The 461,373-nt window shown below is 41.3% G+C and carries 438 protein-coding genes and 1 riboswitch (2 of these 439 only partly in view); of the genes, 124 read left to right on the top strand and 314 right to left on the bottom strand.

What is annotated here, in order from left to right:
* From JNO66_RS09890 to JNO66_RS09795, 21 genes are all read right to left on the bottom strand, one after another.
* Window positions 1–30: the start of a beta-galactosidase gene (locus JNO66_RS09890; RefSeq protein WP_203088075.1), read on the bottom strand. 2,028 nt of this gene lie to the left of the window's left edge; only the first 30 of its 2,058 coding nucleotides appear in the window; it begins with the start codon at window positions 28–30; its stop codon lies off the left edge, out of view.
* A 27-nt stretch (window positions 31–57) separates the two neighbouring features.
* A complete protein-coding gene (locus tag JNO66_RS09885) occupies window positions 58–900 on the bottom strand; it encodes a sugar ABC transporter permease (protein ID WP_203088074.1) in 843 nt (280 codons plus the stop codon).
* A 1-nt stretch (window position 901) separates the two neighbouring features.
* Window positions 902–2,194, bottom strand: a complete 1,293-nt coding sequence (locus tag JNO66_RS09880) for a carbohydrate ABC transporter permease (RefSeq protein WP_203088431.1) — start codon at window positions 2,192–2,194, stop codon at window positions 902–904.
* A gap of 84 nt (window positions 2,195–2,278) precedes the next feature.
* Entirely contained in the window at window positions 2,279–3,547 is a 1,269-nt protein-coding gene (locus tag JNO66_RS09875) for an extracellular solute-binding protein (RefSeq protein ID WP_203088073.1), read from the bottom strand.
* 552 nt (window positions 3,548–4,099) lie between these two features.
* The gene (locus JNO66_RS09870) at window positions 4,100–5,131 is read right to left on the bottom strand and encodes a LacI family DNA-binding transcriptional regulator (protein ID WP_203088072.1); all 1,032 of its coding nucleotides are present in this window, start codon (window positions 5,129–5,131) and stop codon (window positions 4,100–4,102) included.
* Between the two features lie 68 nt (window positions 5,132–5,199).
* Window positions 5,200–6,834: a ribosomal protection-like ABC-F family protein gene (gene abc-f / locus JNO66_RS09865; protein ID WP_203088071.1), complete on the bottom strand. Its 1,635-nt coding sequence runs from the start codon at window positions 6,832–6,834 to the stop codon at window positions 5,200–5,202.
* A gap of 114 nt (window positions 6,835–6,948) precedes the next feature.
* On the bottom strand, window positions 6,949–7,071 hold the full coding sequence (locus tag JNO66_RS20780; protein WP_273753238.1) for a hypothetical protein: 123 nt from the start codon (window positions 7,069–7,071) through the stop codon (window positions 6,949–6,951).
* A gap of 270 nt (window positions 7,072–7,341) precedes the next feature.
* Window positions 7,342–8,295, bottom strand: a complete 954-nt coding sequence (gene rfbB / locus JNO66_RS09860; protein ID WP_203088070.1) for a dTDP-glucose 4,6-dehydratase — start codon at window positions 8,293–8,295, stop codon at window positions 7,342–7,344.
* Window positions 8,292–8,846: a dTDP-4-dehydrorhamnose 3,5-epimerase gene (gene rfbC / locus JNO66_RS09855; protein WP_203088069.1), complete on the bottom strand. Its 555-nt coding sequence runs from the start codon at window positions 8,844–8,846 to the stop codon at window positions 8,292–8,294. The genes rfbB (JNO66_RS09860) and rfbC (JNO66_RS09855) overlap by 4 nt, the downstream gene beginning before the upstream one ends.
* Window positions 8,843–9,601, bottom strand: a complete 759-nt coding sequence (locus tag JNO66_RS09850; RefSeq protein WP_203088068.1) for a sugar phosphate nucleotidyltransferase — start codon at window positions 9,599–9,601, stop codon at window positions 8,843–8,845. Before JNO66_RS09850 ends, rfbC (JNO66_RS09855) begins: the two co-directional genes overlap by 4 nt.
* A gap of 263 nt (window positions 9,602–9,864) precedes the next feature.
* Entirely contained in the window at window positions 9,865–12,801 is a 2,937-nt protein-coding gene (locus tag JNO66_RS09845; RefSeq protein WP_203088067.1) for an N-acetylglucosaminidase, read from the bottom strand.
* A 223-nt stretch (window positions 12,802–13,024) separates the two neighbouring features.
* Complete coding sequence (locus tag JNO66_RS09840) at window positions 13,025–13,525, bottom strand: VanZ family protein (protein ID WP_203088066.1); 501 nt, start codon at window positions 13,523–13,525, stop codon at window positions 13,025–13,027.
* Window positions 13,526–13,659: 134 nt separating this feature from the next.
* Window positions 13,660–14,079 (bottom strand): universal stress protein, encoded by a 420-nt coding sequence (locus tag JNO66_RS09835; protein WP_203088065.1) that lies wholly within the window; start codon window positions 14,077–14,079, stop codon window positions 13,660–13,662.
* A gap of 400 nt (window positions 14,080–14,479) precedes the next feature.
* A complete protein-coding gene (locus tag JNO66_RS09830) occupies window positions 14,480–16,198 on the bottom strand; it encodes an NTTRR-F1 domain (protein WP_203088430.1) in 1,719 nt (572 codons plus the stop codon).
* Window positions 16,199–16,317: 119 nt separating this feature from the next.
* Window positions 16,318–17,820 (bottom strand): AbgT family transporter, encoded by a 1,503-nt coding sequence (locus tag JNO66_RS09825; RefSeq protein ID WP_203088064.1) that lies wholly within the window; start codon window positions 17,818–17,820, stop codon window positions 16,318–16,320.
* 874 nt (window positions 17,821–18,694) lie between these two features.
* Window positions 18,695–19,027, bottom strand: coding sequence for a type II toxin-antitoxin system PemK/MazF family toxin (locus JNO66_RS09820; protein ID WP_203088429.1), 333 nt, complete (start codon window positions 19,025–19,027; stop codon window positions 18,695–18,697).
* Complete coding sequence (locus JNO66_RS09815) at window positions 19,027–19,329, bottom strand: AbrB/MazE/SpoVT family DNA-binding domain-containing protein (RefSeq protein ID WP_203088063.1); 303 nt, start codon at window positions 19,327–19,329, stop codon at window positions 19,027–19,029. The genes JNO66_RS09820 and JNO66_RS09815 overlap by 1 nt, the downstream gene beginning before the upstream one ends.
* Before the next feature lie 64 nt (window positions 19,330–19,393).
* A complete protein-coding gene (locus JNO66_RS09810; protein WP_203088062.1) occupies window positions 19,394–20,659 on the bottom strand; it encodes a reverse transcriptase family protein in 1,266 nt (421 codons plus the stop codon).
* A 505-nt stretch (window positions 20,660–21,164) separates the two neighbouring features.
* Window positions 21,165–21,455 carry a hypothetical protein gene (locus JNO66_RS09805; RefSeq protein ID WP_203088061.1) on the bottom strand — a complete coding sequence of 97 codons (291 nt, stop codon included), beginning with the start codon at window positions 21,453–21,455 and terminating at the stop codon, window positions 21,165–21,167.
* Window positions 21,442–22,428, bottom strand: a complete 987-nt coding sequence (locus JNO66_RS09800; protein WP_203088060.1) for an anti-sigma factor C-terminal domain-containing protein — start codon at window positions 22,426–22,428, stop codon at window positions 21,442–21,444. Before JNO66_RS09800 ends, JNO66_RS09805 begins: the two co-directional genes overlap by 14 nt.
* Window positions 22,415–22,924: a sigma-70 family RNA polymerase sigma factor gene (locus tag JNO66_RS09795; RefSeq protein WP_203088059.1), complete on the bottom strand. Its 510-nt coding sequence runs from the start codon at window positions 22,922–22,924 to the stop codon at window positions 22,415–22,417. Before JNO66_RS09795 ends, JNO66_RS09800 begins: the two co-directional genes overlap by 14 nt.
* 428 nt (window positions 22,925–23,352) lie before the next feature.
* Between JNO66_RS09795 and JNO66_RS09790 the strand changes: the two genes are divergently transcribed.
* Complete coding sequence (locus tag JNO66_RS09790) at window positions 23,353–24,249, top strand: macrolide 2'-phosphotransferase (RefSeq protein WP_203088058.1); 897 nt, start codon at window positions 23,353–23,355, stop codon at window positions 24,247–24,249.
* A gap of 91 nt (window positions 24,250–24,340) precedes the next feature.
* On the opposite strand, the gene JNO66_RS09785 is transcribed toward JNO66_RS09790, so the two are convergent.
* From JNO66_RS09785 to JNO66_RS09775, 3 genes are all read right to left on the bottom strand, one after another.
* A complete protein-coding gene (locus JNO66_RS09785; protein WP_203088057.1) occupies window positions 24,341–26,062 on the bottom strand; it encodes a flagellin N-terminal helical domain-containing protein in 1,722 nt (573 codons plus the stop codon).
* 195 nt (window positions 26,063–26,257) lie between these two features.
* Complete coding sequence (locus JNO66_RS09780) at window positions 26,258–26,800, bottom strand: GNAT family N-acetyltransferase (RefSeq protein ID WP_203088428.1); 543 nt, start codon at window positions 26,798–26,800, stop codon at window positions 26,258–26,260.
* A 103-nt stretch (window positions 26,801–26,903) separates the two neighbouring features.
* Window positions 26,904–27,098: a hypothetical protein gene (locus tag JNO66_RS09775; protein WP_203088056.1), complete on the bottom strand. Its 195-nt coding sequence runs from the start codon at window positions 27,096–27,098 to the stop codon at window positions 26,904–26,906.
* 166 nt (window positions 27,099–27,264) lie between these two features.
* Between JNO66_RS09775 and JNO66_RS09770 the strand changes: the two genes are divergently transcribed.
* The gene (locus tag JNO66_RS09770; protein ID WP_203088055.1) at window positions 27,265–27,882 is read left to right on the top strand and encodes a hypothetical protein; all 618 of its coding nucleotides are present in this window, start codon (window positions 27,265–27,267) and stop codon (window positions 27,880–27,882) included.
* Window positions 27,883–28,135: 253 nt separating this feature from the next.
* Here the strand turns inward: JNO66_RS09770 and JNO66_RS09765 are convergent, their stop codons facing one another.
* The 7 genes from JNO66_RS09765 to JNO66_RS09735 all read right to left on the bottom strand — a co-directional run bounded on the left by JNO66_RS09765 (window position 28,136) and on the right by JNO66_RS09735 (window position 33,842).
* The gene (locus JNO66_RS09765) at window positions 28,136–28,369 is read right to left on the bottom strand and encodes a hypothetical protein (protein WP_203088054.1); all 234 of its coding nucleotides are present in this window, start codon (window positions 28,367–28,369) and stop codon (window positions 28,136–28,138) included.
* A gap of 338 nt (window positions 28,370–28,707) precedes the next feature.
* Window positions 28,708–29,223, bottom strand: a complete 516-nt coding sequence (locus JNO66_RS09760) for a D-lyxose/D-mannose family sugar isomerase (RefSeq protein WP_246483225.1) — start codon at window positions 29,221–29,223, stop codon at window positions 28,708–28,710.
* A gap of 17 nt (window positions 29,224–29,240) precedes the next feature.
* A complete protein-coding gene (locus JNO66_RS09755) occupies window positions 29,241–30,329 on the bottom strand; it encodes a PTS fructose transporter subunit IIC (protein WP_203088053.1) in 1,089 nt (362 codons plus the stop codon).
* 9 nt (window positions 30,330–30,338) lie between these two features.
* On the bottom strand, window positions 30,339–30,656 hold the full coding sequence (locus JNO66_RS09750; RefSeq protein ID WP_203088052.1) for a PTS fructose transporter subunit IIB: 318 nt from the start codon (window positions 30,654–30,656) through the stop codon (window positions 30,339–30,341).
* 12 nt (window positions 30,657–30,668) lie between these two features.
* Window positions 30,669–31,115, bottom strand: coding sequence for a PTS sugar transporter subunit IIA (locus JNO66_RS09745; protein ID WP_203088051.1), 447 nt, complete (start codon window positions 31,113–31,115; stop codon window positions 30,669–30,671).
* A gap of 2 nt (window positions 31,116–31,117) precedes the next feature.
* Window positions 31,118–31,996: a ketose-bisphosphate aldolase gene (locus JNO66_RS09740; protein ID WP_203088050.1), complete on the bottom strand. Its 879-nt coding sequence runs from the start codon at window positions 31,994–31,996 to the stop codon at window positions 31,118–31,120.
* Window positions 31,997–32,015: 19 nt separating this feature from the next.
* The gene (locus JNO66_RS09735; RefSeq protein WP_203088049.1) at window positions 32,016–33,842 is read right to left on the bottom strand and encodes a BglG family transcription antiterminator; all 1,827 of its coding nucleotides are present in this window, start codon (window positions 33,840–33,842) and stop codon (window positions 32,016–32,018) included.
* A 273-nt stretch (window positions 33,843–34,115) separates the two neighbouring features.
* Between JNO66_RS09735 and JNO66_RS20775 the strand changes: the two genes are divergently transcribed.
* Window positions 34,116–34,940 carry a methyl-accepting chemotaxis protein gene (locus tag JNO66_RS20775; RefSeq protein WP_203088048.1) on the top strand — a complete coding sequence of 275 codons (825 nt, stop codon included), beginning with the start codon at window positions 34,116–34,118 and terminating at the stop codon, window positions 34,938–34,940.
* Window positions 34,941–35,148: 208 nt separating this feature from the next.
* Here JNO66_RS20775 and JNO66_RS09725 read toward each other — a convergent pair whose 3' ends face one another.
* The 7 genes from JNO66_RS09725 to JNO66_RS09695 form a co-directional block, all read right to left on the bottom strand.
* Window positions 35,149–36,024: a carbohydrate ABC transporter permease gene (locus JNO66_RS09725; RefSeq protein WP_203088047.1), complete on the bottom strand. Its 876-nt coding sequence runs from the start codon at window positions 36,022–36,024 to the stop codon at window positions 35,149–35,151.
* Window positions 36,025–36,037: 13 nt separating this feature from the next.
* Window positions 36,038–36,922 carry a carbohydrate ABC transporter permease gene (locus tag JNO66_RS09720; RefSeq protein WP_203088046.1) on the bottom strand — a complete coding sequence of 295 codons (885 nt, stop codon included), beginning with the start codon at window positions 36,920–36,922 and terminating at the stop codon, window positions 36,038–36,040.
* Window positions 36,923–37,017: 95 nt separating this feature from the next.
* Window positions 37,018–38,055, bottom strand: coding sequence for a response regulator transcription factor (locus JNO66_RS09715; protein WP_203088045.1), 1,038 nt, complete (start codon window positions 38,053–38,055; stop codon window positions 37,018–37,020).
* The gene (locus JNO66_RS09710; RefSeq protein WP_203088044.1) at window positions 38,052–39,833 is read right to left on the bottom strand and encodes a sensor histidine kinase; all 1,782 of its coding nucleotides are present in this window, start codon (window positions 39,831–39,833) and stop codon (window positions 38,052–38,054) included. Before JNO66_RS09710 ends, JNO66_RS09715 begins: the two co-directional genes overlap by 4 nt.
* A gap of 85 nt (window positions 39,834–39,918) precedes the next feature.
* Window positions 39,919–41,202, bottom strand: a complete 1,284-nt coding sequence (locus JNO66_RS09705; protein WP_246483224.1) for an extracellular solute-binding protein — start codon at window positions 41,200–41,202, stop codon at window positions 39,919–39,921.
* A gap of 1,005 nt (window positions 41,203–42,207) precedes the next feature.
* Window positions 42,208–42,807: a class D sortase gene (locus tag JNO66_RS09700; RefSeq protein WP_203088043.1), complete on the bottom strand. Its 600-nt coding sequence runs from the start codon at window positions 42,805–42,807 to the stop codon at window positions 42,208–42,210.
* Between the two features lie 9 nt (window positions 42,808–42,816).
* Entirely contained in the window at window positions 42,817–50,847 is an 8,031-nt protein-coding gene (locus tag JNO66_RS09695; RefSeq protein WP_203088042.1) for a SpaA isopeptide-forming pilin-related protein, read from the bottom strand.
* Window positions 50,848–51,219: 372 nt separating this feature from the next.
* Between JNO66_RS09695 and JNO66_RS09690 the strand changes: the two genes are divergently transcribed.
* The gene (locus tag JNO66_RS09690) at window positions 51,220–52,899 is read left to right on the top strand and encodes a methyl-accepting chemotaxis protein (RefSeq protein WP_203088041.1); all 1,680 of its coding nucleotides are present in this window, start codon (window positions 51,220–51,222) and stop codon (window positions 52,897–52,899) included.
* 1,360 nt (window positions 52,900–54,259) lie between these two features.
* On the opposite strand, the gene JNO66_RS09685 is transcribed toward JNO66_RS09690, so the two are convergent.
* The 8 genes from JNO66_RS09685 to JNO66_RS09650 all read right to left on the bottom strand — a co-directional run bounded on the left by JNO66_RS09685 (window position 54,260) and on the right by JNO66_RS09650 (window position 58,897).
* On the bottom strand, window positions 54,260–54,829 hold the full coding sequence (locus JNO66_RS09685; RefSeq protein ID WP_203088040.1) for a hypothetical protein: 570 nt from the start codon (window positions 54,827–54,829) through the stop codon (window positions 54,260–54,262).
* Between the two features lie 175 nt (window positions 54,830–55,004).
* A complete protein-coding gene (locus JNO66_RS09680) occupies window positions 55,005–55,460 on the bottom strand; it encodes a GIY-YIG nuclease family protein (RefSeq protein ID WP_203088039.1) in 456 nt (151 codons plus the stop codon).
* The gene (locus tag JNO66_RS09675) at window positions 55,453–56,289 is read right to left on the bottom strand and encodes a hypothetical protein (protein ID WP_203088038.1); all 837 of its coding nucleotides are present in this window, start codon (window positions 56,287–56,289) and stop codon (window positions 55,453–55,455) included. Before JNO66_RS09675 ends, JNO66_RS09680 begins: the two co-directional genes overlap by 8 nt.
* A gap of 95 nt (window positions 56,290–56,384) precedes the next feature.
* Window positions 56,385–56,696 carry a hypothetical protein gene (locus JNO66_RS09670; RefSeq protein WP_203088037.1) on the bottom strand — a complete coding sequence of 104 codons (312 nt, stop codon included), beginning with the start codon at window positions 56,694–56,696 and terminating at the stop codon, window positions 56,385–56,387.
* A 38-nt stretch (window positions 56,697–56,734) separates the two neighbouring features.
* Window positions 56,735–57,181, bottom strand: coding sequence for a hypothetical protein (locus tag JNO66_RS09665; RefSeq protein ID WP_203088036.1), 447 nt, complete (start codon window positions 57,179–57,181; stop codon window positions 56,735–56,737).
* A 119-nt stretch (window positions 57,182–57,300) separates the two neighbouring features.
* A complete protein-coding gene (locus JNO66_RS09660; protein ID WP_203088035.1) occupies window positions 57,301–57,522 on the bottom strand; it encodes a DUF6366 family protein in 222 nt (73 codons plus the stop codon).
* Window positions 57,523–57,554: 32 nt separating this feature from the next.
* Window positions 57,555–57,947 carry a hypothetical protein gene (locus tag JNO66_RS09655; RefSeq protein ID WP_203088034.1) on the bottom strand — a complete coding sequence of 131 codons (393 nt, stop codon included), beginning with the start codon at window positions 57,945–57,947 and terminating at the stop codon, window positions 57,555–57,557.
* Window positions 57,948–58,396: 449 nt separating this feature from the next.
* Complete coding sequence (locus JNO66_RS09650) at window positions 58,397–58,897, bottom strand: DUF1643 domain-containing protein (protein ID WP_203088033.1); 501 nt, start codon at window positions 58,895–58,897, stop codon at window positions 58,397–58,399.
* A 132-nt stretch (window positions 58,898–59,029) separates the two neighbouring features.
* Here JNO66_RS09650 and JNO66_RS09645 point away from each other — a divergent pair, with 132 nt between their 5' ends.
* The 8 genes from JNO66_RS09645 to JNO66_RS09615 all read left to right on the top strand — a co-directional run bounded on the left by JNO66_RS09645 (window position 59,030) and on the right by JNO66_RS09615 (window position 63,454).
* Window positions 59,030–59,872, top strand: coding sequence for an SGNH/GDSL hydrolase family protein (locus JNO66_RS09645; protein ID WP_203088032.1), 843 nt, complete (start codon window positions 59,030–59,032; stop codon window positions 59,870–59,872).
* A gap of 76 nt (window positions 59,873–59,948) precedes the next feature.
* Window positions 59,949–60,140: a hypothetical protein gene (locus JNO66_RS20425; protein WP_210340825.1), complete on the top strand. Its 192-nt coding sequence runs from the start codon at window positions 59,949–59,951 to the stop codon at window positions 60,138–60,140.
* Window positions 60,141–60,623: 483 nt separating this feature from the next.
* Window positions 60,624–60,968, top strand: a complete 345-nt coding sequence (locus tag JNO66_RS09640) for a hypothetical protein (RefSeq protein WP_203088031.1) — start codon at window positions 60,624–60,626, stop codon at window positions 60,966–60,968.
* A gap of 316 nt (window positions 60,969–61,284) precedes the next feature.
* Window positions 61,285–61,542 carry a hypothetical protein gene (locus JNO66_RS09635; protein ID WP_203088030.1) on the top strand — a complete coding sequence of 86 codons (258 nt, stop codon included), beginning with the start codon at window positions 61,285–61,287 and terminating at the stop codon, window positions 61,540–61,542.
* Between the two features lie 151 nt (window positions 61,543–61,693).
* Window positions 61,694–62,074: a hypothetical protein gene (locus JNO66_RS09630; RefSeq protein ID WP_203088029.1), complete on the top strand. Its 381-nt coding sequence runs from the start codon at window positions 61,694–61,696 to the stop codon at window positions 62,072–62,074.
* Between the two features lie 160 nt (window positions 62,075–62,234).
* Entirely contained in the window at window positions 62,235–62,324 is a 90-nt protein-coding gene (locus tag JNO66_RS20580; RefSeq protein ID WP_246483256.1) for a hypothetical protein, read from the top strand.
* A 154-nt stretch (window positions 62,325–62,478) separates the two neighbouring features.
* The gene (locus JNO66_RS09620; RefSeq protein ID WP_203088028.1) at window positions 62,479–63,090 is read left to right on the top strand and encodes a hypothetical protein; all 612 of its coding nucleotides are present in this window, start codon (window positions 62,479–62,481) and stop codon (window positions 63,088–63,090) included.
* Window positions 63,091–63,250: 160 nt separating this feature from the next.
* The gene (locus tag JNO66_RS09615) at window positions 63,251–63,454 is read left to right on the top strand and encodes a hypothetical protein (protein ID WP_203088027.1); all 204 of its coding nucleotides are present in this window, start codon (window positions 63,251–63,253) and stop codon (window positions 63,452–63,454) included.
* Between the two features lie 35 nt (window positions 63,455–63,489).
* Here the strand turns inward: JNO66_RS09615 and JNO66_RS09610 are convergent, their stop codons facing one another.
* Both JNO66_RS09610 and JNO66_RS09605 read right to left on the bottom strand, forming a co-directional pair.
* Window positions 63,490–64,290: a sialate O-acetylesterase gene (locus JNO66_RS09610; RefSeq protein WP_203088026.1), complete on the bottom strand. Its 801-nt coding sequence runs from the start codon at window positions 64,288–64,290 to the stop codon at window positions 63,490–63,492.
* Window positions 64,291–64,311: 21 nt separating this feature from the next.
* Window positions 64,312–65,082, bottom strand: coding sequence for a hypothetical protein (locus JNO66_RS09605; RefSeq protein WP_203088025.1), 771 nt, complete (start codon window positions 65,080–65,082; stop codon window positions 64,312–64,314).
* A 106-nt stretch (window positions 65,083–65,188) separates the two neighbouring features.
* Between JNO66_RS09605 and JNO66_RS09600 the strand changes: the two genes are divergently transcribed.
* From JNO66_RS09600 to JNO66_RS09575, 6 genes are all read left to right on the top strand, one after another.
* Entirely contained in the window at window positions 65,189–65,428 is a 240-nt protein-coding gene (locus JNO66_RS09600) for a hypothetical protein (RefSeq protein WP_203088024.1), read from the top strand.
* Window positions 65,429–65,515: 87 nt separating this feature from the next.
* A complete protein-coding gene (locus tag JNO66_RS09595) occupies window positions 65,516–66,166 on the top strand; it encodes an SGNH/GDSL hydrolase family protein (protein WP_203088023.1) in 651 nt (216 codons plus the stop codon).
* Between the two features lie 174 nt (window positions 66,167–66,340).
* Window positions 66,341–66,580 (top strand): hypothetical protein, encoded by a 240-nt coding sequence (locus tag JNO66_RS09590; RefSeq protein WP_203088022.1) that lies wholly within the window; start codon window positions 66,341–66,343, stop codon window positions 66,578–66,580.
* A gap of 32 nt (window positions 66,581–66,612) precedes the next feature.
* Complete coding sequence (locus tag JNO66_RS09585) at window positions 66,613–67,134, top strand: hypothetical protein (RefSeq protein WP_203088021.1); 522 nt, start codon at window positions 66,613–66,615, stop codon at window positions 67,132–67,134.
* A complete protein-coding gene (locus JNO66_RS09580) occupies window positions 67,135–67,473 on the top strand; it encodes a hypothetical protein (RefSeq protein ID WP_203088020.1) in 339 nt (112 codons plus the stop codon).
* An 18-nt stretch (window positions 67,474–67,491) separates the two neighbouring features.
* Entirely contained in the window at window positions 67,492–67,827 is a 336-nt protein-coding gene (locus JNO66_RS09575) for a hypothetical protein (protein WP_203088019.1), read from the top strand.
* A gap of 171 nt (window positions 67,828–67,998) precedes the next feature.
* Here JNO66_RS09575 and JNO66_RS09570 read toward each other — a convergent pair whose 3' ends face one another.
* The 20 genes from JNO66_RS09570 to JNO66_RS09475 form a co-directional block, all read right to left on the bottom strand.
* Window positions 67,999–68,331, bottom strand: a complete 333-nt coding sequence (locus JNO66_RS09570) for a hypothetical protein (RefSeq protein WP_203088018.1) — start codon at window positions 68,329–68,331, stop codon at window positions 67,999–68,001.
* 47 nt (window positions 68,332–68,378) lie between these two features.
* Window positions 68,379–68,987, bottom strand: a complete 609-nt coding sequence (locus JNO66_RS09565) for a sortase (protein ID WP_203088017.1) — start codon at window positions 68,985–68,987, stop codon at window positions 68,379–68,381.
* 61 nt (window positions 68,988–69,048) lie between these two features.
* Window positions 69,049–71,463 (bottom strand): LPXTG cell wall anchor domain-containing protein, encoded by a 2,415-nt coding sequence (locus JNO66_RS09560; protein WP_203088016.1) that lies wholly within the window; start codon window positions 71,461–71,463, stop codon window positions 69,049–69,051.
* Window positions 71,464–71,643: 180 nt separating this feature from the next.
* A complete protein-coding gene (locus JNO66_RS09555; protein ID WP_203088015.1) occupies window positions 71,644–72,288 on the bottom strand; it encodes a SprT family zinc-dependent metalloprotease in 645 nt (214 codons plus the stop codon).
* A 68-nt stretch (window positions 72,289–72,356) separates the two neighbouring features.
* The gene (locus JNO66_RS09550) at window positions 72,357–73,049 is read right to left on the bottom strand and encodes a hypothetical protein (protein ID WP_210340824.1); all 693 of its coding nucleotides are present in this window, start codon (window positions 73,047–73,049) and stop codon (window positions 72,357–72,359) included.
* 225 nt (window positions 73,050–73,274) lie between these two features.
* Window positions 73,275–74,132, bottom strand: coding sequence for a dTDP-4-dehydrorhamnose reductase (gene rfbD / locus JNO66_RS09545; protein WP_203088013.1), 858 nt, complete (start codon window positions 74,130–74,132; stop codon window positions 73,275–73,277).
* Entirely contained in the window at window positions 74,125–75,144 is a 1,020-nt protein-coding gene (gene rfbB / locus JNO66_RS09540; RefSeq protein WP_203088012.1) for a dTDP-glucose 4,6-dehydratase, read from the bottom strand. Before rfbB (JNO66_RS09540) ends, rfbD begins: the two co-directional genes overlap by 8 nt.
* 4 nt (window positions 75,145–75,148) lie before the next feature.
* Window positions 75,149–75,706: a dTDP-4-dehydrorhamnose 3,5-epimerase gene (gene rfbC, locus JNO66_RS09535; protein WP_203088011.1), complete on the bottom strand. Its 558-nt coding sequence runs from the start codon at window positions 75,704–75,706 to the stop codon at window positions 75,149–75,151.
* On the bottom strand, window positions 75,703–76,605 hold the full coding sequence (rfbA, locus tag JNO66_RS09530) for a glucose-1-phosphate thymidylyltransferase RfbA (RefSeq protein WP_203088010.1): 903 nt from the start codon (window positions 76,603–76,605) through the stop codon (window positions 75,703–75,705). The genes rfbC (JNO66_RS09535) and rfbA overlap by 4 nt, the downstream gene beginning before the upstream one ends.
* Before the next feature lie 13 nt (window positions 76,606–76,618).
* Window positions 76,619–77,788, bottom strand: a complete 1,170-nt coding sequence (gene cps2T, locus JNO66_RS09525) for a beta 1-4 rhamnosyltransferase Cps2T (RefSeq protein WP_203088009.1) — start codon at window positions 77,786–77,788, stop codon at window positions 76,619–76,621.
* The gene (locus tag JNO66_RS09520) at window positions 77,775–79,145 is read right to left on the bottom strand and encodes a glycosyltransferase (protein ID WP_203088008.1); all 1,371 of its coding nucleotides are present in this window, start codon (window positions 79,143–79,145) and stop codon (window positions 77,775–77,777) included. The genes cps2T and JNO66_RS09520 overlap by 14 nt, the downstream gene beginning before the upstream one ends.
* A 16-nt stretch (window positions 79,146–79,161) precedes the next feature.
* Complete coding sequence (locus JNO66_RS09515; protein WP_203088007.1) at window positions 79,162–80,349, bottom strand: CDP-glycerol glycerophosphotransferase family protein; 1,188 nt, start codon at window positions 80,347–80,349, stop codon at window positions 79,162–79,164.
* Window positions 80,350–81,633: an O-antigen ligase family protein gene (locus tag JNO66_RS09510; protein ID WP_203088006.1), complete on the bottom strand. Its 1,284-nt coding sequence runs from the start codon at window positions 81,631–81,633 to the stop codon at window positions 80,350–80,352.
* 14 nt (window positions 81,634–81,647) lie between these two features.
* A complete protein-coding gene (locus tag JNO66_RS09505) occupies window positions 81,648–82,535 on the bottom strand; it encodes a glycosyltransferase family 2 protein (RefSeq protein WP_203088005.1) in 888 nt (295 codons plus the stop codon).
* A 1-nt stretch (window position 82,536) separates the two neighbouring features.
* Window positions 82,537–83,364, bottom strand: a complete 828-nt coding sequence (locus JNO66_RS09500) for a phosphocholine cytidylyltransferase family protein (RefSeq protein WP_203088004.1) — start codon at window positions 83,362–83,364, stop codon at window positions 82,537–82,539.
* Window positions 83,364–84,629 (bottom strand): flippase, encoded by a 1,266-nt coding sequence (locus JNO66_RS09495; RefSeq protein ID WP_203088003.1) that lies wholly within the window; start codon window positions 84,627–84,629, stop codon window positions 83,364–83,366. The genes JNO66_RS09500 and JNO66_RS09495 overlap by 1 nt, the downstream gene beginning before the upstream one ends.
* A gap of 31 nt (window positions 84,630–84,660) precedes the next feature.
* Window positions 84,661–85,320, bottom strand: coding sequence for a sugar transferase (locus JNO66_RS09490; protein WP_373367172.1), 660 nt, complete (start codon window positions 85,318–85,320; stop codon window positions 84,661–84,663).
* Between the two features lie 51 nt (window positions 85,321–85,371).
* On the bottom strand, window positions 85,372–86,145 hold the full coding sequence (locus JNO66_RS09485; protein WP_203088002.1) for a tyrosine-protein phosphatase: 774 nt from the start codon (window positions 86,143–86,145) through the stop codon (window positions 85,372–85,374).
* Between the two features lie 24 nt (window positions 86,146–86,169).
* Entirely contained in the window at window positions 86,170–86,880 is a 711-nt protein-coding gene (locus JNO66_RS09480; RefSeq protein ID WP_203088001.1) for a CpsD/CapB family tyrosine-protein kinase, read from the bottom strand.
* A gap of 14 nt (window positions 86,881–86,894) precedes the next feature.
* Complete coding sequence (locus JNO66_RS09475) at window positions 86,895–87,602, bottom strand: YveK family protein (protein ID WP_203088000.1); 708 nt, start codon at window positions 87,600–87,602, stop codon at window positions 86,895–86,897.
* A gap of 185 nt (window positions 87,603–87,787) precedes the next feature.
* Here JNO66_RS09475 and JNO66_RS09470 point away from each other — a divergent pair, with 185 nt between their 5' ends.
* The 3 genes from JNO66_RS09470 (at window position 87,788) to JNO66_RS09460 (ending at window position 89,947) form a co-directional block, all read left to right on the top strand.
* Entirely contained in the window at window positions 87,788–88,690 is a 903-nt protein-coding gene (locus JNO66_RS09470) for an LCP family glycopolymer transferase (protein WP_203087999.1), read from the top strand.
* Between the two features lie 488 nt (window positions 88,691–89,178).
* Window positions 89,179–89,448 (top strand): nucleotidyltransferase domain-containing protein, encoded by a 270-nt coding sequence (locus JNO66_RS09465; RefSeq protein WP_203087998.1) that lies wholly within the window; start codon window positions 89,179–89,181, stop codon window positions 89,446–89,448.
* Window positions 89,449–89,575: 127 nt separating this feature from the next.
* A complete protein-coding gene (locus JNO66_RS09460) occupies window positions 89,576–89,947 on the top strand; it encodes a hypothetical protein (protein WP_203087997.1) in 372 nt (123 codons plus the stop codon).
* 1,160 nt (window positions 89,948–91,107) lie between these two features.
* Here JNO66_RS09460 and JNO66_RS09455 read toward each other — a convergent pair.
* The 3 genes from JNO66_RS09455 to JNO66_RS09445 form a co-directional block, all read right to left on the bottom strand.
* Complete coding sequence (locus JNO66_RS09455) at window positions 91,108–92,367, bottom strand: C40 family peptidase (RefSeq protein WP_246483223.1); 1,260 nt, start codon at window positions 92,365–92,367, stop codon at window positions 91,108–91,110.
* A 281-nt stretch (window positions 92,368–92,648) separates the two neighbouring features.
* On the bottom strand, window positions 92,649–93,599 hold the full coding sequence (locus JNO66_RS09450) for an agmatinase family protein (RefSeq protein ID WP_246483222.1): 951 nt from the start codon (window positions 93,597–93,599) through the stop codon (window positions 92,649–92,651).
* A 111-nt stretch (window positions 93,600–93,710) separates the two neighbouring features.
* Window positions 93,711–94,205, bottom strand: a complete 495-nt coding sequence (locus JNO66_RS09445; protein WP_203087996.1) for a competence protein ComK — start codon at window positions 94,203–94,205, stop codon at window positions 93,711–93,713.
* A gap of 224 nt (window positions 94,206–94,429) precedes the next feature.
* Between JNO66_RS09445 and JNO66_RS09440 the strand changes: the two genes are divergently transcribed.
* Window positions 94,430–94,948, top strand: a complete 519-nt coding sequence (locus JNO66_RS09440) for a sigma-70 family RNA polymerase sigma factor (RefSeq protein ID WP_203087995.1) — start codon at window positions 94,430–94,432, stop codon at window positions 94,946–94,948.
* 85 nt (window positions 94,949–95,033) lie between these two features.
* On the opposite strand, the gene JNO66_RS09435 is transcribed toward JNO66_RS09440, so the two are convergent.
* The 3 genes from JNO66_RS09435 to fabZ all read right to left on the bottom strand — a co-directional run bounded on the left by JNO66_RS09435 (window position 95,034) and on the right by fabZ (window position 96,737).
* Entirely contained in the window at window positions 95,034–95,723 is a 690-nt protein-coding gene (locus tag JNO66_RS09435; protein WP_203087994.1) for a winged helix-turn-helix domain-containing protein, read from the bottom strand.
* Between the two features lie 145 nt (window positions 95,724–95,868).
* The gene (locus tag JNO66_RS09430; RefSeq protein ID WP_203087993.1) at window positions 95,869–96,135 is read right to left on the bottom strand and encodes a hypothetical protein; all 267 of its coding nucleotides are present in this window, start codon (window positions 96,133–96,135) and stop codon (window positions 95,869–95,871) included.
* Window positions 96,136–96,305: 170 nt separating this feature from the next.
* Window positions 96,306–96,737, bottom strand: coding sequence for a 3-hydroxyacyl-ACP dehydratase FabZ (gene fabZ / locus JNO66_RS09425; protein ID WP_203087992.1), 432 nt, complete (start codon window positions 96,735–96,737; stop codon window positions 96,306–96,308).
* 126 nt (window positions 96,738–96,863) lie between these two features.
* Here fabZ and JNO66_RS09420 point away from each other — a divergent pair, with 126 nt between their 5' ends.
* From JNO66_RS09420 to JNO66_RS09395, 6 genes are all read left to right on the top strand, one after another.
* Window positions 96,864–97,625: an alpha/beta hydrolase gene (locus JNO66_RS09420; protein WP_246483221.1), complete on the top strand. Its 762-nt coding sequence runs from the start codon at window positions 96,864–96,866 to the stop codon at window positions 97,623–97,625.
* A 1,345-nt stretch (window positions 97,626–98,970) separates the two neighbouring features.
* Entirely contained in the window at window positions 98,971–99,897 is a 927-nt protein-coding gene (locus tag JNO66_RS09415; RefSeq protein ID WP_203087990.1) for an ABC transporter ATP-binding protein, read from the top strand.
* Window positions 99,898–100,689, top strand: coding sequence for an ABC transporter permease (locus tag JNO66_RS09410; protein ID WP_203087989.1), 792 nt, complete (start codon window positions 99,898–99,900; stop codon window positions 100,687–100,689).
* A gap of 36 nt (window positions 100,690–100,725) precedes the next feature.
* The gene (locus JNO66_RS09405) at window positions 100,726–101,115 is read left to right on the top strand and encodes a GntR family transcriptional regulator (RefSeq protein WP_273753237.1); all 390 of its coding nucleotides are present in this window, start codon (window positions 100,726–100,728) and stop codon (window positions 101,113–101,115) included.
* Complete coding sequence (locus tag JNO66_RS09400) at window positions 101,102–101,800, top strand: ATP-binding cassette domain-containing protein (RefSeq protein ID WP_203087988.1); 699 nt, start codon at window positions 101,102–101,104, stop codon at window positions 101,798–101,800. The genes JNO66_RS09405 and JNO66_RS09400 overlap by 14 nt, the downstream gene beginning before the upstream one ends.
* Before the next feature lie 8 nt (window positions 101,801–101,808).
* Window positions 101,809–102,594 (top strand): hypothetical protein, encoded by a 786-nt coding sequence (locus tag JNO66_RS09395; RefSeq protein ID WP_210340822.1) that lies wholly within the window; start codon window positions 101,809–101,811, stop codon window positions 102,592–102,594.
* 385 nt (window positions 102,595–102,979) lie between these two features.
* On the opposite strand, the gene JNO66_RS09390 is transcribed toward JNO66_RS09395, so the two are convergent.
* The 7 genes from JNO66_RS09390 to JNO66_RS09360 form a co-directional block, all read right to left on the bottom strand.
* Window positions 102,980–103,336, bottom strand: coding sequence for a DNA-directed RNA polymerase subunit beta (locus JNO66_RS09390; RefSeq protein WP_203087986.1), 357 nt, complete (start codon window positions 103,334–103,336; stop codon window positions 102,980–102,982).
* A gap of 31 nt (window positions 103,337–103,367) precedes the next feature.
* The gene (locus JNO66_RS09385; RefSeq protein WP_203087985.1) at window positions 103,368–104,180 is read right to left on the bottom strand and encodes a flagellar hook-basal body protein; all 813 of its coding nucleotides are present in this window, start codon (window positions 104,178–104,180) and stop codon (window positions 103,368–103,370) included.
* 27 nt (window positions 104,181–104,207) lie between these two features.
* Window positions 104,208–105,008, bottom strand: a complete 801-nt coding sequence (locus tag JNO66_RS09380; protein ID WP_203087984.1) for a flagellar hook-basal body protein — start codon at window positions 105,006–105,008, stop codon at window positions 104,208–104,210.
* Between the two features lie 18 nt (window positions 105,009–105,026).
* Window positions 105,027–106,031: a rod shape-determining protein gene (gene mreB, locus JNO66_RS09375; RefSeq protein ID WP_203087983.1), complete on the bottom strand. Its 1,005-nt coding sequence runs from the start codon at window positions 106,029–106,031 to the stop codon at window positions 105,027–105,029.
* Window positions 106,032–106,255: 224 nt separating this feature from the next.
* Window positions 106,256–106,543 carry a sporulation transcriptional regulator SpoIIID gene (gene spoIIID, locus JNO66_RS09370; RefSeq protein ID WP_143846942.1) on the bottom strand — a complete coding sequence of 96 codons (288 nt, stop codon included), beginning with the start codon at window positions 106,541–106,543 and terminating at the stop codon, window positions 106,256–106,258.
* Window positions 106,544–106,681: 138 nt separating this feature from the next.
* Window positions 106,682–106,996, bottom strand: a complete 315-nt coding sequence (locus JNO66_RS09365; protein ID WP_203087982.1) for a DMT family transporter — start codon at window positions 106,994–106,996, stop codon at window positions 106,682–106,684.
* A complete protein-coding gene (locus tag JNO66_RS09360; RefSeq protein WP_203087981.1) occupies window positions 106,983–107,333 on the bottom strand; it encodes a DMT family transporter in 351 nt (116 codons plus the stop codon). Before JNO66_RS09360 ends, JNO66_RS09365 begins: the two co-directional genes overlap by 14 nt.
* 65 nt (window positions 107,334–107,398) lie before the next feature.
* Window positions 107,399–107,503: riboswitch (guanidine-I (ykkC/yxkD leader) on the bottom strand.
* 1,370 nt (window positions 107,504–108,873) lie between these two features.
* On the opposite strand from JNO66_RS09360, the gene JNO66_RS09355 reads away from it, so the two are divergent.
* Complete coding sequence (locus JNO66_RS09355) at window positions 108,874–109,869, top strand: nuclease-related domain-containing protein (protein WP_203087980.1); 996 nt, start codon at window positions 108,874–108,876, stop codon at window positions 109,867–109,869.
* A 47-nt stretch (window positions 109,870–109,916) separates the two neighbouring features.
* Here the strand turns inward: JNO66_RS09355 and JNO66_RS09350 are convergent, their stop codons facing one another.
* The 6 genes from JNO66_RS09350 to JNO66_RS09325 form a co-directional block, all read right to left on the bottom strand.
* Window positions 109,917–110,825, bottom strand: coding sequence for a M23 family metallopeptidase (locus tag JNO66_RS09350; RefSeq protein ID WP_203087979.1), 909 nt, complete (start codon window positions 110,823–110,825; stop codon window positions 109,917–109,919).
* Between the two features lie 221 nt (window positions 110,826–111,046).
* Window positions 111,047–112,084 carry a stage II sporulation protein D gene (gene spoIID, locus JNO66_RS09345; protein ID WP_203087978.1) on the bottom strand — a complete coding sequence of 346 codons (1,038 nt, stop codon included), beginning with the start codon at window positions 112,082–112,084 and terminating at the stop codon, window positions 111,047–111,049.
* A 147-nt stretch (window positions 112,085–112,231) separates the two neighbouring features.
* The gene (gene murA, locus JNO66_RS09340; RefSeq protein ID WP_203088421.1) at window positions 112,232–113,566 is read right to left on the bottom strand and encodes a UDP-N-acetylglucosamine 1-carboxyvinyltransferase; all 1,335 of its coding nucleotides are present in this window, start codon (window positions 113,564–113,566) and stop codon (window positions 112,232–112,234) included.
* A 41-nt stretch (window positions 113,567–113,607) separates the two neighbouring features.
* Window positions 113,608–114,369, bottom strand: a complete 762-nt coding sequence (locus JNO66_RS09335; protein ID WP_203087977.1) for a YwmB family TATA-box binding protein — start codon at window positions 114,367–114,369, stop codon at window positions 113,608–113,610.
* Window positions 114,370–114,464: 95 nt separating this feature from the next.
* Window positions 114,465–114,698 (bottom strand): DUF1146 family protein, encoded by a 234-nt coding sequence (locus JNO66_RS09330; RefSeq protein WP_203087976.1) that lies wholly within the window; start codon window positions 114,696–114,698, stop codon window positions 114,465–114,467.
* 314 nt (window positions 114,699–115,012) lie between these two features.
* Entirely contained in the window at window positions 115,013–116,551 is a 1,539-nt protein-coding gene (locus JNO66_RS09325) for a BCCT family transporter (protein ID WP_203087975.1), read from the bottom strand.
* 154 nt (window positions 116,552–116,705) lie between these two features.
* Here JNO66_RS09325 and JNO66_RS09320 point away from each other — a divergent pair, with 154 nt between their 5' ends.
* Window positions 116,706–117,692 carry a nuclease-related domain-containing protein gene (locus tag JNO66_RS09320; RefSeq protein WP_203087974.1) on the top strand — a complete coding sequence of 329 codons (987 nt, stop codon included), beginning with the start codon at window positions 116,706–116,708 and terminating at the stop codon, window positions 117,690–117,692.
* A 564-nt stretch (window positions 117,693–118,256) separates the two neighbouring features.
* Here the strand turns inward: JNO66_RS09320 and JNO66_RS09315 are convergent.
* From JNO66_RS09315 to glcT, 28 genes are all read right to left on the bottom strand, one after another.
* Window positions 118,257–118,658 (bottom strand): F0F1 ATP synthase subunit epsilon, encoded by a 402-nt coding sequence (locus JNO66_RS09315; RefSeq protein WP_203087973.1) that lies wholly within the window; start codon window positions 118,656–118,658, stop codon window positions 118,257–118,259.
* Window positions 118,659–118,689: 31 nt separating this feature from the next.
* On the bottom strand, window positions 118,690–120,108 hold the full coding sequence (gene atpD, locus JNO66_RS09310; RefSeq protein ID WP_203087972.1) for a F0F1 ATP synthase subunit beta: 1,419 nt from the start codon (window positions 120,106–120,108) through the stop codon (window positions 118,690–118,692).
* 32 nt (window positions 120,109–120,140) lie between these two features.
* Window positions 120,141–121,004, bottom strand: a complete 864-nt coding sequence (gene atpG / locus JNO66_RS09305; protein ID WP_203087971.1) for an ATP synthase F1 subunit gamma — start codon at window positions 121,002–121,004, stop codon at window positions 120,141–120,143.
* 41 nt (window positions 121,005–121,045) lie between these two features.
* Window positions 121,046–122,560, bottom strand: a complete 1,515-nt coding sequence (gene atpA, locus JNO66_RS09300; RefSeq protein WP_203087970.1) for a F0F1 ATP synthase subunit alpha — start codon at window positions 122,558–122,560, stop codon at window positions 121,046–121,048.
* A gap of 23 nt (window positions 122,561–122,583) precedes the next feature.
* Window positions 122,584–123,132 carry a F0F1 ATP synthase subunit delta gene (locus JNO66_RS09295; RefSeq protein ID WP_203087969.1) on the bottom strand — a complete coding sequence of 183 codons (549 nt, stop codon included), beginning with the start codon at window positions 123,130–123,132 and terminating at the stop codon, window positions 122,584–122,586.
* Window positions 123,129–123,623: a F0F1 ATP synthase subunit B gene (gene atpF / locus JNO66_RS09290; protein WP_203087968.1), complete on the bottom strand. Its 495-nt coding sequence runs from the start codon at window positions 123,621–123,623 to the stop codon at window positions 123,129–123,131. The genes JNO66_RS09295 and atpF overlap by 4 nt, the downstream gene beginning before the upstream one ends.
* Before the next feature lie 86 nt (window positions 123,624–123,709).
* A complete protein-coding gene (gene atpE, locus JNO66_RS09285; protein WP_203087967.1) occupies window positions 123,710–123,931 on the bottom strand; it encodes a F0F1 ATP synthase subunit C in 222 nt (73 codons plus the stop codon).
* A 72-nt stretch (window positions 123,932–124,003) separates the two neighbouring features.
* Complete coding sequence (gene atpB / locus JNO66_RS09280; protein ID WP_373367162.1) at window positions 124,004–124,750, bottom strand: F0F1 ATP synthase subunit A; 747 nt, start codon at window positions 124,748–124,750, stop codon at window positions 124,004–124,006.
* A gap of 6 nt (window positions 124,751–124,756) precedes the next feature.
* Entirely contained in the window at window positions 124,757–125,146 is a 390-nt protein-coding gene (locus JNO66_RS09275; protein ID WP_203087966.1) for an ATP synthase subunit I, read from the bottom strand.
* 1 nt (window position 125,147) lies between these two features.
* Window positions 125,148–125,369 carry an AtpZ/AtpI family protein gene (locus tag JNO66_RS09270; RefSeq protein WP_203087965.1) on the bottom strand — a complete coding sequence of 74 codons (222 nt, stop codon included), beginning with the start codon at window positions 125,367–125,369 and terminating at the stop codon, window positions 125,148–125,150.
* A 255-nt stretch (window positions 125,370–125,624) separates the two neighbouring features.
* Window positions 125,625–127,868: a S8 family serine peptidase gene (locus JNO66_RS09265; protein WP_273753235.1), complete on the bottom strand. Its 2,244-nt coding sequence runs from the start codon at window positions 127,866–127,868 to the stop codon at window positions 125,625–125,627.
* 118 nt (window positions 127,869–127,986) lie between these two features.
* Window positions 127,987–128,616, bottom strand: coding sequence for a uracil phosphoribosyltransferase (gene upp / locus JNO66_RS09260; RefSeq protein WP_203087964.1), 630 nt, complete (start codon window positions 128,614–128,616; stop codon window positions 127,987–127,989).
* A 500-nt stretch (window positions 128,617–129,116) separates the two neighbouring features.
* Window positions 129,117–130,370: a serine hydroxymethyltransferase gene (gene glyA, locus JNO66_RS09255; protein ID WP_203087963.1), complete on the bottom strand. Its 1,254-nt coding sequence runs from the start codon at window positions 130,368–130,370 to the stop codon at window positions 129,117–129,119.
* Between the two features lie 135 nt (window positions 130,371–130,505).
* Complete coding sequence (locus JNO66_RS09250) at window positions 130,506–131,054, bottom strand: TIGR01440 family protein (protein WP_203087962.1); 549 nt, start codon at window positions 131,052–131,054, stop codon at window positions 130,506–130,508.
* A 9-nt stretch (window positions 131,055–131,063) separates the two neighbouring features.
* Complete coding sequence (gene rpiB / locus JNO66_RS09245) at window positions 131,064–131,501, bottom strand: ribose 5-phosphate isomerase B (protein ID WP_203087961.1); 438 nt, start codon at window positions 131,499–131,501, stop codon at window positions 131,064–131,066.
* 66 nt (window positions 131,502–131,567) lie between these two features.
* Window positions 131,568–132,866 carry a methyl-accepting chemotaxis protein gene (locus JNO66_RS09240; protein WP_203087960.1) on the bottom strand — a complete coding sequence of 433 codons (1,299 nt, stop codon included), beginning with the start codon at window positions 132,864–132,866 and terminating at the stop codon, window positions 131,568–131,570.
* 18 nt (window positions 132,867–132,884) lie between these two features.
* Complete coding sequence (locus JNO66_RS09235; RefSeq protein ID WP_246483219.1) at window positions 132,885–133,319, bottom strand: low molecular weight protein arginine phosphatase; 435 nt, start codon at window positions 133,317–133,319, stop codon at window positions 132,885–132,887.
* A gap of 72 nt (window positions 133,320–133,391) precedes the next feature.
* The gene (locus JNO66_RS09230) at window positions 133,392–133,934 is read right to left on the bottom strand and encodes a manganese efflux pump MntP (protein ID WP_203087959.1); all 543 of its coding nucleotides are present in this window, start codon (window positions 133,932–133,934) and stop codon (window positions 133,392–133,394) included.
* A 335-nt stretch (window positions 133,935–134,269) separates the two neighbouring features.
* Window positions 134,270–135,313, bottom strand: a complete 1,044-nt coding sequence (locus JNO66_RS09225) for an L-threonylcarbamoyladenylate synthase (RefSeq protein WP_203087958.1) — start codon at window positions 135,311–135,313, stop codon at window positions 134,270–134,272.
* A 204-nt stretch (window positions 135,314–135,517) separates the two neighbouring features.
* Window positions 135,518–135,973 (bottom strand): GNAT family N-acetyltransferase, encoded by a 456-nt coding sequence (locus tag JNO66_RS09220; RefSeq protein ID WP_203087957.1) that lies wholly within the window; start codon window positions 135,971–135,973, stop codon window positions 135,518–135,520.
* 57 nt (window positions 135,974–136,030) lie between these two features.
* Complete coding sequence (gene spoIIR / locus JNO66_RS09215) at window positions 136,031–136,678, bottom strand: stage II sporulation protein R (protein ID WP_203087956.1); 648 nt, start codon at window positions 136,676–136,678, stop codon at window positions 136,031–136,033.
* Window positions 136,679–136,731: 53 nt separating this feature from the next.
* Window positions 136,732–137,607 carry a peptide chain release factor N(5)-glutamine methyltransferase gene (gene prmC / locus JNO66_RS09210; protein ID WP_203087955.1) on the bottom strand — a complete coding sequence of 292 codons (876 nt, stop codon included), beginning with the start codon at window positions 137,605–137,607 and terminating at the stop codon, window positions 136,732–136,734.
* 1 nt (window position 137,608) lies between these two features.
* A complete protein-coding gene (gene prfA, locus JNO66_RS09205; protein ID WP_203087954.1) occupies window positions 137,609–138,679 on the bottom strand; it encodes a peptide chain release factor 1 in 1,071 nt (356 codons plus the stop codon).
* A 70-nt stretch (window positions 138,680–138,749) separates the two neighbouring features.
* Window positions 138,750–139,109 (bottom strand): hypothetical protein, encoded by a 360-nt coding sequence (locus JNO66_RS09200; protein ID WP_203087953.1) that lies wholly within the window; start codon window positions 139,107–139,109, stop codon window positions 138,750–138,752.
* Entirely contained in the window at window positions 139,102–139,482 is a 381-nt protein-coding gene (locus JNO66_RS09195) for a hypothetical protein (protein WP_203087952.1), read from the bottom strand. Before JNO66_RS09195 ends, JNO66_RS09200 begins: the two co-directional genes overlap by 8 nt.
* 18 nt (window positions 139,483–139,500) lie before the next feature.
* Window positions 139,501–139,887: a hypothetical protein gene (locus tag JNO66_RS09190; RefSeq protein WP_203087951.1), complete on the bottom strand. Its 387-nt coding sequence runs from the start codon at window positions 139,885–139,887 to the stop codon at window positions 139,501–139,503.
* 954 nt (window positions 139,888–140,841) lie between these two features.
* Window positions 140,842–142,881 carry a glucose-specific PTS transporter subunit IIBC gene (gene ptsG / locus JNO66_RS09185; protein WP_203088417.1) on the bottom strand — a complete coding sequence of 680 codons (2,040 nt, stop codon included), beginning with the start codon at window positions 142,879–142,881 and terminating at the stop codon, window positions 140,842–140,844.
* Window positions 142,882–143,042: 161 nt separating this feature from the next.
* Entirely contained in the window at window positions 143,043–143,873 is an 831-nt protein-coding gene (gene glcT, locus JNO66_RS09180) for a glucose PTS transporter transcription antiterminator GlcT (protein WP_203087950.1), read from the bottom strand.
* Window positions 143,874–144,021: 148 nt separating this feature from the next.
* Between glcT and JNO66_RS09175 the strand changes: the two genes are divergently transcribed.
* The gene (locus JNO66_RS09175; protein WP_203087949.1) at window positions 144,022–145,338 is read left to right on the top strand and encodes an FAD-dependent oxidoreductase; all 1,317 of its coding nucleotides are present in this window, start codon (window positions 144,022–144,024) and stop codon (window positions 145,336–145,338) included.
* A 36-nt stretch (window positions 145,339–145,374) separates the two neighbouring features.
* On the opposite strand, the gene JNO66_RS09170 is transcribed toward JNO66_RS09175, so the two are convergent.
* The 8 genes from JNO66_RS09170 to JNO66_RS09135 all read right to left on the bottom strand — a co-directional run bounded on the left by JNO66_RS09170 (window position 145,375) and on the right by JNO66_RS09135 (window position 152,780).
* Window positions 145,375–146,001: a thymidine kinase gene (locus tag JNO66_RS09170; RefSeq protein WP_203087948.1), complete on the bottom strand. Its 627-nt coding sequence runs from the start codon at window positions 145,999–146,001 to the stop codon at window positions 145,375–145,377.
* 132 nt (window positions 146,002–146,133) lie between these two features.
* Window positions 146,134–146,376, bottom strand: a complete 243-nt coding sequence (locus JNO66_RS09165; RefSeq protein WP_143850620.1) for a type B 50S ribosomal protein L31 — start codon at window positions 146,374–146,376, stop codon at window positions 146,134–146,136.
* A gap of 101 nt (window positions 146,377–146,477) precedes the next feature.
* Window positions 146,478–147,764, bottom strand: coding sequence for a transcription termination factor Rho (gene rho, locus JNO66_RS09160; RefSeq protein ID WP_203087947.1), 1,287 nt, complete (start codon window positions 147,762–147,764; stop codon window positions 146,478–146,480).
* Between the two features lie 353 nt (window positions 147,765–148,117).
* Window positions 148,118–149,083 carry a class II fructose-bisphosphatase gene (gene glpX / locus JNO66_RS09155; RefSeq protein WP_203087946.1) on the bottom strand — a complete coding sequence of 322 codons (966 nt, stop codon included), beginning with the start codon at window positions 149,081–149,083 and terminating at the stop codon, window positions 148,118–148,120.
* Between the two features lie 34 nt (window positions 149,084–149,117).
* Window positions 149,118–150,401 carry a UDP-N-acetylglucosamine 1-carboxyvinyltransferase gene (locus JNO66_RS09150; RefSeq protein WP_203087945.1) on the bottom strand — a complete coding sequence of 428 codons (1,284 nt, stop codon included), beginning with the start codon at window positions 150,399–150,401 and terminating at the stop codon, window positions 149,118–149,120.
* Window positions 150,402–150,545: 144 nt separating this feature from the next.
* Window positions 150,546–151,190: a fructose-6-phosphate aldolase gene (gene fsa, locus JNO66_RS09145; protein WP_203087944.1), complete on the bottom strand. Its 645-nt coding sequence runs from the start codon at window positions 151,188–151,190 to the stop codon at window positions 150,546–150,548.
* Between the two features lie 94 nt (window positions 151,191–151,284).
* Window positions 151,285–152,148, bottom strand: coding sequence for a class II fructose-1,6-bisphosphate aldolase (gene fba / locus JNO66_RS09140; RefSeq protein ID WP_203087943.1), 864 nt, complete (start codon window positions 152,146–152,148; stop codon window positions 151,285–151,287).
* 278 nt (window positions 152,149–152,426) lie between these two features.
* On the bottom strand, window positions 152,427–152,780 hold the full coding sequence (locus JNO66_RS09135; protein WP_203087942.1) for a response regulator: 354 nt from the start codon (window positions 152,778–152,780) through the stop codon (window positions 152,427–152,429).
* Window positions 152,781–152,965: 185 nt separating this feature from the next.
* Here JNO66_RS09135 and JNO66_RS09130 point away from each other — a divergent pair, with 185 nt between their 5' ends.
* The gene (locus tag JNO66_RS09130; RefSeq protein WP_203087941.1) at window positions 152,966–153,490 is read left to right on the top strand and encodes a DUF2529 family protein; all 525 of its coding nucleotides are present in this window, start codon (window positions 152,966–152,968) and stop codon (window positions 153,488–153,490) included.
* Here JNO66_RS09130 and JNO66_RS09125 read toward each other — a convergent pair.
* From JNO66_RS09125 to JNO66_RS09110, 4 genes are all read right to left on the bottom strand, one after another.
* Window positions 153,446–154,417, bottom strand: a complete 972-nt coding sequence (locus JNO66_RS09125; protein ID WP_273753234.1) for a nuclease-related domain-containing protein — start codon at window positions 154,415–154,417, stop codon at window positions 153,446–153,448. The genes JNO66_RS09130 and JNO66_RS09125 overlap by 45 nt on opposite strands.
* 441 nt (window positions 154,418–154,858) lie before the next feature.
* The gene (locus JNO66_RS09120) at window positions 154,859–156,454 is read right to left on the bottom strand and encodes a CTP synthase (RefSeq protein WP_203087939.1); all 1,596 of its coding nucleotides are present in this window, start codon (window positions 156,452–156,454) and stop codon (window positions 154,859–154,861) included.
* Window positions 156,455–156,673: 219 nt separating this feature from the next.
* Window positions 156,674–157,219, bottom strand: coding sequence for a DNA-directed RNA polymerase subunit delta (gene rpoE, locus JNO66_RS09115; protein ID WP_308807436.1), 546 nt, complete (start codon window positions 157,217–157,219; stop codon window positions 156,674–156,676).
* Between the two features lie 115 nt (window positions 157,220–157,334).
* Window positions 157,335–157,946 (bottom strand): TetR/AcrR family transcriptional regulator, encoded by a 612-nt coding sequence (locus tag JNO66_RS09110; RefSeq protein ID WP_203087937.1) that lies wholly within the window; start codon window positions 157,944–157,946, stop codon window positions 157,335–157,337.
* Between the two features lie 131 nt (window positions 157,947–158,077).
* On the opposite strand from JNO66_RS09110, the gene cls reads away from it, so the two are divergent.
* Entirely contained in the window at window positions 158,078–159,274 is a 1,197-nt protein-coding gene (gene cls, locus JNO66_RS09105) for a cardiolipin synthase (RefSeq protein ID WP_203087936.1), read from the top strand.
* On the opposite strand, the gene JNO66_RS09100 is transcribed toward cls, so the two are convergent.
* The 3 genes from JNO66_RS09100 to JNO66_RS09090 are packed head-to-tail and all read right to left on the bottom strand — an operon-like array spanning window position 159,271 to window position 161,908.
* Window positions 159,271–159,756: a DUF456 domain-containing protein gene (locus JNO66_RS09100; protein WP_203087935.1), complete on the bottom strand. Its 486-nt coding sequence runs from the start codon at window positions 159,754–159,756 to the stop codon at window positions 159,271–159,273. The two genes, cls and JNO66_RS09100, sit on opposite strands and share 4 nt — an antisense overlap.
* 7 nt (window positions 159,757–159,763) lie before the next feature.
* The gene (argS, locus tag JNO66_RS09095) at window positions 159,764–161,434 is read right to left on the bottom strand and encodes an arginine--tRNA ligase (RefSeq protein WP_203087934.1); all 1,671 of its coding nucleotides are present in this window, start codon (window positions 161,432–161,434) and stop codon (window positions 159,764–159,766) included.
* A gap of 30 nt (window positions 161,435–161,464) precedes the next feature.
* Complete coding sequence (locus JNO66_RS09090; RefSeq protein WP_203087933.1) at window positions 161,465–161,908, bottom strand: YwiB family protein; 444 nt, start codon at window positions 161,906–161,908, stop codon at window positions 161,465–161,467.
* 140 nt (window positions 161,909–162,048) lie between these two features.
* On the opposite strand from JNO66_RS09090, the gene JNO66_RS09085 reads away from it, so the two are divergent.
* Together JNO66_RS09085 and ybaK are read left to right on the top strand one after the other, a co-directional pair.
* Window positions 162,049–162,222 (top strand): CsbD family protein, encoded by a 174-nt coding sequence (locus tag JNO66_RS09085; RefSeq protein ID WP_203087932.1) that lies wholly within the window; start codon window positions 162,049–162,051, stop codon window positions 162,220–162,222.
* A 355-nt stretch (window positions 162,223–162,577) separates the two neighbouring features.
* Window positions 162,578–163,054, top strand: a complete 477-nt coding sequence (gene ybaK, locus JNO66_RS09080) for a Cys-tRNA(Pro) deacylase (protein WP_203087931.1) — start codon at window positions 162,578–162,580, stop codon at window positions 163,052–163,054.
* Between the two features lie 30 nt (window positions 163,055–163,084).
* Here ybaK and speE read toward each other — a convergent pair whose 3' ends face one another.
* A complete protein-coding gene (gene speE / locus JNO66_RS09075) occupies window positions 163,085–163,912 on the bottom strand; it encodes a spermidine synthase (RefSeq protein ID WP_203087930.1) in 828 nt (275 codons plus the stop codon).
* A 145-nt stretch (window positions 163,913–164,057) separates the two neighbouring features.
* Between speE and JNO66_RS09070 the strand changes: the two genes are divergently transcribed.
* The 3 genes from JNO66_RS09070 (at window position 164,058) to pepF (ending at window position 168,222) form a co-directional block, all read left to right on the top strand.
* Window positions 164,058–166,124, top strand: coding sequence for a transglycosylase domain-containing protein (locus tag JNO66_RS09070; RefSeq protein ID WP_203087929.1), 2,067 nt, complete (start codon window positions 164,058–164,060; stop codon window positions 166,122–166,124).
* A 17-nt stretch (window positions 166,125–166,141) separates the two neighbouring features.
* Window positions 166,142–166,333: a hypothetical protein gene (locus tag JNO66_RS09065; RefSeq protein WP_203087928.1), complete on the top strand. Its 192-nt coding sequence runs from the start codon at window positions 166,142–166,144 to the stop codon at window positions 166,331–166,333.
* A 101-nt stretch (window positions 166,334–166,434) separates the two neighbouring features.
* Complete coding sequence (pepF, locus tag JNO66_RS09060; protein ID WP_203087927.1) at window positions 166,435–168,222, top strand: oligoendopeptidase F; 1,788 nt, start codon at window positions 166,435–166,437, stop codon at window positions 168,220–168,222.
* A 193-nt stretch (window positions 168,223–168,415) separates the two neighbouring features.
* Here the strand turns inward: pepF and JNO66_RS09055 are convergent, their stop codons facing one another.
* A complete protein-coding gene (locus tag JNO66_RS09055; RefSeq protein WP_203087926.1) occupies window positions 168,416–168,943 on the bottom strand; it encodes a YwhD family protein in 528 nt (175 codons plus the stop codon).
* Window positions 168,944–169,221: 278 nt separating this feature from the next.
* Here JNO66_RS09055 and JNO66_RS09050 point away from each other — a divergent pair, with 278 nt between their 5' ends.
* Genes JNO66_RS09050 through JNO66_RS09040 form a run of 3 tightly spaced genes read left to right on the top strand, consistent with a single transcriptional unit; the run spans window position 169,222 to window position 171,300 of the window.
* Entirely contained in the window at window positions 169,222–170,397 is a 1,176-nt protein-coding gene (locus tag JNO66_RS09050; protein WP_203087925.1) for a processed acidic surface protein, read from the top strand.
* Window positions 170,394–171,062, top strand: a complete 669-nt coding sequence (locus tag JNO66_RS09045; protein ID WP_203087924.1) for a class D sortase — start codon at window positions 170,394–170,396, stop codon at window positions 171,060–171,062. Before JNO66_RS09050 ends, JNO66_RS09045 begins: the two co-directional genes overlap by 4 nt.
* Window positions 171,063–171,108: 46 nt before the next feature.
* On the top strand, window positions 171,109–171,300 hold the full coding sequence (locus tag JNO66_RS09040; protein WP_203087923.1) for a 2-hydroxymuconate tautomerase: 192 nt from the start codon (window positions 171,109–171,111) through the stop codon (window positions 171,298–171,300).
* 26 nt (window positions 171,301–171,326) lie between these two features.
* On the opposite strand, the gene JNO66_RS09035 is transcribed toward JNO66_RS09040, so the two are convergent.
* The 4 genes from JNO66_RS09035 to JNO66_RS09020 form a co-directional block, all read right to left on the bottom strand.
* Complete coding sequence (locus JNO66_RS09035) at window positions 171,327–171,503, bottom strand: hypothetical protein (RefSeq protein WP_203087922.1); 177 nt, start codon at window positions 171,501–171,503, stop codon at window positions 171,327–171,329.
* 109 nt (window positions 171,504–171,612) lie between these two features.
* Window positions 171,613–172,116: a YwgA family protein gene (locus JNO66_RS09030; protein ID WP_203087921.1), complete on the bottom strand. Its 504-nt coding sequence runs from the start codon at window positions 172,114–172,116 to the stop codon at window positions 171,613–171,615.
* A 15-nt stretch (window positions 172,117–172,131) separates the two neighbouring features.
* A complete protein-coding gene (locus tag JNO66_RS09025; protein WP_203087920.1) occupies window positions 172,132–173,436 on the bottom strand; it encodes an HD domain-containing protein in 1,305 nt (434 codons plus the stop codon).
* Between the two features lie 114 nt (window positions 173,437–173,550).
* Window positions 173,551–174,798 carry a dicarboxylate/amino acid:cation symporter gene (locus JNO66_RS09020; protein WP_203088416.1) on the bottom strand — a complete coding sequence of 416 codons (1,248 nt, stop codon included), beginning with the start codon at window positions 174,796–174,798 and terminating at the stop codon, window positions 173,551–173,553.
* A 230-nt stretch (window positions 174,799–175,028) separates the two neighbouring features.
* Here JNO66_RS09020 and JNO66_RS09015 point away from each other — a divergent pair, with 230 nt between their 5' ends.
* Window positions 175,029–175,862 (top strand): lipoate--protein ligase family protein, encoded by an 834-nt coding sequence (locus JNO66_RS09015; protein ID WP_203087919.1) that lies wholly within the window; start codon window positions 175,029–175,031, stop codon window positions 175,860–175,862.
* Window positions 175,863–175,903: 41 nt separating this feature from the next.
* Here JNO66_RS09015 and pta read toward each other — a convergent pair whose 3' ends face one another.
* The gene (gene pta, locus JNO66_RS09010) at window positions 175,904–176,896 is read right to left on the bottom strand and encodes a phosphate acetyltransferase (protein WP_203087918.1); all 993 of its coding nucleotides are present in this window, start codon (window positions 176,894–176,896) and stop codon (window positions 175,904–175,906) included.
* A 284-nt stretch (window positions 176,897–177,180) separates the two neighbouring features.
* Here pta and hemQ point away from each other — a divergent pair, with 284 nt between their 5' ends.
* A complete protein-coding gene (hemQ, locus tag JNO66_RS09005) occupies window positions 177,181–177,930 on the top strand; it encodes a hydrogen peroxide-dependent heme synthase (protein ID WP_203087917.1) in 750 nt (249 codons plus the stop codon).
* Between the two features lie 495 nt (window positions 177,931–178,425).
* Here hemQ and yidC read toward each other — a convergent pair whose 3' ends face one another.
* From yidC to JNO66_RS08970, 7 genes are all read right to left on the bottom strand, one after another.
* Entirely contained in the window at window positions 178,426–179,211 is a 786-nt protein-coding gene (gene yidC / locus JNO66_RS09000) for a membrane protein insertase YidC (protein WP_246483218.1), read from the bottom strand.
* 38 nt (window positions 179,212–179,249) lie between these two features.
* Window positions 179,250–179,519: a hypothetical protein gene (locus tag JNO66_RS08995; RefSeq protein WP_203087916.1), complete on the bottom strand. Its 270-nt coding sequence runs from the start codon at window positions 179,517–179,519 to the stop codon at window positions 179,250–179,252.
* Window positions 179,520–179,603: 84 nt separating this feature from the next.
* Window positions 179,604–180,854, bottom strand: coding sequence for an ABC transporter permease (locus JNO66_RS08990; protein WP_203087915.1), 1,251 nt, complete (start codon window positions 180,852–180,854; stop codon window positions 179,604–179,606).
* Window positions 180,847–181,746, bottom strand: a complete 900-nt coding sequence (locus tag JNO66_RS08985) for an ABC transporter ATP-binding protein (protein ID WP_203087914.1) — start codon at window positions 181,744–181,746, stop codon at window positions 180,847–180,849. The genes JNO66_RS08990 and JNO66_RS08985 overlap by 8 nt, the downstream gene beginning before the upstream one ends.
* On the bottom strand, window positions 181,743–182,621 hold the full coding sequence (locus JNO66_RS08980; RefSeq protein WP_203087913.1) for an ATP-binding cassette domain-containing protein: 879 nt from the start codon (window positions 182,619–182,621) through the stop codon (window positions 181,743–181,745). Before JNO66_RS08980 ends, JNO66_RS08985 begins: the two co-directional genes overlap by 4 nt.
* Before the next feature lie 11 nt (window positions 182,622–182,632).
* Window positions 182,633–183,010 carry a GntR family transcriptional regulator gene (locus JNO66_RS08975; protein WP_203087912.1) on the bottom strand — a complete coding sequence of 126 codons (378 nt, stop codon included), beginning with the start codon at window positions 183,008–183,010 and terminating at the stop codon, window positions 182,633–182,635.
* Between the two features lie 21 nt (window positions 183,011–183,031).
* The gene (locus JNO66_RS08970; protein ID WP_203087911.1) at window positions 183,032–183,781 is read right to left on the bottom strand and encodes a hypothetical protein; all 750 of its coding nucleotides are present in this window, start codon (window positions 183,779–183,781) and stop codon (window positions 183,032–183,034) included.
* Window positions 183,782–183,950: 169 nt separating this feature from the next.
* Between JNO66_RS08970 and JNO66_RS08965 the strand changes: the two genes are divergently transcribed.
* Both JNO66_RS08965 and gerQ read left to right on the top strand, forming a co-directional pair.
* The gene (locus tag JNO66_RS08965; RefSeq protein WP_203087910.1) at window positions 183,951–184,382 is read left to right on the top strand and encodes a cell wall hydrolase; all 432 of its coding nucleotides are present in this window, start codon (window positions 183,951–183,953) and stop codon (window positions 184,380–184,382) included.
* A 20-nt stretch (window positions 184,383–184,402) separates the two neighbouring features.
* Window positions 184,403–184,876 (top strand): spore coat protein GerQ, encoded by a 474-nt coding sequence (gene gerQ, locus JNO66_RS08960; protein WP_203087909.1) that lies wholly within the window; start codon window positions 184,403–184,405, stop codon window positions 184,874–184,876.
* A 51-nt stretch (window positions 184,877–184,927) separates the two neighbouring features.
* On the opposite strand, the gene JNO66_RS08955 is transcribed toward gerQ, so the two are convergent.
* On the bottom strand, window positions 184,928–185,305 hold the full coding sequence (locus tag JNO66_RS08955) for a DUF423 domain-containing protein (RefSeq protein WP_203087908.1): 378 nt from the start codon (window positions 185,303–185,305) through the stop codon (window positions 184,928–184,930).
* Between the two features lie 128 nt (window positions 185,306–185,433).
* On the opposite strand from JNO66_RS08955, the gene JNO66_RS08950 reads away from it, so the two are divergent.
* Window positions 185,434–186,048, top strand: a complete 615-nt coding sequence (locus tag JNO66_RS08950) for a GNAT family N-acetyltransferase (RefSeq protein ID WP_203087907.1) — start codon at window positions 185,434–185,436, stop codon at window positions 186,046–186,048.
* Here JNO66_RS08950 and JNO66_RS08945 read toward each other — a convergent pair.
* The 9 genes from JNO66_RS08945 to JNO66_RS08905 all read right to left on the bottom strand — a co-directional run bounded on the left by JNO66_RS08945 (window position 186,043) and on the right by JNO66_RS08905 (window position 195,553).
* Window positions 186,043–187,266: a PucR family transcriptional regulator gene (locus tag JNO66_RS08945; protein WP_203087906.1), complete on the bottom strand. Its 1,224-nt coding sequence runs from the start codon at window positions 187,264–187,266 to the stop codon at window positions 186,043–186,045. The genes JNO66_RS08950 and JNO66_RS08945 overlap by 6 nt on opposite strands.
* Before the next feature lie 353 nt (window positions 187,267–187,619).
* Window positions 187,620–189,080: a sodium/proline symporter PutP gene (gene putP, locus JNO66_RS08940; protein ID WP_273753233.1), complete on the bottom strand. Its 1,461-nt coding sequence runs from the start codon at window positions 189,078–189,080 to the stop codon at window positions 187,620–187,622.
* 87 nt (window positions 189,081–189,167) lie between these two features.
* On the bottom strand, window positions 189,168–190,718 hold the full coding sequence (pruA, locus tag JNO66_RS08935) for an L-glutamate gamma-semialdehyde dehydrogenase (protein WP_203087905.1): 1,551 nt from the start codon (window positions 190,716–190,718) through the stop codon (window positions 189,168–189,170).
* Window positions 190,719–190,734: 16 nt separating this feature from the next.
* Window positions 190,735–191,652 (bottom strand): proline dehydrogenase family protein, encoded by a 918-nt coding sequence (locus tag JNO66_RS08930; RefSeq protein WP_203087904.1) that lies wholly within the window; start codon window positions 191,650–191,652, stop codon window positions 190,735–190,737.
* A gap of 255 nt (window positions 191,653–191,907) precedes the next feature.
* On the bottom strand, window positions 191,908–192,192 hold the full coding sequence (locus JNO66_RS08925; protein WP_203087903.1) for a YwdI family protein: 285 nt from the start codon (window positions 192,190–192,192) through the stop codon (window positions 191,908–191,910).
* Between the two features lie 70 nt (window positions 192,193–192,262).
* Window positions 192,263–192,508, bottom strand: a complete 246-nt coding sequence (locus JNO66_RS08920) for a MerR family transcriptional regulator (protein WP_273753232.1) — start codon at window positions 192,506–192,508, stop codon at window positions 192,263–192,265.
* Between the two features lie 27 nt (window positions 192,509–192,535).
* Window positions 192,536–193,264, bottom strand: coding sequence for an exonuclease domain-containing protein (locus JNO66_RS08915; RefSeq protein ID WP_307730716.1), 729 nt, complete (start codon window positions 193,262–193,264; stop codon window positions 192,536–192,538).
* A complete protein-coding gene (locus JNO66_RS08910; RefSeq protein WP_203087901.1) occupies window positions 193,264–194,280 on the bottom strand; it encodes a DUF294 nucleotidyltransferase-like domain-containing protein in 1,017 nt (338 codons plus the stop codon). The genes JNO66_RS08915 and JNO66_RS08910 overlap by 1 nt, the downstream gene beginning before the upstream one ends.
* A gap of 10 nt (window positions 194,281–194,290) precedes the next feature.
* A complete protein-coding gene (locus tag JNO66_RS08905; RefSeq protein WP_203088412.1) occupies window positions 194,291–195,553 on the bottom strand; it encodes an ammonium transporter in 1,263 nt (420 codons plus the stop codon).
* Window positions 195,554–195,848: 295 nt separating this feature from the next.
* On the opposite strand from JNO66_RS08905, the gene JNO66_RS08900 reads away from it, so the two are divergent.
* The gene (locus JNO66_RS08900) at window positions 195,849–196,499 is read left to right on the top strand and encodes a spore coat protein (protein ID WP_203087900.1); all 651 of its coding nucleotides are present in this window, start codon (window positions 195,849–195,851) and stop codon (window positions 196,497–196,499) included.
* A 672-nt stretch (window positions 196,500–197,171) separates the two neighbouring features.
* Here the strand turns inward: JNO66_RS08900 and JNO66_RS08895 are convergent.
* The 4 genes from JNO66_RS08895 to JNO66_RS08880 form a co-directional block, all read right to left on the bottom strand.
* The gene (locus JNO66_RS08895; RefSeq protein WP_203087899.1) at window positions 197,172–198,221 is read right to left on the bottom strand and encodes an AbrB family transcriptional regulator; all 1,050 of its coding nucleotides are present in this window, start codon (window positions 198,219–198,221) and stop codon (window positions 197,172–197,174) included.
* Between the two features lie 15 nt (window positions 198,222–198,236).
* Entirely contained in the window at window positions 198,237–198,902 is a 666-nt protein-coding gene (locus JNO66_RS08890; protein ID WP_203087898.1) for a uracil-DNA glycosylase, read from the bottom strand.
* A 106-nt stretch (window positions 198,903–199,008) separates the two neighbouring features.
* Complete coding sequence (locus JNO66_RS08885; RefSeq protein WP_203087897.1) at window positions 199,009–200,370, bottom strand: YjiH family protein; 1,362 nt, start codon at window positions 200,368–200,370, stop codon at window positions 199,009–199,011.
* A 413-nt stretch (window positions 200,371–200,783) separates the two neighbouring features.
* A complete protein-coding gene (locus JNO66_RS08880; RefSeq protein WP_203087896.1) occupies window positions 200,784–202,625 on the bottom strand; it encodes a methyl-accepting chemotaxis protein in 1,842 nt (613 codons plus the stop codon).
* 214 nt (window positions 202,626–202,839) lie between these two features.
* Between JNO66_RS08880 and pdxK the strand changes: the two genes are divergently transcribed.
* Window positions 202,840–203,652 (top strand): pyridoxine/pyridoxal/pyridoxamine kinase, encoded by an 813-nt coding sequence (pdxK, locus tag JNO66_RS08875; RefSeq protein ID WP_203087895.1) that lies wholly within the window; start codon window positions 202,840–202,842, stop codon window positions 203,650–203,652.
* Between the two features lie 52 nt (window positions 203,653–203,704).
* Here the strand turns inward: pdxK and JNO66_RS08870 are convergent, their stop codons facing one another.
* The 8 genes from JNO66_RS08870 to JNO66_RS08835 form a co-directional block, all read right to left on the bottom strand.
* Window positions 203,705–206,125 (bottom strand): heavy metal translocating P-type ATPase, encoded by a 2,421-nt coding sequence (locus JNO66_RS08870; protein ID WP_203087894.1) that lies wholly within the window; start codon window positions 206,123–206,125, stop codon window positions 203,705–203,707.
* A 54-nt stretch (window positions 206,126–206,179) separates the two neighbouring features.
* The gene (copZ, locus tag JNO66_RS08865; RefSeq protein WP_203087893.1) at window positions 206,180–206,389 is read right to left on the bottom strand and encodes a copper chaperone CopZ; all 210 of its coding nucleotides are present in this window, start codon (window positions 206,387–206,389) and stop codon (window positions 206,180–206,182) included.
* Between the two features lie 139 nt (window positions 206,390–206,528).
* Window positions 206,529–207,887: a type I glutamate--ammonia ligase gene (gene glnA / locus JNO66_RS08860; RefSeq protein ID WP_203087892.1), complete on the bottom strand. Its 1,359-nt coding sequence runs from the start codon at window positions 207,885–207,887 to the stop codon at window positions 206,529–206,531.
* Between the two features lie 233 nt (window positions 207,888–208,120).
* Window positions 208,121–208,552, bottom strand: coding sequence for a DUF4064 domain-containing protein (locus JNO66_RS08855; protein ID WP_203087891.1), 432 nt, complete (start codon window positions 208,550–208,552; stop codon window positions 208,121–208,123).
* Between the two features lie 26 nt (window positions 208,553–208,578).
* On the bottom strand, window positions 208,579–209,010 hold the full coding sequence (locus JNO66_RS08850; RefSeq protein ID WP_203087890.1) for a DUF4064 domain-containing protein: 432 nt from the start codon (window positions 209,008–209,010) through the stop codon (window positions 208,579–208,581).
* 148 nt (window positions 209,011–209,158) lie between these two features.
* Window positions 209,159–210,676 carry a DEAD/DEAH box helicase gene (locus tag JNO66_RS08845; RefSeq protein WP_246483217.1) on the bottom strand — a complete coding sequence of 506 codons (1,518 nt, stop codon included), beginning with the start codon at window positions 210,674–210,676 and terminating at the stop codon, window positions 209,159–209,161.
* A 347-nt stretch (window positions 210,677–211,023) separates the two neighbouring features.
* Window positions 211,024–211,506: a thioredoxin family protein gene (locus tag JNO66_RS08840; RefSeq protein ID WP_203087889.1), complete on the bottom strand. Its 483-nt coding sequence runs from the start codon at window positions 211,504–211,506 to the stop codon at window positions 211,024–211,026.
* Between the two features lie 4 nt (window positions 211,507–211,510).
* Window positions 211,511–211,930 carry a disulfide oxidoreductase gene (locus JNO66_RS08835; RefSeq protein ID WP_203087888.1) on the bottom strand — a complete coding sequence of 140 codons (420 nt, stop codon included), beginning with the start codon at window positions 211,928–211,930 and terminating at the stop codon, window positions 211,511–211,513.
* Between the two features lie 174 nt (window positions 211,931–212,104).
* On the opposite strand from JNO66_RS08835, the gene JNO66_RS08830 reads away from it, so the two are divergent.
* Together JNO66_RS08830 and JNO66_RS08825 are read left to right on the top strand one after the other, a co-directional pair.
* Entirely contained in the window at window positions 212,105–213,643 is a 1,539-nt protein-coding gene (locus JNO66_RS08830) for an FAD-dependent oxidoreductase (protein ID WP_203087887.1), read from the top strand.
* A gap of 95 nt (window positions 213,644–213,738) precedes the next feature.
* Window positions 213,739–213,933, top strand: a complete 195-nt coding sequence (locus tag JNO66_RS08825) for a YwbE family protein (RefSeq protein WP_203087886.1) — start codon at window positions 213,739–213,741, stop codon at window positions 213,931–213,933.
* Between the two features lie 5 nt (window positions 213,934–213,938).
* Here JNO66_RS08825 and JNO66_RS08820 read toward each other — a convergent pair whose 3' ends face one another.
* A complete protein-coding gene (locus JNO66_RS08820) occupies window positions 213,939–214,916 on the bottom strand; it encodes a LacI family DNA-binding transcriptional regulator (RefSeq protein ID WP_203087885.1) in 978 nt (325 codons plus the stop codon).
* Window positions 214,917–215,060: 144 nt separating this feature from the next.
* Between JNO66_RS08820 and JNO66_RS08815 the strand changes: the two genes are divergently transcribed.
* The 6 genes from JNO66_RS08815 to JNO66_RS08790 all read left to right on the top strand — a co-directional run bounded on the left by JNO66_RS08815 (window position 215,061) and on the right by JNO66_RS08790 (window position 222,641).
* Window positions 215,061–216,068: a TRAP transporter substrate-binding protein gene (locus JNO66_RS08815; protein ID WP_203087884.1), complete on the top strand. Its 1,008-nt coding sequence runs from the start codon at window positions 215,061–215,063 to the stop codon at window positions 216,066–216,068.
* Between the two features lie 2 nt (window positions 216,069–216,070).
* A complete protein-coding gene (locus JNO66_RS08810) occupies window positions 216,071–216,577 on the top strand; it encodes a TRAP transporter small permease (RefSeq protein ID WP_203088410.1) in 507 nt (168 codons plus the stop codon).
* A 28-nt stretch (window positions 216,578–216,605) separates the two neighbouring features.
* Window positions 216,606–217,904: a TRAP transporter large permease gene (locus tag JNO66_RS08805; RefSeq protein WP_203087883.1), complete on the top strand. Its 1,299-nt coding sequence runs from the start codon at window positions 216,606–216,608 to the stop codon at window positions 217,902–217,904.
* A 25-nt stretch (window positions 217,905–217,929) separates the two neighbouring features.
* Complete coding sequence (locus JNO66_RS08800) at window positions 217,930–220,320, top strand: glycoside hydrolase family 31 protein (RefSeq protein ID WP_203087882.1); 2,391 nt, start codon at window positions 217,930–217,932, stop codon at window positions 220,318–220,320.
* Between the two features lie 206 nt (window positions 220,321–220,526).
* Complete coding sequence (locus JNO66_RS08795) at window positions 220,527–221,054, top strand: hypothetical protein (protein WP_210340821.1); 528 nt, start codon at window positions 220,527–220,529, stop codon at window positions 221,052–221,054.
* Between the two features lie 33 nt (window positions 221,055–221,087).
* Window positions 221,088–222,641: a flotillin family protein gene (locus JNO66_RS08790; RefSeq protein ID WP_203088408.1), complete on the top strand. Its 1,554-nt coding sequence runs from the start codon at window positions 221,088–221,090 to the stop codon at window positions 222,639–222,641.
* A 964-nt stretch (window positions 222,642–223,605) separates the two neighbouring features.
* Here JNO66_RS08790 and JNO66_RS08785 read toward each other — a convergent pair.
* The 3 genes from JNO66_RS08785 to aldA form a co-directional block, all read right to left on the bottom strand.
* Window positions 223,606–224,814 (bottom strand): class I SAM-dependent rRNA methyltransferase, encoded by a 1,209-nt coding sequence (locus JNO66_RS08785; protein ID WP_203087881.1) that lies wholly within the window; start codon window positions 224,812–224,814, stop codon window positions 223,606–223,608.
* A gap of 48 nt (window positions 224,815–224,862) precedes the next feature.
* Window positions 224,863–225,336, bottom strand: a complete 474-nt coding sequence (locus JNO66_RS08780; protein WP_273753231.1) for a GNAT family N-acetyltransferase — start codon at window positions 225,334–225,336, stop codon at window positions 224,863–224,865.
* A 144-nt stretch (window positions 225,337–225,480) separates the two neighbouring features.
* Window positions 225,481–226,923 (bottom strand): aldehyde dehydrogenase, encoded by a 1,443-nt coding sequence (aldA, locus tag JNO66_RS08775; RefSeq protein WP_203087880.1) that lies wholly within the window; start codon window positions 226,921–226,923, stop codon window positions 225,481–225,483.
* A gap of 166 nt (window positions 226,924–227,089) precedes the next feature.
* Here aldA and JNO66_RS08770 point away from each other — a divergent pair, with 166 nt between their 5' ends.
* Both JNO66_RS08770 and JNO66_RS08765 read left to right on the top strand, forming a co-directional pair.
* The gene (locus JNO66_RS08770; protein WP_203087879.1) at window positions 227,090–227,389 is read left to right on the top strand and encodes a DUF3817 domain-containing protein; all 300 of its coding nucleotides are present in this window, start codon (window positions 227,090–227,092) and stop codon (window positions 227,387–227,389) included.
* Window positions 227,390–227,573: 184 nt separating this feature from the next.
* Window positions 227,574–227,918 (top strand): YflT domain-containing protein, encoded by a 345-nt coding sequence (locus JNO66_RS08765; RefSeq protein ID WP_203087878.1) that lies wholly within the window; start codon window positions 227,574–227,576, stop codon window positions 227,916–227,918.
* A gap of 66 nt (window positions 227,919–227,984) precedes the next feature.
* Here the strand turns inward: JNO66_RS08765 and JNO66_RS08760 are convergent, their stop codons facing one another.
* The gene (locus tag JNO66_RS08760; RefSeq protein WP_203087877.1) at window positions 227,985–229,643 is read right to left on the bottom strand and encodes a putative bifunctional diguanylate cyclase/phosphodiesterase; all 1,659 of its coding nucleotides are present in this window, start codon (window positions 229,641–229,643) and stop codon (window positions 227,985–227,987) included.
* A gap of 351 nt (window positions 229,644–229,994) precedes the next feature.
* On the opposite strand from JNO66_RS08760, the gene JNO66_RS08755 reads away from it, so the two are divergent.
* On the top strand, window positions 229,995–230,549 hold the full coding sequence (locus tag JNO66_RS08755; RefSeq protein WP_203087876.1) for a YpiB family protein: 555 nt from the start codon (window positions 229,995–229,997) through the stop codon (window positions 230,547–230,549).
* On the opposite strand, the gene JNO66_RS08750 is transcribed toward JNO66_RS08755, so the two are convergent.
* The gene (locus JNO66_RS08750; RefSeq protein ID WP_203087875.1) at window positions 230,541–232,211 is read right to left on the bottom strand and encodes a M20/M25/M40 family metallo-hydrolase; all 1,671 of its coding nucleotides are present in this window, start codon (window positions 232,209–232,211) and stop codon (window positions 230,541–230,543) included. The two genes, JNO66_RS08755 and JNO66_RS08750, sit on opposite strands and share 9 nt — an antisense overlap.
* Before the next feature lie 297 nt (window positions 232,212–232,508).
* Between JNO66_RS08750 and JNO66_RS08745 the strand changes: the two genes are divergently transcribed.
* Genes JNO66_RS08745 through JNO66_RS08730 form a run of 4 tightly spaced genes read left to right on the top strand, consistent with a single transcriptional unit; the run spans window position 232,509 to window position 235,969 of the window.
* Window positions 232,509–233,435 carry a metal ABC transporter solute-binding protein, Zn/Mn family gene (locus JNO66_RS08745; RefSeq protein WP_246483216.1) on the top strand — a complete coding sequence of 309 codons (927 nt, stop codon included), beginning with the start codon at window positions 232,509–232,511 and terminating at the stop codon, window positions 233,433–233,435.
* A gap of 2 nt (window positions 233,436–233,437) precedes the next feature.
* Window positions 233,438–234,196, top strand: coding sequence for a metal ABC transporter ATP-binding protein (locus JNO66_RS08740; protein ID WP_203087873.1), 759 nt, complete (start codon window positions 233,438–233,440; stop codon window positions 234,194–234,196).
* Complete coding sequence (locus tag JNO66_RS08735) at window positions 234,174–235,070, top strand: metal ABC transporter permease (protein ID WP_203087872.1); 897 nt, start codon at window positions 234,174–234,176, stop codon at window positions 235,068–235,070. The genes JNO66_RS08740 and JNO66_RS08735 overlap by 23 nt, the downstream gene beginning before the upstream one ends.
* A complete protein-coding gene (locus tag JNO66_RS08730) occupies window positions 235,067–235,969 on the top strand; it encodes a metal ABC transporter permease (protein ID WP_203087871.1) in 903 nt (300 codons plus the stop codon). Before JNO66_RS08735 ends, JNO66_RS08730 begins: the two co-directional genes overlap by 4 nt.
* Before the next feature lie 80 nt (window positions 235,970–236,049).
* Here JNO66_RS08730 and JNO66_RS08725 read toward each other — a convergent pair whose 3' ends face one another.
* The 9 genes from JNO66_RS08725 to JNO66_RS08685 form a co-directional block, all read right to left on the bottom strand.
* Entirely contained in the window at window positions 236,050–236,547 is a 498-nt protein-coding gene (locus JNO66_RS08725) for a GNAT family N-acetyltransferase (RefSeq protein WP_273753229.1), read from the bottom strand.
* Between the two features lie 15 nt (window positions 236,548–236,562).
* A complete protein-coding gene (locus JNO66_RS08720) occupies window positions 236,563–237,315 on the bottom strand; it encodes a Cof-type HAD-IIB family hydrolase (RefSeq protein ID WP_203087870.1) in 753 nt (250 codons plus the stop codon).
* Window positions 237,316–237,343: 28 nt separating this feature from the next.
* Window positions 237,344–238,711: a dipeptidase gene (locus tag JNO66_RS08715; protein WP_203087869.1), complete on the bottom strand. Its 1,368-nt coding sequence runs from the start codon at window positions 238,709–238,711 to the stop codon at window positions 237,344–237,346.
* A 149-nt stretch (window positions 238,712–238,860) separates the two neighbouring features.
* Window positions 238,861–240,534, bottom strand: a complete 1,674-nt coding sequence (locus tag JNO66_RS08710) for an SLC13 family permease (RefSeq protein ID WP_203087868.1) — start codon at window positions 240,532–240,534, stop codon at window positions 238,861–238,863.
* Window positions 240,535–240,644: 110 nt separating this feature from the next.
* Window positions 240,645–241,358, bottom strand: coding sequence for a response regulator (locus JNO66_RS08705; protein WP_203087867.1), 714 nt, complete (start codon window positions 241,356–241,358; stop codon window positions 240,645–240,647).
* Window positions 241,351–242,967 (bottom strand): DcuS/MalK family sensor histidine kinase, encoded by a 1,617-nt coding sequence (dcuS, locus tag JNO66_RS08700; protein ID WP_203087866.1) that lies wholly within the window; start codon window positions 242,965–242,967, stop codon window positions 241,351–241,353. The genes JNO66_RS08705 and dcuS overlap by 8 nt, the downstream gene beginning before the upstream one ends.
* Before the next feature lie 153 nt (window positions 242,968–243,120).
* A complete protein-coding gene (locus JNO66_RS08695; RefSeq protein ID WP_203087865.1) occupies window positions 243,121–245,121 on the bottom strand; it encodes a methyl-accepting chemotaxis protein in 2,001 nt (666 codons plus the stop codon).
* Between the two features lie 191 nt (window positions 245,122–245,312).
* On the bottom strand, window positions 245,313–245,930 hold the full coding sequence (gene nadD / locus JNO66_RS08690) for a nicotinate (nicotinamide) nucleotide adenylyltransferase (RefSeq protein ID WP_210340819.1): 618 nt from the start codon (window positions 245,928–245,930) through the stop codon (window positions 245,313–245,315).
* 22 nt (window positions 245,931–245,952) lie between these two features.
* Window positions 245,953–247,620, bottom strand: coding sequence for a nicotinate phosphoribosyltransferase (locus tag JNO66_RS08685; RefSeq protein WP_203087863.1), 1,668 nt, complete (start codon window positions 247,618–247,620; stop codon window positions 245,953–245,955).
* 371 nt (window positions 247,621–247,991) lie between these two features.
* On the opposite strand from JNO66_RS08685, the gene JNO66_RS08680 reads away from it, so the two are divergent.
* On the top strand, window positions 247,992–248,327 hold the full coding sequence (locus JNO66_RS08680; protein ID WP_203087862.1) for a helix-turn-helix domain-containing protein: 336 nt from the start codon (window positions 247,992–247,994) through the stop codon (window positions 248,325–248,327).
* A gap of 96 nt (window positions 248,328–248,423) precedes the next feature.
* Here JNO66_RS08680 and JNO66_RS08675 read toward each other — a convergent pair whose 3' ends face one another.
* Window positions 248,424–249,623, bottom strand: coding sequence for an ornithine--oxo-acid transaminase (locus tag JNO66_RS08675; RefSeq protein WP_203087861.1), 1,200 nt, complete (start codon window positions 249,621–249,623; stop codon window positions 248,424–248,426).
* A 156-nt stretch (window positions 249,624–249,779) separates the two neighbouring features.
* On the opposite strand from JNO66_RS08675, the gene JNO66_RS08670 reads away from it, so the two are divergent.
* Window positions 249,780–251,000, top strand: coding sequence for an MFS transporter (locus JNO66_RS08670; RefSeq protein WP_210340818.1), 1,221 nt, complete (start codon window positions 249,780–249,782; stop codon window positions 250,998–251,000).
* A 101-nt stretch (window positions 251,001–251,101) separates the two neighbouring features.
* On the opposite strand, the gene JNO66_RS08665 is transcribed toward JNO66_RS08670, so the two are convergent.
* The 3 genes from JNO66_RS08665 to JNO66_RS08655 all read right to left on the bottom strand — a co-directional run bounded on the left by JNO66_RS08665 (window position 251,102) and on the right by JNO66_RS08655 (window position 255,874).
* Window positions 251,102–252,520, bottom strand: coding sequence for an anion permease (locus JNO66_RS08665; RefSeq protein ID WP_203087860.1), 1,419 nt, complete (start codon window positions 252,518–252,520; stop codon window positions 251,102–251,104).
* Between the two features lie 158 nt (window positions 252,521–252,678).
* Window positions 252,679–253,323 carry a DAK2 domain-containing protein gene (locus JNO66_RS08660; protein ID WP_203087859.1) on the bottom strand — a complete coding sequence of 215 codons (645 nt, stop codon included), beginning with the start codon at window positions 253,321–253,323 and terminating at the stop codon, window positions 252,679–252,681.
* 157 nt (window positions 253,324–253,480) lie between these two features.
* A complete protein-coding gene (locus JNO66_RS08655; RefSeq protein ID WP_203087858.1) occupies window positions 253,481–255,874 on the bottom strand; it encodes a bifunctional diguanylate cyclase/phosphodiesterase in 2,394 nt (797 codons plus the stop codon).
* 234 nt (window positions 255,875–256,108) lie between these two features.
* Between JNO66_RS08655 and JNO66_RS08650 the strand changes: the two genes are divergently transcribed.
* Window positions 256,109–257,125 (top strand): acyltransferase family protein, encoded by a 1,017-nt coding sequence (locus JNO66_RS08650; protein ID WP_203087857.1) that lies wholly within the window; start codon window positions 256,109–256,111, stop codon window positions 257,123–257,125.
* Between the two features lie 284 nt (window positions 257,126–257,409).
* Here the strand turns inward: JNO66_RS08650 and JNO66_RS08645 are convergent, their stop codons facing one another.
* From JNO66_RS08645 to JNO66_RS08630, 4 genes are all read right to left on the bottom strand, one after another.
* Complete coding sequence (locus tag JNO66_RS08645) at window positions 257,410–259,350, bottom strand: LTA synthase family protein (protein ID WP_203087856.1); 1,941 nt, start codon at window positions 259,348–259,350, stop codon at window positions 257,410–257,412.
* Window positions 259,351–259,534: 184 nt separating this feature from the next.
* The gene (locus tag JNO66_RS08640; protein WP_203087855.1) at window positions 259,535–260,158 is read right to left on the bottom strand and encodes a flavin reductase family protein; all 624 of its coding nucleotides are present in this window, start codon (window positions 260,156–260,158) and stop codon (window positions 259,535–259,537) included.
* Between the two features lie 70 nt (window positions 260,159–260,228).
* Window positions 260,229–260,822: a hypothetical protein gene (locus JNO66_RS08635; RefSeq protein ID WP_203087854.1), complete on the bottom strand. Its 594-nt coding sequence runs from the start codon at window positions 260,820–260,822 to the stop codon at window positions 260,229–260,231.
* A 162-nt stretch (window positions 260,823–260,984) separates the two neighbouring features.
* Window positions 260,985–261,770, bottom strand: coding sequence for an SDR family oxidoreductase (locus JNO66_RS08630; RefSeq protein ID WP_203087853.1), 786 nt, complete (start codon window positions 261,768–261,770; stop codon window positions 260,985–260,987).
* Window positions 261,771–261,922: 152 nt separating this feature from the next.
* On the opposite strand from JNO66_RS08630, the gene JNO66_RS20770 reads away from it, so the two are divergent.
* The gene (locus JNO66_RS20770) at window positions 261,923–262,828 is read left to right on the top strand and encodes a methyl-accepting chemotaxis protein (RefSeq protein ID WP_273753228.1); all 906 of its coding nucleotides are present in this window, start codon (window positions 261,923–261,925) and stop codon (window positions 262,826–262,828) included.
* A gap of 42 nt (window positions 262,829–262,870) precedes the next feature.
* Here the strand turns inward: JNO66_RS20770 and JNO66_RS08620 are convergent, their stop codons facing one another.
* Window positions 262,871–263,737: a MazG nucleotide pyrophosphohydrolase domain-containing protein gene (locus tag JNO66_RS08620; protein ID WP_203087852.1), complete on the bottom strand. Its 867-nt coding sequence runs from the start codon at window positions 263,735–263,737 to the stop codon at window positions 262,871–262,873.
* A 337-nt stretch (window positions 263,738–264,074) separates the two neighbouring features.
* On the opposite strand from JNO66_RS08620, the gene JNO66_RS08615 reads away from it, so the two are divergent.
* Window positions 264,075–264,770 (top strand): DsbA family oxidoreductase, encoded by a 696-nt coding sequence (locus JNO66_RS08615; RefSeq protein WP_203087851.1) that lies wholly within the window; start codon window positions 264,075–264,077, stop codon window positions 264,768–264,770.
* A gap of 45 nt (window positions 264,771–264,815) precedes the next feature.
* Here JNO66_RS08615 and JNO66_RS08610 read toward each other — a convergent pair whose 3' ends face one another.
* Window positions 264,816–266,360 carry a PTS sugar transporter gene (locus JNO66_RS08610; protein WP_203087850.1) on the bottom strand — a complete coding sequence of 515 codons (1,545 nt, stop codon included), beginning with the start codon at window positions 266,358–266,360 and terminating at the stop codon, window positions 264,816–264,818.
* A gap of 397 nt (window positions 266,361–266,757) precedes the next feature.
* Here JNO66_RS08610 and JNO66_RS08605 point away from each other — a divergent pair, with 397 nt between their 5' ends.
* Window positions 266,758–267,576 (top strand): alpha/beta fold hydrolase, encoded by an 819-nt coding sequence (locus JNO66_RS08605; protein ID WP_203087849.1) that lies wholly within the window; start codon window positions 266,758–266,760, stop codon window positions 267,574–267,576.
* Between the two features lie 105 nt (window positions 267,577–267,681).
* A complete protein-coding gene (locus tag JNO66_RS08600; RefSeq protein ID WP_203087848.1) occupies window positions 267,682–268,629 on the top strand; it encodes a metal ABC transporter solute-binding protein, Zn/Mn family in 948 nt (315 codons plus the stop codon).
* A 65-nt stretch (window positions 268,630–268,694) separates the two neighbouring features.
* Here JNO66_RS08600 and JNO66_RS08595 read toward each other — a convergent pair whose 3' ends face one another.
* From JNO66_RS08595 to JNO66_RS08560, 8 genes are all read right to left on the bottom strand, one after another.
* Entirely contained in the window at window positions 268,695–268,949 is a 255-nt protein-coding gene (locus JNO66_RS08595; protein ID WP_203087847.1) for a hypothetical protein, read from the bottom strand.
* 18 nt (window positions 268,950–268,967) lie between these two features.
* Window positions 268,968–269,525, bottom strand: a complete 558-nt coding sequence (locus JNO66_RS08590; protein WP_373367161.1) for a flavin reductase family protein — start codon at window positions 269,523–269,525, stop codon at window positions 268,968–268,970.
* 85 nt (window positions 269,526–269,610) lie between these two features.
* Complete coding sequence (locus tag JNO66_RS08585) at window positions 269,611–270,741, bottom strand: metallophosphoesterase (RefSeq protein WP_203088402.1); 1,131 nt, start codon at window positions 270,739–270,741, stop codon at window positions 269,611–269,613.
* A gap of 150 nt (window positions 270,742–270,891) precedes the next feature.
* Complete coding sequence (locus tag JNO66_RS08580; protein ID WP_203087846.1) at window positions 270,892–272,172, bottom strand: TRAP transporter large permease; 1,281 nt, start codon at window positions 272,170–272,172, stop codon at window positions 270,892–270,894.
* 2 nt (window positions 272,173–272,174) lie between these two features.
* Window positions 272,175–272,657: a TRAP transporter small permease gene (locus tag JNO66_RS08575; RefSeq protein ID WP_203087845.1), complete on the bottom strand. Its 483-nt coding sequence runs from the start codon at window positions 272,655–272,657 to the stop codon at window positions 272,175–272,177.
* A 108-nt stretch (window positions 272,658–272,765) separates the two neighbouring features.
* Window positions 272,766–272,978 carry a hypothetical protein gene (locus JNO66_RS08570; protein WP_203087844.1) on the bottom strand — a complete coding sequence of 71 codons (213 nt, stop codon included), beginning with the start codon at window positions 272,976–272,978 and terminating at the stop codon, window positions 272,766–272,768.
* 18 nt (window positions 272,979–272,996) lie between these two features.
* Window positions 272,997–273,998 carry a C4-dicarboxylate TRAP transporter substrate-binding protein gene (locus JNO66_RS08565; protein ID WP_203087843.1) on the bottom strand — a complete coding sequence of 334 codons (1,002 nt, stop codon included), beginning with the start codon at window positions 273,996–273,998 and terminating at the stop codon, window positions 272,997–272,999.
* 88 nt (window positions 273,999–274,086) lie between these two features.
* Window positions 274,087–275,100, bottom strand: a complete 1,014-nt coding sequence (locus tag JNO66_RS08560; RefSeq protein ID WP_203087842.1) for a zinc-binding alcohol dehydrogenase family protein — start codon at window positions 275,098–275,100, stop codon at window positions 274,087–274,089.
* A gap of 116 nt (window positions 275,101–275,216) precedes the next feature.
* On the opposite strand from JNO66_RS08560, the gene JNO66_RS08555 reads away from it, so the two are divergent.
* Window positions 275,217–276,083: an AraC family transcriptional regulator gene (locus JNO66_RS08555; RefSeq protein WP_203087841.1), complete on the top strand. Its 867-nt coding sequence runs from the start codon at window positions 275,217–275,219 to the stop codon at window positions 276,081–276,083.
* Window positions 276,084–276,104: 21 nt separating this feature from the next.
* On the opposite strand, the gene JNO66_RS08550 is transcribed toward JNO66_RS08555, so the two are convergent.
* The 4 genes from JNO66_RS08550 to JNO66_RS08535 are packed head-to-tail and all read right to left on the bottom strand — an operon-like array spanning window position 276,105 to window position 280,330.
* Window positions 276,105–276,866 carry a PHP-associated domain-containing protein gene (locus JNO66_RS08550; protein ID WP_203087840.1) on the bottom strand — a complete coding sequence of 254 codons (762 nt, stop codon included), beginning with the start codon at window positions 276,864–276,866 and terminating at the stop codon, window positions 276,105–276,107.
* Between the two features lie 22 nt (window positions 276,867–276,888).
* Complete coding sequence (locus tag JNO66_RS08545; protein WP_203087839.1) at window positions 276,889–277,713, bottom strand: energy-coupling factor transporter transmembrane component T family protein; 825 nt, start codon at window positions 277,711–277,713, stop codon at window positions 276,889–276,891.
* Window positions 277,697–279,412, bottom strand: a complete 1,716-nt coding sequence (locus tag JNO66_RS08540; RefSeq protein ID WP_203087838.1) for an ABC transporter ATP-binding protein — start codon at window positions 279,410–279,412, stop codon at window positions 277,697–277,699. Before JNO66_RS08540 ends, JNO66_RS08545 begins: the two co-directional genes overlap by 17 nt.
* Window positions 279,413–279,433: 21 nt before the next feature.
* The gene (locus JNO66_RS08535) at window positions 279,434–280,330 is read right to left on the bottom strand and encodes a cell division protein FtsQ (RefSeq protein WP_273753227.1); all 897 of its coding nucleotides are present in this window, start codon (window positions 280,328–280,330) and stop codon (window positions 279,434–279,436) included.
* Window positions 280,331–280,480: 150 nt separating this feature from the next.
* On the opposite strand from JNO66_RS08535, the gene JNO66_RS08530 reads away from it, so the two are divergent.
* Window positions 280,481–281,311, top strand: coding sequence for a MurR/RpiR family transcriptional regulator (locus tag JNO66_RS08530; protein WP_203087837.1), 831 nt, complete (start codon window positions 280,481–280,483; stop codon window positions 281,309–281,311).
* Between the two features lie 36 nt (window positions 281,312–281,347).
* Here the strand turns inward: JNO66_RS08530 and pdxR are convergent, their stop codons facing one another.
* Entirely contained in the window at window positions 281,348–282,763 is a 1,416-nt protein-coding gene (gene pdxR / locus JNO66_RS08525; RefSeq protein ID WP_203087836.1) for a MocR-like pyridoxine biosynthesis transcription factor PdxR, read from the bottom strand.
* 110 nt (window positions 282,764–282,873) lie between these two features.
* Between pdxR and JNO66_RS08520 the strand changes: the two genes are divergently transcribed.
* Together JNO66_RS08520 and JNO66_RS08515 are read left to right on the top strand one after the other, a co-directional pair.
* The gene (locus JNO66_RS08520; RefSeq protein WP_203087835.1) at window positions 282,874–283,575 is read left to right on the top strand and encodes an aspartate/glutamate racemase family protein; all 702 of its coding nucleotides are present in this window, start codon (window positions 282,874–282,876) and stop codon (window positions 283,573–283,575) included.
* Between the two features lie 270 nt (window positions 283,576–283,845).
* Window positions 283,846–284,412 (top strand): YdhK family protein, encoded by a 567-nt coding sequence (locus JNO66_RS08515; protein WP_373367171.1) that lies wholly within the window; start codon window positions 283,846–283,848, stop codon window positions 284,410–284,412.
* 214 nt (window positions 284,413–284,626) lie between these two features.
* Here the strand turns inward: JNO66_RS08515 and nirD are convergent, their stop codons facing one another.
* The 22 genes from nirD to JNO66_RS08405 form a co-directional block, all read right to left on the bottom strand.
* Window positions 284,627–284,953 carry a nitrite reductase small subunit NirD gene (nirD, locus tag JNO66_RS08510; RefSeq protein WP_203087834.1) on the bottom strand — a complete coding sequence of 109 codons (327 nt, stop codon included), beginning with the start codon at window positions 284,951–284,953 and terminating at the stop codon, window positions 284,627–284,629.
* A gap of 12 nt (window positions 284,954–284,965) precedes the next feature.
* On the bottom strand, window positions 284,966–287,395 hold the full coding sequence (gene nirB, locus JNO66_RS08505) for a nitrite reductase large subunit NirB (protein WP_273753251.1): 2,430 nt from the start codon (window positions 287,393–287,395) through the stop codon (window positions 284,966–284,968).
* Between the two features lie 30 nt (window positions 287,396–287,425).
* On the bottom strand, window positions 287,426–288,595 hold the full coding sequence (gene cobA / locus JNO66_RS08500) for a uroporphyrinogen-III C-methyltransferase (protein WP_203087832.1): 1,170 nt from the start codon (window positions 288,593–288,595) through the stop codon (window positions 287,426–287,428).
* Window positions 288,596–289,113: 518 nt separating this feature from the next.
* Complete coding sequence (gene lpdA / locus JNO66_RS08495; protein WP_203087831.1) at window positions 289,114–290,496, bottom strand: dihydrolipoyl dehydrogenase; 1,383 nt, start codon at window positions 290,494–290,496, stop codon at window positions 289,114–289,116.
* A gap of 13 nt (window positions 290,497–290,509) precedes the next feature.
* Window positions 290,510–291,835 carry a dihydrolipoamide acetyltransferase family protein gene (locus JNO66_RS08490; protein WP_203087830.1) on the bottom strand — a complete coding sequence of 442 codons (1,326 nt, stop codon included), beginning with the start codon at window positions 291,833–291,835 and terminating at the stop codon, window positions 290,510–290,512.
* A gap of 17 nt (window positions 291,836–291,852) precedes the next feature.
* Window positions 291,853–292,836 carry an alpha-ketoacid dehydrogenase subunit beta gene (locus tag JNO66_RS08485; RefSeq protein ID WP_203087829.1) on the bottom strand — a complete coding sequence of 328 codons (984 nt, stop codon included), beginning with the start codon at window positions 292,834–292,836 and terminating at the stop codon, window positions 291,853–291,855.
* 13 nt (window positions 292,837–292,849) lie between these two features.
* A complete protein-coding gene (locus tag JNO66_RS08480; protein ID WP_203087828.1) occupies window positions 292,850–293,830 on the bottom strand; it encodes a thiamine pyrophosphate-dependent dehydrogenase E1 component subunit alpha in 981 nt (326 codons plus the stop codon).
* Between the two features lie 118 nt (window positions 293,831–293,948).
* Entirely contained in the window at window positions 293,949–294,293 is a 345-nt protein-coding gene (locus JNO66_RS08475; RefSeq protein ID WP_203087827.1) for a bh protein, read from the bottom strand.
* Window positions 294,294–294,328: 35 nt separating this feature from the next.
* Complete coding sequence (locus JNO66_RS08470; RefSeq protein ID WP_203087826.1) at window positions 294,329–295,621, bottom strand: NAD(P)H-dependent oxidoreductase; 1,293 nt, start codon at window positions 295,619–295,621, stop codon at window positions 294,329–294,331.
* 30 nt (window positions 295,622–295,651) lie between these two features.
* Window positions 295,652–296,029, bottom strand: a complete 378-nt coding sequence (locus tag JNO66_RS08465) for a PTS glucitol/sorbitol transporter subunit IIA (protein WP_203087825.1) — start codon at window positions 296,027–296,029, stop codon at window positions 295,652–295,654.
* A gap of 24 nt (window positions 296,030–296,053) precedes the next feature.
* Window positions 296,054–297,082, bottom strand: coding sequence for a PTS glucitol/sorbitol transporter subunit IIB (gene srlE, locus JNO66_RS08460; protein WP_203087824.1), 1,029 nt, complete (start codon window positions 297,080–297,082; stop codon window positions 296,054–296,056).
* Window positions 297,083–297,105: 23 nt separating this feature from the next.
* Window positions 297,106–297,645, bottom strand: coding sequence for a PTS glucitol/sorbitol transporter subunit IIC (gene srlA, locus JNO66_RS08455; protein WP_203087823.1), 540 nt, complete (start codon window positions 297,643–297,645; stop codon window positions 297,106–297,108).
* 12 nt (window positions 297,646–297,657) lie between these two features.
* Window positions 297,658–298,038, bottom strand: coding sequence for a transcriptional regulator GutM (locus JNO66_RS08450; protein WP_203087822.1), 381 nt, complete (start codon window positions 298,036–298,038; stop codon window positions 297,658–297,660).
* 142 nt (window positions 298,039–298,180) lie between these two features.
* Window positions 298,181–299,131, bottom strand: a complete 951-nt coding sequence (locus JNO66_RS08445) for a sugar-binding transcriptional regulator (RefSeq protein WP_203087821.1) — start codon at window positions 299,129–299,131, stop codon at window positions 298,181–298,183.
* An 85-nt stretch (window positions 299,132–299,216) separates the two neighbouring features.
* Entirely contained in the window at window positions 299,217–299,576 is a 360-nt protein-coding gene (locus JNO66_RS08440) for a DUF1516 family protein (RefSeq protein WP_203087820.1), read from the bottom strand.
* 343 nt (window positions 299,577–299,919) lie between these two features.
* Window positions 299,920–302,028, bottom strand: coding sequence for a Fe(3+)-hydroxamate ABC transporter permease FhuB (fhuB, locus tag JNO66_RS08435; protein WP_203087819.1), 2,109 nt, complete (start codon window positions 302,026–302,028; stop codon window positions 299,920–299,922).
* Window positions 302,021–303,031: an ABC transporter substrate-binding protein gene (locus JNO66_RS08430; RefSeq protein WP_203087818.1), complete on the bottom strand. Its 1,011-nt coding sequence runs from the start codon at window positions 303,029–303,031 to the stop codon at window positions 302,021–302,023. The genes fhuB and JNO66_RS08430 overlap by 8 nt, the downstream gene beginning before the upstream one ends.
* A 254-nt stretch (window positions 303,032–303,285) precedes the next feature.
* Entirely contained in the window at window positions 303,286–304,431 is a 1,146-nt protein-coding gene (locus JNO66_RS08425) for a Gfo/Idh/MocA family protein (protein WP_203087817.1), read from the bottom strand.
* Window positions 304,428–305,516 (bottom strand): Gfo/Idh/MocA family protein, encoded by a 1,089-nt coding sequence (locus JNO66_RS08420; RefSeq protein WP_203087816.1) that lies wholly within the window; start codon window positions 305,514–305,516, stop codon window positions 304,428–304,430. The genes JNO66_RS08425 and JNO66_RS08420 overlap by 4 nt, the downstream gene beginning before the upstream one ends.
* Before the next feature lie 25 nt (window positions 305,517–305,541).
* Window positions 305,542–306,363, bottom strand: coding sequence for a sugar phosphate isomerase/epimerase family protein (locus JNO66_RS08415; RefSeq protein ID WP_203087815.1), 822 nt, complete (start codon window positions 306,361–306,363; stop codon window positions 305,542–305,544).
* The gene (locus JNO66_RS08410; RefSeq protein ID WP_203087814.1) at window positions 306,360–307,538 is read right to left on the bottom strand and encodes a dihydrodipicolinate synthase family protein; all 1,179 of its coding nucleotides are present in this window, start codon (window positions 307,536–307,538) and stop codon (window positions 306,360–306,362) included. Before JNO66_RS08410 ends, JNO66_RS08415 begins: the two co-directional genes overlap by 4 nt.
* A 10-nt stretch (window positions 307,539–307,548) precedes the next feature.
* Window positions 307,549–308,700, bottom strand: a complete 1,152-nt coding sequence (locus JNO66_RS08405) for a Gfo/Idh/MocA family protein (RefSeq protein WP_203087813.1) — start codon at window positions 308,698–308,700, stop codon at window positions 307,549–307,551.
* Window positions 308,701–308,851: 151 nt separating this feature from the next.
* Between JNO66_RS08405 and JNO66_RS08400 the strand changes: the two genes are divergently transcribed.
* The 3 genes from JNO66_RS08400 to JNO66_RS08390 all read left to right on the top strand — a co-directional run bounded on the left by JNO66_RS08400 (window position 308,852) and on the right by JNO66_RS08390 (window position 311,373).
* A complete protein-coding gene (locus JNO66_RS08400) occupies window positions 308,852–309,094 on the top strand; it encodes a YuzF family protein (RefSeq protein ID WP_246483214.1) in 243 nt (80 codons plus the stop codon).
* A 37-nt stretch (window positions 309,095–309,131) separates the two neighbouring features.
* The gene (locus JNO66_RS08395) at window positions 309,132–310,022 is read left to right on the top strand and encodes a manganese catalase family protein (RefSeq protein ID WP_203087812.1); all 891 of its coding nucleotides are present in this window, start codon (window positions 309,132–309,134) and stop codon (window positions 310,020–310,022) included.
* A 175-nt stretch (window positions 310,023–310,197) separates the two neighbouring features.
* Window positions 310,198–311,373 carry an MFS transporter gene (locus tag JNO66_RS08390; RefSeq protein ID WP_203087811.1) on the top strand — a complete coding sequence of 392 codons (1,176 nt, stop codon included), beginning with the start codon at window positions 310,198–310,200 and terminating at the stop codon, window positions 311,371–311,373.
* 288 nt (window positions 311,374–311,661) lie between these two features.
* Here JNO66_RS08390 and JNO66_RS08385 read toward each other — a convergent pair whose 3' ends face one another.
* The 6 genes from JNO66_RS08385 to JNO66_RS08360 all read right to left on the bottom strand — a co-directional run bounded on the left by JNO66_RS08385 (window position 311,662) and on the right by JNO66_RS08360 (window position 317,373).
* Window positions 311,662–312,468, bottom strand: coding sequence for an AraC family transcriptional regulator (locus tag JNO66_RS08385; protein WP_203087810.1), 807 nt, complete (start codon window positions 312,466–312,468; stop codon window positions 311,662–311,664).
* A gap of 77 nt (window positions 312,469–312,545) precedes the next feature.
* Window positions 312,546–313,283, bottom strand: a complete 738-nt coding sequence (locus JNO66_RS08380) for a glycerophosphodiester phosphodiesterase (RefSeq protein WP_203087809.1) — start codon at window positions 313,281–313,283, stop codon at window positions 312,546–312,548.
* Window positions 313,284–313,298: 15 nt separating this feature from the next.
* Window positions 313,299–314,117 carry a carbohydrate ABC transporter permease gene (locus tag JNO66_RS08375; RefSeq protein WP_203087808.1) on the bottom strand — a complete coding sequence of 273 codons (819 nt, stop codon included), beginning with the start codon at window positions 314,115–314,117 and terminating at the stop codon, window positions 313,299–313,301.
* Window positions 314,118–314,134: 17 nt separating this feature from the next.
* A complete protein-coding gene (locus JNO66_RS08370) occupies window positions 314,135–315,001 on the bottom strand; it encodes a carbohydrate ABC transporter permease (RefSeq protein WP_203087807.1) in 867 nt (288 codons plus the stop codon).
* On the bottom strand, window positions 314,998–316,068 hold the full coding sequence (locus JNO66_RS08365) for an ABC transporter ATP-binding protein (protein WP_203087806.1): 1,071 nt from the start codon (window positions 316,066–316,068) through the stop codon (window positions 314,998–315,000). Before JNO66_RS08365 ends, JNO66_RS08370 begins: the two co-directional genes overlap by 4 nt.
* Window positions 316,069–316,089: 21 nt before the next feature.
* A complete protein-coding gene (locus JNO66_RS08360; protein WP_203087805.1) occupies window positions 316,090–317,373 on the bottom strand; it encodes an ABC transporter substrate-binding protein in 1,284 nt (427 codons plus the stop codon).
* Window positions 317,374–317,797: 424 nt separating this feature from the next.
* Between JNO66_RS08360 and JNO66_RS08355 the strand changes: the two genes are divergently transcribed.
* The 3 genes from JNO66_RS08355 to JNO66_RS08345 are packed head-to-tail and all read left to right on the top strand — an operon-like array spanning window position 317,798 to window position 320,673.
* Window positions 317,798–318,523, top strand: coding sequence for a (Fe-S)-binding protein (locus JNO66_RS08355; RefSeq protein ID WP_203087804.1), 726 nt, complete (start codon window positions 317,798–317,800; stop codon window positions 318,521–318,523).
* A 13-nt stretch (window positions 318,524–318,536) separates the two neighbouring features.
* The gene (locus JNO66_RS08350; RefSeq protein WP_203087803.1) at window positions 318,537–319,970 is read left to right on the top strand and encodes a LutB/LldF family L-lactate oxidation iron-sulfur protein; all 1,434 of its coding nucleotides are present in this window, start codon (window positions 318,537–318,539) and stop codon (window positions 319,968–319,970) included.
* Complete coding sequence (locus JNO66_RS08345; RefSeq protein ID WP_203087802.1) at window positions 319,960–320,673, top strand: LutC/YkgG family protein; 714 nt, start codon at window positions 319,960–319,962, stop codon at window positions 320,671–320,673. The genes JNO66_RS08350 and JNO66_RS08345 overlap by 11 nt, the downstream gene beginning before the upstream one ends.
* Before the next feature lie 20 nt (window positions 320,674–320,693).
* On the opposite strand, the gene JNO66_RS08340 is transcribed toward JNO66_RS08345, so the two are convergent.
* Together JNO66_RS08340 and JNO66_RS08335 are read right to left on the bottom strand one after the other, a co-directional pair.
* A complete protein-coding gene (locus JNO66_RS08340) occupies window positions 320,694–321,419 on the bottom strand; it encodes a FadR/GntR family transcriptional regulator (RefSeq protein ID WP_203087801.1) in 726 nt (241 codons plus the stop codon).
* Window positions 321,420–321,487: 68 nt separating this feature from the next.
* Window positions 321,488–321,937 (bottom strand): Rrf2 family transcriptional regulator, encoded by a 450-nt coding sequence (locus JNO66_RS08335; protein WP_203087800.1) that lies wholly within the window; start codon window positions 321,935–321,937, stop codon window positions 321,488–321,490.
* Between the two features lie 183 nt (window positions 321,938–322,120).
* Between JNO66_RS08335 and JNO66_RS08330 the strand changes: the two genes are divergently transcribed.
* Window positions 322,121–322,984, top strand: coding sequence for an SDR family oxidoreductase (locus JNO66_RS08330; protein WP_203087799.1), 864 nt, complete (start codon window positions 322,121–322,123; stop codon window positions 322,982–322,984).
* Between the two features lie 284 nt (window positions 322,985–323,268).
* On the opposite strand, the gene JNO66_RS08325 is transcribed toward JNO66_RS08330, so the two are convergent.
* The 5 genes from JNO66_RS08325 to JNO66_RS08305 form a co-directional block, all read right to left on the bottom strand.
* The gene (locus tag JNO66_RS08325) at window positions 323,269–325,329 is read right to left on the bottom strand and encodes a bifunctional aldolase/short-chain dehydrogenase (protein ID WP_203087798.1); all 2,061 of its coding nucleotides are present in this window, start codon (window positions 325,327–325,329) and stop codon (window positions 323,269–323,271) included.
* A gap of 29 nt (window positions 325,330–325,358) precedes the next feature.
* Entirely contained in the window at window positions 325,359–326,612 is a 1,254-nt protein-coding gene (gene rhaA / locus JNO66_RS08320) for an L-rhamnose isomerase (protein WP_203087797.1), read from the bottom strand.
* Window positions 326,605–328,026 (bottom strand): rhamnulokinase, encoded by a 1,422-nt coding sequence (gene rhaB, locus JNO66_RS08315; RefSeq protein ID WP_203087796.1) that lies wholly within the window; start codon window positions 328,024–328,026, stop codon window positions 326,605–326,607. Before rhaB ends, rhaA begins: the two co-directional genes overlap by 8 nt.
* 127 nt (window positions 328,027–328,153) lie before the next feature.
* Window positions 328,154–329,122 (bottom strand): AraC family transcriptional regulator, encoded by a 969-nt coding sequence (locus JNO66_RS08310; RefSeq protein WP_203087795.1) that lies wholly within the window; start codon window positions 329,120–329,122, stop codon window positions 328,154–328,156.
* Window positions 329,123–329,126: 4 nt separating this feature from the next.
* Complete coding sequence (locus tag JNO66_RS08305) at window positions 329,127–329,342, bottom strand: hypothetical protein (protein ID WP_203087794.1); 216 nt, start codon at window positions 329,340–329,342, stop codon at window positions 329,127–329,129.
* A 194-nt stretch (window positions 329,343–329,536) separates the two neighbouring features.
* Between JNO66_RS08305 and JNO66_RS08300 the strand changes: the two genes are divergently transcribed.
* Together JNO66_RS08300 and JNO66_RS08295 are read left to right on the top strand one after the other, a co-directional pair.
* The gene (locus JNO66_RS08300; protein ID WP_203087793.1) at window positions 329,537–331,114 is read left to right on the top strand and encodes a glutathione ABC transporter substrate-binding protein; all 1,578 of its coding nucleotides are present in this window, start codon (window positions 329,537–329,539) and stop codon (window positions 331,112–331,114) included.
* Window positions 331,115–331,339: 225 nt separating this feature from the next.
* Window positions 331,340–331,969: an SGNH/GDSL hydrolase family protein gene (locus JNO66_RS08295; protein WP_203087792.1), complete on the top strand. Its 630-nt coding sequence runs from the start codon at window positions 331,340–331,342 to the stop codon at window positions 331,967–331,969.
* A 47-nt stretch (window positions 331,970–332,016) separates the two neighbouring features.
* Here JNO66_RS08295 and ytvI read toward each other — a convergent pair whose 3' ends face one another.
* The 3 genes from ytvI to JNO66_RS08280 form a co-directional block, all read right to left on the bottom strand.
* Window positions 332,017–333,108 carry a sporulation integral membrane protein YtvI gene (gene ytvI, locus JNO66_RS08290; RefSeq protein WP_203087791.1) on the bottom strand — a complete coding sequence of 364 codons (1,092 nt, stop codon included), beginning with the start codon at window positions 333,106–333,108 and terminating at the stop codon, window positions 332,017–332,019.
* 174 nt (window positions 333,109–333,282) lie between these two features.
* Window positions 333,283–334,053 carry an SDR family NAD(P)-dependent oxidoreductase gene (locus JNO66_RS08285; RefSeq protein ID WP_203087790.1) on the bottom strand — a complete coding sequence of 257 codons (771 nt, stop codon included), beginning with the start codon at window positions 334,051–334,053 and terminating at the stop codon, window positions 333,283–333,285.
* A 73-nt stretch (window positions 334,054–334,126) separates the two neighbouring features.
* Window positions 334,127–334,273, bottom strand: a complete 147-nt coding sequence (locus tag JNO66_RS08280) for a hypothetical protein (RefSeq protein ID WP_203087789.1) — start codon at window positions 334,271–334,273, stop codon at window positions 334,127–334,129.
* A 199-nt stretch (window positions 334,274–334,472) separates the two neighbouring features.
* Here JNO66_RS08280 and JNO66_RS08275 point away from each other — a divergent pair, with 199 nt between their 5' ends.
* On the top strand, window positions 334,473–335,099 hold the full coding sequence (locus JNO66_RS08275; protein WP_203087788.1) for an FMN-dependent NADH-azoreductase: 627 nt from the start codon (window positions 334,473–334,475) through the stop codon (window positions 335,097–335,099).
* 47 nt (window positions 335,100–335,146) lie between these two features.
* On the opposite strand, the gene JNO66_RS08270 is transcribed toward JNO66_RS08275, so the two are convergent.
* Together JNO66_RS08270 and JNO66_RS08265 are read right to left on the bottom strand one after the other, a co-directional pair.
* Complete coding sequence (locus JNO66_RS08270) at window positions 335,147–335,932, bottom strand: SDR family NAD(P)-dependent oxidoreductase (RefSeq protein ID WP_203087787.1); 786 nt, start codon at window positions 335,930–335,932, stop codon at window positions 335,147–335,149.
* A 55-nt stretch (window positions 335,933–335,987) separates the two neighbouring features.
* Window positions 335,988–336,332, bottom strand: a complete 345-nt coding sequence (locus JNO66_RS08265; RefSeq protein WP_203087786.1) for a hypothetical protein — start codon at window positions 336,330–336,332, stop codon at window positions 335,988–335,990.
* A 320-nt stretch (window positions 336,333–336,652) separates the two neighbouring features.
* On the opposite strand from JNO66_RS08265, the gene JNO66_RS08260 reads away from it, so the two are divergent.
* The 7 genes from JNO66_RS08260 to JNO66_RS08230 all read left to right on the top strand — a co-directional run bounded on the left by JNO66_RS08260 (window position 336,653) and on the right by JNO66_RS08230 (window position 343,610).
* A complete protein-coding gene (locus JNO66_RS08260) occupies window positions 336,653–337,975 on the top strand; it encodes an LLM class flavin-dependent oxidoreductase (protein ID WP_203088398.1) in 1,323 nt (440 codons plus the stop codon).
* Window positions 337,929–338,474, top strand: coding sequence for a GNAT family N-acetyltransferase (locus JNO66_RS08255; protein ID WP_276511893.1), 546 nt, complete (start codon window positions 337,929–337,931; stop codon window positions 338,472–338,474). The genes JNO66_RS08260 and JNO66_RS08255 overlap by 47 nt, the downstream gene beginning before the upstream one ends.
* A 31-nt stretch (window positions 338,475–338,505) precedes the next feature.
* Entirely contained in the window at window positions 338,506–339,312 is an 807-nt protein-coding gene (locus tag JNO66_RS08250; protein ID WP_203087784.1) for an amino acid ABC transporter substrate-binding protein, read from the top strand.
* A gap of 15 nt (window positions 339,313–339,327) precedes the next feature.
* Complete coding sequence (locus JNO66_RS08245; protein ID WP_203087783.1) at window positions 339,328–339,999, top strand: amino acid ABC transporter permease; 672 nt, start codon at window positions 339,328–339,330, stop codon at window positions 339,997–339,999.
* Window positions 340,000–340,010: 11 nt separating this feature from the next.
* Window positions 340,011–340,763, top strand: a complete 753-nt coding sequence (locus JNO66_RS08240; RefSeq protein WP_203087782.1) for an amino acid ABC transporter ATP-binding protein — start codon at window positions 340,011–340,013, stop codon at window positions 340,761–340,763.
* Between the two features lie 34 nt (window positions 340,764–340,797).
* Complete coding sequence (locus JNO66_RS08235) at window positions 340,798–342,141, top strand: MmgE/PrpD family protein (RefSeq protein WP_203087781.1); 1,344 nt, start codon at window positions 340,798–340,800, stop codon at window positions 342,139–342,141.
* A 98-nt stretch (window positions 342,142–342,239) separates the two neighbouring features.
* On the top strand, window positions 342,240–343,610 hold the full coding sequence (locus JNO66_RS08230; protein WP_203087780.1) for a sodium-dependent transporter: 1,371 nt from the start codon (window positions 342,240–342,242) through the stop codon (window positions 343,608–343,610).
* 322 nt (window positions 343,611–343,932) lie between these two features.
* Here the strand turns inward: JNO66_RS08230 and JNO66_RS08225 are convergent, their stop codons facing one another.
* The 8 genes from JNO66_RS08225 to JNO66_RS08190 form a co-directional block, all read right to left on the bottom strand.
* Window positions 343,933–344,277 carry a YxeA family protein gene (locus JNO66_RS08225; protein ID WP_203087779.1) on the bottom strand — a complete coding sequence of 115 codons (345 nt, stop codon included), beginning with the start codon at window positions 344,275–344,277 and terminating at the stop codon, window positions 343,933–343,935.
* A 93-nt stretch (window positions 344,278–344,370) separates the two neighbouring features.
* A complete protein-coding gene (locus JNO66_RS08220) occupies window positions 344,371–345,300 on the bottom strand; it encodes an AEC family transporter (RefSeq protein WP_203087778.1) in 930 nt (309 codons plus the stop codon).
* A gap of 20 nt (window positions 345,301–345,320) precedes the next feature.
* Window positions 345,321–346,370 carry an enoyl-CoA hydratase/isomerase family protein gene (locus JNO66_RS08215; protein ID WP_203087777.1) on the bottom strand — a complete coding sequence of 350 codons (1,050 nt, stop codon included), beginning with the start codon at window positions 346,368–346,370 and terminating at the stop codon, window positions 345,321–345,323.
* 112 nt (window positions 346,371–346,482) lie between these two features.
* Window positions 346,483–347,103: a hypothetical protein gene (locus JNO66_RS08210; RefSeq protein WP_203087776.1), complete on the bottom strand. Its 621-nt coding sequence runs from the start codon at window positions 347,101–347,103 to the stop codon at window positions 346,483–346,485.
* The gene (locus JNO66_RS08205; protein WP_203087775.1) at window positions 347,100–347,528 is read right to left on the bottom strand and encodes a permease prefix domain 1-containing protein; all 429 of its coding nucleotides are present in this window, start codon (window positions 347,526–347,528) and stop codon (window positions 347,100–347,102) included. Before JNO66_RS08205 ends, JNO66_RS08210 begins: the two co-directional genes overlap by 4 nt.
* Window positions 347,525–347,842 carry a PadR family transcriptional regulator gene (locus JNO66_RS08200; protein ID WP_203088397.1) on the bottom strand — a complete coding sequence of 106 codons (318 nt, stop codon included), beginning with the start codon at window positions 347,840–347,842 and terminating at the stop codon, window positions 347,525–347,527. The genes JNO66_RS08205 and JNO66_RS08200 overlap by 4 nt, the downstream gene beginning before the upstream one ends.
* A 186-nt stretch (window positions 347,843–348,028) precedes the next feature.
* Window positions 348,029–348,871: an aldo/keto reductase gene (locus JNO66_RS08195; protein WP_203087774.1), complete on the bottom strand. Its 843-nt coding sequence runs from the start codon at window positions 348,869–348,871 to the stop codon at window positions 348,029–348,031.
* A 19-nt stretch (window positions 348,872–348,890) separates the two neighbouring features.
* Window positions 348,891–350,093 carry an MFS transporter gene (locus tag JNO66_RS08190; protein WP_203087773.1) on the bottom strand — a complete coding sequence of 401 codons (1,203 nt, stop codon included), beginning with the start codon at window positions 350,091–350,093 and terminating at the stop codon, window positions 348,891–348,893.
* A 161-nt stretch (window positions 350,094–350,254) separates the two neighbouring features.
* On the opposite strand from JNO66_RS08190, the gene JNO66_RS08185 reads away from it, so the two are divergent.
* Together JNO66_RS08185 and JNO66_RS08180 are read left to right on the top strand one after the other, a co-directional pair.
* The gene (locus JNO66_RS08185) at window positions 350,255–350,620 is read left to right on the top strand and encodes a winged helix-turn-helix transcriptional regulator (protein WP_203087772.1); all 366 of its coding nucleotides are present in this window, start codon (window positions 350,255–350,257) and stop codon (window positions 350,618–350,620) included.
* A 27-nt stretch (window positions 350,621–350,647) separates the two neighbouring features.
* Window positions 350,648–350,998, top strand: coding sequence for a hypothetical protein (locus JNO66_RS08180; RefSeq protein ID WP_203087771.1), 351 nt, complete (start codon window positions 350,648–350,650; stop codon window positions 350,996–350,998).
* A 32-nt stretch (window positions 350,999–351,030) separates the two neighbouring features.
* On the opposite strand, the gene JNO66_RS08175 is transcribed toward JNO66_RS08180, so the two are convergent.
* Complete coding sequence (locus JNO66_RS08175; RefSeq protein ID WP_203087770.1) at window positions 351,031–352,344, bottom strand: M48 family metallopeptidase; 1,314 nt, start codon at window positions 352,342–352,344, stop codon at window positions 351,031–351,033.
* A gap of 246 nt (window positions 352,345–352,590) precedes the next feature.
* On the opposite strand from JNO66_RS08175, the gene JNO66_RS08170 reads away from it, so the two are divergent.
* Window positions 352,591–353,532: an iron-hydroxamate ABC transporter substrate-binding protein gene (locus JNO66_RS08170; RefSeq protein WP_203088396.1), complete on the top strand. Its 942-nt coding sequence runs from the start codon at window positions 352,591–352,593 to the stop codon at window positions 353,530–353,532.
* Window positions 353,533–353,631: 99 nt separating this feature from the next.
* A complete protein-coding gene (gene rluF / locus JNO66_RS08165; protein ID WP_203087769.1) occupies window positions 353,632–354,339 on the top strand; it encodes a 23S rRNA pseudouridine(2604) synthase RluF in 708 nt (235 codons plus the stop codon).
* 58 nt (window positions 354,340–354,397) lie between these two features.
* Here rluF and JNO66_RS08160 read toward each other — a convergent pair whose 3' ends face one another.
* Complete coding sequence (locus tag JNO66_RS08160) at window positions 354,398–355,405, bottom strand: zinc-binding alcohol dehydrogenase family protein (protein WP_203088395.1); 1,008 nt, start codon at window positions 355,403–355,405, stop codon at window positions 354,398–354,400.
* 162 nt (window positions 355,406–355,567) lie between these two features.
* Here JNO66_RS08160 and JNO66_RS08155 point away from each other — a divergent pair, with 162 nt between their 5' ends.
* Both JNO66_RS08155 and JNO66_RS08150 read left to right on the top strand, forming a co-directional pair.
* Window positions 355,568–356,476: a DMT family transporter gene (locus tag JNO66_RS08155; protein WP_246483213.1), complete on the top strand. Its 909-nt coding sequence runs from the start codon at window positions 355,568–355,570 to the stop codon at window positions 356,474–356,476.
* A gap of 106 nt (window positions 356,477–356,582) precedes the next feature.
* Complete coding sequence (locus tag JNO66_RS08150) at window positions 356,583–357,038, top strand: cysteine dioxygenase (RefSeq protein WP_246483212.1); 456 nt, start codon at window positions 356,583–356,585, stop codon at window positions 357,036–357,038.
* On the opposite strand, the gene JNO66_RS08145 is transcribed toward JNO66_RS08150, so the two are convergent.
* From JNO66_RS08145 to JNO66_RS08095, 11 genes are all read right to left on the bottom strand, one after another.
* Window positions 357,027–357,947: an AEC family transporter gene (locus JNO66_RS08145; RefSeq protein ID WP_203087766.1), complete on the bottom strand. Its 921-nt coding sequence runs from the start codon at window positions 357,945–357,947 to the stop codon at window positions 357,027–357,029. The genes JNO66_RS08150 and JNO66_RS08145 overlap by 12 nt on opposite strands.
* A 103-nt stretch (window positions 357,948–358,050) precedes the next feature.
* Window positions 358,051–358,317 carry a DUF3006 domain-containing protein gene (locus tag JNO66_RS08140; protein ID WP_203087765.1) on the bottom strand — a complete coding sequence of 89 codons (267 nt, stop codon included), beginning with the start codon at window positions 358,315–358,317 and terminating at the stop codon, window positions 358,051–358,053.
* A gap of 19 nt (window positions 358,318–358,336) precedes the next feature.
* A complete protein-coding gene (locus tag JNO66_RS08135; protein WP_273753225.1) occupies window positions 358,337–359,257 on the bottom strand; it encodes a ComEC/Rec2 family competence protein in 921 nt (306 codons plus the stop codon).
* Window positions 359,258–359,338: 81 nt separating this feature from the next.
* The gene (locus JNO66_RS08130) at window positions 359,339–361,069 is read right to left on the bottom strand and encodes an ABC transporter ATP-binding protein (protein WP_203087764.1); all 1,731 of its coding nucleotides are present in this window, start codon (window positions 361,067–361,069) and stop codon (window positions 359,339–359,341) included.
* Between the two features lie 426 nt (window positions 361,070–361,495).
* Window positions 361,496–362,836: an aminotransferase gene (locus JNO66_RS08125; RefSeq protein WP_203088393.1), complete on the bottom strand. Its 1,341-nt coding sequence runs from the start codon at window positions 362,834–362,836 to the stop codon at window positions 361,496–361,498.
* A gap of 29 nt (window positions 362,837–362,865) precedes the next feature.
* Window positions 362,866–364,101, bottom strand: a complete 1,236-nt coding sequence (locus tag JNO66_RS08120) for a Zn-dependent hydrolase (protein WP_203087763.1) — start codon at window positions 364,099–364,101, stop codon at window positions 362,866–362,868.
* A complete protein-coding gene (locus JNO66_RS08115) occupies window positions 364,098–364,340 on the bottom strand; it encodes a hypothetical protein (protein ID WP_203087762.1) in 243 nt (80 codons plus the stop codon). The genes JNO66_RS08120 and JNO66_RS08115 overlap by 4 nt, the downstream gene beginning before the upstream one ends.
* Window positions 364,341–365,807, bottom strand: coding sequence for an NCS1 family transporter (locus JNO66_RS08110; protein WP_203087761.1), 1,467 nt, complete (start codon window positions 365,805–365,807; stop codon window positions 364,341–364,343).
* Window positions 365,808–365,838: 31 nt separating this feature from the next.
* A complete protein-coding gene (gene hydA / locus JNO66_RS08105) occupies window positions 365,839–367,254 on the bottom strand; it encodes a dihydropyrimidinase (RefSeq protein WP_203087760.1) in 1,416 nt (471 codons plus the stop codon).
* The gene (gene preA, locus JNO66_RS08100; protein ID WP_203087759.1) at window positions 367,255–368,541 is read right to left on the bottom strand and encodes an NAD-dependent dihydropyrimidine dehydrogenase subunit PreA; all 1,287 of its coding nucleotides are present in this window, start codon (window positions 368,539–368,541) and stop codon (window positions 367,255–367,257) included. It lies immediately after the preceding gene.
* Window positions 368,534–369,910 carry an NAD(P)-dependent oxidoreductase gene (locus JNO66_RS08095; RefSeq protein ID WP_203087758.1) on the bottom strand — a complete coding sequence of 459 codons (1,377 nt, stop codon included), beginning with the start codon at window positions 369,908–369,910 and terminating at the stop codon, window positions 368,534–368,536. The genes preA and JNO66_RS08095 overlap by 8 nt, the downstream gene beginning before the upstream one ends.
* 290 nt (window positions 369,911–370,200) lie before the next feature.
* Between JNO66_RS08095 and htpX the strand changes: the two genes are divergently transcribed.
* Window positions 370,201–371,118, top strand: coding sequence for a protease HtpX (gene htpX / locus JNO66_RS08090; protein WP_203087757.1), 918 nt, complete (start codon window positions 370,201–370,203; stop codon window positions 371,116–371,118).
* 50 nt (window positions 371,119–371,168) lie between these two features.
* On the opposite strand, the gene JNO66_RS08085 is transcribed toward htpX, so the two are convergent.
* From JNO66_RS08085 to eutH, 5 genes are all read right to left on the bottom strand, one after another.
* Window positions 371,169–371,801, bottom strand: coding sequence for a LysE family transporter (locus JNO66_RS08085; protein ID WP_203087756.1), 633 nt, complete (start codon window positions 371,799–371,801; stop codon window positions 371,169–371,171).
* Window positions 371,802–371,866: 65 nt separating this feature from the next.
* Window positions 371,867–373,219, bottom strand: a complete 1,353-nt coding sequence (locus JNO66_RS08080; protein WP_203087755.1) for an amino acid permease — start codon at window positions 373,217–373,219, stop codon at window positions 371,867–371,869.
* Between the two features lie 146 nt (window positions 373,220–373,365).
* On the bottom strand, window positions 373,366–373,533 hold the full coding sequence (locus tag JNO66_RS08075) for a hypothetical protein (RefSeq protein ID WP_203087754.1): 168 nt from the start codon (window positions 373,531–373,533) through the stop codon (window positions 373,366–373,368).
* 132 nt (window positions 373,534–373,665) lie between these two features.
* Window positions 373,666–375,489 carry a UbiD family decarboxylase gene (locus tag JNO66_RS08070; RefSeq protein ID WP_203088392.1) on the bottom strand — a complete coding sequence of 608 codons (1,824 nt, stop codon included), beginning with the start codon at window positions 375,487–375,489 and terminating at the stop codon, window positions 373,666–373,668.
* A 324-nt stretch (window positions 375,490–375,813) separates the two neighbouring features.
* Window positions 375,814–376,902 carry an ethanolamine utilization protein EutH gene (eutH, locus tag JNO66_RS08065; protein ID WP_203088391.1) on the bottom strand — a complete coding sequence of 363 codons (1,089 nt, stop codon included), beginning with the start codon at window positions 376,900–376,902 and terminating at the stop codon, window positions 375,814–375,816.
* A 216-nt stretch (window positions 376,903–377,118) separates the two neighbouring features.
* Between eutH and JNO66_RS08060 the strand changes: the two genes are divergently transcribed.
* Both JNO66_RS08060 and JNO66_RS08055 read left to right on the top strand, forming a co-directional pair.
* Window positions 377,119–377,868 carry a zinc ribbon domain-containing protein gene (locus tag JNO66_RS08060; protein ID WP_203087753.1) on the top strand — a complete coding sequence of 250 codons (750 nt, stop codon included), beginning with the start codon at window positions 377,119–377,121 and terminating at the stop codon, window positions 377,866–377,868.
* A 65-nt stretch (window positions 377,869–377,933) separates the two neighbouring features.
* Window positions 377,934–378,440 (top strand): hypothetical protein, encoded by a 507-nt coding sequence (locus tag JNO66_RS08055; protein ID WP_203087752.1) that lies wholly within the window; start codon window positions 377,934–377,936, stop codon window positions 378,438–378,440.
* 54 nt (window positions 378,441–378,494) lie between these two features.
* On the opposite strand, the gene abc-f (JNO66_RS08050) is transcribed toward JNO66_RS08055, so the two are convergent.
* The 4 genes from abc-f (JNO66_RS08050) to JNO66_RS08035 all read right to left on the bottom strand — a co-directional run bounded on the left by abc-f (JNO66_RS08050) (window position 378,495) and on the right by JNO66_RS08035 (window position 383,703).
* The gene (gene abc-f, locus JNO66_RS08050; RefSeq protein ID WP_203087751.1) at window positions 378,495–380,114 is read right to left on the bottom strand and encodes a ribosomal protection-like ABC-F family protein; all 1,620 of its coding nucleotides are present in this window, start codon (window positions 380,112–380,114) and stop codon (window positions 378,495–378,497) included.
* A gap of 753 nt (window positions 380,115–380,867) precedes the next feature.
* A complete protein-coding gene (locus tag JNO66_RS08045) occupies window positions 380,868–382,196 on the bottom strand; it encodes a Na+/H+ antiporter family protein (protein WP_203087750.1) in 1,329 nt (442 codons plus the stop codon).
* Window positions 382,197–382,305: 109 nt separating this feature from the next.
* On the bottom strand, window positions 382,306–382,851 hold the full coding sequence (locus JNO66_RS08040) for a D-glycero-alpha-D-manno-heptose-1,7-bisphosphate 7-phosphatase (protein ID WP_203087749.1): 546 nt from the start codon (window positions 382,849–382,851) through the stop codon (window positions 382,306–382,308).
* Window positions 382,852–382,854: 3 nt separating this feature from the next.
* Window positions 382,855–383,703, bottom strand: a complete 849-nt coding sequence (locus JNO66_RS08035) for an MBL fold metallo-hydrolase (protein ID WP_203087748.1) — start codon at window positions 383,701–383,703, stop codon at window positions 382,855–382,857.
* A gap of 155 nt (window positions 383,704–383,858) precedes the next feature.
* Between JNO66_RS08035 and JNO66_RS08030 the strand changes: the two genes are divergently transcribed.
* Complete coding sequence (locus tag JNO66_RS08030) at window positions 383,859–384,107, top strand: GlsB/YeaQ/YmgE family stress response membrane protein (protein ID WP_203087747.1); 249 nt, start codon at window positions 383,859–383,861, stop codon at window positions 384,105–384,107.
* A gap of 101 nt (window positions 384,108–384,208) precedes the next feature.
* On the opposite strand, the gene JNO66_RS08025 is transcribed toward JNO66_RS08030, so the two are convergent.
* The gene (locus tag JNO66_RS08025; protein WP_203087746.1) at window positions 384,209–384,523 is read right to left on the bottom strand and encodes a winged helix-turn-helix transcriptional regulator; all 315 of its coding nucleotides are present in this window, start codon (window positions 384,521–384,523) and stop codon (window positions 384,209–384,211) included.
* Between the two features lie 191 nt (window positions 384,524–384,714).
* On the opposite strand from JNO66_RS08025, the gene JNO66_RS08020 reads away from it, so the two are divergent.
* Window positions 384,715–385,317, top strand: a complete 603-nt coding sequence (locus JNO66_RS08020; RefSeq protein ID WP_203087745.1) for an NADPH-dependent FMN reductase — start codon at window positions 384,715–384,717, stop codon at window positions 385,315–385,317.
* Between the two features lie 44 nt (window positions 385,318–385,361).
* Here JNO66_RS08020 and JNO66_RS08015 read toward each other — a convergent pair whose 3' ends face one another.
* The 6 genes from JNO66_RS08015 to JNO66_RS07990 form a co-directional block, all read right to left on the bottom strand.
* Window positions 385,362–385,832 carry a hypothetical protein gene (locus tag JNO66_RS08015; RefSeq protein WP_203087744.1) on the bottom strand — a complete coding sequence of 157 codons (471 nt, stop codon included), beginning with the start codon at window positions 385,830–385,832 and terminating at the stop codon, window positions 385,362–385,364.
* A gap of 505 nt (window positions 385,833–386,337) precedes the next feature.
* Window positions 386,338–387,804: a glycoside hydrolase family 1 protein gene (locus JNO66_RS08010; RefSeq protein WP_203088390.1), complete on the bottom strand. Its 1,467-nt coding sequence runs from the start codon at window positions 387,802–387,804 to the stop codon at window positions 386,338–386,340.
* 65 nt (window positions 387,805–387,869) lie between these two features.
* Entirely contained in the window at window positions 387,870–389,783 is a 1,914-nt protein-coding gene (locus tag JNO66_RS08005) for a beta-glucoside-specific PTS transporter subunit IIABC (RefSeq protein ID WP_203087743.1), read from the bottom strand.
* Window positions 389,784–389,886: 103 nt separating this feature from the next.
* A complete protein-coding gene (locus JNO66_RS08000; protein WP_203087742.1) occupies window positions 389,887–390,741 on the bottom strand; it encodes a PRD domain-containing protein in 855 nt (284 codons plus the stop codon).
* 238 nt (window positions 390,742–390,979) lie between these two features.
* Window positions 390,980–391,693 (bottom strand): GntR family transcriptional regulator, encoded by a 714-nt coding sequence (locus tag JNO66_RS07995; RefSeq protein WP_203087741.1) that lies wholly within the window; start codon window positions 391,691–391,693, stop codon window positions 390,980–390,982.
* Between the two features lie 104 nt (window positions 391,694–391,797).
* Entirely contained in the window at window positions 391,798–392,997 is a 1,200-nt protein-coding gene (locus JNO66_RS07990; RefSeq protein ID WP_203087740.1) for an enolase C-terminal domain-like protein, read from the bottom strand.
* Between the two features lie 305 nt (window positions 392,998–393,302).
* Between JNO66_RS07990 and JNO66_RS07985 the strand changes: the two genes are divergently transcribed.
* Complete coding sequence (locus JNO66_RS07985; protein WP_203087739.1) at window positions 393,303–394,658, top strand: PTS transporter subunit EIIC; 1,356 nt, start codon at window positions 393,303–393,305, stop codon at window positions 394,656–394,658.
* Window positions 394,659–394,698: 40 nt separating this feature from the next.
* Here JNO66_RS07985 and JNO66_RS07980 read toward each other — a convergent pair whose 3' ends face one another.
* Both JNO66_RS07980 and JNO66_RS07975 read right to left on the bottom strand, forming a co-directional pair.
* Window positions 394,699–394,854 (bottom strand): hypothetical protein, encoded by a 156-nt coding sequence (locus JNO66_RS07980; RefSeq protein ID WP_203087738.1) that lies wholly within the window; start codon window positions 394,852–394,854, stop codon window positions 394,699–394,701.
* A gap of 20 nt (window positions 394,855–394,874) precedes the next feature.
* Entirely contained in the window at window positions 394,875–396,092 is a 1,218-nt protein-coding gene (locus JNO66_RS07975; protein ID WP_273753224.1) for a multidrug effflux MFS transporter, read from the bottom strand.
* A 174-nt stretch (window positions 396,093–396,266) separates the two neighbouring features.
* On the opposite strand from JNO66_RS07975, the gene JNO66_RS07970 reads away from it, so the two are divergent.
* Entirely contained in the window at window positions 396,267–396,821 is a 555-nt protein-coding gene (locus tag JNO66_RS07970; RefSeq protein WP_203087737.1) for a sugar O-acetyltransferase, read from the top strand.
* A gap of 39 nt (window positions 396,822–396,860) precedes the next feature.
* Here JNO66_RS07970 and JNO66_RS07965 read toward each other — a convergent pair whose 3' ends face one another.
* Window positions 396,861–399,158, bottom strand: coding sequence for a glycosyl hydrolase family 95 catalytic domain-containing protein (locus JNO66_RS07965; protein ID WP_203087736.1), 2,298 nt, complete (start codon window positions 399,156–399,158; stop codon window positions 396,861–396,863).
* Between the two features lie 241 nt (window positions 399,159–399,399).
* On the opposite strand from JNO66_RS07965, the gene JNO66_RS07960 reads away from it, so the two are divergent.
* From JNO66_RS07960 to JNO66_RS07950, 3 genes are all read left to right on the top strand, one after another.
* Complete coding sequence (locus tag JNO66_RS07960; RefSeq protein WP_203087735.1) at window positions 399,400–400,749, top strand: acetamidase/formamidase family protein; 1,350 nt, start codon at window positions 399,400–399,402, stop codon at window positions 400,747–400,749.
* A 614-nt stretch (window positions 400,750–401,363) separates the two neighbouring features.
* A complete protein-coding gene (locus JNO66_RS07955) occupies window positions 401,364–402,695 on the top strand; it encodes a hemolysin family protein (RefSeq protein WP_203087734.1) in 1,332 nt (443 codons plus the stop codon).
* A gap of 50 nt (window positions 402,696–402,745) precedes the next feature.
* Window positions 402,746–403,798 carry a hemolysin family protein gene (locus JNO66_RS07950; RefSeq protein ID WP_203087733.1) on the top strand — a complete coding sequence of 351 codons (1,053 nt, stop codon included), beginning with the start codon at window positions 402,746–402,748 and terminating at the stop codon, window positions 403,796–403,798.
* Between the two features lie 165 nt (window positions 403,799–403,963).
* Here JNO66_RS07950 and JNO66_RS07945 read toward each other — a convergent pair whose 3' ends face one another.
* Window positions 403,964–404,443 carry an Lrp/AsnC family transcriptional regulator gene (locus JNO66_RS07945; RefSeq protein WP_203087732.1) on the bottom strand — a complete coding sequence of 160 codons (480 nt, stop codon included), beginning with the start codon at window positions 404,441–404,443 and terminating at the stop codon, window positions 403,964–403,966.
* 21 nt (window positions 404,444–404,464) lie between these two features.
* Window positions 404,465–405,418, bottom strand: coding sequence for an LCP family glycopolymer transferase (locus JNO66_RS07940; protein WP_246483211.1), 954 nt, complete (start codon window positions 405,416–405,418; stop codon window positions 404,465–404,467).
* Window positions 405,419–405,898: 480 nt separating this feature from the next.
* Between JNO66_RS07940 and JNO66_RS07935 the strand changes: the two genes are divergently transcribed.
* The 6 genes from JNO66_RS07935 to JNO66_RS07910 all read left to right on the top strand — a co-directional run bounded on the left by JNO66_RS07935 (window position 405,899) and on the right by JNO66_RS07910 (window position 412,888).
* Complete coding sequence (locus JNO66_RS07935; protein WP_203087731.1) at window positions 405,899–406,348, top strand: GNAT family N-acetyltransferase; 450 nt, start codon at window positions 405,899–405,901, stop codon at window positions 406,346–406,348.
* Window positions 406,349–406,548: 200 nt separating this feature from the next.
* Window positions 406,549–408,012 carry a spore germination protein gene (locus tag JNO66_RS07930; RefSeq protein ID WP_203088387.1) on the top strand — a complete coding sequence of 488 codons (1,464 nt, stop codon included), beginning with the start codon at window positions 406,549–406,551 and terminating at the stop codon, window positions 408,010–408,012.
* A gap of 10 nt (window positions 408,013–408,022) precedes the next feature.
* The gene (locus JNO66_RS07925) at window positions 408,023–409,129 is read left to right on the top strand and encodes a GerAB/ArcD/ProY family transporter (protein ID WP_203087730.1); all 1,107 of its coding nucleotides are present in this window, start codon (window positions 408,023–408,025) and stop codon (window positions 409,127–409,129) included.
* A complete protein-coding gene (locus tag JNO66_RS07920; RefSeq protein WP_203087729.1) occupies window positions 409,126–410,232 on the top strand; it encodes a Ger(x)C family spore germination protein in 1,107 nt (368 codons plus the stop codon). Before JNO66_RS07925 ends, JNO66_RS07920 begins: the two co-directional genes overlap by 4 nt.
* Before the next feature lie 143 nt (window positions 410,233–410,375).
* Window positions 410,376–411,695, top strand: coding sequence for a DUF2254 domain-containing protein (locus JNO66_RS07915; protein ID WP_246483210.1), 1,320 nt, complete (start codon window positions 410,376–410,378; stop codon window positions 411,693–411,695).
* A 53-nt stretch (window positions 411,696–411,748) separates the two neighbouring features.
* On the top strand, window positions 411,749–412,888 hold the full coding sequence (locus JNO66_RS07910; protein WP_203087727.1) for an alcohol dehydrogenase catalytic domain-containing protein: 1,140 nt from the start codon (window positions 411,749–411,751) through the stop codon (window positions 412,886–412,888).
* 406 nt (window positions 412,889–413,294) lie between these two features.
* On the opposite strand, the gene JNO66_RS07905 is transcribed toward JNO66_RS07910, so the two are convergent.
* The 4 genes from JNO66_RS07905 to JNO66_RS07890 form a co-directional block, all read right to left on the bottom strand.
* A complete protein-coding gene (locus JNO66_RS07905) occupies window positions 413,295–414,839 on the bottom strand; it encodes a catalase (protein ID WP_203088386.1) in 1,545 nt (514 codons plus the stop codon).
* A gap of 128 nt (window positions 414,840–414,967) precedes the next feature.
* On the bottom strand, window positions 414,968–415,468 hold the full coding sequence (locus JNO66_RS07900; protein WP_203087726.1) for a GNAT family N-acetyltransferase: 501 nt from the start codon (window positions 415,466–415,468) through the stop codon (window positions 414,968–414,970).
* Window positions 415,469–415,541: 73 nt separating this feature from the next.
* Window positions 415,542–417,035: an FAD-dependent tricarballylate dehydrogenase TcuA gene (gene tcuA / locus JNO66_RS07895; RefSeq protein WP_203087725.1), complete on the bottom strand. Its 1,494-nt coding sequence runs from the start codon at window positions 417,033–417,035 to the stop codon at window positions 415,542–415,544.
* 102 nt (window positions 417,036–417,137) lie between these two features.
* Window positions 417,138–417,998 carry a LysR family transcriptional regulator gene (locus tag JNO66_RS07890; RefSeq protein WP_203087724.1) on the bottom strand — a complete coding sequence of 287 codons (861 nt, stop codon included), beginning with the start codon at window positions 417,996–417,998 and terminating at the stop codon, window positions 417,138–417,140.
* Between the two features lie 118 nt (window positions 417,999–418,116).
* On the opposite strand from JNO66_RS07890, the gene JNO66_RS07885 reads away from it, so the two are divergent.
* The 4 genes from JNO66_RS07885 to JNO66_RS07870 are packed head-to-tail and all read left to right on the top strand — an operon-like array spanning window position 418,117 to window position 422,342.
* Complete coding sequence (locus JNO66_RS07885) at window positions 418,117–419,232, top strand: type 2 periplasmic-binding domain-containing protein (RefSeq protein ID WP_203087723.1); 1,116 nt, start codon at window positions 418,117–418,119, stop codon at window positions 419,230–419,232.
* Window positions 419,233–419,247: 15 nt separating this feature from the next.
* The gene (locus JNO66_RS07880; protein ID WP_203087722.1) at window positions 419,248–420,741 is read left to right on the top strand and encodes a tripartite tricarboxylate transporter permease; all 1,494 of its coding nucleotides are present in this window, start codon (window positions 419,248–419,250) and stop codon (window positions 420,739–420,741) included.
* Window positions 420,738–421,169 carry a hypothetical protein gene (locus tag JNO66_RS07875; RefSeq protein WP_203087721.1) on the top strand — a complete coding sequence of 144 codons (432 nt, stop codon included), beginning with the start codon at window positions 420,738–420,740 and terminating at the stop codon, window positions 421,167–421,169. The genes JNO66_RS07880 and JNO66_RS07875 overlap by 4 nt, the downstream gene beginning before the upstream one ends.
* Window positions 421,170–421,187: 18 nt before the next feature.
* Window positions 421,188–422,342: a 2-methylaconitate cis-trans isomerase PrpF family protein gene (locus tag JNO66_RS07870; RefSeq protein WP_203087720.1), complete on the top strand. Its 1,155-nt coding sequence runs from the start codon at window positions 421,188–421,190 to the stop codon at window positions 422,340–422,342.
* Between the two features lie 70 nt (window positions 422,343–422,412).
* Here JNO66_RS07870 and JNO66_RS07865 read toward each other — a convergent pair whose 3' ends face one another.
* The 11 genes from JNO66_RS07865 to bla all read right to left on the bottom strand — a co-directional run bounded on the left by JNO66_RS07865 (window position 422,413) and on the right by bla (window position 436,371).
* Complete coding sequence (locus tag JNO66_RS07865) at window positions 422,413–423,708, bottom strand: Gfo/Idh/MocA family protein (protein ID WP_203087719.1); 1,296 nt, start codon at window positions 423,706–423,708, stop codon at window positions 422,413–422,415.
* On the bottom strand, window positions 423,705–424,343 hold the full coding sequence (locus tag JNO66_RS07860; protein ID WP_203087718.1) for a YesL family protein: 639 nt from the start codon (window positions 424,341–424,343) through the stop codon (window positions 423,705–423,707). The genes JNO66_RS07865 and JNO66_RS07860 overlap by 4 nt, the downstream gene beginning before the upstream one ends.
* Window positions 424,344–424,356: 13 nt before the next feature.
* Window positions 424,357–424,857, bottom strand: a complete 501-nt coding sequence (locus tag JNO66_RS07855) for a hypothetical protein (RefSeq protein WP_203087717.1) — start codon at window positions 424,855–424,857, stop codon at window positions 424,357–424,359.
* Between the two features lie 31 nt (window positions 424,858–424,888).
* Window positions 424,889–426,454, bottom strand: coding sequence for a glycoside hydrolase family 43 protein (locus JNO66_RS07850; protein WP_203087716.1), 1,566 nt, complete (start codon window positions 426,452–426,454; stop codon window positions 424,889–424,891).
* Window positions 426,455–426,469: 15 nt separating this feature from the next.
* Entirely contained in the window at window positions 426,470–427,345 is an 876-nt protein-coding gene (locus tag JNO66_RS07845; RefSeq protein WP_203087715.1) for a carbohydrate ABC transporter permease, read from the bottom strand.
* 14 nt (window positions 427,346–427,359) lie between these two features.
* A complete protein-coding gene (locus JNO66_RS07840) occupies window positions 427,360–428,322 on the bottom strand; it encodes an ABC transporter permease (protein ID WP_203087714.1) in 963 nt (320 codons plus the stop codon).
* A 48-nt stretch (window positions 428,323–428,370) separates the two neighbouring features.
* On the bottom strand, window positions 428,371–429,870 hold the full coding sequence (locus JNO66_RS07835; RefSeq protein ID WP_246483209.1) for an extracellular solute-binding protein: 1,500 nt from the start codon (window positions 429,868–429,870) through the stop codon (window positions 428,371–428,373).
* Window positions 429,871–430,184: 314 nt separating this feature from the next.
* Window positions 430,185–431,693: an extracellular solute-binding protein gene (locus JNO66_RS07830; RefSeq protein WP_203087713.1), complete on the bottom strand. Its 1,509-nt coding sequence runs from the start codon at window positions 431,691–431,693 to the stop codon at window positions 430,185–430,187.
* Window positions 431,694–431,854: 161 nt separating this feature from the next.
* Window positions 431,855–434,194 carry an AraC family transcriptional regulator gene (locus tag JNO66_RS20905; RefSeq protein WP_203087712.1) on the bottom strand — a complete coding sequence of 780 codons (2,340 nt, stop codon included), beginning with the start codon at window positions 434,192–434,194 and terminating at the stop codon, window positions 431,855–431,857.
* 25 nt (window positions 434,195–434,219) lie between these two features.
* Window positions 434,220–434,975: an NAD-dependent epimerase/dehydratase family protein gene (locus JNO66_RS07820; protein ID WP_203087711.1), complete on the bottom strand. Its 756-nt coding sequence runs from the start codon at window positions 434,973–434,975 to the stop codon at window positions 434,220–434,222.
* A gap of 463 nt (window positions 434,976–435,438) precedes the next feature.
* Window positions 435,439–436,371, bottom strand: coding sequence for a class A beta-lactamase (gene bla / locus JNO66_RS07815; protein WP_203087710.1), 933 nt, complete (start codon window positions 436,369–436,371; stop codon window positions 435,439–435,441).
* Window positions 436,372–436,556: 185 nt separating this feature from the next.
* On the opposite strand from bla, the gene JNO66_RS07810 reads away from it, so the two are divergent.
* Window positions 436,557–438,338, top strand: a complete 1,782-nt coding sequence (locus tag JNO66_RS07810) for a BlaR1 family beta-lactam sensor/signal transducer (RefSeq protein ID WP_203087709.1) — start codon at window positions 436,557–436,559, stop codon at window positions 438,336–438,338.
* Between the two features lie 11 nt (window positions 438,339–438,349).
* Window positions 438,350–438,742 (top strand): penicillinase repressor BlaI, encoded by a 393-nt coding sequence (blaI, locus tag JNO66_RS07805; RefSeq protein ID WP_203087708.1) that lies wholly within the window; start codon window positions 438,350–438,352, stop codon window positions 438,740–438,742.
* 104 nt (window positions 438,743–438,846) lie between these two features.
* On the opposite strand, the gene JNO66_RS07800 is transcribed toward blaI, so the two are convergent.
* Window positions 438,847–439,812: an ABC transporter substrate-binding protein gene (locus JNO66_RS07800; RefSeq protein ID WP_203087707.1), complete on the bottom strand. Its 966-nt coding sequence runs from the start codon at window positions 439,810–439,812 to the stop codon at window positions 438,847–438,849.
* A gap of 137 nt (window positions 439,813–439,949) precedes the next feature.
* Between JNO66_RS07800 and JNO66_RS07795 the strand changes: the two genes are divergently transcribed.
* Both JNO66_RS07795 and JNO66_RS07790 read left to right on the top strand, forming a co-directional pair.
* Complete coding sequence (locus JNO66_RS07795; RefSeq protein WP_203087706.1) at window positions 439,950–441,548, top strand: ABC transporter substrate-binding protein; 1,599 nt, start codon at window positions 439,950–439,952, stop codon at window positions 441,546–441,548.
* Window positions 441,549–441,641: 93 nt separating this feature from the next.
* Entirely contained in the window at window positions 441,642–442,358 is a 717-nt protein-coding gene (locus JNO66_RS07790; RefSeq protein ID WP_203087705.1) for an IucA/IucC family C-terminal-domain containing protein, read from the top strand.
* Window positions 442,359–442,372: 14 nt separating this feature from the next.
* On the opposite strand, the gene JNO66_RS07785 is transcribed toward JNO66_RS07790, so the two are convergent.
* Window positions 442,373–443,080: a GntR family transcriptional regulator gene (locus JNO66_RS07785; protein ID WP_203087704.1), complete on the bottom strand. Its 708-nt coding sequence runs from the start codon at window positions 443,078–443,080 to the stop codon at window positions 442,373–442,375.
* 167 nt (window positions 443,081–443,247) lie between these two features.
* Between JNO66_RS07785 and JNO66_RS07780 the strand changes: the two genes are divergently transcribed.
* The gene (locus JNO66_RS07780; RefSeq protein ID WP_203087703.1) at window positions 443,248–445,146 is read left to right on the top strand and encodes a beta-glucoside-specific PTS transporter subunit IIABC; all 1,899 of its coding nucleotides are present in this window, start codon (window positions 443,248–443,250) and stop codon (window positions 445,144–445,146) included.
* 13 nt (window positions 445,147–445,159) lie between these two features.
* Window positions 445,160–446,596 (top strand): 6-phospho-beta-glucosidase, encoded by a 1,437-nt coding sequence (gene bglA / locus JNO66_RS07775; RefSeq protein ID WP_203087702.1) that lies wholly within the window; start codon window positions 445,160–445,162, stop codon window positions 446,594–446,596.
* Window positions 446,597–446,643: 47 nt separating this feature from the next.
* Here the strand turns inward: bglA and JNO66_RS07770 are convergent, their stop codons facing one another.
* The 6 genes from JNO66_RS07770 to JNO66_RS07745 form a co-directional block, all read right to left on the bottom strand.
* Window positions 446,644–447,696, bottom strand: a complete 1,053-nt coding sequence (locus tag JNO66_RS07770; RefSeq protein WP_203087701.1) for an LLM class flavin-dependent oxidoreductase — start codon at window positions 447,694–447,696, stop codon at window positions 446,644–446,646.
* 161 nt (window positions 447,697–447,857) lie between these two features.
* Window positions 447,858–448,739, bottom strand: coding sequence for a carbohydrate ABC transporter permease (locus tag JNO66_RS07765; protein ID WP_203087700.1), 882 nt, complete (start codon window positions 448,737–448,739; stop codon window positions 447,858–447,860).
* A gap of 14 nt (window positions 448,740–448,753) precedes the next feature.
* A complete protein-coding gene (locus JNO66_RS07760) occupies window positions 448,754–449,638 on the bottom strand; it encodes an ABC transporter permease (protein WP_246483208.1) in 885 nt (294 codons plus the stop codon).
* Window positions 449,639–449,734: 96 nt separating this feature from the next.
* Window positions 449,735–450,913: a response regulator transcription factor gene (locus tag JNO66_RS20900; protein ID WP_273753221.1), complete on the bottom strand. Its 1,179-nt coding sequence runs from the start codon at window positions 450,911–450,913 to the stop codon at window positions 449,735–449,737.
* 37 nt (window positions 450,914–450,950) lie between these two features.
* Complete coding sequence (locus JNO66_RS20895) at window positions 450,951–452,540, bottom strand: sensor histidine kinase (RefSeq protein ID WP_203087697.1); 1,590 nt, start codon at window positions 452,538–452,540, stop codon at window positions 450,951–450,953.
* A gap of 160 nt (window positions 452,541–452,700) precedes the next feature.
* Window positions 452,701–454,374 (bottom strand): type 2 periplasmic-binding domain-containing protein, encoded by a 1,674-nt coding sequence (locus tag JNO66_RS07745; RefSeq protein ID WP_203087696.1) that lies wholly within the window; start codon window positions 454,372–454,374, stop codon window positions 452,701–452,703.
* A gap of 245 nt (window positions 454,375–454,619) precedes the next feature.
* Here JNO66_RS07745 and JNO66_RS07740 point away from each other — a divergent pair, with 245 nt between their 5' ends.
* Window positions 454,620–456,899: a glycoside hydrolase family 3 C-terminal domain-containing protein gene (locus JNO66_RS07740; protein ID WP_203087695.1), complete on the top strand. Its 2,280-nt coding sequence runs from the start codon at window positions 454,620–454,622 to the stop codon at window positions 456,897–456,899.
* Between the two features lie 46 nt (window positions 456,900–456,945).
* Here the strand turns inward: JNO66_RS07740 and glsA are convergent, their stop codons facing one another.
* The 5 genes from glsA to JNO66_RS07715 form a co-directional block, all read right to left on the bottom strand.
* Complete coding sequence (gene glsA / locus JNO66_RS07735; protein WP_203087694.1) at window positions 456,946–457,875, bottom strand: glutaminase A; 930 nt, start codon at window positions 457,873–457,875, stop codon at window positions 456,946–456,948.
* A 73-nt stretch (window positions 457,876–457,948) separates the two neighbouring features.
* The gene (locus JNO66_RS07730) at window positions 457,949–458,845 is read right to left on the bottom strand and encodes a phosphotransferase enzyme family protein (protein WP_210340815.1); all 897 of its coding nucleotides are present in this window, start codon (window positions 458,843–458,845) and stop codon (window positions 457,949–457,951) included.
* 67 nt (window positions 458,846–458,912) lie between these two features.
* Window positions 458,913–460,475: a histidine kinase N-terminal 7TM domain-containing diguanylate cyclase gene (locus JNO66_RS07725; protein WP_203087692.1), complete on the bottom strand. Its 1,563-nt coding sequence runs from the start codon at window positions 460,473–460,475 to the stop codon at window positions 458,913–458,915.
* A gap of 58 nt (window positions 460,476–460,533) precedes the next feature.
* Window positions 460,534–460,944 (bottom strand): group-specific protein, encoded by a 411-nt coding sequence (locus JNO66_RS07720; protein ID WP_203087691.1) that lies wholly within the window; start codon window positions 460,942–460,944, stop codon window positions 460,534–460,536.
* Window positions 460,941–461,373: the 3' portion of a hypothetical protein gene (locus JNO66_RS07715; protein ID WP_203087690.1), read on the bottom strand. 29 nt of this gene lie beyond the right edge of the window; the window shows 433 of its 462 coding nt (coding positions 30–462); its start codon lies off the right edge, out of view; it ends in the stop codon at window positions 460,941–460,943. Before JNO66_RS07715 ends, JNO66_RS07720 begins: the two co-directional genes overlap by 4 nt.

Genomic DNA, 461,373 nt, shown 5'->3' with positions numbered 1-461,373 from the left:
AACGTTTTTGTGCACAAGTGGATAACGCATCGTATCACTTCCTATCGTAAAATTCGTTTAACCCTTTGTTCCGCCTTGAGTTAAACCTGAAACAAACTGCTTTTGAACAATTAAGAATAAAACGGTGACTGGAACCGCAATCAACAACGCTCCCGCTGCAAACGTGGTGTAACTCGCACCCATTGGATCAGACACTAAGTTATATAACCCGATTGGCAACGTGTACATTTCTGGTGTACGGACAATCACACTTGCTAGGATAAAGTCGCCTAGCGGACCTGTGAACGAGTTAATCGCCACAACCGCAAGAATTGGTTTAGCAAGCGGCATAATAATTTGAAGGAAAATCCTGAAGTGACTCGCTCCATCCATACGGGCAGACTCATCAAGATCCTTTGGAATGGAATCCAAATATCCCTTCATTAAATAGGTATTCATCGGAATTTGCCCACCTGCATAGATCAAAATCAATAAGAAGTGGCTGTTAATTAACCCAAGCATTTGCGCAAGAACAAAGATCGCAATGAGTGCTGAGAATTGCGGAATCATTTGTAAAAGCAAGAACAGCATTAAGCCATTTTTTCTCCCTTTAAAACGAAAGCGAGAAAACGCATAGCCCGTAAAGCTAACGAGAACTAGCGTCAATGCCATCGTAGCCAGCCCAATTTTCATCGAGTTCATATACCATTGCAGATAGAGAATTCGATTCGATGTAAACAGCTCCACATAATGCGCGAGCGTTGGATTTTTTGGAATCATAGACGTACTAATTAAGCTGTTCCCTGGATTAAAGGATGCACCAATCGCCCAAAGAAGAGGATATAAAATCGCTACGACAACGACTACAAGTACCGCGTACGTCGCACTCACACGAAGCCTAGTTGATTGTTTAGTATTCATGCTACATCATATCCTCCTCTTTAAACGAATTCGTGCGCTTAAACTGCCACAGAGCAATCGCAATAACAAAGATTGATAGCAAAATCGTAATGGCTGCAGCCAGTGCGTATTGAGAGGACTGCATCGTCAGTTTGTAGATCCACGAAACGAGAATATCGGTACCACCTGCAGTCGATCCGGAAACTGGTGGTCCACCGCCATTAAATAGATAGATAATGTTAAAGTTGTTGAAGTTAAACGTATATTGCGTGATTAAAATCGGCGCAATCGAATACAAAACCAGTGGCAGAGTAATTAAGCGAAACTTACTCATTACACCTGCTCCATCAATCGTCGCCGCTTCATATAAGTCCTGCGGGATCGATTGCAGCACCCCAGTAGTCATGATGAATACGAAAGGAAATCCGAGCCAGGTTTGCATAAAAATTAGTGCGACCTTACTCCAAAATGGATCAGTCAGCCATGGCTTTGGATCAATCCCAATAAACGCGAAGATATCGTTATTAATCGCTCCAAACGTATCATTAAATAAACCTGCAAAGATTAGAATCGTAACAAATCCCGGGACAGCCCAAGGAAGAATGAGAATCGTACGGAAAAGACTCTTAAGCTTAATTTCCTTCTGATTCACAAGAACAGCAAGCCAGATCCCTACTGCACATTGCAGGGTTGTGGCAACAAGCGTCCAGATGATGGTCCAGCCAAGGACATCAAAGAATGTAGAACGCCAAATATCCACGGTAAAGATGTTTGTAAAGTTTTGCAGCCCAACCCAATCAAACAAATTCGCTGGAGGCGAATGATAGAGATCATAGTTTGTAAAAGCCAATGCAAAACTAAATAAAATCGGAAACACTACGGTGAAGATAAGTAGGAAAAAACCTGGTGTACTCATTAAATAAGGAAAGCCCTGATCTAAAAGCATATGATACTGCGCACGAACCGAGTTTAGTGGAATACCTTTGTCACGATTCCGACCATTCACGTACGCATCCTTCATCATAAAGTAGTAGATCATAATACCAATTGCTGCAACGATGACAGCAATAATCCCTTCCGCTAATAAGAAAACAGAGTTATCTCTAGGTGTCTGAACACCCAGCGTAAACAAACCCCAAAATCCCATGTTAAACAAATCTTTGAACACAATGATAAAAGCTACACCAAGAACAAAAAACACAGATCCTTTTGCTATTTGACGATTATAAAACTGTCCGAATCCTGGAATGATGGACAGAGCCAGCGCTCGTTTTCGATGTTTAGTTGAAACCTCGCGTTGAACCTCGTATTCGATCAATTCACACACCTTCTTATGTTGGTTTCATGTGAGCAAGAAGACGTAAGTGAGATCACTTACGTCTATACTGCGCTCCTTACATTATCTTGAATGGTTCGCTTCAATTTGTGATTTAATGGTTTCAACGGCTTCATCAAATGCCTGACTAACGTCTCCACGATCTGTCGCAATGAGTCCCAGTGCATTATCAATTGGCGTCCAAACCTCTGCCATTTCCGGAACGTTAGGTGTGAGTGTTGCATACAAGCTTTGCTCCGACATCGCTGCTGCATTTTCATTATCCGTTACAAGCGGATCCTCCATTAGCTCAATAATCGGTGGAACCTCCTGTGTGATTTCAAAGCGTTTTTTCGAGTTTTCAAAGTTTGTCAGGAACTCAACAAACTCCTCAGCAAGGTCAGCATTATTAGAATAAGATGAAACATTGTAGCTCTTCACCCCAAGGAATGAGCTCATGTTCTCCCCGTTAGATAGCTTCGGAAGTGGGGCGACTCCATAATCAACTCCGGCTTCTGCATATGGACTAAAAGACCAAGGCCCCGAGATTACCGCCGCTGCTTTTTGTTCAGTGAATAAAGAATCCAACACGTTAATCCCCTGCTCGCCAATAATTCCAGCTGGGAACAGTCCTTCCTCAAAGAACGTTTTAATGTATTCGCCACCTTCAACCGCGCCTTCGTTGTTTAAACCAATGTCCGTCACATCATAGTTACCATCAGCATCCTGCGGGAACACATAGCCACCATATCCTCCGATGACACTTTGCGCGTAGTAGATACTATCCCATTTCGCAAGGAAGCCATACTGCCCATCCTTTGTAGCCTCTGTTGAAAAGTCATGCCAGTCATCTAACGTTTCAGGTAGATTGTTCTCGTCAACAAGCTCTTTATTATAGAAAAGCACGGATGTTTCAACAGCCTTTGGAAGTCCATAAACTTTTCCATCTACCATCTGTGATAGCATCGTTTCCTCTGTAAATGTACTTGTAACCTCATCCGACACCGTTAGTTCCTTAAGCAACCCTTCTGTAACGGCAGTCCCAATCTGGTCATGAGGAATTGTAATGACATCAGGACCACTACCAGATGGACCATCTAAACGTAAATCCTCTATTTGAGTCGCGAGTCCTTTTTCAATTACTTCAATCTCAACATCGTGCTCTTTTTCAAACTGCTCCACCGCATCTGTAATCCCATCAGACTTCTGTATATCTTCCCAAACAATCAATTTATCTGTGCCAGTCGAAGCCTCATCGGTTGTAGTCCCATCGTCCTCACCAGGTCCACACGCAGTTAAAGCAACTGCCACAGCGGTTAACGCACTCACATGTAGAAATTTATTCTTTTTCATTTTTGTATCCCCCTAAGTTTCTTTAAAGTAAAAAGAAAACGCTTTCTAGGTGTAGAATATCAATTTTTAATTAAATAGTAAATAGTTTTTATTAAATAATTTAAGTAAAATACTTTACTTCTTGTCAGTTGAGTGACGTTGCGTGAGCACTGGCCAGGTCTCGCGCACCGCACGCTCATTCCCGCGCACTTTCCCCTCATCTCGCTCACCTCACTCCCATTCCCGCGCACTTTCACCCCATCTCGCGCACCGCACGCCCATTCCCGCGCACTTCCCCCTCATCTCGCGCACCTCGCCCACCTTCCCGCGCATTTCCTCCTCACCTCGCGCACCTCACTCCCATTCCCGCGCGTCCTCACCCCATCTCGCGCACCTCCCCTCCATTCCCGCGCGTCCTCACCCCATCTCGCGCACCGCACGCCCATTCCCGCGCACTTCCCCCTCATCTCGCGCACCTCGCCCACCTTCCCGCGCATTTCCTCCTCACCTCGCGCACCTCACACCCGTTCCCGCGCACTCCTCGTCCCAGCACAAACAAAAAAAGAGCCACCCTCATAAGGTGGCTCCCTGCTCTAATCGTTCCGCGCGTTCGATTGTACTTTTCCTAAAAACAGGAGTGGATGAGATGTATACGGTTTTTGCAATCGTTCGCTTATCCACTAACCGCTCCATCATCAAATCCATTGCTGTTTCACACAATACATTTGTATGAATGCGATAGGTGGTTAAAGGAGGTGATACATATTTGGACACATGGCTATCGTTAATGCTAAATAGGCTTACCCGGCTTGGCAGGTCGAATCCACGCTCGTTCAACGCTTGTAGGCAACCAACCGCAAGCGTATCACTTGCAATGCAAAAGGCGGACGGGAGGTTATCCCCGAGCTTGTCGATTGCTTGCTGCATCAGCTTATAACCCTGCTCCACTGAAAATCGGTTCCCTATAAAAATGGCAGATTCCTCTAGCACATTAAACCGATCGGCATAGAGCCTGAAGGATGTTTCACGAATATCCGGCAACCGCATATCTCGATCAATGTCAAAGTCGTCTCCGCCAATGAAACCAACAGATGTGTGATCATTGTCCACATAAAATTCAACCATCCGCTCAATGATGTGTGACAAGTTCGGCTTCACCGAATCAAATCGTTCTTCATCAGGGGACGTATCAATAAATACGACATTTGGAGCGATCTGATACAAGTGATCAAGCTCACCCTTCGTAAAACGACCAATGGCGAGTATTCCTTCAGTGGCTGCATCAACTGCTTCAACGCCGTCTTCGATTGTATAGAGCTTTAGATTAATGCTTCTTGCTTCAGCTTGTTCATGAATACCTTCACGTATCTCTTGAAAATAAACATCTTCAAGCTCTTCTTGAGCGGTAAACCAATACATAAAAGCAATTTTCTTCAACGAATGCTTAAATGCCTTCTTTTTGTATCCGAGTTGATCTGCTGCTTCGTAAATCTTTTCGCGCGTTTTTTCCGTCACTGAGAGATTTGGATCCTGGTTTAACACTCTCGACACTGTAGCAATCGACATTCCTACTTTGTTCGCGATATCCTGAATGGTCACTGCCATATAAACACCTCACCGCTCTTTTTTGATCTCCCCCTATTATAAACATAATATTCATTTAGTAAAATATTTTATTGACTGAATTCTTCTCGTTTCTTCCGGCTATACGCATAATTCCCTTCATACATCGTCAAACGTCCATTTTCTAGCCAGCTTGTTTTGGGAAACAGTTTATTTAAAAAGTACCGATCGTGCGATATGCAGAGAATGGTTCCTTCAAACTCAGCTAGTGCATCTTCTAACACTTCTCTTGAATCGATATCCAAATGATTGGTCGGCTCATCAAGTAAAAGAAGATTGTGGCGGTTGTGAATAAGCTGAGCCATACGCAGCCTCATACGTTCTCCACCACTTAAGCTTTTCACCTTTTTAAACACATCCTGACCATAGAAGAGAAACTTAGCAAGCTCTGATCGGGCTTCGCCTTCAGTCATCACCACATGATCTCTTAGAGCATCAATCACTCGTTGCGCGCCACTTCCCTCCAGACCGTGCTGAGACAGATAACCAATTGAGACATTTGCACCGACTTTACATATACCAGCATCCGGCTGCAGCTCTTCTAAGATTAATTTAAAAAGAGTTGATTTACCCGCTCCGTTTTCCCCAACAATCGCCAATCGATCCTGATACGAAAGGGTTAGATTTATGTTCTTTAGTACGTCACGATCGGAAAATTGTTTTGAAACAGAATCAAGCTGAATCACGTCCGTTCCACTTCTAGTTCCCTGCTCAAAATCAAGCTGAACCTGTTTCCGATTCATCACTGGCTTCTTCACACGTTCTATTCGGTTCATCGCCTTTTCCATACTTTTTGCTTGGCGGTGCATTCCGGCATTTGGTGGATTCGCGCGGTTGGCCCACTCTTTTAGACGCTTAATCGTCTCACGCATTTTCTTCAGCTTTTTCTGTTGATCCTGATATTGTTGGAATTCAAGTAATAGTCGTTGCTCCCGCTCCTCCACAAATCCAGAGTAATTCGTCTCGTAAAAGGATAATTCTCCACCATCCATTTCAACGATTCGAGTTACCGTCTCATCTAAAAATGCTCGGTCATGCGAGATGATAACAACCGTTCCTGCATATTGATTCACCCATTCGGTTAACCATTCTGTAGCAGCCAGATCAAGATGATTGGTTGGTTCATCAAGCAGGAGTAAATCAGGCTTTGTTAACAAAAGCATAGCCAGACCAGCTTTTGTACGTTCGCCTCCGCTTAATTCATTCCATTTATTCGAAAGCAACGACTGAATACCTAATCCCGCGCTTACTCTTCGGATATCTGCATCCATTTCATAGCCGCCTTTTTCAGCGAACTCTACCTGAAGGGTTCCATATTTCTCCAAACAGCGCTCCAATGCTTTAGAATCAGTAAGCTCCTGAAGCTGCGCCTCCATTTGACGCATAATTTTTTCCTTCTCAACTAACTCTGAAAACACATGCTTTAGTTGCTCCTGTAAGCTTCTATCCTCAATAATATCGGGTTGCTGTTCGAGTGCCCCTTTTGTGGTGCCTTTTTTCCAACCAACTGTTCCGCTTGCTGGTTCTGTGATGCCTGCGATGATATGAAGGAGGCTTGTTTTCCCTTCTCCATTTCGACCCACTAGACCTACTCGCTCCCCTAGTTTTAGTTCAAGCGATAGCTTTTCAAAAATCACGTGTACTCCGTATGTTTGTGATACATCCTTCATATAAAAAATAGTCATTTCGTTCTCTCCTTCTCATTTGAGAAAGAGACAATTGTGCATACCAAAAAAGGTGGCAGAGCGTCTCTGCCACCTTCACCGTCTGTGGGCATATGTCTCTTCCGTTGGGATTTCCTATACAGTTACCTTAGTAAATTGGACAGACTGATCCAATTTCGTAACTGTTGTGGAAAAAAGAGCCCGACAAATCAACAAAAATGCCAAGAAATCAGACTCACTCCCAATCGAACGATTCATACTACCCACCTCCTATCACTCATTTCTTTTATCTTACCGAACTGATAATCATTTGTAAACAATAACCTTTTCTTATGAAACAATCCAGTCGATTGTTCCTATAATGAGGCCCCATAGTGGAATGTTAATGAGAATGCCATAGAACAATCCACGGGCAAATCCTCTTTCCTGTACCATCGTGAATCCCTCCTTATTTGTTTTACATCATACCCGAAGTCTTTATGTTTCGAACAAGTTTGGGAGGATTTACACGATTTTTTGCGAAGTGAATTATTTGTTTACATCTTGATCTACATACCAATCAATGGTCTCACGAAGTCCCACCCTAAAATCGCGAATCGGCTCCCATCCCAGCTCTTCTCTAATCTTCGATGCATCAATTGCATATCTCAAATCATGCCCTAACCGGTCCGGCACACTTTCAATCTGACTTAATGGAACCTGCATGAGAGTTAGAATTTCTTCAACTAAATCTTTGTTGCTCCATTCATTGCTTGCACCGATATTGTACACACTACCGGGACGACCTTTATGAAGAACACGATCGATGGCCGTACAATGATCATACACATGAAGCCAGTCGCGAACGTTTTGGCCATCACCATATAAAGGAATTTTCTCTCCTTTTAATGCTTGATTAATTACAACGGGGATCAATTTTTCCGGATATTGATTCGGTCCATAATTGTTGGAACAGCGCGTAATCCGTGTATCCATTCCATACGTTTCATAGTACGATCTGACAAAGAAATCAGCACTGGCCTTGCTGGAGGCATATGGACTATTTGGTGCGAGAGGGGTTTCTTCTGTAAAGTATCCATCGCTCCCAAGTGTTCCATATACTTCATCCGTCGAGATGTGTACAAAGGTTTTTACGTCTTGGGCACGTGCACATTCAAGCAAATTCTGAGTGCCAAGAACGTTCGTCTCCACAAATGTGCTAGGTGCATCAATACTTCGATCTACATGCGTCTCAGCGGCAAAATGTACCACCGCATCAAGAGTATTGCTTGAAAGGATATGCGCCATTTGCCCTTTATCGCGAATATCGGCTTTGATGAATTGATATCCGTCTACATCCGCAACGGATGCGAGATTCGCTACATTTCCTGCATAGGTTAATGAGTCAACATTTACAATTTGATAGTTTGGATATTCTCGCAACATATATCGAATAAAGTGACTGCCAATAAACCCGGCACCACCAGTTACTAAAAGTCTCATACAATCCCTTCCTCCTTCAACACCTCACAAAGCATTGGCAGCTGTTGATCTTTCTCTGAAAGAATCGGTGAAGATCTGGGCCACGTTATCCCCAGCTCAGGGTCCGCCCAATTCACTCCTCGCTCCATTTCTCGATTATACAGCTGATCCACCTTATACAAAACCTGTGTATGTGGAGAAAGTGTGCAGAACCCATGAGCAAACCCTTTTGGAACAAGTAATTGCTGATGGCTCTCTGCACGTAATGTAACCGCGATCCATTTTTTAAATGTAGAAGAATTTGGACGGAGATCGACAACCACATCGTAGATTTCCCCTGTTAAAACCCGTATCAGCTTCGTCTGCGGGGCTTCACCTTTTTGAAAATGAAGCCCTCTTAACACACCAGACTGAATGGAATACGAGTGATTATCTTGAATAAAAGATACCGAAATTCCTGCTCTGTTCCACGCTTCCTGTTGATAACTTTCCAAAAAGAAACCTCGCTTATCCAGATGAATAGTCGGCTGAATTAGTTTTACTCCTTCCAATCCAAGCTCAATCACCTTCATATTGTAACAACCTCATAGGTTCGACTCAGGATCGGATCGAGATCAATTGGTGCAGCCACCTGATGTGCTTGAGCCAGAGACTCATGAGTTCCTGCGTCAATCCATTCTCCTTGAACATACTGATACCCTAGCTTATTGTTTGATAGATAAGCCAAGTTCACATCCGTAATCTCTAACTCTCCTCTAGCTGAAGGAAGCAATGTCTCAATAATGTCAAAAACAGAAGAATGATAGAGGTAGAGTCCAGTTACTACGTCATTTGATAAAGGCAGCAAAGGTTTCTCATCGATCGCTTTCATCACTCCGTCTTCAATCGTCGCCACTCCAAACCGTTCCGGATCGTCCACCTTTTTTAACATGACCATTGCATCGTACCGTTCTTCGCTCTGAAAATGGCTTACCGCACTTGCGATTGGCTCAGTAAACAAGTTATCCCCAAGCAACACGGTCACCTGCTCAGACCCGACAAATCCCTTTGCCAACCGTAGCGCATCCGCAATCCCACCAGGCGACTCCTGCACTCGGTACGTTATATTCATCCCGTACCGTTTTCCATTCCCAAGCAAACCAAGGATCGGCGCTCCATCACGCTTCCCCACAATCACTAATACATCAAGAATGCCCGCTTCCTTTAGCCTAGCAAGCCCGTGCATAATCATCGGGTAACGCCCCACTGGCAGCATATGCTTATTAATCGTTGCCGTCAGCGGAAGCAGCCGCGAACCCGTACCTCCTGCCAAAATGACACCTTTCATGAATTAATCCCTCCTACACTTATCCGTTAGAAGTAGCTTATGCAATTTGGGCGCAGGGGGTACGTTAGTAAGAAGATTGGAAGCCATATCAAGAGGAGTTGAGCTTTTAATAAGAAGATTTAGAGCGTATGTAAGAACGTTTCCCATCATACATCCATCCAGCCCGTATTTACATCGTGTTAAACACCGTTAGTAAGAAGAATAACTTGTTTACCAAGACGCGACATAAAAAAAACTCCGACCACAAAGTCGGAGCTTCCATCTTATTTATAAACCGGAATATCTAGGTTCAATGTGTAAGAACCGATTCCTTGGTACAGATTGTACATGCTGTGAACTTGCTTAGAAGCCCAGCCAATATCAGTTGCATATTGGTGCGAGGCACGGCCATTTCGAACCATTGCATCAGGATTCCAACGCATTTTGTATAATGAATTCTGACCAGATTTCACATAGCTATTGCCAATGAACGCTGCTCCACCAACGATTGACTTGTATGGTGTTGTCCAGCCTTGGTCATACGCGTATTTTGTACCACATTCGATTGGGCAGCTATCTTTTGCACCAATCCCGTACATGTTGTAAACCGTAACGCCGTTGTATTTCACGCCTTTAGCTAGAGTGGACGAGCCATTCCCTGTCTCAAGTAGCGCGTGAGATAATAAGTAGACATCATTGATTCCGTGTGTACGTCCAGCATCAATAAATGCCTTCCCTTGTCCTGCAAGAATTCCTTTTCCGCGTAAGTAGTTGTTAAGAGCCGTTTCACTTGCTCCACTTGTTTTTGCTAAATCAAGGAATTGGAATTGCTGAACCTTATCATTTATAAAGTTATTCGGGTCTAAATAGTAGATAATATCTTGTTTCTTTGCATCGACCCAGAACAATTGATACCAGCTACCGCTTGTCCCACGGATGGAAAGTCTTTTTCCATTAGCCAATTGATCAACAACAGGATAGTTGGTCCCAGGACCGCTGCGGACGTTTAGTAAAGATGCATTAACAGTGTACGTGTTACCACTTTTCTTCACGTAGTCCTTGTGCACATACTGTGAGTAGCGATCCGTTTGTGCATTCGCTCCATACTGCATGTTGGCTGCTTGGTCTAGAGTGATGTTGTAGCTTGATTTAGTATCTAGTTTTTCTGAAAGATCATTTACATGAATCCAAGCAGTTTTCCCATTTAACGTACCTCGATACCACGTGTCGTTTCCTACTTTTTCAGTTAAGTTGGTAACGAATTCTTTATCTTTCTGGTTGGATAAATTAAATACTACATCCTTCGAACCACCCCATGCTTTTGTATAAGACTTTCCTGTCCCATTTACGTAGAATGTGTGTTTCTTCTTATCAGTTGTAGTATGAGAATATGAACGAATATCCGAGCTTTTAACCCAACCAACTGTACCTTTTGTAGCGCTAGGATTTTTACTAATGAGATAGTACGTATCTCCATTATATTGAGCTTGTTGCTTAATATAATATACTGTATCTAGCAAATCTGAGAGCTTTAATGTACTAGAGTTTCCAAGGTCTTTATATACTGTTGCGCTACGATATAAATGCCCTAATCTACTGGTTGACTGCTTGTCTGACACTTTATTATCGTTTAAATCGCTGCTCTTAATAAATACAGTGCGATTATTTAACGTTCCGCGATACCACGTATCATTTCCTACTTTTTCAGTTAAGTTTACTTCTAGCTTCTTACCTTTATGATTGGAAAGATTACTATAAACCTCGTCTTTTGATCCACCCCATGCTTTAGTATAGGCTTTACCTGTACCTTTTACATATAGAGTAGTCTTATTTTTATTTGTAGTTGAATGGGCAAATGAGCGAATATCAGAACTTCTCACCCAGCCTACTGTACCTTTAGATGAACTTGGTTGCGTACTAATTAAGTAGTAAGTATCCCCATTATATGTCGCTTGTTGCTTGATGTAGTAAACTGTATCTAATAGATTAGATAGTTTTAATGTACCTGAACTTCCAAGATCTTTGTACACAGTTGCACTGCGATACAGATGACCTAATCTACTGGTAGATGTTTTCTTTCCAGTGACAGCTTTTTCACTAACATCAGAACTCTTTATCCAAACAGTCTTGTTATTTAGAGTCCCTCGAAACCATGTATCATTTCCTGCTTTTTCAGTTAAATGAACATGAAATTCTTGGCCTTTTTGATTGGAAAGGTTACTGTAAACTTCATCTCTTGATCCACCAGACGCTTTTGTATAGGCCTTACCTGAGCCATTTACATAATACGTGCTTTTATTTTTATGGGTGGTTGTGTGCGTATAGGAGCGAATATCAGAGCTCTTCACCCATCCAACCGTTCCTTTTGTAGCACTTGGTTCTTTACTTATCAAGTAGAAAGTCTCACCTTGATAAGTAGCTTGTTGCTTAATGTAATAGACCGTGTCAAGTAAGTCAGAAAGTTTTAAAGTGCTTGTTTGGTCTAAATCTTTATACACAGTTGCACTTCGATAAAGATGACCCAATCGACTCGTCGACTTTTTAACCGGTTCTTCCATCACTCGCATTGAGAACATCATCATTGGGCTCTCTTCAAGCTCTTCAAGAACAATCTCTTTTTCGTCTGTTGCTTCTTCCTTAGTTACAACGTCTTCTTCCTCTGTTGCTTCTTCTTCAGTCACAACATCTTCTTCCTCTGTTGCTTCTTCTTCAGCTACAACGTCTTCTTCCTCTGTTGCTTCTTCTTCAGCTACAACATCTTCTTCCTCTGTTGCTTCTTCTTCTGTTACAACATCTTCTTCCTCTGTTGCTTCTTCTTCAGTCACAACATCTTCTTCCTCTTCAGTTACAACGTCTTCTATTGCTTCTTCTTCAGTCACAGCTTCCTCTTCTTCAGTCGCCATTTCTTCGTTTGCAGCTTTCTCTTCTTCTAAAAGAAGAGTGAGACAGTCTTTAAGAGTCAAAACGTCCTCTTCTGTCAATTCAAGCTGATCTAGATCAAAATCCTCAAGATCTTCCTCTTTGATTTCATCCAGATCGAACATATCCGACAAGCATGCATTTACATGATCAAGCTCATATGTATCGTCTTCAATGTCAATCGGCACCTCGAAATTGTCGGGATCACTTGTTTCAACAGTAGACTCTGCAAGCGCAGCATATGGTGACAAAAGGTTAAACACAAGCAAAAAAGCAACAAACAAACTGAATATCTTTTTCATATCAAACTCCTTCCGTTTACTAGTAATAAAGATGCATATCTTAAAAACCAGTCCAATTATACTACAGAAATTGGCATTTGGTCAGGAAAAATGTGAAAAAAGATCAAACAAAATGTTTGATTTTTTAACTACTGTGTAAAATATGCAGTCTGCCATTATATCGGTCATACATTGTGTTTCTTTACACTTTCAGGAAAAAAGATATAAAAAAACACAGCTCCGTTTAGGAACTGCGCGTTCTCTTCTTTCTAGACAACCACCAAACCATGAGTAGAATTCCAATTAATCCACCAGCCGTATCAATCACTACATCTCCAATTAACCCTTGGCGCTCTGCACTAAAGTATTGTCTCGTCTCATCAATACTCGCATAAATCAGCACCGTAAAGAAGGTAATGAGCGCGGCCACTCTTACTCGAACAAAAAAAGCGAGTAACCGAGTTGCAAGAAATCCAACCAGTGCGAACACTGTTACATGAGAGGCTTTTCGAATAAAAAATTCTAAGAATCCTGCAACGCCATTCGCTTCAATGCTTCTAACCTGATAGCCATATGTAAATGAAATTTTGTTTAAAAATGTATCCTCTAACCAGTGAATTGGCAGCTTATTTAATGTAGGCCTAATATCCTGATTCGAATAAGGCTGGGAGGTTGAGTAATAAATAAGCCCTATGACACCAAATAGAAGCGCTGCTGTAATAAATAGCTTCGTTCGTTCTTTCAATCGATCACCGTACTTTCTTTATCTAATTCTTACTTATTGTACCAGTAATCAAGAAAGGATGGTGAAGAATGACAGAAAACTTCTTAGACATCAAAAAACCTCGTTTCTAATAGACGAGGTCTGATTCATCCTATTTACCTTGCAATGAGCACGGGGATCTTTGCATGCTTCGCTAACTTGTGACTAACACTCCCAAGTACAAGCGTCTGCAAGTCGTTTCTGCCACGACTTCCGACAACTAAACAGTCGTAATCATGTTCCTTTAAATAAAGTAGAACCATTCGAGCCGGCTCCCCACGTAAATAAAAGCTAGATGAAGAAATCCCCTCATGATGCAGATAATCCATACTCTCTGCTACCATTCGTTTGGAGAGCGCGTCTGCTTCCCGATTATCACTATACCGGAGGATTTGAGAATTATCTTTTACATCGACACAATACACAAGATCAATATGAACCTCAGACTTATACGGTTCAACCATTTTTACTGCTTTTTCTAACCCTTTTCTAGCATGCACTGATCCGTCCGTTGCCACCAGTATTCGCTTAAACATTTTACACGCCCCAATCACTTTCATTTTGAAGTTGAATAACTGGTCATACACTTTATATATACCCGATTTCTCGTTTTTTACACACAAGACTTGAGAGGAGCATTACTAAGAAGTTCAAAAGATTTATTAAGGAAAATTGAATTTTAACTAAGAACAAAAGACACTTAGCAAGGAGAACGAGCATCTACGTAAAAAACTAGACATGCCTATTAAGAAACAAGGTCCATTAGCAAGACAGAAAGTCCCGTTAATAAGAATCACCCCCATTATCAAGAGATTTCGGAACGATAGTAAGAACTTTTATACCTTCATTCAGAACAAATCATCCATTACCAAGAAGCACGCCCAAACCACATAAAAAAGCACACCAACAAAATGTTGATGTGCTCAATTCAAACGATTAACCTGTAATAATTGGACCTACTGGACCATCAGCAAAGCGATGGATCGTTACGTGTCCAGCACTGTTTAATTCGTTTGGTGCGTTAACGATTGTGACTGGGAATGTGGATAAGTTGTTGATTGTAAAGGTATCACCAGCCGCGTAACTTTGTACACGGACAATGGTTAACTGACCACCGCCTGCATCTGAATTCGTACCAGGGGCTGCTGGAACAGCTCCACCGTTAACGATTAATGCGAATACTGGGTTAGCAGGTGTTGTGGCCGCTGTGTTAATCGTAACACTAATATAGTAAAGACCAGCCGTTACGAACGTGAACGTACCAGTTGCCGCAGTATACGTTACACCAGATAATGCAAATGGATTCAGAGCTGTTACAACTCCACCAACTGCAACCGTTTGAGGCTGCATATTACTGTTAAAGAACGGCTGTAACGTTGAGCCCGTTGGACCTGTGGCCCCTGTTGCTCCGGTTAACCCTGTCGCTCCCGTTGCTCCGGTTGGGCCAGTTGCTCCCGTTACTCCCGTTGGGCCGGTTGCTCCCGTTACTCCTGTCGCTCCCGTTGGGCCAGTTGCTCCCGTTACTCCCGTTGCTCCTGTCGCTCCCGTTGGGCCAGTTGCTCCCGTCGCTCCCGTTGGGCCAGTTGCTCCCGTCGCTCCTGTTACTCCTGTCGCTCCCGTTGCTCCTGTTACTCCTGTTGCTCCTGTTACTCCTGTTGCTCCGGTTGGGCCGGTCGCTCCCGTTAGACCAGTTGCACCTGTTAATCCAGTTGGGCCTGTTACTCCTGTCGGGCCTGTTTCCCCAGTTGGACCCGTAGGACCGGTTGGACCCGTAGGACCCGTCGCTCCCGTTACTCCTGCTCCTGTTCCTGCTGGACCGGTTGCTCCCGTTGCTCCTGTAGGTCCGGTCGCTCCTGTGGCTCCGGTTGCTCCGGTTGGGCCAGTTACTCCCTCACCTGTTGCCCCCGTTGCTCCTGTCGCTCCCGTTGGACCAGTTACTCCTGTGGCTCCGGTTGGTCCTGGTTCTCCTGTTGCTCCAGTCGGACCTGTTGGACCCGTTGCTCCTGTAACTCCAGCTCCTGTTCCTGCTGGGCCGGTCGCTCCCGTTGCCCCAGTTGGTCCGGTTGGTCCTGTCGCTCCAGTCGCTCCAGTCGGACCGGTTGGACCGGTTGCCCCTGTCGCACCCGTTGGGCCGGTTGGGCCGGTTGGGCCGGTTGCTCCTGTTCCTGAAGGTCCACTTGGGACAAATCCAGCAGAAGACGAAATCATAGCGACATCATCAATAACAATGTCCGATCCTACAATTGTAGAAGAAATACTAAAAATAATGGTTGCTGAGACTGCTCCCACTGGCGCAATTGGTGTTGTTTCATACACGGATAACCATGTGTCATTTTCAACAACCGGCAAGCCAGAAGTCTCAATAACTACCGAAGTAGCTGCCCCTACAGCATTAAAGGCTGCATCAAAGAATTGTACAGTTAAAACAACCTGTGGAGATGGTAATCCACTTGTTCTTGCAAGCGAAGCTAAAACCTCGAAACTGTCTCCAGCTTCAATCGGTACATTTTGAGAAAGACTACTTCCCACAATCGGTGGTAATTGAACGGCATTAAAGCCAGTATGACTAAATGCGGACGTGATGAATCCGTTAACGGAAACCCACGGGGTAAGAACACCCGTTTCGAATCCACCATTAACAATCTTGTTAATAATCAAAGCTTCCCCTCCTATCTCAAACTAAGAAATGTGGAGCTTATGTATAGTATTGAGGTAAGGGAGAAAGGGAATAGCAAGTACCCACATTTATCAAATAATTGATCAATCCGTCTAGATTAAAGCCTGACTCCGGACCCAGGACCAACTGGAATTCCGAGTGTATAGAAAAGAATAAGCAATAACGTCATTCCGGTTAAAATACAAATGGCGTACGGAAGAGTCAGTGAAATAAACGATCCAAACCCTGCATCCTTATTATATTTCCGGATAAACTCCAGTGTGATCATCGTGTAAGCAGAAAGAGGTGTAATCATACTTGTCGATGAATCCCCAACCCGATACGCCATTTGTGTAAATGCCGGATCATACCCAAGCTGAATGAACATCGGAATAAAGATTGGCGCAAAGATTGCCCACTGACCTGATCCACTCGTAATCACTAGATTCATTAATGAAGTCATTAGGATAAATAAAATAATGAGTCCAATTCCCGTAAAATTCACTGCCTCTAAAAAGTCCGTTCCATTCACTGAGACCCAAAGACCAATTCCAGACCATTGGAAAAATGCCGTAAACTGACCAATAAAGAATACTAAAACTATGAAGTTACGCATGCTGCCAATTGCTTCTCCCATATAGTGAGCGACATCTTTCATCCCTTTAATTCGCTTCATTTTTAAACCATATGTAATTCCAATCAAAGCAAACAAGATTAAGAGATACACAACAATTCCATCTAAAAATGGAGAAGGAACCAATCCACCTTCTTCATTTAATAAGATACTATTTGGAACAAACATCCCTACACCAAGAATCGCAATGTAGATCAAAGCGACCAAACCCGTCAGCTTTAACGCTTGTGTCTCTTCCTTTGACACCGGCTCCGTTGATTCTACAACATCACCTGTATAAGCTCCCAAGCGTGGTTCTGTTAACTTACGTGTCAGTGTTCCCCCAATGACTGTACACAGAAGCGCTCCAGCCACCATGAAATAATAGTTACTAATTGGCGTAACCGTTCCTGTCATATCTAATACAGCCATCGCCTCATTTGTAATCCCAGCAAGCAACGGCTCATTTGACGTAATCAAGATACCTGTCGCATATCCACTCGACACCCCAACAAACCCAGTGACGACACCAGCTACCGGATGACGACCAAGTGAATAATAAATAATTCCCGCAAGCGGCGGAACGATCAAGTAAGCAGAATCAGCTGCCACCGTCGCAAAGTTCCCCATAAAAAAGATCGCATATGGCACAAGCCACACAGGTGCCGCCATCATCAGCTTTTTAATAAAAGCAGACAAAAGCCCCACGCGCTCAGCCAAGCCAATCCCAAGCATAATCGTCAGCACAAGTCCAAGCGGCGCAAATCCCGTAAAGTTCTGCACAAGTGTGCCCGTCATAAACGTAACCCCGTCACCACTAAGCAAGCTACGAATCTCGGTCACCTCACCCGTTGCCGGATTCGTCACCGTCACACCCGTCAGCGCAAAAACAGTTGATAACACAAACAACAACCCAATCAACATCAAAAAGATCGTGATCGGTTGCGGTAGCACATTCCCTACCTTCTCCACGCCCGCAAGCGCACGCTGAAATACCCTCTTCATCATATCAACTGCTCCTCCTCACCCCTGTTAGATAACCTAACATTCTGATAAATCAATCAATAGTTTTCTATTCTATAGGGAGATGAGGCAGATTGCAAATAATATTCGACAGGATTCTAGGAGAATCATAGATAAAAAGAGACTTACCAAGGAAGATACGGAAGATAATAAGGAAAAAAGACATTTTACTAAGAAACTCAAACCCTTACCAAGAACAATGCAACATTCACCAAGCCCAGAGACATCTCCACCAAGAATGAACCCCTCATACCAAGGAAAACGGATCTCTTATCAAGGTGAGACCTCTATCACCAAGGAGTAAAGCACGCTTAGTAAGAGGACTACAGTTAACATTAAGAACGATTGAACCTTTACCAAGAAGCGAGCACTTTTTGAGAAAAAGAGACAAATTAAAACGGCATTTAATTGAATTCTAAAAACACCTTTAGATACATTCGGATCGTGGAGGATTTGCCAAGAAGTTCCTAAATCATAATAAGGAAAAAGGACATTTTACTAAGAAACTCAAACCCTTACCAACAACTATGCAACATTCACCAAGCCCAGAGACATCCCTACCAAGAATCAACACCTCATACCAAGGAAGACAGATCTCTTACCAAGATGAGACCTCTATTACCAAGGAGCAAAGCACGCTTAGTAAGAAAAATGTAGTTAAAACTAAGAACAATCAATGATCAATCAAGAAACTTTGAAATTTCAACTGAAACTCATGATGAGAAAAACAGAAAACTATGTTCGAAACAACAATAAGAGGAGTATTAACTAACATGCAGAAATGAAGAGACTCACGGAGTAATGAAAGAACAGAATGATGATACATTTATCTCGGATAAAAGCAAACACAATAATGCAATTAGGTAACAATTGTACTTAATATATCTAAAACCTCTTCCATCGTTTCATCCGGTACTTCTTCAATTACCTTTATATACTTTTTGCGTGACCGAACATCAAGACTCTTAATATGATGGACAAGAATAACTCCTGTCGTTTGAAGAGAATCTGGCAGTTCGACCTCAAAAGGATTGCCTCGAATAGTATTTGTGATTGGACATAATAAGGCAAAAGGAGTGACCGTATTAAATGCTTCAGGGGAAATGACTAACGCAGGACGATATCCTGCTTGCTCGCGTCCGCTTTGCGGATCGAAATTAATCATAATGATGTCCCCCCGTTTAAGTCTCATTACCACATCTCATCCCCCTCCGGTTTTCCCCAATTAAGTTCTTTATGCTCTTTCTCTGGGTCATATTTTTCTAAAAGTTCATTTAATGTCTGTTTTTTTCTAGCCTTTCTGATAACGATGGTGTTATTAACTAGCTCGAGATCAAGTGTAGTACCATTTTCAATGCCTAATATCTTTTTAAAAGATGCAGGAATTCTGACTCCGGAGCTATTTCCCCATTTTTGCAAAACCGTTGATTCCTTGCTTGGCTGAGTAGCATTCATCATACGCATTTCTTTCCTTCCTTGGGATTTATCGCTCATAAACATAACCTCCTTATTTGTATATCTTTATGTATATACATTATGAAGGGTATCCTTTTATAGTTCAAAATATAATTGAATGAGTAAACATACCTTGAAAGTGCTTGTACTCTTGTTTGAGCTGTATTCTATATTTATCTTTAACTGATAGAACACTAAAGTGCTCCTTAAAATCATTTAGATTACGTTCAATTGAAATGTATTTGTGGGTACCTTCAATGCTTCTCACATACTGAATTTGTCCTAATGTTTTGATGACTTTCTGCTTAAATTTAATAAAATTACTAAAGGTTAAAAGGTCGCAGTCTAGTATATCGAGATAGTGCTGATTTATTTGTTTATGGATGAATAGAGGTGCCCTTACTGTTTCCTGCTTTAGAATGACTCCTGTAATCTTTTTATGAGCATGTCTATTATAAAATTGCGTTTTATCGGGGTGGATCGTAAGCTCGTACTGCTGTGCAATTGTAACGATTCGATTTAGAAAAGAGGGGGTAAATGCACGGTTTGAAGAAAAGGTAAGGTCATCTACATAAATACTGAACTTCATATTTCTTGAATGAGCCAATGCGTTCACACCATTGAAAAAATCAAAATAAACTAAGTAGCTTAAAATAGAGCTTGTCGGAAAGCCCTGTGGCAACCTTGCTACTTCATTTTCATTTTTATAAGTGACCAGCAATGTCATAATCTTTGCCACATCTTCACTCATTTTGAATTTATCTTTAAAGAACTTGTACACAAAGGCTTCAGAAGTGGAAGGGAAGAAGTTCTTGATATCCATCGTGCAAATGTGCGAATGACTGTTATGATAACACGCATTGCTTAGGGCATTTTTTTGCTTAACTCCAGAATGTAAGTATGTAGGGAAATTAATTCCTTGAAGAAGCTGGTTAATTTTTCGGAGGATTCTTTTGTACTGTTTAGAGGGATTCAATAATGTGCGCGTTTTATTATTTTTTGTTAAGGAAAATTCAGTACAAGTAAAATGCAAATCAAGATGCTTAAAAAATGCTGGACTGTCTATCCCGAGAATAGCAGCCAATCTCTTTTTACTCTTTAACTGATAAAAAGCATGATTTTCCGGTATTCTCATGAATATCACCTTATTCTTTTGATATAAAAGATTAGAGATCATATCAATAATTCTTAATACGAACCTTGAAACAATGTTAAAGACTTCAGTGAATAATCGACTAAGAAGCGTTCGAATGAAAACATCAATAAGAACTGATCTTAATTTTGTCTTTTTTCTCCCATGCTTCTCTTTCCTACTCGGTCTTGTTTCAAGGTAATGGTTCCGGTCTCTACCAATAGATTTATCATCCATAGGCTAGTTCCTCCTTCCTAACTATGTAAGGCTCAAGCATACTGAACCTCCTCTGCTAATTGTTAGTGGAATGAAACTAATTGGGTAACCATTTTTCTCTAATCTTCGTAGCTCTGCGTATCTAGGCATACTTAATCCTATTTGGCAGCATTAATAATAATTGATGATTTGTTTTCTGCCTCTTAGGCATGTGTCGACTGATTAAGTTGAGCCTTACTATACATATGGTGCCTATTTGCTTATCACGTGCTTTAATAAACTCCCGGCTATTCCAATACATTGTACGGACCGTTATCACAAGAGCATTCAGCCATTCAGTCGACGCTTCCTAGAGGACATTTCGAACAGTTCATCTCGCTTATCCTAGGAATAAGCTATAATTTCGCAGAATTTTCCCAATTAAATGACCGTAATAAGATTCTACCTAAATCTGTATAAGTTTACAAGTAATTAGTATTTAAGCAAAGACCTTTTAACTTCACTATGCTCAACTTTCTCCCCACATCTATATCCTCGGATTAATCGTCCAAGACAAGCCAAACATCAGAAACTGAAACACAATCAAAAACAGGCACAAAAACAATCCCCACATTGCGAGCACATTTCTTCTCCTCTTAAATAGCAGCGATATCATCCCAAGTACCACCCCATAAGCCGGTGAGTAGAACATAAATGCGGAGCTCCCAGATGTATTTGTGAGAATAATAAAGTTTATTAAAATAAGATTAACGACGGCTACTAAGAACGCTCCAAAGCCAAAAAAGTCAGCCACTCGATGTCTTTTACTGATCGCCATAATGAGTCTCCCCCACTTCAATATTTCGCACCTGTTCAACATCGATTAACTTCCTTAGATCCTCTACAGACCCTGTAACCGTCGCTCCATAAACGGATACACCGTTTTCTTCAATGTAATGAATTCGTTCATCAATGAATAACTTGTTCGTGCTAAATAATGACTCCGTAAAGTCTTGATGTTCTGATAATGAATTCAACGCTTGAATAAATGCATCGGAACGATTGTTTTCACTTAAAAATACAGTTGACCAATAATTCATCGTAGAAACTGGAAAGCCAAATGGTCTCTTCACAACGTTCGTTCCTTCAATCGAGTCATCTCTCCCTGTATCCACTGCAATCCATACAGGGTCAGCTTCATTTGGTAGAAAGTTCGAGACCTCGTCTACCGAATAAACTTCATCAAAGGAAATATGCACTTCAGCCACATAGCTATCTGGCAAACTCAAAAGGATCTCTGTTCCGGGGGAATCAATCATCCCGCCTTTATATGGATGAATAAAGGTAGGTCCGCTTATTTGCCTATCCACAATTGGCTGCATAGCATAGCTTCTTTCCTTCACGTCAGTCAGTTCATTAAAAGACATAGCATATGAATAATCTCCAGTGTGATAATCTGTTTGACCAATCCGTTTGCTCATCTCTAAATCTAAGTCGATCGTAAACATCCCAATTTGACTCTCAATGTTAAAGATATCTGTATTTGGTTTCGTTAAATAAATGGCATTCAACGTGACTTCAATATAATTGTTTGCCCGATCACTTATTCCGTAGTAGATATAAGAACCTAATGTCATAAGTGGAAGAATTAATAAGAGGACACTTAAACTACTGACTACATTTGTTACATTGGCACGAAGCCTCTCTTTCTTGATCAATTTCTTTTGTTTGTTCACAGGCATCCCTTCAAACTGAGAAGTCACCTGCTCTATTTTCTTTTCATATATTGATTTATGGTCATCTTCCTTCATGTGGATCGCTCCCTTCAATCATCTCAATCATTTTTCTTCTCCCTCGATAGATATGACTTTTTAACGTGTTCAACTTCAAGTTTAAGATCTCTGCTGCTTCTCTTTCTTTTAATTGGTGAAAGTCACATAAGATGATGGCATGTTTCTCATATGAGGATAACGCTTCAAGATAGTGAATTAATTCTTGAAGCCCTTCTTTTTGTAAATAGGTTTCCTCAGGAGATGAACCGCTTTCAAATCCTTCGGTCATACGCTTCGTCACGTGGTCACTTACAACCATTTTTTTATTTCGCCTCGCGAGATCAATGAACGCATGATACCCAACCTTAAAAAGCCACGGCTTCACCTCATATATGTCTGAACTCCTCATTTCTAAGAAAGCACGATAAAACGTCTCATGCGCCAGATCCTCAGCCTGATGGTGATCATTAGAAAGAAAATACAGATAACGATAAAGATCATTAAAATAATCGAGATAGATCTGATCTAAATCCATGATGATCCTCCTCTACACTTAACCCACGAAACAAACGTATAAATAGTTGCAGGCATTTCAAGAAAATAATTATGTATATTCCTTATTCAACCAATTGAGGGGTTTTAAACATGTTCCTTACATTCAATCAACATTCGACACCACCCGTCATTCAAGGTATAGTAAGACATAACCTACATAAAGGAGGATTGTTAAAAATGATGCCATCCGGAAGATTACGCCAGCAAACATTGAACAAGAACTAATTAAATCGTTCAATGGCTCTATTTTCACAAATAGAGTAAACGGGAGTAGTCTGCACATTTTTAATGATCTTCTACGGATAAAAAAAGGCAGAATTCATCTGCCTTTTTCCTATACTCGTTTACTCCTCCACAGACAGCGAATGTCTGTGTTTTTTAGTAAAACTAATACTGGAGGACAAACATATGAATACACAAAAACTAAAACAACTAGCAGCGAACAAGGGATTAAATATCCTTGAGAGCAGCATCAAACTCAACGAATCAGGAGTCGACTTTCAAGTAGCCTATGCGACCGATCAGCAAGGAGATCAGTGGATTTTGCGTTTGCCCCGCCGACCTGAGTCCAGGAGACATTCCATTAAGGAGAAAAAAGCATTAGAAATCATTCAAAGCCAAGTAAGCTTCGAGGTGCCTCATTGGCAGATCTTTTCTGATGAATTAATTGCCTATAAACAACTAAAAGGCCAACCCGCAGCGACGATCGACTTGGAAAAACAACAATATAAATGGACCTTTGATGAAACGAATGTCCCAACGGCTTATTATCAATCACTCGGGAAAGCATTAGCAAACTTACATGCTCTACCTCAAAAATCTTTTCATGAAATAGGTGTAGAGAATCTTCACCCTAGTGAACTTAGAACTTCAATGAAAAAACGAATGGACCGAGTAAACAGTCAATATGAGATTAATCCTGCAAGATGGGAACGTTGGCAAGCATGGTTAGCAAATGACTTAATGTGGCCCTCCGACGTTGGAGTAAAGCATGGTGATCTGCATCCAGGACACCTGATCGTTAACAACCAGAATCAAGTTACAGGAATTATCGATTGGACAGAAGTAGGAATTGGCGACGTATCTGTGGACTTTTTGTCTCATCAACTTCTTTTTGGGAAAGAAGGACTAGCCAAGTTAATTAATGCTTACGATAACGCAGGCGGACGAACGTGGTCGCGAATGGAGGAGCATATTGTGGAGCTGTTAACGACGAGTGGGATTACTGTTGCGGAGTATGCAGAGGTGTCTGGTCTTCAGGAGATGCGGGAGACGGCGGCGTATATGTTGGCAGCGGAAGAATAGTCAATTGGACTGGACGATTTAATCGTCCAGTCTTTTTAATGTAAAAATAAAAAGACTCCGGAAAACCGGAGTCTTAAAGTTGGATAAAAGATTATCCAAGAAGTTGAAGAACTTGTTGTGGAGCTTGGTTTGCTTGAGCAAGCATAGACTGAGAAGCTTGAGAAAGAATGTTGTTCTTAGTGAACTCCATGATTTCTTTCGCCATGTCAACGTCACGTACACGAGACTCAGCAGCTTGAAGATTCTCAGAAGAGTTGTTCAAGTTAGAGATTGTATGCTCTAAGCGGTTTTGAACAGCCCCTAGGTTTGAACGTTCAGATGAAACTGTCTCAATTGCTTTATTGATTGTTTCAATTGCAGCAGAAGCACTTTCATGAGTAGAAAGATCTAGAGAAGCTTCAGCTTTAATATCATTCGAACCATTTGTAACATTATTCTCGCTTGCAAAGCCTTCTTGACCAACATTTCCAGTTAACCCAAGTGCAGAAGCTCGCATGTCATTAATGTTCAGATTCATAGATTGACCTTTATTTGCGCCAATTTGGAATTTAACTTGGAATCCTGAACCTTGGGCACCTGAACCTATTACCTGTTCTACGTTTGCAACAGTATCAGTAGCAGTTGTGATTCCAATTTCAGCTAGTGGGTTATTAGTTCCTTCTGTAAGAGAAATGTCTTTTCCAGTTTCAGAAATAAATTGAACTTTATTATCTGTAGAAAGACTAGCAGTTACCTTACCACTTAATCCTGCATCTTGTAGAGCAGCATTCAAGTCTTTAATTAATTCTTGACTTGCAGCCTTTGCAACATTAGCGTCATTATCATTAGTTGCATATGTTTTGCCCTCTTTTAATGTTACAGTTACAGGACTTTCGCTCCCAACTTTAATATCAAAAGAAGATCCTGCGGCAATAGTCTTAGCGGTTGCTTCTAAAGCAGTCCCACCCTCAATACCATGACGTTCAATAGTAGATGGTTTACCAACATCGCTCTTGCTTCCTGCTGTAGTAATTACATCATTAGTATCGGTAAACTTAATTTCACTTGTAGTTCCTGAAGATTTAGTAGTGAAAGATAGACTATATTCGTTTGTTCCAGCATTGTCTTCAACGTTGATTTTAATATCAACTAGATCACTAAGCTTTTTCCCGCCAGCTGTTAAATCTTTCAATTTAGTAGCTAATTCAGTTGCATTTGCTTCGGCAGTGCTTGCAACTACTGGTGGTGTTGCACCAGCGTCTGCAGCTGTACCAACAGTGAGACTAGAAACATCAAATGTAGTTCCATCAACAGTAACTTTTACTCCTGCTAAGTTTAATGCTCCTTCAGTTAAAACATTACCATCAACAGATGCAGTAGTAGCTTTAGTTATCTTACTTCCATCAGAGCTATCTAGACCACCATTAAGTACTTTTTGAGTGTTAAACTCTGTAGTATTACCAATACGGTTAATCTCAGAAGTTAAGTTATCAATTTCCTTTTGGATTTCGTTACGGTCAGACTCTGTATTCGTACCATTTGAAGCTTGTGTTGCAAGCTCACGCATACGTTGAAGTATTGAATGAGTCTCACTTAAAGCACCTTCAGCAGTTTGAATTAAAGAGATACCGTCTTGAGCATTACTACTAGCTTGATCTAGACCACGTACTTGAGCACGCATTTTTTCAGAGATTGCAAGACCAGCAGCGTCATCTCCTGCACGGTTGATGCGAAGACCTGAAGAAAGTTTTTCTTGAGCTTTTGCTCCGTTTGCTTGGTTGGCACCAAGTTGACGGTGCGCGTTCATTGCGGATAGATTGTGGTTAATAATCATGTGTTGTTCCTCCTTGAGTTTTGACCCGTTACACATCCTTGTGTTGGGTTGTTGTTATGGTTTAACAGCCATTTCTGGCGTGTTATTTTTTATATCGGATCATCCTGGAGAATGTTTAAGTATCTTTCTTATATTTTTTTCAATATAAAAACTGCAATATAAAGATTGCGGTTTTGATACTTGTTATTCTTTTAGTTATTTCCCCGTCGGCGGCTTCCCAAGAACGTCCTTATCAAACCGCTCCGGAATCAACACCTTATACATCAACACACCAAGATCTCCGTTGTCATTCTCATGGCTGAAGTAATCCACATACCCCTTACGCTTATACATATCCAGTAGCCATGGATGTTTGCGGCCTGAGGTGCCAAGCACGTAAGCTGGTACTTTGAACGTGTTGATGAGTAGCTCGTTCTCCACATACTCCATTAGCTTGTTGCCGACTCCTTGTCCACTGAGGTCAGGGGCGGTCGCAAACCACCAGACAAAGGGATACCCTGAAACGGGCGTGGTACTCTCCCATGGGAATCGGATTGTAATCGTTGAGATGAGACGGCCATCTCTTTCAAGCACAACGGCTGTGGATTTATCTATATTTTCAGTGACCATCTCAAGCGTAGCGCGAGTTGATGGCCAGTCAATGCCCATATCAGCAAGTGGCTTAAAGGCTGTATTCATTAATTCAAGAAAAGCAGGCGCATCTTCTTTCGTTGCGATGCGGAAAATATCGTTGCTCATGGTGGGTCCTCCAATTTCAATATACGTACTTATGTATCCTACCAAGTTAGCGTGTCCAACCACAAGAAAAGGCAACCATCCGAGTGGGTGGCTGCTCATTTTGTTACTGGTCGGTTTGGTTCTTTTCTTTTTGTTTGGCTTCAAATAATTGGTAGGCGAGCATAAGGAGTAAACCGCCATAAATACAGTATCTTACAACTGGTTCGCCGATTATAGAAATAACATCTGCAATTTCCAGGATTCCCACTACGATGATAAGGACTACTAATATGATTCTAGTTATGGAAAGTTTCCGCATGTGCTCACCTTCTTAATGTATGTATATTTCAATTCCCTGTTCTTTAAAAGGGAAAACATGGATTACAATTTGGTTTCTTTACTTTCTTTAATCTACAACTATTTACTCATTATAAAATTCATGTATAATTGGAAACTTCGTTAATAAGTAGTTCATGGAGGTTTTAATGGAATTTCTAGGTTTTATTTTATTATTAGTGGGTTTGGTTGCAATTATCAGTGCAGTTTTTCCACTGATCAAGGACATTAAAGAGAAACAAAAAAAGGCTAGTTCTAAATCAATGACCCGTATGGGGATTGGTATTGTAGCCATAATCTTAGCATTCATTTTCATACCGGGTAATGAAAATGAAGAGGTCGAAACAGCTAAAGCTGATTCACCAGAATCTAATGAAGAAGAGTTATCGCTCGAGGAGCGTATACATTTATCAGCAGAAGATGCTTTCGGTGAAGTAGATGACATTGTTTACAATCAATTTGATGATTTTGTATTAGTAAAAGTAGTTGGACCTGAAAATTTAACCAATAATCTCACTAAACAATCATGGTACAAAAAACAACTTGAAGTACTAGAAGATTTAAAAGAAGAGGAAGACATCAAACAAATAGATTTTAACATCGTATCTACAATGGTTGATCGATTCGGTAATAAGAGCGATGACATCGTGATGAAAACATCATTCAGTCAAGAAACACGCGAAAAAATCAATTTTGATAACGTCTTATTCGAGAACGTACCAAATATTGCAGATGAGTATTGGAATCATCCTGCGTTTGATGAGTAGTGTTGTGTTTATGTAAGAATGTATCTATTAAATGGAGGCTTACATGTTAGTTTATCTTATCTTAATTATTTTATTGGCAAGTATCTTATTTCCTTTGTTTGGAATATACACGATTATTCGATATTGGAAAATGAAAAACAAAAGATTAAAAGGCTTTCTCTACGTAGGTATTGGTATTGCTTTGTATGCAATAGCAATTCTTCTAATCCAGTATCAAGAACCATCAACAGCAGCTGCTATTGATGGTTCTTTTTTAATTAAAGTACTGAGAAGCATCATGCATATCTTGAAAACGTTCAAACTTTTGTAACCCTTCATTAGGAGTTTCTAAGACACCTAAGAAACCATCACTTGCTAAGAAAACATATAATACTTGATTTGACTCTTCATTTAGATAAGCCTCTAAAATGTGATATTTTCCTGTAAAGGCTTCTACAAAATCGTTGTATGTCATCCCTTTATAAAAGACTTCTTCGAGTTCACTCATAGTATATGTAACTTCTGCTTGATCTTCTATATACGAATCATATAACTCATCAATTTGATCTTGTGTTAACTCAGGAATACTTGTGCCCCCATCTTAGCCATTTCCACTTGTTTCGACTTCTTGAACCTTAGCTTCTTCAATACTATTTGTACATGCAGTTAAAGCGAAAAACGCTATACAAATCAAATATAAACTTCTTTTCAATAAAATCCCCACTCATTCTGTTAAAATAATTTCCAATCATACAGCGTGAGGTCATGAATTACAAACAGTTTGTTAATTAACAACTTACAACAAAAAATCCACCGTCCCACTGGACAGCAGACCCTTAAATTGACTCATCTCTTCACCCTTACATCAGTAAATATGTCACTTGCATCGTCACTTGTTGAAGAAAATTCAGATATAATTGCTCCATTTTTACCAGCTTGAAACCAGTGAAGCGTGTTCGGGTCAATGGTATATTGTTCACCAGGACGTAAAATGATCTCGCGCTTGGCCGTATAATTGACGGTATCCTTGTTAGGAGGCTCAATGTCTGATTCCTTCTTCTCTTCGCCTTCCACGAATAAGTGCACTCGACCGGAACGACAACGAAACGTTTCCTGCTTTCCTGGTTGGCCATTTTGATTTGGGTGTTTATGTTCTGGACACGTTTGAGAAGGAAACAGAACAAGCTCCTTAGCACAGTATCTATCCGTATTAATATAGGTAAACAACTGGAGTCCGACCGTGAACTGTTGGCCAAGTCCGAAGTCAGTAACCTCCACTTTTAACTTCTCTGTTTCTGTTAGTTTTATCCCATGTTCCTTTAATTGATTGATCGTCATTTCGACAACGTTATTAGATTGCATAGGATCTACTCCCCTTCTCACATCCCTTTTGTAAAGTTGATTCCAGATAAGTCAGCTTCTGCTTCTTCTCGTTCTTCGTTATCCTGTTCTTTTTCATGCTCCTTCACTACTGGCTTCCATACCGAAAGCATTACTCCGGTAATCACACTACCTATAGTTAGGCACAAGACAAAAGACCAAGGGTGAATCATAAGTGGGACAACAAACAGTCCCCCATGAGGAACGGTACTTCCTACTCCCAGTACCATTGAGAGTCCCCCTCCAATGGCTGAACCGATCGAACAAGAAGCCACTACTCGGATAAGGTCTCTAGCAGCAATTGGAATCACACCCTCTGTGATCATACAAATTCCCATTGGTACTGCTGCTTTTAACGCTTCTTTCTCGGTTTTCGTGTACTTATAACGTGTTAATACGAATGAAAGTGCAATTCCAAATACAGGAACCATGGATCCTATAAATTTAACAGCCTGAGGCTCATAAATTCCATCTACTAACAAGCCATCTGCAAATAAAGACGCCGTTTTATTAACTGGCCCACCAAAATCAAAACTAGACATTGCACCAAGAATCGTACCCATTACAAACCGTGAACTGCCCTGCATACTCTGAAGAAAACTCAGTAAAAATGTCTGTAAGCCAGCAATCGGTTGACCAACGATCGTCAGCATTAAAATCCCGCAGATAACGGTTGCTAACAATGGTATGATCATGATAGGCATGAGACCAATCATGCTTGTAGGTACTTTAATATACTTCTTAATGGCTACCACTACATACCCTACTAAGAATCCTCCTACAATTCCTCCAATAAAACCAGTTGAAATCTGAACGGCTACATAGCCAATCACTAAACCTGGGGCAAAAGCTGGACGGTCGGCAATGGACATCGCGATAGCAGCTGTAAATAATGGCACAACCAAACCCATTCCCCAGCCACCTATTTGATTTAAATAAAACGGAATGGTACCTGCGTTTTGGGCAACATCTGTCCCACCAAAAATCTGAGCTAACGCAATACATAACCCTGATGCAACAATCAATGGAATCATGTATGAAATTCCCGTTAATAGATGCTTTTTTATTACTTTCCCCGTATGTTTCATGCTATCCTCCTAGTTTGAGGCATTTAATTCAGTCTCAATCTTGGTCATAAGTGCTTTTGGTGATTTAATAGCAATATGTGTTGGGATATGAATGACTTGTTTTTCTTTAAACCGATCTCTTCCTGAGATACTTATATCTGCTGCAATGATTACTACATCGGCTTCAGCGATATCCTTTAAAGACAATTCATCCTCCGTTCCAATCGTACCTTGAGTTTCAATTTTCACTTGATGTCCAGCATCTTTAGCCGCTTGAACAAGTTTTTCTTTAGCAAGGAAAGTATGAGCAATCCCAGCTGTGCATGCTGCCACCCCGACGATTTTCATTATGAGACCTCCTTAAGAAAGTGCTTCAATTATTTCTTCCTTATCATTGGAATATAGAACAATGTAACAAGTCTTTTCGTTTGCCAAAGAGCTAGCTACCTTAGCCAGTAATTTAAGATGGGTATTTTGATGATCAGACTCTGGTACCGCAAAGAGAATAATTGTTTTTACGGGCTGATCATCTAAGCTTTCCCACTCAATCACATCAACCATTCTTCCTATTGCTATTGCAGCTTCATTTACGTGAATGGATTTTCCATGCGGAATAGCAATACCACTACCAATCCCCGTTGGTCCCAGCTTTTCTCTTTCTAAAACATCTTCTAAAAAACCTTGTTTTGAGGTAACCATCCCGGATGCTGCTAACTGCTCGATTAGTTGTTCAAGCACCTGATTTTTTGTTTGCGCTTTCATATCAAATTGAATAAAATTTGATTGCAGTATAGTGGTTAACTCCATATTTAAAATTCACCCAAATGATATAAGTGTGCTTTATCAGTGGAACCAAACAAATCCATTTTTTGACGGAGTACTTCTTTAGCAGCTTCATTTGCTTCTGGAAACAGAATATCTGGTTCGAAATCATTCGGTTTCTCTTCAAGTGTCTTTCGTAACTGATTGAAGAAGCCTCTTTTCATATCACTAGATAAATTAATCTTAGCAATACCGAATTTAGTTGAGTTCCGAATATCCTCATCTGGGTTATCTGACCCACCATGTAGTACAAGTGGGATATTTACTAATTCATGAATTTTTTCTAGCCTATCAAGTTGAATTTTAGGTTTTAAATTCTTCGGGTAGAATCCATGCGACGTACCAATCGCAACCGCAAGTGTATCGCACCCCGTACGTTCTACAAATTCTCTCGCCTCTTCTGGTTCAGTATACAGAATATGATCAGCTCCACCTTCTGAGCTACCATCATTATTTCCAATTGTACCCAGCTCAGCTTCTACCGATATACCAACCGAATGAGCAAGTTCCACTCCTCGTTTAGTCAGTTCAATATTTTCTTCAAATGAGAGGTGGGAGGCATCTATCATGACTGACGTATACCCATTTTTAATCGCTCTTGCTATATCCTCTATACTCCCACCATGATCAAGATGAATGACGACTGGCACCGTTGATTTATAAGCAGCCTCTCTTGCATAGGCTACAAACTCATCTCCAACAAGTGCTAACTCATTTGGGTGAATTTGTAGGATGGCCGGAGATTTTTTCTCCTCAGCCGTTTCTATAATTGCTCTAAGTAGCTCACTATTTGAAACGTTATAAGATCCCACTGCAAATTTATGTTCATAGGCCACTTTCAATAAATCCTTCATTGTCATTAACATAGATATCCTCCTACTTTTTCTACATATTTAAAGACTCAATAAATGATTGATAGCTTTTCCCCTGCAATAGATGTGTAATTCCTTTTTCTGAACGCATGAATTGATAAATCTCTCTGAAAATAGATTCATAAAATATGGTATCCTTCTCACTTAACAAAAGAAGAAATACGATTTGTACGGAACGAGTCCCCCAATGGATACACCGCTTGTTTACACAAACATAAATTTCAGAACGCGGAACATCTGCAGAAACAAGTGGATGAGGAATCGCGATCTTATTCCCTACTTCTGTAGTCGACAAGCTTTCTCTATCTTGAATGGAAGATAGATAGGTTTGCACATTTGCTTGTTTGACGAATTCCTCTAACAGCCTCTTTTTTGAATGCTCATCCGTAAGGAAAAAATTATGAAGACTCACTCGCTCTCTTAATTCACCGAAGTGTAATCCAGCTTTTAATCGATTAATATCACTTGTACGCAAAAGTTCTTCAGTCATTAAAATATGTTTTTGGGTCAAAGCAATCGGCTTGGTAGAAATGATGACTTTCACGTTTTCAGGAATACGCCCGATCTTTTCCAGCCTATAAATACCTTCAATAGATAAATTCAAGATGGATTGTTCCAGCTTTTGACGCATCAAAGTGGCCATAATGTTTGTACCATTGTGTACGATGGCTGCTTGAACTGGCTCAGCGTTCATCCGATCGATAGCTGTTTGAAGATGAAGAGCTAAGTATCCAACTTCTTCTTCAGGAATAGAAAAAGAAAGACTGTGACTTAGAGACTTTGCTAAGACCACTGCCATTTGATAAGCCTGAATAAATTGCTCTTTGATTTGCGGAAGAAGGTTGTTATACACATCAACGTGATGACGCAGGGAATCATATGCCTTCCCTAGATGTTGCTGCAAACCTTCAATTAACTGAGTATCAATTAATAATGGATATCCATATTGCTGTCCCAATTGTTCTAGCGATTCCCTTAAGCATAATGAGAGCTTAATTTGATGATCTCTCTTCTTCCATGACATAGGATTTGAATAAATCTTCAATCCATTAAGGTGAAGGCTTAGCCAGGATCTTTCATCATGATTATTTACTCCTAAGAGAATGAGAAGGGCATCAGCTAGTTGGTCCTCATCAGCCAGATGTGTCGCTTGCTCAAATTGTGTAATCGGGAACTGAGTTTGTCGATGAAAGATTGTCGTTAAAACCACTACCAACCTTGCCCATCTTTTTATATCTAATTGAATGTGCCGACTAGTTAAAATCTCATCCATTTGTTGAACAATTTGTGTGAGATCTGACTTAGTTAACCAACCTTCAAAGAAAGCGGTAAGCCCGGAAATCGTTTCATCCTTAGATGCATATTCATCCTTGATTAGTGAAATAAACCAACTTCGTTTTGATGATTCGGACCCACATAATCTAACCCCTAAGAAGGGCCGCGTTTGCAGTGTTATCTGTGTTTGATCTGTAATACTACATATGATTCTTTGTATGTCTGCATTCACCGTCTGGGTGGACACCTGTAACTGTTCCGCAAGCTCCTCTGAGGAAACCCAACTGTCTTGCTCCATAAGTCTTTTACTCACATATGCCGCTCGTTCAACAAATTCTAAATAAAGTGATTCCTTAATCTCATCGATAATTCCTTGTAATTTGTATCCATTTCTAGTGCTAGATACAATTAATGAACCTTTTAAATGATGTTCATTCACAAAGCGAACATCTTCTCGTATCGTTCGTTTACTCACACCTAAGTTTTCAGCTAAAGCTTTACCACTTAAATATTCTCCCTCTCTGTCATTTAACAAATGAAGCAGTTTAACGTGGCGTGCCTTCAACTTATTCACCTCCTAAACAAAGTGTAAAATGAGTCCTCGTTACCCGCTAGAATGAATCGTTTCCTAAATAAAAAGGAAACGCTTTCACAAGGGCTTGTACTACCTTTCTTTACTACTAAATATAAATGTAATCTTTCAGAAAATACCATATATCTATTGATTAAGCTTTCTAATTAGTTGATGGGATATTATTTGACTGTAATTCCTGCTCTAACAAGTCGATATAAAAGAGTACAGCTTCAATTGTGATCGTATTGAGAGGATGAACGTAAGATGAATCAGCTAGAACGTTTAGTACATGCGGCAGAGGATATTCAAACAGTATTTGGTAAGGATATTCTAATTGCTATTACAGACCGTGAGAAGTTTCTTCAGTTTTTACCTAGCTCGGAAATTGACCTAGATATTCCAATAGGAAGTCCATTAGCTCAAGACGACCCGAATGCACGGAAGGTCTTTGCGGGAGAGTATACAGCTGAACGTTTGCCAAAAGAGGTTTATGGGGTTCCTGTGTTTGTTCGAGCCTTTCCAATTAAAGATGAGACAGGTCAAGTGATTGGTCAGTTTGCCGCGGTTCGTTCGTTGGAATCAAAACGACAGCTAGATGAATATATGCAAACTATTGGAGGCATTATCAATGGTCTACAAGAGGCTTCAAAGGTTGTCGCCGATCATTCAAAACAATTGGCTGAATCAAGTGTACAGATTTCTCATCAATCGACTCAGTCTTTAACTTTAACAAATCAAACAGTAGAATCGGCAGAGGAAATTGCCAACATCCAACGACAAACGAAGGTGCTTGGCTTAAATGCTTCCATTGAAGCAGCTCGTGCCGGAGAAGCGGGTGCAGGTTTTGCCGTTGTTGCAGGAGAAGTACGAAAGTTATCAGATGAAACAACAAAAACCACAAGTAACATCAACGACTCTCTCAAAGATATTCAAGAACATATGAAAGCACTTGTGTCGAGCGTAGGGAAAATTAAGCAGGCTTCTGATGAGCAGTCAGGACTCGTCACTGACTTTGGCCAGCTAATTAACGATCTCGAACAGGTAAGCTCAGAGATGAAATCGTATTTTGAAAAAGTGAGTGCAAATTAATAGAGGGGAGCCTTCTTTTCCATTGTGGAGGAAGGCTTTTTTAAGCATTGGCCCCTTTTTTCGCGCATCCTACCTCTTTTTCACACACCGCCCTCCCTATTCCCACGCACCTAGCCACACAACACACAAAAAAAGCCACCACCACCCCGCCACAATGCCACGCATTGCAAACGAAAATGATCATGACTTCAACTCCACCAAAATTCCTCTACCCTTTAACCGCTCCTTGCGTCATCCCCTGCACGATCTGCTTCTCCATAAATAAATAGAAGAGAATCGTTGGGATTAAGACGATGGTCAAGGCTGCCATTTGAGCTGTGTAATTTGTTGAGTGCTGTCCTGCAAAGTTTGCTAGTCCGAGTGGCAGGGTTCGAAGTGCATCGTCGTTGATGAGGACTAGTGCAAAGCTGAATTCGTTCCAGTTGTTAATGAAGTTAATAATAATAGCGGTTGCGAGCACTGGGCGTGTCATTGGCAAAATGATTGACCAGAATATGCGAAACACTCCTGCGCCATCCATGATTGCGGATTCTTCTATTTCCTTAGGGAAGGATTTCATAAAGCTTGTTAGTAAGAAGATGGTAATGGATAGGTTAAATGCAATGTATGGAAAGATTAAAGCAAGGTGCGTATCAATAAATCCTATTTTTTGCATGAGGATAAACATCGGCACGAGTGTTGCGTGAATAGGTACCAGAAGTCCTAGGATAAAAAAGGAGTATAGTACTTTTTGGCCTCTGAATGTAAATCGGGCTAGGAAGTAGGAGGCCAATGCGCCAAAAAGAACGGTTAGGAATACGGCCACCACTCCGACAAAGACACTGTTAAAGAAGTAGGTGTTGATGTTCGCTGTAACCCACGCTTCTATATAATTTGTCCAGACCCATTCTGTAGGCAGGCCAAAAGGGTTTAAGGCAAAGTCCTGGCCTGATTTAAATGAGTTCATGATCATCCAGACAATGGGATAGGCGTTCACAATCGCAAAGGCAATGAGAATAACATAAATGAAGGAGCGGCGAGCGATTTTTTTTGCTCTTGCTGTTTTTTCATTTATCGGAGATTTTTGTGTAGTTTCAATTTGCATGGTGTGCCTCCTTTTAAACCGGCTTTCGGTTCCCACGTTTTTTGAGTAAGACATTTGCTAGGATGATCATTACGATACTAAAGACAAAGATAAGAACAGAGATCGCACTTCCGTACCCGTATCTCAAGCCCTGGAAGGTTTCTGTGTACATATATGTAGCCATTACCTCTGTTGAATTCGCCGGTCCTCCACCTGTCATCACGTAAATGAGGTCAAAGGTCTTTAAGCTTCCACTTATGCAAAGAATCACAGCGATGATAATGACACCCCAAATGGATGGTAAGGTGACATAGCGTGTTTTTTGCCATTCGGTTGCTCCATCCAAGTCCGCTGCTTCAAGGATATCTCTTGGTACGGTTTGTAAGGCAGATAAGAAGATAATGAAATAAAGTCCAACAAACTGCCAGATGATCACAACAGCAATCGCGTACATGGCATAGTCAGGATTTCCGAGCCAGTTCTGAGCCAGTGCACTCAAGCCCAGGTTATCTAATAGGTTGTTCAATAAGCCTTGTTCCACGTTAAAAATCAGGCGCCATGTGAGTGAAATAACAACCGTCGATATCACAACAGGTAAGAATGCGATCGTTCGGAAGAATTTAGCCCCTTTAATTTTCTGATTAAGAAGTAAAGCAAGCACGAGCGCAATTGGGATCTGCCCGAATACAGATGCCGCTACGACAATAAGGTTATTTTGAACGGATAGCCAGAATACAGAGTCATTTAAAATCGCTTTAAAATTTGCAAGGCCAACATACTGCATTGCAGAAAATCCATTCCACGACATAAATGAGTAGTAGAAGGAGATAAAGATTGGAATGATGCTAAAGATACAATATATAAGTAGAGCCGGTATGACACCAAGGGCAATTTTCCAGTTACTCTTGATTAAATGCATAGGCTTCCTTCCCTTCACGCAAATTTGAAAGCGTTTACTATTTGTATTGTAAAGGGAACGTGTAAGCTCAAAAATCCTAAAAGCTACGATAATATCTATTTTTTTCGTAGATCATGAGATGCATTTAGGCGGCGGTATTCGGTTGGCGTGACACCGACTTGCTTCTTAAAAACCTGGACAAAATATTTATACTCCTTGTAGCCCACGTACTCCGCTATCTCAAAGACCTTATTAGATGTTTCCAGTAAAAGCTTAGATGCCTTATTAATTCTTAATCCATTAAGGTACTCAGAAAAACTTCTACCCGTTTCCTGTTTAAAAAGCATACTGAAGTAATTTGGACTGATGTAATGCTGTTCGGCTACATCAGAGGCACGCAAATCTTGCTGATAGTTCTTATCGATATAACGCTTTATGTTTTCGATAATCCAGTGCACTCCCTCTGAATCTTTTAATTGATTAAATAAGTTTAGAACATCCGTTTCAAAATCGTGTTTCAGGCTTCTTAATTCTTTGTTCTCGAAAAGGTTCAACTCCACTTGATCAAATGACTTGTTTGGCAATCGATCTTGGAGCTGTTGTTTTAGGGTTAGTACGAGCTTCTGATAAAGTGGTAAAGCTTTTTGCGGCGAATATTTTTCTAAGACAGAGCATGTGTAGGTGATACCGGATTTGATTTCCTTCTCATCCTGCTTTAACAAGGCTGCGATTATTTGGCCACCGGCTTCTTTAGGATAGGAGCTTATTTCTTGATTCTCTAAAATGGTTGTTGCCACCTTCTTCACGAGATTCAGTAACTCATCCACATTTACTGGCTTCAGTAAATAATCCTCTACCCCTATTCGAATCGCCTTGCGTGCATATTCAAATTCATCGTACCCACTAATAATGATCATCTTGATATCTGGATAGTTGCTTACAACATGTTCTGCTAATTGAAGGCCATCCATCTCAGGCATAGAGATATCCGTTAAAATTAAGTCAACTTTATCCCTGTTGAGCACCTCCAACGCCTTCTTACCATTAAAAGCTGTTCCAATTACCTCTACACCAATACTTTGCCAATCAATGGTTTCCTTAAGCCCCTGACAAATGACTGGTTCATCATCAACAATGAGCATCTTTACTGTCATTCTCGGTCCTCCTCTATGATTTGATTAGGGATCGTAATTTGGACATGTGTGCCTTGTTCACTTTGAATCGCTCTCAACCCGTAAGGCGCTCCAAACTTATTTTCTAAGCGTTCGTGTATATTTTTTAATGCAAATCCATTCTGTTCAGTCTGTTGCTTTAACGAGTCATTAAATGCATCAACCCCCATAGAGAGGCCACCTCCATTGTCGATCACATCAATCACGATCAAATCACCTGAACGAAATGCACGAATACGTATCACGTTATTCTCATCTATCTCTTCAAATCCGTGTTGGAGGCTATTCTCCACCAATGGCTGTAGAATGAGCTTTAATACGAGATTTTTTTCAATCCCAGCTTCCATATAGGCTGAAAAAGTCAACATTCCTCCTAGACGTCTTTTCTGTAACTGGAGATAGCTCTGTACATACGTCATTTCGTCTTTAAGAGGAATGAGCAGTTTCCCTTGGCTTAAGCTAATTCGAAATAGTCGGGATAAGTCCTCAATACTTTGGCCGGTCTCATTCGCCTGCTCTAGACGGGCGGTCCATCGAATCATATCTAATGTGTTATAAAGAAAATGAGGATTAATTTGACTTTGAAGCGCTTTCAATTCAGACTCTTTATGTTGAATTTCAAGCTTATATTTTGTCCCAATTAAGTATTGAATGTGACTTACTGCTTTATTAAAACGAGAGCCCAATTGACCAATTTCATCCTTAGAACGAACCTGAACCTGGGCAGAAAAATCCCCATCCTCAAGGCGTTTTGTTTCACGTGTTAAATCAGTAATGGGTCTAATAATCGTTAACATGAACCCCAAAAATGCGATCACTCCAACGACACCAGAACCAATCATAATCATCTGCATCATCGTACGGATATGACTAAATTCATTGAGTATATACTTCTCACTCACTGTTGAGACAAGATATAGATCTCTTCCTTTTACCTTACGTGTCACAGCATAATAAGCTTCTCCGTTTTCATCGTATGTAAAGAGTCCAGACTCTTCTTTTACCTGTTGAATCACCTGTTCATTTGGATACCGCTGTCCAACAAGCTGCTTATCTTGATGAGAAAGAACGAGTCCATCCTGTTGCAGTAACACCATCTCATCATTTGGATTCATGTATCCATTTGTCATGTATGAAAAAAGCTCTTGTTCATCTAGTCGGATCCTCACCTGCCCGATTGGTTCTGTAATATCGAATAGATTATTAATGACTCGAAAAAGAGAAATCATCTGATAGTCTTCCGGCACCCAGCCCCCGCGCTCCATCTGATAGGGATCAGTCCACAGAATTTTCCCTTGAAGAGTCTGAGCAATCTCCTCCCACTCTTGCTCATCTCCAGAAATTCGCTCCCCAAGATGAAGCTGCGTCCCATTTACCCCTTCAAGGTAGGCGGAGTTCACATAATGCTTGTTGTTCAGGTGAAAGGTAAAAAAGCCTCGGATATGGTCTTGGAGTCGTTGTACTTCTTCAGGATCACTATCGGCCTCATCCACAGACATCGTCATGTACCGCCTGAATTCTTCGCTATAAATGATATAACTTGAGAGCTCCTCCATTCCCCTCATTACTTCCAGCAAGTTATGCTCAATGTGCCGGAGATTCTGTTCGTTTCGTTCAATGACCTGTTTCTCTAAAATCGAATTTGACTGGTAGTAAACGAGGAAACTGATTGTTAACGCAGGAATAAAGATTAACGATAATAGAATCAGGAAAGACTTCCACCTTAAGCTCCAATCTTGAAACCGTATCCATCTTTTCATCGATCGACAGTCCTTTTATTTGAAGTAGTGAAAAAAGCAGTGCATTTCTCTGAAAGAATGCCCTGCCTTATTCATTACTATAGCATTATTGTGTGTTTACAGCATTTTGAATATTTTGTGCGGCTTCCTCTGGTGTAGAGCGTCCAATCGTAATCGCTTGTAGTTCATTTTGGAGAACATTATTCACAGCTTGAGGTAGAACTGCATCGTATACAGGAGCCGGTGGTGATTGTCTTGAAAGCTCTAGCATATCAAGGAATAGAGGCTCTAGCTCTGCATCACCTGGCATTTCTACATCTGCTGCAACTACTCGGTTCACACCAATTAATTCTTGGTAGAAATCTTCACTGAACATCCATTGTAAAAAGGTTTCGGCCGCCTCGCGTTTCTCCCCTTCTAAGTCTGCATTTAACGACCAAGCATTTCCATAGACTGTAGAAATCGTTGCCGTATCACCTAAAGGAAATGGAGCAATACCAACATTCATGTCTTCTGGCTTATTCGTTAGGATACTGATCGCTCCCCAGTTCCCATCAATCACCATCGCAGAACGTTCCTGCAAAAAGTACTCAATCATCTGATTATCATCAATCGTGTTCAGATCTTCGTTAAATGCCCCAATATCCACTAACTCATCAATTACGCCAAGTGCTTCAACAAATTCATCATCCGTAAAGGATTTTTCTCCTGCAAGTACTTGAGGAATAAAATCGTTACCTGTAAACCTGTCAGCAATCGTTGAAATATAGACGGATTGTAATACCCAAGAGGCAGAATTTCCTAAAGCAATCGGAGTCACCTCATCCTCTTTTAAATCACTGATTAGCTCCTTAAACTCATCATACGTGGTGGGGAACTCGTCATAGCCTAAGTCATTTAGCATATCTACATTGTAGTAAACAAAGCTTGTTGGATTCTGAACAGATGGAATCGCATAGGTTTCACCATCAAACGTAAAGTCAGCAATCGCCTCTTCGTCTAACAATCCGTTCCCTGTCCAGTTATCTAAAATGTTATTAATGGATCCAACCGCGTTTCCATCAACAAGTGGCTCAAGCTCCGTACCTGGCCAAACCTGGAAAATGTCTGGAAGCTGCCCCCCAGCCGCCTGAGTATTTAATCGCGTGCGGTAATCCGCGTGAGGTGTTGTCTCTATGTTTAATTGAATATCATCATGCTCATTATTAAACTGCTCCACACGATCCATCGTTAGCTTAAAATCATCTCGATCCGGATTGGCAGACGCCCAAAAACTAAGCTCAACCACATCACTATTATTCGTCCCGCTCGCTTCTTCATTATTGTCCCCACAAGCAGCAAGTAAAGTAGAAGCACACACAGCCATTCCAACATACACATATTTTTTCAAGCTCTATTCCCCCTCTTAATGAAATCGCTTTCAAAAATAGTATGACAGGTTTCTCTGATTTAAAAAGACTAGAGATTTAACATTATATCTGATTATTTATGGAGGTGGGTGTTGATTAGGGAGGCGTTGTGCTTTTGTTTTGTGCACCTGCACCTCATATACCGTATGGATCTCGGGCCCTATCACATCTATCCTTCCTCCATCGCATGGATCTCGGGCTCTATTACATCAATCTGTGCTCCATCGCATGGATCTTGAGCCCTATCACATCGATCCCTCCTCCATCGCATGGATCTTATGCTCTACCACATGGATCCCTCCTCCATCGCATGGATCTTATGCTCTACCACATGGATCCCTCCTCCATCGCATGGATCTCGGGCTCTACTTTACCGGAAAAATGGTGTAGCTTCACGCTTCTTTCATAAAAAGCCATTAATCTACTTCCTAGCTAAGGCTTTCCCTATTCCTATTTTGTAAGCACTCTCCATGATTCCCTCGTTAAACAAACGTTTATTTAACAAATAAATAGATTATTGTAATCGCAACCATCTTACTCTACGTAAGTGTCATGTCAGACTTAGGATGCACTTTTAAGACCAGATCTTAAAATACCTTTCATTCGTCATGATGCTTTCGTTATACTTTTCGTGGAAGTGCCCACACATTCTTACAGATGAAACCAAATTTAACCTTACTTTATCTTAATAATTAGATTCACTGTTTTTTTAAGGAGATGAACCACTATTTTTTATTATCGTTTAACATTCACTAATGGAAGTAAATATTATTTTAAGTCAACTACTTATCTTGAAACCCCGCATCGAATTATCCACTTTGCCATTGATAATGGGTTTATGTACAAAAATGATCGAATGCTCATCCGAACAGCCCGGCGTGTTCGCTCGGATCAGGTCACTGAGCCGGTCAAACTTATTTAAATAAAATTGGGCACTTCCACACAGAAAAACCAGCCTACTCAACAGAGGCTGGTTTCTGTTTCCCTTATGCAGCTTGCGCTTCCTCAATAATCTCCACTAGCACACCCTTCACAATTAACCGCTGCTCTCCTGACAATGTGCATGTAATCAGTGTAATTTCTGGGTCCTCTGAATCATCCAGCACGTCTGTTTGAGTCGGTTCCACAATCGAAATGCTGTTCACTTCATACACATACGTTTTTCCGTCAGCAGTTAGACGAACTTCATCGCCATCGCTAACGTTTGATAGTTGTCTGAAATGACGATCGCCCCGATACCCTCTGTGTCCGGCAATGCTGAAGTTTCCGTCTTCTGGTGCTTGATTTGGATTAATTTGAGTTAGTGCAAGGGCAAGGTTCTCTTCTGTTGTTTCCCCGAGCACATATTGCTCGAGTTCAATGGAAGGAATCTCTAATGTCTTAACCTCTTCTAATTCTTCCTGTGTCCACTCCGTAGTGAGTTCCTGGCTTGAGCCATGTAACAGATCCACTTCTAGCGAGGCAAGTGCCCCTTCAAGTGCCGATACACCCTTTGTTTGCTGCCACTCATGGTAGAGAGGAATGGAGACAAACACCATTCCCACTACGATGAGGGCCAATCCAATCAAGGACTTTCCTTTTCTCAAGATAGTTCCCTACTTTCCGGTTACTTTTCTTGAACGTTTGCTTTGAATCATGACTCCTGCTCCAATTAGGATCAGCAACATTCCTGCAAAAAGATACATGATGTAAGCTTGCTCTCCCGTTTGAGGAAGTGTACCTGCTTTTGACCCTGATACAGGAGTGGCTGCTCCTGACTTCGGACCGTTCACTACAGGAACGATGTTATTCTGACCGTTGTTCCCTGTATTATTTGATGGAGCTGGTGGGTTCGTAGGTTCTCCAGGTGTTCCTGGCGTTCCCGGTGTCCCTGGGCTACCTGGCTCTCCCGGTTCTCCCGGCTCCCCTGGTTCTCCTGGGCTACCTGGCTCCCCTGGTTCTCCTGGCTCCCCTGGGCTACCCGGCTCTCCTGGCTCCCCTGGTTCTCCCGGTTCTCCCGGTTCCCCTGGCTCTCCTGGGCTACCTGGCTCTCCTGGCTCTCCTGGCTCTCCTGGCTCTCCCGGTTCTCCTGGCTCTCCCGGTTCTCCTGGCTCTCCCGGTTCTCCCGGCTCTCCTGGCTCTCCTGGTTCACACGGTTTTCCTGGATTACCCGGCTCTCCTGGTTCTCCCGGTTCTCCTGGCTCCCCTGGTTCTCCCGGCTCCCCTGGTTCTCCCGGATTACCCGGTTCTCCCGGAACGCAAGGTTCTTCTGGTACTTCTGGTGTACGTGCATTTGTAATGATGCGTTCAATCACTTCAGTGCTGCCCACCCCAACCTCAATGACATGAGGAGTTGGGTCTAGCTCGTAACCTGTTGGTGCTTGTGTTTCGATTAACACATAGGTTCCTGGTGCGAGTTGTTCTTGGAATTCTCCCTTTTCATCCGTTTGAAGATCGCCCTTGATGATGGTTCCATCAGCATATTCTAAACGGAAAATCGCTCCTTCTAGTGTGCGCTCTTCGTCGTCCTCATCCACTTTTACAATCTTTACTGTTCCTGGTTGTAGTGTATTTAAAAATGTCTTTTCTACAATGGTTTGCTGGTTCTTTTCGATTGTAAATGTGATTGGTGTTTCGTCTAGTTCATAGTTCTCTGGTGCTTTGGTTTCGACTAGTTGATAGCTTCCTGGTGCAAGCTGATCAAGCTTAAGCTGACCATTTTCATCTGTCACTAAGCCTGTTTCAAGCTCTTCACCATCTCCATCAAACAATGTAAATTCAGCGCCTGCAAGCGTTACGCTAGGATCAACCGAATCTACCTTCTCCAATACAAATGATCCTGGAGTAAGTGTATTTTCTGCTTGCAACACGAGTGCAGCATTCTGGCTTTTCACAACTTCAAAAGCAATTGGTTCTTCATCAAGTACATACCCGACTGGGGATCCAATTTCAACAAATTGATAGCTGCCTGGCTTCAAATCACTTACGGCGATGCGTCCGTTCTCATCTGTTGTTAGTGATTCAATGACCACATCTCCTTCAGATGTTTCCAAACGGAACTCTGCTCCCTCAAGTACTGAACCATCCACGCTATCTACTTTTTCAAGGACAACGCCGCCACTCGCCAGTGTGTTCTCAGCTGTGATAACAACCGCTTCTTCTTGACCTTTTTCCACAACCACTTCATATTCTGCTTCTTCTAGCACATAGTGCTCAGGTGCTTTCGTTTCCACAAAATAGTACGTACCCGGAACAAGGTCATCCACCACGATGCGACCAAACTCATTTGTTACTAGATTTTCATGAATCGTCTCGCGCTCAGCATTTTCTAACGTAAATTCTGCTCCAGCCAGTGTTACTTCTGGATTATCAGCATCTACCTTCACAAGCGCAACAGAACCAGGCGCAAGCGTATTGGTAAATGTCTTTTCAGCCACGGTTTGCTGGCCTTTTTCAATCGTAAAAATGATTGGTGTTTCGTCTAAGACATAATTCGTTGGTGCTTTAGTTTCAACTAATTGATAATCACCCGGAGGTAGGTTCTCAATCGTTAACTGACCAAATTCATCGGTTGTGAGACCTGTTTGTAGCTCTTCACCTGACTCATCAAGTAGCTTGAATTCTGCCCCAACAAGTGTCAGCGACTTATCAACAGAATCTACTTTAGATAATGTAAATGACCCTGGTGTTAATGTGTTCTCCTTCGCAAGCGTCGGTACCTCAGCTTGACTGCGCTCAACTGTTACTGGAATTGGCTTTGCATCCAGCTCATAGCCAAACGGTGCTTCGATTTCCACCACCACGTACTCACCTGGTAATACATTTGCGAAGGTGACGACGCCTTCTTCATTTGTTACTTCTGTAGCGACTATAGCCCCATTTTCATCTTGAAGCTCAAAAACCGCTCCAGGAAGGACGATAGAAGTATCGAGACTGTCGGTTTTCACTAATGACACCTGACCGCGAATCAGCTCATTGGTGACCGGCACTTTTTCAATCGTTGTTTTCTCACTACGTTTAATTTCAAACGGAATTGGAGTAGCATCTAATTCAAAATCCGTTGGTGCTGCTGTTTCTACAAAGTAGTAGCTTCCTGGTGCAAGACCTTCCACAACTAGTTTGCCTTCCTCGTTTGTCACAAGATTTTCTTGTACTTGTGTACCTTCTGCATCAAACAAGCTAAATTCGGCTCCAGCGAGTGTCTCGCTTGAATCATGTTTGTTCACTTTGATCAATTCAACCGATCCTGGAACAAGCGTGTTTGTTGCTTTGACCACTCTCACTTCTTCTTGACTCTTTGTAATCTCAAATGGATATGGCTCATCACTCAGTACATAGTCAGCTGGTGCCTTGATCTCTACAAACTGATACGATCCTGGCTTCAGACCTTCTACAACGATTCGACCATTGCTATCTGTGATCAATGACTTTTCAATCACTTTTCCATCTGATGTTTCTAAACGGAACTCTGCATCCTTCAATTTTTCACCTGATCCATCGTCTTCTTTTTCAAGAACAACAGATCCAGTCTTCAACTTATTTTCAGCCGTTACTGCAGCTACATCCTGCTGACCTTTTTCAACCTTCACTTCAATCTTCGTTGCATCTAACTCATAATCAGTCGGTGCCTTTGTCTCTACAAAATAGTAGGTACCCGGCGGAAGATCTCCAACCACAATCCGACCGTTCTCATCCGTCACAAGATCCTGCTTAACGATCTCGTCATCCGCATTTACAAGCTTAAATTCAGCTCCAGCTAACACAACGGTTTCATCATCCGCATCGACCTTCACTAAGGCAACGGAGCCTGGTTTTAATGTGTTAGTTACTGGAACAACTTCGATTTTCACTTGCCCACGATCGATTGTAAACGGAATGTGCTCACTGTTCTCTAGGTAAAAGTCAGGTGCACTCGTTTCAACAAAATAATAATCCCCAGGCTTTAGATCATGAACCTCAAGCTGCCCGTTTTCATTCGTAACAAGCTCAGTTTGAAGCTCCTCTCCATTACTTGTGTAGAGGCTAAATACAGCTCCTGCAAGTGCTGTACCATCCTTGTTATCCACTTTTTCAAGTAATACGGATCCTGGTGTCAGGTAGTTCTTCACTTTTGTCTCAAACTGAATCTTCGTTTTGTGACTTGGTTTAATTTCAAACGCAATCGGGTCTTTCAACTTCTCATAATTTGCAGGTGCTTGCGTTTCAACCAGCTCGTATTTCCCTGGTGCAAGACCTGTAATTTCAAGGTGTCCGGCTGCGTTGGTCTCAAGACCTTCACGTACCGTATCTCCATTTTCATCCACTAGCTTAAAGACCGCTCCGGCAAGAGGCGTCTTGTCGTCTCCATCCACCTTCTTGATTTTCACACTTCCTGTAACGAGTGTGTTCTTCTTATCAGGTAGCTTAAGTGTTTTTGTTTCTCCAGCTTTTACCGTAAAGTCAATTGGTGTGGCATCAAGCTGATAGTGTTGTGGTGCTTGTGTTTCAATCAATTGATAGTTGCCTGGACGAAGATTTGTCAGCTCAACGATACCATCAACGTTAGACTTTACATTCTCCTGTACCACTTGACCGTCTTTTGTAACGAGCTTAAAGACCGCTCCTTCTAGTCCTTCGCCAGTCACTGAATCGACCTTCTTCATTTTTGCGGAACCTTTTAGAACTTCGTTGGTTTTCTGAACCTTAACCACTTCTGTTTGGAAATCATCAATTCTAAACTCAACTGGATCCTCATTTAAAATGTAGCCGGTTGGTGCTTTGGTTTCGATAAAACGGTAGTCACCTACTTCAAGATCCTCGTAGCGTAGCGTTCCGTTTTCTACCTTAAGCCCTTCAGCTACTACTTTCCATGAGCCTTCATCTCTGTGCTCTAGGGTAAACTCTGCCCCATCTAGCTTTTCTTTTGTCTCTTGGTCTACTTTCTTTAACTCTACATGTCTTGTAATCTTCTTGTTTTCAACGGTAAGCTTCTTGTGGCCGTCGATCTTCACGACCTCTTGATCTTGAATGCCAATCACATAGCCTTCAGGTGCTTGCTCCTCAAGTAAAATGTAATTGTCATAACGAAGATTTGTGAAGCGTGCAATTCCGTCTTCGTCCGTTACAACGCTACGGATTGCGATACGTCCCTCACTATCGTAAAGCGTGAACTTGGCCCCGGATAATGTATCTCCAGTCTCAGCGTCAACCTTCTTCACTTCAAGGCTGCCACGTTCTCCACTTCCCGTACCGCCACCTGTCGTGATTTGTACTTTAATGCTTTTGCTAGATTCAACAGTTTCCGTTGTGATCTTCTCACCATTAAACTTCGCTTTATTCGTAATGGTCTCACCATTATCAGCGTTAATGTAAGACTGATACTCTAAGATGTAAGCCGAAGTAATTTGGTTTTTAAATGATAGATCAAAGCGTTGAGATCCATCCTCTTTTGTTTCAATCGTAAGCTCATAGTCCTTACCTTTTTCAAGCAAAGCCCCTTTTGAGACGTTTCCATTTGTCGCTACATTCGTTGAATACAGCTTAAAGGAATCCTCTAGTAAAATCTGATTGCTTCCTTGCTCGTCATTTACCACCGCATTAGAAACCGTGGACTGCGCAAAGTTAATATCAATCTTCCAATTGATGACCTTTCCACTTTGTGCGCCCGTCTTATTGACGTAGCTTCCACCATGGTTAACACTTACACGAGCATCTAGGTTAACTGCTTTCCCGTTATCACTCGTGACAACAGCACGGTTGTCATATGTGTTCTTGATTAATTGATCTTTCAAATCTGTTTTGTACTCAATCCAGTAAGCTCCCGTTTGCTCTCCCTTAAAGGTAACAACAAACTTCTGGTTACTCACTGAGATTTCGTAATCTTTACCTACTTGAAGCTCTCTACCTTTTTTCGCTCCATTCCACCAGCCTTCAAGCTCCAATTGATACACTTTAATTGAATCTGTTAAAAGCTGCTGGTTCCCTTGAATTTCATCTGTGACCACGATGTTATTCTGCTTACGTAAATCGTAGTTCACACCGATATTCCATGTAATTTCTTTTGTTTGTGCATTGTATTGACCATTCTTAAATCCGTTGTTTCTGGTGTACTCATCTGGCCATATAGTGGATGAAGCTTCTTTCTCAAATGAGACACCCTTATCATTTTTCCAGCTTACTTTAGCCGTATTTTTAAAATGGTTTGTTCCTTCCTTTAACAGCTCGTAGCGGAAATCTGTAATATACGAAATGTCATGCTGATCTTCAATTGATTCTTTAAAGCTAAGAGTGTATCCATTATCCTCATTGACGGTCAATGTGTAGTCGTCACCTTTTTTAAGGGTTTTACCTGTTTTTACATTCTTCACTGTAAACGTATCTTCATGAAGAGTTAACCCTTTGTGATCAAATACATCTTGAATGGTCACTTCATTCATTTTGTGTGAATCGCGGTTAATACTCACGTGCCAATTGGCAGTTTTATTTTTGTAATCAACATTGTTATTCCACTTGTTAATAACAACATGGTTAATCCCTTGATTCGAATCCTTAGATTTGTCTCCTACCGTTACTTTGTTATGGATATTTCCACTATCAATAACTCGATCATTTGATTTTGTCTGATAAGTGATTTTGTAGGCTTGGTTAATATCCTCTGTAAACTGTAGATCGAATCCATTTCCTTTAGGTGTAACGGTATAGTTTGAAGCTACTTTCTTAACAGACTCACGGCCATCCGCATCAATCTCGATCTGTTCCACTTTAATCGTGTCTTCAATTAGTCCATGAGTGGTTGAAAATTCATCCTTCAATAAGGCATCTGCTTGAGAAATGATGCGCTCATTGTAGTTGTATTTAATCTCCCATGTGATCGTTTGAGTATTCGGATTGTAGTTTGCGCTGCGCTTCTCAAGTGGTTGACCACGTTTAGTCCCTACCGTCGCCTGTGCCTTCAAATCATTTTGATTCGAGCTTGTTAAGACAACATTATTTTTGTAAGACGTCGCTTCGTTATCTGTAATCGCCGTGTCATACACCACTCGATACGCATGCTTCAGCTCTTCCTTAAACGTAATCTCAAATGTGTCTTCGTTCACCGAATACTTACTTGCATCCAGCTCTTCTCCCTGATTCACACTGCCATCTACGTTCACATTTAACTTGTAAACTTTCACTGTACCAGGTGAGAGTGCTAGATTATCTTCCAAGAAATCCTTCAAAACGGCATTTTGTAGAGTGGACATCGACTTATTAAAATCAACGGTCCAGCGAATACTTTGTGCATTGTACGCTCGATCTGCCACACCTTTTTTATCAATCTCTGCTCCACCAGGCGTTCCGATTAAAACAGGGAATTTTGCAATGACTTCTTCAAAGATCTTAAAAACGATCTCGCGTTCCACTGTACCTTCAAGCTTTTCCTTGATTTTTGTTTGGAAATACAATGTACCTTTTATATTTGATAATTGTTCAATGGATTCATTAAATGTCACAACGACTGTGTTATCCATCGCCAATGTGAACGTCCCTACACTATCGCCATCGAAGTCTAAGTTACCCGACACTTCGTTAAAGACTTCAAACTCTTCTGGCAATTTAAATGTGAAGGTAGACCCGCTCGCATAGCCATGTCCGTTTGGCAATGCCCAGTCCATATAGATGTTCGCTACACTTCCGCGTACTGGACGGTAGTCTGGGTTTTCATCACGATGGATTGGTTCTCCATCAGCATTTTTCAGCTCAACGTTTGTGATAATATTTTCAGTGATTTCAGTTACAACAGCTGAGATCGAAACTTCTTCGTCTTCAGCCTCTTCTGACCCTTGTTCTTCCTTTGTTGCTTCAGCTGACACTTCTTCTCCAGCTTCTTCCGTTACTTCTTCTTCAGCTGCTTCTTCCTGCTCTTCTTCCTTTACTTCCTCTTCAGCTGATTCTTCCTGTTCTTCCTCTTTTACTTCTTCTTCAGCCGCTTCTTCCTGCTCTTCCTCTTTTACTTCCTCTTCAGCTGCTTCTTCCTGTTCTTCTTCTTTTACTTCCTCTTCAGCTGCTTCTTCCTGCTCTTCTTCTTTCACATCTTCTTCAACGACTTCTTCTTCAGCGGCCTCTTCAGACTGCTCTTCAGTTACGTCCTCTGTTGCCTCTTCTTCAACAGCTTCTTCCTCAACCACTTCTTCAAATGCAACGTTCAGCTTTTGTTCAGCCGTACTCAATCGGAAGGAAAGCTCCTGTGCACCACTAAGCTCTTCTACCTTTTCCTGGTTCCATTCGGAGTCCAAGCTGACAACGCCTTCAACATTTTCCTCTTGAGGGAGAACGGTTAATGCAATCGCCTGGTTCACTACTTCGTAGGCACCAATGACGGCTCCATCTTGTGTATGTATATCACCTGATGTTTCTCCTGTCAGAGTCACTTCTTGCGGAACCTCTACTTGCTCAGTTCCATCACTTTCACTTGCCTCGCCAGAAACCTTGATCAGTGTTTTAAATGCATCAACTTTTGAGACGGTTTGCTCCTGTAATGAACTCTCATCCCCATTTACCAAATCAACTTCGACCTTAAGCTCGTTCTGATTGTCTGATGACTCAGCCAACGCAATTCCTGAGCTTGCTAGTACCGGTTGAAAGACAAAAAGGATTGCGAGTAGGAGTATCATCCCTTTTTTCTTCATAAATATTCCTCCTTATTCAGTTTTCAGACCTATTATAATCGCACAAAATTCACCAGAGTAGCATTACTTTTGAACTTGTAATAATAAGTAGTTTAGACATATACATATTTTTTATTTCTAAGCCGATTTGCTCACCTCCTCCACATTTCCTCCGCATTTTACAGATCTTACTAATCAGGCACTATAGACCGATACTATAGACCCATTCGAGAAAAACATAAAAAAAGAACGAATTCTGATCAGATTATCCTCGAAACCGGGACCATCCTCTCAAAATTTAGAACCGAATTAATCTATTCATTTTTAAGCCGATATATTCCATAATTCGAATTCATTCGGATCAAACAACATGAGAAAGAGAGTGATAGGTGGTTGAGAACAATTAGAGGGAAGTTATTTAGTGTATTTGGAGCTATGCTTATTTTATTTGTGGGGTTATCCGTCTATTTGGTCGTTGCCCTTATTCAAACGGATAAGCGTATGGAGACGATGCAGAATGTAGACTTTGAATTAGTAGTGCTTCAAGAACAAATGGCAAGCAGCATGAATGATCGCTTAGCATTGATCAGAGGCTATTTTATGTTTGGAGAGGCTGACTTTTTAGATCGATTTGATGCGGTGAATGAACGAATTACTGAGACGAAGGAGCAATTAGTCGCCTTGTCTTCAAATGAACAGTTACTCTCAACCATTGAGAAATCAGAGCAATGGCTAGATATTATTGAAAATGAAGTTCTACCTGTTTACCAAGCTGGTGACGAGGAAGCTGCCAGTGAGATCATGCGCAATTCAACAACGATGATCGCGCGGGATGTCACAAGTAATTTTCAAGAGCTAGCCGAAAATCGTCGTGCAAATATGGAAGCAAGCTTTGATGCAAATGAAGCAGAATTCCAACGCATGCAGATACTCGTGATCAGTATTGTAAGTTTCTCAGCTCTCATAATGATTGGCTTAATTTTGTGGCTTGCCAGATCGATTACCCGACCATTAAAGCAACTAGTAAGCGAAGCCGACCTCATTGCAAATGCTGACCTTTCCAATCCGCCTGTTGAGATCAGGACAAAAGATGAGCTCTCTCTACTCGGTTCCTCTTTTAACGAAATGAAAGCCTCACTCCAACAACTCATTGGACAAACAAGAAGCGTTGCAGAAAATGTCGCAGCTACTTCTGAAGAGCTTTCAGCAAGCTCCGAGGAAACGTCAGCCGCAACGAATCAAATTGCGGATACGGTACAATCCTTAACACATACAGCCGATACAAGCGTGACTCTTTCTAGCCAAAGTATGAAGGCATCCACACTCATGGAAGAAAAAGCACAGCATATCACACAAGCAACACAATTAATGAAAGCAGATTCTCAGGAAATGGGCACGCGTTCGAAAGAAGGACGAGATACGGTTGCACAAGCCATCCAGCAAATCGAGTCCATCAATCAAACGGTCGCATCGTCATCTAAGACAATGAATCAGCTTGATGAGCAAGTTACAGAAATTAGCACCATTTTAGAATTAATTACATCCATATCTGATCAAACCAACCTATTATCGTTAAACGCAGCCATTGAAGCCGCTAGAGCCGGTGAAAGTGGCAAAGGCTTTGCCGTTGTGGCCGGAGAAGTACGTAGCTTGGCCGAGCAATCGAAAGAATCCGTAACGAAGATCGAAGCGATGATCAAGGGCATCCAGCAACAAGCCAAATCAGCTGCGACCGATATGCAAAAAGGAACAAGTGAAGTTGAAAAAGGCACACAGATGATTAAAGGCGTCGACCGATCCTTCGAAGCCATCTCCGCCTCTATCGACAAAGTCACAAACCAAATCCAAACCGTCTTCGCCTCAGCTGAAGACATCGCCAAACAAACCACACAATTAAAAAGCCACATCACCCAAATGAACCAAGCCTCCGAATCCACGCTCGCCGGCACCGAAGACGCCGCTGCAAGCACCGAAGAGCAGCTCGCTGCCATGGAAGAAGTCGCCTCCTCCGCACAAGGACTCGCCGACTTGGCTGGAGATTTGAGAGATGAGATTTCGCGGTTTAAGGTGTAGAGCGTAGAAAGAAGTTGAGATGGATGGTCCTCCTGCCGTTGTTGGTGGGGGGATTTTGTTGTGCAGGGACTGTGGAGGGTGCGCGGGATTGAGTTGGGTGCGCGCGAGGTCCTTCGATAGTGCGCGACTTTGGTGTAAGTTGGCGCGAGGTCCTTCGATAGTGCACGACTTTGGTGTAAGTTGGCGCGAGGTCCTTCGATAGTGCGCGACTTTGCCTTAAATGAGCTCGGAAATCAGGGTCTGGGCTTCTCGATATATTTTCCGTTGAACCGATGTATTCAGGTTTTTCTCGATGTATTTTCTGTTGAACCGATGTATCTGATCTTTTCCTTATGTATTTTCCGCTGAACCGATGTATTTGATCTTTTCCCGATGTATTTTCCGCTGAACCGATGTATTTGGGTTTTCTTCGATGTATTTCCTCTCAATCCGATGTATTCACCTTTTCCTCGATGTATTTCCCCTCAACTCCGATGTATCCACCTTTTCCTCGATGTATTTATCCTCAACTCCGATGTATTCACCTTTTCCTCGATGTATTTCCCCTCAACTCCGATGTATCCACCTTTTCCTCGATGTATTTCCCCTCAATCCCGATGTATCCACCTTTTCCTCGATGTATTTCCCCTCAATCCCGATGTATCCTCCCGCTTCTTCTTGCTATCATCCTTTACTTTTCTCAAAACGAATTCCCGCACAACAAAAAAGACGCGGAATTTCCAATCCACGCCAGTTCAGTATATCGATTCCCCATTCCATCCGAGTCGATTCCTCTCTATCCCGAATCGCTGTCGTGTGAACGTTCGCCCTTTGAAAGATTACTAAGAGGAACGAAAACAAAGAAATATATGAGATTAGACAAAAGTAGGCAAAGGACGAATCCGAAAAATTGAATGGACATGCCATCACTGGTGAAAGTGACAGGTATGACAAAGTCCTTCTGCAGTAGACTTCCTAATGCCAGCATAACAAAATAAACAAATATGATTATTACAAGCTGTGTGAAAAACGTTGATATGCGGACTGTAACCTCTCCTTCCATAAAAGCTCTACTTACACATTATATAAAATTCATTAATAAAAACACCGCCATACTCACTATCGTCAAAAATTGAGTTGTACCAAAAGCTATTTTCATTGCTGAGCCTTGGATTCGCTTATATAACATAAAGCTTAAAATAACAGTGGAACAGAGAAGGAGTAACAATGCAATTACGTAGAAATCAAATATCATAAAAACTAATCCACTTACCAGAAAAGCAGCGCCAACTAAGCACTGTTTATTTAACATATCTGTCCACCCCACACTAAATCATTTCCTTCAATTGTAACAGAAGATCTCCCGCCTCACCGATCTATTCTAGTCCCCAACCGGCTCCATCGCTCGCAGTTCCTCCTCTGTAAATTGAACGGTCCAAATATCGTCAGCGTCAAACATCACCATCTCCCCTTGATAAATAAACTCTGCTTGCCATTGGCCAATACTCGAAATCGTTATGAGACCATCTGAATTTCGTACAGTGGGTTCAACTAACTCCACCCACGCAACTCCACCGCCTCCATTTAATCCTGAAGTGACTCGAACGGGTTCAAAGTCGTCATCTGAAGGGTCAACATCAAAACGGATCATTCGATAAAGCTCATAATCAGGGAGGTCCTTATCCGGTTCTTTAAGTAGAATGCCAAAAAAATCACCCTCCTCCCCATCGGAGTGGTGTAGCACATCAAAATCAGAAATGCCCTCTGCCTGGTACTCTTCAATATAAGCAAGTAGTCCCTCAATCTGGTTCTCATTTAAATTGGCAACTCGATCCTCAATGTCTTCAGTGTAAAAGTCTATAGCAAACTCTTCCTCAAACTCATCAAGACTCTTCCCACTACAACCAATCAATAAAATCGATAGTAGTACAACCCCACACACCTGTTTCATCAAACTCCTCCTTTCACTCCCTCTACCCTTTTATTGATAAATGAACCAATTAATTGTTAATATCTGAGTCAAAAATGTTAAGTTCACTTTCAATTGCCCTCATAGCTATTCATTCATTAATACGAAAGCAACATAAAAAAGCACACTCCCACAGAGGAATGTGCTTATCTCATTTTTAATATCCTTTTATCGAATCGACAATATCCCGTGGATACACCGCTCGTTTGATCCAGCGAATATCATCAGAACTTAGTTCGAACCATTCTCCTTTTACTCGTTTTTCCGACCAATACTGGTGAAAGAGTGTTTCTGTTCTATGATAGTTCTTGCTCTGCAATGTATGGATGAGAGTGATGGTTCCTGGCATGATCGTGCCAAAGTTATTTCGGATTCGCTTCTCGACATCGATCGCTTTACCGACCTTAATTAGATCACTGCTAGAATCCCTAACAAAATAAATATACCCCGCATCCGTACTTTGAGAGTCATACCGCTCGCGAATAAGTCCAAGATCATGCCATTCTTGTACGGGAGGCTTGTCCTTTTTATAGCGAGAAACGAAATGCGTACAGCCTTTCCAAATGAAAAAGCAAGCTACTGCCACCGCAACAAATTCCATCATCTCACTCATGCATTCCCACCTCAACCTGTTGATTCATCACACATGGCGAGTAAACTCTATTAATCTGGTGAAAGCCTGTCCTCTTTTTGTGTGTAACAAAATGCCGCTGCGCTTTGATCACTCGACTAGGGCTTGTCCCTCTTGCCTTTAAGCTTTGACGCTCAAAAATGGTGGAAATCACAGGATAATGATTTTCTCCTGTGCTCAAAAGTCCATTTAAATAAATGGTTTCACATGGCAGGACTGCAAACAACTCTCTCGCCACTCGTACCAAACAGCTATAAACATACGATTCATAGAGCTCAATTCGATGCGTTTTAGGAAAATCTCGATAGCGAATGTGTCCTCGCTTCGTTGTATATTCGAGTTTAGCTGGAATCATTTCGTCTATCGGATGGAGAAAGATGTCACACTCCACTGTTTCTGCATCATATGTATGGAAGCTATAGGCCCTAGCAATTGAAACATTCTGATGAAATGTTGCATAATCCCTCACAACACCTCGCCACACGTCCAAGTCACCATTCACGACTTGCTGAACAAATGGAAGATTTGTCTCCCACTCAAGGTAAAGCTTTTGATCTATTTTACCTGCTTGTCCCTTTTTATGTTTCCAATACATCGACTTCACCTTATGAAGTCCAAGTACTTTTTCAAAGAATGCCGGCCTATAGGCTTGAAGTTTCATCGCCCATTCCGCCTCACCGGGTCCCATCTGTCCCTGTTGAAATGGCTTTAACGCCTTCTGCTGCCAATCAATCGTTTCACAGCAATCCTTATGGAACTCCACTAATTGTTTGAGGAATCCTTCCTGTGTAGCCGTTATCTTACTATTCATATTTATCACCTGAGCGTAGCTTTTGTAAAAATGGTTAATTTATACATTCGTTCAACAAAAAAAGAGTCAGGCGCTTCCGAAAGAAGTTCCTGACTTTACTCATAAAACATCTGAAAAGGAAAAAAGAACACCACCAACGTCACCACAAGCAATCCCAGATAAACATAAAAGCGAATCGTCTTCTTAAACTCTCTCATCTTTATCACTTTAATCAACAGAGCAATGGAGAATAGCCCTCGAAACAAATAAGAGACTACAGTATAGGTTGTATTTGCATGAAAGTCATCCCAGCTATTTAAAGCAGACACAGTCGCATAGACTGCATACATAACAACGATCCCAAACCACAGCCAACCCTCCACAAACAAATAACGATCCTTCCTTCTCTCTACCATCTCTTGTCCCAATTAAACCACCCCAAACGATTTGTTGTATCATTCTCAACCTACTGTTTGTCTCGCATCCACTCTCCGTGCGCTTCATCTATGCGATCAATTCGAATGAGTGAGTCCGTGATTTCATCGCCTTCTGACCCAATAACGATCGTATCCTCATCTTCAAAATAGGCTTCAAACACTCCATTAAAGTCCCCTTCAGATGGATCTAGAAGCTTCAAAACAAATGAACTTTCCTCACCTGAGACATCGATCTCTAGCTCAAAGCCCTCGTCTGTATCTCTAATCTGATAGCCTTCCTGGCTTTCCGAATCCGGTACTTTATGTACCAGACTAACCGTTTGATCGTCAGTAAAGGTTAAGTACCGGTTCTGTTTCTCTCCATCGGAAACAGATTGCCAGGATCCAATAATCTGCTCCTCATGATCCACACCACAAGCTGTTAGTACGCTCATGATGAACACACCACCAAGTATTGAGCTCCATCTCTTTCTCATACAACACGCCCCTAAGATCGTCTTACTACCCCCATACCCCCTGACAATCGTTATGAATCTCCTTAATTACCTTATTCTGTATAAAAATAAAAAGCCACCTCACTAACTGAGATCGCTCTTCACCACGGAAAGTACCCTAAAACATAAAGACAGTATCCAATATAGCCACCAATAAGCAAAATGAGTAAACCTAACACACCTTTCCACCCTAAATCAGCAAGGCCACCACCATAGTTCCGGTTCACTCCGTCACTAAAGTTTCCACCTGGATTCCGCTTCTGTTCCTCAAACCGAAGGCGCTCTCTTTTTTCTTCTGGTGTTTCTTTCTCTTGGTATGCCATAGAATAACCACCTTCTTTTGTCTACTAGCCGCTTAATCCAACTCTGCACGTGCCTCTTCAATACTATCTACTCTTATCAGTGTATCTCCCTGATTGTCACCAATAATTATTGTATCATTGTCATCAAAAGTACCTTCAAGAATCGGATGATAGGATTCGTTTCTTGGATGTGCAATCTCAAGAGTAAACGTGTCATCAGCCGTGTCTATGATCCGATACTCCTCCGTGCCACTTCTACCTGGCCCAATTCCTTCATCGATTGTCACCGTCTGATCTTCAGCTATGACTAAAAAAGAATCCATCTTCTCACCATCAGACACGACCTGCCAGGTGCCAATCGCCCGCTCCTCATTCGACACACTACATGCTGTTAGTATGCTACATAATAGAATTGCACCAAGTAGGTATTTCAACTTTTCTTTCACATAAGCACCTCCCATATAATCCCATACCCGCTTACAATCGTTACCAATCATGAGTAGTTATATAGTGGAAGCTTGTATCTTACTATACATATATTGTAACAAACATTTAGCTTTCAAGATATAAGAATGTTCAGAATTTAAATGTCTTAATTCTTATAAAGTCCAATACTAAACAAGTTAAAAATAAGCACACTCCTACTAAGAGATATGCTTACCTATCCTCTTTAAATATCATGCTTAAAAATGTGCCTGATTCAATTACCAAGATCCTCCTTCCATTTAATCACTTTTTCTTTTTAACTGTCGTATAAGTTAGCATCGCTAATGAAAAGACCACAACTCCGATTAGAAAATAAATAAAGATGTCAAAAGTCAGCGTACTCATAATACCACTCACCTCCACCATTACTTTATTTAACATATAACCCAATAATATAAATATCAAACAATTATGTTTCTGTATCAAAAACCGATCCATACAAAACTGGCTCCTGCTCCCTCCTCACATACAAAGGATGCCTCGGATGTCCATCACGGGTAGTCGCCAAACAATAAACCTCCTTCTCCTTAAGTAACTCTAACACCGCCCGATCCCGCTGCATCCGATTCCCCATTGTCCCCCAGGCAGCCACGATTAGATCAGTCCCATGTACAGCCGCTAAGATTGCGGCATCATTCTCCGTACCCACAGGCTCCGGATGAACGAAGACGTGTTCAGGTTTGGTTGAACGCAATGCAAACAAGTTAACTACTTCAAGTCCACCATACCCCCAGTACTTCGCGAACCCAACACATCTACGAATCGTCGGGTCATCCTCCGTTCCATCCGCCGTGCTTGGATTCAGCATCACAAAAACGACCTTACCCGTATTGTTCTTCCACACTCGGCTTAAAAGATAACGATAGGTTCCAGTCGGATCCAGAATGGCATCTGTTGAAATATAGGTCATCTAACTACCATCTCCTTTTACAGCTAATGATGGATTGTATTCATCTAAGATGGTAAAAAGAAGAAGAGTTGTAGAAATAATCCCTTTCATAACGTATGATGATAGATATATAGACTTGGTGTGAGGGATGTTATGAAAAATAGTTATTTTGCCATACTGGTTGTTGTGTTGTTAAGCTCCATTCCGGTGATGTACTTGATCAACGAACATAATATGAGCAAGAAAGCAGAAGAATCACGAGTTGCGTATGAGCAACAGATGAAGGAAGAGGAAAACGAAGAGCAAAATCAACGAGACGAAGTAGAATCGAATCAAATGAACAGCTTAATCGACTATCTGAGATTTCTGTCTCTTGAAAAAGAGGAGATTGTACTCTCTGTGTTTGGTAGTAGTGTGACCGAAGGAGAAAGAGCAACGGATGATAGCAGTCATTGGAGCGGATTGTTTGTGAATCACCTTGAAGAAGAGGAAGACATTTCTCCAATTACACTTGAAAATAACGGGCAGAACGGAGCTACATCGAGAACGCTGGTTAACGAGAACCTAGTTGACGAAGTGATCGAAACCAATCCTGACGTGGTATTAATCGAACCACCTGTTATACCGAACTATGAATCTAATTTCTCACCAGAAGAAACGGGCAGCGACACCATGTATCTAGTGAGAGAAATTGAGGACAACCTGCCAGATACGTTAATTATTATCCAATCTTCAAATATCACAGCCTTAGAAGACCTTAATCTCATAGGCTATTCCTATGAGGACTATAACAATTACCTCGATGAAATAACCGAAGAAACGAACCTGAATTACGTTGACGTGTATTCAGGAATGGAAGAGCGAATGGAAAGTGAAGGTGTGGATGACGTAAGCGAGCTTCTGGCTGATGAAGTTCATCCAAATGACTTGGGGTATAGTTACTGGTTTGAGATCTTAGTTGATTATGCGAGTTCAACAGCTTTAGTTGAAGAATAAATCGTTACCACCACCTGACGGATTGTTGGGTGGTGGGTTTTTAGGTTAAGTAATGTTTTCTTAGCAAATTATATAGTTGTTTAATTCACAGTTGGCGCAAACTCAGAAACAATTTAACGATGCTAACTCGCAGACTGTTACGTTAAAACGAGAGTTAAACCTTATTCATAGTGATCAGTCCACTCCTGCTAGCTTTGAGGTGCAGGGGCAGACAAGGGTGAATTTGATTGGTGATGAAAAATATTATCACATGGTTCAAAAGGGATGAGCTATAGTAGTACACGTCTAACATGTTTTATATAATTGAGGGTAATGGATAAAACTTTATAACCAATGTAAGGGATTTTGGTTTCTATGGTTCTAAATCGCAATACATGAAACGAGTTAACGGAATAGGCTCATTTGCAAATGATGAGTTGGTAAAAGATCTTAACAAATTTGCCGAAGATGGATGAGAAGTAATTAATTCAGTACCTGTAGCTTTTCGAGGTGACGACGGAATTACAGAGAAAACAAGCACAGATGTCTATTTATTAAAAAAGAAATTAGTTTAAAATTAATTAAGCTCTCTACATGGAGAGCTTTTTATTATGGAGGGAAGTGAGAGAAGTGGATGGATCAATAGTGATTATTCTTGGTTTAATTTCATTCTCATTGCTAATTGTGAATGGTCTTTGAGATTTGTTCATCAAGAAAAAAAATCTAGAAATAAGTAACCCTTCTCGGTATCCTTAGAAAAAAAGGGGGACTTATGGCGAATATACCAGCTATTTGTAGAAGTTGTAAGTTTTTTTTGGCATCACTTTTCAATAGTGAATATATTCATCAAACAACATTAAAAAACAATATAATTTCATCATGCCCGAGGTGCGGTGGTATTGCCGATGTTCTTGAAGGCACTTTTGCAGTAACTGAAGGAAATATTAAAGTAAGATCTGCTCCTGCAGCCACACGATTTGCTTTGCGTCAATTAGAGAATTTATCAATACAAGTCATAAATGAACAAGTTGATTTGGAGCAATTTGAATCTGAAGCGAAACATAATTCTTTAGTTAAAGAAATAATTTATTTGTTACCTAAAGATAGAAAAGAATAAATAGGTTTACTTAAATTTGTTGGGCAGGTGGTTTTAACAATACTGGGTCTGTCAGCAATAGCAATCACGATCAATACTGGCGATGTGATTCAGAACATATATTATTATAAGCAACAAGAACTGGAACGAAGTGATTTTGTCCCTAAAACCGAAGAGGAACGAGATCATCAAAGATCTAACGTAATTGAAGTAGATTTTAAAAACGAACCAAAATTAAACTGCTCCTCGTTTATAGCTTTAATATTATTCTATTAATGTAGTATAATTTAGCGCTTTGTGTCATAAAATAAAACATATGATATAAAGGAGCGTGGATGTGTTGAATGAGGACGAGCTGATGATTTACGTATTCGAGAAATTGAAAGATGAAGATATAAGATACACAAATCAATTGTTTGAAGATTACAGACTTACAGCTGAGGATAAAGTCTCATTATCTAACTTATTGTTGGAGTTAGGTAAGATGGATGTCCTTGTAAAGGCGGAACCTTTCTTCCGACTACCTGATGGGGATATTAGAGTTGATTGGGTTAGATTAGGGAAACTCTACGACGAATCAAAAAAAACGGTCTAAGAATTATGAATATGATTTAATGCTCTCCAGTTGGAGGGCTTTTTATTATGCAAAGAAGAGACATAAGATTAATTAATTTTTACTGAATTTGAAAGCGAAACTACATCCTATGGTATTATTATCCTATCAAACTATAGGGAGAATGGTACCCATGTTAACAATCCGTACCAAAGAACAATTAAAAAAAGCTAAAAAAATGAAAGTTGAAGAATTCGTAGTGATTGGAAAGCTCGCCGAGGACTTAAAGAAAGCCGAACAAATTAAAAATCTAAGCAAAAAAAGTGTAATCATCTTAGGTGCTGCAGTTGGAGCTGGGGCTGCAGCTGCTCCGTTTACATTTGGTTCATCAATGGCAGTATCGACAGTTATTGCAGGTGCTGCGACAGGTGGACTTACAGCTGCAACGATTAGTGCCGCTATAACAGTCGGTGGAATCGCTTTGGTGTTTTCAATATATAAAAATTACGAAGAAATTGATGCTAAAGTTGGGGGAAACCTTTTACAGTTTAGATTACGTAAAAAACAGAAATAAACAAACGATAAAGCATCCCAAATGGGGTGCTTTTTATTATGCAGAGAAAAGGGGAGCATTATGGAGCAAATATCATTCTATCTAAACTGGGAAAGTCTTGAGGTAGCACGTCCGTACTTGTTTAAGCCTGTTAAGTTTTTTGGATTTATTATTAGTTCTCATGTTAACCGATGTTGCCACTGGAATTTTGAAAGCCATCAAGAACAAGGACTTGCGTAGTCGGTCAAAACTGCGAATTATTAATAACTAAGCTCCACCACCAAAAAGAAAACCCAACTAACCCTAATGGCGTGTCTTTTCATCATGTACTCATTAACGTAATTGGCTCACCCCATCTCATTCATAATTCTCATAAATCATAAAATATATGAGTGTATTTATTATATAAATGAGGAGCGTTATAGATGACAGCTGTGGATCAACTTATAACAAATGCCGTATCTTTTAAAAGACAAGGGAAGTTTGAAGAAGCAAAACAGTGTTATATTGATGCTCTAGAATATAACCCTCATGATCTCATGAGTTACGTAGGATTAGGTAAGATCGCTCACTTACTTAATGAACAAGGTTTGGCCATTAATTGCTATTTAGCTGCTGCTCATTTACAAATTGCACCTGTAAAAAAAGCAATCAAAGACAATTCTTTGCCATTACCATTAAAAATACAATATGATCAAATTCCAGCTGATGTAATGAAACAATTACCTCATAAATCAGCATTTATTATTTTGATTGATGCGAACACACCTCGACATTTAGCTCATTCCTTAATAGATTTATCAGAAGACTTTTTGGCTAAAAATCCAGGTATAAAGAAGTTCAGTGAGATCTATAGAGCGCATATCCTGGGAGATGGAAGCTATCAATCAACCTTAAAAAAATGGGACATCACACAAGATCATCAAATTGAAATGGATGAGAAATCTTATCTACTCGAAGGAAGAGACTTCCTTATAAAGTACTTGAATTGGGGGCAATTAGATTCTATGGATGTGTTAAGTCTTTACTTTAGATAATAACAAGAAAAAAACACCATCAGCCGTTTTAGCTGATGGTGTTTCACTGTAAAACCCCCTCGGAATACTCTCCCACATTTATGGAATTAGAAACATATTTTGTTTTATAATCAATAAAAAGGGTAACGACATACTAAGATATATCTTAGGAGGAGATCAAATGGCTTCTTTTAAACAGAGAGCACATCATTCACGGTACATGAGTATTTTAACCAGCATAATGGTTATGCCAATTATTGCTATTCTAGCCTTCTTAGATGTAATACCTGTCTCCACAACTGTAGCTTGGTTTGCTCTTGTAGCATTTTTCGTTAGCTTAATCATATTCTTTGTGATCTTCAAAGGCAGACACCAAGTAAAATGATACGTATTAGAGACATTCATACCAGATATCTTTCTTCAACTCTTACAAGAAAAATAAAGCCCTCCATACTCCGGATCATACATTACAGGCTCTTTCCGATTCTGCACATGAAAGGCCACATTCCTCCCAGCCTCGACTCCAACTCGGTTATACCCCTCCTGTGTGTAGTGAATTCCATCGTCTTTCATCAGGTTCAATTTATCCGAAGTCATTCCTGCATAGAGAGTGGACACCAGCGTTGCATGTGGGTATGTATTACAAAAGTCCGTTTGAATCTGAATCATCGACTTATAGAGGTCCGTCCCTTCTTTATTCCCGATGCGAATCATGTAACAGCGCTCCACTCCATGCACAAGCATCTCTTCAATCATGTTTGTAAGCTTCGACACATAATCGCTCTTTGGCATAAGCGCATCCGTTTCTCCCTGGCACCACACCATGAATACATGTCTAGTCTCATAGCCATTTGAACCTAGCCACTCTTTCGCAGTACGAAGCCGTTTAATCGCATCATCTAAATAAGGTGTGCCCGGCTGCCATTCATCAATTGAACTCCCACCCTTTGATGCAGACACTGCTACAATAGGAATTTGAGTAATTAAATAATACTCATTTACGAAAGCTGAAACCAAGGATCCCGTCTTGATCGTCTCCGTAATGCCGTCTTCCTTGTTCTCAGCTACACCAAAAGGTTCAATCAAGGGATAGAGCTTGGTCGGATCCGTAACCGCACGAAATTCATATCCATGCCCTTCCGCCACACCTGGTGCTTCCTCCGCATTCCCTCTTCCTGCAATATTCGACTGCCCCATAAACAAAACAAGATCTACTTTCATTGCGTCTCATCCCCTCATCTATTAGTCGATCTCATCCATCGGAAAACCAAATCGGTAGCCATTCCCCACCGCAAATTCACAACACAGTCTAATCTTTTCTTTCATTTCTTCTGTAAATAAGTACTTCTCATGCGTAAAAATGATTAAGTCTTTCTCTGCAGCTTGTAACAGCTTAAGCTGACCCTCCACATCTGGGACATGTTCCAGACGCATATCCGTTCGATAAAACGTAAGATCCCTTGCCTGATCCCTCATTCGCCCGTACCGTTTCAACTCATCACGCTGCTCTGCACCTAGATCATAACTATGCCGATTGTCCTCTGCAGAAAGCAGTCCATTCACACCATGTTCGGAATGATCCTTAAACGCTGAAACTGCCTCCGCATTCCCCTCATAAAAATGCGTGCGCACAACACGATCAATCGCAGCTGCCCCTCCAGTAATTCGGGTTAACTCCCTAAGAACTCGCGCGTAATCATTCTTCACCTGATCATACGTAGCAGACTCATAGCGCGACCGCACATTCTCCGCATGAAACCCCCACCTCAACCAATGAACATGTTCCTGGAACTCTCTCGCATACTTCTCAGGAACCTGAGTAAGATCAAATGATTGATCTGCCGACTCATAAAACACATATCCACTATGCACCATGCCGTATTGAAGATGCATGTCTCTTAAGAAAGATAAAACCGGTTGATCGAACATACTTGTGTAGGTTGATGAATGACATGCTAAATCCTCAAATACTGTAATAATATCGTCCGCAGAGATATGCATAAATGGTTTCATTACATTCAACCCCTCATTCAGAAAGCGCCATCAAAAATATCTTGATTACTTCTAACACAACCAACTACACTGTAAGTACAGTGTAACGGATAAGGAGGAATGGATCATGTATTTGCTGACAACTTGTACGACGATTCTGTCTCTAATCTACGCAATCTCCCTGTGGAACATACTAATCGAAATGGAACCCGTAGCTGCTCCACTGTTTTCAATCACACTAATTTCAGTGATCCTGAGCCTCATTAACAAAAAGCATAAGTGGTTATTAGTCGCAATAAATGCAGTTCTACTTCTCATACCACTATTGTACTTTTTCTTCGGATACATCTTCTTTGCCAATCCATAAATTTCAAACAGGTAGAAGGGTTTTGTCTAACCATAGCGAATAAAAGAAGATATGTAAACGCTTAACTAAAACTTGGAGGGTACACCCATGACATCATCTACTCACGACTTCTCATCAAAACATCTCCTCATCTTCGGAGATAGCATTGCACACGGTAATGAAAATAACCTAAAATCATTCGCCACAATGGCTGCAGACAAACTATCCTTGCCCTACACCAATTATGCAAGAGGCGGCGCAACGATTACAAGTATCCCAGAATTCGAAAATGACCTACATATCCATATTGAAAAAGCACTCTCCGAAGGCGCAAAAGCTGACTACATCGTTTTCAACGGTATGACCAATGACATCGTTGGATCACGCAATGCTCCACTTGGAGAAATAACAGAAGGCTACAACAACGAGTTTGATGAGAGCACATTCTGCGGAGGATTTGAATCCATTTGTAAAAAATTTAAAACAAACTGGCTCGGCGCCAAAGTTCTTTATGTCCGTCCTCACAATATGAAATCCAGAGAGGCAGACAAGCAAATTGCATTCGGAGACAAAGCACTGGAAATCTGCCGGAAGTGGAGTATTCCGTACGTTGATCTGTATACTGAAGGCGGGTTGAACACACATATAGAAGAAATGAATAATGCCTACACCATTAACCAGGACGGTACTCACCCGAACACAGAGGGGTATGAATTATTTTATGTGAATCCAGTTGTGGCGAGGTTGACGGGATTGTAATGAATACACCATTTAGATAAAAATACGAAGGACAACTCATTTCAAAGAAAAATGAGTTGTCCTTTTTACATTGAGACACGATTTTGCTCTTCATAATTTAGAATAATATTAGAAAAGAACTGAGCAATTAGTGATAGTATCAAAGAAACACTTTATTTAAATTAAGGAGATTGTATGGCTGATACATTTAAATCCTTTTTCTTCACATTTATATTAGCTCCCTCCATTCTTGGAGCAGGGGCTGCACTTACATATGAGATCCTACCATTCTTATGGAGCCTTATTACATTTAATGAGTTTGGCTTAGCATTTAAAAACGTAGGGATTAGTTTTCTTGTAGGGTACGTTATGTACTTCATTTATCTTGCGTATAAAGCAGCTAGTTATAAACTCAGTAAAATGAAAAGCGATTAGGGTAGTGTTTGGAATTCAGGAGGATGCAATGCATGCAGCTAGAGAATATTAAACAACTAGAACACTTTACATTAGGCAAATCGTATGTGGTAAAACAAATGCAGTACACAGAAGACCTTGTGATCGAGAACGACCTAGGAGAACGAAAACGTCTTGATTTAAAGGCAACAACCTTTAGTGAGGTTGACCGAATAGAATTGGAATGGTTAGGTAGTTATTTTGATATTATAAGCGATAAAAAAGAAACACCTATCGTGCGGCAGACTAGTAAACAAAAAAGAGCAGTCACACAGCTAAAAGTAGGATATTGGGTGTCTCTGGTTCTAGTATGTATGGCAGTCGTGCCCATCATGATTGTTTTTTTCCGTATCCCTAACGCATGGATGGAACAGAATCCTTTTTTCATCATCGACTTGCTTTACTTTGTGTTACGTTTCATTTGTGCAGGAGTGATTGGTGGGGCCATCTTCTCGGTATATGAGCGATTCAGTTTGTATTATAAAAGAAAACAGTCAGGGCTGCCGATGAAAACATTACGAATGGAAGAAACGTAAATGGATCTTAACATAAGAACTTTCTACAGATGTCCTGTTTGTGGATATCCAGGTTTAGATGAGCCTCCATACGATACATTTGGTTGTAGCAGCTTTGACATTTGTTCCTGTTGCGGGTTTCAGTTTGGAGTAGATGACGATGATCACGATGAGAATAATGAACCTATTATTTATTCAAAGGAAGAACTATATACTCATTACAGAAACGCTTGGATAGCAAGTGGAGCTAAACCTATTTCGGAGGATTTCCCTGAAAGACTATTAAAGACAAATGGTTCACTTAAAGATCATATCTTAAAAGATCAGTTAAAGAGTATGACCAAAGAACCTTTGTCATAAGCTCTGGAGGCGGTATAGATGGACCTAGATAGAGTGAAAGAAACATTTATTAAGCATGCTTTAATTCATGAGGAAACAGAGGAAACGGGAAACTATAGAAGAGGGAACAAGTCATCTAAGATTCTCTTTACCTTATTTGAGAAAATCAAACGTGACCCAGTAAATGGTCCTATTATTGTAGACAACCTCTTGAATGAAACAAATCCAAGTGTTCTTATTTGGACAAGTGTGATATCCATACAAATGAACCATCGCAAAAAACACTCAATTGCTATTCTCAGAAGACTCTCTAAAGATCACAGCATAGGTCAACAACGGTTTAATGCTAAAATGACTCTTAGAGAGTTTGGATAAAGCAAATAACCTCTCAGATTTGATGAGAGGTTATTTGTTTTTCTGTTACATTTCATTCCTTTTTAACTAGAGTGTTATTGTAAGAAACTCACGATCTAATAAGGTTAAATCGTAAAGATCCTTAATATCATCCCATTTAAGTTGTTTTTTTATTGCTATCTCTAAGTTCTCTTATCCACTTAAACATGTAAACATTTCTAATACTCCACTTTCTTGTAGAGCGTGGTTCAAATACTGATATAAGATATCCAAGCATATCTTTTCTTCAATTGTTCCTTTTTCCTGAAATCTTAAAGGTAACGCGTTCGTTTCAGCGGAAACCTGGTAATCATAAGAAAAATGTATACTTAACGATTCCTTTCTTTTTAGAAGATCATTATAGTTATTCTCAAAGAACAAGTACGAAGACATTTCATTTGTTGTATACTTTTCTATCATTGAAGATCGTTCGACATTTCCTTTAGGCAATTTAACTGGTGAAGCGATATAAATACATTGTGTCATTAAAATTCCACCACACTATTTAGAGTTTAAGATGTTATAAATTCGTATTACATCCCAAATGTCTCAATCAAACTCCCTCTAATAATTAATCGATCCTCAGGGTCTTTCGCTCCAATTGGGGTACAGGTTACTAAAGTCACCACAGCTTCCCCAGTATCCTCTAGAACACTTACATCAGATTGGTGGACAACAAACACGTCATCAACGACAAATACATACTGACCATAACGAGAGATCACATCGATCGTGTCACCTTGCTCTACCTCACCCAGCCGGTTAAATAGTTTTCCGTCCGTAACTGAACGATGTCCTGCGATGGAAACGTTTGATGTTCCTACTTGATCAAAGCTTGTGATACTTCCTAATCCTCTGTCCAAATTTTCGTTACTAGCTCCTTCAAAGATCGCTAATTCCAGATCAATTGCTTCTAGTCTCAGGATACCCACCACACTCGTGTCTCCAATACCTTGCAGCCCATTATTAGACACATCAAGCGTATGATCCTCATTTTCATCGACGTCAATCGATGATAGCAGCTCAAATTCTTTCACTAAATCCGCTTGTTCTCCTGCAAAGTAGAATGCTTCTAGCTTTGGATAAAGCAGCAAGCTCACCCCAACTATAACTAACATTACAATGAATAGTTTTCTTATCACAGACTATCCTCTTTTCTACGAAAAGCCACCTCTAGGATACCCTAGAGATGGACTCTACCTTTTACGCTTCCTTGCGCTTTTTACGACCGACTGATAAGCCTAATGCACCAAGCAATGCAGTAATACCTAGCACAGTCATCCACACTGGATATGCTTCACCTGTTTGCGGTAAGCTCTCTTTGTTTTGTTCTTTTACTTCTGAAGTATTTTTTTGATCTTTTAAATCTGTATTCAGCACAAGATCACTTTTTGTAGATTCAGGTTTCTTTTCTTCGTTTGTTGGATTAATGGCATCCTTCGTGCTCTCATTATCTTCAACCGATTCAATTGTTTTCTGACCTGATTCCACCTTCGTGCCATCTGTTGGATTTGTACTTACGTCAGTACCTGACTCATTCGTATCCTCAATATCACGATCTGATTGATTCTCTTCAGGCTTTTGGCCATCCTCGTTGCTTACTGGTGTTTCACTGTCAGGCTCATCATCTTTGCCTGCTTCATTACTACCTTCTTCTATAGAGTCGTCTGGTCCTTCTTCCGTTCCATTTTCGGCTGATGCCTCATCGGAGTCTTCTCTATCCGTTTCTGGACCCTCTTCTACAACGTCATCCGCACCATCTTCCGTTCCATTATCAACTGGTGTTTCTTCAGACTCTTCCTGTGAATCAGTGTCTTCTTCCTCTTCTACAGGAATCTCAACCTCAATATCCTCTACAATAACCGTACTAGTCTCACCACCACTTGGTAGCTCAGACCCTCCTACAGACTCACCACTTGATGTGACAAAAGAGATGGCAGCAATTTCATACTCACCTGGATTAAACTGAGTGCGATCAAACTCAATGACATAACGCTCATTTACAACCTCAGCTGCAAATGGAGCCAAAAAGCCTACACGTAATCCAGCGATGGACATTCCGCTTGCTACGGCTTCTTTCCGGATGGTCCCTTCAGAAGTGACAGTGTGACCTGTTTCTTTATTCTTTAATGTAACAATCACCTTATCAAATTCTGATACGTCACCATCTATTTCCACCTCTACTGCTACTTTATCTGCGCTAGATGCTTTAACAAACGTAGCTTGTTTCACTTTTGGTGCTACAGGAGTGACGGCTTCTTCCTCTTCTGTTTCTTCTTCAAGTTCCTCGTCTCCCCAAACTAGTGGTACCGTTATTACCCCAACAAAGATACTGCCATTTGGGCCGTATAGTGCAAAGCGAACGTAGGCAGCTGATTGACCTTTTTTAATTCCTTCAACTGTCAGTGAGTCATCATCCAACATAAACATACTTTCAGTACCCTTAATTGGATCCTCAATTGTTAGTTCAGTTGCATCATCATCCATCATGACAGGATCTAGTGTTATTTCCTGGCTGTTCATCTTTATAGTCTCAATATGAGACAAAGCACGAATATCAGAAATTTGATTGTGGTGGAGTATGATGTCCGTAAGCTTTGTATTAGCGAACATACTTACATCTGTTAGATTAGACTCAGACGCATTTAGTGATCTAAGACTATTGATAGAAGCAATCATATCTAAATCAGATTGTTTGACCACTCCTCCAACCGCTAACACTTCAAGATTCTTAAAACGGACGAGACTTTGAATGTCTTTTACATCTGTATGCCTGATATCTAAACTAGTTAGACTTTCATTCGAATGAAGTAAATCTAAATCTTTAAAATTACTGTACTTAGCTGAAAAAGTTGTTAACGTCATCTCACTAAGAACAGACCAATCTTTTACAATCGATTCTATATAAAGTTCATTAATAGATTTTCCTCGTAAAAACTCAAGATTATCTATCTCAACACCCATCAAACCAAATGAAGTTAAATTCTTACTATTTTTTAAAGGAGACCAGTCTTTTGCTTTGACACCTTCTAAATCTAGATGAGTTAGGTTTTCAGTATGCGCCAAAAACGATAAATCAACAGTGTTATCAACAGAATAAGTAGAACCGATATGCAATGACGTTAAATCATGTAGCATGGATTCAGTTACTATACCGTCATATGGATAATCCCAACTAAGAGTTTTATTATTTTTTAGCTCTTCAATCACATAAACACGTACATTTTTGTCCTCTAAGAAATTATCACCATCAATCTCTTGCTCGGACGCAGGCAGAAGTTCTTCTTCATATTCGCCATCTTTGATATATGTATCTTCATCTGTTTCCTCTTGGTGAATCTCATCTTCAATAATCTCAAACTCTAATTCTTCTAACTGTTCTAGTGGTTCTTCTTCAGATTGAAACTCTTCATCAACTTCTTCTATCAGTTCCTTAGCGTCCACATCATCTTCAAGGTCTTCTGCTTGCTCATCAATCTCTTCATTCTCGCCTTTATCCAATTGCTCAACCGGTTCAATTTCCACCCCTTCCACCGATTCTGCGTTTGCAGATAGTGGTGCTACAACTGGTCCTAAGGCTAGTAAAGTCGCTACTGTAAGTTTTGCTGCTTTTTTCAAATAGTTCATCTCCTAGTTGTTCATTGATGTAATATTAAATATTAGAATTCTACCAATTCTATATTCCATTTCATTAATAATATCGGGATATTAAAGTATATTTTTTAGTTATTTACCAATTGATGTTTAGAATGAATTACCTTCTCCAGAACCGTCTCCTTCTTTTCACTTTAAACTCAATCACATTATCTCTCTTAGGGTGTTCCAGCGTGTGATAATTTCTTGGACACTCATACCAACGGAAGGATTCTCTTTAAAATACGCTTCATTCATTCCTGCTTCTGATGCAGAAATGGTATTCGTTAAAATTCGTTCATATTTGTCTTCTTCTTCTTTTAATGAATCGATTTCCTCCCAGAACTTATCTGTCTGGCAATAATCCATTGAATAAGCCCTCGCATCTCGTTCAACGAAGCAATCAATATACTCACTAGCAGAAGTATACGAAGTCGCATAATATAAATCCGGATAATAAATGTATTGATGAGCATGTCTCATTTCATGTGAAAGAATACTAATTAAATAATAATGGTCAAGAAGCTCAATATGATTCCGATCCGGATGATAGAAACCACCCATTCCACCTGGAAGTTCGTAACTTCTAGGATAGATGGAGACTGTAGGATATACCTTCAAATTCTCTGCAATCCGGTTATAGTTTTCGTACAGAGTACTCTGTGTAAAATGATCGAGCCTTCCGTTAACCTTAATCTTGAATCGCGCATTCGAGAAGAGGTTTTGATCAGACATCGGGTTATATGTAAGTGTACCGCTTGCAAACAGCTGCTTCGCTTCATCGTAAGTGTTAAGCATCTTCTCACTCATCTAAACAAGTCCCCTAATATAATTCGAATGAAATTCTTTGCTTTTTAGAATCTTTTTCGTCTCATCTTCTATGATGGATTCAATTCACGATCGGAAAACTGATTGAATTCATCAGTTGTTCTAAGAGTTCTAATGAGCTTTTCTTTTAAACTCACTAAGATCATATGGTTCAGTGTCCCTGTCTGATCAAAGACTTTCTTTATCAGCCTTAATGAGCTAGAGTGCGTGAGAATGTGCACGTGTAGTTCCTTTCGCAAGCGTTTTTCTTTTGTATTGAAGATATTCTTTTTAGGTGTAGTTGCTTGTTCCCTTAGGTCCCTTTTAAACACAGGGGATTTAGTATCGTTTCTTTCAATCGTCAAAGGTTTGATTGCGACTTCTGGTTGAATAGACACTTCCGGCTTAACTTCAATTTTCGGCTTAATTGGGGGCCTCACTGTTCTCTTTTTCCATTTATTGACAGGCTTCGAATTCTTAATTGTTCGCTTTCTTTTCTTACGGTTTGTTCGTTCCAATGCTTCTAAAAAAGGGGCTCGAATCACAAAAAGATGGACTATGGAAATGACCCAGCTAATCAATAAAACCATACTCCAAGTTCCGGAGGTAGGGGCAAAAAAAAAGAGGAATAGAATTGAGGTATACAACACACCATACACTTTCCATCTAAAACGCCTTGCCATAAACCCAACATAGAAAAAAGCAAGAAAACTAGTTAATCCAAACGGAACGAGTGACAGTGACAACCACCAGCTATGAACCATTCTCCAGAAAAACCTATGCATATATATGTTCACCCCACTAGACTAAGAGGCCACCAAAATAACAGGTCTTAATAACTTGTAATTATCCAAATTATACTATAAAACTCAGTGGAAAAAACGTACCAAAATTAATTCTTGTGAGACTGCCTGAGAGGGTAACTCGTTATTTTGTCACCGTATCTAGTAAAGCCCCTCATTTAATATGAGGGGCTTTTTACTAGATTATCATTCAGTAGTGCTATACTCTTGAAGAAATCTCTTTAATGCATCTTTCCAATGAGGCATTTCTTTAATATTATTTAACCTCAAATTCATCTGGTCAAACACTGAGTAAGCCGGTCTTTTAGCTGGCCTAGGAAATTCCTCAGATGTTAGAGGATTTACTTTTACTGATTTATTACTTAATTTAAATATCTCTTTAGCAAACTCATACCAACTACAACTTCCATTGTTTGCCACATGATATGTACCGTACTTTTCAGTTTTGACAAGTTCATTAATAACATGTGCCAAATCAACTGTGTAAGTAGGGCTTCCTACTTGGTCACTTACTACACCAAGCTCATCTTTCTGCTCTGATAGTTTAAGCATCGTTTTTACAAAGTTGTTTCCATTCAAACCAAACACCCAGGAAGTACGTACGATAAAAAATTTATTGCTTAAATCTTTTACGTATTGTTCACCTGCAAGTTTAGATCTCCCGTATATGCCTAAAGGCGAGATTGCTTCGAATTCATTAATAGGTTCTCTAGCTTCACCATTAAAAACATAATCAGTACTAACATATACCAACTTCGATCCGCAGCAATCCGCTTCAATTGCTATATTTCTACTACCTATTGCATTTATTAGAAATGCAGATTCTTGATCGTTTTCTGCATTATCTACTGCTGTATAGGCTGCAGAATGAATTACTATATCTGGTTTAATTTCAGTAAAAACTTCTTTTACTTTCTCTTGATTCGTGATATCAAGTTCTTCTCGATTTAACCCGAATACTTCGTAGCCTTGCTCAGCAAATTGCTTAACAAGATCATTACCTAATTGTCCTCCAGCCCCTGTAATTAAGACCTTTTTAGACATTTAGTTTACCTTCGTATTGTTTAGCATAATAGTCCATATAGTCACCGGACTTAATACGCTCCCACCACTCACGATTATCTAAATACCATTGAATCGTTTCCTTAATACCTGTCTCAAACGTATATTTAGGCTTCCACCCAAGTTCAGACGTTAATTTCTCTGGATCGATTCCGTAACGACGATCATGCCCTAATCTATCTTCTACGTAAGTGATAAGGTCTTTAGAAGCACCTAGCGCTTCAATAATGGTCTCGACAATTTGGATGTTTGTACGTTCATTATGACCACCTACATTGTATACTTCTCCCGATTCACCTTCATGTAATACAAGGTCAATGGCTGAACAATGATCTTCTACATGCAGCCAGTCCCTAATATTTTGCCCATCACCATAAACAGGAAGTGGCTTCCCTTCAAGTGCATTTGAGATCATTAATGGAATTAATTTTTCCGGGAATTGAAGTGGACCATAGTTATTTGAGCATCTTGTAATGTTTACGTTCAAACCAAATGTTTCGTAGTAGGCTCTAACTAATAAATCTGAGCCTGCTTTACTTGATGAATAAGGGCTGTTTGGTTGTAACGGTGTATCCTCAGTAAAGTAGCCTTCTTTACCTAAAGAACCATATACTTCATCTGTGGAAACTTGTACATATTTAGTAAGATTTTGTTCCTTCGCTACGTCTAAAAGTACTTGAGTTCCAACTACGTTAGTTTGAACGAAAATACTTGGGTTACTGATACTACGATCTACATGTGATTCAGCGGCAAAGTTAATAATGGTATCTATCTTATTCTCTTCAACAAGACTTGTAATTAGTGCTTTATCACAAATATCCGCTTTAACAAATTTATAATTAGTATGTTCTTCGATATCAGTCAAGTTCTCTAAGTTACCTGCATAAGTTAAAAGATCTACATTCAGAAATTGATAAGTTGGATATTTACGTACCATATATTTAACAAAGTTACTTCCTATAAATCCAGCCCCACCAGTAATTAATATGTTCATTTACTTATTCCCCTATCTCGAAGTTATTGTCTGCATTTTTAAACAAAGGGTGTTTGCTATCTTTATCTGATAAGATTGGCTCTGAAACGGGCCAGTCAATATTTAAGTTTTGATCATCCCAAGCAATACCACGATCGTTTTCTTGGGAATATAGTTCATCAACTTTATATTGTACTTCTGTATCAGGTGTCAATGTACAAAAACCATGTGCAAATCCTTTTGGCACTAGTAATTGTCGTTTATTTTCAGAAGTTAATATAAACCCTTGCCATTGACCGTATGTAGATGACCCCTTACGAATATCAAGAATCACATCGTAAATAGCTCCACTAGTAACTCGAACCAATTTGGTTTGAGCCTTAGGTGCAAGTTGATAATGTAATCCTCTTAAAGTACCAGCTAATTGAGATAATGAGTGATTATCTTGTATGAACTCTATATCTATTCCTAAAGAGGTGAATGTATCCTTGTTATAGCTCTCCATAAAGAATCCACGGTGATCTCCAAATACGTTTGGCTCAAGCAGGAATGCATCTTCGAACTTTGTTTCAACTTTTTTCATCCTTTTAAGCCCCCTACTAAAACGTCTACTTCTATTTGATCAGCAAGTTTAATTAGATATTTCCCGTACTCATTTTTCTTTAAAGGTTCTGCTAGGTGTAAGAGTTGTTCTCGCGAAATATATCCTTTACGATATGCAATTTCTTCTAAACAAGCGACCTTTAAACTCTGACGTTGTTCAATCGTTTCAATGAATGTCGATGCCTCAAGCAGAGATTCATGCGTTCCAGTATCCAACCATGCAAAGCCACGTCCTAAGAGCTCAACATGCAAGTCACCTCTTTGAAGATAAGCTTCATTAATTGAAGTAATTTCAAGCTCTCCTCGCTCAGACGGAACAATATTCTTTGCAATATCTACTACATCATTATCATAAAAATATAGCCCTGTTACAGCGTACGAAGACTTAGGCTGATTAGGTTTTTCCTCAATAGAAATAGCTCTTCCACTATGATCAAATTCCACTACGCCAAAACGTTCTGGATCTTTAACATTATAGCCAAAAACAGTAGCACCATTTGATCGACTTGATGCTCTTTCAAGCATTTTAGTAAAGCCATGTCCATAATAAATATTATCGCCTAATACCAAAGCTACAGAGTCATCACCAATAAAATCTTCTCCAATAATAAAAGCTTGAGCAAGACCATCCGGACTTGGTTGTACAGCATAACTCAATGTAAGTCCTAGCGATTCACCATCGCCTAATAACTGTTCGAATCTTGGTGTATCTTCAGGCGTGGAGATAATAAGAATCTCTTTAATACCTGCCAGCATCAATACAGATAACGGATAATAGATCATTGGTTTATCATAGATTGGTAATAACTGTTTTGATACGGATCGAGTTAAAGGATATAGCCTTGTGCCACTTCCACCTGCTAGTATTATGCCTTTCATAAGTAGCCTCCTATTAATTTTTATTTCTTAAGAATAAACTTTCATATTCTGATACGATTTTTTCCCAGGAATACTCATTGAGTATCCGATTTTTAGCCTTATTTGATAGTTCAATTATTTTTTCCGTTGAAAGCGCATCTGCTAATTCTACTTGCTTAGACAAGTTTTTAAATTGTTTGTTAAAGTAGATTGCTCCATTACCTCCAACCTCTATATTGAAATTAACATCCAACAAAAGATTTAATTTTGTAGATGCCAGTGCTTCTAGTAGTGAAGGGTTAGTACCGCCAACTTCATGACCGTGTATATAGCAATAAGCTTGTTCACGGATTTTTTTAAGTAATTCTTGGTCATACACAGTCCCCACAAATTTAATTCTATTATCTAAATTAAAATTTGTTTTGTTAATCAAGTCATTATAAAAATCATTTTCCTCAACATTAGTAATTATAACTAGATCTTTTTTGCTATTTGAATTAATAAATTCACTTATCATAAGCTCATAATTATTCTCAGGAACAAATCTGCCTACTACTAAAAAGTAATCATTTTGCACTATCTTATGTTTCCTTTTCCAATTAGAAAATATCTGATCATCATTTTTCATGGTTGAGGAAATAACGTTGGCACCATATGCGATAAACGTTGTTTTAGGATTATATAAAGAGTACTCACGTTTAATATATTCTTCTATACCTCTAGAATCACATATTAAAAGATCAGAGTGTTTGACCATTAATTTTTCAGATAGTTTCCAGTATTTCCTGATTGGAAAACTCCACTTGCTTCTTTTCCATTCGTGACCATCTGGATTAACGTAAAGTTTAACACCCAACTTCTGTAATTTTTTTTTGTACTTTTTTATAAATGGTCCAATTCTACAAGCTAGAACATAAATAATAGCATTATCTAATTTATTAACTTCAATATATTTTATAGTTGCCTTAAGAGCTCTAATGTCATAAAGAACCGCCCTTGAACTTCCAGTGTTTGGAACCTCTATATTATAGCACCTCACATTATTATGCTGAAACTCACTATTAGAATTTGATATACATGCTACATGATAGTTAATTTCGTTTGTCGTTTTCATCTTTGTTAAATACTCGACAAATGTTTCAAATCCTCCGTATTTAGCAGGTATACCTTTTGAGCCTATTATAAAAACATCAGTTTGTTTCATTATTATTTAATACCTCTTCATATAGTTTTTTTATTTCTAAACTATGATTATCAAAATATATTTCTTCAGATAATTGAATTCCAGCAGCCCAATCGTTAATTTTAGTCGGGTCTTTAAGTATAGAGATTATTAATTCTTCTAAGTCATTTATTCGAAAAATTAATTTTTTATTATACTCTAATATATCTTTCATTCCGACGTTTTCAGAAATTACAACTGGTATACCTCTTACTAAAGCCTCTAAACCAGTAAACCCAAAGGTTTCTTTCCAAATACTCGGTACAACGAGTAAGTCAATATTTTCAAATATAGTATCTATATCTTTAGGATCAAAGTTCCCGTGGTATTTAACATTTTCGGTAGACTCACCACTGCATCCAAAGATGTTAAGTTCCCAATTATTATATCCACGTTCGAGAACATTTTGAAGATTCTTTAATAATATTGGCAACCCTTTGAAATCACCTTTAGGACCAATAAAACCAAATTTAACTTTTGAATTAATCATTAAATTAAGGTAATTATTCCACGGTTTTTTCGAAATATCTGAATTAGTAACCGGAATTATTTTACTTTTAGAAGGATTAATATATTTACTATATACATCTCTGGCAGTTGTACTATTAAAATGGAAAACGTCCACATTACTTAATAATTTCTTATAGTATTCTCTTAAATGAACATATTCTACCGCATATTTTGTATAGTCAATATTATGTTTCGAATTAATATTGTTTATAACAAATTTTTTACTATATAATAATTTTAGTTTAGACTTATATCTATCCAGTATTTTTAAAGATTTAATTAGACGATATGTTTTGGATTGAGTTCTTTGTATTTTTTTTGTGGAAGGCGCATTTTTGTTACATTTAACACAACTTAAGCCATCATTAAAGTCCTCGCAAACTTTATCTTCATAATTAAATAGATTTACTTTTGGACATATTCCAAAGTAATCATGAGAAGTAAATATAACTTTAACATTATTTCTCTTTGCAGCAATTAACAATTCTTCATGAACACCCATTAATGTATGAATATGTAATATATCTGGTTTCATCAGTGAAAAAAAATCATTATATACACTTATGTTTCCAGACTTCATAAAATCTTTTGGAGCCTTAATACCCCTCATAACAGGAACTGGTAAAGGATTTAAAATTTCATATACTTTTATCTTTTTATAACTTTTGTTTTTTTTTATGAACATTTTCGAACGATTGATAGCACCTGGAAAAAGTATAGAAATATCATTTCCGTCATCACATTGTTTAGATATTAGATCGTAAGCATATTTGGTCAAACCGCCCGACCTGAATGGTGGATTTCCCAGTGTATAATGAATTATCTTCATATTAGTATCAACCTAACTAATTTAAATTTATTCTAGCCCTCTTTTTTAATCTATCTGTTATCCTTTTTCTGTTAAGATCATCAATATAATTGTGGTGGTCTCTTATCGAATTTGCTCTTTCAATTTTGTATTCATCAAGACCATCTCTCCATTTATCTAATTCTTTAATAAGTTGTTCATAATTATAAACTTTAGGCCCTGGAGTAAAGCTAAGATAATCACCATGAAAACTTCTATCCTCTAATAGATATTCGTCTAAATCAAAAGGTGCAAATATCATTGGTTTATCTAAGGATAAGAAGTCCCAGAAAACGCTTGAATAATCGGTTATTAATAAATCAACACTTGGTAAAGTGAAGTTGATGTCTATTTCAGGTTCTAAGAAAATGATATTTGAAAGTTTTTGGTTTATAGTTGTATCAGAATGGTAAAAATGCATCTTCATCAGAAAGATTATAGAGTTCATTTTTAAATACTCATTTAATTTTACTAAATTTAGAAATTCAATAACATTTAAATTCCCTTCACCTTCTCCACGATGCGTAGGAAAGTAAGCAATAATTTTCTCATTAGTATGTTTAGATTTTAGATTTGTTATATATTCACTACTTAAGTGTCCATTAATGATATCCGCTCTTGGTGTACCATCAACAAATACTTGATCATATTTGAGTCTAAATGAAGACATCCTTATTTTTTTTGCATAGTCACTTGAAACAAATGCTATATCTGTTGAACATGATGTTGGAAAGATTCTATCTCTAAACTTTTTAAGTGAATTTAATAAGTAACTATTGTACTTACTAGACTTGATATGGTCAAAACAAACCTTCTTCGTTGGATATCCATGCCATAATTGCACTTTTTTTGTAGTGCCCAAAGCATACCATGTAACATCATAAATTCCAGTTGACAACAATGCATATTTAGCTCTTGAACAAGACCAATATCCCATAAAAGAATTAATTAAATAAGCTTTACCACCGTTTCTTATTATTTCTTCTCTAATTTCATTAGAATGAGTGATCCAAATCACTTCTATAAATTCTTCATTTTCTTTTATATATTCGTAAAGATACCTAGTATTATCTGAGTATCTCTCCCCAAACCATGAACCAAAAACCCATATATTCTTTTTTACAGGTATAAGATACGACAGAAAATATAGTACTGAAGTAGTAGCGACTTTCAAAATTTGCAGCATTTAGCTAATTCCTTTATTATTTTTATTTTCTTTAAACTCATTCGCAAAAATACCAATTAATGCAAAGAGAAAGATTAGGATTTCCACGTCCTGAATATAAGGCAAAAATATAAAATTCACTAAAGTAAATACTATTAGTAGAATTACAATAAAGTAGTTAAATTTAAAATAGTTTTGATGTTTGGTTATTAACCCCTTTATTGCTGAGTACATTATTACAGCAATAAAACCAATATACACCAACATTCCAAGTAAACCTAATTCGAACCACAACAGATAGTAACTTGACTCTGTTAAATTAGGATAATTAAAGTTTTGAAGTGCTTTTGGTCCATTGTTACCTAACCCTAATCCACTCATATTCTCATAAGCTAATTCTTTAGAAGCTTCCATAGAATCTAGATGCCCTACAGCTGATGTATCTTCTAATGTAACTGTCCGTATTACATAAGTTGAGATAATTTTAAAGATACCGTAGTCTTTAAATATATCAAAAATTAAAGTTACAAGAGCTATTGAAAATACAGAAAATAAAAAAGGCATCTTTTTAATTTTAATCTTTTTGTTATAGATTAGATTCACTATTACATATATCCCTATAACAGAAACAAGTGAGACCCACGTGCTTCTAGAAAAAGTTAATAATAAAGCAATCAGGGAAATTGCCGTTCCTAGTTGATAGATTAAAGTATTTTTGAACAATTTTTTTCTATATGCAAATGAAACAATTAATATTAAAGCAATGTAGTAAGCAAAAGTATTTGGGTATACAAATGTTGCGGTTACTCTTTGAAAATTGTCTATTGCGTTCAAGAAAAATACATGACTCAATCTACCATCTTCAGAAGGATATCCAATTCTAACTAAGAAGTCTGATTTCAAAATAACTGCTTGTAAAATTCCATATAAAGATATTATTACACTAATTATGAACAAACCTTTTATCAAAGGTACTAATTCACTAATTTTGATATTAATATTTTTATAAATGTAATACGCAATCATAGGTTCTACATACAATCTCATATGATATAGTGCATAACTTGGATTATCTGCGATTATCACATATGTTAAATTAATTAATATAAATAGGAAAAGAACAAGCGAAGATTTGCTAATTCTGTAGTTATTACTCTTAAAAAAACTCAACAATATAAACACATATAATATTATTAATATTAGTTCTTTCCAATAACCTGAAAAAGGAATATTACCAAGTAGAACAGTAAAAACCAGATAGTGAAAAGGTAACAAGTATAGTAAAGCTTTCCATAAAATATTCATTACATAAGCACCTTTTATTGAATATTTTTATTTCTACCACTTTTATTCAAATATCCATCTTTAAGTCCCTTGATTCGGGACAATTTAAAATCAGATGATGGTATTTTTAAAATATTCTTTAATTCTCCATATAAATTAGCAATATGCATTTCCCACAAAAATTTCCCGTTAAAATTTTTATTTAACATAAGTATCTTATTTCTAGTACAATAATATGTTTTTCTTTTATTGTAGGTTTTTTTATCTGAATCAGTATTTCTTTTCACTTCAAATTTTTGGTTATATATAACTGAGTAACCATTTAAATTTGCTCTTAAGCAAAAATCATCTTCATCAGAATACATAAAGAAACCTTCATCTAAATCCCCGATTTTTTCAACTAATTCTGTTCTAAAGAGCATTGAACACCCTAAGATTCTTAAAACTGGAGTAAAAGTTGAATTGTCCCTATTAAGTCCAATTTCATGCTCTATTTTATCCCACCATCTTGAACCATCATATATTGATTGAATATTACCATAAGTTTTATCGACAATTTTAGGCCCTATAATTCCGATTTTCTTATCATTTTCCATTACATCAACAAAGTTATCTAAAAGTGAACGCTGTTCATGAATTGTATCGTTATTAACAATATATATATAATCTGCATTACACTTTTGAGCATAATTAATGCCAATGTTATTTCCACCGGTGTATCCAAGATTCTTTTCATTTAAGATAATTTTATGATTTGAGAATCTTTCTCTTAATAGTTCACCTGATTTATCCTGAGAATTATTATCTAAAATAACTATTCTAAAGTTATCGTAGGTTTGCTTTTCCAAACTTTCAACACATTTTACTGTTGATTCATAGTCATTCCAGTTAAGAACAATAATAAATACATTAGGTCTTTTCATATTATTTAATCCTTGTTAAATTATTTGCTTCTATTTCAATTCTCATCTCTCTAACGCTTTTACTTGAGTCATATACTTTTAAAAACTCTTCATAATCCTTCGAAGTATCAATTTCAATAAAATCGCCTTCAATAAAAAGAGGAATTAATCTCTCGCCATTGTTTACTAACAAATTAAATAGATCATGCATAACGAATTGATTACTTTCTTTATTTAAAGTTGATTTTATTTTTTCATCTTTAGAAAAAATAAAATCCAATGCTTCAACTAATTTTTTAACGCCTTTACCTTGAAACTTTGAAAGACCTATGTATTGTGCCTCTGCATCAGAATACTTGTTTGGTACTCCTCCAATATCAATTATTGATCCTTCATTTGAAGTTTTAAACACCTTAGCATCTTCAAGTGGATTATCTAATCTACTAGACCAATAGTCTCTCCAGTTTCTATCTGCAACAATTGTTATTTCTGATTCTACTTCATTCAATCTATTTAAGACTGAATCATCATAAATAATATCACCATAACTAATTATCACGCTTTCTGTTTCTAATAATTCATTTCTTGCCTTATATAGAGAATATACTAAGTTAGTTGTTTCATATAGTTCATTATGAATCTTTTTCCCATTAATATAATCTAGTTTCTCTGATTTATAACCAGTTATTATAAGTAGATTCTCTAGAAGATTCGAATTATTTAGTTTTTCAAGTTGATAGTCTACCAGTGTAGTCTCGCCAATACTAACTTGACATTTTGGTTTCTCAAAAGTATATGGTAAAAGTCTTGTTCCTTTACCAGCCAATAATAGAATAGTAGTCGTTGTCATCAAATCATCCTTTCAAGTATAATTAAGGTCAAAAATGAAACTAAGATCATAACGGTCGATCTATCGAGCAATAATTTTTTCAACTCAAAATATGTTAGCAGCATATATATAAATAAAATAAATAAAACAGTTATTAATAGTGAAATAGCAGCACCTTCGAGACCATAATGCGGAATTAAAATAATATTGGATAATGCGTTGATTACCAATGCTACGCTAACTGCTCCAGCTCTTAGTTTTTGTCTATTTGAAATAGTTAGTATTGTGCCATATTGTGAACTAAAAAATCTTATCATTAGCACAACGGCCATTATTTTTAAAACGTTAGAAGAGGCGGCATATTCAATTCCAAAAAGTAATGTAATGATATTGTATGAAAATAAATATAATATTGAGCTAATCAAAAAACCACAAGATAACGTGTAAAGTCGCATTTTTTTAGATAAACTAATTAATTTACTCTTGTTACCCTTTACAGATGAAAACCTTGGTAGAAAGACACTATTAAATACATTAACAAGAATTATACCTCCTGCTAATATTCTAGCTGGTCCTTGATATAACCCAACATTCTCATCTCCTAAAAAACTTTTAATTAGTATTGTATCTACTTGCATATACAATGTGCCAATCAAAATATGTATCATATAAGGGAAATTAGTACTTAAAGTTCCTAGAAGGATCTTTTTCTTAACTAGTCTAAACTTATTGAAGTTATATTCTTTTCTAAAAATATAGTGTGAGTAAATTAGACCTAAACATTTTGTAAAAAGAAATGTCAAAGTTATTACCTGAATGTCCTTAGATATTAATGTAATTGGAATGATAGTTATAACGTGTATAGCAGTAGATATTGTACTTACTTTTGTTTCTAATTTAAATTTGTCAATAGCCCTGTATCCAAAACAAAAAAATTGATTAAACGAATCAAATGTCAAAGCCAAAATAATTACTGTAAATAGATAATTCCCCGAAGATATAAATACCGAAAAAATCAATATAATTGACGATAAGACTACTTTTGATATGAAGGATATGTTAATTATTTCAGCTGTTTTTGTTGGGTTCTTTGTCAAATCTTTTATAAGAGTTATACTATAACCGTAGTCAATTAACAGAACGACTATAGTTGCAACGGAGTAATAAAACATAAAATTACCAAAAGTTTCAACATTAACGACTCTTGCAAGTATAATAAAAAAAACAATACTGGACATTGCTTTTAATGTAAGACTTAAAAACATATAGAAACTATCCTTAAACAATTTCCCAACCCCTGTTAATAAATTTATAAGATTAATGAGCTGAGTTTTTAGGAGGGTATGCCATCTTAAATACTGTCTTAATGATTAGATATAGATCATATGAAATCCGTCTGTTTTCAATATAAAATAGATCTAATTCTACCATTTCTTCAAATCCGATAGCGTTTCTTTGACCGGCTTGCCATACACCGGTACAACCTGGAATAACCTCTAATCTTTGCTTTTGGTAAGCAGTATAATCATTTACTTCTCTTGGTAAAGGTGGTCTAGGTCCAACTAAGCTCATGTCGCCCTTTAACACGTTAATAAGTTGAGGTAATTCATCAATACTTGTTTTTCTTATAAATTTTCCGATTGAAGTTATCCTAGGGTCGCTTTTCATTTTAAACATCGCACCACTAACTTCATTTTTTTCAAGGAGATCTTCTAATAAATCTTCTGCATTACTAACCATTGATCTAAATTTATACATTTTAAAATGCTTCCCGTTTTTACCAACCCTTGTTTGAACAAAAAAAACAGTTCCTCTTCTATCCTCTACCTTAATCATAATAGAAACCATAATTAACACAGGTAATAAAATTAGTAATCCTAAAGAGGATAATATAATATCTAATAACCGTTTAAAAACGCCGTAACCATATGGAGTTGATACTGTAATTTTCTTTTGTTCATTTGACTTTTCGTCAATGAAATTCACGTGTAAACCTCCTATCTTCTTTATAGATATCAAAACTTATCTTTATTTAAAAAAACTAAAAAGTTTCTTTTTCTTCTTAATAAACTCTGGAGGGTTTACCGAGATAAATTCATTTTTCAAAACTTGTTTAGCATTTTCATTAAATTGATTACATAGTTCTGTACCAAAGTGTTCTTTTAGTAGATCAAAGCTTTCACGCATTCTGAAGGTGCGAGCTTTTAGATTGTGGGCATCTGATGCAAGTATATGAGCCAAGTTAGATTCAATAATCTGCAGGGTGAATGACTGTATTTTTTTACCGAAATGACCAGTTAAACTTGACGAGGTTATTTGTGTGAGTGCCCCATTTTTAACAAATTCAAATAATTTATGCGGGTTGTCTATAAATATCTTATTTCGCTCCGGGTGAGCTATTATAGGAGTATACCCTCCTACTGCCAATTCATAAAAAATTCTTTCACTATAACTTGGAATAGAAGTGGTTGGGAATTCTATTAACACATATCGTCCATCTCCAGTAAGTGGAACAGATTTCCCTAAAGCTAAGTGTTCGATCAAATCTCCAAATAATCTAATTTCTTGCCCAGGTAGCAACTCTAGTGGAATATTATATAATTCTAGCTTCTCTTGTAAAACATTCAGACTTCTAGTCATATCTTCAGTAGTAGTTTCAAAATAGGGATGAGCATGATGTGGAGTTACAATAATTGTAGTAATTCCTTCTTCAACAGCAACTTCTGCCATTTTCACACTCTGCTCAACTGAATCAGAACCATCATCTAAATTCGGAAGGATGTGGCAGTGGCAATCTATCAAACGAAACTCTCCTTTAATATTTTCCTAAGAATAGTAATAATAACTTTTTTCATCCGTAGGTTTATTGTTTAATATTACTCCAAGTAAATTTGCTTTAGTTTTAATCAGAAGATCTTTAGTTTTAATTAATTCTTCTCTATCAGTTTTACCGCTCGAAGCAACTAGTAAAGTCCCATCCGTTTTATTTGATAATAATTGAGCATCTGTAACAGCCATGACTGGTGGCGCATCGAAGAATACTATGTCGAAAAATTCAAAAGCTTCTTTAATCACAATTTCCATCATTTTCGAATCTAATAACTCTGCTGGATTTGGAGGAATTGGTCCGCACGTAAGCACTGAAAGGTTACTTATTGAGGTTTCTTGAAATGTATCCTCAAGTTTAGATTGTTTCGTGAGTACGTTAGTTAGTCCTCTTGTATTTGGTAAAGCAAAAGTGTAATGGGCAGTGGGTCTACGCATGTCTGCATCTACAATAAGAACCCTATTACCATTTTGAGCCATTACTATTGCTAGATTTGCTACAGTGGTAGATTTACCTTCACCTGGACCTGCTGAAGTTACAACTAAGCTTCTAATTTTTTTATCTATAGATGAATATTCAATGTTTGTTCGAATTGTTCGATATTGTTCTGTTATTGGCGAATTTCTTTGAGAATCAGTAATTAAATTTCGTTGTGTTTTATTTCTAGAACCTGTTTTATTTTGTTTTTTATGTCGAGATCTAGTTGCCATATTTTTACCAACCCCTATGTAGATTTCTTTGTATCATCATTAAAACTGTCCATATTAGATATTGCTCCTAAGACAGGTAAGTCAAGAGCATCTTCTAAGTCCTTCTCTGTCTTAATAGTTGTATCAAGAAACTCTAGTAAAAATGCTAAGCCAATACCAAAAACAAGACCCACTACAGCTGATATTAGGATATTCGCTAAAGGGTTTGGGCTTATTGGTTTGATATCATCCCCTACAGTTGCTGGCGAGAGAATATTAACATTATCAACATTCATAATCTCTGGAATTTCTGCTTCAAAAATCTCTGCTAAAGTGTTTGCTAACAATGCAGAATTATCTGGAGATACATCTTCTACCGTAATATTAATAACTTGAGAGTCGTTAGCAGTACTTACAGTAATCATATTATCTAGCTCAACAATACTTAAATCTAAGCCAGTGGTTTCAATTACTGGTTCCAAGATTCTAGCATTTTTAATTATTTCATTATATGTATTGATAAGTTCTATATTTGTCCTGATTTCATTTTGGGTAAAACCTTGTTCTAAATTTGTATTATTTTGTGTAATTAGTAATTGAGTACTACTTTCATATACTGGTGTTAAAAAAAAGAAGCTTACTATAGCAGCTAATGCCATTGCAATAATTGGTAAAATGATAAGTAGCTTAAATCGCCTTTTAAGCGTCTTAAGCATGTCTTTTAGACTAATCGTTTCTTCCATTCGTTTTGAAGACCCCCTAAATTTAGTAACTTTTTTATGACTAAACTGGATTATATCATAGTTTCATCTGACATATCGACTAATTTTTCACTTGTTAAACTTTAAAAGTTTAATTATACTGATTAAGCATAGGTAAATTATAGGTGAAATTTCCTATAATCAAATTGAGAAGGGCGTTTGATTAAATGAAAAAGGGTTTTAAGATCGCTTTTATTATCGTAGGTTTAATATTTTTGGTAGGTGTTGGTTTTGCGTATTATGTTTATGATTCTATACGTGACACAGCAAATGCCATTCATGAGCCCATTGGTGACCGTCAATTACAATCACGTGAAGTTAATATTAATGATTCTGAGCCTGTTTCATTCCTTATTGCAGGTATTGATGCAAGAGGAGACGATCTGTCTGGTCGATCTGATACTATGATACTAGTTACTGTAAACCCCTCACAGCATTCAATGAAAATGCTAAGTATCCCACGCGATACTCGCACTGAAATTATTGGTAAGGGAACTGTTGAAAAAATTAACCATGCCTATGCATATGGTGGACCAGCAATGGCAATGGACTCTGTTGAAAATTTATTTAATGTGAGTATTGATCACTATGTAACCATTAATATGGAAGGATTTAAAGAGCTAATAGATGCACTTGGTGGCGTAACCGTTAATAATGATTTTGCATTTAATAGTAGAGGCTATGATTTCCCAGAAGGTACACAGTTCTTAAATGGTGAGGAAGCACTAATTTATACAAGGATGAGATACGAGGATCCCCGTGGAGATTTTGGAAGAACATCACGACAAAGAGAGATCGTCGAAGCTGTCATTAAAGAAGCTGCACAGTTTAGCTCAATAACAAAAGCTAACGAAATGCTCGATGTGGTAGGTGGTTCTGTTAAAACTGATATGTCACTCGATGATATGTGGACACTTCAAAATAATTACCGCGATGCAATAGGTACTGTGGATCAACTAGAATTTGATTACACAACTCCAATGATTGATGGAGTTTCCTACGTAGTTTTAAGTGATGAAACTATTGCTGATATTAGTAGCGAATTGCGTGAACACTTGGAGTTGGATTAAAATAATAGATAAAAGCCCTTTAGCTTCTGCTATGGGGCTTTTATCTTACAAAAAGTTATGTTTTATCGTTTCTATTAAATAATTTTAAGGATTTAAACATTTATCAATCAGGAACTTCACTACCTCTTCGTTTTTTCCCACATATAATACACTCATCGGTGTAATAACTGTATTTGTGCTTCTTTTGAAATCTACATTTAAACCATGCTTTTAGTTTCAATTTTATTACACCCTCTTCTATTTATTTTTATAACGTTCATAAAGAATACTTACCTTATTCTACATGAATCGTCTAAATCCTTTGTTGAGTCAGGGTGTGAAATTTCTTAAGATATTGTGATTCATTACCCTAATTCTCAAAACGTAAACGCTAACTGTGGGTGGGAGGAATTTGACGATTGATCGAGAAGTTGTTTTGAACGACCTTTTGAGGAGTGATTTTTGTATGTGTGGGATTCAACTCTAGCTATTCATTAAGGGATCAGGATTTGCCTAATCAACGCCTAGCCTTACAAAAAAGGATGGAGGGTAACTTACTTCAGGATGAACGCATTATTGGCGTCTTTTATGGAGGGTCAATTGGAACGGGTACTACAGACATCTATTCTGACATTGATGTGCGTATTGTTGTGAGGGATGAGCATTATGAACGCTATCGATTGGCTAAACGAGAGCGAGCTAAATGTTGGGGAGACGTGCTCTTTTTGAGGATCTGCCTTGGACGAATTATAGTGTGGCTCACTATGATTCTTTTTTAAAGGTAGATTAATTTTATTATCGAAACCAGGATAAACCAGGATCTAGTGGCCTCGGTATGGGTTCTTGTATGAGCTCGTTGCGGAGTCGAGGAAGCTGCGGTATGAGCCAAGTGTCGGAGAAGTTGATATGTTGCGGATGAAATTTCTCGCACATTCTCATGAGGTTTACCGACGTGCGAATCGTGGTGAATGGAATTATGCACTCAATTGTCTGAATCGCTTACGGATGATTGTTGTGACAGCATGGTATATGGATAAAAGTTTACAGCCAAATACACTGGGAGATTGGGCCAAATATGAGGGAGCGCATAGTTTGTTAGATAAGTCGCAGCTTGAGATATTGGCTGATTGGGATGGTTGTCGTGATAGTGATGATGTGATGTGCAAGGTGAGACAGATGTTCGATGAGTTTAAGACTGTGCACCGGAATTTGTGTGCGTGTGTTGGGATTGATGAGGAGCGCAAGATGATGGATCGGGTGATCGGGATGGTTCTTTAGAGTTGTTTGTATTCTATGTGAGCTCTGTTTTTGCGTTTTAGTTGGTTCATAAAGGGTAAGGTGTAAATAAAAAGGATGTGTTTGTTATAGACGATCCGAAAAAGATTAAGGACCCAAAAGCTCCATCTCAGAAAAAGATGTTCATTGCAAGTACGCTCGGGGTAATAAGCGGGGCTATCATATACACCTATTTCCTTTAACATTAAACCAATCTGGTGAGAGCGCCAGATTGGTTTTCCTGTTTTAAGTGAACTTGAGCTTGAAAGAAATAAGAAGTAAGGAATAAAAATAAACATTTTTATCACTGCATTGGAGTTTGTGGTGTTATTCAAGGAGAATTGGGATCGAGAGGTTTCTTTCTTTACAAAGACTCCCCTCTCCCTCTCAGATTTAATCCTCCTGAGCTTTTCTGGGCCAGCACAAAATAATGACCACAGAAATGACAAGTGAAAACAGAGGAAATATAACATTCCAAGAGGTGAAGCCGATATCACTTCCAGGGTAATAATATCTGCTATGCCAAATTTCATACAGTAGATTTAGAAGTAAAGTTACGATAGGAGCAACCCACATCTTTTTGAGAAGAATTGATACGAGCACTCCTATTCCAATAACAATTGATGGGACAATATATAATTGCATTAGAAACGGATCTATGGCCTCAATCATGCTCAATTCGTAAGCTCACCTCTATTTCATTTATTTGCATCTAACATTATCCTTCAGTATCCATGTGTTCAACTGACTATTTGTTAAGATTGCGTGTTAATTGTTTGAGTTTCTTAATCAGGTTTTGTTTTTAAGCTCAATGAAATAAGGAATAAAAATGTTCATTTTTATAACCACATTGAAGTTTGTGGGGGTATTCAAGAAGAACTGGGCTCGGAGCAAGAACTTCGGGTGTTTTACCAAGCTGGGTGAAGCGTTAGCAAGATAAATGGAGGTTTTAGTAAGCCTGGAGCGAGTTCTATCAAGAAGCAGGGTGCGTTACCAAGGTTGGAGCTCCTATTAACAAGATTGGACCTCTGTTATCAAGGCCTCAGCGACTCATAACAAGAACCCTCTCCGCCTTAGCAAGAGCTTTGCCCTCTTTACCAAGAATTCGCTCCCGCACAAAAACCCCCTCCGACACCGTCAGAGGGGGTTAAATAAACGTTTAATTAAAAGCGTTTTGCACCGATGTAGCGCGGTTTCCAGTAGCTGTTGTCCATGCTTGTTATCGTCACGCCTGAGCTTGATCCGGAGTGGATGAACTGGTTGTTTCCGATGTAGATTCCGTTATGTGATGGGCCTGCTTTGTATGTTTCGAAAAAGACAACGTCTCCTACTTGTAGAGAGGATACGCTTTTTCCAGCACTGTATTGTGATGCTGCAGTTCTTGGAACTGAGATGCCTTGTTGTTTGAAGACATATTGAATGAATCCGCTGCAGTCAAATCCAGATGGTGTGCCGCCGCCCCATACGTATGGCGTACCGATATGCTTAGATGCTTCGGCTACGATGTTTGTTACAGTTGCACCTAAGTTATTGTTGTTTGAAACTGTTTCGCTTTTCACTTCGGTGTTTGGCTTGTACGTTGAGCCTTGTCCTAGTTTAGTAAATGTTTTTGGTCCTGCAATTCCGTCTGCTGTTAGTCCGTTGGCACTTTGGAATTTGCGCACGGCATCGCGTGTGTCATTTCCGTAGTATCCTGTTGGATTTTGGTTGAATACGCCAACTGAGCGAAGTTGTGATTGAAGCTCAGTTACAGCTGCTCCTCTGCTTCCTACACGTAGGATGCTAGATGTTGCAGATGGACTAGAGTTTGTGTTTTTTGTTGTTTGGTTTGATGGTGCTGGTGCTTTTGAGCCACCTGTGTTATTTAATGCGGCAAAGGTTTGCGGTCCTGCAATTCCATCTACTTGTAGGTTCTTACTACGTTGGAATGAGGTTACTGCGTCCTTTGTCGCATTATCGAACTGGCCGTTTGGTTCTTTGTTTAAGAAACCTGCTGAACGTAATTGAGATTGAAGCTGTTTTACTTGGTTACCGCTTGATCCTACACGTAGGATTCCTGAGTAGGAAACATTTGTGCTCGAAGACGGGGACGATGAAGTTGCTTTTTGAGACGATGATCCGCCTTTAAGCGCACCAATTGTTTTCGGTCCAGCAATTCCATCTGCGGAGAGTCCATTGGCTTTTTGGAACTTACGAACGGCATCCGTTGTGATGGTTCCGTAGTATCCTGTTGATTTTTCGTATGTAAAGAAACCTTTTGACTTTAATTCATCTTGAAGCTGAGTAACGTCTGAGTGACTCATCCCTTGGCGAAGTGTCTGATCTCCGAGTGCTGCGTCTGCAACGGTTGGAGCGGCAAGTACGATTCCAGTAGCGACAGTTGTTGTTAATACGGCCTTTTTCATCTTAGTTGCTTGGTTCAAAAAAAGAACCTCCTCTAATCTAGTTTATATAGTATGTTTCGGCTGCGTGAGTCTACTGCGTCTAAAGTCCTATTTATTCCCGCATAAAATTCTTACAAAATAAGGGATTAAACTCGAATATAAACTAAATTTTACACGAATTTTGTCTTTCAATCTATCATTGTAACGAAACTGTAATATTACAATTTCAATTGGATTGAGAGCTTTCATGTCGGGATTTATCAAACATATGGACGCACTAAAAAATCCCCCAGCGAGGGGGCTGTGACGCTCGTCTTTATTTATTCTTTATATTTGATATGACCAGCTAGAGCATAAAGTGCTAGAGTGGAGGCAAAATGTGAGGAAATATCATTTGCGTCCTGCTGAGGGTAGACTTCAACAAAATCCATTCCAACAAGTCCTCTTGATGCAAACTCATAGACAAGTGTTAGTAATTCATAGCTTGTCAAACCGTTCACGTCAGCGGGTCCCCCAGGATTAAAGGCCACATCTAACACATCGCTGCAAATAGATAGGTATACAAAATCAACATTGGCACTAGCCATTTCGTATAACTCTCCCGCAAATTCTCGTAAGTCAGAAGCTTCACGAATTTGGTTGACAGTAACCGTTTTTGCGCCAGCTTCTTTTGCGTAACGTCCGGTTGCAGGCTTGTTACGTGGTCCGTGAATCCCTGTGTGAATTAAGCTTTCATTCACAACACCATCCAGCTCGTATAATCTAGCAAATGGTGTGGAGCGAGCATACTTTTCACCCTCATGATGGGGCATATTGTCATAATGTGTATCTAGGTGTAAAATACCAATTTTCTTATCGGGGTACGCTTCGGTTAAGCCTTGGACTATCGGATACGTAATCCCATGATCACCACCAAGTGCAATAGGAAAAGCCTTTGTATTCCAGACATCCTTCGCAAACGCAGCAATACGGTTCATCGTCTCTTCTACATCAGCCGGGACTACATCCACATCCCCTAGATCTGCTAGCGTTAAATGTTCAAACACATCTAGATGATCGAGCTCCGGTAAATAACCCGAGTAACGACCCGAGCATAAGCGCATGACCTTAGGGCCGAGCTCACATCCTGTGTAATCTCCCCAGGTTACCGCACCTTCCCATGGCACGCCATAAATCAGAACATCCGCCTCTTCATAGGAATCCGTTGTTCCATTAATCGCTCCTAGAAAGGGCGGGGTATTTCCATAAAGCATTGAATTGTTGGTAGACATCCACTCATCCTTTCCTACAAACTCTTTGCTCATTACCCGCTAAGTTCTTTTTTTAAACGTTTGTTTAATAAAAAATGGTGCGGAACCTGTGAGGTCCGCACCATTTATAGATCAGGTAAAGTTTTGCAGAAATGCTTGGCATCTGTGTGCTTTATTGAGCGCGCTGAGAAATTGATTGTGTGAGATGTCAAAGAAAACTTTGGTACGATCTCGGAACGTAATCTGCGTCCCATTCTTCCCTTCTTGCATTTTCTCATCAATGGCTACTACATGCCTCGAGAAAAACCACTCGCATTTCGGATTGGAAGGTGAATGTGTGGGGGCTGCAATAATTCCAAGCCCCTCACTTATTAATATAGGTGGCTTAGACTTAATGCCTAAGCTTGCCACGCTAAATTTTGAGCGACCATCGTAGCTTGATCCATTGGTTAAGCAGGCTGTTTTGATTAACTGAAGAGGCGTCTGACTGACGTGGTATGTGGTGTCTTCTTCCATTACTACGGCTGAATACTCCATATCGTATTGAGGTTTAATAAGTAGCGTTTTAGAACTAATAGCATAATCGTCAACATAATGAGTATTCGAGTTCAAATAGTTATTTTTCATTAGTAGGATTCCTCCTCAGATTTTATTTTGAATTGATACGTTTCTTTGAAAACCAGAAAGGATAAACGTTCATTCATCTGTAAATTCTGAGGTGATTTTTCGGAAAACGCAGACCGTACAATCCCCGTTTCCTCTTTTTGCCCACATGCACAAAACGTCAATCTCTCTTAATCTAAACCTACCGCGGAATCCATAGAAAGCGCGCTTTCAGTTAGGTCAATAAGATGAATTCTAGTTTTGATCACGTGCTCACTCAGTACACACCACTTATTAAGAGTCAAATTAAAAGGTTAAGTCTCATGCACCAATACGAAGAAGCTTTCCAAGTGGCAATGATTGCCCTTTGGGACGCTCATCAGCGTTTCACTCCGGAAAAAGGAGAGTTTGCTGCATTTGCACATTTGCGTGTACGGGGCGATCTCATTTCGTATGTACGTAAGGAGATTCGTATGGCAGAACGATTTGTTCTGACGGATGAATCCTCAGAACATCTGCTTGAGAATCTTTCTATAGAAGACGAATATGAGAGCAGTGGCTTTTATTTCACTCCTTTCTTGAACCAATTATCACCACGCGAATTGCTCTATGTGGAACAGGTGCTTATTCAAGGAAAAAGCATCAAATCCGTGGCTTGTGAACAACAGGTAACCGTGAACACTGTTGCAAGCTGGAGCAAAACGGCGCGTCGCAAATTACGAGAGATGGGTTCCATCCTCGGAGATCCACGAAAAATGATGGATTAACTTTCATTTTGTCGCTTCACCTAAAATTATACTAATCTGATTGGTATCATGCAATCTATTTAGTCTAAATATTCTGCCAAATTATCTAACAATAGAAATCATGGATCGTATACCCTACCCCATGAATCGTTTGGATCACGCTAGGTGCCCCATCTTTTGGAGGTAGTTTCTTTCGAATGTTACTAATGTGGACCATGACTGTTTTAGAATCATAGAGCTTCTCCTCTTCCCATACATGGTAGAAAAGCTGGTCTGTGCTAAAGACCGTATTCGGCCGATGCGCAAGGAACGTAAGGAGCTTAAATTCTTGGGCTGACAGATCAATCTGCTTATTGTAATGCTGGACTTTCTGTGAGATTAAATCAATAAAAAGATCGTCAAGCTGGAGCTCACACTGAAGCTGGTCCCGTGTTCTCCTGTAATGATTCAAGTGTGCTTTTATACGTGATAGCAACTCGTCATAGGGGACTGGTGTTGAAAGAAAGTCATTAGCCCCCGCTTCGACTACTTTCTGCATCGTGCACGACTCTCCAAGGGTCATAATGATTGGAATAAGCGTCTGCTCGCGAAGGAGTGTACATAATTCTAGAGGCTCCCTTTCAATGACCGTTTCACCGATAATAATGAGCTTTGGTTCAAGCATGTGCATCACTTTTTCAAGCATTAGGTCACTTCGTTGTCTGATGAGAATGAAGTGTTCACCTCTTGCATCTTGGTCCAACTTGTCGTACAAATCATCACTATCATCAATAAGAAGAATTTGCTCCCTTGCCATCGTTCTCTTCCCTCGCTTCTATTTTTTTATAGTATACGTGGTAAAGAAGGATTTTCATAGCAATAACAAGGACTTTTGTCACAAAATATTTGCCTAACATCATAGGAAAAAGACCCCTGTATATACAACAGGGGTCTTCAACCATCTATTCGTCTGATTGCTCGTCCGATTCGACCGAGCCACCTTCCATGCGTTCATCATCATTATCCATTAACTGTTCATCCGATGTTTCCGTTTCGAACCCCTCTTGATCCTCAGCCGATTCGGGCTCATCAAAGGTTGCCGGATCTTCAATGCTATCGCGGTCGCTATTATTTGAAGATGGTGTATCTTGTCCATCATCATCTCCACATGCGCTTAGAACAGCTACAGATAAAAAGGCTGCGGCTAGAATGCCTGTTGACTTATTCATACGTTGACCTCCCGCAGTGCGTAGTTGTTTTGATCAGAATACATCTTACCAACACCTGCGCCAGTCGTCTATTAAACAAGCCCTACTTATACATTCTTTTGCAGGAGTACACGGACTCCCACAATGCTCATGTCCAATGAATCACGAAGGATGACTTAAGTAAGTGACAATTAACTGTTTTGTTGCAGGGCAAATGTCATGTCTGCTTCCACAGCCACTTCACCGTTTACCGTCGCTACACCATGCGCCTTAGCGACAGGTCCTTTTAGGCGAGTAATCTCTACTTCCAAACGAAGCTGATCACCAGGCTTCACCTGACGTTTGAAACGACATTTTTCAATGCCACCAAACAAACCAATTTTCCCTTTGTTCTCTTCCTTTGTTAGAATGGATACGGCTCCCGTTTGTGCAAGGGCCTCTAGAATAAGTACTCCTGGCATGACAGGATAGTCCGGGAAATGCCCGTTAAAAAATTCTTCATTTGCGGTTACATTTTTGATCGTAACGGCACGTTTGCCCTCTTCAACTTCATCCACACGGTCAATCAGTAAAAACGGATAGCGGTGCGGAATAATCTCTTTAATTTGTTCGATTGTTAACATCGTCAACATCCTCTCATACTTGTTATCATTGGAATTATATCATATTCAGATTCTAAGCGTTTTTAGGTGAAAAGATGTTTGGAATCAAGTACGATAAGCCTATAAACGAAAAAGGGAGCGATGACATTGGCTAGTTTTCACGGACACTTTGTACCAGAATCACTTGGCATTCAAACCGGACTACAAATTATTCTTCCCGAACACACGCAACAAACACAACCTAGAAGAACCCTCTACCTCCTACATGGACGAGGTGATAACGAAACCAACTGGGTTAGACGCACCGCAATTGAACGCTACGCGGACACTTTTGGAATCGCTATCATTATGCCAAATGCTGATACTAGCTTTTACACAGACATGGTCTACGGCAAAAACTATTGGACCTACATCTCAGAAGAACTTCCACACATCGTCAACACTCATTTTAAAATCGAAACCAATCCAGAGCACACCTACGTCGCCGGCCTCTCCATGGGAGGATACGGAGCATTTAAGCTCGCACTAAACCACCCAGAACGGTTCAAAGCTGCTGCAAGCTTCTCAGGAGCAGTCGATGTCCGAGGCTTATTGGGCGCCGTACCAGAAGACCAACAAGACGAACGCGAACGCAGCTTAACTGCCATCTTCGGCCGCGATCCCGATCTCGATGCAATCGGAGCCGACCTCTTTTCTCTTGTAACAAAGCACCAGCAAGCAGGACGTGCGCTGCCTGATCTTTATCAATACTGCGGCACCGATGACTTCTTGTACGACATGAATATTAAATTCCGTGATCATTTGAAGGATAGCGGAGTTGATGCGTATTACGAGGAAGAAAAAGCAGATCATACGTGGGATTACTGGGATTATTGTATTGAATCGTTTTTGGGTAAGATTTGTAAGTGAGGATTAAATGAGGAGACAACGCTTAGGCGTTGTTTTTTTGTTTGTGGGTGGAGGTTCTTGGTTGGGTCGGTTTTTAGCTTGGTATTGTGGTCAGAGTTCTTGGTGTTTGGCTCTAGGTTCTTGGTATGGAGGGTGTGGGCTTGGTGTTTTCATTTTTGTCTTGGTATGGAGGGTCTGTTCTTGGTGGAAGTTGCTGCGGGCTTGATTAGTTGGCGATTTTTCTTGATATAGCTCGTGTGGCTCTTGGTAATGAGGGGTTCGGCTTGGTATTGGTTCTGTTTGTCTTGGTATTAGGCTTGGAGTTCAATGCTCTTTGAAAAATGACCATTTTTCATCGTTATTTGGCTTCGGTTCTTGATTGGGTCGGTTTTTAGCTTGGTATGGTGCTGAGAGTTCTTGGTGTTTGGCTCTAGGTTCTTGGTATGGAGGGTGCGGGCTTGGTGTTTTCACTTTTGTCTTAGTGTGGAGGGTCCTTTCTTGGTGGAAGTAGCTGCGGGCTTAATTATTTGGCGATTTTTCTTGATGTAGCTTGCGTGGCTCTTGGTAATGAGGGGTTCGGCTTGGTATTGGTTCTGTTTGTCTTGGTATTAGGTTCCGAGTCCAATGCTCTTTGAAAAAATGGACTTTTTTCATCCTTATTTGACTTTGGTTCTTGATTGGGTCGGTTTTTAGCTTGGTATGGTGCTGAGAGTTCTTGGTGTTTGGCTCTAGGTTCTTGGTATGGAGGGTGTGGGCTTGGTGTTTTCATTTTTGTCTTGGTGTGGAGGGTCCTTTCTTGGTGGAAGTTGCTGCGGGCTTGATTAGTTGGAGATTTTTCTTGATGTAGCTCGTGAGGCTCTTGGTAATGAGGGGTTCGGCTTGGTATTGGTTCTGTTTGTCTTGGTATTAGGCTTGGAGTCCAATGCTCTTTGAAAAACGACCATTTTTCATCGTTATTTGGCTTTGGTTCTTGGTTGGGTCGGTTTTTAGCTTGGTATTGTGGTCAGAGTTCTTAATGTCTGGCTCCAGGTTCTTGGTATGGAGGGTGCGGGCTTGGTGTTGGTTCTGTTTGTCTTGGTATTAGGCTTGGAGTCCAATGCTCTTTGAAAAATGACCATTTTTCATCCTTATTTGACTTTAAATCTTGGTTTTTTATATCTTGTTCAGTGTACCACCTCCCTCACCCACCCCATATCAGTAAAAAAAGGTTTTTTCTTCCTCATCTCTTTCAATCCCTTGCCACACCCGCACCTCCCCATTATCTCATCGCCTATTTTCACTTTTCCCTCCAAATACTGGTTGCACTTTTATACATCATGGTGTACTATGCAAGTAATACACCATAACAGAACAGGGAGTGGAGAAAATGGGAGATCAGCTATCTCGGCCTTTGGTTGTCGAGAATGTTAGTAAGAGTTTAGGTGGAAAGAAGATTATTAAGAACATGTCTTTCTCAGTTGAAGCGGGGAAAATTTACGGCTTTCTTGGGCCAAATGGCTCCGGGAAAACAACGACAATTCGGATGATTGTTAGCTTAATTAGTATGGATGAGGGCGATGTAAAGATTGGTGGTCACAGCATCCGCACAGAACGAGAGCAGGCACTCTCCAAGATTGGAGCCATTGTTGAGAACCCGGACCTCTATGAATATATGTCTGGTCGCAAAAATCTCATGCATTTCGCACGGATGTCCAAACAAAAGATTTCTCCTGAACGTATTCAAGAAGTGATTAACATGGTTGAGCTTGACCATGCGATTGATAAAAAGGTTAAAACGTACTCTCTCGGGATGAAGCAGCGTCTTGGAATTGCGCTCTCCATCTTGCATGAACCTAGTATTTTAATTTTGGATGAACCAACAAATGGACTTGATCCAAAAGGGATCCGTGAATTACGTTCGTACCTTAAAGATCTTGCACGCAATGCCGGGGTTGCGATTCTTGTATCGTCCCACCTCTTATCAGAGATTGAGTTAATGTGTGACCGCGCCATCGTCATCAAGGCGGGGCAAGTGATTAATGAGCTTGCGGTAAGTGAACAGGAGCAAGGGGATCAGCAGGAAGTGGCCGCGGTATTTGAAGTCACTCAACCGAAAAAAGCTGAAGAAATCTTAGCGCAATACGGGACGGTGCGTAAAGATGAGAAAAATCTAGTGCTTGAAGCTACAACGATCGAGCAGGTTCCTTCTATCGTAATGGCTCTCGTAAAAAACGAGATTGGGATTTATCATGTGTCCTATAAGAAATCACTCGAAGATACGTATCATTCGTTAACAGAAAAGGAAGTGATGTAGATGTTTCTTTCATTAATGCAGAATGAGTGGACGAAAGCCTATTATCGGAATAAATTCTTGATTTTTGGAATTGTGATGCTGTTCTTAGTAGCTGCTGGTGCAGGGATTTCCTACTTTTTTAGTACCTATGATTTTGGTGAGCCGGTTACCCCCATCACGACTTTAGAATTTGCAGTGAATTCATTAAATAATTTATCGATGATCGTTTTAATTTTCACTACCATCGTACTAATCTCAAGTGTCACGAGCGAGTACAAGAGTGGTACAATGAAACAGCTGTTAATCCGCCCAATTAGTCGAACAAGTATTTTGCTTTCAAAATGGGTTACGACGTTTTTAATCAGTGTTCTCTTTTTGCTCATACTTGCGCTTATAAGCTTCCTCATTGGCAGTGTTTTATTTGAAAATGAAGCTTCGTTTGCAGATTCAATCGCGACGCTCGGCTTATGGATACTCTATAATATTCCAACCATTTTCTTCTATCTGGTCTTTGGCCTTTGTATTGCTGTTGCGACTCGAAATTCAGCGTTATCCATTTCTTCTGTTATTGTTTTATACTTTATTGGAACGACGATTACGTTTTTCCTTCTACGGTTTGATTGGGTTAAATACTTAATTACAGCAAACCTCACTCTTCAAGAATATAGTTCGAATGAATACTTGAACTTTGGAAGCGAACCGATCATGGGAAGTATGAGTCTTGGCTTTTCACTTGGTGTCATCGCCGTGTACTCCATCATTCTTCTTGTTATTGCTCATCTTGTCTTTAAAAAGAAAGACGTTTTATCATAAAATCTTCTTAGCTAAACAGAAAGGGGTGATCTCTAGGTGACGATTGAGTTTGACCCGTCAAAGCCGATTTATCGGCAAATAGCGGATTACTATTATCAGAAAATCAGTAATGGCGAACTCCGCCCTGGGGATAAACTTCCCTCGGTCAGAGAAACGGCCCAGTCCTTACGCGTGAATCCAAATACCGCTTCACGGTCCTATCTTGAAATGGATCGTGAGGGGGTTACGTTTACGAAAAGAGGACAGGGAACTTTTGTAACAGAGGACGAAGAGGTGGTAAGAGAATTGAGAGTACAATTGGCACAATCTCACATTCAGGAACTCATTGATTACCTGCATAAGCTAGGATTTTCCGACAACCAAATTAAAGATCAACTTCATTCGTTGCTTGAGGCACAGGAGGACGAGTCAGATGCAGAAAATTGAAATCACTCAACTTTCCAAATCATATGGTCGAAAAGAAGTGCTCCGAGATCTGAATCTAACGCTTGCGGGCAACCGTATCTATGGAATCATTGGAGAGAATGGAACCGGAAAATCCACGCTCCTCCGCATGATCAGTGGACTTGCACGCCCATCAAAAGGAAGCATTTCGGTTAATGGCCATACCACAGCAGAAGGTCGCCGGAGCCAGGTTGCGTATCTTTCCGACCAAGAGATGCTTGATGGCTTTTCAACGCTCGAATACCAAATTCAATTCCATGAAAAAATGATTCCAAACTTCCAAGTGAATCGTGTGTACGAAATGCTTGATATGATTAAGCTGCCGGTTGATGGAAAAATAAAAAATTTATCCAAAGGTCATCGCAACCTCTTTAACCTTGTGCTGACACTCGCGAACCCAGCACCCGTTCTCATTATGGATGAACCGCTCTCAGGGATTGATACGAACAAAAAAGAGGATCTCTTGCAGTTGCTCTCATCTTTTACTTTGGATGAAGAACGATTGATTTTATTCGCCACGCACGAATACGATGAGATCGAATTTTTAATTGATGGATTGATCATCATTAAAGGCTCAAGCATTGCTTATTTTACGGAGGATTTAGAAGAAACGCGAATCGAGCATGGTAAAACAGTTCAAGAAATCTTTAAGGAGGTGAGCAAATGACCTCGTTCATGACACTACTGAAGCGTGATCTAAGATTGCAAGTGCCGATGATGTTGATTTATTCTGCGGTGTTGGTGTTGATTGCGGGAGGGTTTACTCTGTTGGCGATGGAAGTAAACGCAGGGGCATTCGGTTTTCTTCTATTTATATTTATTGCTCAATTTTTATTTTTAGGGATCGCCTTACCCATAAATGCAATTTGGAAAGAATGGCGGATGAAAACAGTGGCTCACTGGCTAATGCTCCCGGCTTCTGTTCATAAAAAGATCTGGAGTAAGACAATATCAGTCGTCATCTGGACCATTTATATAGCAAGTCTTGTTTTCGTTCTTTGGGCTTTAACAGGTTTGATAGGTCAAACAGTCATTCATACTGGCACCTATGATCTACTGAAATTTGTGCTAAATAGCGAGCTTATCTATTTCATTCCTGCCCTACTAATTTATTTTACTCTTGGAACATTCCCATATTTCTTGGGAGTAATTATGGTAAAAGGTGAGGGAGGTTGGAAAGGTCCTATCTTTGCAGGTCTGATTATCTTTTTTTTCGTAGTCATTTATCCTTTGCTGACTCTGTATAACCCTCTTAACATTTTTGAGGTTGGACCCATTTATATGGACTTTAACTTTACTCAAGGTGAGTTTTCTTTTAGTGATAGCGACTTTACCTTCAGCACAACTGGAGACTCCACAGAAGCCTTCACTTATGTGAGTAATTTAATTTTTGATTTTCTCCTTTATGTAGGCATTTATTTTTTGTCGTGGTGGTACCTTGCTAGAAAAGTGGAGATATGATTGTTGAGGCTGTCCGGGTGGGCAGTCTTTTTTTGGTGTAGTTCGCAGAGGTGTGGATCCATTGGTCTCATTGTTGATTTTGTATACTCTTTGTTGATATCTTCCTCTCATTGTTGATTCAGCTTACTCATCGTTGATATCTTCTTCTCATTGTTGATTCAGCCTCCTCTTTATTGATTCCGTCCACTCATTGTTGATTCAGCCTCCTCTTTGTTGATTCTTTCCTCTCATTGTTGATTCAGCCTCCTCTTTGTTGATTCTGTCCTCTCTCCGTCGATTCCCCCGCTCCCCCCGTCGATTCTCCCGTTCCCCCCATCGATTCACACGCGCCCTCCACCAATCCCGCTCCCCCTCCCACACACACCAAAAAAGACTAACGCACGCGTTAGTCTTCTACACCCTTCATCAGGTCGACGATGTGGTACCATGTGTCGAGCTTGAATACTTCGAAGGGATCCTGTCCTCCGATGGTGCCGTAGCCTACCATCATTCCGAGGAAGAGGGAGGCACCGATGAGGGTGAGGATGATATATAGTCGCAGCCAAATGGGCAGGATGCGGATCCGGCCTTTTTTGACACGGGCTGGTTTTTCGGCCTTCTGCTGAGTTTTTTGTTCAGCTTTCTTCTTAGCTTTGGCTTCGCGAATTTCCGCCCGGGTTATGGTTTTGGCTTTGGTTTGTTTTTTGAGCGCTTCAGTTGTCTTTTTTTCGGACTTCTGAGGCTTTTCTTGGTTCTTGTTCATGTATCTCTCTCCAGTCGAGCAACGTTTGCAATTAGCGACGGATACCGTTGACGAGGCCAGCCATTTCGTCAGCGATGGATAGGGAACGAGCATTTAGTTGATAGTGACGCTGCGTCAGCATCAGGTCACTCATTTCTTTGGCCATGTCGACGTTTGATCCTTCAAGGGCTCCTTGTTGGATGAGCTGATCCGAGGCTGCAATGGGTTGCATTCGGTTGTCTCCGTCAGGCATGAGGAAATCGGTGTTACCCGCTGCCTCTAGCAGCTGAGGTTTTTCTACTTCAACTAATCCGATTTCTCCAATGGCGGCTGTTGTCCCGTCTTGAAGGATGGCTTCAAGCTGACCATTTGAATTCATTTGTAGCGATTCAAATGTGTAGGGAACCGTCATTCGCTCACCGTTATTATCCAGTAGGTAAAAGCCATTTTCGTTTGCAAGAACTAGCTCTTGATCATTGTTTGGGTTTTCCGTTAAAAAGAAAGCTCCTTCGCGAGTCAATCTTGTTTCGGATCCTCCATTATCATTTCTCTCCACCTGAAAGAAATGATAGCCGTTTGTAAGCGCAAAATCAAGCATTCGTCCAGTTTGCATCGCAATGCCCGGGTCATTAGATAGACGAGTTTGGGCAATTTTTGCACCTGAACCAACACGTAGGCCAGGAGGGGTTAATCGGTTGCCCTCCGTTGGTTGGTTCGTGTATTCCTGGTTTAGAAGATCAGAAAACGTCACATCTCTTCTTTTATAGCCAGCCGTTTCACTATTGGACACGTTGTTTGAAATGGTATCCAGCTTACTTTGAAGCTGTCCCATTGTGACTGATGCAATGTTGGATGAAATATTCATGAACAATCTCCTTTATGAGCCTTGGTGTTAGCCAATTCTGCCTACTTCGTTCACTGCTTTATCTAAGCTTTGATCGTACGCCTGCAATACTTTTTGATTCGCCTCAAATGTACGCATTGCACTCATCATATCTGCCATCGTCTGGTTCGAGTCTACATTCGACTGTTCCACAAAACGTTGGCGAATTTGAAAATCAAAGGCATTCGCTGGCAGCTCTTCTTCCGCGCGTAAGAGTCCATTTCCTTCTTTTACAAGGGTCTGTGCATCTTCTGCATAGGCAATGCCAATCTGACCAAGGTTCGCACCTTCAGAGTTTGTGATTGTACCTTGCTCATTGATTAAAAATTCCTCGTTCTCAACCTGAATGGGTTGCCCTGCTCCGTTTAACACGGGAAAGCCTTCTGTTGTCACAAGCTGCCCAGAATCACTAACCGCAAATTGACCGTTGCGCGTGTAACGAGGTGTCCCGTCATCCCCTTGCACCGTAAAGAAAAGCATAGGGCGAGCACCCGCATCACCTTCAGGAAGCACGCCATCAAGTAACGCAAAGTCCGTGCTGTTTCCCGATTCTAAGAGAGATCCCTGGATGAAGTTTGGAGTGGCCTCCTGCATATATGTACCCGTGGAAAGGGAGCCGATCTGGTACCCTCTCCCCGTTACTGTATTTACATTTCGTGCTTCTAAAAGCATCTCAGGGAAGGACCTTATGCTTGCTTGATCCGCTTTATATCCTGGTGTTTGGGCATTTGCCAAATTGTTTGTTAGCATTTCCTGACGTTGTTGCTGAGTCAGCATTCCGGCTGCTGCTCCGTATAAACCACGTAGCATGACAACTCTCCTCTCAGATTAGACGCGAGCTCGTTTCTTACTCATTTTATCTAGGTTCTCTAAAATTAATCCAGTACCCTTCGCTACACAATGCATTGGGTCTTCTGCCACAAGAACTGGTACCTTAAGCTCTTCAGCAAGGAGTTCATCAATTCCGTGTAGTAGGGCTCCTCCACCGGTTAAAATAACTCCGCGATCAATGATGTCTGCAGATAACTCAGGTGGTGTTTTTTCAAGTACTTCTTTTGCAGCTTGTACAATGTAAGAAGCTGATTCAGTAAGAGCTCCTTGAATTTCTTCTGTACGTACCGTAATGGTTCTTGGAAGACCACTTACAAGGTCACGCCCGCGAATCTCGAGTTCCTCTTGACGTCCGCCTGGGAATACGGTGGCTACGGTTTTCTTAATATTCTCAGCTGTACGCACACCAATTAACAGCTTGTACTGCTTTTTAATGTACGTTAAAATTTCAGAATCAAAACGGTCCCCAGCCACTTTAATTGATGAGGCGGTGACGATATCACCCATTGAAAGAACAGCAACATCTGTTGTTCCACCGCCTATATCAATGACCATGTTTCCGCTAGGTTGAAAAATATCCATACCGGCGCCAATTGCTGCGACCTTAGGCTCTTCTTCTAGATAGACATCCTTCCCGCCGCTACGCTCAGCCGCTTGACGGATCGCCTTTTGCTCAACAGATGTAATGTTGGTTGGGCAGCAGATTAAAATACGAGGCTTTGAGAACATGCTTCTTACTTTAATCTTATCTAGAAAATGCTTCAGCATCGATTCAGTTAAATCAAAATCAGCAATAACACCATCTTGCATTGGACGGATCGCCACAATATTCCCAGGAGTACGTCCTACCATCCGATATGCTTCCTCACCTACAGCTAATACGCTTTTCGAAGAGGTTTCCATAGCCACAACAGATGGCTCATCAAGGACAATTCCACTTCCCTTTACAAAAATAAGTACGTTCGCCGTTCCTAAATCAATTCCAATATCTCGACCAAACATGATTCGTTCCTCCCTATAATTCGAACAATATGTCATCATTTACAATTTTCTAAAGGCTATCGTCTCTTCTTACCAGCATCTGACTGAGTCACCCTTACAAAGTTGCAAACATGCATAGTCGCGGGGCGGTACTCAAAATGTGCTCGAGTCCAGATTGACAGGCCTATATACCTAATTGTAGATTTTATCATATAATGTTCTATAAGGGATGATTTTGGGGAAATTTATTGACGAGATTTTACAATTAAATGGTCCGAAACATCTACAGTCTTCCGATACTTCACTTTCGTCGCTTCCCCACCGCGCAAATGGCGAATCGATTTGTGATACTCCAGGATGTCTTTCACCTCATTTGCCAGCTCCGCATTAATTTCGGGCAGACGCTCCGTGAGATCCTTGTGTACAGTACTTTTTGAGACTCCAAACTCTTTTGCAATCGTCCTCACCGTTTTTCGAGTCTCAACAATGTACCTGCCTATCTTGATAGTTCGCTCTTTGATGTAATCATGCACACGACTCGCCTCCCTAATTCTGTGTTGGTGATTGGTACAGTTTATTAGGGAGTGGATATAGATATACCACCTTATTATAAGGACGAGCGCGGTTTCTGCGTGTACGAGCTTACAACAGACGCAGGACGTGTATCATAATTAACTTACAGACTTCAGACCTATAACAGAAACAAGAATAACTGTGATGAACAGAACCCTTTTCCAATCACGAGATTCCCCGTAAAAAAGCATCCCAATTAAAGCTCCACCAAACGCTCCAATCCCAGTCCAGACCGCATATACAGTCCCCATCGGAAGCGAATTCATCGCATAAGACAATAAAGCGAAACTAGCCGCAAACCCTAGGATCAAACCGATGATCGGCTTCATGCCAGGCTTATTCTTCAACTGGTTCATCATCGTTACACCAAATAACTCACACAAACCAGCCAATATTAAACTAATCCATACCATGTTCGCTCACACTCCCTGTATCGGCCTCTTTTGTCACCATCTTTAGCCCAACCACCCCAATTAAAAGAGTGATAATAAACAATAACTTCAGCGCAGGTAGCGGCTGTGAAAAGACCAGCGTATCCACCGCAACCGAACCAACCGTACCCAGCCCCACAAACACCGCATACGCCGTTGCCACCGGAAGCACCTTAGTCGCCTGAATCAGCAGCAGAAAACTACAGATGATTGCCAAAATCGTGAGACTCCACTCAAAAACAGACGTCGCCTTATTTAATCCCATCACCCAGCCCACCTCAAACATGGCCCCGATGATTAATAACATCCAATTTCTCATCCTACTCTCTCCTCTCTCCACACACGAAAAAGCCCGGAAGATCCGCACGTATAACGCGTGCAATCATCTCCCGGGCTTTTGTCCCTCCGTGTCACAGCCTGAGCTGTGCGCCCCCTCTCGGACCAGACCTGCAGCACAGTGGCAACAGCGGAACCCTAGGGGGCTTTTTATATCTGGCTATTATAACGTAGGATAGCGGGGAGATCAATGGGTTGGTGGAGAGGGGGTTCTTGGTAAGTGTGCGGTAGTTCTTGGTGTTGGTGCTGGGGGGCTTGGTATTGGTCTCCTTCTTCTTGATATTGAGGGGACGAGCTTGGTATGGCCCACGCACTTCTTGCTATCGACCCTCTCTTCTTGATCGGACCCCCGCTTTTTCTTGATGACTTTTGGATTCTTCTTGGTAGGGGCTCTAGGTTCTTGGTCTTTTTCCCGTTCTTCTTGCTGTTGCCTCAGAAGTCCTTACTAAAATAAAAAATGTTCATTTTTTTCCTTATGTCCTTGGAGGTTCTTGGTTTGGGTGGGATTCTTCTTGGTATGTACTGCGCGGGCCTTGGTATTGAGCTCTTTCTTCTTGGTATCGAGGGAGCGAGCTTGGTATGGACTCCGCACTTCTTACTATCGACCCTCTCTTCTTGATTGGACCCTCGCTTTTTCTTGATTCATTTTGTGTTCTTCTTGATAAGGGGTCTAGGTTCTTGGTCTTTTTGCCATTCTTCTTGCTTTTGCCTCAGAAGTCCTTACTAACATAAAAAAATGGCCATTTTTTTCCTTATGTCCTTGGAGGGTCTTGGTTTGAGTGGGGTTCTTCTTGGTGTGGCCTGCGCCGGGCTTGGTGTTGGGCTCTTTCTTCTTGGTATCTAGGGTGCGAGCTTGGTAATGTCCCCGCACTTCTTACTATCGATCCTCTCTTCTTGATTGGACCCCCGCTTTTTCTTGATGACTTTTGTGTTCTTCTTGGTAAGGGGTCTAGGTTCTTGATCTTTTTCCAGTTCTTCTTGCTTTTGCCTGAGAAGTCCTTACTAAAATAAAAAATGTTCATTTTTTTCCTTATGTCAGTGGAGGTTCTTGGTTTGGGTAGGATTCTTCTTGGTGTGCACTGCGCCGGGTTTGGTGTTGGGCTCTTTCTTCTTGGTATGGAGGGGCCGAGCTTGGTATGGTCACTGCACTTCTTGCTATCGACCCTCTCCTCTTGATTGGACCCCCGCTTTTTCTTGATGAATTTTGGATTCTTCTTGGTAATGGGTCTAGGTTCTTGATCTTTTTGCCGTTCTTCTTGCTGTTGCCTCAGAAGTTCTTACTAACATAAAAAATGTTCATTTTTTTCCTTATGTCCTTTGAGGTTCTTGGTTTGGGTGGGGTTCTTCTTGGTATGGCCTGCGCCGGCCTTGGTATTGGGCTCTTTCTTCTTGATATGGCCCCTCTTCTTCTTACTAACCAGCTCAGCCTCAAAATTCCTTCCATACATCGCAAAATTTCTCGCTCGTTTTAAAGGGATTCACCTTCCTGAATAGAATACTACTTAACGAAAGGAGTTGATGGTTTGATTGTTCTTAAGGAACGAAAACGTCCTGTTCGGATTGCGCAGCTTGAGGCGCTTTTAAGGCGTATCCCGAATCAGCACGAGAAGGTGCCTAATATTAAGAAGGAGCTGGTTCGTCGGAGGGTTGGGTATCAGGGGGAGCAGTCGCTCAATTATTATTTTAGTTTTATGAATGATCCTCAGATGTTTTTGCTTCATGATCTTCGGTTGCTTGGGTCGAATCGGTCATATTTTCAGATTGATACGCTTTTAGTTAGTAAGTCATTTATCGCGATACTAGAGGTTAAAAATTACTCGGGCTCTATTTATTTTGATCCTGATACCTATCAGGTCTATCGTACGTCTACTACACATGATGATGAAATCCTCACAAATCCTCTTCTACAGATTCAGACGCAAAAGCTGCTGCTAAGAGACTGGTTAACTGCAAATAATTGGCCGCTCCTGCCGATTGCGAAGCTAGTTGTGTTTAGTGATCCCTCCACAAAAATCGTTTCTACTCCAAACAATCTCCAGATGCTTAAACAAGTCGTTACGGCTCCCGCGCTTCTTTCAAAGGTTGAGAGTCTTCAGTCTACGTTTTCAAAGGATTATTTAACTGATAGTGGGCTCGACAAGCTCACTCAACAGCTTATCCACATGCATGTTCCTCCTCCTTCTTCTGATGTTCTTCATGATTTTCGTATTTCTGCTACGACCATTATTTCCGGAGTGTATTGTCCGTCGTGCCAGCGTCCAACATTAATGCGAGGGGTGGTGGTTGGGAAATGGTTTTGTCCTGATTGCTTAATTTCATCTAAGCACGCGCATCTTTCGGCTCTAGAAGATTATTTCCTTCTATTAAATCAACGTGTGTCGACAAGTGAGATTCATGCGTTCCTGCAAACGTCGAACCGGCAACAGGCGTATGATTTGGTGAATAAGCTTTCTCTTCTTCGTGTTGGTGAGTTTCGTGCGAGGCGCTATGAGTTAATGTATCCACTCAGCATGCCATAAAAAAACCACCGCAACCCTTATGGATTACAGTGGTATTTATGGGAGATTTAAGTGTTAGAAGATTCGCTTGGTACAAGGCCTGATTGGTCTTGATCCGTTGCGTTATCATCTGAGTCCTTAGACTTGTCAGCGTCTTCTTTGTCATCTTCTTTATCGGCGTTTTCTTTGTCAGCGTCTTCGTCTTTGCCTTGTTCAGGTGCTGGTGTTTCTTTTTCAGCTTCTGCTTCAGCATCTTCTGAGTCTTTCGCTTGTTCAAGCTTTTCACCGAAGAAGTCTTCTGGGTTTAATGCTTCGCCTTCGCTGTCACGGATTTCAAAGTGTACGTGTACGCCGGCTTGTTCGTTATAAACGTTACGTCCTGCTGCACCTAGCTTGTCGCCTTGGTTCACAGTGTCGCCTTCTTCAACTGAAAGTGTTGCTAAGCTGCTATAATGCGTTTTAAATCCATCATCATGCGTAACTTCAACAACATTTCCAAGTGTAGAGTCTTGTGCTGCTTTTGTTACTTTACCACTTAGGGATGCAATGACATCAAAGCCTTCTTCAGATGTTGCTCCAAAGTCTACCCCTTTGTTCATGCGGTACGTGTTGCTGTAGTAAACAAGTGATGCTTGCTGCTCTTCAGCTGATGCAGATTCATCGTAAAAGTGTCCAATGATTTCTGCTTTTGAATCATCAAGTGTTGGTAGTGCTACGACTTCTGATGTTGATTGAACTGGTACTGCTTCTTCATCCGTTGGATCAAAGCCTAGTTGAAAATCGTTCGTTGGTTCTTCCGTACCCTCTTGCTCTAGTGGTGTTCCTAAGTTTTGACCTTGGAAGTAAAAGACGGAGCTAAGAATACCTGCTGCTGCTACTAGATAGACTGCTGGCAAAACCCAGCGTTTACGTAAGATTCGTTGTGCATTTGACCACTTGCTTTCGTTATTAGAAGATCGATTGTTATCTTCTTTCATTTCTCATCACCTCAGCAACCATTCTGAACAGATTGCTAGAAATATATACATGGTGTGAAAAAAATTTTGAGATTCTTTTCGTAGCAGGGCTCTTTCTCCCTCTACTAATCAACAGACTTATTCACAGATCCACAGACTTTTCCCCAATTCAGTAGTTTTATCCACAGAAAAGAAAGCCTAGATCCTTAAAACTCCTAAGAATCCAGACTTTGTCCTGTGGATTACTTTAAACGGGCTGTGACCTTCTCTGCAAAATGATTGATTCCTGCGATTTCAATGCCTTGATAGTAATGCTCGACAATCTTGTCGTACGTTTTTCCGTCCTTCGCCATACCGTCTGCGCCATATTGGCTCATTCCAACGCCGTGTCCCCAGCCTTTTGTCTCAATCGTTACCACACCATTTGCTCGTGTCCAGGTGAAGTCCGAGGAATCTAGGGCTAGTTTTTCACGAACATCACGCCCAGTTAGCTTTTTCTCACCAACTGTTACAGAAGCCACTCTTCCACCGTTTGTTCGTTCTGTGATTGGTGCAATCGTGCCGTCAGATGGCAGACTGACCTCTAATTTTTGCTGAAATTCAGCATCCGTTACTTCTTTTTTAGCTGTAAAACGCGGAGAATCCTGATCCCAAGGGCTTTCTACGCTTCGAAGATAAGGAATTGGATTACTCCAGTAGTCCTCTGAGTTCTCGGTATATCCATTACTTGTGGAGAAAAATTGGGCCGAAATGGGTTCGTCTTCGTATGTTAGGATTTCACCAGCCGTCTCGTTTACTGCTTGTTTGATTCGGTTGTTATAGTTCTCGAAGTCTTGTCCCCATTTCTCCCGAAGTTCGTCTTGGTCTTGATATACTTGATGTGTGATGGTGTCCGTCACAATGGCGCCCTCTGGTACTTTTGTACTTTCACTACTCAGAATTTGCTTTAAAATATATGTTCGTGCTGCCAGCGCTTGAGCTTTTAAAGCTTCCATTTCAAAAGAAGGCGACATTTCTGATGATACGACCCCTGCAACGTATTCTTCTAGAGGCACCTGCTCAACCACGTTCTTTTTACTGCGAAACACCCCGACTTCAATGGTAGAAGCAACCTCTTCAGCTTCTTTATCCACAGTTTCGTCCCCCGATGGCTTTATTTCTTTTGTTGCTGCGCTGATTGATGGTCCATCTTCTGAGAAAAACGCAACCATTACAGAAGGGATTATCAATACAGCGACAAACAATATAACAAACGACCAAGCAAACCGCTTCAAACGCATCCCTCCATTGCCACTAAACTAACGCTACTCTTTATCGTATGTTGTTTAAAAGACAAGTAGAACGAAAAGAATAGAGACATTCACCGAGATGAATGTCTCTATTCCTTAAAAAATGCTGTCGTTTGGTATCATTTCCTAGGCAATAACCTAGTTTGTAGACGTATTAAGTGTTAACGGAGCTGTTTCTTCAAGAGCAACTGCTTCTTCTTCGACAACTTCCTGCACTTCTTCTACACGCTCTACGTCTCCACCTAATGCAGCTAACTTACCTGCAAGGTTCACGTATCCACGGTCGATGTGCTTAAGTTCCGTTACTCGAGTAACTCCTTCTGAGACCAATCCTGCAATAACAAGCGCAGCTCCCGCACGTAAGTCGGTTGATGCGACCTCAGCACCTTGCAAATTGTTTGGTCCAGAAATGATTGCGGAGCGTCCTTCGATCTTAATGTTACTGTTCATACGACGGAATTCCTCAACATGCATAAAACGGTTTTCAAATACCGTTTCTGTGATGACACTTGTACCCTCTGCTTGTAAAAGAAGAGCCATCATTTGTGCTTGCATATCTGTCGGGAACCCTGGATGAGGCATTGTTTTAAGATCTACTGCTTTAAGCTTTTCAGGTCCTACAACACGTAGCCCATTTTCTACTTCAGTGATTTCTACGCCCATTTCTTCCATCTTCGCAATAAGTGGACGTAAGTGCTCAGCTACAGCTCCTTCTACAATTACATCACCTTGAGTAATTGCTGCTGCAACCATGAATGTACCTGCTTCAATACGGTCAGGAATCACTGTATGATCAGCAGCTACTAATTTTTCTACACCTTCAATGCGGATCACTCCAGTACCAGCTCCACGTACCTTTGCACCCATCGCATTTAGGTAATTGGCAAGACAAACGATCTCAGGCTCTTCTGCCACGTTTTCAAGGATTGTTGTTCCTTCAGCTAGAACAGCAGCCATAATGATATTTTCAGTCGCACCTACACTTGGGAAATCAAGATAGATCTTAGCTCCCTGCAAGCGACCATCAATGCTTGCTTCAATGAATCCATTTCCGATTTCTACCGTTGCGCCCATTGCTTCAAAGCCTTTTAGATGTTGATCAATTGGTCTTGATCCAATTGCACAACCACCTGGAAGAGCAATACGTGCTTTTCCAACGCGCGCGAGGAGAGGTCCCATTACAAGGAATGAAGCTCTCATTTTGCGAACATACTCAAAAGGTGCTTCTGTTGCGAGTTCTTTTGTTGCATCAACGATAAACTTTCCGTTCTCATACGTTACATCAGCGTTTAGATTCTTTAATACTTCTTTCATTGTATATACATCAGCGAGTGCCGGTACTTCGTGAATCACACCAGTACCCTCTTCAGCTAAAATAGATGCAGCGATCACAGGTAATACAGCGTTCTTTGCGCCCTCTACCTTGACGGATCCGCGTAGCTTGTTGCCACCTCGGACAATAATTTTTTCCAACATAGTCCCCTCCGCGTCAAGTTTTTGTCTCTTCTATATTATCAATATTCAGTCGTAATAATAGGCGTTCCTATTGTCACAGTTGTCCCTTCGCCCAAAGCTTTATCACTTCTCAGAGCAATCTGGACATTCATCGTTTGGTCTCCTGTATTCAGTTGGTCCTTCCACACAGTAGTATATGCGGATACCGAGACAAACGTTTCTTCTGTTAGTGCTTCTACCTCTTTTGCATCAAGTTTTTCCATGTACACATGAGCTTGATCCAACAGAGAATCATTTTTGTTAGTAAGGGCATCCTGCGTGCCTTGTACTTGTGTAAAAAGCGATGCCGTGTCCATTGAAAATAGCAGCAAGCGATCTTGTAATTGCTCCTCCAGCTTGTATGTATGCCAATCAGTCGCACGTGTACCAACTAATTTATACGTGGAAGCCAGTGTATGGGTTCCGTTTTCCGGGTACGCCATCAAACGTATGGATTCCGTTACTCCACCTTCAGAAGTCAATTGAAACTCAGCTGTCCATTCTGTTGCGCTAGTATCATAATACGTTTGGTTCCAGCCCTCAAGCTGATCACGAAGCTTATGTACGTGTTCTTGGAACATTTTTTCTGATTCTATTGTTCCTTGGACGTCTCTTGCAAGCACCTGCCAAAAACCCAGAGCCATTTCACCGTATTCAACTAGTTCGAGGATCGTTTCAATTGGTTGAATGTCCCGTTCAGCTTGCGTATTGTCCGAGTTAGTATAAAACACCACTGCAGAAGACATAATAAGTAAGCTCAACAGACCTTTCATCCATCCCATGAAAACCGCCCCTTTTTCGTTAAACTGTTATTACTAACAGTTTGACCGTTACAAGGCTAAGCATACATGGAAGTTAGAGTCACCTTTCGACAGCATTACCACAAATATTGAAGCAATCTCGATGCTTGAAGGTAATCAAGAAAAAAGCGGCTTACTAGGTATGCAAGTGCTAGAGCTGTGAGTAGTCTGAGCATAATTGCTTGGGGTCCTTTTGGTTCCCTTACAAACAGATCAAACCGAAAGCTTTGCAATGCCCACCAGGATAGCCCCAGGAACATAAGATTCACAACAATCTGAATCAGTGCGTCCTGCCCAAAACCATCAGTCACCTTCAAAACTCCTTTTCTTACAGAATGAATCGCTGTAAGATTATTTGCCGTACATGTTAAAGCAAGTGTTTAAAATGGATTATATGATGAAACAATCCACACTCAACTATAACGGAATTCTTCTAAAAAAGCTACATCAATTCTTTGTTGAATTCTAAAATAATGTTTAAAAGTTGACAAAATGAGACACGCTCTGTTTCTTTACACAAAAAACGTGACTATCTTCCCTCTCTTCTGTTACCCTAAAGTCCTTATATTTAATCATAAAATTCAAAAAAGACGTGTGAACAGGTGTCACATCGCCTTTTTTGATCCTATTTTTTTATGAAGCCTTGTTCTTTTGCAAGAATTCTAGCAACACGAGGTGCGTGCCAAAGGAGTGGCAGCATTAGAATGGATACAGGAACAGCTGCAATTACAACAAATGATTGCAAGGCTCCAATTCCTCCGCCACCAATATTTATTAAGATAATGGCAATAACCGCCATAATGACAGCCCAGAATACACGCACAGGTTTAGGAGGGTTGCCCACTCCTGTTACACTCATTGCGAGTGAATAAGACATTGAATCAACAGTGGTTACAACAAACAACGTAGTAAGTAATAAGAAGACAAACGGCATAATTGTACCGAATGGCATCTGATGAGCAATCGCAATGATGGCTGCTGGTAGACCATTTTCAAAAAGTGGTCCACTAATACTACCTGCATTGTTTAACTCATAATGAATTCCGCTTCCTCCAAGCACTGTAAACCAAATGTTTGTGATAATTGGTGTTAATACAGCGACCACAAGAAAAATTTCTCGAATGGTACGTCCACGTGATACGCGAGCAACTAGTAAAGCAACAAGCGGACCGAATCCAATAAACCAGCCAAAGAAAAACAAGGTCCATGATCCTAACCACGCATTATCGCCTCTAAACGTACTCATCGTTACGAATTCGTTTAAATAGAATCCTGTGGATGAAATAAATGAATCTACAAGGAACCCACCTGGTCCAAATACGAGTAAGATCACAGCAATAACTAAAGCTGCTCGTACGTTAAGACTACTAAGAATTTGAATTCCTTTTTCAATACCAGTGATTGTAGAAAGCAGAACTACTGAACTTAATGCTAGTATAATGATCACTTGTGTCATAAATGTGTTCGGCCAACCAAACAGCACATTGACACCGTAACTCACTTGTAACCCTAAAAATCCAATCGGACCAATGGTTCCAGCGGCCGCTCCGATAATACAGACAACATCTGCTACCGTTCCCCAGGCACTATTCTTAATCTTTTCTCCGAATATCGGATAAAGCAAGGTGCGCGGCTTTAGTGGCATGCCTCGATGATTATGGGCATACATAATCACGATACAGCTAATGGCACCATACACCGACCATGCGGTGAATCCCCAGGATAAGAAACTTTGAGCGAGCGCCGGGGCAACAGCGGCTTGTGTCCCACTCTCAATTCCATCAAATACTGGTGGCATATCGATAAAATAATACATCGGTTCTGATGCAGCCCAGAACACCCCACCTGCACCGAGTCCAGTCGTTACAATAATGGCTAAATATTTGTAAAAACTCATCTCCGGTTTCTTCAAATTCCCTAACACCACATTACCACTCGAAGAAAAAGCAATGTAGGCGCCTACTAAAAACGTAGCTATCAATAAAACTTGCCAATACGGACCAAAATATCGAATTGCTAGATCAAACCCAGCATCTACATATTTCGACGTCCAACTTACATTAAATAAAGAGAATAAGACAAATGCCAGCAACAATCCCCCGCTAATCAGGAACACTGGCCAGTTCAACATCTCTTTCGTCTTACTCCAATCTCTGCGATTCATGAATGTCCTCCAGTTGATTTTCGTAATAAGCAACCATCGTATCATACTTACCCCGAATGAATATTTTGAATCCTTTTTTATGTCGAATTGAGGAGAATTTTATCAAAGTAATATTAAAGAAGCTTATGTAAAAAGGGAAAGAGGTGCTTTTAGTATGACCTTGAAAGAAAGAGTTATTCCGTGGAAACTTCAGCAATTAAGAGCCATTGAAAGGCGAATGCTCGCCGTGCCCGCTAAACTTAAGGAAGATCTGAATTTGTATGAATCTGGCTATCGAGGTGAGCAGAATTTGGATTATCATCTAAGCTTCTTGCAAGGCGAGGAGTTTGAGGTACTGCACGATTTGAGATTGCGTGGAGAAAATGGTTTTTATTTTCAGATCGATTGCCTGGTGGTGACGCCGCATGTTCTGGTGATTGTAGAGGTGAAGAATATGGTCGGGCGGTTTCAGTTTCGGGACGAGTTGGGACAAATGGTGCGGGTGTGGAAGGGCGAAGAGGTTGTTATGCCTAATCCACTGAATCAGATTTGGCGGCAACAAAGTCAACTTTCGGGGTGGTTAGTGGCTCGACGCTTCCCACTAATTCCAATCGAATCACTTGTGGTATTTTCAAACCCTTCAACAATCATTCAATCAACAGAAGAGGGGAAACAATCTTTAAGTAGAGTGATTCATGCAGAGGGAATTGTCCCAAGACTTGAGAAGATTTCTAAGAAGTTCAGCCATAATGGAAGAAAACAACTGCCCCCTTCTACTTATAGAAAACTGGCCGAAAAGTTAGTCCAATCACATACCCCGCTTTATTCTTCTATCCTTGAATTGTACAATCTCCACCCTCAGAATCTTATTAAAGGCGTGTTCTGTTCTGAATGTAATAAGCCACATATGATTCGACAATCCAAAAGTGGACGGTGGACTTGTACACACTGTAATAAAAATTCGAAAACAGCCTATGTACAAGCGCTGGAAGACTACTATCTTCTTATCAAACCGACTATATCTAATCAAGAATTAAGGGACTACTTGCAGATTGATTCGAGTGCCGTTGCCTACCAATTATTAAAAAAACTTGATGTAAAACGAACACACAAAAATAAGCATTGTTATTACCATCTCACTATTCCACTTAGATTAAAGTAAAAAAGTATTGAGATTGTATTTAACATGTGGCAGAGGCATATGTGTTGCAACACATTGTATTTAATGCGGTTTGCAGACCAGAGAGTAACCTGGGATAAGTTCCGGGAGCTATCTCATCAATTTTCGTGGCGGTTCACGTTGATCTCTGCTCCATCGCATGGATTTGTGGTCCTATCGCATTAATTTGTGGTCCATCGCATGGATCCCCGGGGCTATCGCATTAATCACTGCTCCATCGCATGAATCCCCGGGGCTATCACATCAATCTCTGCTCCATCACTTGCATCCCCGCTCCTATCACATCAATCTCTGCTCCATCACTTGCATCCCCTCTCCTATCACATCAATCTCTGCTCCATCACATGCATCCCCGCTCCTATCACATTAATCTCTGCTCCATCACATGCATCCCCGCTCCTATCACATCGATCTCTGCTCCATCACATGCATCCCCTCTCCTATCACATCGATCTCTGCTCCATCACATGCATCCCCTCTCCTCCCCCCACCCCCAAAACAAAAAAAACTGCCCTCACAGGCAGTTTTTTCCTTATTCTACATTCCTTATTTCCCAGCGACCTTCAAGCGGTTGATGGCACGTTCGAGGGCGGCTTTGGCACGGACGGTGTTGATGCCGTCTTGGCTTCCGGCGTTTACTCGTTTTTCGGCGCGTTCTTTGGCTTGTTGGGCGCGGTCGACGTCGATATCAGACGGTCGTTCGGATGCTTCTGCTAAAATGGTAACCTTATCCGGTCGTACTTCTACGAATCCGCCGCTGACCGCGATTCTGTCTTCGGATGAGCCTTTTTTCATTCGGGCTACGCCGATGGCAAGTGGCGAAACGAGCGGGATATGGTTTGGTAAGATACCAAGTTCACCTTCAACAGTTCGAACAACCACCATGTCGACGTCACCTTCGTATACAGTGCCGTCTGGTGTGACGACGCTGGCTTGAACAGTTGGCATTAAATCCCCTCCTTTTCAGCAGGTCGTGGCATTACGCCATTTGGCCTGCTTTTTCAACCACTTCTTCAATGCGGCCAACTAGACGGAATGCGTCTTCTGGCAGATCATCGTATTTTCCTGAAAGGATTTCGCTGAATCCTTTGATTGTTTCTTTAAGTGGTACGTACGAACCTTTTTGACCAGTGAACTGCTCCGCTACGTGGAAGTTCTGGCTTAGGAAGAACTGGATACGACGCGCACGTGCAACGACAAGCTTGTCATCCTCAGATAGCTCTTCCATTCCTAGGATCGCGATAATATCTTGAAGCTCACGGTACTTCTGAAGTGTCTGCTGAACGCGACGAGCGACAGAGTAATGCTCTTCTCCTACTACTTCTGGAGAAAGCGCGCGAGATGTTGATGCTAATGGATCCACAGCTGGGTAAATACCCATTTCCGTTAGCTTACGCTCAAGGTTTGTTGTTGCATCCAAGTGAGCGAACGCTGTTGCTGGTGCCGGATCCGTGTAGTCATCGGCAGGTACGAAAATGGCTTGGATCGATGTAACAGATCCTTTTTTCGTACTTGTGATACGCTCTTGTAATTGACCCATCTCAGTTGCTAGTGTCGGCTGGTAACCAACGGCAGATGGAAGACGTCCAAGTAGGGCAGAAACCTCTGAACCTGCTTGTGTAAAGCGGAAGATGTTATCAATGAAAAGTAGTACGTCTGCGCCTTGCTCATCACGGAAGTACTCTGCCATTGTTAATCCACTTAGTGCTACACGCATACGGGCACCAGGTGGCTCGTTCATTTGACCGAATACCATGGCTGTTTTCTTGATAACGCCGGCATCTGTCATCTCGTGGTATAAGTCATTTCCTTCACGAGTACGCTCTCCAACACCAGCGAATACAGAGATCCCGCCGTGCTCTTGAGCAACGTTGTTGATAAGCTCTTGGATTAGAACGGTTTTACCAACTCCCGCTCCTCCAAATAGTCCAACCTTACCACCCTTAGTATAAGGAGCAAGTAAGTCTACTACTTTGATTCCTGTTTCAAGGATCTCCGTTGCAGTTGTTAACTCATCAAAAGCAGGTGCTTCGCGGTGAATTGGGTCACGACGAACGCCACTTTCTACTGGGTCTTTGAACTTAAGATCAATCTCGTCACCTAGTACGTTGAATACACGACCAAGTGTCGCTTCCCCAACTGGTACAGAGATTGGTGCACCTGTGTCAACAACGTCTGTTCCACGAACAAGACCGTCTGTTGAGCTCATTGCAATCGTACGAACAGTATTGTTACCAAGGTGAAGGGCAACTTCTAAGGTTACGGAAACTTCAACCGCACCTGATGCGCCACCTTGTTGATTTACGGTTAAGGCATTGTTAATTAAAGGAAGGTTGCCATCGACAAATTGTACGTCAACAACAGGTCCTGTAATTTGAATAATACGCCCTGTGCTCATCTTTTTCCCTCCTATTTAGATCGGCTTCCTATCTACTCGAGAGCGGCTGCTCCACCGACAATTTCTGTGATTTCCTGCGTAATAGCCGCCTGACGTGCACGGTTATAGGAAAGTGTTAAGTCATCAATCATAGAGTTTGCATTATCCGTTGCAGAACTCATCGCTGTCATTCTTGCGCCAAATTCACTGGCCTTTCCATCAAGCAGTGCACCAAAGATTAGGCTCTCTGCATATTGAGGCAGCAATTGGTCAAGAATGGCTTGTTCATTCGGCTCATAAATGTACGACGCACCCGCGCCTGACTGTTCATCCTCAAGACCCGCAAGCGGCAAGACTTTGCTTTCTGTAGGGATTTGAGAAATCGGGTTCACGAAGTGGTTATGCCAAATGTATAACTCATCAAAGACTTGATCAGCAAACATTTCAACAGTCGTACTTGTTAGGTTCTTAATATCACTGAACTCCGGTTGGTCTGCTACTTGAATCATCTCTTGGATAATTGGAAGTCCACGTCCTTTTAAAAGATCACGGCCAATCCGTCCAATGACGATTAATGCATACTCATCCGTAGAGTTATGTCGCTCGTTAAGGGTTTTTGTAAGTCTACGAATTAGATTACTGTTATATCCGCCGGCAAGACCCGTATCAGATGTGATAACGATGTAACCTGTTTTCTTTACCGGACGTTGCTCAAGCAATGGGTGTGTTGCATCAGAGCCACTAGCAGCCATACTTGAAACCACTTCACGAATCTTTTTCACGTAAGGGTCAAAGGACTGTGCCTTTTCCTGCGCACGGTTTAGCTTAGAAGCTGCAACCATTTGCATCGCCCGTGTGATTTGTTTCGTTTTCTTAGTGGAAGTAATCCGGTTTTTTATATCACGCAATGAAGCCATTCATTTCACCACCTTTATTCAAAACTTGGGTCTGGATCGCCTTAGCTCTCAGAAACGTTAAATCCTTTTTTGAACTCTTGAATTGCTGCTCTAAATTCGCCATCATCAGGTAGGTTACCAGTCGTGCGAATATGATCAAGCAAGTCTTTTTTGTTGTGGTCAAAGAATGTAAATAGTTCTGCTTCAAAACGAAGAACATCTTTAACTGGAATATCATCTAAGTATCCATTAACAAGCGAGAAGAGAATAGCAACTTGCTTTTCAACTGGAACTGGTTTGTTTAGGTCCTGCTTTAAGATCTCAACTGTACGTACCCCACGGTTCAGCTTCGCTTGTGTTGCAGCGTCAAGGTCTGATCCGAATTGAGAGAATGCCTCTAGCTCACGGTATGAAGCAAGATCAAGACGTAGCGTACCTGCTACCTTTTTCATTGCTTTAATTTGAGCAGATCCACCTACACGGGATACAGAGATACCCGGGTTAACGGCTGGACGTACACCAGAGTAGAATAGGTCTGATTGTAAGAAGACCTGTCCGTCTGTGATAGAGATTACGTTTGTTGGAATGTATGCTGATACGTCACCAGCCTGTGTTTCGATAAATGGTAGAGCTGTAATTGAACCAGCGCCTTTATCGTCACTTAGCTTCGCTGCACGCTCAAGTAAGCGAGAGTGAAGGTAGAATACATCCCCCGGGAATGCCTCACGACCTGGAGGACGACGTAGCAATAGGGACATTTCACGGTAAGCTGCCGCTTGTTTAGAAAGATCATCATAGATCACAAGTACGTGCTTGCCGTTATACATGAACTCCTCTGCCATTGTTACCCCAGTGTAAGGAGAAAGGAAAAGCATTGGTGCTGGGTCAGATGCACCAGCTGAAACAACGATTGTGTAATCAAGCGCACCACGTTGACGAAGTGTTTCTACAACGTTTGAAACGGTTGATTCTTTTTGACCGATCGCAACGTATACGCAGATCATGTCTTGGTCTTTTTGGTTCAGGATTGTATCAATCGCAATTGATGTTTTTCCTGTTTGACGGTCACCGATGATCAACTCACGCTGACCACGGCCGATTGGAATCATGGAATCAATTGATTTAATCCCTGTTTGAAGTGGTTCGTGAACTGACTTACGATCCATTACGCCAGGTGCGTTTCCTTCAATTGGGCGACTCTTCGTTGTGTTGATTGGACCAAGTCCATCAATCGGCTGTCCGAGTGAGTTCACAACACGTCCAAGAAGCTCTTCTCCAACTGGAACCTCCATGATACGACCAGTACGCTTAACCTCGTCACCTTCACGAATACCAAGGTAAGGACCAAGAATGATAATACCAATCGTGTTCTCTTCCAGGTTCTGAGCCATACCCATCACGCCATTTGAGAACTCAAGTAATTCACCAGCCATTACATTCTCAAGACCATGAGCGAACGCAATTCCATCCCCAACGCGGATAACTGTACCTACGTCTTGAACTTCAACATTTGCTTCATAGTTCTCAATTTGCTGCTTAATCAGCGAGCTAATTTCTTCAGCTTTAATGCTGCTCATTTTGATTCACCCCTCACTATTTGCTACCGATTTCCTGCTAACAGGTTTCGTTCTAGACGGTTTAATTGACCTTTAATGCTACCGTCATATATGCGATCGCCGATGCGAACTCTTAGTCCACCAATCAGCTCCGTGTCTACTTTATTTGTTGCGATGAGACGGCTTTTCTCTGCTTTTGGAGCAAAGATGATCTCAACTTGCTTTAATTCTTCATCTGTTAAAGGCTTCGCAGAGTATACAGTCGCTTCTGCGATATTTAACAAATCATGATGTAATTGCTTGTAGGCATGAGCCAAAGCTTGAACGGTCGAAAAGCGTTGACGCTCAAGTAGAAGCAGCAATGTGTTCAATACGTCTTGCCCCACTTTACCTGAGAAGCTGTTTCGAATGACGTTCTGCTTTGCTTTAAGTGTTACCTTTGGATGTTGAATCGTCTTTTCAAGCTCAGGCGTGCTTTTTAAAACGGATTGGATTAATTCTAGCTCTTCGCCCGTTTGTTCAAGTGTACCTTTTGACTGAGCCAATTGAAAAAGAGCAACCGCGTAACGATTTGCTACCGCTTGGTTGCTCATAGCTCTTCGCCCGCTTGTTTAAGATAGTCTTGAATCAACTGTTCTTGAGCCTTTTCATCCAATTCTTTCTCAATAACCTTCTGGGCAATTAAGACTGATAAAGACGCGACCTGTTCGCGAAGAGCCACAACGGCCTGGTCTTTCTCATTTTGGATTTCAGCAATTGCTGTTTCTTTCATACGCTGAGCTTCTTCTCTTGAGGCCTTTACAATATCCTGCCCCTGCTGCTCACCTAGTTTTTTTGCATTGTCAATAATTCCTTGTGCTTCTTTTTTCGCATTGTTCAGTTCAATACGTTGTTGCTCTAACAGATCTTCTGCATCTTTGCGATTGCGTTCAGCAGAGTCAATCTGGTCATTAACAAGCTGTTCCCGCTGCTCCATAATGCCAAGTAAAGGCTTAAGCGCGAATTTGCTTATTAACGCTAAAAGGATAAGGAATCCACCCATTTGAAGGGCTATCGATCCCCATGGAATTTCTAAACCAGCCATTTTATTCGCTCCTTTCATCGCTATACATAAGGAATGGCGAAGGTTCAGCTAGTGAACGCAGTCGCCACCTTATAAAGTCGTTTAAATTAACCACCAATACCAAATAGAATTAGGATCGAGATAACGATTGAAATGATTGGAACGGCCTCAGCTAGTGGCACACCAATAAACATTAGTGTTTGAAGCGTACCTTTCAGTTCTGGTTGACGAGTAACCCCTTCAAGTGTTGCTTTAACAATGATTGCAACTGCGATCGCTCCACCAACAGCTGCCAAACCTGCTGCAAGTGCAGCACCTAGAAATAACATAATAGATGTCCTCCCAAATAATAGTTTTAGTTTGTATATAATTTGTCCGAAAAACGGACGCTGGTAACCAAATTAATGTGCTTCTACCTTATGAGACATATAAACCATTGTCAGCATAACAAAGATATAAGCTTGAAGTGACCCGATAAAGACACTAAATGCCTGCCAAATAACAAGCGGTACAATAGATGTAATGACTGATCCTGCTACAGCTAGAGGACCTGCATCAACAATCCCAAACCCTGACATACCAAACGTTACAATAAGTACCATCAAGATTTCTTTTGCGTAAATATTACCAAACAAACGCATACCAAGAGTCAGAGTGTTCGCAATTTCCTCTATAATTTTAAATGGAAGAAGGAACCAAACTGGAGTCACAAACCCTTTTAAATATCCTTTCACTCCGTTAAAACGGATGCCGTAAATGTTTGTAAGTAACACAACAAATACTGCTAGAGAAAGAGCCATTGCCGGGTCAGATGTTGGTGATTTCCACCAAACTTCATGTGTACTCTGGTTATAGATTTCAAATGGGATACCAAGCATGTTACTAACGAAGACATAGAACAAAAGCGTAACCGCAAGAGCAATAAAACGTCCTCCAGATTTCCAGCTCATGTTGGCTTTAATGATTCCTCGACAGAAGTCCACTACCCACTCAAGAAAGTTTTGCAACTTCCCAGGTCGAATAGATAAGTTGCGGGTTCCTACAAAGAAGAGGGTAAAAATAATTAAACTCGCAACGAAAGACATTAATACGGTCGAGGCATGGAAAGTTATCCCATATACTTCCCATTTGGCCATTACGTGATCCACACACCATCACCTCTCTTTAAGAATTACTTTGAACAAGCTGTCAAGTAACAGCATGACATACACTGATGAAAAGCCTGCCAGAACATATAAGACACGAAGCCATTCTGGAAAGATCATTGCGGTATAAATAATGATGACTGGGCACAAAATTCTAGCGACAAAACTTATACCAACTACCATGGATAGCTTCTTGTTTTGCTTAATTGCAACATGGCCAACAATTTTTGCATCCAGATAATTGAGTAATAGATTCATAGTTCCTGCAATTTGGCCTATGAGGAAACTTAAAAATAGAATACGATACGAGCTTACAATAAGCCCAATCATGCAAATAGCGGCGCATACTCCAAGTATCGTCGCGTATCTTTTCATATTCGTTTCCATAGCATCTACCATGTTAATCGTCTCCTAAATGTGGCCGGATCAATTGAAACGTTCCATAACAGCCTGTTAGGAGCCCTAAAAGTAGAAAGATTATTAAAAATAATGGCTTTGTCCCAATTTGAGAATCTAACCATAACCCAAAAAATAATCCTCCGACTGTTCCGCCTATTAAGCATGACGTAATCATGGAAACAAGACCTGCCGTTTTTAAGAGGGTAGATTTTCCTTTTGGCATAGTGCCTCCTCGAGCAAAAACCGTGCGTCAGTTTCGACCAATATGTAACCCTTATCATTTGTCCCTAGTTATCGTACAATAGCGAAACCCTTGTGTCAACGGTGTTTTACCTTCAAACAGAAGAGGTCACCAAAGTTCTTCACAATTGTTCACACTTTAGCCATATTGCCTGTAAGATTTCCCAAAAAGACACTTCTTAAGAATACGTTGCTTTAGAAAAAAACTCAAGAGAAAACGCTTTCTCTTGAGTGCTTTTTATTCCTTCTCTTCTTCTATTTGGATCATGGACTCGATAATATCCTGCTGCCCCTCTTGTTTTGCATACACAAGAGCCTTGTAAGTTCCAGGTGGCAGGCTTACTTGAGTAACCTCACCTTGAATCATTCCCCGGTCGGAATGATCACGTGTTTCGAGATAAGATAGAAATTGAAAGGTATCCGGATCATAGAGTGCAATTCCTGATTCTTCTGCGCCTCCAGGTAAATAGTACTCGTATCTGTACGTATTTGGCTTATCTCCGTGAGCAAATTGGAACGCCATCACACGCGGATAGTCCGGTTCTTCCATAAATAGAATGTATGGAACGAAAATATCTTCTTTTCCACCCGTGACTCGGATTTGATCGTAATGAATGCCTTCGCCTAAAATAGAAGGCATTAAATCCAATGAAAGCGTTACTTCCTCTTTCTCTTTCGGTTTCAATGTAACAGCTGGTGGCGCCTGCCATTCCATCCCATCAAGTAGCACGAAGGGTGGATCTATGTGATACGTGTTGGTTTGATCACTTTGATTTTCAATGGTAATGGTGACAGAACGCTTTTCTCGTATATCCGTTTTAGAATATTTCCCAAATGTAATCGCTGCCGGATAAACGAGCGTGTCGAGCGCTAACGCCTTATCTACCTGCAGGCGACCTGCCCCCTGCTCATGTGGGGCATATCGTTCGTTTTCCTTGTTCATTAGAGATTTCGCAGAGTTCATTAATGCTGCCTTGATTTGTTCAGGTGTCCAGTCCGGATGAGCCTGTACAAGGAGAGCCGCTGCACCAGCCACGTGTGGCGCAGACATGCTTGTGCCATCGAGACCCGTATACCCACCAGGGACCGTGCTATCAATGCTCATTCCTGGTGCGACTAGATCAGGCTTCACTTCCCATGAAAAGGTCACAGGTCCTCTGGAGCTGAAAGGCGCCAAAAAGTCCTGCTCTTTTCGATAGACCGTTCGAATAATGGGTGTATGTGTGGAATCAAGCTCTTCTAGCAGCCACTCTCCATCTTCCTGACTAAGTGTTCCTGCAGGTATTTGTTGAGGGCTCTCCGTCCCGCCTGCGAATGAACCTGATGTGTTGTTATAAATTAACACGCCAATTGCTCCTGCTTCTTTGGCGGCTTTTATTTTTTCTTCAAAGGAGATGCGACCTCGTTTTACGAGAACAACTTTTCCGTTTGCATCTAGACCGTTATAGTCATCCTCTAATCCAAATGCCGCATCAACATATTGAAAATCACGTCTTAACGTCCAACGGTCCGTTCCTTTTAACGCATGTAGCGGCAACTCTTTGTCCTTACCTGGAATAGTAATATAAGGGGTTTGCATCGGTGGAGCTGAGGCCCCAACGGAAATTGCCTTTTCAGCGGTTCCCGGTGATCCAACCGTCCACATTGCCGGACCGCTATTCCCACTCGAGGTCACAGCAACGACACCTTCCTCTACTGCTTTATCAAGTGCCAAACTGGTGGGCCAATCCGGTCCATTCACTGTGTTCCCAAGTGAGAGATTCAATACATCCACACCATCTGATACCGCTTTTTCAATTGCTTCAATGACCTGTTCTGTTGTTCCCTGTCCACCCGGACCAAGCGCACGGTACGCGTAGATCTCCGCTTCTGGCGCTACTCCTTGCACCCGTCCATTTGCTCCTATAATGCCTGCCACATGAGTACCATGCAACGTAGGTGGCCCTTGAGAAACAAGCGTCTCCATTGGGTCATCGTCCGAATCAATGAGATCATAACCGCCCTTAAAATTACGCATAAGATCAGGGTGAGTATAATCAATGCCCGTATCAATGACCGCTACCTTCACACCTTCGCCCGTTAACCGATGACCATCCGCATCTAGCATTCCGCGTACAGATCCTGCTCCAATAAAGGGAACACTCTCTTCAAGCGCCGCATGATACGTCGCAATTTCATCCACGCGCTCAACATGAGGAAGTGACTTCACCCGATCCACCTCTGTAGAAGGAAGACTCATTGAAAAACCATGATATAAAGCGGAAAAGGTTTTTCGAATCGAACTACTCGGTATCTGGGCCGACACCTCCGCCTTCACCTGATCCAATTTGCCATCTTCAGCTGCAACAATCACAATCGTCTCTTCCGCCGGTTCTCCCACAGATGTTTGCGCAGGTAAATTAGGATACAGCACTTCTGCTTCCGCCTGCACTGGCATCAAGACGCTCAAAATCAATAGTAGCCATACACAACGCTTCTTCAAACACTCACCTCCCATGCCTTTTGTATTCTAAATAGTATGAGGGAAAGTGTCATTCCTTATGCACAAAAAAAAGACCCAAACGCAATAAGTGCGTCTGAATCCTCTTTATTATGAATGCTTATTTTGTACCGAAAAGACGGTCACCAGCATCACCAAGACCCGGAACAATATATCCATGATCATCAAGTTTTTCATCCATTGCTGCTAAGTACACATCCACATCAGGGTGCGCTTCATTTAAAGCCTTAACCCCTTCAGGTGCAGCAACAAGACACATTAGCTTAATGCTTGTAGCTCCGCGCTTCTTAATTGCTGAAATCGCATCAATTGCAGATCCACCCGTCGCAAGCATCGGATCAATGACAATAAAGTCACGCTCCTCTACATCCTTAGGTAGCTTCACATAATACTCAACTGGCTTTAGTGTCTTTGGATCACGGTATAATCCAACGTGACCTACCTTAGCCGCAGGAATCATACGTAAAATTCCGTCAGTCATCCCAAGACCCGCACGCAAAATCGGTACCACACCAAGCTTCTTACCAGCAATACGATTCGCCTTCGCAGGACCAACCGGTGTTTCCACCATTGTCTCCTCAAGTGATAAATCGCGTGTAATCTCAAAAGCCATCAGCGCCGCAACTTCCTCTACCAGCTCACGAAACTCCTTCGTGCCCGTTTCTTTATCACGAATATATGATAATTTATGCTGAATGAGAGGGTGATCGAAAACAAATACTTTACTCATGGCCATCGCTCCTTAATTTGAACTTTCCTTAAAGCATTCTAGCGGAAACAAGCTCCTTGTTCAAGTAGTAATCCTTAAATGCCTATGGAGAATGGGGTAGGTGTAGGGTTTAACTAAATAATGTGGAGGTTTTTACATATTTGTGTGGGGTGGGGGTTCTTGGTTTTGGTTTGATTCTTCTTGGTTTAGGATCCGCGGGGCTTGGTATTGAGCTCTGGCTTCTTGGTAATGACCCTGACATCTTGGTCCGAGCACCGCACGTCTTGCTATTAGTCCCCTCTTCTTGATGGAACCCCCGCTTTCTCTTGGTGAGTTTGGCGTTCTTCTTGGTAAGGGGTTTGGGTTCTTGGCTTTGGTGCCGTTCTTCTTGGCCCCGTCCCAGATGTTCTGACTAAAATAAAAAATGTTCATTTTTTTCCTTATTTCATTTCTGTTCTAACGCCCTACGCCTCTCCCACTAAAAAACCTCCTCCCAGAACGGGAGGAGGCACATTCAGATCTTATAGGTTCGGATACATCGGATACTTCGCTGTTAGATCAGCTACGCGCGTGCGCACTTGCTCGGCGACTTCTTCGTTGTCGACGTTTTTAAGTGTGAGGGCGATTAGTTTTCCGACTTCTTCCATTGCTTCTTCGTCAAATCCGCGAGAAGTCACAGCAGCTGTTCCTAGACGGATACCGCTTGTCACAAATGGGCTTTGTGGATCGAATGGAATCGTGTTTTTGTTTGTTGTAATCCCAACATGGTCAAGTGCTTTTTCAGCTACTTTTCCTGTTAGTTCTAGCGATTGAAGGTCCATTAGTAATAAGTGGTTGTCTGAACCGCCAGATACTAGATTGATGCCTTCAGATTGAAGCACTTCACCAAGACGTTTTGAGTTGTTGATGATATTTTGTGCGTATGTTTTAAATTCTGGTTGTAGGGCCTCACCAAATGCAACAGCTTTTGCTGAGATCACGTGCATAAGTGGTCCGCCTTGGATACCAGGGAAGATTGATTTATTTAGGGCTTTCCCGAACTTTTCGCCCATTTCTTCGTTTGTAAGAATAACTCCGCCACGAGGTCCTCGCAAAGTTTTGTGCGTTGTTGATGTAACAAAGTGCGCGTGTGGTACTGGATTTTGGTGCAGGCCAGCTGCAACAAGTCCGGCAATGTGCGCCATGTCTACCATTAGGTATGCGCCAACTTCATCAGCGATTTCACGGAATTTGGCAAAGTCAATTTCACGTGGGTATGCACTCGCACCAGCCACGATCATTTTTGGTTTGTGTTCAACTGCAAGCTCACGTACGACATCGTAATCAATGCGGTGCGTTTCTTGGTCTACGCCGTACTCGATAAAGTTGTATTGAACGCCACTAAAGTTCACTGGGCTACCGTGAGTTAGGTGTCCACCGTGAGATAAGTTCATTCCTAGAACCGTATCTCCTTGCTCAAGAACAGTGAAGTAAACAGCCATGTTCGCCTGAGCTCCTGAGTGGGGCTGGACGTTTGCGTATGCAGATCCGAAGATTTCATTTACTCGTTCTTGAGCAATTTCTTCTACGATGTCTACATATTCACAACCACCATAATAGCGGCGCCCTGGGTAACCTTCTGCATATTTGTTTGTTAATACAGAACCCTGAGCCTCCATTACTGCTTCACTAACAAAGTTCTCTGATGCAATTAATTCAATTTTGTCGCGCTGACGGCCTAGCTCCAAATTAATCGCTTCTAGAATTTTAGGATCTTGCTTCTTTAGATTCTCCATTACCCATTCCCCTCTCAAAAACCGCTCTCATTCGGTTTTAGACTGTTTCTAATTAGATTCATCTATATACTATCATAGATTTCAGCTTATTTCCGTAACATTTACGGACTTTTCTATAAATCATTCTGTTTTTCCTTATTCGTAAACAGCCCGTACGCCACCAATGAGCTTTGGACGGGTGATTGCCATTGTGACATGAGCCGCACCAATTTCTTTTACTTGGCTTCTGACCGGAACAACCACTGATTTTAAATGCATTCCGATAAATGTGTCACCGATATCGATTCCGGCATCTGCGCGAATCGTTTCAACTAAAACGGGGTTTTCCATTTGCGAGAAAGCGTACTCTGCCATTGCTCCTCCCGCTTTGCGAACAGGCACAGCAGACACAGGCTCGTACATACGTGCTTGCGCGGTTTCTGCATCAACAACAAGCGCACGATTTAGATGCTCACAGCATTGAAACGCAAGCGCCACACCCGTTTTCTTTTGATAAGCAAGAAGCGTTTCGTAAATCGCAATCGCCGCTTCCTTCGATCCGTTTGTTCCAATATGTTCACCAATGACTTCGCTTGTACTTGTTCCAATGACAAGTAAGTCATCAGATGTGAGTGGTTTTGCATGGTGCAGGTCTTCTAATAGCTTCGCAAGTGATAATGTGATTGTTTCAGATAATGAACTCATCTGTATCTCCTAGCACTCGTAGTTTGAAATTTTCCCAATACGATTGGCATGGCGACCGCCTTCAAATTCGGTTGTTAGCCATACGCGCACGATTTCTAAAGCTACTCCAGGTCCAACAACGCGCTCGCCCATTGCTAGCATGTTGCTGTCATTATGCTCACGAGTCACTTTTGCTGTAAATAAGTCGTGAACAAGTGCGCAGCGGATGCCCTTTACCTTGTTCGCGGAAATGGACATGCCAATGCCTGTCCCACAAATTAAAATGCCGCGATCAAATGTGCCATCGGCTACCTTTTCAGCTGCCGGAAAGGCGTAATCTGCATAATCAACAGAAACAGTTGAATCTGGACCAAAATCCTCATATTCATGTCCTAGCTCTTTGATTAATGATTTGATACTATCTTTTAACTCAAATCCTGCGTGATCTGAAGCAATCGCGATTTTCATAAAGGTTCCCACCCTCGTTAGATTTAAAAAAACGCCTAAATCTGTTTAGGCGCTTTTCTTCTGTATCTATATTGTAAACCTTTCGATCGTGGTCTTCAATCTCTTCGCTTGAATTGATAGTTCATGCGCTGCTTTTGCGGTATCTGCAATAGTGGTTGTTTGATCATTAGCAAGCTCAGTGACACTTGTTGAATCACGAGATGTTTCTTCAGCAATTGCAGCCACTTCCTCAGATGCCCTTGAGGTAATTTGAATCGCTTCCATCTGCTTATCAACCATTCCGGTGATTTCTGAAATGACGGCAGCTACTTCGTCCACCGCACGGGTCATTTCCTTCATCGTACGACTTGTTTCCTCACCTTGCTTTGATTGTTCGTTAGCCTCAGCCACTTGTTCGCTGATTTGGCGTACGACATTTTTCACTTCTGATTGCATGGTATGTACAAGCTCCGTAATGCTTGCTACTGCTTGCGCGCTTTCATCCGCCAGTTTCCGAACTTCCTCAGCTACAACCGCAAATCCTTTACCTTGCTCGCCTGCTCGTGCCGCTTCAATCGACGCATTTAATGCAAGGAGGTTTGTTTGGCCAGCTATTTCCCCTACAAGCGAAATGATCTGCTCCACTTCTCCTGCTTGGTTTTCTAGTTTTTTTACCGCACCAAGAGAGGCTTGGTTGTTTTCTGCTAGCAAACGAATGCCCTCTACTAAATTCTTAATGACACTTCTGCTTTCATTAAGATTATTGACAAGCTGTTTTGAGGACGTGCGGGATTGATCTGCTCGGCCTTTTACTTGCTCTGCAATGTGCTTTGCCTCGTTCATTGAGACCGCATTTTTGCGGCTAACTTCTGCTGAACCCACCGCTGCTTCTGAGATGGATTGGAGCGTTTCCTCCATTTGTAACACCCGCGAGGAGGCAAGCTCAGAGGAGTTTGTCATGTAGCTCACTCGTTCCTCCGTTGCTATAAAACTTGAATCAATGTCCTGTACCATTCTACGCAGGTTCATAAGCATCTCATTGTACGCTTCGCCAAGTGCACGTATCTCGTCGTCTGAGCCTGTAATGATTACATCCTCTTGAATATCTCCTGCTGCGGCTTTTCTGGCAGAGGCCTCTAAGCGGTTCAGCGGCTTGGTGATGTAGCCAGCTGCAAAAAAGCAGAGAATCCCTGTCCAGAGGACACCTGCAACTAACGTAAGAATCGTAAATACTTCACTATTAATCCCAATCCACTCAGCTAAGTAATCGGATAACACAAAGATAAATAATGCGCTAATTCCATATGTAACTAGTGCCAAGCCGCTTACGCCAAGGACTAGCTTTTTTCGGAGACTAAATCGATATGATGGTTTTTCCTGTTCCAACTCAACATCCCCTTATGCTCACTTATTCCATTTTTGAAGGAACCTTTCAATGCTTTGATCAAGCTCTTGTGCGACTTGATCATACTCTTCTTTTGGTCCGCCGATCGGATCGCCAATATCTCCACCCGTTTCAACGTACCCTTTTAACGTGTAAACCTTCTCTGTTGCTTCTGGATGCCTAATGCTGAGCATGTCTTTGTGACTAGTCGTCATTGTTAAGATAATGTCAGCCCAATCAATTAATTCAGCCGTCACTGGCTGTGAAACGTGTTGGTGGCTAATTCCTCGCTCTGCAAGAACGAGCGCCGTTCCTTCTGACATTGGAATCCCTGGCCAAGCTGTGACTCCTGCTGATTGAACAGAAAGCTGATCCCCTGCTTTTTCTTTTAACAGGTATTCAGCCATTGGGCTCCGACACGTGTTTCCTGTGCATACGAATAAAACATTTTTCAAGATGGACATCCCCTTTTTCATTTTGTATCCCACAAAATAAAGTATTGTCCTTATTCTAACATCTCTTGCACATTAAAGCGGAAACATAATCTTGATCCCAAACCCAATTAGAATACAACCTCCAAGAAGCTCACCATAAATGCCAATATACTTTTGGAATTTTGCCCCGATTAATAACCCAAGCCACGATAGCACCATGCTGACGAATCCAATCAACGCAACGGTTAGAATGGTTTTTGCCCCAAGAATACCAAAGCTTAACCCTGCTGAAAAGCTATCAAGGCTTACACTGACCGCAAAGGCCATGAGTCCCCAGCCAACTGGCTTTAAAAAGGAGTTATCCTCTGTTGAAAAGGCAGAGAGAATCATCTGCAGGCCAATTAATAAAAGCAGACCTCCACCGATATAAATGGCCACCATATCAAAGTAGGTAGAAAGCCATTTACCGGTAGCCATTCCGAGGAGCGGCATTGCCACATGGAACAACCCAATGGTTAAACCAATCCGAAAAATCTGGCGGCCACGCAGCCCAAGCATTCCCATACCAAGCGTGACTGAAAAGGCATCCATTCCAAGTGCTGCTGACATAATTAATATCGTCACAAATTCACTCATTGTTTACTCACTCCTTGAACATGCTACTTGAATGTATGCATGGACAAGGAAAAATAGACAACCTATCTGATGAAGGAGATGACACAACAAAAAAATAGGGCTGAGACATAACATTAATGCAGATAGTAAAACACGAACAGAGCACGATACCCGCTTCAGGAGAATCCTTCGCTTTCCGCGGACACGGCTTCAGCCTCATCCGTGGAAGATCACCACTACTGAGTCTTCAGACACGTGTTTTTTCCGCAGGAGTCTCAGGTTCTCCCTTCGCTCGTTTTTAAAAACACAAATAGCGAATGATTCTGCAATTGAATCATTCGCCTTTTTCTTATTTATTATTTAATCATCCGTCCACCGGCAGCTTTTTCGAGTCGGTTCATAACAGCTGCTCCTACTCCGTTCTCGTCAAAGACTTCGGAGAAAATGACGTCGATCTCTTGATCATCAAATGCTCTAAGCCCGTTGTAAAGGAGAGCGGCCGTTGCCTTTAGGTCTCCATCTGAGCCACAGGCGTAGACAAAGTCAGCATCGTAGTGATTCGCCCGTTCTTCCGTAGTAAGGACTCCAACACGTTTTCCCTCGGCACGCGCTTTGGTCGCAAGCTCTTGGATTAGCGCCCGGTCACGAACTAGCGTTAAGCTTCCTTTTGGTGCGTAGTGAGTATATTTCATACCTGGTGACTTTGGTGCTTGTCCATCATCCATAAGTGCTCCGTCCAGTTCTACATGCCCACATACTTCTGTAAGCTCTTCCCTCGTAATGCCACCGGGTCTAAGAATCATTGGCACCTCGCCACTAATATCAAGAACCGTGGACTCTACGCCAACACCTGTGGCTCCACCGTCCACAACACCGGCTATTCGGCCTTCAAGATCTGTCCATACATGGTCGGCCGTAGTTGGACTTGGTCTACCTGAAAGGTTCGCACTTGGTGCAGCAACTGGTACACCTGACTTCTCAAGAAGCTCGCGCGCAACTGGATGAGAAGGCATTCGGATAGCGACAGTTGAAAGCCCCGCTGTGACATTTGTAGGCACCTTGTCATTTGCATGAAAGATGAGCGTAAGCGGCCCAGGCCAATACGCGTCCATCAGCTTTTCAGCAATGAGGGGAATTTCTGTAACCAACTCATTTAGCCCGTCACGGTTCGCAATATGAACAATAAGTGGATTGTCATTCGGGCGGCCCTTTGCTTTAAAAATATCGGTAACCGCCTGTGGGTCTAACGCATTTCCTCCAAGACCATACACCGTCTCCGTCGGAAAAGCCACCACGTGTCCATCTTTGATTAAATTTGCCGCTTCTTGTAGATTCATTTCTATATTCTGAAGATTTGCTGACTTATTCACATTCCATCGTTTTGTCTGTATATAACTCATAGCACAGCTCCTATCCCCCTTATTTTGTGATTTGGATTGCCATTTGTCAAATTTGTCTGCGTATTCTGCATTAACCCTGTTATATCAACGGTTTCAGTCTACTAAATTCGTAGTGAGAATTAAATAAAAACGTCTGTTCTCCTAACATGAATAAGGTTACCCACACCTGTGGATAACCTGTAGATAAGCCGTCAGTTCTTCGTTTTATTCACATGATTGTTCAAGTAATTCACAGGCAAAAATCGACACGTTTTTATTTTCAGATTGTTTAAAATGTGATAATCGTTGTATCTCATGTGGCACATGTTCAAGCTTCATTTGTCTAAAATTTAGTTGTTCAAAAAACACACCAGCTTGTCTCGTTAATAAATAGACTTCTTTTAACTCTAGCTTACGACCATACGCCAAGGCAGCCTCTAGAAAGCCCATCCCTTTTGCAGGCGTAAAATAATCGGTTTCAAGCACAAGAGATCGTAGCAACCCGTACTCACCAGCTGGTTCAAGACCAATGATTCCTACAATCTCATTATCTATGGTTTCAGCTACTAAAAAGTAGTTGGTAATGTTTCTCGCATCGTCCTCATGAAGCCCTGCACGTGCAAGCAGTCGTTGAATAGGAAGTAGATCGTGATCTCTAGCCTGTCTAAATACCATTGTCATTCAGATACGCCCCTTTTTAGGTCTTTGCACCATCCTATGCGGGGCTTGTCTCGCGTATTACTGATTTGTCGCAACGGTCGTCGTATCATCACCAAACAGACTATCAAACAATCCTTTAAAGAAATCGACGAAGAAGAATGAAACCTCTACATCCTCGTCCGACTCTTCTACTACTTCAACCTCTTCTACTTCTTCTTGTGGCACCGCATTGCTTTGATCCATATCAATAAAGCATAAAGGCGGGAACAACACGCACCACCAGTTTTCCCCAAGACCCTCGCCAAGTGTAATTAACACGGCTTGATATTCTCCAGCAGGATAGACAAGGTTACCATACAGCTTTGTTGGAAAATCAACTTGCTCAAAATCAACGTGGTAGTCTTGATTCAGTCCTTTAGCTGCAAGCTCAGCTTCCACAATCGCTTCCACTTCAGAGAGCTTTGATTCAATCAGTTCCATTGCTTCCTGCTTTGATTCAATTCCCGTTACCCATTCAGTGATGGAGGCATTCACCTGATCACGAATGTCACGCTTTAACTTTTGATCTGCTACAGAATCGCTATTTGCAAGGATACGCAAACGAATGGCATCCTCTTGACTCACTTCTTGATGAAACGCAGCAACTGCTTGGTTTCCTTGGTCTTCCCAGCTTATGATTAACACGAAAAAAGAGAATAATAGATAAATAATAGCTTGTGGTTTCATGACCAGCACCATCCCTTCCTCCCTATTGTGGTCGGGATAGTCCGGCTCTAAACCTATAACTCTTCGACAAAATCTCCGTATGCTAGAACGATCCGATCCTTCTTATTAATATCGAAACGCACCTCAGTTGTTGTACGTGGAAAAGCTGCTTGTAGCATCTGTCTCACTGCTTCGCCCTGCCCTGCTCCCACTTCAAATGCAACTAGAGCCTGTGGCTTAGCAACCTTTTTTAATTGCTGCGTTAGCTTCCGGTAGCAATCAAGACCATCAGTGCCTGCAAATAATGCAAGCTCCGGCTCATGCTCCCGCACGTGAACAGCAAGTGTCAGCCGGTCTGATTCAGGGATATACGGCGGGTTGGATACGATGATATCAAACGTTTGGCCTGTTTGAATAAAAGGCTCTAATAGATCCCCTTGGTAAAAGCTGATCTTTGCCCCATGCGTAGCTGCGTTTTTCTTCGCCATAGCCAGCGCTTTTTCCGAGATATCGACGGCTGTAAGGTTTAGTGATCTGTCTTCAAGCGTTAGTGTAGTCGCAATAATGCCACTGCCCGTTCCAACATCAACTGCATCAAGTGTAGTAGCATCCGGAAACACAGCTTTTCTCCGTTCAAGTACTGCGATGATGAGTTCCTCTGTTTCCGGTCTTGGAATCAATACATCACTCGATACCTGAAACGGGCGACCATAAAATTCTTCATGTCCGATTAAATGTTGAACCGGGTGGCCTTTTCCAAGCATGTGGACATCCTGTTGATACGCGTGAAACAGGTCATCTGGCAGCACGTCGTGGAATCTCGCAAATAAACCTGCACGATCAACACCTAGGTGATGGCGGAGCAGCCATTCACCAGCCATTGTCTCCACGTCTCTCTCCTCCAAAAAAGAAGAAGCCCAACGGAGGGCTTCATGTATGGTTTGGCTCATCTTAATCTTCTGCCCGCTGCATAAGCTCAGATTGTTCTTCCATAATCAGTTGATCAATAATTTCATCCAGCTTCCCTTGCAAAATTTGCTCCAGCTTTTGCAACGTCAAGCCAATACGGTGATCTGTTACCCGGCTTTGTGGGAAATTGTACGTACGGATCCGCTCAGAACGATCTCCTGTACCAACTGCTGTTTTACGCGTTTCATCATATTCAGCTTGGATTTCACGATTGATCTTATCAAATACACGCGCACGTAGGATTTTCATCGCTTTTTCCTTGTTTTTAATCTGAGATTTCTCATCCTGCATAGAAACCACAGTACTCGTTGGCAAGTGAGTTAAACGAACCGCTGACATCGTTGTATTTACACTTTGTCCACCCGGGCCACTCGAAGCGAATGTATCCACACGAATATCCTTCTCATGAATTTCAACCTCAACCTCTTCCGCCTCAGGAAGAACAGCAACCGTTGCTGTAGATGTATGAATACGACCGCCAGACTCTGTAGAAGGAACACGCTGCACACGGTGTGCTCCGTTTTCATACTTAAGCTTAGAATACGCACCATTTCCATTCACCATGAAAATGATCTCCTTGTATCCACCAAGCTCTGTCGTTGTCGCTTCCATCACTTCAATCTTCCAGCCTTGTGCCTCTGCGAAGCGGTGGTACATTTTATACAGGTCCCCCGCAAACAGCTGTGCTTCGTCTCCACCGGCTGCACCACGAATCTCGACGATAACGTTTTTATCATCATTCGGATCCTTAGGCAGAAGTAAAATACGCAGACGTTCCTCGAGTTCCTGAGATTGAGACGAAAGCTCGGAGATTTCCTCTTTCACCATCGCGTACATCTCATCATCCAGCTTCTCTTCAATCATCGCCTTCGCATCTTTTAACTGCTCCGACACATCCTTGTATTCACGGTACGCTTGAACTGTATCCTCAAGCCCAGACTGCTCCTTGGAGTACTCGCGTAGACGCTTTGTATCACTAATAATATCTGGATCACTTAATAATTCATTTAACCGATCATATCTGTCCTCTAAAGACTGCAAACGATCAAACATGTCTTCACCTCATAATCTAATATCCGTACATAGCATAACGTTCTAAGTATAGTATATAGGCACCCCCCGGTCAATGTGACCCCGAGGCTTGCCGGTCTTTTTTGTACCAGATATAGGCGTCGATAAGCTCAAATAGAGCGAGGGCTGAGAGGAGAACTGTGAGGAGGAGCATTCTCCAGAGTGGTACCTCAATTAGAAGCCACAATAAAACAATGATCGCCCCAACAAAAATCGGGAAAAGCTTTGACAGCTTAAAGCGCCTTTCTGGAATTTGCTTTCCCGGACCAAAATTTGTACCCTTCCCAATTTTACCAGCTACAAAAATCACAACGCTTATAAACAATGCATAAAAGAAACTTCCATTTATAAGGTAGATTGTCGCAATGAGCCAAATTGATAATAAAATCGAATACGTTTTTTCGCTAACCATTAAGTGTCTCCTTGTTATGTAGCTCGTGTTTTTCTTTTTTGTACCAGAGGTAGGAATCGATGAAGTGAAACAAGACAATTAAAGTAAACAATATAGATGCAAGAACAGTTCGAGTCAAAGACAAATTATTCATTCCAGGGATCCATAGCATAATGAGAAAAATAGCCCAGATAACAATTAAAACTTTTGCAGCGGTAAATTGCTTCTTTGCTGATGATCCCCATAAACCGAATTTACCCAGGTAACCCAATGTTGCTCCCAATGTCGTCGCACAAGCTAAAATAAGTGCATAGATCCACCCCGTATCTAACACAATTAGTACTACGAAAACCAGGATAGGGATAAGATAAAGATGATGTTTCTCCTTAATCATAACTACACCTCCTGTCCCTTATACGTTTTCCTTCGACTTACGTTCCACTTCTGCTAGTTCGCGCTGTTCTTTTTTGTGCCATACGTAGGCATCGAGAAGTTCAAAAATAGCAAATGCTGCGATGAGAGAGGTTGCCACAATGAGGCGCCACTGTGGTAGCTCTAAATCTCTTACCCAGAACATAATAATGATACAAATCCAAACGAAAAAAGAGATAAGTGAATTCTTTAACCTCTTACTTGCCCACTCCCCCCAGACCCCTGCTTGAATATGGTGACCTAATGCAGCGGCAAGAAAGGCGACAACAGTAATAATCGATGTTGCAAGCCAACTTAGTCCAAAAATGCTTAACAGACAAAAAATTAAGATTGGAAAGATAATGACTTGGTACTTCTGATCGATCACACGAACACCCCCAATGTACCCCGACTATACAGGATTCCAAATTATAGTACAAATAGAAAGATCAATTTTAGGTGGGAGTGGTTGGGTGGTGGTGTCGGACTTTTAGCTTGTTATCGTTAAGGGTTCTTGGTTGTGCTCTGGTTCTTCTTGCTTTCGCTCTCAATCTTCTTGGTGTGAGAGGTTTGGGGCTTGGTATTGAGGGCACGAGCTTGGTAACCCGCTCTTCCTCCTTGTTATCAGGACCTGCCTCTTGATGGAATCGGCTCTCGGCTTGGTAAAAATACTGTTTTCCTTGCTAACGCTCTTTTCTTCTTGATTCATTTAGCTTAGCTCGTGGTATGGAGCTCTTTCTTCTTGCTAACGCTGGGGTTCTTGGTTGGGTTCCTATTCTTCTTGATTTCTCTCTCATTCTTCTTGGTATGGGAGCTTTGGGGCTTGGTATCAGTTTATTGAGCTTGGTAACTCACTCTTCCTCCTTGTTATCAACACCTGCTTCTTGATGGAATCGGCTCTCAGTTTGGTAAAAATCCTGTTTTCCTTGCTAACGCTCTTTTCTTCTTGATTCATTTAGCTTAGCTCTTGGTATGGAGCCCTTTCTTCTTGCTAACGCTGGGATTCTTGGTTGGGCTCCTATTCTTCTTACTTACGCTCTCATTCTTCTTGATATGGGTGCTTTGGGGCTTGGTATCGAGGGCACGAGCTTGATAACCCGCTCTCTCCCCTTGTTATCAGCACCTACTTCTTGATGGGATCGGCTCTGCGCTTGGTAAAAATTCTGTTTTCCTTGCTAACGCTCTTTTCTTCTTAATTCATTTAGCTTAGCTCTTGGTATGGAGCTCTTTCTTCTTGCTAACGCCCGGGTTCTTGGTTTTACTCGTATTCCCCCTCTCACTTTCTCCGTCCCTCCCACACACAAAAAAGCCAGAGCATTCCGCTCTGGCTTCCTCTCAATCTTTATTCTGCTTTTTTAATGGCTAATACGTTCTCTGTACCTGACTCAACTTCTCCAGACTTTAGAAGCTGGATGAATTCATCTTCGGCTAGGTTGGTGAACACGATTGGTGTGATGATGGATGCGGCTTTTTCAGAGATAATGTCTGTGTCAAAGCGTAGTAATTCTTGGCCTTGTGTGACTTTGTCTCCTTGTTCGACTAGTGCTTTGAAGCCTTCTCCTTTTAGATGGACGGTATCAATTCCAACGTGGATCAGGATTTCTTTGCCTGATTCGTCTACGAGTCCAAGGGCGTGCTTGGTTGGGAAGAAGTTCACGACGGTCCCTGTAATTGGAGAGCGTACGATTCCTTCTGTTGGTTTGATGGCAAATCCGTCTCCCATCATTTTTCCGGCAAATACGTTGTCCGGTACATCTGTAATCGGAAGGATTTCTCCTGTGATCGGAAGGGTAAATGTGAATTCGCCTTCGGTTGTTGGTCCTGCTTCTACAACGGTTTCGACTTCTTCAATTGGCGTTGGTGTCTTGCCTGAGATGATGTCGTTGATTTGTCCTTTTAGTTGATCGGATTTTGGTCCGAAAATGGCTTGGATGTTTTGGCCAACTTGCATGACACCAGATGCCCCAAGTTTTTTCAAACGATCTTTTTCAACTTGATCAACGTCTTTTACTGATACGCGCAGACGTGTGATACATGCGTCAAGGTTTGCAATGTTTTCTTTGTTTCCTAGTGCTTTTAGTACTTCGTAAGGTAGATCTCCTACTGGTGCTGAAGATGTTTCGGCATCATCGCCTTCTTCATCTTCTTCACGTCCTGGTGTCATCAGGTTGAACTTCAGAATCGCAAAACGGAATAGTACGTAGTAGATCACTGAGAATCCAAGACCTACGATGATCACCCACCACCAGTCTGTACGGTTCGGTAAGACTCCGTAAAGAAGGAAGTCGATGACTCCACCAGAGAAGCTCATGCCGATTTTTACATCTAAAAGATACATAAGTAAGAATGATAGACCGGCGATCAATGTGTGAATCACAAAAAGAATGGGTGCAACAAATAAGAATGAGAACTCAAGTGGTTCTGTAATTCCTGTTAAGAAAGCTGTCAGTGCTGCTGATCCCATAAGACCGGCAACGACTTTTTTGTGCTTAGGTTTTGCACAGTGATAGATGGCAAGTGCTGCTGCTGGTAGACCAAACATCATGAACGGGAATTTACCAACCATGAACGTTCCTGCTGTTGGTTCAACGCCGTCGCGAATTTGAGCGAAGAACATTGCTTGGTCTCCTTTAACCATTTCACCTGCTGCATTCACATAGGTTCCAAACTCAAACCAGAATGGTGAGTAGAAAATGTGGTGCAATCCAAAAGGAATCAGAGCACGCTCTATCACACCGAAAATGTAGACGCTAAGCGCTGGGCTTGCTTCGGTCATGAAGTATGAGAACGAGTTAAGTCCTGTTTGAATGAAAGGCCAGATAAAGTGAAGAATGACCCCCATAAAGATGGCAAAGAATGCTGTAGCAATTGGTACAAATCGTTTACCAGCAAAGAAGCCTAAGTATTGAGGCAAGCTGATGTTGTAATATTTATTAAAGGTAAATGAAGCGAGTAAGCCGGCGATTACCCCGCCGAACACGCCTGTTGATAGTGTTGGAATACCGAGTACACTCGCATAAGCCGGGTCAGCTCCAACCATCTCTGGCGTAATGCCACCCATTGTACTCATGGTTACGTTAATAATTAAAAATCCAATAATAGCGGCAAGTCCTGCTACCCCGTCTCCGTTAGAGAGTCCGATGGCTACCCCAACCGCAAATAGTAGTGGAAGGTTCGCAAAGACAATGTCTCCTGTTTCAAGCATTAATGTTGAAATCATCGAGAAAACGTCATTTCCTAAAAACGGTAATGCGCTTAAAATATCAGGGTTCTGCATCGCATCACCAAAAGCGAGTAAGATCCCAGCTGCTGGTAATAACGCAACCGGAAGCATTAATGCACGACCCATACGTTGTAACACGCCAAAGGCTTGTTTAAACATCATGTATTCCTCCTAATCATATTGTAAAATCCACATAAAAAAGGCATGAGGGAAAGAACGCTCGTGACCAGAAAAGGATAGACTCCTCCTGTGGGCCATTCGAACGTTTTCTTTCTCTCATGCCTGCATCACCAGTCACACGTTTAAGAAAACGGTAAGTATTAATTTTGAGTTAGACGTTGCAAGTGAAGCGTCAAGTACACCGCTTCTCCCTCAGGAATTTGTTTCTTGAGAGATTGTTGCATGACTTTTATGAGATTCCATGACAGATTATAGCACACTGGATATTCTTTTTGCAAGACTTCCTTAAGCGCTTCCATCGGATCAAGATATTTTTCATCTTCAATTCGTTCAATCGCAAAATGAAGATGACGAACAAGTCGCAAGTAGTTGATTTCCGTGCGATCGACTTTTATTTGAAGTCGCTGCTCAATGATATCAACGAGCTGAGAAATCAAACGAGTATGTGCGTTTACATCTTGCAGGCTACGATTTGTGATCCCACTATGAATGTGTAGAGCTATGAATCCAATCTCACTATCCGGCAGGAGCACGTCCAGTTTTTCGTATACAAATTCACGAATGTCTGTTGCCACTTTAAATTCCTTTGGATAAGCTAGCTCTGTTTCTTTTAAAAATGGATTCACAATCGCTTGTCCTTGTTTAATTCGCTTGATTGCATAGAATAAGTGATCGGTTAAAGCAACGTGAATATGCTCAAAGAGCCTTGTGGTAAGCTTTTCTTCAATCAATTCAATGACATCGTTCATCAACGCTAAAAAGCCTTCATCTATATAGTGCATTAATTGCTGATATTGTTTTTGCTCAGATTCTTCTTTTAACACAAAGAACTTCTCCGCTTGTTCTCTGCCGACTTCATCTCCTGAAGATTTCCCGAAGCCTAAGCCTTTTCCGATGAGGACGACTTCATCATAGTCAGGGTGGCTCGCAACCAACACATTATTATTTAGTACTTTCTTGACAATGAGCATGACGCAAAAGCCCCCTCTAATCCTAAAAAGACTGTTCTCATCATACGAAACGAGACACCGTTCGTCAATCCTGTTGTTTTCCTTGTTTGATCAACCTGGCGTTAGGGAATCCTTTCAGATAGATTATAATGATGGTGGAGGTGAGCGGATGAAGTATGTAATTATCGGCGGAGATGCAGCTGGAATGAGCGCGGCGATGCAGATTGTACGTAATGATGAGGACGCAGAGGTTACTGTGTTAGAGAGTGGCACCTATTATTCATACGCGCAGTGTGGATTGCCCTATCTATTAAGTGGAGTCGTTGAAGAAGCGGACCATCTAGTGGCACGTGATGTGGAGACATTTCGCGAAAAACACGGAATTGATGCGCGAGTGAACCACAGAGTTACAGGGGTTGATCCAAAGCAAAAAACGGTATGTGGTGATGGATTTGAGGTTCCCTACGACAAGCTACTGATCGCAACAGGCGCGAGACCCATCGTACCAGATTGGGACGGAATGGATCTTGGACGGATCCACACATTAAAAACCATCCCTGATGCACTCGGAATTATGAATAACCTTGGTGATGAAGTGAAGCATGTAACCATTGTTGGAGGCGGGTATATCGGCCTTGAGGTTGCCGAGAACTTAGCGTTGCTCGGTAAAAAGGTAACGATCATTAATCGTTCTGAGCGACTAGGTGCTGATTTTGAGAAAAGTATGTCCTCTCTTATCCAGGATGAGGCTACTAAGCATGGAGTTGAGCTCGTATTAGGAGCAACTGTTACAGGATTCTCTGGGGATACAGATGGAAATGTCCAAACCGTACAGACGTCTGAGCAGACCATTAATACAGATCTTGTTATTGTAGCTGTTGGCGTCACACCCAACACTGATTTCCTAGATGGAACAGGTATCCATCTCTCGCCCAAGGGAGCGATCAAGGTAAATTCTTATCTGGAATCAAGTGTATCGTGCATTTACGCAGCTGGAGATTGCGCTACTCAATATCATAGATTAAAGCAAATTGATGACTTTCTTCCACTAGGTACACATGCCAACAAACAAGGTCGGCTTGCAGGTCTTAACATGATTGGTCATGCACGTCCGTTCCAGGGAGTCGTCGGTACAGCAATTATGCAGTTTTTTGATTTAACCTTAGCACGAACAGGTCTTTCTTCAAGGGAAGCGCAGGAGCTGAAGTTTCCATGTGTGATTTCTGAAACAGAAACCTCAACAAGTGCTGCTTATCATCCGAATGCAGAGCGAATCCATAGTTTACTCGTCTATCACCGTGATACGGAACAGGTTCTAGGTGGTCAATTTATCGGCAAAACTGGCGTCGATAAGCGAGTGGATGTGCTAGCGACCGCCCTTTATTACTCGGTGACGATGGAACAAATCGAGAACTTGGATCTTTCCTACGCCCCGCCGTACAACAGTGTCTGGGATCCAATTCAACAAACGGCACGGAGACGGTAATCCAAAAAAACCTGGCACGCTGCCAGGTTTTTCTCTCTATAAATGAGTAGGCGTAGTTTCTTCGTCTGTATTAAAAAACTGAGCCGGCTCGTCTGGTACTTGATGACAGTGTCGGCATCTAGGCTCATAGGACTCCGACGCTCCAACTAAGATGATTGGATCGTTGTAAGAAGCTGGTTCTCCGTTAATTAATCGTTGGGTTCTACTCGCTGATGCTGCACAGCTTGCGCAAACTGCCTGAAGCTTAGTGACTTGTTCAGCCAAAGCCATTAATTGCATCGTTGGTCCAAATGGTTCACCTCGGAAGTCGAGATCAAGGCCTGCACAGATCACACGAATCCCACGATCAGCTAGTTCACTTGCGGTGTCAATAATGGCCGCATCAAAAAATTGAACCTCATCAATTGCAACAACCACTGTATCTTCATCCACTGATTGAAGCAGATCCATTGCCGTTGCAACAGGTTCGGCCCATACTTTATTTCCGTTATGTGAAACCACTTCTTCGACACTATATCGATTATCAAGTAATGGCTTAAAAACTTGAGCTTTTAATTTTCCGAATCCGACACGACGAACACGACGGATCAACTCTTCTGATTTGCCCGAAAACATCCCACCGCAAATCACTTCGATTCGACCTTCCTGGTTATGACTGTTCATTTGAACCCACCTTACTTTGTTCTTTCCCCATACGATATCGTACTTTACCGACTATGTATAGGGTTCGCCTAAAGTTATAAGCTATGTATAGACAGAAAAAAAGCAGGCAAGTATGTCTGCCTGCTATATTTCTTATAGGTTGTATTTCTTTTTGAAACGGTCAACACGTCCGCCAACATCATTAAGCTTCTGCTTACCAGTGTAGAACGGGTGTGAATCAGAGCTGATCTCAACTTTAAGAAGTGGGTATGTGTTACCATCTTCCCATTCGATTGTTTCAGCAGATCCTTTAGTAGAACCACTCAAAAATTTGAAGCCAGTGCTTGTGTCTAAAAAGACAACCTTTTGGTAATTAGGATGGATATCCTGTTTCATAATCTTTCATCTCCTTTTGCCCTGAATCTCTTCGAAACAGAGTTAGTTCGCACACGCAAGAATTATATCAATTTCGACAGACAAATGCAATATCGTTTTTCTTATGATTTTGAGCTGACTGGGCGTTTGCGTACACCCTTCATGTCTTGATCAAGAGATTCAAAGAACTCATCATTTGTTTTTGTGCTCTTCACGCGTTTAATGAACTGATCTACATACTCTGCTGAATCGTTCATTGTCTTACGGATTGTCCAAAGCTTATCTAGCTGCGATTTATCAATCAGTAACTCTTCTTTACGTGTACCAGAGCGACGAATATCAATCGACGGGAAGATCCGACGTTCAGATAGCTTACGATCTAGATGAAGCTCCATGTTTCCTGTCCCTTTAAATTCCTCGTAGATGACATCATCCATACGAGAGCCCGTTTCAATAAGAGCCGTTGCTAGAATGGTTAAGCTGCCACCCTCTTCAATATTACGTGCTGCCCCAAAGAATCGTTTCGGACGATGGAATGCAGCAGGGTCAATCCCCCCTGAAAGTGTACGTCCACTTGGCGGGATATGCAGGTTATACGCACGCGCAAGACGTGTAATACTATCCATTAGGATCACAACATCTTTTTTGTGTTCAACGAGTCGCATCGCACGCTCAAGGACAAGTTCAGCTACCTTAATATGATTTTCAGGCACCTCATCAAAGGTAGAACTAATCACTTCACCTTTTACAGAACGCTCAATATCCGTTACTTCCTCTGGACGCTCATCAATGAGTAGAACCATCAGTTCAACATCAGGATGATTATCCGCTATGCTATTGGCTACTTCCTTCATTAAGGACGTTTTCCCTGCTTTAGGAGGAGCAACGATCAATCCACGTTGACCGAAGCCAATTGGAGAAATAATATCGATGATACGAGAAGACACTCGACCCGGTTTGGACTCAAGTTCAATTTTCACTTCAGGGTATAATGGTGTTAAAGCCGGGAAATACGGACGGTCCTTAGATGTTTCTGGTGCTTTCCCGTTAACTGCTTCAACATGAAGTAACCCGTGGAATCGCTCATTTTCTTTAGGTGGACGAACTTTCCCAGATACCTTATCCCCTTTACGTAAATCAAAGCGACGAATTTGTGAAGCAGAAATATAGATATCTTCTACACTTGGCTTGTACGCAATTGGTCGAAGGAAACCAAATCCTTCGTTTGGAACAATATCTAACACACCTTCCATAAACATAAGACCATCCTTTTCAGCCTGGCCTTTTAAAATGGAAAAGATTAATTCTCTTTTTGTGAGTTTACTATAATAGGAAACTTTAAACTCCTTCGCAAGTTCATAGAGTTCCTTTAATTTTAATTTTTCAAGCTCGGCAATGTGGACACTCATTCTTACACCACGTTTCTAGTATTTTTCGTTTATTCTTTGAAAGCGCTTATTTGAATGTATTTCTTAAAAACTCATAACAAAATAGACCATAAAACTACTTACTTAAAGAAAGCTTGTACGTAAAGTTGGAAATGTTTTTAACGTTCTAGTCAATTTGGGAGTTTGTATACGTCATCCATTAATCTATATAGGAGAATTCGTGGAGAAATCCATTCGCGGTTCATGTATGGTAGCGAGTATATTCTTTTATAATACCCCAAAACATACTAAATATTCAATACCCAACAAAAAAATAGGAGAGAGCAAATAAAAAGAACCAACAGAAACTCTGCTGGTTCTAGTATCAAACTCGTCTATCGAATAACGAGGTCTGGTTTTTTCTTCATACTATGTGTTCCTTCAACAAAACGAATTGTTCCAGATTTAGCACGCATAACAATCGATTGGGTATCGGCATTTTTCCCTTTATAGCGAACGCCTTTTAGAAGTTCGCCATCGGTTACGCCGGTCGCAGCGAAAATACAATCATCTCCACCCACTAGATCATCCATCATAAAGACTTTATCGATGTCTGTGATTCCCATCTTATGGCAGCGTTCAATTTCAGCGTCATTTTGCGGAAGCAAGCGACCTTGTAGTTCACCACCAAGGCATTTCAACCCTGCTGCTGCAATAACTCCCTCCGGCGCACCACCTGATCCAAGCATGATATCCACACCTGTATCACCAAAAGCCGTATTAATTGCTGCGGCAACATCACCGTCAGAAAGAAGTTTGATTCTGGCGCCTGCCTCGCGAATTTCTTGGATCATCTTTGTATGTCGCTCACGATTCAAGATTGTGACCACAAGATCTTCAATGTCCTTGTTTTTCGCTTTTGCTACAGCTCGAAGATTGTCAATAACAGGTGCATCGATGTCAACAAGACCAACAGACTCTGGACCTACCGCAATCTTTTCCATATACATATCTGGTGCGTTTAATAGCTGGCCATTGTCAGCCACTGCTAACACGGCGAGTGCATTCCACTGACCATACGCAACGATATTGGTTCCTTCTAATGGATCAACTGCAACGTCCACGCGCGGACCATAGCCGTTCCCAAGCTTTTCACCTATGTAAAGCATTGGGGCTTCATCCATTTCCCCTTCACCGATCACAACCGTACCTTTCATTGGGATGGTATCAAACACATCGCGCATTGCTTCTGTTGCCGCACGATCCGCTTCTTCTTTATTACCTCTTCCCATCCAACGTCCTGACGCAAGGGCTGCAGCCTCCGTCACACGCACTAGCTCCATTGACAAACTTCTCTCCATAACCAGACTCCTCCCCAAATGCGTACATCATCTATTAGCTTTTCACTTGCTCACGTTCTTCTTCTGACATTTCTTCACGCCAGATTCGAGCACCTAACCCTACAAGTTTTTCTTCTAGATTCTCATATCCGCGGTCCACGTGTTCTAGACCTGAAAGTTCTGTTACACCATTAGCCATCAAACCTGCGATTAATAACGCAGCCCCGGCTCTCAAGTCGCTTGCTCTTACTTTAGCTCCTTGAAGTTCAGTTGCCCCATTAATAATGGCGGACCGGCCTTCTACCTTTACATCCGCTCCCATTCGACGAATTTCATCGATATGTTTAAAGCGTGCATTGTAAATAGTGTCGGTTACAATACTGGTTCCTTTAGCTTGTGTAAGCAAGGTTGTGAAAGGTTGTTGCAAATCAGTCGGAAATCCTGGGTAGACAAGTGTTTTAATATCCACTCCCGTTTTTTCTTTATGATTTTCAATTAGAACCTGGTCATCTCGCTCTTCAACATTAACTCCCATTTCTCGTAGTTTCGCAATCAACGACTCTACGTGATACGGAATGATATTATCAACAACCACTTTTTGACCAATTGCTGCAGCAAGAATCATATAGGTTCCCGCTTCAATTCGGTCAGGAATAATGGTATGACGACATCCATGCAGCGATTCAACACCATCTATACGAATGACATTGGTTCCAGCTCCCTTGATTTTCGCCCCCATATTTGTAAGCAGCGTAGCAACGTCAATGATTTCTGGTTCTTTGGCTGCATTTTCAATCACTGTCTGCCCTTTAGCTAGAACAGCAGCTAACATGATATTAATGGTTGCCCCAACACTGACGACATCAAGGTAAATTCTGGCACCTTTGAGTTCATCCGCACGCAAATAAATGGCACCTTGTTCATTGGTTACTTTGGCGCCAAGTGCTTCAAACCCTTTTATATGTTGATCAATTGGACGTGGGCCTAAGTTACAGCCACCAGGTAGTCCAATGACTGCCTTCTTAAATTTTCCGAGCATTGCTCCCATTAAATAATAGGACGCACGTAATTGTTTTACTCGTCCATTAGGAAGTGGCATCGAAAACATCTCTTCTGGATGAATGGTCATCTCGTGGTCACTTAGCTCGACGCTTCCACCAATTTCCTTTAAAAGCTCTGAGAGCAACTCTACATCTGAAATATTTGGTAAGTTATCAATTGTCACAGGGCTGTCAGCTAGTATCGCTGCTGGAATTAGAGCCACTGCACTATTTTTTGCTCCGCCAATTTGTACGGTTCCTTCTAAAGGGTAACCGCCTTCAATCATTAATTTATCCATGATCGCATCCCTTCTTTCCTCGTTCCGTCCTTCTAACCAGTATAGCCAGTTTCATCCTTATTATAAAAGCTGACCATGACATAAACTGGGCAGAAGGACGGACCAAATTCGCCCTAAGCTCAGTGGTCCGCCATCTGTCATGAATTATTTATTGCGATTATCCCAGTCAGCAAGGAATTTTTCAATCCCTTGATCAGTTAGTGGGTGTTTAGTCAGTTGTTTAATAACATTAAGCGGGATTGTTGCAATATGAGCACCTCTAATTGCTGCCTCCGTTACGTGAACCGGATGACGAACAGATGCTGCAATGATTTCTGTCGGTAGCTTGTGCGTCTCAAAAATCGCTGCAATTTGATCAATAAGGTCAAGTCCGTCATGGCCAATATCATCAAGTCTACCAAGGAATGGAGATACATATGTTGCTCCTGCACGTGCTGCAAGCAAAGCTTGTACTGCCGAGAAAACAAGCGTTACATTTGTTTTAATTCCTAGCTCAGAAAAAGCATGAACAGCTTTAAGACCATCTGGAGTCATTGGAACTTTAACTGTGATGTTTGGAGCAATCGCAGCAAGCTCTTTTCCTTCACTAATCATTGTTTCAGCGTCCAGTGCAATCACTTCAGCACTTACAGATTCTGAAACAAGATCTGTAATTTCACGCAGGCGATCGTGGAAATCTACGCCTTCTTTAGCAACAAGTGAAGGGTTTGTTGTAACTCCTGAAAGAATGCCTAACTCTTTTGCTTCACGAATCTCGTCAATATTTGCTGTATCGATGAAGAATTTCATTAAGAACACATCGCTTTCTAAAGTAGTTTAACTTGATTGTTTGAAAAATCGACAAAAGCAGTTCCAAAAGAACTGCTTTTATCATTGTGCATGATTATGCCTTGTTTGAAGAACCAAATTCTTGCATTTTGCCAGCAACTGTTGCTTTGATAGCATCTCTAGCAGGTCCAAGATATTTACGTGGATCATACTCGTCCGGCTTAGCAGCAAGTGTTTCACGAACTGCTTTCGCTGATGAGATTTGGCTTTCTGTATTTACATTGATTTTGGCATGACCAAACTCAATCGCTTTTTTAATATCGTTTGTTGGAATTCCAGTACCACCGTGAAGAACAAGTGGAATACCTACAAGACCATCAATTGTTTTCATGTGATCAAAACCAAGGTTTGGTTCACCTTTGTAAGGACCATGAACAGAACCTAGTGCAGGAGCAAAGCAATCAACGCCTGTTGCTTCTACAAGCTCTTTACATTCTTCAGGAATTGCGTAAGCTGCTTCAGCATCGTCAACGATTAGATCGTCTTCTTGTCCGCCAATACGGCCAAGCTCAGCTTCTACAGAAACTCCTACTGCGTGAGCCATTTGAACAACACGTTTAGTTAGCTCAATGTTTTCTTCTAGTGGATGGTGAGATCCATCAATCATAACAGAAGTGAATCCAGCACGGATTGCGCGCGCGCAGCTTTCAAGACTTGAACCGTGGTCAAGGTGAATGGCTACAGGAACTTCTACTTCATACTCTTCCATAAGAGACTCAACCAATTTAACGATGGTTTTGAATCCACCCATGTAACGAGCAGCACCTTCAGAAACACCAAGAATAACTGGAGAGTTTTCTTCTTTGGCTGCTTGAAGAATCGCTTGAGTAAACTCAAGGTTGTTTACGTTAAACTGTCCAACAGCATAACCTTCTGATTTTGCTTTGTTCAGCATGTCTGTCATTGAAACTAAAGGCATAATGATGATCCTCCTACTATATATTGCAGATTTTCTTACATCAGAGCGTCAAAATTAACCACTTGCTACTGCATACGTGAAGGTGCAGATACCTCATTTGCATGATGAATCCACAGAGCTTGTCCACTATGTAGAAATAGTTGAACCAATCACGTCTTGGTTACATTTTGTGTTCTTTTGATCGAATCCATTATAGCATATTATGAGTCAAAAACACGTTTTTTACGCCTTAGTTTCTATGATTTTTTAGAAAGTTACCGCGTGAAAGCCCTTCAATTTTACAAATGCTCCCGAATGACTTGTCTAACATCATCAATATCAAACGGTTTTGAAAAGTAACTAACCGCTCCTAGCTCGATCGCTTCGTTAATTAAATTTAATTCACCATATGCGGTCATCATAATTACTTTTATATCAGGATGCGTCACTTTGATTCTTCGGAGAATCTCCAAGCCATCCATGCCAGGAATCTTCATATCAAGTAGAATGAGTTCCGGGTTCTCTTCTTTAACAATACTTAGTGCCTGGACGCCGTTTGCTGCTTGATAAACGGCATAACCATCTTTCTGCAAAATTTCGTTAAGAAGCACACGTATGCCATATTGGTCGTCTACCACCAGTAATTTTTTCAATTTTCAACCTCCTTATGCGCTAGTCATTGTTTAGAGATAAAGAACTATTTTCGGTGTTCTCGATAAGGAATCCTGCTTTTGTTTGCATTTTGTTAAAATAAATCGAAAATTGTTTATACAAGCGCAGGTTTGGGAACTTTGTTACAATAGCAACACAGAAAAAATCGATTCAAAGGAGAATCCATATGCTTCGTATATTTACCACTCAAGTCACAGGAGCCACAAAAGCTCTTTTACATAAAGAAGAAGACATTGAAGACGCCGCACGACTCTTATGCCAGGCTCTCGCATCGGACGATCATGTCTACATTGCCGCATTCGGTGAAATGAAAGCCATTGAAGCAGAAGCCGTACACGGACACGAAGCGCTACCTAACGTTCACTCTCTAGACGAATACGGCCTCGACTCTGTAACAGAGCGTGATCGTGTTGTGCTCACAACTCGTTTCTCACACGACGAAGAAGCCGTGCAGCTTGCCCGTAAACTAGCCAGACGCGGAATTCCTTTTCTCTCTATTACTACCATAACAGAGAATGACGAAGCTTCTCTAGTCTCATACAGTGATCTAACACTTGATTTAAATCTGCATCAAGGTCTGGTCCCAGATGAAGACGGCACACGCGTGGGGTATCCCGCCTCCTTACTCGGCTTGCATGCTTACTTTTTACTGGCGCTGACCGTGCGGGAGATTTTGGCTGAGGTTGGGTGAAGGGTAGTGTTTGAGTAATCTGTATACCACGTGCCTTGAAGAGATCTGAAGAATTTGGCGAGCTAACTTATTAGTAAGTGGATGGTTTACCAAACTCGAAAGATCGTGGAGTGTAACTATATGAGCATCTTTAGAGGAAAATGAGCAGTTCAAACAGCTCCAGTACCCAAACTTAATGTTTCGAACCATGTTAATTTGATTGCACTTAGGACACTCCACCCCCATTTTTAGATCAGATATCGAAAGTTGATATTCCTTTAGAATATTCAATTGCTCTGGGGCATGCGATTCGCTGAGTGAAGAAACGAGAGAATGAAGCTGTTTTTCGGAGAATCTCACTTGAGAGTAGTTTGCTTGAAGGCTCTCTAATTTTTCAGGTAAAAATTCAGAACGGATAATAGCACTTCTTTGAGCAGTTGGTAGACCTTTGGTTTCAATGATGGCAGAAGGATTAGAGAACACAGCTAGAGCAATAATCGGTACTAGAGGATAATTTTTTTCGAGGAGAAATTGATTGAGTTGCAATTTTTGTCTATGGATTTGCGATAACAGATTAGGTAATCCCTCAGTTACATCATTTACTTTTCGTAAGATTTGCTTTGAGCCCTCATCAAAATAAATATGTCCTGAGTAGTGCTTTACCTCAACGATGACTATAAAATTTTTGTTTAATAGGATGGTATCTAGCTGAAAGAAAGTTTGTTGAATGCCTTTGAGTCGGAGATCGTGCATTACAATAACTTCATTAGGGATGAATTGAAGGAAATAGTCCAAAGACTGTTCTCCTTGAAACCCAATTTCTCGCAGATGTAAATCTTGTCTAATTCTTTTATAGGTAGGATGGTTGTTGGGGATTCTCTTATGGAGAGCTCGTAATTTCTCTAACCTTACAGGGTTCTCCCTACTTTTAACGATAATTGCTATCACCTCTGTTTAGAGTAAGTATCATACCTAAATTTCGGTTAACGTTTATAGAAATCCTGCATGAAAACTAAAATTTATTATTAAAGCTGCAACTGCGCGTTGCAGCTTTTTAAATATGATGGCTTGATCTGTTTGATTGATTATTTGCTCGCACCTCACCTTCATCTCCGCGCACTTTTCACTCAGCTCGCGCACCTCACCTCCATTCCCGCGCACTTCCATCCTCACTCGCGCACCCTCTCTTCATTCCCGCGCACTTCCACCCTCACTCGCGCACCTACTCTTCATTCCCGCGCACTTTCACCTCTGCTCGCGCACCTCATCCTCATTCCCGCGCACTTCCACTCCAACTCGCGCACTTCACCTTCATTCCCGCGCACTTTCACTCAGCCACCCCTCCCCAACAAAAAAAAGAGCGCAGATCCACCCTGCGCTCTTCCTTCATTATTTCACGGATGCTTTGATAAATTCTCTGAACAACGGCTGCGGGCGCGTTGGTCTTGAGACGAATTCTGGGTGGAACTGAGATGCGACAAAGTATGGGTGGTCAGCTAGCTCGATGATTTCTACAAGGCGGCCGTCTGGGCTTGTCCCTGAGAAGATGAAGCCTTCTGCTTCCATTTGTGCGCGGTATTCGTTGTTGAATTCATAGCGGTGACGGTGGCGTTCGTACACGACTTGTTCGCCGTATGCATCGCGTGCCACAGATCCGTCTTGTAGCTTACACGCATAAAGTCCAAGGCGAAGGGTTCCTCCTAGGTCTTCTACGTCCTTTTGTTCTGGTAAAAGGTCAATGATTGGATATGGTGTGTCTGGGTTTAACTCAGCTGAGTTGGCTCCTTCAAGGCCTAACACGTTACGTGCGTATTCAACGGATGCAAGCTGCATGCCTAGGCAAATGCCGAGGAACGGAACTTTGTTTTCACGTGCATAACGGATAGCGGTGATTTTGCCTTCAATTCCACGATCACCAAATCCACCTGGTACTAACACACCGTCTACTTCTTGTAGGCGATCCGCTACGTTTTCATCCGTGATTTCTTCTGCATTAATCCATTCAATTTTGATATCCGCGTCATAAGCATAGCCTGCGTGACGCAACGCTTCTGCGACTGAAAGGTATGCATCTGGAAGGGATACATATTTTCCAACTAGACCGATACGAACGGTTTTCTTCAGATTACGAACGCGATCAACTAGCTCTTCCCACTCGGTCATATCTGCTTGTTTTGTTTCTAGTTTTAAATGATCACATACGATGTCATCTAGTTTTTGTTTTTGAAGGGCAAGTGTTACTTGATATAACACGTCTGCGTCTTCTGCTTCAATGACTGCTTCTTTACGGATGTCACAGAACAAAGCGATTTTCTCTTTCATATCTTGTGGTACTGGACGCTCTGTACGAACAACAATGACGTTTGGCTGAATGCCTAGAGAACGAAGCTCTTTCACGCTGTGTTGTGTTGGTTTTGATTTCATTTCACCTGCTGCTGCAAGGTAAGGAATCAATGTACAGTGAACATACATCACATTCTCATGACCTACATCACTCTTGATTTGGCGGATCGCTTCAAGGAACGGTAAGCTCTCGATATCCCCAACGGTTCCACCAATTTCAGTGATGACTACGTCTGCACTCGTTTCTCTTGCTGCGCGGAAAACACGTTCTTTGATTTCGTTTGTAATATGCGGAATGACTTGAACTGTTCCACCAAGGTAATCTCCACGACGCTCTTTTTTCAGAACGGTTGAGTAGATTTTTCCTGTTGTTACGTTACTGTTTTGACTTAGGTTGATATCAATAAAACGCTCGTAGTGACCAAGATCCAGGTCCGTTTCAGCACCATCATCTGTAACGAATACTTCACCGTGCTGATATGGACTCATGGTTCCAGGGTCTACGTTAATGTATGGGTCAAACTTTTGAATCGTTACGCTTAGTCCTCTGTTCTTCAGGAGTCTACCTAATGAGGCTGCTGTGATTCCTTTTCCAAGTGATGATACGACGCCGCCTGTAACGAAAATATACTTTGTTGCCATGCCTGATCTCTCCTTTTTATTGCCTGCCATGTTGGCTGCATCTTCTCTTATGATTCCTTGGAAGCCAGATATAAAACAAAAAAAACAAAAGCGGCGGACTCCCTATATACAGGGGGGCACACGCTTTTGTTTCTCAATCATCTATGTCAGTTCATTATACTATTTCTTAAGCCCAAGCATGATTCTACATAGAAATTGTGGATAAGTCAACCCTTTGTCTTAACGATCTTCCTCTTCTTCATCAAACGACTCTTCATCGTCTTCTTCGTCAAGTTCTTCATCGTCGTCCTCTTCGAAGCCATCCAGGTCTTTTTCCTCAAAATCGTCTTCAGAGTCTTCTTCGTTAGAGATCTCATCTAATTCGTCCTCAAGATCTTCAAACTCATCCTCTTCAGAGTCATCTAATTCGCTATCATCAACTAGATCTAAATCATCTTCATCATCAAATGATTTTTTCTTTTTCTTTTTCGGCGCTGCTGCTGGAACTGGCTCTTCGATTTGATCAATTGGGTACCATGCTTTTAGGCCCCAACGGTTTTCTCCAAGTGTAATGAAGCGACCGTCCGTGTTTAGATCTGTGTAAAGAAAAGAGATACGCTCTTTCACTTCAGCTTTGCTTAATCCTTTAATTTTCGCAATTTCATCAACTAGAGCATAGTATTCGATTGGTTGCTTTTTTTCTTGCATTAAAGCAAAGGTAATTTCTATCATTGATAGTTCTGATATTTCATCAGCCGTTAGTGTGTTTATGTTCAAACCGGGCACGCCCTTTCACCGTTATCTATAAGATCCAAATCATCTATCACATTTTAAGATCATCTTTTTCATTATAAACATATTTTCATAAAATATGCTAGAGCTTCCTTTGTTCCATCCGTAATCATGTTGAAATGAGCTGTTTAATTTGCATATCAATGTACTCTTCCAAGGTAAAATGCCTTCTCAAAGCCCATCTACGGAAGGTCCACATTTGGCCTGCAACTAAAATATTATGTGTAACGAGCTTCATTTCTTTATCTGATAGATTCAAAACGTTCTCTTTTTTGCAGTCAGCCAAAATTTCCTCCATCATCTCTACCATTTCCGTTTCTTTCTTAAGCACATATGGAAGTGTTTCTTTTGGTAGTGATTTGGTTTCCTGGTACATAACAAGTACTTCTTCCTGCATGGAGTCAATGACCAGGAAGTATGCACGAATCGCTTCTTTTAACCTTTGTAATGCTGGACCTGTTGTGTGCAATTGCTTTTTCAAGCGCTCGGTTACTTCATCGTAAATTGCGTCACAGACAAGATAAAGCACATCTTCCTTCTTCCCAATATATTCATAGAGTGTACCAATACTAAATCCTGATTCTTTTGCAATTTCCCTCGTTGTGGTCCGGTGGAAGCCTTTTTCAATAAATAGTCGCACAGCTCCTTTAATTATTTGCTCGCGACGTTTATGTATGAGTTGTTGATCCTTCACTAGACTTGGGACGTTTTTCTTTTCCATCAGGCAACAGTCTCCCTCTCACCTATTTGCCTATATTCTACCATGAGACTTCTCCTGAATTCAAAAAGCGTTATTCATGATTTCTAGTTCATTTGGACATAGTAAAGAAAAACGTATGCAAGGAGAACCTCATGAAGATTGCACTTACGATTGCTATACTGCTTATTGCTGTCATTGTTTACCTTCGAATTGACTTTCTCGTCGGATTAGCAAGATTACGCAAGCAGCATCAGCCAGAGATTCAAGACGAACGCCACACAAGTACCTTCCTTCTTGCAACGGGCGAGGATTTTTTTGAGAAGCTTTTTGCTGATATTGAAGCAAGTCGCCATCACGTCCATATGATTTTTTATATTTTTAAAGAAGATCATATCGGAACGCGATTAATCGAGCTCTTAGAGAAAAAGGCCAACGAAGGAATTGATATTAAGCTACTTGTCGATTGGGTCGGTAGTAAGCTTTCCCGAAAAACGATTAAACGATTACAGGAAGCAGGAATCGTTTTTGCAAAAAGTCACACTCCTAGATTTCCTACATTCTTTTTCTCCTTAAACCATAGAAACCATAGAAAAATCACTGTTATTGACGGGAAGATCGGATATCTAGGCGGTTTTAATGTAGGAGACGAATACCTCGGTCGAAATCCAAGGTTTGGTTTCTGGCGTGACTTTCATATGCGCTTTGAAGGAGATGGGGTACAGGATCTGCAGGATCAATTTTTTGCTGATCTAGCGCTTGCAGGGATTAATAATCAGCAGAAAAAAAGTGACTATCCTGTGCTGGAAAAGGGACCGCACCCCGTTCGCTTCTTTACGACAAATGGTACGGGTCTTGAATCTCTACTTTTAGAGAGACTTAAGGAAGCAAAGCACTCCATTCTACTTGGCTCCCCGTATTATGTGCCAGGAGAAACGGTTCAAGAAGCATTGATTCAGGCTTCTCAAAACGGAATTGAAATCAGCCTTCTTCTCCCGCAAAAGTCTGATCACCCACTTGTTAAGGAAGGATCAATGGGATATATCCAGCGTCTGATTGAGTCGGGTGTCTCGGTTTATCATTATGATCAAGGCTTCTACCACGCAAAAGCCCTGGTCATTGACCAGAGCTTTGGATGGATTAGTACGGCAAATTTAGATAAACGCAGCTTTCATTTAAATAGCGAAATGACTTGCTTGCTTGAAAACGAAGCAACTGTAAGTGTTGTCGTAACACGTATGCTCCGCGATATAGAGATTTCTGAGAAACTCACCACTCAGTCTTTAAAGCAGCGTGGCCTCTACAGCAAAGCCAAGGAACAGCTTGCTGGTATGGTTTCAGGATTACTTTAGAACACAAACACATCAAGCAAAAACCATACGATGAGAACAGTTTGGATAAAGGCCTTTGCCAGTGTTCCGCTTAAGAAAGCGAGGAACGAGGCAAAGGCTATTTTTAGGGCATTGTTCATGTTACGGAAAACAATCAGCTCAACGATCAGAACAAGGGCAAATGGTACAAGAATGACTCCAAATGGAGGGATAACAAAGGCACCGACAATCACTCCAATAATCCCTGCCCATTCTCCCCATTTTGAGCCTCCGTACTTTTTAACAAAATACCTGCTGGCCAGTAAATCAGCCACAAATAAAACAATGGTCAGAATTGCTGCAATCGTCCAGAAAACCCAGCTGAGCGAACCTCCAGAAACTCCAAATTGGTAAATGAGAAAACCAACCCAAAGAACAAGAACAGATGGGACGATCGGAAAGATCAAGCCTACATATCCGAGAATAAAGCAGGCAACAATGAGTATCCACCAAACAATATCCATTGGGTTCTTACATTTTCTCTGGTGCGCTCACACCTAGAAGAGCGAGTGCACTTTGTAGCGTAATTTGTGTAGATTTCATCAATGCAAGACGGGCCTTACTTTTTTCAGGAGCGTCTGCATCTAGCACTCGTTCTGCATTGTAGAAGCTATGCAGAGCAGAAGCTAAATCATGTACGTAGTTAGCAACCTTATGCGGTGTACGCTTGGCAGCAGCATCCGCTACAACAGCTGGGAAATCTCCTATTGCTTTTAGAAGCTCATATTCTTTTTCAGAATCAATTGGCGAAAGATCTGTATCCAGGTTATAGCTTAACCCTAGCTCTTCCCCTTGACGAAGCATGCTACAAACACGTGCATGAGCATACTGTGCGTAGAATACAGGATTTTCATTTGATTTCGATACAGCTAGATCCATATCGAACTCAAGCTGTGTATCCAAGCTTCTCATCGCGAAGAAATAACGAGTCGCATCAAGGCCCACTTCCTCCATCAACTCACGAAGCGTCACGGCTTTCCCTGTACGCTTACTCATCTTCACTTTTTCTCCGCCTTGAACAAGACTCACCATTTGCGTAATTTGAATATCAAGCTTCTCACGATTGTAGCCAAGTGCTTCAACCGCTGCTTTCATTCTCGCAATGTATCCGTGGTGATCTGCACCCATCATGTCGATTAATCGGTCGTAGCCACGGTTAAACTTATCTTCATGATACGCGATGTCAGGAAGGAGATACGTGTAGCTACCATCCTTCTTAATAAGAACGCGGTCTTTGTCATCCCCATACTTTGTTGTACGAAGCCAAGTTGCCCCGTCTTCTTCGTAAATTTCATCCTGCTTACGAAGAACATCAAGAGTCCGATCAATCACGCCAGATTCATACAGAGACATCTCAGAGAACCATGTGTCGAACTCCACACGATAATCAGCCAGGTCAATCTTAATCTTTTCAAGTGCTTTGTTTAAGCCATATGTGCGGAATGCTTTTAAACGCTCTTCATCTGCAAGCTTCAGATACGCGTCTCCCTCAGCCGTCGCAAGCTCCTGGCCCATTTCAATAATGTCCTTGCCGTGGTAGCCGTCCTCAGGCATCTCGGCGTCCATTCCAAGTGCTTGCTTGTAGCGAGCCTCCACAGAATAAGCAAGGTTGTTGATTTGATTACCGGCATCATTAATGTAGTACTCGCGACCCATTTGGTAGCCTGCCTTATCCATAATTTTGCACATGGCATCACCAACAGCTGCCCCGCGCGCGTGCCCAAGGTGCAGAGTACCTGTTGGATTGGCAGATACGTATTCAACTAGAATCTTTTCACCTTTACCAGCGTCACATTCGCCGTATGTATCAGGCTTAGACAGTACGTCTTTAATGACATCACGTAAAAACGAGTTATCCATGTAGAAGTTGATAAATCCTGGACCGGCAATATTGATTTCTGACACAGATGCCTTTTCCTTGTTTAGGCGCTCTGTAATTTGCTCGGCAATTTGCTTAGGAGCCTTTTTGGCCACACGAGCAAGCTGCATCGCGATGTTTGTTGCATAGTCCCCATGTGACTTTTCCTTAGGTGTTTCAAGTAAAATATCAGGAACGTCCTGTGCCTCACAAAGTCCCGATTCTACGATCGCTGTTTTGAGTTCTTCCTTTAACAGTTGCTTAATTTGTTCAACGCTGTTCATCTGCTTGTACTCCTCTAATCAAAATGTAATTTAGTCGTCTGCTTCTTCTAATTTTAGCCGAATCTCATGACTGCCAGTCTCCTGACCTGCAATCCAGAAACGATAGCGAATGTAAATGCGTCCTCTCGGTTTTTGAAAGGTCGGCCATTGGACAAGCACAACCTCTGTCTCCGCTTTTGTTTCCCAGGAGACCTCAGAAGTAACATACCTGCCAAACGTTTCTTTATTCGAAACAAAGGTCTGTCGCATTAAGACATCCCCTTGACGGATCAAGGTTAATTCTTCCCCGTCCCACTTCATTGTGGTCTGGACACTCTCATCCACACCAAACTTCTCCGTAAACCTCAAATAATCCTGTGTCCCCTTATGATATAGCTCACCATCAGTTGTGAATTCATACGAGTCCAGCTCGCCTTGAAGCTCTATATTGGTTTGAAACGTTAAACGCAATCGTCGTTTTATCGGTTTATTCATGTGACGCACACCTTTCTCTCTTCCAAGTTTAGCGAGTTTGCCGGGCACATGCAAGATACCTATTATACATGAAAAGGTTTAACAATTAGAAAAAAAGTGAATACACCCCATGTAAGCTAAAATTAAAGGAGGCATTTCTCATGAGTAACGGAACTGGAGACAAAATCAAAGGCGCAGTCAACAAAGCAAAAGGTGAAGTGAAGGATCAAGCTGGAAATGCTACAAACAACCAATCCCTACAAGCAAAAGGGAAAAAAGATAAAGTAAAAGGGAATGTTCAAGAAGGCGTTGGGAAAGCGAAAGACGCTGAATAAATAGATTTTGAGGAAAAACCGATGCGGATGCGTCGGTTTTTTTGTGCGTGGGGGGCGTTTAGAGGGCCTGGTCTATCACTCGGATCTTAGCTCTATCGCTTCGATTCTAGGGCCTATCGCTCCAATCCGAGCTCTATCACTCCAATCTTAGAGCCTATCGCTCCAATCCGAGCTCTATCACTCCAATCTTAGGGTCTATCGCTCCAATCCGAGCTCTATCACTCCAATCTTAGGGTCCATCGCTCTAATACGAGCTCTATCGTTTCTATCTGCCCTCACACTCCCCCCTACCTTTGACAATCCCTCTCCCCTCTTGCATCATGAATCTACAGACCATAAAAGAAGGTGCATTCAGATGAAAAAGGTAAAAACCAATGCGAGCAGGCTTTTAGATCAACAGAACATCCCTTATTCCATCCTTCAATATGAAACGTCTGATGGAAAAATTGACGGGGTCTCAGTTGCCCACAAAACGAATCAAAATCCTGATCACGTCTACAAAACACTGGTCATACAAGGATCGAGCAAGCAGTATTACGTGTTGCTTGTAAAGGTAGCTGACGAGCTGCACCTAAAAAATGCAGCGAAGGCTGTGAATGAGAAGCAGCTCACAATGATTCCAGTAAAGGACATTCAGAGCGTCACCGGCTACATTCGTGGCGGGTGCTCTCCCATTGGGATGAAGCGGACACTGCCAACCATCATAGATGAAAGTGCGACCACTCTCAGTGACATCATCATTAGTGGCGGGAAAATCGGCGTTCAGCTCAAACTCCCAGTTGAATCTCTGATTTCAATTACACACGCAACCATTGCTCCTCTCGCCAAATAAAAAAGCCATGCGCGCGGCATGGCTTTTCTCTTACTTCAATAGATCTCCGACAAACTTAGGCAACGCGAAGGCTGCTTTGTGAAGGTCTTTTGTGTAGTATTTTGTTTCGATGTCATGGAAGCGGTCTTCACTGACTTCTAAAGGATCTTTTGTTTTACTTCCAATTGTAAATGTCCATAGACCACTTGGGTACGTTGGAATGTTCGCTGTGTAGACACGTGTAATTGGGAAGATTTCTTTAATGTCAGAGTAGACATTACGGATTAGGTCCTGCTGGAACCAAGGGTTGTCCGTTTGAGCCACAAATACACCGTCTTCTTTAAGCGCTTTTGAGATCCCCTCGTAGAAACCTTTCTCAAATAACTTTACAGCTGGTCCAACAGGCTCTGTAGAGTCAACCATGATAACATCATATTCGCTCTCAGATTTAGCGATATGCATAAAGCCATCGGCAATTTGCACATCTACACGCTCGTCATCAAGTGCACCGGCAATCGTCGGAAGGTACTTTTTCGAGTATTCAACCACCTTACCGTCAATTTCCACAAGTGTCGCCTTCTCCACAGATGGGTGCTTTAGTACTTCACGAATAACGCCTCCGTCACCGCCACCTACAACGAGGACGTGCTTTGGATTTGGATGGGTGAATAACGGGACATGAGCAACCATTTCGTGATAAACGAACTCATCCTTCTCGGTTGTCATAACCATACCATCTAATACAAGCATGTTGCCGAATTCTTCAGTCTCAATCATATCAAGCTGTTGAAATTCTGTTTTTTCTGTATGTAACGTACGCTTAATCTTAGCCGTAATTCCAAAACGTTCTGTTTGTTTTTCTGTGTACCATAATTCCATGCGAATCACCTCGTCTTTATTTGCGTGTAACACAGCAAGTATAGCGGAAAAAACGTTTCATGCCAATTCAGCATTTCTTCATGTTTAAAAATCAGCAGAACAACCCATCCTGTATGTATTCAACATACATTGGAGGTGCATGGCTATGCAGGTTGTTCTAAGTCGGAAGAAAACGAGACGGTTACGCTTTTTACGCTTTATGGTTCGCTCAGTATTACTTGCTCTTATTCTATCAGGTTTGTTTATTCTTGGGCTGCTTTCCTATACTCGTATGCAAGGTCCGCCTCCTATTCAAGTTCCGGAGACAACCGTTTTTTACGGGTCAGACGGGTCTGTGATTGGAGAAGAACATGGTGGTCAAAACCGGTACTGGATTCCATTTGACGAGGTCTCGCCTTTTGTTAGTCAAGCAACTGTTTCAATAGAGGACCGAAAATTCTATGATCACTTCGGCTTTGATTTGTGGCGTATTGGTGGTGCCATTGTTGCAAATATTAAAGCTGGCTCAAGCGCTCAGGGAGCAAGCACAATTACGCAGCAGTACGCACGGAATCTCTATCTCTCTCATGAAAAAACATGGACACGAAAATGGAATGAACTGATGTATTCTCTTAGACTTGAAATGAATTATAGCAAGGAAGAAATTCTTGAAGGTTATTTAAATACAGTGTATTACGGTCATGGAGCCTATGGGATTGAAGCAGCTTCTGGCTTCTTTTTTGATAAATCAGCAGCTGATTTATCTCTTGCAGAAGCGGCGATGCTTGCCGGGGTCCCAAAAGGACCGAGCTACTATTCACCAGTCATCGATTATGACCGTGCCAAAGCACGGCAGGAGCTTATCCTTTCAAGCATGGTTGAAAATGGTTATATTACACAGGACGAGGCAGACACCGCTAAAGCCGAGGAGCTTATTTTTGTGCAGGCAGCAGATGCAGACACGGAGGTCATCGCTCCCTATTTCCAAGACGTTGTCACAAATCAGTTAACTTCCATCTTAGATGTGACGGAGGATGAACTGGCCACAGCTGGGTACCATATCTATACAACACTTGATCCCACTATGCAAAAAGTCGCTGAGGACTGGGTGGACCAGGAAATGCCAGACACCGATTTGCAAACATCTCTTGTCGCGATCGATCCAAGGTCGGGTGGAGTACGGGCAATGGTTGGCGGAGTAGATTATGCAGAGAGCAGCTATAATCGCGCAACGCAAAGTAAACGTGAGCCTGGTTCGACCATTAAGCCACTTCTTTATTACGAGGCCCTGCAGCATGGATTCACGGCTGCTTCAACCTTTGTAAGTGAGCCAACCGACTTTACGTTTGACGAAGGCAGACAGACTTATTCACCAAGGAATTTTAATCAGCATTATGCCAATGATTTTATTACGATGCAGCAGGCACTTGCCGTTTCCGATAACATCTTTGCAATTAAAACGCATTTGTTCATCGGACCGGACAAGCTTGTTGATATTGCCGAAACCTTAGGGCTTGGTACATTTAAGGATGTCCCTTCTCTCGCACTGGGTTCTCAGGCTGTCAGCTTACTTGACTTGACGAACAGCTATGTCCCTTTTGCCAATGAAGGAATGTACGGCGAGCCGCAATTCATTGTAAAAGTGGAGGATTCGGACGGCGAGATTTTATATGAACAGGAGCCCGGGTTAACCGAAGCACTTGACCCCGTATCAAGCTTTTTGATGACAGAGATGATGACCGGTATGTTCGATCCAGCCTTAAACGGCTATACGTCGGTAACAGGAAGTTCGGTCGTCCCGCTTTTGCATCGACCAGTTGCTGGAAAGTCAGGTTCAACCCCAAATGATAGCTGGATGGTCGGATTCACTCCTCAGCTTGTGACAGGAGTCTGGGTTGGTCATGATAAAGGACAAAAGCTAGATCAATATGCTGAGGGACCCATTTCCAAAAAAATCTGGGCGAACTTTACCGAGCAGGCATTGGAAGGGCAATTAAAACTACCTTTCCATGTTCCTCAAGATGTGGTTCAGGTTGAGGTTCATCCTGAGAGTGGCTTGCTTGCAAATGATTCGTGTCCAGGCGGGGTTCCAATGTTCTTTAAAGCAGGAACCGAGCCTACTTCAGCTTGTGCGAGTCCGGAAGAAGAAAAGAAAATGGAAGATGCGAAGCATGAAAAGGAACGATTTATTGACCGGTTTAAGAAATGGTTTGGTGGCCAAGATGACCACTAAAAACGAGGTGAAATAGCTTGAGCACACGTACACGAATTGCTTTAATCATTGCTCTTTCCACTACATTTGGGCAAACCCTGATCTTCCTCGTTGCATCAATCCTCACCGGGAATTGGAAGCTCCTCGTATGGAGCTCCTCTTTCGGTGTACTTGTCGGCATTCCGGTTTTACTCATTGTTATGAGACAGATTCGATTGAAAAAAGCATAATCAACCGTATGACAATCGCCCGCTTTGCATACCTATAAAGAGAACTTCAGAATAGAACATGCTACACTATGCATACATCCATATCGATGAGGAGTGATCAAATGACAACGTATAAACATAGAAGTGAAATACCTGAAGAAGAAAAGTGGAATTTAACAGATCTATACGCCACAGAAGCTGATTGGCATAGTGATTTGAAAAAAGTTGAAGTACTCGCACAGGAGCTTGCAGGCTTTGATGGAAACATTACAGATGGACAATCCTTATATGAGTTCCTGAAAAAGCAGGAGGATTTAAGCTTTATATTCACAAAGGTTTTTGCCTACTCCATGTTCAGTACAGACATTGATACACGTGACTCCAACGCCCAATCGTTAAAAGACCGCGCAACACAGGTCAGCGTAAAGGTCGGTTCTGCTACTTCATTCTTTATGCCTTTTCTACTTACCTTGGATGAAGCAACGCTTAAGGCATACATAAATGAAGTGAAGGAGCTTGAGTACTTTGAAGAAGACTTGTGGGATTCCTTCCGTTACAAGGCACATGTTCTAACAAAGGAAAAAGAAGAAATCCTTTCCGCACTTGGAGAAGCGCTCTCCTCTCCGGACCGCACATATGGCATGCTAAATAACGCGGACATTGAATTCGGCCAAGTGACCAACGACGACGGTGAAAAAGTGGAAATGACTAGAGGGATGTATTCGAAGCTCATTGAAGATGAAGACCGTGAAAAGCGGAAGGAAGCGTATAAGGCGTACTATAAACCTTATGTTCAGTTGAGCAATACCATTGCTTCTACCTTATCATCAGCAGTCAAAAATAACGTAACACTATCTAAGCTGCGCAACTATGACTCTGCTCTTAGCAAGTCGTTATTTGGTGATCAGGTTCCAACAGAAGTGTATGACAACCTGATTGCAACAGCTAAGAAAAACCTTGAGCCTTATCACCGGTACACGGCGATTCGTAAAGAGATCTTAGGCTTAGACGAACTGCGTCAATATGATTTAAATGTCTCACTTGTGAGCGGCGCCAAAAAAGACATCTCATATGAGGAAGCCTATGACACGATGTTAACTGCACTTGCTCCTCTTGGAGAAGAGTACATTCAAACACTTCGTGACTTTAAAGAAAAACGATACATCGACGTTCGTGAAACGCCGGCAAAACGTTCAGGCGCCTACAATATGGGAGTGTATGGGGCTCATCCATTTGTCCTGCTTAATCATCACGATGACCTAGATAGTCTTTTCACGCTTGCTCATGAAATGGGACACGCAATGCACAGTCACTACTCAAGTAAGCACCAGCCACAAATTACAGCAAACTACACCATTTTTGTAGCTGAAGTGGCATCTACTGTAAATGAAGTACTTTTGATTCATCATTTACTTGAGCACTCAAAAGATAAAGAGATGCGTAAGTATTTGTTGAATCATTTTATTGATCAATTCCGTGGGACTTTCTTTACACAGGTGATGTTTGCTGACTTTGAAAAGCAGACGCATGAACTCGCTGAACAAGGGGAACCGCTAAATGCAGAAGCATTTAACGCCATTTACGAAAAGCTATTCCGTGAATACAACGGTCCGGACATTGTGTTTGATGAGGAAGTTAAATACGGCTGGTCGCGTATTCCTCACTTCTACCGCCCGTTTTATGTTTACAAATATTCAACCGGCTTCGCTTCTTCCATTCAAATTGCCAAACGCATTTTGAACAAAGAAGAAGGCGCTCTTGAAGACTATCTGACGTTCTTGAAAAGTGGAAGCTCTGAATACCCACTTGAATTACTGAAGAAAGCGGGCGTAGACTTAACAACCCCTGAACCGATTGAATCGGCACTGGAATACCTGGGAGAAATCGTTTCGGAATTCGAATCACTATAAATTAGAAAATGCCTGCAGACAATGAGATATCTGCAGGCATTTTCTATATAGCTGAGCAACTTCTTATCTCCCAAGAAGCGGCGATAACACTAGCACTCCAACAAGCACACCTAAAATAAAGATCCCTACATACCTTCGCTTCACAACGTCTCTCCCCCACATAAAGAAAAGAGCTATCGCTAGCTCCTTTTCCTTAGTCTTTTGCTAATGCCACATGCAGCTCTTCTTCTGAGCGATTCCACATGTCTTCGTTATGGTTTTTAAGGAATTCTGCAAGGAGTACACGGGATTTCTTGTCCATGTCATCCACTAAAATTTTTCCTTTTAATGATTTATCCATCTTATTTACATGCTCCGGCATGCTCTTGTAACCACGTCTAATCTCTGTATCAACTAGCATTTCACAACCAGCTACACCACCGTAATAGGGCTTACCTTCTTTTGTTGAGATCGTCACCCATACCAGCCAATACAGCTTACCATTTGGCACTTTATCTTTTTCCTTCAGGAATTTAATTCGCTTTTCTACAGCAGATCGTGCATGAAGCGCTCCTAGATCCACAAATACTTCTTCCTCTGCTGGATCCACAAACACAGGCGTAATATTGTCTAAGTTTAACGTCCCAACGCCATACCCACCATGACCATCAGTGGAGTCCCCACTTAAGATTGTAAAACCATCTGTTTTCTTTTTTAAGTTCTTATTATTTAAAAGATCCATTTGAACGAACCCCTTTCGTAAATCAGCCGTTTGTCTTTTCTTTAGTTTAACATACCCTAACCCAAATGAACTATCACCAGACTTGCGCAAATGTCGACAGGTTCCTCTAAACAATGACAAGAGCATATAAGAGTTATATCGAATAATTAGAAGCATATACGACTTGAATAGAAATAATATAAAATATTTATAAAATATGAAAAAATATATGGAAATTTCAAGACTATCAGACTATAATCATTTCAGCAGTATCAATATATTTCCTTGGGAGGAAAATGATGAAACGTTTTGTATCGATGTTTTTAGTGATTGCACTATTATTCTTGGCGGTACCATCAGTTGGATTTGCTGCAGTAACGGATGAAGAGTTAGAAGGACTGTTAGTAGAGAAAAATATTACGCGGGAACAACTTGATTACTATCTATCAGAGTTTTTCGAATCATCAGTTGATGAATTTGAGACTATAGATGATTTAGACTGGTTTATTTGGGTTTTAGATGGTGAAGACTCCGATGGAACCCCTTATCTTGAATACATTTTGGACTACTTTGAAATTACATACGATGAATTAGTAGCGCTTTTATCTGAGAATAATAAGGTAATTAGTGATTTCACATTCAACGAGGAACTAGAATACTATTTATGGGATCATTACGAATGGGACTTTGATTGGGACGAAGAATGGACAGAGGAAGAAGAATGGGAAGAGATTTCATTCGATGGTCTTTTTGACGAGATTGGTCTATCCGATAAAGAGTTAGAAGCATTATTCGAGCATTTGATTAAAGTTGTTGAACAAAATCCTGAAGCAGTTGACCAATTGTTAGCTCTTGCTGAGCGTATGGAAGCTTTCGGTGATTTTGAATCTTCTGCAGAGTTAACCGCAGAAGAGATTGCCGAGCTATTTGCCATTGGTAATGAGTTGATTAAAGTCTTACAGATAAACCCTGAGTTTTATTTAGCAAAACCAGGTGAACAAAAGCCAATTAGCTTCGCTGATTTATTAAAACTAACTGAGCTTAAAGGATACGATTTACTTGTTGTACTCTATGATCTTGAAGGAAATAAGCTAGCTGATTTTATCATTACAGCAGAACTCTTTAACGGCAACACACTTGGTAAGGTTGGAGAAGATATAGGTGACACTGGCGCAATCGTAGAAGATGTCGTAGAAAACAAACCGACAACTGAAAACAAACCCGCTCCTACCCCTGCTGCACCTGCTAAAACAAAAGCTGAAAAAGAGGAAAAGGTAGCGAAGGAAAACAAAACGGCTCCTGCAAAGCAAAGCGAGCCTAAAAAAGACAATACGCCTTCTAAGAAAGTAACTAAAACCGTAGATGGTGCAAAAATGCCTAAGACTGCGACTGATTATCCGCTGTACACGTTCATTGGTCTTGGAATGACATTAGTTGGATTCATCTTATTCCGTCGCTTTAAAATGGCATCATGAGTAGACACGTAAATAGGACGAAACGCTCTAACAAGCGTTTCATCCTTCTTTTTTTAACTGCGGCTCTTGTTGTCTTTGGTTTATGGTTTTCAACTACGAATGCATACAAGTTTGCAAAAGGATATTTCTTGTTTAAAACCGATCAAGTGGTTAGTGCTGAAGCGCCCAAGGAGGAAAAACCTTCTACTGAGGAACCTGTAGACGAACCGGCTGAACCAATTGATTGGTGGCCGGAGCAAGGTGAACTCATGGGCGAAATTGAAATTCCTGTTCTAAACGCTACTCTCCCTATCTATCATGGAACGGAAGATAACGAGCTTGACCAGGGTGTCGGTCATTTTGCACAGAGCGTACTTCCTGGTGATCCCGATAACTCTGTTTTGTCCGGACATCGTGATACCGTCTTTCGAAAGCTTGGTGAGGTTGGAGAAGGCGATACATTAATTGTCCGCACACGAATCGGTGAATATACGTATAAGATCTTCAGAGAACGTATTGTGGACGAGGATGATCGCACAGTGATTGTATCTACTGAGGATGCGCAGCTTACTCTCACTACTTGTTATCCCTTCGACTTTGTCGGTGCTGCTCCTGATCGATACGTGCTTGAAGCAGAATTGATCGATACGACTCTTTATCCGGAACTTGTTGATTTTGAATCATAAGGTCATCTGCTATACTAGAGGCAGTTGAGGAGAAGGAGGATTAGACATGCCAATTGTAACGGTTAAAATGCTAGAAGGTCGTAATGATGATCAAAAGCGCGAACTGATTGAACAGGTGACAAGCGCAGTTGTAGAGACAGTCGATGCACCTCCAGAAAACGTAACAGTCATCATTGAAGAGATGAAGCATGAGCACTATGGAAAAGCTGGGAAACGTCCAGCGATTGCAGATCAATAAGCAAAAAGAAGGTCCCCTGACTTCCATCAGGTGACCTTCTTTTTATCTCTTTTTATATAATGGTGGGAACAGAACCACACCACGAAAATAATAACAAACATTGTATACCCTGCACTTGGCTTTTCAATCGTAAGCCAAAGCATTAGCGGGATACCAGCACCAAACAATACCCAAAACAACACAACAAAACTGAAGAACTTCATGGGTCTCACCCTTCACGTTGTCAAAAGTCTACTTTTACTATATAAAAAGATGACACGCGTTGACATCGTAAAGCTGCTAAAAAACATGTGAGATTATGTCAGTCTCCTTTTATTGAACCAGCTTCTCCAATTGTTGTTTATAATCGATCGCTTTTTCAAATTCCTCATCCGTGAATTTTTGTTTTGGTTTCACAGAGATCACCTTCTGCTTAAGCTCTTCGCCTTCTAGATGATCAAAATACAACAGCGTTGATAAAAGCTCTAGGAACCTTGAGCTTTGCTCATTTAAGCTTGTCGTAACAGGTGTCGCATCGGGCATATCAATTGTAGATAACGAAAGAAATTGAGTCCCTTCTTCAGACAAACGATAGCGGTACTGATAATAATGTCCCTTGTCTTCTCGCACCTCATCAAGTAATCCAAGGTTCGTTAATTCTTCTACCCGAAGACTTAGCTCCTCTGAGTACGGTCCGTAGACATGAAACGTATACCGTTCCCTAAACGGTAGACTCAGCTTCTTCTCTATGTAAATCATCTTTTGTAGCTTCTTACGGCCGACCACTTCCCCTGCTTGTGAGAAAAATGTCATGAGCTTCGCATGTTCATCCAGCATGTATGTGCAACTCCTTCACCCTTCTTTGTTTAACAGCATGTGTATCTCTCTCTTTTCTTCTTCAAACTCGTCCATTGCTTCAAGCCAATCCCCAGGATAATAGAGCTTATGGTCCGTTCGTTTTTTTCCGGAGATGGATTCAACTACATCCGATTGTCTGGATAGCTCTCTTAGCTTCCCGTTTGGTAGAATGAGATGAATGGGTACTCGTTCCTCTTCTTCCCCAGGACGATAAAAGTCATACGGTAGGTCTGATGAAGAATCCACTACTAAGTAATAGTCTGGATCAAGTCCAGCTGTTGCAAAAAGTTCACGCAGTCGTGCCCAATCCCCCATTTGAATGTTTGGATTCACTTCCACGTATTTAAACAACCGACGATTCATGAACCTGACACAAAGATCCTTCAAAATCTCATCCTGCTCTTCTTGCCATATTTGAAAATAGTAGAGAACAACCGCTTCGTCAAGACGCAAATAGTCCTTTAATGTAGGTTTACCATCAAAGAAGGAAAATAAGTGTACAGGGGCCTGGCTAAACTCATAGCCCTGTTTATACAGCCATTTTGCCCGTTGAAAGATCTTACTTAAAATCACTTCTGCACTTCGTGTTACAGGGTGAAAATAGACCTGCCAATACATCTGGTAGCGGCTCATGATGTAGTCTTCTACGGCATGCATACCACTTTGTTTGATCACCACTTGATCCTCTGTAGGTCTCATGACCCGCAAGATCCGCTCCATATCAAAATGACCATAGCTTACACCAATGTTATACGCATCTCGCTGCAAGTAATCCATCCGATCCGCATCAATCTGACTTGAAATCATACTGGTCACAAGCTTGTTCGGTGAAGTTTTCTCGATCACTTCTGCTACATCTTTTGCGAATGTCGGACTTACTGACGTTAACACTTCATTAACCTCTGTATCACCAAGGATAATCGCTCTTGTCCATTCCTCATGATCAGAGTGGAACACTTTTTCAAACGAATGAGAAAAAGGACCATGACCAATATCATGTAGTAATGCGGCAGCTAGAGCTAAAAGCCTGTCCTCTTCGTTCCAATGAGGACGCCCTTGAAAGACATTAATCATTCTTCGGGTGATCTCATAAACGCCAAGCGAATGTGTGAAACGAGTATGCTCCGCCCCGTGAAAGGTCATATAGCTTGTCCCAAGTTGCCGTACACGTCTAAGACGCTGAAATTCTTTTGTTCCGATTAATGCCCAAATGACCTTATCCCGCACATGTATATATCTGTGAACAGGATCTTTAAATACCTTCTCTTCATCAAGCATACCCTGATACGATTCTGTCATGGCCGTTTCTCTCCATTTATGTCGATAATAGATTTATTATACATGAGCAAGGGCGATCATGAAATGAAAAACCAAGACAACATCTAACAATTGTCTTGGTTTTTATTCATGTTCTTAAGAGGTAGCTTGCATCTCTTCATCTTCGTCAATGTGACCATTTTTGCGTTCACCATGATCCACGATTACAGCACATACAGCATCACCAGTAATGTTAACCGACGTTCTCATCATATCTAGAATACGGTCAACCCCAATAACAAGAGCGATACCTTCTGGTGGAAGACCAACAGACGTTAAGACCATCGCTAGCATGATCATTCCTACACCAGGTACTCCTGCTGTACCGATACTTGCTAAAGTGGCTGTTAACACGATTGTTAATAAGTCAGGCACTCCTAGAGTAATTCCATAAACTTGGGCAATAAAGACAGTCGCAATTGCCTGCATAATCGCTGTTCCATCCATGTTAATAGTCGCTCCAAGCGGTTGCACAAAGCTTGATACCTGCTTAGATACACCTAGATTTTCTTGTGCAGATTTCATAGATAATGGCAGCGTCCCGTTACTACTAGATAAGCTGAATCCCATCGCAATCGCTGGGAAGAATCCTTTGTAAAATTTAACAGGGTTCATCTTACCGAAGACCGCTACTGCTCCTCCGTATGTCACAATGCTATGAATAATTAGAGCGCCAATTACACAAAGCATATACATACCGAGTGATCTCATCGCACCAATTCCTGCATCTCCTAATGCAGAGGCAATAAGTGCACCTGCGCCGTATGGAGCAACCTTCATAATGACTCCAACAAGGTACATCATGATTTCATTTCCTTGTTCAAACAGCTTGGTTACACCTTTCACCTTATCTCCTAAGATCGCAAGGGCAATCCCCACAAATAACGAAAATGCGATGATTTGAAGCATCTCTCCAGAAGCCATTGCTTCAATAGGATTAGATGGAATAATATTTGTGATCGTCTCCATTATTGGTGGGGCTTCCTCTGCTGAATAGCTCTCATCCCCTTGACCAAGTAAACCCTCGTCTCCCGGTTGTACAATTAATGCAATAGATAAGCCGATTGCTAATGCAATCGCTGTAGTAATTAAGAAGAATCCAACGGTTTTCCCACCAATTCTCCCCAGCTTCTTTGGGTCGCCCATTCCAGCCGCTCCAAGCGCAATAGAGAAGAATACTAATGGCACCACAATCATCATAATTAAGTTAAGAAAAATCGTACCAACTGGATCGAAAAAATATGTATTTACATATTGAAAAGCATCCGGTGCAAAAAGATTAAAGATAATACCAGTTACCGCACCGACTACAAGTCCGATCAGTATTTTTACCGTTAAGTTCATATCGTTTCTCCCTTCACCAATGAATAGATTATTCATTGATACCCTCTTTTAAATAAAATGAAACATTTTTCCATTTGATTCATCAATCGACTTTTAAAAAGATAGTTGCCATTGTATAACACACCTTAACAGTCAATCAATGTAAAATAATGCCTATCTCTCCTGTGATGGAGACTTTAGAACATGGTATAATAGGCTAATGACCGTTAAGAAAAAGGGAGAAATTTTTTATGAATTCAGTCAGAAATCAGCAGGATTTTGTCAAAACCTGGCGATATTTTGATCATACAAAAAATGGTTCAGACTATATAGCGCTTCAATCCTTTGCATTTGACGACATGTTATGTCAGTCAGTGGGAGACAACGGGAGCGCAGCGTTCAGGGCATGGATACACCACGATACCGTTGTGTTAGGAACTCAAGATTCAAGGCTTCCATATATTCAAGAAGGCATTCACTTTCTCGCTCCAGAATATCGAGCGATCGTAAGAAACTCTGGTGGGCTTGCTGTTATGTTGGACGAGGGAGTGCTTAACCTATCACTCATTTTTCAGGAGAGTAAGGGCTGGTCGATTAATGCAGGGTACGACTTGATGGTTGAGCTCATTCGATCGATGTTTCCAGCATTTCGTGAAAAAATAGAGGCGCGCGAGATTGTTGGATCGTATTGCCCAGGCAGTTACGATCTTAGTATCAACAATCAAAAGTTTGCAGGTATCTCACAAAGGCGGACTAGGGGTGGAGTTGCCGTACAGATCTATCTGTGTGTAACCGGAAGCGGTTCTGATCGCGCTGAGGTGATCAGGCAATTCTATGAAGAGGCGTTAAAAGACGGAGAGGCTCGCTATGAGGTTCCAGAGATTCGTCCTGAGACAATGGCCTCTCTTGAGGAACTAACTGGTGAGGCGCTCACTGTGCCTGGTGTCCTTGGCCTTGCTCTTCACGCGATGGAGCAACTAGGAGCAACGATTAATCCTTCAGAACCAAACGAAGACGAACAGCGAGTATTTGAACAACAGCTTAAACGGGTGACAGAGCGCCACGTGCGTTGTCTTACGCCATAGAAAAAACGCAGCGAGTGGATCGCTGCGTTTTTTTCGTTTCATTATACAGTTACACGTTGGTTGATCGCTTGCATCGCTGTGATTAAGCTTAATTTAAAGACATCATCAGCGTCACATCCACGTGAAAGATCGTTCACTGGCTTGTTTAAGCCTTGTAAAATCGGTCCAATCGCATCGTATCCACCTAGACGTTGAGCAATTTTGTAACCTAGGTTACCTGACTCAAGACTTGGGAAGATGAATACATTTGCTTGTCCTTGAAGTGGTGAGTTCGGAGCTTTCTTTTGAGCAACAGCCGGAACAAATGCTGCATCAAATTGGAATTCTCCATCAATCACTAAGTCAGGACGTGCTGCTTGAGCAATCTTCGTTGCTTCTGATACTTTTTGAGTCTCTTGTGAAGACGCAGATCCAAGTGTTGAGAAGCTAAGCATCGCTACTTTTGGATCAATATCAAACAATTTCGCTGTTTCAGCCGTTGCAATGGCGATTTCAGAAAGTTCTTCAGCATTTGGAGCAATGTTAATCGCGCAATCACCAAACACAAACTTTTGATCTTCTTTCACCATGACAAATACTCCAGACGTACGCTTGATACCTGGTTGTGTTTTAATGATTTGAAGAGCAGGACGTACTGTGTCACCTGTTGAGTGAGCTGCACCACTTACAAGTCCTTCTGCTTTATCCATGTAGACAAGCATTGTTCCAAAGTAGTTCACATCAAGAAGGACCTTGCGTGCACTCTCTTCGGTTTCTTTTCCTTTGCGACGAGCAACAAATGCTTCTACCATCGCATCGAATTCTGCATAATCTGCTGGGTTCTCTATTGTAATGTCTGAAGAAAGTTCAATTCCTTCTTTCGTTGCTACTTCTTTAATGGCTTCTGGCGCTCCAATTAAAATTGGCTTCACTACACGCTCTTCTGTCAATCTGACAGCTGCCTTTAAAATACGTTCGTCCGTACCTTCTGGAAATACAATGGTTGGCTGATGTTGTTGGACCTGTTCTTTAATTTGAGTAAACAAATCGCTCATGCCAAACCCCCCTTTACTTTATTCATACCCGTTATACCCTTAGCATACCCCTGTTTCCTTTAAAAAGGAACAGGCATACACAAGATTGTCATTTTTGCAACTAAAAAAAGCAAGAGAAAGAATACGCTTACAGCCACGTGGCATTTGGCGTACATCGCTTACAATTATTTTTTTCGAAAAGGCGCCTTTTTATGTGCGCCTTGCCTCAAAAGATGTATTCCCAATTGGAAGTATGATAATGTAAAGAAGGATTAGTTTGTGATTGGACTTAGGAGGTAAGCAAAATGAATGAAGCAGCAAAAACATTGGATGGTTGGTATGTACTACATGATTTCCGAAGAATAGACTGGACTTCATGGAAGCAAGTACCAAGCGAAGAACGTGAACAAATTATAAGTGAACTACAGACACTCCTTTCTAATTGGGAAGAAGCCATCTCGTCAGAATCTGGAACACATACGGTGTACTCCATCCTTGGTCAAAAAGCTGACCTGATGATTATGCTTATGCGTCCAACCATGAAAGAACTAAACGAACTTGAAAACGCCTTTAATAAAACAAGATTTGCTGAGTATACACTTCCGTCATATTCCTACGTGTCGGTTGTTGAGCTTAGTAACTACCTTGCCGGCGACAGTGATGAGGATCCATATCAAAATCCTCACGTGCGCTCAAGATTGTACCCTACATTAACTGATGCCCCTTACGTGTGTTTCTATCCAATGGATAAACGCCGCGAAGGCAATGATAATTGGTACATGCTAGATATGGACGAGCGTCGCTCCCTAATGCGCAGTCATGGAATGATTGGCCGTGGCTATGCCGGAAAAGTAAAACAAATCATCTCTGGATCCGTTGGTTTCGACGATTGGGAATGGGGCGTTACGCTATTTGCTGAAGATGTCCTGCAATTTAAGAAGCTTGTGTATGAGATGCGTTTCGACGAAGTATCGGCGCGCTACGGAGAGTTTGGATCGTTCTACGTGGGTTCTTTACTAAAGAAAGATCAGCTGTCAAAGTATCTTTATGTATAAGGATTAGGGATAGAAATAAAAAAGCGAGCCATGGGGCTCGCTTTTTTATTTGGGATGGGTGTGCGGGAGTAGAGTCTTTTGGCGCGACCTTGCATGGCTTGTGCGCGACTCCCTTCCTTTTTGCTCGACTTTGCTCCGTCCGTGCGCGACCTCCTCCCTTTCTGCTCGACTTTGCTCCGATCATGCGCGACCTTCTCCCTTTCTGCTCGACTTTGCTCCGTCCGTGCGCGACCTCCTCCCTTTCTGCTCGACTTCGCTTCGACCTTGCTCGACCTTTCCTCTTTTTGCGCGACTTCGCTCCGTCCGTGCGCGACCTCCTCCCTTTCTGCTCGACTTTGCTCCGTCCGTGCGCGAACTCCTCCCTTTCTGCTCGACTTTGCTCCGTCCGTGCGCGACCTCCTCCCTTTCTGCTCGACTTCGCTTCGACCTTGCGCGACCTCCTCTTCCCTTCCAAACAAAAAAGACCACCGAGATTTCTCTCAGTGGTCTTCAACCTTATTTCGTCTCTAACTCTGCCAGCTTCGCGTTCGGGCGAATGACTACAAAGTATGTTTGAATGATCATAAAGACGTTTCCGATTACCCAATATAGGGAAAGGGCTGATGGTAGGGTTACACCGGCAATGATGATCATAACAGGCATTACGTAAAGTAAGATGTTCATTGGGTTTGGCATACCTTCTACAGTTGGCATTTGCTGCATTTGGCTCATCGACATTTTAAACTGGAAGAAGGTCGTGATTGCCGCAATAACAGGTAACACGTAGTCAGGTTGTCCTAGGTTAAACCATAGGAATTCATGTGCTCTGATTTCTTCAGTACGAATAATCGCAAAGTAGAACGCCATGATGATTGGGAATTGCACAAGGATCGGCAAACATCCAGCTAAAGGATTTACCCCATGCTTTTGATACAAGCCCATCATTTCTCTTTGTACTTCTTGTTGTGCTTTTGGATCTCCCTTTTTCTTTTTCATTCTTTCTTGAATTTCTTGCATCTCTGGACGTAGCAATTGCATTTTACGTGTACTCTTTTGTTGCTTTAATACAAGCGGTAGTAATACACAACGGATCAAAATCGTTGTTATGATAATAGACAGGCCATAATTGTTATTAAAAAATACGGCTACCGTTGTAATGAGCCAAGACATTGGATATACGAAAAAGTGGCTCCAAAATCCTTCTGTTTCAGATGTTATAGGTGCTTGCTCCATTGGTGAACACGCAGACAAAACAACCATTAATAAGACCATTGTTAACATGATAATATGTGACTTCTTCAAAATGAAAATTCCTCCTTGTTGGTTATACGCAATTGATATTAAGCTGCTACCACAAAGGATGGAGCTTCATCATCAGAGGCATATTGATCATAAATCGACGGTATCTTCGGACGATAGGTGACCGACATAGGACAAACAGGTGGATCGATTCTAGAGCTATAAATTGTTACGAGTCGTTCTTTCAGTTGATTCGATCTAATTTTGTGATGACTGAATGCAAGATTAATTCTAGCAAATGCTGCCAGCATATATAATCCAATTAATAAGATCGCACCAATCATCATCATCTCTAAAAGTAATTCAATCACACCTGTTCACCTCCTACCCTTTATGCAATAGTCTCATCGTACCACACTTGTCCTACGTTCTCAAAATGCTTTTTTACCTTTAGGCTATTTTTTTGAAAGCGATAACGCAGCTTTGATTCCTTTGAATAATGAATTGCTACCATACATAATGACGCCACCTTTGTAAACATTTGCGGCAAATAAGCTAAAGACAATGATCGAGACAATCATGACCCCAAAGGAAAGAATGACTTCCCATAAAGGAATGGCTAATAATCCAAGGCGCAGGAACATAATAATCGGTGAAAAGAATGGAATCCATGAAGTGACCGTAACCAACATTGATTCTGGGTTGTTTAAACCAAAGATTGCAATAAAAAATGCAATCATCACCATATAAATAAGTGGTTGAATCAATGTGTTCACATCTTCTACGCGGCTTACTAAAGAACCAAGCATCGCTGCAATACTCCCATACAACAGGAAGCCAAGAACTAAGAAAATGAGCGCGTATCCCACTAAGTCATAAGGAATTGAAGATCCAAGAAGTTCCGATATAAAGCTGCCTTCCGTTGACCCTCTAATTAATAGACCTAGTCCTACACCGATTAAAAGTACAACAAGTTGAAGCAAGGCAGTTAACCCTATCCCTACAATCTTTCCAAACATCTGCACGATTGGATGAACACTCGATACAAGAATCTCCATGACACGCGAGGATTTTTCCGTAGCTACCTCCGTCGCAATCATCGTTCCATACACAATGACAGCTATATAAATAACGAACAGGAGTACATACACGATCGTCTGCGCTTGAAACGTTTCTTCCTCTGAACGTTCAGGAGTTAGAGAAGCCTCTGCAGATTCTGTATCAAAAGAAATTGGAGCATAAATGGCTGCCAACTCCGACTCATCAAGACCCAGCTCTAGTGTTGCCACCGATTCTTTCACACGTTGAACCGTTGTTTCTACTTCACTTGCCACACTAGCTGACACATCATTGGCATATAGTAAGGCTGATAATTGCCCGGACTCATCCGTTTGTAAGCTAAGTACGTAATCTGATTCAGTTTCTTCAAGAACCTCGCTTGGCTCTCCCTGTTGCGTTGATTCATTTGTCGCTTCGAATTCTTGAGCAGATAACTCTTGTGTCACGATTTCTGTAAATTCCTCTTGATCCCCTATAACCGCAATGGATTCTGCACCATCCCCATCACCAGAAAAAGCGTCAAAGATTCGATCAACATTTAAGAAGCCTGCGATAACAATAATTGTAATTAAGGTCGTAATCATAAACGCTTTTGTCTTTAAACGGTTTGAGAACGTATGCATTGTGACTGTCCAAAAATTATTCATATGAGGTCCCTACTTTCTCGACGAATATGTCGTGCAAGCTCGGTTCTTCTACTTCAAAGCGTTCCACAAATCCTTTTTGTGTGATTTGGTTAAACAATGATTTTGCTGTCTCCATACCATCTACTTGAATGCGTGCTCCATTTGGGAAGGCTTCAAATTTCGTGACACCTGGTTGTTCCCGCAAGAAATCAAGTGCATAGTCGGCACGAATCAGTACATTTTTCTTCCCAAAATCTTGTTTGATTTCTTTCAGCTTCCCATGAACAACAGGTTTCCCTTTGTGCATGATACAGAGATGCTCACATAACTCCTCCACATGCTCCATTCGGTGACTCGAAAAGATAATGGTTGAACCTGCTTCTTTCAGATTAATGACTGCTTTTTTCAAAAGATCAACATTCAAAGGATCCAATCCACTAAATGGTTCATCTAGAATAACCAACTCTGGATTGTGCAGGATCGCCGCAATAAATTGGATTTTTTGCTGGTTTCCTTTTGAAAGCTCTTCAATCTTTTTGTTTTCATATTCAGGCACCTTAAAACTCTCCAACCATTGTTTGGTTGCTTTTAAGATTTCGGGCTTTTTCATGCCTTTTAATCGTCCTAAGTAAAGGAGCTGTTCCTTTACTGTCAGCTTCGGATAAAGTCCTCTTTCTTCGGGCAAATATCCAACTAAACTTGTGCGGCTATAATCAATCTTTTGACCATCCCACGTAATTTTTCCGTCAGATGGGTCAAGGAGGCCAAGGATCATACGGAACGTTGTTGTTTTCCCCGCTCCATTAGCACCTAGCATCCCAAAGATCTCTCCTTTAGGTACATGAATCGAAATGTCTCTCACCGCTTGATGCTGACCGAACTGCTTTGACACGTGATCAATGGATAAAGTCATACGCTCACTCCTTCATTTCCTTCTAGTTTTACTCTTAATATCTCAGTGATGTTAAGAGCTTGAATCTGTTGAATTTCATAACGCGCTGCTGTTAATGCTTCTTCCGTTACAAATCGATCTTCTGTTAGGAGCATGGAGGTATTTCCTGTGGTTTGCACTCGCTTCACTCCTGGAACGCTTGAAAGTCCTGGTGCGTGTTCAACCCAAATGTAGGCATACTGTTCACTAAGTGAATCCTTTTCAAATGGACCCTCAAGCTCTCCTTTTTTCAGTATGTGAATGTAGTCTGCCATCTCCCCAATCTCACTTGGCGTATGAGTCGAAAACAAAATCGTCCGCTCTTCATCCTCCTCCAGATACGAGATCCACTCTCTCTTTAATTGCTCCTGCCCGCTAATATCCACACCAGCAAGTGGTTCATCCATGACTAGTAGCTTTGATGGCCTGGATAACGCTAATGCGGTCATCGCTTTTTTTCGCATACCGACAGAGAGTTTATCAAGCTTCTTCTTTAAGGGAAGGTCGAACTCGTGAACTAGCCGGTTAAAGAGCTCGTGATCCCACCCCTTATAAGCAAGCTGTTCTAGATCTGCTAAATCCTTTAAAGAAAAGAAAGAGTGGGCTTGCATTTCCTGAGGCATATAGGAGAGCTTTTGCTTCCATTCTTCCTTATTCGAATTCTCACCAAACCGAACAATCTTGCCTGAATCCATGTGAATGTAACCTGAGATCAAGTGAAGCAACGTTGTCTTACCGGAGCCATTATCCCCCACTAGTGCATGGATACATCCTGGATCGAGTGACATCTCTTCAACATTAATGACGGACTGTTGATCAATGCTTTTCTTTACGTGAGTCAGTGTTAATGGTTTCATATGTGGCACCCCTATTCTTTTAAAAGATTCGTAAACAAATTCACAAGTTCCTTATCTGAGTAGTTATGCTGTCTGCCCGTTTGAATGGCTTGTTTGAATCCTTTAGCCACCGTTTCCTCTTTTGCCGATTGTTTTGCGCCGGTATCTACTTCTGCTACAAAGGTTCCTTTTCCTTGCAAGGTTCGGATCAGTCCCTTCTCCTCAAGATTATGATAGGCACGTTTTGTTGTAATCACGCTGCAGGCCAAATCCTTAGATAATGCTCGGATCGACGGAAGACTCGCTCCCTGCTCTAGGTGTCCAGAAACAATCAATGCCTTTAACTGTTCTTCAATCTGATAGTAAATGGGCGAACGACTCGATTCATCTAAATGAATGGGAAGCTTCATCTAGTGACCTCCCTTCTAAATCTATACATGATAATCTACCTTTTTCATGAAGTGATTCATGTAGTAATACGTAACAATTGTTGAACCTACTCCTAGTACAATGGAAACAATCAAAGTTGGAATCAAATGCTCACTAGAAAAATAAATGAGCCAACCAAAGATTCCGTTTCCACTGAATCTAACTAAAGCAATTAGTAGTGCTAAGAAGAAAGCGTAAAAAATGAAGCAAAACACAACTATATATTTCACCGTATACGTTGCACCAGGTTCGCTCATCGGCATTAATACCCCAATCGATATCGTGACCATATTCCAAATGATAAGCCACAGGGGAAACTGTTCTAACGAAATCCATTCACTTAATACAGGCGTTGAAAAATAAATAATTAACATGTGACCGGTACTCACTAAAATAGATATTAAAAGATAAAGATAGATCCTCGATTTCAAGATTGCTTTTTCACTAAATGGCATCGTTCGTAGTACGACCATAAGTGGCGCAGCGTACAACCCACCTTTAAGAGTTTGCATCTTAAACGCTTTTGATCGTGTGTACATAACAATAGAAGCGGAATAGCCTAAAAATATAAAATCAATTGCAAGAGCTAATGGACGATTTCCGTTTATAAAATCAAATTCTCCTGAGAAGATAAACATTGAAAAAAATACAAATGTGACAGTCGTAAACAATATAAAATTCAAGATATTGAGCGCTTTTATACTTTTCAACTCAAACATCATCAACTTCCAAACCTGCTGCCTCTCCGACATAGCCATCCTCCTAATATTTAGTGTTATAGTGTGTATATCTTTATATACACTATAACAGTGTGCACATAAAATGTGCAAGGGTATTTTTTATTTTTTTACAATTCATATTTTCTTCTTTTGATTCATACAGTTAGAGGGATGTTGATTTAAAGTCATACGGAGGTGTGAGATGGCTGTTATTAAGGCATCTTCAAGTGATATTGATGTGCTGGCTCGTTTGATGAGAGCAGAGGCTGAGGGTGAAGGCGAACAGGGGATGTTGATGGCAGGTAATGTAATGGTGAATCGGGCACGAGTGGGTTGCTTAGACTTTGCCAACGTCAATACCATCCCCCAGGTTGCCTACCAGTCTCCTGGTGGTTTTGAGGCGGTTCAAAAGAGTTACTTTTATCAAAGAGCTCGGGAACGAGACAAACGTTTGGCTAAGCGGTTAATTAATGGAGAACGGTTTTATCCAGCTGATAATGCTCTGTGGTTTTTCAAACCCGCAGGTGATTGTCCAGCAACATGGTATGGTCAGGTGAACTCGGGAAGGTATAAGTCACATTGCTTTTTTATCCCTACTCAGGCTGAATGCTCAGAAGTCTATTCAACTTACTAATTACTTAAGGAGGCATCTGTATGTATCAACAACCATGGAACTATCAGAATGGCTATTATGATCAGGGGTATTATCGTCAACAGCCTCAACAGGGCCAGCAAGGACAACAGGGTCCTGAGCCGTATTTCTCGGCACAGAACTACCAAACACCAGGTTTTGCCCAACAAGCTCAAGCAGGCGCTACACCAGCAGAGGGCGGAGCATCGCTTCCAATTGAACAATCATTTATTGAAAATATCCTTCGATTAAATCGGGGAAAAAATGTCGTTGTTCATCAGACGTTTGAGAACAATGATGAGTGGAATGCACGCGTGTTTCGAGGACGCCTAGAGGAAGCTGGTCGAGATCACATTATTGTCAGTAACCCAGAAACCGGAGAGAGCTATCTTCTTCTTATGGTTAATTTAGATTGGGTGACCTTTGATGAACCGATTACGTATGCGTATCCATATGGGCAACAGAGCTCTGATATCGGAACGTATTCCCCTCGGTAATACAGAAAAATAGCGAACGTTCCATCAATGTGGAAGGTTCGCTATTTTTATTTAGGAAAGAGTACGTACGGCAAACGTACCAATTAAAATCCAACCTATAATGAACGCCAGGCCTCCAATCGGTGTAATCGCTCCAAGCTTTGTAATGCCAGTGAGTGCCATCACGTAGAGACTGCCTGAGAAGAAAATGATCCCAATTAGAAATGCCCAACCAGCTCCAGTTAAAAGAGCAGAAGACGTCATTTTCATTCCTACTAGAGCAACGACGATGATCCCTAAGCCGTGGATCATATGATATTGAACTCCTGTCTGATAATTTTTTAGCATTCTTTCTGAAATTCTCGGCTCAAGTCCGTGGGCACCAAACGCTCCGATCCCAACTCCAAGCGCCATTACAATGCTTCCTATGAGTAAAAATAACTTAACCATCTATAATCGTCCTCTCTTGTCTTTCCTTTAAGAGTACCACATCTTTTAACGCAAACTTTTCATTCCTTCAAACTGTCATTGAATCCTCATTTCTATTAGTATAAAAGAATGGAGGTGTTCGCATACATATGAAAAATGTCATGGTACGACCTTATACAGCCGCTGATTATCCAGCGTTATTAACCATTCAACAAGAAGCCTTCCCTCCTCCTTTTCCAGAGGAGCTATGGTGGCAGAAGGATCACATTCAAAGCCATGTGGATACCTTTCCAGAAGGAGGACTGCTTGCAGAAGTAGATGGTGTTCCTGCTGGATCAGCTACTTCGCTTATCATCACCTTTGACAGCAAACCCCATACGTGGGATGAGGTATCTGATTCAGGTTACATACGAAAGAGTCATGACCCGAATGGAGACTCTCTATATGGCATCGACTTATGCGTGAGACCCACAATGCGCGGAAAAGGTGTAGCTCAGGCTCTTTACGAGGCACGTAAGCACACCGTTCGTAAACTGGGCCTTAAACGATTTATTGCGGCGTGTCGCATACCTGATTTTCATCAATGTGCCCACGCTCTTTCGGTTGAAGAATATGTTCAAGCCGTTGTTTTGGGTGAACGCACCGATTTAGTACTCACGTTTATGTTAAAGCAAGGGCTACGTCCTATCTCCGTTCTGCCAAACTATGTAGAAGACGACGAGTCGCATCATTATGCGGTTTTAGTGGAGTGGAATCCTTCATAAGCTTTGATCTCTACGTCTTTTTTTCATGACCATAATGTCAATTAAGAGCTGACAGTTTAAATTAAACTGATCAAATCGAATAGCTGTCAGCTCTTGGATTTGCTTTAAGCGATACGATAATGTATTTGGATGAATGAATAACTGCTCCGACGTTGACTTAACTCGACAGTTATTTAATAAATAGAGTTCTATGGTTTTAATAAATTCGGTTTGACTGGTTGAATCTTTATGTTCAAGAATCACCAAATCGGGATTTCGATAATTTGAATCCTCCTGGACACCAGCCAATACATCAATGTATCGAAGCATTCCTAGCTGTGAGAATTCGCGACGATCCACCGGCTGCTCTCCTAGTAGGTCTGCTACCTTCGTCACTTCTAGGGCTTCGTTATATCCTCGTGCTAATTCACTTACATTTAAGCAGGACCTACTAATTCCCATCCACATATTTGAATATGCCTCATCTGACATTTCTTGTTTCAGGGCATTTAACATACTGATGATTGAAAAAGGTGTTGGTTGCTCCCCCGTTAAGATAATGACATGTCCGTTGAAGCTTAAAACATAGCTATTCGGCAATGCGAGCTTTCTTAGGGCTTCCACTCTTTTTGATAACGGAGCTCCATCTTCTTGAACAAATACCGTAACAACCTGTAGTCTTGTGTACGGAATTCCCTCTTTATAGGCCCGTTCCTGTAGTGTTCGCTTGGATGTGATCTTCCCGCTTAAGGCTGCTTGATAGACATCATCCACCGATTTACTTTTAGAGAGCTTAATTACCTGATTCTCGTGCATGGTTTTTGCCAGATGCTCTACTGCCCCTTCAAAGAAAGCAAACTCGGATTCTGTTAATGGATTCTGGTATTCTTGGAGCCAAATGTAGCCTTGAATTTCATGTTGGTAACGAATGGTCTTCACAATTCTCGTATTTAACCCAATCTCATCAATTGGTCCCACTGTAAAACGATCTTCGTTTTCCTGAAGCTTCTCAATAATCCCTCTTGCAAGGAACGTATCATAAATATGCTGCGGACATTTTTTCGAGAAGATCGTCTGTTGGTTGGCGAGGTCAAATTGATTGATATGATAGGAATGATAGGCAGCTAATGAAAAGTCAGAGCTTTCAAGAACAATTGGTCGCTTTAATTCTTTGCTTGTAAAATCAATAATCTCGCTCATTTCAGATAATGTTTCAAGCTGACTTAGAGACTTGTCCATCCCACGATCCCCCTACACCATGTTTACCCTAATCATACTTTGATTGATTCCTATTGTATAGAGGATGAAAGCGCTCCTCTATATAAAAAAAGAGTGGGACATGACATAATATCACTTACGAAAACACGAACCTATCCACAAATCCGCTCCAGGAGAATCCCTCCCACCCGCGCGTTACGGCCTCAGCCCCTTTTGCGGGTATCGTTGCTACAGTGTCTTCACCACGTACTATCCCGTAGGAGTGTCGGGTTCTCCTTACGCTCGTTTTGCAAAAAAATAGCGAATGATTTGCTCGTTCAATCATCCGCTATTTTTGCGTTTATTTTTAGTTATGTTCCAAATCTTTTTCCCTATTATGATAATCGTTTCACTTCATCAAATTGCTCTAAAACCTTTGGCGTCGGTGATGCTGTTAGTAAGCTTACTACATAAATCATCAGTACACTGACAGCAAATCCAGGGATAATCTCATATAGTACCTCACCTAAACCAAATTCCTTCCAAAGAACAACGGTAATCGCTCCTGAAATCATTCCAGTAAGTGCCCCCCACGTATTCATTCTACGCCAGAACAAGCTTAGCAGAACAACCGGGCCGAATGATGCTCCAAATCCTGCCCACGCATAGCCGACCATTTCCAATATAGATTCTGGCTGAACCCAAGCAATACTTAAAGAGAAACCCGTCACAATAAAAACAGATAAACGACCAACAAAGACTAACTCCTTTTCAGAAGCTGAGCGTTTAAAGAATGTTTTGTACAAATCATCCGTGAGTGAGCTTGACGTCACAAGCAGTTGCGAAGAAATCGTACTCATAACCGCTGCAAGTAACGCAGATAAGATGAACCCTGTAATAATGGGATGGAATAAAATCGTTCCAAGCTGAATAAATATCGTCTCTGAGTCAGCAATCGTCATCCCTTGCTGGCTATAATAAGCCAATCCAATGAGTCCAGTAAACACCGCTCCCAGCAAGGAAATAATCATCCAACTCATCCCAATATGTCTTGCCTTTTTGGCTCCTTTTGAAGACGTTAAGGCCATAAATCGCACAATAATATGTGGCTGGCCAAAATAGCCTAACCCCCACCCCAGAAAGGAAATAATGCCCAATGCGCTTGCGCCGGTAAATAGATTAAGCATACTAGGGTCAATGGTACGCACTTCACTTACCACCTCATTAGGTCCCCCGATGGTAATAAGTGTGACAATCGGTACTAGAATGAGTGCTGTCATCATAATGATCCCTTGCACGACATCAGTCCAACTGGCCGCTAAAAATCCACCAATCAACGTATAGATCAGTGTCACGCCAACTAATACAAGGACGCCGGTTGAATAGCTAAAGCCTAAAATCTCGTTAAAAATAACGCCACCAGCAACCATTCCCGAGGCAATATAAAAGACAAAAAAGAGTAAGATTACAAGACTTGAAAAGATTCGAAGCACTCTCGTCCGATCTCCAAATCGATTTTCAAAATACCCTGGTATGGTGATCGAGTTGTTCGCTACTTCTGTAAATGTTCGTAATCGTGGTGCCACATACAACCAGTTGATATAGGCTCCAAGTGTTAAACCAATTGCAATCCAAGATGCACGAAATCCTTGATCAAAAATAGCTCCAGGTAACCCCATTAAAAGCCAACCACTCATATCTGATGCTCCTGCACTAAGTGCTGCAACACCAGGCGTTAGTCCTCTGCCACCAAGCATGTAATCTGAATGAGACGTTGTACGTTTGTACGCATAATAACCAATCAGGATCATTGCCATCATGTATACAATAATTGAACCTATTAAATATGAACTCACATAATCCCTCCAGTTAAACAATCTCAATTAGTATACCAAAAGAACGAGACAGATTAAATCCGACTCGTTCCCCGTAATTAAATTGACTTAGTAGGTTTCGCTTACTGTTTTAGCGTTCATGTGTAATGTTAGGTAATCTGGTCCGCCTGCTTTTGAATCTGTCCCAGACATCTTGAAGCCACCAAATGGATGGTATCCAACGATTGCACCTGTGCAGTTGCGGTTAAAGTAGAGATTTCCTACATGGAATTCCTGCTTTGCACGCTCAATATGTGCACGGTTGTTTGTAATGACCGCACCTGTTAAGCCATACTCTGTATTGTTTGCTACCTGAAGTGCCTCATCAAAGCTCGCAACCTTTGAAAACGCTAGAACTGGTCCGAAGATCTCTTCTTGCATAATCTTTGCTTCTGCATCTACGTCTGCAAAGATCGTTGGCTGGATGAAGAATCCTTTTGAATCATCACCCGTCCCCCCACTAACAAGACGCCCTTCTTCTTTTCCAATCTCAATATAACCCATGATTTTTTCATAGGAAGCCGCATCAATAACTGGTCCCATGTACGTGGAATGGCTTTCCGGATTCCCTGTAATTTGTTCTTCTGTAATCTCAACAACACGTTCTACCACCGCATCATATACATCCGCATGTACTACTGCTCTTGAGCCAGCTGAACATTTCTGACCGGCAAAACCAAAGGCAGACGTAAAGATCGACTGTGCAGCAAGCTCCACATCCCCGTCTTTATCCACAATGATTGTATCTTTTCCACCCATCTCTGCAATCACTTGTTTTAAGTGCTGCTGTCCAGGCTGCACCACGGCTGCACGTTCAAAAATACGTGTACCAACTTCACGAGATCCTGTAAATGTGATAATACTTGTTTTCGGATGATCAACAAGCGTATCTCCTACCTCAGATCCACTTCCAGGCACAAAGTTAATGACACCTTTTGGTACGCCCGCTTCTTCTAATACATCCACAAAAAGAGCCGCAATAATTGGGGTAGCACTTGCTGGCTTTAAGACAACCGTGTTCCCTGAAACAAGTGGTGCTACTGTGATTCCAGCCATAATGGCAAAAAGGAAGTTCCAAGGTGGAATAGACACTGTCACACCAGTTGGCGTATAGATGTACTGGTTGTACTCTCCCTCGCGACTGTTAATCGGTTTTCCATTTGCAAGCTCAATCATTTGTCTTGCATAATATTCAAGAAAGTCAATCGCCTCTGCCGTATCCGCATCAGCCTCTTTCCATGGCTTCCCTGCTTCTTTAACAAGCAACGCAGAAAACTCATGCTTTTTGCGACGGATACTAGCTGCTGCACGAAATAGGATATTGGCGCGTTCCTCAGCTTTTGTATATCTCCACGTTTCAAATGCTGTCGCTGCTGCCTCTATCGCTTTCTCTGCTAGCTCCTTTGTTGCTTTTGATACACTGCCGATCACTTCATCCTTTTTCGCCGGATTGTATGAAACGATCTTCGCATCTGTCGTAATACGCTCACCATTAATAATGAGTGGATATTCTTTACCCAACCATTCTTTATTGACTGTTTTAAGAGCTTTCTTAAAAGCCTCTTGGTTCTCTTTCAGGCTGAAATCTGTAAATGGTTCGTGTCTATAAGGTGTAGTCATGTGATCGTCTCCTTACTTATTTTTTCGTTAGTCCTTTTAATGCAAAGCTGATATTAGACGGTTTTTCTGCAAGCCGTCTCATAAAATATCCATACCAGTCATCACCATAGGGCATGTAAATGCGAACGTTATATCCTTCATCCTTGAGTTCTTGTTGTGTCTTCGTTCGCATTCCGTATAACATTTGAAATTCAAATCGATCCTTTGGTATCCCCTGACTCTCCACAAATTCCTTGGTGAAGTCGACCATGTGATCGTCATGCGTAGCAATAGCAGTATAATGACCACTTGTCAGCTGCCTTTTGATTAATTGTTTAAAATTTTCTCGGATATCGGCCTTCTCCGTATGGGCCACTTGAGCAGATTCCTTGTATGCTCCTTTTACCAAGCGAATAAAAGGCGAGAGATCATCTAAATTTGCTAGATCTTCCTCTGACCGGTACAGATACGCTTGAATCACTGTTCCAACAAGATCGTATTGCTCTTTTAATTCTCGGAATAATTCAAGCGTGGCTTCACATCTTGACTCATTTTCCATATCAATTGTGACTAAAACCCGATGCATTGAAGCTACCTCTAAAATCTTTTGCATGTTCTCACGAGCCAAGTCCTGACTAATATCCAGTCCGAGCGACGTGAGCTTAACCGAAACTTGTGTTTGGATTGCATTCGTCGCAATCGTTTGGATGGTACGAATACATTCCTGCGTACGTTCACGTGCAACGGCCTCGTCCATAACAAACTCACCTAAATGATCAACAGTTACCTGAATGCCTTTTTTATTTAACTGCTCGATGTGCGGAATACATGACTCAAAATCAATGCCACCAATGATATTACCGGTGGCAAGGGATTTCCCCCACCTTTTGGCCATAAAATTTAACCCGCGATTTTTAGATAAAAACAGGAAAAAATCTCTACTCAAAGCGTCCATCTGTGAACACCTCATCCTTCTCCTTTACTGCTTTCATTGTATAAGAAAGCGCTATAACGTAACAATATTCGCACAATACAACGTTTTCATGACTATTTTGTGGTTTAGCCACAAAGATTCTATTCTATGAAAGATAGTCTGACAGAATATGTTGAAAAAGACAGAGACAGAACTTCTAGTGGAAAACAAAAAAGACTAATGACTCTGTTTGCAGAAGAAGTCATTAGTCTTTCATTGATCTTAGTTAAGCTATAGTTAGAAATCGAATAGGCTACCTGGTTTTTGATCGCTTGTTGGGGAGGGGGAAGCGGGTTGAATAGGTGTTACTGGTTGTGGGGGAATAGGCTGTGGCTCCACCAAAGGAGAAGCTACCTTTCCTGTTTGATTTATGCTTGGTTGATCTTTTAATAATTGACAATAGCCTTCAATCACCGATGTATATTCACGTACAGCTTGTTGATCATTTTGCTTGACCGCCGTTTGAAGCAAGGCCAGCTGTTCTTCCATTTTGGCAACAACTCGGTTAGCTGAAATGTTCATACGTCTCACCTCTTTCCTTGTAAGTGTAGCACAAAAAAAGGACTGCCCAAAGAATTGGACAATCCATCATTCAACCGTCTGAAGACATGATCGCTTTTATGCCTGCAATGTTGATACCTTTTTGAATATAAGCCTTTACCGTATTCAATCGCTCAATATCAAAGAGTGAAAACATTCGCTGGTTTCCTTCGTTACGATCCGGCTTTACAAGCCCTTGTTCCTCATAGTATCGAATTTGACGTGCGGATAAATCGGTCATCTCCATCACAACTCGAATGGGGAAGCACGCTTGTCTAGGCGGGATGTCATGACTCACAACCCTTTCCTCCTCTATCTATTTACTTTATTTGCTCTTAGCCAGATGAACATACACATCTCTCAAAGAGGTAAACCCCATCACATCTGCCTTTTGTACATTTTCCCGCCATAGCTTAGCAGCAAGAATGGCATCTGACATAGCGTGATGGCGATTTGAGGTCTCGATCTGATAAAACGCACAGCACTCATCAAGCGTCACCAATTCTTCGTTTGGTGCGACCACACGAGTTAAAAAGGAAGTATCAACAAGACGGTGCTGAAACGTCAGACGTAACGTTTGCCAGGTCGCATGAGACATAAATCGTTTCTCGTGGCTGGCATGATGGGCAACAAGTGTGGCATCCCCTACAAATTGATAAAATGACATTAATACATCAGCAAGGGCTGGCGACGCTTCTAATTCTTCCATCGTTAATCCGGTCAAAGCAAGGATCTCGTCAGACGGTTTTTTTTTAGGTTGGATGGTCGAATAGAATGTAGACTCTTCTAAGATCGTTGGCCCCTTCATTTTGATCGCACCTATCGATAAAATGCTATCTCCTACATCTGGATTAAATCCGCTTGTTTCAAGGTCAAATACGACAAATGGTAGATCCATGAGTGGGGTGTCGAGTACATCATGTTGTTTTAATTGACGTTGAATTTCGCGAACATGAGCCAATTGATTCGCTGCTGATTGCTGTTGAGAAGACGTATAAATGCCAGGACTTAACTTAGTCGATAGCTGCTTCACAAGCTGAATCATGTTATTCATCATAATGAATGACTACTCCCTACTATTTTTTCGACCATATGGTAAAGCTCTCGTCCTTCTTTAATCCACTCTTTAAGCTGTTTTTTTTCATTTGCATCAAGTTTATTGACATCCACATGATGAATCTTTTCATAGGACTGGATTGTTGATTGCCAGACGATGCGTTTTTCTAAGAGCCTGCGATAGGATTCTTGATATGCTTGAATATCTCGGCAGCGATTCGGCAGCTCCTCAAATCGTTTAAGGGTTTCAGGTGCTGTAATTTCTTCTTGAATAGCAAGAAGTCTTAGTCCATTTACGTATGGAAATAGCGCTAATTGCTTTAAATCAAAGGTACCTTTGTGATCTCCTTCCGTTTCAGTCAGCAATTGACCAAATAAACCAATCCCGTTCCGCATTCGTCCTGTATTATTTTTAAAGCGTTGAAGGAGTTGTTTATTTTGACGGACTTCATTAAAGAGGGTTTCCTTTAGTTCGCTTAGAAAATGTTCAGGACCGAGTATGGCTCTGCCATCAAAAAAAGTTAATACATACCGCATATGTTCCCATGTATCTTCTCTTAACCATCCCAATAGCTGTTCTTTAAAACTCTCTCTTGATTTACACCATCTGAGGTTCGAAGCCATCACATTTCCATCACAGCGTTCATAACCAACTGATTCTAGCGCTTCTACGATTTCTTCTCCAAGTTTTAGAAAATACGATTGATTTTCCTTATGTTCATCATCTTCTTGTTCAAAGATGATGGCATGATCTTGATCACTCCACTGAAGCTGCTCTGCGCGACCCGCACTTCCCATTACAAAGAAAGTAAAGTGAGCAGGAACCTTGCCCCGCTCACTTTCTGTTTTTTCAATGGCAATTTGAATCGTCTCCCGCATTAACTTTTCATGGAGCCCATGAAGATTCTCTACTGTCAGATCCAGTTGTTTCATATCTGACAGCCGTTTACGATACAATTCGTCTAACCTGCGTTGCCATTTGTTATGATCATCATGAATTGGTTGCCCAGTCATTCAGAACTCCTTATGCACCTGTTTTTTTCTTATCAAGTTGCTCTTGCATGCTTTCAGGATAACCGTAGCTTCCGTGCTCACTAATATCAAGTCCCATGATCTCTTCTTCTTCTGTTACGCGAAGTCCTCCAAGAACTGCTTTAATACCAAGAAGGATTACATATGAAGCGATAAAAGCAAAGGCCCCGCATGCGACTACGCTGATAATTTGGACACCTAGTTGAGAGAGTCCACCACCATAGAACAAACCAGCTGAACCACCATTCATATCTGCAAGTTCAGGTGTTGCGAAGAATCCTGTAGAAATCGTCCCCCATACACCAGCAACCCCATGTACAGATAAAGCAAAGATTGGATCGTCAATTCGAGCCTTATCAAACATCTTCATACTGAAGAATACGATTAATCCACCGATGATCCCAATGATCACCGCTGCCCAAGGAGCAACAAAGGCACAAGATGCCGTAATAGCTACAAGACCTGCAAGTGCACCATTTAACATCGTTGGAACATCTGACTTACCAGTTACTGCGTAAACAATGAACAAGGCAGCAATCGCACCCGCACCAGCTGCAAGCTGAGTGTTTAATGCAACATAACCGAAGAATCCGTCAGCAACTCCACCTGTACTACCTGCGTTGAAACCGAACCAACCTACCCATAGAATAAGTACACCTAATGCCGTAAATACTTGGTTATGACCATAAATTTCATTTGCAGAACCGTCTTTATTGAAACGTCCAAGACGTGGTTTTAATAAAATGGTTGCAGCGAGTGCCGCCATCGCACCTGTTAAGTGAACAACCGTTGATCCAGCAAAGTCTTGCTTTCCTAGTTCAGATAACCAACCTTGATCGCTCCAGATCCAGTGTGCAACGATTGGATAGACAAGAGCTGAGAATAGAACAGCGAACAGTACATAGGCTGCTAGCTTTCCACGTTCAGCAAATCCACCAAATGCAATCGTTAATGCGATTGCCGCAAACGTTAGCTGGAAGAAGAAATCAACTGCACCAGTTGTTCCTTCTGCATCGAAGCTAGTAAAATCTCCGAAGAAGAAATTAGATAAACCGATAATGGCATTTCCATCTCCATATATAAATCCATACCCGACAGCCCAAAAGACTAAGGAAGCAATACCGACTGTAAAAATGGTTTTACCAGCAATATGACCTGCATTCTTCATTCGTGTTGAACCTGCTTCAAGTAAGATAAATCCACCTTGCATAAAAAGGACTAAAATTGCAGCAACCGTTAACCAAACATTATTCATTAGAAAAATTGGATCGTTCAAATTCTTTCTCCCCCTTCAATCGTTTACTTGCGTAAAGATAGTTAACATCTCTTGTTACCCCTAATTATACGTGTCCGTTAACTGATGGCTACTTAGTTGGAAGATAACCTTACACTATTTCTATTCTTCTGAAATAACTGATTATTGTGGTTTTGTTGATGTGAAGCACTCGTATCCGCTTACATTATGCAAATATAAACAGGTATGATTCGCTCGATTTCAAGCCACATTAAATGATGGATCGCATGGGTCCTATCAAAAGGAGGCGCACACAATGAATAGCTTACCGAATCAACATCAGCCAAACCAAATGCAATCTGAACAGATTCCACCACAACTGAATCATGGAGGTCACGAACTTTTTGACAGCCACGAAATCATTGCCGGGATGATCAATGTACTCGACCAATTTATGATCTTTCGCTCGTTCATGAAGGACCAAACCTTGGTAGATATCCTTGATCGTCAATACACTTTCATTGAGAGCCAATATAATCTAATTGTTGAAGCTTTCAGTACAGGACAGAAGCCTTCTGGTTCAACAGGCGTCTATAAAATGACTCAGCCACATGATGTTGTTTATGGAATTACGCCTTCGCAACCAAAAAAGCCGAACCAGTCCTTACAAGATGTAAAGGAAACCGGATTATCTGCTCATATGTTAGGTTTGCTTAAATCGGAAGCATCCTTGATGGGAATGGCGGCCACCGAGATTACAAATCCCGTTGTACGCCGTGTCATTGCCGATTCGATCCCGAACTTTATTGAAATGGCCTATGAAGTGTTCCTTTACCAGAACAAGCATGGCTACTATCAAGTGCCGCAACTCGCAGCAAAAGATGCCCAAGCCATGACTCAGGCCTATGCACCAGCCACACAGCCCGTGCAAATGCCTACTCCAAAGTCCAGCCAAATGCTTCAATAAAGGGAAAAGAAAAACGAGCCTTTGGCTCGTTTTTTTGCGATTAGGGTGATTGAGTGGGCGGGGTGGGGTCTGGATTGATGGCACGCGAATGTGGCCTAGGCTCGCGCGCTTTGAGTTCTTCCCGTGCACTTGTGGCACCGACTCGCGCACTTCGGCTTCCTCTCGCGCACCAGCATCCCGGTCTCGCTCACTTCGGCTTCATCTCGCGCACCCGCATCCCGGTCTCGCGCACTTCGGCTTCCTCCCGCGCACCCGTATCCCGGTCTCGCTCACTTTGGCTTCATCTCGCGCATCCGTATCCCGGTCTCGCTCACTTTGGCTTCATCTCGCGCATCAGCATCCCGATCTCGCGCACTTCGTCTTCCTCCCGCGCACTCAGACATTGACCTCGCGCACTTTCCTTTCCTCCCGCGCACCTCGCTTCCCTCTCACAGCTCCTTCTTGCTTCCATCCCCATTCTTCTTAATTCCTTCATGAAACTTCTTGCTATTCATAAATAAGTTCTTGATATCAAAGGGCCTTTCTTGACTCATCTACTTTTCTTCTTGGTATTCAAACCTGCTTCTGAGTAAAGGTGTCTGTTTTCTGATTAAGCCATTCATTCCTCTTACTAAGGCTCCTCAGTTCTTGATTATTTTACAGGTTTCCTTGGTACTCTCCATCTTCTTCTTGCTAACGAACATCGTGATTCGCTTCAGGCTTCTTGGCGAACCATTTGATTAAAAATGGTAGCGCGGCGAATAGACAGAGCACGCGGAGCATTTGTAGTGTTGCAACAAGTGTTGAGTCTAGGTTTAGTGAGAGTGCGGTTGCTGCCATTTCTGCAGCACCCGCTGGCACGATGCCAAGAAGTGATTCGTTAAAGGATGTGGAGGTTAAGGCATAAAATAAGCCTGCTAATAAAATGCTTATACCAAAATAAATGGTTAGAGCGAATGCACTTACTTTTCCTATCCTTTTCAAATCTCGCGCAGTCTCCCGGTCAAAGCGAGTACCTAATATCGCTCCCATTAATCCTTGCGCCACTCCTGGTATGACTGAGTGCATCGATATGTCGGGTAAGACAAATGTGTGAGCGATAAAGCCCAGGCCGATGCTCACAAAAACGATTGCACCTGGAAATGGGATTCGAACCCCGACCCAGGTGGATAGTAAGGCAACCACAAGCACGCAAAGCAAGACGGAAGTAAAGCTTAAAACAGTAATGGAGTCTGTTGGCTGGGTGAAGATTTGTTTTTCTACATCTGTCAGTAGTCCAGCAAAAAAAGGAATCGCAAGTACAAACAACGTAATTCTCGTTGTGTGGAAGGCGGCTACGATACGTTGGTCTGCTCCATATTCGTCACTTATTGCAATGACTTCTGAAGCACCACCCGGTAAACAACAGAAGAAGGCTGTATTTTTATCAAGGCCAGACCACTTATGGAAGTACCTACCTAACACGACCCCAAAGATAATGGTAAGCACAATCGATAGGAGCAATGGCAAAATGAGTTGTTTGTAGGTGACAAATCGCTCGAGAACAACGGTAAACCCAATATTTGTTCCGATAATGGCGATAATATAAGAGAAATATTGCTTTGAAAAAACAATTCTAGCTCCAGCAAGAGACCAGACAATCCCACACACTAGAGCTCCGAGTAACCAGCCTGCGGGCACAGATAAGGCATTAAAGACGGCCCCTACAAGGATCGCTACTACGATGTAAATAATTTTTAACAAGCTGCTCCCTCCCTTTTATAGCTCCCAATCAATTGGCTGTTTGCCTTGATCTTTTAACCAATGATTGATTTTGGAGAAGGGTTGGCTTCCAAAAAATCCACGTCGCGCTGAAAACGGACTTGGGTGGGGCGAGGTGAGTATGTAATGTTTGGCGTCCTTTATTCTTTCCCCTTTTTCTTGTGCGTGTTTACCCCAAAGGACAAAGCATACTGGTTCCTCTCTTTGATCTAATGCATCAATGACGGCATCCGTGAATTGTTCCCAGCCACGTCCTTTGTGAGAGGCAGGCTCTCCACGTCGAACGGTTAGTACATTATTCAACATCAGCACACCTTGTTTTGCCCACGAGGTTAAGTTCCCATGGTTCGGAGGCTCAATGGTTAGGTCACTTTGAAGCTCTTTATAAATATTTTTTAAGGATGGTGGAATGGGGACTTCTGGTTTGACAGAGAAGCTTAACCCATGCGCCTGGTTAGGACCGTGATAAGGATCTTGGCCGATGATGACTACTTTGACATCATGGAAGTCGGTTAAATGTAGGGCGTTAAAGATTTCATCCATTGGCGGATAAATGGTTCGAGTTTGATATTCGTCTTTTAAGAATTCTCGTAATGTAAGATAATAGTCTTTTTCAAATTCGGATGCGACTTGTTCTTGCCAACCGTTCTGTAGGATCTTCATGTTGTGCTGCACCTCTTTTTCTACTCTTTCTTTTATTGTATCACGAGAATGAAACCATCAAAAAAACGCAACAGACATCATGCGACATCTGCTGCGTTTGGTTTTTTTAAAAGAATAGATGCGCCATTAAAACAATGACAGGTAAGGTAACAATTGTACGAACAAGGAAAATTAAAACCAAGTCCAAAAAGTTAACTGGTAGTTTTGAGGCTAGAAGTAAGCCACCTGTTTCAGAAAGATAAATTAACTGAGTAACAGACAAACAGGCAATGATAAAACGAGTCATTTCACTTTCAATTCCACCCGCAAGAAGCGCTGGAAGAAGCATGTCTGCAAAACCTATCACCATTGTTTGCCCTGCCGCTGCAGCTTCTGGAACCTGCATCCATTGAAGGACTGGAACAAACGGTGCACCAAGCCAAGTGAAGACCGGAGTAAGTTCTGCAACAATTAGTGCTAATGTACCAACAGCCATTACAACTGGAATAACGCCTAACCACATATCTAGTACATTTTGAAATCCACTTTTTGCGTGCTCAGATAGCTTTGGTGTACGATCTGCAACACCCATCGCTCTATTGAATCCGACTGCAAACAGGTTTGTTCCTTTAGGAAATACTTCATCCTCAGATTCGCGTCCGTCAATATACGTATCTGCTTTACGTGAAAGTGGCGGAATTCGCGGAGTGATGATAGCCGCTGCAAGACCTGCAATAACGATCGTTAAATAATACTGCCAAAACATATGTGATAGATTTACGTATTCTAAGATAACGATCGTAAACGTAATAGACACAACAGAGAATGTAGTTGATACAATAGCCGCTTCTCTTTTTGTATAGTGTCCTTGCTCATACTGTTGGTTACTTAAAAGGACACCAACGGTTCCATCACCCATCCAAGATGCCAGGCAATCCACTGATGAACGACCAGGTAATCGGAATAACGGGCGCATTAATTTGTTTAAAAGTGCACCAAGCATTTCAAGTAATCCAAAGTTTAAAAGCAAGGGCAATAACAGTCCTGCAAAGAAGAAGACAGCAAACAATACGGGAAGAAGGTCACCGAACACGACCATTCCAGTATCTGCACTCCATACGGCCTCAGGACCAAATTCAAAGTATGTCATGATTCCAAAAATGGCTCCAAGTACACGAATAACAAACCAGAATGGACCAACAACAAACAATCTTTTTAGAAAATCATTTTCCATAAATGACTGCGGCTTTAAGAGAGTAACAAAAATCGTCATAATCACAGAGATTAATAACACTGCTAAAACGATTGTAGGCATCGCTGTGCCTAATACATCAGAAAGCAGGTTAGCCATAAAGGCAACGGGAAGTGTAATCTCTCCATCTCCATTTTCAAGTGGAATCATGAATAAAAAGACCCCAAGCAAAGAAGGAATGAGAAAGATCAATAGATTACGTATTGAAAAGTAATTCTTTGAATCCAATGAATTCATATATATAAACCCCTTATCGTATAATGACGGTGGACTGTTAGGTTTTCTACCTACGTTTCTAACGTCCCTCAATAATTATACATACAAATTAATATTTAGCCAGTCTTTTCACCAAAAAAGTTCGTACAAAGATATGGTAATTTAATTCGTTCTTCAAACTGCTTGTTTACCTCATTTACCTCCTTAAACTTAATCCCTATAGGTTTCGTCATCAACTAGAAGATATCCTTCAATAATGCTACACGTCTTTTAATCTTTAACTAAGAGTAAAGGTAGCTGATTGGTTATTACTGCAGCTACTTTTTAATGCAACTGTCCCTGTCGATCTAGTTGGTCATTGTTATGAGTGTGAAAGGTCATGTAAGGATAGCAAAAAGCCTGAGGCATATGTGTTTACTCCTCAGGCTTCCCTATTATGAAGATTTACGATTTAGCAATTCTTCCTCTTGATCTTCTTCTAATGCTGTATCTTCGTCGGTTCCAGTGGGTTCTTTTAAATCAACCTCTTCGTCCTCATCGTTTTGATCGTCCTCTTCTTCTACATCAAGGTCCTGTTTGAATGAAGACGTATTTGATAGCTTAAAAGTTGATATTTCTTCTAGTAAGCTGTTTGCAAGCTCTGTTAGAACCTCAGCTGATGAGGCAACTTCCTGCATCGCCGCTAATTGCTCTTCTGTTGAAGCCGCAGCTTCCTCCGTACTTTCAACATTTGCTTTTGCTTGTACATCCATGGCTGTCATATACTCGTTTAACTTCATTGTCTGTTGAGCAATTCCTTGAGTGGCTGCCGACACCGCCATCATTTGACTGTTGACCTCATTAATGGATTCAGAGATGTGCTCAAATGAAGTGCCCACTTCATCCATTAACTGTGTTCCTTGTGAGACTTCTTCTGTTCCTTTTTGCATTTCTGTTGTCGCTGTCTTAGCGTCTCGCTGAATTGCATGGATCATTTGCTCGATTTGACTAGCTGAGTTCTTCGATTCTTCTGCTAGCTTACGTACTTCATCAGCTACAACAGCAAATCCTCTTCCATGCTCTCCCGCTCTTGCAGCTTCAATCGCTGCGTTCAAGGCAAGCAAATTTGTCTGTTCAGATATAGAAGTAATTAACTCTAGAATATCACCAATTTCCTTTGATCTTCTATCAAGCTCTCCCATGACTTCAGCTGATTTTTCCACTGTGAGTTGGATATCCTTCATTTGACCAACCGCTTGTCCAATTAGATTTCTACCGGACGAAGATCGCTCTTCCATTTTCATCGAAGCTTCTATGGCTGTTGCAGTAGCAAACGTAATTTGTTCTACACTTTCAGTCATAGCACCTGCTGCCTGCAGACTGTTTCTTGAAGTCTCGGAACTAGATTCAGCCGAGCTATTAAGCGACTGGACCGTTCCAGCAATTTGATTGGTCGCTGCTGACGTTTCTTCTGAGCTTGCAGATAACTGCTCTGCTGTTGCAGCTACGTTTTCTGACATACTGGCCGTAGTCCCGATAAGGCCTCGTAGTGAGTCTCTCATTTTATTAAATGAATCGGCGAGTGTATCGAACTCGTCCTTCGTTTTTACTTTAATTGGTTCACCTGTTAAGTCGCCTCCGCTAATTGAATCGGCTTCTTTTACTAGTTGTTTAAGTGGAGTTGAGATCGTTGAAGATATACGCAAAGCAAGAACAATCATAATAATGGTTAAGGCAATCGCAATAATTAGTACAATTAATTGAAGCTGTTCTCCTGCTTGCTGTGTCTCAGTAATACTTGCAGCCATAGAGTTCCGTTCATTTTCAGACATTTCTTGAAATTGATTTGTTAAATTCCTTGCAATAGGTGTAGAGCGCAGATTCATCATCGATTCTGCTAGATCAGAGTTACCATTCTGGTACATCGGAAACACTTCTCCTGTTAGCACACCTTCCCAAGCATGTGTATAGGTTAATGTATCGACGAGAGATTCATCATTTCCTGCTAGTTTTAAAAGCTCTTCTTCAAGAACAGCCGCTTCTTCGCTTAGCGCATCAAACTGTTCTAGGTATTCGTCGTGACCAAAGAGAAGGTATCCTCTTGAGGCTGCTAAACGCTCTGTAATGTTAAAAGCCATCTGCTCTTTAGCAAGCAATAATGGAAATTCTTTCTTTTCCATATTTTGTAGCCGCTCATTCGATAAATAAAGTGTACTTACGCTGTAGACAGAGAACGCTAAAAACGCCACGATGATAATCGAAAAAATCCGTAAAAGCCTTCCTTTAACACTTTTCAATGATTTCCCACTCCCTAATATCATTAGCCGATTTACAAAACGTTTACATCTTTTAATCATATCGGCACAAAGTCCCGGTATTTTGAGCTTTTTATCCTTATTTTTTCATATTTGTTATGAGCAAGAGGTAATTAATTGTCCAGTTTCTTTTCATTCATGGTTATACTTTAGTATAATGAAGGTAGTTCTATAGGATAAGGGGAGTTTACGCGATATGAAACGGTATAAAGCACTAACAATTGCCGGCTCTGATACAAGTGGCGGCGCAGGAATTCAAGCTGATCTTAAAACATTTCAGGAGCTAGGTGTGTATGGGATGAATGCACTGACAACCATCGTTGCTCAAAATCCGCATTCAGGATGGGCTCATGAAGTCTTCCCAATCGACCCTGCTGTAACTGAAAAACAAATAGAAACCGTTCTAGCAGGTATTGGCATTGACGCAGCTAAAACTGGAATGCTTGGTTCAATTGACATCATTGAGCTAGTTGCTAAAAAGGTTGAGCAGTACAACATCACGAACTTAGTAGTGGATCCCGTAATGGTATGTAAGGGTGCAGATGAGGCACTTAACCCAGAAACGGATTCGTGCTTACGCGAGGTACTTGTTCCAAAAGCATATGTGGTGACGCCTAACTTATTTGAAGCATCACAGCTTACAGGAAACGGTCCAATTACTACCGTTGATCAAATGAAAGAAGCGGCGGCTGCTATTTTTGATCTAGGCGCTAAAAATGTTGTGATTAAAGGTGGAAGCAAGCTGGATCATTTAAGCGCAGTTGATGTATTTTACGATGGTCAAGACATGCAGCTACTTGAATCTGAGGAGATTAGCACAACGTACACACATGGTGCTGGCTGTACGTTTGCAGCAGCAATTACTGCAGAGCTTGCAAAAGGTGCATCCGTTCAAGAAGCTGTTCATAAAGCAAAGAATTTTATTACAGCTGCCATCAAACATGGTGTTGAGCTGAATCAATATGTAGGATCTGTTAGCCACGGTGCTTTTAACGGAACTTATACTTGATAAAAAACACCTCCGACTTCCTTCTATCAGGAATGTCGGAGGTGTTTTTTTATCATTTATGCTGTTCAAGCTTTAATCGTTGCAGTCGCAAAGCATTTAAGACAACAGAGACTGAGCTAAAGGCCATCGCAGCTCCTGCTACCCATGGTGCTAGGAAGCCTGCTGCTGCAATAGGAATTCCTAAACTGTTATAAGCTAAAGCCCAGAATAAGTTTTGGCGAATATTACGGATGGTTCTTTTACTTACGACGATTGTATCAGCTATCCGCTGCAGATCTCCACGGACAAGCGTAATATCTGCTGCTTCAATCGCTACATCTGTCCCCGTTCCAACAGCTATTCCAATGTCTGCTGTCGCTAAAGCAGGTGCATCATTTATTCCATCACCCACCATGACCACTTTTTTTCCTTGCTCTTGTAGTCGCTTAACGGCTTCTGCTTTTTCCTCTGGCAAAACTTCGGCAATGACCTCATCAATACCTGCAGCGTTTGCTATGGCGGTAGCCGTCTGTTTGTTGTCACCAGTTACCATATAAACATCCAGACCCATCTCTTTTAATCTTTGAATCGCTGTCGCCGATGTATCTTTAATTGTATCAGCAACAGCCAGCACACCACGAAGCGTACCATCTACGGCTATCAGCATTGCTGTTTTTCCTTCTACTTCAAGAGAATTCATCAGCTCAAGTGTCACTCCAGTTTGTACGTCATGCTGAGCCATCAATCTGCGAGTTCCAATTAAGACGTTGCGCCCTGACACTTCCGCTTCCACACCAAAACCGGTGATAGCCTTAAAGTGTCTAACCTCTAATAGTAAAAGGTCCCGACTCTGAGCTGCTGTTACAATCGCTGTCGCTAATGGGTGCTCCGAGTGTGCTTCAACCGAGGCCGCTAGTTGAAGAATGTCGTTCTCTGATTCATCTCCAAACGAGCGCACGTCTGTTAGCTCAGGTACACCATTTGTTATTGTGCCTGTTTTATCAAGAAGGATCGTATCAGCAAGATAAGCTGTCTCAAGCTGCTCTCCCCCTCTAAACAAAATACCGTATTCAGCCGCTCTTCCTGAACCAGCCATAATGGATGTAGGTGTTGCAAGACCAAGCGCACAAGGACAAGCGATTACAAGGACGGAGATAAACACTTCAAGAGCTGTGCCGAATTCTCCAGGTCTGTAGGCAAAATACCAGATCAAAAAGGTGATCACAGCAATCGCTACAACAATCGGAACAAATACTCCAGAAATCCGATCGGCCATTCGTTGGATTGGCGCTTTTGACGTTTGTGCCTGCTCAACAATTTGAACAATTTGAGACAGAACGGTCTCTTTACCAATTTGCTCCGCCCTCACCTGAAGGGATCCATTTGAATTTAGGGTTGAGCCTAATACTTTATCTCCTACCCCTTTATCGACCGGAACACTTTCACCAGTCAACATCGATTCATCAATAGCTGCATGCCCTTGAATAATCGTTCCATCTACGGGGATTTTCTCACCAGGCTTCACAAAAATAAGATCATCTACTTTGACCTCATGCAATGGGACAATCTTCTCAACTCCGTCTCTGTACACACGCGCTGTTTTCGCTTGTAGCCCTAGAAGCTTCTTAATTGCATCCGAGGAGCGTCCCTTTGCTTTGGCTTCAAATAACTTCCCTAGAATAATTAACGTAATGAGAACGGCACTTGTTTCAAAATAAAGATCAACCATATGATGAGTGGTACCAATTGATTGAAATGCTAGATAGACACTATAAAAATACGCCGCCGAAGTCCCCATCGCAACAAGCACATCCATATTTGCACTGCCGCTTCGTAAAGCTTTATAAGCACCTTTGTAAAATGGGTAACCAATGACAAATTGAACAGGTGTGGCTAAGACAAGCTGAAACCATGGGTTCATAAATATGTCTGGCAGCCATATAAAAGAAGTCCAGGTAAAGTGACTCACCATCGCCCATAAAAGTGGAAACGATAGGACTGCAGACACCCAGAATCGTATGGCTTGTTTTTTAATTTCCTGTTGTTTGTGATCCGGGGCATCAACGTCATCTTCTTTTTGCTTTAATGTAAATCCGAGCTTTTGAATGGCTTCCTGCATATTTGAAACAGATACCTGCCCCGTATGATATTGGACTGTCGCTGTTTCCATCGCGAGATTAACCGTTGCCGTGCTAATTCCATCAAGCCGTGACAATCGCTTTTCAATTCGAGTTGAACACGCCGCGCACGACATGCCCATGACCTCAAATTCTGCTGTTTCTTCAACAGCTCCATACCCTAAAGCGGTAATTTTCTCGTAAAGATCATTAGGCTCAACGATTGAGCGATCGTAGGATACGTGAGCTACTTCCAGCGTACTGTTGACTTGAACCTCATCCACGCCTTCCATTCGCTTTAGCCCTTTTTCAATACGATTCGCACACGCCGCACAAGTCATCCCTGACACTTGTATTGTTAAATCTTGATGTTTCACCCCGAAACCCCCTTTATGAAAAAAAGAGCCGCATGTATAACGACTCTTGCTTTGTTATTGTGTTACATCGTATCCTTGGTCTTCAATTGTTTCCACAATTTTAGTTAGAGGAGCTTTTGTTTCATCAAATTGAACATCTACCTTTGCATCATTTAGATGAACAGTTACAGAAGCTACACCATCTAGCTGTCCTACACTTTCTTCAACTGCCTGTACACAATGCTGACACGACATGCCTTGAACGTGCAATGTTTGATTTTCCATGTTCATTCCTCCTCTTGTTCTATAATAGTAGTTTACTATACCCTATGGGGGTAATCAAGAGATCTGCACAAAAAAAGACTAATGATCCTATTACAGAATCATTAGCCCACTTCTTTATCAATACATGTTTATCTAACAATTAGAATTTAGACTGATACGTAGAGATTTCCCAATCGTGAACAGTCATGCGGAATTCATCCCACTCGCCACGCTTTAGACTAAGGTACTCATTAAACGCATGCTCACCCAATGTCTTTTGACCAATGTCACCTGTTTCAAAACGCTCAAGAGCTTGTTCAAGGCTTGTTGGAAGGTTATCAATCCCACGTTCTTCGATTTCTGCAGGCGTCATGCTGAAGATATCTGCATCAATAGAAGCAGGAGCTGCCAGCTCACGATCTACACCATCTAGACCAGCAGATGCAATAACAGCAAATGCTAGGTAAGGGTTCGCAGTTGGATCCGGGCAACGGATTTCAACGCGTGTTCCTGCTCCACGAGTAGCTGGAATACGAATTAATGCAGAGCGGTTTGAAGCAGACCAAGCAATATAACATGGTGCTTCGTAACCTGGAACTAAACGCTTGTAAGAGTTAACAAGCGGATTTGTTACCGCAACAAAGTCTTTTACGTTGTCAATTAATCCAGCAATAAAGCTATAAGCTGTTGATGAAAGACCAAGCTTATTTGAATCATCATAGAATGAATTTTCTTGCTTTTCGTCATCGAAAAGGGAAATATTCACGTGCATTCCGTTACCATTTGCCCCGGCAAGTGGTTTCGGCATAAATGTTGCATGCAATCCAAACTGCTTAGCCACCGTTTTAACTACCCATTTGTACGTTGTTGCTGCGTCAGCAGAAGCTAAAGCATCCGCATATTTGAAGTTGATCTCATGCTGACCTTCTGCAACCTCATGGTGAGAAGCTTCAATTGTGAAACCAAGCATTTTCAAAGCTTTATAGATCGCTAAGCGAACTTTCTCTCCATCATCCTTAGGAGATGGCTCAAAGTATCCACCTACGTCTTGTGTGCGTTGAGTTGGTAAACCATACTCATCCGTTTCAAATAAGAAGAATTCAAGCTCAGGTCCAACACTGATAGAGAAACCTTTATCTTTTGCTCTCTTCACTGTCTTTTTTAATACGTTACGAGGATCTCCCTCAAAATCGGACCCGTCAGGCTTTTTTACACTACATAGGAAGCGTGCTTCAGAATATCCTTCCTCCTCTGTCCAAGGTAAGACAGCAAAAGTTGTAATATCCGGTACTAGATACAAGTCAGATTGATTGATAGGTGTAAATCCTGTGATTGAAGACCCATCAAACATTGTTTGTCCGTTCACTGCTTGATCAAGTTGTCTAGCTGTAATGGTTACGTGTTTTAATGTACCTTCTAAGTCCACAAACTGCATGTGTAAAAGTTCTACACTTTTCTTCTCAATTGTTTCCTTGATTGTTTCCAAGATGCTTTCTCTAGTTGGTGCATTTACCGACATCCCCACACACTTCCTTTTCATGTAATCTTTTATAACACATTCTTGTTATCTTTTACTTTATGATTGAAGAGCTTCCAATGCAATCGATATGTCAGATTATCTTACAAGGAAATCTTTTGGTAAAAGTCGGCAAACACTTGCTATAAAAGAGAGTAAGCGCTTTATCAGTCTAATTTAAACTTTCTAAATATTCCTTAGAAAGGGAATTCGCAAGCGAATTCCCTTTAAAGTGCTTATACAGTTTCGTAAGGCTCTGTCGCCTGCGGAGCTTTGCGAACAAGTGCCATGATTCCAGCGATTACATAAAGAATGGCAGGAATCACTGAGACAATTCCGATTACCCCGCCTACTAAGAAAAGGATACCAGCCAGTTTGGTTTTCTTTTTCACAAAGATTGTTGCAATGATTCCTAGAATTCCTGCAATAATCCAAGAAACAATTAACCCCGTCATAAATGAAGGAACGCTATCTACTAAACCCATAACCATCTCAACGTCCGCCTCAGTGAGTGTAGGATCATTTGCCATTTCTTGATTAAATTCTTCTTGGAATTGCGCACTATCTGCAGAGGTAAAGAATGTATTTATTGAGACTGCAGATAGGATCCCTAATAACAATAAGACACTACTAATAATACCTAATACTAATTCGCCAGTTCGTTTCATATTCTCACTCCTATTATTTAATGAAATTAATATACGATTGGACTTTCTTCCTTTGGTTTACGCACAAATGCCAAAATTCCCGCTATAAAGAATAAAATTGCTGGAATAAAAATCAAGTACCAAATAGCTATGAGACTTATAATAGCTGCTAACACCCACATGATCCCTGATACGATCGGCATTTTCTTTACAAACACTGTCGCTAAAATTCCTAAGATCACGGAAACTAGAAGAGCCATTACAATCATCCATCCATTTGCGACAAAGAAATTCACCAGTTCATCAACCCCCATATCAGCACCCGTTGGATTAACTTCCGGATCCTGTAGCATTTCCTCTAATTGGGCTTGGCCCTCGGGCGAAGAAATAACAAATGTGGTTAAAGTGAAAAGGATGAATCCTATTCCCATCATAATGCTTCCAATAATCCCTAGTACTCGTTCTGCTGTTCTTTTCACGTCTTGCTCCTTTCTGCACCTTATGTACACATCATTTCCATTGTATTACATCATGTATTTATTCGTAAACGATTAAGAGTAGAATGATTACCTATTCCTTTATAAAAAAGCCTCTTCAGGAACAAAGTCCTAAAGAGGCGATTCAAACTTATTTATTATATGCGTGTTTCTTCGGCTTACGGCTTTGACCTTGGCTTGAGTTGTTGCTTCCACCACGATATTCGCGACGACCGCCACTTCCACCACGGTTATCACCACCACGACCACCTTGACGACGACGGTCATCTTGACGGTAACGTGATCTTCCACCACTACCGCCGCCATCGCGACGAGGTTTTTTCGAACGAAGTGGTGCTTCATCTGTTAGACGAACAGGTGTCGCATCCGGTTCTTTTGTTAAAAGTTTTAATGCAGCAGATAAAGCAGTTGTTGCATCTGTTTCTTTTAATAGTTCTTCAGCCGCTCCGCGATAAGAGTCTGCACTGTTTTCAACTTCAGTCAATGCACGTAATTGCTCAAGTGCAAGCTTTTGTTGACCTTCGATTGCTTGTTGAAGAGTTGGGGCACTGTGGCGAACCATTTTCTTCTTAGACAAACGCTCGATTGCTTTGATGTGGTCTCTTTCACGTGGTGTACCAAACGTTACAGCGATACCTGAACGTCCTGCACGTCCTGTACGACCAATACGGTGTACATAGCTTTCAGGATCTTGTGGAAGATCAAAGTTATACACATGAGATACTCCACTGATATCTAATCCACGAGCGGCTACATCTGTCGCTACAAGAACATCAATTAGGCCGGTTTTAAATTTACGAAGAACACTATCACGCTTCGCTTGGTTTAAGTCACCGTGAATACCTTCTGCACGGTAGCCGCGTTTGATTAATGCTTCAGACAATTCGTCTACACGACGCTTTGTACGTCCGAATACAATTGCAAGTTCAGGGACTTGGATATCAATCAGACGAGTTAAGGCATCAAACTTCTCACGCTCATACAACTCAATGTATTGCTGTTCGATGTTTTCCATCGTTACTTCTTTTGATTTCACTGCAATCACTTCAGGGGAATCCATAAAAGTAGTAGCTAGCTTTTCAATACGCTTAGGCATTGTAGCTGAGAATAGAAGTGTTTGACGCTCAGATGGAGTTTCTTTCAAGATCGTTTCGATATCTTCAATGAATCCCATGTTTAGCATTTCATCTGCTTCATCAAGTACAACTGTGTCCACTTGATCAAGAAGAATCGTTTTACGGCGCATATGATCCATAAGACGACCTGGTGTCGCTACAACAATGTGAGGGTTTTGTTTTAAATCACGGATTTGCTTACGCATATCTTGACCACCGTATACGGTAACAGTGCGAACACCTTTTTTACGGCCAAATTTAATTAGTGATTCTGCAACCTGATTAGCAAGTTCTCTTGTTGGAGCAATGACAAGCCCTTGAACTTCGCGCTTCTCAGTATTAATTCTTTCAACTAAAGGAACACCAAATGCTCCTGTTTTCCCTGTTCCTGTTTGTGCTTGACCAATAATATCTTTTCCAAGTAATGCTGTAGGAATCGTTGCTTCTTGGATTGGTGTAGCCTGGTCAAATCCCATACCTGTTACTGCCTGAACAACTTGCTCGCTCAGATTAAAATCATAAAATGTTGCCAAATGACAAATCTCCTTTTGGGCACCCTTCCGATGGTGACACGTTAGTCAGCCTTTCATCTCCACTTAGAGACGCGTAATCTATAACGCAGAAAGACCATACCCCCTAACAACCTGGATATGGTCGTCTGCCTGAATATATGTGTCGCCTACATCCCAAGGCGCTTGTAGTTTTTTTTCCATTCATAATCATATCACGGGTTTTTGCTTAAATCAATGGCACTTAAAGATTAACAAGCACCATCCACCTCATGTAAATGCATACATTCTAGCTTAGCCTAAAGAAAAAAGAAATATTCGATTGGAACAAAAAAGCCGGATACCTCAATTAGAGGCACCCGACATAAAAATTATGATTCAGATGGATAAGTCGTTAAAAATTGTTCAAAGACTTCATTTTCAGCAGCACCCACCAGACGCTGTTCTTCTACCCCATTTTTAAAGTGAACCAGGGTAGGTGTTGATTGAATGTTGTAGTCATCCCAGCCTTGTTCAAATTCACGTAAGTTGTATTGAGGAATATCCTCACCCAACTCTTCTGCAATTTCGTTAAGTCTTGGCGTTGCTTCTCGACAATGCGGGCATTCAGATGCGTAGAAATACACCGTAAATGTTTCTTCATTATTTAAACGCTCCTCTAGCTCATCCGGCAGAATTGCATTTTGATAGTTCGGATCGTCTACAATTTCCATTGTTGCAGGTAGAAGTTCGTCCTTACCGAACTGATTATCACCTACGGACTCCATTTTTTGTTTATTTGCAGTTACTGTTAAAATGGCAAGTAAAGCAAATACCACAACGATAATGCCCCCAAAAATAGCAATCTTTTTCATTAGATCAACCCCTAGATTTCTTTAAAATAGTCACGCTTGTAATAAGAATAATTAGGAATGCCGTTCCCGCTAAAAATGGAATCGTAACAAACCCAAACCAATTAATATATTCTCCCGTGCAGGGAACTCGTCCACATCCTGGCCCAGAACCAACTGTATCAGGAAGCTTTTGAAGCGTGTAATGATAAATGGAAATACATAATCCTATTCCGGATAAGACGGCTGCATATATAGCTGAACTCGCTTCTTTTCGGATCACGCCAATCAGTAAAATGATGACTAATGGGTACATTAAGATGCGCTGATACCAGCATAATGTACAAGGTTCAAAATGACGAATCTCAGAAAAATACAATGAACCTAAAGTAGCTATAAAGGATGTTCCCCATGCAAATAACATCAAATTCTCAACAGCTTTTTTCATATCGTACCCTCTCACCTAATTCATATTAAAATCACACTTTACAATTTATCAATTTCCAATGAACTTGTCACTACATTTGTTACAAGTTTAACAAAAATGAAATGATCTCATATACATGTTTTTGTCACATTTAGCCAAACTATTCCTAGACACGATAACGGGAGGCTACTAGAAATGAGCGACTTACCAAAACAACCACTTGAAAATACGTATTGGCGAAAAGATGCTGCCATGCCTACATTTGATTCCTTATCAGAAAGTGTAACTGTAGATGTTGCGATTATTGGCGGAGGAATTTCAGGATTAACTACCGCATACTTACTAAGCCAAGAAGGCAAAAAAGTGGCTCTTCTTGAAGCAGACCGACTTTGTGAAGGAACAACCGGTCATACAACAGCTAAAATAACCGCGCAGCACGGGGCGATCTACGATGAATTTGTGAATCACCTAGGTGTAGGTGGTGCGAAAACGTATTACGAGGCGAATCAGCGTGCGGTTGATTTTGTTCGTGAACTTGTAGAGGAACATAACATTCCATGTCAATTTGAGATGGAGGATGCCTACCTGTATGCAACGACAGATCAAGGAGTCGAAAAGCTCCGAAAAGAAAAAGAAGCCTATGAGGCACTCGATATTCCTCATGAATGGCATGAGTCCATCCCTTTAAACATTCCGGTAAAAGCAGCGCTTTGCATGAGAAATCAGGCTCAATTCCATCCTTTAAAGTATATGGCTTTTTTAGCGAATGATATCGTTAAAAATGGTGGAAAAATCTTTGAACATACGGTTGCACTCGATGTAAATCATGATGCGAAACCAACCATTTTAACGAAAAATGGCTTCCCTGTCACCGCTTCTTCTATCGTAGCCGCCTCTCACTTCCCTTTTATCGACAAAGGCGGATTATATTTCACTCGAATGAAAGCGGACCGTTCATACATTATATCTGGTGTGACACAAGAGTCATGGCCAGGTGGGATGTATTTACATGTTGATCGACCTAGTCGTTCAATAAGAGCTTGTACAAACGAGGTAGGCGAAACAACCATTCTTATCGGTGGGGAGCATCATAAAGCCGGACAGGGCGGGGATACAAGATCTTATTACGAGGCGCTCGAATCATATGCCAAAGCACACTTTGATTCCTTTGATCTTACGTATGAGTGGTCAGCCCAGGATCTACAGACGCTGGACAAGGTCCCTTATATCGGGCGGTTGTCACCGGTTCATACCGACCTATTTGTTGCAACAGGCTACAGAAAATGGGGTATGACAGGAGGCACAAATGCCGCCATCATTCTCGCTAACGTCATTGCCCATGGTTCAGACAAGTATGAAGATATCTTTTTACCGAGTCGTGTTCATGCAGATCCAAGTATTCGTCATTTTCTAAAGGAAAACATAAACGTGGCAGCAGAGCTTATTAAAGGAAAAGTAAGTCCAGATGAACAAAGTATTGAAAGCTTAAGAAATGGTGAAGGCGCCGCTGTTCACTACAATGGTCAAAAAGCCGGTGCATGCAGAACAAGTGATGGTGAGCTCTATATTGTAGATACTACCTGCACACATATCGGGTGTGAAGTTGGATGGAACAAAGCCGATCAAACATGGGATTGTCCTTGTCACGGCTCTCGCTTCTCATACTCCGGAGATGTCATCGAAGGACCAGCTAAGAAGCCACTCACTCTCCTATCCCCTAAAAAATCTTCTTAGTTCAACCTGCTAGCTAGCGATTCATATCATCGCTAGCTTTTTTCATGTAAAATAACGTGTAGATTATATTTAAAATGGATAAGGAGTGACCATACATGGATGGAAAAAAACGAGCAAACATTCAAGCAGGTCTGCGTGTTGAAATTGTTCTGAAACAAGATCAACGCACTGGCAAACGAACAGAAGGTGTCGTAAAAGATATTTTAACGAACTCACCCACCCATCCGCACGGCATTAAAGTTCGCTTAGCGGACGGACAAGTTGGAAGAGTGCAGGCTATTCTAGGTTAACAGGGCTAGCGAACGTTTTGGGACGATCGTCTAACAACAAGCTCTGGGATTAGTTCACACCCGCTATGCGTATGCTCCGGTTTCTCTATTAAGTGAACGAGTTCGTCTACTAAGGTTTTTGCCAGTCGTTCAACCGGAACACCTACTGCAGAGATTGGAACGTCTGTTTCTTCGAATTGCGGAATGTTGTCATAGGAAATAAGAGATACGTCTTCTGGGACCTTAAGTCCAGATTGATGCAACGCTCGATAGGTTCCTATGGCAATATCATAACTTGAGCAAATCATCGAATTGGGTATCGGCTGTTCTTTAAGATACTTCCTCACTTCCCTCAACGCGTCTCCTACATCCAACCCATTTGTTTGAATAAACAACGGCTCCATTGAGTTCTTTTCCATTGCTCGTGCAAACCCTTTTTCTTTCGCCTGTTGTCTCCGGCCTGAACCTCCAATCACACCAACATAGGCGATGGATTGATTTTGGCAGCGTACAAGTTCCTGAACAGCAAGCTCCATAGCCAATTCATGTTTAACTCCAATCGTTGGAAATTGATTAACACTCGGCACGCCATATGATAGTAACGGGACATCGAGTGTTTTTGGAAGCTGATCTTGAGGAAGATCCTCCTCAAACAATAACATCCCGTCTACTCTCATTTTTGAGAAAAGGTCAATTGAATCTAATGCGTCATTAATTGATAGCAACATTTGTTTATGTTGTTTTTTCATTTGCACGTTTACCTGACTAGCAAGCTCTGATAATGCTAAGCGGTTAATTTCCGGCCAAACGAGACCAATCGTGTTTGTCCGTTTGGTTACAAGATATTTAGCAGAATAATTGGGTGTGTATCCTAATTCATTAGCCTTTTCAAGAATAAACTGCTTCGTGTCTGGTTTCACTAAAGGGCTGTCATTTAAAGCTTTTGAGACTGTTGAATAGCTTACATTTGTCGCTTTCGCTATATCTTTTATCGTTATTTTCATCTGTCTATTCCGCCCTTTTTCAACAAGTTCTCTCTTCATTCTATTAAATTCACAAAAAAATAACAACGTTTTCATTGATTTTGATAACGCTTTCTCTTAAGCTAATAACAACGTTGTTATTTTAACTTAGGAGGAGAAAGGAACATGAAAAGCCGAACTACACTTTTCGTTGTAAGCGCTCTACTTTTTATATTAACAGCTTGTTCAAGCCCCGTAGCGCAATCAACAGACACAACTGTGTTACGCCTGGCTCACAATATGAACCAATCACACCCTATCCATCAATCATTAACTCATTTTGCAGAGGTTGCCGAGGAAAAGAGTAATGGCTCGTTGGTTTTTGAATTCTATCCAAACGAACAGCTCGGATCAGAACGTGAAGTCATTGAGTTAACACAAACCGGTGCAGTTGATGTGACAAAGGTAAGTGCGACTGCTCTTGAAAGCTTTTCACCCGTTTATGCGCTTTTCAGTGTACCTTATTTGTTTGAAGATCAAGACCACTACTACGAAGTGATGGAAAGTGAAATTGCTACTGACATCTATGATTCTACATCAGAGAACGGGTTCTTTGGGTTAACTTTCTATGATGCAGGGGTCCGAAACATGTATACCGTGAATCAGCCAATTAAAGAGCCCGAGGATTTAGCTGGTCTTAAAATACGTGTTCAGCCAAGTGAAACAGCCATTCAAATGACAAGGTTAATGGGTGGCGCACCAACTCCGATGGGGTTTGGAGAAGTATACACAGCTCTTCAACAAGGTGTTATTGATGGAACGGAAAATAATGAAACCGCATTAATTTCTACAAATCACGGAGAAGTCGCAAAGGAGTACTCTTATACAGAGCATGCCATTGTCCCTGACCTTCTTATTTTTAGCAAAAACCGTTGGGATAGTTTCACAGAAGAAGAGCAACAAATTCTAAGAGAAGCTGCCATTGAATCCTCACAGTTTCATAAAGAGCTTTGGGCCGAGGAGATTAATCATTCCATTGAAGCAGCAAAGGAATTAGGCGTTACATTTCACGAGGACGTTAATAAAGACGCATTTCGTGAACTAGTTGAACCAATGCATGAGCAGGTTCGCAATAATCCGGATCTGACTCCTTATTATGACAGAATTCAAAAAATGAGTGGAGGAAGTGATTGAACATGATTAATTCCATCAATAGAGTTCTTGGTAAAGTCATCATCTTCCTATCCTCAACCATGTTTGGGGTCATGGTACTCGTTGCTGTTTGGCAGGTTGTCAGTCGCTACCTTTTAAATTCTCCAAGTACCTTCTCAGAGGAATTCCTACGCTATTCACTTATTTGGGTCACGATGATTGGAGGCGCATATGCCTTTCACATTAAGAAGCATATTGCAATTGATATGTTTGTAGAGCGTTTCTCTACAGGTATTCAAAAACGAATCCGACAATGCGCTCTCATTTTTCTAGTACTCTTCTCTCTTATTGTGATGGTGTATGGCGGGATCCAGATTGTCTCATTAACGGTGACACAACAAACCGTCTCCCTAGGCATTCCGATGGGCTATGTGTATCTATCTCTACCAGTCTCAGGAGTACTTATTACTTGGTTTACATTAGTAGAGCTCATCACCGGTTCAAACGGTGCAACAAATGAGACTATCGAAGAAGATTTGTCCATTCATTAACAATACATATTAGATAAGGATGATCAACATGGCTCTTCTAGCAGGCATAAGTCTAGTGGTTGTGTTTATACTACTACTTCTTATTGGTGTTCCCATTGCCATTAGTATTGCAGGGGCATCCATTGTCACGATGTTTTTGATTGCACCTTTTGATGTGGCTATTTTCACATCCGCACAGAAACTAGTGACTGGCATTGATAGTTTTACGTTACTTGCAGTTCCGTTCTTTTTGCTTACTGGTATTATCATGAATCAGGGTGGGATTGCCTTACGTTTGGTTAACGTGGCTAAGCTACTCACCGGTAAGCTACCAGGGTCATTAGCTCAAACAAACATTGTTGGTAATATGCTGTTTGGTTCGATTGCAGGTTCATCTGTTGCCTCGGCCGCAGCCATTGGTAAGGTAATGAATCCACTTCAGGCAAAAGAAGGGTATGACCGTAAATTCTCTGCTGCCGTAAATATTGCGTCAGCTCCTGTTGGTTTGATCATACCCCCTACCGGTTTATTTATTATCTATTCTTTAGTCAGCGGAGGTACATCGATTGCAGCACTATTTTTAGCAGGGTATCTACCAGGAATTCTATGGGGACTTGCTATTATGGTGGTCGCCTTTATTATCGCCAAGAAAAAAGGTTACATCGCTTCAGCTGCAACAAAAGTAGATTCTCCATTAAAAGTCATTTGGGATGCGGTTCCAAGTCTGTTTCTCATCTTCATTATTATCGGAGGAATTATTGCAGGTATTTTTACAGCGACTGAGGCCTCTGCAATTTCCATTGTTTATTCACTTATTCTATCTTTTATCTATAAAGGGATTACGATTAAACAACTACCAGGCATCTTTAGAGAAGCTGTAGAGCTTACAGTTGTCATTATGTTCTTAATCGGTACCTCTGCCATGTTATCTCTTGTCATGGCTTTCACAGGAATACCGGATGCATTAAGTTCTTCCATCTTAACGCTAACTGAGAATCCAATTCTCATCTTGCTGTTAATTAATCTGATTCTTTTACTTATTGGAACGGTGATGGATGTAACACCAGCTATTTTAATTTTCACACCGATTTTCTTACCGGTTGTAACCGAATTTGGAATGGATCCAGTCCATTTTGGTGTCATTCTTATCTTTAACTTATGTATCGGTAACATTACCCCACCAAGTGGTAGTGCTTTGTTTGTTGGGAGTACGGTTGGTCGAGTAAAAATTGAAGAAGTGGTACGACCACTCGTCCCTTTTTATATTGCTGTTATTTGTGTGTTGATGATTGTGACTATGATCCCTTCTATCAGCACATGGTTACCTGAGCTTTTCGGTTTAATGTAACACTTACTCAAAGGAGAGAATTCATATGAATATTCAGCACGCTTATCAGTTCGCCCTAAAAGAGAAAAATGAGGCTCATGTAACATTCTACAATGAAGAATCCCAATTGTTTGCACATATCTATGTGCTAGAGCAAGATCTATTTCGAGTTCTTTTTGAAAAACAAGAGGGACTACAGCTTCCTACAACATGGAGTATTGCACCTGGTGAATCCGATGTCGAACTCACCGGGCGACCACGAAAAGAAACAACTGGATTTTCATGCCCAACCTATTCGTATCATGAAACGGAATCAACCTTTGAAGTAAGCACTGAAACGTTAAAAGCCACGATTGAAAAGGAAGGCTTTAGAATTACATGGTCAAGAAAAGATACGAATGTTTGGGTTGTTTTCGCGGAGGATCGAGAGACTCAAGCGTATAACTTTAACGGCGAACTCGGTTCAACGATTAAACACTATTTGCGCAGAGAGATTACAGAACAATACTTTGGACTAGGTGAGCGAACGGGTTCATTAAACCGCCACCATGGACGGTACCGGAATATCACCATAGATGCGATGGGATATGATGCCGAATTCTCCGATCCCTTGTACAAGCATATTCCGTTTTACATTACGCGTAATCCCAAAAGCGGCTTCTCGTATGGGCTGTTTTACGACAATCTGGCACCAGGATATTTTGATTTGGGTCGAGAACTCGATAATTATCACTCCTTATACCGCTACTTTGAAGCCGAAAGTGGTGACCTGGATTATTATATGGTCGCTGGTCCAACGGTACGTGACGTTGTTCAAACCTACACGTGGATGACAGGTACAACCGCGATGCCACCTAAATGGAGTCTTGGGTATTCTGGTTCAACGATGAGTTATACAGATGCACCGAATGCACAAGAGCAGTTGCAACAGTTCATTAAACACTGCGAGGAACATGACATTCTATGTGACTCTTTTCAGCTTTCATCAGGTTATACGTCCATTGATGACAAGCGCTATGTGTTTCATTGGAATAAAGAAAAGTTTCCAGATGCAAAACAGCTTGCTGCCGATTTTAAAGCAAAAGGACTAAGACTTGCTGCGAATATTAAACCCGCATTCCTTGAGAGCCATCCGAAATATAAAGAACTAGAGAACAAGAACTTTTTCATTCAAAATGAGCACGGTGAAACAGAACTCGCTCAGTTCTGGGATGGCGGTGGAGCGTATCTTGATTTCACGAATCCTGATGCATTTAACTGGTGGAAGGATCAAGTGAAGGAACAATTACTTGCCTATGGCATTGAGTCAACATGGAATGATAATAATGAATACGAGATCTGGAATCATGGTGCGAGCGTACATGGATTTGGTGACCGACAAGACTTTCAAACGATCCGTGCCGTGTTCCCGCTTTTAATGATGAAGGCTTCGTTTGAAGCACAGGAAGAACACAATCAAAATCAGCGCCCTTTCCTTATCTCCCGTTCAGGCGCACCAGGCATGCAACGGTATGTTCAGACATGGACTGGAGATAACCGGACAGAATGGAAAACAATTCGCTATAACATTAAGACAGGACTTGGTTTAACCTTATCAGGCATTCATAATATCGGTCATGACGTAGGTGGCTTCGCTGGTCCAAAACCCGATGAAGAGCTATTTGTACGCTGGGTTCAGAACGGCGTATTCCACCCTCGTTTTACGATTCATTCGTGGAATGAAGACGAAACTGTTAATGAACCTTGGATGTATAAAGAAGCTACACCTGCGATCAGAAAGCTGATTCAGTTACGATCCATGCTGACACCTTATTGGTATACCGCTTTTTATCAATCTCATACTCAGCATGAGCCTATCATGAAACCAACTTTCCTAGACTTTGAGGATGACCAAAAGAGTTGGGAAGAAAACGATGACTTCTTAGTAGGACCTTCCTTACTTGTTGCATCTGTTGTCGAGCCAGATATGACAGAAAGAAAGGTTTACGCACCAATCCATGCAGGTGGATGGTTTGACTTTTATCGCGGAACACATGTAGAAGGTGGCTCGTACGTAACACTACCTGCACCTCTTGACGAAACGCCTTTACTTGTTAAAGCCGGAGCCATCATTCCGATTAACGAGGCACCGCGGACATTTAAGGAAAAGGATAACGATGAACGTGCCTTCCTCTTATATCCATCTAAAGAAAATGCGCAAGTGAGTTATACTCTGTACGAGGATGATGGGATTTCACGTCATGTTAAAGAATCTCACGCAACAGTGACAGTGACGATGGAAACAACAGACGAGTCTATTTTAATAACGACTGACGTTTCCGAAATGGGCTACAACCTACCCTATAAAAAAGCACGCTTCAGAGTAAAAACAGGTGATGCGCGCAAGCTTTACGTAAATGGTCAATTAATTAAAAACAACGAACAAGTATCAATTTAAGCTGTTATCAGTTAAGTCCGGGGATCATCCTCGGACTTTTTTCTCATCATTTTTTTAATTTGTGCAACCTTTCTCTGGCTACTCCGTATATTCAGACATAAGACCTACACATTAGACATTTCTATATAAAGGAAGGAGTGATACTATGGAAAGGGATGGAATTATATCTCTTTCATTTTACTGGGACATCGTAAGGGGGGATTAGCATGGAGAACATTGAACAAATTTACTTATACGGGTTAATCGCAGGTGGTGTCTTAACACTCGTTTACATCTTAGTAAGCGACATCTTAGATGGCTTGTTCGAATTTATCCCAGACGGTTGGTTTAACCCTACTTTACTTCTTTCGTTTGTCACGTTTGTAAGTGCCGGTGGGTATCTTCTTGAAACGTTGACTTCGATTAATAGTGTCGTCATCTTGATTTTGTCAGCCCTTGTCTCATTGGTTCTTGTCTTACTACTTAACATTTTTGTCTTAATTCCATTATCTAACGCAGAAGAGTCAAATGCTTACACAGAAGATGACTTGATCGGCCGACCAGGGCATGTGATTGTCTCCATTCCTCAAGATGGATTTGGAGAAGTGATTCTCTATGATTCAGGAGGAAATGTCTCTAAAACGGCTAAATCCTTTGACGACGTGGAGATTGCTTCCGGCACAGACATCTTTGTGATTGACATTAAAGAAGGCGTTGCGTACGTATCAGTCAAAGAGAAAGAGCTATTATTTTAATTTACCTTAGGAGGAATTTTATTGGATACTTTTATTAGTCCGACCATTATTGTTATTGCAGCAGCTGCTGCTATTGTTCTTGCTTTAATCGGGGTATTTGTGACAAAGTACCGTACAGCCGGTCCTGATGAAGCGTTAATCGTTACAGGTAGTTACTTAGGTGGAAAAAACGTAAACATAGACGGATCAGGAAACCGTATTAAAATCGTTCGCGGTGGTGGTACGTTTGTAATGCCTGTTTTTCAACAAGCCAAACCTCTTAGTCTACTTTCTAGTAAACTAGACGTACAAACACCCGAAGTATACACAGAGCAAGGTGTACCCGTTATTGCTGATGGTACAGCGATTATTAAAATTGGTGGTTCCATTAGTGAAATCGCGACAGCTGCTGAGCAATTCCTAGGTAAAACACGTGAGGATCGTGAAAACGAAGCAAAAGAAGTTTTAGAAGGTCACTTACGCTCCATCTTAGGTTCGATGACTGTTGAAGAAATCTACAAAAACAGAGAGCGTTTCTCTCAAGAAGTACAAAAGGTTGCTTCACAGGATTTAGCGAAGATGGGTCTAATCATCGTTTCATTTACAATTAAAGATCTTAGAGATACAAACGGATACTTAGAATCATTAGGGAAACCAAGAATTGCACAAGTAAAACGTGACGCAGATATTGCGACGGCTGATGCACAAATGGAAACACGTATTAAGCAAGCGGAAGCAAATAAACTAGCACAGCGTTCTGAGCTTGAGCGTGCAACAGAAATTGCCGAAGCCGAAAAAGATAACCAGCTAAAAGTGGCTGAATACCGTACGGAGCAAGAAAAAGCGAAAGCCCTTGCTGACCAATCGTACCACCTACAAGAAGCTCGCTCGAAGCAAGAAGTAACCGAGCAGCAAATGCAAGTTCAAATCATCGAGCGTCAAAAGCAAATTGAACTAGAAGAGAAAGAGATTCAAAGACGTGAACGTCAATACGATTCAGAAGTGAAGAAAAAAGCCGATGCCGATCGTTATGCGGTTGAGCAAGCTGCAGCGGCTGCGAAAAGTAAGCAATTAGCTGAAGCAGATGCAGATAAGTACCGGGTTGAAGCGATGGCAAAAGCCGACGCTGAAAAAGTTCGTGTAGATGGTTTAGCACGTGCGGAAGCGGATCGTGCACAAGGGGAAGCAGAAGTAATTCGTCTGAAAGGTCTTGCAGAAGCCGAAGCGAAAGAGAAAATTGCAGAGGCCTTTGAAGGATACGGTCAGGCTGCTATGCTTGATATGATCGTAAACATGCTTCCTGATTATGCGAAACAAGTGGCAGCTCCACTTTCTAACATTGATCAAATCACGGTTGTTGATACAGGTGGCAACGGCGAGAACAGTGGTGCCAACAAAGTCACTGGATACGCTACAGACTTGATGAGCACACTGCAACATTCTCTAAAAGCTTCTTCTGGCATTGATATGAAAGAGCTAATTGAGAACTTCTCAGGTAAAGGAAACGTTCGCTCTTCTATTGAAGAACTAACAAACGAAGTCAAACGCTCAAAACCAAGCGAAGAAACACAAGTGGAAACGAGCGAAGATGTAACTGAAGAGAAATAATGATTCCAAAAAGAGCGGTCACTTTATGTGCTCGCTCTTTTTTTATGTTTTGTGGTAGGACACCGCTACCGTGATGGCTGACACGCTTTCCTGGGGGGCGTTGAACTAAACCGGCCTTCGCCGGTGTATTTCAACCCTGCCCTTTTTTCCCCTTAGGAGTCGGTCAGCCATCCCGTCCGCTTGGATTTGCTCATCTAACTTTTTGATCTATTGTTTCGCTGACATGTAGTAATGGACTTTAAGGTAATTTTTATATGTTTTTATTCCAACCAGACAAAAAGACAGAGACGTTTCAGTATGCGATGCCCCTGTTCTTATAAATTTATTGATAAGTATCTAGATGCTTTAAAGCTGGTTTGTAACCATATTTTTAAGAGTTAAATTTCATGATCAAATTAGATTATTTTCCACAAATACAGCGGACGGAATGGCCGACCGACTCCTGTGGGGTGAAAAGGCAGGGGTGAAATGACCTTTGGCGTAGCCAAGGTTAGTTCACCGCCCTCCCTAGGAAAGCGTGCCTGTCATTCCGGGAGCGGCGTCTTTCCACTACACACAAAAAAGCGACTTTTCACGATATCCGCTCTTTTTATGCAGTTCTAAATTAAATTTCAAGACGTAATTAGATCATTCCCACAACCCCAGCGGACGGAATGGCCGACCGACTCCTGTGGGGTGAAAAGGCGAAATTGAAATAACACTGGCGTTAGCCAGTTTTAGTTCAATGCCCCCCTAGGAAAGCGTGTCGGCCATCACAGTAGCGGTATCCTTCCATTACCATATACTTTGACTACACACCAAAAAGGCGAACATCAGGATGTACCGCCTTACCTCATCAATTTTTCATTAAATCACATATAAAGAAATTGCATCTGCCATTCCGGGAGCGGCGTCCTTCCACCACATACCTTCCCACTACACACGAAAAAGGCGAACATCCAAAGTGTCCGCTTTTCTCGTGTTATCAATCTTCCCGCTGTATAAACAACACCTTCAAATAGTTACTTTCCTTATACTGATTTAGATACGGATAATCCACTGGTACTGTAAATTCTTCGAGAATGGTGTAGTCAACCTTTTGACTTTTAAATGCCTGCTCTACAAACGTTTTAAACTTGCGCATACCTAGTACACTGTTATTCGTTGAGGCGACAATGACTCCGTTTTCCTCGGTAATGGCAATCGCTTGACTCAGCAATGCTGGATAGTCCTTCGCTACGCTGAACGTTTGCTTTTTCGATCTAGCAAAGCTAGGTGGATCTAGCACGACTAAATCAAACGCAAGGCTCTTCTTTTGTGCGTACTTGAAATAATCAAACACGTCCATTACATGTATCCGCTGCTGATCTGGGTCTATCTCGTTCATCTGGAATTGCTCAATAGTACGCTCTTTACTTCTAGAGGCCAGATCAACGCTTGTTGTCTCACTTGCCCCTCCCGTTGCTGCAGCAACCGAGAATGCACCTGTATAAGAAAATGTGTTAAGCACAGTTTTTCCCTTGGCATAATGCTCGTGGATTCGCTTACGCACCTCACGTTGATCTAAGAAAATCCCTGTCATTGGCCCATCATTTAAGTAGACCGCATAACTGATCCCATTTTCTAAAATCGCTAATGGTTCTGGCGCTTCTTCTCCACTGACAAAATCATCATCTTCTACATACGTTCCCTTATTCGCAAATCGCTTCTTCTCATAGATTCCGATAAAAGGATAGGTACGCTCTACAGCTTCCATCACCCATTCCTTCATGGAGTAAATACCTTCGCTGTAATATGTAATCACACCAAATTCCGCGTAAAAATCAATCGTGATCCCACCAATGCCGTCTCCTTCTCCGTTAAAAAGACGAAAGGCATTTGTTTTCTCATCTGCAAAAAGCTGTCCGCGCATAGCTACTGCTTTTTGGATTCGTTGCATAAAAAGAGACGCATTGATCTCTTCTTGCTTCTTTGTGCTTAAGACCCAGCCTCGCCCTTTATTTTGCTGACCATAATACCCTTTTGCGACAAACTCACCACGTTCGTCCTCTATCGTTACAAGGTCTCCTTCTTGCAAAGGCTCTTCGGCTTGATCCACCAACTCTTGTTCAATCAACGGAAATCCTTTTTTATATAATGCAGCTAATCGGCTGTCTGCTTGAAGTGTTACGTTTAATCTATCCAAGGTACTCATCCTATCCTTCTCCAACGTTTAAAATCAATTATAGCATGATACAGCAGACTACAACGTAAACGACTGAATCGTGCGCTTCTCGTGGTCTTCTAACTGCTCATATTCTCCATTCGTATATTCATCAATTACGCGATTCCAAAATGCTTGAGCGGGTTTGTTTTCTTTTAATTGAGCGACAACCCAGTTTCCATGCCAACGTTTAAATACTTCAAAGGCTGCTTTCTTACCTACACCTTTTCTTTTGTATGGTTTCAATACAAAGAATTCATTTACTGAATTTGGCGATGAATCAGACGTGGCTTCGAGCAGAACAAAACCAGCCAGCTCATCGTCGACTTTAATAAATAATGCGCGAAGATGCGGCTCCGTCCAATAGCCGTCTAATTTAAACGGTTCAAATCGACCATCCTCTTCAAGCTTTATATCATGTAAGTATTCGCTAAATTCGTAAATATAATATTGCATAAGATTATGCAGGATAGGAGCCTCTTCTTGCTTAACCGGTACAATTTGTACATCCACAGGAATATCCTCCTCTACTTCGGCTCATCATCTACATTCTTTTATTATGCAGAATATCCCTTTAAAAAAACAAGGATTAACATATTTCATTTCCATTAAAAAAAGTGCCTGTGATTCGTGTGTTCACAGGCACTTTTGTTCTGTTTAGTCTTGTTTGAATTGCATGTATACCGTGTGGGTAACCAGGAAGTCACCAATACCGTGTTTTCCATCCGTGCCGCCAAGTCCTGATTGTCGTAATCCTGCATGATACCCTTGAATCGCTTCAAAGTTTTCACGATTTACAAAGGTTTCGCCATATAATAGCTCATCAGCCGCACGCATCGCTTCATGGACATTTTCCGTATAGATAGAAGAGGATAATCCATACTTGGAATCGTTCGCCCATTCAATGGCTTGGTCAAAGGATTGATAGGTCATAATGGGAAGAACCGGTCCGAAGATTTCTTCTTGAATGATCTCTGAATCCTGTTGAACATTGATCAGTAACGTTGGCTCGTAAAAGAATCCTTTATCCGTTTCGGCAGGCTGTCCCCCAGTGAGAAGTTCAGCTCCCGATTCAAGTGCACGTTGAACCATCTCATGTACACCTTCAAGGTGGTCTTTACTAATTAATGGACCAATGTCCGCCTGTTTGTTCTCAAGTGGATTACCATACGTTTTTTCGTTGAATGCTTTTTTCAGCTTTTCAATAAATTCTTCTGATACATCCTCATGAACATACACACGCTCTGCATTGGTACATGCCTGTCCGTTATTCGTCAGACGTGATTCCGTAATGCTTTCTACAGCTAAATCAATATCTGCATGCTTTGTGACAATAGCTGGTGCCTTTCCGCCCAATTCAAGATTCACTTTAGTCATGTTCTGGGCAGCTGCCTCCATCACTTTTGTCCCTGCTCCAACGCTTCCAGTCATTGTAACCATGGCAACCTTAGGATGACTTGCTAGCACATTACCAACAGATGAGCCTTTTCCTGTTACTAGGTTATACACACCTGCCGGCAGCTCTGATTCATCCACAAGCTTCGTGAATGCAACGGCTGTATTCGGTGTTTGTTGACTTGGTTTTAGAACAATTGTACAACCCGTAATTAAGGCAGTTGCTACCTTCCTGGCAAGAATGAACACTGGGAAATTCCAAGGAACAATTCCTCCGACTACTCCAATTGGCTTTCGTTGCATATAAATTTGCTCATTCGGCCGATCACTAGGAACGATTTCACCCTCTATGCGTCTGGCCCATTCAGACATGTAGTAAAAGTAATCAATCGCCGTTTGCACTTCCCCATTAGCGAGTTCGTAATCTTTTCCTTGTTCTTCAATTAACAGCTCAACAAAGTGCTGTTTATTTGCTTCAAGGCGCTGTCCAAGATCACGTACAAGCTTGCCTCGCTCTACCTGCGTTTTCTTGGCCCATGATTTTTGCGCCTCATACGCTGCTTCGATAGCTTGATTGGTTTCTTCTTCTGTTGCATTTGCAATCTTTGAAATGACCTCTTCTGTAGATGGATTCACCACTTCAATAATCTCATCTGACGCTGATTTCATGTATGATCCATTAATATATAGTTGATGGGTATCCATCCAAAACACTCCTTGATAATAGATTGTAGAGTGAGTGTACCCTTTGACTCAGTGGACAAACCTTTTTATCCTTCCTTCACAAAAAATTCATGAGCCACGACGTATTCTTGTCCAGTGAAGTAGTACAATAGAAGATATAGCCATTTTATGAAGGAGGACTTTTCGCATGAAGGACCCCATTAAACAATTTAAAGTGATCGGTTATTTAGAAGGAATGTCTTTTTTACTACTACTTGGTTTAGCTATGCCCCTTAAATACGGTTTAGGTATGGACATGGCCGTAACCATTGTAGGCTCTGCACATGGTGCTTTGTTTGTTCTATATATTGCAGCTATTTTCTATATGATGGTTCGTGTTAGATGGTCGCTGTTCACAGCCCTACTTGCATTTATCGCATCCATAGTTCCATTTGGACCATTTATTTTTGATGCCAAGGTTTTAAAGCAACAAGAAACAACCGCATAATTCGAGAAGCTAAACTAGAACCCCGAAGGTAGATGATTGATTGATCTGCCTTTTGGGTTTATTTTCTTCTATTTCACTTTGTACTACTTCAATAGCTTTTGTCATTTTTACATCATTAAACCACAATTTGAGTGTTTTAATGGTGGTCCACCGGGTACACATAAAGTACAGGAGGCGATACATTATGAAACCAGTTTATAAAGAATTTAAGAATGATGAAGAAGTAGTAAGTGCAGTGAATTCTCTTAAAACGCAAGGTGTTCATGAGGACAACATCTATGTAATTACTCATGATGATGACCGTACAAATCGTGTTGCTGACAACGCGGACGCCAATACGGTTGGTGTAAGTGAGACTGGACTCGGCACGTCTATCAAAAACGTTTTCCGTAAAAAAGGCGATGAGCTTCGTGCGAAGTTTGAGGAGCTAGGTTTCAGCCATGAAGAAGCAGAGTTACTTGAAGACAAGCTTGATCAAGGACAAATTATTCTTGCGATCAAAGATGCTCCAGCAACTGTAACAATCTAAGATTTCCCCCCGTGAAATCCATAGAACAAACAAGCCTCTGAGGATAAACCTCAGAGGCTTGTTACTTTAATTCACAAAGCTTTCCATCTCTTTACGTATTGAAGCGGTTACCCCTGCAAGGGATTCGATTGGTACCGGTTTGCTGAAGTAATATCCTTGAATTTCATCGCAATTCATCTTTTGAAGGAGATCGACCTGTTCCTCAGTTTCAACGCCTTCTGCTGTAACCGTCATCCCTAACTTCTGGGCAAGAGCAATGATAGAAGTCACAATATGATAGTCTTTTGAACCTGTCGTTACGTTCTGAATAAAGACTTTATCAATCTTTATTTTGTTTGCCGGTAGGAGGCGTAAGTAATTGAGCGAAGCATGACTTACACCAAAGTCATCGATCGCTATTTGAAAACCCGCCTCACGTAGTCGTTTTAATTTATCAATTGTAGCTACTTCATTTTTCAGTATGGAATGCTCTGTAATTTCAAGAGCAATGTGACGAGGATCTACATTATGTCTTTTTGTTGTATGTAAGAGTAATGCCTCAAGTCTGTTGGATTCAAGAGTTTTCGTAGAAAGATTAACAGATACCCGAATTTCATCACGATGAATAGAGCGTATCTGTTGACAGACTCGATCTACAACCCACTCATCAATCATTTCAATTAATCCACATTCCTCAGCTACCAGTATAAATTGGTCAGGTGAGATGAATCCAAGCTTAGGACTTACCCAGCGAATCAGCGCCTCATAATGAATAACCTGAGGCGATAATTGAATAATTGGTTGATAATATAATGTAAACTCCTGATTCTCAATTGCTTTCTTCAGCTCACGTTCAAGCATATTCCGGTCAAGCTCAGTACCTGTTCTTTTAGAACATTCGTCATAATGCCTGATCTTATTGCCGCCTAACTGTTTCGCTTCAAACATCGCACGATAGGCCTGCATAATGAGTTGATCCACAGTATCCGTTGACTTCGTAGCTGTAGCAATACCCATACTCGCTGTTACATAAATCTCTAGTTTATTCATTTTGAACGGTGTGGCCAATCCTATTTGTAATTCAGTGGCACAATGAAAAGATGTCTCTTGGTCTACGAGTATAATTAACTCGTCACCTGTTACGCGAGTCATAATAGCATTTTCTTGCAGGATCGATTTTAGACGAGCCGCGATATCAATTACCATTTGTTCAATACGTGCGTGTCCAATTCGATCAATAATGGTACTAAACTGATCTATGTTTATATAAATGAGTGCTAACGATTTGTTGTCATCTAAGCCTTTTAGCTTCTGTTGGACGGATTCTCTGAAATAATCGAAACTAGGTAAACCTGATCTTGCTTCAAACGTTTCTTCTCTTATACTTTCTAATCGTTTTGAATAGACAAGTATATACGTACTCTCTCCATCTTGAAGTGGTAGAGGAACACACATCATTCGTTCAAAATCGGCAGCATGAAGACGCTCAGTATATTGAATAGCCTTTTGCTCGTCCATAGCCCTCATTAGTAACGAAGTAATCCTCTGTGTGCGATAACTTGGAATCACATCCTCCACGTACTTCCCAATTGATTCTTCTGTTAAATAAGTAGATTCATTCTCGCTGACACTAATATATTCATATTGAAACCGACCATCTACATACTTCAGTATATACACGGAATCATATGCATTACGTAGTGCATCGACTAGTTTTTCTAATTGAATATTAGCTTGTATAGTCAAGGTCGATTACTGACTCCTTTCTTCTGCGCCCACAGAAGTCCCTACTTATATATCGTAAAATTGCGTCAATCTTTCAAGTCCTTCGTTCCATTGAATTGAATTATTTCCTTTTTTGAGTTTCATGAAATTCTCTTTGTTTTTTCTTACGGTCTTTAAGAATTTTACGCACCACTGGATAAAGAACAGGTCCCCATCTTAGTGCAAGTCTTATGATTCTTGACATGCTCCCACCTACCTTCTTCTTGTAGAGTTTCGTATTCCCCTAATAAGGTAAATAGAAACATAATCGACTCATTTGAGGTATGATTAAGAGAAACGTACTCGCAATCTTGAAAATTGGTAGGTGATCATATGAATAGATGGGTTTCCACCTCGGAGAAAGCTGCATTCTTGCAGTGGTTCCTTAAGAACCACCGATTAAAAAGCAGAGAAGCCAGAACCTTACTCGATTATTTAGTCAATCATTTACATGTCCTTGAACACATCACCTTTATTTCCACCCTGCCTGCAAGTGGAAAAACTATTGTGATTTCAAGTATGCAATCCGATGAGCCTGGCTTTGTCTATTATGATCAAGCTAAAAAAAGCGAGGATCCATCAAGAGTACTTGGAGAGTTTATGGCACATCCTACAGTTAAGCGCAATCTAATGATCCACTTTTATGGAAGTCATATTCATACGTCCTATCAACAGCTTATTCAAACTCCTATTAAGGAACAATTTCAGAACTACAAACGATTCAAAGGGTACGAGCAGGTCACACAAAGTGTATTAGAGAAGGTTCAAAAGGATACAGATCGAACGACCCTGCTTATGCAGATTGATCAGGCATTGGATGAACGAAATGAGGCAAAATTTAAAGAGTTGAGTCTCCTATTAAAAGAGATGGACCAATCATCAAACTGATTGGTTCATCCGATCAATAGCTTCTAAAGCGTAAGTGAGGAGTAGTGGGGCTACTTTCGTTGAGTAAGGAAGCTGCAAACGTTCTGAGCGTTTATGTGCATCTTTACCAAATGGACCAATATTCAGTGTCGGTATATCAAGTTCTTCAATTTGTTTCAGGGGAAGATCATATCCATTTTTATATAGTGGCATATGACGCACCAGCGACTGATATGCTTGAGTGTCTCCACTGCTTCTACAATAGCTTACATCAGATAGACCTGGGAAAAACGTTTTGATCGCAATTGTCTCTTTTAACTCATCTTTTGCATAGATGGCCAACCGTCCAACCATTTCTGAGAGCTTCGCATCTTTTGCAGAGTCTAAGCTTACATGTGGATAATAAGGCGGTTGAAGCATAACTAAATAAAATGGCGCTCGGTCAAGAAAGTAGTTTGAAAGATCTCGTGCAATGGCAAGAGTTGCTTCCGAATAATCTTCCGTGTCCTTCTGCTCCTGTAAAATCGTTTGATATATCTGTTCAAATTCCTCCCCATATTTATTCATTCCCATTTGGTACATATCTTCTAATGTGAACACTTTTGGTTCTGGTATACCACTTTCAAGTTCAGATGTAACATACGTTTGTGTTGAACGCAGACGTAAAAGACGTTCATAGATCTGTACGCTCGAATGCTTACAGGCTTGAATCATTTTCTCCATGACTTCTTCAGGCTGAGTGGACAATGTCAGGACATTATAGAGTAAGTACGCTTCGTTAGGTGTCTGTACATCATAACTGTCCTTTAAATCACGAATTCTAAGACAGGTCGGTGATGGTGATGTCTCACCAATTGCCTGATCAGCAAACTTCTCTGACCACTCCATCTCTACTGCCAGCTGAGCCGCCATCACGGATGCATTAATTCCTTCGAGTGGTTGACCTACATGTGTTTCTCTGCCTAGGCAATAAATAAAAGGAAGCAGTTTACCTGTTGAACCTGTGTACACATATTTCTGATAATCATTTGGAAAAGCTGAGAAGTTAGGTTCACTGCAAATACACGCATCAAACGTCCATCCCTTTTGTTTCATTTGATAGAGTTCACTTACTGCCGCAAACATGCCTTTTGATAGCTTCTCTTCATCTGGAACCGCCACTAATACAAGGTTTTGACTGATCCCTTTCGCCTCACTTAAATCCTGAAGAACAGACATCTGCATGGCAAGCCCGGCCTTCATATCCATTGTCCCACGACCAAACAAGTAATCTCCTGATTGAAGATCATCCTTTGCATCGACATTTAAATATCCTTCTTGTTCATCCTTGATCGCATCTTCCAGCTGGTCTGGTAAAAAAGCAAACGATTTGTACTGACCAAAATCATCTACACCAACAACATCAAAGTGACTTAATAAAAGGGTTGCATGTTGTGAATTCGGATTCCCTTCCATTAAGGCAATCACTGCTTCCCGGTTTTCTGAGTCACCCGGAATAGGCACCGTCACAATATGATCTGGATGCTCTTTGTAGTAGTCCAAGCGTTTAAGGATCTTCACAATTACATCAGCCATCTCACGTTCTCCAGAGGTTCCTGAAATACTTGGCTGATTTACGAGTTCAATCGTTAATTGCTTGATTCGTTCTGCATGTGCGTAGTATTTAATGGTCTTGTGGTCCAAGCGAACTCCCCCTAAGTCTCCCCATATGTGAAGCAGGTTGTTATAACTAAACGTATGCAAATGTCACCTAGTCGGTTTCATTAAAATATTCCTGTTTGTCCCATCATATCAAGATTGTTTTAAAGTGACGATCCATTTTCGCAATTCTTTTACATTTCATGTGAGGTTATCTTCTGTCTCAAACACTCTTTATTGACAAATTTGCCGTTGACTATTAAAGTTTACTTAACGCAACTTTTAGTCGCTTGTCATACTTTTTTTAACGAAACAAGGTTTTACGCCAAAAGGAGATGTATGATGCAACATAGAGGAAAGTGGATCTACTTTATTATTTTTTTCACACTGGTCTTAACAGGCTGTCAGTCTAACGAGTTTAGAGACAATGACACCCTTTCTGTTGTCACGACAACTGCACAAATTGCCGACCCTCTGCGTATAATTGGAGGCGACCGCATTCATGTTGAGAGTCTAATGGGAACAGGGGTTGACCCTCACCTATACGAGGCTTCACAAGGAGATATTAGTACATTAGAGCAAGCAGATATCCTTTTTTATAATGGTGTTCATCTTGAAGCAAATATGAGCGAGGTCTTCGAACACACCTCGGTTCCGACTCTTGCTTTTGGAAGTGCCGCAGATCCCAATGACTTACTCGAAGATCCGGCTTCAAAAGGCTCACCTGATCCACATATCTGGTTTGATATTGATATCTGGGAAGATGGTATTATCGCTGCAGTTGAAAAGTTAAAAGAACTTTCTCCTGATGATGCCGAGTATTTTGAAGAAAACAAACAAGAATACCTTTTAGAGCTTGAGGAATTAAAGACGTATTCCAAGAATAAACTTGGCTCCATTGATAAAGAAAAACGTGTGCTGGTTACCGCACATGATGCCTTTCAATATTTTGCAAGAATGAACGATCTTGAGGTTGTTGCGCTACAAGGATTAAGTACGGAATCAGAGATTGGGATTTCGGATGTTCAATCAACCGTTCAAACAATTGTTGATCAAGACATTCCATCCGTATTTGTTGAATCAAGCGTAAATAAAGCCGCCATTCAATCGGTTATTGAAGGAGTTAAACGAACAGGACACGATATATCGCTTGGAGGAGAGCTTTATTCCGACGCGATGGGAGAAGAAGGAACAGAGTCAGGCACATATATAGGGATGTATCGCTATAATGTAGATACTATATACGATGCTCTTTCAGGAGGGACATAAGCATGTCGCATGTATTAGAAGTAGATAACGTAAGCGCCGCATATCGAAAAAATAAGGTGTTGGACCAGGTAACATTTGCTGTGGAGCAAGGAACATTAACAGGAATTGTTGGCCCGAATGGTGCGGGGAAATCAACCTTAATTAAAACATTACTACAGCTACACCCCTCTTTAGGTGGGAATGTTACGTTTTTTGGACATTCGTTAAAAGCAGAGAAAACACGTGTAGGTTATGTTCCCCAAAGAGGATCTGTTGATTGGGACTTCCCTACAAATGCGCTAGATGTCGTCATGATGGGGTTATATCAAAAGATTGGCTGGTTTAAATGGCCAATGCGTCGTCACAAAGAAAAAGCGTTTGAAGCATTAGAAAAGGTTGGGATGGGGGCTTTTGCCGAGAGACAGATTAGCCAGCTTTCAGGCGGACAGCAGCAAAGAGTTTTTCTTGCTCGTGCGCTTATTCAAGAAGCAGATCTTTACTTTATGGATGAACCGTTTGCTGGGGTTGATGCATCAACAGAAAAAGCAATCATGACGATCCTGAAGGAACTTAAAAACAATGGTAAAACGGTTCTCGTTGTCCACCACGACCTTCAGACCGTCCAGGATTATTTTGATCAGGTTCTATTGCTAAACAAATCAGTCATTGCTCACGGTCCAACACAGCAGGTGTTTAACGCAGAAACCATTGCGAATGCTTATGGTGGTGCAGTGCGTTGGATGAAGGAGGGAATAAGTAATGGCCATCCTTCTCTCCAGTAATTTTCAGTGGGTTCTACTCAGCACGACACTACTTGGAATTGCTGCTGGAATGTTTGGTACATTGGCTTATTGGAGAAAGCAAAGCTTAATGAGTGATGCACTTTCTCATGCTGCCCTTCCAGGTGTTGTGATTGCCTTTATGATTATGAATGAGAAGAACCTTCCTTTTTTAATACTTGGCGCGGGCATAAGCGCGTTACTTGGTGCCTTTTTCATTCAAGCTATTAAAACCTCAACCCGTATTAAGGAAGATACAGCAATGGGGATGATTCTCTCTGTCTTTTTTGGTGGAGGGATTATGCTCTTAACTATCGCAAATCGTTCCGGCGGTGGAAACCAAAGCGGTCTGGACAGTTTTATCTTTGGTCAGGCGGCCACTATGGTTCAATCAGACGTCTACATGATGGCTGGTCTTGCCGGTCTGGTCATTCTCATTATCATCGTTGCCTTCAAAGAGTGGAAGCTCTTTTTGTTTGATCCTGATTTTGCGAAAGGTCTAGGTTATTCGCTAAAAGGATTAAATGCTGTCTATCTTGCGGTACTTGTTGTTACGATTGTAATCGGGATTCAAGCTGTAGGTGTCATCCTGATGGCAGCACTCCTTATTATTCCGGCTGTGAGTGCAAGATATTGGACCCATTCTTTTAAAACGATGATGGGCTTATCGGCTGCTTTTGGTGGCGTATCTGGTGCTCTTGGTACATTTATTAGTGCCCAAGGAGCCGGATGGCCCACCGGACCTTTTATTGTGCTAGCAGCCTCATGCCTCTTCCTTGTATCCCTTGTGATCGGAAAAGAAAAAGGACTGTTGATCGAATGGCTCGAACATCGTTCTCTGCGGCGTGAGACCGAGCCTAAGGGAGGCAAAGCATGACATATGTAGCTTGGATACTTATTACCGCTTCTTTAGTTGGAATGTCGTGTGGAATGATCGGGGTATTCTTAGTTTTAAGACGGATGGCGATGATGGCAGATGCGATTAGTCATACGGTACTCCTTGGCATCGTACTTGCCTTTATGGTTACACATAGCTTAGAAGGTGTCCATATGCTGATCGGTGCCGCTCTAGCTGGACTATTAACCACTTACCTTGTTCAGTGGTTTCAATCAAAGGGCGTACAGTATGATGCATCAATTGGAGTGGTCTTCACGAGTTTGTTTGCTATCGGGGTCATCTTGGTTTCAACAAGTATCGGGAATACTCACCTTGATATTAAACACACGTTAATGGGAGAGATTGCATTTATCCCATGGAATACAGTTACTCTACCTTTCATCGGGTTTGAAGTGCCTGTCGCAACCTTGACGTTATTCTGCGTGTTCCTTCTTGTGCTCGGGCTTATTTTAGCCTTTTATAAAGAATGGAAGCTCACTGCTTTTGACCCTGCACTTGCTGCAAGTCTTGGTCTGCCCGTGGTTGGACTTCATTACTTATTCATGACACTTGTGTCTTTAACAACGGTTGCCTCCTTTGATGCAGTTGGAGCCATTCTCGTTGTTGCGATGTTGATTACACCGGCAGCTTCTGCCTACTTGTGGACAGAGCGCTTGTCAGTAATGCTCTTACTAAGTGCATTATTCGGTGTGGTTTCTTCAATCGCTGGTTATTACATTGCTGTGTGGTTGGATACCTCCGTATCAGGTTCAATGGCCTTTTCAACAGGAATTGTGTTTGTGATTAGCTTTATCTTCTCTCCAACACACGGGGTTATCTCTAAGTGGATCCGACCACAAAATGTGCAAAAGACTACGTTAAGCAAAAGTACAAATTAAAAAACACGAATGGCGAGTGATTCGATCGTAGAATCATTCGCCATTTTTGTATCGATTATTAGTTATGTCCCACGCTCTTTCTAATTCGTTTCATCCACAGCAAGAAGCGTAGGATGCGTCATAATAATGAAGTCTGCATCCGCTGCTGGAAAGGACGCGACACGGTGAAACCCAATCGATTCGTACAGCTTGATGGCCCGTTGATTAAACGTCGCGACAGACAGTCGTACCCCAGTATTGGGATACGTTTCTTTTAAGAAGGTGACGATCCTTTGAAAAAATTCACGTCCCCTTCCCTGTCCTGTTTGCTTAGGTGCCATTCCAAGACCAATATCAATAAATCGTTCCACGTACATACCCGTTGCTCGACCTTCGGGCACTTGGGCAGAGGTACCAATACAAAAGATGCCAACAAGCTTCCCCTCGCACCGAACGGTATAATAAGGGTTCATCAGAAATTCCTGCATTGCTTCAGCCTGCGCTCGAATATTATAAAAGTCGTAGGGTACCTCGTACTTCCAGTGAATGACCTCCACTGCATCCTCAGGTGTAATGTCTGCAATCACAGCGTTCTCCACGTCGGATCACCTGCCTTATGAGAGTACCCACGTTCTGATCGCATGAGCCACTCCAGCTTCATCATTTGTCGTTGTTACCCAATCAGCTGTATCTTTTACAAGCAGTTGAGCGTTGCCCATTGCCACACCTAGACCTGCCTCTTTAATCATAGCTAAATCATTTAAGCTGTCACCAACAGCCATGACTTGATCCATCGTTAGTCCAAGAAACTCACACACTTTCTTTAGTCCTTGGGCTTTGTTCACCCCAGCTGCGTTGATTTCAAGGTTAGTAGGGCTTGAGTTACTGATCTCTAGCTCTGGGTGCGACTGAAGTTCTTTTAAGATCGTGAGCCTAGTTTCATCATCCATCACATCAAAGCCAAACTTCAACCATTCTGACTGATGAATATCCTCAGGCATTTCGTTTCTCCATACTTTGTCCACTGATGTAGCCCAAGCATGTGTACCATGTTCGTTACGAAGGTCCCACATTTTCTGAACAAACTGGCTATCCAGCTTATTTCTTTCAACGAGGTTTAAGTCACGATCCCAAATCTCGCTCCCGTTTACAGTAACAAGGTACGATGTAAGCTTTAATGTTTCTGCGTGTTCACTCGTTGTCATTAATGAACGTCCTGTACTTAGAACAACATATACGCCTTTATCCTGTGCTTCTTTAATGGCTGCGATATTCTCTTCTGATAAAGTGTGAGCTGAGTTAAGCAATGTTCCGTCAATATCTAATGCAACTAGTTTAATTTCTTTTTTCTCTGTCTGTGTAGTCATGGTAATCTCCTATCTCTTGTGACGATGTTTATAATGAAAGTGTATCCCAGAATGTTAGTAATGTTTCAATGCCCTTGTCATAATTCTCTAAATGGAAATGCTCATTCGGCGCATGGAAATTCTCACTTGGCAATCCGAAGCCCATTAACAAAATAGGGATTGAAAGTACTTGGTCGAACGTTTCAACAACAGGGATCGATCCGCCCATACGTGTGAAAAGAGCCGGTTCTCCGTACACTTTTTCATAGGAATCTGTTGCTGTTTTAAAGGCAGGATGATCCGTTGGTGCAAGGAACGGTTTTCCTTTATCAAATCGAGTGGTGTTTACAGTGACCCCAGGTGGAGTATGAGCCTCTAGATGTTTTTCAATTAGCTCTGAAATGGTATCTGGATCCTGTCCAGGAACAAGTCGACATGTGATTTTTGCATGTGCAAGAGAAGGAATAACGGTTTTAACGCCTTCTCCTTGAAACCCTCCATAAATACCGTTTACTTCTAGAGTCGGACGCACCCATGTATGTTCGCGTGCAGTGTATCCTGCTTCTCCAAACAGCTCACTCACGTCCAGTTCTGACTTAAGCTCTTCCTCGTAATTTCCAAGCTTTTTGTAGCCTTCTCGCTCTTCTTCAGTTGGCTCAATCACACCATCGTAGAAGCCTTCTACTTGAATTCTTCCCTCTTCATCTCTCAGCGTACTAAGTAATTGGACAAGTGCATGAATGGAGTTTTGTACGGCTCCTCCATACAATCCTGAATGAAGGTCACCCTTTGCCCCTTTTACATCGACTTGGAGACTGCATAAGCCACGCAATCCAGTGCAGACAGCAGGTTTTCCTTTTCCGAGGATCGGTGTATCCGAGATCATTAAAATGTCGGAGGCAAGTAAGTCTTTATGTTCTGATACAAACGCATCTAGACTTGGACTTCCGATTTCTTCTTCTCCTTCGATGAGGAATTTCACATTAAAAGGTAATGTCCCATTCACTTTAAGCATCGCTTCTACTGCTTTCACGTGCATAAAGGTTTGTCCCTTATCATCACTCGCACCACGTGCATAAAGCTTCTCATCGTGAATAACCGGTTCAAAAGGAGGGCTGTCCCACAAATTCACCGGATCAACAGGCTGTACATCATAATGTCCATATACAAGAATAGTGTGTGTATTGTCTGGATGACTCCATTCTCCGTATACAACCGGGTGACCAGGTGTCTCCATTAATTGAGCCGTTGTAAGCCCTGCCCCTTTGAGTGATTCAACCACCCATTCTGCTGCTTTTCTAACGTCTTCTTTGTGGTCTGATAACGCACTGATACTTGGAATACGCAGAAACTCAATAAGCTGATCTAAATGCTGCTGACGGTTGTCACGAATGTACTGGGATACTTGAGATGACATGATAACATCTTCCTTTCGTTGTTCATTATGTAAGTAAATTAAGTGTATCATAGCCTCCCCTAAATGAAACGAGTGTTGCCTATAAATCAAAAAAGCATTTTAGATGGTTACATCGCTCCCATCTAAAATGCCTTTTGTTACATTACAGTTTATCTAAAATTCTCTGGGAAGACAGACAGATCAATTCCCCATAATAGAGGCAGCATTAAGTAGACCGCTGCAATAATTAATACCGTTGCAATGATATTGACGATAAATCCGACACGCACCATTTCAATGATTTTAAGCTTACCCGTCCCAAATATGATAGCATTTGGCGGCGTTCCTACCGGTAGCATGAATGCACAGTTTGCAGCCATTGCACACGGAACCATCACTGCGTACGGATGGATATTTATGGCGACTGCTAGTGCTGCAACAATTGGTAGAATCATTGTAGCCGTTGCTGTATTGGACGTGATTTCGGTTAAAGCCATGATTAGTAAGGTCGAAGCAAGGATAACGATAAAGATATGCATACCATCTAATACTTGAAGCTGCTCACCCATCCAATCAGAAAGCCCAGAGGATGTGAAGCCTGAAGCAATCGCAAGACCCCCTCCAAAGAGTAGAAGCACTCCCCATGGAATGTCTTTTGAGTCTTTCCATTCCAGGATACGAGTTCCAAACTTCTTTGAAGCCGGTAGAAGGAATAAGGCAGCCGTTGCTACCATTGCAATGATTCCATCGGTTAGATCAAGACCCTCAAACCATCTTGTCCAAACCAGTTCTCTTGTTACCCACATTAAAGCCGTGACAACAAAGACAACCAAAACTGTACCCTCTTCAAAGGACATCTTCCCAAGCGCCTTACGTTCTTTCGTAATTACTTCTTTTCCACCAGGTAATCCTTTAATCTTAATTTTAAAGGCAAATCGCCCTAAATAAATCCAAGTGAAAAGAATTAAAAATACAACAACTGGTGCAGCAAAAAGCATCCAAAGGGCAAATGAAAGCTCAACATCAAATAACGCTTTTATCTGTGCAGCAAGAATGATATTTGGCGGTGTTCCAATTAATGTTCCCAATCCACCAATCGTTCCTGCGTACCCAATTCCAAAAATTAAGGCTTTTTCAAATTTAGGAAGTTCTTTCTCCTCCGGCTTACCTTTTAATGCATCTGCTACTTGTGCAGTGATGGCAAGTCCCATTGGGATCATCATCATAACCGCAGCTGTATTTGAGACCCACATTGATAAGAATCCCGTTGCTACCATAAACCCAAGTAAAATCCGTTGCGTACTCGTTCCAATTAACGAAATAATTAATAAGGCCAGTCGTTTATGAAGGTTCCACTTCTCCATTGCTGTCGCGATAAAGAAACCACCCAAGAATAAAAAGATAATATCATTCCCATAAGATGATGCAACTGCACTTGATTCAAGCGCACCTGTTAAAGGCAGTAAAATTATCGGTAATAATGACGTTGCTGGAATTGGCATCGCTTCGGTAATCCACCACGTGGCTACCCAAAGTGTGACCGCTAAGACGGCCTTACCTTCAAAGGACAGCCCATCAGGTTGAAAGAAAAGAAGAGTTAATAAGAAAAGAACAGGTCCAAGTATGAGCCCGACGAGTTGAGGCGTTTTATAAGGTTTCTTTTCTTTGGGTTCTTTATTTGAATTTGGTTTAGGAGCTTGATTATCTGCCCCTTCACCCGAATTCTGTTTGGTTCTCTGTCTGGCAGCTGAATCCTTTTGATAAGCAAATACATTCAACAAACGTTTTGTTTGACGATGTGATTGCCACAAACTTTGCCAAATTCCTTGAGTGAGAGTTTTCATCTATTTATTCCCCCTAATGAAAGCGTTTACTGTATTCTGAAGCATATTTATACGTACGTCCACTAAAAGAAACTAATGATTAGGCTTATGTAACTTTTGAAAGCAATGAGTTACTCTGATAACAGAGACATAAAGTACTCATTGCCTTTTTGACTTAGTCTAAATTGATTAAGTGGCCTTCCCGTTCCTTCATACGATACTCTGCTCTCAACCATTCCTTGTTCTTCTAAGTAACGTAGATATTTTCTAAGAGAAACTCTAGAAATTGCAGAGGCATCTGATAACTCAGCTGTAGAGAACCATCCACTCAATTGATTAATCTCCTGAAAGACTTTTTTGTACGTAGGCTTCGTGATTCCTTTAGGTAGCTCCTCTTGCTCTCCTATAGGCTCTTTACTACGATTTAGAAACAGTTGATCCACTTGTTCTTGCTTTAATGCTTCTGCCTTTAGCTGGTTAAATTGATCAGCATATTGGAGTAGTGCTTCTTTAAATCGGTCAAAATCAAAAGGTTTCATTAAATAGTCAACAGCTCCATAACGAAGAGCTGTTTGAATAGACGACTGATCATTAGCCGAACTTACAACAATCACATCCGTTTCAATTCGCTTTGCCCGAAGCTCTGATACTAAATCTAAACCATTTTCATTATTCACATATAAGTCGAGTAAGATTAATTCAACCTCTTGCTCTTCAATAATCTCCCAAGCTTCCTTGATTGAGCTTGCTGTACCTATTAAAGAAAATCCAGATATCTGTTCAAGATAGATCCTGTTAAACTTCGCAACCATTGGGTCATCTTCAACAATTAAAACGTTAATCATGTTCTACTCCTCGTATTGGCACGATGGCCCTTAATGTAACTCCCCCATCCACATTTGCAGTGAAGGTTAGTTTTCCACATGAATCCTTTATATACGTGTTCATTAAATATAAACCGTATCCTCTTTCTGCTCCCTTTGTGGAGATTCCTTTATCAACTAATTGATCGAGCTGTGATTGAGTTGTTTGTTTCCCATTATCCTTTGCCTGCCAAAGCATCTGTTCTCCATCAAGATCAATCGTTAACTCAATCACAGGATCATCTATGTCTTGAAGAGCTTCAACTGCATTATCCAGGCTGTTACCTATCACCGTGATCAACGCATTTAACTGGTTTGGATCTTTAATTGATGGCCACGAAAATTTCCCAATCAGTTGAACCTTTATTCCTTGGTTTTTAACCATTTTTAGCTTGTTCAGGAGATATCCAACTAATACCGGGTCATTCACATGTCTAGAAATCCACCCCACATCTTCTTGATAATACGTTGATATCGTTTGAATATACGCTTGAAGATCCTCATAAGACTCAGTATGAACCATTGCTGATACCACGTGTAGCTTATTCATAAATTCGTGAGTCTGTAGTCGCAAGGCTTCTGCATAGGACTTCACTCCTGATAATTGATCCATTGCATGTGTGAGTTCCGTTTTGTCTTGAAACGTGACCATCGCCCCTATTCCCTGGTCATTTAACGTAAGGGGGACCCGATTAACAACTAACTCTAGCTCTTGAAGAGACAATTGTTTATTTCGTTGAATCTTTCCGTTTTTGAGTACGTCCTCTAGCTCAAATTCAGGTAAAACAGCGGCCATTTCCTTATGTAATACGTGGTCTGTTTTTCCAGCCTTTTGAAGAATCCTTACAGCAGCCTCGTTAAGTAGAATGATTTTACCATAAGCGTCCACTGCAATGATTCCCTCTTGAACGGAGGATAACATCGCTTCTCTGCTTTCAAGCAATTGCGCAATTTCAACCGGTTCAAGATTTTGCATCGATCGTTTTATTTTTCTTGCGAGTAAAATAGCGCCAATGAGTCCGGCAACTAAGCCAACTAACCCACCAATCCAGACCATAGCCTGACTGCGATACACAGCTGCGTTAATATGATCTGTTAACATCCCTACAGCTACCACTCCTATTTGTTCCCCTGTTTGTTCATTGTAAACAGGAATGAATGTGCGTAGCGATTCGCCTAGTGTTCCCTCTGCAGTCGAAGAATAGGTTTCTCCTTCAAAGGCTCGTTCTACGTCATTCCCTACAAAGCGCTCTCCTATCATCTCCGGTGTAGGATGGGTTAAACGAACACGTTCCATATCGATGACTACGATATATTCTACATTTGTTTCACTTTGAACTTCCTCTGTATATTCTAGTAATCGTGCTTGCGACTCCTCATTTTCAAGTCCTTCTATGACAACTGGTGACCTAGCGAATGAAGTGGCAATTGTCCACACTTTATCCTCAAGAGCAGACCTTGTTGATTTTGCATTATCAATTGCAACAAGTATCCCAGCTAAAGAGAGTGATAATACTAGAACCGTACAAACAAATAACACAATGACCGTCTGTAAACGATAGCTTCTTTTCGTTGATTTTTTATAAGTCATAATCCTTTACTACCTTTCGCAAATAAACCCTCATCACACTATACCAAAGAAAATATTCAGATAATAGAGTTCAAGTGTGAAACAAAATGGAAAAGACGAATGGCCACTCTAAAATGGAATCATTCGTCCTGAACGTTTTATCTTACTATTCCTCTACCACTTAAACACTTGAACCAGCTTTTGCAGCTCTTCAGACAAGACAGAAAGGTTTTCTGCCGAGCTTGCAATTTCCTCCATTGAAGCTAGCTGTTCTTCTGTTGAAGCTGATACGGTTTGCATTTCTTGAGTGTTCTCCTCTGTACTCGCAGAAAGCTCCGCAAACACTTTAGCAAAGTCCCTTGCCCCTGTTGAAACGTGATTCGCTTCATTCGTAACAATGTTAATTTTGTCGACCATGCTACGTATTTGTTGGTCGATCCTTGTAAATGATTTTCCCGCTTCTTCTGCTACCTTGATTCCGTTATCTACCTCTGAACCACCCACCTGCATCGCATCTGTTGCTTGGTTTGCTTGTTTTTCAATTGATACGATCATCTCGTGAATTTGTTCGCTCGCAGCCGCCGATTGCTCAGCAAGCTTTCGAACCTCTTGGGCAACAACCGCAAATCCTTTTCCATGCTCGCCAGCTCTTGCAGCCTCAATGGACGCATTGAGTGCGAGTAGATTCGTTTGTTCTGCAATCTCTTTTATTAGTGAGGTTACTTGATTAATTTCCTTTGAACTATGAGCGAGCTCACTTATACGCTCTGCGACCGCAACGCTTGTTTCTTTTATGATATTCATCTGGTTCATACTCGACTTGATTGCTTGACTACCTGTGGCAACGACATCTTGTACTTGATTTGCTGTAGAGTTGGCGGTAGTAGTTTCATCTGTAATTTGAAGAACAGATTGATAGAGTTGATCCGCTTTTTTGGTACTCGTTTTCATCGATGTCGTCTGCTCATCAGACGAACTCACTACTTCTTGTACAGCTTTTGTGATCTGCTCAGTAGCTTGGGTATTTTGCTGTGAGCTTGCAAGTAACTGTTCAGATGCGGCGGCGACTTGATTGGACTTGTCCAACACTCCTTGAAGCAGCCCAAGAAAAGATACCCTCATTTGTTCAAACGATTGGCTAAGCTGTCCAATCTCATCATGACGTGTATATTTCTTTTCTTTGCTTTCACTAAGGTCTCCGGTTCCAATACGTGCAGCCGTCTTAGTGAGTCGACGAATTGGTTGTACAATGGATAGAACCATACCAGCTGCCATAATTAAACCGAGAACTAAAGTAATACCAATAACAGTAATGGTTGTCCACCATATCGGGTTCACAGCATCATCTATTTCATCCATGAAAAACGTACCAGCAAGCTTCCAGCCCGTTTGTTCATTTGTTAAAAAGCTCATATATTTCTCTTCTGACTCGTAAGTATACGAGAACGAGCCCGCTTCAGATTGATACATTTTTGCAAAAAAGTCTTCCTGTGCAACAGTCCCTAAGTCACTGGTTGGATGAGAGATAAAGCTCTGATTCCGATCTAAAAGAAATAAGTAGCCTTCCTTACCCACGCTACTAGATTCTATCATTGCGGTTAATTGATCAAGCTCTAAATCGATAGCAACAACACCAGATTCATTTTCTAATGCTTTTGCTAACGTAACCGAAACTTTTTTTGTTGCGAGTGACGTGTAAGGAGCTGACACAAAGATATCACCCTTAGACGCTTTAGCCTGCTGATACCATGAACGTTCTCTAACATCAAAAGAATCTGGATATTCAATAGAGGCGGGCTGATAAGTAAAGTTGCCGTTATCCAGCCCAAGCACTACCTGTTCAACTTCATCCTGCGAGAGATTAAATTGCTCTAGAAGGACAGATGCCTCTGTCTCGTTTGCTGGATTATCCAATGATTGATCAGCTAAGGCATCGACAAGCAAATCTAAGTTCTGAGATTGAGAATGTATGTATTGATGAATCATTCCATCCATTAGTTCAATGTTATCTAGTGCATCTTCCATAATCATCGTTTCCGTATTATCTCTTGCACTATGATAGGAGAAATAACCAATGACTAAAGGTGGAACAATCAATATTAAAAGATATGAAATGATTAGCTTCATCCGCAGAGTGAGGCCTTTTTTCTGTTGTTTTTTCTTTTTCGTTCGCATCCAGACGCTCCCCTTTTCAAATTAAAAGCATTCACTTGTTTTTATCGGATTCTTTTATAGAAAAATGAAGGAGTGAATGGAAAAAGAGCATTCATAAACGAAAGCAATTAGGTTCGTTCAATTAAATAAAGAAAGACTAATGACTCTGTATCAGAATCATTAGTCTTTGCTTAGATTATTTGTTCCCATACCTACTCACTATCCTGATACAATCCATGCCTCAAGATATATTGATAGCAGCTTTCTGGTAGGAGGTATCTTGGTTCTCCGCCACGACTAAATTCTTGGCGAATGTATGTAGAGCTGATCTCCATCGCGAGTCCTTTATCAACAAGGTGAAACCGGCCATCATCTGCGTTTCTAAGTAAGGGAGAAGCTGAGATGGTTTTAAGCATATCAATTCCATCACGAGCCATCACAATGAATTGATGCTCTTCCACTAGCTTTTCACCCTTTACCCAACTCCCGTTTCCAATATCCACAAGAATATCGGCACCCATAACAAAGTAGAGCTCATCATCTGGATACTGTTTCTTTAACCGCTGCATCGTGTAGTACGTATACTGCTGACCAATTGATGCATTCATCTCTTCTGTAGACAGGTCGAATCTTGGGTCATCAGCAATGGCCAACTTTACCATCTCTGTTCGATGCTCATCACCGCCCTGAAGACTTTTGTCACGTCGTTCCTTTGCTGAAGGTAAAAATAAGATCTTATCGAGTTTCTTGCGATGGCAAATCGTTGAAGCTGTCCAAAGATGCACATTCGTAATTGGGTCAAATGAAGAACCATATACTCCAATTTTCAAGGGTTCCACCTCATGATTTTATTTATTGTTTGTTGCCTGCTATCATTTGTTCTTTAAGCTCTCGCAGTTCATCTGAGAGGGCGACAGGGTATACCTCTGGAACCTCTAAGCGTAAATACTCTTCCCAAAACGTTGCTTTACTTGATTGATGATAATTGCGAATTTGCGAAAGGTCTGGCTGGGCGTATACCAGTTCACCATTTTCAAAGATTTTTTTATGCAACTCCTCAAAGGTGAATTGGCGAATGACCTTTGACTTCAGTGGATTTGTTGGGTGCTTTAAGACAATTTCTTCCTTCCCTTCAAGCGATTCATGTGCCAGGCAAATGTAATCTCCCTTTGCCATATGGTTATGATCATACAACCGATACACCTTTTTACGACCTGGATTCAACACTTTATCAATGCTTTCGGAAATCTTGATTAATGAAATCCAATCATTCTGTTTATAGGGCTCGCCATCCCCTTTTTCTTCATGCTGGAAAGGACTTCGAGCGACAATCTTATGAACGCCGCCAAGTGCCGGATGATCATATGCTGTGATGAATTTGGTACCGACTCCCCAAATATCGATTTGGGCTCCTTGTTGCTTTAATGAAGCAATCGTTGCCTCATCCAAGTCGTTTGTTGCAGAGATTTTCACGTAGTTGAGACCTTCTTCGTCCAAGCGCTTACGCACCTTCTTAGATAAATAAGCCAAGTCACCACTATCTAATCGAACAGCCACAAGACGCTGTCCCCGTTGTTCCATGTCCTTGGCAATTCGAATCGCATTTGGGAGACCGCTTTCGAGCGTATTCGTTGTGTCGAGTAATAGTATGACTTTCTCTGGAAATGTATCTGCATAGGATTTGAACGCCTCATATTCACTTTCATGAAACATAATATAAACATGCGCCATGGTTCCAGTAATAGGAAGATCAAATGCTTTTCCTGCTTTCACATTACTTGTTGCATCAAATCCGGCGATGTAAGCCATTTTAGCTCCATACACACTTGAATCCCTTCCTTGTGCACGCCTTTTTCCCATTTCAAGCAGCACATCTCCACCTGTCACTGTCACTAATCGAGATCCTTTAGTGAGTAATAGGGATTCAGAGTTGATCGTGTTTAATAACATTGCTTCAATCCATATACATTCCCAAACGGGTGCTTCAATTCGAAGGGTAGGTGTATGAGGGAAGACGAGGTTTCCCTCTTCTATGGAATAAAGATCTCCACTAAAGCGCATCGTTCGTAACTCTTCTAAAAAAGCTTCATCAAAGGCCTCAGGCTGTTGACGCAAATACTCAATATCCTGTTCATTAAAGTACAGATGATCGAGCATCGAAATAAGATGACCTAACCCGCCAAAAGCAACATAGCCACCCAATTCGCCTCTATAATCCCCTACTCCACGAATAAAAGGTGGTTTGCGGTAAAAATCATCATACACTACTTTATTTTTATGGACATTTTGTTTCCACAACGCGTACATCATCGTTATTGCATAATAATCTGCATCAAGAGCATAGTCTTCAGCAGGATTAAAAAATGGAACCATATCGTATTTACTGCCTGAACAGTTCAAGCAAGAATCTTTGCGTTCTTCCCCTTTAGAGAAGTGCGGATGTCCACACGAGGAACATACATGAACAAATCGAAATTCTTTAGGGTCAATAAAATCAAACAACGTTTTACCACGTACCATCAAACGTAACTCCTTCTTGAGACAAGCCCATTCCCAGTCTTGGCCCTCTTTCTTCTCCCTTTATCTTAGCCCTCCCGCTTGGCGCTTGCAACGACTTTCTCTTTTAGAAACGAGTCATTTATTTAATAGATCTAAAGGTTTTTTTATTCTTTGTTCTTATTGATATGACCTATGTTCGATATATCGAACATCACTGATAAAACTTGATATACTAACGTGTTTAACCGAAGAATCTAATTCAATATGAATTGGGAAAACAATCGTACAAATACTGTCTTGTCAAGTGTAGAGCATAATGTTCTGTTTACAGAACAAAACTCAGGCTGTTATAATAGCCACTAACATTAGACATATAAGCGAGGGACTCACACATGATTGGAAAACAAGTGAAAAAATGCAGATTAGACCGAGGACTTTCCTTGTCAGAGTTAGCTGAAAATGCAGGCGTAGCAAAATCCTATTTAAGCTCGATTGAACGGAACATTCAATCCAATCCATCTATTCATTTTCTAGAAAAAATCTCTCTCATCTTAAATGTACCGATCGAGACGCTACTTTATGGAAGTGGTGCGACAAGCGATTTAACCGGGGTAGATAAAGAATGGGTTCAGTTAGTAAAAAACGCCATTGAATCCGGTATCAGTAAAGAACAATTTCGTGAGTTTATTGAATTTAATCGTTGGAAAAAAGAGCAACTCCACCCGTAAGCATCGTTCCGCCACTCCAAAATACCTGTCCCACGGTCTCTAACCTTTATAGACATAAAAAAGGCCGAATTATCGACCTTTTCCCTGCAAATTAATTTATTGTGCATCATTTAAAACTGAACATATCTTTTGGAATGCCCATTCTATTTCATCCTTTGTAATCACGAGCGGAGGAGCCAGTCTAATGACATTTACATGTGTTTCTTTACAAAGCAATCCTTCTTCCTTTAACGTTTCACAGTAGGGTCTTGCTGCCTCTGTTAGTTCCATTCCAATAAATAATCCTCTTCCTCTTATTTCTTTTATGATTGGGCTTTTAATGGTCTTAAGCTTCTCTATTAAATATTCTCCAAGCTCAAAGGATCTTTCAACAAGCTTATCCTCATGAAGAACATCTATTGCGGCAATGGCCACAGCACTAGCTAAAGGATTTCCACCGAATGTTGATCCATGAGAGCCTGGGTCAAACACTCCAAGCACCTCTTTACTACCCACAACCGCTGAAATCGGCATCACCCCACCACCTAACGCCTTTCCTAATATATAAAGGTCTGGAGACACATTGGCCCAATCGCAAGCAAAGAGTTTTCCGGAACGACCTAAACCTGATTGTATTTCATCGGCTATAAAGAGAACCTGATTGTCGCGACAAAGCTCGGTAGCCTTCTCTAAGTATCCATCTGGAGGAATGATCACTCCCGCTTCTCCTTGTATTGGCTCAACTAGAAATGCTGCTGTATGTTCAGTAATTGCTGCTTTTAAAGCCTCGGCATCTCCGTATGGAACTACTTTAATGCCAGGAAGCATTGGACCAAATCCACGCTTATACTCCTCGTTAGATGAGAGTGAAACAGCTGTCATCGTTCGACCATGGAAGTTGTCTTCACAAACGATGATTTCTGCTAGATCCTTCGCTACACCTTTTATATCGTATGCCCATCTTCGTGCAGCCTTAATTGCAGTCTCCACTGCTTCTGCACCAGTATTCATTGGAAGAACCATTTCACAGCCCGAAAGCTCCGCTACCTTTGAGTAAAACATTCCTAATTGATCATTATGGAACGCTCGTGATGTTAATGTAATTTTCTCTGCTTGATCCTTTAAAGCTTGAATGATTTTTGGATGGCAGTGACCATGATTCATCGCAGAATAGGCACTGAGCATATCCATATAATTATTCCCTTCAGGATCACGCACCCACACTCCCTTCCCTTCTGAAAGTACAACTGGAAGCGGGTGATAATTTGTTGCACCAAATTGTTCAGTCTGGTTCATAACGTCTTGTGATCGAGTCATATTAACCCCTCCTTGAACTGATTGGTCCTACCCTTTCATTGTATGATCTTAAAAGCCTTTCAGGCAAGCCCCTTGCAAGCATTATCAACATGTATTAGGTTTAATAAGGGTAGAGAAAGAGGAACATCCAAGATATACCTCAGGGGGGACACATTTATGGAAGCCACTCAAAAGAGAATAAACATAACGTTAAAGGATCATGTGTTATTTTTGTCGACGGTATTTTGCTTTTGGTTTGCTACATATATATACATACCGACTTTTAGTTTGTATTTAGAAACAAAGCAATTTACATACTCTGCGATTGGAATTATTTTGGGGAGCTATGGTGTGACGCAGGTTCTCTTACGGTTTCCTTTAGGCATTCTTTCAGACATTCTGCATCGCCTGAGAAAACAGCTCTACATCGGTGGTTTTGCTGTCGCAATCATAAGTGGGCTTTTACTCATTTTGTTTGATTCCTTTTTCGCGATCTTTACTGCCAGACTGCTTGCTGGGATTACGGCATCCATGTGGGTCATGGCGACCATTCTTTACGCACAGTATTTTCACAGGGGGCAATCTTCTCGAGCAATGGGGACACTACAATTTTTAACCGTTATGCCACAGTTTGTGAGTATGGCACTTGCTGGCATCATTGTTCAATCCTTTGGTTGGATGCTCCCCTTTTGGATCGCTGTACTAGCCTCTGCAGTTGGACTCATTTTGTCCTGTTGGATAAAAGTTGTTCCACAGGAAAGCATTCATCAAGATGAACGAAGATCTTTTAACCATTATGTGCGGGCAACGATTCGAGTCCCTTCCCTTTTTGCTATTACTGGTTTATCAATGATCGGGCACGGTATTCTTTTTATCACCATATTTGGGTTTACGCCATTATATGCAGCTACCATCGGAATTAATGAAGGGACGCTTTTTTGGCTTGTGATGGCGTTTTTTATTCCACATGCCGTTGCCTCCCTTAGCCTTGCTTTTCTGCCGCTACATGATCGGCATACTAGACATATTCTTCTTATTTGTATAATTGCTACAGGGCTTTCTCTTATTCTGATTCCGTTCACTAACACACTTGTCAGCTTAAGTGTCGTCCATGGTATTCTAGGGCTCGCATTAGGATTGTTTTTCCCACTATTACTTGGGAAAATTGCTAGCTTGCCCGTTGATTCATTGCGGACGTCTGTTATGGGATTTTATCAATCCTTTTATGCCCTTGGAATCTTCTTAGGTCCCATCCTTGCAGGAACCGTGGCAGAGTGGTTTGGATTATCGATCATGTTCTGGGGTGGTGCGTTCCTTGCTCTACTTGGAATCCCTTTACTTCTTCATGCTAATCATGAGTCAACGCATCATAAAGAAAAAGGATGGCATAAAACATAAATCACTCACGAAAACACAAACATATAGCGAATGATTCGATCGTTGAATCATTCGCTATTTTTGGGTTTATTTTTAGTTATATCTCAGCCTCTTTCAGCCTTCTACCATAAACCAAGTACCTTCCACCACAGCCCACCAATGCCGAGCCAGACTACAATATGAATCACTGAGATGAGAAAGCCGAGTGACCACCATTTCTGCTGTGTAACATAGCCTGCACCGAAAAAGGCAGGAGCAGGTCCACTACCATAGTGAGTTGTACAACCAAAGAGGTTACTAAAAAAACCAAGGAGTAAGGCTGACAGAACAGGTGGCGCTCCAGCTGCTACAATAACAGAAAGGAATGCTGCATACATCGCACTAACATGCGCCGTATTACTTGCAAAGAAGTAGTGGGAATAGAAATAAACCACAGCTAGAATCACAAGTGTGTACGTCCATCCAAGTCCTTGAACCGCCCCCTGCATGAGCTCACTAAACCAAGGAATCATTCCTAAGCTATTCAGATACTCAGCCATCATGACAAGGACAGAGAACCAAACGAGCGTATCCCAGGCTCCCTCCTCTTTTTTAATATCTGACCAAGACAGCACTTGTGTTACAAGCAAAATAACAAGCCCTATGAATGCTGCAACAGTCGCATCAATCCCAAAGCTTCCTCCTGCTATCCAAAGAACAAGTAAAACGATAAATACGGCAATCATAAACCATTCGTCTCGTTTAATAGCTCCCATTTCTTTTAACTTTTCTACAGCCATCTTTGGTGCTTCTGGTGTTTCTTTTACCTCTGGCGGATACAGCTTATAGATCACAAAAGGAATAATGAGCAAACTAAGTAAGCCTGGTACAAGAGCGGCCAGCATCCAGCCTGTCCATGTAATTTCTGCACCTGTAATACTTCCAGCAATTTGTGCAGCGAGTGGGTTCGCAGCCATCGCTGTTAAAAACATCGCGGAGGTAATCATATCTCCTTGGAAGGATGCCTTTATCAGAAAGGCGCCTACCTTTCTCTCTGTTCCATCCTCTACTCTTGAGCCGTATGCTTCAGACAATGAACGGATAATAGGCATAATGATCCCACCAGCCCTTGCCGTATTTGAAGGCATAGCCGGTGATAGCATGAGATCACTTGCAATTAGTGAGTAAGAGAGACCTAATGTTCGCTTCCCAAATAAACGAACAAATATATAAGCAATCCGAGCTCCTAAACCCGTTTTGATAAATCCTCTTGAAATAAAAAAAGCAATGACAATAAGCCAGATGGTTTTATTTTGAAATCCACTTAACGCTTCTCCAATTTCAAGTGTCTGAGTAAGGACAACAGCTGATAAGCCTATAATCGCTACACTTCCCATCGGCATCGGTTTAATTATAAGCCCGATGATTGTTGCCACAAAGATAGAGAACAGGTGCCATGCTTGTTGATCCAGACCTTGTGGAGCGGGAATAACCCACAGGATCAGTCCAATCGCTAGCGTTATGACTAGTTTTTTATATTTTACTTCCGATGTATGATTCATCTCTTCACTCCGTTACGTACTCATTTAATCGGACAAACTATATCACGTATTAGTGTGTGATAAAAGATGAGCACCATACCTCAACCCCTTTTTAAAGTAAAAAAAATAAGACGTCCAAGCTTTTTAATAAGCTGATCGTCTTACAAAAAAAGCTGATACTATGATGTTTGTTGGATCGGTTCGTTCGCTTCAGCTTCACTTAACACGTGGGTTAACGCATCAAACAGATAGTAGCTTGACACTGTACCAGGATCTAAAAATCCTACTGAATTTGAACCGTATTCTGCTGCCTTTCCTTTTTGAGCTAATAGGTATTTGGACGCTTTTAAAACTGTTTTAGCCTTATCCTCAAAGTTGATTGATGAAAGTGCCTTTTCTTTTTCTGTGAGCTCGGCTATCGCTTCCCATACATCAATTAATGTCTTGTCTCCGCGTTTAGCCTGACCTACTTCCTTCATCTTTTCGACTGCCGCACGAATCGCTTGACTAAACTCATCTAATGAGGCTTCACTTCCATGGAAAGATAAGCCCATTTCTTTAAAGGCGACTCCATATAGCTTTACAGCAGAAGATCCTTCTTTTTTCAACAGCACATCTCCTGTGTATTCAAACACTTCACGTAAGGTCATAAAAGAAGCTGCTCTGAGAGGAGTAATTTCCTCAAATGCACGTACTACATGTTCTCCGTGATCACCATCTCCAACATCTTGATCGATGAGAGAAAGATATTCTCTTACGGACGCTAATTCCTTTTTCGCTTGTTCTATCCATGAAGTTGCAAGTTCTATCGTAAAGACGTTCATATCATCCACTCCTTGAATTTGTGAATATGACTATGTATCCGTCTATACCCTTGTCCCATTGAAAGAAACCCAACTTTACTGAAAAGGAAAAAAAGACGAACACATTCATATGGAGTGTGTTCGTCTCAAAACTCTAATTATCCCTAAGTAATGACCATCAGCTTACTGTAGCATTCATATATAGGGCTTCAATTTTTTCAGTCGGAAGTGGCTTGCTGTAGTAATAACCTTGAATCTCCATTAAATCATTCGTCCTTAAGTAATCAAGCTGATCCTTTGTTTCAATGCCCTCTGCTGTAACATCCATCTTCAAATGCTTCGCCATTGAAATAATAGTAGAAACGATTGCCTTATCGTGCTCACTGGTCAGAATGTCAGCGATAAAGGATCGATCAATCTTCAATCGATTAATCGGAAACTGTTTGAGGTAGTTCAATGAACTGTATCCTGTTCCAAAATCATCTAAGCTGATCTTGACTCCTAATTCGCTTAACCTCTGAAGTGTTTGAGTAGATGTCTTAACATCCATCATCATGCTTTCAGTGATTTCTAGTTCTAAGTATTTTGGTTCTAAGCCTGTTTCATATAAAACGGACTGAATATGTTCATCAAAGTTTAATTGATGAAATTGCTGAGAGGATATGTTTACAGCTACCGGAATCTTAAGTCCACCCGCATCTTGCCATTTTTTCATCTGCATACATGCGCTCTTTAATACCCAGGCACCTACATCGAAAATAAGTCCTGTTTCTTCAGCAACTGACAGAAAGGCGCCTGGTGGTAGTAATCCTTTTTGAGGATGTTGCCATCTCACAAGTGCTTCTAACCCCAAAACATTAGAGCCATCTATTGAGAATTTGGGTTGATAATGCAGAACAAGCTCTTGGTTCACGATTCCTTTTCTTAAATCCGATTCTAGAGTGAGTTTTTCTTCAAGGTGTTCATTTAGCGCTTCGGTATAAATGTGATATCCATTTTTCATGTTTCTTTTCACCTCATATAGTGCTGTATCTGCGTTCCGAAGCAGTACCTCCGCTTCCCTCCCATGTTCAGGATAGATCGCAATGCCTATACTTGCTGAGATATAAAAATCGTGTTCCTTTAAGTGAAAAGGTTTTTGGATGAGCATTAGGATATGAGACGCAAAGGATTCCAGTGAGGGTCCCATTTCTTTTTTGTAGATAAGTACAAATTCGTCGCCTCCAAGCCTCGATAAAATGATGTCTTCACCATCTATAAGCTTCGTTATGCGATTGCTCACTTTTTGTAAAAATAAATCTCCATACATATGACCCAATGAGTCGTTAATCATTTTAAACCGATCTATGTCAAGTGTGAGTACGGCAAATGATTGCTTAGTCCTTTTACACTTTTTCACTGCATCTGCAATTAACTCATTGAATTTCCGTCGATTTGGCAGCCCCGTCAGTTCATCATGGTAAGCCAAATGCTTAATCTGCTTTTCAGTCTGCTTTTGTAAGGTTATATCTTTCATCATAAGATGAGTACCTACAACCTGTTCATCAATCATAACGGGAACGTGCATAAGCGTCAGATAAAGAACCTTCTGATCCGGTCGAGTGAGCATTGTATCATATTTTCTACGTCTGAATTGTCGAAATTCAAATTCTGAGCTCACATCAATAAACCCCAAATTGTGAGCTTGCTTCTGCAAAACTTGTGACGCATCCATTCCCATCATTTCCTGAGCGGCGTCGTTTACATGCTGAATCGTCCCGTCTGCGCTTACAGAGAGAATACCATTTAAATTATGTTCATAGAGAGAACGATACCAGCTTTCCTGACGGGCAATGTTAACGTCCTTTTCTATAAAGCGCTTATTTAAGATCATTCCTACAATCGTTAACCCTAGAGTGAATAGCGTACCGATTGCAATCCAATAGGTAATCCCTTTAGGATTTACATACCCACTACCCAACTCCCCACCTGATTGGAACGATGCAGCTGCCATTCCTGTGTAATGCATACCTGTAATGGCAACGGCCATCACAACTCCACAACCAAGCTTGATGAAAAGAGAGTATCGATTGGTGCCACCAATTGATACGAGAAGCCATAGAGCCGCAAAAGAAGCCAAAGCCGCTATAGCAATTGATAGAGCCACCACACCAAGGTCATATGTAATATCTATTGAGAGTGCAGCCATTCCAACATAATGCATCCCTGAAATTGCAGCAGCCATGAGTATTCCTCCTGCTAACAAAACAAATGAATGCCTTTCTCCTCTTAGGCTGACGACTAATAATGCAATAGCCGATGCACCAATGGCTAGCACTATTGAAAGTAGAACAGTTCCCACATGATAATAGACAGGAACCTGGAAGGAGTACGCAAGCATTCCAATAAAATGCATGGACCATATTCCAATTCCCATTGTAAGAGCCCCGCCTCCTAACCACAAGAACCGTTTTGTCCCCCTGCCATTTTGAATACGTTCAGCTAAGTCTAGAGCTGTATATGAGGCGAGTGTAGCAATAATAAATGATAATAGAACAAGAGGTAGACTGTACGAACCATGAAAATGCTCCATTAGACGTTCTCCTTTGATTTCTCTGAACACATTTGAAATGTTTTTAAGATATTGTCATTTAGTCGTAACAAACAGAACTTTTAGATTGCAACTATAGACCTATTTTACCATATAATCTTGAAACACCATGTATTATTTATCATCATTCTATGTAACGGTTTTCAAATCTTTTAATTGTGGGTAATCTAGTATAGATACTTTGACTTCCATCGCACTAGCAGAGGAGCCAGAACTATGAACCAACGAGTACAATGGATTGATGTTGCTAAAGGAATTGGCATTATTTTAGTTGTTTTAAGTCACGCTCCAGTTAACGACACGTTAAAAAGCTTTCTTTTCGCATTTCACATGCCCTTATTTTTTTATTTATCTGGAATTGTTTTCAAACCTTCATCTTTGACAATCGGTTCATTTATTTGGAAAAAAGCAAGAGGATTACTTCTACCTTATTTTATCTTTTCATTTATCACATATGTTTTCTGGTTTTATGTGACCAGACACTTCCCGTTTAATTCTGGAGATGAAATAGATCCCATCGTTCCGTTTTCAGGAATCTTTATTTCAACACCTGTTGACTACCAGCTTACGTATAATCCAGCCATCTGGTTTTTAACATGTTTGTTTGTTGTAGAAATCCTATTTTATTTCATCTATCGAATCAGTAAAGATAAAAAATGGATTCCCTTCTTCCTGATTGGTTGTGGCGTATTGGGATATGCAAGCTCAATTTATATTGAGTCAAATCAATTGCCATGGAGTATTCTTGTTTCATTAACCGCCGTTGTTTTCTATGGAATGGGTGCATTAACAAAACAGGTTTGGGAAGAGCCTTCATGGAGAAAAACGATTGTTTCAATAGGTATCCTATTTCTCATTACCTATATAGCACAACACTTTAACACCGTAAGGGTAGATATGCGAGGCAATGTTTTTGGAGAAAGCTGGTTCTTTTACTTAGGAGCTCTTTCAGGATCTATTGGGATTATTTTAATCGCTCTAAAGCTTTATCATCTAAAGGTTCTTTCGTTCTTAGGACAATATTCGATTGTCATTTTACTTCTACATTTCCCTGCATTAAATCTCGTGAAGGCAAGTGTTTATTATGGGCTAGGATTTGAAATGAACGAGACGAACACGTTACCGTGGACATTATTTTATACAGTTGTCACATTGTTATTAATGATTCCTTGTATCATCGTGTTAAAGAGAGTACCGATATTACTTGGGAAGGCACGTCCTAAACATAGATAAAATAGAAAGAAGGCGGGACATAACTTTAATTTAGCGAGTAAAACACGAATGTAGCAATTAATACGCTACAGGAGAATCCCTCGCTTTCCACGGGAACGGCCTCAGCCCCTTTCGCGGAAAAAGCACCGCTACAGTGTCTTCACCGCGTTCTGTTCCGTAGGAGTCTCGGGTTCTCCCTCCGCTTGTTCGAATAAAACAAGAATGGCGAATGATTCTGCAATCGAATCATTCGCCATTCGTATTGATATTTAAATATGTCCTAAGCTTTTTTGCTTTTTCATTCTTTATTGTAGCGTTTCTGATTGCTCAGCTACACCTTTTTCACCGTAGAAATAGTTGGTTGGATCCACCGGTTCAAAACCATCCACATCATGGAAACGAAGGAGATCCTGGTATAACACTTCATCTGATAGCTGAAGCTGCTCATCAACCTTTTCTTTTAGTCGGTCCGTTTCAGAATTCGCTTCGACTTCTTCCCCAGTCGATGCATCATATAACGTTCCTTGTACATTCGTGTACTTCGGTGTAATAAAGCTTCCGTCACGGAACGCAATCGTTTCATCATGTTCATCAGAAAATAGATCTGTCCCAAACATTAAATACTTCTGTGCATCAATTCCTTGAAGATGAAGCAATGTCGGCATGACATCAATTTCACCACCGTACGTATGATTCACTCCGCCCTCTACTCCTGGTACGCGGATCATAAGCGGCACACGTTGATTCTGAGCGTTTTGGAAAGGTGTGATCTCTGTGTCAAGCACCTCAGACATCGCACGGTTATGGTTTTCTGAAATGCCTTGGTGATCCCCATAAATCATAATGATCGAGTCATCATATAACCCGGATTCCTTTAATTCATTAAAGAATTCTTCAACTGCTTCATCCAGGTAACGAGCCGTTTGGAAATAGCCATCAACCGTTTTATCTCCAGTTGTACCTCTTTCAAGCGTTGCATCATCCTCATCCAAAATAAATGGATAATGATTGGTTAATGAGATTAAGTGAGCATAGAACGGTTGATCTAAAGACTCAAGCATTGGAATAGATTCCTCATAAAATGGTTTATCCTTTAATCCAAGGTTCACAACGGTTTCATCTTCCATTGAATACGAGCTTGCATCAAAGAAATGATCAATCCCAAATTGCTTATAGATCTGATCGCGATTCCAGAATGATTTGTAATCTCCGTGCAGAACCGCACTTGTGTATCCTTCTTCTTGATTTAAGATCGCTGGAAGTGATTGATAGGTGTTCTGACCTTTGGTTACAAATGCCGACCCTGTAGGCAAACCAAAGATACTGTTATCAAGTGTTAGCTCAGCATCCGCTGTTTTTCCTTGACCCGTCTGATGAAAAAAGTTGTCAAAGTACGTCATATCTTCTTCTCCATGGGCCAGACTGTTTAGAAATGGTGTAACCTCTTCCCCATCCAACTCATAGTCCAATAAGAATGTTTGGAAGCTTTCTAGATGAATTTTAATAATGTTTTTCCCTTCACCCGCTCCAAACAACTCCTCGTTTGGTTCAGCATAATGAGAGGTTGCATAGTGCTTTGCATTCGTTAGGTCATCACTACTTGCATAAGCTCTTTGTGATTCCATTTGTGCTGTTTGAATGCCATCATAAACGGTGTAATTATATAATCCGAGATACTTAACAATATAATTCCGGTCAAATGTCCTAGTTAAAAGCTGCGGACGATCAATCTCAGCAAGCGTTAGATTCACTACGAAAATGGCAATACCAGTGATGATGGCTGTAGATGCCAGGCTTTTTCTAAATTTGATTTCTTTAAATGCTTTATTTTTAATTAACACAAATAAGAGGATAGCTAAGTCAACAAAATAAAGAAAATCATGTGCATACATCGTTGAGAAAATACCATCAGTCATATTGCTTACGTTATCTGTCTGCATTAAGTTGGGTAACGTAAGAAAATCATCAAAGAAACGGTAAAACATAATGTTTGCGTACAACACAATCGTCATGAGTGTACTGAATATCAAAATCCACCAGCCTGCACGTCTTCCTTTGGCAAATAACGCTAAACCAAATAGAATAATTGCTGCACTTAGTGGATTAATAAAAAGCAAAAACTCCTGCATCGTCCCTTTTACACCGAGGTTAAATTCAACCTTATAAGAGACATATGTCTTGATCCAAAGAAAAACTAGAGCAAGCAGAAAAAACCCTTCTTTACTGCCCAATCGTCTTTTATTCATTTCAATCTCTTCTTTCTAAACAAATTCATGAGCTTTATTTTAGGACGAAGCGCCTAAAGTGACAAGTATCAAAATAAGGAGAATTCGTAAGTCTACTGGCTTGTACCCCTAAAATAAGAGGTATTTATCGGTCATTCTTGCGCCAGATCGCTCACTCTCGTACTTACATCTCTCATACGCCTGATTACGTTGGTCTTTTTAATTCAAATGGCTTCTGAATCTGTGCATAATCATGCCCGGCAAGCCTTGCAACAGGATTTAATTGATCAGTCTTGATGTACCCTGTCTCCAGTTCATATACTGCCTCTGAAACATGATAACACACCACTCTCGCAAGGATAAGGTCATTCGCAACGACCCCTTGATCATCACGAATCGGTATATGCTCGTGAAGTGTACATTCGAAGCGGATCTTCGCTTCTAGTATCCCCGGAACTTTTACAATTTCACTTGGTTTTACATGGAATTTAGTTAAATTTAGTTCGCTCTCAAAAGGGGGCAATGAAGCCGCTGTTGCGTTAATGTCTTCTAAGTTTTGTTCATCAGTCAGATGCACAACAAGTTCTTTATGTTTAAGTGCGTTCCGTGCTGTGTCCTTCATCTCTCCATCTCTTCTTGAAACCGAAATAGCAAGAATTGGTGGACTTGATGAAATGATCGTAAAAAAGCTAAATGGCGCTGCATTCACAACCTGTTGATTCTCTGAACATAGTGTGGTTACAAACGCAATCGGTCTTGGCACCACAGAACCAGATAATAATTTGTAATGGTCTTTCGCTGTTAACTCCGTTGACAACAAAGTATGCATTAGTCGTGTTCCTTCTTTCTTAAAACTCGTCATTTTATACCCGTTTAACGATTTTTCTAATCATGTTCGTTTATTTAAAATCTGAAATATAGTTGTAGACTTTGTCTATCTCACCCTCAGAGCCATAGGCATAGGTCACGTCCCAAATCTTATCAACCTTTGTTTCATTTACATGTGCATCTAAATCATGAAATATCCGATGCAAATAGCGGACCGACATCTCATCCTCATGCTCTTCCGAAACTTCTATTAAAACTTTAGCATTCTTCATATCATTAATGGCTTCTGAGGGAGCTAATCCATGTTGACTTAACCACTCCACATCTGCCTTTAGTCCGCGCCATTTGTCCTGTTCAGCTAGACTTGTATGGTCTAATCGTTCTACCGCACCCCATCCAGCTAACGTATTGAGGTTCTCATGTTGTTCCTTTAAGATTTCGCGGACTCGTTCCTCTTCCCCTTCTTGAAAGGCAATTCGTTCCGTTGATGGTTCGTATTCAATGATTCCATTCGATTCTTCTGTTGCTGTTCCGAGTTCACGAGTTGATTCACTCTCAGGCGTTTCCTTTGAAAGTAAACTGTTTTGCGTTAAACCAAGATATATTACAACTGCACATATCAGAGTAATGAAAACTGTAGATCCAACAGCTATTTTTTTCTTCAATGAATTCAGCCCCCAGGCAAACAGAATGTATTCTATCAAATGTATCACAGAGAACCAATTTTTATCAGTAAAAGAAGAAAATCTTAAAAAAGAACACATAAAAGTACGTCATAAATTACAAAAGACTGATGACTCCAACGAATCACCAGTCCTATTTTTCATTTAAATTGCCCGTATCATCCCACCGTCAACTAAGATGGAGCTCCCTGTCATGTAACTTGAAGCATCTGAGGCTAGAAACGCAACGACGTTTGCAAATTCTTCAGGTTGACCATAACGCCCAAGTGGAATGTTTTTACGTGCCTGTTCACGAACTTCTGACTTATCAATTCCTTGCTTGTCTGCTTTTAATTGATCTAAATGATCGACTCGATCTGTAGCAATTCGTCCTGGAGCCACTGTATGCACTAAAATACCATACGGGGCTAGCTCTTCTGCAAGACTTTTAGCTAATCCTTGGATTCCCATTCTAAATGTATTGGAGAGAATTAAACCAGGTATCGGTTGTTTAATGGACGAGGAGGCAATATTTAAGATTCGACCTCCATTTTCCTTTAGATCAGGAAGGACTTCGCGGATTAGTCGAATGTAGCTTAACAAGTTTAATTGAAAGGCTTGCTCCCACTCTTCATCCGAAAAATCCTCAAACCCTCCACCTGGAGGTCCACCAGCATTATTTACAAGAATATCAATGGCGCCAAATTCCTGTCGTGTTTGCTTCACTAATTGCTTGATTTCATTTGAATTGGTGATGTCACATACGCAGTATTCGACTCTGCCCTGATCTAAGTCCTTCAGTTCTTCCTTTACCCTTGCAAGTTTGTCTCCATCTCGACTAGTCAGCATGACGTGTACGCCCTCTTTGACAAACTGTGTAGCCACAGCTTTTCCTAGTCCTTGACTCGATGCAACAACTAAAGCCACTTTCCCTTTAAGACCCAATTCCATAACGATCCCTCCAATTAAATGTGCTCTCATCCTCTATTGTGAAGAAGTTTGTTCAAATAGGCAATCATTCCACTACAAAGAGGTGCGACGTTTGTCCTTCTTCATTTCCGGGTACAACGTACTATGACTTATTAGACGCGGAGGATACCCTTTTGAATCATCAAACAAATGAAGTAAATGAACAGCTTGTAATGGAGGCTCTAGAGCAGAACCTGGCGATGATACGTTTTGATTTGAATCGTCGAGTGACCTACGTGAATCCACTTTTCGCTCAAACGATGGGCTATACAGTCGATCAAATGCTAGGAATGCAGCATCAGAACTTATGCTTTCCTGAGTTTCGAAACGACTTGCGCTATGAACAATTTTGGCGGAGCTTACTATCTGGAGTCAGCTTTCAGGATAAAATTATGAGAATGAGTGCAACCGGTAGCAAGGTTTGGTTAGAGGCTACTTATATGCCAATAAAAGATGAACGTGGGGCTGTGGTTGGTGTGTCAAAGGTTGCTACCAACATCACACAAAGACAGGAAACCGTTACATCTTTTGCTTCGAATCTTCAAAAAATGTCTGAGAGATTGGATCAGCGAGCTGAACTAGGAATTAACCGTAGTCAACATTTGATTACGAGCATTGATCACGTTGCCTCATTATCTACCCAAAACACGGAGACCCTAGTCGGGCTTCAAGATAAAGCAATTGCGATTCAAGGCATTATTAAGACCATCCAAGGCTTTGCCTCACAAACCAATCTGTTAGCTCTAAATGCTGCGATTGAAGCTGCAAGAGCAGGTCAATACGGCAGAGGGTTTGACGTTGTAGCAAAAGAGGTTCGCACGTTATCAAAACGAATTGAGGAATCAGTCATTGAGATTCGTGACAGCATTCAATCAATGACCAATGAAGTTCACACAATATCAGAAGGAACGCATCAAGCGAAGGAATATAGCCTCGAGAATCAAAAACAAGTTCATGTGACCATTACTGATTTTGAGACCTTTTCAAAAGACGCAAGAGAACTTAAAGCTGAAACAAAGACATTACGAGATATTATTTGAATAAAGAAAACAGACTCGCTTTAGTCGGCGAGCCTTTTTAGATTAAATTGGTATGATTTTATAGATGCCATATTGGTCTGTTCCTTGTTCATCTATCACGGAAAAACGAGTTGGATCGAGCTGGAACTGCGTGTGTGCATCTTGTAGGAGAAGAGGTATCGTTAGAACAAGTCCATCTAAGCCTTCCGCATGTGCACACTTTTTAAAACGGTCCACCGTCAGCTGAGTAACAGAGAGGTTTTGCTCTGTCGTTTGAGACGCATCCCATGGGCGAGCTGACCAAAAACGCGAACCCTGTTGAAATAGTGTAGATAGCTCAAGTGCTTCCGTTGCACCCGGCTCAGTAATCGGATCGTATGTAATCGCAAACCGATGTTGATCACGTTTTACATTTTTTCTGACTGTTTTAGCCACGTGATCAAATACGGTAGATTCAAGAGCTGATGCGAAACTGAACAGCTCTTGATGCAGATGGGCAACTTGTCCGCCGAGCGAGAGCTTTTCTTCTGTTTGTTTCATTGGTTTATCACCGTCATAATGATTGATGATACGTGCGATCGTTCCTGCTCGTTTCATTAAAGCCAGTAGCAAGTCAGATGCCGAAACATTTTCATTCGAGCATTCCATTTCAATCACGTTAGTGGGTAAACCGATTTTCTCGTACTCCATCGTTAAATCTGTTGCAAATTGGTTAGCGAGACACGTCGAAATAATAAACACATCTGCTAGCTCGCCACCAATCTTGTCCGGATCCATTTCTTTTGTGAGCAATAGCTCAGCAAGCTCCCCCACTTCTTCTGTTACGCGCGCCAGTCCAGAAAGAGTGCGCCAATACCCTCCAAGACGTCTAATTGATTGATCAATTAACTTTTGATAATCAAGGATGGTTTCTAGTTTGTCACCTATCATATGTCGACCTCCATCTTATGTGTTCTACCCTTTAGTATACAGAAATCTTAGGTGGAGTTGGATTCGGAGTGGTGGAAGCGCCATAATTTATTTGAAGGGGGCTCTTTAGGGATCCCGGTTCATTTTATTAGTTTTATTGCTCGTTCTTATCGTTTCACTTTTCTCTCCAACGTTTCACTTCTCGCCCCTATCGTTTCACTTTCCTCTCCAACGTTTCACTTCTCGCTCCTATTGTTTCACTTTTCCTCCCCCTCTCACCCACCACCTTCAAGCTCACTTGCTTGATATATTCAGCGTTCCGGCATACACTACGTGTACATAAAGGAGGGTTACACCTGTGAATATTGAAATATGGTCAGATTTCGCTTGTCCATTTTGTTATATAGGGAAACGAAAATTAGAGAAAGCACTTGATCAATTTGAGCATCGGGATGATGTAACAATGGAATTTAAAAGCTTTGAGCTTGATCCTCACGCACCGAAGCATACAGATCGTACGATGGCTGAGATTCTTGCCGGGAAGTACCGGATGCCTGTTGAGCAAGCTGAAGCGATGACGGCGAACGTTGCTGCTCAAGCAGCAGACGTTGGTTTGACATATCGGTTTGATACGATGCAGCCGACGAATATGCTCGATGCTCATCGCCTCACTCACTTTGCGAAAACGAAAGGGAAAGCAAATGAGCTTGCAGAGCGCTTGCTTTATGCATACTTCACAGAATCAAAGCATTTGGCATCCATTGATACATTGCTTGAGCTTGCTGCTGATGTTGGGATCGATCCAGAAGAAGCTAGACCGGTTCTTGAGAGTGATCAGTACACGGAAGACGTTCGAAGCGATCATAGTCGCGGAGTCAGTCTTGGTTTGCAAGGCGTTCCATTCTTTGTGATTAACAACACTCATGTTGTTTCAGGTGCACAGCAGCCTGCTGCTTTCTTAGATGCATTAACAAAAGCACACGAAGAAGAAGTCACCCAAAAGAAAAACAACAACCCAGACAATGGATGTAGTGACGGTCTTTGTACTTTTTAAGCAGAAAAGCACCTGCCTTCTTTTTATAGAAGCAGGTGCTTTTTCCTATGTCGCTTTTGAAAACTTATTGGCAAGCAATGTAAAGACAAACGCGCTTAATAGCGAAGCAAGCATGGCTAAAATGAAGCCCCAAAAGTTGTCAGACATTCCAGGTGCAGCAAAGGATGGAACATAGGCTGTTCCTCTTAAATTAAATAACCCTACCACGGCTCCTCCAATTCCTGCAGAAACCAGAGCACCAATGAACACGAGTCGATTAGCAAACATAAAAGGGTACGCAGACTCAACGAAGGTACCAAAGATCATGTTAATTCCAAAGGAAGGCGCTGCTGCAGTTGCTTCGACTTTTCTTCTCGGAAAAATAATATTGGCCAAGTTAATACCCGCAGCCACCATGACAAGTCCAACCATGTCAATGGCGCCAAGAAAGCTGTTCCCCGTGCTTTCCATTTCAAGTAATACAATGGGTAGGATTGCTGCGTGATAAATGCCTCCTAGAATAGCCGGCCAGATTAAAAGCCCTGCCACAATTCCAGCTATGATTGGATTAAAGGCGATCGTTGAGTCAATCGCTATTCGAATCCAATCACCGACTTGCAAAGCAATGGGGCTTAGTACAAAGAAAACGAGCAGCCCAGGTATTAATCCTCCAAACCCGCCTGCAACAATGTTTACTGTAGTAGCAGGGAAATTTAATTTTAGGCATTTTGTAAATAAAAATGGCACCAAGTATCCTGCTCCAATTCCAGCAAGTAAGCCTCCAATGATTCCACCATTCACTGATAGCAACCCTGCAACAATTCCTGCTACGATGGTTACTTCATCTAGATCAGCGATTTGTTTTGCAGCAATGACTGCTACAACGACTGGTAACGCTCCAATCAGAAGGTCGAACACATCACCTAATGGTTCAAGTCCGGGTATCTTACTAAATGCAAGCACAATGGCAAGCGCGATAAACGCGGGAAGCGAGGACGTCATGATTCCACGGAGATTGATCATTTTCGATTTCGTCTGTTCCTCATTCATTTCAGAATGAAGTTTTGGACGATAGCTTGTCCCCCAATGCTTGGACAATGCGGTCATAAATCCAATGGCACGTGTTTTGTTAGATGTCCCTGTTGTTCCTGACTGAGCAATAATATTTGCTCCTACGCTACCGATCTCAGCCATAGATGTACCACCAGTACCCACAACCGGAATACCTGCTGCTGACACGGCTTCAACGACTTTTTGGTTGACCCCACTTGGATCCGCACTCATAGCAATGAGCCCATCTACTTCCCCTTTTTCAACTAACTGAGCAAAATGCTCATCTATATCAACTGCTTTGCGATTGACTTCTTCTAATGTCCCCGAGTATATCTCTTCCAATTCCTGATTGTGATTGTTCCAACCTAGTAGCTTTGCGCTTGATGTACGTTTAATTGAATCCATTGATTGCTCAGTTGATATGAATTGAATTCCTTTAATCTCTATGTTTGCTGCTTGCGCTTGATTTGCTAATTCTCGCATTAGGCGATCTGGCTGACTGCCACCAAGACTATATAGATTCCCTCCACTACTAGCTATGATAAGAACTTGTTTCATTAGTTTCTCTCCGTTCTTTCTAGGGTCAACTATTTCATTATTCTAACAGTTTAACAGAGTAAAGGATTAATTGAAAAGATAAATCTACTTCTTTCGACACGCGTTTTATAGTGCCCAAATGTTGCCCTCCTGCATAAGATAGGGAAGGAGTAAACATTTGTTAGGAGGGGTCAACGCTTGAGGGACTTTATTTTACTGCGTATAAGTGTATTTATATTCCTTGGCGTACTGGCGTTTGTTCAAGTGAAGCAGTATTTATCGCCGGTGGCCATACTCATCGTTTTATTTTCCAGTTCTGCTGCATACTTTTTAATTTGTTACTACCTAGCTATGAAAAGAATTCCACCTTCGTAAAGACGGTTGGATTTTCTACATAGTCAAGAAGGGATAGATGTGAATGGGATTTAAAGTGCCAGTTGAATCAGGAGTAGGTTTGTTTGTTCATGACATTGGTCCAGAGGATGGAAAACCGATTCTGTTCATTCACGGTTGGCCACTTAATCATGGTTGTTTTGAATATCAGTATAACCAGTTACCAAAAGCCGGTTATCGCTGCATAGGACTTGATTTGCGTGGATTTGGTCAATCCGATAAACCATGGTACGGCTATACGTATGATCAGCTAGCCGATGACCTTCGTGTAGTCATTGATACGCTCGGCTTAAATGACGTTACCCTTCTTGGTCACTCAATGGGAGGAGCCATAGCCATACGATACATGGCTAGACACCAAGGGCACCAGATCAGTCAGCTAGCTTTAGTTGCAGCTGCAGCCCCTAGCTTTACCCAAGGACCTGACTATCCGTTTGGTATGACAAAAGAGGAAGTGGACGCCCTGATTTGGCAAACGTACAAGGATCGACCTGCCTTGTTAGCTAAATTTGCAGATTTATTTTTTGAGAAGCCTATCTCTCCTCCATTTAAGCAATGGTTCATTGGACTTGGTCTAGCTGCTACAGGTTACTCCACTGCTTACACGGCTGTTTCATTACGGGATGAAGCACTTTGGGACGACTTAGCTAGTATTCATGTTCCAACGGGAATCTTTCATGGTAAACAAGACAAGATTTGTCCTTTTGAATTTGGTGAAATTCTCCACGCGATGATCTATGGATCAACGTTTTATCCATACCAAGACAGTGGTCATGGATTATTTTATTGCGATCAAGATGCCTTTAATGCTGATTTGTCCACGTTTATTGAACAAAATCGTTAGTATTTTATCTTGACATTCCGTCACTACGGCCTTAAAGTTTCCTTAGGTAAACTTTTTATGACTCGTACACATTTTTTAGTCTAGGAAAAGAAGGAGGATTTTTTGATGAAAAGAAAGGTTTATGCTTTAGCTGGTAGTACGGTTTTTGGCTCGTTGTTTGTTCTAGGCGCATGCAATTCCTCTGAAGGTACAAATTCCCCAACCGAAGAAACACCAGATGGACCAATCGAAATTGTAGCAACCATTGCCCAAATTGCTGAACCTTTAGAAGTGATTGGAGGAGAGCATGTGTCGGTTAAGTCTTTAATGGGGCCAGGCGTTGATCCTCATATGTATGAAGCAACGCAAAGTGATATTGCCACGCTTCAGGATGCAGACTTGATCTTTTATAGTGGCCTTCATCTTGAAGCAAATATGCTAGATGTATTTGCAAATACGAACGTGCCTACTCTCGCGATCTCTGAAGTCATACCAGAATCAGACTTATTGGAGGATGAGGATGGTGGTGCCACGGATCCGCACGTTTGGTTTGATCCTGCTTTATGGACGGTTGCACTAGACGCAGCTGTTGAAGAATTAAAGGTCCATGCGCCAAATCACGCCGATGAATTTGAGAAAAACAAAGTAGCTTACTTTGAAGAGGTTGAGGCGCTTGCGCAGCAGTCAAAGGAATCTCTTGCCTCCATTCCGAGTGAACAACGTGTGCTGGTCACAGCCCATGATGCATTTCAGTATTTTGGTAGAGCGAATGACTTAGAGGTTGTTGCCTTGCAAGGACTGAGTACAGAGTCTGAAATCGGATTATCAGATGTACAGTCGACGATCGATACAATTATTGAAAAGGAAGTTCCCGCCGTCTTCGTTGAATCAAGTATTAGCGACAGTTCTATTCGATCGGTTATTGATGGAGCAGCAAATGCAGGCGTAGATGTTGAGCTCGGAGGTGAGCTTTACTCGGATGCAATGGGTGAGGCAGACACAGAGACTGGAACCTATATTGGAATGTATAAGCATAACGTGTCAACGATTGTAGAGGCATTGTCTGGGGAGTAAAGCGTACTTGTATTAAAAAAGCGGGCATCCTCAATAAAAGGATGCCCGCTTTCTTATTCTTCTTATTAAATCGTAAAGACACTAATAACACCAGTGGCTACAAATAAAATGCTAAGAGCCTGCAGGACAATAGAAATCCACGCAATGACTTTCGTCGCTGTTTTTAACCCGCTGTGCTCCGGTGCCGTTACTTTTCCAATCATCACTAACCCAATAATCGCTGTAACGATTCCTATTACCGGAATAAAAAGACCTAAAATGGCTAAAACCAATGCTCCAGTGGCGGTACCTTGCTGATTTGTTGTCGTTTGTGTTGTCATTCAGAACGCCTCCTTCATTTATTCCAATCGATGTATGTTTACATCGGTTGTATCAGATATGATTCGGTATTCTGAACGCCCCATATAGGTAGGAAGCTGTAATTTCGTAAGGTCTGGTAATCCATTTTGAAGAAACAACGAATCATCTTTATATGTAAGAAGGACTTCTCCTACAATCCACTCGTGATCTCCATATGTTGTGATATCAACAACCTTACACTCATATGCGAAGTATGCATCTAATAGAATGGGTACGTTCACTTTTTCTCCTGGTTCATAAGGAATGTGAAGTGTTTTAAACTTATCCATTGTCGATCCAGACGTCGTTCCTGCTGCTTGAATCCATTCAGAACGCTTTGCTGGCAGAAAGTTCACTCCGAACCCTCCACTCTCCTTCACAAGATTAAATGAATGCGTTTCTTTTCTAAGGGAAATTCCATAAAATCCTGGATCTTGACCAATATACGTATGCCACCCTGCTGCCATGATATTGCTTTGATCTTTGTGAGTTGATGTGACCATGGCGACCATACTAGGATACGTGTGCCAGCCAGGACTACTTGTAGGTTTTCTCAAGATACTCTCTCCCTCACCTAATTGAATAGGTTAATACTATTTACCCCAAACAAATCATTTTCAACCAGACATTTACAAATTCATTTTATTTTTCAAAAGTTACGTCAATCTGTAATACTTCGGAGCGACTTCCAATTCGAATGGGTGGACCCCAGGATCCAAAGCCTGATGAGACAAGAACATGCATCCTGCCTTTTCGCTTGTATCCATAGTCGAGCTCGAATAGACGAGATGTAATGAAGTGATTTGGAGCCATTTGTCCTCGATGTGTGTGGCCAGAAATCATCATGTCAGCTCCAGCTTTCTCCGCCTTTTCTAAATGGTAGGGCTGATGATCTAAAAACAAAATGGGCTTTTCAAGGTCAAGTGGTTTCAAAAGTTCTTCGACCGTTTGACGCCCGCCATATTGAGTACCTTCCGCTGTCTTATCTTTACGTCCAACTACATAGAAGGATTCATTAATTTCAACGGCATCATCCTGCAATAAGTGAATCCCTGCGTCTTTTACCATTTCTACAAATTCTTCAACTGCTCCTCCATAATACTCATGGTTGCCAAGAACAGCGTACACTCCAAGCGGTGCGGTTAATGAACGTAACGTCTCGTTCATCTGATTTCGTTTAAATGGTTCAATATCACCATCTAAAAGATCACCTGGTATAAAGATGATATCTGGCTGGACATTATGTGAGATCTTTATTAATTTCTTAAGGAAGCGATTCCCCTTTATATGACCTAAATGTACATCGGAGGCAACGAGAATTCGTAGCTTTGATTGCGTGCCAGCGTCTTTTTCTATAGTTAAAGAATAAGGACGAATGACCGTGCTCCAATTATTCCGTGATCCCCATAGTAGGAGGATGAACAACAAAGTGGCGACAACAGTACCAATTATTGGAATATGCATAGAAGGTGTCCATCCTAATAAATCAGCTATCCAAAGTGCTAGGTCTAGAATAGGAAAGAGTAAAATCGTATATTGCAGAATCGCAAAGTAGAAGGATCCAATTACTTTTAAAAACCGGCCAACGGGACCTTTAATGGCGAGTGATAAAAGATAGGATAGTGCAACAACATAAAACAGTATCCAATAAATGACCTGACCCATTTGGCTTTCAAGTCCTAACGACTCAAACCATGTGATTCCGTGCCATCCAATATACGTGTTTATTCCTATGTACATAAGCGCGAGTAATACGTAACGTCCGATTTGCATCAATGCTTAGACCTCATCTCTTATTCAATCTTATCTTCTTTTATAGTACATGATTTTAAGAAAAAACAGCTAATGAGAATGATTTAAAAAAACGCTCCTGAGTGTTATGTTCTCAGAAACGTTTTTCATGCATCATATGCTTCTATATTTTTATAGAATGGATGGTAACCACAATGAGATTGCCGGAATGTACGCTACAAGTAGAATAGCGATGATTAAGGCGATCCAGAACGGCCATACTTCTTTGATAAATGCTTCGATCTTTACTTTTGTGATGGCTGCTGTGGTGAACATAATCGTTCCCACAGGTGGTGTGATGGTCCCAACACTTAGACATAGGATAAAGAACAAACCAAAATGAACAGGATCTATTCCAAATGAGTGAACCATTGGTAAGAGGATGGGAGTTAGGATAATGAGTAATACGTTCCCTTCAATTAACGTACCAACCGCTATGAGAAAGATCATAACAACAAATAAGAACATTGCCGGACTGCTGATAAAACCCGTCACGTACTCTGTTAAGAATTGCGGAATTTGTTCCAATGTGAGAACCCAACCGAATGCTGTACCCGCAGCAATGATGATCATGATCGTTGCCGTTAAATTCACTGATTCTTTTAAGGCAGCAAATAAATCTCTGCCTGTCATTTGACGGTAGATTAAAAAGCCTAATAGTAACGCATATAAAACGGCAATGGCTCCAGCTTCTGTTGGGCTAAATACACCAAACCGAATTCCACCGATAATAATAATTGGTAATAAGATAGCAAGAATCGCGTCTTTTGACGCAAATAGAATTTCCTTTGGTTTGGCTGCTGGTTTCTTTTCGACCTCAAACCCACGTTTTTTTGCTAGAAAATGAACAAGGATAAGAAAAATGATGCTAAGCATGATACCCGGAACAATCCCGGCCATGAATAATTTCCCAATTGAAACGTTTCCAATATATCCGTACATAATTAATGCGATACCAGGTGGGATAATTGGCGTAATAAGTGATGTTGCTGCAGTAAGTGCTGTTGAAAATGCAGGCGGATAGTTACGCTTTGTCATTTCTGGCACTAGAACCTTCGATTGCATCGCCGCATCGGCAATGTTTGATCCAGATAGTCCGCCCATCAACACACTTAACAGGACGTTTACTTTAGCTAATCCCCCTGTCATGTGCCCAGTTAGAACCTGAGCAAATCGCAGCATCCGCTCTGTTATTCCTGTATAGTTCATCAAGATTCCCGCAGTTACAAAAAACACAATGGCGAGTAGAGGGAATGATTCAATTCCACTCATCATACGTTGAATTAAGATCTCATTTGCAAAACTATCATTAAAGATAAAGTAAAACGCACAGGCTGCAATCATTGAATAAGCAACCGGTATGTTCATAATCATTAAGGCGAGCATTAATAGGAGTGTAATCGTTAAGATCATAGCTATTCAATTCCTCTCTCTTGATTCACATAGTCTCTATCTTTTCGTATAAAGACGCGAATAAGATGATATAAGACAAGGACAGAACCAACAGGAACAGCAAGTGTGATAAATGTATAGCTGACACCAAGAACAGGTGTAACCTTCGCTACGCCGTGAATGGCAAAAGCCGCTCCCCAATAAACAAACACAACCATTGTTACAACAAAGATAAAGATTAAACGGAACACCTGAAGTCGAAATCTCCATTCTTCAGGTAGCTTTCGAACGAAATAATCAATTCCAACGTGCGAGTTTGTTTTCGTAACTGAGCTTATGCCAACAAATACTAGCCAGATAAATAAAGCAAGGCTTATTTCTTCTGTCCATGTGATCGGATTATTTAGTACAAAGCGAAAAAATACATTCATACTAATCAAACCTATGATCCCGGCTAACGCTGCAGCAGATATAAAATCATCCAGATTGTTTATCACCTTTTTCATGTTGTACCCTCCTTTAATCAAAGTAGTTGGATAAAGCTTGGTGCTTGATATTCGGCTGTATTTTTGGTGGCGCCGATGTTCTTGCTTAGGCTTCAGTTGTTCTTACTGTTACCTCTGTTCTTCTTGGTCCGCACACTTTTCTTCTTTGTAAACGGGGGTGCTTCTTGCTGCTCCTTGCTTTCTTCTTGCTATTGGCCCCTGTTTCTTGGTTGGACTCGCTCCCCGCTTGGTAAATCTTCCGTTCTTCTTGCTAACGCCTTGAGTTTCTTGATTAATTTGGCGTATGGCTTGGTGTAAGGTGTTTTCTTCTTGGCATTTCAATCCAGGTTCATCTTGCTTTTAACCTCGATCCTCAAGTAATTCATCAATCGTTTTTTTTAAGTCAGGGCTCCACTCAGGTGTTACCTCGAAGATTCGTTCAGCTTTTTCCTTGAATGCTTCCTGATCTACTTCGTTGATTATGATGCCTTGTTCTTCAAACAGCTCCAGAACTTCTTCCTCTTGTTCATAGACAATGGCTTTTCCGTATTCCCCTGCCTCGTCACCTGTTGTGCGAAGGATTTCTAATAGATCATCTGGCAAATCATCTAAGAACTCTGTCCCACTTACCCATGGACTCATAATTTTCGTGTGACCGGTTAGAGCTAAGTAATTTGCGACCTCATTCGTTTTAGATGCTTCTAACACCGGAATTGGGTTCTCTGCTCCATCAATGACACCCTGCTGCAGGGAGGCGTACATGTCTCCTAACGGAAGAGGTGTTGGTGAAGCACCTAGGACGCTAAAGGTATTAATGTACATCTGATTATTCGGTACGCGTATTTTCATTCCCCTTAAATCATCTGGAGTTAGTACTTCCCGTGTGGTCATCAGATGTCTTTCACCATAAAGTGTATTCGTAGTTACGACGTCAAAGCCAATCTCCTTTAGTTCCTGACGTTGCTCGTTAAACCAATCTGTTTCTGCTAAATAAAACAAATCGTCTACATCATCAACAATGTATGGAGCCGTCAGCACACCCATATCAGGAACAAAATTCATTAAAAAATCATAGCCCGTAAAAATAATGACGTTACTCCCGAACAAGGCTTGTTCGACCACATCGGCTTCCGAGCCAAGCTGTGAGCTTGGATAAAGGTGAAAATCCAAGCGGCCCTCACTTTGTTCCTCGGCAAGCTCCTTCCATTTATGAGCAACCTGATCGACGGGTTCTCCAGGCTGGTTTCCATATGCTAGATTAACCGTATATACTTTTTCCTCATCCGTTGAGGTTGGTGTGGAACATGCGCTAATAATCGTAAGTAGTAGAATAAAAGAAATAGAATATAGTGCTTTGTACATTAAGGTAGCCTCCTATTCTTAGGTAACGCTTTCATTTTTAAGGGAAGATGAATCAAATGATGATGTTCATTTGATCCATCTCCCTTTCTTATAGCGTGACCATGGCTTTAATCACTTTTGATTCTGGTTTTAACCACTCTTCAAATGTATCGATTAATTCATCAAATTCACAGCGATGCGTGATGTAAGCGTTCATGTCATGTTGTTTTGATTCTAGCAACTGAGCTACATCTTCAAAATCCTTTTTAGCTGCATTTCTACTTCCGAACAATGTTAGTTCTTTTTTGTGAAAGTCCGGATCATGGAAAGTAAGATCTTGTTTGACTAACCCAACATAAACAAGCTTCCCACCAAAACCAACGTAGTCAAAGGCTTGTGTCATTGAGTGAACATTACCTGTCGCATCAAATACAACGGTCGGGAGCGATCCAATCGTCTCTCGTAGATCTGATTCTGTTGGCTTGCTTGAACAGATGGTTTGATCAGCGTGAGCCCATTTTTTACAAAATGTCAGTCGCTCTTCATTGATATCAAGAACATTCACATTTGCTCCTTTTCGTTTAGCAAACGCCATCACTCCAAGACCAATTGGCCCTGCACCGACCACAAGAACATTTTCCCCTGCTTGAAGCTCGGCACGATTAACGGCATGCGCTCCAATGGCAAGTGGCTCAATCAACGCAGCATGATCTAACGATAAATGATTGGTTTTGATGACATGTGTTGCTGGAACGGCTATTTTCTCTCTCATGCCTCCATCTGTGTGTACACCAAGTACCTTCAAAGACTCACAACAATTTGTTTTGCCAACAATACAGGCTGAACACGTTCCACAATGTAAATATGGGATAACAGCTACCCTATCCCCTACCTGAAGCTCATTAACATCCTCTCCAACAGCCTCAATCACACCTGAAAGCTCATGTCCAAGTACTCGTGGGTATTCAAAAAAGGGCTGGTTACCTAGGTAGGCATGTAGATCTGTTCCACAAATACCTACACGTTTTATTTGAATAAGAACCTCGCCAGCTTTTATTGTAGGCGCTTTCATATCTTCTCTAAACATAAACTCTTTTGGTTGATTACAGACGATCCCTTTCATCAGTTCCCTCCTGCTCTTCTACTTACTGCGATTCTATCAATTTCGACAAGTTATAGATAGTGCGAAATTTGACCACTTTATACCTTTTATTGATATAATCACAGAGAGGTGATTCTATGAAGCTTGTTCGCAAGTCCATTAATCCTGGTCAGCATTTACCCGTTTCAATGACATTCAAGGAAACAAAAACGCAACGGAATGAACTTCCACACCACATCCATGATTGGAATGAACTGATCTACGTTTATAATGGGGAAGGCACGTTGTTAATTGATCAAACGTTGTATGAAGTAAACTCAGGGGACCTCTTTGTGATTCCCGCTAACATTGTTCACCGAGCATTGCCTTCATCAGAACATTTAATTACCTCTACAGCTATCTTTTTCAGTCCAGCGCTGATACAACAGGCGGCATTTTTGTATGCGCATACAAAGGATACAATCTTTCATCTTGCTAGAACTGAGAAGAACTATCGCTTTCATATGAAGCAATCAACCACCACCGAACTTGAGCACTATTTGTCTCAATTGCATAGAGAGATGAACCAAAGCGTGGTTGATTCTGAAAAAGCGATCTTTTTATGGTTGCAGCTCATTTTGGTGCATCTGAATCGTCATTGTATGAGCAACACAACAACCTTTAAATCAACAAATGAACCTGAATGGATTCGAGAGATCCTATCATACATTGAAAACCATCTTGACCAAAAGCTTGAGCTAGAGGAGCTTGCACGCATCGCATCTATATCAACGGCACACCTGAGCCGGGTGTTTAAAAAGTATTTGGGCATTGGTCTCTCAGACTATATCACATCAAAACGTCTGGCCAAGGCAAAGCATCAGCTGCTCAATACAGACATGAAAATTGAAAATGTAGCTGATTCATGCGGATTTGCAAGTATGCCTCATTTTTATCGAATCTTTAAAAGACATACAGACTTAACACCAGCAGCCTATAGAAAAGCAGAAGCCCTAAATACATAGGCTTCCGCTTCATTAAAATCATTACATTTTTGCTATCAGCTCTTCTTTCATTTGTTTCTTTACGATTTTTGCTGCTGCGATTTTTGTGTTTAAGACTGGTGAGATCACTCTCGTGTATGATCCTTCTTGAATCACTTTCTTTAGCTCTGAGGCCGTTTCACATTGATGTGAGAACTGATTATGAACAGCCCCTAAGTGAATAGGATGATGAGAATCACTACCACATACTACCGGTCGGCTGATAGACTCTGCAAATGCCAACACATTGCGCTCCATCGTCTCTATTCCATGCTCAAATAGGTCCTTCCCGTTAAGATCAAAGGCGTCTAGCCGTTGTAACTGATCCACCGCATGCTGTGTAAGAGGCGTTGTTGAACGCATGGGATGTGCTCCAATCTTTAAAAAGTCAAAGGACTCACCGATTTGGAGGAGCTCCGCAAACGGGATAAATGTGTCTTTGGTTGTATGATCCTCCAGTTGGTTTCTCGTGTAAAGCAGGTCATCTCTATGTCCGATGAACAAAATATGACCTACCTCTCTCACATCAATCTCCATTCCAGTAAATACCTTAAATCCATCCACATCATAGTAGTTCCCTTTGTACTCAAAGCGCTGATCTAACTGTTGGTAGATATCGTAGAAACGGTTAGTATTAAAATGCTCTGTCATCGCCAGAGCATCCAACCCTACTTCTCTCGCATTTAGAACCATTTCCTCAAAAAACGTACGATCAAAATCAACTCGTTTTGCAAGCTTTACGTGTGTATGAAAATCAATATTCATGATTGTCCAATCCTCTCTCAACTTAAAGTGGTACAACATAACCTACTGTATAGATAAGCCCAGTCGCTACAATGGTCCAAACGATAAAATACGTATCTGATTTCGTGTAGGTTAAGTGGGCTAGTTTCAATTTCTTTGAAGCGGAACTCTCAAGCGTATAGCTAAATCCGCGTACTTCAAGCGCTTCAACCGTTGTGCGTGTTCGCTTGGCGGTATTAAGCATCATAGGATAGAAGGCAACAACCGCCATCTTTGCGTAGTAGACAAGATAATAAACGTAGAACCATCCCTTCTTATCCGGCTTTTTTCCTCGCAACCGAAAGGAATGGATAAGATTTTCATATTCTTCAAGTAAAATTGGTAGCATCCGATATCCGTAAGAAACGCCAAATCCAAATTTGGCTGGAACACCAAAGCTAAGGAGTGAGTCACTAAATTTCTCCGGATCAATACTTGTAAATACAGCCATTGTCGCGAGTGAAATGACGAGAAGTTTTAATGTTAAAGGGATAATAGAGACAGCTGCACTAAAGCTCCCACCTAGAAAAATGGCGAGTGTTACAATGTAGAAAAACTGCGAAAAGATTCCGATGGCAAGTAAAATGATTAGCAACGGACTAACCTTTGCTTGGTACGCAAGTATGCCCATAAATACAGATAATCCAAGGAGAATGGTCAGGTTATGAGTAAACCAGGGTAGAATGGTGAAAATCGTACACCAGATAATCAGCATTCGTGGATCAAGCTTTGAGAAGTACGTCTCCCCATGACCGAACGCTGTTCTCATTAATTCAATCTTTACGTTTTCAACCGTCAGCTTATCTAATATATTATGAGATCCATTCACTCTTCTCACCTCTTTCCATACAAGGAAAAATCTTTTCAACAAAATCTTGAATACTCAAACTCACTCGTGATACTCCTAGTTCATGGCACAACGTAACAATTTGCGGCTCCACGAGCGAAGCTTTTTGAAGAAGTGCCTGATCCTCAAACAATAGATGAGGTGGCAGATCAGCTAGTACGTTTCCTTCGTGCATAACAATGACTCTAGTGGCCCATTCGGCAACTAGCTGCATATCGTGAGTAGCAACGACCGCAGTTTTAATTCCTTCGTCAAGATTACCAAGAAGCTTCATCATTTCTTTCCTTGTTGCCATATCTAAGCTTGACGTTGGTTCATCCATTAGCATGATAAGGGGTGTCATCGCCATACCAATGGCAAGCGATGTTCGCCGTTGTTGTCCACCACTTAATAGTCTGCCATCACGCTCAGCAAGCTCCGTTAAGTTAAAGGTTTCCATCACATCGTTAATAAAGTCGCTTCGTCCTTCTACTTTTCTTGTATCTAAAAAGTGAGAGACATCTTTTTTAATCGAGTCTTGGATAAACATCTCTTCAGGCTTTTGATAGATTAGGGCGACACGCTCTGCAATCTTTTCAGGTGATGTCTTTTTTGTCAGCATTCCGTCCGTTATGACATGACCACGGTAAGGCTTAATAATTCCTGAGATTAGTTTGAGTAGTGTTGACTTACCAGCCCCATTACTTCCAACAAGGGCAATCCGTTCATTCTCATAAAGCTTAAGTGACACTCCATCAAGCACTTCTTTTCGCTTTCTAGTAAGAGACTTGTATCCATATTTCACATCTTTTAGCTCTACTAACGCCTCACCTCGAGGATAGACAGGCTGCATTTTTTTCATTCTAGAGAAGCCTGATTGTGTAACATATGGTTGGAGAAGCTCCTTCGCTTGCTTGACTGTAACGGGCAGCGCTCCTGTTGAACCTAGGAGAGAATGAGCTGCCACTGTGACTTGAGGTGGAAAGATATCTCTTTCAGAAAGCTCCTCGACACGGTTTAGGGCCTCGTCAACTGGCTTTTTCCACTTAATAGTTCCATCTTCTAATAGGATGACCTGCTTACAGTAGCTTGCAACAAATTCTGTGTGGTGTTCGATCACAATAATGGTCTTATTGTATTGTTCATTTAGCATTTTCAACTTTTCGTATAATGAAATCGCATGAGCCGGATCTAGCTGTGCAACAGGCTCATCGATAATCATAATGTCGGGATTAAGAGATAAGGCTCCTGCCAATGCCACAAGATGCTTTTGCCCCCCACTTAACTGCCAAATGTATTCATTTGCTATACTCGTTAACCCTAATATCTCAAGAGCTTCCACTCCTCGCTCTTTATAATCGGGGTACCCATAATTTAATGGAGAGAATATTACTTCATCATAGACGGTCGGTCGAACAAGCTGATTCTCAAAGTCCTGATACACGTACGCCACATGCTTTGATAGCTGACCTACATTTGAATCAATTGTGCGTATCCCATTAATCGTAATATCCCCTTCCAAATCACCGACATAATAGAAGGGAATGAGACCATTCATCGCTTTACAAAAAGTAGACTTCCCCGCACCGTTTCCACCAATGATGCCAACAAATTCTCCAGGTTCAATGTCGACTGAAATATCGTTTAGGACCCAGTTTTCTGCGCCAGGATATTTAAACGAAACATCTTTAAAAGAAATCATCCCAAAACTCCTTCGTTCAAATTATGCAGCCTGATCATGTGATTTATTTTCTTTTCTCTTTTTTCTGTTTACTAAAGCGAATAGAGTGTAGCCCACAAGTACAATCACGATACCAATGGCCGAATATCCAATCCATTCGTACCCATCTTCAAACTGACTAATGAAATCAGTTGACCAGAAGGCGAGGCTGATCTCAAGCTCCGCAATAAATTCGCCAATCATTGCGATAAATAATAGAAAGATCGATACAATCATTAGACCAGGCGTGACAAACTGATTCATTTTTGCCTCAACCCTTTTCTCTCTCGGTTTCATACCAAGTAGGGGCTCAATTTTTCCATATAATTTAGGAACTAAATAAAGTGTAGGAATAAGACCGAATAATACACCCGTAATCACCATTTCATTAATGAAGCTAATTCCCTCAAGCATGACAATACTTTCTGGAAGACCTGGCACAGCTTCTAATTCTTCTACTCCAAACCATACCTTTCCGATATCAACCAGTGAGCTTAGGATTTGATCAATTGCAACCCCAACGATCGCGGCAATGCCTAGCTGCCATTTGTTTAACGGATTTCGAATAAGGAGACCCGCTATGTACATAGCCAGTGATAACTGGATAAATGATTCCAGAGCTCCTATTCCATCAAACTTTCCTAGCAGTAAGTCGGCAAAGACAATTTTTCCAACGGCTGCACCGATTGCAACTTGTAACGGATGAAATAAGGCGACGAGAACGAGCGGAATAAATGCAAAGTAAGAAACAGATAAATCAATTGGACCAAATTCAATAGACGGAATGATATTAGCAATCAGTTTTGAAACCCCAAACAATGACATAGAAAGGACAAACACCATCATCTTTTGTGACTGAGTTAATTTTCTTTCCTGATTTAATTCTTGTAACGTATTCACGCTTACCCGCCTCCTCTTATAGTCTTACAAGGCTAGTATAAGCATGAGATATGAAGCAGATATGAAGCATTTGTAAATTTATATCTTTTTTGAAAAAATGATATTTAACTTTCAAAAATGACGTACAATAGCAAGGAAGGAGGAAAGATAATGGTTCATTTTGATGCATACACACTCACAAAAAGCCAACAATCGGTTGCTGACTACCTTAGTAAAAATAATCATTTAATTCCGTACTTAACCGAACTTGAAATAGCACGTGCCTGTTCAGTCAGTGTGGCAACGGTCTCGAGGTTTTGGGAAGCAGTTGGTTATGATAATTTAAAAGCGTTTAAGCGTTCCTACAAGAACTATGAGGCAACAATCACTCCGGCTAAAAAGATGGAAAAGGCTGTAGCAAAGCACGAGGATACCTATTTAAGTGGGATGTTTCAATCTTCCATTGGCTTTTTAGAGGAAACATTAAAACATATATCAATAGAGGATTTTAAGAATAGTGTTTTAGCCATTAGCCAATCACCAACTGTGCATATATACAGCAGCGGACCAGCAGACGGTCTAGCCATGTTTCTCCGCTTCAGACTCCGTCGATTTAATGTAGACGTCACAAAGCTCGCTCAAAGCGGCCATGAAATCTATGAGGATATGATTCATATTGAACCTGGGGACACCATTGTACTGTTTGGTTTTGTTCATTTCTCACCTGAAATTCAAGTTCTACTTGATTATGCGGCTACTCAATCGGTGACAACCATCTTGTTAACAGACTTATTAGTATCACCCATGATTAATCAAGCAACCTATGTGTTATACACAGAACGTGGAGAAGTTGGGGAGTTTCATTCGATGGTTGCTCCTACTGCACTTGTTGAAAGCCTTGTGGTAGCCGCCGGGAAAGAAATCGGACCAGATGCACTGGAGAAGTTACATGAGTTACATACGTTAAGGAAAACATATTCATCTAAACTGCCGAAGAAGTGACCCAATAAAAAGAGCCTCAACTTGAAAACGAGGCTCTTAATTCTTAGGTTGATAACTCTCAACGGCTTTCTGTAGCCTTCTAACTCCTTCATCTATTTCTTCCTCAGTTAAGCTTCCATAGCCTAAAACCATTTGTTTTTTGTGATGTCCTTTTTTAAGTGCGTAATACTCCACTGGATACACAATGACGCCATTCTCTTTGCAATGGTTCACAAAGGATTCATCTACAACTAGGTCTTCCCATTCTACAACCGCATGCATTCCTGCTGCTTGTCCGATAATTTCAAGTGTCTGAAAGGTCCGACCCAGAGCAGCAACTAGGGCTCTACGACGCTTTTCATAGATTCGTTTCATACGGCGAACGTGTTGATCCAGGTGGCCCTCTTCAATAAACCTAGCCATCACCTGTTGCTCGAGTGTAGCCGTGTGACGATCAGAAAACCACTTGAGCTCCTTAAAGCGGTCAATGAGGTGCTTTGGTAAAATGACATAGCCAATTCGTAATGCCGGAGATAGAATTTTACTAAATGTTCCTACATAAATGACACGCTCCGGGTCAAGTCCCTGCATCGAATAAACCGCCGTACCCTCATATGTAAATTCACTATCATAATCATCTTCTACGATATAAGAATCCATCTTACGCACGTACTCCACTAATTGAATTCTACGTTGAATTGGCAAAATAGCGCCAAGCGGGAATTGATGCGATGGAATAACAAATACAAAACTCGGCTTACGCGAAGTTGGTAGTTCATTCGGTTTAATTCCATTTCGATCTGCTTTTATCGGTTCAACCTCGGCTCCTGCTTTGACAAAGATTGTACGCATTTCATCAGTCACTGGATCTTCTACAGCTACGCAGTCTCCTTCTTCCATTAAAAGCTGCGTAATAAGGGACAGTCCTTGAGTGGCTCCTGCGGTAATGACAATTTGCTCTGGATGACAGGATACGCCCCTTGTTCGTGTTAAGTATGTAGTAAGAACCCTACGTAACGTTTCATCACCAAGAGGTGAGCGATAGCCGAATAGATCATCATGAGAATCATAACAAACCTCCTTTGCTAGTCTCCCCCACACCTTCCTTGGAAAATGGTCCATAGCGGGATGGCTCGCTCGAAAATCAATGATCTCGTCGTCTTGTTGCTCCGTTTCAAGCCACTTTGTTAAGTGCTCTTCTCGTTTTTCCATTTCATTAGCCTTGAGAACGACCCCACTCGCTACATATGTACCTGAGCGAGGCTTCACAAAAACATACCCTTCTAAAATCAGCTGGTCATATGCCTCAGTTACTGTATTTCGAGAAACTCCTATCGAGTCAGCTAGTTCTCTCGTAGACGGAAGCTTCTCGTGCTCACCCAATTGTTCGGTTAATATCAGGCTTCGAATTTGTTTATATACTTGCTGCACAAGCAGCACATCTGAATCTCGATCAATTGGAAACCAAAGCACACGTATTCTCCTTTCAAACTGGCACCTTCAAATTAAACTAAACCTGGATCTTATTCAGTCCAGTATAACATGCTACGATATCCTTACAGATAAATTGGAGGGTGTCTTCTATGAAAACAATTGGACTGATTGGCGGCCTGAGCTGGGAATCCACGGCCATTTATTATAAATTTATGAATGAATATGTAAAAAAAGAGTTAGGTGGACTTCATTCGGCTAAAATCGTTTTGCACTCGTTTGATTTTCAAGAAATCGTCAATCTACAGAAACTTGGTCATTGGGACACCGCAACTGAAAAAATGATTGAAGCTGCACAAGCATTAGAAAGAGCCGGTGCTGATTCAATTGTCATTTGTACGAATACAATGCATTTGATGGCTGATGCAGTTCAAGAAGCGGTATCCGTTCCTCTTATCCACATCGTAGATGCTGTGTCCGCTTCGATTAAGAAAGCGAATATTAGTAAAATCGGCTTACTGGGAACGGCATTTACGATGGAGAAGTCGTTCTATAAAGATCGACTGGCTAAGCACGGGATTGAATGCATTGTGCCGTGCGAAGTTGGTCGCGAGACGGCTCACACCATTATTTTTAGTGAGCTATGCCGTGGAGAAATCCGAGAAGATTCCAAACAAAGATATCAACAGCTTATTAACGAACTGGCAGCCAATGGTGCTGAAGGAGTCATCTTAGGATGTACTGAAATTCCTCTGCTCATTAAACAAGAGGACTCTACTCTCCCTGTTTTTGATTCAACAACATTACACGCAGAAGCAGCCATTAAAGCAGCACTTGAAGAACTCCCTGTGTAATCGCTTTACAAAACGACCTGGATAAGGTCGTTTTTTTGTGGATAAAACTGAGTTATCCTCACCTTTATCCACATATCCACGACTGACCAAGCTCTTTTTATCAAAGTTTTTTAAAAGTTGTTCACATAATTAACCTTCTTTTAAGATAGATATCCACAACCTATCCATAGATGATTATTTTACCCTTGAGTGGTAAAGCCTATTACCTATAAAGGTTTTATCGTTGACTCTTAATGGGTACGAAAGAGTTAAACAATCATTATGAACGAGGTGACATCTTTGAGAAAACAACTAACGTTTATTGCAGTCTTAGGACTGCTGCTTATGACAGCCTGTAACGAGGATGGAACGATTGCCGATCCTCATGCAAACGCAAACGACTCTACTGCACAGGAAGAGATGAATCATTCAAGTTCCACAGGAAAACTCCCGCAGAATTTGAAAACGGCCAATAACCCCACCTTTCCTACTGGAAGTGAGGCGATTATCCAAACAAACCATATGGAATCAATGGATCAAGCTGAAGCTGTGATTTCTGGCGCCTATCATACGACGGCTTACTCGGTATCGTATAAACCAACGACTGAGAGTGAAACGGTATGGAATCATAAATGGGTTATCCATGAAGAACTGGAGGATGCGGGTGAGAAACCACTTGAACCAGGTTCTAAAGTCATCTTAAACGCCGATCATATCAAGGGAATGAAAGGAGCTGAAGCAACCATTGAAACAGCGAAGGATACGACCGTATACATGGTAGACTTCATTCCTACAAATGGTGATGATGAAGTGATGAATCATAAATGGGTCATTGAAGATGAATTGACGGCGCCTTAAAAAGAACCTATCGCGAATATAGACTTTTATATCCGCTACAGGAGAATCCCTCGCTTTTCGCGGGTACGGCCTCAGCCACGCACTTGTACCGCAGAAGTCTCGGGTTCTCCTTACGCTAGTCTGATATCAATACAAAAGGCAAATGATTCAATCCAAGAATCATTTGCCTTATTTAATCCATTTTAATTTCTATCCTTTCACATTTTGTGCTTACCTATTCCTTCACAACAATATAAACAGCTTCGTCTACGATTGATACGTTATAGGTTTTCACACAGCCAATGTCAGGAGCTACTGCTTCGCCTTTTCTAAGGTCAATTTTCCAATCATGCATGGGACAGAACACGTACTCACCGCTAACAATTCCATCAGATAAAACACCACCCTTATGTGGACAACGGTTTTCTACGGCAAGCACTTCATCATTCTCTTGACGGAAAAGTGCCAGTTCTAAACAATCAATCGTTACCTTTTTACCAATCCCAACAGATAATTCATGAAGCTGCGCCACGTAAATTGGTTCATTCAGTACTTGAGTCATGCTAATCACTCCTTAGTTGATGACTTCCACTTCTTTTTTCTCATAAAGCGTTGCTTGTTTATCCTTGCTTTCGAGTACTTCATTCCACGGATCCTGTTGACCCGATAAGGCAAGTTCCACACGCTCAATAAGCTGTGCACGGGTTTCTACATCTGCAAGAACCTCTTTGATATGGTCTAGCCCTACTCGTTCAACCCAGTGCGATGTACGCTCTAAGTATCTAGCATCCTCACGGTAGAATTGAAGGAACGAGCTGATAAAGTCAATGACTTCTTGATCTGTAGCTACTTTGGCAAATAAATCACCACCACGCAGATCGACACCACCGTTCCCTCCGACATAGATCTCCCATGCTCCTTCTACGCCAACAACTCCAATATCCTTGATACCTGATTCAGCACAATTACGTGGGCAAGCAGATACAGCCATTTTAACTTTGTGCGGGGTGCTTAATCCTTCGTACTTCTTCTCGATTTGAATACCGAGTCCAATTGAATCCTGTGTTCCAAACCGACAGAAGCTTTCTCCTACACATGTCTTTACTGTTCGAATGGATTTTCCGTACGCATAACCCGAGCGCATACCAAGATCGGTCCATACCTTAGGAAGATCTTCTTTTGCAACTCCAAGTAGGTCAATTCGTTGCCCGCCTGTTACCTTAAGCAATGGCACGTTATATTTATCAGCAACGTCCGCGATTTTTCTGAGCTGATCTGGATTCGTAACGCCTCCATACATTCTTGGTACAACCGAGAAGGTTCCGTCATTTTGAATATTTGCATGTAGTCGTTCATTCACAAATTTTGAAGTGGAATCATCTTTGTACTCAATCGGTTGATTTAAGCCAAGATAGTAGTTCAAAGCAGGTCGACATTTAGAGCAGCCATTCTCAGTAGACCAGCCAAGTACGTTCATCACTTCGCGAACGTAGTTTAAGCCTTTGTCTTTAATTTCAGCAGTTACTTCCTCGTGAGAAAGATCCGTGCATCCACAAATCGGCTCCTTCTGATTTGTTGCTTCTTCTCCGGTTGCATGAGTAAGTAGCTCCGCAACAAGTGGTTTACACCCTCCACAAGAGCGTGAGGCGTTAGTGCATGCTTTAACTTGATCGACCGTCGTTAGCCCTTGATCGTTAATGGCTTTAACGATGTCTCCCTTCGTTACTCCATTACAGCCGCAGATCGTCTCGCTATCAGCCATCGCCACTACAACACTTTCACGTTCATCTGATTCATTTTCAGAAGGCAGGATAGCTACCTTACTCATTTTTGAAATGTCTTGCTCATTCCGCATCATAGTTAGAAGCCGTGGTGAATCAGACGTATCGCCAAACAGCACAGCCCCTATTACTTTGTTGTCTTCAACCACAACCTTTTTAAAGATCCCTTCAAACTCGTCATGGACGCGAATTGATTTCGTATGCTCCCCGTCTTGAAAACGCCCTGCAGAAAACACATCCACCCCTGAAACCTTTAACTGTGTATACACAATGGATCCTTGGTAGCCAGGCTTAGATAACGGCTGATCTGCGCATACATGTTCAGCTAAGGCCTTACCTTGCTCATACAACGGTGCAACAAGTCCGTATACAACACCTGCATGCTCTGCACATTCTCCAACGGCATACACATTTTCAACGGATGTTTGCATATAGTCGTTTACAATGATTGCACGGCTCACTTCAAGCCCCGAGTCTTTGGCTAAAGATACATTCGGCTTAATTCCAACAGCCATTACAACTAAATCGGCATCAAGCTGTGATCCATCTTTAAAACGGACACCATCTACTCGTTTTTTACCAGTTAAACGTTCTGTGTGAGCATTTAAACGAAAGGTCATTCCTTGCTTTTCAAGCTCCTCCTTCAGCATCTTGCCGGCTTGGTCATCTAGTTGTCGTTCCATTAAGTAGTCAGCAATATGAATAACTTCTACTTCCATATTTAAATTTAACAGCCCTCGAGCTGCCTCTAACCCTAATAGACCTCCACCAATGACCGCTGCTTTTTTATAATTCTTCGCGGTATCAATCATCGTTTCGCAGTCTTGAATATTCCTAAACGCAATAACACCTTCTTTATCAGCACCTGGAAGCGGAAGCATAAAAGGGTTTGAACCTGTCGCAAAAATTAAGTGATCGTACGAACGACTTATGCCGTTTTGACTTGTTACCTTTTGGGCAGTAGTATCTACTTTTACAACCGGATCACCTGTGAACAACTCAATTTGATTCTCCGCGTACCATTCGTAACTGTTTAACACAATACTCTCAATACTCGCATCTCCCTGTAACACGGAGGATAAAAGGATGCGGTTATAGTTTGGATGAGGTTCTTCACCAAAGACTGTGATCTCAAATTTATGTGGGTCTTTTTTTATGATCTCCTCTAGTGTTCTAATCCCAGCCATTCCGTTACCGATCAAAATAATCTTTTGCTTCAAGATGTCTCTCTCCTTTTTGTGTATGGTTAAGGTCTACAATGATCCACGTAAAGGTTCTGCGATTTGTACCTGAGTAGGTAGTAACGCCTCCGTTATCTGCTCAACATTTATAGCTGCCACTTGATATACGTCAAATCCAGCCTCCCTTAAACGTAATTCTGTTGAAGGATCGCTACATATAAATGTGCAGATTCTTAATGAGTCCACATTAATACCTGATAAATCGATATATTCAAAAAATTTAAGGTAGTCTTGATACGTAAGAAGACAGATCGTATTAATGTGCTCATCTTCAAATAATCTCGTTAATACCAGCTGATCTCGGTGATTCATTTGAATCGCTTGGCTTAAAAATGGATAAGCATAGACATCTGCACCCTGTTCTTTTAATTGAGATACTTCCTCACAGAAATCAGTAGCTGTAGGTATTAACATTCCTCTTCCACTTAAAGGTTTCTGTTCGAACCAATTAAGCTTTGCTCTTAACTTAACTACTTCGCCAACGAGAATGATGGCAGGGTTTTGGATTTGAGCGAGCTCTGCTTTTGCCACGATCGTTGCGAGTGTCCCCTCCACTGCACGTTGTTTGCTGTACGTGCCCCATTGAACAACTAAAATGGGTGTATCTTTTGACTTTCCATGATGGATAAGTTCGTTTGAGATTGTGGGTAAGTGCTTCATGCCCATATAGAACACGATGGTATCCACAGCGCTTGCAAGTGAGCTCCAGTTCACTGCCGGCTTGCCATCCTTCGTACAGGTATGACCCGTCACGGTTGCAAATGATCCAGAGAGCTTCCTGTACGTAACCGGAACCCCAGCGTACATACTCGCTGCACTCCCCGATGTAATTCCAGGAATGATTTCGTATTTGATCTGATGCTGTGCACAAAGCTCAGCCTCTTCGCCAACTCTACCAAAAACAGAAGGATCGCCGCCCTTAAGACGAACAACGGTTAATCCTTTTTTCGCATGGATTAAAAGCTCCTTTTGGATATCTTCCTGTCTGAGTGTATGCTTACACGGCTGCTTTCCACAATAGACAAGCTTTGCCTCGGGACTTGTTTCCATTAATAAAAATGGATTAACCAGCCGATCAAAAATAACTACGTCCGCTTTTTGCAGTAAGCGAAGTCCTTTAACCGTGATCAAATCAAGATCACCGGGGCCAGCTCCTACAAAATACACTTTGCCTTGTATCAACTAGTCCACTCCTCCCTATCTTTTGTGACATCATAATGGAGATACCTTAATTATTGAGGTGGTTAGTCAGCATTTCTAACAAGGTTTTTCAAACGAAATGCTGTGAGATCTTTTTACGAAGATTGATTTAGAACTACGAAAACCGAAAGGACAAGGGGTTTGCTGACTGATTTTAAGAAGTAAATAGGACCACATCTTCCTCTAATCATTCGAGAATCGTTTTTTTATGAGCACGTCTACAGCTTTTATCTAATAGATGGATCGAATAACATATGCCTTTCTATCGCTTTGATTCACATGCCTATCACATGGATCCTCTCTCCATCGCTTCAATCCATGTCCCTATCACATGGATCCTCCCTCCATCGCTTCGATTCACACGCCTATCACATAAATCCTCTCTTCATCGCTCCAATCTATGCCCCTATCACATGAATCCTCCCTCCATCACTTCAATCCCGCTTCCGCCAAAAACAAAAAAACAGCAAGTCCCTCACAAGGACTTGCTGTTCAATCAGTTAGCTATGCACACCTTTTCCAAGCCAGGATCCTGCAGCTTCGTAAAGGGCTTCTGAAATAGTCGGGTGTGCATGAACCATTGAATCCAGCTCTTCTACCGTTCCTTCCAGATGCATAAAGGCTGTTGGTTCCGCAATCATTTCTGTTACATGTGACCCAACCATGGTGACCCCTAAAATCTCCCCATGTTTCACGTCAGCGATCAGCTTTACAAAGCCTTCTGCTTCTCCCATAGCTAAGGCTTTTCCGTTTGCAGACAAATCGGTTTTCACCACTTTTACATGAAGTCCGCGCTCTGTGGCTTCAGCTTCTGAGATGCCGACACTCGCTACTTCAGGACTCGTGTACACACAACGAGGAATGATCTTTCCTTTGATGGACTCTCGCTCTCCTGCTGCATTCGCTGCTGCTACAAGTCCTTCTGCACTGGCCGCGTGCGCAAGCTGCCAGCCTCCAATGAGATCACCCACTGCATAGATGTTCGGCTGACTTGTTTGCATCATATCGTTCACTTTCACAAATGGTCCATTCATCGCTAGATCGAGCTTTGAAATGGCTGACAGGTTCGGCTTTCTTCCGACGCAGATTAAGAGGTCTTCGGTATCTATCACCTCTGTTTTTCCTTTGTCTGACTCAACCACCACTTGCTGAGTATCGCCCGCTTGCTTTAGCTCTGTCACCTTTGTGTTCGTTAAGATACGGACGCCTTTTTTCTTTAAGGTCTTTGCTAGATGCTTTGAAGCGTCAGGATCTTCGCTCGGTATGATTCGATTGCCCATTTCCACGATGGTTACGTCTACACCAAGACTTGTAAAAATGCAGGCAAACTCCACACCGATAATGCCTCCACCAATGATGATGATAGAATCAGGAATTTTCTCTATATCAAACACCGTGTCACTTGTGTAAAAGCGAGCAGAATCAATGCCTGCAAGCGGTGGTACAAACGGAGTAGAGCCCGTTGCAACAATGATCTTGTCAGCCTTGATCGTTGACTCTTTCTCTTGCCCACTAATTCGCACAGTACCGTCTGCCTCTACTTCTCCAAGTCCGGCAAGGACCTCAATGTTGCCTTGTTTCATTAAATACTCAATGCCTGTGCGTAGCTTTTTGATTACCTGATCTTTTCGTTTTAGCATTTTTTCTAACGATAATGTCACTGGACCTGCTTCAATGCCCCAGTCCTTTGCCTTTTCAATTTGTTCAATGATTTCAGCATGACGCAACAGGGTCTTTGAAGGGATGCAGCCTCTGTTTAAGCAAGTTCCGCCGAGATGACCATATTCTACAAGTGCGACTTTTTTACCGAGCTTCGCTGCACGGATTGCTGCCACATAGCCACCTGGTCCTCCACCTATTACGACGATATCATATGTCGACACATTCTCTCCTCCTTTACGTAAGCAGTTGGTATGGGTTCTCAAGTACTTGCTTGAGCTCGGTTAAAAAGGCCGCTGCTGGAGCACCATCAATAACACGGTGGTCAAATGAAAGACTAAGACTCATCATTGGACGAAGCTCGATTTGACCATTTATTCCTAAAGCTTTTTCCTGTATTCTTCCTACTCCAAGAATTGCAGACTCTGGCTGATTAATGATTGGTGTAAAGGCATCTACTGCATACATCCCAAGATTACTTATGGTAAACGTACCACCACGCATGGAATCTGGACTAAGTTTGCCTTCTCTCGCTGCATTGGCAAGCTGTTTCGCTTCCTCTGTTAACGCTTGTAAGCCCTTGTGGTTTGCATCAGTAATAACCGGTACTACGAGTCCACCCGGGATCGATACAGCTAGACCAATATGAGCATCTTCGTGATAAACGACTTCATCTCCGTCAAGTGAGACATTAATCTCTGGATGACGTACCAACGAATGGGCAACTGCTTTTGCAATGATTTCAGTATAGGATAGGCGCTTGCCTATTTGTTTTTCAATAATTGGAAGCAGTTGTTTCCGAACCTCCATGGATGCGGTCATATCTACTTCACTTGTTAGCGTCACATGTGGTGCAGTAAAGGCACTCTCTGCCATTCGCTTAGCAATCATCTTACGTGTGCCACTTAGCTTCACGCGTTTCGGCTCGCTTGTTGATACCTCGCGATTTGCACTGGCCGCTGTATCAAGATCAGCTGTGTAGATTTTTCCGTTTGAACCCGTGCCTGTAACCTCTTGTAGGTTCAGTCCTTTATCAGCCGCAACCTTACGGGCAAGTGGTGTGGCTTTAATCTTTTCTCCTTGCTCTCCATGAGCTTCCACATCCGCCTTTTGAACTCGACCTCTTGGGCCACTGCCATCTATCTCTTGAAGCGAAAGCCCCTCATCCTTTGCTACTTTTCTTGCAGCAGGTGTGGCACGTACCTTTTCTCCGCTTTCTTGCTTCTGCGGTGCAGCACTATCCTCCTGTCCAACTGGCTTTACCTCATCCGTAGGCTCTGCGTCTGCATCCGAGACACCCGGAGAAGAATCTGGCACGGTCTCGTTCGCTTCTCCAATGTAGCCAATGACGTAATTCACGGGAACTTCCTCATCTTCACCAACATAGCGTTTGAGCAAAATACCTTCTTCATATGCCTCAACCTCAATGTTGATCTTATCAGTCATAATTTCAAACAAAGGCTCTCCGACTTCAACCGACTCGCCTTCTTCTTTAAACCACTCCAGTAGCGTACCTACTTGCATCGTACTGCTTAGCTTCGGCATAAAAATTTCTTTAGGCATGCATTACACCCTCCTTCCTATAGTCCTTTTAGCGTATCTTTTACAGCATCCACAATGTCTTGAACCTGTGGGACAGCTGCTTTTTCAAGCTCAGGATTATACGGAATCGGAACCGCTTTTCCGCCTAATCGTTTGATGGGAGCATCTAAGTAATCAAAGGCCTCGCTCTCTGCAATCATACTTGCAATTTCTCCACCAAAGCCTCCACGTTTAACTGCTTCATGCACAACAATGAGACGGCCTGTCTTTTTCACAGACTCAACGATTGTTTCTTCATCTAGTGGTACGAGTGTACGTGGATCAACGACTTCTACACTAATTCCTTCAGCCTCTAATTGCTCTGCGGCTTCAAGAGATTTGTGCACCATCATCGCTGTTGCAACAATTGTGACATCCTTACCCTCTTTCTTAATGTCTGCTTTTCCAAGCGGAATCGAGTAGGCTTCCTCTGGCACCTCACTTTTTGTGCGGTAGCAAAGCTTGTGCTCATAGAACACAACTGGGTTGTCATCATCCATCGCAGCTTTTAAAAGTCCTTTCGCATCATAGGCCGTAGAAGGTTGAACCACTTTTAACCCTGGAATGTGAGTCATCCATGCTTCTAAGCTTTGTGAATGCTGAGCCGCTGCTCCTGTTCCTGATCCAGCAGGTGTACGCAGGACCATAGGTACCTTTCCTTCGCCACCATACATATATCTCAGCTTGGCAGCTTGGTTGACCATATTATCCATCGCAATTGTAATAAAATCGGAGAATTGAAGCTCTAAGATAGGACGCATACCTGTTAACGCAGCACCGATGGCTGTTCCTGAAATAGCCGCCTCTGAAATGGGTGTATTCCGTATCCGCTCCGGTCCAAATTCTTCAATCATTCCGCGTGTTACACCAAATGCTCCACCATAAACACCGATGTCTTCACCTAAGATAAACACATCTTCGTTTGTGCGCATTTCCTGACTCATTGCTTCTCTGACTGCTTCTAAATACGTTAGCTCTCTCATGGTTGCTCCCTCCTTAGGCATAGATATCCTCCATTAATGTCTCAAGACCTGGCTCGGGACTATTTTTAGCAAATTCAACCGAATCCTCGATCTCCTTCTTCGCCTCATTACGAATGACTTCCGCTTCTTCCTCTGTGAACAGTCCTTGGGCAATGAGTTGCTCCTTGTAGCGTGCAATCGGATCCTTTTCTCTCCACTCTTTTTCTTCTTCTCTTGTACGATACTTTTTGGCATCACTCTTAGAGTGACCTTTCCAACGGTACGTTTTCGCTTCAATAATGGTTGGGCCTCCGCCATTACGTGCAAAATCAACCGCTTCTTGTACAACATTCATCACGTCAAAGACATCATTGCCTTCTACGACATGACCTGGAATCCCATACGCTTCAGCACGCTGTGCGATGTGTTCAATGTTCACCATCTCTTTCACAGGACCTGACATGCCGTATTGATTATTTTCACAGAAGAAGATCACTGGCAGCTTCCATATCGATGCTAGGTTCACTGCTTCATGAAAACTTCCTTCATTTGAAGCACCATCACCAAAGTAACAAAGCACCACTTTCCCTTGGTTTTTCATCTTAGAAGTAAGAGCTGCACCTGTTGCGATTGAGAAACCGCCTCCAACAATCCCATTGGCACCAAGATTCCCTTTACTGACATCGGCAATGTGCATGGATCCACCTTTACCTTTGCAGTAGCCAGTTGTACGACCGAATAATTCAGCCATCATACGATTAACCTCTGCGCCTTTTGCAATACAATGACCATGACCACGGTGTGTACTCGTAATCATGTCGTCCTCATTAAGAACCGCACAAGATCCAACAGCTGTCGCTTCCTGTCCAACAGCAAGGTGAGTCGTCCCGTGGATCATTCCCTTTGCAAAAAACTCATCTACTTTTTCTTCAAAATAGCGAATTAACCACATTTGCTTATATAGGGGAACTAACTTTTCCTTTGAACTAGCAGTATCTTGCTTCAATTCATTCATTATAATAGCCTCCTATTTATCATTTGTTCAGACTTAGAACAAATGTAATTATTAGCGAAAAAAAATGTCCGATTGCTCATTCCCTATTCCCACAAGGTGGGAACAGGGGTAGAGAACATTATCGGTCTTCGTTATCGTGGTCAAACTCTTTGATCACATCACGAGATTGTTTGATATCTTTAAACATACGATAGGGCTTACTGATCACTCGCACTGGTAGCGAGAAGAGAAATCGACTTAAGTCTTCACGATATTCCTGCGTCATTCGTTTTGGCTTTGTCGCCACTCGTTTTTGTGTTTCCTCATAAAATTCTTTATTTAAATCTAGATTAATCTCTAGATCATGACGACACTCTAAGCACTCAATGCTTTTTAATTGGTTGTTCACATAAGTGATCTCATGCGGCACCTCTTCCTTGCAGTGAATGCAGTAAAGATCCGCCTCCATTTGACTTGAATTCATGACACACACCGCCTTTCTTTAGGTGTTAGTGACACTTACTGAAGCGTATCATCTTGTAGCTTACGTAGCTGCCAGATGAACGATTCTTTTGTTTGAGTGACATCACCGTAAGAGATATACTCCCCTTTTTTAATGGCACGATTCACGCGAACGTTCCGATCTACTAAGCCAAGTGGTAACAACTCTTTTTCTTTTGCGTCCTCTGCTTCTAAAATACTTCCATACACTGTAAATCCACCAATACTGTCCAGATGCTCTCCAGCTTCTAGATCTCTTTTAGCAACCGTTACTGTTTCAGCAACAAGTCCCTTCCAAGGAGCAATTGTTGCTTCACCATAGAAATAAGCGCGTGCAACAGAGATTGGTGTTTCAAGACTTGTTAAGTGGTATGGACGATATAGTACATAGTAAGGTCCATCACCCATACTCAAATATTTCATTTCATGATTTACTTCCTCTTGATCAGAAGCAATGATGGCAAAAACACCAGGAGCCACTCCGTTTACAAATTCAACGATTTGCTTGTTTTGTACTTGGCCACCATCTGCTATAGAACGGAACATAGCTGGCAGGTCTTTTACTTCGCCTGTTAAACCGTTCATGCCTGGTTTGTCAGGTAAGAATCCTGTTGCATTTGCGACTGCAGTCATTTCAACCATTGTTTTAGATCCATCCTGGAAAGAAGCAATCATTTTAGGACTTGCTCCTTTTTCAGCAGCCACTTGAGCAACTGAGTCAGGATTTGCTTCAAGGTTAAGTGGGTTGTTTTTCCCTTTACCAAGAGCAATGACCTCAAATCCACTTGCATCCGCTAAGTCGTTTAATTCCATGACTGCTCCTGGCTCATCTCCAGCAGAACCTGTATATACCACACCGCTTGAATCAGCTAGCTGCTTAAGAAGTGGACCAACCGTTACATCTGCCTCAACATTTAGCATAACGATATGCTTCTTATTCATAATGGTATCCCAAGCAATTCTTGAACCGATATCCGGTACACCAGTAGCATCTACAACTACATCTACAGATGGAAGTGATGTAACAAGACTTGAAGAAGACGTGCTAACCACTTTTCCTAAGCTAACTGCGGATTCTGCTTCTTCTAGATTCGTTGTTTCCACAATCTGATCAGCAGCAACTCCCGCTTTTTTGTATGCGTTCACAGCATTCTCCACTTGAATGTCGGCCGTAACAACTACGCGCATACCCTTCATGCCCTCGATCTGTGCAACCATTCCTCTACCCATTTGGCCTGCGCCAACCAAACCTACATTAATGACTTTTCCTTGTTGTTCTAGCTCTGCTAACTTGCGATTAATTCCTAGCATGTGACCACTCCTATGTCTCTCTTTTTTTAGTTAATCTCGATAGATTGCAAGTTTTCCGCCAACCTCAAGCTTTGGAACAGGCTTCTTCTCTACACAAATTGTTCCGGGCAGATCCGATACAGATTGACCGCTAAATTCAATCGTGCAATGACCTAAATCTCTTAATGTTTCGTTGGCTTTTTCTCCTACAAATAAGATTTTGTAGTCGTTCTCTTGAATGCGTAACGTATCCCCAACCGCTACTTCATGTTTGAATTCTGTTTGTTTATGAACAGCTGAGATATTTTTCAAGTCAGCTGGTACGGTTTCGTTAAAAATCACAAGCATATTTTCTTCAAGGAAGATCTCTGTCTGCTCCCCTAATTCAATAAACGATGATTCATAGATGGTTGTTTTTGTTTGTTCCATCTTACACACTCCTTTTAACTCTTATTAAGAATACAATCCAAAGCTAAATAGATACGCAATGATGACTGCTAGTGGACCTGTGATCATACGTGACATTAAGACAGCTGGTACACCGACCTCGATGGTTTCAGGTTGCGCTTCTCCAAGTGTTAAACCAACTGGTACAAAGTCAGCCCCTGCTTGTGGGTTAATCGCAAACAATGCCGGTAAGGCAAGATGCGGTGGAATGTTGCCTCGACCAATTTCAACACCGATTAATACCCCAACCACCTGTGCAATAACAGCTCCTGGTCCAAGTAGCGGAGATAGTAACGGAACTGAACATAAGATGGATAGAATTAAAAGTCCGACAAAGTTTCCAGCAAGTGGTGATACAAAGTTTGCGATAAAGTCACCAATTCCTGTGAACGTGATAATCCCAATTAACATACTTACAAAGGCCATGAACGGGAGAATGTTCTTAATGACTTGGTCAATCGTTTCACGACCAGCCTGATAGAAGACACCAACAACCTTACCGGCTCCTCTACCTACAATCTCAACGATGTTTGCTTTTTTCTTAGGCTGTTGTAGCTTTGCAGCCTTTGCTTTCGCTTCTTCTTTAATGCGGTTTGCTTCATTTTTATCGAGACGACTGGAATCTTCCTTCTCAGCCGCAGCAGCCGTTTGCGGAGTTGCTCCTTCTTCTAGTTTCACATTCGAAACCTTTACGCCAGATACGAAATTATCTTCCTTAATAAATCTCATTAGTGGACCTGATGGAGATGTTGGATTTAGGTTAATTGTTAGGACACCCATCTGCGGATATACTCCACAACGAGCGGTACCACCACAATCAATAACCGCACACGCCATCTCTTCTTTATTTACTGAAGATTTGAACCCGTCAACAGCCTCTGCACCTGTCATATCAGCAATGTGCTGCGCAAGTGGATCAATTCCCCCGCCTGTTACTGACACAACATATTTCTTTTGTTCTGTTGGCTGAATGATAAGTGGTCCGCCCCAGCCGCCGCTACCTTTTTCAACTTTAACTTGTTTGTAGTCTGCCATTTTCATTACCCCCTACGATTCTCTTAAGCTTGTGAGGCAAGTTCTTGCTCTCTCTTTTTAATTAGACGACCTGTGATGATCTCTGTAACAATTCCTCGAATGAGAATGACAATTAGACCTACAATGAAGAATCGAATAGCGAGCGGTCCAAGTGATAGTCCAAGTGTTGTGATACCAGAAGCAATACCCATGTATACAAAAAGCTCTGCAGGGTTACCGTGTGGAAACAGCCCCGTAATCGGGTGAACAAAGGAAACGGCTGAATCATAAAAGGCTGGCTTTTGATGCTCTGGTAGAAATCGTCCGAACGTATAAGCCATCGGATTTGTTAAGAAGAAAACAGCTAGAAACGGGAAGAGTGTATAGCGTAAAATAATGTTTTTTGTACTCTTCTGAGCTAACCGATTAATTCGTTCCTCTCCAACCATTTTGATGATAGCGTTTACAGCGGTGATCAAACAAATCAATGTTGGTATGATTCCGGTCACCATTCCAATAAAGGTAGTGCCGCCCTCTTCAAACATGCCAATAAATCCTTCAGCAAGCTGTACTAAAAAATCCATTTACGCTTCCCCCTATCCTACGAGTGTTTTCTTTCGTTGTTTGTTTATTTGTTCTAGAGATGATTCAATGGCCACGCGGAGTGGATGTTCATGGATCATTTCTTTTACTTCTTGAACTAGGAGTCCGTTAAATGTATGAAATGGAGCAAACCGAGAAAAGACCGTGACACCTGCCATCTTTTGACCGTCTATTACTTTTCCATTTTCATCGGTTACTAGAATAACGATGCTCCCTACCCCAATCCGTTGCTTGTGAATACCTACTCCTAAAAATCCTGAGGAGCGAGTACTCATTTCTTTTAATGTCTTTTGGTAGTTTTTCATCTGGACTCGTGTTAAAACGAGTTGTAAGACCCAGGTGAAAGCAAATAATCCAATGAGCCAACCCCACATACCATCTCACCTCTTTTACATTTGTTCTTAACTGTTACTTATGTTTGTATTATAAAAGCGCTTTCAAGATTCGTCAAGTAGATTTCTAAAAATTTTGTCGAACTCTACTTTTAAATTTGAAAGCGCTTTAGAATATTTAGATTTAAACAAGTTCATGTAATAAAGATTGTGCTGTTGAGTCATCAAGAATTAATACATTAAGATACCCTGTTTTAAGAGCAATGAGGAGACTTTCTACCTTATGCGCTCCTTCTGCTACTCCAACAACCTCTGGAATGTTCTTTAATTCATTTAGATTTAATCCAATGACTCGGTCATTTAATGGATGTTTGATTTGCTCACCGATCACATCATAAAATCTTGATCCGATATCACCAACGACACCTGATTTACGTAAGGAAATTAAATCTTCTTCTTTTAGGTAATCCATTGTACTCATCGTTGAATTCAGGAGAGGGTTTCCGATCCCAACAAGGGCCATCTGTACCTGTCTGCCCTCTTCAAGGACATTTGCAATATCCTCGCTTTCGATTAAGCGTTGCTTAAGGTCTTCACTCTCAACCATCGCAGGAGCGTACAAATATGAACAGGTTCCGTTCACCTTTTGTGCAAGCTGATAGGCAAGTAGATTTGAATGAATGTCTACTAGTTTTCTCCCCATTCCCCCTACTAATGGCACGATATTGAGCTCTGGGCGGTTTTCATAAGGATATTCTTTCACGAGGTTATATAAGGCGGTCCCCCACGATATCCCCATGCTCGTAATCCCTTCTAGGTTCTTACTAACATAATAAGCCGCTGCTTTACCAACTGAGCGTCGAATCATTTCGGGAGTTAAGCCTGCAGTCGGCACAACCATCGCTTCTTTTAAGTTAAACTTTTTTTCCAATTGATGCTCTAGTGTTGCGGTGTGGGCATTCTCATCCTTGATATAGATTTCAACGATGCCTAGCTCTCTCGCTCGATTAAGCATTTTTGAGATGACTGGTCTTGATACAGACATCTTCTTTGCAATTTGAGCTTGTGTCCAGCCATCAAAATAATATAGATTCGCAGCTTTGACGAGTAATCGACGATCTTCCCAGTTACTCATACCATTTCATTCCTTTCTCTTTATTGGTCTAGCTAACTAGAGTATATAACAAATGTTCCTTATCTGCACATACGTCTATGTATCATTAAAAACGTAAATAAATACCAAGTGGTAAGAATAGTCCAAGTAAAATCGTAATTGACAGAAAAACAATAAAAGAGACCGTCGTAAATTTGGTTAAGTCGCCCTTATTTAGATGCATTAAAAAGATCTCAATCATCCCTAGACTCATAATCCCGAATAATAGCTTTGCTCCACGAGCTAATGAAAATGGCATTAATGGAACAAGTAAAATGCCTGTGGCAAGAACCCCTAAAAAAGAGAGTCTCATAAATTGGTGTAGGATAACCGCTTTCTTCGTTTTTCCTCTTTTATAAAATAGAAAGACAAAAATGAATAGAATACATGTAATACTTAAAGCAAGTAAATGGTAGCCAGTGATCAATGGAAAACCTCCTTTAGTTAAGTGTACTTGAACAAGGTTCATTAAACCAATGAACAATCCATAACAAAAAACGAGGATTGGACGTTATAATAAACCACTCATGAAAACACGAACATAGCAACTAATCCGCTACATGAGAATTCCTCCCACCTGCGGGAACGGCCTCAGCCCCTTCCGCGTAAAAGCGCCGCTACAGTGTCTTCACCACGTACTATCCCGTAGGAGTGTCGGGTTCTCCTTTCGCTCATTTTTGCTAAAAAACGAATGGCGAATGATTCACTCATGGAATCATTCGCCATTTTCTCGTTCATTTTGAGTTTTGTTCCAGCCTCGTTAAACATGTTTATTTAATGATCTTAGGCTTCGCTGACCGGTACATGAGGTACAGAATATATGGCGCCCCAATTAGAGCGGTCACAACGCCTGCTGGTAGTTCTTTCGGAGCTAGAACAACCACACCAATCCAATCCGCTGCTGCAAGTAATAATCCACCAATTAAAGCAGATATAACAACGGCCTGTCGGTGATGAGGTCCCACGAGCATCCTAGCAGCATGTGGAGCAAGTAAGCCAATGAATCCTACAGCTCCTACATTCGCTGCAGCGATTGACGCAAGCAGAACCGCAATAACCGCAACATATAATCTTGTCTGCTTAACCTTTAACCCCAGTCCAGTTGAGCTTTCTTCACTAAAAGAAAGTAAGTCTACTTTTCTTCCTTGCCACCAAGCCAACACAAAGAGAATGATGACCGATGGCACCAGCACACGAAGTTCACTCCAACCACGACCGTAGGCACTTCCTGCCATCCAAGTGAGGGCAGGGGCTACAGAAACCTTTGCGTAGACAATTAAAATATTTATGAATGCGGCTCCTGCAGCTGCTACTGCAATCCCAACCAATGTAAGAATCATTGGGTCCAATCCACGTCGCCACGAAACGGCATACACGATGGCTGCTGCCGTTGCCCCTCCTATGACTGCTCCGACCGGAAGCCAGATTCCAGTTAATGCTGGGAAAACGACAATTACTAATAACGCACCGACCCCTGCTCCACTTGTAATTCCGATCACTTGAGGATCTCCTAGTGGATTGCGAATCGTGTTTTGAATTAGACTTCCACTTACGGCGATCGCCATACCGGAAACTCCTGCAATGAGCAAACGCGGCAAACGAAAATCAAACAGGATTTTCTCATGTATGGCTTGTCCTTGACCTATTAATGCTGCCCATACATCAGTTAATGGAATATAAAGACTACCGCTTGTTAAGCTGAGCGTCCATACCGCTAGCATCAAAATAGAAAATATAGTCACAAGCAGGCCAAATGAGCCAATTCGTTTTGAGCCGCCAACACTCATGGACATGTTTGAGCTAAAGCCCTTGCTTCCCTTCACTTGCTTCGACATACGCAGGGCAAGCCAGATAAGCCATGGAGCCCCAATGGCTGCTGTGATCGCTCCAGCCGGTAATTCTCCGTAACTATCAATAAAGCTTCTCGCGATTGTATCTGCTAAAAGGAGAACCACTGAACCCCAGATCGCACTAATCGGCAGGAGCCAGATATGCTTTGAGACACCCATCATTCGAACAAGATGTGGTGCGACTAGACCGATGAATCCAATCGGACCCACGACACTTACGCTTACACAGGCTATTACTACCGCAACGGCCATCGCTAAAAACCGGGTCAGTGCTACATTTTGTCCGAGTGATTTCGATGTTTCTTCTGTCAGTGTTAAAATATCGAGCTGACGCGCCGCAAAACAAACAAGCAAGATACCACCCGCAACCCATGGCCAAGAAAAGCTGGCTCCACTCCAGTCATTTTGGATAAGAGATCCCGAGCCCCAAAGGAAAATACCCTGCACGGTTTGCTGATTTAGCATGATTAGAGCACTTGTTATCGAGGAAAGAACAAGTGTCACAATCATTCCAGAGAGAGCCACACGAATCGGCGTGCTTCTTTTTCCGCCACCAAGTGCAAAAACGGCAGCTGCCGCACCAGCCCCTCCTACCACAGCAATGGGAAAGGAAAACTGCGATTGAAGCGTAGGAAAAAAGATCATTCCTGCCACAACCGCTAAGTACGCACCAGCATTTACACCAAGTGTTGTCTCAGATGCAAGTGGATTTCGCGTCACCGTCTGCATGAGTGCACCTGCCACAGCAAGGGCAGACCCTGCGATGATCCCCATCACCGCTCGTGGAAAACGATTGGACCATACTAAATGGTGCTCCGTAATGTCTTGACGATTAAACAGAGCTCCTACAACATCGCTCACAGAGACATCTGCTCGACCCTGTGTCAAACTAAAGAAAAGTGTCACGATCAAAGCAGCAAGACCACCAATACATAAAATTAGCGGCCTCACACTTTTTTTACCTTGGAGGTCTGAGGCTGCGAGTCCCATTTGTTTAGCAGCCTCAAACTCTCTTTTATTCTTACTCATTGGTAATTGCGTCTACAACCTTTTCTGCATAAACCTGAGCAGAAAGAGGTCCTCCATATGGCCACGCATCGCCACCTAATGGATAGATACGATCCTCTTCAACGAAGTTTAATCCGTTCCAGATCGGGTTATCTTTTAATTGATTATCAATGACATTGTCACTATCCTGAATGATCGTAAAGAAATTTACATCTTCAATAGCAGGAAGTGCTTCAACGTCTGCTGAAGTAAAGCCATATCGCTCAAACTGTGGAGATTGGAATCCGTTCACCATTCCCATTTTTTCAATCATTGGTGCAGCCATTGATGTATCATCATGAAGGCGGAAGGTCACGGCGTTTTGATCACTATATGCCATCGCTACAACAAACTCTTCGCCACCTTTTCCGGCTTCTTCAATTTTTTGTTTAGAGTCTTCAAAAAGATCATCGATTCCAGCAAGAACTTCTTTCGCTTCATCTTCCTTGTCCATGATTGTTGCAATCTCGTTAAATGTCTCAATCATACGATCGTATTGAGTGCCTTCGCCTTCCTCTGGATATGGATCATAGACAAGAGTCGGAGCAATCGCATTTAACTCATCATAGCTTGTCTCCACATTAGACTCTAGGCCTATAATCAGGTCTGGTTCAAGTGCTGTAATCACTTCAAGATTTGGGGTGTTACGCATTCCAATGTCTTCAATTCCCTCTGGCATCTCCATGCCGATATCAACCCACTGTTGCATTCCTTCGATATCAGCAACACCAACGGGTTCTATTCCAAGTGCTAAGAAATCTTCTACGTAACCCCATTCCAGAACGACCACTCTTTCTGGAACTCCTTCAATTTTAGCAGTACCCCTTGTATGTTCAAATGAACGTGTTTCAGTTGTTTCTGTTGCATCGCTTTCATTCGTTGAATCAGCGGTTTCATTTTCTGTCTCTCCATTACCGCACGCAGCAAGCATAACTACGGATGTAGCAACTATTCCAGCAACCCATTTTCCTTTTGTCCAATTCATCCTTCATTGCCCCCATTATATGTAATCGTTTTAAGCAGTAATAAAAATCATTCTCAATTAGAATAGCAAGTTCCCCTGTTCCCGTCAATATGCAGTTTATCATAACAGTGATTAAATCCCTTTTAACTGTAAATGAACTCAAATTCACACCTAAAAGAGAAGTGCTGAAATGACGAATGACAGGACCATCAACTCTCAATAGAGAATGATTGGTCCTGTCATTTTTACTTATTAAAAGAGAAATCGTTCTCAAGCTAGATCAAAGAAACCGGAGTCACCCCATTTTGAAACGCTTCGGTTAACTTTTCACGAACTCCTTTAACATATAAAAGCTTTGTGCTAGATTCATATCGCTTTAACTCCTCCGGAAATTCTTTGACCGCCTCTAATTGGTCATTGATTTCCCCTAACACTTGAACATGAGTAGCCGCTGTCCTGAAGTCACATGGAGGGATTGCATTCTTTTCATGCAAAGCCTTTAAGCACCAATTTAATTTATCAACGTGTGGAACATGAGGATTTCCGTAGTCCTCTGTTGTTCCATCTTTAAAGGTCGCCCGCATGGAAGGCTCTTCGTCTTCTGCACTAAATGAGATTGTACCCTTTTCAAATTCATAATGAAAAATGGGGCCTTCTGTTTCTTTGACTGCATGAGACGCTAAGAATAGTAGGTCTACATCGTCTGTTGTTTTCATTTGAACTGCACATGTATCAAAGGTTTCAATAGGATTCACACGATATAAATCGGCTTCAACATTTTTTACGGATGCACTTGTCTCGATGCCATCACCTAAAATGTAGAACATATTGTGTAGAAAATGAGCGGTTGCATTATTAGCAATGCTATCCATAATATACGTGCCGTCTGGGCTGAACTTTTTGCCAGCCCATGCAGAACGATTAAAGTATTCTTCCGTCCGCGGCCAGAGAACTAACGTCTTCAGTTGAATGGCTCGGCCAAACCGCCCAGCTAATATGTCTTGTTTTAAGGCTTGAATGGACTCCGTAAATGACCAATTAAATCCTACTGCAGCCCACTTCCCTGTATCCCTAGAGACAGACTCCCAAACAGATAGGTCCTTCGGGTCTCCTGTTAATGGCTTTTCGCATAACACATGGCTGCCATGCTCCATTGCGTATACAGCCTGTTTCGTATGCAGGTGAATGGGAGTTGAGATGATGGCTAACTCAGCGTTGTGACTTTCATAAAATGCTTCAATGGTTTTATAAATTGGGATTGATCTTTCTTGGAGAACGTCAAAGAAGCCACTCTTTTCAGCAGCAATTTCAACAACTCCCTCGAGAGTAGCATCCTCGCGTTCCAACAACCAACGCAGATAACTCGCCCCGTATCCATTTATTCCGATTAATACAACATTTGGTTTATTCCCGTTATTCATTTGATATCCTCCCAGCCACTTAAACGCACGGCTTGTTCCTGGGCTTCGATTGCTAGTTCAGACACGCGGAATACATGCTCTTGCGTCATAGCCTGATCTGTTCCATTTTGACAATCCTTTATGAGATCGTAGAAGTATGGCTTACCAACACGCCCTTCTACCGGTACATGCAGTTCTTCTTTATGATCGACAATGTATAGATGGTTACGCTCAGATGTGCGTCCAACATCAAGATATTTGCGAAGCTCAATATATCCATCCGTTCCAAACAGTACAGTCCGTCCATCTCCCCAGTTAGACAAGCCATCAGGTGTAAACCAGTCTACACGAACATACTGTGTAGCTCCGTTGTTTCCAAGCAATGTCGCGTCACCAAAGTCTTCCCAGTCCTCAAACTCAGGATGATGATAATTAGCTATTTTACTGTGCATGACCTTCGCGTCCGTTGCACCTGTATAGATCAGGAATTGATCAAATTGATGGCTCGCAATATCAATGAGGATGCCTCCATTTTTATTTCGATCAAAAAACCAGTCATCTCTTTTTTCTTTACTTAATCTGTGCGGTCCAGATCCCGTCACTTGAAACACACGTCCAATCAAACCGTTGTTCACAAGTACTTCTGCAAGAATTGCTGATTCTACTCCTAAGCGTTCTCCAAAATAGATCGACCAGCTTTTTGTTGAAGCCTCAACAGCCTCTCGAGCCTGCTTCACTTGATCCAACGTTGTAAATCCTGCTTTTGCAGAGAAGAAGTGCTTATCATGAGCGATCACTCGCATTCCAAGTGAAGACCGCTCTGCAGGAATAATGGCTGTCGCAACCATGTCCGATGAATCTTCTAATACCTGTTCAACAGATTCGGCAGCTATAGCTGTCGGGTACTTATCTAAAAGCTTCTGTTGCTTGGCTTTATCCCGATCATATACATGATGAAGGGTTGCGCCTGCACGGCATAACCCTTCCACCATACCAAAGATATGTCCGTGATCCATTCCTACCACAGAAAAAGAAAAAGGCTGATCAATTTGACGGTCTTGTTCAAATGACTGAATGATCTCTTCGATCGTTTCTTTTAATCCCATTGATGAACCTCTCCCTCCTATCTTTTTATACGTGTTCTACAAATCTTTCTTTCATTAACTTAAGAACGTCATCCCCCGGACGATCCCAAAGCTCTTGATTCATAATCTCTACTTCAATCGGTCCATGGTATCCTGCTGCTTCCACTTGCTTTCTCATCCCATAGATATCGATGGCGCCATCACCCATCATGGAACGTCCTTTAAACATATCTAAAATAGGAACCTTCCAGTCAGACACATGGAAACCAAGGATTGATCCTTTTGCAGCTTCAATTCCAGCTGCAAGCTCAGGATCCCACCATACGTGGAATACATCAACGACTACGCCTACTTGTTTTGACTGGTACTTCTGCACAAGTGCGTTTGCCTGCCCGAGTGTATTCACAACCGAACGGTCTGCCGCATACATCGGATGCAATGGCTCAATGCCTAATTTAATACCGTGTTGCTCGGCATGAGGAATGATTGCCTCAATTCCTTCTTCTACCCATCTTCTTGCTTGCGCGAGATCCTTATCCGGAGCTGGTCCACACACTAAAACAAGTGTATCTGTACCAATCTCCGCTGCTTCTTCAATGGCGCGCTTGTTATCATCAATTCGTTTAGCACGTTCCTCTTTAGTCGCTGCAGGGAACATTCCCCCTCGACATAGGCTGGAGACTTTAATTCCGCTTTGCTTTAAATGAGCGGCCGTTTGCTTCACACCGTACTCTGCAAGCTTGTGACGCCAAATTGAAATCCAAGGTACTTCATTTCGTTCACAGCCATCGATTGCTTCTTTAAGTGACCAGTTCTCTGTTGTAATTTGATTTAAGCTAATTTTACTGATGTCTGCCTTGTCACTCATGCGTGTACCTCCTGTTCAATTCCAGCTAGTTGAAGTACTTTATCCATTCGTTTAATGGCAAGCTCCTGGTCTTGAATGAGGTTTGCCTCATCCATTAGCTTAAAGAGCTTCGATAAATGTTGAATGGAACGAGTGCCCTCTGCTCCACCAATCATCTTGAAATGGGATTGATGTCCATTCAAATAAGCCATGAAGACAATTCCCGTTTTGTAAGCATAAGTTGGCGTTTGGAAAATATGACGACTTAGCTCAACTGTTGGCTCTAGAACTCGCTTGTACGTCTCTAGATCCTGATGATCTAGTGCTCGTAAGGCGTGTGCAGCCGCAGGGGCAATGGCATCAAAGATTCCAAGCAGTGCGTGGCTGTATCCTTGCTCATCACCGGCGATCAGTTCTGGATAATTAAAATCATCTCCCGTATACATCCGTACAGATTCTGGTAACAGACGGCGCATTTTGATCTCTTTGTCTTTGTCTAGCAGTGAGATTTTAATGCCGTCTACCTTTGCTTCGTTTTTATGGATCATGTCTAAGCAAATGTCCATGGCCCGATCATAGTCCTCTTCTCCCCAATATCCTTGCAGTGCTGGGTCAAACATTGGTCCAAGCCAATGCAAAATGACTGGTCTAGCCGTTTGACCAAGAATCTGACTATAGACATGAAGATAATCCTCAGGTTTCTTGGCCGTTTTCGCTAATGCTCGGCTTGCCATTAAAATAATTCCACTATCCTGACTTTCAACAAATTCACACTGCTCTGCATAGGCGCGAACAATATCGTCTAATGAATGCTCCACACTTAAATCAAGATGATCCGTGCCTGCACCAGAAGCAATTAAACCACCAGCACGTTTTGCTTCAACAGAGGATTGCTTGATTAACTCCTGTGCACTCTTCCAGGATAAACCCATTCCTCGCTGAGCCGTATCCATCGCTTCGGCTACACCAAAGCCAAGAGACCATAAATGTCTACGGTAGTGAAGCGTCCGCTCCCAATCAATGTCTCCACCAAGTACTGGGTGACTAGAAGACAGGGGATCGGCTACAACATGCGCTGCAGAGTAAGCGGTACGGGAGGAAAATCCTCCCGAACTGCTGAATGCAGATGGTGTCCCTTTTAGTTCATATGTTTCAAGTGTACGATTCTCCGTTGGAAGTTTAACCTGATATCCCATCATACGCCTCCTATAAACTTAAATCTGGTACATCTACCCACTTACGTCCGTGCCAAGCTTCTAAGCCAAGGTCAGAAAGCTGCGTACCTTTTGCGCCTTCAAGTAAATCCCAAGGGAATGCATCATCTTGATGAATATGCTTAAGGAAGAGCTCCCATTGAATTTTGAATCCGTTATCATAGAATTCGTTCTCAGGTACCTGCTCCCACTGCTCCTGGAAGTTGAATGGATTTGGAATATCCGGGTTCCATGTTGGGCGAGGAGTCTGCACACGATGCTGCGTCTTGCAGTCGCGCAGGCCTGCCACTGCACTACCAAGCTTTCCATCCACTTGAATCGTTAATAGATCATCTCGATCCACACGAGTGGTCCACGATGAGTTCGCTTGAATCACGGCTCCACTCTTCATTTCAAAAATAGCGTACGCTGCATCGTCAGCTGTTGCTTTGTACGTTTCACCATTTTCATCTACACGATTTGGGATATGTGTAGCACCTAAGCAAGTAAGTGACTTGATTTCGCCAAACAGGTTATCAATCACATAACGCCAGTGCGCAAACATATCAACAATAATTCCGCCGCCGTCCTCTTCTCTATAATTCCAGCTTGGGCGTTGACCTTCCTGCCAGTCTCCCTCAAATACCCAGTATCCGAAATCAAGTTTTACAGAAAGAATCTCTCCAAAATATCCACTATCAATTAGGCGTTTTAATTTTAACAGTCCTGGTAGGAATAATTTATCTTGCACAACTCCATTTTTCACGCCAGCTTCTCTCGCTAGTTTTGCCAGTTCAAGAGAGCCTTCCACGCTTGTCGCTGTTGGTTTTTCGCAATAGATGTGCTTACCTGCAGCAATCGCTTGCTTAATTCCTTCTGCACGACGATTTGTGGTTTGGGAATCAAAATAGATTACATTATGATCATCAGCAAGGGCCGCTTCAAGATCTGTCCCAATTCGTTCAATTCCGTGTTTATCTGCAAGAGCTTGAAGCTTTGCTTCGTTACGTCCAACAAGGATTGGATCCGGGTAAAGAACATCTCCATTCGCTAGCTTAACTCCACCTTCAGAACGGATCGCCACAATTGAGCGAATTAAATGTTGATTCGTCCCCATTCTACCTGTTACACCATTCATAATAATCCCAATTTTGTGCGTTGCCATGTTTGTTTCCCCTCTCTCCCTTTAATACTTCTTATCATAATTAAAGCGCATACATAAATCTTACTAGATCAGGCGCCAAATTCTCAATTTCGGAAGTGGATTTCTCGACAATTTCTAGCCATATTCACTACATTCTTTGCATATACTTCCTATGGTCAAAACAAAGGAAGGAATGATTCATGTGGATGAGCAGATCCAATGGACAATTACAGATCCGTATGTATATGCAAAAGCATCGGAGCTTGTTGGAGCAATGGCAGAGGTACAAACGACTCATGGTGCTGTTCGAGGAACACTAAAGGAAGTTCAACCTGATCATATTGTTGTTGAAATGGGTGGGACGCCCTTTTACATTCGCACGCAACAGATCGTCTGGTTTTTCCCTGTTTCTTAGACGGAACCAATTTTAATAAGGAACGGAGGATGAATTCATGATTAAACGAATCAATAAGTTAGCCATTGAATTACCTCGTCCAGAACACGGGGATGCAAACGCTGCTGCAGCTGTCCAAGAATTGTTAGGTGGGAAGTTTGGTGAAATGTCTACCTTAAATAATTATATGTTTCAATCCTTTAACTTTCGTGGAAAGTCAAAATTCAAACCCTTCTATGACTTAATTGCTAGTATTACAGCAGAAGAGTTTGGGCACGTTGAACTCGTCGCAAATGCGATTAATCTCGTTTCATATGGAACTACATTCCCTGGTGATCCAGACACAGCACCTCTTCAAAATGGGAAGGACAAACGCTATTCAACACATTTCACGACAACTGCTCAAACGGCTTTTCCGGGGGATGGGATGGGTAGACCATGGAATGGAACGTTTGTAACCAATAGTGGTGCATTAATTGAAGATCTCTTACACAATTATACCTTGGAGATTGGGGCTCGTCATCATAAGATGAGAGTATATGAAATGTCGACAAACCCAACCGTACGAGAACTGTGTGGATACTTACTTGTTAGAGGAGGCACACATATTATTGCCTATGCTAAAGCAATTCAAGTGGCCACAGGCGTTGACATCGGCAAGATGCTTCCTGTTCCTTATCCAGATAATACAAAATTTAGTGAAGCCAACAAGTTTATTGACCAAGGCCTCTATAATGTACTTTACACGTGGGGAGAGCCAGAATACCGGGACATCGCTCAGATCTGGAAAGGTGAAAACCCTGAGACAAAAGAGCCTCTTCGAGTAATTGATGGCGTTCCCGAAGGAGCACCGATTCCTGATTTGGAAGAAACACCTCAGCTCTTTGCTCCAGGGGTGGATCCAGATGACTATGCTAAAATCTTAAAACGACTAAAAGAAAATATCTAATGAATCTGACCAGAAAGAGAGCCGTTCTTTCTGGTTTTTTCCATTTAAAAAACGAAGTAAGCGCGGTCATTTTGCAAACTTTTTCTTTTTGAGTAATATGTCTAGACATCACCCCAAATATGTTTTACTATAACCGCTTGTGCTGATAAAAAAGTTAATTGTGAGGGGTGATGAAATGAATCGTTTACAGGCTTCAAGAAGAACTGTGCTCATCATATTTATGCTTTCCACATTTGCTATTGGAATGACTGAATATGTAGTGACAGGTTTGCTTACTCAATTCTCGAATGATTTAGATGTACCAATTTCAACAACAGGACTACTGCTCAGTGTATACGCATTAGGTGTTGCCGTATTTGGCCCAATTTTGCGTATGATAACCATTAAGTTCTCTACTAAAAGATTACTAATCGTATTCATGGGGATCTTTGTTGTCAGTAATATCATTGCGGCTACTGCACCTAACTTTGAAATGCTCTTAGTATCAAGGCTGTTGTCTGCAACGATGCATGCGCCATTCTTTGGGTTAAGCATGGCTGTAGCGGTTAACATTTCCACCCCTGAGAAACGCACAGCAGCAATTGCCGCTGTACAAGGTGGATTAACCATAGCCATCATGCTTGGTGTTCCATTTGGTTCTTATCTAGGTGGGATCTTTGACTGGAGATATGTATTCTGGTTTATTGCGATCCTTGGAGCCATTGCCTTTATCGGCATTATTCTAACGACACCAAACCACAAACCAATTGACACTCCTAATTTGAAGAAAGAGTTAGGAATGTTTAAAAATAAAAGCGTATTACTTGTCATTGCGATTATTGTCTTTGGATTCTCTGGGGTCTTTACAGCGTATACCTTCAAAGAACCAATGCTACGTGAATTCGCTGGATTTGAAGTGACTGCAATTACGGCTGCCCTCTTCTGTTTTGGAGTTGGTGCAGTGATCGGCAACTTTGCATCAGGGCGTGTGTTACCTAGATTGCTCACAGAACGTTTGATGGGTGCGCTCATCATGCTTGCTGTCGTTTTGGTATCGTTCACGTACCTGTTACAGTTTTCAATTACAGCGTTTGTCATCTGCTTCCTATTCGGTGTTGGAACCTTTGGAACGACACCTCTACTCAATTCAAAAATTATCATTGCAGCAAGAGAAGCCCCATCTCTTTCAGGGACGGTCGCTGCCTCTGTCTTTAATCTCGCTAATGCCATCGGTGCCTTTCTTGGTACCCAGGTACTCGAGGCGACTGGTAGCTATACGACCGTAACATTTGTCGCTGCGAGTTTGATTCTGCTAGGACTTGTGATTACGTTTGTTACGCACAAGGTTGAAGATAAAGCATTGTATGAGTGAGAAAAGAGCTGAGACAAAACATTAGTGTGGATAGCTAAACACGAACATAGCACAATATCCGCTACAGGAGAATCCCTCGCTTTCCACGGGAACGGCCTCAGCCCCTTTCGCGGGAAAAGCGCCGCTAAAGTGTCTTCACCGCGTTCTGTTCCGTAGGAGTCTCGGGTTCTCCTTCCACTTGTTCAAACAAAATCACAAAAGGCGAATGATTCTGCAATCGAATCATTCGCCTTTTTAGTGTTGATTTTTATTTATCCCCAAACTCTTCTCTCTCCTACTCTACTCATGCTACTCATCTGCCCTTCCCACATACGTAGTCCGGTACCGATTGGGTGGTACCCCCACCTGCTTTTTAAACACTCTGTAAAAGGTAGAAAGCGATTCAAAGCCAACCTCAAAACAAATCGTTACTATATCCAAATCCGTTTCCGTCAGCATTTTCTTCACACGGGTTAATCGTACTTCGGTTAGATAACGCATAGGTGTTTGATCATATACTTCCGTGAACATCTGGTTCATGTATCTAGAGCTAATCCCCATCTTCCCAGCCATCTCTTCTATACTTGTAATTTGATAAAAGTTTGAATCAATATATTCCTTTAACCAACTAGACCTGAGTGTATTCGAGTCCAGCTGTGCCATGGACTGGTTGGCTCTCATGAGGATAAAAAGAAGCTGACTAAGCAAAAGCTTAATGCCGAGCTTATACTCGATGCTCTCCTGCGACTGTTCGTACAACATTTTTCTTAGTAATTGTCTAATCTCACTGCTAACAAATAGATTAAGACTCCAGACCTTTGGTTCCTTGAAAACAGGTTTGATCAAAAACTCTCTAGTATCAGCATCTACATGAAGATGCGAGAATTCCAAAATAAGCACCGTCATCTTAGACGCTGCGAGAATCGAATGTTCCGTATGAGGGGGAATGACAATCATGCTATCTGGCTTTAGGGGAGATGTGTGTTCATTTAACTGACACCGACCCTGCCCATCCAGAACATACAAGATTTGATGCGTTTGGTGACTATGAGGCTGAACAAAGTCTTTCTCTTGATGTTTGCTTTCATATAAAATAACATCCTGCAAATTCGGCATACCAACACTCCTAACCACTCTTCTCTCTGGTTCTATCATAGCCGAATAAGCAGGGAACACAAAGCAATTTACTTCTTTTAGATCGTAGTAGATTTTAAGATATGATCCTTTAAAATGCGTGGATTGTTTGTTGTAATGTATACATCCTCATACATTGTGCGGCTTCGATTGACAATAAGTTCATCATCAATCGTCCAGACTCCCACATGTATTCCATTTTCCTGCAAATGCTTAATGAGTGCCGCATCCGCAAAATGGTGCTCAATCATCACATAGTCAGCTGCTACATAATGCAATTGTTCTAAAATGAGGTTAGGGAGCTGACCAATGATAAGTCCTCTATGGGCATGAGGAGCTAACTGTTCAATTCGTTTCACTGATGTATGGTCAAAGGAAGCAAAAATAACTTGCTGCATCATATCAAGTCGATCGACAACCTCCACAACTGCTTCTTCCATACCAATGTAGCGTGAGCCGACTTGCTTTAATTCAATCGTCACTTTCTTATCTGAATCCTTCATCGCAGCAAGCGCCTGTTCCAAGCTTGGGATCCGTTCCCCTGAGAAGGACTCGCGACACCAGCTACCTGCATCAAGCTGAGATAATTCGCTGAACGTAAAATCTCTTACTTCACCTGCTCCGTTTGTTGTTCGCTCCAATGTATGATCATGGATCACCACCGGAATCCCATCCTTACTTAAATGAACATCTAGTTCAATTCCAAAGATCCAGTCATGCTCTAACGCCTTGTAAAAAGCAGCCAAAGTATTTTCCGGGGCATAACTCGACCAACCTCGATGTGCGATACATTTCATCTCATTCATCCTCTCTTATTTCACTCCAGTGTAGGTAAAGGCACGGATAATCTGACGTTGCGCCATAAAAAACACAAACAAAACAGGGATCACTAAAAGCATATTTCCTGCCATTAACGTATTCCAGGACACCCCACCCTCCGTATTTCTCAGCTGAGCAATGCCCACTGGAAGTGTGCGCGCATCATTGTTTGTTGTCATAACAAGCGGCCAGAAGTAATCGTTCCAATGAGTAATGAAGCTAAACAATGCAAACGTAATTAAAGTTGGTTTAGCAAGTGGCACCATGACACGCCACATAATCTTCCATTCGCTCGCATCATCCAGTCTTGCCGCTTCAATTAGTTCGTGAGGAACCTGTTTAAACGACTGCCTTAAGAGAAAGATTCCGAAGGCGCTTGAAGCAAATGGGAGAATTAATGCCCACACCTGATTTAATAGACCCCAGTTACTCATTTGAATATAAACTGGTAGAAAAATTAACTGCGCAGGAATCATTAATGTGATCATAATGAGAGCGAATAAAACCTTCTGCCCACGGAATTGATACCTAGCAAAGGCGTAAGCAGCCGGTACAACCGTGATAAATTGGAAAACAAGGATCCCACCTGTGACGAGCAAGCTATTTGTTAAGTACTGCAGAAACGGACCAGAATTCCAGGCCGAAACAAAGTTCTGCCATTGAAACGAGTCCGGTAACCATTTAGGGGGAAAGGTCATGGCTTCGCCTAATGTTTTAAGAGAGGTTGATACCATCCATAAAAACGGAAATAGAAAAACGAGAGCAAGAAGGACTAGACCCACCACATTGATCGAACGTTTTACTCCATTCATAATAAAGGCTCCTTTCCTTATTGATAATGAACACGACGTGATAAGAGCCAGAAGTAAATCGCCGTAAACACACTAATAATAATTAATAACAAGACACCCGCTGCCGAAGCATAGCCAATTTTAAAGTATTGGAACCCATATTCGTAGATGTAATACACGATCATATTTGTTGAGTTTATGGGACCACCCTGTGTCATAATCGAAATCGTCTCAAATACTTGGAATGACCCTATTAGATTGATAATGACAAGAAAGAAGATGGTTGGTGATAGCATCGGTAACGTAATCTCTCGAAACCGACTAAACCTTGTAGCATCATCTAAATCTGCTGCTTCGTAGACGGACTTTGGAATACTTTGAAGGCCTGCAATAAAAATCAACGTGTTAAAACCAAGCCCCTTCCAAACAGCTACAACTATAAGAGAAAACAAGGACGTCTCTGGCGCGTTCAACCATTGTATGCCGTTTAAGCCAAAAAGATTTAGTGCCCAATTCAACAAGCCATAATCCGGCTCCATCATCCACATCCATAACAACGCAATGGACACTAGTGAGATGACGTGTGGACTAAAGATGGCTCCTTGCAAGAATGTATAGAACCAGCCTTGTTTATTTAACCAAAGGGCAAGGAAGATCGAGAGAATCGTTGTTACACTTACGCTTGCCACGGTGTACACTGAGGTGTTGAGCAAAACCTCTCTAAATTCAGTATCACGAAAAAGCTGCATAAAGTTTTCGAGTCCGATAAAATTCATCTCTGGGCTGATAAAGTTCCAATCATGTAAACTGAGCTGAACTAAATAGCCGATAGGGTAGAGAAAAAACAATCCAAACACAATAAGAGATGGAAGAATCATTAAATAAGGCTGTGCTTTTTGCATCATGCTTCAATGCCCACCTCTTCGTGAACAACATGAGGCTTCGTTATCGCCACCCCATTTTGGTCAAAATAATGGAGATGTCCGCGCGCAACACTAATGTATACCTTATCTCCCATTGAAAGGGGCGGTTCAATGCTTTTAGCGACCATCCCTCCAAAGGACGTTTCAAGCTGGTACAATGTCTCAGATCCTAAGGTTTCGACTGTCTTAATCTCCGCTTTGACAATCGCTTTTTCTCCCGATAGAGCAAGACTTTTGGAAATGGTGACATGCTCTGGACGGAACCCAATTTGATTCACCTCTTGCCCCACATGCTGAAACGACTCAGGCAGTTCATCCATAGTGAACACATTCATAGCAGGAGTGCCAATGAACTGAGCAGCAAAGACATTCGCTGGCTGGTGGTAGATTGTCATCGGTTTATCCATCTGCTGAATCAACCCTTTATGTAGGATGACAATTTCATCACCCATCGACATCGCCTCTGTTTGATCATGTGTGACATACACAAACGTTGTACCCAGGCGTTTATGAAGCTGGATCAGCTCTGTACGCATCTGCCCTCTTAGCTTGGCATCAAGATTAGAAAGAGGCTCATCAAATACAAAGACCTTTGGCTTCTTCACCATCGCTCTTGCAAGTGCCACTCGTTGGCGCTGTCCACCTGAAAGAACCTGTGGCTTTTTTGATAGATAAGGAGTCAGACCCACGATACTAGCAATATCGTGGATCAGCGCCTCCCTTTCTGCTTTTGGTACCTTCTTATTTTTAAGACCGAATTCAATATTCCCTTTAACCGTCATACTTGGGTAGAGGGCATAGTTTTGGAACACCATTGCAATATTTCGTTTACCCGGAGGGAGATGATCGATACGTTGGTCATCGATCCAGATCTCTCCCTCCGACTGCTCCTCAAGTCCCGCGATCATTCTAAGCGTTGTTGACTTCCCGCATCCAGAAGGACCAACAAACACGGTGAATGAACCGTCTTTAATGTGCAAATTCAAGTTGTCAATGACCCGTTCATCTCCAAAGCGTTTGCTGATGTTCTTAAGGGTAATACTAGCCATAGTCCCCTCTCCCTTCCTTAATTATTTCAAGACTGCTTCCGCGCGTTTTTCTGCATTATCTAAGGCATCCTGACTTGTGCCATCCTGTAGGACCGCTCGTGTGATTTCCTCTACTAATGCATTTACGACTTCGGGATAGCCTTCTACCATTGGACGTTCATGCGCATATTCAAGCTGATCAACCGCTGTTTTATATTGAGGAACTTCATCGTACACCTTCTGCATCGCCTCTGTTTCAGATGCAGAGTGTCTACTTGGCAAATAACCTGTAAATTCACTTGCATACGCAGTTTGGTCGGTATCAGTCATCCATTTAATAAATGTCCAAGCGGCCTCTTGTTTTACCTCGTCCAAGCCAGCTGTCATGACAAGATTCGCTCCGCCCGTCGGAACCCCGAACTGCTTGTTTTCAGGCATAAAGGCTGTATCCACCTCATATCCCTGTTCTTTAGCATTTGTCATTAAATACGTAAGGTCAGCTGTTGAGCTGAGCATCATTCCCGACTTTCCATTTACAAAATCCTGCTTCGCTGTATCTCCTGCAACATCTCCAGTAGGAACCTTAATGGAGCCTTCTTCATACATCGCACTTATAAAATCAATGGCTTCCGCTCCTGCCTCACTATTAAATGCAGGCTGACCGTCCTCATCAATCATGGTTCCACCAGCTTGTGTCACAAAGGCTTCGTAGAACCAAATATCAATCGGCATTGTTGCACCCTTCATCGTCCCATCCTCAGACAAAACAGCCGCATATTCCTTAAACTCATCCCATGTCTTTGGACCAGCAGGATCAAGACCCTTTTCCTCGAGAATCGTTGTGTTCAAATATAGGATGGGTGTACTGCGGAGATACGGAAGCGCATAGATCTCATCCTCCACATACGAGTTCCCCATCAACCCTTCATTAAAATCCTCTATATCAAGCCCATCTGCATCAATAAAAGGCTGCAAGCTCTGCGTCATCCCATTTTTGGCAAAGGTCTCAACCGAAGCAATTTCATTCTGTGTGACCTCTGGTGCATCCTTCGCTGCAAAGGCTGCCTGTGTTTTTGCATGAAGCTCATCATATGTACCTTGAAACTCTGCCGTTACTTGAATGGTAGGATGCTCTTCGTTAAACTGAGCCACTAGATTTTCATTGTTCTCTCCAATCTTGTCTCCCCATGCGTACCAATATGTAAGTTCTACAGGCTCATCCGGAGTGGCTCCACTTACAGTATCTGAGGAAGGAGTTGATCCACACCCTGTCATCATAAGTAAAGCAATCGCTGCCGTGCTCCCTATCGTCCAGTACGTTTTCATGTATCTGCCTCCTAGAAATGTTTGATTGGCTTACTAGCTCCTATGCTACGTTCCGATCATTAAGCATCTATGAATGGAAGATAAAGTATTTTTAAAGTCAGTAGGAAAAGCATGTAGAATGTTAAGCAAGGATGTTTGTTGTAAAGGTGACGTGGAGAGGAACAGGCAGATTTTTGTCGGTGATGATCGATGGGGCGTGAGCGTTGGGGTTTTGAGTAAAGGGGGTTAACGTTTTACTTTGGGCTCTATCGTTTCACTTTGTGAGGTTAACGTTTCACCTTAGGGTCTATCGTTTCACTTTACGCGGTTAACGTTTCAATTCCTCACCCCCTCCCTATTTATCTATTGAACTCCCCTCCCGCCCGGTTTATAATGAAATCAACATTTAATGGTCTGACCATATGACAAAATGGGAGTGAGCGGCTTGAAGGTATCGTTATTCATTACGTGTTTGGCAGATGTATTTTATCCAAACGTCGGGAAAGACGTGGTTGAGGTGCTGGAGCGACTACGGTGCACCGTAGACTTCCCTGCAAGTCAAACCTGTTGTGGGCAGCCTGCTTTTAACAGTGGGTATCATAAGGAAACAAAGGAAGTTGCTAAAAAAATGATTCGTGCATTTGAACACTCTGAATATGTTGTGGCGCCTTCTGGTTCCTGTGCTGCGATGCTCCATGAATATCCACATCTCTTTAAGGATGACTCTGGCGTCTGGTTAAAACGCGCCGAAGAACTTGCAGCTAAAACATATGAATTCACTCAGTTTCTAGTAGATGTGCTTGGGGTTGAGGGCGTTGGAGCAGCATGTGAAGCTAAGGCTACATTTCATTCTTCGTGCCATATGACGAGATTACTCGGTGTAAAGGACGCTCCTATGAAGCTCCTCAAGCAGGTGGAGGGACTTGATTATACGGAGCTCCCTGGTAGAGAAACCTGTTGTGGGTTTGGAGGAACATTCTCCGTAAAAATGAAACCGATTTCAGAGCAAATGGTTGATGAGAAGATTGCTCATATTGAAGAAACGGGTTCAAATGTGTTGATTGGGGCCGATTGTGGATGTCTGATGAATATTAGTGGTCGGCTTGAGCGACTCGGGAAACCTGTTCAAGTAAAGCATATTGCTGAAATTTTAAATCAACAAAAGGTGTAAGGAGGATACCGACATGCCAATGAAAATCGGAGACAAACCGTTTTTTGACCGGGTAAATAAGGGGCTTGATGATTCATTTATGAGAGGGTCTGTTGTTTCGGCACAAGAGCGTTTAAAAAATGCAAAAACACGTTCTTCTGATCAGCTAGGCAATTGGGAGGATTGGCGGGAGCAGGCAGAGGAAATCCGCCAGCATACGCTTGAAAACCTAGATTATTATTTAGAACAGCTTGCGACCAATGTAGAGAAAAGCGGTGGAAATATTTTCTTTGCACAAACCGCTCAAGAAGCAAATGACTATATCAAAGATGTAGCACAGAAAAAAGAAGCCAAAAAGATTATCAAATCAAAATCAATGGTTACCGAAGAAATTGGGATGAATCATGCTTTAGAATCGATTGGCTGTGAGGTGATTGAGTCTGATCTAGGTGAGTATATCCTTCAGCTTGATGATCACGATCCTCCGTCTCACATTGTGGCACCTGCTCTTCATAAAAACCGCGATCAAATTCGCGATACGTTTGATACAAAACGTCAATATAGAGGAACGTCTAAGCCCGAAGAGTTAGCATTGTTTGCAAGAGAACAGCTACGCCAGGAATTTTTAACAGCTGATCTTGGAATCACTGGCTGTAATTTCGCAGTTGCTGAGTCAGGTTCTATCGCTTTAGTCACAAATGAAGGAAATGCACATCTAACCGCAGATTTGCCGAACACGCAAATTGCTGTAATGGGAATGGAGCGAATTGTTCCTACATGGGAAGAGCTTGATGTGATGGTAACTATGCTCTGCCGTAGTGCAGTTGGTCAAAACCTGACAAGCTACGTTACAGGTCTCACTGGCCCAAGGCGCGATGGAGAAACAGACGGACCAGAAGAGTTTCATTTGGTCGTAGTCGACAATGGCCGTTCTTCTATTTTAGGAACAGAGTTTCAATCGGTCTTGCAATGTATTCGTTGCGCAGCCTGTATTAATGTGTGCCCGATCTATCGGCACATTGGTGGACACTCGTATGGATCCATTTATCCAGGCCCAATCGGTGCGGTGCTCTCCCCACTACTTGGAGGATACGATGATCATAAGGAGCTTCCATTTGCTTCAAGCCTTTGTGCTGCCTGTACGGATGCATGTCCAGTGAAGATTCCACTCCACTCACTTTTAATCGAGCATCGTCGGAAGATTGTTGAGGACGAAAAATTAAGTACTTGGGGTGAAAAGCTTGCGATGAAAGGCTTTGGTATGGCGATGAGCAACTCAAATCTGTTACGTACGGGTACAAAGCTTGCTCCAAAGCTCATGAAGCCACTCGTAAAGAATGGGAAAATCGTTCGGGGGCCAGGTCCAATGAAACCATGGACAGACATCCGTGACTTCCCAACACCCGCTAACGAGTCCTTCCGAAGCTGGTTTAAGAAAGAAAAAGGAGGTGTAGCGCATGACAACTAAAGAAACCAATCAAGAGATGTTTTTAAATGAGATTGCCAAAAACCTCGGTCGCCCGCGAAAAAAAGCAGTCGAGCGTCCAACGTGGAAAAAACGCCCTCAGTGGGACGTGTCGACGGATGCCAGCCAGGATGAGCTTGTGGCACAGCTTAAAGACCGATGTCTCGCCATTCATACTCAGGTGGAGGAAACCACTCTTGATACACTTTCAACTACTCTTGATAAAGTCCTAAACGATTACGAGGCTTCATCCATTATTCACTGGCAGGATCCCCGCTTTACCGAGTATGGTCTTGATTCCTACTTTGCGTTGCACAAAGAGAAAGGCCATCATGTTCGTGCGTGGGAAACGCAAGATGAACAAGGAAATATCACCTTTGCAGAACATGCGGACGTTGGCATAACGTTTTCTGATATGACGCTTGCTGAGTCTGGAACCGTTACATTACTCCACGATTCCGGGAAGGGGCGATCTGTCAGCTTCCTTCCCAAATCATTTATTGCTATCATTCCTAAAAGCTCACTTGTGCCTCGTATTAGCCAAGCAACTCGGATGCTTCATCAAAAGGTTGAAGCGGGAGAAGCGATTCCCTCCTGTGTGAACTTTGTTTCTGGACCTAGTAACAGTGCTGATATTGAGATGAATTTAGTTGTTGGAGTTCATGGACCCGTTCGCGCTTGCTATATTCTTGTTGAAGATAAATAAAACAAAACGGAGAGACTCAGTTAGTCGACTGAGACCTCTCCATTTTTTTGTTTATATTCAACGAGAAGCTGGTTGATCGTGTCTAAGTGAATCGACATCGCTTCTTTTGCTTTTTCGGTATTTTTTTCTTTTATGGCTTGTGCCACTGCGAGGTGCTGATCCATTAGCTTTTGTTGGATCGAATAGCCTTCGATTACCTTTGCCATCCAGACCTTTGTTACTACACTTGATATTTGAAGAACCTCTGTTAGAAAGGAGTTTCTCGCCATTTCTGCGATCAATCGATGAAACTCTAGATCAAGCTCCAGGAACGTATCATGGTTGCTCGCACGTTGCATCCGCTTAACGACATCATCAAGTCGCACATGATCTTCATCTGTTGACTTTTTCGCTGCCATTTCAGCAAGAATGACTTCAACTCCCACTCTTGCTTCTACAAGCTCAAGAATGTTATCAAAGCTTATTTTTGACATAAGCTCGAGATGCTTTGTAAAAAAGTCACCAAAGCTTTCTGCTACAAAGGTACCCTCTGGCACACGCACGTCAATTAGCCCAAGTGCTGCTAAGGCACGAATGGCTTCTCTTAATGTGCTTCTTCCAACACCAAACATTTCCATAAGCTTTCTTTCACTTGGCAGCTTCCCACCAGGCGGAATCGTCCCATTTATAATTAATTCCATCAGCTGTTGAACAATATTTTGAGACATCGTTGTTTTTTTCACTTGATGAATCTGATCTTCAAGCATGTGCTCACTCCAATGATCTGACCTTAAGACCTTAATGATAACGCACGAGGTTAGAAACAACAAGATGATCAGTGACGCTCTTCTGATGCCTCATCCTTCTCGATTTGGCGGACAACCTGGTCCACTGTTGTTTTTTCCAATGATCGCTCCAGGGCTTGCTGGGCCTCATTAAAGTGCTCACCGATGGAATGCTGTATGTTTCGACCGACAATACATTTTGGGTTCGGATCATCATGAATACTAAACAATTGATTTTCTTTCACAGCTTCTACAGCCTTATACACGTCAAGCAGTGTTACTTCAGACAAATCCTTTGCAAGCTCCGCTCCTGCTTTTCCCGGTCTTGTTTTCACAAGTCCAGCATTCCTGAGCATCCCCATAATTTTGCGAACAACGGCGGGATTCGTATTCACACTTCCTGCTAAGAATTCAGAAGTATTTATTTCTGGTTGATCTTTATCTATATCTAAAAGAGATAACAGATGTATCCCTACTGAAAATCGACTACTAATCGACATATTGCACCATCCATTCTTGTAACAAATGCTATTACAAGTATAGTACAGATTGGTAAGACGAACAATATGTGGGCTTATGAATAGACCACTCAATTCTATTGACAAACACCTAACTTGTAACTATTATAAATACATGTAATAATAACAGTTACAAGTTAATTTAAATCTTAGGAGGCTTCTCATATGAAAACACTAATCACCGGAGCAACTGGTCGTCTCGGTTCTAAAATTGTTCAATCCGTACTTACTCGTATTCCTGCAAGTGAACTTGCAGTCAGTGTTCGTAATCCTGAAAAGGCCTCAGACCTAAAAGAGTTGGGTATAGATGTACGTCAAGCTGACTTTAATGACCCCTCTTCACTTGAAAAAGCTTTTGCTGGTGTTGAACGCCTGCTTCTTATCTCTGCAGATGGAGACAATGAAACAAGAATTAAGCAACACACCCAAGCTGTTGAGGCTGCTAAACAAGCTGGTGTTTCGTTTATCGCTTACACAAGCTTAGCGGATGCAACCGACAGTCAAAATTTGATGGCACCGCCACATGTTGCGACTGAACAAGCAATTAAAGAAACGGGAATTCCGTATTCCTTCTTACGTAACAACTGGTATTTAGAAAATGAAGCGGACAGCATAAAAGCCGCGCTCCAAGGTGCACCATGGATCACTTCAGCTGGTTCAGGTAAAGTTGGCTGGGCACTGCAACAAGATTATGCAGAGGCCGCTGCACGTGTATTAACGGAAGATGGGCACGAGTTTACAACATATGAGCTTTCTGGTCCCCTTTATACGCAGGAAGAACTTGTTGGGCACTTAGAGTCTGTGACTGGAAAAAACATCACCGTTAAGCAGGTTAGCGATGAAGAGTATGCAGAAGCAATGAAACAAGCTGGTGTGCCTGACTTTGCGATTCCGATTGTTGTTGGCATACAAGAAAGCATTCGCGTAGGCAGTCTAGCTACAGAAACAAGTGACTTTGAAGCAGTTCTAGGTCGTCCTGTAACACCCATTGAGGAAGCATTAAAACAACTGGTTTCTTCTTTGTCATAAGATAAGTGACTGTGGGACAAAACATTAAAATAGATAGTAAAACACGAACAGAGCATGATATCCGCTACAGGAGAATCCCTCCCTTTCCGCGGACACGGCTTCAGCCTCATCCGTGGAAGACCACCACTGCTGAGTCTTCAGACACGTGTTTTTCCGCAGGAGTGTCGGGTTCTCCTTCCGCTCGTCTTACAAAAAACCCGAAAACACGAATGGCGAATGATTCGATCGTAGAATCATTCGCCATTTTCTTATTGATTTTTAGTTTTATCTCAGACTCTTTTTTATTACCTTGTAAATGCTGCAGGGACTCCACCATCTACTGTAATCATGCAGCCTGTTGTTTTTTCTGATTTGGACGAAGATAAAAACAGAATGGCATCCGCGATATCCTTTGGAAGAATCATTACACCAAGTGTTGTGCGTTTCTTATAATGATCTTCAAGCTCTTCCGGTTTAATGCCGTATGCTGCGGCACGTTCCTCACGCCATGCTGATCCCCAAATCGCTGAACCTTGTAAGACTGCGTCTGGCAATACCGTATTCACACGGATTCCAAAATCTCCACCCTCTGCAGCAATCGTGCGAGCTAAGTGAGCTTCAAGCGCTTTTACCGAGCTGTACGCAGACACATTTTTCCCTGCATATACCGAATTTTTCGATCCGATAAAGACCATGCTTCCTCCGATGGATTGCTTCTTCATAAGCTTAAAGGCTTCACGAGAAACGAGGAAATAACCTGTTCCAAGCACATTCATATTCAAATTCCATTCCTTTAAGCTTGTTTCATCAAATGGACTCGATGTCGCAAGGCCTGCATTATTAACAAGCATATCTAGTCCACCATATGTGCGGGCAACCTCAGCAAAAGCAGATACAATAGCTGCCTCATCTGTTACATCCATCTTAATGGCAAGCGCTCTCCCCTCGCCGTATTCTTCATTGATCTCAGTAGCAACCTTTTGTGCCCCTTCCAGGTTTAAATCAGCAATGACTACATGTGCACCCTGACTGACGTACTGACGGCATGTTTCACTTCCGATCCCACCTGCTCCACCTGTTACAAAGGCAACCTTACGCGAGAATTCAGCCTCGGCTGGTGCAAGAGATAGCTTATACAACTCAAGTGGCCAGTACTCGATTCCGAAAGATTCCGCTTCATTTAATGATACAAATTGACCAAGTGCTGTTGTTCCTTTCATAACGGAGATTGCACGTGTATAAAGGGCTCCACTTACCTTTGCGTTTGCAAGGCTCTTCCCTGTGTTCACCATTCCAATACCAGGAATTAAAATGACACGCGGAGATGAATCAAACATGATGTCGCCTTCTGACTGGTTTGTTTCAAAATAAGCTTGGTACTCTTCTTTATAGGATTTGATACCTTCCATAAGCTTTTCTGCCAACCCATCTATATCATTAGCATCTGGCTCCCAGCTAATAAAGAGAGGAACACGCTTTGTATGAACCAAGTGGTCAGGGCAAGCCGCACCTACTTGGGATAATTCCTTAGCATCATGGCTGTTTACAAACTCAAGTATGTTCTCACCGTCATCATACGTAAGAAGCGCCTTCTCTTGCTGACTCACCTGTCCACGGATGACCGGCATGACAGCTGATAATAAATCCTTGCGCTCCGCATCAGTTAGAGAACGAACCTTTTCCCCTCCAAATGGAGTATCCTGCTTAGACTGAATATATGCTTCTGCTTCGTTAATGGCAGAAATGGTTCGATCATAGCTCTCTTTTGCCGTGTCCCCCCAAACAACCAGACCGTGCTTCTCCATGAGAACAAGCTCTGCGTTTGGATTGTTTTTCACACCCTCTGCAATCATTTTAGATAGCGTGAATCCAGGGCGAATATAAGGAACCCACACAAAGCGGTCTCCGTAAATTTCTTTTGCAATCTCCTGACCATTATCTGCGCAGCATAAGCTGATGATCGCATCAGGATGTGTGTGATCAACATGTTTAAACGGAAGGAATGCATGTAGCAACGTTTCGATTGATGCACGCGGATGCTTTTGACTTAGCATGCAGTTTTCCAGGTAAGAAACCATTTCAGCATCTGGCATTTCATCTTTTTCAAATAAAGGGTGAATGTCATCTAGGCGCAACCCCGTAAAATTTTGCGCACCCATCGTTGCTAGATCGGATCCGCTTCCTTTCACCCACATCACATCTACTACCCGCCCACGAAAATCAATCTCTGTTGTTTTCATCGACGTGTTCCCACCACCCCAATTACAAACTGCACGGTCTGAACCGATCAGGTTAGAGCGATAAACCAGTTCATCTAACCCTTCTTTTTGTTCTGCTTCTTGTTGATTCCAAAGGTTTTTTACCATTCTACTCAGTCCTTTTCGGTTTGGTTTGACTACACGCGCTTAGATTGTACGTTCTCTTCGTATTCTTTTATATCGTTTAACCAGCTTTCTTTAACTGGAACCTGCTGTCTTTGGCAATACTCATCCCAAATCGCACCAAATGGATATGTCTTAAATTCCTCTAGTAATGCCAATCGCTCTGTAAAATTCCCTTGTTCTTGCAGTTCTTTTAGATGATTGGTTGGCTCTAGTAGAGCATAGAGCAGAGCCTTCACTGTGTTGCGTGTACCAATCGTCCATGCCGCCACGCGATTAATACTCGCATCAAAGAAATCAAGGCCTATGTTTACTCGTTCATGTGCATCTGCACGAATAATTTCATGAGCAATTTCTTTTAGTTCATCATCAAATGTAACAACATGATCACTATCCCAGCGAACAGGGCGTGATACATGAAGTGCTACTTTTTCATTAAATAAAAGTAAGGATGATAGTTTATTAGAAATCGTTTCTGTTGGATGAAAATGTCCTGAATCAAGCAAACACAGCTTGTTATTCTGTTGGGCATAGCTTAGATAAAACTCATGAGACCCAACAACATAGGCTTCTGAACCAATACCAAATAGCTTGCTTTCAACTGCATCTAGGACAAGGCTCTCATCATATTCCTCTGAAAAAATTTCATCTAATGATTCTTTTAATCTCTTTCTGGGCGTTAAACGGTCACTAGGAGTGTCCTTATATCCATCAGGTACCCAAATGTTAACTAAGGAAGGTGTTCCGAGCTCTTCTCCAAAATAGGCAGCAATTTTTCTACTGGCCTTACAATGGTTTATCCAAAACGTACGAATCTCTGGATCAGGATGACTAAGTGTCAGGCCGTCTTCAGCCTTCGGATGTGCAAAAACGGTCGGATTAAAATCCAGTCCAATCCCTTTTTCCTTCGCCCAAGCTATCCAATGCTTAAAATGTTTAGGTTCAATGGCATCACGGTCTACCTCTTCCCCATCTGTCTCTGCATAGATGGCGTGAAGATTCACACGATGTGTTCCAGGGATTAAAGACAACGCTTTGTCTAAGTCTGCTCGTAGCTCTTCTCCATTACGAGCTTTTCCCGGGTAATTTCCCGTAACGTCAATGCCTCCTGAAAGCTCTCTTTTTGTCACCTCAAATCCCGTGATGTCATCTCCTTGCCAGCAATGCACGGAGATTGGGATGGTTGAAAGCTTTTGAAACGCTTCTTCCACATTTACTCCAAAACGCTCGTAATGAGTTTTTGCTTCTACAAACGGTGTGTTAGCCATTAGGAACCTCTCCTTTTTGTGGATTAAACTTTTTTAATGGGAATGATGCCGCTACAAGCTTACGAGCATCAGCTAATGTGTTGATATGACCTGTAGCACGCATCTGAACTAATAGATTGCCTATCGCCGTTGCCTCGACCGGACCTGAAACCACTAATTTTCCCGTAACATTTGCGAGTAGTTGGTTTACATATTCGTTTTGTGCACCGCCACCGATGATGTTCACTTGATCATAAGTCCTGCCATTCATCTCTTCTATTTGGAGTATAGCTGCATGATAGCTCTTAACTAAACTATGAAACACACAGGCTGCTACCTCACCAGACCTGACAGGCACTGCCTGATTATTTTCCATACAAGCCGCTTGAATTTCCTCAATCATATTTACTGGATTCAAAAACCTGTTCTGATCTACATCTATTAGTGAGGGGGCTTTCACTTTCTTGCTTGCTTGGACAAGCTCATCAAAGGAGTACATATCACCATATAAACGCTTGACTTCCTGAATCATCCAAAAACCCATAATGTTCTTTAAGAACCGGAAGCGATAATCTACGCCTCCTTCATTCGTAAAATTATAGGCTTGCGCTTTCTCATCACAAATTGGCTCCGCGTTCTCTACACCAAGCAAAGACCATGTTCCAGAACTTAGGTAGATGGTTTCTTTAGCTTCCGGTATAGCAGCTACTGCAGACGCTGTATCATGTGTAGCTGGAACAATCACTTCAAGATCATAGCCAAACTCCTGAACAAGCTCTGGTCTTAATCCTCCTAGCGAAGTTCCCGGGAGGACCATATCTTCAAATAGGTCAGGACTGATGCCTAAGTACTCAAGTAAAGCGTCATCCCACTTTTTTGAGTAGGCATTTAATAGCTGTGTAGAGGTGGCATTTGTATATTCATTGACCTTCTTCCCTGTCAGCAGATAGTGAAGATAATCTGGAACCATTAAAAAGGATCGAGCCTTCTCCATCACCTCTGGGTTCGACTCTTTTAATGCAGCTAATTGATAGATGGTGTTAAACGGTTGAAACTGAATGCCTGTACGTCTGTAGATATCATCCTTGGAAAGTGTCTCCGCTACTTTTTCCATGATTCCTTCCGTACGTGAATCACGATAAGCAACCACTGGGCCAATTGGCTGGTCCTCTTCATCTAGTAACACATAGTCAACAGCCCACGTATCAACGCCAATCGTTTTAGGCTTTATCGCTTTTTCACGACAGAAATGAATACCTTTCTTTATTTCAGTAAAGAGTTCGTCTACATCCCAGCATAGATGTCCTGAACGATGGATCATCGCATTATCAAATCGGTAAACTTCTTGAAGGTCGATCTTATGTTCCTGAAGCGTACCTACAAGCAACCGGCCACTTGATGCTCCAATATCCACGGCAATATGAGTAGCTGACATCTTTTCAACCCTCCCTTTGTAATCGCTTTCTTACATTGAGTATATAAAAGCCTGCTTTGAATCTCTATGTCCGGAAACACCTAAACCTATGTCCTTATTTGCAAAAAAAAAAGAAGACCTCCGTTAGTTATAGGTCTTCGAGTGATTCACGATATTTCTTAGGTGTCGTTCCATATCTCTTACTGAAAATCCGATAAAAATAACTCACATTATCGTAGCCAACCTGATTCACAATCATTGTAATGGGAAGGTCCGTTTTTGCCATCAGCTCACAGGCAACGGATAAGCGCTTTTCTTGTAAAAGCTCCTTAAATGTTTGATTGGTCATCTGCTTAATGGCTCTACTTAACACATAGTCATGTTGCTTGAGGACCGAGGCAATCTCAGTCAGTGTTGCTGTGCTATAGGACTGATTAATATACGAGAGGATTTCTTGCATCCAGTTTGTGTGCAGGGTGAACATTTCACCGCCTTCAATTTCCTGCTCGTTCTGAGAAATCTCAACAAGAACTAAGCCAACGAGAAGCTTTACCTTTGCCTCCGACACTTGATTCGGATGAAGAATCTCATGGATAATTGTATGGATATGCGTCTGTAGAGCTTCGTGATTGGCTGTTTTAAAGGTTAGATACTGGCCCTGATACGAATATGTGTAGAGACTATCCATTAGAAATCGATAGATGGGGCCACGAATGTTTAAAAAGGAGAAAATATATTCAAAAAAGCTAGGTTGAATAATAAAGTTGATGATAATATCGTCTTTTTGACAAGGCTCAATTTCATGTTCAATGTGTTGATTTAAAAACATAAGCTCCCCTTCATTTAATTGCATCCGTTTTCCCGCAATCGTTTGAGTGAAGGACCCTTGAAGAACAAAACTCATTTCTATGTAATCATGCTTATGTTTAGGAAACTGTACAAATCGAGTATGCTTCCGAACCATAATTGTTTCATTCTTCGTGAGGAATTTTTTACTTTCCACTGTGGTGAAATGTTCCTGCGTGGAATAGCGTGCATGAGAAACCGTAGGATTGGCGAGAATATCTCGTTCCTCATCCGTTAGTGGCATGAGATGATCAAGGATTTTATTTTTCATAACTTCACCTCTTTGTTTGTTCTCTCCTATGCTTAGCATTCGTCTTTCTCCATTGATAGAAGAAGGAACTTTCACCTGCGATTAATCCTAGAATTAGTACGAGTGTGGCCGTTTCATAATCCGGTGTGGCAAAGAGTACTTTGCTCAGAAGAAATCCAAGGACTACACCAACGATTACAAAAAGATACGTTTTTCGTCTGACAAAAAAATAATTTTTCACAGGACATTACCTCTCATTTTATCAACTACACAATTTATCTGACTTTCAGTTAAGGGATGTGGTGAGTGCTTTTATCCTAACTCGTTTTAGCTTCTTTCGCCACTTACAGCAGGGATTTTTTATTGTTTGTCAGACTTTTTCGCGTTATAGTGGTAAAGATTCAGACTATAGAGAGAATTAAGAGGAGTGGAGAAATGAGAAAGAAAAAGTTATTTGGGTTAGGTGCTGTAATCGTTTCCCTGAGCGCATTGGTTATGGTTGGTTGCGCAAGCGATAATACAGACACAGAAGGAACAGCGAGCACTACAGGGGGAGATCTTGTTGTTGATATGCAATCAGAAGCCGTGACACTCGACCTTCATGGATCAAACGATACAGCATCAAGTAATGTAACCTCTAACATTTTTGAGTCCCTCGTTACTCAAGATGAGGAGCTAAACTTAAAACCTGGTCTTGCCGAAGACTGGAAACAAATAAATGATACGGAGTGGGAATTCTACCTTCGAGAAGGCGTAACGTTTCACGATGGCACTGAGTTCAATGCAGATGCTGTAAAAGCGAACCTTGATCGTGTGCTTGATCCCGAGGTTGCTTCTCCTCGAGCGTTTTTGTTTGAGATGATTAGTGAGGTAGAAGTAGTTGATCCCTATACCGTTCGCATACATACTGAATACCCGTTTGCTCCACTGCCTGCTAACTTAGCTCACTACGGAGCAGCAATGATGAGTCCCGTTGCAATTGAAGCAGATTATCAAGCCATGGCTGATGGCGAAGCACCAGGAAGCTATTTAAATGAACATCCAATCGGGACAGGTTATTTTACATTTGATAGCTGGAATTCAGGACAATCTATTAAGCTTTTAAAAAATGATGACTATTGGGGTGAGCCTGCTAAGGTAGATAGTGTAACCTTCCAAGTCATTCCTGAAGGTGGTACCCGAATTGCCAATCTAGAGACTGGTGCAAGTCACATCGTTAATAACGTAAGTGCAAGTGACTTAAATCGATTTGAAGCGACCGACGGCATTCACGTGAATCAAACAGAAAGTGTTGCCCTTTTGTATCTTGGATTTAACCAGAAAAACGAAGTATTAAGTGATCCACTTGTTCGTGAGGCTTTTTCTTTAGCCATTAATCGTACTGATATTTTAGAAGGAATTTTTAACGGAGTTGGCGTTGAAGCAAAGACTCCACTGGCTCCTAAGATCTTTGGACACGATGATTCAATTGTATTTAACGAATATGATATTGAAAAAGCTAAAGAACTTCTTGCAGAAGCAGGATACGCGGATGGTCTGGACATTACACTTAACACGAGTGACCAGCGTGAAAGAACAGATATAGCTGAGTACATTCAGTCAGCGCTCAGTGAAATTGGTGTAAATGTATCGATCCAAGTTAATGAGTGGGGTGCGTTCCTTGATCTAACGAATCAAGGGGAACAGGAACTCTTTATCTTAAGCTGGTCAACCGTAAATGGTGATGCAGATATGGGCTTATCTCTTTTCCACTCTGCTAACCAAGGAGCACAAGGAAACCGTACATTTGTGGCTCGCGATGACATAGATGAGTTGCTTGAAGAAGCACGTAAGAGCGAAGATGAAGACGAACGCCTTGAGCTTTATAGCGAAATTCAAAAAATGATTGCCGATGATAGTATCATCCAACCACTTATTCATGAGGAATTTTTGGTTGGTGTCAGAGACGAAGTAGAAGGCTTCTGGGAAAGCCCAACTGGCGTCTTGGTTTTACACGATGTATCGATTCAATAGGTAAGTAAATAAGCCTTACATATTCTAAAGAATGTAAGGCTTTTTTGTATTTAAAGTATAGCTTATTTACCATTGTTCAACCTATTTCCTGCAACTCACTCTCAAAAACATGCATCAAATATGCTATGATCGACATAGCCATACTTCTTGATAAATTAAGGAGAATGACTTGGTTTAATCAAGGAAAGATAAACGAACATATAACGAAAATTCTGGAGGAAAACAATGCTTAAACAGGATGATACCTTTGTATTAATTGGGGACAGTATCACTGAAAATGGACGTTTTGAGGATCCACAAGGGATTGGGATTGGATATGCTGCACTTATTCATGATTATTTAATGGTTAAACACCCTGAGCTACACCTTGCCATTTATAACAGAGGAATTAGTGGAAACCGTGTGACAGACCTTGAGGACAGATGGCAGCAGGACGTTTTAGATTTGAACCCGGATTGGGTCTCCATATCAATTGGCGTCAATGATGCTTGGAGTCAAACAAAGCATCCTGATCGAGAACAGGTTTACCCTGAATTGTTCGAAGAAATTTACGATCGACTTCTTAGATATACGTTGGAAAAAACAAATGCTAGGCTAATCTTGATGGAACCTACCATTATTAAAGAAGAATTGGATTCAGAAGAAAATCAAACGTTAAAACCGTATATAGAGGCAGTTCACAGACTTGCCATCAAGTATGATGCAATCCTTGTGCCAACAAATCAAGCGTTTCAAACCTATCTTGAAGCGGAATCAAAGGTTCCTGTTACAACAGATGGTGTACATATGAACTCTAAAGGTGACGTTCTTATGGCTACTACTTGGATTGATGCTTTTAACCAGAGCGATAAATAGAAAAACATGCGGACAGCCTTTTGAAGGCTCGTTCGCATGTTTTTTTATTATTTTTTTATCGATTGACTGGGTACATCTTCTGTTAGTTTTAATTCAAACAGGCCTGCTTCTTTGGCTGATCGAATCGCAATGTAGACAAATGGTCCAAGAATTAAACCCATTACTCCGAAGAATACATATCCAAAGTACATAGATAACACTGTCGGCAATGCGGCAAGTCCAATTGAATCACCAAGTACTTTCGGTTCAATAATTCTTCGTACAATTAAAAGTACAGCCGCCAAGATGATTAGCTGAAGACCTGTATTGGTTCCACCAAGCACCATTGCGAGAATGCCCCATGGTACAAGTATCAACGCTGGCCCCACATAAAGAGGAATAATATCAACTAGCCAAATTAAAATCGACATAATTAAAGCAGATTTAGGTGAGATAAAGAGTAAGCTCACGTATGTCACCACAAATACGCCTACACTTAAAATAAACTGAGCCTTCCAGTATCCTAAGAACACTTTACTCATACGCTGAAAAACATATCTAAGCTTACTCGCAGTTTCCATCTTAAACAGATTAAAGAATAAATCAAGTAGCCTTGGCAGGTCTAAACTAAACAAAAACAAGGTGATAAGATAAACCAATGCCACAAAAAGCATATTAGGTACGGCTGTTAATAAAGACGTAATTCCCGCAAGAATATCAGACGTAATCCCCACCGCCCGATCAAACAGGCCTTCCGACTGCCTCTCAATCTCTCGGACAATTTGGTTTCCTTGTGGAATTTCAGCAATAGTCTGGTTAAAGCTGATAATGAAGTTATCAACAAAGATCTGAACCTCTCGTGCATACTGAGGAAGGTCCAAAGACCAGTCATAGATTGCACGGATGACTCTAGTAAATGTTAAATATAACGCGTAGCCACTTATCATAACAAATAACAAAAAGACAATGGTTACGGGTAGCAATCTCTTCTCTGTTTTCAACTGTTTTTTGAGCATTTTCACGAATGGTTCAAAAATCATCGCAGTCAGTAAGGCAAAAAAGATTGGTGAAAAATAAGAAAAATTAAAATAGACAAACACTGCAATTCCAAGAATAGCAATCAAAGTCAATATACGTTTGACTAGAACTTGATTAAACAATAAGCAACCTCCTGACCACAAATAAAAAAAGGTGATGCCTCATTATTATATCAGTATCGAGAAATGATACACAATTTTTTTCCGCATTTTTGTTTACATCTTTTCTAGTTACATTAAAAAAACTGTCGACTACACCTTAAAAGCGTATCGACAGTCATTGTATGATTTTCAAGCTTAAACAGATGTAGCGCCTTGTCCACCATCTATTCTGTAGTACGATCCTGAAATAAATGAAGCGTCATCGGATGCAAGGAAGGCCATTAAATTTGCAATTTCTTCTGCTGTTGCGTAACGATTTAACGGGACGCTCGCCTCAAATTGTTTTCTCGGATCCTTCGCACCTGTAAGCTCGGCATTCGCTTCAATAGATTTCATCATTTGCGTATCAACACCAGATGGAGCAACAGCATTCACACGGATATTGTTTGGAGCCCCTTCAAGTGCGGCTGTTTTAGTTAAACCGATTACCCCATGCTTTGATGCTACATACAAGCCCATACCTGGTGCACCTAGTAATCCCCCATTGGAAGCGGTATTTACAATGGCTCCACTCTTTTGCTCATTCATAACACGCATCACATGCTTTAAGCCGTAAAAGACACCTTTAAGATTCACATTGATAACAGCTTCAAAGTTCTCCGTTGTTTGATCAACTAAATTGTTGAATTGACCATTAATACCAGCATTGTTTACAAAGACGTCAATTCGTCCGTACTTCTCTTTCGTTTTAGTAACAAATGCTTCAACATCCTCTTCTTTTGCCACATTTCCATCAAGTAAAAGCAAGTCCTTTGCTTCTACGTCTTGTGCCGCTTTTTCAAGCACATCACGTTTTAAGTCAACCAGAGCAAGCTTTGCTCCTTCACTAGCAAATTTCTTAGCCGCCGCAATTCCAATTCCCCCAGCAGCACCTGTAATTAATACTACTTTGTCTTTAAAATCCATTATGACAGCCCCCTAGAGTTTTATTTGTTTTGATACACGAAATAATACTCTGATTTTGTCGAAAAGTGTAGTCTTATGCTTTATCGTCTAAATACTCATTTGGTTCGCGGCTTTGTTCTGCATTGTAATTCTTTGCCTGAGCAAGCCTTCCATTACGGTGTTCCCCGTGATTTGTATTTTCTTTAAATTGATTGTTTGGTTTATGATCTTTTTTAGACATACTCATCCTCTTTTCGTCGTTTTGTGAGTAGTTTTTTCTAAAAATGATATCCTATACATATAAAAATGCCTGGTACATCAAATAGTATCCTTAAGGAAACTATAATACTTTAAAGTGCGTACTGTTACTGACCACATGGGCGTTGTATACTAACTACTGTTAAAAAACTATCTAAACTTACATCTGGAGGAACACAAACATGTCTAACGTTTTATTTATCAAAGCTAACGACCGCCCTGCTGATCAAGCAATCAGCGTTATGATGTATGATGCATTTGTTGCATCTTATAAAGAAGCAAATCCAAACGATACAATCACTGAATTGGATCTTTTCCAAGCTGATCTTCCTTACTACGGTAACGATGCCATTACAGCTAACTACAAAAAGAGCCAAGGCATGGAACTTACAGCTGAAGATCAAAAGTACATTGATCTAACTGAAAAGTACCTTGGTCAATTCTTTGATGCTGATAAAGTTGTGATTGCTACACCACTTTGGAATGGAACCGTTCCAGCACCACTTGTAACGTACATCTCTTATCTTGCTCAAGCTGGTCGTACGTTCAAGTACACTGCTGAAGGTCCGGTTGGACTAGCTGGAGACAAAAAAGTAGCGGTTCTTGCTGCTCGTGGCTCTGACTATGCTCTTGATTTCATGGTTGATGGCGAAATGGCTGTACGTTTCGTTAACAGAAATCTTGCTCTATGGGGAATTCATGAACCAACTGAGCTAATCATCGAAGGACATAACCAGTATCCTGAACGTTCTCAAGAAATTATTGCTGACGGATTAGTTGAAGTCACAAAAGCTGCTGCTTCTTTCTAATTCCAAACAAAAAAGCTGTCCATTGCGGACAGCTTTTTCTTGTTTCATTAATCAAACATTAATGGACGGGCAATTTTGTTAATGGCTGCCCCATCAACCATCAAGGTTTGACCACTTACATAGGACGCCTCGTCAGATACCATAAATAAGCATGCATTTGCAATATCATCAACCGTACCAATACGACCAAATGGTTGAAATTGAAGAGTTTGGTTAAATGCTTCTTCCGGATCCTCAAGGCTTGCAAATGTTTTTTCTAAAAGCGGAGTATCCACTGTGCTTGGACAAACCGCATTCACGCGAATATTGTGAGGCCCTAAGTCTAAAGACATTTGTCTTGTTAAGGCAGTAAGCCCACCCTTTGATGCAGCGTAGGCTGCAAGTCGAGTAATGGTTTTCTCTGCATGCCAGGATGCAATGTTAACAATCGCACCGCCCCCACGCTTCTTCATTTCAGGAATGACATACTTGGAGCAAAGAAACGCACCTGTTAAATTCACACCTAAAATTTGCTGCCACTCTTCAAACGACGTGTCTTCTACTGATTTTCGAACCGTTACAGCTGCATTGTTCACCAAGATATCCACGCCGCCAAAAACCTCCACCGTTTTAGCGATTAGAGCTTTTACTTGTTCTTCCTTACTCACATCCGTTTCTACAAAATGAGCTTCAATATGCGCTTCTGCTAATTCTTGAACAAGCTGTTCCCCTAGCTCTTTGTTCACATCCGCAACAATCACCCGAGCTCCTTCTCTAGTAAATGTTCGAATGATTCCTTCTCCAATTCCTTGACTGGCACCCGTTACAATGGCCACCTTTTGATTAAGTCTCATGAATCTCTCTCCTTATGTAAAAAAGAACCCTAGGTTAACCCAGGGCTCCCTTTCATTAGTTTAAATTGCTAAGGTCTAGCTTGTAGCCGTTCTCGTCATTGCTTTCTCTTTCAGGTGCGTTAAAAACCGTTTCTTTATTAATCTTATGCTTCTCTGCAGCGCGATCTGCAAAAGCATCAGCAATTTCCGTATCTTCATTTAAGACAAATTCAAGTGCGTTAATTTGAGTGCGCAAACGTTGTACCGTACGATCAAGGTAGATATACACTTGTTGATCATACTGAGAAAGATCTCTAAACGTTTTCTCGTCGACCTGCATTTCCTTTACTTTCTTAATGCAATTCACTAATTCGCTTCGTAATTCATTACGCTTTTCTTTAACTACTGAAAGATCTCTCATTTTCACAACATCCTTTCTATTTACACATCATGCTTTTATATTTCCACTTTTCCAACTAATTCTAGTATATCGTGATAACGATTTGTTTTAAAGATATATTTCATTTTCTTTCCTTTCATCTAAAGGTATCACATTATTTCGCTCTTTTTGAGCACAATATAAAAGCTTTAAAAATGCTAAACACTACCGTTTGACATAATACGACAAGAAGATTATGATCTTCTTAACCCGATAAAACTACTAGACATTATCAGTTTACTATTAGTATAGATCTAATTTGAAAAGAGGAATGTATCGTGCAGAACGATTCACATAAACAAATGAATTTAGGCGTCTTTTTGGCTGGTACAGGACATCATGTGGCTTCCTGGAGACACCCTCGTGTCCAGAAAGATGGTTCAATGAACTTTAATTATTTTAAAGAGCTTGCGCAAACAGCTGAAAAAGGAAAGTTTGACCTTCTCTTTTTAGCTGATAGTTTATCAATTAACCCGAAATCTCATCCAAATGTGATGACAAGATTTGAACCTTTTACAATCCTTGGCGCCTTAGCTCAAGCGACATCGAAGATTGGATTGGTAGCTACTGCATCTACTACGTACAGTGAGCCATTCCATATCGCACGACAGTTTGCTTCACTTGATCACTTGTCCGCGGGACGTGCTGGTTGGAACGTGGTGACTTCATCCATTCCAGATACGGCTAAGAACTTTAGCGGTACCGAACATCTTGAGCATAGCCTACGATATGAGCGTGCAGATGAATTTGTAGATGTTGTTCAAGGCCTTTGGGATTCTTGGGAGGAAGAAGCATTCGTACGCAACCAGGAGGCTGGTGTGTTCTTTGACTCTAGTAAGTACCATGAGCTGAATCATGATGGGGACTACTTCCAAGTAAGAGGTCCACTCAATGTGGAGCGTACTCCACAGGGACAGCCCGTTATCGTCCAAGCCGGCTCATCTAAGGACGGCATGGCCCTTGCAGCGAAATATGCTGAAATTATATTCACTGCTCAAAATAATAAGGAAGCTGCACAAGCTTTTTATGCAGATATTAAAAAACAAGTTCAAGAAAATGGTCGCAAAGCGGATGATGTGAAGATCCTCCCTGGAATCTTCCCGATTATCGGAGCAACTGAAGAGGAAGCGAACCAAAAGTATCAAGAATTACAGGATCTCATTCAACCAGAGGTTGGGCTAAGCATTCTATCAACTGCTCTTGGTGGCTTTGACTTATCAGGTTATCCACTTGATGGTCCATTACCAGAGATTGATGTTGAACAATCAAACGCTGTGAAAAGCCGAGCCCAGCTTATTATTGATATGGCTAAGCGCGACGAGTTAACCATTCGCCAGCTTTATCAATATGTTGCTGGGTCACGCGGACATCATATCTTTGTTGGAACGCCTACTCAACTTGCAGACAAGCTGGAGGAATGGTTTAAAGACGGTGCGTGTGATGGATTTAATGTTATGCCTCCACTTCTTCCAGAAGGCTTGGATCAATTTGTGAATGACGTGGTTCCCATCTTGCAGGAACGTGGATTGTTCCGCAAAGAATATCAGGCGCCAACACTAAGAGGAAACCTTGGAATAGATGAACCTCTTAACCGATATACGAATGGGTCAGATCATGAGTCATAATCCTTCTTATCGATTAGCAACTTTAGAGGATGCAGAAGAGATACTTGATCTCACATTACGAGCATACGCACCAATCCGGGAATTAGGAATTCATTTTGCTGCTGCAACGGCTGATCTTGAGCTTGTAAAAGAGAACATCATGAACAATGCATGTTACGTTATGCTACGAGATCATAAAATCCTTGCAACAGCTAGCCTTCGGATGCCCTGGGGCCTGCAGCCTGGCCCCTTTGGTGTACCTCACCTTTGGTGGTTTGCAACAGATCCAACTCATGCACAAAAGGGAGATGGAAGCGACTTTCTTCATTGGATTGAACACTCTGTTGTAGCGGAGCAATTAAAAGCACCTTACCTTTCACTAGGTACCGCAGACAAGCATCCTTGGTTAATTGGGATGTATGAACGTAGAGGGTACGAGCGTGCAGGTAGCGCTGATCTTGGAAAAGGTCACATCACCATCTATCTAAAGAAAACGATTTTGCCGCATCTCATTAAATAAACTACAACGTAGAACACTCAGGAGGATTCACATGAAACGTACACATAAAATTACTCTCGCACTAGGACTAACCAGTATTCTTGCACTAACTGCTTGCGGGTCGGGCGACTCATCTGCTGATGGAGGAGATGAAGCAAAGGTTTTACATGTAGGAGCAACTGGTCAAAGCTACCCGTTCGCCTATAAAGAAGGAGACAAGCTTCAAGGCTTTGACGTTGAAGTCATTGAACATGTAGCTGACAAAATTGGGTACGATGTTGATTGGACATTAATGGAGTTTAGTGGTGTCATGGGTCAGCTTCAAGCAGGAAAGCTTGATACAGTAGCGAACCAAGTAGCAGTTACGGACGAACGTAAAGAGCTTTATGACTTCTCGGATACGTATTCTTATGCTGGCACACAAATCGTTGTCGCTGAAGATAATGATGAAATCAACGGACTTGAAGATTTGGCTGGTAAAGAAGTCGCAGCAGTACTTGGTTCAAATCATGCGAAGAACTTAGAGAGCAAGGATCCAGATGGCAAAATCAATATTCGCACATATGAAACTCAGGAAGGCACACTGAATGATGTGGCATTAGGTCGTGTAGATGCGTACGTAAATGGACGCAGTGTGTTGCTTGCTCAGTTGGAATTAAATGACCTACCACTTAAACTGGTTGGCGATCCAATTGTATATGAAGAAGTAGGATTCCCGTTTTCTAAAGAGAATGCTGAACTTAGAGAAGATGTAAACCAAGCTTTAGAAGAGCTTCGCGCAGATGGTACACTTTCTGAGCTATCAGAGAAGTACTTCAAAGATGATGTGACAGAGCCAATTAGCGAAGAACAAGAGTAATCTGGGGTGTGAGCGATGAATTTTGACTTTGATTATATGATATCTGTCTTTCCCGTCTTATTAAAGGCTCTTCCTTTAACTCTGTTAATGGCCATTGTTTCAATGGTACTTGCCGTAATTATTGGAGGGGTACTGGCTCTCATTACAAAGGGAAAAATCCCAGTGCTTTATCAATTGGCTTCTGTGTATATTTCCTTTTTCCGAGCGGTTCCAACCATTGTACAGCTATTCTTAATCTATTTTGGATTGCCTCAGCTCTTCCCGGCATTCAGCTCTCTGGATGCCTTATCTGCAGCCATCATCGGATTAAGCTTAAAGAACTCTTCCTATTTAGCCGAAATCTTTCGAGCAGCGCTTTACTCTGTTGATGAGGGCCAGCTTGAAGCATGTATGACTGTTGGAATGACTAAAACACAAGCGTATATTCACATTATTATTCCACAAGCGATTCGTAATGCTATTCCCGCAACAGGGAATACATTTATCGGCTTACTAAAGGAAACGGCGCTCGCGTTCACAATCGGTGTAACAGAAATGCTTGCATCTGGGAAAATGGCCGCCGCTTCGACCCTGCGTTTCTTTGAAGCCTATATGGCTGTTGCACTTATTTACTGGGTGTTAGTCATCGGCTATAGCGCACTTCAAAGCTGGTTTGAACGAAAAATTAACAGGCCGTATGTACGTTAGGGGGGTCTATTATGATTGAAGTTAAACAAATAAAAAAACGATTTGGCGAACACGTTGTACTAGATGGGATCGACCTTAATGTTCAAAATGGCGAGGTTGTCGCCGTAATCGGTCCATCTGGTTCGGGTAAATCAACCCTCCTGCGCTGCTTAAATCTCCTTGAACAACCGGAAGCAGGAATGATTCAGGTAGGTAACACACAAATTAATGCAGCGAGCTATACAAAAAAGGAAGCCCATGCTTTGCGTAGAGAATCTGCTATGGTCTTCCAGAACTATAATCTATTTAAAAATAAAACGGTTTTAGAAAATATCGCGGCATCTCTGCGTATTACGAAAAAGATGAGCAAGGCAGATGCTCACAAAATTGCGTTTGATTTACTAGAGCAAGTCGGTTTATCTGATAAAGCACAAGCTTACCCTGTCACCTTATCAGGTGGGCAACAGCAACGAGTTGGGATCGCCCGCGCTCTTGCAGTGAACCCAACTGCTCTTCTTCTGGATGAACCTACCTCTGCACTCGATCCAGAGCTTGTATCTGAGGTCTTACAGGTCATTAGATCGATCGCCAAAAAGGATACAACGATGATTATCGTTACCCACGAATTAGCATTTGCTCGTGAAGTCGCTGATCGCGTCATCTTTATGGCAGACGGACACATCGTTGAAGAGGGCAATGCACGTGAGCTGTTCGACAATCCGAAGCAGGAACGCACGAAACGATTTATTAAACAACTTGATCAAACAGAAGAAGCAGACCGGTAAATACGCCGGTCTTTTGCTATTAGGAGGGGTACTTTTGACAAACTGGACAGCCACTTTGGCAAACCTTGTAGCTCATTCATTGCCGAACGACGTAGCGATTGCATCAGCAAAAAAAGGGTTACTTGATTATCTTGCCTCAAGCCTGACAGCGAATCAGACCGAAACCGGCACGTTGCTCATGAGATGGTTTGATGAAGAAGGTGGGCATGCCGAAGTCCCATTAATCGGGATGCACAAGAACGCGTCTGCAAGGCAAGCAGCATTATATAATGGGTACTTAGGCCATGCGCTGGATCTTGATGATGTGCATACAGACGTACGAGGACATCCAAGCACCGTCATCCTTCCAGCCCTGTTATCTGTTGCTTCAACAGGCTCGTTCAGTGGAAGACGATTTTTAGAAGCATATGCAATTGGTGTTGAGGTTATGGCCCGCTTAGGACTGACTATTGGAGCTCAGCATTATACAAGAGGTTGGCACAACACAGCCACACTCGGAGGTATAGCCGCTGCATGTGCCTGCTCCTATTTACAACGATTCTCAGCAGAAAAGATAGAGCTTGCGATTGGTCTTGCCGCAACACAGAGCTCAGGTATGCGTAACCAGTTCGGAACGGAGGTCAAGCCATTACATGCAGGGTTTGCTGCAGAGCAGGGCTACGTTGCTTCCAAGCTGACAGGCCTAGGTTTAATTGGCTCAAGAAGGACACTGGACGGGGAAAACGGCTTCCTTTCCCTTTACGGAGATGGAACTGATTATGCTGATGCATTAACCTCTGATTGGGGAGACTCCTGGAAGATTTCAAAGCCTGGACTTTGGTTTAAGTTATATTCGTTTTGCTCAGCCGCCTTCCATGCAGCCGATGCATGTCATGAATTACTCAGCCAGGACACCTTTATCTTAGAAGATATCCAAAAGATTGAGGTCATCTATCCTCCTAAAGGCGACGCTGCACTCATTCATACTCACCCTCAAACAGGTGATGAGGGACGGTTCAGTGTCGAGTACATCGTTGCATTGTTCCTTACTAATCGGACAGCTAGCTTATCGGATTTCACTCATGAAGCTATACCGTCATCGATCCGCCAATTGATGAATAAAGTGACGAGACAGTATGATGCTACAATCAAGCCATCGCCCCACGCTGTTCCAAAAGGACGATTTACAATTGTTCGTGTCCACCTAGAAAACGGCAACATTCTCGAATCACGAGTCGACGCACCACTAGGATCTACAGACAAACCACTTTCAATGGATCAGCTTGAACAAAAGCTAGATGATAGCTGCAGCGAGGAACAAGCTGTTCAGATTAAGCAGGCTGTACACGGTCTTGATAAAGCGGCGACGCTCAGTGAGCTCATTGAAGCTGTTCGTTAATCCTCTACTAGATGAAGTCTAAACATTCACTTGTTTCTATCATCTCCCTCTGCTAACATGAAATAATGCTTTAAAGAGGAAAAGAGGACATATACATCATGGCAAACGCAACAGAACAATGGTCATCTAAGCTTGGATTTATTTACGCAACAGCCGGTAGCGCAATTGGTCTTGGCGCGATATGGAAGTTCCCTTACATTGCCGGTCAAAGTGGAGGCGGCGCTTTCTTTCTCGTCTTCCTATTGCTCACACTGTTTTTAGGTGTACCCCTATTAATTGGAGAATACATTCTTGGTCGTCATTCTGGAAAAGACGCCATCTTAACATATAAAACACTGGCCCCGCGATCACCCTTTCAAGTAACTGGGTGGCTTGGGGTTGTCTGCTGTTTTCTCATTCTGTCATTTTACAGTGTGATCGGCGGCTGGTCCCTGTTATATCTCGGATCGTCAGTGTCTGGTCAGCTTTCAAACCTATCATTAAATGAATCGCAGGATTACTTCGGTCGTCTCATTGCAAATCCTGGACTTGCATTAGGCGCTCAGCTTTTCTTTATCCTATTAACGGCACTTGTTGTAGCGAAAGGTGTTCAAAAGGGCATTGAACAAGTCAGCAAGTGGATGATTCCATCCTTACTCGTGTTGTTAGTGATTCTAGCGGCCTATTCTCTAACCCTTGATGGTGCGGCTGAAGGAATTCAATATTTGCTTGCACCTGATTTTTCAGCAGTGGATGGGGAAACGATTCTTTTTGCCTTAGGTCAATCCTTTTTCGCTTTATCTGTTGGGGTATCGGTTATGGTTACCTTTAGCTCCTATGCGTCAAAGCAACAAAACCTTCCTGCCTCAGCGATGACACTGGCTATCATGAATGTATTTGTTGCGTTGCTTGCAGGGCTAGTTATTTTCCCAGGTGTTTTTACATTTGGCTTCCAACCAGATGAAGGACCTGCATTGATCTTTGCCGTTTTACCGGCAATCTTTGAACAAATTGCTTTTGGTCAGATTCTGTTAATTGCATTCTTTGTATTGTTTTTGTTTGCCGCGTTAAGCACAGCCTTCTCACTACTTGAGATTATTGTTGCTGCTTTTGTTCGCGGAAATCAGGACAAGCGCAAACAAGCAAGCTGGATCTTTGGTTTCCTCATCTTTCTAGTTGGGATCCCATCAACATTATCGTACGGCGTACTTGACGACTTCTTTATCGGGGACCGCTCCTTTTTTGACGCGGTCGATTACCTGACAAGTAACGTATTAATGCCACTTGGCGCCTTATTAATCTGTCTATTTATTCCTCGGAAAATAAACAAAGACATCCTGATGCAGGAGTTTCAATCAGGCTCAAATGCTGGCAAAAAACTATTTGTACTCTGGTATGCATTGGTCAAATACGTTGTGCCGTTTGCAATTGTCATTGTTTTTATTGATCAGTTGTTTGGCTTGAATCTCATTACGCTAATATTTGAATAATGATGAAAAGACCCCTTGCAGCTGCAAGGGGTCTTTTGTAAGAATGCTTGCTCAGTTTGCATTCTATTACATCAATCCAGCGGCTATCGCTCCGATCTTCATACCTATCACATCAATCCAACGGCTATCGCTCCGATCTTCATACCTATCACATCAATCCAACGGCTATCACTCCGATTTTCATACCTATCGCATCAATCCAACGGCTATCGCTCCGATCCTCACTCCTATCGCATCAATCCACTTGCTATCCCTCCAATCCTTACCCCCACCCACAAAAAAAGCAATGAACCTCACTTTCAGATTCATCGCCCACACGTTCTTATGATTGTTCATCTAATTCGTTCTTAATCTCCTCTGGGACATCCGATGCGTTTACTTCTTGATAGGTCTTCGCTTCGCCGTTTCTCATTGTGACGGTGAGATACGCTCCCATACGCAACTTTTTCATACCCATAAATTCAATGGTATCACTTTCCCCACCCTCTGTAATACCAAGTGTTTCGTAGTTTCGATTGGTCGCTTCTGGTGGAGCATCGGTGGGCTCAACACCCTCATCTACAATTTTTACGTAATAATCTTCTTCCTGAAAACTAGTAAAGACCATATACCCAGCGACGGCAGCGACGATTACTAAAATAAATGTGATTCCTATTTTTTTCATCATCCAGCACCTCTCTTCTACTTCATAGTTTACTACTTGCACAGAGAGGAACCTATAGATTTTACTTACAGAAACCTTACATCTCTGTTAGGTTTATTAAAATAAGAGCTGGCTCAGATAAATAAAGAAGGTCACGGTAAAACAGCTGGCAATTGTTGAAACGAGTACTGCCTGCGCTGCATACTCCGGATGATTATTATATTCTAAAGCAAAAAGTGCACTATTCCTCGACATTGGGAACGAGCTTGCAATGAGAAGTCCCTGTGCCACAGTACCGTCCAGTCCCATCACCCAGATAATCCCGAGGCCAATCAGTGGAGCTGCCACAAGTCTCCCGACAATCGAAATAAAAAATAAGAGTGAAAATTGCTTCAGTGTCGGGTAGGCGATTTGCGCACCTAACACAATCAAGGCCAGTGCAATAAACCCGTTCGATACCTGCATCATTGGTGTCTGAATAAAGGAAGGAAGCTCCCATGGAACCTGATAAAAAATCAGACCTAGTACAAGGGCATAGATAATAGGTGTTTTAAATAGCTCTGAAAGATTACTCCAGAACCCCGTTGATTTGGTCGATGCTGAAATCATAAGGCCATATGTATACGTAATTAAATTTTGAAACATCAGCACAATTACCTGTACGGAAATACCAAGTGGGTTCCCCGCAAAGACCAATTGACTAACCGGCAATCCGAAATTCCCCGAATTCATTAGTACAATACTATTTTGAAAGGTTGGCGCAAGATTTGAATCGATCTTTAAAAGCTTCACCAACCCCCAGCTAAGGAGAGCCAGTATGATAAATTGAATAACCAGAAATCCCCCAATATCAAGTAACAATCCAGCATCTAGATTACTACTTGAAATATTAACAAACACCACAACCGGTAGAAAAAAGTTTGTTAACAGTTTTGAAAAAGATGCTAAGTGAAATGAAAACTTACGATGAAGTAATGCTCCCGCTAGTAATAAAACAAAGATTGGAAGCATCACTTGAAAGACAATCTCGAGTAAAAAACTCCACATACCCTATCCCTCTTCTATCTCTATTTTTCGAAAAACGAACGAACCGTTTCAGTAGGTACTTCTTGAACAGATTGGTACTCAAACGTTGGCTGTGCACCTTTATCTACTAATAAACAGCGCACCCCTTCATAGAAATCCTGACACTCCATAAAACGGGAGGCCACATGCTTATCTATCTCTAAAGCCTCTTTAAAAGAAGAAAGATTTCTGCCCTTCTTCAAATGAGCGAATGTCACGTGTAACGAAAGCGGCGATCGGTTCTGAAGCTTTTTATAGATCGTTTGCGCGTCGCTTGAAGAGTCTCCTCTTAAAGAATTCATGACCTCTATTAATGACGAATGGGCAAAATGCGTCTCAATGACAGGCGCTAGGTGATGGAGCCGTTCACTTTTTGGAACCGGTATGTTCAGCTCTCGTATGCATTGATCTATGCTTGTGTAAACATCGCTTACTTCTCTCCATTCACTATCTATCAAAATCTCTCTAAGCTTACATATGTCCTCTGATTGGACATATCGGTCAGCCGCACCAATGGCAATGGCATCACCCGCTTGAATGGTTTCTCCAACAAGACCCAGGTACATTCCAATCGATTCAGAGACTTGATTTAAAAAGTATCCTGCACCGACATCCGGAAAAAAGCTAATCGCCGTTTCCGGCATTGCCCATTTGGTTTTTTCAGTTACTATGCGAAAATCTGCTCCGTAAGAAAGACCAACACCGCCTCCCATGACAATCCCGTCCATCAGAGCAATAATTGGTTTAGGGTAATCTGAAATAAGCTGATCAGTATCATATTCCAATTCAAGAAAGGCGATGGATTTGGCTCTACCCTCATGATTATTTCCATTATAATAGAGCTCTTTAATATCTCCACCTGCACAAAAAGCTTTTTCCCCTGCTCCTTCTAACAGGACTAGCATCACGTCATCAAGTGCCTTCCAAGCATGCAGCGTTTCATTAATTGCCTTTACCATACGAGAAGATAGTGAGTTTAGTGACTTTTCTCTATTAAGAGTAATCACCCCGACTCCCGTTTTTGTTACATAGGCTTGGACGTCTGTTGTCATATCAATTCCCCTTCTCTCAAAAAACACATCCTGCTTTGACCTTAGCAGATCTATTAGAAAACGTGCAAGCGCTTAACAACAAAAAAGCCTAACACCCTTTGATGTTAAGCTCTTAAACCGTTCGTCTATACACAAAGAAATAGATTGCTAGAGGCCACCATAACACTGCAAAAATTGGATACACTGCCCAAATGACATCTGGTGAGGTCAGTGCATTTACATTCCAAAAGAAAATCGTTACAAGTAATGCGCCGAATACAGAAAAAAGCATAGGTCGCCTAGCAAATGTCACTGATAAAGGCCACCATAGAATGACAAAGGTTGGAAAGATGAACCATGGAAAGCCTGTTTGGAAATAGATATTTAGCGCAATGTAGTAAAGAATGAATACAAGACTAGCAAGGACAGAGAATGTGACCTCCGCTGCACGTCTACCAGCAAATACAACGAGCGGCCAATACAGTAGTGGTAACCAAGCGTAAAGGATCCAATAATAGTCTGGTGTTTGCACGAGATTAATAGCAAGTAACACAGTAATTAATAGAATTGAAACAATGAGTGCATACCATTTGTGCCCATCAGAAAACTTGAATAACACATTGAGCGGCCACAATAAGAGGAACAACGCAGGATAAATAGCCCAAAGTTCAGTAGGAGTCGTTAACCAGTTCACCACAAAAAGAAAAGCAATGGTAAACAAAGAAGCAACAATGGAGAAAGGGAAAGATCTCATGCTTTTCTACCTCCTTGCTTTAGCCAATGAAAATACATAGACAAAGGCCACCACAAAATCGCGAAGGTCGGATACACAAACCAAATCGTCTGCGGAGAGTATTCTAGATTCATAAATACCATCAAAGCAATGATTAAAGCACTGCCCCAAATGGAGAAGAGAAGATTGAGCTTTGGATGCGTCTTTTTACGTGGTTTTGTTGCTGCAGGCGTTGTTGTCCCTTGTAGTTCAGCCTTAATTTCATCAATGTCGCCGAAATCAACAATGGTTTTGTTAATCGCATCTTCTTCATTTTTGCCCTGCTCCATTAAGTCCTGGGCCTTTTCCTCCAGGTTCATGATGATTTCTTCCTTTACTTGCACCACTTCGTCCGTTTCCGGTAAATCCTGAAACAAACGCTCCACATGCTGCTGGATTTTCTTCATGAATCTAACCCCTCCATAAATAAATTCAATATCTCTTTCATTTCCTTCCACTCATTCATTGTTTCTTTTAAGTAGGCCTTTCCAAGGGTTGTGATCGCATAATACTTACGCTTTCCTCCTTGTGATTGCTGGCCAAAATATGAGGTAATTAAGTCTTTCTTCTCAAGCCTCTGAAACACTGCGTAAAGTGTGGCTTCCTTTATCTCAAACTTTCCTTCGGTTCGCTTGCTGATCTCTTTAGAAATCTCATAGCCATAACGATCCTTTTCAAAAACTAACCGAAGAATGATGGAATCAACATGACCCCTTAACATATCACTACGGATAACAGACACCTGCTTTCATAAGTACTCTACGTGATAGAACTATATGTGATAGAGTAATTATAAAATGGATTACTCTATCTGTCAAAGTAATTTTGCAAGACTTCCCTTTTTATTTTTCCTAATAAAAAAACACCCAGATCAGTCGAAGTAATCTGGGTGTTCCTTCATGTTAAATTAAAAATCAATTCGATCTGGATCTGGCCCAATTCGGCGATTTTGATTCAGTTGATCAATCTGCGCCATATCTTCCGTGCTTAATTCGAAATCAAAGATGTCCGCATTCTCGGCAATTCGCTGTTCATTTGTTGACTTAGGAATCGTGATCACACCGTGTTGAAGGTCCCAGCGCAAGACAATTTGTGCAGGTGTCTTTCCATACTTATCTGCTAAATCCTTTATGAGTTCTTCTTCTAATAGCTCTCCATTCATTAAAGGTGACCATGCTTCTAGTTGAATATTGTGCTCCTGACAAAATGCTAAAAGCTCCTTCTGTGTCAGGCGTGGGTGGAACTCCACTTGATTGATAACAGGCTTAACTGCTGCAGTTTTCATTAATTCTTCTAGATGGTGTATTTGAAAATTACTAACGCCAATCGACTTCACGCGTCCTTGTTTGTATAACTCTTCAAGAGCTTTCCACGCTCCCGTGTATTTTCCCTCCACCGGCCAGTGGATCAAGTATAGGTCAAGATACTCAAGACCTAGCTTTTCAAGGCTTGTCTCATACGCTTGAAGTGCATCTTTATAGCTTAGATCAGCATTCCACACTTTTGATGTGATAAATAAGTCTTCACGACGTAATCCTGTTTCTTCAAGTGCTTCTTTGATGCCTTGTCCTACTCCAGCTTCATTTGCATAGATTGCTGCCGTATCAATGCTTCTGTACCCTTGTTTGATAGCTGTTTTCACAGCTTCAATGAGTGTGTTCCCTTCTTCTACTCGGAATACGCCAAGTCCAAGCCAAGGCATTTTCTCTCCATTATTTAATGTCACCGTTTCTTTTACATGAGTAGTCATACATCATTCCTCCAATGAATTAAGATGCGAGTTTCTCGCTCTTTAGATCTTGTTTTTCCAACTTTGCACTCCAACCAGTTAAAATGACGGCTCCAAGAACCATTACACCACCAACCCATGCCGTATGAATCAGGCCGATTGATTCTGCTACCATTCCTCCGACATAGGAACCAACCGCAATCCCCGCATTAAAAGCAGCGATATTAATTGCAGAGGCGACATCTACAGCACTGGGAACAAATCGTTCAGCGAGCGTGACCACATAGGTTTGTAGCCCAGGTACGTTCATAAAAGCAAACAATCCCATGCCTAAGATTGTGATTAAGCCTGCTATTTGTGCCGTAGCCGTGAAGCTTAAGACAAAAAGAATAATGGCTTGAATCATAAACATATAAAACAGCGCTTGAACAGGACGCTTGTTTGCTACTTTACCTCCAATCATATTTCCTATGGCAATTGCAATCCCATAGATCAGAAGAATAAATGCTACCGTCTGTTCTTTAAAGCCTGTCACATCCTGAAGCAAAGGCGACAGATAGGTGAAAACGACAAAGGTTCCTCCGTATCCAAGTGCGGTGATGACAAAGACAAGAAGTAATCGTCCATTCGTAACTAGCTTTCGTTGGTCTGCAAACGTGGTTCGTGTCCCTTTTCGTAAATCCGATGGGACTAAGAAAAGGTTTGAGATGAATGCTAGAACTCCAATCATCACAATTGCCAGAAAGGCCATTCTCCACCCAAACTGAACACCGATAAACGTCCCAAAGGGTACACCCGTTACGGTCGCTACGGTTAGTCCTGTAAACATAACAGAGATGGCACTTGCCCGTTTTTCTTTCGGTACAAGATCGGCAGCAATTGTTGCTCCAATAGACATAAATACTCCGTGTGATAAGGCAGAGATCACTCTTGCAATGAGCAAGATACTAATCACTGGTGCACTTGCTGCGAGAGCATTTCCAATGATAAACACGATCATAATCCACATCAGAAGTGTCTTTCTCGGAACATTTGATAGTAAAGACGTTAAAACAGGTGCCCCAAACACAACACCTAGTGCATATAGAGAAACGGTTAATCCTGCAGCCGTTGTAGTCACTCCTAAATCAGACGCGATAAGCGGAAGTAATCCGACACTAATAAACTCTGTCGTGCCAATCGCAAAAGCGGTAATCGCTAATGCCATTAAGGCGGCTCGACTTCTTTTTTTATTCATTTCCATGTCTACGTATCCTTTCTTTCTTCTATGCAAACACTCATGAGGTTCACTCTTCGATCGATAAGTGATATTATTACTCGTATTCTAACAAAAGAAAAGTACGTACTTTTTTGTTCGATAGGTACCTTTTGGTTCCTATTTGATGTACCAGGGAGGAAACAACCATGAAACAAAAAAAATATAATATTTCTGTTGAAGCCACACTAGAAGTGATCGGCGGAAAATGGAAATGCGTGATCCTTTGTCACTTAACACATGGTAAAAAGAGAACGAATGAATTACGCAGACTCATGCCAAACATTTCTCAAAAGATGCTGACTGCTCAGCTACGTGAATTAGAAGAGGATGGCGTGATTATTCGCACGCTTTATCATGAGCTGCCTCCACGTGTAGAGTACGAACTAAGCGATTATGGTCGGTCACTGGAAGGCATTCTGAATCTATTATGCGATTGGGGCGAACAGCACATCATCCGTGTGCATGGGAGCAAGGAAGAGTATCTCGAGGATAATATCTTAAACCAGGATTAAAGCAAGAATGTTAGGAGGGCTAGCTTTATGTTTGCCTGTAAGGTACGATGCCGGACAACCGTCTTTCTAAAAGTTGAAGAAGACGAACTGACACTTGAAGAAGCAAAAGCACGATTTAACGAAGTAAAAAAGCAATCCAAAGTCATTTCAGTTAAAAAAATCTATGACTACAAGCATTGGAAAAATGATCACGGAGAAGTTGCCGCCACACTGGAAGTGGACGTGCTCGTGCGTCATGATCCCTATGTCGACTATATGGCTGACTATGAATTAAGAGCCTGTCGCATCATACGAGAGGAGTTCTTCACAGCAGGAACGGCTATACAGGCACTTGATTCGCAGCGTTTTCAACCGTTGCGGAAGCGGCCATTTAGATAGAAAAAGCAGCGAGCTCTTTAGCCCGCTGCTTTTTATTTATTGAGTGCTTCTATAAGTTCCTCTTTTGTTTCGACGTTCATTAAACTGAACGCACTATCCCCGTAATCATCTTCTACTTCTGGATCTGCTCCGTATTCAAGTAGAAGGGCTGCCGGCTCGTACACTCTGTTATACACTGTATAAATAAGCGGTGTTGTTCCATAGTCATCTGGAACATTTGGATCTGCTCCTGCTTCCAACAACACTTCCATTATGTCTAAATCTCCAAGATAAGAAGCTTGATGCAATGGAGTATCACCGTAATAATCTTGTTCGTCCAGGTCCACATCTTCTGCAATCAATCGGTTTACTTCTTCTAAATCTCCATTACTTACCGCATTACCTAGTTCAGTCATTTCATAATCATAGAACCCGTCCTCATATTCCTCGTATTCGGTAATCGTACTCAACTCTGAACCGACCTCAGATAAGACCGTTCCGAACACAACGCCTCCGAAAACTAAACTAATAATAAGACCAACATAAATAGCAATCCCTACAGCCCCCATAATGACAATACCGATAACCACTTTCCCTGCGTCTTCTGTATAAACAGGTTTATCTGTTTCACCCATAAACACACGTACGGACTGAATACGTTTTGGCAGGTTAGGATGCGTTGATAAGACCTCACTTAACCAGACCACTCCATGAGATTCAGTGGAAATTTGCTCAACAAACGCGTCTTCATTCACTTCGGTATACGTTTTTTTACCGATACTTAAAATCGTTAATGCCCGTTTAGCAGCGGCAGGGTTATTTGTAATAAATGCTGCCTCCCGGTCACATGAGTATTCGCAGGAACGACTATATGCCTGAGCTAAGAAAGGAATAAACTGAGCAGGCGCAATCAGGATGTTTTTCCACACATGTCTGCGTCGCACATGGGCAAGCTCATGTGCAATGATAAAATCAAGCTCTTCTTTTCCTTGCTCACGTCCTAAGTCAAAGATTTCCGAGTACAGCACAACCATGTTACGACCCCAGAAACGTGTAGCAAACGCATTCAGAATACCTTCTGATTGAATAACAAACACATCAGGTACCTTTGCAAGCCCCATCTGTTCTGACATGACCTTTACTCGCTCATAGACCTCTGGAAATTGGCGTTCACTAATCCGGACCCCATTGCCCCTGATTGAACCAAGCATCATCATATTAAGGAAAATCATAATGGCAAAAAGAATAAGAGCAATCCCGATCCCGATAATGGAAAAGGCTGCGATCACATACACAAACACACTAAAGATAATAGCTAATACAAAATAAATGGTTTCTCTTGAAGAAGTAATTTTGTTCTGATCCAACGTATTGTTCCTCCTGCTTATACTTATTTCCTTACCATCATATCGGTTAATCTATGAAAATAATAGATAATAATGTCATGAATTAGGTAATTATTTTTATGGTTTCTCGGTCTTTCTGACCAATCTACTAAAATACATCTAGATCTTTTTAAAAGAGTTTGGTACATTTTAAATGATAATGATATTCATTACTAATAACAAGGAGGCAATATCGTGCAAATACATAAACAACTTGGTTTAACAATTATGCTAGGCATTATTCTCGTTCTTGGAGCGTGTAGTGACAATTCTAAAACAGAGTCTACTCCTGAAAATGAAGTGGAATCAGAAACCTCCGCCACAAAAATGTTTGAGTTAAACGGAAGTGAGGTTGAAATTCCAACTAATCCTGAACGCATTGTAACGGATATCTATGCTGGAGAATTTTTTTCTGTTGGGGCAAATGTCGTTGGTGCAGGGTCATGGAGCTTCGGAAATCCCCTTTTTGAGGAACAATTAGCGGAAGTCACCGATATTGGAGATCCAGTAAACCTTGAAACGGTTTTAGAAGCTGAACCAGATCTTATCGTAGTGATGAGTGATGAGAACCTTGATGAGCTAAGTGCGATTGCTCCGACTGTTGTCATTCCATACAATACAACAACGACTACTCAAGATACGGTTACGATGTTTGGAGAAATTGCCGGACGCGAGGAAGAAGCAGAAGAATTTATTGCAGACTTTGAAGAGAAAGCAGCTCAAGGTCGACAAGAGCTTGAAGGAATCATTGAAGAAGGAGCCACGGTTGGTCTTTATGAGATGACAGATAAAGGTGCATTTTGGGTGTTCGGTGATGCAGGAGGCCGTGGCGGTCAGGCATTATACAATGCGTTAGGACTTGAGGCACCTGAGACCATCCAATCAGACATTATTGAAACCGGCGAAATAAAAGAATTATCTATGGAAGTTGTTCCTGATTATGCAGCAGACTATATGTTTATTACCGACTACAATCCTGATGGCACTAGCGATAGTCTTGATCAATTCACTGATTCTGCGATCTGGAAAGACCTTGATGCTGTGGCTAACAACCGTGTGTTTGTAAATGATTTTGATACGTTTTATCCATATAACCCGATTTCTGTTTCGCATCAAATTGATTTGTTTGTTGAGATGATTAAGGAGCGAGCTGCAGAGAACGGAGAATAGTTCCGTCTTTCCTTCGGCTCCTGTACATTGAGCTTTGAATATTGTATGGTTAAGGCAAATCAATCAGAATGTACAAGATCAAAGCTAGGATGTGTCATCATGCGAATTAATAAATTTATTAGTGAAACTGGAAAGTCCTCTCGGCGGGGAGCTGACAAGCTAATTAACAGTGGTCGAGTGACGATTAATGGGAAAGTAGCGAAGCTTGGGGACCAAGTAAACCCTGGTGATAACGTGGTGGTAAACGGGGAGTCCATTAACATTGTAAAGAACAATGTGTATATTGCGTTAAACAAACCCGTTGGAATTACAAGTACATCAGAGAAAAAAGTAAAAGGAAATATCATTGATCTCGTGAATCATCCACTTAAAGTTAACCATGTCGGTCGGTTGGACAAGGATTCAGAAGGTCTCATTTTACTGACAAACGATGGTGACATTGTGAATGAAATTCTTCGCGCAGAAAATCGTCATGAAAAAGAGTATATCGTTTCTGTCGATAAGCCAATCACTCCTGAATTCCTTAAGCAAATGTCTGAAGGTGTTCATATACTCGGAACAAAAACCTTACCTTGTAAGGTGACTCAGCTTTCAAAGTTTGAGTTTGAGATCATCTTAACGCAAGGCTTAAACCGACAAATTCGTAGAATGTGCGAAGAACTGGGCTATGAAGTGTATCGCCTTCAACGTACACGTATCATGAATATTCACTTGAAGAACCTACCTGTTGGTCAATGGCGCGACTTAACCAAAAAAGAACGGACGCAGCTTTTTAAAGAGTTAAATTACGAACCGAGAGAATGGTAGGCAAATGAAAAAAGAAGGCTAGTGACGCTCCTTACAGAGTCACTAGCCTTTTTAATAGTTAAAACCCATCCACAACAACCTTGCCTATCATGCTTCCACTCTCGACCATTTGATGTGCCTGCTTAATCGTTTTTGCTTCGATTGGATGGAGTGTTTCAGTGAGCGTTGTTTGCAAATAACCTTCTTCAATAAGATGGCTCACTTGGTTTAATAGCTCTTGCTGCTTTCTCATATCACTTGTTTCATACATCGCACGTGTGAACATAAACTCCCAGACAAACGTGGCACTTTTGCTTTTTAACACATTTAAATCAAGAGGATCCTTGTTTTCTACAATGGAGCATATTTTCCCTTGAGGCTTAATGATTGTGGCCATAGCATCCCAATGTTGGTCTGTATTACTTAAACAGAAAATGTAATCAACCTCTTCTGATAACTGCTCTTCAAGGGAATGATGATGATTAACAACTGCATCTGCCCCAAGCTTGCGAACCCATGTTGAGGTCTCTTCACGTGATGCTGTTGCCGTCACTTTCAAACCAGCCCACTTTGCCAGTTGAATGGCGATAGAACCCACACCACCTGCTCCCCCAATGATGAGAAGATGCTTATCCTTATTCTGTTCCCTCTGAGCTGGATCAATTGCAAGTCTTTCAAATAACCCCTCCCAGGCTGTAATGGTTGTTAAAGGAAGTGCTGCAGCTTTTGCAAAATCAAGCGTACGTGGCTTCTGCCCCACAATTCGTTCATCCACCAGCTGATATTCGCTGTAAGAGCCTGAGCGGGTAATACTTCCTGCATAATAGACCTCATCTCCTACTCTAAAATCGATGCAGTCCTCACCTACCGCTTCTACGATCCCGCTTGCATCCCATCCAAGAACACGCGGTTCCTCTTCCACGTCATCCTTTGGAGCACGTTGCTTCGTATCTACCGGATTCACCGAAACTGCCATAACTTTAACAAGAAGATCCCGACCAACAGGCTTTGGCTTTTCGAGTTCCACGTCTAAAAAACTTTCCTCATGCTCAATTGGTAAGTACCGTTTCAGTCCAACTGCCCTCATCATTCAATCGTCTCCTTTAAATTCATCTATGTCACTCTATACCCTTGTAATCACTCGTATAACTCTAATGTATCATTTTCCAGAGACGCGTGCCTTGAATGAGATTCAACCACATGAATGATACAGGACATGCATATGCTTGTACAAAGCATCGAGAAAGGAATGGAATGCATGTCACTATCTACACCTTCTTCTGTCGCATCATTGTATGCCCTTCTTTCAATCAGCTTCTGGGGTGTTTCCTTTGTTTCCACCAAGGCTGTTCTTCATACACTTGACCCATTAACGCTCTTAGTTCTTCGCTTCGGTATTGGTGCCTTATTTCTTTTTTTCCTTATCCTTGCCCAGGGAATAAGCTTACGTATTCATCTAAAATATGTACCTCATCTCATCATTCTCGGAGTACTTGGTGTGTTTATTCACCAGCTCCTTCAAGCATCCGCTCTCCTCACCATTGATGCCTCTGCTGCAGGATGGATGATTTCATTTGCACCCATTTTCACGATGTTTCTTTCCATTCTCTTCTTACAAGAACGTCTATCGATGTTTAAAATGGGTGGGGTGGTGCTTGCAGTCATTGGTGTCCTTCTTGTTACTTCAGCAAGAACGGGGCATTCCCTTTCCTTTAGTCTTCAAATTGGGTACTTCCTAATGCTTTCGAGTACGTTTAATTGGGCCGTTTATTCAATCTTACTAAAGAAACTGGCCATTCCCCATCCTTCACTCGTCATTACCTTTTATATGTGTACGATTGGCTTTGTACTCACTCTCCCCTTCCTCTTTCAAACAAAGGGATGGCAGGCGCTTCCTCTTTTATCTGGGTCAGAATGGTTGCATCTAGCCTTTTTAGGGGTATTTGTGTCCGGGGTTTCCTATTGGTTCTGGGCTAAATCCTTAGAAGTCATGGAAGCATCTAAGGTATCTGCTTTTCTGTATCTTGAGCCCCTCACCACGCTTATCGCAGCTGTCCTTTTATTACATGAGGAAATCTTACTCATAAGTGTACTTGGCGGCGTCATAGTTATCTTAGGAGTAATTATTGCAAATCGTCCAGTCTTATCTAACAAATAAGGAGGTTCCAATGGATTACCTTCACCGAATACAACACGTGCTTAAACAGCTAAAATCCTCAACACCAGAAGAGCTGAGGGGGGCTCTCATTTCCTTAAACACAACCATGAAAGATCTCAAACCCTTTTTAAAAATTGATTCACACAAACCCTATTATCGAAAGCTCTTATTTCAAAATGATGAAGTTGAACTACTTCTAATGAACTGGTCTGATCTCTCCTGCGCTCCACATGACCACGGACATTCTTCTGGCTGGATCCAAGTGATCTCTGGTTCAACCCTTAACACGGTGTATAGAGTAGATAAAGGTGATCTGCCTGAAGCTTACTTTTCTCGGGTTGAGCAGAAAGGGTCATTTTTCTTTGCCCCAAGGTATGGGGTTCACAAGATGCGGGCCAAAGAGCAGGAGCTCGTTACACTTCACCTTTACTCCCCGCCAATTAAAGAAATGATTGTCTATGATCTCAAGAAGTGTGCTGCGTGTATGGTATCTGATCAATGCGGCGCTTGGTGGCCCGAGGAGCAACGAGAAAAGGTGAAGGAATGGAAGCTACGTGAGTAAAGGGTGGAGATGACGAACAAGCTCGAGCAATAAAACCACTGTTACTGAAGCAGCGATGGTTGTAAGTAATACTGAAACCGTAGCAAGCTTTGTGTCACCACCATATGTCTCAGCAAATAAACAGATGGTAGGAGCACATGGAGTGGCCGATAAAAGCAACGCAACCGCTACCCATTCAAAAGGTAATCCTAAAAACAGAACAGGAAGAATGAAAATTAGGGGCAAAACAACCAATCTCAGTAGAACAATGAGCCAGGTCAATTTCAAACGCATATAGTGCGTCCATTCACGAAACGGAATGGATGCTGTAAAACATCCAATGACAAGCATAGAAAGAGGGACTGTCATCTCACCTACACTCGATATGGCCTGAAGAATGACGTGCGGGAGAGAAATGGGTAAAAAGAAAAAGCAGAGACCCATGAGTGTAGCCAGTAGTCCTGGATTTTTCCAGAGACCCATGATTCGAGATTGACCCGCCGTTTGATTCATGACCCAAATGCCGTAGGTCCAGATTAAAACAAAATACACCAGGTTAAACACCATGGCTAAAAACAAATAGTCTGGTCCAAGCAACTGTGTCACAATCGCTACACCAATAAACCCTTGGTTTCCAAATAACAAAAGGTTCTGGAACACTCCAGACGTCTCCTTACCTAAGCGTAACCAAGCGGACATCAATCTCACGTATATGGCTGTACTGACTAGAAAGTAGATAGATAGGAGAATTAGCACGCCAATTCCCATACCCACACTTGGGTCAAATGGAACATGTAGGGACGAAATTATTAAACAAGGCAACGTCACATACAACAGTAAGTTGGTAAGCACCGGACGACTCCCTGTGCCAAGCCAACCTATGCGATAAGCAATAAACCCGATCCCAAAGATTAAATACAGTTCAATCACGCGCATCCCCTCCTTCTCTTCTATGATGATCGTTTATCTTATTCAGAAAGGAGGGGTTTGGGATTGAATGATAAAGGAATTGAAAAGAGACCAGGTCATGTGCCTAGTCTCCGTTCTTCTTTCTCATCCCTTTTTGCTCTCGTAATTGTGCCATTTTACCTTGAATACGCTTTGTTTGCGCCTGTGTTGCACTCTGATCCAACTGGATCGAATTAATTTCATTATCTTCTCGCTCTACTACTAAAAGACTGCCTTCCTTTGCCTCGCTCGGTAGGAGCTCCCGCTGTATTAGAAATTCTTTCTCTTGGCTTCCTACTAACAGCACGGCCACATGTTGATCTTCAAAACGATCTAGAACAGCTTTTTCCAAATTAGCTCGTTCCTTTCATTTAAAATTCAGTTTCGACATTTACGATTTGTCCGTCTGTACGAATGGTAATTGTGCCGTTCTCGATTGTACCGAAGACATCTGCTCCCACGTCTTCTACACGGGTTAAGGCGTATTCTCCTGGATGACCATAGCTATTGTTTTCACCTGCTGAGTAAATAGCAATGTCCGGTTGCACTTCATCAAGAAAAAAGTCATTGCTTGATGTGTTTGATCCATGGTGTCCCATAATCAACACCTCACTTTTTAGATCCATTCCTGAATCAACCATTAAGTGTTCTCCAGGTTCTTCAGCATCACCCGTGAAGAGGAACGAAACCTCACCGTATGTAAGCTTTATCGATACAGAATCATTATTTAAATCACCTGTAAGCTCCTCTGACGGGTTTAATACATCGATCAAAAATTCACCCTGCTCATACGATTCACCAGCAATCGGCTCGATGACCTCTGCATCACTTTCTAACAGAGAATCCACTAACCGTTCAAACACTTGAGATGTCGTTTCGTTTCCATCAATCCAAACTGTATGTGGATTGTATATACGGACGATTTCATCTGCATTCCCTATATGATCCGCATGAGGATGGGTCAGGATAAGAAGATCAATTTGGTCAATCTCTTCAAATGATAGATGATCAAAGATGACGTCGCTGTCATGTCTGCCTGTATCAATTAAGATCGTCGTATCATCTGATTGAACAAGTGCACTATCCCCTTGCCCAACATCAAAGATCGTTACAGACGCCTCGCCATCTACCGCAGAAGCAGCGGTTCTCGTTGAGTCTCTTGGAGCATCCGCTGCATTAGTTGCCGTCTCCTCAAACACACCATCTAGTAATTCAAAAAACTCTCCCTCGCTACAGGCGGTTAAACAGATTACAGCAAATAAACTCATACCAATCATTCTACTATTCTTCACTGGTGTCCTCCCATAAGATGTATGTATGAAAATAGAAAGAGGCAAGCTCATCCATTACGAATGGCTTGCCCCATGTCTCGCTTATGCACCTGCATAATCAAAATCAAACTGAGCCTGATGAAGTCGGCTGTACGTCCCTTTTTGCTGGAGAAGCTCCTGGTGCGTCCCTTCTTCTTCAATTCCGTTTTCAGTGACTACAAAAATGCGATCAGCTTCCTTAATCGTTGCAAGTCTGTGCGCAATCACAATCGTTGTGCGTCCAACAGATAGCTCGGCTAGTGCCTGCTGAATGGCTGATTCTGTTTCTGTATCCAGGGCAGACGTCGCCTCATCCAAAATTAAGATGGCTGGATTCTTCAAGAACATACGCGCGATGGAAAGACGCTGCTTTTGACCACCAGATAGCTTCACGCCTCGTTCACCAATTAATGTATCCAAGCCCTCAGGAAGCGATTGAATAATCTTCGTCATTTGAGCTTGCTCGGCCGCCTTCCAAATCTCTTCATCTGTCGCACCAAGCTTGCCATACGCAATATTTTCACGGATGGATGCATCAAACAAGAATACATCCTGTTGAACCACACCAATCTGTTCCCTGAGTGAAGCCATTGTGAGATCATGGATTGACGTTTGATCAATCAGTATCTCTCCACTTTCAACTTCATAAAATCGTGGAAGTAAACTCGTAATCGTCGTTTTTCCTGCTCCGGATGGACCAACAAGCGCAACCGTTTCCCCTGCTTTTATCGAGAAATTAACTCCTTTAAGAACCTTATCTTTGTTCTCATAGCCGAACACTACATCCTTGTAGGTAATCTCTCCCTTTACTTGATCCACATGAATGGCGTCAGGACGATCCTCCTGCTCAGGCTTCATGTTGAGAAGGTCCAGATACCGTCTAAATCCAGCGATCCCTTTAGGATACATCTCCATGACCGCATTCAGCTTTTGGATCGGTCCAATCATTACATTAGCAAGTAGCACAAACGCAACAAACTCTCCATATGTTAACTCACCTTGGATCACAAACCAAGTACCACAAAGCAAAACAAAGATTAAAAGAAACTTCATTAAAATTTGGCTAAAAGCTGTGTGCTTTGCCATGATTTTATAAGATGCTAGTTTCGAGAAACGAAAGTGATTGTTGTTTGTTTGGAATTTATCCATTTCATGCTTTTCATTAACGAATGCTTTCACAACACGAATCCCGGTTACGTTGTTCTCTACACGTGAGTTAAAATCAGCAATGCTTCCGAACAACATGGTCATCGCTACAGACATTTTTTTACCGAAATAATACGTAAATAAAATTAAAAATGGCACAAGTACAAAGGTTAAGATAGCAAGCTTCCAGTTAATCGTCAGCATGATTCCAAACGCACCAAGTAGTGTCATGATTGAAATCGCAAGCTCCTCTGGACCATGGTGAGCGATCTCTCCAATGTCCATTAAGTCATTTGTCAATCGAGACATTAGATGACCCGTCTTTGTATTATCAAAATACTGAACCGATTGATTTTGAATATGGGAGAAAAGGTCCCTTCTCATATCTGTCTCAATGTTAATTCCGAGCTTATGCCCCCAATAGGTGACTACATAATGAAAGCCTCCATTTAGAATATACATGGTGAAGAGACCGATTCCACCCCACAAAATGAGCTGCCAATTGCCCGATGGAAGTAGATTATCTATCACATAATTAATGGCTAAAGGAAACGCAAGCTCAAGAGCTCCCGCTAAAATTCCACATGCCAGTGTAAACGCAAACAGTGCTTTATACGGTTTGTAATACGACATAAATGCTCGTAGCATAATTAACTCCTTCTCCACTATCTGATATTCATTCTCAATTATATAGTGTACGCTACTCCATTATACTTAGCAATCATTACTTTCAGACTGTTTACACAAAAAAGAGTTGGAGAGGGATTGGTGCTGTCGAGGGGTGTTTATCCTGACTCGCGCACTCTCCCCTCATTCCCGCGCATTTTTATCCCAACTCGCGCACCTCTCCCTCATTCCCGCGCACTTTCTCCCCGACTCGCGCACCTCACCTTCATTCCCGCGCACTTTCTCCCCGACTCGCGCACCTCACCTTCATTCCCGCGCACTTTCTCCCCGACTCGCGCACCCACACTTCATTCCCGCGCACTTTCTCCCCGACTCGCGCACCCATCCATCCCAGCCCTACACACAAAAAAAGATAGACCCCCAAGGCCTATCCTCCACTCTCATCTTCTACAATTCTCGTATCACTTCTGTTACTGTCCTCACCAAAAATTCAAGGTCCTCTTCTGTTGATGTGAGGGGCGGGGCTAGTATGAGAACATTACTTCCGTTTGGAATCGTGTCGCTGTTTTTACCGATAATAAGTCCCTTCGCCTGACATGCTACCACTACAGATGTCAACATTGCATCCGGGGCGGGCGTTTTTGTTGATTTGTCGCTCACAAGTTCAATGCCATATAAAAATCCAATACCCCGGACATCCCCTACCATCGGCCATTCTGTTAGCTGTTTTAATTTACCTAGAATTCGATCACCTAGCTCCTCCACTCTTTCTACGATATGATCTCGCTCAATAATCTCAATGGCTTTTAATGCAGCGGCGCATGAGGCAGGGTGGCCTCCGTAGGTAGAGATATGCCTAAAATGATTATCTTCCGACTGTTCTTTAAAGGATTCATAGATACTTCGCTTTACACAGGTAGCTCCTAGAGGAAGGTAACCACTTGTTAAGCCTTTTGCCAGAGTGATAATATCTGGTTTAAAGTTCTCAGCATGTAGATGACCAAACATCCTGCCTGTTCGTCCAAAGCCAGAAACAACTTCATCTAGGATTAACAGTACATTGTACTTGTCACAAATCTCTCTAACCCGGTCATAATACAGCGAGGTCTGCGGATAGAGGACTCCTCCTCCTGAGATAATGGGTTCCATTATAAAAGCGGCAACTGACTCTGGTCCTTCCCAAAGAATTGTTTGCTCTAAATAATCTGCTGCCAGTTCATCATCTCTCAATGGATTTCCAAAGCTTGACCGGTATGCGTAGGGTGGTGGTACATGTAGAAATCCAGGTGCGATAGGGTCGTATTTCATTTTTCGATTGGCCTGCGCAGTAGCACTTAGGGCTCCTAACGAATTCCCGTGGTATGCACGATACCGTGAGATGATCTTATATTTCTCTGGATGCCCCGTCTGCTTATGATGCTGCCTTGCTAACTTAAAGGCTGTTTCATTTGCATCAGATCCGCCATTTGCAAAAAACGTACGATATCCACCTAAAAGCTGATCCAGCTTTTCTGCTAATTCAATCGCCGGCTTATGGCCGAGGGATAGAGGGAAATATGCGAGCTCACTCATTTGTTTGGTCGCTGCATCTATGATTTCTGACTGGCCATGCCCTAGATTCAAACACCAAAGTCCAGAGACCCCGTCCATGTAACGCTGACCCTTTGTATCAAAAAACCAAGAGCCTTCTCCTTTCTCTGCAACCATTGGTTGTTTATCTGGTTGATACCGATGCATTGCATGCCACACGTATTGTTGATCCTTCTCTTCATGCGTTTGACCTGTCATGGGTTTCACCCGAGCAACACTCCCTTCACTTATCTTGATCCTGAAAGCTCTAATACGGTCTCTAGTAACAGATTGACTCCATTCTCGCATTCTTCCCAGGAGGTATACTCATCTTCATCATGACTTTTCCCGCCTGCACTTGGTACAAATATCATGGCAGTAGGCATCATTGTAGAAATAAATTGTGCATCATGCCCTGCACCACTGACCATTCTCTTAAATGAAAGATCGAGAGTTTGAGCTGCTTTCTCAATTCTATGAACGAGGTCAGGATCAAACCAGACTGTCTCCCTAGACCAAAGCTTTTTGACCGATTGCCCACATTCCCCTTGCATTCCGCTTACAATTGCATGAATGATATCTTCCACTTTTTGAAGAATCTCCGCACTTTGATGTCTTGCTTCAAGAGAAAAGACCACTTTATTTGGGATAACCGTATGAATGTTTGGAAAGACGTTGAATCGTCCCATGGTATACACTAAAGTAGGATCAAGCTTACCGAGCTTTTCATGTAAAGCCGTCATGCAACGGTTAGCAGCGGTTAGTGCATCCCGTCTCATCTGTTGAGGTGTTGTTCCTGCATGATTAGATTCTCCTCTAATCTCAATCTCGTAACAGCTCATTCCTACGACACATTCTACTGCACCAATTTTAAGAGACTCGGCCTCCAGAACTGGCCCTTGTTCAATATGAAGCTCAAGGAATGCTTTTCCATGAGTCATACGGTTTTCTACTAAACCTACATAGCCGATATCCTGTAACGCTTCTTGAACAGTGATATCGCTTGTATCTCTAGTATTTAGCATCTTGTCTTTATCAAACTTTCCAGCAATGACTCCGGATGCCATCATCGAAGGCTCAAATCTTGCTCCTTCCTCATTCGTGAAATTGACAACAATAATAGAGCATTCGGGTTGGATATCCTCTTCCACGAGATAGCGTACAACTTCTAGTCCAGCTACTACACCTAGAACACCGTCAAAGCGTCCTCCTTTTTGAACCGAGTCAAGGTGTGATCCAACATAAATGGCGGGTAGATCGGGATTCTTACCTTCTAATTTGCTATACATCACACCCATGTCATCTACAGTCACAACCATCCCTAACACTTCACATTGCTCTTTAAAGTAATTTCTTGCGTTCATATCTTCGTTTGTAAGAGCAAGTCTTGTTACTCCTCGTCTTTCGGTTGCACCAAAAGCAGACAGGTCTTCAAGCGTCTGACGTAATCGTGCTCCATTTATAGCTAGCTTTTGTTGATTCATGTCACCTTCCTCCTATTTGCAAGCTGGACAGAAAGCATAGTAGCAAGATATTTTCTCGAATTAGCATTTCCGATATGAATTAATGTTCGTTCTCCACTTTCGCGTTGGCCAAATTGCACTGTTGTCCCGTTCAAATCATCATTCACGTCCACAATGTCATACCCCTCTTCAAGATGTTGATCTATTAACTGTTTTTCTGATAGAAAATACCCGTACTCTGCCATTCCGCCATCTCCCATCTATGCCTCTTCAGCAAGTTGTTCGATCTCCTCTTCTTCCTCCTCATCAATGACCCATTCCCTTCCTACAGTTAATCCTAAAAATCGTTCATCGCTCGGATCCTCCAGCTCCTCCTGTCTGTATTTTCTAAACCACCAATACTTCGCACTGACGTAATAAAGTAAACCTCCTATCGCAAATCCAACTAAGTAGGAGTAGCTAGGTATGAGGAGTGATACGCCCCCTCCAATCAACCAAGAAAATAATCCAGCAAGGTTTAATCCTTTCCAGTAGTAGTATTGACCGCCTTCCTCATAAAGTTCAGGGACATTCACTCTGCGTTTTCTGAGGATGTAATAATCAACAACAAGAATTCCAACAATCGCCGCTAAAATGCCACCTACAATTAATAAGGCAGGGACAATAATAGAAAAGAGATTCCATGGTTGAACCAAAATACCGATTAAACCAGCAATCATGACACCAATCCAGTGAGGTACTCTTGGACCTCCTACATTAGAAAAGATCGTTGCAGCCGGAATTAAGTTGGATGATGTATTCGTAGACCACTGCGCCAAAGCGATCATTAGCATTAGAATACCTAGAATAACGACATTGCTGGAGGTCTCAACTAATGCATCCACTGGATTTGAGATAAAAACGGCAATGTAGGAAACCGCACCTACTATGACCATACATGTGTGTACTATAGGCATTGCAACAATACTTCCGATTAATTGAGCCTTATTCCGCTTAAACCAGTTGCGTTCATGCTTTGGTGCCTTGATGAACCGTGAAATGGAAGGCATATCTGCGGCTAATGTTCCCCAGAAGCCCATTGTGGCCATTGCAGTAATCGCAAATGCTCCAATCACCGCTGTGCCTGTAGCCGGATTTTCAACCCAGCCCCAAATGTTTCTTCCTGCAGCCTGGGCTTGATCTGATAACACCAGGTACATCCAGCCAGAAATGATCACAATGATCGGAGCCGCTAAGTTAGCAAATTTCTCAATGGCTTTAATGCCAAATGCTGTGTTTAATAGTTGTAGTGCGGCAAAAACAAGGAAGCATAGGAACCATTGATCAATTCCATACAGAATAAATAAAATTGCATTAATGCCTGTTGCTCCAAAAAAGGTATTTACCCCAAACCAACAGGACGCCACAAATCCTCTAATAATAGAGGGGATGTGAGTACCAATCGTGCCAAATGGCGCTCGCATGTAGACAGGAAATGAAAGCCCATGCTCAATTCCAATATCACCTGTCAGTGTCATACAAACTCCAATTCCAACTGATCCAACAAGTGTAGCAAGGATGACTAAATGCAGAGGTATCTGTTGAATGGCATCGCCACCTATGGCGAATGCTGCAAGAACAACTGCCATACTAGTCCAGAGAACAGCAAAACCAAACGAGCTAATTAAACGGTTTTGCTCAGTGACAGGAAACAAATCTGGAGATTTTAAATATTGATTCTTAGCCATTCCTGCTTTCACCCTCTCTTAAATTAGCTTCTCACACATGTTCAACATAGATTTGATTACGTAGCTGCTCGTTGTATTTTGCGCGTTTAATGTACTGACCGTCCCCCGCATTTCCTTTATACGCTTGATCCTGAATGATCACCTTTCCTTTAGATAAAACCGTTCGCACAACTCCCTTTACCTGCTTCCCTTCAAATGCGCTGTAGTCTACTTTCATGTGGTGCGTGTCTGAAGAAATTGTTCGAACGGCAAATGGATCAAAAATGACCAGGTCTGCGTCGGAGCCAATTGCAATGGTTCCCTTCTTTGGATATAAGCCAAACAACTTGGATGCTCGAGTCGAGGTGACGTCAACAAATTGATTTAATGTGATACGCTCCTCTGCAACTCCTTCTGAGTATAAAATGCTCATACGATCCTCAATCATTGGTCCTCCATTAGGGATCTTTGTGAAATCCTCCACACCTAGAGTTTTTTGACCTTTAAAATGAAAGGAGCATTGATCACTACCAATTGTTTGAAGGGCTCCTGTTCGTAAGGCATTCCATAGGACGTCTTGATGTGATTTTTCTCTAAGAGGAGGTGACCATACGTATTTAGCACCTTCAAATTCTGGTTTTCGTAGATCATCAATATCAAGCGTCAAATACTGAGGGCATGTTTCCCCCCATATGTCCGCTCCCGCACGCCGTGCCTCTTCAATTTTTCTAACCGCCTCCTCGCAACTAACATGAACCACGTACAGCTGAGAATCAGCGAGGGCTGTAAGCTGACAGGCACGCCCTGTGGCTTCTCCTTCAACCTCAACCGGTCTAGTCAGTGCGTGATAGATCGGTTCGGTCTGTCCATTTGCTAACGCTTCCTTCGTTAAGTAATCAATGACATCCCCGTTCTCTGCATGTACCATCACTAAGACACCTAATTCCTTTGCCTTTTTTAATGTATGGAACAACGTGGCGTCATCCGCTTGAAAAACATTCTTGTAGGCCATAAACACCTTAAAGGATGAAATGCCTTCTTCGTTAATAACAGAAGGCAGCTGTGCCAACACCTCTTCCGTAGCCTCTCCAATCATTAGGTGAAAACTGTAGTCGATTGCCGCTCTTCCCTTAGATTTTTCATGCCAGGTTTGAATTGCATCTTTTATAGGTTTTTTCTTTTCAGTTAAACAAAAATCAATAATGGTTGTCGTTCCTCCAAATGCTGCTGCAATGGTTCCCGATTCAAAATCATCTGCCGTCACCGTTCCTCCAAATGGCATGTCTAGATGCGTATGGGGATCCACTCCTCCCGGGAAAATATAACACCCTTCCGCGTTGATGATCTCTGCTCCGTCTTCATGTAACCCTGTCCCGATGGCAACAATTTGTTCTCCCTGTACAAGTAGATCTGCTTCAAACGTGTCAGAGGCTGTTACAATAATTCCGTTTTGAATTAACGTACTCATTTATTTTCCTCCTATATATGTTGACGTCTGTAACGTGTTTATTGCATGTTGCCGATCATTCCAAGATAAAGGCGGAAGCCCATTTGCTATCGGTACCATTTCAATGGCTCCTTCTACAGGACAGACGATAGAACAAAGATTGCATCCTACACACTCCTCTTCATTGACAGCCAGATAAGACGCGCCAGAGGCCTCCTTGTATCGACTAATACATTGATGTGCTGTATCTTCACAAGCGATCTGACATTTATTACAGTTGATACAGGTGTCTGTTTGAATCCGGGCAACGATCTGATGATTTAAGTTGACGTTCCCCCAATCTGAATACTTAGGAACAGAGCGACCGATTAGCTCCGACACAGAATCGATCCCTTTGTCATCTAAATAGTTTGATAAGCCATCAATCATATCTTCAACGATTCTAAACCCATGGTGCATCGCAGCTGTACACACTTGAATGGTTGTTGAGCCCATTAACATAAATTCAACAACGTTTTGCCAGTTTGAAATGCCCCCAATCCCTGAAATCGGAACAGTGACTAAGTCATTTCTAGCGCATTCTCCAAGCATGTGTAACGCAATTGGCTTAACTGCGGGACCGCAGTATCCACCGTGCGTTCCTAATCCATCTACGTTTGGGACCGTATTCCACGTATGAATATCAACAGAGGCTAAACTATTAATCGTATTGATCAAGCTGATTGCATCCGCTCCACCTAACACGGCCGCTTCTGCTGTCGCGGTAATATCCGTAATGTTAGGGGTTAGCTTAACAATGACAGGCGTTTGGGCTACCTCCTTCACCCAATAAGTTTGACTTTCAACAAGAGCTGGCACCTGTCCAGAGGCTGCACCCATTCCTCTTTCAGCCATACCGTGCGGACACCCAAAGTTCAATTCCAATCCATCTACTCCAACGGCTTCAACCTTTTTAACAATTTCGTGCCACTTTTCCTGCTTTGGCTCAACCATTAAGGACGCAACGATCGCTCGGTCGGGAAACCGCTTCTTTGTTTCTTCAATTTCTCGTAAGTTAACGTCAAGAGGACGATCACTGATTAACTCGATGTTGTTAAAGCCTGCTACTCTCTGTCCATTAAATGAGACAGCGGCAAATCTTGAGGTCGAATTGATAATTGGCTCGCCTAACGTTTTCCAGACAGCTCCACCCCAACCTGCCTCAAACGCGCGCTGTACCTGATATCCAGAGTTCGTCGGAGGGGCACTTGCTAGCCAAAACGGATTAGGTGAGACGATCCCTGCTAAGTTACTCGTTAAATCAGCCATACTTTACCTCCTCTGCACGTAACGGCTTTCGCTTGTTTAAAAGAAATTTGTGCACACTATATGCCGTTTGCTTTCCTTGCTCAGCAGCCGTTACAACCATTGCCTCTCCTGAACCATTTTTGAAAATAGCATCTCCACAGGCGAAAAGCCCCGGTATCGACGTTTCATAATGTTCGTGATCAACCTCAATCACACCATGGTCTACCTTGATTCCTTCTTGTGTAAGCCATTCGGCATACCTCGTCTGGCCGATTGCACGAATGACGAAATCTACTGGCAACGTCTGACGGCTTCCAGTTGGAATTGTTTTTCGCCTTCCATCTACATCTGCATCTGTTAACTCCATCTCCATATATTCGATCGATTTTACTCTTCCTTCCTGATTACCGATGATTTTAGCAGGGCTTGTTAACCACCTGAATTCAATGCCATCTTGTTTGGCAAACTCATATTCAAAATCATAAGCTGTCATTTCATGTTCCGTTCTTCGGTAAAGGATTTTTACGTTACTCGCTCCCAATCTTTTTGCACAAGTAGCTCCGTCAATGGCTGTGTTCCCTGCCCCAATCACTGCGACTCGTTTCCCAGAAAACTCTTCTGTGAGCTCTTTGTTTTTGGTTGATTTCACAAATTCAATCGCATCGTATACGCCTTCTAATTTTTCTCCTTCGATTTGTAAAAAAGGAACCGATGCCATACCGATAGCTAAAATCACTGCATCATGCTTGTTTCTTAGCTCTGTAAGTTCAATATCTCTGCCTACCTTTGTGTTCGTAAGGATCATTACACCAACTGACTTCACTTGCTCTACTTCCCAGAAAGAGATTCGTTTAGGCAGCCGAAATGAAACAATGCCATACGTATTTAAACCACCAGCTTCTGCTTCTGCTTCATAGATTGTCACCTCATACCCCATAACAGCTAACTCTCTTGCGGCCGAGAGTCCGGCCGGGCCACTGCCTACAATACCGACTGACTGACCTTTACTCCGTCCTGATCTAAATAAAACCTTCTCATTGTGAATAGCCCAATCTGTAGCATAGCGTTGAAGTTTTCCGATCATAATTGGTTTTGTTGATCCATGAAGAACACACGCACCTTCACATAATTCGTCGGTTGGACATACTCTCGCACAGCTTGCTCCTACAGGATTAGCTTCCATGATCGTACGTGCTGAACCAAGTACATTCTCAGTTGTAATCTTCTTAATAAATGTTGGGATATCAATTCCGGTTGGACATGCGGTTATACAGGGGGCATCATAGCAGTACAAGCACCTGTTCGCTTCTTCAACGGCTTCCTGCTTTGACAAAGGAGGTTCTACTTCTTCAAAATTGGTGCGCAACATTTCGGTAAGATTCTCATTCATCGTATCCTCCTATCCAGCTGGCAGCTTTTTCAATTAAATTCATAGTACTACCATAAAAGCTGAATATTCAGTTATCAACGACTTTGTTAGATAATGTGATAGATAAATGATTATTCAAAAATTTTCCGTGGAATTATTAAGGGATCTAACAAACTACTCTCTTTTACTGACAACTTTATGATAGATCTTAAATCTGAGAAAAATGGTTCACAAAATCATGACATCTAATTTGAATGTAACAGAGTGAGACGTGGTATGATGAAGTATACAACTATTTCGGGGGTGTCAATTTGGGCAAGCGTTTACTACTATTTTTGTTAACCAATATCTTGGTTATGACAACCGTTGTCATTGTTTGGGGACTGATTGTAACGTTCACAGGCATTGGTGAGGGTGGTTTCCGTACAGACAGCGGATTAGGAATTAACTTCGGAGCCTTGATGGTCTTCAGTTTATTGATCGGTTTTGCTGGATCATTCATCTCACTGGCAATGTCTCGTTGGGTTGCTAAGATGATGATGAAAGTGAAGGTGTTAAATCCTGATGAAGCACTATCTCATGAGGAACGTGCGATTGTTGAAAAAGTACATCGTCTATCCCGTGCAGCGGGACTTATGCATATGCCTGAGGTTGGGATCTACCAATCACCAGAGGTTAATGCCTTTGCAACTGGACCGTCTAAAAAGCGTTCGCTTGTAGCTGTTTCATCCGGACTTCTGCAGTCAATGGATGATGACGCAGTTGAAGGTGTTATTGCTCATGAGGTAGCTCACGTAGCAAACGGGGACATGGTTACGATGACACTTCTACAAGGGATTGTGAATACATTTGTTGTGTTCTTATCTCGCGTGATCGCGATGATTGTTTCTCGTTATGTACGACCTGAACTTCAATTCGTTGTTCAATTTGCAACAATCATTATTCTTCAGATTTTGTTCTCGATCCTAGGAAGTATGGTTGTAAGTGCCTACTCTCGTCACCGTGAATTCCACGCTGACCGCGGGGGAGCAGATCTTGCCGGAAATGATAAGATGATTCACGCGCTTCGCTCTCTTCAGCGTCATGTTGATCGTGCAGTCGTGAAGAATGGCCATACTGATGATTCAGCTGTTCAAACAATGAAGATTAACAACAAGGGTGGAATGTCTAAACTATTCTCCACTCACCCAGATTTAAATGACCGTATCGCTCGCCTAGAGCAGCGTTAAAAAAGAAGCGACCCTTTATCTTTAAAAGGTGTCGCTTCTTTTTTATGTAATTAATCAATGAAGAGCGTACTCACACCCATATAGCCGAAATACGCACCAAATCCAATTAAGCAAATACCTGAAAGGATGGACACTCTGCTAATGGCCTTTTGATTCACAAATCTGCGAGCGGTGCTTGATAATATGGCAACCGCAATATCCCAAGCCGAAATTCCAATAAATATGGCCGCGCTGAATAGCCAAATTTGATTCACATCATAAAGAGTGACCGTCTTCGCTAAAACCGACCCATAAATACCAAGCCAAAATAAAATGGTTAAAGGATTCACAACAGAAATTAAGAATCCTGACCAAAAGGATTGAGTTAACGTATGATTGTAGCCAGTTGCTCTAGCTCCACTTACTTCATTAGCCGCCTTTTTGAGCGACTCTGCTCCGGTATAGATCAGTACAAAGGCCCCAAATAACCAGAGGAATACCTTCACACCTTCAATCTCAAGGAAATGAGACACACCTAAAAAGACAATAAGCATGTACAATAAGTCAGCAAACATCGCACCGATCCCGACAACCCACGAATGCAAAAACCCCGCACGAAGCCCCTTCTCTATTTGAGCCGCATTGACAGGTCCAATTGGCGCCGCTAATGAAATGCCAAGCATAATATAACTCAATATAATCATTGGCTATCCCCTTCTCACTCATTCCTTACAGCCTATTCATGAGAGGGAGGTTGTACCACTTCTTTTTACTTCGCTTGAAGTTCTTCTCGTTTCTTTCGTTCAAAAATAAAAGCAGCAATCGTTATGGCAACGACAAAAAATAGACTAAGGTAGAAACCAGGCCGCCCTGTATCTTCAAGTAAAATGCCTGCGATTGCGAGCAACATAAGTAAGATTCCTACGACATTTACGATCTTCCATCCAATGTGTTGTTTAATGATTTTCATGTTTGAAAGTAGAATGCATATCCAGTTAAACAAGATTAAAATCCCTGCAGCAGTCGTGATGTATTCAAAGAGCTTACCAGGTAATACAAGTGCTGCTACAACAGCTAAAATCAGTCCAACCACTGCCAGACCAAGAGAAGCAATAGGCAGATCATGAAATTTCACCTTTTTTTCAAACAGCTTAGGCGCATGTTTTTTCTTAGCCATACTGACAAGTAACGTACTAACACCAAAGAGCGATGCGGTCATAGCTGAAAAACCAGCAACGATGATAGCCGCATTAAACACATGCGGGAAAAAAGGCAGATTATAGCTCGTTAACGCCGTTACAAACGGACTTTCTTTATCTGTAAAATCGGATAGCGCGGTCATGCTTACCGCAAGACCAAGGGACACCATATATAAAATAGCTACCACTGCAAGTAGTACCGTTCCTGCTTTTGGTGCATCCTCTTTAGACTTTAATTGCATCGCCATTAATCCGATCACTTCGATCCCCCCAAATGCATAAAACGCATAGATGAGAGAGCCCCAAAATCCTTTTAAGCCATGAGGAAACAAAGACTGATACGACATGTTCAAAGAGGGGCCAGCTGAATCGCCTTGAATTACATGAAACACGGCAAGACAACCAAGAATAATGAATAAAAAAATGGCAGCTGTTTTTATAACAGAGAGAACATTCTCCACAGAGTCAAACCCTTTAGTCCCAAGGATCACAACACCTATGGAAAGAATAGAATACCCAGCAGCAAATAACCATAGAGGTGTATCCTCAAACCAAAATTGCGACAGGATGGATAGGGCTGTTAGCTGACTACCTATGATTAGAATATTGGACATCCAATAATTCCACCCCGCACCAAAGCCTAGCTTAGGACCAAACGCTACTTCTGCGTAATAGCAAAAGGATCCCTCTTGTGGATCATCTGATGTCAGCTTGGCTAGAGCTAAAAATACAATATACGTACCAATAGCCGCGAGAAAAAAAGCCAACACAATGGATGGCCCTGTCATCGTAATCCCAATACTTGATCCTAGAAAATAACCGGTTCCGATCGTGCATCCAATCCCAAGCAGGGAGAGCTGCCACCATGCGAGGCCTTTTTTTGAGCCTTGCTGTTTTTTCTTTTTTTTATGTTTCTTCACCATAGAATCCGGAACTCCTTGACTGATCTATTGTTGTTCGTTGATCTTATAAGCGTTCCACAAAGCTCCGGTAATATGCGGTGGTATAACGGCACACGAAAAAAGCCTTAAGCTCAAGCCAAGGCAAACCCCTTCTTTTCAATTCATTTCTAGTTTTTCGGTTCTCCATCTGACTCATTCAAAACTGATTCAATATGAACGATCTCATCCTCAATCATTGAAGAGATATGTGCTTCATCCTCTGATACTTTTTCTCTTAACTCCTTCAGAAAATCCAATTCCTTTTGAAACAATTCTCTCTCCGTCTGATCAATCATAGAGATCCTCCTTATGCAGTCCTTGATACCGATATGATATGCAGATGGCCTTTACCATGTTAAAAACAGTATGGTCAAATTGGACAGTTTTATCCCTCAAAAAAAGCCACAGCTCTAGGCTGCGGCCTTACCTTATCCTCTTAATGACCCATCTTCATGAAAAAAGCGGTTAATGTTGCTTTCAACTTCATCATTCTCGATAAGCGGTGGCGCATGGTGTGGTTTGATCCGCGCATCAATGATCACCACGTCAGCACCCCAATGCTTATGCGTAGTCTGTGCGTTGATACCATACATATCATGCGAAGGATTACTACGCGTAAAGGTCACCCAAAGGAAATTATCCTTTGTTTTGCTAACAAATGCACTATCATCAACGAGGATGAGTAGTGGGCATGAATCAAACGTACCCGATTCTGCTAGCTCCTTTGTCAGCTTGTCCATTTCTTGTGCCGTTTGTTCATAGCTTTCAAATGGCTTACATTCAAAGCTCACTACACCGTCTGTAACAAGATGAGCCTGACTGATAGCTGGATGAGCTAGTAGTTCAGGAGGTACATCTTTACACAGTGTACGCTTCTTATCGCCATATGCTGCTAATACAACCTTACTCCCACTATTTAATCCTGTTCCACTATAATCTAGTGTGTCAATTGTTGTATTTGTGTAAAAATGAACATCACGCTTAAAATCCATCCGCTCAATTACATACCGAATGAATGCAAGCTCATCATGCGTTGTAACAGGCTCGTCCTCTTCTGCAGTGATGAAGAGGTATTTTGCTAAGCTTAGCTGCCCAAAACCAAGCACTCGATTAGCAATGGTTAATAACTCTGTTGGCTGCTTTACCTTTTGGTACGGTGTATACCGTTCACTACCGATTGCAAATAGTAATGGATGTACACCCGCCGCATCGACTGCGTGAACTTCTTTTACTCCAGGCAATTCCTGAGTGACGGCTTTACCCGTTAATTCATGAATGATCGCTCCAAAGCTTGTGTCCTCTTGAGGTGGGCGACCAACAACTGTAAACGGCCAAATAGCATTGGGTTTCGCATAAACCTTATGAACCTTTAATACAGGAAATTCATGTACCAAACTATAATAGCCTAAATGATCACCAAATGGCCCTTCTGGCTTTGTCTCATCTGGGTAAATCTCACCCGTAATTACAAAATCGGCATCATGACTGACGCAGTAGCCATCCTCATAGCTGTAACGGAATCGTTTTCCGGCCAAAAGTCCAGCAAATAACGTCTCACTTAATCCTTCAGGTAGTGGCATCACAGCTGATAATGTGTGTGATGGTGGTCCCCCAACGAAGATGCTGACCTTTAAAGGCTCTCCTTTTTTGGCCGCCTCCGTCTGATGTACACCGATTCCTCGCTGGATTTGGTAGTGCAGACCAATTTCTTTATCTTTTTCGTATTCATTCCCAGTGAGTTGCACCCTATACATCCCGATGTTGGCGCTTTTTATACCAGGATTGGTTGGGTCTTCACTATATACCTGTGGCAGTGTAATAAAAGCTCCACCATCCATTGGCCAGGAATGAATGGGCGGTAAATCAGAAATAGAGATCTCTTCAAACCCCGCTCCAGATAAGCTTGATCTCTTTTGCGGTAACGCTTTTAACGCAGCAAACCCCTTGCTCGCATTCTTAATGGGATGCTTAGCTGCTTTCATTGGATCATCACGAAGTTCTACGAGCTCCTTAATGTCATCCCAATTCTTCCGGAACATGAATTTACTGCGCTCAATTGTTCCAAACAAATTGGAGACAGCGCGGTACTTGGAGCCTTTCACATGTTCAAATAAAATGGCCGGCCCACCTTGTTCATACACACGACGCTGAATCGAAGCCATTTCTAAATATGGATCCACCTCTTCTTTAATTCGAATCAGATGTCCATGTTTCTCTAAATCTATAATGGTTTCCTCTAGGTTTTGATACATAAGGTTAATTGGGGCGGTTCTTGAATAAATAGCCCCTTCCTTTCTGCCACTTGTCGTAGCGATTATACGTACCTGTATCATATCATTAGTGTTTGGACCGCTTCCAACGTTTTCACGATTAGACACAAAAACGAGCATTCTAGTCCCTAGAATGCTCGCCAATTTCTATTCCTCATCTTCCTTCACTCGGTATGCCTGACTGAATAATGAGCTCTGACTATCGATTAATGGTTCTTCGTTACGTAGATTTCATAGTGGTAAGTCCCGTACGTCTCTAGCGTTCTCGCTTTTACATTATTCTTATCATATATCGGCACTTCGTTGCTATCCATTACAAACGCTTTTCTTCCGTTCAAACCATAGTGCAAGAGCAATTGCAGTAAGTCCTCCAATTAATTTTCCAATCATCATGTATGGAACCATGTCTCGGTCTATACCAGCTACAAAACCAAGATGACCGCCAATGACAAAGGCTCCACTGACTGAGAAGGCGACAACAACCACTTTCCCTTTTGTCTGCATATTCCCCAGAAGCGTAAAAGCAGGAATCACGTGCGCAAGCGCTGCAACCAGTCCTGCCATCGCAAAACGATCTAGTCCTATGAGACGACCAGAACGCTCAAGTGGTTTACGAAAAACCTTTGATATACACTCCACAAGTGGAAAGGCTCCTCCTAAAACAAGAGCAATGGTTCCAACAATCTGTAGGCCTTCTGAATATGGAGCCATCTCCTGAAATATACGAATTCCTGTGAGCACCTCTACACCAGCGATGACTAAACCAATTACGCCAACGACTTGAACGAGTTTCCCGAATGTGACAAACCGCCTAATCCACCACTCTGGCTTCTTCCACAAGCCAATCATAATCACGAGAGAGAACAGTGTAGGAATCAGTAAATTTAGAATCATCATTTGAAATTCAAAACCAGCAAGTGCTCCACCTACAAAACATCCTATAGGAATTGTACTAAGCCCAATCAGAATTCCTTTTGAAAAAGATGAATAATCTTCCTTTTTTATGATTGAAAGAGCAACTGGAAGGGTAAAGACAATGGTAGGACCTAACATCGTACCAAGAAATACCCATGAAAAGACACCTGCTTCCGTATCATGAGCCATCGCTTCGGCTAATGCATAGCCACCCATATCAAGAGCAAGAATCGTATTGGCAAAGGAGGCCGGATCCGCACCAATTAGTAGATACAGTGGCGAAACGATCGGTATTAAAAGATTTGCAGCGATTGGTGCCAATGTAATGATGCCAATCATTGCTAAAGCAACGGAACCCATCGTCATCAGGCCTCTATGAAACGACTCACCAAGCCCAAATCGATTACCAAGACAATAATCAAGAGCTCCTACACCTAGAAAGAAAGCCAATATCATCATAATACCGTCATTTATCCAAATCATCTCAAACAGTCCTTCTCATCATTTATCTTTGCTAAGTATACTTCTTAAGGGCTGATCTATAAAGAAAAGCTAGTACCTTTCTCCTTTTAATCTATATTTATACTAAGACTTAAGTAGGGAATATCACCCTTCTTATACATATCACTTCCAAACGATTCTAAAATACGATATGTTCATTTTATTTAAAGAAGCCGAACGAGGAGGAATTCAATTATGACATGTGCAAAATGCGGTACAACTCTGCCACCTGAAAGTAAATTCTGTGAACAGTGTGGAGAATCAGTCGAACTATCAACGCAACAGACAGAGGAAGCAAGCACGATTGAAACAACAGCAAAACCACCAAATGAAACAGTAGAAAAGGTGACGGCGCTCAGCAAAAACTATTGGACTTATTTTCTTTCAAATGTAAAAGCTCCAACACAAAAAGGTTTTGTAGAAAACCAAGGTAATGTGATTTTTGCTACGATTAATGTCGCTCTTATCGCATTCTTTTTTGCCTTTACCTTATTTGCTCAACTCGGCTTCCGTGCCAGTAGCTTCATAAGCTTGAGCTTTAGTGATAGCTTTATCCCAGGTTTCTTCTTCATGCTTATTTTTCTAGCGGTTACTATTGGAGGCCTGTTTCTTACATTAAAACTTGTTATTGATTCACCTATTAATCTTCAAGCATTCTATAGCCGTTTTGGAGAATCATTAGTCGTACCAGTTGCTCTTTCTGCGGTTGCTTTTGTTAGTGGATTAATTGGAATAGGAAGTGTTACATCATTATTCCTTGGACTATTATTCCTTATGGTTTTCGCCATCATGATTATGGTTTATCAAACAGAGGTGAAACAAGCAAGCACAGCTAAATTAGACCCATTGTATGGATTAGTTGCCTTATTTGCTGTCATTCTCATCATATTAAATTATGTTTCAAGTTATATTTTAGCTGACATGGTAATGTCATTGTTTATATAATGAGTGTAAGGCTTCACATCAGGTGAAGCCTTCTTTTTATATAAGCTTATTAAATGGAGGCACATATGGTACATGATTCGGCTGAGGTCGCTAATACAGGCCAGTTACATGAAACCCCAATAGACGAAAAGGAAGCGCTTGAATTATATGTTGGTCGTAAGTACGAGGACTATAAGAAGAAATGGGCCATCGGACGAAACGGAAAACCAACATTAATCAGTCTAAATCTAGGTGGCTTATTCGGTACCTTCTGCTGGTCTGCCGGACGTGCGATGTATGTATACGCTTCGTTCTTTTTCATCTTTATCCTATTTACTGACCTTCTCTACTTAACAACTGGATACCCGCTTTGGGAGGACACAGCCTATGCGATTGTTCCTTTAGTGATCTACGGTGTATTTGGCAATTATAACTATCATCACTTCGCCACACAAAAGGTAAAAAAGATGATGGCAGAACATCGTACCCGAGAGGACTTTATAAAAGCGGGCGGCTTTAAATGGGGACGTTTTTTTGCATTCATGGGCTTACTCATTGCTTACTTTGGTCTTAGCAACATACTATTCTACTGAAGATCTTCCTTATTAAAAGACGAGCACTCACGAGAGAGCGCTCGTCTTCTTCGTTTAATCAGCTTTCCTTACGAATTGTTTCTTTTTCTCAACAAGTTCTTTAAACATTTTATCTAACTGACTCTTCTCGTCCTCATTTGTTGTGATTGAAAGTCGACTTAACAATTCTGTAAGCTGCATATCGATCTTTAAAATATCTGGCTCATTCATCTGTTTAATGGACGCTGGACGATCACTTATTTCAATGTTTTTAACCATGGGCTCTTTCTCTTCCAAAGACAGATGATGAGTGGCTAGAGCTGTAACGAATGAACGATCATGACTTACAAATAGAATAGTGCCAGGATAGGCAAGAAGGATTTCCGTCAACGATTCCTTCGTATCTAGATCTAAATAATTTGTTGGTTCATCTAAAATGAGCAGATTTACATCACTTAAAAAGACCTTTGCCATGGAAACCCTCATTCGCTCTCCACCACTTAATACGGACACGTTCTTAAACACATCATCCCGCTTAAAAGCCAGCCTAGCAAGCACCTTTCGCACAAAGGTCTCCTCGTATGGACTCTCCTCCATTACATTAACTAGAATTGATTTTTGATTATCGAGGTTTTCTTGATGCTGTGAGAAAAAACCGATCTTTGCTGGTTGAGCAACTCGAAGATCTTCACTCCGATTGGAGATCATCTTTAGCAGGGTCGTTTTTCCAGTTCCATTCCCTCCTAGAATGGCTAATCTGCTTCCTCGTTTAACATCACCTGTGACCTTTTCAATCAGTGTACGTTCACCTATTTTTACTTTACAATCTAAGAATTGAACCACTCTTTTACTGTGCATCTTAGGAAAATCAGCAAGATTAAAAACAATTGGCTCTGTTTCTTTAGGCTTCTCTTTTTTCTCTAACTTTTGAGCTCTTGTCACCATTGCTTCGGCCGATCGATTTAGCTTCGCTTTTTGCACACCAGAGCTTCTCTTGTGTAATCTTGCCTCTGAATTCCCCATACGACTTGGTGCCTTTTTGATTCCATCGGACTTTGCTTTAAGCTTTTTTGCTGCTTCCATCAAGCGGTTTCGTTCATTTGTATACTCTTGATGCTCCTTGATTCCTTTTTCCTTCTCTAGTTGTTTTTGAGAAAGGTACGCGTCATAATTCCCTTCATAGACTGTAACCTTCCCATCATCGATCTCCCATATAGTCGTACAGAGTTTATTTAAGAAATCTTTGTCATGTGAGGTAAGCAGAATCGCTCCATTAAAGGAATGAAGTTCGGCTTCTAGCTGCATAATACCATTCACATCTAAGTGACTGGTTGGCTCATCTGCAATGAGAACATGCGCATCTGACGAGATTGCCTGTGCAATCTTTCGTCGCGTTTGCTCCCCTCCACTGACTTCTGTTTGCTTAGCTAGTTTCCACTTACTATATAATTCCGGTCGAATGTCATGATTTATCTCTTCAAGCTGCGGAACATACGCAATGGTTCCGTATCTCTCCACATGTCCCGAATCTTGCTTGGCTGTTCCGGCTAGAATGGATAACAATGTAGACTTGCCTGCTCCGTTACGCCCTACCACTCCGACTCGCTCCTGGTCGTAAAGAGATAATGATTCGATCTGGAAAATGGTTCGCCCTCCAAAGCTCTTTTCAAGATGATCGATTTTCAGATATAACATAAAAAAAACTCCCTCCAGATGCTAGAGAGAGTTCGTACGATGCGCGTATTTATATCCAAATAAGTCAGACTGCTCCTACGAACGGAAGACTTTGACTGAGCTGAATATAAGTGGCTGTACCTGTACAAACATCGCCCGAATCTCATCTCTAAACATACTCGTTAATTTTCATTTGAATAAGCGCAGACTGGTTGCGTCTTCCGTTCATTCAAACTCATTAAGATGTACTGTTTATTAGATAAGATTCTACTTCATTGTACGAGGTACCATCCTTTCCGCTTAATTGCTTTTATCTTTACACACTGTATGAGGTGATGTCAAGATTCCGTTTTCATTACTATCGCTGGTTGCTTAAATGAAAAAAGTGCAAATCCAATGGAGAGTAACACCAGCACGCTACCCAACAGGCACGTGTGTTAGTCTACCTCACATGCTACTCGACAACATATAGAAGCTTCTTGATCATCTTTTCCCTAGATTTCATAGAAAAAGGCTGAGACATAACAGTAAAATACTCACAAAAACACGAAAGTCGTAATATATCCGCTACAGGAGAATCCTTCGCTTTCCACGGGAACGGCCTCAGCCCCTTACGCGGGAAAAGCGCCGCTACAGTGTCTTCACCACGTTCTGTTCCGTAGGAGTCTCAGATTCTCCCTCCGCTCGTTTCATGAAAACACGAATGGCGAATAATTCGCTCATTGAATCATTCGCCATTCGTTTATTTTGAGTTAAGTCCCAGCCTCTTTGAGTCTAGAGGATGATCGCTGCAATCCATCCAAAAATAATGAGTGGAATATTAAAATGAAGAAAAGTTGGCACACAGGTATCCCAGATATGATTGTGCTGCCCATCGGCATTTAACCCGGCGGTTGGTCCAAGTGTACTGTCCGATGCTGGAGCCCCCGCGTCTCCTATCGCTCCTGCCGTTCCAATGAGGGATAGCGTAGCAATTGGACTGAAGCCCATCGCGGCACACATTGGGACAAAAAGTGCAGCAATAATCGGGACGGTCGCAAAGGACGAGCCAATTCCCATTGTAATTAATAGACCTATTAAGATCATAAGAAGTGCAGCCAAGCTCTTGCTGTCACCCATCCATGCAGCCGACGTCTCAACAAGCTGCTCAACGTCACCTGTCGCCCGCATAACTTCTGCAAACCCAGACGCTGCAATCATGACGAATCCGATAAAAGCCATCATCTTCATCCCTTCTGTTAAAAGGGCGTCGGACTCTTTAAACCGAACAGATCCACTAAACACTAGTACCACTAAACCAGCTACTCCAGCGATAACCATCGAATCTGAGGTTACTTGAACAATGACCGTAGCGAGAATAGCCACAAACGCACTGATTAATGAGTACGCAGAATAAGAAACGCTCTCCTGTTCAGGTTGGTTTGTTGATTCAAGTGATTGATTTTCATACTGCCGTGGCTTTCGATACGTAATAAAGACCGCTACAAGAAGACCTAACACCATTCCGAGCGTCGGAAGCAGCATCGCATAAGGCATGTCACTTAGTGATGCAGACATCCCATTCGCCTCCATATTGTCGACAACAATGCCGTGGAAGATGGCGCCAAAACCAAATGGTAATAACATATAAGGAGCCTGTAGCCCAAACGTCATAATGCTTGCAACGGCTCGACGATCGAGGGCCATTTCATTCAGCACCTGTAGAATCGGTGGAATTAAAATGGGGATAAATGCAATATGAATTGGGATGAGGTTTTGGGACATACAGGATATAAGAAAGATCATGAAGAAAATCAAAACCTTAGGTAAGGTTTTTGAACGAGCCTCTTCTTTCTTTCCAACAATTTTAATAGATGTATCAACAAGCAATTGAGGCAAGCCTGTCTTGGAGAGTGCAACAGCGAATGCACCAAGCACCGCATAGCTAAGCGCGATATTGGCGCTATTCCCCAAACCTTCAGTAAAGACATCAATGGTTCCATTAAAGCCTAATCCACCGAAAAGACCTCCGGCCAGTGCCCCTAAAATTAACGCAATGACTACGTGTACACGCAGCAAGCTAAGAATAATCATTAATAGTACAGCTATCACAACAGCATTCATGTAAAACACCCTACCTACGCTTTAGTTCGATAAATCACTAAATCGAACTTTATCACCTTATCTCCTAAGCTGTCAACCATCTACTGAAAAGAGTAGGAGGAAAAATCCCTTACTCCTCTACCATTATTCGGTTTTGTAAAATCCATGGGACTGCATGCTCCAAATCAGAAAAAACCGCATCAGCACCGTAGGTTTCCTCCTCACGTGCATTCACAAGTACCGTTTGACACCCTGCCTTTTTCCCTGCTAAAATATCCGGTTCCCGGTCACCTACCATAATGCTTTTACCAATATCAACCTTATGCTTTTTAGCAAGCTGTTCAAGCATATACGCTTTTGGTTTTCGGCACGGACAATCAGCTTGTGGTTTATGAGAGCAATAGGAAATGTCATGAATAACGGCACCAAACTCAGCGATTTGATCTGTCATCGTTTGATGAATCATATTAAGTCTTTCTTCCGTCATATAACCAAGACCAATCCCACCTTGGTTTGTCACTACAAACACAAGAAAACCCGCTTCATTTAATCGTTTAATGGCTGGTCCAACCCCTTTTAAAAGGTAAAAATCTTTTGGTTTGTTCACAAACTTTACTCTATGGCTGAGAACTTCATTTATTACTCCATCACGGTCTAGGAAAACAGCCTGATTCATCCTTTATTCCTCGGTGTACTTTCCAAAATCAGGGACTGCTACACGATCAAACTCCTGAACAAGCTGTTCTAAGTGATGTTTAAATTCGTCTCCAAACATCGGTAAACCGTGCCCCGGTCCAATAAACTCTGGCTGTAAGTCTCTTAGTCGCTCTGTTGAGAGCTTTGCTTTTTTCCAATCAGTTGTCAGATATCGCGGCGGACCTTGAAGATCCTCCGTTTGTGTCAGTACGTCATATAATGAATCCTGCTTTACAGTGATGATGGCATCTGCAGACAGCAGAGCTCCATCTTTTTTACGAAACAGAGCAATTTGTCCCGGTGAGTGCCCCGGTGTGTGAATCCACTTCCATTCTGGAAAGCCTACAAGTGATCCACTTGAGTCAAAAGGTTTTATAAAAGGCGTGAGGTTAATGGCTTTATGAGGAAATGCACCAGACAGCTTGGCAACCATCCCACCTTCTACTGTTGGATCCGGTTTAGGATAGTCTTGTCCCCCTGTGACAAAAGGGAGCTCAAGCTCATGACAATACAAGCTGACTTCCCAATGCTTGGCCAAATCAAATGCTGCACCGACGTGATCAAAATGACCATGAGTTAAAACAATCATCTTTGGTGGATGTGCTTCTCCAAATTCCGTTTTTAGTGCAGTTAAGATAACGTCAGGCGTCCTGCTTATTCCGCAATCCACTAAAAACCATTCATGTGGCTTATGTGGATTTCCTACGAAGTAAACATTTACAATTTTATCTGTGTAACAAAAGATATCTTCCGTTAAACGTTGAACTAGCCCGTCGTGAGCTGACGTCATAGGAATGGTTGAGTTCGGTTCCGTGCTTGTTTGATTATTCATTATTAACTCCTTTTTAAGTTAATCTCCTGTGCTATTCTAGCTTGGCTAATATCCTGTATCTTATCCTATAGACACTTGTCAAAATATTAAATATGTTTGCTTGTTCCTTCAAAGGGAATAAGAGAATTGTACTTATACAAAAGGAGAGATTTTATATGGGATTTATTTGGAGTCTTATCATTGGTGGACTAATTGGATGGGCAGCAGGAGCCATCACAGGTAAAGGGGTTCCTTTTGGAATCATTGGAAACATTATTGCAGGTTTTGTTGGGGCAAGCCTTGGAACAGCGATTCTAGGAGACATTGGACCCGAATTAGGTGGATTTGCCATATTCCCTGCATTAGTGGGTGCGATTATTTTAATTTTAATCGTATCGTTTGTTTTACGTTTGCTAAAGAAGTAATTGTTTTGAAAACCCCGAAGCCATTTCGGGGTTTTTTTAGTACACGTATCTTTGAAAGTAAACATACAAAAAGCCGCTCACCTTTTCGATGAGCAGCTTTATTATGATTCTGTTTCCATCCACGTTTCAGCGAATTTCTCCATTTCTAACATGATTGGTTGAAGAGCCAACCCTTTTTCAGTTAAGGAATATTCAATCCGTACCGGGGTTTCCGGAATAACATTCCGTTTTACAATCCCCTCAGATTCTAAATCTTTCAGTCGTTCAGAAAGAACTCTACCGCTGACAGCCATGGAGGATTCAATATGACAAAAGCGCTTGGGTCCAGGTAGTAGTTGATAGATAATCAACCCTGTCCACCTTTGACTTAGGATGCCCATGGCTTTTTCAAATCTAGGACAAATTGACGTATCCATTTTATTCACTCCCCCCTTCTATTATATACCCATTTACGAAAAAATAAATTACTTTATATAAAAAACTTACTTGACATAACAAAATTATAAATGTATATTTACTTACATAAAGTAAGTTACTTACGAGACATTTTGTAAGCAGGTATATGCAAGCCATCTTAAGAATATATATTGCAGGCGGTGTTTTACACATGAGTATCATTAAGAAATTATTCGGAAAAGAATCCAAGGAGGACGTACAAATGGCACAGGAAGCATTGAAAATCGGAATTATCTTAGGAAGCACTAGACAGGGACGTGTAAGCCCACAGGTAGGGGAATGGGTTAAAACATTAGCAGATAAACGCGGAGACGCTGAATATGAAATCGTAGATATCGCGGATTTCGAGCTTCCGTTTCTAGGAACTACAGATGGCACTGAACCAGGCATCGGTGCATGGAACGAAAAACTTGCGAGCCTTGACGGATTTGTCTTCATCGTTCAAGAATATAACCACAGTATTTCTGGATCACTGAAAAACGCTTTAGACTTTGCACGTGATGCATGGCATAACAAAGCAGCTGGAATTGTAAGCTATGGTTCAACAGGTGGCGCACGTGCAGCAGAACATCTACGCGGGATCCTAGGAGAGCTTAAAGTAGCGGATGTTCGTACACATCCAACACTTTCACTATTCTTAGACTTTGAGAACGGCCAAGACTTTAAACCACAAGAACTCCACCAAACAAACATCACTGTGATGCTTGATGAAGTAAACGAGTGGAGCACTGCGTTAAAAACCATTCGAAAATAAGAAGTTAACCTGCACCCATTAATCGGTGCAGGTTTTTTTGATGGTTACAATAGATGTAGACCCATTTGTTTAAACTCTTTTGCAGCTCGGTCATGTTCCAACTTTAATTCGAGGTTCTTTTTAGGATATCCAATAAAATATGTAAGAATGGAATTCAAGCTTTGAAAAGGTCTACTCCCACCAATAAAATAATTTGTGATTGTCTTAAAATTATCCGTTTCCGTTACGACCACTAGTCCTATCGTTAGAATCGTGTCTACATCAAGAGTGGCGTTCGTTCTCTTCCTCGCCAACAGCTCGTACTCCATGTCTTGAACGCTTTTTGCACGTCCAGCCAACAAAGCAAGCGTCGCTTCGTCACTCAATCCATAAATAGAGGCCGTTTTTTCCTTTGGAGGCATGTAAACATCACGAAACAGCTGAAATTCCGGATCATCGGGATCAATTTGCCTTGCATGAAGTTGCTCTTGAAAAAACTGGTCGATGCGCTTGATGGATACTGCATGCACGTTCACTGAAGACCACCTCTTTTCTTTTTATTATATCGGATGGGTGATGGCGCGGAACAAGGTTCTTCTTGGTTGACGGCGTGGGTGGCTTGGTATCAGTTCTGTTTTTCTTGATGAGTTTCTTTTTGGTCTTGGTATCAGTCTCTGCGCCTTGCTAAATGGGAGGACATTCTTGGTATCGGGGCCTCTTTCTTGGTAGCCCCCCCTCGTTTTCTTGGTATAGATGGAATAGTTGTTGGTAAAGGTGCGACGAGCTTGGTTGATGTGTCTTTGTTCTTGATTAGGATCGCATATTTCTTGCTAATGGGTTGGTCTTGGTTGGATGCTGTGGGGGCTTGGTTTTGTCTCTGCATCTCTTAGTAAGTGGCTCTTTGTTCTTGGTATCAGTCTCTGCGCCTTGCTAAATGGGAGGACATTCTTGGTATCGGACTCTGCACCTTCTAAAAATCCCCCACTCCGCACAAACAAAAAGCCCGCAGACCAATGGTCGTGCGAACTCTTCTTTAATCAATTATAGTTCTTCTCCATTTGTTGCGATCACATTTTTGTACCAGTTGAAGGAATCTTTCTTGGAACGCTTAAGTGTTCCGTTCCCTTCATCATCTTGATCGACATAGATGAATCCGTAACGCTTGGACATTTCGGATGTTGAGAAGCTGACAAGGTCAATTGGACCCCAAGCTGTGTAACCCATTAGGTCAACACCGTCTTTAACTGCTTCTTTCATTTGTTCAATGTGCTTACGCAAGTAATCAATGCGGTATGGATCGTGAATGGATCCATCTTCTTCAACTTTATCGTATGCACCTAGTCCGTTTTCTACTACGAAAAGTGGTTTGTTATAACGGTTATGGAAATCACGTAGCGTTACACGTAATCCTTTAGGATCAATCTGCCAACCCCAGTCTGAAGACTCAAGATACTGGTTTTTAACAGCGCCTTCTACAAGGTTTCCTTCCGTTTTTTCTTGGTCCCCCTGTGTTGTCACAGAGATTGACATGTAGTAGCTGAAGGAAATGAAATCAACTGGATGGTTCTTTAAGATTTCGTCATCGCCTTCTTCTTTGTTTACTACGATATTGTTCTCTGCGAAATAACGGTTCATGTAAGCAGGATATTCCCCTTTTGCATGAACATCAGTGAAGAATAGGTTCAAGTCGTTGTGCTCCTGAGCCTTTAGAATATCATCCGGATGGTTAGTCACAGGATATGTTTGCATACGAGCAAGCATGCAACCAACCTGTACATCTGGAATGATCTCGTGAGCTAATTTTGTTGCAAGAGCACTTGCTACAAACTGGTGGTGCGCTGCTTGATATGCAATTTGATCACTTGTCTTTTCAGGTAGCTTATCAATTAAAATTCCGCCACCTGTGTAAGGACTATGCGTAATTACGTTGATCTCGTTGAACGTTAACCAGTATTTCACGTAGTCCTTATAACGTGTGAATACCGTTTTTGCATAGTTAGTATAGAAGTCAATGACTTCACGGCTATACCATCCATTGTATTTACGTGTTAACGCAAGAGGTGTTTCATAATGAGAAAGTGTAACAAGTGGTTCAATGTTGTACTTCTTTAGTTCTTTAAATACATTCTCATAAAACTCAAGCCCTGCCTCATTTGGCTGTGCATCGTCACCATTTGGGAAGATACGTGACCAGTTAATTGATAGGCGGAATACTTTAAATCCTAGCTCTGCAAATAGAGCAATATCTTCTTTATAGGTGTGATAGAAGTTAACACCAAAACGTTTTGGGAATACATCTTCCGTTTTCCCTGCTAATACGTCTTCAATGTACTCAGCCGTTACGTCCATCGCCATGTTCATGCCACGTTTTGATTTTGGAATAAATGGGACCATATCAGCAGTTGACAGGCCTTTACCATCCTCATCAAAGGCTCCCTCTACTTGGTTTGCAGCTGTCGCTCCTCCCCATAGGAAGTCTGGTTTGAATCCTTCGATTGCTTTTGTCATCTTCTCCACGTCCCTTTCTCTTTCTATTTTAGTTGGGGACTCACACGCTCGAGTCCCCAAACTGGTTATCGTACTAACGTTAATAGTTGCTCGCCTTCAAACACCGGACCAGAATCATTAATGCTTAATACATCTAGGTAATCTGGTGTGTTTGTCACAATAATCATTGTAACTGTTTGAATGCCTGCTGCTTTGATGGCTTCGCGATCAAATTCGATTAGCTTTTGCCCAACTTCAATATGGTCATCCACTTTTACTAATGCATTAAAGTGCTCGCCTTTAAGAGAAACCGTATCAATTCCAATGTGAATTAAAATCTCTTCTCCATTGTCCCCTTTGATGCCAATTGCATGCTTGGAATCAGGAAGAACCATAACGGTACCAGATACTGGTGCAACAATGTGGTTTTCACTAGGCTCGATAGCCATCCCTTTACCCATAATTTCTTGGGCAAATGTTGGGTCAGACACGTCTTTTAATGGTACGAGCTCTCCTTTAAGTGGAGATTGAACAACAGTTTGTGTTTGTGTACCTGAAGTTGCTTGTGTTTTCTTTTCTTCTGTTGCTTTAGGTGCTTCTGTTGTTTTTCCTTCTTCAGGCACATCTTCAAATCCAAGAATCATGGTTAAGATAAATGGTAGAACTAGAGACAATACGAACAAGATTAAAGCTACAACAATTGGTCCAACTGCTCCACTTGGATCAGCGAATACTGGAATCGCAAATACCCCAACAAGACCGCCAAGAGCGAATGCTTTAAATCCATACCATCCAGCAAAAGCGCCTAGAATACCACTTGAAATCATCGCATAGATAAAAGGTTTTTTCACTTTCATGTTAACCCCGTACATTGCGGGCTCTGTAATACCAATTGTTGCTGAGATACCTGAAGATACAGCTAACTGTTTTAATGCTTTGTTTTTCGAACGAACAGCTACTCCAAAAGCAGCACCCGCTTGAGCTAAGTTACTAATAAACATCATTGGTTGTAGGAATGAGTCATTCCCAATTGTGTTGATGTTTTGAATAGCAATCGGTGCAAATGCATAGTGCATACCAGTCATGATGATTAGAGGCATGAATCCACCTAATAACAATCCAGCTACAGGACCTGCTACATCAAACAACCAAACAAATACTTGTGATAGTCCTGCTCCAATGTTTGTTCCAAGTGGTCCGATGATCCAAAGTGTGATTGGAACAACAATAAGGAATGTAATCATTGGTGAGAACATTAAAGAGATAGCAGAAGGCATAAATTTCTTAACAAAGTTATATACGTATTTCAATACAAGTACTGCCAAAATAATTGGAATAACACTTGAAGAATAATTCAATACCGGAATCGAAATAAAGTTAAGTCCAAAGATCGAATAGTTTGCTGCCTCAGTAATTCCTCTAGCTGCATCGAGAAATGTTGGGTACATCATCGTACCTGCAAGAACTAATGCGAGGTATTCGTTTGTACGTACTTTTCGAGCGGCTGAAACAGCTAAGAAGAACGGTAGGAAGAAGAATACACTATCTCCAATTGCATTCAAAATAGCCCATGTGTCGCCTTCATTATTCAACCAACCGAGTGTCACAAATAAAGCAAGGAAACCTTTTAATAATCCGGCTCCTGCAAGTGCAGGTAGGATTGGTGTAAATACACCAGAGATAAAGTCCATCGTTGCTGAGACAATTCCTTGTCTTTGACCCTTTTTCTCTCCTCCACTGCCAGAACCATCTGAACCAACCATTGGCTCAAGTTCAGCATATACGTCTGATACTTTGTTTCCTACAATGACCTGGAATTGATCGCCTGAGAACTGTGCACCAAGCACACCATCAAGCTTTTTAATGTCTTCAATTTTTACTTGTTCTTTATCATGAAGGTTGAAGCGAAGGCGTGTGATACAGTGCCAAGCTTGATCAACGTTTCCAGATCCGCCTACATTCTCAAGTACTTTTTCAGCTAATTCTTTGTACTTTGCCATGGTAAATCCCCCTTTTTTTCCATAAAAAATACCCAAACAGACGGCCAGTGGCTCGTTCCATTTGGGTAATGCCTGATCAAATCAGTAACAATCCGCCGTGATGCTATTTAGTTATTTGTCGATTTGTCACTCTCCATACATGAAGAGTTAAATAAAGTCGTTCGTTTGAAGATAAACTCCAGCCATACCGTTTTTCGAGTAAGTTCGAAATCTTCTCCACTGCTTGATACGCCTTTTCGTACTTTGTTTTCACAAGTTCTAATAAGGTGATATCCACTTCCTCTTGCTCCGTTTGATCCTGCTTATATTGCCGGATGAAGAAGTATCTAAGGTGAGTGATAAAGCGTGTATAGTTAAGTGAGTCTTCGTCAAGCTTAAGTTGAAAATGGTATTGAACAATCTCAATAATTCGATTAATGACCTCTGTCATTTTTAGCGTTTCTTCAATCTTTGTTTTCTTGGCTTGCTGTCCATTGACAAAATGATACGTAATAAAGGTCTCTTCGCTTAAAGGAAGTAAAACATCTAAACGATCAAACACTTGTCTAATGGCATCTTTTGCAGCCGTGTATTCCTTAGGGTAAAGGTTCTTAACTTCCCATCGGTTTGTATCTGCATAATCAATTCGCTCATTCGCACGCTTAACAGCGAAATTCAAATGATCTGCAAGGGTTAGATAGATATTATTACTAAATGTAACGCCCAGCTGCGCTTCCGCATTTTTAATGATTTCTACTGAAACATCAAGGACATCTGAATCAATCTCATCCAATACCTGCAGCAACGGCTTGCGAGTCGAAGATTGTTCAGCCACAAACTTCCGGCGTATATTTTCCTCAGGGATGAGATCTCCCTTATTCTTTTGGTATCCTACGCCAGTGCCCATGACGATCCATTCTACTCCCGATGAATCCTTTACCAAGGCCACGTTATTATTGAATGCTTTTGAGAATTTCATGATATGTCCTCCATATCTCATCACACAACAAAATCCCATCTTAAAAACACTAAAACTTCTTACGTGTTCTTAACATAGGTAATGCCTGATCGAATCAGTAACAATCCTAATATGATGTTGTACCCATACTATACATCCCGATGTAAACGATGTCAATCTCTTTCGACAAATTTTTCGTCTACAAAAAAAACTGAGAGGCGTCTAAATCCGCTCAGCTATGCTTATCGTGCATTCTTAATTAATCTCTATTTAAACGTTGCTGATGATGCTCACTGTTAAACGGAGTAAAATAGGAGACGGTATAATCAAGATTTACAAGCTCACTATATTCGAAAACTCTTCCATCATCCAGAATCCCCCGATTCATGATTTTCATTGCAGGTATACCTTTTTTGCAATTTAATAATGCAGCTTCGTCTCTTGTAATAGAGACGGCACTATATGTTGTAATAAAATGCGAGATATGAAAACCACATTGCTGAACATAGTGGTGAACAGATTTGGCTAAAATTTCTTCAGTAAGGTCCGGAAATAAATGAAACGGCAATAATGATGTTTCAATTTGAACCTTTTGATAATCAACTATACGGATTCGTTTATACTCCCATAGATCCTGTTGTTTAAGATCAAACGTCTTTTCAAGTAATGGGGTAGCTTGAACTTTTTTTAAGTGGATAATCTTAGATTCAATTTCATTAAACTTCTTCTCAGTTAAGGAATTATAAATAAGCGGACTTTTGTATTTCGTATCAGTTACAAAGATACCTGAGCCTTGGACTACACGAACACATCCTATATTAAGGAGTTTTTTGATTGCGTGCCGTATGGTATAACGTGAAACCTGATAATGAGTGGCAAGATCCCTTTCTGTTGGAAGCTTTTCACCGGGACTATACTTATTTTGATAGATCTTACTTAGAAGGTCATCTGATACAAATTCAGTTTTTGTCATATCACTCCACCAGCTATCTCATTGATTTGAGTTTAGTTTAGCAAATAAGAGCCGCTCCTAAAAGGAAACCATCCATTTGGTTCCTTTGGAACATGCTCTTACGATTAAGGTGTATGGATGGATCCGTTAGGTAATCTTGATTGAGTCCATTCATGCTTTCTATATTTAACTGGATACTCCTTAGCAAGTGCTTCGTCAAAGCCAACACCAATCCCAGGCCGATCTATAGGGTAGATATAACCCTTTTCTACTTCTACCGAATGCTTGAACATTTCTTTAATGGTTTCACCAGGTTCTTGAACCTCTTGAATGGCGGCATTATGAAGGTGAATATTCAGATGCGTGTTAACAGCGACTCCAATAGGCGTCATATCAGATGGGCCATGCCAAGCAATTTGCACGCCAAAAGCATCACATAACGCAGCTAGTTTCAATGCCGGAGTAATCCCCCCAATTTGTGAAACGTGGCAGCGGATATAATCAATTCTTCTATTAATGATAAGATCTTTCCATTCCATAGGATTATTAAACAACTCACCTGTAGCAATCGGAGTAGTAGACTGACTTCTTAACTGAGCTAACCACTCATTTTGGTTTGGTGGTAGAATGTCCTCTAAGAAAAAGAGCTTATACGGCTCCAAATCTTTAGCAAGCTGCAAGGCTTGATTAGGAGAAAGGCGTTCATGAACATCATGTAAGAAATGAATGCCGTAGCCGTATCTCTCCCGAAGAGCTTTAAACATTTGAACGACATCTTGAATATAGATGTCTGGATCATAATATTCTCCATCCAGTCTCGTAGTAGGCATATGCATATCATGATTTTTTCCACCATATAACCCCAACTGACAGCGAATATGTTTGAATCCTCGTTGAATCAAATGATCTACATTCGTAAAGAGTTCTTCAATTGTTAATCCATCTGCGTGGGCATAAGCGGCAATTGCACTCTTTGATTTGCCTCCAAATAATTGATAAAGGGGCATGTTAGCTAGCTTCGCTTTAATATCCCAAAGAGCCATGTCTACACCCGAGATGGCATTGTTAAGGATCGGACCATTTCTCCAATATGAATTGACCATCATCATTTGCCAAAGATCCTCAATATCATGAGCATCCCGATTCAGTAGAATTGGTTTAAGGTACTCCTCAACCACCATTTGTACAGGCAATGGCCTCTGTTGGAAGGTAGCACAGCCATATCCTGTCAAACCTTCGCTTGTTTCTACTTTTACAACAACCAGATTATGACGCTGTGGATTAGTAACAAATGCTTCTACATTTGTTATGAGATTAGGCTTCATCGTCGTTACTCCTTTTTCTTTCTAGTACATAGCTATTCAATCGATATTATCTAAATATAATGATTCATGTTATCCAATACGTTGATTAAAGCATACCAATTTTTACGGGTCAATTTGGTCAGAAAATACGTACTAATCCTCACTATTTACCATACCAATTTGAACAAATAATCTCAAAAACCCTTTATTATCAAGGTTTTATAAGAAAATTGGTGTTTTTTGAACCGTTTTCAATAAATGTTCGGTGTGCTACGATAAGCGAGTAAAGATGATCATCTTAATCGAATAGAAGGAAGGCTGGCACTATGAGTGATACGAAAAACGTCAAACATATTATTGAATATGTAGGCGGAGAACATAATATTAAAAAAGTATGGCACTGCATGACAAGACTTCGCTTTGACTTGCATGATTTTTCAAAAATAAAGCGAGAAGACATTAAAGACCTTGATGGTGTAATGGGTGATCAACTAACAAATGATCAATACCAAATCGTTATAGGTACACATGTTCAAAAGGTTCATGAAGCATTAATAAACGAGCTTGAAATAGAAGAAAATATTCAAAGCCAACCATCTTCCAAAAAGAAAGGATTTTTCGGTGCCCTTCTTGATGTAGTATCAGGAGTTTTCGGACCAATTGTTCCGGCTATTGCCGGAGCTGGTATGATAAAAGGAATTTTAGCTGGACTCATTGCTCTTGAGGTATTAAATGCAGAGAGTGATGCGGTCATTATTCTTGATTTAGTAGCAAGCGCGGTCTTTTACTTTTTACCATTTTTCCTAGCGGCTTCTGCTGCAAATATTTTTAAAACCAATCAATATCTTGCTTTAGCTGTAGCAGGTGGGTTTATGTATCCTTCTTTGCTGGATGCTGCAAAATTGGGAGAGATCAGCCAATTCACTTTTATCGGGCTTCCTGTACCAGTAATTAATTACAGTGCAACCGTTATACCGATTATCCTATCTGTATGGGCATTAAGCTATATTCAAAAATATGTCGACAAGTTTATGCCGAGTGTATTAAGAACTGTATTTACACCGACATTAACCTTATTTATTGCTATTCCATTTGCTTTAATTGCCACGGGACCACTAGGAGCCTATGTGGGAAGCTTACTCGCTTCATTCATTGAGATGCTGTTTAACCTTTCACCCATTCTTGCAGGAAGTGTGGTAGGGGGAATTCGCCCGATTGCTATCGTGTTTGGAATGCACCACGCAATGACACCGATTGCATTACAAAACTTTGCTGATAATGGATTTGATATGCTCATGCCTATGTTCTTTATGACCAACATGGCTATAGCAGGAGCAACATTCGCTGTTTTCTTTAAAGCGAAAGGAAAAAAAGAAAAGTCGGTCATTCTATCAGCCGGTATCTCAGCATTACTTGGAATTACGGAACCAGCTTTATTTGGAGTCCTAATTAAATATCGGAAAGCGTTTATAGCTTGTACGGTAGCTAGTATTATTGGAGCAACGTTCTTTGCCATACTTGGTGTTCGTATTTATGGATACATCTTATCGAGTATAGTAAGTCTGGTTGCTTATGTAGGCCCTTACTTCTGGTATGCGATCATAGGCGTTTTACTCACGTTAACGATCGGCTTTGTCATTACATTCTTCACGTTAAAAAGTAGAGAAGTAAATAGTAAATAAACCAAAGAAGCTGAGCGAATCGATCATTCGCTCAGCTTTGTTATCTTTTATCTTTCCTATCCGTATCGTCTAACTTCTTTTGAATGGTTCGGCCAACGCTTGATGAATCGATGCCTCTTTGCACGGCTTTCTCTATGACAATAAAAAGGAGAACCAAAAAAACAAGTATTGAAAGGATGAAGATTATGGTGTTCATCTAACCAGTCACCTCCTATATCATGCTTGTTCTTCCTTCACACGACCGCCTTTCGCCAAGAACGTAAACGACAGGAAGGCACCTGCGCTCATAATGAAGATGATAAAGCCCATAGGAACGGCTGTTTCTTCACCGGCAATCCCAACGAGTGGAGCAGTTGTTGCTCCAATGGCGAATGGCAGCAATCCAAGTAAAGCAGAGGCACTCCCTGCTTGTTCGCCCTTCGTCTCCATCGCAAGTGAAAAGGATGTAGTCCCCACCATTCCGATCATGGAAACAAAGAAGAAGATAGGGATTACTATTGAAAGAAGCGGACCTTGAAGCATCGTCATAACAAATAGGAATGCACCAGCAACAACAGCTATGATCAACCCTACTTTTAAGAATACCCTCTCTGGCACAATACCCGCGTACCGTCCCACTAAATGTGTACCAAAAATAATTCCGAGTCCATTTACGCCAAACAACACACTAAACATTTGAGGACTGACGTTATAGATGGATTGATACACAAAAGGTGTTCCTGATACATAGGCGAAAATCCCACCTGTCATTAAGCCTTGAGTGAGCGCCAGTCCCATGAATAATCGGTCCTTAATTAAATAAGAGAACGTTCCTAGTGTTGCCCCGATTGAGCTTGGCACTCGCTTTTCCACCGGTAATGTTTCTTTTAATTTAAATGAAACTGCTGATACAATAATCAAGCCAAGTATGCCCAACACAATGAATACCCAGTTCCACGTTGCCCCAGGAACAAGCAATACACCGGCTCCAAAAACAGGCGCCATGATAGGAAACAACCCATTTATTAACATAAGAAGCGAGAAGAATTTGGTTAGCTCACGTCCACTAAATAAGTCACGGACAACCGCACGTGAGATAACAATACCCGCAGCTGCCGTAAAGCCTTGGAGAAATCGTCCAACAATTAAAAAGTAAATGTTCGGTGCAAATGCACAGGCTAACGATGCGAGTACATATAAAATAATAAATACAACTAAAGGTTTCTTTCTCCCTTTTGCGTCACTTAACGGCCCCACAACTAATTGACCAACAGCCAATCCTAACAAACAAGCTGTTAAACTTAATTGAACCAGTGATGCCGAAGTGTTTAATCCTACGGTAATATCAGGAAAACTCGGCAAATACATATCGATGGTAAGTGGTCCAAATGCAGCTAACATTCCTAGAAGAAACGCAAGACCAAGACGTTTCTTCCCTACTATTTGTTGTTCCAAAATTACCCCTTCTCTCTTGTTCTCTCAACCCTTGTTTCTCTAAAAAAATGAACCTAATTCAAAACACCCGATCTAGAATAGCACACAATCTTAATTTATTCGCAAGCTTACTAGCTTATGTTCTCTCATAATGCTAGTGTAGCGTATAGAAAAACATATGATAAGGAGTTTAATATGAAATCTCAAAAAGAAAAAATGCTTGCCGGAGAAATGTACGACCCCTCAGATGCAGAGCTAAAACAGGAGCACCTCCGTGCCCTAGTACTTACACGACAATTTAATGCGGAGACTGATCAAATGGTGAGGATGAGTCTTTTAAAGGAACTGTTTGGTAGTACTGGACAACAGATTCATATAGAAGGAAATGTCCAATGTGACTACGGATCCAACATTCATGTAGGAGAACATTTCTTTGCTAACTTTGATTGTGTATTTTTAGATGTGTGCCCCATTACTATAGGAGATCACTGTATGCTTGCACCAGGAGTTCATATCTATACAGCGACTCACCCTCTTGATCCAATCGAGCGAGCAAGCGGCTTAGAGTACGGAAAGCCTGTGACCATCGGGAACAACGTGTGGATTGGCGGAAGAGCCATCATCAATCCGGGTGTGAACATCGGTGACAATGCAGTGGTTGCATCAGGAGCTGTTGTAACAAAGGACGTACCTGAGCGCGCCGTTGTAGGTGGAAACCCTGCGCGCATTCTAAAAATGATTGAAGAATAATTGTAAGGCTCTATGTCTGAAACATAGAGCCTTACTTGTTTACAATTCTGATGCTTTAACCAGTTGATAGGTTTGGTTTTTAACTGATTCGAATTGGTAAACATCTTGCTCCATCTCGTTGAGTACTAGTTGTTTCCCTTCACATTTAACAATCAGCGGTATAGCGCTTCGGATGACACAATGTCCACCTAGAAGACTTTTAATCTCCCCTTTTGAGAGGTGTCCACTCTCCCACTGGAGGGTAAGCTCAAACCCACCTCTTGCCTTAATCCCTCTAACCGATCCTGTAGCCCAGCTCGAAGGAAGGGCTGGGAATAAGTGAATCTCTCCATTATGACTTTGCAGAATCATTTCGGCGACTGCAGCCGTCCCTCCAAAGTTTCCATCAATCTGAAATGGAGGATGATTATCAAAAAGGTTAGGTAAAGTCGAATGGTTTAACAACGCTGTCATGTGTTCGTATGCACGCTCTGCTTGACCAAGTCTGGCCCACATATTAATAATCCAAGCCCGACTCCATCCAGTATGACCCCCACCATGCGCCAACCGACCTTCAAGTGTTTGGATAGCTGCAGCTGCAAGCTCAGGTGTTGAGTGCGGAACAATTTGATTACCCGGATGCAAGGCAAACAAATGAGAAATATGACGATGCCCCGGCTCAGCTTCCTCGTAGTCTTTAAGCCATTCTTGAATCTGTCCGTTCTTGCCAATAACCGTTTCAGGCAATCGACGCCTTATTTCTTTTAATTCTGTCGCAAATTGGTGATCTTCATCTAATAATTCTGTTGCGCGAATACAGTTTGAGAATAGAGCATATAAGATTTGACTATCCATGGCAGGACCAATACAAAGTGTGCCAGACTCTCCACTCGGAAGAAGGTATCGATTTTCTGGTGAGACTGATGGCGCTGTTACAAGTTGTCCAGCATCGTCCTCTACTAAAAAATCAACAAAGAAAAGAGCCGCTTCTTTCATGGTTTCATAGGTTTTTTTGAGGAATTCACGGTCACCTGTAAACTCATAGTGCTCCCACAGATGTAAACAGAGCCATGCTGCACCAAGCGTCCAGTTGGTTGCTGGCATATATAAATCTTGCGGAGCCGTATCTGCCCAGATATCCGTGTTATGGTGTGCGACAAACCCTCTGCATCCATACATCGATTGAGCCGTTTCCCTCCCCGTTACTCTCATTCGTTCAATTAAATCAAATAAAGGAAGATGACATTCAGATAGATTACATATTTCCGCTGGCCAATAATTCATTTGCGTATTTATATTAATGGTGAATTTGCTATCCCACGGTGGGAGCATCTCTGCATTCCAAATTCCTTGAAGATTCGCAGGCAGCGAGCCTGGTCTACTAGATGAAATAAGTAAGTACCTACCAAAATGAAAATAAAGGTTCATTAATCCATTATCGGATTTACCATCCTTCATTCGTTGAAGCCTCTGATCAGTTGGCATACTTTTCAAACTGTTATCATCAACTAGCTCAAGCTCCATCTTTTCATACAACGCTTGATAATCTTGAATATGATCTACCAGCAACTGATCATATGATTTTTGAGCTACCCGGTTCACCTGCTCTTTGCACCATGTCTCAGGATCCTTTTGCCTAAAGGTTGTTGATGCTACTAAGACCACTGTAAGGGAATCAGCTTTCTTCACAACAAGTCGATTTCCAATCGTGTATACTTCTCCTCCAACTGGTATCGCTTTCAAAATCGTATGAAAGCCAATTCCATCTTTTCCACCGGTTACACCACTCATACTTAGATAATGGCCTGCTTCTGAATTGGCTTCATCTAAACAAGTCGCTTTCTCCCGATCAAACATTAGGTTTAATGATATCGATTCAGACTCTGATGCAGTCAGCCTTAGAATCAAGGATTGATCGGGGTAGCTTGTGATTAATTCTCGCTTATACGTGACTCCATTGCATTCATACGTAGTTATTGCGGATGCCTTCTTTAAGTCTAGCTCTCGTTTGTAATGTTTGAACTCTGAGCTTTCATGCTTAAAGTGTAAAAGCAGTTCTCCTAAAGGCTCATAATGCCTTTGAGTGTAAGGCACACCGGTTAACGCTAAATCCGCCAGCTCTTCTGCCTCTTTTAATTTGCCCGCAAATAGGAGTTCTCTTACTTTTGGAAGATTTGTTAGGGCATCTGGATTGTTCCGGTCTCGTTTCCCACCATACCAAACAGTATCTTCATTTAAGGTAATTTTTTCTTTTAAGATCTCTCCAAATACCATACCACCTAAAGATCCATTACCAACGGGTAGCGCTTCGTTCCATTCCTTCGCAGGCTGTTCGTACCACAATGTGTGCCTAGTCATACAAAACGACTCCTCCAAAATAATTTCTTAAGACTATATGATTATCAACGACCTCGATATAAACCGCTTTCATAATGATGAATCTTTATGCTACCACGAATATTATTAGAATAGAAGATAATAAGCCATTTACACTTCATAGTAAAAACACTTTAATTGTTTGTCAGATAATCTCTGTTTCCCAACATACAATTCATCTTAAAGTGCTAACGTGTAACGATCAACGATAGGAGTGATCATCATGAATATAAAGTCGTTATCATTTTTAGGTGCATTAACTGTTCTTCTTTCTTTTCCCTTGAGTGCGCAAGCCGAATCCATTCCTTTTCCGCTGAATAAAGACAACCCGTACAAAAAAGACGGTGATCACTTTTTATCCTCGTCACTCGATACCATTACGTGGGGGCACCTGCCAAACAAACAAGCAAGTGCTGTGATGGAAATTGAGTCTGGAGAAACCGTTACGATTGATACGGTATCACATGAAGGATTGCTGGAAGACCAAGGTAGAGATCCACTTCATTTCTTTGGCGAAAACGGAATTAATGAGGAGCATGTTCTGGATGAGGCTGTTGCCATTGCCGAATCAGATATTGATCACGATTTTGATGACCATGGACCTCATATCGTTACTGGCCCTATTGCTGTAAAAGGAGCCGAACCCGGAGACGTCTTAAAAGTAGACATCCTATCTTTAACGCCACGTGTACCTTACGGCGTGATTTCAAATCGTCACTACAAAGGAACACTTCCAGACGAATTTCCTGAGAATGATGGACCCCAGGAAGGAGCCAGCGCAGAAAACCCAGAACTTTATAACAATGTTTCGTTATTTACACCTATTGAATACATAGATGGCCAGTGGTTTGGCCAAATTTTAGGCGAGGATGTTCAGTTTCCAATTGATCCTTTTATGGGGATGATGGGTGTTGCGACGGATACCGACGAAATGGTGCATTCAGTTCCACCTACTCATACAGGTGGAAACATCGATATCAATGATTTAACCGAAGGATCAACACTCTATCTTCCTGTTGAAGTAGCTGGTGCTCTCTTCTACACAGGTGATCCTCATTTCGCTCAAGGAGATGGTGAAGTAGCCTTAACAGCACTTGAAGCCTCTCTTCGCACGACATTTCGTTTAACGGTGCTAAAGAATGGGGATGAAGCCATACCAGGAGATGGCTCAGCCTTTACTCACCCATTTGGTGAAACAGATGAATTTTGGATTCCGATTGGCTTGGATCCTGACTTAAATGAAGCGATGAAGGATGCTACAAGACGTTCAATTGACTTTTTGGAAACCGAACTTGGAATGGATCGTGCCAAGGCTTATGCCTATTTAAGTGCAGCCACCGATTATGAGGTTTCCCAAGTAGTCGATCAGACAAAAGGGATTCATGGGATGATCCGCAAGTCGGATTTCAAGAACAAGATGACGTCTTCCGAAGCACGAGCCACAGAGGGCGGAGCACTTCCAGAAACAGCAACCAATACAGGTAGTTGGACAATACTTGGAGCTTCAATGCTTGCCGTGAGTCTTCTACTCTACATGATCACTTCCATAAAAAGAAAAAGGTTTGGGACATAACTCAAAAATGAACTAGAAAATAGCGATTGATTCAACGTGTGAATCAGTCGCTATTCGTGTTTTATTTGATACATTAATGTTATGTCCCGCCCTCTTTTTCACCATTTATCCCCTCATATAGGTGTATTTACTTTCCATTCATGACAAATTGAATAATCTTATATTACGAGATTGTAAATTTTTTATGTAAAAGTTATGTACCTACTTTTTTTACATCGAAAAAATCCGTATACTCTTCTCAACACTATTGTGGCAAGAGTGAAAACCGTTTCATTTTTTGCCATTCCATATTAGTGTTAACAATTTATTTTGAAGAAAGAATGGAGGAACGTACATTGGGAAGGCGATATTGCATACACGTTACTTGGAAGAAGTAAGCTGCACTCTTGTTGTTCATATGAGAACATACAATAGCAGGCTTTCTGTTCATCCCTTCTTCTAATCTATAGGTAACAAACTAATAAGTAAGAGGATGGCTAAAGAACAGAATTCTGCTGTTGTAACTAAACTTATCTCCCTGACAAAAAGATAGACTCATATGAACGTGTATGAATCATTGGTCGGTAAGAGTTTTTAATTCTGTTGGAGGTGAATCCCTCATCTGAGGGAAATAATTGGATTTAATTACAATAGTTAATCTTGTTCTACTTGTCATTTTACTAGCACTAACCGCTTTCTTTGTGGCATCTGAATTTGCCGTCGTTAAGATTCGTGGCTCACGAATTGAACAGTTAATTGCAGAAGGCAACAAAAAAGCAGTTATAGCCAAAAAGGTAACCGAAAATCTAGACTATTACTTATCAGCTTGTCAGTTAGGTATTACAGTAACGGCTTTAGGGCTTGGTGCTCTTGGGAAGCCCGCAGTGAGCAGTGTCATGTATCCCGTGTTTAATTTCTTGAATGTTCCAGATTCAATGACGTCAGTGATCTCTTATGCGATCGCCTTTCTTCTTGTTACCTATCTTCACGTGGTTGTCGGAGAAATGGCTCCAAAGACATTGGCGATTCAGTTTTCTGAGAGGATGACATTACTTCTTGCTACGCCCCTGTATTGGTTCGGAAAGATCATGTTTCCATTTATCTTAACGTTAAACGGTGCTTCGCGCGTGTTGTTAAGAATATTTGGTGTAAAGCCGGCTGGTCATGAACAGACCTATACAGAGGAAGAACTTAAGATTATTATGACGCAAAGCTATCATGGCGGAGAGATTGATAAGGAAGAGCTTCAATATATGGAGAACGTTTTTTCATTTGATGAGCGCGTCGCCAAAGACATCATGGTTCCGCGAACCGAGTTTGTAGCCATTCATCAGGATATGACGAAGGAAGAACTAGTTGCTGTGCTTGATGAGTACAACTTTACTAGATACCCTGTCATTGAAGGCGGCGACAAAGATAAGATCATCGGAGTTGTAAATGCCAAGAAAATGCTTCAAGCGATTGTCGCTGGAAAAGACCTTGATATAATGGCCTATATGCGTGATCTGCCATTTATTTTAGAAGCAACAAGCATTCAAGATGTCATGCTAAAGATGCAGCAGGAGAAAGTCCATATGGCTGTCATCATGGATGAATACGGTGGAACATCAGGGATTGTCACGATGGAAGAGGTTATTGAAGAATTAGTTGGTGAGATTCGTGATGAGTTTGATGAGTATGAAGAAGCAGATATTGAAAAAGTAAGTTCAGACGAATATGTCATTAGTGGTCGCGTTCTACTTGATGATTTGGAAGAACAGTTCGGCTTACAATTTGATGAACGCGACAATATCGATACAATCGGTGGATGGATTCAATATAAAACCCAAGCGATTGTCGATTCTCATCAACATACTCAAGTTAAGCTTCAGGAGCATCTTTGGTCCATTTTTGAAGTGGATAACCATCAAATTAAAAAAGTTAAGTTTAAGCAACGCATGAACAATACTCAATTAGAACAAGCCTAAAAGCACACAACAACCATGGAGGTGAATCCCTCTTTCAATAGAGGGAATAATTGGACTCACTCATTTACGTAAACTTATTTCTTGTAGCTGTTTTTATATTCTTGACTGCTATTTTTGTAGGTGGAGAATTTGCCATCCTTAAAGTACGTATGTCTCGAATCGATCAGCTGATTTCTGAAGGAAACAAGAAGGCCATTTTAGCAAAAAAAGTTGCACATGAACTTGATTACTATTTATCAGCTTGTCAGCTGGGTATCACAATCACTGCGTTAATTCTCGGAGCTTTAGGTGAACCGACCGTACAACGAATTCTTCAACCGCTTTTTGAAGCGTATAGTGTTCCCGCTGCCCTGGCAACAGCGCTCTCTTATGCGATTGCCCTAGCGATTGTGACCTTTCTTCACGTTGTTATAGGTGAATTAGCACCTAAAACCTTGGCCATTCAATTCCCTGAGAGGTTGACCTTGCTTCTGGCACCTCCACTTTATTGGTTTGGTGTCATTATGGGCCCATTTATCCGAATTCTAAATGGATCAGCTCAAAAGATTCTTGGTTGGTTTGGAGTGAAGCCAGCTGGTCATGAAACCGTCTATTCAGAGGAAGAATTAAAGCTCATTGTATCGGAAAGCTATAAAGGCGGAGAAATCAACCAAACAGAGCTTGCCTATCTGGAGAATTTCTTTTCTTTTGATGGACGAACATTAAGTGAAATCATGGTACCAAAAGATGAAGTCATCATGCTCAAAGCAGAAATGAATCTTGATGAAATTTTAGAGGTTTTAAATCAATATGATTTCACTCGATATCCTGTAATTAAGAATCAAAAATTAATTGGGTTTCTAAATACAAAAGAAATGCTAACAAGTATTGCCGCAGGACGAAATGGTGGGATTGAGCAGTTTCTACACCATATTCCACAAGTGCGGGAATCGATGTTCATACAAGATGTATTCTTAAAAATGAAGCAAACGCGCACTCACATGGCAGCTGTCAAAAACAAGCAAGGTTCGATCATTGGGCTTGTTACCATGGAGGACATCCTAACAGAAATTGTCGGGGAAATGCATGACGAGTACGGTGGAAACGAAAGCTTCGCAACCTAAAAGCCATAATGAATAAAAGAAGCAAGCATTTCACAACGAGAGATGCTTGCATTTTTATTTAAAGAAAATAACGATATCCTTCATGGACAAACATCCAGACTAATAAAAAAGTTGCCCACATGTGGACAACTTTTTTATTTACCTATCAATATTCATGCGAAGCGCCTACAGCTTCATCCCCATCCTGCTCTTGTACCGCTTTAAGAGCATTTGACAATCAACACTGACTACACCCTTTAAAGGGTAAATGGTATGAATTAAAAATTGCTCCATCTCCTGTTGAGTGGAGAAAATTCCATGCATGTGCAGCTTACTAGGTCCGGACATCAGATATAAGCTGGACACAGCATTTTCATTTTCTAGCTTTTGGGCAACCTCATCTAAAAACTGTGGTTCGACCTCTACATTAAAGAATGCCGAAACGTGAATCCCCATCTTTGCCGGATTCACAACAACGGTGAACTGTTCGATTACTTCTTGTTCCACCAAGTTTTGAATGCGCATTTGTACAGCAACTCGTGATAAGCCTACTTGTTTGCCAATGTCTGTGTACGAAACTCTGGAATTCTCATGAAGCATTGAGATAATTAACTTATCTGTATCATCTAGTGAAGCAGAGCTCGGCATTTCATACAAATCACTCATGACAATCTATCCCCCACATCCTTATTGAAGATCTAAATGTTCTTTTAACTTCGCTTGGATGGCTTGTAAGGAATCATCGTTTACTCGTACATAACTAATTCCGTCGTTACCACGGAAAGGCGTGCCTTCTAATTGAACAGTTTCCATATCAACTAGGGAGGTTGCATAGCCGTGTAAAGATAGTAGATTCGCAAACGTCAGATCAGTCCTTAGATTGCCACCTAGACTATCAAATAGTTTATCATAGTTTTGTATACTACTAAGCGATGCTGCCTCATTAATAATTCCCTCAAGCACCTGCTGTTGTCGTTGACCTCTACCAAAATCTCCGCCTGCTTTCGGATTTTTTCGTTCTCTTGAATAAGCAAGCGCCTCTTCACCATTAAGATGGGAAGGTCCTTCCGTAAAGTGAAGTGTTTTTCCTTTTTCAGTGAAGTCAAAAGTAAAGGCCACATCCACATCAATTCCACCTAATGCATCAACAATGTCTTTTAATCCATCAAACTTTGCAATCGCATAATGATCAATTGGAATTTGAAGTAATTGTTCAACGGTATTAACTGCCATATCCACTCCACCAAATGCATTAGCGTGAGTGATCTTATCCATTTTCCCTTTACCTACAATGTCAACATAAGAATCTCTAGGAATACTTGTAAGAATAATTGTCTTTTTCTCTTTGTTAAAGGTAGCTACAAGCATCGCGTCAGACCTCGCATGCTCTTCACCCGGTCTTGCATCATCCCCCATAAGTAACACAGAAAAATTATCCTTTCCGATATCTACTGGCTGCGTACGAAGTTCTGATTTCTCTCCACGTTCCAACTCAGAAAAGGACTTGGATGCCGCTTGATTTGCTTTCACATATAGATAACCTGCACCAGAGCAAACAAGCAATACAACTAGTGTTGTTAGCAAAGCCGTTATTTTAAGCCATTTCTTCTTCCTTCTTGTACTTCTCGTCTTTCGTTCCAATTGTAACCCTTCTCTCTTTATCTAGTCATTTAAAATAAAATATACTTTCTAATAGTAAATGTAATTCTAATATCATAATACAAATGAATAGAAAAAGGAAGATAAGATGACAATTGGAAAGAATGTCCTCAATTAAGCTACATCATTTTGTAAAAGAATGATTGCAGCAAATAATATGAAGTCCCTATAGTAATGCGTTTATTAATTCAATAAGAATTGTCTATTCATATTCTTAAGTTATCTTCATAAATGATATGGTTGGAGCAGCCTGCCTATGGATTGATCAACTTTTTGATTATTCAATTGCCTTGAAATCAACTAATTATACGTCAAATCTTGATGACTAGCAGCTTATCCACATGTGCATAAAACATAAAGGATATTGTCACTACACATATGTGGATAAGACCCTCCATCACATATTGTTATTTTCTTACTTTTTCTATACACTTAGAAAAACTAGTCTTATAGGGGGAAATTATGGACATTTATCACGCTACACTCAAAGACCTAGAACCTGTTTCACACTTATTCAACAAGTACCGTGAGTTCTATCAACAGAAAACAGACCTATCTGGGGCCACTTCTTACATAACAGAGCGTCTAACAAATCAAGATTCCATCATCATCCTTGCAAAGGAGGGTAATGAGTATCTTGGATTCGCTCAACTTTATCCAACCTTTTCATCCATTGCTATGCAAAAGGCCTTTATTTTAAATGACCTATATGTATCCCAATCTGCACGTAAACGTGGAGTTGGTGACCAGTTACTTCAAGCGGTTAAAGACACTTTGTCGCAGCATCACATTTTTCGTTTAAGCTTAAGCACTGCTATTGATAACCATGCCGCTCAACGATTGTATGAAAAGCATGGGTTTGTTCGCGACATGGAGTTTTATCATTATCAGCTAACACTTGAGCAAGGATAGAACAAAATACAAACGGCAAATGATTCAATCTTAGAATCATTTGCCGTTTTATTTTTTCAATCTTGCCGAACTTTCAGACCATGATACATGCATAAATCTACCCCTTATCACACAATGTATAAAGAATACGTGTTGAGGGATGAGGGATTGTCGTGCTTAGAAAATGGAAACAAAAGCGTTTGTATCAAAAGCTTACTCAAATGCCTAAGCAGACTATACAATCCTTTGATGATTTAATAGCGCTTTGCAGTCTTTCCTTTGACTTTGAGGAGGTAGAGCATAACTCGTTTTCCCTCTATTACTTTTCATCTATTATCAAGCCAGAGCTCCTACATGATGAAGTGCTAGTGTCTTTAACACATCATCCTGGCGCATCTCTTAGTGAATTAAGAGATCTCATCCCTATCGAAAAGATTGAGTTGTCCAACTCAATTGAAACATTAATGGATTCATTCATGCGTGGAGCCATTGTTATTCAGTCCTCACGTGAACCTGGATTGTTTCTTATTATTCCAGCAGAACACGCTGAGACTCGTTCAGTCAGCTTACCCGAAGTAGAATTTAGTGTGGTTGGACCCAAAGAGGCCTTTGTTGAATCGCTACAAACGAATCTAAATCTAGTCCGAAAACGATTGCCTATTCCCGAGCTCGTTGTAAAGGAATATAAAGTGGGTGATTTAAGTAAGACCAGAACAGCAATCTTGTACCTTCACGGGATTGCTGATGAGCAAATTGTCCAAACGATGACTCAAAGGGTTCAAGATATTCAGTTTGATCAGGTTGTAGACAGTTCCTTTGTCGCTCAATTTATCGCTGATGATTCAAACTCTGTTTTTCCACAGTTAATTGATACGGAGCGTCCGGACCGGGTTGCATCCGTTCTAGCTGAAGGAAAAGTTGTTCTACTCCTAGACGGTTCACCTCACGCTTTAACGGGACCCACTTCATTCGTAGAATTTTTCTCTGCATTTGAAGACTATTTTCTCCCATGGCCAATCGCGTCGATCTTTCGGTTAATTCGTTTGTTTGCGATTCTGTTTTCCATTTTATCAACCGCTTTATACGTGGCGATTTTAACGTATCATTATGAAATGATTCCAACGAACCTACTGAATACACTGGTTTCATCCAGGAGCGGGATTCCTTTTTCTCCGGTCTTTGAAGCGATTATCCTTGAACTTGTTATTGAGCTCTTACGAGAAGCAGGCGCACGCTTACCAACAAAAATTGGTCAGACCATCGGGATTGTTGGAGGGATCGTTATTGGTACAGCTGCAGTCGACGCTGGATTAACGAGTAATATCCTTCTGATCATTGTTGCCCTAACAGCACTCGCTTCCTTTACCACACCTATTTACCAGATGAGCAACACGATTCGTTTAATTCGTTTCCCATTTATTTTAGCTGCTCAGTGGTTAGGATTTTTAGGAGTGGCTGCCTGCTTCGCGCTTTTCTTAAGTCATCTTCTAGCATTAACTTCTCTTGGAAAGCCATATTTAACACCCATCTACCCTTTACGTATTGCAGACTTAAAGGATTCATTTTTTCGTTTGCCATTCCGACTACAATCGTTGCGACCTGCGAGTGCCAGAGCACAAAAACAAACACGGTTTAAGCATTTAAAAGAAGGAAATCATTTAACAAAACCTGATATTGAAGAGTAAGGAGAGCGCTATGCAACTTCACGACACACCGAATAATACGCGACAACTCTCACCTTTCTTGAGCTTCTTTATCATTGTAGGTGTGCAGATTAGTGTAGGGATTCTTGGGTTTGAGCGATTTATCGTAGTAAAAGCAGGCCATGATGCTTGGATTTCCATCATTATTGCTGGTTTAATAACACACGTCATTATTTGGATGATGTATCACCTTTTAAATCAAAGTAATGGTGATCTAGTTACGATCCATTTAATGACGTTTGGACCTTACATCGGAGTCCTCTTAAACCTCTTCTTCATCTGCTATTATGCACTACTTGCCTACACTGTCATTTGTACGTATACAGAGGTATTAGAAACGTGGATGTTTGCAGATGTCTATTCATGGGTGTTCACTCTTCTGATTCTTTCGATTGCATACAGCTATACAACAAAAGGAATTCGCGTGGTTACTGGACTAGCTGTCATTAGTCTGCTCATTACGTTCCCTCTAATTGTAACAATCTTTTTTACTCTCCCTGACTCTCAACTTGAGACCCTTAAGCCCATTTTTAATCATTCGATTCTTGATATTGCTAAAGGGGCAAAAGCCATGGCCTTAAATGTTCTGGGTCTTTGTGTTCTTTTTATGATTTATCCGTTTTTTAAGAATCCCCGTGCTTCTCAAAAATGGACTCATCTTGGTCTATTTTTTAACATTAGCTTGTATATGATTGCGATGATTTTAACCATTTCTTATTATAGTAAAACTCAACTTTTAGAGACCATTTGGCCAACAATTACCTTATGGAAAGCCGTAAATCTTGGGATCATCGAACGTTTTGAGTATATAGGTGTATCACTTTGGCTATTTGTTGTTCTTCCATCCATTTGCTTACTTTTATGGTCGGCAACCAGGTTATCAAAACGGGTGATACCAATAAAGCAACGGATATGGCTACGGGTACTATGCCTCATTTTATCTATGCTTTCATTTAAAGTGAATGGACGCATAAATGTTGAGACTTTAAACGATATCACTGCAAATATTGGTTTTTACGTTATCTTTGGTTATATTCCCTTCTTGTTTATTTGCTTCAAGCTTCGTCAACTTTTGAAAAAAAGGAGAGAGCGCGCATGAAGAAAGTGGCTGGCATAATCTTCTGTTTTCTACTAGTGAGTGGATGTGCGCCTCGTCCACAGGTGATTGAAGAACTGCAACTCGTACAGGCATTAGGGTACGATGTTGATAGCGAGGATGAATTTCGCACAGTAGCTGGTTCACAAATCATTCTCCCAGGCGAAGGAGAAACTCTTCCAAATGCAGTTGTGTTTAGCGCTACTGGTAACACATCTCGTATTACTAGAAAAAAGATGCAAACGGAGTCTTCCAAGCTGCTTGTTTTAGGACGGTTAAATTTATTACTGTTTCAAGATCAACTCGCAGAACAAGGCATTTTTTATTTTTTAGATATTTTGCAACGAGATCCCTTTATCGGTCGAAATGTTAAACCTGCTATTGTTGAAGGAACAGCTTATGACCTTCTCACGCAAGATTACAAACTCGACATCACCGTGTATGAATATCTAAATGATCTGATCGAGGAAAGTGAAGAAGAAATCTTCCCTAAGGTGACTCTGCACTCCTTGTTATACCACTACTATGAGGATGGTAGTGATATGTACCTCCCAATGATCAAACCTCATAAAGACCGTGCCCAAGTGACTGGGTTAGCCCTATTTAAAGAAGATCAGTGTGTTCATAAACTAAATGTTCAGCAAGCTTCCTATCTTAAGCTACTAAGAGAACGATTTTCAGGAGGCTATTATCAAATTGATCTGGCCGATGATAGTTATGTCAGCGTTGAAAATGTCGATGTCAGCCAATCCTATACGATTGAAAGAAGCACAGATGGTGGTTTCGTGACCTCTATCGCTGTTACTTTGGAAGGAGCCATTAATGAATTAGGAGACAATAGGGGTGATACCCACCCTTATACCATGAAGGAACTTGAGAAGTATGGTGTAGATCAGTTTGAAGAAAGACTCACTTCACTCGCTCACTTATTTCAAGAGTTAGAAATTGATCCGTTAGCACTAGGCTCCCTAGCCAAAAACCGAATTAGAGGCCTAACAATGGAAGAATGGTACGAGTCCTATCCAACGATGGACATTAAAGTGAATGTCGAACTTAACTTAATTCACAGTGGAATTATAGATGAAGCACAAAAGAGGCCGCAGTGATGTTTTTTTCTAATCTTAAAGGGTACAGACTCTCTAGATAAAACAACTTTCTAGAGAGGATGATTCGCTTGCACCCTATTCATTACATAAAGCGCACCTACCAGCGTTTGAAAACACTATCCTATCACCAAATGAAATACGAAATGAAATCGAATGTATGGCTTATTTGTTTAGCTTATGGATTTGTTGGTCTTGCGTTCGCTGGTCTTGCCTGGTTCTTAGATATGCATTTAAGAATTGGTTTAGAGATGACTGATTTCTTTCAAGCGGATTATGAATTAACAAGACAGATTGTTAGTTCACTTGTAGCTGGTATTATCACGCTTAACGCGTTTACGTTAAACTCCATCTTAGTTGTCCTAACCAACTTCTCTGGACAGTTTACACCACGGATGTTAACAACCTTTATTTCTGATCGCCGAACACGCCATTTGATCGGTATTTTTAATATGGCGTTTGTATTCATTTTGCTGACCTTTTTTGTGTTGGACGAGGCTGTAGCCTCACATTACTCAGCCATTCCCATTCTGACCGTTCTCTTTATGCTGATTGCTGTCGGTTCGTTTGTGATTTTTATCAGTCATACGATTAATTGGATGCAGGTTCCAAACATTATGCAGCACATGAAGGATGAATCCCAGCATCAGATTCTTACTACATTAGTCAGGGATTTAGAAGAATACCGGACAACAGAACCACAACGAAACTTAGCTGATCAGCTTGAAGGCGAAGGTGTTACAATCACTGCTTCAAAAACAGGCTATATCCAAATTGTTGATTATAAGCGACTCATTAGTTACGCCCAATCCGTTGATACGGTTATCCAGTTTGAAAGACGGATTGGAGAATTTGTATTAAAAGGGTCTCCTCTGCTTACCTATTGGAAAACAGGACGCTATCCGATTGATCCTGACGAGATTAATAAACATGTTTTTATTGGCTCCAAAAAAACGGAAGTACAGGATATTGAATTTGGGATAAACAAGCTCAAAGAGATTGCCATTAAAGCACTCGGGAATGATGATCCACACACTACGTCTAATGCCATCTTTCAGCTGTCTGACTTACTACTATCAATCTCTCAGGTTTCAAGGTTTTCACCTTATTTAACCGATTCAAACAATGAGTTGCGAGTCATCATTCGCAAGGAATCGTTCGCCTTTTATTTAAACTCTACATTCTCGCACATTTGTCTTTACGCCAAAAGGGATCCTGTAATTACAAACAACATATTAGAAGCAATCAGTCTATTAGCCGAAGCAATTGATGACGTGTATCACGATTGCTCATGGGAGTTTGCATTAATGGTTGCTAAGGGGTATGAAGCTTCATTTGCCTTTGAATACAATGAACAATCTTACTATCAAACGCTTGAAAAGATCTCAAACACGACAAACCATCAAAAAGAGTATAAAGAGTTCCTGGAGGAATTAGAACAAAAAAGAAAGGCTCAGGATGTTTAATCTATAGCGAAAAAGGAATACTCCCCCTAAAATGGTATAAGGAGAGTGCTACGATGAAAGCTGTAACGTTTCAGGGAAAAGAAAACATCCAGATGAAAGAGGTAAGCGCACCTTCAATTCAGGAGAATACAGATATCATTGTTCGCATCACAGCAAGTGGAATCTGTGGGTCTGACTTACACCTGTACCATGGTGGGATCGTTCCAGAGCAAGATTACGTGATTGGGCATGAACCAATGGGCATTGTGGAAGAAGTCGGCTCAGAGGTTAAGAGTCTTAAAAAAGGCGACAGAGTCGTTATCCCTTTTAACGTGAGCTGTGGAGATTGTCACTACTGCAATCATCAGATGGAGAGCCAATGCGACAATTCAAATAATAGTCCACATTCGGATGCAGGCGGATTGTTTGGATTTGCTGAAGATTTTGGGAACCATCCGGGTGGACAAGCAGAATACTTACGCGTCCCTTATGGTGACTCAACTTCATTTAAATTACCCGAATCAAGTGAGCTTGAGGATGAGCAGGTCGTCTTTTTATCAGATGTTATTCCGACGGCTTATTGGAGTGTAGAGCATAGTGGCGTCAAAGATGGCGATACAGTCATTGTCCTTGGATCTGGTCCAATTGGATTAATGACGCAAAAGTTCGCCTGGATGAAAGGCGCCAAACGTGTCATTGCCGTCGATCAGGTTGATCATCGTCTTGAACACGGAAAACGAACAAATCATGTTGAGACCTATAACTTTAAAGACAACCCAGAGCTTGGTAGTCAGCTACATGAACTTACAGAAGGTGGCGCGGACGTTGTCATAGATTGCGTTGGGATGGACGGAACGGTACCAAATGGTCAAACGTTTGGTTCTGAGTTCGATAATCAGTTCGGAACCATCTCACCAATCATTACGGCAAGTCAATCGGTTCGCAAATTCGGAACCGTTCAACTGACTGGTGTCTATGGAACAGAAGCAAACGGCTTTCCAATCGGTGATTTCTTTACTCGAAATGTCAGCCTAAAAATGGGCCAAGCCCCCGTCGTTCACTTAATGCCGAAGCTTTATGACATGATTGAAGCTGGCTCCTTTGACCCAACCGATATCATAACGCACAAAGTCGCTCTCGAAGATGCAGCGGAGGCCTATCGTGTGTTTGATAAGAAGGAAGAAGGCAGCATCAAGACTATTTTCAAACCTTAAATGAATTAAAAAAGAGATGAGCTGCTCATCTCTTTTTTTTAGGTTAAGCGTAGAATGGTTTCCTCCAAAGTCATTGTTTCTGGCGATGGAGATTTGGTTAAAAGATACGTAGAAACAACAGGTAACTCAAGCGATGGCAGCTCTCCTTCTAGCATTAGAAGAGGTTGACGCACATTCTCATACAGAGTGTGCGTTTTTCGTGTGGCGGAGGGGGCTATTGTTTCACTTCAGCTCTTTATCGTTTCACTTCTCCCCCTAACGTTTCACTTTGGTTCTTTATTGTTTCACTTCACCTCCCAACGTTTCACTTTGGTTCTTTATTGTTTCACTTCACCTCCCAACGTTTCACTTCCACCTCAAAATTAAAAAAACAGCAGACCCCTCGGTCCACTGCTTCTTCACCCTCTTAATAAGGACTAGATGGCTCACTTAATTGCTGCGCTTCTTCTACAGCAGATGGTTTCATAGCGCCTCGTTTCTTAAACGATTCAATCCCCTCTTTCACTCTGCGACCATAGTCAGAGTCCGCTTCAGTTAGGTTATGAATCATTTGGGTTTGCACTCGTTCGTCAGCTTGACTGATTCCTGCAACGAGATTTTTAATTAATTCATCTTTTTCCCAGTCAGATAACCGGTTATAGGTCTCGCCCGCCTGTCCGAAGTTATTTGGGCGATCAATAGGCTCCTTCACCACACGACCGCTTACTTCAGGTTCATGCGGCTTCCCGTTTCGCTTCGCTTCTTTTAACCCTTCAACAGATGGCTCATAATTAATATGTGGGTTGTGAGAAGGTGGTGTATCTACGTAATAAGTCATCTGCCCGTCTCTTTGATTGGTTGCTACCCGTTTTTTAGGTGCATTGATTGGAAGCTGTAAATAATTCGCCCCAACTCTGTGTCGCTGCGTATCAGAGTAACTGAATGTCCGTCCTTGAAGCATCTTGTCATCTGAAAATTCCAATCCATCAACCAATACGCCTGTCCCAAATGCGGCTTGCTCCACTTCAGCAAAGTAGTTTTTCGGATTACGGTTTAACGTCATCTTCCCTACTTTGTGCCACGGGAACTTGTCTTTGTACCACAGCTTCGTATCATCCAGCGGGTCAAAATCAAGCTCAGGATGATCATGGTCCTCAATGATTTGTACATATAGCTCCCACTCAGGATAATTGCCTTCCTCAATGGCTTGGTACAAATCGACTGTCGCATGATTAAAGTCTTCTGCTTGGATTTTTTCAGCTACTTCCTGCGTTAAGTTTTTAATCCCTTGAAGCGGCTCCCAGTGATACTTAACAAGTACACCTTTGCCTTCACTGTTGACCCACTTGTACGTATTCACGCCTGAGCCCTGCATTTGTCTGTAATTGGCCGGAATCCCCCATGGTGAAAACAAAAAGGTGATCATATGTGTCGCTTCAGGTGTGTTTGAAATGAAATCAAAGATGCGTGCAGGATCCTGCGTATTTGTTACTGGATCTGGTTTGAACGCATGGATCAAATCGGGAAATTTCATGGCATCGCGGATAAAGAAAATTTTAAGGTTATTACCGACCAAATCCCAGTTGCCATCCTCTGTATAAAACTTAACCGCAAACCCACGAGGATCCCTTAAGGATTCAGGTGAATGTGTCCCATGTGTAACAGTAGAAAAGCGGACAAACACAGGAGTTTCGACGTCTGTATTAGTAAATACTTTTGCGCGTGTATAGTTTGAGATGGGTTCATCCCCTACTTTTCCATATGATTGAAATATCCCATGCGCACCTGCTCCACGACCATGCACCACACGTTCAGGGATACGTTCACGATCAAAGTGACTGATCTTCTCTAAAAAATCATAGTTTTCAAGTGTGGATGGTCCTCGATTTGTTACTGTTTTGATATTTTGATTATCAACGATGGGCTGTCCTTGTCGATTAGTTAACGTTTGATCTGTTTCATTCCCTGCCATCCGCCCATCACGTGAATCGCCATCATGCTGGGCATTTGTTTCGGTATGATTATCCAAGTAAAAAATCTCCTTTATCCGGTTAATTTTGGTCAAACTTATTGTTAACCGGATAGGGAGATTTTTATTCTTTAATTCACTCTTTTTTCCATAATATAATCGTCCATGACAAAACCATGACCAATATCATTTACCTCTTCTGCGATGATCTGGAACCCTTTCTTTTTATATACATCAATCGTATGAAGGTTTTCACGATTCACGGTTAACCAAATCGATTCAAGGTTTCTTTGTTTACATAAGTTCTCTAAGAACAGCATTGCCTCACTTGCGTATCCATTCCCTCTAGACTCTTTAAGCATGTACAATTTACTTAAGAAGAGTTTTCCTCCCTCTTCTTTGACCGCCATGTAACCAATTGGAGCTTGATTGACGTTTAAATTAAAGTATTCATAGCCATCCACTTCAATTTGACGCGTCACTGCCTCAGCGGATTGAAATTTTCCAATCATATAATCGACTTGTTCTTTCGTAATAATGCCTATATAGTATTCGTTCCAGATACCAACAGCTTGTGCAGCCAGTTTATGGATCTCTTCTTCTGAATGTACCTTTGTCACTTCTACTGTCATCTCGCAACTCACCTTTCTATATTGGCATTATACGAAAAAAAAGCTAAATACAAAATGTATTTAGCCCAAAAGCCTATCTTGCTTCAACCGAGAACACTGCTGCTGATTCCCCAGCAATCTTACCAAAAACGGCTCCAGACATGAGACCAGATCCTCCTGGATAATTATCAAAAAATAAGCCACCTACCATTTCACCAGCTGCATATAGTCCTGTTATAGGATGATCTTGATAGTTTACTATATTCGCTCTATGGTCTATTTTGACTCCCCCAAAGGCAAATGTAATCCCGCATGTGACAGGATAAGCATAATAAGGAGGTTTATCAAATCGCAGCGCCCAATTTGATTTTGCTGGCACGATGCCCCTTGTCCCTTTTCCATCTTTTACAGCTGGATTATAATCTCCTTCTTGAACGGCTTGATTATAGGTCTGAATGGTATTTACAAAATTCTCTTCAGGGAGGGCAAGCTTCTCAGCTAGCTCTTCTAACGAATCAGCCTGATAAACCGTCGCTTCTTCTAGATTATATTCACTTCTTAGCCTGTCTCTTACTTGTGAATCAAATAGCTGGTATGCCTTTTGTTCAGGCTGTTGTAGCGTTTCTTTACCGTATTTAGCATACGTGTAATTCCTAAAATCGGCACCTTCGTCTACAAAACGGTTTCCCTCTACATTTATAATTAGTCCTAATGGATAGGAGGATTTTTTGTAAATATCACCAGGCTTGTTGAAATCACCATACTTAGGTGCGTTGAAATCCGTCGTATGTGCATGACAACTAGACCAGCTTCCGTATGCCTTAGCTCCAATAGCCTCAGCCATGTCTAACCCGTCTCCAGTGTTATATTCAGTTCCTCTTACAATGGCCTCAGCCCATTCTTCACCTAAATACTTACTTCTTTTTTCCGCACTAGCCTCAAAGCTGCCGCAAGCAAGGATAACAGAATTGGCTTTTAATCTTATGGTTGTATTCTCTTTATCAATTATGAGACCATCTACCTTACCCTCTTCTAACGTTATATCTTTAGCACAAGATTCATACCAGATATCAATTTCAAGCTCAGTTGCTCGTTTATGAAGGGATTCCATTAAACCGACACCTTTATTATTGGTTCTAAGAGGCAGCCCTCCCCAGAAGGTTTTTTTCTTTCCATCTGTAAAGCATTGATTTTCGTTTAACTGAAATGTGACTCCTTGCTCTTTTAACCATTGAATAGTTGAGAATGAAAGAGTGACTAACTGGTTAGCTAAATGAAGATCGCTTTTCCCATTAGTCACCTCTAGAAGATCATTCATAAAATCTTTTGTCTCATAAGGTGGGATCCATACATTCTCCATCTCTTCGTCTGGAAGCTGATCTACTATCGTTTTAATCTGATCTACATGACCATAAGCACAACGAATTGCACCATCTGTGAAAAAAGAATTGCCTCCTCTTTTGTTCTTTGGGCTTTTTTCAAGGACTAGAACAGATACTCCCTTTAATCTCGCTGCAATCGCTGCACAGAGCGCTGCGTTCCCTGCACCGACTACTACGACATCATAAAGTTGATCTTTTTTACACATGAAATGTTCCCTCCTTCTTAGAATTACTTTCACTCTATAGTGAAAGAGATTATAAAGGAAATATCGTTTTTTAATGGTTCATGATAAGTATTTTTTATTCTATTATTCAAACCACTGTTTACAATACTGATTAAAACGTTGAACGATCGGTAACTGGCTTGATTTCTGGTCGGTATATAACCATGTTCTGCGTACAAGTGGTTCACCGTTTAAGTAAGATAACTTCATCTTAAAAAGTTCTTCTTCCTCAGATAACGAGATTCCGGGCACAATAGCAAATCCCAAACCTTGCTTAACCATTTCCTTACAGGTTTCAAGTCGATCTAATTCCATTTCAATAGCAGGCGGTTCGTCATATCGATCATTCCACCAGCTTTGTATACTATTGCTTAGGGAAACATCGGTTTTATATGTTACATACGGTTGTAAAGGTAAGTCCTTTAGATCTATTTTATGATTAGATATAATATAAAATTGTTCCTCATTAAGAAGATGTTTTTCACCCTTCCACGTATAGTCACTTCGGATAATACCAATATGTGTTGTTGAATCCTGAAGCATATTAAACACATCAGAGCTCCAACCAGTTCTCACCTTAAAGCGAACGTTTGGATACAGATCAGAGAATCCCTTTAATAATTTTGGCAATGAATATTGAGCAAAGTTACTTGAGGCTCCTATACGTAATGTTCCTCGAACCTCATCACTCATCCCTTGAAGGAAATCCTTTGTTTCCAAAAACGTCTCTAGCATGTGAGTAGCATAAGAAACCAAATGCTCACCTTCTGGGGTAAACTCAATCCCTTTACTTGTTTTTATGAATAATTTCACTGCTAGTTCTTCCTCAATGCGCTTCATTCTGTAACTCAAAGATGGCTGTGATACAAATAAAGCAGTTGCCGTTTTTGTGATATTCTTTTGCTTTGAAAGCTCTACGATTAAGATCCAATCTTTTTGATCCACATACTCACCCTTTTCACATCATAAATAAATTTTATGTCATTTTATAAAATTTCAATATTTTACTCTTATAATGGTATCGCTTACAATTTAACAATCAACTACTTCAAGGGGTGATCTTTTGCAACGATTATTAGGATTTCTAACACTACTCACTTTATTGTTAACGCTTTCATCGTGTAATACATTAGAAGCTGAAAAAACGTATGAATCATCCAATGGTTCTAATCCTTTTGAAGATCAGTTAATTACTTTTCTAGTACCCTTTCAGGCTGGTGGAGGTTCCGATGTTTTTGCACGATTCATGACCCCTCACTTCACTGAAAATATATCAGGAAATCCTAGAGTTCAGGTTGAAAATGTTCCTGGTGGTGGAAGTATTACGGGCACAAATGAATATGCAAATTCAAGATCCAAAAATGGGTTAAACCTTTTAACGACAAGTGCTTCCTCACATATCCCATCCATTCTTGAACAATCGTCTGTCACTTACGATTTAGGAGAGATGGTACCGATCATTGGTGCACCCACTGGAGGAGTCGTATATACGTCACCAGATATGATTGAGGATGGATTAAAAGAGTTTTCTATGAAAGAAGGAGAGCTTTTTTATGCTGGTATGTCCCCTACCGGCCTTGATCTGGTCACTTTACTCTCGTTTGAGGTGTTAGACCTAGATGTAAAGGCAGTATTAGGTTATGAAGGAAAAGGCCCAGCTCGAGTAGCTTTTGAGCAAGGTGAAAGTAATATTGACTACCAAACAACAACGGCCTATAAGCGGAATGTTCAACCACTTGTTGAGAATGATGAAGCAGTTCCTCTCTATAGTCTAGGACAAATTGACGAATCAGGCAATCTCATTAGAGATCCTCAATTCCCAGACTTACCAACTGTAGAAGAAATCTATATAGAACTTCACGGGAAAGCACCTGAGGGACAATCATGGGAAGCATACAAGCACTTTGTGAATGCCTCTTTTACAATGCAGAAGATACTCTGGGTTCATAAAGATGCCCCTGAAGAAAGGGTAAACACTCTCATTCAATCAATGGAGTCTCTTGTTGAAAATGAGTCGTTTAAAAATCAGTCAGAAGAAATATTAGAAAATTATGACCCTTTAATTGGGGAACCACTTGAGACTCAAGTTCAATCCATGCTTGAAATCGAGGAAGAAACTCAAAAATGGATCTTAAATTTTCTCATGGAAGAATATGAGGTAGATGTAAATAAATTATAGGAGGTGCACGATCCCATGATTGAAGCAGCTTTAGACGCATTACTTATCGTATTACACCCTTCTAGAATCGGATTTATGTTTCTAGGGATCTTCATAGGCATAATTGTTGGTCTTCTCCCCGGTCTAAGCGGAACTGTAGGGATGTCATTGTTACTTCCATTTGTATTTGGATTAGATCCCTTTGTTGGGATGGCATTATTGATTGGTATGGTGGCCGTCGTACACACAGGTGATACCTTTCCATCAATCTTACTTGGTATTCCTGGTACATCTGGCTCTCAGGCAACCATTATGGATGGTTTTCCACTCGCTAAACAAGGGCAGGCTTCACGAGCGATGGGGGCATCGTTCTTCTGTTCTATGGTTGGAGGAGTTGCCGGTGGGATCGCTCTATATTTAATGATTCCATTTGCACGTCCTTTAATTTCTGCCTTTAGCTCTCCAGAACTATTTATGCTGACGATGCTTGGGCTAAGTATGGCTGGATTACTAGCTGGGAAATCACCTATAAAAGGGGTGATCTCAGGTCTATTGGGACTATTGATCGGTTCTATCGGCAGTGCCCCCGCTGTGGCCGAGTATCGATATACATTTGGGTCATTGTATCTATCAAGTGGCGTTTCACTTCCTGTTGTCGCCCTTTCAATCTTTGCTTTTCCAATTATGATTACAATGCTTACAAACAAAGGAACCATTTCTTCTAACGGAGAATTAAAAGGTGGCATTCTTCAAGGTGTAAAGGACTCTATTAAAAACAAGTTTTTAGTTTTACGAAGTGCATTAATAGGTACATTAGTAGGATTTGTACCTGGCCTTGGGGGCAGTGTTGTCGACTGGTTAGCGTATGGAGCAGCCCAAAAGACGGTAAAGAATAACTACTTTGGTAAAGGGGATATCAGAGGGGTTATTGCTCCAGAAAGTGCTAACAATGCAAAAGAAGGCGGTTCACTTGTTCCTACACTTCTTTTTGGAATACCAGGATCAGGAACTACGGCCATCCTTCTCGGTGGCCTTACGCTGATGGGATTAGAGGCTGGTCCGAGAATGCTTACTACTGATTTACCTGTAACTCTCTCCATTGTATGGACGCTCGTGTTTGCTAACATATTTGGAGCGTTGTTATGTATGGTTCTCATTCGTCCTATTTCAAAATTCAGTATGATTCCTGGCGAAAAGATTGTGCCATTCTTATTAGTCCTACTTATTCTCGGTGCATTTCAAAGTAATTTTTCATGGGGAGATTTGATCGTATTTGTTGTTATTGGTCTTCTAGGTTATGCAATGACCATTCTTGACTGGCCAAGACCTCCGTTACTCATTGGGTTTGTCTTAGCTCTCTCTGCTGAACGTTACTACTGGATTTCTATCGAGCGTTATGGCTGGTCTTGGCTAAGCAGTCCTATTGTCATTATCCTTGCCATTGTTATTTTATTACTTCTAACTGGAGGTACCTTGATCAAGCGATTTACAAAGTCCGTAGAAACCGATGGAGGGGGAATTTCTCAATGAATAAGGAACTTTTAAATATCTTCTTTACTACCTTTCTACTCATTGTATTTGCATATGCAGCAATAGACGCACTAACTTTTTCAAGGCTTGCACAGTTCTTCCCCTTATATATATCAAGTGCTGGCGCGCTGTTAACGAGTATTTATCTTGTTTTTACAATCATTCAATATAAAAAATCTGATGCTTACACGCCATTTTCATTTAGGAAACCCTTCCGATATATTGGTTGGTTTCTTGGATTTCTTTTAATCATTTACGTATTCGGTTTAATGATTGCAACCATTCTATTTTTGTTTTTATTTCTAATCATTGAATCAAAAATGTCAGCCATAAAAAGCGTAGTATCTGTTGGAGTGACAATAGGTGCCCTTTTAGCAGCAAGCCATTTGTTAGGTATCTACTGGCCCACAAATCTATTAGGAATATAGGATAGGAGGATAAAATTTATGAGAGAATATGAGCGTATTAAAGCAGCTATCATTAGAGGTGGAACGAGTAAAGCCGTTTTTATATCTCAGAATGAATTACCAACTGACCCGACCGTACGTGATCAAGTTATTCTATCCATATATGGTGGAAATGACGCAAGACAAGTTGATGGACTTGGTGGGGCAGATGCACTAACCAGTAAATTTTCCATGGTGCAAGCGTCAAAAAGAAACGATGCAGATGTTGAATACACCTTTGGGCAAGTTGGAATAGGTACAGGAACCATTGATTATAACTCTAATTGTGGAAATATACTAAGTGCAGTTGGTCCATACGCCATTGATGAGGGGATGGTTCCAGCTGTAGAACCTCTAACAACAGTTCGAATCCTTAATACAAATACGAATAAAATCATTGAAGCAGAAGTTCCTGTATTAAATGGTCGTGCGAAAATAGAAGGTCCATTTCGTATTGATGGAGTACCTGGATCTGGGGCTAAGATCTTATTAAATTTCATTAAAGCGGAGGGTGCGAAAACAGGAGCTTTATTTCCAACTGGAAAACGAAAGGAAATCTTAGAAGTCAGCTTCGGAAACATTGAAGTGAGTGTTCTTGATGTGACTACACCTGTGGTTTTTATCCACGCAAGCTCATTAGAACTTAGCGGGATTGAGCTACCAGAAGAATTATCAATCGAGCAACTACATCAATTAGAAGAAATTCGCTCTTTAATCGCATATCGATTAGGTTTTGTGAAACATCCAGATGATGCAGTGAAGCAGACTCCAGCGAGTCCAAAAATCATTATGGTTTCTCCAGCTACGAGTTATGTAAATAGTTCAGGTATAACCATTCCTGCTGAAGAAATTGACTTTGTTAGCAGAGCCATGTCCATGCAAAAAATGCACAGGGCCTTTCCAGTAACAGGAGGATTATGCACAGCTGTTGCATCAAAAATAGAAGGAACCATCGTTCAGGAAATCAGTAAAGCTCGATCTCAAAGGGACGACGTTGTGAAAGTGGGGCATCCTTCAGGCTCAATGGAGTTTTCAGTGGTAATAGAGGATAACAGAGATGAAATTCTTTTACAGAAAACTGCTGTTGCTCGTACAGCAAGAAGACTAATGGAAGGATTTGCTTATGTCCCTTCCTCTCAATTTTGGAAATCCTAATCTAAGTTAAAGATGCCTTCGAGACATTCTCGAAGGCATCTTTATTTAATCAGTAAAAGGTGTCAATTCCTTAGCCCTTAATCTCTTCATAATTATGCTTTAACAACTGCTCAATATCAATTGGAAGTCCACTCTTCGATGACTTCCATACAGCTTCTCCAACAGCAATCGAGTAGGCACCTGCCTCGGATCCCGCTAGAATTTCGTACGGTCTTGTTGGGTCTGGTCCGAGGAAAATATCTTCCTGGATTAGAGGATCTCCACCACCATGTCCTCCATCATTCTTCACAACGTGAATGACTTCTTTTGATCCGAATAACGGGAAGAAATCAATCGTTTGCTCAGGTATTGGGAACGGTGTACGGTCAGGAGAATGAAACTCTGTTGTTTCCAATCTACCTTTTGTTCCATTGATCGCTAGACGATACCCCTCGTATGGTAGAGAGAAGTTGATAGAATAGCTGAGTAGCGCCCCTTTATCGTAACGTACGCTGGCAGTATACGTATCTTCAATTTCAATTTCATGATCAAAGATACAGGCATCAGGACGATAATTTGTGTACGCTTCCATTTTCTGATCACTATTTAAATGATCATCTTCAGTTGCGCCCGTTCCACGTCCAAACCAACGCGTGTAATAAGGACAAAGATGCTGTTCCTTACAGGTACCACAGAATCGATTATCTGTAGGGCTTGGGTTAAGCTCTCCATCTTTTCCGTAGTAATTGAGCGCACCATGAGCGAAAACCTGCTCTGGTTTTTGATCAATCCACCAGTTTACTAGATCAAAATGGTGAGTTGATTTGTGAATGGAAAGCCCACCTGAATACTCTCTCATTCGGTTCCAGCGCTTGAAGTAACTAGATCCATGATACGTATCAATATACCAGTTCAGGTCAACAGAGGTAATGCGTCCAAGCTTACCATCTGCAATCAATTCTCTAATTTTGCGGTGATATGGACTGTATCGGTAGTTAAATGCCACCGTCACTTTCCCTTTGCTCTTTCCTTCAGCTTCCATGACTCGTTTTGCATCTTTTACCGTTGTAACCATTGGTTTTTCAGTAATGACATCTAGATCATGTTCAAGACCTTTTACAATGTAATCAACGTGCGAGTCATCCCGTCCTGTTACAATAATGGTATTAGCACCTGTCGTTTTAATCATCTCATCAAACTGCTCAAACTGTGTATAAAACGGGGTTCCGACAAGCTCTGGGAACTTCTCTATACAGATCTCTTCACGTCTCGGATCAATATCAAGTAATCCAACAATTTGATTTGTTTGCGAAAATTGATACATCACAGGTTCCATAAACATCTTTAATGCACGATTACTAAGACCACATACTGCTATTTTCCTCATGTTTGTTGTACCTCCTGTGTTTGAGCTTTTCTTTCAAGCGAATGATGAACTAATTTGAAGACCCACATTAAGAATGTAGCGGGCACTGCAGCACCAAAGAATAAAATGAGACCTGGTATAGTCATGAACAACATCTGCAAAGCATACAAACCTACTAGTACTAAGATGAGATACGTTGGATGTCCAAAGGCTAAGGCCAAAGCTGTCTTGATTCGGTCTAATCCTACAACATCAAAACTAACGTAGGTCGGGAAGAGAAAAATAACCATAATCGCAAATGCAACGCCAACTGCTATCATCGTGTATCGAATAACAACGTAGGTCCATTCCATTCCAGTAAATAATGTAAGATTCCAATAAATCAAGAAGCCCACTAGAATTAACGCAATACCTAAACCATTTGAACGAATAAATTCTTTTTTATAATTTGCCCAAAATATAGCAAATACTGGTTCATCCCAGTCGCCCTGCATCCATTTCTTGCATACAGCAAACATCGCAACAGTCGCTGGCATGAAGCCAAATAAGACTAATCCTAAAAGAGTAAACCCTAACCATAAAGCGTTTACATATGCGAGCTTATAAATGGCTATACTGATTCGATAGAAGCTTCCCCAAATACCTGGCATTTCCATAATCTCACCTCATTTAGTTGGAAAATAGTATGTTCAGTAATTCTGTTGCTTTCTCTTGTTCTGGACTATAAACAGGTATTCCTATCATGTGGTCCTCTGTTAATTCAACATCATTGCTTTCGATTACAGTACTCTTATTCAAGTTCAGTGCTTTAATTTCCTCTTCATTTGCCTCATTTTTACTATATTGATTTAATGACTGATCAGACTGAAACCCCTCAAGAGGAATGAGTGCTTCATATTCAACCATCTGATGAGCTAACGCTTCTTCCACAATAAGGAGACTAGACTGATGACTAGCAAGCTCCGTTAACAGTCTCTCTTCCACTTCTGGAAAAAACGTCACCTCCGTTTCTTGATCCAACAATAACTCTGCTTCTATCTTGTCTTTCTGCTCGTAGATTTCGTCAGAGAAGACAATTACTTTCATTTGTTCACCATCTGATTGACATGCAGCCAGAAGGATACTGAGACTTAACCCCACTAGCAACATTGCTTTTTTTAGTGTTTTCATTTCTCACATCCCCCTGTTCTACTAGCCTATTTTATTCCGTTCCCTGATAGTGAAACCAATCAAAGTCAGCATAGTTATCACTCGTTGTTCCTGCACTTGTGGCGAATGGTCCAAGGTAGGCTCCAGTAAATCCGCCTGCCTTATCTGTACTAAGAATTCGACCATCTTCTTTTTCAACGAGTACGCTCCATTGGTCTGGCTTCTCTCCGTAATAGAAATAATAATCCTGTCCATCTGCTTCTACTTTTAAATAGATAACGTTCCCTTTAAATGGACTGCTCGCAACAACCTTTTCATTCCCACCCTCTCTTCTCACCAATTGGATGACTTGTTCTCTTTCATTAAGAGCAACTTCAAATCGAAATTGATAGTCATGATTTTGAATAAGTAACAGTCCTGCTGTTTCATTCTGCTTGGCTGGTGAAAATTCGAGCACAGTTGTTGCTGTGAAATCTAGATGCTGTTGGCGCCGTCCTATGAAACTAGGAGTATTGTATTCAACTGTTGACTCAGGACGAAGGTTTAACCTTAGAAACCCTGGTCGATCAGTTAATGAATAGCTGGCTTCATCTGGTGTCCGCAAGAAATTCCACCTTAAATCAAGTTCTTTGCTCTCAAACGAATCAAATGTGGGTAAGCTCGGCCATTTGTGTTCTGGTAGATCCGGACTTTCCATTTCAAATTCGATTTTACCTGTATCCGGACACATTACCGGCCAGTCATCTTCCCACGTCATAGGTGCAAGGAAGGTTTCACGGCCAAGATTTCGGTAGTGTCCGCCATAAGGTCTTGAGGCCAAACAAACAAGCCACCAATCTCCATTTTGCGTTTCAATGATATCTGCATGACCTACATTGACAATTTTGGACTGTTTTCCTAAATGCCGATGTGTGAGGATAGGATTACGTTTTGACGATTCATATGGCCCTGTAACTGACTTGCTTCGCGCTACGGTGACTGCGTGCGTATACCCCGTTCCACCTTCAGCAATGATTAAATAGTAGTATCCGTTTTTCTTATAAAGGTGAGGCGCTTCTTGTGCATGCGCGTTCTTTAATGCGCCGTCCCAAATACTCAGTTGGTCTCCTACTAGTTTCCCTGCATCCAGATCGAGTTCCTGTAACCAGATCTCTTCATGCTTGAGATGCGTTTGACCAGTAGGTGGTACACGGTTTCCTGTATAGTACACTTTTCCATCATCATCAAAAAATAGTGATGGATCAATGCCCGGTGCTCCTTCAAGCCAAACTGGATCAGACCATGGTCCAGCTGGATCTTTAGCTGTTACATAGAAATTTCTACGTTCCCCTCGTCTTGCGACAACAAACGTTGTGATCATGTAAAAGGTTCCTTCATGATATCGAATAGTTGGTGCCCAGATCCCAGCGGAAGGTTCGGTCCCCGAGAGCTCCAGCTGAGAAGGACGATCCAGCACATGTCCAATCTGTTTCCAATTCACTAAATCGCGACTATGGAAGATCGGTACGCCGGGGAAGTATTCAAAAGTAGAAGTGACTAAATAATAATCCTCTTCCACTCGACATATTGAAGGATCCGGGTAAAAACCCGGAATGATTGGATTCTTAAACGTATTCACAATTGCCTCCTTCTATTAACCTTTCATTGAACCAATCAGTGCACCCTTTGCAAAATACTTTTGCAGGAATGGATACACCATAAGCACCGGAATCGTCGCTACTACAATAACCGCCATCTTAACAGCGATCTCTGGTGGTGGAACATCTGTATATTCAGATCCGTCATAGCTTAAACCAGAAGCTAAAACAACGACCTGTCTAAGTAGAACCTGAACCGGCCACTTTGAAGCGTCATTTAAATAAAGAATCGCGTGCATGTAAGTGTTCCAGTACGTCACCGCATAGAACAACGATATCGTTGCAATTGCGGGCATTGAACATGGAAGCACGATGCGGAACAATACACCGAAATCGTTACAGCCATCAATCTTTGCTGATTCTTCTAAACCAGCTGGAAGATTCATAAAGAAACTTCTCAGGATGATCATGTTAAAGGCATTAATTGAAACCGGAATTACAAGCGCTAGCAAACTATTCATTAGTCCAGTCTGCTGAACAACTAGGAATGTAGGAATCATTCCCCCGTTAAAAAGCATAGTGAAGATAATAAAGAACATAATGAAACGTCTACCAACCAGGTCTCTTCTTGATAATCCATAGGCTGTGAGAACAGAAAGGAACATACTCCAAGCTGTTCCTCCAAGTGTGACTCCAATTGAGACAAGCATTGCCGTCATGATGGTATCTGTAGAGAAAATATATCGATATGCATCCAAACTAAAAGTTGTTGGAAAGATTAAAAAGCTTCTTGAAGCAATTTCTGCACTCGTCGCGAAGGAGCTACCAATAACGTGTACAAAAGGAAGTACACACAAAAGTGCTATTACGCCGAGAATGAAGGCATTAGCCCCTGAAAACAATCGGTTTGAAATACTTTTTTCGCCTACCATATGTGTACTCCTTTCTAATAAACGCCCTCTTCGCCGTATTTTTTGGCCAATTTATTAGCACCAATAACAAGGATGAGGCCGACTATTCCTTTAAAGAAACCTACTGCTGTACTATAACTAAATTGTCCTTGCTGCAGACCCGCGGTAAAGACGTACGTATCAAAGATCTCTGCTACGGCTCGGTTAGAAGAGTTAAGAAGTAGATACACATGCTCAAAACCTAACTCCAGTACATCACCAATTTTAAGAATCAATAGAATAATGATAACGCTTCTGATAGATGGAAGCGTAATATGCCAAATCTGTCTTAAACGACTAGCCCCATCAATTTTAGCGGCTTCATACAGCTGTGGATCAACTCCAGCTATCGCTGCTAGGAAGATGATTGTTCCCCAACCTGATTCACGCCAAATAATTTGTAAAATGTACATCGGTCTGAACCATTCTTCACTTAAAAGGAAGTTGATCGGACCAAAGCCCATTGCTCGTAATAAACTGTTAATGATTCCACCGTCTAATGTCAGCATCACATAACTGATTGAAACGATGACTACCCATGACATAAAGTGAGGAATGTAGATAAGTGTCTGGATACTCTTTTTGTAAACTTGATGTCTTAATTCATTCAGCATTAGAGCCAAAATAATCGGTATCGGGAAAGCAATGACCAATTGTAAGATAAACAAGACAATCGTATTCTTAAAGATCATCCAGAAGTCAGGGTCTTGGAATAATCGTTCAAAGTGTGCAAAACCAACCCAAGGGCTTCCACTAATTCCGAGATACGGCTTGTAGTCTTGAAATGCAATAATCAAACCATACATAGGTAGGTATTTGTAAACTAGAAAGTACAAAATACCGGGAGCAATCATTAAGTAGATCAGCTTATTTTTCTTTAAGTTCTTTAACCGTTCCTTACGCCTGGCCGCTTTAAGGTTTACTTTTTGATTAGGTTCTAAAGAAACTTGACTAGCCATACTACACCCCTTTCATTGTAAGGAGCAGTTTCCTGCTCCTAAATGTGATTAGTTTAATTCGTTATAAGACTCTGTATACTCGTCCATAATTGTTTGTCCACCTTGATTTTTCCAGTTGTCGACAGCTTTATTAAATCCATCCTCATCAATTTGTCCAAGAATGTACTGATACGTGGCATCTTGGATAATTGATTGAAGTCGCTCACCGTTTTGGATATATTCATCTGAATGCAATCCAATGGATGCGTCTTGAATCAAATACTGCTCGTTATCTTTTTCAAGCTCAGTTGCTTTTGTTTTAGGTGGATAATCAGAATATCCTTCATAACGTCCACTTGTTTCGGCTTCACCAATTTCAATCGAAAGATATGGTTTCACTTCACGGTCAGCAGCTTGCTGGTTTTCAGCAATCGTTTTGGCGAGTCCATCTTCTACTGTATAATGCTCATCTTCTACTCCCCATACAAGAGTATTCATTGTGTCGGTATCCATCAAATTGTCAAAGAAATCAAGGATTTTCTTAAGCTCATCCTCTGTTTTAACAGCTGATTTCGGGAACATCATTAAGCTTCCATATCCAGGAATAGACCAGATTCCATATTCACCGTCTGGACCTTCAACATAATTGTGAACATCCAGTTCTACATCAGGATTTAAGGCAACCGCGTCACGATAAATGGTTTCAACGTCACCCATTGATCCAATGTAAATTCCTGCCTTTCCTGTCTTAAACATATCCTGTTGATCCGTTTTACTTGTTACAGGGAAATCTTGATTCATGTATCCGTTTTCATGAATGTCTTTAATATAATTTAACGTATCCATATACTCATCAAACATAAATTCCGGTGTAACGACTCCATCCTTGATTCCCCAATCATTTGGAGTACCATGCCATGAAGCTATCGCTTTAAATGCACCATACTGCATGTCATTACGGTCTGTAATTCCAATCGTATCGTCTCTGCCATTCCCATCAGGATCGTCTTCCGTAAAGGCGCGAGCCATCTCATACACTTCATCAATGTTTGTTGGCGCTTCAAGACCTAAGTTATCAGCCCAATCCTTACGATAAATAATTCCTGATCTTGATAACGGTCTTCCTTGATAAATAGAATAAATCTTTCCATCAATCTTTGAGTTCTCTAGAATCTCAGGCTTTAATTTGCTTAGATTCTCGTATTCTTCTAAGTAAGGTCCAACTTCCCAGAATTGATCATCTTGGATTGCTCCGATAAAAAGATCTGGATTCTGGATGGACACAACTTGAGGGAGTGTACCTGTTGCGAACGCTGCATTTAATCGCTCGTCGTAATTATCCCCTGGTACCCATTGAATATCGAGTGTTGCACCTGTTGCTTCTTCAATCATATTTTGGATTTTTTTATCCGGCACCTCAGGCGTATGCAATGTAGCCATCATTGTAATGGGCCCATCACTTGCTCCTCCACCTTCAGATGAAGCGCTTTCATTTTGATTACAGGCAGTTAACCCTACTAGCCCTACACAGACTCCTGCATATAGTACGACCTTCTTAGTTCTCTTCAATGTAATTCCTCACTTTCTCAGGTGACTTTTCGTTTGGCTTTTTAAGCTTAGACTTAGTGTAACGAGCAATGAACATATTGAGAATAATCATTGCATTGGTTGGTTTTTTCTAGATAGGATAAGGGTTTGAGCTGACATATGGTTTAATGATTACTAGGGTTACTTTGCAGATTATGATCTAAACAACGAATAGATGAACTTTAGTCACTTTGAAAAAATCAACTTGAACATGCAAAGGACATCTCTTTAAAAGAGATGTCCTTCCTAAAACATACCATGATATAACCATTTCCACGGACTTCACTAGAAACTTCTTACTGAGCGTTATATGCCTCTGTATACTCATCAATCATATCTTGACCACCTTGGTTCAACCAATTGTCAACGGCAGAGTCAAATCCAGCTTCATCAATTTGTCCAAGCATGTACTTATATGTGGCATCATCAATGATTCCTTGTAGGCGATCACCGTTTTGTACATACGTATCTGACACTAAACCAACAGATAAATCTGGTATTAAGTAATCTTCATTATCCTTCTCTAGCTCTGTTGCTTTTGTCTTTGGCTCATACTTAGATAAACCTTCGTATTTACCCGTTGTTTCTGGCTCACCAATCTCAAGAGACAGGTAAGGTTTTACTTCTCGATCATTCGCTTGCTGGTTATCAGCGATTGATTGTGCTTTTCCATCTTCAATTTCATAATGCTCCCCTTCAACGCCCCATGTCATGAGGTTCATATTCTCAGGATCCATCATCTGATCATAGAAGTTAAGGATGTGCTTCAATTCCTCTTCTGTTTCTACAGAAGAACGAGGGAATAACAGCATTCTGCTGTAGCCTGGAATCGACCAAATCCCATACTCACCATCAGGTCCTTCCACATAGTTATGAACATCAAATTCAACATCAGGGTTTAGGTCAGTCGCATCTCTGTACAATGTTTCAACGTCACCCATTGAACCAATATACATTCCGGCTTTTCCTGTTTTAAGCAAATCCTGTTGATCTGTTTTACTTGTTACAGGGAAATCCTGATTAATGTAACCGTTCTCATGAAGATCTCTAAAGAAGTCTAACGTCTCTTTATACTCATCAAACATAAATTCTGGTGTGATTTTCCCGTCTTTTTCACCCCACTGGTTTGGTGTCCCGAACCACGAAGCAACAGATTTAAATGCCCCATACTGTAATTCATTTCGGTCCGTTAACCCAAATGTATCGTCTCGACCATTTCCATCGGGATCATCTTCGGTGAAAGCTCTGAGCATCTCATATACTTCATCAGTAGTTGTAGGAGCTTCAAGACCTAATTCGTCTGCCCAATCTTTACGATAGATGATTCCTTGTCTTGATAAAGGTCTCCCTTGATAGATTGAATACAACTTGCCTTCAAACTCCATATTTGATAACACGTCTGGCTTTAAATTTTTCAGATTTTCAAACTCATCTAAATAAGGTCCGATTTCCCAGAATTGATCATCTCTTAGGGCCTCATAGAACATTTCAGGACCGGAAACGTATATAACTTGAGGTAAAGTGCCGGTAGCAAACGCTGCATTCAAGCGTTCTTCATAGTTGTTTTGTGGAACCCATTGGATATCTAACGTTGTATCCGTATTTTCTTCAATCATATTTTGGATTTTTTTATCTGGCACTTCAGGTGTGTGAAGCACTGCCATGATTGAGATTGGTTTCGATTCTCCTTGAGAAGCATTCGAATTACCGCCTTCGGAAGCGCTTTCATTTTGACTGCAACCAACTAAACCTAACATTCCAACTAAGACACTTGTACAGACTACCGCCCTCTTCATTTTTTTCATACATTCCTCCCGAATATTCTGTCTATTGGCTCCTAAGCTCTGTTAAAAACCTACTCAAAGTGTAGTGCCTTAATTGAAAAACATTAATAATCATTTTATTAGGTTCGTGTAACCCTTGTTACATATGGGTTACACGAACCTAATCTTTTAACTTTTCATTTTTATCCATTTTTAGAATGAATCGTATGGTCACGTCTATTGTCTGTACGGTATTGCCCTGGAGTTACCCCCTCAAGTTTTTTAAATGAACGAATAAAGTTTTGAGAGTTATTGTATTGAAGCTTTTCCGCAATTTCTTTGACTGGTTTTGTTGTTTCTGACAAAAAGTGTTTAGCCATTTCAAAACGATAGTACGTGACGTACTCACTAAATGTTTTTCCAGTACTTTGTTTAAAAACAGTACTTAAATAATTCGCATTGTAGTGCAAATGTGCAGCACATGATTCGAGTGTTAATTCTTTATCATAGTGTTCTTGTACGTAAACAATCATTCGATCGGCCAACTGTTGATATTGTGAATCATGGATAGTGTTAAACCGATCAAGCAACGGTTTTAATAAGTTCTTTTTAAACCATGCCCTCACATCTTCTTTTCGATGCAACTTAAGCAATTCCTTATAAAGGTCTGCCTCAGTCCGATCTTCAAGCTTTGTTTGATAAAGGCCACTTTCTTGTCTAAGTCTTAGCAACTTTGTTAACAGCTGATTAAATGAAACCTGGTACTCCCCTAAAAATTCAGCTTTATCAAAAATACTATTGATCCAATCATCAAATAATGTATGGGCATTACTCGAATCCCCTTCTCGTAAGGCTAGCATGAGCTCGCCTTCAACCTTCTTAGGGTATTGATAGTCAGCCAGCTTTTTCCTTGATCTAGATTTAATACTTTCATAGAATATGACAACATTTTGCTCATACTTTAAACGATGAGCTAAAGCTTCTTTTCCTTCCTGCAGAGCAGAAGGAGCATGCGTAAAGTCTGTAAATGGTTCACTTACCCCAATACTAATTGGTAATTTAAGATACTTATCAATGTAGTCATGAATAAGCTCAGTCACCTTATACGAAAACTGACTGATCTCTTCTGGAGACCCTTCTTGTCCAATCAGAATTAATAAAGATCGATCATTCCAGACGGTTGGTAAGCGGTTCGGCTCTTGAATGACTTCTTCAACAATGTTTTTGATTGCAAATGTATGCCACTCGTCTTGTGGGACACTTAATTCCTCATCTTTTAATTGGTGGTCATAGTCATACCTAAGAATAATCATTGTCATGGTATCCCAAGAATCGATTTTCTCATCAAGCTTATAAATTTTGCGCTTTTCATTTACTTCAATCGGGTCAAATGTCTTCCCTTCGTAATAGCTTCTAAGGAAAAATAGAACAGATTGCTTTAAATGTTTGTGTATATCTTTCTCCAATCCAGCTTTCGAATCAAAAAGCTCATTAAGATGACGTTCAATCTCCGCTACGTCATTGTTATTTGCTGTAACAGGAACCGATTGAGACTGTCTCGCTAGATGAAGCAAATTATTAATCGGTCGATATAAGTTTCGACTGATCACCCACACAGCAAGCAAGCAGAAAAGAATAATACTGGCAACAATAATAAATGTAAACCAACCAATCGCATTAGATTCTTTTGTTAATTCCTTAAGTGATGCACTATACACATACGTCCAATTATTATCTGGTGAAGTTGCATACGTCACCACATGCTCGTCCCCATTTACTTCGGTTTGATACTGTCCTACCTCTTTAAGCTCACTAGGCAGACCTTGATTGTAACCAATGTCTAAAAGAGATTGGCCAATGTTATCAATATTTTGATCTATAAGTATGTTTCCGTTCCGGTCGAGAACAAATTTCTCGCCTAATCCATTATTATCCGCAATCATGTCTAATAACGTACACATTGGTATATTTGCTAATACCATACTCGTTTTATTAATGGTTTTTTCAGGGAGCTTTTTGACTAAGCCAATCGTATAAGCGCATTCTCGGTTGATAAGATCATCACTAAATTCATCATTCTTAAGTAAAACCCAGCCCATATCATTCTCAATATTCATAAGAGATTCATAGTTTCCAAGGTCACTGTGTTGATCAAGCCTTTTTAACCCATCATTCTTTACAATCCAATTTTGCTCCGTATTAACCATGATAACCTCTTCCACTTTAGTCCCAAGGGATTGCAGGCGGATAAAGTCACCCTTCATGTTATCCAATAATTTAAAATCTTCAGCAATCAATGGACGCCTCAAGGCTTCATTAATTGTTTGTGAATCCACTAACACATCTACAGAATGGCTGACAATTGAAAGAGTCTGTTCAATATTTGATCGCATTTGCTGTATAAATTCAACATTTTCATTACTTACCTTTTCTTCTACTTGGTTAATGGACTGGTTGTAAGAAAAAACCCCCACAATTAGAACGGGGATAATACTAATAAGTGCTCCATACAAAATCAATCTTGCCTTGTAACTGTATCTCACTTCATTACCCCCTTGTTCCGAAGGCTTATTCCTTTAATACATCCTGTGCATTTCGTAAAGAGCGAAAATGAAGCTCTTTTTCCGCACCGTCAGTAGACCAAGGTTTCCCTTCATTATCTGACACAGCGTAATAGGTCCCTGTTTTCCTCGTTGATTCAAGAGCTAACCGGAAGTATTGAATCAGGTCCTGCTCTGTTAATAAGGTATGCTGTAGACGTTTATTCTCAATAAGTGCTTGCTTTGATGCATCTTTCGGAAACGACCCAATTCGTATATTTACTACAGAAAGGTTTTGTTGTTCTGAAAATAGCATCCCTAACTGTTCTGAGGCATATTTAAGTACCCCATACAACCCCTTTGATTTTGGGACATCATCCGTTGTTATTTCTCTTTTAAGTTGGGATTTTCCCTCTTCCTCATACCTATCTGTTACATGGTTAGAACTTGCAAAGATTACTTTGGGCACCTGCTTTTCTACAGCAGCCTGTAGCACATTATAGCTCGACCGAAAGAAAAGATCCGTCATTTCATGAAAGCGCGTTTCATCAAGACTGTTTTGTGTATTTGTATTTAAAAGATTAATTAAGGCTGTACAGTTACTCGGTATATGTTGGATTAATTCATTTTTACTTAGCGCATTTGCATGCTGAAAATAAACATTCGTTTGGTTTATTTTGGGATCGTTTAAATCCAAAATTATCACCTTATAAAGTGGGGAAAGCCCCTTGGCGAGCGCCTGCCCGACCGTTCCAGTCCCTCCAATTAACACAATTGTCTCCATCGCTAGACTCCACATCCTTTGTACAGCGTAATTGCGACCTACAACCATGTAGTTTCTCAACAAAGGAACTTCTTATGCATTGATATTCAACGATATCTCGACAAAAATGACATATCTTAACTATAGCATGTTAACGTTTTCATAACAATGACTCAATTTGGCTCGAACTCTTACGACATCTATCATTTTGATCTAAAATCTTGAGTTTATGATTACACAATATGCTCAACACATTCATTCAATCTGATGTAAGCTCTCCATGGATGATGTAATTTTTTTAGGATAGGGAATATTTGTTTAGTTCTATTGGGTGGCTAAGCAACCTTCCTATGAAGGGAGTTACTCGTATTTTCCGTTGAGATAAGAGGACGAGGGACAGTTTCAAAAGTATGCTAGCCCCATGAAATTAAAGAGCTAGCCTATAAACTTAGTTATATAAAATCTATAAATATAAACAAACACATTATTCGTTATAGAATGTCTGAGAAATTAATTTAGAAGCCTTTGCGATTAGTTGATCATCGTAATCAGCATCCTCCTCAGATCGACTAGACAAGATAGCCATTACGATTGGTTCACGATCCGGTGGCCAGACAATCGCAATGTCATTTCTGGTCCCATATCCTCCAGCTCCTGTTTTATCTCCAACCTCCCAATTTTCTGGCACACCTGCACGGATAAGAGAGTCACCTGTTGTATTTCCTTTTAACCACTCTATAAATAGTTCTCGCTTATCAGCAGAAAGGTATTCACTCAATCCAAATACCTCAAGCGTCGTAGCAAGCGCTTTTGGAGTGCTTGTATCTCTAGAATCTCCTGGAACCGCCTCGTTTAATTCTGTTTCAATACGGCTGGGGATGGTCGTCGTGTCCCCACTATCTCGTAAAGCTTCTTCAAACCCTTTTGGTCCACCTAATTCTTCAAATAAAAGGTTTCCTGCTGTATTATCACTATATTGAACTGCTGCTATAGCAATATCCTTTAAGCTCATGCCATCATTTACATATTGTTCTGTGATCGGAGAATATGTAACAATGTCTTCTTGAGTATATGTTCTTACCTCATCTAATGCTGATAACGAATTTTGCTGTAGCAGGATAGCTGCGGCTAAGGCTTTAAATGTAGAAGTATAGGCAAAGCGATCGTCTTCTCGATATTGGATGGTTTGATTGTTTGCTGTATCTATTACATAGATACCAAGTCTTGCATCGTATTCTTCCTCTAGTTCTCTAAAATTCTCGGTTAAAGTATCTACATTAGCAGATTGGTTATTCCTTTCACCCTCTTCAATTTTAAGTTCTAATTCCTCTTGTGAACTTTGCTTATGGCATCCGGCTATGACACACAACAAACTTAACGAAACGAGCATGTAATAAAAGTATCTTTTTTTCACCATGATTACCTCCAAATCATTTTGTGCCATTCTACTGCTTACAGAACAACAGAACGTAAAAATAAGATTACATTTGTAATCATTATTCTTTATGATATGATATTACATATGTAGTCAAAGGAAGTCAATATTCATTTTTGGCCATCATGCTAATAATTAGGCAAAAGAGGGTCGGTGTATACTAAGCCATGTTTCTATCTCATTTTATAATCGGTTTATGTGTCTCTTCATTCTCTATTACCGTAATCCTTTTCCTACGAAATAGATTTGGGAGACAATTAAATGCAAAAGGAAACTATTATTTATGGATGTTTCTATTAGTCATGCTACTATTTCCATTTATCCCTACACATGTATATTATGCAGGTTCTTTCTTAAATGATGGAAGCGTAATTGATAGGAATTTATTCCAATCGAATGGTGAATTGTCTGGTATTGATGCTAGAAGAGGTCTTGATGTCATTCAGGACTTTTCCGTATCCGTAAGTCGTCTAGATTTATCCTTTATCGGTACATTGATCTTCGTTATATGGTCAATAGGTGTCATACTGTTCTCAGTTCATATAATACGGGGGTTAGGTACGCTTAGAAGAATTAAGAAGAGGTCTTCGGCTTTTACTAATCAAGGCATTTTGTCCATTTTTGAAGATTGTAAGAAAAGGCTAATGATAAACAAATCTATAATTGTCATTAGCTCAAATAGAATCTACTCACCCATGATCTTTGGACTTTTTAGAACATACATTGCGTTACCTTCTAAGCATGAGCATTGGATTAGTCCAAAGCAATACGAATACATTTTTCTTCATGAATTAAATCACTATAAGAATAAAGATTTGATTACAAATTATGTGATTGTTTTCTTTCAAATCGTTTATTGGTTTAATCCTTTGGTATGGATCGCATTTAAGGAAATGAGACTGGACAGAGAAATCGCTTGTGATGCATCGGTTTTAAACCTATTGGATGACCACTTACTTATTGATTATGGAAATACGATTATTAATTTCGTAGATTCTACAAAGCAAAATAAAAAACTTCATATGGTTTCACAAATATATGGCTCCAAAAATCAGTTAAAGAAACGCATTCAACAAATCTCAGCCTTTAAATCGAACTTAAATAGAACTAAAAGTAAACAGGTGTATATTTACTTACTAACTGGTATCATTTTGTTTGTTCAAATTCCTATAGTATCCGCATTTTCATCAGAGAATAGCCGATATGATTTTGATTACGGTAGTGCGACTATTGAGGACTTTCAAGGTCAGTTTCAGGGATACGAAGGAAGCTTAGTTCTTTATGATAAAAATGCTAAACACTATCATATATATAATGAGGAGAAGAGTAAGCTGCGTGTTTCTCCTAACTCTACTTATAAAATTTTCAGTGCTCTCTTTGCACTCGACTTAAATGTCATCTCTACTGATCATTCTACTCTTCCATGGGATGGGTCAGAGCAACCATACACCGCCTGGAGTAAGGATCAGGACGTGTCATCCGCAATCCAACGTTCGGTAAATTGGTATTTTACGGAGTTAGATTATAGAATGGGGCTTGAATCTATCCAATCTAACCTTAAAAATATACATTATGGGAACACAGATGTTTCAGGTGGTTTAGGAGAATATTGGTTAGAATCTTCGTTAAAGATTTCTCCTATTGAACAGGTTCAATTGTTACGAGCTTTTTATGAGAATCAGTTTGGATTTAAAGAATCGCATATCAACCTGATTAAGGACTCTCTACTTCTCGAGAGGAGCCATAGCGCTCAACTATCTGGAAAAACAGGTACAGGCTCCGTGAATGGTCATGATACAAATGGTTGGTTTATTGGGTATGTAGAGACTGAGAATAATACGTATTTCTTTGCTACCAATCTACAGAGTGAAGATCATGCTTCTGGAAGCACAGCTTCAGAAATCACTTTAAAGATTTTGAATGATTTAAGAATTTATGAAGAAAATTGAAGGTGATTAACATGGACAAAAACATTCCTAATATATCAGAATCCGAATGGGAGATTATGAACACCCTTTGGGCCAAAGCAGATCTAACAGCTAGTGAGATTATCAGTTCACTACAAGAGAACACGAACTGGAAACCTAAAACCATCCGAACGCTTCTTGATCGTTTGGTTCAAAAACAAGTAGTAGGTGTAAATAAGACTCAAAGAGTTTACACCTTTTTTCCTCTTTATACGCAGGAGGAGTGTCGCCGCGCTGAGACTAAAACATTTATTAAGCGTATATACGGAGGAACCGTTAAATCAATGCTTGCCCAGTTCATCGAAGAAGAGTCGCTATCTTCTAATGAGATTAGCGAGCTGCGCTCAATGTTAGATGAAAATTTGAAAAATAAAAATAAGAAGTAAATAGATTCGATGTCTCGTTGAATAGAGAAAAAACGTAACTGCCATTGTTACAAAAAATAAACTCTAAAACTTACAAAAAAACAGACATCGCTAGGATGGCTGTCTCACTCTGCTTCAATCAATTCTTCTGCCACTTGATCAACCACAATATTTAACGCAAGTGGTGAGTAGTACCCTACCCATAATGCGGTATCTTTTTCATACACTTGATCTTCTTGTACAGGCTTTAATCCCTGCCAGATGGAGGTCTCCATAAATTCCTTCGTTAGTTCTTCATTTGTTGCATCCTGCAGTAAGAAGAAATGATCTGCTTCTAATTCAGGTAAGATCTCAATTGAAATCATTGAACTCGTATCTGACTGGTCTTCAGCAAGCTCTGGCGCTTTTAATCCTAAATCATTATAGAGAATTTCTGAAGTCCGATGATCGGTTGTATGTAAACGAATCATGTCATCTCTTGGACGAATGAGAGCAACCGTTTCTTCAGACATCGTTTCAGATAGTTCTTCTCTTAACGCATCCACTTTTTCACTATAATCCGCAATGGTACTCTCTGCTTGATCTCTTTTCCCTAAAATGTCTCCCATTTTTAGTTGAATCGTTTTCCAATCTTCCATTCGATCGAATACGAGCGTAGGAGCAATACTTTCTAATTGGTCTTGAATTCCTTCATGAGCATCTGTTGCAATAATTAAATCTGGTGTTAATGAAAGAATGAGCTCTACATTCGGTTCTTCATACGTACCAAGTAGCTCCGGATCCCCAGGTAAGTCCTCAAGGTAATCGGGAAGTGCCTGATCTGTACTTGCATATACGGTTCCCACTGGCTGTTTATCTAAAGCCAACAAATGATCCAAGAATTGAACATCAAGAACGACAATATCCTCTGGCACTTCTTCGAATGTCATTTCCCCTTCTAAATGTTCAACCGTTACTATTGTTTTTTCCTGTTCGTTCGCTGCTTCGCCAGTATCTTCGTTTATATTTTGATCCGTTGTAGAATCCCCACACGCAGTGAGAAACAAGCTGATACTCGCAAACAACGGAATGATCGCTTTTCCTTTCATCATACACACCCTCAATTCTAATTGATATTGATAATCATCTGCACTTATAATACTATATAGAATCAAAGAATGATCGTCCATGGATGAACTGGTTTCTATATGGATATTTCAGATATGAAATGAAAAGGAGAGGTCTATCAATGTCATCTCACTTATCAGATGAGAAAAAGCTATTCTCATATCTCTACAAATTCGAACACCTACATGACATACAAACAGAAACGAGTATTCAGCTTGAAGCATACCAGCACGGTTTGTTCGTTGTAGAGACTAAAGGGGTATTTCGTGTAGATGGATTTGTACAAGCAGCGAATTCAAATTCAACCTATTTTATTCAAGCGAATCTTAACCACGGGAAAGTTATTCGTTTCGATAAAGGCTTAAAAGGTTATTTTCTATTATTCTGTTCCCTTATAGACCAAGGTCAAGGATTACACAAAGCGATCTCTCTAAATCTCCCAACCATACTTAACTCTCATCCTACCCATTCGTTTAAAAATATTGCCCGTGAAATACTAGATATCCAACAACAGGACCAAATGAAGGCAAATCTCTTGTTTCAAAATTGGATGCATACACTTTTAGGTGATTTAACAACTAAATCGTCCCTAACGGTCAAGCAACTTATTCAGAAAAGTAGAGACTATATAAATGATCATTACCATACGGATTTATCGCGTGAACAACTAGCTCAGTTAACTGGACTTAATACGGACTACTACTCACGTACATTTAAATCCTTTTATCATAAAACCCCAATAGAATACCTCAATGAAGTACGTCTTCTTCACGCAAAACAGAAGCTGCTTCAATCTGAGGATTCGATTCGAACGATTGCAAAGAGTGTAGGGTTTAACGACGAGTTTTACTTTAGTAGAAAATTTAAAGCAAAAGAAGGGGTCTCCCCCTCTATTTATATCAATAAACTAAGGAATTCAACTCGTTTCGTTTCGCTTAATCACCTTGTTACAGGTCATGCATTAGCTCTTGGTATAGAGCCATATGCAGCGATGAGTCATGCTGCCTTTCCGTTATCTGAGACGTTGGTTCATGCGATATCAATAGGTAATCATCAACCAAGTATAGACAAACTACTTGCTACAAGCCCTGATTTAATCGTTCGATGTTCCACTCAGAATCAAGAATTAAATAGTCGGGAAAAGTTGTATTACAACATTGCTCCTACTGTCAGCTTGTCCTTTCAAGATAGCTGGCAGAATCACTTACACACCATTGCCCGTTTAGTCAATAAGGAGGCTGAAGCTAAGCTTTTTCTGGAGGAATATGATACACGAGTAGAATCGATAAAGAAGTCATTGAAGCAAACGATGGACCGTAAGAATCTATTAGTGATTGGACTCGGAGGAGATTCACTTTGTATCTATGGAAAACGAAACCTAGGAACAGTCCTCTATCATGATCTAGAAATTGCCTTCCCTCCCGGGGTTGAGAATATTCAACATGTAAAAAAGACCTCCCTAGAAGAGATCATCAGAATAAATCCAGACTATATTCTTTTAACCATCTATCGTAGTCATAACCAGCTTCCAACTAGACAGGCTCTTCATAAGCAACTACATGAGTTAGAGCAGAATCCTCATTGGAATTCTCTACGAGCTGTTCAAAGTCAGCAAATCTATTCGATTATTAATAGTAATCATTTATACACGAGCTATAATTCACTCTCAAATAAGCTATTTTTAGAGAAAGTGAACCAAATGCTCGTTGCTTCCTCTTAAATGTTCAGTGAGAACACGGAATTTTCCATGTTCATCGTTCATTCCTTCGCAAATAATGGAGAGTAGCGATCAATTGGAAGGTGATTTGGTTCTATGAATGAGTTAATGAGAGAAGATTTAATAGACTTAGGGATACACCCTTTAGATAACAATAATGAAAGTATCCCTTCTCACCACCTAGTTAATGAAGAACGATGCTATGCATTTCTTCAAAGCTATATGAAGAAGATCCAAGCACCAAATATACGGATCACTGCTTCTCTCTTTATAAAGCAGTATGCACGAATCACAATTGCCGCAATACTTTATCAGATAGGTTCCAGGAATGGACATGTTACACTCCCACTCGCAAGCTGCTATTTTGGAGAAAATCGAAAACTGATGGTTGACGTTGAACAAGTATCTTGGAATGAGTGGACCTCTGGCCCACGCGAAGAGTGGTTAGCTCGTAGCCTCCAGATATTTTTCACCTATCATTTAACACCAGTCATTTCAATGCTACAAAAAACAGCAAAGGTTTCTTCGTCTATTCTGTGGGAGAATGTTGCCGTGCGCATCAACTCCTACTATCGAGGACTCCTTCAAGAAGGGCTCAGTAACGAGCAACTTAACCTGGTTAAAGGGGACTTTTCCTATTTAAAACAAGCAAACGGTGAGCTTTTTGGTTTGGAGTTGAATCCTCTTTCATCCTACTTGCACTTAGATACATCATTCCTCACGAGACGCACGTGTTGCATGTATTACTTAGTTGGCAAAAGAGAATATTGTGGTGTATGTCCATTAACAAAAACCCCTTCCAAAGCAAAGTAAGGAAGGGGTTTTTATTATAAGGAGTACCCTGTCGATTGGAAGAAGAACTGTGATTGTTCGAAGTTATACGTAACCTTAGAGTAGTCAAATGGTTGGGCATTGTTTAAGTAGAAAATCGTCTCTACAAATAATTTTGGATCGCCCTCATTGAGCTCCAATAGCTCTGCCTCTTCCCTCTTTAGCTTGTTAATATGCATGTACATGTCTGAGAACCCAATCTTCTGACCCAGCCCCTCTGAAATATAATCAAAAATGGAGCCCTCTACAATTTCATGATTCAAATACGTAACAATTGATTTATTATAGTACGATTCCTCTAGACAAAGAGTTTGTCCACTAATGTAGCGAACACGCTTCACGTAATACACATCATCAGTCAGATCAATATTCAAGTTCTCCGCTACTTCCTCCGTGGGTTTACGAATATCTAACTCGAGCACCTTAGCCGTTATGTTAAAACGTCGCAACTCGCCACTAAACCCTTGATTTGTAAAGCGAATATAGCCTTCTCGCTTTTGCTTTCTTACAAAGATTCCACTTCCCCTTACCTGATAAATGAGTCCTTTTTTCTCAAGTAAACTAACTGCCTTCATGACCGTACTTTTACTTGCTTGAAATTCGGTCATCAAATGCTCGAGTACAGGTAGCTTTTTTCCTTGTTCAAATTTCTTATCAACAATGGTTTGTTCAATCTTCTGCGCAATTTCTTCGTACTTTAACATATGCATTCCTCTTTTTAAGAATTAGTCTCATGCTTAAATGATACCACACCAAGAACGGTAGCTCCTCTTGAAAAATAGTGCACGAATAAATTTATTATTATGTTATTGATAAATTAGTACGTAACAATTATAATGTAAGCGTACAACAGAATAAAGGAGTGTATGAGATGAGCAAATCGGTTAGAAATTATCCTCAATTGGCGAAAGATATATTAGAAGCTGTAGGAGGAGACGAAAATGTTGTTGGCGTTACACGTTGCGCCACCCGTCTTCGAATTGTATTAAGACGTTCCAAGCCTGCAGCTAAGGATGCAGTCTCATCCTTACCAGGAGTCATTACCGTTGTTGAGAATAATGGCCAGTTTCAGGTTGTGATCGGGCAACATGTTGGAGAGGTTTACGATCACTTTGCTGGCTTAGTTAATGTTGACACATCAAGCGAAGGAGACGAGCCTGCTCAAAAAGGGTCCGTCATGAACCGAATCATCGCTACAATGTCAGCTGTTTTTGCGCCTTTTATTTATATCTTGGCCGCAGCGGGGATCCTTCAAGGACTTTTAATTTTACTTACTTTACTCTTCCCTGCCTTTTTAGAAACAGGAACGTATCAGGTATTTAGCTTCATATCGTGGGCACCATTTACGTTCTTACCTATTTTCATTGCGATTACAGCATCTAAACATTTTAAAACAAACATGTTTATCGCTGTTGCAGCGTGTGCTGCATTAGTAAGTCCAGACTGGGCTGACATGGCTGCACGCATTGCAGATGGAGAGGTCATTACCTTTTTAAATCTAGGATTATCAGAGACTGTGTATACATCATCCGTTCTTCCACCACTGTTTCTAGTATGGTTCTTATCCTATTTTGAGAGATTTTTAAATAAGAGAATTCACGAGGTCGTTCGACCATTATTTGTACCTCTTCTTTGTTTAGTTGTTATGGTTCCACTTACGCTTGTAGCGATTGGACCAATCACTACTCTGGGCGCAAACGGAATTGCAAACGGCTACAACTTCTTAGCTGAAAATGCACCAATTCTAGCTGCTACGATCATTGGTTCATTATGGCAAGTCATCGTTATCTTCGGCGTTCATTGGGGGATCACACCAATGATTCTTGCAAACTACGAACAGTATGGACAGGATTCATTTCAGGCTTATCAAACGATCGCTGTTATTGCTCAAATCGGTGCGGTACTTGGTGTTATTTTAAAAGCTAGAAGCAAGGAAACGAAAAAGGTTGGTATATCTGCTGGTACAACTGGACTTTTTGGAATCACAGAGCCCGCCATTTACGGGGTCACACTACGCTTCAAAAAGCCATTCATTTACGGGTGTATCTCTGGAGCTGTTGGTGCGATCGTGGCGAGTTTCTTTAATCCGTACTACTACGCCTATGCTGGACTTCCGGGTCCACTTACGATTGTGAACGGAATAAACGCTGATAATCCCACATCTATTTGGGGTATTGTTATCGGTTCTGCTATAGCAATTGTTCTGCCGATTGTATTGGTTCAAATCTTTGGATTTGGTGAGGATACAGCAAAACAAGCAACAGATGAAAAGAAAAACGAAGCGACACCAAAACCAGAGAACCCAACTAGTGCAAACGAAGAAACGGTTGCTGCTCCGATAAATGGGACAATTCTTCAGCTGAGCGCGGTCCCTGATGATGTTTTTGCATCGGGAGCAATGGGTAAAGGCGTAGCCATCCAGCCATCAGAAGGAAAGCTACACGGACCGTTTGATGGAAGTGTCGTCATGGTTGCACCAACCAAGCATGCAATTGGTATCCGCTCCACAACAGGGGTTGAACTACTCATACACGTTGGACTAGATACCGTTAAATTAGACGGCACACCTTTTACTCTTTTAGTTAAAGAGGGAGACAAATTTAAAAAAGGTGATCTATTAATGGAGTTTGATCAAGAAGCGATTGTTCAGCGTGGCATTGAAACGATCACCCCAATCATTGTGACAAACACAGGCGATTTTTCAGAGGTCATGATCGAAGAAGGAACAAACAGCTCTGTCGGACAAGCCTTAATGACGGCAGTAAAATAAAGGAGGAAATACAATGAAACAATTACCAAAGGACTTTTTATGGGGCGGGGCACTCGCTGCCCACCAATTTGAAGGTGGATGGAACCAAGATGGTAAAGGACCAAGTGTCGTAGACGTTCTAACAGCAGGTGCACACGGGGTTCCAAGACGTGTAACTGAAACGGTGGAAGCAAATTCTTTTTATCCAAACCACGAAGCGATCGACTTTTATAATCGCTACAAGGAAGACGTTGCACTATTTGCTGAAATGGGATTAAAATGCCTTCGTACCTCAATTGGCTGGAGCCGCATCTTTCCAAAAGGTGATGAGGCAGAACCAAATGAAGCCGGTCTACAATTTTATGATGACCTGTTTGATGAACTGATTTCACACGGCATCGAGCCTGTGATCACACTATCACATTTTGAAATGCCACTACATCTTGCAAGAGAATACGGTGGGTTCCGCAACCGTAAAGTAGTTGACTTCTTCGTTAAATTTGCAGAGGTATGCTTTGATCGCTACAAAGATAAAGTGAAGTATTGGATGACATTTAATGAAATCAACAATAAGATGGATGCTGAAAATCCGTTATTCCTTTGGACAAACTCTGGAGTAGTTGTAGAAGAAGGCGAAAACGCGCGCGAAGTGATGTATCAAGCAGGACATCATGAGCTAATTTCGAGTGCATTAGCTGTGATCAAGGGAAAAGAAATTAATCCTGAGTTCCAAATTGGAGCCATGGTCTCTCACGTTCCTGTGTATCCATTCTCTTCTAACCCTGATGACATCATGCTTGCTGAAGAATTAATGAGAGAGCGCTACTTCTTCCCAGATGTACATGTTCGCGGCGTGTACCCAAACTATGTCTTAAAGGAATTTGAACGCGAAGGCTTTAATATCGAGTTCCTCGCAGGCGATGAAGAGATCCTGCGTAATGGTACGGTTGACTACCTTGGATTTAGCTACTACATGTCAACCACAGTAAAAGCTGATAAAGAAGCCACTCACTCGCTTGTTGTAAATGGCGGATTAGCAAACAGTGTAGACAATCCGTTTATCAAAGCAAGTGATTGGGGATGGAGTATTGATCCAGTTGGTTTACGTTACACATTGAATCGCTTCTATGATCGCTACCAAATTCCTTTGTTTATTGTTGAAAATGGTTTTGGTGCAGTCGATCATATTGAAGAAGATGGCTCCATTCACGATCCGCAGCGTATCCAATACTTGAACGATCACATTGAAGAGCTGATGAAAGCCGTAACCTATGATGGCGTTGACCTAATGGGCTATACGCCATGGGGAATCATCGATATTGTCTCCTTCACAACGGGTGAAATGAAAAAACGATACGGTATGATCCACGTTGATCGTGACAACGAAGGAAACGGGTCGATGGAACGCTCGAAGAAAGACTCCTTCGAGTGGTACAAAAAAGTCATCGCGACAAATGGTGAAGAATTATAATGCATGAAAAAAGCGCAGGTTGCCCTCTTAGGGTCCTGCGCTTTATTTTATTCTGCCGTATATTTACGAACAGCAGGTAAGATCTTTGTTGCGATGATCTCAATATTTTTCTCGAGCTTCTCGAATGGAACCCCACCAAAGTCCATTTGTGCCACATATCGCTGATGACCAAATACTTCGCGTTGATAAAGGATCTTCTCAATAATTTGCTCAGGACTTCCCACGTTCATGACGTTATGTGGATCAGCACCCTGCTCAAACTGAAAGCGCGGGAACCCTTGACCGTTAGTACGCTTCATTCCTTCATTAATATGAGGATAATACTCATCAATGGCCTGTTGCGTCGTCTCTGCTGCATAGAAGAAACCTGCTGTTGAAACTGGTAGTTCTGCTGGGTCATGACCACCTTCTGTTGCAGCCATACGGTACGCATCCACCGTCCGTTTAAAGGCTTCAACCGGTCCACCCAAGTGAGCTAAGAACATTGGAACCCCTGCATAACCCGCTTTAATCGCACTAGTTGGTGTTCCCCCAACTGCACGCCAGATTGGCAGGCGGCCACTTGCCGGACGCGGAAGCACCTCTGCATTCCGTAGTGGCTTACGGAATTCTCCACTCCAGTTGACGACCTCTTCCTCGTTAATCTTCCGTAGCAAATCAAACTTTTCTTCAAATAGTTCTTCATAGTTGTGTAGGTCATATCCAAGCAATTCGTATAAGCCTACACGTGAAGCGCGCCCTGCAACGATCTCTGCACGTCCACCAGACAACAAGTCAATCGTAGAAAAATTCTCGTACACTCGTACAGGGTCTGACGTACTAATGATGGTTGAGCTACTTGCAACCTTAATCTTTTCCGTTGCCTGCGCAATCGCCGATAACACAACCGCATGGGCCTGTGTCGCAAAAAATTCCTGATGACTCTCGCCAACACTGAAGAAATCTAGACCCGCCTGCTCAGCGAGCTGAGCTAACTTAATGATTTCCTGCAGTCGTTGCTGTACAGGGATCCGCTCACCCGTCCAAGGGTTCGCTAAGTGATCCCCCAATGTATATAAACCAAATTCAAACTTGTTAGGATTCATCCGATACTTCTCCATCTAATCACCTCTACCATTAGTATAAAGAGGAAGCCTACTAAATATAAGTACGCACTTATGAGTGGCATTGTATCTAAAAGGATACTGTAAAAGGAGTGTAGGAAAGAAAAAATGCTTGCTGACAGCTTCAATCGTCAGCAAGCATTAATTTTAAAATTTCTTTATTCCTTAACTGAACCTAATACAATCCCTTTTACAAAATACTTCTGTAAGAAAGGGTAAACCATTATGATTGGCAATGCACCAATAAAAATTTGAGCAGCACGTACGGTTCTTTCAGACATCGCCTTCATCTCGTCTGGATTCACGTTCATTTGTGAATAGTCATTCTGTACAATAATGGTTTGTAAAAAAGTCGATAATGGAAACTTCGATGAATCGGTTAAATAAATCAATCCATCAAACCATGAATTCCATTGACCTACCATCGTAAACAAACCAATTGTTGCAAGGGCTGGCAGTGAGATCGGCAAATAAATACTAAAAAGAATTCTAAAATGACCAGCCCCATCTATTAAAGCAGCTTCCTCCAGAGACTTTGGTACCCCTGTCCGAAAGAAATTCAACATTAAAATTAGATTGAACACGTTTACTGCACCTGGTAGCACCAGAGCCCAAATCGTATTAATTAACCCTAGGTTCTGTACAAGGATATAAGTAGGAATCAATCCTCCGTTGAAAAGCATGATGAAGATTAAGAAATAAATATATGCTTTTCTACCTCTAAAATCTTTATCTTCTTTAGATAAAGCATAAGCGGCGAGTGTTATAGTTGTTAAGCTAATAACAGTACCTAAAACGGTCCTACTTATTCCATTCCAAAGTGCGCGCAAAAAGTTCTCATTGCCTAACGTTTGTTGCCAAGCGGATATAGTAAAATCTAATGGAATAAATTTTACTAAATTAGCATTTGCAGGTGCTGGAGAACTGAATGAGACTGCTAGAATGTGAATCAGAGGGATGATACAGATAATTCCTAGTAATGACAGAAAAGCTACATTTACAATACTGAAAATTCTGTAACTTCTACTTATATGATTCATAGTCGATCCTCCTTCTAAAAAATACGATAACCAGCATATTTGTAAGCAAGTTTGTACCCTGTAATAATTAAAATGAATGCAATAATTGACTTAAATACTCCCACCGCAGTAGCGTAACTAAAGTTTCCACCTAATAATCCTTGTCGGTAGACGTACGTATCAATAATATCTCCTTTATCGTAAACAAGTGGATTGTAGAGGTTGAAAATTTGATCAAAGCCAGCATTTAAAATATTTCCCAGTGCTAATGTTGCAACAACAATAGTAATAGGCAATATCGAAGGGATCGTAATGAACAATACTTGTTGAAATCGATTTGCTCCATCAATAACAGAAGCTTCGTACAATGCAGGATTAATACCTGATAAAGCCGCTAAGAAGATAATCGCTGAAAACCCAAAGTCCTTCCATACGTCAGTTGCAATCACTGTGACACGGAACCAGTCCCCGTCTCCTAAGAAAAATATTGATTGAATACCTAAAAAGTTTAAAAATTGATTAACTAATCCTCCATCTACGCTAAGAAGATCTAATAAAATCCCACCTAAAATTACCCATGAAAGAAAATGAGGCAGATAGACAAGTGTTTGAACAGATCGCTTAAAGAACATAATACGAACCTCGTTCAATAATAAAGCAAATACAATAGGAATAATTAATTGAAAAACGATTTTAAAACTAGAAATAACTAGGGTGTTCCATATAACCTGTCTACCTTCAGCAAACGCAAAAATCTTTTTAAATTGCTCTAACCCAACCCATTCAGAACCAGTAAAACCAAACCAAGGTTTATATTCTTGAAAGGCCATGATAATGCCACCAAGTGGGACATAATTAAAGATAAATGCAATGATAATTGCTGGCATGACCAGTATATGTAATGGCCAATTTCGTTTCATATTCCAACTTCGTTTAGGCTTTTTTATTTTTTTCTCCTTTATCTTTAACTCATTATTACTTTTAGTTGTTGTATCCATAGTATTATCTCCACCCTTCTAACCACCTCTAAACTCATGAGGAGTTTTACTGTAAAACTTTTTAAAAACCTTAATAAAATATGAAGAGTCATTGTATCCAATCTCTTTAGCGATTTGATTAATTTTCTTATTAGTATTTTCTATCTGATAAGCTGCTTTCTCCATTTTCAATCGATGAATATATTCTGAGAACTTTTCTCCTGAACCTTCTTTAAATATTTTTGATAAATATGCAGGATGAACGTTCAAATAATATGCTGCATCTTGAAGAGTTGGATTCTCACTTAATTTAAGATAGAGATAATGCTGAGCTCGATGGACAAGTACTTCACCACGCGTTTTGCTTGGTATTGTTAGTTTTTGATCTAAGCTACCATTTTTGAATTCAGTTAGCTTAGATAAATCCCTTAGTTTATAAACATCAGAAGTCATAATAGTACACTCAATCTGAAAATTAACTAACAGGTATTGCTTTAAATCACTTAGCAACTCGTAATTAAATTGATCAGTCTCTATCTTGTTGTTAATTCCAAAGATAAATAGTCCAGATATAATATTTTGATCTGTACTCTTAAGCATCATAATGAAAGAATGACCTGAAAGGTATTTCACAGCCTTCTGTTCAATAATTGAACATTCTTTTTTAGAGCTACATCGAATCTCAAAATATAAGTAGTGATCTTCTATGGAAATCGGTAATTGATACTCCCCAATACTTTTTGTTAGCTCTGCAATGGTTGGCGGATTTTTTAACCAGTAACTTAATACCTTTTCACCAATCCAAATGGGATCTTCACATAATTGTTTAACGAGTTGTTGCCTCTCAATCATTTTTTTTCTATCTTCCTGAATGATCTCAATCGCCTGCTGCACTGCTTTAAGTAGTTCTTCATCAGAGCAAGGCTTTAAAAGATAGTTTAATACTTTAGCCTGAATGGCTTGTTTAGCGTATTCAAAATCTGCATATCCAGAGAGAAGAATTCCTTTAATGTTATAAGGATCTTCTGTTAACTTCATTAGTAAATCTACACCAGACAACCCTGGCATCCTAATATCTGAAACAACTATATCTATTCTTTGTAATTTAACTGTGTCAATAGCTTCAAAAGCTGATGATGCAAGAAATACTTCTGTGATCCCAATATTTTCCCATGGAAGAGTACTTAACCCTAGTAATGTTGATTCTTCATCGTCCACTAGTAAAAGTGTAATCACTCATCTTACATCCCTTCTTCTAAAGTCTCCATTGGAGTACAACTCTGAGTCCACCGAGTTCTGATTTCTGAATGATGAGGCCTGAATCAACCCCGTAGATTCCTTTAAGTCGTTGGTGTACATTTCTCATTCCGTAACTTTGTTCTTTGTCCTCTTCTAAATTTCGTTGTAACTGATTACGACGAGTTTCCGTTAAACCAATGCCGTTATCATCAATTGCAATGAAAAAGAACCCATTTTTCACTCCACCAGTTAACTTAATTTCTGCACATCCATTTAATCTATCTGTCCCATGAATAATTGCATTTTCAACAATCGGCTGGATGAGAAGCCTAGGAATAACAACTGATTCAAAATCTTCAGAGATACTTATTGAATAGGACAAAGAGCGTTTTCTCAAAGCATGTATTGATAGAAATGTCCTGATTAGCCCAATCTCTTCTTCTAAAGTAGTAGTTACCTCTTCCACTTTAGTTCGATAACGAAAATAATTCCCTAAGTGTAAAGCCATTGCTTCTACAGCTTCAGTTTGGTTTACCTTTGCCATATTTTTAATATAAAACAAACAATTATAGAGAAAGTGTGGATCTATTTGAGCTTGCAACAATTTTAAAGAAGCATCTTTAGAGCGAAGCTTTTCACTATACACTTGTTCAAAGAGATTTTGAATTTGTTCAGCCATTTTATTAAACCCATCCATTAATGAACTAAATTCGTTTTGCACATTAGATTCCATACGAACCGAATAATTAGCCCTTTTAATACTTGATACACCGTTCTTTAATTGCTGAATTGGTACATGCAAATCCTTGTAAAGGAGACGTCCAAAAAATAATCCGCCAAGTATCATGAATATGACTGAGCCATATAGTAAATATTGACTTGTATATACCGGAGTTAGAACTTCTTTTAATGGGACATAATCAATTAAAGTCCAACCTAAAGATTCTACTTGAACGTAACTAATCAAATACTGCATATTGTTCTGTGATAATTGAACAGATCCATTTTCATCAACAAAATTATCATGTAATCCTAAATTTAATGAATTGATATCATTTGAGTTTATGTCAATCGTTCCATAATCTTCATGATAGTAAAAGGCATTGTTCAATTCTTCTGTTGTTAAGTCAGCAAGGTGATTTTGTATACTTTCAATGTATACTCTTGCCTCTATTATTGCTTCGTCCCCTATCTCATGTTCTCCAGCTGGATACCTAATGTGTCTCAAGAAATAAGGTTGATTATTGACTTCCTTCTTTGAGTTAACATACGACCACGATGTCGAAAGTTTTTTTGGAGATTCAGGAAAGTTACTTAGTGTACTAATAACGCTTTCATTTTCTGGTATATAAACTGTTACATCAACCTTTAGCCTACTTAGTTGTTGGTAAGTAGATAACTTATTAAATATTTTTTCTTTAATAACTAATGCTTCGTATCTACTATATAAATCAATGTTTCTTGCCTGGTTTACATCTGGATCAATGCTTAGTGCAACTAAAGATTGAGATAATTGATCTAAATCTGATTCCAACCTATTTACCGATGCTTCTAACCTATTGATATTCCGCTCATTAATATCATCTTTAATTACTTGAATCGTCACTTGATTCGAATAACCATAGATGAGTATAGTAGGAATTAACAGAGCCAATAGGATGAATACCGCTCTCTTAAACAATGTTAGTTTCTAAAACATTGATTCACCCCTTCTCATGAATTAATTTATTCTAAATTTATCACGAAAAGGGGAGAGCGCTTACATATTAATTTCTATTTTTTTGAACCTCTTCATACCATTCATTCACTTCGCTCGTTATTTCGTTTCCGCCTTGAGTTTTCCATTTCTCTACAATGGAATCAAATTCATCAATGTCTAACTCCCCATAAACCATTTTCGTATATGATTCCGATAACATTCTATTAATTGTCTCACTTTTAGAAAGCATTGTAGGTGTAGGTGGGCCTGTGAACATGCTTAATATTTGTTTATCTTGACCATCTACAACAATACGAGCTGCATCCCAAGCTCCTTCAGGAAATACTAGATTTAACTTTTTCTCATATGGCGTTTCTGGCTCTTTTCCTCTAGAAAAATCAGCCAAAGTATTAATATATAATGATGGAATTCTAGCTCCGTCAAAAGTAATCGTATATTTGTCAGGTACAATCATCGGACTACCATCATCAATATTTCTATAGCTTACTTCGTCCCCTTCAATGAAGTAATCGTATCCCTCAGCAAATCCATATTCGAATTCGCTTCCCTCTTCTGGATTTGCATAGTGATCAAAGAGATAGTTCTGGTAAACAAAGAAAGCTTGAATTTCCTCTTCTGTTGCATTAGCATTTATCATAATTGCTCCGTTACTTGATTGTACACCGGATGATCTCCCAGCCAGGCCATCAGGTCCCGTTGGAATCTCATACGGAACGTATTCTGCATCATCAACGTTCTGTAAAAGTTCACTTAAAGGCCAATCAGGCATCCAATGTGGACCTGCTATGATACCAGCACGACCAGATGTAAAAAGTTCAACAGCTTTTCGTTCATCCCACAACCCTGATTCAGGGTGAATATATCCTTTATCCATCCATTCCTTCATTGTCTCTAAACCTTGCTTCATCTCAGGCTGTACAGATCCATAGACTAATGAACCATCTTCAGCTTGATTCCATTGATTTGGCATAGCTCCATAAGCACCAAATACCCATTCAGAAGTCGACATCCACGTATTAAAATTATTTCCGAAACCAGTTGCAAAACCATATGTTGTTTCACCTGTACCTGAAGGGTCCTCATTAACAAATGCATCCATTACTTCTTCAATATCATCCATTGTTTCTGGTCCATCTAAACCTAATTTATCAAGCCAGTCCTGTCTGATATATAAGACAACATCATTATTCATTTTAAAATCCAAAATGGGAATAGCATAACGACCAGTTTCTCGCGTAAAAGCATCCCATGAATTAGGGTCATCCTCGATTGCACTTTTCCAACTCTCAGATGCATATTTGTCGAATATCTCACCGACTTCCATCACTCGTCCCGAATCAATTAGATCTTGAGTTATTGAACTTCTAATTGATATGATGGATGGGAGCTCCTCGTTGGCAGATAAACTTAATTGAAGTTTAGTGTCAAAAGTGTCATCAGGACCACTGGTAGTCCAAAGGTAGTCTAAATCAATGTTAAAGGTATCTTTAGCCCATTTAGTATGGACATTGTCATGAATGGTTTCCCCATCTTTGAATAAAATGTCCCCAGTAACATGTTTTATTAAGCTAAGATTGACTGGTTCTTCAAATTTTTCAGGTAGCTCATCTGCAGAAGACACTGGTTCAAGTTTACTCTCCTTAGATGCTGAATCATTATTACTACACGCAGCAATCGTTAAGACACTAGCAAGCAACGATAGTTTAATAAGTTTACTCATCTTAACCCCCCCTATTATTGAAAGCCCTTACATTTATATGTTACTTTTTTTACTGTCTCTGTAAAATATGAGATTTTTAAGAATGGTGGTAATTTTTTAATTTAAGTATTCATTCTCCCACACGTTCTCAACTACCTAATCATTATACCCTCTTAATTTTTAAAAGAATTATATCCATTATTACAAGGTTTCCAATCCCCCAAAAACGGAAATACCTACGTAAGATACATAAGGAGGATATAAAATTGAACAATCAAGTAAACCAATGGTTAAATGAACTAACGATAGAAGAAAAAGCGGAGTTATGTAGTGGGAAGGATTTCTGGACAACCCAGGCTGTTGAGCGATTAGGCATTCCGTCTATCATGATGACAGATGGCCCACATGGACTGCGTAAGCAAGCAGGTGAATCTGATCACCTAGGGTTAAACGAAAGTGTGCCTGCTACTTGTTTCCCCTCAGCTGTTGGCCTTGCCTCAACATGGAATCGTGATCTGATTTATGATGTGGGCGTAGCCTTAGGGAAGGAAGCTCGTAAGGAAGGGGTGTCTGTTCTTCTTGGACCAGGTGCCAATATTAAACGTTCACCGCTATGCGGTCGCAACTTCGAATATTTTTCAGAGGATCCGTATGTTTCTGCGCAGCTTGCTGCCGCTCATATTAAAGGAGTACAAAGTGAGGGCGTTGGTGCATCGCTTAAGCACTTCGCAGTAAATAATCAGGAGCACCGACGTATGAGTGTTGATGCGATCGTTGATGAACGCACACTGCGCGAAATCTACCTTGCTAGCTTTGAAGGTGCAGTAAAAGAAGCTCAGCCATGGACAGTGATGTGCTCTTATAATCTGGTTAATGGAGAGTATGCCTCAGAGCATAAGCGGTTGTTAACAACAATCCTTCGTGATGAGTGGGGATTTGATGGTCTTGTTGTCTCTGACTGGGGAGCGGTGAACGAACGTGCCGCTGGTGTAGGAGCTGGTATGGATCTAGAGATGCCCACATCAAACGGGGTAGGAACTCAGAAAATTCTTGATGCGATTGAGAAGGGCGAACTCGACGAACAAGCTCTTGATCGTGCTGTCACTCGCATATTGGATTTGGTTATAAAGTCTACTTCTCAAAAGGATCTAACAGATGTCGATATGGATGCACAACACCAGCTAGCACGAAAAGTTGCTAGAGAAGCAGTTGTTCTTCTGAAAAACGAGAGTCAGCTGCTTCCTCTTGAAAAAAGTCAACGTGTTGCTGTGCTTGGTGAGCTCGCTAAAAAGCCTCGATATCAAGGCGGAGGAAGCTCTCACATTAATCCGTATCAGTTAGATCATGCCTATGATGAGCTTGCACGTTTTGCAGATTCAGTATCTTATGCACAAGGCTACGACCTAGAAAAGGATAAGGTAGATGATCAATTGATCCACGAGGCCACAGAATGTGCACGTAATTCCGAAGTAGCTGTTTTATTTGTTGGTTTGCCGGATCGCTATGAGTCTGAGGGATTTGATCGAAATCATATGTCTCTCCCAACCAACCATGAAGCCTTAATCCGCTCTGTTTTAGACGCACAGCCAAACACCATTGTGATTTTAAGCAATGGCTCGCCTGTTGAAATGCCTTGGGTCGATGATGTGCCGGCTATTATTGAAGGCTACCTTGGTGGACAAGCAGGTGGTGGTGCTGTTGCGGATATTTTATATGGCGTTGAATCTCCTTCTGGTAAGCTAGCTGAGACCTTCCCTGTAAGAGTTGAGGATAACCCATCCTACCTTTATTTCCCGGGAGAAGGTGACCGCGTCGAGTACCGCGAAGGAATCTTCGTTGGCTATCGTTATTATGACACAAAAAAAGTCAAACCACTGTTCCCGTTTGGTCACGGGTTAAGCTATACAACGTTCTCTTATGAAAATATGACTGTTTCAAGTCGTGAGCTGAATGAATCAGACAAGGTAACTGTTACGATTCAAATTAAGAATACGGGTTCCGTAAAGGGAAAAGAAATCGTTCAACTATACGTACACGACAAACACTCTTCTGTTGTTCGACCAGAGAAAGAACTTAAAGCATTTGATAAGGTCGAGCTTGAACCTGGTGAAACAAAAGAGGTTCACCTTGAATTAGATCGTCGTGCCTTTGCTTACTACAATACGGACAAAGAAGACTGGTCAGTTGAAAGCGGAGAATTTGAATTACGAGTTGGACCCTCTTCTGCAGACATTGCACTTACAGAAACGATCTCAATTACGTCTTCAGAGCCAACCACTTTTGAAGTGACTCGCAACTCAACGATCGGTGATCTGATGCAATCCGAACACGCAGAAAAGTTGAATCAATTTCTCGAGAGTCATTTTAGTGATAGTCCCTTCACTCCGGATGAGGAATCAGAAGGAAAAAGTGAAGAAGGTGGATCTGATATGATGAGCGAAATGCTTAAGTACATGCCTCTTCGTGCACTCGTTAATTTCCAACCATCAAAAGAAGCAAACGAAGCACTCGAGCAGTTTATTAAAGAGTGTAATCAATCAGAGTAAACGTAAGGGCTAATGATTCCATCCTGAATCATTAGCCCTTTTCCTCTTAAAACATACTTAATGAATAATTCTTCGACATCATCTCAAGAAGTTTTAACCCAGCAATACTATTTCCTTTATCATCTAGCGATGGACCACATATCGCGATACCGCATTTTTTCGGAATAGAGCCCATAATGCCTCCTGCAACACCACTTTTCGCAGGGATGCCCACCTTGATCGCAAACTCCCCAGATGCATTATACATTCCGCACGTGACCATAAATGTTTTACAAATACGTGCAATATCCCAAGGAATGATTTGCTCTCCTGACACCGGATCTGCCCCATCCATAGCAAGTACGCAGCCTATTCTGGCTAAATCTAAACAGTTCATTTCAATCGCACACTGCTTCGTGTACAAATCCATTAACTCCTCAACAGGCTCATTGATGACGCCGTGCTGCTTCATGAAATAACAAAGTGAACGATTAAGATGGCCTGTTTCAAGCTCAGACTGAGCAATCATGTGGTTGTATGTGATCGATTTGTTTCCGGATAGTCTCCGAATAAATGCAAGCAGTCGCTGCAGACGATCTTCAACCGAATCTCCCTTAATCATATGAGTGATCGCGAGTGCTCCTGCATTAATCATCGGATTTAATGGCTTAGATGGCTTATTCGTTTCGAGCTTAGCAATCGAATTAAACGGATCACCCGTTGGTTCCTGCCCAACTCGATCAAACACATATTCTTCGCCATGATCCATTAAGGCAAGTGCGAGAGAAAGTACCTTTGAGATACTTTGTAATGTAAAATTCTCATCGATGTCTCCCGCTGAATAACAGCGACCGTCTGGATAATATAAAGCTACTGAAAGCTTATCTTCATCTGCAAGCGCGAGTGCCGGTATGTAGTCAGCGATCTTCCCATGTTGTGTTTGTTGTTTGGCTTCCTCAACGAGCGCTTCTAATTCTGTGTTTGATTGGCACTGCAAAATAAAATCCTCCTTATGATATCTTTGTAGGTATTATGTCCATTTCCTGCTTATATAGTATGGATCATCTTACTCAAAAAGGCTTATCGAAGCTGAGTACACTTTGGTGGTCATAAATCCATAAAAACATCGCTTCGTTCATTTCGAATAAAGCCTGATCTTTACGAAAAAATGCCATAAAGATTGTTTGAATGATAAGCATCATGTACCATACGGCTGAACGTTCCGAATCTGAAAGAGCCCATTCATGATTATACGCCTCTACTAACCGATAAACAAAAGCTGGCCACATTTCTCTTAGCTCATCATTGTAAAAAACCTCACTCAATACACTAGTTGCACAATAACAAAGGTCAAATAGTTTATGATTTACTTCTACGAGATCAAAATCAATGACACCAGCAAGTTCATTTTCGTGAAAGATCATATTGTGAACATGGGCATCTCGATGAATAAGTTGTTTCGGTAATGTAGTCGAGAGCATTTTTATCTTTTCTTCAATATGAGCGTAGATGGAATCTAATCTCTCAGAACTCACTCCCGTGCCTATTCCTTTTACAGCGAATCCATAAACCATCTGATAAAGATCAGAGTGCTTCCAGCCTCCACTCGCCTCAAATGAAACGAATGATTGATGCATTTTAGCAATGGTGGTCCCTAAGAGTGTTGAGGCTATTGGATCTTGAAGACATTCAGCTGAACTAAATGGCTTACCCTCTAAATATGTATACATTACAAAACACTTGTTTTGATGATGGATAAGACAGTGGTTTGTTTGACTCAAAACTGGCTGTTGCACTGGAAATCCCTTTGTACTCGAATGCCATAAAAGTTCATGCTCCCTTTGAAAGGCTTCCACACTTTCTTTTTCCTTAAGCACAAATGTCTCACCATTATCTGTCTCTATCAGAGTTGCACGTTCGGTGAGCGTTTTTGTGCTTAGTATGTTTATTCCATATATGGCGCTCATTTGTTCTACATTTTTGAACTTCATCAAACCACCTCAGCTCAATTGTTAGTAAGCAGAACTAATACACCTACCCCACATTCTCCCTATACATCTGCACCTGATTACGTCCCTGCCTTTTCGCAACATAAAGGGCCTCGTCGCTTTTTTTAAGGAGCTGATGCAATGTTTCCTCGGTGTGGGCTTGTGCTTCGGCGACCCCACTGCTTACGGTCACAGTGATTGCTTGCTCTGGGAGTACAAGTGGACTTGATTCCAGCTTTAGACGGATACGCTCTGCGACTTTCTCGGCCTCGGATCCAGTTTTATCTTTTAAGCCAATCACAAATTCCTCGCCACCATAACGTGCAAATATGCTGGATTCTTCGAGCTGAGACTTACAGACATCTGCCACATGTTTAAGCAGCAGATCCCCTACGTCATGTCCGAAACGATCATTCACCTTTTTGAAATGGTCGACGTCAAACAGAATCAGTGAATACGGGAGCTCGCCTTCTTTTGCTAAAATAAGGTCCAATTCTCCTTTTTCAAAGAAAGCTCGTCGATTATACAATTGAGTGAGTTCATCATAATACGCACGATTTTCAAGCTCACGCTGTAGTCTTTTTAATTCACTTACTTCAGTGAAGATCAGCAGCATTCCTTTTTGATTGTTTGCATGCTGTAATGGTAGCATCCGAATCTGGTAGATATAAGGGATAGGAAATGATTCTAGGTTAATTTCACTCGTTACAGAACTTGCATCCAACGTAAGTGGAAACGGTTCATTCACCAGCTCCTGCCATACCTGTTTGAAATTCATTCCGTACATTGACCGGTGAATTAATGGAAACATACCCTTAAAGGCTTGGTTAAACTCAATTAATTGATGTGTATCATCTAGCACAACAACCCCATCGTTAATACTGTTAAAAATGGCATCCTTTGCAATCGGTACAACCGCAAACATTCTCGTTGTATTAATAGACCAGACATACAACAAGGAAGTAAACCATAAAACCATTGGTACAGGATCAATACCTGGTGGGGTTAGTCCTAATAAATAGATGAAAGCCGTGACCATCGGAATAAATTGTCCTATCAATAAAAAAAGAAGCTGTGCCCGATAGACTCTGGCCGTCTCTCTCCACCTTGATAACATGAGCAGAAACGCGACAAACATACTGGAGAACGTAAGAATGCCATGGAAGATATACCATGGACCAATTTCCTGAACAACAAAGGGTGCGCCTAAAACAGGATCAATTTCAAAAACTTTATAATGAAGATTATGAAAGTCATTTGTGGCAACCATTACACATGTGATAGCGGAGATTGATAGAAGCGGTAAAGCCCAAGCTGCCTTGATTTTCATTCCTAGATACTTCATCGCGAATAATAAACCGAGTGTAGCGGAAGCAGGCATCCCGATGTAAAGGATCGTATTCCAAAACTTTAATCCACTTAGAGTAGTTGCTGTTAGCCCCAAAGCAGAGCCAAAGCAATATATAGAGATTGAAACCGTATACAACATAAAATAATAAGCAATATTTGTGTATTGATGACGTCTAAAAAACACGTACATACATAAATAAAGGTTAATGACGCCAGATGTACTGAATAAGGCGATGTAGGCAGTTAAATGGGAACTCATGGTTCTAGCCTCTTTTACTAGTCATTTTATTTAAATGTAGCATAAAAGTCCTAGTAATCTAGTCTTTTTTAGAAAAAATATTCAATTTCTTAAAAAGATAATCTAGAAACGCATCGAACGTCCCAACAAAACGATCTATACCTTCTAAATGGTAGAAGCTGCTCGTATGATCCAAGGTAAATAACTCATCTGTTTGCGAGTAGAGGTAAACTGGTTTTTGACTTGCTAGAGCAATCCCTAACTCTACATGACTACTTTTACCTAACGGAAGGATAAAAATTACAGAGTCACTGCAGATAATGGCTTCTTTTTCGTGCTCTCCGATAGTGGCGAGTTCATCAACTGATTGAATGCTCTCCAATCTTGTCCAATCGTAGGAATGTATGAATCCTTCTCCTATTAAAGCCTGGGCAACTAAATGGACTTGTTCTATATTCCGAAAGCTCGAGCCAATATAAAATGTCTTCATGATTCCTCCCACTCTACGCTATCCTTGATCTCTTCAATGGCTTGTAATAACTGATTATCCTCGCCAACTACTCTGTATATATCCGAACCTACACCTACTTCGCGTTCCCATACTTCAATTCGTAAATTGGCCGGAGTCCCACTTACCGTATATTGAAAGCTACTCGTAGTTCGGTCTGTTTTTTGAAGTTTCATATCCGCTGATTCAAAGAGTATGGCTTCACTCAACACTTGATTTCCATCTCCAGAATAAAAAAGATTCCCTTCAGGCTTAAACATAGTTACATAAACTCTTTCTTCATCAAAACGTATGTCAGAGCCATATTCTCGCTCTAGTACTTTTTCATACGACAAAACCCTCGTTTGATCGTACCAATTATAGATTCCAAGCCCTACTACTGTAAGAATCAGAATACCTATCATAACCAAA

This window comes from Alkalicoccobacillus gibsonii, from assembly GCF_016798245.1.
Lineage (GTDB): Bacteria > Bacillota > Bacilli > Bacillales > Bacillaceae_D > Alkalicoccobacillus > Alkalicoccobacillus gibsonii.
The sequence above is the reverse complement of the archived record's forward strand: the minus strand, read 5'-3'. Positions and strand labels throughout refer to the sequence as shown.

Bases quoted from the DNA above. Each gene is read 5' to 3' on its own strand.
- JNO66_RS08565 (WP_203087843.1), bottom strand. From the start codon at position 273,998: ATGTACAAAGCACTATATTCTATTTCTTTTATTCTACTACTTACGATT.
- rfbB (WP_203088012.1), bottom strand. From the start codon at position 75,144: ATGAACATATTAATTACTGGTGGGGCTGGATTTATAGGAAGTAACTTT.
- JNO66_RS09230 (WP_203087959.1), bottom strand. From the start codon at position 133,934: ATGAGTGAATTTGTGACGATATTAATTATGTCAGCAGCACTTGGAATG.
- JNO66_RS08230 (WP_203087780.1), top strand. From the start codon at position 342,240: ATGGCAAACGCAACAGAACAATGGTCATCTAAGCTTGGATTTATTTAC.
- JNO66_RS08830 (WP_203087887.1), top strand. From the start codon at position 212,105: ATGAGCGACTTACCAAAACAACCACTTGAAAATACGTATTGGCGAAAA.
- JNO66_RS08640 (WP_203087855.1), bottom strand. From the start codon at position 260,158: ATGCATACTTTGTTGTCAACGGAGTTAACAGCGAAAGACCATTACAAA.
- JNO66_RS08040 (WP_203087749.1), bottom strand. From the start codon at position 382,851: ATGAATCAGGCTGTTTTCCTAGACCGTGATGGAGTAATAAATGAAGTT.
- JNO66_RS09470 (WP_203087999.1), top strand. From the start codon at position 87,788: ATGAAAAAGGGTTTTAAGATCGCTTTTATTATCGTAGGTTTAATATTT.
- JNO66_RS07725 (WP_203087692.1), bottom strand. From the start codon at position 460,475: ATGAGTTCCCATTTAACTGCCTACATCGCCTTATTCAGTACATCTGGC.
- JNO66_RS07770 (WP_203087701.1), bottom strand. From the start codon at position 447,696: ATGGAGAAGTATCGGATGAATCCTAACAAGTTTGAATTTGGTTTATAT.
- JNO66_RS08840 (WP_203087889.1), bottom strand. From the start codon at position 211,506: ATGAAAAAGATTGCTATTTTTGGGGGCATTATCGTTGTGGTATTTGCT.
- JNO66_RS08620 (WP_203087852.1), bottom strand. From the start codon at position 263,737: ATGATAGGTGACAAACTAGAAACCATCCTTGATTATCAAAAGTTAATT.
- JNO66_RS08475 (WP_203087827.1), bottom strand. From the start codon at position 294,293: ATGAATTCAAGTCAAATGGAGGCGGATCTTTACTGCATTCACTGCAAG.
- JNO66_RS08410 (WP_203087814.1), bottom strand. From the start codon at position 307,538: ATGGGATATCAGGTTAAACTTCCAACGGAGAATCGTACACTTGAAACA.
- JNO66_RS08350 (WP_203087803.1), top strand. From the start codon at position 318,537: ATGCCAATGAAAATCGGAGACAAACCGTTTTTTGACCGGGTAAATAAG.
- JNO66_RS08005 (WP_203087743.1), bottom strand. From the start codon at position 389,783: ATGGCAAAGTACAAAGAATTAGCTGAAAAAGTACTTGAGAATGTAGGC.
- JNO66_RS08110 (WP_203087761.1), bottom strand. From the start codon at position 365,807: ATGGCTAAGAATCAATATTTAAAATCTCCAGATTTGTTTCCTGTCACT.
- JNO66_RS07870 (WP_203087720.1), top strand. From the start codon at position 421,188: ATGAGAGAATATGAGCGTATTAAAGCAGCTATCATTAGAGGTGGAACG.
- JNO66_RS08815 (WP_203087884.1), top strand. From the start codon at position 215,061: ATGAAAAGCCGAACTACACTTTTCGTTGTAAGCGCTCTACTTTTTATA.
- JNO66_RS09820 (WP_203088429.1), bottom strand. From the start codon at position 19,027: ATGAGACTTAAACGGGGGGACATCATTATGATTAATTTCGATCCGCAA.
- JNO66_RS09695 (WP_203088042.1), bottom strand. From the start codon at position 50,847: ATGAAGAAAAAAGGGATGATACTCCTACTCGCAATCCTTTTTGTCTTT.
- JNO66_RS08855 (WP_203087891.1), bottom strand. From the start codon at position 208,552: ATGAAACGAACTGGCGAATTAGTATTAGGTATTATTAGTAGTGTCTTA.
- JNO66_RS07785 (WP_203087704.1), bottom strand. From the start codon at position 443,080: ATGTTAAAGTACGAAGAAATTGCGCAGAAGATTGAACAAACCATTGTT.
- JNO66_RS08705 (WP_203087867.1), bottom strand. From the start codon at position 241,358: ATGATTAACGTTTTAATTGTTGAAGATGACCCAATGGTTGCGAAGTTT.
- JNO66_RS09275 (WP_203087966.1), bottom strand. From the start codon at position 125,146: ATGGTAGATGCTATGGAAACGAATATGAAAAGATACGCGACGATACTT.
- JNO66_RS08325 (WP_203087798.1), bottom strand. From the start codon at position 325,329: ATGGTAAAAAACCTTTGGAATCAACAAGAAGCAGAACAAAAAGAAGGG.
- JNO66_RS08250 (WP_203087784.1), top strand. From the start codon at position 338,506: ATGAAACGTACACATAAAATTACTCTCGCACTAGGACTAACCAGTATT.
- pepF (WP_203087927.1), top strand. From the start codon at position 166,435: ATGACAACGTATAAACATAGAAGTGAAATACCTGAAGAAGAAAAGTGG.
- JNO66_RS08550 (WP_203087840.1), bottom strand. From the start codon at position 276,866: ATGAATATTGATTTTCATACACACGTAAAGCTTGCAAAACGAGTTGAT.
- JNO66_RS08610 (WP_203087850.1), bottom strand. From the start codon at position 266,360: ATGAAACAAGTTCTTATCATAGCTAGTAGTGGAGGGAATCTATATAGT.
- JNO66_RS07980 (WP_203087738.1), bottom strand. From the start codon at position 394,854: ATGAACACCATAATCTTCATCCTTTCAATACTTGTTTTTTTGGTTCTC.
- JNO66_RS08280 (WP_203087789.1), bottom strand. From the start codon at position 334,273: ATGTCTAAAAAAGATCATAAACCAAACAATCAATTTAAAGAAAATACA.
- JNO66_RS08205 (WP_203087775.1), bottom strand. From the start codon at position 347,528: ATGAAGAAAATCCAGCAGCATGTGGAGCGTTTGTTTCAGGATTTACCG.
- srlE (WP_203087824.1), bottom strand. From the start codon at position 297,082: ATGGCAGACTACAAACAAGTTAAAGTTGAAAAAGGTAGCGGCGGCTGG.
- JNO66_RS08195 (WP_203087774.1), bottom strand. From the start codon at position 348,871: ATGACTACTCATGTAAAAGAAACGGTGACATTAAATAATGGAGAGAAA.
- JNO66_RS08470 (WP_203087826.1), bottom strand. From the start codon at position 295,621: ATGCTAGGAATTAATCGCAAGTTAGCAGAGCTAGAACAACAAGGAAAA.
- JNO66_RS09605 (WP_203088025.1), bottom strand. From the start codon at position 65,082: ATGAAACCATTTATGCATATCTCTGCGGACGATATTATTACAGTATTT.
- JNO66_RS08745 (WP_246483216.1), top strand. From the start codon at position 232,509: ATGCAACATAGAGGAAAGTGGATCTACTTTATTATTTTTTTCACACTG.
- JNO66_RS08420 (WP_203087816.1), bottom strand. From the start codon at position 305,516: ATGGGATTAAAAGAAACGATCGAAGAGATCATTCAGTCATTTGAACAA.
- JNO66_RS08285 (WP_203087790.1), bottom strand. From the start codon at position 334,053: ATGGATTTTAAAGACAAAGTAGTATTAATTACAGGTGCTGCTGGGGGA.
- JNO66_RS08260 (WP_203088398.1), top strand. From the start codon at position 336,653: ATGAATTTAGGCGTCTTTTTGGCTGGTACAGGACATCATGTGGCTTCC.
- JNO66_RS08600 (WP_203087848.1), top strand. From the start codon at position 267,682: ATGAAAAGAAAGGTTTATGCTTTAGCTGGTAGTACGGTTTTTGGCTCG.
- JNO66_RS08655 (WP_203087858.1), bottom strand. From the start codon at position 255,874: ATGGAGCATTTTCATGGTTCGTACAGTCTACCTCTTGTTCTATTATCA.
- JNO66_RS09085 (WP_203087932.1), top strand. From the start codon at position 162,049: ATGAGTAACGGAACTGGAGACAAAATCAAAGGCGCAGTCAACAAAGCA.
- JNO66_RS09035 (WP_203087922.1), bottom strand. From the start codon at position 171,503: ATGAAGTTCTTCAGTTTTGTTGTGTTGTTTTGGGTATTGTTTGGTGCT.
- JNO66_RS07875 (WP_203087721.1), top strand. From the start codon at position 420,738: ATGAATAAGGAACTTTTAAATATCTTCTTTACTACCTTTCTACTCATT.
- JNO66_RS09360 (WP_203087981.1), bottom strand. From the start codon at position 107,333: ATGAGAAATTGGATGTTATTAATCATCGGGGCCATGTTTGAGGTGGGC.
- JNO66_RS08715 (WP_203087869.1), bottom strand. From the start codon at position 238,711: ATGTCATCTCAAGTATCCCAGTACATTCGTGACAACCGTCAGCAGCAT.
- JNO66_RS08735 (WP_203087872.1), top strand. From the start codon at position 234,174: ATGGCCATCCTTCTCTCCAGTAATTTTCAGTGGGTTCTACTCAGCACG.
- preA (WP_203087759.1), bottom strand. From the start codon at position 368,541: ATGGCTGATTTAACGAGTAACTTAGCAGGGATCGTCTCACCTAATCCG.
- JNO66_RS08360 (WP_203087805.1), bottom strand. From the start codon at position 317,373: ATGAAAACGTACTGGACGATAGGGAGCACGGCAGCGATTGCTTTACTT.
- JNO66_RS08485 (WP_203087829.1), bottom strand. From the start codon at position 292,836: ATGAGAGAGCTAACGTATTTAGAAGCAGTCAGAGAAGCAATGAGTCAG.
- JNO66_RS07905 (WP_203088386.1), bottom strand. From the start codon at position 414,839: ATGGCAGGGAATGAAACAGATCAAACGTTAACTAATCGACAAGGACAG.
- JNO66_RS09680 (WP_203088039.1), bottom strand. From the start codon at position 55,460: ATGAGTGAGATGATGGAATTTGTTGCGGTGGCAGTAGCTTGCTTTTTC.
- JNO66_RS09500 (WP_203088004.1), bottom strand. From the start codon at position 83,364: ATGACAACGACTACTATTCTATTATTGGCTGGTAAAGGAACAAGACTT.
- JNO66_RS08910 (WP_203087901.1), bottom strand. From the start codon at position 194,280: ATGACTGGGCAACCAATTCATGATGATCATAACAAATGGCAACGCAGG.
- JNO66_RS07800 (WP_203087707.1), bottom strand. From the start codon at position 439,812: ATGATGAAAGGAAAAGCGATCATTCCGTTGTTTGCGAGTATCAGCTTG.
- JNO66_RS08785 (WP_203087881.1), bottom strand. From the start codon at position 224,814: ATGAGTACCTTGGATAGATTAAACGTAACACTTCAAGCAGACAGCCGA.
- fhuB (WP_203087819.1), bottom strand. From the start codon at position 302,028: ATGAGTAAGAATAAAAGAGAGTTTGAGGCTGCTAAACAAATGGGACTC.
- JNO66_RS08685 (WP_203087863.1), bottom strand. From the start codon at position 247,620: ATGGTACGTGGTAAAACGTTGTTTGATTTTATTGACCCTAAAGAATTT.
- JNO66_RS09615 (WP_203088027.1), top strand. From the start codon at position 63,251: ATGGCTTCTTTTAAACAGAGAGCACATCATTCACGGTACATGAGTATT.
- JNO66_RS09365 (WP_203087982.1), bottom strand. From the start codon at position 106,996: ATGGTATGGATTAGTTTAATATTGGCTGGTTTGTGTGAGTTATTTGGT.
- JNO66_RS08380 (WP_203087809.1), bottom strand. From the start codon at position 313,283: ATGAAATGTATCGCACATCGAGGTTGGTCGAGTTATGCCCCGGAAAAT.
- JNO66_RS08370 (WP_203087807.1), bottom strand. From the start codon at position 315,001: ATGATGCAAAAAGCACAGCCTTATTTAATGATTCTTCCATCTCTTATT.
- rfbC (WP_203088011.1), bottom strand. From the start codon at position 75,706: ATGAAAAAAGTTGAAACAAAGTTCGAAGATGCATTCCTGCTTGAGCCA.
- JNO66_RS08755 (WP_203087876.1), top strand. From the start codon at position 229,995: ATGAATAGATGGGTTTCCACCTCGGAGAAAGCTGCATTCTTGCAGTGG.
- JNO66_RS07960 (WP_203087735.1), top strand. From the start codon at position 399,400: ATGAATATAAAGTCGTTATCATTTTTAGGTGCATTAACTGTTCTTCTT.
- JNO66_RS09785 (WP_203088057.1), bottom strand. From the start codon at position 26,062: ATGATTATTAACCACAATCTATCCGCAATGAACGCGCACCGTCAACTT.
- JNO66_RS08730 (WP_203087871.1), top strand. From the start codon at position 235,067: ATGACATATGTAGCTTGGATACTTATTACCGCTTCTTTAGTTGGAATG.
- copZ (WP_203087893.1), bottom strand. From the start codon at position 206,389: ATGGAAAATCAAACATTGCACGTTCAAGGCATGTCGTGTCAGCATTGT.
- JNO66_RS08255 (WP_276511893.1), top strand. From the start codon at position 337,929: ATGAACCTCTTAACCGATATACGAATGGGTCAGATCATGAGTCATAAT.
- JNO66_RS09445 (WP_203087996.1), bottom strand. From the start codon at position 94,205: ATGAAAAATAACTATTTGAACTCGAATACTCATTATGTTGACGATTAT.
- JNO66_RS07845 (WP_203087715.1), bottom strand. From the start codon at position 427,345: ATGGTAGGCGAAAAAAGTATTTCAAACCGATTGTTTTCAGGGGCTAAT.
- JNO66_RS08530 (WP_203087837.1), top strand. From the start codon at position 280,481: ATGGTTCATTTTGATGCATACACACTCACAAAAAGCCAACAATCGGTT.
- JNO66_RS09850 (WP_203088068.1), bottom strand. From the start codon at position 9,601: ATGAAAGGTGTCATTTTGGCAGGAGGTACGGGTTCGCGGCTGCTTCCG.
- JNO66_RS08465 (WP_203087825.1), bottom strand. From the start codon at position 296,029: ATGGAACAAACAAAAACAACCATCTATGAATCATCGTTTATTGAATTA.
- JNO66_RS09120 (WP_203087939.1), bottom strand. From the start codon at position 156,454: ATGGCAACAAAGTATATTTTCGTTACAGGCGGCGTCGTATCATCACTT.
- JNO66_RS08000 (WP_203087742.1), bottom strand. From the start codon at position 390,741: ATGAAATTCTCAAAAGCATTCAATAATAACGTGGCCTTGGTAAAGGAT.
- aldA (WP_203087880.1), bottom strand. From the start codon at position 226,923: ATGGATACCCATCAACTATATATTAATGGATCATACATGAAATCAGCG.
- spoIIR (WP_203087956.1), bottom strand. From the start codon at position 136,678: ATGAAACCACAAGCTATTATTTATCTATTATTCTCTTTTTTCGTGTTA.
- cps2T (WP_203088009.1), bottom strand. From the start codon at position 77,788: ATGAAACAAACTGATGTTTTTATAATAGGCTCAAAAGGTATACCTGCT.
- JNO66_RS08180 (WP_203087771.1), top strand. From the start codon at position 350,648: ATGTTTGCCTGTAAGGTACGATGCCGGACAACCGTCTTTCTAAAAGTT.
- JNO66_RS09385 (WP_203087985.1), bottom strand. From the start codon at position 104,180: ATGAATATTTCATCCAACATTGCATCAGTCACAATGGGACAGCTTCAA.
- JNO66_RS08200 (WP_203088397.1), bottom strand. From the start codon at position 347,842: ATGTTAAGGGGTCATGTTGATTCCATCATTCTTCGGTTAGTTTTTGAA.
- JNO66_RS07840 (WP_203087714.1), bottom strand. From the start codon at position 428,322: ATGGCTAGTCAAGTTTCTTTAGAACCTAATCAAAAAGTAAACCTTAAA.
- JNO66_RS07970 (WP_203087737.1), top strand. From the start codon at position 396,267: ATGAAATCTCAAAAAGAAAAAATGCTTGCCGGAGAAATGTACGACCCC.
- JNO66_RS08415 (WP_203087815.1), bottom strand. From the start codon at position 306,363: ATGAGTGACAAGGCAGACATCAGTAAAATTAGCTTAAATCAAATTACA.
- JNO66_RS09600 (WP_203088024.1), top strand. From the start codon at position 65,189: ATGTATTTGCTGACAACTTGTACGACGATTCTGTCTCTAATCTACGCA.
- JNO66_RS08120 (WP_203087763.1), bottom strand. From the start codon at position 364,101: ATGAATCAACAAAAGCTAGCTATAAATGGAGCACGATTACGTCAGACG.
- JNO66_RS08010 (WP_203088390.1), bottom strand. From the start codon at position 387,804: ATGACAAAAGCAATCGAAGGATTCAAACCAGACTTCCTATGGGGAGGA.
- atpF (WP_203087968.1), bottom strand. From the start codon at position 123,623: ATGGCTGGTTTAGAAATTCCATGGGGATCGATAGCCCTTCAAATGGGT.
- JNO66_RS07820 (WP_203087711.1), bottom strand. From the start codon at position 434,975: ATGGAGACAATTGTGTTAATTGGAGGGACTGGAACGGTCGGGCAGGCG.
- JNO66_RS09580 (WP_203088020.1), top strand. From the start codon at position 67,135: ATGGATCTTAACATAAGAACTTTCTACAGATGTCCTGTTTGTGGATAT.
- atpA (WP_203087970.1), bottom strand. From the start codon at position 122,560: ATGAGCAGCATTAAAGCTGAAGAAATTAGCTCGCTGATTAAGCAGCAA.
- glnA (WP_203087892.1), bottom strand. From the start codon at position 207,887: ATGTCGGTAAATGCACCAACTAGAGAAAGCATCTTGGAAACAATCAAG.
- JNO66_RS08295 (WP_203087792.1), top strand. From the start codon at position 331,340: ATGCTTAAACAGGATGATACCTTTGTATTAATTGGGGACAGTATCACT.
- JNO66_RS07935 (WP_203087731.1), top strand. From the start codon at position 405,899: ATGGACATTTATCACGCTACACTCAAAGACCTAGAACCTGTTTCACAC.
- JNO66_RS09410 (WP_203087989.1), top strand. From the start codon at position 99,898: ATGTTTCTTTCATTAATGCAGAATGAGTGGACGAAAGCCTATTATCGG.
- bla (WP_203087710.1), bottom strand. From the start codon at position 436,371: ATGGTGAAAAAAAGATACTTTTATTACATGCTCGTTTCGTTAAGTTTG.
- JNO66_RS09040 (WP_203087923.1), top strand. From the start codon at position 171,109: ATGCCAATTGTAACGGTTAAAATGCTAGAAGGTCGTAATGATGATCAA.
- JNO66_RS09885 (WP_203088074.1), bottom strand. From the start codon at position 900: ATGAATACTAAACAATCAACTAGGCTTCGTGTGAGTGCGACGTACGCG.
- JNO66_RS07930 (WP_203088387.1), top strand. From the start codon at position 406,549: ATGCCTAAGCAGACTATACAATCCTTTGATGATTTAATAGCGCTTTGC.
- JNO66_RS08645 (WP_203087856.1), bottom strand. From the start codon at position 259,350: ATGAATAAAAGACGATTGGGCAGTAAAGAAGGGTTTTTTCTGCTTGCT.
- JNO66_RS08210 (WP_203087776.1), bottom strand. From the start codon at position 347,103: ATGAGATCTTTCCCTTTCTCCATTGTTGCTTCTTTGTTTACCATTGCT.
- JNO66_RS07915 (WP_246483210.1), top strand. From the start codon at position 410,376: ATGAAATCGAATGTATGGCTTATTTGTTTAGCTTATGGATTTGTTGGT.
- JNO66_RS07760 (WP_246483208.1), bottom strand. From the start codon at position 449,638: ATGAAACGAAATTGGCCATTACATATACTGGTCATGCCAGCAATTATC.
- JNO66_RS08770 (WP_203087879.1), top strand. From the start codon at position 227,090: ATGAAGGACCCCATTAAACAATTTAAAGTGATCGGTTATTTAGAAGGA.
- JNO66_RS09295 (WP_203087969.1), bottom strand. From the start codon at position 123,132: ATGAGCAACCAAGCGGTAGCAAATCGTTACGCGGTTGCTCTTTTTCAA.
- dcuS (WP_203087866.1), bottom strand. From the start codon at position 242,967: ATGACTTATAAAAAATCAACGAAAAGAAGCTATCGTTTACAGACGGTC.
- JNO66_RS08060 (WP_203087753.1), top strand. From the start codon at position 377,119: ATGACATGTGCAAAATGCGGTACAACTCTGCCACCTGAAAGTAAATTC.
- JNO66_RS07720 (WP_203087691.1), bottom strand. From the start codon at position 460,944: ATGAAGACATTTTATATTGGCTCGAGCTTTCGGAATATAGAACAAGTC.
- JNO66_RS08990 (WP_203087915.1), bottom strand. From the start codon at position 180,854: ATGAATAATTTTTGGACAGTCACAATGCATACGTTCTCAAACCGTTTA.
- pdxK (WP_203087895.1), top strand. From the start codon at position 202,840: ATGAAACGGTATAAAGCACTAACAATTGCCGGCTCTGATACAAGTGGC.
- JNO66_RS09845 (WP_203088067.1), bottom strand. From the start codon at position 12,801: ATGAAAAAGATATTCAGTTTGTTTGTTGCTTTTTTGCTTGTGTTTAAC.
- JNO66_RS09610 (WP_203088026.1), bottom strand. From the start codon at position 64,290: ATGAAAGTAGATCTTGTTTTGTTTATGGGGCAGTCGAATATTGCAGGA.
- JNO66_RS08955 (WP_203087908.1), bottom strand. From the start codon at position 185,305: ATGGTTAAGTTATTTTTACTCATAGGAAGCATTGTAATGGCGCTTGGA.
- JNO66_RS09760 (WP_246483225.1), bottom strand. From the start codon at position 29,223: ATGCAATCTAATAACGTTGTCGAAATGACGATCAATCAATTAAAGGAA.
- JNO66_RS07860 (WP_203087718.1), bottom strand. From the start codon at position 424,343: ATGGAAATGCCAGGTATTTGGGGAAGCTTCTATCGAATCAGTATAGCC.
- JNO66_RS20780 (WP_273753238.1), bottom strand. From the start codon at position 7,071: ATGAATCGTTCGATTGGGAGTGAGTCTGATTTCTTGGCATTTTTGTTG.
- prfA (WP_203087954.1), bottom strand. From the start codon at position 138,679: ATGTTTGATCGTTTGCAGTCTTTAGAGGACAGATATGATCGGTTAAAT.
- JNO66_RS08130 (WP_203087764.1), bottom strand. From the start codon at position 361,069: ATGCTACGAGCATTTATGTCGTATTACAAACCGTATAAAGCACTGTTT.
- JNO66_RS09335 (WP_203087977.1), bottom strand. From the start codon at position 114,369: ATGGGATGGATGAAAGGTCTGTTGAGCTTACTTATTATGTCTTCTGCA.
- JNO66_RS09505 (WP_203088005.1), bottom strand. From the start codon at position 82,535: ATGAAAAGACCTAATGTATTTATTATTGTTCTTAACTGGAATGACTAT.
- JNO66_RS20580 (WP_246483256.1), top strand. From the start codon at position 62,235: ATGTTAACCGATGTTGCCACTGGAATTTTGAAAGCCATCAAGAACAAG.
- JNO66_RS09320 (WP_203087974.1), top strand. From the start codon at position 116,706: ATGACCTTGAAAGAAAGAGTTATTCCGTGGAAACTTCAGCAATTAAGA.
- JNO66_RS07910 (WP_203087727.1), top strand. From the start codon at position 411,749: ATGAAAGCTGTAACGTTTCAGGGAAAAGAAAACATCCAGATGAAAGAG.
- JNO66_RS08405 (WP_203087813.1), bottom strand. From the start codon at position 308,700: ATGGCAACGCACAAAATTGGGATTATTATGAATGGTGTAACAGGTAGA.
- JNO66_RS08970 (WP_203087911.1), bottom strand. From the start codon at position 183,781: ATGTCGGAGAGGCAGCAGGTTTGGAAGTTGATGATGTTTGAGTTGAAA.
- fabZ (WP_203087992.1), bottom strand. From the start codon at position 96,737: ATGTTAACAATCGAACAAATTAAAGAGATTATTCCGCACCGCTATCCG.
- JNO66_RS08885 (WP_203087897.1), bottom strand. From the start codon at position 200,370: ATGAATTCATTGGATTCAAAGAATTACTTTTCAATACGTAATCTATTG.
- JNO66_RS08710 (WP_203087868.1), bottom strand. From the start codon at position 240,534: ATGAAAACTCTCACTCAAGGAATTTGGCAAAGTTTGTGGCAATCACAT.
- JNO66_RS09015 (WP_203087919.1), top strand. From the start codon at position 175,029: ATGAATTCAGTCAGAAATCAGCAGGATTTTGTCAAAACCTGGCGATAT.
- cls (WP_203087936.1), top strand. From the start codon at position 158,078: ATGAAGATTGCACTTACGATTGCTATACTGCTTATTGCTGTCATTGTT.
- JNO66_RS08650 (WP_203087857.1), top strand. From the start codon at position 256,109: ATGAACCAACGAGTACAATGGATTGATGTTGCTAAAGGAATTGGCATT.
- JNO66_RS07945 (WP_203087732.1), bottom strand. From the start codon at position 404,443: ATGAGTGATTTGTATGAAATGCCGAGCTCTGCTTCACTAGATGATACA.
- JNO66_RS09395 (WP_210340822.1), top strand. From the start codon at position 101,809: ATGACACTACTGAAGCGTGATCTAAGATTGCAAGTGCCGATGATGTTG.
- JNO66_RS08540 (WP_203087838.1), bottom strand. From the start codon at position 279,412: ATGATTTCTTTTAAAGATGTTTCGTTTAAATATCCTGGCGCAGAAAAC.
- JNO66_RS07790 (WP_203087705.1), top strand. From the start codon at position 441,642: ATGAATGAGTTAATGAGAGAAGATTTAATAGACTTAGGGATACACCCT.
- JNO66_RS09100 (WP_203087935.1), bottom strand. From the start codon at position 159,756: ATGGATATTGTTTGGTGGATACTCATTGTTGCCTGCTTTATTCTCGGA.
- JNO66_RS09585 (WP_203088021.1), top strand. From the start codon at position 66,613: ATGCAGCTAGAGAATATTAAACAACTAGAACACTTTACATTAGGCAAA.
- pta (WP_203087918.1), bottom strand. From the start codon at position 176,896: ATGAGCGATTTGTTTACTCAAATTAAAGAACAGGTCCAACAACATCAG.
- JNO66_RS08905 (WP_203088412.1), bottom strand. From the start codon at position 195,553: ATGAATAATGTTTGGTTAACGGTTGCTGCAATTTTAGTCCTTTTTATG.
- JNO66_RS07880 (WP_203087722.1), top strand. From the start codon at position 419,248: ATGATTGAAGCAGCTTTAGACGCATTACTTATCGTATTACACCCTTCT.
- JNO66_RS09720 (WP_203088046.1), bottom strand. From the start codon at position 36,922: ATGCATTTAATCAAGAGTAACTGGAAAATTGCCCTTGGTGTCATACCG.
- JNO66_RS09740 (WP_203088050.1), bottom strand. From the start codon at position 31,996: ATGTTAATGACAATGAAGGATTTATTGAAAGTGGCCTATGAACATAAA.
- JNO66_RS09045 (WP_203087924.1), top strand. From the start codon at position 170,394: ATGAGTAGACACGTAAATAGGACGAAACGCTCTAACAAGCGTTTCATC.
- hemQ (WP_203087917.1), top strand. From the start codon at position 177,181: ATGAATGAAGCAGCAAAAACATTGGATGGTTGGTATGTACTACATGAT.
- JNO66_RS08270 (WP_203087787.1), bottom strand. From the start codon at position 335,932: ATGAGACTTAATCAAAAGGTGGCCATTGTAACGGGTGCCAGTCAAGGA.
- JNO66_RS08310 (WP_203087795.1), bottom strand. From the start codon at position 329,122: ATGAAAAATAAAATCCTTGATCATCTCATGCCACTAACGGATGAGGAA.
- JNO66_RS09435 (WP_203087994.1), bottom strand. From the start codon at position 95,723: ATGGCAAGGGAGCAAATTCTTCTTATTGATGATAGTGATGATTTGTAC.
- JNO66_RS09650 (WP_203088033.1), bottom strand. From the start codon at position 58,897: ATGACCTATATTTCAACAGATGCCATTCTGGATCCGACTGGAACCTAT.
- JNO66_RS07965 (WP_203087736.1), bottom strand. From the start codon at position 399,158: ATGACTAGGCACACATTGTGGTACGAACAGCCTGCGAAGGAATGGAAC.
- JNO66_RS07765 (WP_203087700.1), bottom strand. From the start codon at position 448,739: ATGAATCATATAAGTAGAAGTTACAGAATTTTCAGTATTGTAAATGTA.
- glpX (WP_203087946.1), bottom strand. From the start codon at position 149,083: ATGGAGAGAAGTTTGTCAATGGAGCTAGTGCGTGTGACGGAGGCTGCA.
- JNO66_RS09165 (WP_143850620.1), bottom strand. From the start codon at position 146,376: ATGAAACAGGATATCCATCCTAATTACCAAAAGGTTGTCTTTTTAGAC.
- JNO66_RS09640 (WP_203088031.1), top strand. From the start codon at position 60,624: ATGGCGAATATACCAGCTATTTGTAGAAGTTGTAAGTTTTTTTTGGCA.
- JNO66_RS09430 (WP_203087993.1), bottom strand. From the start codon at position 96,135: ATGAATAAGTCAACAGGCATTCTAGCCGCAGCCTTTTTATCTGTAGCT.
- JNO66_RS08740 (WP_203087873.1), top strand. From the start codon at position 233,438: ATGTCGCATGTATTAGAAGTAGATAACGTAAGCGCCGCATATCGAAAA.
- JNO66_RS09645 (WP_203088032.1), top strand. From the start codon at position 59,030: ATGAAAAATAGTTATTTTGCCATACTGGTTGTTGTGTTGTTAAGCTCC.
- JNO66_RS08810 (WP_203088410.1), top strand. From the start codon at position 216,071: ATGATTAATTCCATCAATAGAGTTCTTGGTAAAGTCATCATCTTCCTA.
- JNO66_RS08390 (WP_203087811.1), top strand. From the start codon at position 310,198: ATGAATCGTTTACAGGCTTCAAGAAGAACTGTGCTCATCATATTTATG.
- JNO66_RS08070 (WP_203088392.1), bottom strand. From the start codon at position 375,489: ATGTATCAAAACCTAGAGGAAACCATTATAGATTTAGAGAAACATGGA.
- JNO66_RS09390 (WP_203087986.1), bottom strand. From the start codon at position 103,336: ATGAACAAGAACCAAGAAAAGCCTCAGAAGTCCGAAAAAAAGACAACT.
- JNO66_RS09660 (WP_203088035.1), bottom strand. From the start codon at position 57,522: ATGGCATACCAAGAGAAAGAAACACCAGAAGAAAAAAGAGAGCGCCTT.
- JNO66_RS09575 (WP_203088019.1), top strand. From the start codon at position 67,492: ATGGACCTAGATAGAGTGAAAGAAACATTTATTAAGCATGCTTTAATT.
- JNO66_RS09070 (WP_203087929.1), top strand. From the start codon at position 164,058: ATGCAGGTTGTTCTAAGTCGGAAGAAAACGAGACGGTTACGCTTTTTA.
- JNO66_RS08395 (WP_203087812.1), top strand. From the start codon at position 309,132: ATGATTAAACGAATCAATAAGTTAGCCATTGAATTACCTCGTCCAGAA.
- rhaB (WP_203087796.1), bottom strand. From the start codon at position 328,026: ATGTCAGCTACTCATATTGCCGTGGATATTGGAGCATCAAGTGGCCGG.
- atpE (WP_203087967.1), bottom strand. From the start codon at position 123,931: ATGTTATTTCTAGGTGCTGCACTTGCAGCAGGTTTGGCAGCTGTTGGT.
- JNO66_RS08795 (WP_210340821.1), top strand. From the start codon at position 220,527: ATGGAGAACATTGAACAAATTTACTTATACGGGTTAATCGCAGGTGGT.
- JNO66_RS09725 (WP_203088047.1), bottom strand. From the start codon at position 36,024: ATGCAAATTGAAACTACACAAAAATCTCCGATAAATGAAAAAACAGCA.
- nirD (WP_203087834.1), bottom strand. From the start codon at position 284,953: ATGACTCAAGTACTGAATGAACCAATTTACGTGGCGCAGCTTCATGAA.
- JNO66_RS09090 (WP_203087933.1), bottom strand. From the start codon at position 161,908: ATGAATAAACCGATAAAACGACGATTGCGTTTAACGTTTCAAACCAAT.
- JNO66_RS08930 (WP_203087904.1), bottom strand. From the start codon at position 191,652: ATGGACGCTTTGAGTAGAGATTTTTTCCTGTTTTTATCTAAAAATCGC.
- JNO66_RS08345 (WP_203087802.1), top strand. From the start codon at position 319,960: ATGACAACTAAAGAAACCAATCAAGAGATGTTTTTAAATGAGATTGCC.
- JNO66_RS08160 (WP_203088395.1), bottom strand. From the start codon at position 355,405: ATGAGGGCAGTTGGACTGAAACGGTACTTACCAATTGAGCATGAGGAA.
- JNO66_RS08125 (WP_203088393.1), bottom strand. From the start codon at position 362,836: ATGACAGGTCAAACGCATGAAGAGAAGGATCAACAATACGTGTGGCAT.
- JNO66_RS20775 (WP_203088048.1), top strand. From the start codon at position 34,116: ATGAATCAGCTAGAACGTTTAGTACATGCGGCAGAGGATATTCAAACA.
- atpD (WP_203087972.1), bottom strand. From the start codon at position 120,108: ATGAGCACAGGGCGTATTATTCAAATTACAGGACCTGTTGTTGACGTA.
- JNO66_RS09620 (WP_203088028.1), top strand. From the start codon at position 62,479: ATGACAGCTGTGGATCAACTTATAACAAATGCCGTATCTTTTAAAAGA.
- JNO66_RS08190 (WP_203087773.1), bottom strand. From the start codon at position 350,093: ATGGAAATGAATAAAAAAAGAAGTCGAGCCGCCTTAATGGCATTAGCG.
- JNO66_RS08150 (WP_246483212.1), top strand. From the start codon at position 356,583: ATGAAAGATCTCAAACCCTTTTTAAAAATTGATTCACACAAACCCTAT.
- JNO66_RS07810 (WP_203087709.1), top strand. From the start codon at position 436,557: ATGTTTCTATCTCATTTTATAATCGGTTTATGTGTCTCTTCATTCTCT.
- JNO66_RS08220 (WP_203087778.1), bottom strand. From the start codon at position 345,300: ATGTGGAGTTTTTTACTCGAGATTGTCTTTCAAGTGATGCTTCCAATC.
- rhaA (WP_203087797.1), bottom strand. From the start codon at position 326,612: ATGGCTAACACACCGTTTGTAGAAGCAAAAACTCATTACGAGCGTTTT.
- JNO66_RS09460 (WP_203087997.1), top strand. From the start codon at position 89,576: ATGTTGCGGATGAAATTTCTCGCACATTCTCATGAGGTTTACCGACGT.
- rfbD (WP_203088013.1), bottom strand. From the start codon at position 74,132: ATGTCTAAAAAGGTCTTAATTACAGGGGCTGGAGGACAATTAGGTAAT.
- hydA (WP_203087760.1), bottom strand. From the start codon at position 367,254: ATGAGTACGTTAATTCAAAACGGAATTATTGTAACAGCCTCTGACACG.
- JNO66_RS08670 (WP_210340818.1), top strand. From the start codon at position 249,780: ATGGAAGCCACTCAAAAGAGAATAAACATAACGTTAAAGGATCATGTG.
- JNO66_RS07995 (WP_203087741.1), bottom strand. From the start codon at position 391,693: ATGACAAAAACTGAATTTGTATCAGATGACCTTCTAAGTAAGATCTAT.
- JNO66_RS08425 (WP_203087817.1), bottom strand. From the start codon at position 304,431: ATGAATAACGGGAATAAACCAAATGTTGTATTAATCGGAATAAATGGA.
- ptsG (WP_203088417.1), bottom strand. From the start codon at position 142,881: ATGTTTAAACAAGCCTTTGGCGTGTTACAACGTATGGGTCGTGCATTA.
- JNO66_RS08490 (WP_203087830.1), bottom strand. From the start codon at position 291,835: ATGCCTAAAGAAATTTTTATGCCGAAGCTAAGCAGTACGATGCAAGTA.
- JNO66_RS09770 (WP_203088055.1), top strand. From the start codon at position 27,265: ATGGAATTTCTAGGTTTTATTTTATTATTAGTGGGTTTGGTTGCAATT.
- JNO66_RS08945 (WP_203087906.1), bottom strand. From the start codon at position 187,266: ATGGACAAGTCTCTAAGTCAGCTTGAAACATTATCTGAAATGAGCGAG.
- JNO66_RS09765 (WP_203088054.1), bottom strand. From the start codon at position 28,369: ATGAGTGAACTCGAAGAAGTCTTTTATAAAGGGATGACATACAACGAT.
- JNO66_RS08385 (WP_203087810.1), bottom strand. From the start codon at position 312,468: ATGCCGAATTTGCAGGATGTTATTTTATATGAAAGCAAACATCAAGAG.
- JNO66_RS08240 (WP_203087782.1), top strand. From the start codon at position 340,011: ATGATTGAAGTTAAACAAATAAAAAAACGATTTGGCGAACACGTTGTA.
- argS (WP_203087934.1), bottom strand. From the start codon at position 161,434: ATGAACAGCGTTGAACAAATTAAGCAACTGTTAAAGGAAGAACTCAAA.
- abc-f (WP_203088071.1), bottom strand. From the start codon at position 6,834: ATGACTATTTTTTATATGAAGGATGTATCACAAACATACGGAGTACAC.
- JNO66_RS09400 (WP_203087988.1), top strand. From the start codon at position 101,102: ATGCAGAAAATTGAAATCACTCAACTTTCCAAATCATATGGTCGAAAA.
- fba (WP_203087943.1), bottom strand. From the start codon at position 152,148: ATGCCTTTAGTTTCAATGACAGACATGCTGAACAAAGCAAAATCAGAA.
- JNO66_RS08660 (WP_203087859.1), bottom strand. From the start codon at position 253,323: ATGAACGTCTTTACGATAGAACTTGCAACTTCATGGATAGAACAAGCG.
- rfbC (WP_203088069.1), bottom strand. From the start codon at position 8,846: ATGAAGGTGATTGAGCTTGGATTGGAAGGAGTAAAACTAATTCAGCCG.
- JNO66_RS08555 (WP_203087841.1), top strand. From the start codon at position 275,217: ATGAAGCTTGTTCGCAAGTCCATTAATCCTGGTCAGCATTTACCCGTT.
- JNO66_RS08265 (WP_203087786.1), bottom strand. From the start codon at position 336,332: ATGAGAGATCTTTCAGTAGTTAAAGAAAAGCGTAATGAATTACGAAGC.
- JNO66_RS07830 (WP_203087713.1), bottom strand. From the start codon at position 431,693: ATGAAAAAAATGAAGAGGGCGGTAGTCTGTACAAGTGTCTTAGTTGGA.
- JNO66_RS09800 (WP_203088060.1), bottom strand. From the start codon at position 22,428: ATGAAGGAAGATGACCATAAATCAATATATGAAAAGAAAATAGAGCAG.
- JNO66_RS08820 (WP_203087885.1), bottom strand. From the start codon at position 214,916: ATGAAAATAACGATAAAAGATATAGCGAAAGCGACAAATGTAAGCTAT.
- JNO66_RS09835 (WP_203088065.1), bottom strand. From the start codon at position 14,079: ATGTTTAAGCGAATACTGGTGGCAACGGACGGATCAGTGCATGCTAGA.
- JNO66_RS09055 (WP_203087926.1), bottom strand. From the start codon at position 168,943: ATGGATCTTTTAAATAATAAGAACTTAAAAAAGAAAACAGATGGTTTT.
- tcuA (WP_203087725.1), bottom strand. From the start codon at position 417,035: ATGTGTAAAAAAGATCAACTTTATGATGTCGTAGTAGTCGGTGCAGGG.
- JNO66_RS08030 (WP_203087747.1), top strand. From the start codon at position 383,859: ATGGGATTTATTTGGAGTCTTATCATTGGTGGACTAATTGGATGGGCA.
- JNO66_RS08245 (WP_203087783.1), top strand. From the start codon at position 339,328: ATGAATTTTGACTTTGATTATATGATATCTGTCTTTCCCGTCTTATTA.
- JNO66_RS09150 (WP_203087945.1), bottom strand. From the start codon at position 150,401: ATGGATAAATTAATGATTGAAGGCGGTTACCCTTTAGAAGGAACCGTA.
- JNO66_RS09875 (WP_203088073.1), bottom strand. From the start codon at position 3,547: ATGAAAAAGAATAAATTTCTACATGTGAGTGCGTTAACCGCTGTGGCA.
- JNO66_RS09350 (WP_203087979.1), bottom strand. From the start codon at position 110,825: ATGAAAGAAGATAACAATCGATCTTCTAATAACGAAAGCAAGTGGTCA.
- JNO66_RS08225 (WP_203087779.1), bottom strand. From the start codon at position 344,277: ATGATGAAAAAAATAGGAATCACATTTATTTTAGTAATCGTCGCTGCC.
- JNO66_RS08520 (WP_203087835.1), top strand. From the start codon at position 282,874: ATGAAAACAATTGGACTGATTGGCGGCCTGAGCTGGGAATCCACGGCC.
- abc-f (WP_203087751.1), bottom strand. From the start codon at position 380,114: ATGTTATATCTGAAAATCGATCATCTTGAAAAGAGCTTTGGAGGGCGA.
- JNO66_RS08430 (WP_203087818.1), bottom strand. From the start codon at position 303,031: ATGAATTGGACAAAAGGAAAATGGGTTGCTGGAATAGTTGCTACATCC.
- atpG (WP_203087971.1), bottom strand. From the start codon at position 121,004: ATGGCTTCATTGCGTGATATAAAAAACCGGATTACTTCCACTAAGAAA.
- JNO66_RS09555 (WP_203088015.1), bottom strand. From the start codon at position 72,288: ATGAGTGAGAAGATGCTTAACACTTACGATGAAGCGAAGCAGCTGTTT.
- blaI (WP_203087708.1), top strand. From the start codon at position 438,350: ATGGACAAAAACATTCCTAATATATCAGAATCCGAATGGGAGATTATG.
- JNO66_RS08985 (WP_203087914.1), bottom strand. From the start codon at position 181,746: ATGACTTTATCCATTGATCACGTGTCAAAGCAGTTCGGTCAGCATCAA.
- JNO66_RS07745 (WP_203087696.1), bottom strand. From the start codon at position 454,374: ATGAGTAAACTTATTAAACTATCGTTGCTTGCTAGTGTCTTAACGATT.
- JNO66_RS09050 (WP_203087925.1), top strand. From the start codon at position 169,222: ATGAAACGTTTTGTATCGATGTTTTTAGTGATTGCACTATTATTCTTG.
- JNO66_RS09675 (WP_203088038.1), bottom strand. From the start codon at position 56,289: ATGAATAGTAAGATAACGGCTACACAGGAAGGATTCCTCAAACAATTA.
- JNO66_RS09225 (WP_203087958.1), bottom strand. From the start codon at position 135,313: ATGAGTTATATACAGACAAAACGATGGAATGTGAATAAGTCAGCAAAT.
- JNO66_RS08605 (WP_203087849.1), top strand. From the start codon at position 266,758: ATGGGATTTAAAGTGCCAGTTGAATCAGGAGTAGGTTTGTTTGTTCAT.
- JNO66_RS09630 (WP_203088029.1), top strand. From the start codon at position 61,694: ATGTTAACAATCCGTACCAAAGAACAATTAAAAAAAGCTAAAAAAATG.
- JNO66_RS08480 (WP_203087828.1), bottom strand. From the start codon at position 293,830: ATGAATGAATTGAAGCAAGATACTGCTAGTTCAAAGGAAAAGTTAGTT.
- upp (WP_203087964.1), bottom strand. From the start codon at position 128,616: ATGAGTAAAGTATTTGTTTTCGATCACCCTCTCATTCAGCATAAATTA.
- JNO66_RS08765 (WP_203087878.1), top strand. From the start codon at position 227,574: ATGAAACCAGTTTATAAAGAATTTAAGAATGATGAAGAAGTAGTAAGT.
- JNO66_RS07990 (WP_203087740.1), bottom strand. From the start codon at position 392,997: ATGAAGCCTAATCTCATAACAAATGTAGAAGCATTTGTTACTAATCCA.
- JNO66_RS08080 (WP_203087755.1), bottom strand. From the start codon at position 373,219: ATGGTGAAGAAACATAAAAAAAAGAAAAAACAGCAAGGCTCAAAAAAA.
- JNO66_RS09250 (WP_203087962.1), bottom strand. From the start codon at position 131,054: ATGAGTTCATTATCTGAAACAATCACATTATCACTTGCGAAGCTATTA.
- JNO66_RS08950 (WP_203087907.1), top strand. From the start codon at position 185,434: ATGAAAAATGTCATGGTACGACCTTATACAGCCGCTGATTATCCAGCG.
- JNO66_RS09450 (WP_246483222.1), bottom strand. From the start codon at position 93,599: ATGTCTACCAACAATTCAATGCTTTATGGAAATACCCCGCCCTTTCTA.
- rfbB (WP_203088070.1), bottom strand. From the start codon at position 8,295: ATGAGACTTTTAGTAACTGGTGGTGCCGGGTTTATTGGCAGTCACTTT.
- mreB (WP_203087983.1), bottom strand. From the start codon at position 106,031: ATGTTTGGTCGAGATATTGGAATTGATTTAGGAACGGCGAACGTACTT.
- JNO66_RS07920 (WP_203087729.1), top strand. From the start codon at position 409,126: ATGAAGAAAGTGGCTGGCATAATCTTCTGTTTTCTACTAGTGAGTGGA.
- JNO66_RS08675 (WP_203087861.1), bottom strand. From the start codon at position 249,623: ATGACTCGATCACAAGACGTTATGAACCAGACTGAACAATTTGGTGCA.
- JNO66_RS08400 (WP_246483214.1), top strand. From the start codon at position 308,852: ATGGTCAAAACAAAGGAAGGAATGATTCATGTGGATGAGCAGATCCAA.
- JNO66_RS08215 (WP_203087777.1), bottom strand. From the start codon at position 346,370: ATGACAACAGACGTCCAAGCCTATGTAACAAAAACGGGAGTCGGGGTG.
- JNO66_RS08825 (WP_203087886.1), top strand. From the start codon at position 213,739: ATGGATGGAAAAAAACGAGCAAACATTCAAGCAGGTCTGCGTGTTGAA.
- JNO66_RS09810 (WP_203088062.1), bottom strand. From the start codon at position 20,659: ATGGATGATAAATCTATTGGTAGAGACCGGAACCATTACCTTGAAACA.
- JNO66_RS08025 (WP_203087746.1), bottom strand. From the start codon at position 384,523: ATGGATACGTCAATTTGTCCTAGATTTGAAAAAGCCATGGGCATCCTA.
- JNO66_RS09570 (WP_203088018.1), bottom strand. From the start codon at position 68,331: ATGACACAATGTATTTATATCGCTTCACCAGTTAAATTGCCTAAAGGA.
- JNO66_RS08915 (WP_307730716.1), bottom strand. From the start codon at position 193,264: ATGAATAACATGATTCAGCTTGTGAAGCAGCTATCGACTAAGTTAAGT.
- JNO66_RS09595 (WP_203088023.1), top strand. From the start codon at position 65,516: ATGACATCATCTACTCACGACTTCTCATCAAAACATCTCCTCATCTTC.
- JNO66_RS08275 (WP_203087788.1), top strand. From the start codon at position 334,473: ATGTCTAACGTTTTATTTATCAAAGCTAACGACCGCCCTGCTGATCAA.
- JNO66_RS09315 (WP_203087973.1), bottom strand. From the start codon at position 118,658: ATGCCAACTGTTCAAGCCAGCGTCGTCACACCAGACGGCACTGTATAC.
- JNO66_RS09195 (WP_203087952.1), bottom strand. From the start codon at position 139,482: ATGATTAAGGAGAAACATCATCTTTATCTTATCCCTATCCTGGTTTTC.
- prmC (WP_203087955.1), bottom strand. From the start codon at position 137,607: ATGAGCCAAACCATACATGAAGCCCTCCGTTGGGCTTCTTCTTTTTTG.
- JNO66_RS08055 (WP_203087752.1), top strand. From the start codon at position 377,934: ATGGTACATGATTCGGCTGAGGTCGCTAATACAGGCCAGTTACATGAA.
- JNO66_RS08115 (WP_203087762.1), bottom strand. From the start codon at position 364,340: ATGGGAGATGGCGGAATGGCAGAGTACGGGTATTTTCTATCAGAAAAA.
- rluF (WP_203087769.1), top strand. From the start codon at position 353,632: ATGCGAATTAATAAATTTATTAGTGAAACTGGAAAGTCCTCTCGGCGG.
- JNO66_RS08595 (WP_203087847.1), bottom strand. From the start codon at position 268,949: ATGACAACACAAACGACAACAAATCAGCAAGGTACCGCCACTGGAGCA.
- JNO66_RS09665 (WP_203088036.1), bottom strand. From the start codon at position 57,181: ATGAGAAAGAGATGGAGCTCAATACTTGGTGGTGTGTTCATCATGAGC.
- JNO66_RS07985 (WP_203087739.1), top strand. From the start codon at position 393,303: ATGAGTGATACGAAAAACGTCAAACATATTATTGAATATGTAGGCGGA.
- JNO66_RS09750 (WP_203088052.1), bottom strand. From the start codon at position 30,656: ATGAAAATCGTCGGGGTGGCAGCATGCACAGCTGGGATTGCTCATACT.
- JNO66_RS09130 (WP_203087941.1), top strand. From the start codon at position 152,966: ATGCTTCGTATATTTACCACTCAAGTCACAGGAGCCACAAAAGCTCTT.
- JNO66_RS07795 (WP_203087706.1), top strand. From the start codon at position 439,950: ATGTCATCTCACTTATCAGATGAGAAAAAGCTATTCTCATATCTCTAC.
- JNO66_RS08800 (WP_203087882.1), top strand. From the start codon at position 217,930: ATGAATATTCAGCACGCTTATCAGTTCGCCCTAAAAGAGAAAAATGAG.
- JNO66_RS09200 (WP_203087953.1), bottom strand. From the start codon at position 139,109: ATGGTTAGCGAAAAAACGTATTCGATTTTATTATCAATTTGGCTCATT.
- JNO66_RS09870 (WP_203088072.1), bottom strand. From the start codon at position 5,131: ATGGCAGTGACCATTCAGGATATCGCGAACAAAGTAGGAATGTCGATT.
- JNO66_RS08335 (WP_203087800.1), bottom strand. From the start codon at position 321,937: ATGTCGATTAGTAGTCGATTTTCAGTAGGGATACATCTGTTATCTCTT.
- JNO66_RS08585 (WP_203088402.1), bottom strand. From the start codon at position 270,741: ATGCAAATCGGACGTTACGTATTACTCGCGCTTATGTACATAGGAATA.
- JNO66_RS08575 (WP_203087845.1), bottom strand. From the start codon at position 272,657: ATGAAAAAGGTGATAAACAATCTGGATGATTTTATATCTGCTGCAGCG.
- JNO66_RS08695 (WP_203087865.1), bottom strand. From the start codon at position 245,121: ATGCGAACGAAAAAGAAAAAACAACAGAAAAAAGGCCTCACTCTGCGG.
- JNO66_RS08805 (WP_203087883.1), top strand. From the start codon at position 216,606: ATGGCTCTTCTAGCAGGCATAAGTCTAGTGGTTGTGTTTATACTACTA.
- JNO66_RS07780 (WP_203087703.1), top strand. From the start codon at position 443,248: ATGAGCAAATCGGTTAGAAATTATCCTCAATTGGCGAAAGATATATTA.
- JNO66_RS09780 (WP_203088428.1), bottom strand. From the start codon at position 26,800: ATGAGCAACGATATTTTCCGCATCGCAACGAAAGAAGATGCGCCTGCT.
- JNO66_RS08665 (WP_203087860.1), bottom strand. From the start codon at position 252,520: ATGAATCATACATCGGAAGTAAAATATAAAAAACTAGTCATAACGCTA.
- spoIID (WP_203087978.1), bottom strand. From the start codon at position 112,084: ATGCGTTTGAAGCGGTTTGCTTGGTCGTTTGTTATATTGTTTGTCGCT.
- JNO66_RS09550 (WP_210340824.1), bottom strand. From the start codon at position 73,049: ATGGTTCATAGCTGGTGGTTGTCACTGTCACTCGTTCCGTTTGGATTA.
- JNO66_RS09515 (WP_203088007.1), bottom strand. From the start codon at position 80,349: ATGCTGCAAATTTTGAAAGTCGCTACTACTTCAGTACTATATTTTCTG.
- JNO66_RS09380 (WP_203087984.1), bottom strand. From the start codon at position 105,008: ATGCTACGTGGTTTATACGGAGCAGCAGCCGGAATGCTGACTCAGCAA.
- JNO66_RS07855 (WP_203087717.1), bottom strand. From the start codon at position 424,857: ATGAAAACACTAAAAAAAGCAATGTTGCTAGTGGGGTTAAGTCTCAGT.
- JNO66_RS08095 (WP_203087758.1), bottom strand. From the start codon at position 369,910: ATGAATGAGAATCTTACCGAAATGTTGCGCACCAATTTTGAAGAAGTA.
- JNO66_RS09110 (WP_203087937.1), bottom strand. From the start codon at position 157,946: ATGGAAAAGAAAAACGTCCCAAGTCTAGTGAAGGATCAACAACTCATA.
- JNO66_RS09775 (WP_203088056.1), bottom strand. From the start codon at position 27,098: ATGCGGAAACTTTCCATAACTAGAATCATATTAGTAGTCCTTATCATC.
- JNO66_RS08900 (WP_203087900.1), top strand. From the start codon at position 195,849: ATGAATAGCTTACCGAATCAACATCAGCCAAACCAAATGCAATCTGAA.
- JNO66_RS08560 (WP_203087842.1), bottom strand. From the start codon at position 275,100: ATGAAAGGGATCGTCTGTAATCAACCAAAAGAGTTTATGTTTAGAGAA.
- JNO66_RS08975 (WP_203087912.1), bottom strand. From the start codon at position 183,010: ATGAAGCTTCCCATTCATTTAGATGAATCGAGTCGTTCGCCCATTTAC.
- JNO66_RS08185 (WP_203087772.1), top strand. From the start codon at position 350,255: ATGAAACAAAAAAAATATAATATTTCTGTTGAAGCCACACTAGAAGTG.
- JNO66_RS09270 (WP_203087965.1), bottom strand. From the start codon at position 125,369: ATGCCAAAAGGAAAATCTACCCTCTTAAAAACGGCAGGTCTTGTTTCC.
- rpiB (WP_203087961.1), bottom strand. From the start codon at position 131,501: ATGAAAATCGCGATTGCTTCAGATCACGCAGGATTTGAGTTAAAAGAT.
- JNO66_RS09745 (WP_203088051.1), bottom strand. From the start codon at position 31,115: ATGGAGTTAACCACTATACTGCAATCAAATTTTATTCAATTTGATATG.
- JNO66_RS09480 (WP_203088001.1), bottom strand. From the start codon at position 86,880: ATGGCAACTAGATCTCGACATAAAAAACAAAATAAAACAGGTTCTAGA.
- JNO66_RS08170 (WP_203088396.1), top strand. From the start codon at position 352,591: ATGCTAGGCATTATTCTCGTTCTTGGAGCGTGTAGTGACAATTCTAAA.
- JNO66_RS08445 (WP_203087821.1), bottom strand. From the start codon at position 299,131: ATGAGTAACTGGGAAGATCGTCGATTACTCGTCAAAGCTGCGAATCTA.
- JNO66_RS09220 (WP_203087957.1), bottom strand. From the start codon at position 135,973: ATGACAATGGTATTTAGACAGGCTAGAGATCACGATCTACTTCCTATT.
- srlA (WP_203087823.1), bottom strand. From the start codon at position 297,645: ATGGATTTTTTAGTACAGCTTGCTGAAGGATTTATTGGCATGTTTGAA.
- JNO66_RS08720 (WP_203087870.1), bottom strand. From the start codon at position 237,315: ATGACTACACAGACAGAGAAAAAAGAAATTAAACTAGTTGCATTAGAT.
- pruA (WP_203087905.1), bottom strand. From the start codon at position 190,718: ATGACTACACCTTATAGACACGAACCATTTACAGATTTCAGCCTGAAA.
- JNO66_RS08300 (WP_203087793.1), top strand. From the start codon at position 329,537: ATGAGAAAGAAAAAGTTATTTGGGTTAGGTGCTGTAATCGTTTCCCTG.
- JNO66_RS08045 (WP_203087750.1), bottom strand. From the start codon at position 382,196: ATGAATGCTGTTGTGATAGCTGTACTATTAATGATTATTCTTAGCTTG.
- JNO66_RS09805 (WP_203088061.1), bottom strand. From the start codon at position 21,455: ATGGCGATCAGTAAAAGACATCGAGTGGCTGACTTTTTTGGCTTTGGA.
- rfbA (WP_203088010.1), bottom strand. From the start codon at position 76,605: ATGAAAGGCATAATACTAGCAGGTGGAAGTGGCACAAGGCTATATCCT.
- JNO66_RS08085 (WP_203087756.1), bottom strand. From the start codon at position 371,801: ATGATTATATTGAGTTATATTATGCTTGGCATTTCATTAGCGGCGCCA.
- glcT (WP_203087950.1), bottom strand. From the start codon at position 143,873: ATGCTCATTGTCAAGAAAGTACTAAATAATAATGTGTTGGTTGCGAGC.
- JNO66_RS09755 (WP_203088053.1), bottom strand. From the start codon at position 30,329: ATGAAACATACGGGGAAAGTAATAAAAAAGCATCTATTAACGGGAATT.
- JNO66_RS09510 (WP_203088006.1), bottom strand. From the start codon at position 81,633: ATGAATATTTTATGGAAAGCTTTACTATACTTGTTACCTTTTCACTAT.
- rho (WP_203087947.1), bottom strand. From the start codon at position 147,764: ATGAGTGTCCACATTGCCGAGCTTGAAAAATTAAAATTAAAGGAACTC.
- fsa (WP_203087944.1), bottom strand. From the start codon at position 151,190: ATGAAATTCTTCATCGATACAGCAAATATTGACGAGATTCGTGAAGCA.
- JNO66_RS09415 (WP_203087990.1), top strand. From the start codon at position 98,971: ATGGGAGATCAGCTATCTCGGCCTTTGGTTGTCGAGAATGTTAGTAAG.
- gerQ (WP_203087909.1), top strand. From the start codon at position 184,403: ATGTATCAACAACCATGGAACTATCAGAATGGCTATTATGATCAGGGG.
- JNO66_RS09790 (WP_203088058.1), top strand. From the start codon at position 23,353: ATGAATACACAAAAACTAAAACAACTAGCAGCGAACAAGGGATTAAAT.
- JNO66_RS09030 (WP_203087921.1), bottom strand. From the start codon at position 172,116: ATGCTGGATGAACATGCGAAGCTCATGACATTTTTCTCACAAGCAGGG.
- JNO66_RS08450 (WP_203087822.1), bottom strand. From the start codon at position 298,038: ATGTGGGGTTGGCTCATTGGATTATTTGCTTTCACCTGGGTCTTACAA.
- JNO66_RS08980 (WP_203087913.1), bottom strand. From the start codon at position 182,621: ATGAAACCATTAACACTGACTCACGTAAAGAAAAGCATTGATCAACAG.
- JNO66_RS07730 (WP_210340815.1), bottom strand. From the start codon at position 458,845: ATGAGCGCCATATATGGAATAAACATACTAAGCACAAAAACGCTCACC.
- JNO66_RS08330 (WP_203087799.1), top strand. From the start codon at position 322,121: ATGAAAACACTAATCACCGGAGCAACTGGTCGTCTCGGTTCTAAAATT.
- JNO66_RS08965 (WP_203087910.1), top strand. From the start codon at position 183,951: ATGGCTGTTATTAAGGCATCTTCAAGTGATATTGATGTGCTGGCTCGT.
- JNO66_RS09825 (WP_203088064.1), bottom strand. From the start codon at position 17,820: ATGATGAAGAGGGTATTTCAGCGTGCGCTTGCGGGCGTGGAGAAGGTA.
- JNO66_RS09590 (WP_203088022.1), top strand. From the start codon at position 66,341: ATGGCTGATACATTTAAATCCTTTTTCTTCACATTTATATTAGCTCCC.
- JNO66_RS09520 (WP_203088008.1), bottom strand. From the start codon at position 79,145: ATGAAGATAATTCATTATACACTGGGAAATCCACCATTCAGGTCGGGC.
- JNO66_RS09025 (WP_203087920.1), bottom strand. From the start codon at position 173,436: ATGACAGAATCGTATCAGGGTATGCTTGATGAAGAGAAGGTATTTAAA.
- JNO66_RS09020 (WP_203088416.1), bottom strand. From the start codon at position 174,798: ATGAACTTAACGGTAAAAATACTGATCGGACTTGTAGTCGGTGCGGTA.
- JNO66_RS08365 (WP_203087806.1), bottom strand. From the start codon at position 316,068: ATGGCTAGTATTACCCTTAAGAACATCAGCAAACGCTTTGGAGATGAA.
- JNO66_RS09440 (WP_203087995.1), top strand. From the start codon at position 94,430: ATGAATTCTAGTTTTGATCACGTGCTCACTCAGTACACACCACTTATT.
- JNO66_RS09715 (WP_203088045.1), bottom strand. From the start codon at position 38,055: ATGACAGTAAAGATGCTCATTGTTGATGATGAACCAGTCATTTGTCAG.
- speE (WP_203087930.1), bottom strand. From the start codon at position 163,912: ATGGAATTATGGTACACAGAAAAACAAACAGAACGTTTTGGAATTACG.
- ybaK (WP_203087931.1), top strand. From the start codon at position 162,578: ATGAAAAAGGTAAAAACCAATGCGAGCAGGCTTTTAGATCAACAGAAC.
- JNO66_RS09475 (WP_203088000.1), bottom strand. From the start codon at position 87,602: ATGGAAGAAACGATTAGTCTAAAAGACATGCTTAAGACGCTTAAAAGG.
- JNO66_RS09325 (WP_203087975.1), bottom strand. From the start codon at position 116,551: ATGAATCGCAGAGATTGGAGTAAGACGAAAGAGATGTTGAACTGGCCA.
- JNO66_RS08680 (WP_203087862.1), top strand. From the start codon at position 247,992: ATGATTGGAAAACAAGTGAAAAAATGCAGATTAGACCGAGGACTTTCC.
- JNO66_RS07925 (WP_203087730.1), top strand. From the start codon at position 408,023: ATGCAACTTCACGACACACCGAATAATACGCGACAACTCTCACCTTTC.
- JNO66_RS08630 (WP_203087853.1), bottom strand. From the start codon at position 261,770: ATGGAATTGGGTCTTAAAGGGAAAGTGGCTTTAGTTGTTGCATCGAGT.
- JNO66_RS09815 (WP_203088063.1), bottom strand. From the start codon at position 19,329: ATGAGCGATAAATCCCAAGGAAGGAAAGAAATGCGTATGATGAATGCT.
- glyA (WP_203087963.1), bottom strand. From the start codon at position 130,370: ATGGAGAATCTAAAGAAGCAAGATCCTAAAATTCTAGAAGCGATTAAT.
- JNO66_RS09175 (WP_203087949.1), top strand. From the start codon at position 144,022: ATGAAGTATGTAATTATCGGCGGAGATGCAGCTGGAATGAGCGCGGCG.
- JNO66_RS07900 (WP_203087726.1), bottom strand. From the start codon at position 415,468: ATGACAGTAGAAGTGACAAAGGTACATTCAGAAGAAGAGATCCATAAA.
- JNO66_RS09685 (WP_203088040.1), bottom strand. From the start codon at position 54,829: ATGAAACAGGTGTGTGGGGTTGTACTACTATCGATTTTATTGATTGGT.
- JNO66_RS08835 (WP_203087888.1), bottom strand. From the start codon at position 211,930: ATGAAAAAAGCTGTTGAGAATTTGATGTTATTTGCATGGGGAACATCC.
- JNO66_RS09795 (WP_203088059.1), bottom strand. From the start codon at position 22,924: ATGGATTTAGATCAGATCTATCTCGATTATTTTAATGATCTTTATCGT.
- JNO66_RS08580 (WP_203087846.1), bottom strand. From the start codon at position 272,172: ATGATCTTAACGATTACACTCCTATTAATGCTCGCCTTAATGATTATG.
- JNO66_RS09710 (WP_203088044.1), bottom strand. From the start codon at position 39,833: ATGAAAAGATGGATACGGTTTCAAGATTGGAGCTTAAGGTGGAAGTCT.
- JNO66_RS08035 (WP_203087748.1), bottom strand. From the start codon at position 383,703: ATGAATAATCAAACAAGCACGGAACCGAACTCAACCATTCCTATGACG.
- bglA (WP_203087702.1), top strand. From the start codon at position 445,160: ATGAAACAATTACCAAAGGACTTTTTATGGGGCGGGGCACTCGCTGCC.
- JNO66_RS08375 (WP_203087808.1), bottom strand. From the start codon at position 314,117: ATGAATGGAGTAAAACGTTCGATCAATGTGGTGGGTCTAGTCCTTCTT.
- JNO66_RS08890 (WP_203087898.1), bottom strand. From the start codon at position 198,902: ATGAAGATCCTACAGAACGGTTGGCAAGAACAAGTCGCATCCGAATTT.
- JNO66_RS08155 (WP_246483213.1), top strand. From the start codon at position 355,568: ATGGAATGCATGTCACTATCTACACCTTCTTCTGTCGCATCATTGTAT.
- JNO66_RS08075 (WP_203087754.1), bottom strand. From the start codon at position 373,533: ATGATTGATCAGACGGAGAGAGAATTGTTTCAAAAGGAATTGGATTTT.
- JNO66_RS08925 (WP_203087903.1), bottom strand. From the start codon at position 192,192: ATGAACATTTCAGCTAACCGAGTTGTTGCCAAAATGGAAGAACAGCTG.
- JNO66_RS08020 (WP_203087745.1), top strand. From the start codon at position 384,715: ATGAGTATCATTAAGAAATTATTCGGAAAAGAATCCAAGGAGGACGTA.
- JNO66_RS09170 (WP_203087948.1), bottom strand. From the start codon at position 146,001: ATGAACAGTCATAACCAGGAAGGTCGAATCGAAGTGATTTGCGGTGGG.
- JNO66_RS07865 (WP_203087719.1), bottom strand. From the start codon at position 423,708: ATGAGGAAAATAGCAGTATGTGGTCTTAGTAATCGTGCATTAAAGATG.
- JNO66_RS08340 (WP_203087801.1), bottom strand. From the start codon at position 321,419: ATGCTTGAAGATCAGATTCATCAAGTGAAAAAAACAACGATGTCTCAA.